Origin of the sequence: Mesorhizobium sp. WSM1497, from assembly GCF_001672455.2 — a bacterium.
In the GTDB taxonomy this organism is placed as follows: domain Bacteria; phylum Pseudomonadota; class Alphaproteobacteria; order Rhizobiales; family Rhizobiaceae; genus Mesorhizobium; species Mesorhizobium ciceri.
This window is the reverse complement of sequence record NZ_CP021070.1, coordinates 5,261,998-5,710,485: the sequence shown is the minus strand read 5'-3', so window position 1 is coordinate 5,710,485 and position 448,488 is coordinate 5,261,998. Positions and strand designations below refer to the sequence as shown.

Here is a 448,488-nt window from a genome sequence, read left to right as displayed (position 1 = left end):
CCTGCAGCGCCAGGATCTGCGGCTGCATGTCAGTGAAGAAGGTGAATTCGGTGCGCTCGGGCAAGGCCTTCGGCCCCCAATAGTCCTCGTTGCGGACGAAGGACGCGCCGACCTTTGCCGTGTATTTCTCAATTCTGAACGGCCCGGTGCCGTCGAAGCTCTTTTCGTAGTCGCCCTTGTAGCTCGCCGGGATGATGACGGCGTTGTAGTTGTCGGACGACACCATGTAGGGGAAGTTGCCGTTCGGCGCATCGAGGTGGAATTCCACCGTGTAGTCGTCGACCTTCTTTGAAGCGCCTTTCTGCAGGATGCCGGTGAACACCGACAGCGCATTGGACGAGTTGGCCGGGTCGGCAAGGCGGTCGATGCTGGCCACGACGTCGTCGGCCTTCATCTCGCCGCCGCTGTGGAATTTTACGCCCTTGCGCAGCTTGAAGGTCCACACCGTGCCGTTGTCGTTCGGCTTCCAGCTTTCGGCCAAGGCCGGCTGCAGCACCAGATCGGGGCCGTCGACGCAAAGGAATTCGGCAACCTGCTGCATGATCAGCAGGCCGCCGGCGTCTGCAATGCTGACCGGGTCGATCGTCGCCGCCGGCACACTGCTGGCGACGCGGATGGTGGCGCCCGGCGCGCCCTGGGCGCGCGCCAGCGACGGCATGCCGCCAAGGCCGGCGGCCATGCCTATGCGGCCCAGCAGCGGCAGCGACAGGCCGAGCAGGCTGCCGTGACGGACGAAGTCGCGGCGGCTGACCCTGCCGTCGACGAGGCCGTCGATCAGGTGATTTTCAAGCGGCGTGCGATTGCGCCGGATCAGGTCGAGAATGCTGTGGTTCTTGCTCATGGGTTTTTACCCTTTCCCCTATTTCTTATGGTTGACGAAATTTTCGTGGATTGCTCCATTTTCCCGGCATCGGAGGCCTGTCTACCGGAACTTTAGCATGCGGTTTTGTCCGGTCCATCCAGTCGTGGCGTGGACGCTCGGGATTGTTGGCTGCACGGCTTCCACCGTCTTTGTCCAACCTTCCCGACCGAAATCGCGGCGGTTGGCTTCTCGTGTCTGGCCGTCGGTCTTGGCCGCTAGCCGTCATCTAGTTCAGCGGCAAACGGCGATAGGTTCCGGGCTTTGCCGGGTCATGATACTTGTTGCACGGTCCTTTCTCGGTAAAGTCTCTGTGACAGGCAGCGAGGTTTTCGCGCGACAAGGTGACGCCGAGACCGGGACCTTCCGGAACGCGCACGAAATTGTTCTTCGGCGAAAACGGTCCTTCCTCGGTGACATCCATCGGCAGCATGCGAAACAGCGACTGGTTCGGCTCCCTGATCCAGCCGAGTGCCGCGCACAGATGCAGATAGGCGGCGCTGCCGATGCCGCTGTCGCCGCTGTAGCACCAGAAATCGATCCCGGCATGCTCGCAGGCGCCGACGAAGCGCAGCAGCCGGCCGATGCCGCCATGCGTCGTCGGGTTGCCGACGAACGCGTCCGGCACTTTGGTTTCCATGGCGCGCGCAATGTCGATGTTGTGGGTCGAGAACGGGATCGAGCAATGGCGCCGCAACTCGCGCATCTCCTCGATGGTCGCCACCGGATCCTCCCAGTTGCGCACGCCCAACTCTTCCAGCGGGCGCGCCAGCCGCCGCGCGGTGCTGAGCGAATAGGCCTGGTTGGAATCGACACGGATCATCGCATCGTCGCCGAGTTTTCTGCGGATCAGCTCGACCATCCTGAGCGATATTTTCGGATCTTCGGTCGAGAACTTGCCTTCGAAGAAAGTCGTTCCATGCGTCTCGTGCAATTCGACGCAATAGTCGGCGACTTCCTCGGGCGCCGTCTCGCCCTTCACCTTTGGCCCATCACCGCGCAGCGAAAAATAGTCGGTGAACGGGATATCCTTGCGTACGGCGCCGCCGAGCAACTGGTAGAGCGGCTGGTTCCACGCCTTGCCGCGCAGGTCCCACAAAGCCATCTCGATGGCGCCGAAAGCCATGATGCGTGTGCGGTCGTTGATCGACTGCACGCCGGTCCAAAAGGGCAGGCAGACATGCTCGGCGCCGGCGATGTCGAAGGCATCGCGCCCGACCAGCCGCGGCGCCAGGACATCGTTGATGATCGCGGCCGCCGCTGGCGTCGGCGCTTCGCCGAGGCCGACCAGGCCATCCTCGGTCTCGACTTCGACGACGGTCGGGGAAAATCCGTCGAGTTCGCCGAACACCCAGGCATAGGGCGCTTCGAGGCGCAGATTGATCGGCGTGGCTTTGATGCTGCGGATTTTCATCTCAGCGCCCGACCTCGAAGAACGGCGCGCCGAGCAGATCGGGAACGACGTCTATGCCGAGACCCGGCCCGTCTGGAATGCCCATGCGGCTGCCGGTGACTGGTGGCATGTTCGATGCCGTGCGCACCGTCACCCATTCATGGAAGGCGATGGCGTGCAGCCGGCGCTCTTCCGGCGTCGACAGCGACAGATGCGCCATCGCCGCGGTGTCGATCTCGGCGCCGCCCGTGTCCTCGACCGTGATCATGAAGCCGAGGTCGACGGCAACGTCGCGGATCTGGCGCGTCTTCGTCACGCCGCCAAGGCGCGACATCTTCAGCGTCAGCCCGTCGGCCGCGCCCAGGCGATGAATTTCCAGCATCGCCTCGAGCGAGGTGACGGATTCGTCGAGCACCATCGGCTTGTCGAGCATGCGGCGCACCGACATGTTTTCATCGATCGTGGTGCAGGGCTGCTCGAACGTGTAGTCGATGGCGCGCGTGGCATCGGCGAATTGGCGCGCCTGATAGGGAGTCCAGCCGGCATTGGCGTCGCAGAAGATGACCGTGCCTTTCGGCACCGAGGAGGCAACCGCGATGACGCGTTCGATGTCGTCATGGACATTGCCGCCGACCTTGACCTGCAGCCGGTGGAAGCCGTCCTTGACGATGCGCTTGGCCAGCGCGGCCATGGCGTCGACGCTCCCGTGCGTGACGACCTTGTAGAGTTCCGCGGTGTCGCTTTCCTTGCCGCCGAGCAGCGTGACCAGCGGCACGTCGGCTGCGCGCGCCGCCAGATCCCAGCAGGCCATGTCGAGCGCCGACTTGATGTAGGGATGGCCCTTGAACACCGTGTCCATCAGCCGCCCGATGCTGGCCAGCCCGCGCGGATCGCGGCCGATCAGATGCGGCGCGATCTCGACCACGCCGGCGCGAACGCCGGCGGGGAAGGCGGCCGAGTAAAAATTGCCGAGCGGCGCCATCTCGCCCCAGCCGGTGATGCCGCTGTCTGATGTCATGGACACGATCACCGCGTCGAAGGCGTCGGCCTCGCGCCCCTTCGACATGCGGTATGGCCCGTCAACGAAGGGCTGCATGACGTGGTAGGCCTTGATGGTCTCGATCTGCACGTGTCTTGTCCGCTGTCTGTGGTGTTGGGAACGGGTCAGGCGCCCCTCGATGGGCGTTGTTCGAGGCCGCGGGCGTAGGCAAGCAACTCCTCGAAGTCGAGATCGATATGCTCCCTGGCATGGCGCTGGGCCGCACGCATGTCCTTGCCCTTCAGCAATCGCACATAGGTTTCGTGAACGTCTTCGGCCGGCACCGGCTCGTTGCGGGCATGCTGGTGGAGCGCGAAATACATCTGCAGCCGGCTGGTCAGCCGCTGCCAGGTTTCCAGCAGCACCGAATTGTCGGCCCATTCGTAGATCAGGCCATGCAGTTGCAGCGCGGTTTCGATCTGGCGTGTCGTGTCCAATGCGCGGGTCGCCTGCTTCACGGCTTCGTGGCGCCGGTCGAGTTCGTCGAAGAAGCGCTGGTCACGCAGCGGCCACGCCCGTTCGATGGCCAGCTCGTCCATCACCTTGTTGAACGAATAGGCATCGTCGATGTCCTTGGCTGTGACCTCGATGACGAAGGTGCCGGCATAGGGGATGCTGGTCAGGATTCCTTCCTGGACCAGCTCGCGCATCGCCTCGCGCAGCGGCGCGCGGCTGACCCGCATCTGTTCGGAGATACGGAGCTCGTTGAGCTTCTGGCCGGGTGCGAGCTGCCCGGTCAGGATCGCGCGCCGCAACAGCGCAACGATCTCGGCGCGTCGCGTCGTGTCCGCGATCGGACTGAAATCCGCTTTCGCCATTCGGCCACTCCCAGGAAACCGAAAGCAAGACAAGCAGATTGTCGACAATCTAACAAGAGGCTATCTCAATTGATTGGCCAACGCTGCTGAGACCGTTTCGAAATTCCCTCTGGCGAGTCATATGGAGCCGCTGTGGAACGGTTGCCGCCGCTGAATGCGATCAAGACTTTTGAAGTTGCCGCCCGTGCCGGCAGCTTCACTCTGGCCGCCTCTGAACTCGGCGTGTCCTCTGCAGCGGTCAGCCAGCAGATACGCAATCTCGAAACCTGGTTCGGCAAGCAGCTGTTCGTGCGCAGCGGCAACCGCATCGCGCTCACCGACGCCGATCGCCTCGGCAAGGCTCGGCCTGGGCATCGCGCTTGGCCAGCGGGTCATGGCGCGCGCCGATCTGGAGGCCGGTAGGCTGATTGCGCTCTCCTCCGTCTCGGTGCGCCTTGGGCACCCCTATTGTGCATTCATGCGGCCAAGGTCGACCGGGCCGATGTTGCCGGTCTGGTGGAACTGCTCAGTCGAGCGGCGCCCGCGACCTGTGGGAAGGCCGGGGCGCCGCGCTGAAGCCGGATCCTGACGGGGGTGTTCAGGTGGCCGGCTTTTCCGGTATCGGCGATACGGGCGCTCCGGGGCCGATCTTCTGCAGATTGCCCGTAATCACCTGGTCGCCCTCGGCGACGCCGCTGAGGATGGCGACCTGATCGCCGCTCGTCGGTCCGAGCGAAACCAGCCGCTGGTCGACCGTGTTGCCCTTGCCGACGACATAGAGATATTTGCCGAGCTGGCTTGAGCCCAGCGCCGTCTGGGGCACCATCAGCGCATCGGCCTGCTCTCTCACATGCAGCCGGACACGGACATATTGGCCCGGCAGCAGCGTAAACTTGCCATTGCCGATCGTCGCGCGCGCCGTGATCGTGCCGGTCGAGCGGTCGACCGAATTGTCGATGAAGGTAAGCTCGCCCTTCTGGCTTGCCTCGGTCTGGCCGGGGAGCAGGACATCCACTTCGATCGGGCCGTTCGCACGGGCTTGCTCGATCTCGGTCAGATCCGTCTCGCTCGGGTTGAAGGTGACGTAGATCGGGTCGAGCTGCACCAGCGTGTTGAGCACGGTGCCGGCGACGCTGACCAGCGTTCCGACCGAGGCCTGGTTGCGGCCAAGGCGCCCGGCAAACGGCGCCCGGATTTCAGCGTAGCTCAGATTGAGCTCTGCCGTGCGGACCGCCGCCTGGTTCAGCGCCAGCGATGCCTGCGCTTCGCGCAAGGTGCTGGTGCGCTGGTCGAAGCCGTCCTTGGCGAGGTAGCCGCTCTTGGCGAGCTCGGTGCCGCGACCAAGATTCGAGCGGGCATAGTCGAGCGTCGCTGTGTCGCGCTGCACTTGGGCCTTGGCCTGGTCGAGCGCCGCCTGGAAGTCGTCAGGCGAGATCTTGTAGAGGAGATCGCCTTGCCGGACGTCGACGCCGTCGGCTGCAGTCTGCTCCTGCAGATAGCCGGGAATCCTCGCCTGTAAGGTGATGCTGCGGATCGGCTCTGTCCGCGCGGCATAGTCGAGGTAGATCGGGATCGTCTTCTTGACGACACTGACCACCGGCACCGGCATGACGAACGCCGCCGGGGCGGGCGCCGCACCTGCCGTGCCGGCATTGAGGCTGAGATTGCCCATATCGAGCAGGTGGACGCTGGCCACCGAGATCGCACCCAGCGCGACAGCCGTTCCCAACGCGATTTTCCATTTACGCATGATCAGTCTCCAATCTTATTCGGCCGCTTCCGCCAGGGGCGGTAAAGCGTGCTCAGCAGTTGGTTCATTGTCTTGAGAGGTGGGCTCGTCTTTGCCGCGGCGTTCACGCAGCTGTTCGATGACCGCGTAGAACACCGGCACGAACACCAGCGACAGGATGGTCGCCGCGACCATGCCGCCGAACACGGTGGTGCCGATCGACTGCCGGCTTGCCGCACCGGCGCCGGTCGCAAACATCAGCGGCAGCACGCCGAGGATGAAGGCGAAGGCCGTCATAAGGATCGGCCGCAGCCTGAGCCGTGCCGCCTCCATCGCCGCGTCGACGATGCTGAGGCCTTCCTCGCGCCGTCGCCTTGCGAATTCGACGATCAGGATCGCGTTCTTGGCCGCCAGGCCGATCAGCATGACGAAGCCGATCTGCGAGTAGACGTCGATCTGCATGCCACGCAGCAACAACGCTGCGAAGGCGCCGAACAGGGCCAGTGGCACCGCCAACAGCACCATGAACGGCATCGCCCAGCTCTCATACTGCATCGCCAGGATCAGGAAGACGAAGACAATGGCGAGGCCGAAGACGACGGACGCGATCGATCCTGCCTTGAGCTCCTGGAAGGTGATGCCGGTCCATTCGAAACCGAAATCCCTTGGCAGCGCGGTTGCAGCGGCCCGTTCCATGGCGGCAACCGCCTGGCCGGAGGAAAAGCCCGGTGCGGCGCCGCCATTGATCGAGGCCGAGGCATTGTTGTTGTAGTGCGGCACGGTCTCCGGGCCGACGAAGGGCACGAGTTTGCCCAGCGTCGAGAGCGGCACCATGCCGCCGGAGGCATTGCGCACATAGAGCCGCGAAATGTCGGCGGCACCCGCACGTGCATCCTTGTCGGCCTGGATGGTCACCCGGAAGGTGCGGCCAAACAGGTTGAAGTCGTTGACGTAGAGCGAGCCGAGATAGATCTGCAGCGTGTTGAAGACATCGGGCAGGTTGAGGCCGAGCAGTTTGGCCTTGCTGCGGTCGAGGTCGTAGTTGAACTGTGGCGTCGAGGTCGAGAACGGCGAGAACAGCTGCTGCGGGTTGATTTCCGGCTGCTTGCGCGCCTCGGCGATCACGGCTTGCGTCGCATCGTTGAGGGCTGAACTGCCGCGGCCGGTCAGATCCTCGACGACGAACTCGAAGCCGCCCGTCGTGCCGATACCGGGGATCGACGGCGGATCGAAGCTCAGCGCGAAGGCTTCCGGGATCTGCATCAGCTTGCCGCGCACATCGGCGACGAGCTTCGACGCGCTCTGGTCGGGGCCCCGCTCCTCCCACGGCTTTAGGATGGCGAATTCGACCGCCGAATTCGATTGCGCGGCACTGGTCAGGAAGTTCAGGCCGCTGATCGAGCCGACGATGTCGACGCCGGGCGTCGCCTGCAGGATGTCACGCGCCTTCTGCGCCACCGCGTCGGTGCGTTCCAGCGACGCGCCGTCGGGCAACTGGATGACGACGAAGAAATAGCCCTGGTCCTCGACCGGAAGGAAGGTCGAGGGCAGCCGCTGCCAGACGAAGTAGGTGGCGACCAGCCCCGCCGCGAACAGGCCGAGCATGATCCAGCGCAAGCGGATGAGGATGCGCACACCATTGGCATAGGCGTGCGACAGCCTGTCGAAGCCGGTGTTGAACCAGCGGAACGGGGCGAACTGCGTTTCGCCGCGATGCCGCAGGAAGGCGGCACTGAGCGCGGGGCTCAGCGTCAGCGAGTTGAAGGCGGAGATGCCGACGGAGATCGCCACCGTCAGTGCGAACTGGTTGTAGAGCTTGCCGGAGACGCCGGGAATGAAGGCGACCGGCACGAACACCGCCATCAACACCGCGGTGGTGGCGATGATCGGGCCGGTGACCTCGGTCATTGCGGCCTTGGTCGCCGCAAGCGGTTTGAGCCCGGCCTCCAGCTGTCGTTCGACATTCTCGACCACGACGATGGCGTCGTCGACGACGAGGCCGATCGCCAGCACCATGCCGAGCAGGGACAGCATGTTGAGCGAGAAGCCGAGCATCTCCATGACGACCAGCGTCGCCACCAGCGACACCGGAATGGCGATGGTCGGGATGATCGTCGTGCGCCAGCTTTGCAGGAAGAGGAACACCACGGCGACGACCAGCACCAGCGCTTCGCCGAGCGTGATCAGCACGTCATGCATCGACGCCGAGACGAAGCGGGTGGTGTCGTAGTGCATCGCATAGGACACGCCCTTCGGGAAACGACCCGACAGCTCCTGCATCTTGTCCTTGACGCGCTGCTGCAGATCGAGCGCGTTGGAGCCGGGCATCTGGTAAACGGCAAGCACCACGGTCGGGTCTTTACCGAAGAAGGCAGACGACGAATATTGCAGCGCGCCGAGTTCGATGCGGGCGACGTCGCGCAGCCTGACCAGCGAGCCGGTATCGGTGTTGGCGCGCACGACGATGTCGCCGAATTCCTTGGGATCGCTCAAGCGGCCGACGGCGTTGACCTGCATCTCGAAGGCGGTGCCGGCGGGCGCCGGCGACTGGCCGATCTTGCCGGCCGCCACCTGGACGTTCTGCTCGGCGATGGCGTTTTGCACATCGACGGCGGTGATGCCGAGATTGGCGAGCTTGTCGGGATCGAGCCAGACGCGCATCGAATAGCGCCGCTCGCCGAAGATCTGCACGTCGCCGACGCCGGGCAGCCGCTTCAGCGGGTCGACCACCTGCAGATAGGCAAGGTTGCTCAGCGCCACCGGATCGACCGAACTGTCGGGCGAAGTCAGGTTGACGATGAGGACGAAATTCGGATTCTGCTTCTTGATCGTCACGCCGCCCTGGTTGACGATCGCCGGCAGCGACGAGGCGGCCTGCGAGACGCGGTTCTGCACGTCGACGGCGGCGGTGCTCAGCGAATAGCCGACATCGAAGGTGATGGTGATGGTCGAGGAGCCGTCATTGGAACTCGTCGACGACATGTAGGTCATGCCCTGCACGCCGTTGATCTGCTGCTCCAGCGGCGTCGTCACCGTGTCGGCCACCACTTGTGCGCTGGCGCCCGGATAATGGGCGCTGACCACGACCTGCGGCGGCGTGATGTCGGGAAATTGCGAGACGGGCAGCAGGAAATAACAAATCGACCCGGCGAGCACCATGATGATGGCGATCGCCGAGGCGAAGATCGGACGGTGAATGAAAAAGTTTACCACGACACGCACGCCTCTCCGGCTGCTGTTGCCCGCCCGAAGGCCCTGGCAACCCTGGACAGCCTTTGGCCGCGCTTGTCACCGAGGCCGTCCCGCGAACGCAGCAACCGCACCTCGCCACGCTGCGTATCGGCGAGCGAGCGCAACATCGTCTCGAAGGCGCGCGGGTCGACGCCATCGGCTTTCATGACCAGCCGGATCATCGGATCCCGGACGGCTTCATCTATGGTAAGATCGCGGCGCTGTGGCATGGCCGGCTCCTTGTCTGTCGATTCGCAGCCCGTGCTCGCGAACCGTTTTCATTTCTTCACCGGCCGAGGCCGCATGATTGGCAGTTTCTCGCCCCTCTCGTCTGGCAGGGCCGTTCACGGCCTTGTTATTGACGGTGGACGATATAGGTGTTACCAGTAAGTAACATTCTGGAAGTTACAGACCGGTAACACCCTAGTCAAGAGGTGGCCGAGGGTTTTTTGGAAACGAAAGGAGATCATGATGGCAGACGGCATCGTGGAGCGCTCTCGTCCCCGGGATCGGATCCTGGAGACGGCACGCGACATGTTCCACAAGCATGGCATCAAGGGCGTCGGCGTCGACGCCATCACCGAAGCTGCCGGCACGAACAAGATGACGCTCTATCGTCACTTCGAATCCAAGGACGAACTGATCGTCGAATGCCTGCGCGCCAATGCGGCCAAGGCCGGCGCTATGTGGGAAGCATTCGAGGCCGAATTCCCTGGTGACAAGCTTGCCCAGCTGCATGCCTGGGTTCGCAAGGCGGCTGCCATGCTCAATGCGGACGGCCGCGGCTGCGACATGGCCAATGCCGCCGCTGAGCTGACCGAGCCGGACCATCCGGCCAGGCTGGTGATCAAGGAGCTCAAGGAGGCCCAGCGCGCGCGCCTTGTGACGCTATGTCGGGATGCCGGCATTGGTCAGGCCGAACTGCTCGCCGATACGCTGTCGCTGCTGTTCGAGGGCGCGCGTGTCAGCGTGCAGACCGTGGGTACGGAAGGTCCGAGCACCCAGTTCGTGCGCATGGCCGAAGGGCTGATCGTTTCGTTCCGGGGCGCTGCCGCCGGTTGAGATTCGCCACGATTGTTGGCGGGTTACGGCTCTATGACGGAGGGCCGCGTACGCCTTTGACCCAGGCGGTATGGAAACTCCGGCGGCCAAACGAAAAAAGCCCGCTGCCGGGAGGAGGTGGCAGCGGGCTCGATTTTCGAATGTGGCGCGGGAGGAGGTGCACCCCATTCAGCGTCGGCATCGCATCTGGGAGGAGTAGATGGCCGACAACCAGAACCTACGAGTTGCCCAACGATTCGGCAACAAAGAAACTTGCATAGCTGCTGTGCAGATTTGCCGTGCCAATTATCATACAAATCCGGCAACAGGCATTTTTGCAGGCCGCCTGCTTCACTGCACCGGCACGTTTTCCCTGAAGATCAAGCGCGGTTCGATGAACTTGCGCGTCAGATAGGGTGCGGAGGAGGCAATCGAGCCGAGCAGGCGAATGACCGACTGCTCGGCGATCAGCCGCGCATTCTGGTCGATGACGACATCGGCGAGATCGTCGACGAGATGACCGCGCGTGTCCTTGGTCAGGTCGTGGCAGATGAACACCGGCTTGCGGTTCGGCCTGGCCTCGCGGATCGCCTTTGCAACGCCCGAATGTCCAGCTCCGACGCAATAAATGCCGAGCAACTCTGGCTCGTCGTGCAGTGCCTTCATGGTCTCGGTGTAGCTGGCATCGGGCTCGTCGTTGATCTCGACGGCGCTGCTGACGGTCAGATTGGGAAACTCCTCATTGAGCACCGAGCGGAAACCCATCTCGCGTTCCTCGTGGCCGCGATAGGAACGTGAGCCGACGACCATCGCCAGATGGCCGGTGCGGCCGCCAAGGAAGCGTCCCATCAGCAGCGCCGCCGTTCGTCCCGCCACCCGGTTGTCGATGCCGACATAGGCCGCGCGCGGTGCCGTCGGAACATCGGACACCAGCGTCACCAGACGCATGCCGGCTTCGACGATGTCGCGCAGGATGTTGCGCGTACGCGGATGATCGACAGCGATCACGCCAACGCCATTGGCCCTGAGCGACAGGTTTTCGACAGCGCTCTGCAGTGCGTTCGGCGAGATACCGGCGAGATTGTGGATCCGGCACGAGGCGACAAGCGGCAGACGCGCGGCGTAGTCCTCGATATGCCCGGCGAGATCGCGCATGAAGGCATTGCTGCCGATCGGCAGCAGGAATTCGAGATGGGCGGGCCGCGAGGGCAGCGTCACCTGATCGGCGACCGGCAGGTAGCCGAGTTGCTTGGCCGCCTCCATGACGCGCTGGCGGTTGGCCGCACTCGCACCCGGCCGGTTGTTCAGCACCCTGTCGACCGTTGCGGTCGACAGCCCGCAATTGCGGGCGATATCCGAGACGGTGGCTTTCATGCCGCTACCTATGCGCCCTGCGATGCCGCGCCAGACAAGCGATGCGATCTGAGGCAGCGGTGATTGCCGCCATCACGACAGTCAGTGCGACGGCTTGCCATCGGTGATGGCATCGCGGATTTCCTTGTCCGACATGCCGGTGATGATCCGCTCTACCTCCGCCACGCTGGTCGTCTTCGGGTCGATGTCGTCGGCGACCACCTTGCCCCGGCGCATGACGACGATGCGGTCGACCACCTGGAAGACATGGTGGATGTTGTGGGCGATGAAAATGCAGGAGTGACCGGAATCGCGGGCGCTGCGCACGAAACTCAGCACGCCCTGTGTTTCGGCGACGCCCAGATTGTTGGTGGGCTCGTCGAGGATGATCAGGTCGCTGTCGAAATGCATGGCGCGCGCGATCGCCACCGCCTGACGCTCGCCGCCGGAGAGCGAACCGATCGGCGTCGTCGGCGGGATGTTCTTCGAGATGCCGACCTGCTTGAGCAGGTCGCGGGCAACCGTGTTCATCGCCTCCTGGTCCATCCGGTTGAGGAAGCGCGGCGGTTTGATCGGCTCGCGTCCGAGGAACAGATTGCGGGCGATCGACAGTTGCGTGACCAGTGCGGAGTCCTGGTAGATCGTCTCGATGCCATGGGCGATGGCGTCGCTGGTGCTGCGCAGGCTCACCTTCTTGCCACGGATGAAGATATCGCCGCTGGTCAGCGGAACGGCACCCGAAAGCACCTTGATCAGCGTCGACTTGCCGGCGCCATTGTCGCCGAGCAAGCCGACGATCTCCCGTTCATTGACATGGAAATTGGCATCCTCCAGCGCCTGCACGCGGCCGTAGGACTTGCGGATGTTCGTCATGCGGATCAGTGGCTCGGCCATGGTTCAAGTCCCCGCCTGATGCCGGCGTTCCAGCCATGAATGCAGTGCCATCATGCCGAGGATGATGGCACCGATGAAGATGTTGTAGGCAAGACCAGGCACGCCGATCAGCACGATGCCGTTGCGCATCACGCGCAGGATCAGGATGCCGAGCACGGTGCCGATGATCGTGCCGCGCCCGCCGGTAAGTGCGGTACCGCCGATCACCACCATGGCGATGACTTCCAACTCATAGCCGGTACCGCTGTTGGGGTTGGCGGCGGACGTGCGCAACGAAGAGATGACGCCGGCAAGCGAGGCCATGACCGACGACAGCACGAACAAGCCGATCTTGACCCCGCTGACATTGACGCCGCGCGCCCGCGCCGCGCTCGGGTTGCCGCCGGCCGCCTGGATCCAGTTGCCGGTGCGGCTTTGCGTCAGTACGTAGCCGAGCGCGATCGCCGCGGCGATGAACCAGAACAGTGACATGTAGATGCGGAACGGGCCGATGAAGAAGTCGCCGACCAGCGCTTCCGCCAGCCAGCTGCCCTCCGCACTCCAGGTGCGCTGGGGAAAACCGTCGGTGACGAAAAGGGCGGTGCCGCGCACCACCAGCAGCATGCCGAGCGTCACCAGGAAGGACGGGATCTTGAGCTGCGTCACGAACCAGCCATTGACCAGCCCGATGAAGGCGGCGACCAGCAGCGCGGCGACAAAGCCGACTTCGAGCGAGGTCAGGCCGCTGTTGAACAGGGTCCACATCAAGACCGGCGAGAAGCCGAACAGGGAGCCGACCGAGAGGTCGAACTCGCCGGACGTCATCAACAGCGTCATCGCCAGCGCGATCAGGCCGAGCTCGACCGTGAAAGCCAGCGTGTTGGAGATGTTCTGCGGCGACAGGAAGTCGTGGTTGAAACTCCAGAAAACGGCGATCTCGACGACGAGCAGCACGAAAGGGCCGAATTCCGGCCGTGCGATCAGGCGTGGGACGAGCGAATGATTTTCCACAGGCAATCCGCGACATGAGTGGAAGGCTGAGCGTTGCACATCGCGTGCGAAGGGCTCGGCGAAATGGAGAGCCAGTCGCGACCGTTGGGCGGCCGCGACTGTTGAGATTGGATGTTACTTGCCGGACAGGATGTCGTCGTAGATCTGCGCGGTGTCTTTTTCATAGAGCGCGCCGGTGATGACGTTGAAGCCCGGAGGAATGCCGCCGGCGGCCATATTGGCCAGCGAAAGCGCGACATAGCTGGTCGCCTGCGGGTCCTGCCACTGGCCGGCATTGACATAGCCGTTCAGCACTTCCTGGGTGGTGTCGAGCGAATTGCCCCAGCCGACGACCGGGATTTCGCCCGGCTTGATGCCGACCTGGTCGAACACCCGCTTGATCGAGCCGGTGACGAGGTCGCCTAGGCCGATGATCGCCTTGACCTTGGCCTTGTTCGCCGTGAGGTAGTCGACCATGCGGTTGATCACTTCAGCCTGATCAAGCGTCGCTTCCGTGATTTCATAGGTGATGCCGAGCGGCTCGAAGACGCTCTTGATGCCTTCCTCTTCCTGCACGCCATAGGTGGCGCCGGGGATTTCGACCGGCATCCAGACGAAGTCGCCCTTCTTCACCACGCCTTTGTCGACCAGATACTGTGCCCAATGCTTGCCGAAGGTGACATTGTCGCCGCCGACATAGGCGTTGAAATCGGCTTTCGGATCAGGCGTGTTGAAATTGATGATCGGCACTTTCGCCGCACGCGCTTCCTTGACGATCTCGATCAGGCTGCCCGGATCGGGGCTCGTGGTGACGATGCCATCGGCCTTGGCGGAGAGGGCGGCGCGAACCGCTTCCTGCTGCGAGGCGACATCGCCGTTGTGGAACGAGGTGTTGACCGTGTTGCCGGTGTCCTTGGCCCACTGCTTGGCGCCGGCCAGGAAGTAGGTCCAGACCGGATCGGCCGGACCGCCATGCGAAATCCAGTAGAACGTCTTGGCCTGTGCCGCTGCTGGTACCACCATCAGCGCCACCAACAGGCCGTATAGAACGAGTCTTAGCCGTGTCAGCATTTGATTTCCTCCCGTTTGTAGATAGTCAGTTCAAAATCCGTTCCCTTGTTCTGCGTCTTTTGCCAGTGCCGATTGAATGCGTCAGAGCATCCCCTTTTTCGACGGATGGCAAGCCTCCATCTGCCAGGCCTCCATCTGCAGGTGTAGTGGGCGCCTGACGGGGCGTCATCAGCCGTCCCATCAGATTGCATCAGTTGAGGTGATTTTCCGACTGTCGGATAATTGATGTCGAGGCTAGCCGAGCAGATAGTCCTCGTCATGGTCGGCGCGCAGGTTGCTCCACAGCCGATCGGCCGCCAGGCGAGCAAGGCGATTTGTTCCGTTAGGTATCCGACAAATGCAGATGCTCGGGCACTCGCAGCATTTCGGCATTGGTGAGTCTTCCGCTGGTGAACTCTAATCGGAGCCCCTCGCAGTATCCGATGGCTTCTCCCTCGATAGGACGTTTGCTGGCCATCAGGAACGCGACAACGCCGAGATCGATGATCCCACCGTGCGTCACCAATAAGCCCGTCGCTTCGTTGGGAACTCGGGCAGCTATGCTCGTCCACAGTCGCACTTGGGTGTTAGCAAATGCAATGCAGTCTACGTCCGATCGGAGTACACGTTCTACCTCCGCCAACGGGCTCGGCCACGAGATCGTTTCGAGTATATTTTTGGGAAGAATTCCAAGTTCGGCAATCAACTCATTTACTTCGAAACCCATCGCAATTGCGGTTTCGATTGCCCGTGGAATTTCGCTTGTGACAACAAGTTCATAAGAGTCAGCCCCTTGGGCTACAAACCGCGCTAGTTCGATTCCTTCTCGAGAAAGGTGCGCGCCAGGCTTGCGCCTCATGGTGTGCCGGCGAACATCAAGTATCGTCATTGGATTCCAGTCCGACGAGGTCACGAGTAATAAGGCGCCAACATTGCGTTGATGGTGGCCCTGGGCCAAGGCTTGGCTAAATAAGATCGGCCTTCGCCAGCTCCCGCATCAGATGGCTGGCGCCGTAGGTCCAGTGCGGGCAGTCTGGCGACAGCTGCACGCGGTTGACCAGCGCGCCGAATTTTTCCGACGAGATGGTGACGATGTCGCCGACCTTGTGGGTAAAACCCTTGCCCTTCTCGCCGCGATCCTTGGACGGAACGAACATGGTGCCGAGATAGAGCGCCAGCCCGTCCGGATACTGGTGGTGCGGCCCCATGGCCGCGGCGACCAGTTCCTCCGGCGAGCGGCTGATCTCGGCCATCGAGCTTGCGCCCTCCAGCGAGAACCCGTCCTCGCCCTCGACTTTCAGGCGCACGACGGCGCGCTTGACGTCATCGATGGAGAATTTCTCGTCGAACAGGCGGATGAAGGGGCCAAGTGAGGCCGAGGCATTGTTATCCTTGGCCTTGCCGAGCAGCAGCGCCGAACGCCCTTCGACGTCGCGCAGATTGACGTCGTTGCCGATAGTGGCGCCGACGATCCTGCCGCTGGAGGCGGCGATCATGGCGATCTCGGGTTCCGGATTGTTCCAGGTCGACACCGGGTGCAGCCCGACATCGGCGCCGAAGCCCACCGAGGCCATCGGCTGGCACTTGGTGAAGATCTCGGCATCGGGGCCGATGCCCACTTCCAGATATTGCGACCAGGCGCCGCGCGAAATCAGCTTGGCCTTGATCTCCATCGCTTCGGGCGAACCGGGCTTCAGCTTCGACAGGTCGTGGCCGATCAGTCCGGCAATGTCGGCGCGGATGGCATCGGCTTTTTCAGCCGAACCACGCGCCTGTTCCTCGATCACCCGTTCCAGCAGGCTGACGACGAAGGTGACGCCCGATGCCTTGACCGCCTGCAGGTCGACCGGGGAGAGCAGGTAGGGTTTTGCTGGATCGCGCCCGGTTTCAAAACTGTTGGCGGCGATGTCATCGAGCGAACCGATCGGTCTGCCTTCGGCCGAGCGGACATGCCCAGCCGGGTCGGCCATCTCGCAAAGGTCGCGCATGGTCGGTGCCGTACGCGAGGTGATGTCGAAGACCGTGCCATCGCGAACCGTGACGACCAGCGGGTATGCAGCACCGCTGCTTCTGGCGCGTCCGACAAAAAGGCCCTCGCTGGGCAGGTGGGTCGGGTTCGTCATGGCGCTCTGTCCTCTTAGTGATCGGCAATGTGGTGAAGTGATCGACAATGTGGGCTAGCCGGATCGGCGTGGCACTTTCACCGGATTCCCGTCAAAGGTCTATCCCGTCGCAGGCGATCGGAACTCTGGGTCTCCGGTCGTCTCGGCGGCAGTCCACAGGCGAAAGCCATGGTGCTCTTTCAAAATTGTGAAATCCTGACTAGGATTTTCACCAATCGCAGCGCATTCAGGTGACCCTTGGCGACAGCATTCTCCGATCCCATCTGGCGCAGGCCGCAGGCAGCTTCCACGTTTCAATCGCTTCCCAATGGCGAACGGGTCGATCTCGCCATCATTGGCGGTGGCATCATGGGCTTGTCGACTGCCTTGCATGCCGCCCGGCTTGGCCTGTCGGTGCAGGTGCTGGACGCCGGCGAGATCGGCCAGGGCGCATCAGGCTTGAATGGCGGCCAGGTCATTCCCGGCCTGAAATACGATCCGGAATGGTTGCTGGAGCATTTTGGCCCGGAGCGCGGCGAGGCGCTTGTCAATTTCGCGGCGTCGACCGCCAACGCGGTGTTCGAGCTGATCCGCGACGAGAATCTGGCGGTGCCGTTCGTTCGAAATGGCTGGATCCAGGCGGCGCACACCGAGGCCGCGCTGAAGGCGGCGACGAACCGCGACCGGCAATGGCACGCGCGCGGTGCCGACGTCCGGTTGCTGAACGCAGCGGAGACCGCAGCCAGGACTGGCGCACAGGGTTATCTCGGCGGCTGGCTCGACCGCCGCGCCGGTGTGATCGATCCGCTCGCCTACACGTCTGAACTTGCCCGGGTCGGGACCGCGACTGGCGTGAGGATAGCAGAGCGCCAAAGGGTCGTGCGGCTCGCCAATGCCGCCGGTGTTTGGCGTATTTTGATCGAAAATGGCCTGGAATTGCAGGCAAAGGCGGTCGTGCTGGCGACAAACGCCTATACGGACGGTCTGATCCCCGGTCTCGCCCAGACGATCGTGCCGCTGCATTCCTTTCAGATCGCCACGGCGCCGCTGCCGTCCAATCTGGCGGCCACGATCCTGCCGGAAGGGCAGGCGGTGTCGGACTCCAGGCGCATCCTCGTCTACTACCGCAAGAGCGCCGACGGCCGGCTGGTGCTTGGCGGACGGGGCCGCATGGCGCTGCCGACGAGCGCCGGCGACTGGGCGCATCTCGAGCGTGCGCTGGTACGGCTCTATCCCTCGCTGTCCGGCGTTCCCATCGAGAAGCGCTGGTTCGGCCGGGTTGCGATGACGCCGGACCACCTGCCGCACATCCACGAGCCGGAGAAAGGCCTGCTCGCCGTGGTCGGCTGCCAGGGTCGTGGTGTCGGCCTGATGACTGCGCTTGGCGAGCGCATCGCCGGCTACCTCCAAAGTGGCGACGCCAGGCAATTGCCTTTCCCGGTCTCGCCGATCCGGCCGATCCCGTTTCACGCCTTCCGCCAGGTCGGCGTCGCCGCGACCATCGCCTGGTATCGCTTGCTCGATGCGTTGGAGCGCTGACCAGGGCGCTTCATCCCCTTGGGGCTCCGTTAGGGGATTCTGCTTGACAGTTTCATGAATATGAAAAACTCTAAGCCAATTTCAAATTTCCAATAGGCAGGTCGATGTCGACCCTAGTTGCCACATCAGCGCCAGAGGCCCGGTCTTCCCAGGGCTTCCGGGTCGCCATGCTGCTGCCGGGCGCGCTGGTCACCTTGCTGCTGATCCTGTTTGCGCTTGGCCTCGTGCTTTTCCTCGCCTTCCGCGGCAATGACGGTTCGCTGCTCGGCGCCGGTTTCACCGTCGCGAACTTCGTCACCGTGGTGTCCGATCCGCTGTACTGGACGGTGACGCTGCGCTCGCTGATCATTGCCGCTCTGGTCACGCTGGCGACGGTCGTCACTGCCTATCCCGTCGCCTACTACCTTGCCTTCCACGCCGGCCGGCGGCGCGGCCTGCTGCTGTTCCTGGTGACGCTGCCGTTCTGGACCAGCTATCTCCTGCGCGTCTTCGCCTGGAAGATCGTGCTCGCCTACAATGGCGTTTTGAACTCGGCGCTGATCGAAAGCGGCATCTGGTCCGAGCCGACATTGGCCTTTCTCAACACGCCGGCCGCCGTCGTCGTCACGCTGGCGCACGCCTATGCGCCTTTCGCCATCCTGCCGATCTACGTGGCGCTGGACACCATCCCGAAATCGCTGATCGAGGCCGCTTCCGATCTCGGCGCGCGGCCATTCACCTCTTTCCGCCGGATCGTGCTGCCCAATTCGATGCCGGGCGTGCTGGCGGCAGCCCTCGTCGTCTTCGTGCCGACGGTCGGCGACTATGTCACGCCGGCGCTCGTCGGCGGCCCGGCCAGCACCATGATCGGCACGCTGATCCAGGCGCAATTCGGCAAGGCCAATGACTGGCCGTTTGGCGCAGCACTCTCCGTCGCCGTCATGCTGGTCATCCTGTGCGTGGTGCTGGTCGCCCGCTTCGCCGACCGCAGATTTGGCAGCCGCACATGAGCACTGCACGCACGCAGGGAGGTGGCCGCTGGCTCGGCATGTATGTCGCCGCCTATTTGGTCTTTCTCTATCTGCCGGTGCTGCTGATCCCGCTGTTTTCCTTCAACAACTCGATCCAGGCAGCGTTTCCGCTGCAAGGTTTTACCTTGCAATGGTACGCGACGCTGTTCGGCAATTCGGCGCTGACCGGTGCACTCTTGAACAGCCTCGCCATCGGCGCCTTCGCCGCCACGGGTGCGACGCTGTGCGGCATCACCGTGTCCTACATGGACCTCTACGGCCGCTCGCCGCTGGCCGCCACCATCAGCGCCATCGCAAGGCTGCCGATCCTGATCCCGGGCGTCATCGTCGGCATATCGCTGCTGATCCTCATCAACCTCGTTGGTCTGGGGCCATCGCGCGTCGCCATCGTTCTCGGCCATATATTGGTGGCGCTGCCGACGACCGTGGTGATCATGCGCAGCCGCTTCGCCGCCATCCCGAAAACCATTCGCGAGGCGGCACTCGATCTCGGCGCCTCCGACTGGACGACCTTCCGGCGGGTCATGCTGCCGCTCAGCCTGCCGGCCATCGTCTCGGCATTCATGCTGGCCTTCCTGATCTCCTTCGACGAATTCATCGTCGTGTTCTTCCTGGCCGGCACCGAGCCGACGCTGCCGCTCTACATCTGGAGCCAGCTGCGTTTTCCCCGGTCGCTGCCGACGGTGATGGCACTGGGCACTTCGATCCTGGCGGTGTCCTTCGTCATCGCTGCAACAGCTGAAATTCTGCGCCATCGCGGCTTGTCCGCCACGGCGCCAAAGCCCGCGGATCCATCACAACCAAAACAGACCAAGAGAGGAGAACTGCAATGGCATTCGACCTGAAATCGATCTCTGCAAAGACTGTTTGCGCTGGATTGACGGCGTTCGCGCTGGCGCTGTCGTCGACTGTCGCTTTCGCCGGCGACAAGCTGCAATATTTCACCTGGTCGGGCTATGAACTGCCCGACTTCAACAAGAGCTTCCTTGCCGCGCATCCCGATGGCGTCGAGGCCTCGATCTTCGGTGACGACGATGACGCCTTCACCAAGGTCAAGGCCGGCTTCCGACCAGACATTGCGCATCCCTGCTATGACAAGGTGGCGCGCTGGAACAAGGAAGGCCTGCTGCAGCCGATCGACACCAAGCGCATCAAGAACTGGGACTCGATCTTCCCGGTGTTCAAGAACCTGCCAGACCTGCAGGCTGGCGACGGCAAGGTCTGGATGGTGCCGTGGGACTGGGGCAACACCTCGATCCTCTACCGCACCGATCTGGTGAAGAACCCGGAAGCGAGCTGGAACCTTTTGTGGGACAAGCAGTATGCCGGTCGCATGGCGACGATCGACGCGGTGCATGACACGCCTGTCGTGGCGGCGCTGCTCGCCGGCGTCAATCCGTTCGACATGACGCCGGAGCAAATGGACAAGGTGGCCGAGAAGCTGCGCGAGCAGCGCCCGCTGCTCTCCAACTACACCACCGACATGACCTCCGTCGAACAGGCGCTGGCCAGCGGCCAATTGGTCGCCGCCATGACCTGGAACGCGTCGGCCACCTCGCTCAAGAAGCAGGGCGTGCCGGTCGAGTTCATGAAGCCCAAGGAGGGCATGCTGACTTGGGCCTGCGGCTTCGTGATGCTCAAGGACGCCAAGAATGTCGACCTCGCCTATGATTTCATCAACAGCCGGCTGGAGACGGATTCCGGCAAATACCTGATCGAGGCCTACGGCTATGGCAGCTCGACCAGTTCGGCCTTCGCGGCGGTGCCGAAGGAGGAGCTGGAGAAATTGCAGCTGCCGTCCGACCCGGAGGTGATGCTGAAGACCACCATCTTCACCGGACCGATGAAACAGAATGACGACCTCGCCAAGATGTTCGAAAAGGTCAAGGCGGGAGGTTGACGCCGAGGTCTTCCCTTCTCCCCTTTTGGGGTGAGCAGCCGGTTCGCGTAAGCGAATTCATCGTGCCAGTGGCACGATGAAAGGCCGGCGAACGCCGGGACGCTGCGAAGTAGCGGGGACCCGGCAGGTGGATCGACTAACCACGCCCGGCCCTTCAGGCTCAGGGCGTTCGAAGCTCGAAAAGCCAAGCAATTGGCTTTTCGTTCGCTGCGCGAACCGCTTCTCACCCCACAAGGGGAGAAGGGAAAGGAAACGAGGACGGATGCATGGACATGCTGGATGAAGCGGCTGGGAAGCCGAAGGACGATGCCGACGTTCGCGTCGGCCGGCGCGTGCGGGCGCTGCGGCTGGAGCGCAATTTGTCGCTGGCCGATCTTGCGGCAAAGGCCGGCGTGTCGATCGGTGCATTGAGCCAGATCGAGCGCGGCATGTCCTCGCTGCGCGTCAAGGTGATCTGGCCGCTCGCCGCCGCCCTCGACATCGAGCCGTCGGCGCTGATCGCCGACGGCAACGATGCGGCCAACGATCTCTATTGCGTGCGTGCCGACAAGCGGCGGCAAATCCCGGTGAAATCGGAAGGCATTGCCAAGGCGCTGCTGTCACCGCCGGGCGCGACGCTGACCGGCATGCTGGTGACGGTGGAAGCCAAAGGGGGCACGGCCGAGGCCTATGCGCATGCCGGCCATGAATTCGGCTTGGTGCTGGCCGGTGAGGTCGAACTGGTGGTGGATTCGACGAAATACGGGCTGAAGGCGGGCGACAGCTTTGCCTTCAAGAGCACGCTTTTGCATGCCTTCCGCAATCCGGGCGCCGAGCGTTGCCAGATCCTCTGGGTCAACACCACGAAGCCGTCCGAGGTTCGCGATGGCGCCTGATCCACTCGTCCGGCTTCAGGCGGTCTCGAAGATTTTTCCCGGCGGCATCGTTGGGCTCGACGCTGTCGATCTCGACATTATCAGCGGCGAGTTCATCACGCTGCTCGGGCCGTCGGGCTGCGGCAAGACCACCAGCCTGCGCGTCATCGCCGGTTTCGAAAGCCCGTCGAGCGGCAAGGTGTTGCTCGATGGTCGCGATATCACGGCCCTTCGACCGTTCGACCGGCCGGTCAACACCGTGTTCCAGGACTATGCACTGTTCCCGCACATGAATGTTGCAGAAAATGTCGGCTTCGGTCTGTCGCTGCGCAAACTGTCTGGAGCCGAACAGGCTAAGCGCACCGGCGAGGCCCTCGACATGGTCGGTCTCGCCGACAAGCTTGGCGCCCGCGTCTCCGAACTGTCTGGCGGCCAGCGCCAACGCGTCGCGCTCGCGCGTGCCATCGTCTGCGAGCCGCGCGTGCTGCTGCTCGACGAGCCGTTGTCGGCGCTCGATGCGCATCTGCGCGAACAGATGCAGGTTGAGCTGAAGCGGCTGCAGTCGCGGCTTGGCACCACCTTCGTCATGGTCACCCACGACCAGACCGAAGCGCTGTCGATCTCCGACCGCATCGTCGTCATGAACAAGGGCCGTATCGAGCAGATCGCACCGCCGGCCACACTTTATGACCGGCCTGCCACGAAGTTTGTGGCGAGCTTCATCGGCACCATGAATCTCCTGCAATCACGGTTTGTCGGCCGCGATGGCGATCGCTTGCGTTTCACCGCCGGCACCCTGCCGCTGGAGGCTATTTCTGAAACCGGCGAGGCACCTGCCGAGGGCGCTACCCGCACCATCGGCGTGCGCCCGGAGGATTTGCTGGCGATGACCGAGGCCGCGCCCGGCACCGCACCGGCGCGCGTCAACAGCGTCGTCTTTCACGGCCGCACGCTGCGCCTGCATGCCGAACTCGGGCAGGGCGCACCTGTCGTCATCGACGCGCCGCGCCAGGCCGAGGGTTTTCGCTTCCAGGTCGGCGACGTGGCGCATATCAGCCTGCGCCGTGGCGCCAACTGCCCAGTGCTGCCAGGTTAGTTTCATCGAACTCTAAAAACCGGGGCCAACTGGGCGATCCACGATTTCCTCGAGGTCGAGGGTATCATGACATAACGCCCAAGGCTACCGGCGAGCGTGTCACCATGGATGAAGTCGGCCTCTACACGGTCAAAAACGGCAAGATCACCGAAGAGCGCTTCTATTACTAGGGCCGGCCCCGGGTTCCGCCTCACGTCGCTGCAGGACCAGGAAATTAGACGGCCAGGACATTGTCCTGGCCGTCATGTGGAGCGGAGATATGGCAACGGCTCTGGCAAAGCGGAAAGGGTGGTTTAGTCTGTGGAACGGATTCGACAGTCAGCCAAGGAAGCACGCTTTTGACGATCACCATGTACGGCATCACCACTTGCGACACGGTCAGGAAGGCGCGCGTCTGGCTGGAAGGCCATGACGTAGCCTACCGGTTTCACGATTTCAGGGCCGAGGGACTGGACGCGAAGCGGCTGGATGGTTGGGCGGGCAAGGTCGGCTGGGAAAAGCTGCTCAACAAGGCGAGCACGACGTTCCGCGAGCTGCCGGACAAGGAAAAGCAGGGTCTCGACGAGAAGAGCGCCAAGGCGCTGATGCTGGCCAAGCCGACCATGATCAAGCGGCCGGTGCTGGAGGTAGGCGACCGGGTTATGGTCGGGTTCAAGGCTGATGTCTATGAGGCGGCGGTGGGGAAGTAGAGCTGCCTCTCGTTCCACGGTGTTCCGTGGCGCCCCCCTCTGTCCTGCCGGACATCTCCCCCTCAAGTGGGGAGATTGGCAGCTTCGCCGCTCCGCCATTCCTGTCACGTTCGGGATTTGCGAAGAAGATGATGACAGCGGATCTCCCCACCTGAGGGGGAGATGGCCGGCAGGCCAGAGGGGGGGCGCTGTCCCGCCGACCGCCATAAAATCTCAGCGTCCGCGCAAATACCCCGCCAGCGCCACCGCATTGTTGTGCGCCTCGTCATGCGCGCCGTAGAGCAGCGTCACCTTGCCGTTACCCAGCAGGCCTCGCAACTGCGTCACCGCCGCGCCATTCCCATCCAGCTCAGCGCGATACCGCTCCTGAAACTCCGCCCAGCGCACCGCCTCGTGTCCGAACCATTTGCGCAACTCGTCGCTCGGCGCGATGTCCTTCAACCACAGCGTCAGCGCGGCGTCTTGCTTGCTGACGCCGCGCGGCCAGATGCGGTCGACCAGAACCCGCTGCCCGTCATCGGCAGCGGGCGGCTCGTAGATACGCTTGACCGCGATGTTGAAGGCCATCACACCTCTCGGCTGGAACCCTCAGGCCCACTCGCCCTTGCGCATGACAGGCACGCGGGCGCCGTCCTTGTGGACGCCATCGATGTCGATCTTGTCCGAGCCGATCATCCAGTCGATGTGGATGAAGCTCTTGTTGCCGCCGCGCGCCGCGATCTCGTCCTGGCTGAGCGAGGCGCCGTCGACGAAGCACTTCGAATAGCATTGGCCGAGCGCGATGTGGCAGGCGGCGTTCTCGTCGAACAGCGTGTTGAAGAACAACAGGCCGCTGGCCGAGATCGGCGAGGAATGCGGCACCAGCGCCACTTCGCCGAGGCGGCGCGCGCCCTCGTCTGTATCGAGCACCTTCTTCAGCACGTCCTCGCCCTTCGATGCCTTGGCCTCGACGATCCGGCCTTCTTCGAAACGCACCGAAATGTCGTCGATCAGCGTGCCTTGGTAGGACAGCGGCTTGGTCGAGGAGACATGACCCTCGACCCGCCTTGCATGCGGCGTGGTGAAGACCTCTTCGGTCGGGATGTTGGGGTTGCAGGTGATGCCGTTCTTGGCGGTCGAGGCGCCGCCCATCCATTCATGGCCGTCCGCAAGCCCGACCGTCAGGTCGGTGCCCGGTCCGGTGAAGTGCAGCGCATGGAAATTATGGCCGTTGAGCCATTCGGTGCGGCTGCGAAGCGCTGTATTGTGCGCCTTCCAATTGCCGATCGGGTCCTCCACATCGACCCGCGACGCGGCGAAGATGGCATCGGCGAGCTTCACGACCGCAACATCGTCGGCATCGCCGGGGAAGACCTGTTTGGCCCAGGCGAGGTCCGGATAGGCGACGATGTTCCAGTTGATGTCGAAGCCGGTGATCTTTTCCAGTGCCGGCTGATAAGCCATCGAATTGGCCTTGTTGGCGCGCGCCACTTTCGCCGGATCCTGTGCGGAGAGCAGCGACGGATCCTCGCCGCGCACCGCAAGCCTGGCCGCATTGTTGGAGAAGGCCTTCGCCATGCCTTCATAGAGCCAGCCGGCGGCGCGGTCGAAACCGGCATCGGCGCCGAAGCGGTAGCGCGCCAGCGTCATCTCGTCATCGTTGAAGATCGGCGTCACCAGGCCGGCGCCGGCCTTGTAGGCATGCTCGACGATCCGCCTGGTTAGCGGCAGTGCCGCGATCGATGACGTCAGCACCAGATCCTGCCCTGGCTGCAATTGCAGCCCGACCTTGATGGCGACTTCCGCCAGCCTGTCGAGCTTCACCGGGTCGATTGATGCGGAAACGCCGCGCGAATGTGTGGTCATGATCCTGCCTGTCGTAGTTTGATGTCCGACCTACCATAGAGCGGCGGCGCGGCGCTTTCCACCGCGATCGCGCCGGCGGGTTTTGGGTTTGCGGACCCGAACCGCGCCATGGTTGCTTCGATCTCTTCCCTGATCCAGACCTTGAAATCCCGGACCTTGCGGCTTTCCGCCTTGACGGACGAGGTCACCAGCCAATAGCCGAGCCCGCTCTGGGCGCGGATACCGAAAGGCGCCACCAGCCGCCCGTCGGCCAGCGCATCCGCGGCGAGCAATTGCCAGCCCAGCATCACGCCATGGCCGGCAATCGCCGATTCCAGGCACAGCATCGGGTCGGTGAAACGCGCACCCTTGAGGAAGCTGACAGGTGGGACGCCGGCCGTCTCGAACCAGCTTTCCCAGTTGATCATTGCTCGCTCGTCGGTGATCGCGCAGGTCTGGGCAAGGTCCTCGATCGACTTCAGTTTTTGGGCAATCGCCGGCGCGCAGACCGGGAAGACTTCCTGCGCCAAGAGCAGTTCCGTGCGCCCGCCCGGCCATTTGCCGTCGCCAAGCCGGATGGCGATGTCGATGTCTGAGTGATCGAGATTGGCCAGCCGCACCGAAGCGTCGATGCGCAGCAGCACGTTGGGATGCCGGTCGAAGTGGCGAGATAGTCTGGGCAACAGCCACTTCGAGGCAAAGGCCGGCGCCACCGAAACCACCAATGTGCATTGCGTAGCCTCGTCGGCCAGCGCCACGGCCTGGGAAAGCTCACGAAATCCAGCACCAAGGCGGGCCGCGAAGACGGCGCCGAATTCGGTCAGCACCAGACCGCTCGCCGTTCGCTCGAACAGCGCCTGGCCGAGCTGTTTTTCGGTACGGCTTATCTGCTGGCTGACGGCGCTGACGGAAACGTTGAGCTCACCGGCGGCCGCCGCCAGCGATCCGAGACGGGCAACGGTTTCGACGGCGCGCAGGCCGTTGAGGTGGACGCGATTGAGCATGGCCATTGAGTTTTTCTAAACTGATCCGGCTGAAATCTCAATTGAAAGGCATGTCGAAACGGCGGATTTTATCGGAAGAGACAGACCTGTGGAGCCGGAAATGCTGAGGATCTTGTCGTCGTCGCTGAAGGTCTTTTTCGCTGCGAGTACGCCGTATGAGCCGCACCCGGACAGCGAAACGCAGAGATGGCTGACCGATCCGCTTTCGCATCCGATGCTGAACACCATGTCGGAGCGCGAACTGGGCGATGTGCCGTTCAGGCTGACGGCACGGCGGACAGTGCACGAGACGGCCCCGTTGCACGCCGGCGGCCGCTGCTGAGCAGGCGCCAAGCGTTCCGGCTTGAGGAAAGTCGAGGCGAGCACCACGTCCCGCGCACGCGCTGGCCCAACAGATGGCGATTGTTTCAGCGACCCCTGCACTTATTGTGCAGTGCAATGACATCAGCCACCTCGACAGCGCTGCGTTTCGCCTTCGCCGGCATGATTGCCATGGCGGTTGCCATGGGCATCGGCCGTTTCGTCTACACGCCGATCCTGCCCGGCATGATGCAGGAACTGCATCTGTCGCCTGCCGATGCCGGTTGGATCGCGTCGGCCAATTATCTCGGTTATCTCGTCGGCGCGTTGGCAGCGGCGGGCGGCTGGGCGCATGGGCGCGAGCGCCTGCTGATGCTGGCGGGGCTTGGCGCCAGTACGGTCCTTGCCGCGCTGATGGGGCTGACCGAAGCGATGGCGGCCTTTCTCGCTATCCGCTTTCTGGCCGGTCTGGCCAGCGCCTTCGTCATGGTGTTCATGGCCAGCATCGTTTTCAGCCACATCGCGGCTGCCGGTCGCAACGACCTGCAGGCCTGGCATTTCGGCGGCGTCGGGCTCGGCATAGCGGCATCGGCGGCGATGATGGCGGTGCTGGTCGCCGAGCATTCGGGCTGGGCTGCAGGCTGGCTGTGGTCGGCGGCGATTTCGGCCTGTGGTTTCGTCCTCGTTGCGCTGTTGGCCAATGAGGGTCCGCTCGGCAACGGCGAAGTCACCCGCGAGCCGGCACTGCGGATGGACCGGTCGTCGGTCAAGGTCATCGTCGCCTACGGCCTGTTCGGCTTTGGCTATGTGGTGACGGCGACATTCCTGGTCGCCATCGTCCGGCAAGGCGGCGGCAGCCGCGTCTTCGAGGCCATGGTGTGGATGGTCGCCGGTCTTGCGGGCTTTCCCTCAGTCTGGCTCTGGCAGAAGGTCGCGGCCCGCACCGGCCTCTATGCCGCCTATGCGCTGGCGTGCTTCATCGAAGTTGCCGGCGTCACCGCCAGCGTCGCCATCGGCGGCGCCACCGGGCCGCTGCTTTCCGGCGTGCTGCTCGGTGGCACCTTCATTGCCATCACCGCATTTGGCCTGCAGGCCGCCCGGCAGCAGGCGCCAAGCGCGCCGCGGCGGATATTCGCCCTGATGACGGCTGCGTTCGGCCTTGGCCAGATCATCGGGCCGGTCGCCGCCGGGTTTCTGGCGCAGATGTCCGGCGATTTCTTCCTCGCCTCGATCACAGCCGCGATCGTGCTGGTCGTCTCCGGCGCCATCACATGGTCGGCTGCGCCAAAATCGCCATGATTGTGGGCTTGCTGTGCCGGGCATCGGGCACGGGCATTTTCTTTCCCACTAATGTGTGACTTTATGCCCGCTGTCGTCAGCTGATTTGCGCCTAGATCGAGGAATTCGCCACAGTGTTCGTATCCTTTTTCCCGCAGCCGAAGCTGTTCTTCACTTCGGCCGCCGTCTGGAGCCTTGCGGCGATCCTGTTCTGGTTCTTCGGTGGTGAACAATTAGGTACGGTTTTCGGATTGCCGCCCGCCGCGGCCGGCGCGCCGCCCATCATCGGCATCGCCATCCTCGTATCGAAGCCGTTCCTCTGGTTCTATCTCTATTTCGCGTTCTGCGTGCTCGTCTTCTACGCATTCTGGAGCTGGTATTCGCCGCATCCGTGGCAACGCTGGTCGATCCTGATGACCGCGGTCATTCTGTTCTTCATCTATTTCAATGTGCAGGTCAGTGTCGCCGTCAACGCCTGGTATGGGCCTTTCTTCGACTATGTGCAGGGCCTGATGTCGGGGACTGGAAAGTCGACCAACAGCGAATTTTATATCGGATTGGCTGATTTTTCGTGGCTCGCCCTGGTCGGCATGAATGTGCAGGTGGTCAACGCCTTCATCGTCAGTCACTGGATCTTCCGTTGGCGCACGGCGATGAACAACTACTTCGTCGAGAATTGGGGCAGGCTACGCCACATCGAGGGTGCCTCGCAGCGCATCCAGGAAGACACGATGCGGTTCTCGCAGATCATGGAAGATCTCGGCTCCAGCTTCGTCCAGTCGATTATGACGTTGATCGCATTCCTGCCGGTCATGATCCAGTTGCAGGCCCATATCACCGAGTTGCCGATTATCGGCGCGATTCCACAGCCATTGGTTGTCGCAGCCCTTGCCTGGTGTCTGTTCGGGACGATCTCGGTCATGGTTGCAGGTCTGAAACTTCCAGGGCTGCAGTTCCGCAACCAGCGCGTTGAGGCAGCCTACCGCAAGGAACTCGTCTACGGCGAGGATCACGCGGACCGGGCCCAGCCGGCCACCACGGCCGAGCTGTTCGAGAATGTTCGCCACAATTATTTCAGGCTCTATTTCCACTACATCTATTTCAACGTCGTCCGTTACACCTACCTGCAGGCCGACAACATTTTCTCGCTGCTGATCCTCGGTCCCTCGCTGGTGGCGCACAAGATCACGTTCGGCGCGCTGAACCAGATTTCGAACGCATTCGGCAAGGTGACCGGTTCACTGCAGTTTCTGCTCACCTCCTGGTCGACCATCGTCGAGCTGCAATCGGTCCACAAGCGCCTGCGCGCCTTCGAGGCGACGCTGCAAGGCGAGCCGCTGCCCGATATCGACCAGCGCTATCTGGCAAGGCAGGGCGCTGAGGATCCGGCCTAAAGATCGAGGTTGGAAACGAACCGGGTTGGCGGCTCAGCCGCCGACTGAGACCTGCCTCTGGCCGGCATCCTGCCGCGAAACATAGTCGCGAAAACTGATGCATTCGACATCGGCCTTGACACAGACATCGCCGGCAAAACGCTCCAGCGCGTTTCAGTAGGCGCCGTCATTCATCAGCGCGAAGTGGAAGCCGAGCTCCAGCGGAATGCGCTTGCCGGCATACTGCTTGTCGAAGGCGGCGCGGAAGGCATCATAGGTCCGGTTGGCGAACTCGCCCGCTTGGCTTGGCCGTTCGAAGCCGCCGGAATGCCTGACATAGAGATTGTAGTCCATGGCGATCGCCGGCCGTGACTTCGGTCCTTCTGGAATCTGCGGCAGCGAAAAGTGCATGACGCCGTTGCTGGCCGTCGGTCGGGCGGGGCCCTGCGAGACGCCGCTGGCGTCGAATTGATAGCCGGCGGCCGGCAGCGCTTCATAGAGCGCCTTGCCCGTCGACAGATACGGCGCGCGAAAACCGACAACCGCATGCCGTGCGAAATCGCGCCAGCCCTCAGGCTCGGGCGCAATGCCGTTGATGGCATAGGCGTTCTCGAGAATGTGCTCGAACGAACCGAACTCTTTCAGCCAGTCGGCCTTGCTCCAGTCCTTGCCGTCGAAATGGCCGCAGCCATGGCTGGCGATGTCGTGGCCCTCATGCGCGGCAAGCCCGATCTGCTCGAGCCGGTCGGTGACTTCCTGTTTCGAGGCGGCAAACCCGATATTGGATTTCCCGGCGCTTCTGCCGGGTGCGGTGTATTCCTTGCGTGTTTCCGTCGACAGCAGGAAGACGCAGGACAGAAAATAGGTGAAATGTGCCCCGGTGCGCTCAGCCAGTGCTCGACTGCGCTTCCACTGCGAAATGTCGCGGGCGCTGTCGAACGAGATGATGACGACCTGCTTGGGCTTTGCCGGCACCGGTGGCGCGGGCGGGTCGGCCAGAGCCACGCCGGCAGTGACGAGCGCGGCAAGCGAAAACGCAACAACGCGGAACGGACGAAGCATAGGAATCTGATCTTAACTCGGGGAACGTCTGCAAGCCGGCTATCGCCTAAATGTGGCGCGGGTGCGATGGGCCTCTTCGGCTGCTCGTCCGGGGCAAACATCCGTTTGCCCCGGACAATAGCGATTTTCCGGTTGAACCCCTTCCATGCCGGCAAAATTTCGCTAAAACGCGGGCTGACAAAGGCCCGACCGGGCAGGAATGGTTTGATTTGATGTCCGACGACAGTTTTATCCGTGAAGTCAACGACGAGATCCGTCGCGAACAGGCGCAGGCGCTGTGGGACCGTTTTGGCCCAGCCCTGATTGTCGTTGCGGTCCTCGTGGTGCTCGGTACCGCCGCCTTCGTCGGCTATCGCTATTGGGACGAGACGCGCGCCAACCGCTCGGGCGATGCGTTCTCGCAGGCGCTGAAGCTTGCCAATGACGGCAAGAACGATGAGGCGCTGACCGCGCTCGATCAGTTGGAGAAGGATGGCTACGGCGCCTATCCGCTGCTCGCCCGCATGCGCGGCGCGACCGTCAAGGCGAACAAGGGCGACGTTCCCGCCGCCGTCAAGGATTTCGACGAAGTCGCCGCCGACACGGCCATTCCCCAGAGCATTCGCGACATGGCGCGGCTGCGGGCAGCGCTGCTGCTCGTCGACCATGGCTCGTTCGCCGACGTGTCCAGCCGTGTCGAAGCGCTGACATCCGACACCAACACGCTGCGCCACACGGCGCGCGAGGCGCTCGGCCTTTCCGCCTGGAAGGAAGGCAAGACGCAGGATGCGCTGAAACTGTTCGACCAGATCGCCGCCGACGACGGCGCCCCGCGCAACACCCGCGAGCGCGCAACGTTGATGTCCGAGCTGATCCGCGGGTCGGGCAGTGCGTCGTGACCTTCAAAGTCGCCATCATCGGCAGACCTAACGTCGGCAAATCGACTCTCTTCAATCGGCTGGTGGGAAGAAAGCTGGCGCTTGTCGACGACACGCCGGGCGTCACCCGCGATCGTCGCGTCCACGCCGCCAAGCTCTACGACCTGCATTTCGATGTCATCGACACCGCCGGCTTCGAGAACGCTGGTGCCTCGACCTTGCCCGGCCGCATGCGTGCGCAGACCGAGATCGCTATCCGCGAGGCCGACCTGATCTTCTTCACCATCGACGCCAAGTCCGGCCTTTTGCCTGACGACAGGACCTTCGCCGAGATCGTGCGCAAGTCCGGCAAGCCGGTCGTGCTGGTCGCCAACAAGGCCGAGGCGAAGGGCGCCCAGGGCGGTATGCTGGAAGCCTGGGAGCTCGGCCTTGGCGAGCCGATCCCGGTTTCGGCCGAGCATGGCCAGGGCATGCCCGATTTGCGCGACGCCGTGATCGGCGCGCTCGGCGAAGCGCGCGCCTTCGGCGAAGACGAAGATGGCGAAGACGAAGAGATCGCTGCCGGCGAGGTGCTGATCGGCGAGGATATCGCCGATCCGGATGCCGAGCACACCTATGACGACACCAAGCCGATGCGCATCGCCGTCGTCGGCCGTCCCAATGCCGGCAAGTCGACGCTGATCAACGCGCTGATCGGCGAAGAACGGCTGCTCACCGGACCGGAAGCCGGCATCACCCGTGATTCGATCTCGGTCGATTGGGATTGGCATGGCCGCCGCCTGAAGCTGTTCGATACGGCCGGCATGCGCCGCAAGGCCAGGATTCACGAAAAGCTCGAAGTGATGTCGGTGCAGGACGGCCTGCGCGCCATCCGCTTCGCCGAGATCGTCATCATCGTGCTCGACGCCACCATTCCCTTCGAGAAGCAGGATCTGCAGATCGCCGACCTGATCATCAGGGAAGGGCGGGCGCCGGTGATCGCCTTCAACAAATGGGACCTGATCGACCATCCCCAGGAGCTTCTGGCCGAACTGCGCGAGAAGACGGAACGGCTTCTTCCCCAGGCGCGCGGCCTGCAGGCCGTACCTGTCTCCGGCGAGACCGGGCGCGGCCTCGACAAGCTGATGGATGCCGTCATCAGGACCCACAAGGTGTGGAACAGCCGCGTCTCGACCGGCAAGCTCAACCGCTGGCTGGAAGGCATCCTGGCACACCATCCGCCGCCTGCCGTGGCCGGGCGCCGGCTGAAGGTCAAATACGTCACCCAGGCCAAGACCCGGCCGCCGGGTTTCGTTGTCCAGTGCTCGCGGCCCGATGCGATGCCGCAATCCTATGTCCGCTATCTCTCCAACAGCCTGCGCGAAGCCTTCGATATGCCCGGCGTGCCGATCCGCATCGCGCTGCGCACGTCGGACAATCCATTCGCCGGCAGGTCGAACAAGCGTAAATAAGCGGTCGGGCGCTGGATACCTGTTCCGGCTGTCTAAGCGACCTCCTTCAACCGCTCGTCCCGTGGCAGCGCCTGCAACGCCGCCTGCAGCAATATGTCGGCCAGCCGCGCTGCCACCGGATCCAGTTCAGCATCCTTCTGATGCAGCACCAACGCCATTTTGGGCAATGCCGGCAGCCCAGCGATCTCCGGCGTCATCGCGCTGACGCTGGCCGGCAGGCCGATGTCGGTGCGGATTGTCAGCCCCAGCCCCGCCGCCACGGCTGCCCAGATGCCGCCAAGGCTCGGGCTGGAAAAGGCCATCCGCCACGACAGGCCGGCGCGGTCGAGCGTTTCGGTTGCCACCGTGCGCAGAAGGCATGGCGCTTCGAGCGCCACCAGCGGCAGCGGCTCACTGTTGCGCAGGCTGGTCTCGATACGCTTTGCCGGCCCGATCCAGCGCATCGGCACATCGGCGACATGCTGGCTGTAGGGCAGCGTTTCGCCGCAGTGCCAGGCGAGCGCGATATCGAGGCTGCCTGACAGGACCCTTTCGGCAAGGTCGTGGCTGCGTGCGATCCTGGCTTCGATCTTCACCTTGGGGTGCGCCCGGGCAAATCGGCCGAGCACGTCCGGCAGCGCCGCCTCGCCGAAATCTTCCTGCAAGCCGAGCCGTACCCAGCCTTCCAGCTCGACACCGTGGATGGCGGATGCCGCCTCGTCATTCAATTCGATCAGCCTGCGCGCATAGCCGAGCATGGTCTCGCCGGCCTCGGTCAAAGCGAGGCCCCGTCCTGATTTGCGGAAGATCGGCGTCGCCGCCTGTTCTTCCAGTTTCTTCAATTGCGCGCTGACCGCCGACGTCGACCGGCCAAGCCGGTCAGCGGCCTTGGCAAAGCTACCCAGCTCCATGCCGGTGACGAAACTGCGCAGGACGTCGAGGTCGAATGTTATACGTCGCATGTTGGGAAGTCCCGATTTTCAGGATTGTAAGTTCAAAACTTCCTGATTTTCAGGATGAAATTATGGCGGTAGGGACAGATCGTCAAGGCCGGACCGCTGGCCAGCACGGGAAATGAAGTCATGTCCGCCATTGTCAATTGCACCGACCGGCAGCCGTCGGAACTTCTGGAAGATACCGGTTCCACCGGGAGGGTGTTCACGCCGGGCCATCGCTGGAAAGTCCTGGGCATCGGCGTTGACGCCAATGCCGCCTTCTCGGCTACGTTCTCCGGCATCCCGGCGACGGCGGTCGTTCTTCGCCAGGGCTATCACCTAGGCAATGCCGAACTCGGTCTGGCGCTCGGCCTTCTCGGGCTTGGGGTCGCGCTCAGCGAACTGCCCTGGGGCTTGCTCACCGATCGCTGGGGCGACCGCCGCGTGCTGTTGATCGGGCTCGGCGCGACGGCGGCGTGGCTCCTGGTCATGGCGATGCTGGTCGTGCCGACAAGGACCGGTACTCCCGATGTCACGCTGCTCTCCGCGAGCCTATTCATCACCGGATTGCTCGGCGGCAGCGTCAACGGTTCGAGCGGCCGCGCCATCATGGGCTGGTTCCGGGAAAACGAGCGCGGCTTCGCCATGAGCATCAGGCAGACGGCGGTGCCGCTTGGCGGCGGCCTTGGCGCGCTCGTGCTGCCCTCGCTTGCGCTGGCTTTCGGCTTTGCCGCGGTGTTCGGGGTCCTGGCGGGTGCATCCGCTCTGTCTGCCCTGTTCGCCTGGCGCTGGCTGCACGAGCCGCCGACGGCGGGCGAGGGCCATCCCGCTTCGGCTGTGGCCGGACCGGCGCCGCTGCGCAATCGCGACGTCTGGCGTATCGCGACCGCCATCGGCCTGCTCTGCTTTCCGCAGGTGGCCGTGCTCACCTTCGCCTCCGTATTCCTGCACGACTTCGTTGGGTTGGGAACGGCGGCAATCAGTGCCAGCCTCGCCGCGGTGCAGATCGGCGCCATGGTCATGCGCATCTGGAGCGGCCGCTTCACCGACCGTTATGGCAACCGCCGCCAATTTCTTCGCCTGTGCAGCGCGTTCAGCGCCCTTGCCTTCGCCATGCTTTGGCTGCTGGTCCTGTTCGGCCCAACCATTCCGGGCGGCCAGCTCATCTGGTCGGCGGTTCTTCCGGTCGTGCTTATTGTCGCAGGCATCTCTGTCTCCGCCTGGCACGGCGTCGCCTACACCGAGCTTGCCACCCTTGCCGGCGCCGGCCATGTCGGAACCGCGCTCAGCCTTGCCAACACCTTTGTTTTCGTCGGCTTCTTCCTGGTGCCGGTGGCCATTCCGGGGCTCTTGCACCTCTGGTCCTGGTCCGGCGTCTGGCTGGCGGCCGCCATCTGCGCGCTGATCGCCCGGCCGATCTTCCTGCGTCCGGCCTGAATAGTCGGCCGCAAAATCGCCCGACTTCGCAACCACGACCTCGGGCCGACCGGGAAAACCCGATCGAATCCGTTAACGTCCCATCAAGGTTAATGCATCATTTTGCTCTCCAGTGGGGTCTGTAGCGTTCCTGGAGAGAGTTCCGTGCATCGACGTGTGTTGAAGCGGCTGGTTGCCGCCGCCGGTGAGAGAAAACGTGGCTTTCTGGGTCCGCTCGTCATCGGTTTCGGCATCTGGATCGGCTTTCCGACCGTCGCCGCCTATCAGGACATGACGAGCCTCGTTTCCGGCCTCGAAGCATCGAGCACGCGCTGGAATTCCTATGTCGAGAAATCCGTCGCCGGATCGACCCACGCGGCCGAGATGCCCTTTGTCGATTCCGATGTCACCGGCTCCATTTCCGGATCGGGCGTCCACCTGGCCGGTGTCGGCAACGTGTCGTTTCGCGGCAAGGGCGGCAAGGTCAGCGCCACGCCCGATGAGGACCGCGTGATGCGCGCCGAGAAGAAAGGGCGCATCGTCCAGATGTCTCCCGTCGCACCGCCAAAGAACTTCAACGCCGGCTCGATCTTCGAGCGCACGTCCTCCTTGCTGCGACCCAGCATGGACAGCGGCCTGAAAATGGCTTTCGCCAAGCCGCAGATCAAAGGCAAGGAAATCCAGATCGCCGCCGCATTCCATGTGCGCGAGGACAAGAAGCCGGATCCCGGCATGCCGGCCATACTGGCGGCGCTGGTCAACAACGACCATCCGGATGTGCTGGCCACCGCCTATGCGCAATCCGAGCCGGACTATGCCAAGGCATCGCCCTTCGAGGCCCTGCTTCAGGACGAGCAGCCCAATGAGGGCCGCTTCATTCCGCCGATGGCCAAGGGCGATCATTCGTGGATCCAGAACCCGCTGCCGGCGAGTGTCTTCTCCAAGAAGGAGCAGGCATGCCTTGCCAACGGAATCTATTTCGAGGCGAGGAGCGAATCCGTGCGCGGCCAAGCCGCTGTCGCCCAGGTCATCCTCAACCGCGTCCGCAATCCGACCTATCCGAATTCGATCTGCGGCGTCGTCTACCAGAACGACAGCTGGTTCAACCGTTGCCAGTTCTCCTTCGCCTGCGACGGCAGGAAGAAGCGCATCGATAGCCCAGCCGCCTACAAGACCGCCCAGGAGATCGCCATGGCCGTCACCGCCGGCAAGATCTTCATTCCGGAAGTCGGATCGTCGACCCACTACTATGCCCAATATGTCCATCCCGGCTGGGCGCGCACGATGCAGAAGATGACCAAGATCGGCCTGCATATCTTCTATCGGACCTATGGCGGCGGCTGGAGCTGAGTGCGGAGCAGCCGCTGATCCTTGATGTGGCGCGCAGCCGATCAAAGAGCCATTGCGCGGGGGATTCGCGCCATGCATCCTCGTCATCCTGGCGGGCACGATGTCGCACCTTCGTAATTCATTGATTTCATTGCCTAAAATACATGGCAATGAACTTCCGCCCGTGGCTTGACGGGCGCAAACCCTCTAACTATGTTGCCGGCGACTTTAGAAGCGGACGGACGGTGACGGTCTGACCGGGCAGGGGGGTTGCGATGGCCGACAAGAATGGGCCAGACGGAACCGGAGAAACCGGCCGCGGCAATCAGCATGAACCCGACATCCGCGACGACGATCTTGAGCGCCGCCGCCGTGACCTTGAAGCTTCGCTTGCGACAAGGCGGCCGGGCCGGCTCGAGGGGAAAGACGACGCGAAAGCGGGCAGTGTGGCCGGTTATGGTCAGGCGCTCAAACTCTCCAGCGAGTTTATCGCCGGGGTGGTGGTGGGTGCCGGCATCGGCTGGGTCATCGACCGTTTGGCGGGGACATCGCCATGGGGTCTGATCGTGTTTCTGCTGCTTGGTTTTGGCGCCGGAGTGCTCAATGTGATGCGTTCCGCCGGCGTCGTGGCAGAATTTGGACAGGGCGATAAATCGCGCCGTGGCCAAGACGACAAGAAATGACCGCGCACCATGTGCGGTAATGGTAACGAGGCCGTACGCGGCATTGACGGGGTTTGAACGTGGCAGCTGACAAGGTCGATCCGATCCACCAGTTCCATATCAACAAGCTGATTCCGATCGACATCGGCGGCTATGACCTGTCTTTCACCAATTCGGCGCTGTTCATGGTCGCAACCGTGATCGTCGCGGCTGGATTCCTGTTTCTCACGACGTCGAGCCGCAGCCTGGTTCCCGGGCGGCTTCAGTCGGTATCCGAGATGGCGTACGAGTTTGTCGGCAACATGTTGCGCGACGCCGCCGGCACGCAGGGCATGAAGTTCTTCCCTCTCGTGTTCTCGCTGTTCATGTTCGTGCTCGTCGCCAATCTGCTTGGCCTGTTCCCCTATTTCTTCACCGTCACCAGCCACATCATCGTCACCTTCGGCCTTGCCGTGCTGGTGATCGCAACCGTGGTCGTCTACGGCTTCATGAAGCATGGTCTTGGCTTCCTGAAACTGTTCGTGCCGCACGGCGTGCCGGTCTTCCTGCTGCCTCTCGTGGTGCTGATCGAAGTAATCTCCTTCGTGTCGCGCCCGGTCAGCCTCTCGGTTCGTCTGTTCGCCAACATGCTCGCCGGCCACATCACGCTGAAGGTGTTCTCCGGCTTCGTCGTCAGCCTGAGCGCGCTCGGCGCGGTTGGCGTCGCCGGCTCGATCCTGCCTCTGGCGATGGCGGTGGCGCTGACGGCACTGGAACTGCTGGTCGCCTTCCTGCAGGCTTACGTCTTTGCCGTGTTGACCTGCATGTATCTCAACGACGCCCTGCATCCAGGGCACTAGATCCAAAAGTTTCCGGCCCAAAGATTTCCAACATTGGCGCCGGATGGAATCGCAACGGAATTTTAGATCCAAAGGAGTTGAACAAATGGACGCAGAAGCAGCAAAGTACATCGGCGCCGGCATCGCTTGCCTGGGCATGGGTGGCGCGGGCATTGGCCTCGGCAACATCTTCGGCAGCTACCTGGCGGGCGCACTGCGCAACCCGTCGGCCGCCGATGGCCAGTTCGGCCGTCTGATCTTCGGCTTTGCCGTGACCGAAGCTCTGGGCATCTTCTCGCTTCTCATCGCGCTTCTGGCCCTGTTCGGCTGAGCACTCGGGAAGATTGGACAGGCCGGCCGCGCAAGCGGCGGGCCTGAATTTCGGGGATAGTCCATGTTCGTGACATCTGCCTTTGCGCAAGAGTCCGCGCCATCAGCCGATACCAGCCACGCTGCGACGGAAGGCGACACGCATTCCGGCACCAGCGTGCCTGCTGAAGCGCATGGCACGTTTCCGCCATTCGATCCGGCGACGTTCCCGTCGCAGCTTCTGTGGCTGGCGATCACCTTCGGGCTGTTCTATCTCTTCCTGAAGCGGGTGGTGATGCCGCGCGTCGGCGGCATCATCGATGTCCGCAACGATCGCATCACGCAGGACCTCGACCAGGCGGCCAGGTTGAAGGGCGAGGCCGACGCCGCCGTTGCTGCCTACGAGCAGGAACTGGCGGAAGCCAAGACCAAGGCCAACGCGATCGGCCAGCAGGCCAACGACGCTGCCAAGGCCGAGGCCGACACCGCTCGCAAGAAGGTCGAGGCTGCGCTCGACGCGAAGCTTGGCGAAGCCGAAGCCCGCATTTCTTCCATCAAGGCCAATGCCATGAAGGAAGTCGGCAGCATCGCCGAGGACACCGCTTCGGCGATCGTCGAGGCTCTGGTTGGCGGCAAGGCCAGCAAGGCCGAGATCGCGGCTGCGGTCAAATCCGTGGCCCGGTGAGGAGCGCATCATGGATTACACATCTCTCGCGACGCTCTGGGCCACGATAGCCCTGATCATCTTCCTCGGCGTTGCCGTCTACATCAAGGTGCCTGGCATGATCGCCAAGGCGCTCGACGCCCGTGCCGCCAGGATCAGCAATGAACTGGACGAAGCGCGCCGGCTGCGCGAGGAGGCCCAGCAGCTGCTCGGCCAGTACCAGCGCAAGCGCAAGGAAGCCGAGCAGGAGGCCGCCGACATCGTCGCTGCCGCCAAGCGCGAAGCCGACATGCTTGCCGCCGACGCGCATAAGAAGACCGAGGACTATGTCGTCAGGCGCACCGCGCTTGCCGAACAGAAGATCGGTCAGGCCGAGCGTGATGCCATCAGCGAAGTGCGCGCCAGCGCCGTCGACATCGCCGTCGAGGCAGCACGCGCGCTGCTTGCCGGCAAGATCGACGCCAAGGCCGGTGCAGATCTGTTCAAGGCTTCGCTCGCGGACGTGAAGTCGAAGCTGAATTAGGCGGTTCGTCTAGCCAGTCATCGAAAGCCGCCCGGGCAACCCGGCGGCTTTTTTGTTGCGGCGCTGAAGCTGCCAATCTCCCCCCTCGTGGGGGAGATGCCCGGCAGGGCAGAGGGGGGCGTGAAGGAACGCTAACCTTTGTTGTCCTAAGGTCTATCGGGACAAGCCTGAGGGCATAACTGCAATCGATTGAGAAGCCGGCGGGACAGCGCCCCCCTCTGTCCTACCGGACATCTCCCCCACAAGGGGGAGAGTGGCTTGTCGTCGTCGCTCAATCCAGCCCGGCGAAGCTCTCTTCTTCCACCACGTCCACCTCGGCCCCACCCAGCCGGAATGGCGCAAACGACACGCGGTGCAGCCGCGCCACCGGGCCATGCGCTTCGATCGCGGTGCGATGGCGAACCGTGGCGTAGCCCATATGGACTTCGAACCCGTAGCGGTCGTGATGGTTGCCGCAGCCGCACATCATGCGGTCGCGCATGACCTTGGCAACGATCGAGGCGGCGGCGATCGACTGCGAACGCTGGTCGCCCTTGATCAGCGCGCGCCCTTCACAAGGCAGTCCCGGCGGCACGTCGCGTCCATCGGCAAGCGCAAGCTTCGGCCGGATCGACAGCCCTACCAGCGCGCGCCGCATGGCTTCCAGGCTTGCCTTGAGGATGTTGCTGCCGTCGATGCCCTCGGCGCTGATGGAGGCCATCGAGACCGCCTGTGCGGAGCCGAGAATGCGCAGGAACAGGGCCTCACGCTGTAAATGGCTGAGGCGTTTGGAATCGTTGAGGCCGTCGGGAATGTTGGCGGGATCGAGCACCACCGCTGCGGCGACCACCGGCCCGGCCAGGGGGCCGCGGCCTGCCTCGTCCATCCCGGCGACCGGCCACAGGCCCTCCGCCATCGCCTTCGTCTCGAAGGAGAAGTCGGGCTTCTCGATGATCTCAAAGAGAGGCGGAGAATCAGAACGCGCGCGAGCCATGTTGCGGCGAGGTTCGCATCGGCTCCGATTCTCCGCAAGTCCCTCCGGGTCGGGTGGGGCGCCGGACCGGGAGGGCACCGTCTGCAGGCCGGGGCAGGCCGGACGGGATTCTTGGTGCGCGACGGATCAAACCATCGCGACGAATTGTCTCTTCAAAGCAGCGTCAGTTGCACCTGGTCTTTCCCGGCGGCAACGAACTGATCGGTCCGCAGCGTGCGCCGTTCGGCATTGAGACCAAGCCGCTTGGCTGTGATCTCGAAGCGCCGGCCGATCTGCCAGGCATAGGGACCGGCGCCCTTCATGCGCTTGCCCCATTCCGAATCGTAGTCCTTGCCGTCACGCATGGAGCGGACAAGCGACATCACATGGCGGTAACGGTCGGGATAATGGCGCAGCAGCCAGTCCTTGAAGATCGGGCTGACCTCCAGCGGCAGCCGCAGGATCACATAACCCGCCTCGCGCGCGCCGGCCGCACGTGCCGAATCGAGGATGCGTTCCATCTCCGGATCGGTCAGGCCCGGAATGATCGGCGCCACCATGACCGACGCCGGAATGCCGGCATCCGAAAGCTGCCGGATCGCTTCCAGCCGCTTGGTCGGTGTCGACGCGCGCGGCTCCATGGTGCGCGCCAGCATGCGGTCGAGCGTCGTCACCGACAGCGCCACCTTGGCGAGCCCGCGTTCGGCCATGCGCGACAGGATATCGATATCGCGCGTCACCAGGGCGGACTTTGTCACGATGCCGACCGGATGGCCGCGCGCTTCCAGCACTTCGAGGATTTCGCGCATGATCCGGTACTGCTTCTCGATCGGCTGGTAGGGGTCGGTGTTGGTGCCGATGGCGATGGTGCGCGGCTGATAGCTGTCCTTCGAAAGCTCCTTGTCGAGCAAGCGCGCCGCATCAGGTTTGGCGAACAGCTTCGATTCGAAATCCAGACCCGGCGACAGGCCCATGAACGCGTGCGTCGGGCGGGCAAAGCAATAGACGCAGCCATGCTCGCAGCCGCGATAAGGGTTGATGGAACGGTCGAAGGAAATGTCGGGCGATTCGTTGCGGGTGATGATGGTGCGCGGCTTCTCGATCTGCACTTCGGTCTTGAAGGGGGGCAGTTCTTCCAGCGAATTCCAGCCATCGTCGAACACGTGCCGGCTGACTGGCTCGAATCGGCCGGACGGGTTGATGCCGGCCGACCTGCCGCGGTTGCGGTCCGGGCGGACACGCATGCCGCTCTGCTCGACCATCGCATTGGCCATCTCGGCTCTTCCTGCTCCGAAAGCTGCAATGTCGGCGCGCACGATCTGTTCCATTTTCGCCCGCTCCCAGGGACTGTCCGTGTTGTGTCGAATCGCTCTGTTCATGAAATTATTCCTATTTCATCGATGAGAACAAAGCAAGAACTTTCTATGGTGCGATGCAAAACTGGCGCTGTGCGGCGCTTTCCGCTATTCGGCTAAGGATGCTTAGTGTTCTCATCGAAACCCGCAATGACGAGGAGGGCCTCGCCCGCACGCTCGCCTCGCTGATTGGCGGCGCGGTCGAAGGCGTGGTGCGTGAAGTCATCGTCTGCGACACAGGCTCCACCGACCAGACGCATCGTGTGGCCGAGCATGCCGGCTGTCAGTACGTGACCGGCGGTGTCGCTGCCGGCATCCGCCAGGCCAAGGGGGACTGGTTGCTGCTCCTGGAACCGGGCGCGCGGTTGGTGGAGGGCTGGATCGATGAGGTTGTCGCGCATACGGCCAGGCAGACCATGGCCGCACGGTTTTCGCGCACGCGGGCCAGCCGCACGCCATTCCTGGCACGGGTCTTTTCGGGAAACCGCGCCCTGGCCGACGGATTGCTGATCAGCAAGCGTCAGGCGGCGGCCGCGGCCAAGAGTGCCGGCAGTGCTGAGGCCATCGCCCGCGGCCTCGCAACGAAGCGGCTCGACGCCGAGATCTGGATGGCGCCCGCCAAGCAGGAACGCCGCTCCTCGACATGATTTTTTGCAGCTGCTCAGGCCATTGTGCATTGCACAAAATCTGACGCGGGGTTAGCTTCCGTTCAAGCGGGAATTGGGTTTGGGACATGCCGAGTGGCGAGCACCGATGCGGCATCGGTGGTGCTCTCATAGCCGAGGACCCAATGAAGCTTTCAACCCCCGACACATCCGGCGCGGCCAGTCTCGAGGCTATTGCGCGCGACGGCAGTCTGTTGCGACGCATCGCGGTGCGCATTCCGACCTATCTCAAGGACCTGCGCGAAAACCCCGCCTGGCTGCCGATGTTCGTGCTGGCGCGCACAATGCCTGGACGCCGCATGCATTGGCTGGGCGCAAAACGCGCCCGCCCGGTCGCCAATGCCGGGGATACGATGTTTGCCGGTGTCGAACGGGGAGCGGTCGTCGATGCGTTGCGCTTCGACGGGCTGTTCTCAGGCTTGGTCCTGCCGCCTGATATCCATGAAGAGATCGCCGACTTCGCCGGGCGCACGCCTTGCTTCGGCAATTTCGACCGCCGTCTCGAATTCATGCCGGGGGAACATGCCGAGGCCGAGAAACGCCTTGGCCGCTCGCTGCTCAGCGGGCATTTTTTCGAGCGCATCCTCGACTGCCCGGCGGCGCTTGCCATCCAGCGCGATCCGCTGCTTCTGGATATTGCCGCGCACTATCTCGGCGGCCAGGCAAAACTGATCACGACGCGCGTCTGGTGGAGTTTTCCAACCGGTGCCGCTTCGGACGCCGACAAGAACCTCGCCTCGCTCGGCAAGTATCATTTCGACCTCGATGATTGGCGCATGCTGAAATTCTTCTTCTACCTCAAGCCGGTCGACGCCGACACCGGTCCGCATGTCTATGTCAGGGGCAGCCACAAGCGCCGCAGCCTCAAGCACCAGCTCACGCTTCTGGTTGGCCACCCCGCGCAACAGGTCCTGGATGTCTATGGCGAGCAGAGCCCGGTGACGCTGACCGGCGAGGCCGGTCTCGGTTTCGTCGAGGACCCTTTTGGCTTCCATATGGGCACCGTGCCGGCACGCACGCCGCGACTGATGATGGAAGTCGGCTTCGGCGTCTCGCCGCCGTCGCGCCGGCGGTTTCATGGCGAGCCGGTCATCCGCTGAGAGCGACGCTTGCCTCGGCTTTACGGAGCTGATTTGCCGCGCCGCAAATGCTCGTCCAGGCGCGGCATGATCTCGACGAAGTTGCACGGCATATGCCGGTAGTCGAGCTGTGCCTTCAGGATGCCGTCCCACGCGTCCTTGCAGGCTCCCGGCGAACCCGGCAGCACGAAGACGAAGGTGGCGTTGACGACGCCGCCGGTCGCCCGGCTCTGGATCGTCGAGGTGCCGATCTTGTCGTAGGAGATCCGGTGGAACACTTCCGAAAAGCCATCCATGCGCTTTTCGAAGATCGGCTCCAGCGCGTCCGGCGTCACGTCACGGCCGGTGAAACCGGTGCCGCCGGTGGTGATGACGACATCGATATTCTTGTCCCGCGACCACGCCAGAACCGTGTCGCGGATTTTTTCCCGATCGTCGGTGACGATATCGCGGGCCGCCAGCATATGGCCGGCCTCGGTGATGCGGTCGGCCAGGGTCTGGCCGGATTTGTCGTCGGCGAGGCTGCGCGTATCTGAAACGGTCAGCACCGCGATGCGCACTGGAATGAAGGAGCGGCTCTCGTCAATTCTGGCCATCCGATCCCTCCGATGCGACGCTGCGCGTCGCCGCGACGAACCAGTCGGGCTGGCGGCCGCGGATTTCGGCGGCGGCGCGCTTGGCGACATTGCCGGTCTCGAACAGGCCGAAGCAGGTGGCGCCGGACCCGGACATCCGTGAAAAACCCGATCCGGCCTTGTTCAGCCAGGAAAGCGCCCTGCCGATCGCGGGCTGCATCGCCAGCGCGGCGGGCTCGAGATCGTTGCGGGTGATCTCCAGCCAGTTGCGCAGGCTGTGGAAATCGATGCTGCGCGGCAGCGGCGGCAAGGCTTCGTTGTCACGACGCGAAAGCGCTGCGAAGACCTCGGCCGTCGAGACCGGCATGCCTGGATTGACCAGCACCAGCCCAAGCGCCGAAAAATCCGGCACCATCGACAGGTCATCCCCGATGCCGCGCGCGACCAGAGGTCTGGCCGCCAGGCACATCGGCACATCGGCGCCGAGCGAAATGCCGATCCGCGCCAGCTCTGCGCCGTCTATATCCAGGCCCCATGTCTCCACCAGCCCGCGCAGCACGGTCGCCGCGTCGCTCGAACCGCCGCCGACGCCGGAGGCGACCGGCAGGTTCTTTTCCAGCCGGATAGCGACCGGCGGTGTTCTCTCGTGCCCGACCGCCTGTCGCAGGGCATCGCGCGCCCTAGGCACCAGATTGCTGGCGTCGAGAGGAACCGCCGGGGCGTAGCGGCCGGACACGGTAAATTCATCGCTGTCGGCAGGCGCGATTTCGACCCTGTCGCCAAACCGCGTGAACACCGCCAGGCTCTCGATCAGATGATAGCCGTCAGGTCGCCTGCCGGTGACATGCAGCGCAAGATTGATCTTGGCGTGCGCGTGCCAGCTACGCGACCCGATGTCGGTGTCCACAATGGTCTGCGAAATGGTGCTCAGTCCTTGGCCAGCCGGTACTCGCCGGTCTTCGGATCCTTGACCAAAGTGCCCATCGCGCCGTTGGCCGTCTGCTTTTCGGTACGCCGCACCTTGGCGGTCACGCGCTCGGCTTCCCTAATGAAGGTGCGGTAGCCGAAATAGGCGGCGACGCCAACGACGGCGAAGAAAATGATCTGCGGCATGCCAAAACTCCTCCCACGCTGGGCCGGCGAAGGCGGCCGGTCGGGTCGGTTAAGCTCTCATGCTAGACGCTTTTGCCGGGTTTTCAAAGCCCGAAGCGAGACCACAATGCGCGCTCTTCCGCCGCATCGATCAGGCCGCTGGCGGCGGCGGCTGCGATATCAGGCGCTGAAAAGCCCCCGCTTGAGCCGAACAGGCCGAAACGGCTGAGGAAACCGCGCGGCGCCGTGATCAGCCTGAGCTGGGTTTTTGCCCCGAAACGGGTCTTGAGCACCGTGCGCATGTCGCCGAGCGCATCGACCAGGCCGAGTTCAAGGCCCTTGATGCCGGTCCAGAACAGGCCGGTGAACAGGTCCGGGTCGTCTTTCAGTTTCGAGCCGCGCCGCTCCTTGACGAGGTCGATGAACGTGCCGTGCACCTCGAGCTGCAGCGCCTTCAGCCGCTCGACATCTTCCTTTTTCTCGGGCTTGAACGGGTCGAGCACCGCCTTGTTCTGGCCGGCGGTGTGGACGCGTCGCTCGATGCCGATCTTCTTCATCAGTTCCGGGAAGCCGAACGAAGCCGAGACCACGCCGATCGACCCGACGATGGAGGATGGGTCGGCGAAGATCTCATCACCGGCAACCGCGATCATGTAGCCACCCGACGCCGCCACGTCTTCGACGAAGACCAGTACCTTTCTGTTCTTTTCCGTGGCCAGGTCACGGATGCGCTTGAAGATCAGCCGCGACTGCACCGGCGAGCCGCCGGGCGAATTGATCGAGATGGCGACTGCCGGGGCGTCGTAGGAAAACGCCTTCTCAATGAGGCCAGCGGTGGAGGCCAGCGACAGGCTCGGCCGGAACTGGCCACCGCCTGCCATGATGGTGCCGTGCAGCCGGATGACCGGAATGGTGACGACGGTGGAGCGCCAGGATTTCGGCAGCAGGCGGTTGATAAGGCGTTTCACGAGGGCGTGGTCTCCGGTCGATAGGTTGCAGGCATGTAGGGATTTCCCGGCCAACGGCAATGTGGCCAGGCAGAATAGCTCAATCTCCGAACAGCGAGGCGAGGCCGTTGGTGATCATTTCGCTGCGCTCGTCGGGGCCGTTGCCTGATTGCGCGTGCAGCATCAGGGGCGGGCGGATGGCAAGCTTTCCCCGTGCCCCGAGCGCTGCCCGCACAACGATGCGGATTGCCGCGGCGTCTGGGCGAGGGTGGACGGCGAGCATTTCGGCATCGCCGAAGCGCCCTGCGATCGCATCGAGAATGGCGCCGAGCTGTTCGGGGCGGGCGATCACGGCAAGCCCGCCGCGCGGCCTGACCACCGCCGCCGCACTGCGGATCCAGCTCTCGAACACCCCGTCCTCCATGACATGGGCCTCTTTTCTGAGGCGATCGGGGGAGGCGCGGTCCCGGGGAGCGTTGAAGGGCGGGTTCATGATGACGAAGTCGAAATCATTGTCGGCGAGGCCGGCGGCCGCCCGCGCCCGGCCCGATACGGTGACATCGGCGACCAGCACGGAGGCGCGATCGCTCAGATGGGCATTGCCGGGATGGGCAAGGGTGGCTGCCGCGAAGGCCGCCATTTCCGGCGCGCGTTCGACAAGCACCGCCTCAGCGGCCGGGCAGCGCGACAGCACCGCCAGGCCGGCGGCCCCGGCACCGGCACCGAAATCGGCGAGACGACCGGCAAGAGAGGACGGCACGGAGGCCGCCAGCATCATCGCATCCATGCCGGCGCGATGACCGCCTTGCTTGGGCTGCACCAGCCAGAACCGGCCGCGATGGAAAGCGTCGACCGTATGGGCCGGCGTGTCCGGGACAAGGGCGGCGGGCGCGGCGGACATTATCTTCCGCGGATTTCGTTGGCGATGCCGGCATCCGTCAGGATGCGCCGTGCCGCGTCGGCCTGGTCGGCGTCGACCATGACGCGCTTCTGCAAAAGGCCGATCGACCCTTCGAGAATGCTCATATTCTGGTCGGCGACAAAGCAGGCAATGCCGGCGTCGCGCATCAGCGATTCGACAAAGGAAATGATCACGGCATCGTTGGTGCGGACTAGTTCTATCATCGTATGAAACTCGCAGTTTGCGCTATTGATGTAAACGGGCAGGGGATTCCGGGGCAGAGCCGTTCCCTTGGGGGTCGTTGACATTCTGTCGCCGCCGCCGCGCCAATTCGCCACTTGCCGTGCCCATGTCCGCCGCCCTAGAGTCCATACAGGGACTAAGGGTGCCGTCGCACGCTCTATACCAAGACGGGAGTGATTGTCGTGGGTGTCGTTCTCAACATCGAAAACGGGAAGCGGGAGCCCGCCTCCATCAAGGATCTGATCGATCTGACTGCCGCCGATATGGGGCGCGTCAATGAATTGATCCTGTCCAAGGCCGGCTCCGACGTCGAGATGATCCCGGAGGTCGCCAACCATCTGATCTCGTCCGGCGGCAAACGGCTGCGGCCGATGCTGACGCTGGCCGCAGCCCAGATGTTCGGCTATGCCGGCGAGGGCCACGTCAAGCTCGCCACCTCGGTCGAATTCATGCACACCGCGACGCTTCTGCACGACGATGTCGTCGACGAGAGCGGCATGCGCCGCGGCAAGAAGACCGCCCGCATGATCTGGGGCAACCAGGCAAGCGTTCTGGTCGGCGACTTCCTGCTCGGCCAGGCCTTCCGCATGATGGTCGATGTCGGCTCGCTCGAAGCGCTCGATATCCTGTCGAGTGCGGCCTCCATCATCGCCGAGGGCGAGGTCATGCAGCTCGCCGCCGCCAAGAACCTCGAAACCACCGAGGACGAGCATTTCGCCGTCATCAAGGCCAAGACCGCCGCACTTTTTTCGGCTGCTGCCGAGGTCGGCCCGGTCATCGCCCAGGCGACGCGCAACGATCGCGCCGCGCTGCGCTCCTATGGCATGAATCTCGGCCTGGCCTTCCAGCTGATCGACGACGCGCTGGACTATGGCGGCACCAGCAAGGATCTGGGCAAGAATGTCGGCGACGATTTCCGCGAGGGCAAGGTGACGCTTCCGGTCATTCTCGCCTATCGGCGCGGCACCAAGGCCGAGCGCACCTTCTGGAAGCGCGCCATCGAGGACAATGTCGCCGATGACGCCGGCCTGGAAAAGGCGACCGGCCTGATGACCCGCCACGGCGCCATTGCCGACACGATCGGACGCGCCCGCCATTTCGGCGAGATTGCCCGCGACGCGCTGGCGCCGCTCGAAGCGACGCCGCAGAAATCGGCGCTGATCGACGTCATCGATTTCTGCATCAGCCGGGTCAACTAAAGGCTGGACTTTCGCGACGCTACCTCTGGCCTGCGCTAAGAGGAAGTTTAGGAATTCGGTCCCGCCGTCTCGACAAGCCGCCCTGCCGCAAATTATCTATAAAACATGGCAAAGGGCACAGACGACACCATCGCGGTGCGCATCAGCAAGGTTCTGGCGGACCGCATCATTTCCGGTGCGATCGAGCCGGGGGCCAGGCTTCGGCAGGATCATATCGCCGAAGAATTCCAAACCAGCCATGTTCCGGTGCGCGAGGCCTTCCGCCGCCTCGAGGCGCAAGGGCTGGCCAACGGCGAGCCGCGCCGCGGCGTGCGTGTCGCGTCTTTCGATCTGGGCGAGGTCAAGGAAGTCGCCGAAATGCGCGCCGCCCTTGAAGTGCTGGCGCTGCGCCACGCCGCGCCGCATCTGACATCGGCCATTCTCGATCTCGCCGATGAGGCGACCAAGGCCGGCGACAAGTCCCGCGATGTCAGGTCGTGGGAGGAAGCCAACCGCGCCTTCCACCGCTTGATCCTCGCGCCATGCGGCATGCCGCGCCTGCTCGCCACCATCGACGATCTGCACGCGGCAAGCGCCCGTTTCCTGTTCGCGGCATGGCGTTCGGAGTGGGAGACGCGCACCGATCAGGACCATCGCGCGATCCTCGCCGCCTTGCGGCAGGGAAACACCGAATCGGCGGCCGTCACACTGGGGCGGCACGTCCAATGGATTGGCCGCAAGCCGGTAAGGACGGCCTCAGGGACCACGCGCGAAGCCTTCGCCATCGTAGGTTAGACGGCCTCCGCCAAAGCCAGGGCTTGCAATCTCCAGGGAAGTGTGGATTCGATAATAGATCGAAAACAGAAATTATCTATAATTTGAAATCGATCGAAGGAATCCCAATGGCAGACGTCGCATTCTCACCCAGCAAGCCGTCGTTCAGTCCGCTCCGGCTTCAGGATCGTTCCCTTGCCTGGCAGGTCGGAGCCGTCGTGCTCGGCACCCTGTTCCTGACGCTGTCATCCTACGTCGAAGTGCCGATGGTGCCGGTCCCGGTGACGATGCAGACCTTCGCGGTGACACTGATCGGCGCGCTCTATGGCTGGCGGCTTGGCGCGCTCACCATCGCCGCCTGGCTGGTCGAGGGTGCGGTCGGCTTTCCGGTTCTGTCCGGAGGGGCAGCGGGTGCGGCGCATTTCGTCGGGCCGACGGCTGGCTATCTCTTCGCCTTCCCGCTTGTCGGCGCACTGGTCGGCTGGCTGGCCGAACGCGGCTGGAACGGCAAAAGGGTGATGCTTGCCTTCGTCGCCATGCTGCTTGGCAACCTTGCCTGCCTCGTGCTGGGCACAGCATGGCTTGCCGTCATGATTGGAGCCGAACAGGCCGTTACCTTCGGCTTCCTGCCGTTCATCGTCGGCGGCTTGCTCAAGTCGGCGCTGGGTGCCGCGACCCTCATGGCCCTTCCCGGCGGTAAGGCCAAGCTGGTCAATCCGTGACGATCAGGCTGCGCGCCCATCACCTCCTTTGCCTGCTCACCTATGTGGGCAAAGGATACAGCCCCGCCTTCACCGCCAATTATGATCGCGTCGCGGAGCGCCTGAGCCGGGGCGAGGACATCCTCCTCGTTTCCGGCCCGGACGATGTCTGCGCCCCGTTGCTTGATGAGCTGGAACCGCACTGCCTCAACGAGAGTGTCGTCGAGCGGGACCGGCTCGCCACGCAGGATGTGGGCGAGTTGCTGGCGCGGCCAATCCGCGTCGGCGCCCGTCTTGATCTCGATGCTGCGATGCTGGGCCGGATGCGGCAGGCCTTTTCGGCTGGCCGTGTACGCAAGGCCTGCGGCGGCTGCGAATGGAACGAACTGTGCAGCACGATAGCGGCCGGCGGCTACGGCGACACGCTGGTGCAGCGGTCTGCCTCGCCAGGCGAGGGCTGATATTGGCCCGACCCTTCGCGGTCGAAGCGGAGCCTCAGCGGTCGAATCTGTGATATATTCGGCGCCGCGTAGGGCCATGGCCGAAATCCCAAGAGCGGAAACTGGTGCCTGTCGCCATGATTTGTTAATCGGGTGCCCGGATTGTGAATTCGAGGCGGATTGAAGCGCGACCCCAAAAAGGCCATGCTTTGCCTGGAAAGATCGAGTCTACGCCGATCCCGCTGACGCGGAGATGGCGCCTGGCTGAAAGGGATACGATGCGGCAAGGACGTGCGCGCTGGCTGACAAGGCTGGCAATTGTGACAGGCATGGCGATCTCGGCTTTGCCGGCCTATGCCAAGCAAACCACCGAACCGGTCAAGATCACGTCGTTTTCGGGCGCCTATCTGGCAGCCCGGATCGCCGAAGGCGACAACGACCTCGACAGCGCCATCGCCTACTACAAGCAAGCATTGGCCTTCGACCCGAGCGACACCGGCCTGCAGCAGAGCCTGATGCTGTCGCTGATCGCGCAAGGGCGCTTCGACGAATCCCTGGTCTATGCCGACAAGCTCAAGGAAGTGCCTGACGTCGAGCGTTTCTCTCGGCTGGCGCTCGCCGTCGATTCCTTCCACAAGAAGGATTTCACCAAGGCGCAGTACTGGCTCAAGCTGTCGCTGGAATCCGATCTCGACCGGCTGATCTCCGGGGTGATGTCCGGCTGGGCGCAGCAAGGCGCCGGCGAGCCTGCCGATGCGATGGCCTCCATCGACAAGCTGCAGGGGCCGGATTGGTTCGGCCTGTTCAAGTCGTTCCACCGCGCCCTGATCGCGGATGCATCCGGCATGCCCGAAAAGGCCGAGGCCATCTACGCCGCGACCATGCAGGATACCGCCGCCGGTGGTGCCGCTCCCGAAACCTGGATGCGCAATGCCCAGGCCTACGCCTCGTTCCTGGCCCGCAAGGGCGACAAGACCAAGGCGCTGTCGGTGCTCGAGCAGGCCGAGGCGTTTTCGCCTGGCAAGCTGGAAATCGTCGCCTTGCGCGACCGAATTGCAAAAGGCGACAAGATTGCGCCCCTGGTGGCCGGCCCATCCGATGGCGCCTCCGAAATCCTGCTCGACCTCGCCACCGCGCTCAACCGTGGCGGCGGCGAGCCGTTCGTTCGCCTCTATCTGCAATATGCGCTTGCTTTGAAGCCTGATAGCGACGCTGCCCTTGTGCAACTCGCTGCCGTGTCCGAGCAATTGAAGGACGGCGAAGGCGCCATCGCGCTCTATCGCCGGATCCCCGCCGGTTCGCCGCTGAAGGAGCTTTCGGACCTGCAGCTCGGCCTCAACCTTGCCGATCTCGACCGTCACGAAGAAGCGATCACTCATCTGAAGGCTTTCGTCGACGCCCATCCCAATGACATGCGCGCCTATCTGGCGCTCGGTGGCGTCTATTCCTCGAAGGAGGATTTCCGTTCGGCCGCCACACTCTACGACAAGGCTGTCGAGGCGCTGAAGACGCCGACCGCAGCCAACTGGAACATCTTCTACCAGCGCGGCATCGCCTATGAGCGCCTGAAGGAATGGCCCAAGGCCGAGCCGAACTTCCGCAAGGCGCTGGAACTGTTCCCCGACCAGCCGCAGGTGCTGAATTATCTCGGCTATTCCTGGGTCGACATGAACATGAATCTCAAGGAAGGGCTGGCGATGATCCAGAAGGCCGTCGACCTCAGGCCGAGCGACGGCTACATCGTCGATTCGCTGGGTTGGGCTTATTTCCGCCTCGGCAGGTTCGATGACGCGGTGCGCGAAATGGAACGCGCCGTGTCGCTGAAGCCGGAAGATCCGGTTCTCAACGACCACCTCGGCGATGCCTACTGGCGCGTCGGCCGCAAGCTGGAAGCCACCTTCCAGTGGAACCAGGCTCGCGACCTGAAGCCGGATCCCGATGTGCTGGCCAACTTGCAGCAGAAGCTGATGAAGGGCCTGCCGCCGATCGAATCCAACACGGCGCAGGAGACCCCGAAGGTCAAGCCGGAGCCGGTGCCCGCCCCGAAGGGATGAAGTCAGCCATTTGAATTCAACGCAAACGGGGCTCTTTTCAGGGTCCCGTTTTCGTTTGAACCGCGTATTCGGCTGGCTGCCTCAGAAGAGCTTGCGATAGACGACAAAGCCGGAGTGTTCGGCGACCTTGTCGTAAAGCTTCATCGCCGTGTGATTGGTCTCATGCGTCAGCCAGTATACCCGGCCTGAGCCGGCCGCCTGGGCACGCTCGTAGACGCCCTCGATCAGCGCCCGTCCGATGCCTTTGCCACGCGATGCCTGCGTGGTGAAAAGGTCCTGCAGATAGCAATTGGGCGCGATCGCCGTGGTGCTGCGATGGAAGAGATAATGCACGAGGCCGAGAAGCCGTCCCTCGCTTTCGGCCACCAGCGCGTGGACCGGCTCATAGGCATCGAAGAAACGCGACCATGTCATCTGGGTAATCTCACCCGGCAGGGCCGTTTCGCCCGAGCGGCCATAAAATGCATTGTAGCCGTCCCACAGCGGCAGCCATTGCTCGAAATCCTGTCGCGCAACGGGGCGGATGACGATCGGGCTGGGCATGGCTGGAACCTGTTGTCGTTGCTGCACAGGCGAACAGAGCGCAGGCCCGAGAGATGGGCAATGGGCCAGCCCCTGCAAAGCTTTCAACATTGTCCATAATGTCGGCGCGACCGCATCGTCGTGCTTTGCTTGACGCTTCGCCGCCGTGTCTCTAGGACGTGCCGGCAAGCTAGCCTGTGCTGTCGAGGCCACCCGTGACAATTGAATTCCCCGCCCATATGCATCCCAGCCGCTCGTTCCAGGGGCTGATCCTGACCTTGCACAACTATTGGGCGGCCTACGGCTGCGTCATCCTGCAACCCTACGACATGGAAGTCGGCGCCGGCACCTTTCATCCGGCAACGACGCTGCGCGCGCTCGGCCCAAAACGCTGGAACGCTGCCTATGTCCAGCCCTCGCGCCGCCCCAAGGACGGGCGTTATGGCGAGAACCCGAACCGGCTGCAGCATTATTACCAGTACCAGGTGATCCTGAAGCCGAACCCGCCCAACTTGCAGGAACTCTATCTCGGCTCGCTGGCAGCGATCGGCGTCGATCCGCTGCTGCACGACATCCGCTTCGTCGAGGACGATTGGGAAAGCCCGACGCTGGGCGCCTGGGGTCTCGGCTGGGAATGCTGGTGCGACGGCATGGAAGTCTCGCAGTTCACCTACTTCCAGCAGGTCTGCGGCATCGAATGCGCGCCGGTGGCCGGCGAACTCACCTACGGGCTGGAGCGGCTGGCCATGTATGTGCAGGGCGTCGACAATGTCTACGACCTCAATTTCAACGGCCGAGAAGGCGCCGACAAGGTCACCTATGGCGATGTCTTCCTGCAGGCCGAGCAGGAATATTCGCGCCACAATTTCGAACACGCCAACACGGCGATGCTTCTGCGCCACTTCGAGGACGCCGAGGCCGAATGCAAGGCGCTGCTCGACGCCGGCGCGCCGGCATCGAACGACAATCTGCCGATGCACCGCATGGTTTTCCCGGCCTATGATCAGTGCATCAAGGCCAGCCATGTCTTCAACCTGCTTGACGCGCGCGGCGTGATTTCGGTCACCGAACGACAGAGCTACATCCTGCGGGTGCGCAATCTGGCGAAGGCCTGCGGTGAGGCTTTTTTGAAGACGCAGGCGGGTGGCCTGGCGGCCTGAGTCTCAGGCCCGCTTCGTCATCTCGAAGGAAGCTTTGATCGGCAATATGTTCTGGCTGCTGGCACCGTCGATTGTGCGCAATGCCTGTCGAACGCCCGGCATCGAGAAGGCACCGTGAGCCTGCGCGGTGAAGCAGGCGCCGAGTGCGAGGATCTGCAGAAGTCTGGATGCCGTTTTCATGGTCTTTGAGCCAATAGTTTCCTGCCTGAGCGTGGGTCGCTTCAGCGCTGCGTTCGGTTCATGGAAATCTTTGATCCAAGGACGGGTGGCGCGGTCTCGTCCCGACAGGATGGCCAAAATTTCTGGAAACGGGCGCAAATCGGCGATCCCCGTGCGGAAAGGGTGACAGCGGCCAGCCGAGTTGCTATGCCCCCGCCCGGACCATTTTGCCGCGTGAGCCCCATCCATGCCCGACCTGCTTCTAGAACTCCGCTCGGAAGAGATTCCCGCCCGCATGCAGCGCAAGGCGGCTGGCGATCTCAGGAAGATGCTGACCGACAGCCTGGTCGAGGCGGGGCTGACCTATGAGGCGGCGCGCGAGTACTGGACGCCGCGGCGGCTGACCCTCGACATCAGGGGTCTCACCGCGCGCTCGAAGGATATAAACGAAGAGATCAAGGGGCCTTCGACATCGGCGCCCGAACAGGCGGTCCAGGGCTTCCTGCGCAAGGCCGGACTTTCCTCGATCGCCGAGGCGCATGTCCATTCCGATCCGAAGAAGGGCGATTTTTATGTCGCCCACATTTCGAAGCCGGGCAGGGCGGCCGAACAGATCATCGCGGACCTGGTGCCTGATATCATCCGCAATTTCCCGTGGCCGAAATCGATGCGCTGGGGGCCGGCCTCGGCCAAGCCCGGTTCATTGCGCTGGGTGCGCCCGCTGCAATCGATCCTGTGCACCTTCGGCCCGGAGACCGAGGAGCCTGTCGTGGTCGATTTCGAGATCGACGGCATCCGCTCCGGCAACATCACCTATGGCCACCGCTTCCATGCGCCTGATGCCATCACGGTGCGCCGCTTCGACGACTATGTTTCCAAGCTGGAAGCGGCCAAGGTCGTGCTCGATGCCGACCGGCGCAAGGAGATCATCCTTGCCGATGCCCGCAATCTCGCCTTCGCCAACGGGCTTGATCTGGTCGAGGACGAAGGGTTGCTGGAGGAGGTGTCCGGACTGGTCGAATGGCCGGTCGTGCTGATGGGCGAGTTCGAGGAGGCATTCCTGGTCATTCCAGCCGAAGTGATCCGACTGACCATCCGCGCCAACCAGAAGTGCTTTGTGACGCGGCCGCAGGGTGTCGACGACGCGCTTTCCAACCGCTTCATCCTCACCGCCAACATCGAAGCCAGGGATGGCGGCAAGGAGATCGCCCACGGCAACGGCAAGGTGGTGCGCGCCCGCCTGTCCGACGCGCTTTATTTCTGGACGACCGACCAGGGCGATTTGCCCGACCTGCGCGAGCTCGAGGCATCGGCGGAAAAATTCGGGCTTGATCTCAAGAAGCCTCTCGACCAGCGCATGGCCCGCCTCGACCATCTCGGCGTGACTTTCCACGCCAAGCTCGGCACGCAGGGCGAACGGGTGGAGCGGGTGAAAGAACTGGCCGAAGAGCTAGCGCCTATTGTCGGCGCCGACCCCGCGCTGGCACGACGCGCTGCAGTGCTGGCTAAGGCCGATCTCACCACTGAAGTCGTTGGCGAGTTCCCCGAGTTGCAAGGGGTCATAGGTTGCAAGTATGCATTGCTGCAGGGCGAGCATGCTTCGGTCGGGGCAGCCATAGAGGAACACTACAAGCCTCAGGGCCCGTCCGACCGCATTCCGACCGATCCGGTTTCTGTGGCCGTGGCGCTCGCCGACAAGCTCGACACTCTGGTTGGCTTTTGGGCCATCGACGAAAAGCCGACCGGATCAAAGGATCCTTATGCGCTGCGGAGAGCGGCGCTGGGGGTAATAAGGCTGTTGGTTGAGAATGGGGCGAATGTTTCACTTCTCCGTTCGATGATGTCGCCGATACTGGCGGCATACATGAAATTTCAACGTGAGGGATCACGGCCATATCTTGAGGCTGCGGATCGACTAGCGTTGGCTGGCCTCGCCACGACAACCGACAGAGCCGAAGTCTATGACCGGCTTGTAGGACAGTCGGGAAAAGAGGCCTTTGCGGAAGAGACACCTGAGATGGCGTGGCGCTTGAGCCTTGACCTTCTCGCCTTCTTCCACGATCGCCTGAAAGTCTATCTCCGCGATCAGGGCGCCCGACACGATCTGATCGATGCCGTCATCACGCCACAGTCCGACGACCTCTTGCAGATCGTGCGCCGCGTCGAAGCGCTCGGCTCCTTCCTCGGCACCGAGGACGGCAAGAACCTGCTCGCCGGCACCAAGCGCGCGGCCAACATTCTGGCTGCCGAGGAGAAAAAGAAAACGGCGGTCGCCGAAACCGTTGAGCCGGCGCTGTTTCGCGCGGATACCGAGAAATCGCTGTTTGCGGCGGTGAACCAGGCTGAGAAGCAAGCCGGCGAAGCGATTCAAAACGATGATTTTTCCGGCGCCTTGCTGGCGCTTAGCGTGTTGCGCGAGCCGGTTGATTCATTCTTTGAGCATGTTCTTGTAAACGATGAGGATCAGGCGGTGCGTGCCAACCGCCTGGCGCTGCTCGCCCGCATCCGCGCGGCCACCGGTCAGGTCGCGGATTTCTCCAGGATCGCAGGTTAAGGCGAAGAAAATATTCTCTGCTACCGGCCGTTCGAGCCGGCTTACAGTCATATGGCGATGATCTCTCCGTGGCAAAAGGGACATGTTCCCCAACCCCACGGAGGCTTCCATGAATTCCGATCACGAAATCGAAGTGACAGAAGAAACTCCCGCCGAGGCGCTTGAATCCGCTTCCGAAACCATTCTCGATCATGCCGCCGCCGCAGCGATCGAAGCCGCTGACCTGTCTGATGACGACGAAGACGGCGACGATGAAGAAGGCGAAGAGTCCACCGAAGCTGCCACGCTCTCGGATGACGACGAAGATGAAGACGAGGACGAAGACGACGCCGAGGACAGCGTGAAGGCTGAAGGCGACGAGTCCGAAGACGACGACGACAAGGAAGAAGCGGCCTGATCTTTTCGGCCGCCGAGTCTATCGATGGCAAGGCGGCGCCGAGGCGCCGCCTTTTCCTATCAGCCGTCCCCGAAGCCGACTGTCAGCCGCCCCGGCGACGGCCCGTCAGTTCTCGAGAATGCTGACGCGCACGCTGTTTTCGTAGACATCGACCTGGATCAGCGGTTCGCCATTGACGATGGCGCGCTTGGTCGAGGAACTCATCGCGCCGCCGCGTTCCAGCATGCGCTGCAGGTCGGCGCGCTGGTCGTTGGTCCTGAACCAGCCATCAGCCTCGTCGTCGCTGTCACGGCGGTGGAATTTATGCCAGTTGGCGCGGTCCTGCCGCACCATCTGCGCGGCATTGTCCAGCGCATAGCCGTCACTCGCCTGATGGTCGCGATCGGAAATGCGCGCGACATAGGATCCCAGCATGTCGTCGGCATGAGCCGCGACGACGCCAAGCAGTGACGCCAGCAATAGGCCTGCTCCGGTTACGATTCCAGATTTTCTCATGGACCCCCCTTTACCCCTAGTGATGAAATCCCGTCTGCCAGAAATGCCTGGAACGGGGACTGCCTGGCAATGGTGCGCCGGGCGCCAGATCGCCGTCAAGTCACGCCATCGATGTCGGCTGTCTTTGAGCCGAGGCTACTTGGTGTAGCCGTTGGGAGGCATGCGCTGCCCTGCTGCCGGGGCCGGAGCGCTCGGCGGGGCGGGTTGGTTCTCGGCGTTCCCGGAGGGGGCAGCGGAAGCGGTGGCCGTTGCCGGCGCGGTGCCAGCGGCCGGCGCGGCACCGGTCGCTGGTGCAGCGGTTGGCGCGGGTGCCGGGAAATCGGGACCGGTAACGCCGCCACGGATGACCATCGGGCCTGGCTGGAAGCCGTGTCCGGTCGCGGGCTTGTCCGGGATCGCCGCTACCTTTTCATCGGTGACGTCGGGCGGCGCTTCCCCTACTGCCATCACCGACCGCGCATCGCTGGTGTTGACCGCATCGACGGTTCCAGGCTGGTTGGGAGCGCCGATCCTGACGATCGATGGTGTGGAGGATGGCGTGCCTGGAAAAACCAGGGATGATGCCTGGGCGTCGCCGGCCGCAACAGCAAGAATGATACCCAGCAGGATACGCGCAGACACTGATGTCGCTCCCCTTTGCCCAGAAGCTGTTCGATAGCAGGCCGGAATTGATGCCGGCTTTCGTGGAAACATAGCATTTTAGGGATTGATAAATCGCCAATGCTCCTGCTCGCCAACAAACGGTTACCCAACAGCCGACTTGCCCAATGGCCGCCATCGTACTACGCACCCCGCATCTGTGAGGTGACGAGAGTGGCTGAAATACTTGGCTCGGGCGAGGCGCTGGAGCGGGCGCTGGCGCTGCTCAGGGAGGGCGATGTCGTCGCCATCCCGACGGAAACCGTCTACGGGCTGGCCGGCGACGCGACCAACGGCATCGGCGTCGCGCGCATCTTCGAAGCCAAGGGGCGGCCGCGCTTCAACCCGCTGATCGCCCATGTCGCCGACATGGCGATGGCCGAGCGCCTCGCGCTGTTCGATCCGCTGTCCAGGAAACTGGCGCTGGCGTTCTGGCCCGGTCCGCTGACGCTGGTGCTGCCGCAACGGCCCGGCAACGGCATCCATCCATTGGTCACCGCCGGGCTCGATACAATCGCCTTGCGCATGCCGAGGGGCTTTGGCGGCGATCTGATCGCCAGGCTCGGCCGCCCGCTTGCCGCGCCCAGCGCCAATTCATCCGGCAGGATCAGCGCAACGACCGCGCAAGCGGTGGCAGCCGATCTCGGTGCGCGGATAAAGCTGGTGGTCGATGGCGGCGCAACCCCGGTCGGGCTGGAATCGACGATTCTCAAGGCCGAGGGGGAAAGAATGCGGCTGCTGAGGCCCGGCGGCATCGCCGCCGAGGAGATCGAGGCGGCCATCGGCATAGAATTGTTGCGCGGCGGCACCGCCAGTATCGAGGCGCCGGGCATGCTTGCCTCGCACTATGCGCCAGGTGCCGCGATGCGGCTCAATGCCGGCACGGTCGGCGAGGGCGAGGCTTTGCTCGGCTTCGGCGGCCAGAGGGCACAAGGCTGGCACCGCGCCGAAGCCTTCCTCAATTTGTCCGAAACCGGTGACCTGCGCGAAGCGGCGAGCAATCTGTTCGCCTGTATGCAGGCACTCGACCGCAGCGGCGCGCGCACCATCGCCGTCGAGCCTATTCCTTGCGACGGGCTCGGCGAAGCGATCAACGATCGGCTATCGCGTGCAGCCGCCCCTCGTGACATCACGCAACCCGCAACATAGTTTCCCCCATGATCGAAATCACAGAGAAACTCGATCCCGCCCTCATCGATCGCTTCGCTGCGATCGTCGGCGACAGATATGCGCTGCGTGATCAGCAGGACATCGCGCCCTACCTCATTGAGCGACGTGGGCTCTGGCACGGCGCGACGTCGCTGGTGCTGCGGCCGGGCAGCGTCGGCGAGGTCAGCCGGATCATGCGGCTGGCGACCGAGACGGGAACGCCGATCGTGCCGCAAAGCGGCAACACCGGGCTGGTCGGCGCGCAGGTGCCGGACAGGTCCGGGCGCGAAATCGTCCTGTCGCTGTCGCGGTTGAACCGCATCCGCGAGATCGATGTCCTGTCCAACACGGTGACGGTCGAGGCCGGTGTCATCCTGCAGACGCTGCAGGAGGCAGCCGACGCCGCCGACCGGCTGTTCCCGCTGTCGCTGGCCGCGCAAGGCTCCTGCCAGATCGGCGGCAATCTTTCCTCCAATGCCGGCGGCACCGGCGTGCTTGCCTACGGCAATGCGCGTGAACTTTGCCTCGGTGTCGAGGTGGTGCTGCCGACCGGCGAGGTGTTCGACGACCTGCGCAAGCTGAAGAAGGACAACACCGGCTACGATCTGAAAAACCTGTTCGTCGGGGCCGAAGGCACGCTCGGCGTCATCACCGCCGCCGTGCTGAAACTGTTCCCGAAACCGAAGGGGCGCGAAGTCGCCTTCGTCGGCCTGTCGTCGCCCGAGGCGGCACTTTCGCTGTTCGGCCTGGCCATGGACCGTGCCGGGGCAGCACTCACCGCTTTCGAACTGATCGGCAGGCGGCCATATGATTTCACCCTGGCGCATGCCCAGGGTGTGGTGCGGCCGCTGATCGAGGACTGGCCGTGGTACGTGCTGATGCAGATTTCATCAGGCCGTTCGTCGGAAGATTCGAGAGCGTTGATCGAGGATGTGCTGTCGGCTGGCCTCGAACAGGAATTCGTCGGCGACGCCGTCATTGCCGCGAGTCTCGCGCAGGGCGATGCCTTCTGGAATTTCCGTGAGTTGCTGCCCGAGGCGCAGAAACCGGAGGGCGCCTCGATCAAGCACGACATTTCGGTGCCTATTGCCTCGATCCCGCGTTTCATCGAAGAAGCCGCCGGCGCGGTGGCGTCGGTGAGCGCCGGCGCGCGCGTGGTCTGCTTCGGCCATATGGGCGACGGCAATCTCCACTACAACATTTCCCGGCCCGTCGACGGCGACGATGAGGCGTTCCTCGCTCTCTATCACCCCATGAACAAGGCGGTGCACGATGTGGTGCGCAGCCTGCACGGTTCGATCTCGGCCGAGCATGGCATCGGCCAGTTGAAGCGCGACGAACTGATCGCCACCGCGCCGCCGATGGCGATCGATCTGATGCGAAGGGTGAAGGCCGCTTTCGATCCGGCCGGCATCATGAATCCGGGTAAGGTTATCTGATCCTTTCGACATCTTGTGGCTGGTGGGATTCCGATAACCATCCCTGAGATCAGCAAAATTTAACCGACTTTCTTAAGCGGGGCGGTAAGGAGCCCGCGCTACTGTCTCCATACAAACGAGGCCGGAAAAACCGGCCCGGAGAGAACCGGACACCGGCTCTCAGGAGACAGACAGGAAGGCCACTCTATGAACACCGGACTGAAGCCAGTCTGGGCGGGACGCAACATGCGTCTCGACCCATTCCGCCTGCCGCAAGTGGTGAGCTACGCGACTCGCGACGACTACGGCGATGTAACCTTCACCATCGACCAGCGCGGCGCCGTGATCCGCCGCTTGCTCGAGATGAGCGGCCTGCCCGCGATCATCGTTCTGCCTTCCAATGCGTTCCGCGGCGTTGCCGCCCGCGCCATGGAGGATCCGGACGGCAATGTCACGGTGACCCTGGAACTCCTGCACAACGACCCGATGCTGTCGGTGCCGCTGCTGGTGGCCGACGATCTCGACGATGTCGCAGCCGACTGGCGCGCCTGGGCCGACGCTTACCGCCTGCCGATGCTGCTCATCGAATCGGACGGCGTTGCCCGCACCCTGGAAGAATCGCTCGGCGCCGCCATCAAGACGCTGCCGCCGCAGGATCGGCGCAAGGGGCGGATTTCGAACACGCGCCGCCCGCGTTTCCTCGCTCGCCGCAGAGCTGGCGACCTCGGTCTCAGGCTGGTCATCGACGGCCAGGAGATTATTTCGAGGGATTAGGATGGATCTTCCTTCTCCCCCTGTGGGAGAAGGTGGCCGAGCGAAGCTCGGTCGGATGAGGGGTGTTCCAGCTTGGCAACGCCGGCACTCCGTCCAGCACCCCTCAACCGTCTTGGCGCTGCGCGCCAATCCACCTTCTCCCACAAGGGGAGAAGGGAAAAAGCACGCTAAACCAGCGGCTTCAGAGCCACCCACACAGCGCCGCCGATCAGGCCGAGGAAGATCAGCCAGCCGACCTGGTTGTTCGACCTGAACAGGCGCAGGCATTGGTCCGGATTGTCGATGTCCAACACGGCGATCTGCCGCGCCATATGGGCGCCGGCGGCGATCAGCCCGGCCAGCGCCACCACCGGCGCCTGCGCCGACGCGAAGGCGATGGCGAAGCAGATCAGCGCGCCGCCATAAAGTCCGGCCAGCCAGGCCTTGGTGTTGTCGCCGAACAGGCGTGCCGTCGAGCGCACGCCGACAATGGCGTCATCTTCCTTGTCCTGGTGCGCGTAGATCGTGTCGTAGCCGATCACCCACAGGATCGAGCCGATATAGAGCATGACAGCAGGCCCATCGAGATCGCCGAACTCGACCGCCCATCCCATCAGCGCGCCCCAGGAAAAAGCAAGGCCGAGCACAAGTTGGGGCCAGTTGGTTATCCGCTTCATGAACGGGTAAATGGCTATGACCGCCAGTGAGCAGATGCCGAGCAGGACGGCAAAGCTGTTGAACTGGATGAGCACGACGAGGCCGACCAGGGCCTGCAGGACGAGAAACAGCCATGCCCGCCGGCGCGTCGCCTTGCCTGACGGCAGCGGTCGCGAGCGCGTGCGCTCCACCTGGTTGTCAATGTCCTCGTCGACGAGGTCGTTGTAGGTGCAGCCGGCGCCGCGCATGGCGATGGCCCCGACCAGGAAAAGAACCAGATACAAAGGCGCCGGCAGCAGCGAGAGCAGCGGGTCGCCCGGACGCGGATAGGCGCTCGCCGCCAAGGCCGCCGACCACCAGCACGGCCACAGCAGCAGTTGCCAGCCTATCGGCCTGTCCCACCGCGCAAGCTGCGCATAGGGCCATATCGAGCGCGGCAGCACGCGGTAGACCCAATGGCCGTTCGGCGCATCGGCGACACGGCCCTGGGCCGCTTTCGACTGGATGGTTTCCATGCCCATGGAGTGGCAGCAGCGGCGGAAACCGTCAAGCGGCAAGCGGAGACGCGGCGCCCGTCAGCCTTTCACGAGGCAAAGATGTCGCGGGTGGCGAACCAGTCCTTGGCCACCTCGACGAAGGCCAGCGCTGCATTCGACACACGCTGATGCGTGTCATAGGTGAGCAGGATCCGCTGCATGGGCAGCGGATCGGACAGCGGCTTGCAGATGAGCGGCAGCCCGTCATAGCTGCGGTCGCCATGCGGGCGGGTGTAGCTGACCGCAACGCCGAAGCCGTTGGCGACCATGCTCCGTTGCAGTTCGAACGAGCTTGTCGTCGTATCGGCCACAGGCGAAAGGCCGCGGCTGCGGAACAGGTCGAGCATATGCTGCCAGCTGTGCGGCTGGTCGGTGGTGATCAGCGGATAGGCAGCCAGATCGGCAAGGCTGACCGACGGGCGATCCGCCAGGGCATGGCCTGCCGGCAACAGGGCGTGCGGGCGAAGTTCACGCAGCAGGAGGCGGGCGAAATGCGTCGGCAAGCTGAGATCATAGGTCAGGCCAAGATCGATGGCCGCGTCACCCAGCCGTCGTCCCAGCGTCTCGAACGTCTCGTCGCGAACGACGATTTTGACGGCCGGATAGTTTTCGGAGAAGGCGCGGATCAAAGCCGGCGCGAAGAAAGGCGCCAGATCCTCAAAGCATCCCAGCACCAACTCACCGCCGACAGCCGATTTGCTTGAACCCAGGCCGATGAGTTCCTCCGTTTCGGTGAGAACCTGCCTTGCCTTGGCCACGACGGCGCGGCCGAACGATGTCGGCGACACGCCGCTTCCCCGCTGGCGGACGAACAGTTTCTGGCCGAAATTCTTTTCAACCGCGTCGATCGCCACCGAAATCGAAGGCTGAGAGACGTTCAGCATCTTTGCCGCGCCGGTGACGCTGCCGTGACGCGCCACGGCAACCAGATAGCGCAGCTGCGTGAGAGTCACACTCATAGAGGCACTCTATATGTCAGATCGAAAGTTATTATTTTACCGAATGAATAGCTGTTGCGATAGTGGCTTTATTCCAAGAGGAGAACGCCATGGCTTCCCGGACTGCCACCCTCGACGCCACCAGGATCGGCGCGTCCACGATTGCCGACTATCAGCGTGACGGCGCTGTTTGCATTCGCGGCGCCTTCAAGGGCTGGGTCGACACGATTGCCGCCGGCATCGAACGCAACATGCAGAACCGCAGCGCCACCGCATCCGACATAGCCAACGGTCGCGGTAGTTTCTTCGATGACTACTGCAACTGGGAGCGCATCCCCGAATTCGTCAGCCTGGTACGGGACTCACCCGCCGCCGAACTGGCGGCGGCGGTGATGCAGTCGCGCACCGCGCAGTTCTTCCATGATCACGTGCTGGTGAAGGAACCCGGCACGCAGAAGCCGACGCCCTGGCATCAGGACATCCCCTACTATTTCGTCGATGGCCAACAGACGGTGAGCTTCTGGATACCCATCGACCCGGTGAAAGAGGCGACGCTGCGGCTGATCGCCGGCTCGCACAAATGGGACAAGATGATCCTGCCGGTGCGCTGGCTCGACGATAGCAATTTCTGTGCCGGCGAGGGCGACTATCTGCCGGTGCCCGATCCCGACAAGGACCCTTCGATGAAGGTGCTCGAATGGGAAATGGAGCCGGGCGACGCCATCCTGTTCGACTTCAGGACCGCGCATGGCGCGCGTGGCAATATGACCGCGGCGCGGCGTCGGGCGCTGTCGCTGCGCTGGGTCGGTGACGATGCGCGCTATGTCGAGCGGCCGGGCCGTACCTCGCCGCCCTATCACGGCCATGGCATGCAGCCGGGCGAGAGGCTGCGCGAGGACTGGTTTCCGGTGGTTTTCTCCGCCTAGCGAATCGCCAGAAAATTGGCGGCGGGGATAACGTTCCCGTGCGCAATTGCGATCTAAACACCCTGATGCCTTGACCCGTCGCCCGGAGAGCAATAGCGGGTCTCCAAGAGACTGTTTCGAAATTCGCTCTGGCGAGTCATATGGTGGTGGTTTCGAGAACCGCAGCGGAGCGGACATTTGGTCCGTGAGCTCAGTTCTACTGCACGCAGTAGAACGGGAAGCGCAGAAAACGCCATCAGATGGCCGCCAGAGCAGAATTTCGGCATCAAGAGGTGGCCATGAACGTTCTTCTTCTGGGCTCCGGCGGCCGCGAACATGCGCTCGCCTGGAAGATCGCCGCGTCGCCGCTGCTGACGAAGCTTTATGCCGCCCCCGGCAATCCGGGCATTGGCGGCGAGGCCGAACTGGTCAAGCCCGACATCGCCGATCACGCCGCGGTTACCGCATTCTGCCGGGAGAAAAAAATCGACCTCGTCGTGGTCGGTCCGGAAGGCCCGCTGGTCGCCGGCATTGCCGACGATCTGCGCGCCGAAAATATCCGCGTCTTCGGTCCCTCCAAGGCAGCGGCACAGCTGGAAGGCTCGAAAGGTTTCACCAAAGACCTCTGCGCCCGCTACAACATCCCGACCGCCGCCTATGGCCGTTTCAGTGACCTGGCCTCGGCCAAAGCTTATGTCGAAAAGACCGGGGCGCCGATCGTCATCAAGGCCGACGGGCTCGCTGCCGGCAAGGGCGTCACCGTCGCCATGACGCTCAGTGAAGCACAGGCAGCACTCGATGCCTGCTTCGATGGTTCCCTCGGCGCCGCCGGCGCGGAAGTTGTGGTCGAGGAATTCATGACCGGCGAGGAGGCGAGCTTCTTCTGCCTCTGCGACGGTACCACCGCACTGCCCTTCGGCACCGCGCAGGATCACAAGCGCGTCGGCGACGGCGACACCGGTCCGAACACTGGCGGCATGGGGGCCTATTCGCCGGCACCGGTGATGACGCCGGAACTGGTCGAGCGCACCATGCGTGAGATCATCGAGCCGACCATGCGCGGCATGGCCGAACTGGGCGCGCCTTTCTCCGGCGTGCTGTTTGCCGGGCTGATGATCACCGACAAGGGGCCGAAGCTGATCGAATACAACACCCGCTTCGGCGATCCGGAATGCCAGGTGCTGATGATGCGGCTGAAGGATGATCTGCTGGTCCTGCTCAACGCGGCAACCGACGGCCAGCTGGCACATACCTCGGTGCGCTGGCGCGACGAGGCGGCATTGACCGTGGTGATGGCGGCGAGAGGCTATCCCGGCACGCCGGAAAAGGGCTCGGTCATCCGCGGCGTCGAAGACGCGGCAAGCGACGGCGTCCAGGTGTTCCATGCCGGCACCGCCATCAATGGCGGCGCGCTGGTTGCCAATGGCGGCCGCGTCCTCAACGTGACGGCATCAGGCGCCACGGTCGGCGAGGCGCAGAAACGAGCCTATGCCGCGCTCGACCGCATCGACTGGCCGGACGGTTTCTGCCGCCGCGATATCGGCTGGCAGGCGGTGGCGCGCGAACAGGGAAACTGAAGTCCGCGTTGGCTTACCGCTGGCCGCGATCGAGTTCGGTGGAAGCGGTGCTGAGCGGATCGGCAGCGGCAAAGGCAGCGTCGAGTTGTGCGGGCGAACGCCGCTCGGTCCGCTTCCAGGCGACATATTGTACAATGCCGAAACTCGGTCTCCGGGGCACCGTCTTCACGACCGGCATGCGGAAGCCGTCGCGGAAACGGGACCAGCGTGTGCCCAACGCTGCGACCATGTCCTCGAAAGTCGGCGGCGCGGCCACAGACGCATAGGTGATGGTGACATTGCCGGCGAGGCCGGCCTCGCGTGAAACCGGTAGCGGTATGGAGGCGAGATAGTCCGGCGGCACGTCGATAAGCCCGCCGAACGGCCATTGCGCGCGCAGCGTGGCGGCGTCGGTCGGCGCGACATTCACGTCTATGTCGTTAGGCGTGCCGGCAACCCTGTAAGGGCAGCGGAAACGGCCGCAATTGGCTTGCGCCGAAAACTGCCACAGTGCGTAGCCTTGCCAGTTGCCCATCGGAAAATGCACGTCGATGTCGGACTTATAGCGGGCATACCAGAGCGGCAGCCGCGACAGGAGCCGGTATCGGTAGCTGTTGTCGGCAATGTACTGGGCGGTCTTGCCGTTGGTGTACAGCACCGGGAAACGGCCGATGCGCCGATGCACCTGGCGGACGAACTCCTCGGCATCGTCGAGCGACATCCATTGCGAGGGATCATTGCCCTCAATGTCGAGAGCCATGAGATCGTCGGGCGCAGGCTCGGCGAAATCGAGGAAATTGTTGGCCTGTTCGACCGGATTGCCCGGGCGGGCAAGGTGATAGGCGCCCCATTTCAGGCCGAGTGCCTTGGCCACCACCCGGCGCGTCTGGAACAGTTCGCGCGTCACCGCATGGCGTTTCCACAGCGCCTTGCAAAGCTTCACCTCAATGTCGTTGCCCAGGCAGAAATAGGGCGGCGGCATGCCGTCGGAGGCCTTGTTGATGAAGCCGACGACCCGCTTGTCGGTGGCGAGTTGGGCCCAACCGATGGAATTGTATTCGTAGGCATCGACCACCAAAGCGCGGTCGGCGTTCTTCCAGGGTTCGGAAAAATCCGAAGCCTTTGCCGCCGTGGACAGCGCCATCGTCGCCGCCAAGGCGAGAAGCGCCAGCGCATGTCGCCCAAAAGTGTGCAGCGGTTTTGGGGCAACGACATGCGGAGGAAACAATGGCTTGAAGGGCGTCGGCACGACACTCTTCAAGCGGCGAAGGAGACGCGCCGTCCTTTTCAAAACAGGGAATCCCCGTTGATCAAAGACAAATCCTGAACGGCTATGGTTAAGGAAGTACTTTCGGGGCTGACTTCAGAAAAGCTGGCGACGCATCTGCTAGAATTCAAACGGGTCCGGAGCCGGCTCTTGCCGTAGCGTGCCCTCGGCGGCGCGTTTGCGGTGGTGGGCGAGTGAGCATTGCGGCGAGCATAATATGCCGCGATCCGACCAGTAGGCGGCCCCGTGGTCCAGTCTGCCGCCATGGTAGCAGAACCCCTCCGCTCGATAGGGCAGGCCGCATTCGATGCAGCGATAGGCGTCGGGTCTGGCAAGCATGGGCTGTTCCGGTTGGCTGGTTCTGATTGCATCGCCGGTCGACTTGATCCGGCATGGGTTGAACTTAATACGCGCCGCCGCGATTGCAAAATCCGCGTGACAAAATTTGACGTTTACGTAAAAAGAAGATGGGAGACCGCTGATACGGCGGGTGGTTTTGCAGCGGCACCGGTTCTAGGGTTGGGCAGGCCGATGCAATCAGGAGGAGTGGGCGGCATGTATAGGGCACCGGTCGAGGATATCGCCTTCACGCTCAAGCACGTCGCCGGCATGAAATCGGCGCTCGATGCCGGCAGGTTCGGCGATCTCGGCGATGACCTGGTCGATGCCGTTCTTGGCGAGGCCGGCCGCTTCGCCACTGAAGAGGTCGCACCGCTCTACACGATCGGCGATCGGCAAGGTGCCGTGCTGAAGGACGCTGCCGTCACCACACCGCCCGGCTGGAAGGAACTCTATCGCCGCTGGATCGATGGCGGCTGGAATGCGCTCTCCGGGCCTGAGGAATATGGCGGCCAGGCGCTGCCGACCATGCTTGGCGTTGCCGCGCTCGAAATGTGGAACTCCGCCGCGATGGCCTTCGGCATCGGCCCGACGCTGACCATGGGCGCTGTCGAAGCGCTCGACAAACACGCCTCCACAGACCTCAAGGCAAAGTATCTCGAAAAGCTCGTCTCCGGCGAGTGGATGGGCACGATGAACCTGACCGAGCCGCAAGCCGGTTCGGACCTCGCCGCCTTGCGCGCCCGCGCGGAGCCGGTGGGTGACGGCAGCTACCGCATCTTCGGCCAGAAAATCTTCATCACCTATGGCGAGCACGACTTCACCGACAACATCATCCATCTGGTGCTGGCGCGGCTGCCCGATGCGCCCTCCGGCACGCGCGGCATATCGCTGTTCCTTGTGCCGAAATTCCTGGTCGGCGACGATGGCGCGCTCGGCGCCCGCAACGACGTCTTTTGTTCCGGACTTGAACATAAGCTCGGCATCCATGCCTCGCCGACCTGCACCATGATCTATGGCGATGGTTTCCAGGGCACCAAGCCCGGCGCTATCGGCTGGTTGATCGGCGAGGAGAACAAGGGCCTCGCCTGCATGTTCACGATGATGAACAATGCGCGGCTTTGTGTCGGCATGCAGGGGGTAGCGGTCGCGGAAGCCGCGACGCAGAAGGCGATCGCCTATGCCAATGAGCGCCGGCAGGGCAAGGCAGCGAGCTACACTGGCACGGGTATGGCGCCGATCGTCCATCACCCCGATGTCCAGCGTAACCTGCTGACCATGAAGGCGCTGACCCAAACCGCGCGCGCCATCAGCTATTCCTGTGCCCACGCCATCGACATGGCCCGTGTCTCCGCCGGTGACGAGGCGGCCCACTGGCGCGACCGCGCCAATCTGCTGACGCCGCTGGCAAAGGCGTTCTCGACCGATATCGGCGTCGAGATTGCCTCACTTGGCCTCCAGGTTCATGGCGGCATGGGCTTCATCGAGGAGACGGGAGCGGCCGCCTTTTATCGCGACGCGCGCATCGCACCGATCTACGAGGGCACCAACGGCATTCAGGCGATCGATCTGGTGATGCGCAAGCTGCCGCTCGGCGGCGGCGACCATGTGCATGGTTATATCGCTGAACTGGCTGATATGGCCGCAGCGGTGCGGACCTCGAACCTGCAGGGTTTCGGCCGCACCGCCGACGCTCTCGACGCGGCACTTGGCGATCTCGGCGAAGCGACCCGCTTCCTGCAGAAACTGGCGGCCGAAGGCCGGGCGGACGAGGCGCTGGCGGGCGCGACGCCCTATCTCAGGCTGATCTCGCTTGCCGCCGGCGGCGCCTATCTGGCGCGCGGCGCTCTTGCCGATCAAGGCCGTATTCCCCTTTGCCGCTTCTTCGCCGAAAACCTGCTCGGCGAGGTCAGCGCTTTGCGGGCGCGCGTCATCGATGGCGCCGAAAGCCTCGCCGCTGCCGGAAAAACGCTGATTTCCGCCTGACGTTCACAAGGAAAGAACCGTGACAGACCATATCCTCGTCGAGCGCCAGGGCGCCATCCAGATCATCCGCATGAACCGGCCGGACAAGAAGAACGCGCTGACGCGCGCCATGTATGCGAAAATGTCAAAAAGCCTGGCTGAAGGCGACGCCGACCCGGAGATCCGCGTCCATGTCTTTCTCGGCGTGCCCGGCGCCTTCTCCTCAGGCAACGACCTTGCCGACTTCATGGTCATCGCCACCGGCGGTGACGGCGGCACCGAAGTCTGGGACTTCCTGATGGCGCTGGCCAAGGTTGAGAAACCCATGGTCTCCGGCGCCGACGGCATCGCGGTCGGCATCGGCACGACGCTCAACCTGCATTGCGACCTGACCTTCGCCACGCCACGCACCGTGTTCAGGACACCTTTCGTCGACCTTGGCCTGGTGCCCGAGGCGGGATCGAGCCTCCTGGCGCCGCGCATCCTCGGGCAGCAGGGTGCCTTCGCGCTGCTTGGCCTCGGCGAAGGCTTTTCGGCTGAACGGGCGAAGGCCGCCGGCCTGATCTACGAGGTGGTCGAGGAAGCAGCACTGGAGGCCTCGGTGCTGGCGGCCGCCGGCCAGATCGCGGCCAAGCCGCCGCAGGCGTTGAAGATCGCGCGCGACCTGATGCGCGGCTCGCGCGACGACCTCGTCGCCCGCATCGGCGAGGAAAGCGAGCATTTTCGCGAGCGCCTGAAGTCCGATGAGGCGCGCGCCGCGCTCACCGCGTTCATGACGAGAAAGAAGGCCTGAGCCTCTTCTTCAGGGATAAAGCCTCGTCTTGTCCCAGGCGCCTTTCGCGTTGCGGCTGAAGACGAGCCGGTCGTGCAGGCGGAACGGCCTGTCGTGCCAGAACTCGATTGTCGTGGGCACGATTCGGAAGCCGGACCAGTGCTTTGGCCGCGGGATCTCGCCGATCGGATAGCGTGCCGTGTATTCGGCCACTGCCTTCTCCAGCGCAAAGCGGCTTTCCAGCGGCCGCGATTGTTTCGAGGCCCATGCGCCGATGCGGCTGCCGCGCGGCCGTGTCGCATAGTAGGCGTCGGCTTCGGCGTCGCTGACGATCTCCACCGGTCCGCGAATGCGTACCTGGCGGCGCAGTGATTTCCAATGGAAACACATCGCCGCCTTCATGCTGCCAAGAATCTCCTGGCCCTTGGCGCTCTCGAAATTCGTGTAGAAGACAAACCCGCTTTCATCGAACCCCTTGAGCAAAACCATGCGCACATCCGGCATGCCGTCGGTATCGACGGTCGCCAGGGCCACGCCGTTGGGGTCGTTCGGCTCGCTTTTCGTGGCGTCGTCCAGCCATGCGGCAAACAGGCGAAACGGCTCGGCAGCCTCGGTAAAGTCACCGCTTGTTAACTCAGTGTCACTCATAGTTTTTCTCAAATTGTCACGAAGATTCTTACAAAGCCAAGATTCTTAACGAAGCAAGGGGGAGGCTGCCGATTGTCGCTTATCGCGCAAGCTTTTGACAGCAGGCAATGGAGCGTTATCGCTTCGGCCAGCGCGAAAGCCGCGATCGTGGCGGTCGCCTTGCCGCTTGCCGCTTGTGGCGCCGGCGGCTTCAGCCTGGAAAAAGCCGAAGTCGACCGCTCGATTCTGACCAGCAGCACATCGGCCTCGGCCGCGCCGGCCAGTCTGGATCGCGACTCCGACCAGACGACGATCGGCAATGCAGTCTCCTCGGCCGACATCGAGCAGCTCGGCGGGCAGGCCGTCCCATGGGCCAATGCCGGTACCGGCTCGCGCGGTTCCATCACCGATCTGGCGGAATTGAAGGACAACGGCCAGACCTGCCGCCGCTTCAAGGCCTCGCGCGAAAGCTTTGACGGCGTTGCCATGTTCGAAGGCGAACTGTGCCTGGCCAGCGCCGGCGGCTGGCGCATGCAGGACTTCAAGGCGCTCTGATTTTCCGCGTCTGATATGCGGCTCCAGCACTGGAATTTCTTCCTATGGGAGCGCATATAAGAGGAAACCAGAGACTCAACTCTTCTCCAGGGCAGTAAGCATGCGCGACCCCTATGAGGTGCTGGGCGTTGCCAGGAACGCATCGGCCAAAGACATAAAGTCGGCGTACCGGAAACTCGCCAAAAAGCATCATCCGGACCAGAATCCGAATGATCCAAAGGCGAAGGACCGTTTTGCCGCAGCCAACCAGGCCTACGAGATCGTCGGCGACGAAAAGAATCGCGCCGCTTTCGATCGCGGCGAGATCGACGCCGACGGCAAGCCGCGATTCCAGGGCTTTGAGGGCGCTGCCGGTGGCGGCGATCCGTTTGGCGGCTTTCGCCGGCAGCAAGGTCCGGGCGGCTCGCGGTTCGAGTTCCGCTCCGGTCGACCCGGTGGCGATCCGTTCGACGGCAACAGCGACATCTTCAGCCAGATTTTTGGCGACACTTTTTCTGGCGCGCGCGGTCCCGGCATGGGCGATCGCCGCCAGCAGGCGACCGCTGCCGATCTGAATGTGACGCTCGACGTCACCATCGAGGAAGCGGCGACCGCTGAAAAGGTGACGGCGATGTTCCCCGACGGCCGCAAGGTGGCGGTCAAGCTGCCGGCCTATGTCGAGGATGGCCAGACCATCCGCCTCAAGGGCCAAGGCGAGCAGGGGCCGGGCGAGCCAGGCGACGCGCTGGTCAAGATCCATCTGCGCCGGCATCCACGCTACCGCATCGAAGGCCGCGACCTGCACGCCGATCTGCCGGTGGCACTGGCGGATGCCGTGCTCGGCGCCAAGGTGCCTGTCGAGACGCCGACCGGCAGGCTCGCCGTCAACATTCCGGCCTGGTCGAGCTCCGACAAGGTCCTGCGGCTGAAGGGCAGAGGCCTGCCGGAAAAGGCCGGCGGTCACGGCGATCTCTACGCTCATGTGCGTATCATGCTGCCGGAAGGCGGTGATAGCGCACTCGAAGCGCTGTTGCGCAGCCAAAAAGGCTGATCGGCGGCTTTTGTCCCCTGAACTGTCCGTTTTGAGCGCTTGAAGGGGCTCTGTGCCTGTGCGATAGGGCAACCCACAAAGCTGAAATCTTGCGGAGAGCGCTCACATGGCGGGTGGACAGGGCCTAATGGCCGGCAAGCGCGGCCTCATTCTTGGCGTCGCCAACAATAGGTCGATCGCTTATGGCATTGCCAAGGCCTGCGTCGATCATGGCGCCGAGATAGCGCTGACCTATCAGGGCGAGGCGTTCAAAAAGCGTGTCGAGCCGCTGGCGGCGGAACTGGGCGCCTTTGTCGCCGGCCATTGCGACGTCACCGATCCGGCGAGCCTGGATGAGGTTTTCGCCAATGTCGCCAAACATTGGGGCAAGCTTGATTTCCTCGTCCACGCCATTGCCTTCTCCGACAAGGATGAGCTGACCGGCCGCTATGTCGAGACTTCACGCGACAATTTCCTGCGCACAATGGACATTTCGGTCTATTCCTTCACCACCATCGCCAAGCGCGCCGAGGCGCTGATGACCGATGGCGGCTCGCTGCTGACGCTGACCTACTACGGCGCCGAAAAGGTGATGCCGCACTACAACGTCATGGGTGTCGCCAAGGCGGCGCTCGAGGCCAGCGTGCGCTACCTGGCGGTCGATCTCGGCGCCAAGAAGATCCGCGTCAACGCCATTTCGGCCGGCCCGATCAAGACCCTTGCCGCTTCCGGCATCGGCGATTTCCGCTACATCCTGAAGTGGAACGAGTACAATTCGCCGCTGAAGCAGACGGTGACGCAGGAGGAAGTCGGCGATTCCGGCGTCTATTTCCTGTCCGACCTGTCGCGCGGCGTCACCGGTGAAGTGCACCACGTCGATTCGGGCTACCACGTCGTCGGCATGAAGGCGGTCGACGCGCCTGATATTTCGACGGTCAAGGACTAGCACCCCCCAACCGTCGTCCGTCCCGATCCGCACCGGAAGACCTGATGTACCCGCTGGTTTATATCGCGCGCCACGGCCAGACCGCGTGGAACGCCGAAATGCGGCTTCAGGGGCAGGCTGACACCGATCTTAATACTCTTGGCCGCGAACAGGCGACCGGCAACGGGCTTCGGCTAGCTGCGTTGGTTCCAGATCCCTGGGAATTCGACTTCGTCGCCAGTCCGATGAAACGGACGCGCGAAACGATGCAGCGTATTCGCGCCGCGATGAAGCTGGATCCAGATGCCTATCGAACCGATCCGCGCCTCGTCGAGGTCAATTTCGGCGATTGGCAGGGATTTACCTTTCCCGAGCTGGAGACGCGGTATCCCGGAGCAAGCGGGACGCGTGCTCTGGACAAGTGGAACTTCCAGCCGCCCGGCGAAGGCGCCGAGAGCTATCAGATGCTGCTCGAACGGGTGAGGCCATGCTTCGACGCGATCGAACGCCAGACGATATGCGTGACCCATGGCGGCGTCATGCGCACCTTGTTTCGTTTCGTTCTGGGATTGGCCGAGGACGAGGCAGCGAACCTGGAAATACCGCAGGATCGCCTGCTCAAGCTCGAAGGCAAGAGTCTGGAGTGGCTTTGATGCATGTCACCCAAAATTGGCCCCGGTTTTGGGAGAACGACATGCATAAAACAAAGACCTAAAGCGGGTCGCCTGAATCCGTTCAGACGCGACACGCTCTAGGCCATTTCGCAGGCGGCTCGGCGAAAGCTGAACCGCAAACGCTGCATTCAATTGAGGTTGGAAACTCTAGTTGGCTGAGCTGTCCGGCAGTTCCATGTCGGTGATGACGTTTTCGCCATTGGTCACATCGTAGGCGATGACGATGTCCATGCCCGGCTTCAGCGCGTCGAGATCGGTCTCTGCGTTCAGCTTGTAGGACTTGCCGTCATCCAGCGTCAGCGTCGCCGTGTCCTTGTCGATCTTCTTGATCAGGCCTTCGGTCTGGCCGGCGAAAGCGGCGGTGGAAAGCAGCAGCGTGGCGGCAACGGCGCTAATCAGGGTACGCATAATCGTTCCTCTTTATCATTGCACCGGCATGGCGGCGGGCTGTTCAACAGCGGATGGAGCAGAGCAGAAACCAACCGAATGTGTCAAAACTAAATCCGCCAGATCACAGTTTGACCCCTGTGAAAAACGCCAATAGAACGCAATCTTCAGCCGGCTCCGATGCCGGGCAGGGTATTTCATGTCTCACAACACGTTCGGCCACCTTTTCCGCGTCACCACCTGGGGCGAAAGCCATGGCCCGTCGCTCGGCTGCGTGGTCGACGGCTGTCCGCCCGGCATCCGCTTTACGCGCGACGAGATCCAGGCCGAACTCGACAAGCGCCGGCCGGGACAGTCACGTTTCGTGACGCAGCGTCGCGAACCAGATGAAGTGAAGGTGCTGTCAGGTTTCATCCTCGACGAGGACGGCGAGACGATGATCACCACCGGCACGCCGGTGTCGATGCTGATCGAGAATGTCGACCAGCGTTCAAAGGATTATGGCGAGATCGCCCGCCAGTACCGGCCCGGCCATGCCGACTACACCTATGACGTCAAATACGGGGTGCGCGATTATCGTGGCGGCGGCCGCTCCTCGGCCCGCGAGACGGCAGCCAGAGTGGCGGCCGGTGCCTTGGCGCGCAAGGTGGTGCCCGGCGTGGTGGTGCGCGGTGCGCTGGTGTCGATGGGCGAGAAATCCATCGATCGCGCCAACTGGAACTGGAATTTCATCGGCGATGCGGAAAATCCGTTCTTCACCCCCGATCCGGCTTCCGTTCCTGTCTTCACGCAGTATCTCGACGGCATCCGCAAGGCGGGCTCCTCGGTCGGTGCGGTGATCGAGATCGTCGCCGACGGCGTTCCACCGGGCCTCGGCGCGCCGATCTATGCCAAGCTCGATCAGGACATCGCCTCCGGCCTGATGTCGATCAACGCGGTCAAGGGCGTCGAGATCGGCAACGGCTTCGAGGCCGCCCGCATCACCGGCGAGCAGAATGCCGACGAGATGCGCATCGGCAATGACGGCAAGCCGGTGTTCCTGTCCAACAATGCCGGCGGCATCCTCGGCGGCATCTCGACCGGCCAGGCAATCGTCGCCCGTTTCGCCGTCAAGCCGACCTCGTCGATCCTGACCCCGCGAAAGTCGATCGATAAGGACGGCAAGGACGTCGAGATCATGACCAAGGGCCGCCACGATCCATGCGTCGGCATCCGCGCCGTGCCGATCGGCGAGGCAATGGTTGCCTGTGCGATCGCCGATCATTATCTGCGGCATCGGGGACAGACGGGGAGGGGAATAGGGGAATAGGGGAATAGGGGAATAGGGGAATAGGGGAATAGGGGAATAGGGGAATAGGGGAATAGGGGAATAGGGGAGTATGTTGCGCTCTTAGCCCGGCCGGCCAAATCTTTTTGCTTTTCCCTACTCCCTTACTGCCCTACTCCCTTATTCCCCTGCGAGCAAAGCGAGCACTTATGCCTTACGACCAGAAGAAAATCGTCGAAGCCCTGCGTGCTTTCGAACGCGGCGAGATCGTCGTCGTCATGGATGATGACGGGCGCGAGAACGAGGGCGACCTGATCGTCGCCGCTGTCCACTGCACGCCCGAAAAGATGGCGTTCATCGTTCGCCACACCTCCGGCATCGTCTGTACGCCGATGCCGCGCGAAGAAGCCAAGCGGCTGAACCTTGCCCCCATGGTCGCCGACAACGATTCCGCCCACACCACCGCTTTCACCGTCAGTGTCGATTTCAAGCATGGCACCACGACCGGCATCTCGGCCGAAGATCGCACTTTGACCGTTCGCAATCTTGCCAACGGCAATGTCGGTGGCTCGGATTTCGTCCGGCCCGGCCACATCTTTCCGCTGATTGCGCGCGAAGGCGGCGTGCTGATGCGCTCAGGCCATACCGAAGCAGCGGTCGATCTGTGCAAGCTCGCCGGCCTGCCGCCGGTCGGTGTCATTTCCGAGCTGGTCAATGATGACGGCACCGTCAAGCGCGGTCCGCAGGTGCAGGCTTTCGCCGAGGAGCATGGCCTCAAGCAGGTTTCGGTCGCCGACCTCATCGCCTACCGGCAGCGCAAGGAAACGCTGGTCGAACGCGTCGCCTGCTCGGAAATCGACACGCTCGGCGGCAAGGCACAGGTCTTCACCTACACGCTGCCGTGGGACTCCATGCATCACGTCGCCATCGTCTTCGGCGACATTCGTGACGGCGAGGACGTGCCGGTGCGTCTGCATTCCGAGGATGTGGTGACCGATGTCTTCGGCACCAGCCACCGGCTCGACGCCATCATGAAGACAATGGGCGAGCGCAGGCGCGGTGTCATCGTCTATCTCAGAGAAGGCTCCGTCGGCGTTGCGCATCAGGAGCGCAAGCGGCCGGCAAGCGGCGACCGCGAGGATCACGAAGAGGCGCGCCGCCGCGAAAACGAGTGGCGCGAGATCGGGCTAGGCGCCCAGATCCTCAAGGATCTCGGCATCTTCTCGATCAACCTGATCGCCTCGCGCGAACGCCACTATGTCGGCCTCGAAGGTTTTGGCATCCACATCGCCAAGACCGAGATCCTCTGAGCCTCCCGTCGATCCGGTTGCCGGAGAAGACGGATGAATGCGTCTCTGCCTTCCAGCCAGCGCAGCGAGCGGCTTTTGCTGCGCCGCCCAGAAGAGGCTGATCTGGATTTCCTGATCGATCTCTTTTCGCGCCGGGAACTTGTTGCGCATCGCCCCGACCCTGTTCCGGATACAGCCCAGCAGAGCGTCGCGCGGCTGACGCGCGACATCGGCCATTGGGACAAGCACGGCTTTGGCCGCTTGGCGGTCGAGGCGGATGAAAAGCTGGTCGGCTTCGGCGGCGTCACGGTATCGGCGGATTTCGACGGTCTGAACCTGTCCTATCATCTTCATCCGGCGAGCTGGGGACATGGCTATGCCACGGAATTGGTGACGGAAGCACTGCGCACCGCGTTCGGCCCCTTGCGTGCCGATCGGGTTGTCGGCCTCGTCCGCCCCGCCAATCCGGCTTCGCGACGGGTGCTGGAGAAATGTGGCTTCGTCTTCGAAAAAGAGGTGATGCTGCACGGGGCGCCAACGATAGTTTTGGCATTGGCGCACCCAAGAAGAGTCAATATTTCAGGCCCGGCCGCCTAGAGCGGCGCGCCCGGCCTAAGGCCCCGGGCGCGCCGGAACTATTCCGCAGCAAACGCGGCTGCTTCGCATCCGTCCATCTCGCACTCAGCCGTGGCAAGGCTGCGCTGGCCAAGCAGCACCGTGGCCAGCGCGATCGTGCCTGAAGCCACAGAGACCCAGAACCCGTTCTGGGCACCGAACGCATCGACCACCGCGCCGGCCGCGAACGAGCCGAGCGCCATGCCGATGCCGATGCCGGTCATGACCCAGGTAATGCCTTCGGTCAGCATCGCCTCCGGCACATGCCGCTCGATCAGGCCGAAGGCGGTGATGAAGGTCGGCGAGATCGCCACGCCGCTGATGAACACGGTCAGCGCCAGCAGTGGCACGGTGTCGGCGGTGAGCGGCAACAGCGTGCCGAGCGCGACGAGGGCGACCGCGATGGCCAACTGGCGTTGCAGCGGCGCCTTCAGGCTGAGCGCGCCGACGATGATGCCGAGCACGAACGATCCCAGCGCGTAAACGCCGATGACAAGGCTGGCGGCGCCGGGCTGGCCAAGCTCCTTGGTGATCGCCACGGTGCTGACTTCCGTCGTCGCGAAGGTCGCGCCGATGAAGATCAGGGCGAAGGTGATGATCTGAACCGGCCGCAGGCGGATCGCCGAGCCGCTTGAGCCATGGTCCACCGGCCGCACTTGCGGCTCCGTCGAGCGTTGCAGGATGAAGGCCGCTGATCCGAATGCGAGAAATAATGTGCTCACCAGAACGCCGGCTTCCGGGAACAGGGCAGCACTGAGACCGACCGATAGCGATGCCCCGGCGATATAGACCAGTTCATCGGCCGCGGACTCGAAGGCGAATGCGGTGTTCATCTGCGGCCGTCCGCGGAAAATCTCTGTCCAGCGCGCCCGCACCATCGCCGGCATGCTTGGCATGGCCGCGGCCAGTAGGGCCGACACGAACAGCGTCCACACCGGCCAGTCCTGGTTGGCCGCCGCTATCAGGACGGCGAAAGCCAGCACCGCGATGATGGTGGTGGGCACGACGATTTGTGTCTGGCCCAGGCGGTCCACCAATCTCGATATCTGCGGCGCAACGAAAGCGTTGGCCAGCGCGTATGTTGCCGAGACGGCTCCGGCCAGCCAGTATTCGCCACGCGTCTGCGACAGCATCGCCACGATGCCGATGGGCGCCATGGCGATCGGCAGGCGCGCCATGAATCCGGCGGCCGCAAAGCCCTTGGCTCCGGGGGCACGAAAGATTTCCGCATAGGGATTTTGCATGGGTGGTTCCTCGACAAAGGACGATTCGGCAATTACATACGAAGCGTATGATTGTTAAATAGAGCATACGCCGCGTATGTCAATTGGCATACGTTACGTATGTGAATAGGGCCAGAAGCCATGCACAGACCCCGCAAGGAGATGATCGCCGAGACGCGCGCAAAGCTGATCGCGGCGGCCCGCCATGCCTTCGGCACAACAGGCTATGCGGAAGCCTCGATGGATGATTTCACCGCTTCGGCCGGGCTGACGCGCGGCGCGCTCTATCATCATTTTGGCGACAAGAAGGGGCTGCTGCAGGCGGTCATAGCCCAGATCGACGGCGAGATGGCGGCGCGCATCAATGAGGTCGCGTCGAGAGCGCCGACCCGCTGGCAGCATTTCGTCGACGAGTGCTCGACCTATATCGAGATGGCGCTGGAGCCGGAAATCCAGCGCATCATGTTCCGGGATGGCCCGGCCGTGCTGGGGGATCCAGCGCAATGGCCGAATGCCAGTGCGTGCATCGTGTCAATGACCGACCATCTGACCGCGCTGCAGGAGGAGGGGGTCGTTGTCTCGAGCCTCGACCCCGAGACGGCCTCGCGACTGATCAACGGAGCGAGCAGCCAGGCAGCGCAACGGATCGCCAATTCGAGCGACCCCGAAGCGACGTCCAAGAAGGTGGTGACGGCGTTCAAGCAACTGCTCGAAGGCCTGCTCAAGAAGCCGGATCCGCAGTCGAATTGAAGTTCCCACCGGAGCTTTCGTGCCGGCAGCTGTTCCCGATAGGAATTTTTTCTTGACACCTGCCCTCAGCTAAGGTACATATTCGTCCATGGTGCTGATTTGCGCTGGTGACCCGCCGCACAGGCGGGTTTTTCGTGATGCTCCGTCAGACAACGCGCCGGCGAGAGGCTGCGAAAGAAAACCGTTGCCCAGAATTCGTCGCCCTGTGGTGCCAGGGCCGGCAATTGACAATCGCCGGGTTGAGTTCATCCTCTTCCACCATCTCTGAGGCGGAGATTCGGGGCACATGTGGGATTTCGAGATCGGCCGGTCGGTGTCCATCATGATGCGGACCTGGCCGTTCATCGTCTTTCGTATGATCGTCTATTTCGGCATCACGCTGGCCTACATCATGGCGACCGGCACCGGTGCCTCGGTCGGCTATGGCGTCGGCCATATCTCCACCGATCCCGACGGGCCCATGTCCTTTGCCCTGTGGGGCGGCGTGGTCGGGTTTGGCATCGTCTCGATCGCGGTCTACTGGATCCGCGAATACATCCTCTATATCGTCAAGGCCGGCCACATCGCCGTCATGGTTCATCTGATCGACGGCCGCGACATTCCCGCAGGTCAGGACCAGATCGCCTACGCCAGGGATATCGTGACCCAGCGTTTTGCCGAGGCCAACATCCTTTTCGTCGTCGACCAACTCGTCAAGGGTGCCATCCGCGCCATCACCGGCCTGCTCGGCGGCATCGCCGCCTTCCTGCCTATACCGGGCCTGAGCGGCCTGGTCTCCTTCATCAACACGGTGATCCGCCTGTCGCTGACCTATGTCGACGAGATCATCCTCGGCTACAACATCCGCATCAATTCAGCCTCACCCTTCGAGACGGCGCGCCAAGGCGTCGTGCTCTATGCCCAGAACGGCAAGGTCATGGTCAAGAACGCCGTCTGGCTGGCGGTCATCATGTGGGGCGTTTCGTTCGTCATCTTTCTGATGATGCTGGCGCCTGCTGGTGCGATTCTGTTCCTGATGCCTGGCCAGCTCGCCGGCTGGGCTTTCGTGCTCGCCATCGTCTTCGCCTGGGCGTTCAAGGCGGCCTTCATCGAGCCTTTCGCCATCGCTTGCCTGATGCAGGTCTATTTCAAGACCATCGCGGGCCAGGTGCCCGATCCGGCCTGGGACGCCCGGCTGACCGAGGCGTCGTCGAAGTTCAGGGAGCTCAAGGACAAGGCGCTCGCCTCCTTCGGCGGTTCGCGCTGGGGTACGGCCGGCGCCACACCCTGATCGGCTGGGCGGATGGTGTCTGGTGAGGCAGAAACGGTGTTGAGGCGCGCCACGGTGGACTTCAGCTGTGTCTCGCCTTGCCCGGAAAACGTTTCGCTCATGATCAGTTCCGGCAGCGGCAGCCGCCGTCCCCAACCATGCGTTTCAAGGTCCGGTTTGGAAGCGAACTCGGAAACACGGCCGACGCAGAGATAGGCGATTGGCGTTACGTGATCCGGAATGGCCAACAGCCGCTTCAGCGCCTCAGCCTCGATGATGCTCACCCAGCCGACGCCAACGCCCTCGGCACGCGCGGCCAGCCAGAAATTCTGCACCGCGCAGACGGTGCTGTAGAGATCCATCTCCGGATTGTGCCAGCGTCCCAGCGGCGAACCCTTCGAGCGCTGCCGGTCGCAAGTGATGCAGATGTTGAGCGCGCTCTCGCAGATGCCTTCCAGCTTGAGCTTGCGGTACAGCGCCTGTTTTTCCGTCTCGATCGCCGGCAGTTCCTGCTCGCGCGCGGCCAGGAACAGGTCGCGCACCCTTTCGCGTCGCTCGATGTCACGAATGACAATGAAATTCCATGGCTGCATGAAGCCGACCGATGGCGCATGATGGGCGGCAAGCAGCAGCCGCGCCAGCACGTCGTCATCGATCGCGGTGGGCAGGAAATGGCTGCGCACGTCGCGCCGCGTGAACATGGCGCGATAGACCGCATCGCGCGCATTCTGGTCGAATCCATCGTCAATGGCAGCGGTCATATATTCCGGCATCGCTTGTCCCCTTGCGATTGCAGATTCAAAACGGTCAGAGCGTACTTTGTGCGTCCAAATGGACGCACGTCGCTCTGATGCCACCCGCCCGACCATGCGGATGACGATGCCTGCCAGGCCGGTCTTCTGGCTTGGGATCAACCCGCGTCCGGTGCCTTCCCGTCATCGACAGTGGCATTTACCGGCGCGGTCCCCCTCACAGCGTTGGGCACGCCACGGAATTCAACCGTGTTCCCGATTCTCCCGCTTGCGGCGGGCACCAGGCAGTGCCAAGGACTTTACGCCGAAGCGCCGGCGAGGCCAATGCCTGCGGCGACACGAATGGACGCAGGCGCGATTTTCCCCAGTCATCGGCCGCCCGTGCATGGCCTTTGTCGATCCGGGTCACTAGATTAGGACGATGACCACCCGTCTCTACACGCATCCGATCTTCCTCGAGCATCTCACGCCGCCCGGACATCCCGAGCGGCCCGACCGCTTGCGCGCCATCGAGCGCGTGCTCGATGAGGAAGCCTTTGCCGGGCTCGAACGTATCCAGGCGCCGGAAGGCGACGAGGCCACCATCCTCTACGCGCATCCCGCCGATTTCGTCGCCCGCGTGCGCGCCGCCATTCCCGACGAGGGCATTGCCCGCATCGATGCCGACACCACTGCCAGTCCGAAGAGCTGGCAAGCGGCGATCACTGCGATCGGCGCCGCCAACGCTGCCGTCGATGATGTCTTTTCGGGCCGCGCCGACAACGTCTTTGTCGCCGCCCGGCCGCCCGGCCATCATGCCGAAAAGACCACGGCCATGGGCTTCTGCCTGTTCAATACGGCGGCGATCGCGGCGCGTTATGCGCAGAAGAAACACGGTGTCGAGCGCGTTGCCATCGTCGACTGGGACGTGCATCACGGCAATGGCACGCAGGATATTTTCTGGGACGATCCCTCGGTGCTCTATTGCTCGACACACCAGATGCCGCTTTATCCCGGCACCGGAGCGAAGACCGAAACGGGCGCCGGCAATATCGTCAACGCACCGCTGGCGCCGCAGACCGGCAGCGAAGTGTTTCGCGATGCCTTCCTGTCGCGCGTCCTGCCCGCGCTCGACAATTTCGCGCCCGACCTGATCATCATTTCGGCCGGGTTCGACGCGCACCACCGCGATCCGCTGGCCGAGATCAATCTGACCGAGGATGATTTCGACTGGGCGACCGGCCAGCTGATGCAGCGCGCGGCACGCCACAGCGGCAACCGGCTCGTAAGCCTGCTCGAGGGCGGCTACGATCTGCAGGGATTGGCATTTTCGGTCGCCGCCCATGTCGGGCGACTGATGAAAGGATGAACGATGGCTGGTGAGACCAACGAAGACGTCAAGGCGATGAGCTTCGAGCAGGCACTCGATGCGCTGGAGAAGATCGTCGATGATCTGGAGCGTGGCGACGTGCCGCTCGACCAGTCGATCAGGATCTATGAACGTGGCGAGGCGCTGAAGGCGCATTGCGACCGGCTGCTGAAGGCCGCCGAGGACAAGGTCGAGAAGATCAGGCTGTCGCGCGACGGCAAGCCGGTTGGAACGGAGCCGCTCGACGCAGATTGAGGCCGGTCCGAACGATGGCCTCGCCTCACCGGTTTTTGGACATGATCATGATCGAGGCTATAACTCGTTGCGATTGAAACAGCTCAAGGACAAGAGGAGATACGGAAGCGATGTGCAGAAACATCAAGACCCTGTTCAATTTTGATCCGCCGGCAACCAATGACGAGGTGCGCGACGCGGCCCTTCAGTTCGTCCGCAAGCTGAGCGGAACGACGCGACCCTCGAAGCAGAACCAGCACGCCTTCGATCATGCCGTCGACGCCATCGCGGCCTCGGCGCGCGAACTGCTCGATTCCCTGGAAACCCATCAGCATCCGCGCAATCGCGAAGAGGTGGCGGCCAAGCTGCGGGCAAAGGCGGCCATCCGCTTTGCCTGATGCGGCCAGGCGGCCTTCGACCACCGACAAGGAGAGTCCATGAGCTTCTTCCCCGGGAAAGACCCTGAGGTGGGCGATGCGTTCGCCAGCGATCAGATCGAATTGATGGTCGTTCCGAACGCCAAGGACATCGGTGGTTTTCAGGTGCGCCGTGCCCTGCCAACGGCAAAAAGGCGGTTGGTCGGTCCGTTCATCTTCTTCGACCGCATGGGTCCCGCGATCCTGCGGGCCGGCCAGGCGCTGGACGTCCGTCCGCATCCGCATATCGGACTGTCGACGGTCACCTATCTGTTCGACGGCAAGATCCGGCACCGCGACTCCCTCGGCACCGAAATGGTCATTCAGCCCGGCGACGTGAATTTGATGACCGCCGGCCGCGGCATCGTCCATTCGGAGCGTACGCCGGAGGAACTGCGTGGCGCGCCGATGTCGGTATCCGGCCTGCAGACATGGCTGGCGCTGCCGGACGACAAGGAAGAGGTGGCTCCTGTGTTCGAGAACACAGGAGCGGTCAGGCTTCCCGAGATTGATGCCGAAGGCGTCAACGGGCGCCTCATCATCGGCGATTTCCAAGGATTACGGTCCCCGGTCAGGGCCGATTCGGAGACGCTCTACGCCGACCTGCGCCTGGCGCCCGGCGCCAGCGTGAAAATCCCTGCCGATGCGGAAGAGCGCGCCATTTACACGCTGGAAGGCGAGGTCTCGATTTCGGGCGATGTGTTCCCAGCCGAACGGCTGCTGGTGTTCCGTCCCGGTGACGAGATCGTCGTGTCGTCGCAGACCGGGGCGCATTTCATGCTGTTCGGCGGCGCCTCTCTTGGTTCGAAGCGTTACATCTGGTGGAATTTCGTCTCGTCGTCGAAAGAGCGTATCGAACAGGCGAAAGAGGAATGGAAGACAGGCCGCTTCGACATCGTTCCAGGAGACGAGGAAGAGTTCATTCCGCTGCCGGAAAGCTGATGCCTGTCGCCCAAAGTGGCCCGGTTTTGGGGAAACGACCTGCATAGAAGCAAAAGACCACAGTCTGATCCGCGTCACTGACACGCATTTACTTTCGCCGGCCGGCGGCCTATTTCGCCCATCAACCGAAAGCCTGAGCACCGTGAACGCAACGCCGCATACGCCGCTTCTCGACAAGGCCCGCATCCCGGCCGACCTGCGCACGCTTGCCGAGAGTGAGCTGCCGCAACTGGCGTCCGAGCTTCGCGCCGAGCTGGTCGACGCGGTATCCCGCACGGGTGGTCATCTGGGCGCCGGCCTTGGCGTGGTCGAGCTGACAGTGGCGCTGCACTATGTCTTCAACACCCCCGATGATCGGCTGATCTGGGATGTCGGCCACCAGGCCTATCCGCACAAGATCCTGACCGGCCGCCGCGACCGTATCCGCACGCTGCGCCAGGAAGGCGGCCTGTCCGGCTTCACCCGCCGCGCCGAGAGCGAGTACGATCCATTCGGCGCTGCCCACTCCTCGACATCGATATCGGCCGGCCTCGGCATGGCCGCGGCCCGCGATCTCTCCGGCGGCCGCAACAATGTCATCGCCGTCATCGGCGACGGCGCCATGTCTGCCGGCATGGCCTACGAGGCGATGAACAATGCCGGCGCACTCGATGCACGGCTGATCGTCATTCTCAACGACAACGACATGTCGATCGCGCCGCCAACCGGCGCCATGAGCGCCTATCTGGCGCGGCTGGCCTCCGGCAAGGCCTATATCGGCCTGCGCGATTTCGGCAAAAAACTGACGTCTTATCTCGGCAAGCGCGCGGATCGTGCGATCACAAGGGCGGTCGAGCATGCACGTGGCTACGTCACCGGCGGCACGCTGTTCGAGGAACTCGGCTTCTATCACATCGGCCCGATCGACGGCCACAATCTGGAACATCTGATCCCGGTCCTGAAAAATGTCCGAGACAATGGCGAAGGCCCGGTGCTCATCCATGTCGTCACCCAGAAGGGCAAGGGCTATGCGCCGGCGGAAGCCGCCGCCGACAAATATCACGGCGTCAACAAGTTCGACGTCATCACCGGCGCGCAGGCCAAGGCGCCGGCCAACGCACCGGCCTACACCAAGGTGTTCGCCGAAAGCCTGGTCCAGGAGGGCCGCGAGGACGAACGCATCGTCGCCGTCACCGCAGCCATGCCGAGCGGTACCGGCCTCGACCTGTTCGGCGAAGCGTTCCCGTCGAGGACCTTCGATGTCGGCATCGCCGAACAGCACGCGGTGACCTTCGCCGCCGGCCTCGCCACCGAAGGCTACAAGCCGTTCGCGGCCATCTATTCCACCTTCCTGCAGCGCGCCTACGACCAGGTCGTCCACGACGTCGCCATCCAGAAATTACCGGTGCGCTTTCCCATCGACCGCGCCGGCTTCGTCGGCGCCGATGGCGCCACCCATTGCGGCGCCTTCGACACCACCTTCCTGGCGACACTGCCGGGCTTCGTGGTGATGGCGGCGGCCGACGAGGCGGAGCTGCGCCACATGGTACGCACCGCGGCAAGCTATGATGACGGCCCGATCGCCTTTCGCTATCCGCGCGGCAATGGCGTTGGCATCGACATGCCGGAGCGTGGCTCCGTGCTCGAAATCGGCAAGGGCCGCATCGTCAGGGAGGGCACCAAGGTAGCATTGCTGTCCTTCGGCACACGGCTGCAGGATTGCCTGATCGCCGCCGAGGAGCTAGGGGCTGCCGGGCTCTCCACCACGGTCGCCGACGCCCGTTTCGCCAAGCCGCTCGACGAGGATCTGATCCGGCGGCTGGCCCGCTCGCATGAGGTTCTGGTGACGGTGGAGGAGGGCGCCGTCGGCGGCTTCGCCAGCCATGTGCTGCAGTTCCTCGCCCATGAAGGCCTGCTGGAAAGCGGCCTGAAGGTGCGCCCGCTGGTGCTGCCCGACGCGTTCACCGACCACGCCAAGCCGGAAAAGATGTATGCCGATGCCGGGCTCGATGCTGCCGGCATCGTGCGCACCGTGTTCGTCGCGCTCGGGCATACGGTTCGCGCCCAGCGCGCCTGAATCAAAGTCTCAGTGACTTGAATCAGTTTGCCGGCCAACGTTCTTAACGCGTTGTTTACGCTGCCGTTTGGCGCTTTGCTTACCGTGTCTCTTGGCCGTTTTTCAACGGCGCCCTGCTAGATCGTGATCAGGCAGGGAGACAGCAACAATGAAAACGCTTCTGTACGGCGCAGCGCTTTGCGCCGTCATCGTCGCGCCGGCCGCAGCCGAAACGCGCTATGATCGCAGCCTTGAAAAGGCGGCCATGGGCATCGTCGCCGGCAAGATGGGCGGCATCCGCGGCGGCTTTTCCTTCAAGCAGGTGCCGCAACTGGTGGTTCTGCCGGCCCCCGTTCCTGCACCTGCGGTTGCCATCGAGCCTTCACGCGAGCAAGCGTCGGGAGGGCGTGCGGATGGGTTGTCTCCGGCCGTCGAGCGCCCGGTTTCGCGAAGCGTATTCTGAGCTAGAGACCAGCAAGCCCTGATCGGGATTGCCCGATCGTTTCATCGTGCTTTGCCGCTGTGCGGGTGATCTAAAGGCGTCGGCACTGCTACTCCGCCGCCACCAGCTCCGCTTGTTGCGCCGGTTTCTCGGGGCGCCAGGATTGCGCCGCGTGGCGGGCGCGGTCTGCCAAGGCGGCAAGGCGTCCGCGCAGGTTTCGTCCACCCACCACTGACGACAAGATCACCGAATGCGTCGCAAAGCGGCGCTTGAAATCCTCGCCGCCGCAGAGAAAATCGATCGTGGTCAAGCCCCTGTCGAACGACCACTGGATGTAATCCATCATCAAGACCATGCCCGGCGAGGCCCGTTCGAAGGCCGGATCATAGGTGGTGACGAAAGCCATCATCGTTCCATGCTGCTCGAAATTGATCGATATGGCGATGATCTCGTCTTCGCGTTCGAGCACGAAAATGCGCAGCAACCCAAGCCCGGCCAGAACCGAGATCAGTGCCGGCAGCGCGGGGGAACCTTCGTCGAACAGGTCCGAGACGCGGCCGTGTTTTGCGAGCCATAGCCGTTTCAGCGCGGCGACGCGTTCCAGCACCGGCTCGCGGGCTTCGTGCGCATCCATCAGGCGGAAACGCAGCGCGCCGCCTTCCTCCATGAATTTGTAACCACGGCGATAGTTTTGCCGGGTTTTCTTCGACTGGCTTTCAAACCATTGTGCGCCGCGTTGTCCGGCGCTGGAAACTCGGTAGCTGACCTCGCTGCGGTGGCTCGGCTGCAAAATGCTGCCCTGGCCTGGGGCGGCGGGACCAAGCAGGGTCCGGAATCGAGCATCGGGCAACAGCCGATTGAGATACGCAAGATCGAAGCCGCCATCGTCGAGGATATGTTGCCAGAGTTGCGGCAGGATCTGTGGCTCTGCATCGGGAGCAAGCAGGACATCGCCATAGTCGCAGTGATCCTTCGCCGCCCATTCCAGCATACGGATGCCCGAGCGCCAGAAGGTCGCGAGCGCAATGACCGCCTCAAGGCGCTCGCCGCTCCAGACCAGGCCGATCCTGAGGCCGCGGCGGTCCTGATGCGGTGTGGTGTGCCACCAGGCCGAGATCCAGTCGGGATGCTGGAAAACGAGGCCGCCGGCGCGTTGCCAGAGCGCTGCCCAGGCGGGCGCGATTTCTGCCAGTCGCTCTGGCGAGGTTGCAATTTCGATCCGGTGCGCTTGCTGCATCCGGAACACGGCCGGTCCGTTCATGGCTTGCCCCCCTGCGGCGATTGCTGTGGCTCGGGCTTGTCGGCGCGGAAATGTCTGGCGATCTGCCGCCACATCCGCTGCAGCGGCATGACATAGAGGCCTGCGAGCGACTGGTAGTCGCGCACGTTGCGTTCGATCAAACCGAATTTGAAGTCCTCGTCGGGTCTCGGAACGCACAGAGTTCCGAAGAGCCGATCCCAAAACGAGAAGAGCAGCCCGAAGTTCTTGTCGTAATGGCGCGGGTCGGTGCTGTGGTGCAACTGATGCCAGTGTGGGCACAGGATCAGATTGTTCAACGGCCCAAACGAGATCTTGAAATGCGTGTGCCTGACGAAATCCATCATCAGGATGTTGCGTATGATGTAGACGTTGACGCCGAAGACCGTCAGTTCAACCAGGTTCAGCGACACCAGCGACCAGATGCCGAAGCAGATGCCGGGAATGACGCCGTCCCAGGCCCGGTTCATCAATTCGTCGAGCGGGTGGACGCGATCCTTGGTGATGCCGACCATCACCTCGGCCGAATGGTGCACCTTGTGCAGTTCCCAGAGCACCGGGTAGCGGTGCTGGGCGACATGATAGAGATAGTACGAAATGTCGTAGGCAAGCAGCATGGTGAGGGTGAAGATCGTCACCGTCACAGGCCCCGCCGGCCCCTCGATCAGAGGCGGCTGGATTGCCAGCAGCGTGGAGAGCAACCAGTTCGTCGCATAGCCGACGGCGCTGACGAAGACGACGCCGGCGGGCAGCATGAGGAATGGCATCAGCGCCTTCCGCGTCACCCAGAACAAAAGGTCGGCTTTCGCCGAAGGATGCGTGATGACCTCATGCGGGACCGCGAACTCGAAGAACTCTTTCCAGCTCTTTTTCTCGACCGTGCGCCAGTAGGCGACCAGGGCACTGGCCAAAGCAGTCAGCAACAGAAGTCCGGTCGCCAGCAGGCCGGCGCCGGAAATCCGGTCAAGAACCTTGTAGACGATGTCGCTGGCCATTTCCAAAGTTGCCGCCTCTTCATCCGGGTTTTCCCGTCGTCGCGGTCATAACATTGAAGTCCTCAAGCAAATGCGATGAAAATTGGTTAAGAAATCATGAGGCTTTCTAGATTGTTGGTATTTACCCGCAGGCGGTGAGACCTCATGCTTCGGCGGTCATCCGTCTCAACGGGCGTAACGCATGAGTATTCATAAGGATGGTCGGCGGGACGGGACGCCTCACCATCGTCGCCGTGCAAGATGCTGAGCGTGATGATGGGAACGGGAGACGAAATGCTTCCAGCTGGCGCTCTTGCCATCGTCGTCGGCTTTCGCCATGAAGGCCGATGAATTCGCCTCTGCCAGCCAGCGCACGCCAGCGGCTCGACGACCTGCTCGTCCAGCGCGGGCTGTTTGCCAGCCGCTCGCGTGCCCGCGACGCGGTCGAGCGCGGCACTGTGACCGTCGACGGCCTCATTGCGCGCAAGCCCGGCCAGAGCGTTTTGCCGCAATGTCACGTTACCATCGATGATCCGGCGCAAGGCTATGTGTCGCGCGCGGCACTCAAGCTGATCGGCGGGCTCGATCATTTCGGCCTCGATCCTGCCGGCCGTGAAGCGCTCGACATCGGCGCCTCGACCGGCGGCTTCACCCAGGTGTTGCTCGAGCGCGGCGTGGCCCATGTCACCGCCGTCGATGTCGGTCATGGCCAGATGCATCCTGATATCGGCGGCGACCCGCGTGTGACGGTGATCGAAGGGCTGAACGCCCGCGACCTCGCCGTCACCGATCTCGGCGGGCGTATTCCGGATTTCATTGTCTCCGACGTCAGCTTCATCTCGCTGAAACTGGCGCTGCCGCCGGCCCTTGGCCTGGCTAAGGCTGGCGCAAAGGCCATGTTTCTGGTCAAGCCGCAATTCGAGGCCGGCAGGGAAGCGATCGGCAAGGGTGGTCTGTTGAAGGATCCCTTCGACGCCGCCCGTGTCGCCGGTCTGCTGCAGGATTGGCTGGACTCCGTTCCCGGCTGGCGCTCGCTGGGGCTGCATCTGTCGCCGATCGATGGCGGCGACGGCAATCGCGAATTCCTGCTCGGTGGGATCAAGGACCGATGAGCGCGCGCTTCAGCATCAGGAAACTTGGCGCCCAGGGCGACGGTGTCGCCGAGACCGAGACAGGCGATCTGTTCATTCCCTTCACACTGCCCGGTGAAACGGTCACCGCCGCGCGCGAAAGGGATCGCGCCATGCTGATGGCGGTGCTGGAAGCATCGCCGCTGCGCATCGATCCCGCCTGCCGCCACTTCACCGAATGCGGCGGTTGCGCGCTCCAGCATTTCGAAGCCGAAGCCTATCGCCAGTGGAAACGCGAAAAAGTGGCGCACATCCTGAAGGGCAAGGGCATCGATTGCGAGATCGGTGACCTGGTCGCCTGCGCACCGCAGACGCGCCGCCGTGTCGTGCTTGCCGCCCGGCGCACCGAGACAGGCATGCTGCTCGGCTTCCATCGCCATCTGTCGCCGGAGATCGTCGCCATATCGGAATGCCCGATCTCGCTGCCGGAGATCGTTGCCGCGCTCGATCGCTTGAAGGCGCTCGCCGAATTGGTCTGCGCAACCACCAAATCGTTCCGGCTGGCGGTCACCGTGACCGGTTCGGGGCTCGATGTCGCAGTTCACGAATCCGGCAAGCTCGGGGAGCACCAGCGCCGGATCGCGGCTAACTTCGTCATGGCGCAGGGCTTTGCCAGGCTGTCCATCGATGACGAAATCATCATCGAGCCGAAAAAGCCGGTGGTCATGTTCGGCAGCGTCGCTGTCGCCTTGCCGCCGGGCGCGTTCCTGCAGGCAACCGAGGCCGCCGAACAGGCGATGGCCGACATCGTCGGCGGACATCTGAAGCGTGCCAAGAAGGTGGCGGATCTTTTCGCCGGTTGCGGTAGCTTTGCTCTGCGCCTGGCCGCGAAGTCGGAAGTCCATGCGGTGGAAGGCGATGCGGCAGCGCTTTCGGCGCTCGACCGTGGATCGCGCTTCGCCACCGGCTTGAAGCGGGTGACGGGCGAACGCCGCGACCTGTTCCGCCGGCCGCTGACGTTCAAGGAGTTGAATGCGTTCGACGGTGTGGTGTTCGACCCGCCGCGCGCCGGCGCCGAGGACCAGTCGAAGCAGATCGCCCGCTCGGATGTTCCCTACGTTGCTGCGGTATCCTGCAATCCGGTGACGCTGGCTCGCGACCTGCGCGTCCTCATCGACGGCGGCTACGCCTTGAAGAGCGTGACGCCAATCGACCAGTTCCTGTGGTCGCCGCATGTCGAAGCGGTGGCACTGCTGGAGAAGCCGAAGAAGCGGCGATAGCCTGGAGGCTTCGGCCCTACGAACTTGGCGACAGTCGTTTAGACGTGCCGCCGCGTTGGTTGATCGACACCCAGGTGTTTGGGTTCTGCTGCGACTGACGTTTCACGAAGTAATAGCCCGTCGCGTTCCAGGGCCTGATCTCATTGACCAGATTGTCCAGGACAAGATCGCCCTTGTCGGTTTTCACCGTCAGAATGGTGTGGCCTTCATTGTCCAGGTCGCGCACCACGGTCATCAGCAACGCCTGCCGGGGGAATCCCGCTGCCAGAAGAAGCTTGCGCTTGTAGAGCGCGTAGATCTTGCAGTCGCCCTTGCCGTCCACCGGATAGTCCCAGTGATCCGCCATCGTACCCCAGTGATCGAAATTGCTGACGGGTTTGATGGCGCTGTTCGCCTTGTGATTTATCCGCTTGAGGATGCGTAGGTTCTGCGCGGTCAGCTTGATATTCGCGGCCGGCAGAGCGGGCACCTTGCACTCCTTTGGCCGGCGATGGCAGAAATCGACCCAACCGTAGGGGACGCTGGTGCTTCCACCAACTGCGGCAGATTGCGTCGATCGCGACTTGAACAATGTCGACTGTGCCGCCGCCGGACTGGCTTGCAACGATGTCGCGCCAATCAACGAAACGAAGCCAAGCAGGAAAGAGGAGGTCAGGACGCCGGGGAAATGCCGCATTGCCAACACCACCGCAACCAGAGGGCCGGCACTGCGTTCGTGCGGAAACGGCAGCCCAGGCAGTTAAACACCTAACAATTTCCTAATGCCGATTGTGTTCACTTCAAGGTGCAGCCGGGAATTCAAACTGGAAAACGCAAGCATCAGCCGGCGCATTCGGTCTGACGCGACCATCAGGCGCCAGCGACGGACCTTTGTCATGCGTCCTGCAAGCTGTCATATCCCGCCGTCTCTGCAGCCTTGAGGAAATTACGATCAAAGGTTGCAAAGCCAACGCAATGAGCTGATTTCCCAGATGCAGAGCATCTGCGAAATCCATTCCCTTCTTCGCGAGGTCGAGTGCGGACGACACCACCGCGCTGTCCGCGACCTCTACTGTTGGGAGCCCGCCAAATGTCCGCAGCGCGATGTCAGGCGCCGCATAACGTAAGCGCCGGCGCAGCTCTCATGATGGCGCTCTCGGGTGCGCTCGTCGCCTGGATTTTGCGAAAGATCGCTCGAACCGGGCTATTGCCGTCCTATGCACTTGGCATCGCGGCCATGACGTTTGTCGCAGCTGCGCTGTATGTCTCCGGCCATGACGGGACCGTCGACTACCTGAGTGCTTGGTTCAAATATGCGATCGGTGGCGTCATCGCCTTCCTGATTCTCTACACGACTTCGCGCCGGTCTATCGGCAAGGCATAACGGCCCGGCCAGTTGGGCCGTTCACTCAGACCCGCGTGCCGCCCACCGTCATCTGGTTCATGCGCAGATGCGGCTGGCCGACGCCGACCGGCACGCCCTGTCCGGCCTTGCCGCACATGCCGATGCCGGTGTCGAGCTTCATGTCGTTGCCGATCATCGAGACGCGATGCATGGCGTCCGGACCGTTGCCTATCAGCATCGCGCCCTTGATCGGCTGCGTCACCTTGCCGTTCTCGATCATGTAGGCCTCGGTGCAGCCGAACACGAATTTGCCCGAGGTGATGTCGACCTGGCCGCCACCGAAGGAGACGGCATAGATGCCGTTCTTGACCGAGGCGATGATTTCGTCCGGCTCCATGTCGCCCGCCGTCATATAGGTGTTGGTCATGCGCGGCATCGGCTGGTGTGCGTAGCCTTCGCGGCGGCCGTTGCCGGTTGCCTTCATGCCCATCAGCCGGGCGTTCTGGCGATCCTGCATGTAGCCGACCAGCTTGCCGTCCTCGATCAGCACATTGCGGGCTGAAGGCGTGCCTTCGTCGTCGACTGTCAGCGAGCCGCGCCGCTCGGGCATCGTGCCGTCGTCGACGACGGTCACCCCCTTGGCGGCGACCTGCTGGCCGAGCAGTCCGGCGAAGGCCGAGGTCTTCTTGCGGTTGAAATCGCCTTCCAGCCCATGGCCGACGGCCTCGTGCAGCATGACGCCCGGCCAGCCGCTGGACAAGACGATGTCGAAAGTGCCGGCCGGCGCCGGTATCGCCTCGAGATTGACCAGAGCTTGCCTGAGCGCCTCCTTGGCGGCGTGCTTCCAGCTGTCCTCGACCAGGAATTCGCCAAACGCCTTGCGGCCGCCCATGCCGTAGGAGCCGCTCTCCTGGCGGTCGCCATTGCCGACAACGACGGAGACGTTGACGCGGACAAGCGGGCGGATGTCGCGCACCATTTGGCCGTCGGCGCGCACGATCTCGACATGCTGCCAGGATGCGGCGAGCGATGCCGAAACCTGCCGCACGCGCGGGTCCTCGGCGCGCAGCCAGGCGTCGATTTCCTGCAGGAGCTTTGCCTTGGCCTCGAAGGAGGGCGAGGGGATCGGATTCTCTTCGCCATAGAGATGGCGGTTGGTGCGGGCGGGTGCGGCGGCAAGCGTGCCGGAATAGCCGCCCTTGACGGTCGAAACGGCATCGGCCGCGCGCAGCAGCGAAGCTTCGGAGAGATCGCTGGAATGGGCATAGCCGCTGGCTTCGCCGGCAACCGCGCGCAGGCCAAACCCTTGGTCGGTGTTGAAGTTGGCGGTCTTCAGCCGGCCATTGTCGAACATCAGCGCTTCGCTCTCGCTGTATTCGAGGAACAGCTCGCCGTCATCGGCGCCGTTGATGGTTTCGGCGACGATCTGCTTGATGCGATCGTCTGAAATGTCGAATTGGCCGATCAGGCTGTTCATGGCGCGTCCGTTCACAGGAGGAATGGGTCTTTGCCACGATGTAGGCGCGAAGGTGCGCCGAGACAATCGCTCAGCCGCATTGTGAAGACAAAAGCGGTTTGCCAGCAGACCGTCGACGTCACTTCTGGTTGATGAAGCCGGTGATGTCGCCGGGCTTTCAGGGGAGGGCGGCGAAGCCGTCGGCAAAACCCTTGAGGTCGACCGGGATGCCGATGCCTTCTTCCGGGGTCTGGAAGACAATGAAGGTGGCCGACGTGCCGGTCTTCAGCGTGTCGAGAAGCGGCTTTTCGAGGATAACCTCGGCATAGCAGCCGTCCTGGAAACAGCGCACGAAATAGGCGCGACCGATGTCCTTGCCGTCGACATTGAGGCCAAGCCCGTTGGGCAAAAGCACGCCGAGCGGCGCCAGCACGCGCAGGATCTCCGCCTTGTTGTCGGCGGTGCGCAGCACGACGACCGACAGTCCCATCTCCGGACGGTCCTCGGCGACGACGTTCTGCATCATCACGCATTGTTCCGAGGTGGCACCGGCCGGCGTGTCGCAGATGATCGACCATGCGCCATGCGTCGAGCGAACGGTACCGCTCGGTTGCGCGGCGTTCGCCGTGCCGGACACGATCGCGGATAAGCCGATGCCAGACAGGGCGGCGAAAAAGATGACCTTCGCCCAGTTTCTCGAAAACCGAGAGTTTCTCGAAAGCCAGTAATTCATGACGGCTCCATTGCGAATCACGGCACTTTAAGCCGCGCCAAAGCCAAGTAAAGGACGAGACCGCACCAGGTCTGCCCCGAAAAAGCCAATACGGCGCTTTTCCCTGCCAATTTCGCCCGAATTGCGACGTTCGGCACGTGCGCGCCGCGGGAATGCCGCTGTGGGTTCAATGTAGGCGATTCGGGGCTGCCGCGGCTGCCTCCAAAGGCACATCCGGGCTTGCGCGCAAAAATGCCGCACGGTTTCGTCCGCTCCTTTCTTGCGGAGGGAAAAAGAGTATGGTTTGAACCAGCTTGAAACTGTCGGGATTCCCGTCCCGGCATTGTTCGTTATTCTCGTGGGTACCACAGCGAGGAACTGGGAGACGATGAGGGCGATGAGAAATTTCCTGGCAAACGCCAAGGTTCCAGCAAGTGCCAAGTTTCTAAGTGCTTGTGCCGCTATCACGTTTTTCGCCGGCGCATCCGCCCATGCCGACCAGCCCAAGAACTGGGAGACAACCTTCCAGGCGCCGGCGACCGACATGATGCGGCAGATCGAGTGGTTCGGGAACTACACAATGTGGTTCATCGTCCCGATCACCATCCTGGTGCTGATTCTTCTCGCCTATTGCATCATCAGATTCCGCGCGAGCGCCAACCCGGTTCCGTCCAAGACCAGCCACAACACGTGGATCGAGTTGATCTGGACGATCGGACCTGTCGTCATCCTGCTCCTCATCGCTATCCCCTCGTTCCAGCTGCTGACCGCGCAATACACGCCGCCGGAAGAAGCAAAGCTGACCGTCAAGGCGACCGGCAACCAGTGGAACTGGGACTACGAGTACCAGACCGACAACACGCTCTCTTTCAACTCCGCGATCCTCCAGGACGCCGAACGCGCCGCTGCCGGCAAGGAGGACCGCAAGGTCTACCCGCGCCTGCTGGCCGTCGACAACGAACTGGTCGTGCCGGTCAACACCATGACCCGCGTGCTCGTCACCGCGACCGACGTGATCCACTCCTTCGCCATGCCGTCGTTCGGCATCAAGATCGACGCCGTTCCTGGTCGCACCAACGAGACCTGGTTCAAGGCGGAGAAGGAAGGTATTTTTTACGGCCAGTGCTCGCAGCTCTGCGGCAAGGACCATGCCTTCATGCCGATCGCCATCCGCGTCGTCTCCGACGCGCAGTTCAAGACCTGGCTGGCGGCAGCCAAGACCGACCTGCCCGGCGCCAACAAGACGCTGATGGCCGAGGTCGACGGCCAGAACAAGGTAGCGGCCGCCGGCAACTGATGCCGCGGGTTAGCAAGATTTAGGGAACGGAGCGGAACATGGCAGACGCTGCAGCTCACGACGGGCACGACCACAAGCCTTATCACGGCTGGGTGCGCTGGGTTTATTCGACCAACCACAAGGACATCGGCACGCTCTACCTGATCTTCGCGATCATGGCCGGCATCATCGGCGGCGCCTTGTCGGTCGCCATCCGCATGGAGCTGCAGGAGCCTGGCATCCAGATCTTCAGCGGTCTGGCGCAGATGGTCTACGGCATGAACGGTGACGCCGCGATCGACGGCGGCAAGAGCATGTACAATGCCTTCGCCACCGCGCACGCCCTGATCATGATCTTCTTCATGGTCATGCCGGCGCTGATCGGCGGTTTCGCCAACTGGATGGTCCCGATCATGATCGGCGCGCCGGACATGGCGTTCCCGCGCATGAACAACATCTCCTTCTGGCTGCTGCCGCCGGCCTTCATCCTGCTGCTCACCTCGATGTTCATGCCGAGCGCACCGGGTGCCTATGGCGTCGGTGGCGGCTGGACGCTTTATCCGCCGTTGTCGACTTCGGGCCAGCCCGGGCCGGCCATGGATCTGGCGATCCTGTCGATCCACATTGCCGGTGCCTCGTCGATCCTCGGCGCCATCAACTTCATCACCACCATCTTCAACATGCGCGCGCCTGGCATGACGCTGCACAAGATGCCGCTGTTTGCCTGGTCGGTGCTGATCACCGCCTTCCTGCTCCTGCTGTCGCTGCCGGTTCTGGCCGGCGGCATCACCATGCTGCTCACCGACCGCAATTTCGGCACCACCTTCTTTGCGCCCGATGGCGGCGGCGACCCGATCCTGTTCCAGCACCTGTTCTGGTTCTTCGGTCACCCTGAAGTGTACATCCTGATCCTGCCGGGCTTCGGCATCATCAGCCACGTCATCTCGACCTTCTCGAGGAAGCCGGTGTTCGGTTACCTCGGTATGGCCTACGCCATGGTGGCGATCGGCGCCGTCGGCTTCATCGTCTGGGCGCACCACATGTACACGACCGGCCTGTCGCTCGACACGCAGCGCTACTTCGTCTTCGCCACCATGGTCATCGCGGTGCCGACAGGCGTGAAGATCTTCTCCTGGATCGCGACGATGTGGGGCGGGTCGATCTCGTTCAAGACGCCGATGCTGTGGGCGCTGGGCTTCATCTTCCTGTTCACCATCGGCGGCGTCACCGGCGTCCAGCTGGCCAATGCCGGCCTCGACCGCTCGCTGCATGACACCTATTTCGTCATCGCCCACTTCCACTACGTGCTGTCGCTGGGCGCGGTGTTCGCCATCTTCGCCGGCTGGTACTACTGGTTCCCGAAGATGACCGGCTACATGTATTCGCCCGTCATCGCCAACACCCATTTCTGGGTCACCTTCGTCGGCGTGAACCTGATCTTCTTCCCGCAGCACTTCCTCGGTCTCGCCGGCATGCCGCGCCGCACCATCGACTACCCCGATGCGTTTGCCGGCTGGAACTATGTGTCGTCCATCGGCTCGTATATCTCGGCCGTCGGCGTCCTGATCTTCCTCTATGGCGTGTTCGAGGCCTTCCAGAAGAAGCGGATCGCCGGCGCCAACCCATGGGGCGAGGGCGCAACGACGCTCGAATGGCAGCTGCCTTCGCCGCCGCCCTTCCACCAGTGGGAACAGCTGCCGAAGATCAAGTAAGGCGGCTGCCCGCTCGAATACGAAACCGCCGGTCCGCCGGCGGTTTTGGCCAACGGATGATGGACTTAAGTACGCATGGCCCTTGTCGACGACCCATTGATTGACGAAGCGGGCTTTCGCATGTCGGAAGCGACGGCGGGCGATTTCTTCGCGCTGCTGAAGCCGCGCGTCATGTCGCTGGTGGTGTTCACCGCCTTTGTCGGCCTGGTCGCCGCCCCCGTGACCATCAACCCTCTGCTGGCGGTGATCGCCATCCTGGCTATTGCGATAGGTGCTGGCGCCTCCGGCGCGCTCAACATGTGGTACGATGCCGATATCGATGCCGTGATGACCAGGACCGCCAGCCGCCCGGTCCCGGCCGGTCGCATCCAGCCGCACGAAGCGCTGACCTTCGGGCTGGTGCTGTCGGTGCTGTCGGTGATGACGCTCGGCGTGCTGGTCAACTGGCTGGCGGCGACGCTGCTGGCCTTTACCATCTTTTTCTACGCCGTCGTCTACACGATGTGGCTGAAGCGCTGGACGCCGCAGAACATCGTCATCGGCGGGGCCGCCGGTGCCATTCCGCCCGTGATCGGCTGGGCCGCGGTGACCGGGACGGTCAGCCTCGAAAGCGTTGTCTTGTTCCTGATCATCTTCCTGTGGACGCCGCCGCATTTCTGGGCGCTGGCGCTTTTCAAATCCGAGGACTACGCCAAGGCCGGCATTCCGATGATGCCCAACGTCGCCGGCCACGCTTCGACGCGCCGCCAGATCTTCGCCTATGCGCTGGTGCTTGCCCCGGTCGGCGTGCTGCCGTGGATGCTCGGCTATACCACGCCCTTCTATGGCGTGGCCGCCCTGTTGCTCGGGGTCGGTTTTGCCTGGTACGCGTGGAAAGTGCTTGGCATGGCCGACGATGACCGCGTCATGAAACCGGCCAAGGCCCTGTTCGCCTATTCGCTGCTTTATCTCTTCGCCATCTTCGCTGCCTATCTGGCCGACAGCGTTGTCGAACGCGCGCTTGCCATGGGTGGAGCATGACCATGATCGAGGAAAAGCTCGAGACCGTCACGTTGACCGAGCGTCAGAAGAAGGCGCAGCGCAGCCGTTCCATCGCCATCGGCGTGGCGCTGGCGCTGCTGGTGGTCATTTTCTACATCGCGACGATCGTGAAGTTCGGCCACAATCTGGGCACGATGTGATGAGCGTCGAGAGGTCCAGGAAAGCGGCGGGCAAGAACAGCAACGTCATCGTCGCGGCTGTCTGCCTCGCCTTCTTCACCGGCATGATCGGCATGGCCTATGCCGCGGTGCCGCTCTACAAGATGTTTTGCCAGGCGACCGGCTATGGCGGCACGACGCAACGTGCCGAGAAGCAGTATGCCGGCCGCGTGCTCGACCGCGAGATCACCGTCCGCTTCGATGCCAACATCGCCGGCGTGCCGTGGGAGTTCCAGCCGGTCCAGCGCTCGATGACGATGAAGATCGGCGAGACCGTGCAGGCGCACTATCAGGCGACCAACAAGTTCGATCGTCCTGTGACCGGCCGCGCCACCTTCAACGTGCAGCCTGAGCTGGCGGGACCCTATTTCAACAAGGTCGAGTGCTTCTGCTTCACCGACACGACGCTGAAGCCCGGCGAGACGCTGGACATGCCGGTCCTGTTCTACGTGGACCCCGACATCGTCAATGTGCCGGAGCTCAAGGACGTGAAGACGATCACGCTGTCCTACACGATGTTCCCGGTCGAGAAGACCAAGCCGGTCGCCTCCTCGGCGCCGGCCGATGGCAACAGCAAGACAATTTCGAATACCGAAGCAAATCTCGGGGGTTGATATGGCAGACGCGCACGCAAAACCACAGCATGACTATCATCTCGTCGACCCGAGCCCATGGCCTTTCCTAGGCTCGGTAGGGACGCTCGTCATGGCCTTTGGCGGTGTCGCCCTGATGGAATATCTGAAGGGCGGGTCGTTCCCGATCTTCGGCTTCAACATCGCCAATCCGTGGCTGTTCTTCATCGGCCTCGTGATCGTCCTCTACACCATGTTCGCCTGGTGGTCGGACACGATCAAGGAAGCGCATGAGGGTCATCATACGCGGGTCGTGTCGCTGCACCTGCGCTATGGCATGATCATGTTCATCGCCTCGGAGGTGATGTTCTTCGTTGCCTGGTTCTGGGCCTATTTCGATGCCAGCCTTTTTGCCGGTGAGGCACAGAACTACGCGCGCGCCACATTTACTGGTGGCGTCTGGCCGCCGAAGGGCATGGAGGTTCTCGATCCCTTCCATTTGCCGCTCTACAACACCGTCATCCTGCTGCTGTCGGGCACCACGGTGACCTGGGCGCACCATTCGCTTCTTCACGGCGACCGCAAGGGGCTGATCAACGGCCTGGTGCTGACCGTCGGCCTCGGCATGCTGTTCACCATGGTGCAGGCCTACGAGTACATGCACGCTCCGTTCGCTTTCAAGGATTCCATCTATGGCGCCACCTTCTTCATGGCGACCGGCTTCCACGGTTTCCACGTCATCATCGGCACCATCTTCCTGTTGGTCTGCCTGATCCGGGCGATGAAGGGTGATTTCACCCCCAAGCAGCATTTCGGCTTCGAGGCGGCCGCCTGGTACTGGCACTTCGTCGACGTGGTCTGGCTGTTCCTGTTCGCCTCGATCTACGTCTGGGGATCGGTCGGCGCGGTGATCGAGGGCCACTGATCCAGGCCTGAGGGATTTTCCTTTCTGGAGGCGGCCGCGGCAACGTGGCCGCCTTCTTCTTTTTGGCGCAATGATCGCTGATCGATAGCCGATGCGACTGACAATCTTCCGGGCTATTTGCGCATTGATGATCGGGGCACTCCCGGCCTTTGCCGGCGAGAAGGTGGACCTGGTGCGTGTTCACAAGGCCGAACGCCGGCTGGAACTGATCGGCGACGGCAAGGTCCTGCGAAACTACGGCATCGCGCTCGGCGGCGATCCCGTCGGGCACAAGCACCAGGAGGGCGATCAGCGCACGCCCGAGGGGAACTATGTCCTCGACTGGCGCAACCCGAACAGCATCGCGCACAAATCGATCCATATTTCGTACCCCAATGCCGACGATGAGACCGCCGCCAAGGCGCGCAATGTCGGCGCGGGCGGCATGATCATGATCCACGGCCAGCCGAATGATTATGGCTGGTGGGGCTGGCTGCTTCAATTGGTCGACTGGACCGACGGCTGCATTGCGGTTACGGACTCCGACATGGACGAAATCTGGGCGCTGGTGGCCGATGGCACACCGATCGAAATCGAGCGGTAAGCAATGAGCGACGACGCTCCCATGAGTGAAGACAGAGCGATCTGGCCGCCGATCGATCCGATCTCGGCCGGCCTGCATGGCCGCTGCCCGCGCTGCGGCGAGGGGCGGTTGTTCTCCGGCTTCCTCACTGTCGGCAAGCGCTGCGTCAATTGCGGCCTTGATTATTCCTACGCCGATGCTGGCGACGGGCCGGCGGTGTTCGTCATCCTGATCATAGGCTTCCTTATCGTCGGCCTGGCGCTCTGGGTTGAAGTCACGCTTAGCCCGCCGCTCTGGCTGCATCTGCTGGTCTGGATTCCGCTGGCTGTCGTGCTGTGCCTGGCGGCGCTGCGGCTGATCAAAGGCGTGCTGCTGACGCTGCAATACCGCAACAAGGCGGCCGAAGGCCGGTTGGATCGCGGCGAATGAGCGAGGCAACCGTTAAAGCCGATGGCCGATCGCGGCCTAGGACGGCATTGCTGCTCGGCCTTGGCCTTGTGCTGTTCCTGATCCTGCTGGCGCTCGGCACCTGGCAGGTGCAGCGCCTGTATTGGAAGGAAGGCCTTCTGCAGACCATCGACCAGCGCACTCATTCAGCGCCGCGGCCGCTGGCCGAGGTCGAGAAAGAATTCGCAGCCACCGGGGACGTCGATTATACGCCCGTCGCCGTCACCGGGACGTTCCTGCATCAAGGCGAACGGCATTTTTACGCGACCTGGGAAGGCGATGCCGGCTTCAATGTCTACACGCCGCTGGCGCTCGACGACGGCCGCTTCGTCCTGATCAATCGCGGCTTCGTGCCTTACGATCTGAAGGATGCCGCCAAGCGCGCCAAGGGACAGGTGACTGGCAGAGTGACGGTCACGGGGCTCGCCCGCAACCCGCTGCCGGCAAAGCCGTCGATGATGCTGCCCGACAACGATGTGGCGAAGAACATCTTCTACTGGAAGGACCGCGACGTCATGGCGGCGAGCGCGGGCCTGCCGGCTGGGTTCACGCTGGTGCCGATCTTCATCGACGCAGACAAGACTCCAAATCCAGGCGGATTGCCGGTTGGCGGCGTCACCATCATCGACCTGCCGAACAGCCATCTGCAATATGCCGTCACCTGGTACGGGCTTGCCGCAGCGCTCGCCGCCGTGCTCATCCTGCGGCTTCGCCGCCCCGCGAAAGAGGAATGAACGCGAGCGACGCCCCCTTTCTACCGATGCCCTTGACAGGGCAGGGGTGCGCACCTCATTTCGGCTTTGATCAACCGGCCCGGATTTAATGCTTCAGACAACCACCAAACCACCTCTGACGATCCGGCTCTGCCAGCCGCGCGGTTTTTGCGCCGGTGTCGACCGTGCCATCCAGATCGTCGTGCTGGCGCTGAAGAAATATGGCGCGCCGGTCTACGTCCGCCATGAAATCGTGCACAACCGCTACGTCGTCGAGGGGCTGCAAAGCCTTGGCGCCGTCTTCATCGAGGAACTCTCCGAGATCCCGGCCGAACATCGGCAGTCGCCCGTCGTGTTCTCGGCGCATGGCGTGCCGAAATCGGTGCCGGCGGATGCGAAGGCGCGCAATCTCTTCTATCTCGATGCCACCTGCCCGCTGGTGTCGAAGGTCCACAAGCAGGCCATGCGCCATCAGCGGCTCGGCCGTCATGTGCTGTTGATTGGTCACGCCGGACATCCCGAGGTGATCGGCACCATGGGCCAGCTCCCGGACGGAGCGGTGACCCTGATCGAAACCGAAGCCGATGCCGCAAAGCTCTCGCCCACCGATCCGCAGGCGCTAGGCTTCGTTACCCAGACCACATTGTCGGTCGAGGACACCGCCGGCATCATCCGCGCCTTGCAGGATCGCTTTCCGGCGCTGCAGGCGCCAGCGGCGGAATCGATCTGCTATGCCACCACCAACCGCCAGGAAGCCGTCAAGGACACCGCGCCGGGCGCCGATCTCTATCTGATCGTCGGCGCGCCGAATTCATCCAATTCGCGACGACTTGTCGAAGTGGCGGAGCGTGCAGGCGCCACCATGTCGCTTCTCGTGCAGCGCGCCGCCGAGATTCCGTGGAATGACATCGGCAACATTTCGACGCTCGGCCTGTCGGCCGGCGCGTCGGCGCCCGAAATCATCGTCGACGAGATCATCGACGCGTTCCGGCAGCGCTTCGATGTCACGATCGATCTGGCCATCACGGCCACGGAAACGGAGGATTTTCCGGTCATGCGGGTACTGCGCGATGTCGAACTGACGCGGGCCGACATGGCCTTCGTCAATGGAGCCGCGTAAGGCACATGGCGGTCTACACTGACGTCGCGGAAGGCGAACTCGGCGCATTCCTGAAGCACTATCCGGTCGGCGATCTCCTGTCCTACAAGGGCATCGCCGAAGGCACCGAGAACTCGAACTTCCTGCTGCACACCTCGAGCGGCTCCTACATCCTGACGCTCTATGAGAAACGCGTCGAGAAGGCGGATCTGCCGTTTTTCCTCGGGCTGATGGGCCATCTCGCCTACAAGGGCGTGTCCTGCCCGCTGCCGGTGACCGCGCATGACGGCAGCGTCATCGGCACGCTCGCCGGCCGGCCGGCGGTCATCATCACCTTCCTGGAAGGGCTTTCGTTGCGGCGGCCCACAGCCACGCATTGTGCCGAGGTCGGCAAGGCGTTGGCGCAATTGCATCTGGCCGGCGCCGATTTTTCGATGACGCGTCCGAATGCCCTGGCTATCGACGGCTGGCGCAAGCTCTGGGACGCAGCGCGCGACCGCGCCGACGAGGTCGAGCCGGGCCTGGCGGCCGAGGTTGATGCCGACTTTGCCGATTTTGAGCGCAACTGGCCCAAAGACCTGCCGCAAGGCATCATTCATGCCGATCTTTTCCCGGACAACGTTTTCTTCCTCGGCGAGAAGCTCTCCGGCCTGATCGACTTCTATTTCGCCTGCGACGACCTCTATGCCTACGATGTCGCCACCTGCCTCAACGCCTGGTGCTTCGAGAAGGATTTTTCCTTCAACCTGACCAAGGGCAAGGCGCTGCTCGCCGGCTACCAGAGCGTCCGGCCCCTGAGCGATCAGGAAAAGGCTGCGCTGCCGATGCTGGCGCGCGGTTCGGCGTTGCGCTTCATGCTGACCCGGCTATACGACTGGCTGACCGTCCCCGATGGCGGGCTGGTGATGAAACGCGATCCGACCGAATACATCAGAAGGATGCGGTTCCACCGGGCGATCAAATCTCCTTCGGAATATGGATTGGCCTGATATCATGAGCAAACAGGTTGAGATCTTCACCGACGGCGCTTGTTCGGGCAATCCCGGCCCTGGCGGCTGGGGCGCGATCCTGCGCTTCAACGGCACCACCAAGGAGCTTTCCGGCGGTGAGGCCGAGACGACCAACAACCGGATGGAACTGTTGGCTGCTATCTCGGCGCTGAACGCGCTGAAGGAACCGTGCACGGTCGAGCTTCACACCGACAGCAAATACGTCATGGACGGCATTTCCAAGTGGATCCACGGCTGGAAGAAGAACGGCTGGAAGACCGCCGACAAGAAGCCTGTCAAGAACGGTGAACTCTGGCAGGCGCTCGACGAGGCCAACAAGCGCCACCAGGTCACCTGGAACTGGGTCAAGGGCCATGACGGCCATGTCGAGAACGAGCGCGCCGACGAACTCGCGCGCGAAGGCATGGCGCCGTTCAAGAAAGGCCCGTTCAAGCCTGCAGCAGCGCCAAAGCCTGCTGCGCCGGCAAAACAGCCGGCAGTCGCGAAGGTGCGGCGCTCGACCCAGAGCTATTGAATTTCAGGAGCGGCGCGGCTCGGGTACGAAGAAGCGGATCAGCCAGCGGGCGGCGGCAACTACTACGATATCGGCGCGCATTCCGTTGTCTACGGCTGGCAGCCGATCGACAGGCCGACACAGCCGTAAGCGCTTATCGTATCAGCAGCGCCGTGCCCCAAAGCCCAAGTGCGAACACCGTGTGCGACACCAGGTTCAGCGCCCGGATCCGCATCGGGTTGGGCCGCTTCGAGGCGGCCCAGCCGGCGCCCATGCCGGGTGCCAGCAGGAACCAGCCGGCGCCGACGGTGACAATGCCGAGGATGAAGGCCGGCAGAAATGTCGGCGCGGCAAGCCAGCCCGCTCCGGCCAGCACCACCAGGATGATGCCGTAGATGATGCCGACAAAATAGTGAAAGGCCCAACCCAGCGCCTTTTCATGCGCGTATGGTGCTGTATCGCCGATATCGTCGTGAAAGACCTTGTCACGGAGATGCCAGACCCAGCGGCCGACCGGCCCCCAGTTCGGCCGTGGCTGGCCGAACGCCTTGTGCAGGAAGATGGCCCAGAGATCCATCAGCACGGTGGCGCCGACGCCGATCGCGATAGCGCGCCAGAAGATGTCAAACATCGCTAGGATCCCCCCAAAGCAACCCATGAACCACAAGCGCCATCGCCGTTGCGGCCGAAGGCGCACTGAAGTTCAGAGCTGTCCCAGAATATGGGCCGCGCCGGACTCGTCGACACCGGGCTTGGTCTCGACATTGAGCGCGGTGACCTTGCCGTCGTCGACGATCATCGAAAATCGCTTCGAACGCAGCCCCATGCCGCTGGCGGAAAGGTCATTGTCGAGGCCCACTGCCTTGGCGAAATCGCCACTGCCGTCGGCCAGGAACAGGATCTTGCCCTCGCCGCCGGTGAAGCGCGCCCAGGCGCCCATGACATGGACGTCATTGACCGAAACGACGGCGATGGTGTCGACGCCGCGCGCCAGGATGGCGTCATGGTTCTCGAGATAGCCGGGCAAGTGGTTGTTGCTGCAGGTCGGCGTGAAGGCGCCGGGAACTCCAAACAGAACGACCTTTTTGCCCGGGAAGATCTCGGCCCCGGTGATCGGCTTGGCGCCGTCGTCGGTCATCGTCTTGAAGGTCACGTCAGGCAGCTTGTCGCCAACGGAAATGGTCATGGATTCCTCGCTTGGGAAAATGGGGAAGGACGTGTCTTTGCGTAGCGAACCCAACGGCTTCCTGCAACCGTTGCGATGGGCTGGATCAAGGGAAAGGCAGAACCCCTTCGACAGCGCCCGCCGCACTCGTCAGCGTATAGTGAAGCCCGCCATCGGTCGGCGTCGTCGAGGGGCGGTCGAGGATCGGCACGGTGAAAATCAGCTTGCCGTCCTTTTCGCTGCGGGCCGGGGTGCCGAACATGTAATCCCGCTCGCCGGCAACGAAGAAATCCGCCGCCGCCGGATCGCCGGGAAAGCTCGCCTCGACAATCAGCGTCTCATGGTCGCCCGGCAGCACATTGATGCCGAAATCGGACCTCGCGGGCGCAGGCAGTGCCGTAAAACTCGCCTTCACCAGCGCCGCGTCCTCGGCATTGTCCGGATCGGAGGCGGGGTCGACGGTCAGCCGCGTCTGCACCGGAATGCAGATCGTTTCGCAGATGCCGAGAAAGATGTCGGCATCGATCACCGCCGGCTGGTTCGGCGTCGCCAGCGTGAATGTCACCGGCAGAGAGACCGGATAGTTGTAGCCCGCCCATTTGCCATAGCCGTCGTCATGGCGCTGCGGCGCCGGAAACGACAGAGCGGCGTCGGCGATGTTGGTGCTGGCCGAAATGTCGAGTTGCGGCGGCACGCCCGCGTCTCCCGGATCGCGCCAATATGTCTTCCAGCCGGGCTTGAGCGCTATGTCGAGAACGCCCTGTATGCGGCCGGCATCGTCGGCTTTGCCTGATGTAACCAGCCGGACCTTGCCGCCTTCGCTGTTGTACCACGCCGACGAAGAGGCGGCGGCGGGAAGAGCGGTGGCCGATCCGATGGCGGCGCCGAGCAGCAGGATTTTCAAGCTTCGCATGGCGGTGATTTGATCGTCCGTTCGTGGCCGCGCAATGATTTCATGGCCTTGCCGGTATCATATTTGCGTGACTTCGAGGGAGAAGAATGTTCGAGCCGCCGCCACAGGCTTTGGTCGAATCCAGCACGGCGCATCTTTTCGGCGCTTTGGAAACGCGTTACGCTCCCTTCATGGACTTGTTGCGCCACAAGAAGACGGTCGCTAGTCGCGGCTTTCTCGACGATCAGTTCCTGATTGCCATGCCCGGCATGAAGGACGACCGTTTCACGCGCTCGGTCATCTATGTCTGCGCCCATTCCGATGAAGGCGCCATGGGCCTGATCATCAACCAGACGCAGCAGATGCTGTTTCCGGACTTGCTCGTGCAACTGGGCATCATGAACGAGCAGGAGGCAATCCGCTTGCCGGCTCAGGCCCGCGATTTCGTCGTGCGCAATGGCGGCCCCGTGGATCGCAGCCGGGGCTTCGTCCTGCATTCGGGCGACTATCGGGTGGAATCGTCGCTGACCGTTTCCGACGACATCTGCCTGACGGCGACCGTCGACATATTGCGCGCCATATCGTCCGGCCGCGGGCCTCGTCATGCGCTGATGGCGCTCGGCTATTCCGGCTGGGGCGCCGGCCAATTGGAGACCGAGATCGCAGAAAATGGCTGGCTGACCTGTCCGGCCAGTGCCGAGCTTCTGTTCGACACCGATATCGAGCGCAAATACGACCGGATCCTCGCCTCGATCGGTATCGACCTTGCGCATCTCAGCCTCGCTGCCGGACACGCCTGATCCGTTTACGCTTGCGTCAGCGGATACTGCTCTTTCAGCGTCTTCAGCACCTGGTCGCCCGGCATCGGCGCGCCGAACATGAAGCTCTGGACATATTCGCAGCCCATCTGGCGCAGTTCCAGCGCGTCGCTCTCGTCCGAAATGCCCTCGGCGACGACGGACAGGCCGAGTTCATGCGCCATGTTGACCATCGATTTCAGCAGCACCGCGCGCTTGGGTGTGTTGTCGTCGACGAAGCTCTTGTCGATCTTGATGGTGTCGAAGGGGAAACGCGTCAGATAGGCCAATGAGGAATAGCCGGTGCCGAAATCGTCCAGCGACAGGCCGATGCCGAGCTGCTTCAGCTTGGTCAGCACATGGGCGGTCTGCTCGGGATTGTCCATGACAAGCGATTCGGTGAGTTCGAGCCGGAAGCAGCGCGGCTTCAGGTTGGCCCGCGCGATGACCGAGCGGACGTCGCTGACCAGGTCGCGGCGGATCAACTGCCGGCTGGACAGATTGACCGAGACCGACAGCGGCGCGTCGCCGATCTGCTTTTGCCAGCTGGCGAGGTCTTCCGCCGCCTGCTGCATGGCAAACAGGCCGAGCTGCACGATCAGTCCGCAGCTTTCGGCGACCGGGATGAAATCCGCCGGCGGGATCATGCCGCGGCGCGGGTGGTCCCAGCGCAGCAGCGCCTCGAAGCCGGCGACACTGCCGTCCTCGAGCCGCACGATCGGCTGGTAGGCAAGCGTGAATTCGCGTCGCTCGATGGCGCGGCGCAGGTCGGATTCGAACTGCAGCCTGTCGGTGCCGACAGTGCGGAAAGCCGGACGGAACGGCTCGATCCTGTCGCCGCCGAAGCGCTTGGCCTGATGCATGGCAAGCTCGGCATCCTTGACCATGTCCTCGGCCGACATCTGTGGCGAATTCCAGGTGATCAATCCGATCGAGGCGGTCAGCACGATCTCGCGCTTGGCAAAGGTGATCGGATTGTTGATGGCATGCTTGATGGCATCCGCCACGGCGGCGATGCGGGCCGGGTCCTGTTCGGACAACAGCATCAGCGCAAACTGGTCGCCGGCAAAGCGCGACAGCGAGTCCTTCGGCTTGAGCAGCCGGTGCAGGCGACGCGCGATGGTCAAGAGGATGGTGTCGCCGGCCGAGATGCCGAGCCCGTCATTGACCTGCTTGAAACGGTCGATGTCGATGACGAAGACGGTCGGACGCACCTTCTCTTCGGTGCGCGCGATCGAGATGATCGCTTCCAGCCGGTTCATCAAAAGTTCGCGGTTCGGCAGGCCGGTCAGGTTGTCGTGCACGGCATCGTGCAGCAGCCTTTCCTCGGACTTTTTCTGCTCCGTCACGTCGACCATGGTGCCGACGCAGCGGATGACTTCGCCGTCGGATCCGATGACCGGGCGCGCGCGCAGCGAGAACCAGTGATAGTGGCCGTCGGCACCGCGCAGGCGAAAATTCTGCGACACCCGACCACGCCGGTGCTCGAGCACGACGTCGAGCGTCGTGCGGAACGTGTCGCGGTCGTCGGCATGCAGCACCGGCAGCCAGTTACGCGCCGCACCGCCGAGGCTGTTCGGCGCCAGCCCGAGTTGGATGCTGACATCGGGCTTGGTGACGACGCGGTCGCGCAGCACGTCCCAGTCCCACACCGTGTCGCCCGATCCGGCGACAGCAAGCGCCTGCCGCTCCAGATCGGAGAACAGGCCCTGATGCAGCGCGCCGCCGGCAAAGGCATGCTGCATGACAGTGAAGCCGATCAGCAGGATGATCAGGATCAGCCCGCCGCCCAGGGCCGGCTGGGCGATGTCGTTGTCGAGCATGCCGGTGATCGCCATCCACGACCCGCATAACCACAACAGCACCATGACCCAACTGGGCACCAGCATGATCGCACGATCATAACCACGAATCCCGAGGAAGATGATCAGGCCAAGCCCCGTCAGTGCGGTGGCGGCGAAGGACAGCCTGGCGATGCCGGCGGCGACCGCGGGATCGACGATCGCGACGCCGGCGATCAGCACCAGCCCGAGTATCCAGACCAGCGCGCCATAACTGAAATGGCCGTGCCATCGGTTGAGGTTGAGATAGGCGAACAGGAACACCACGAAGGTTCCCGCCAGCGCCACCTCCGTTCCCGCCCGCCACATCTGCTCATTGCCGGGCGAGATCTCGATGACCTTGTTGAGGAAGCCGAAATCGACGCAGATATAGGCCAGTACCGCCCAGGCAAGCGCGGCGGTCGCGGGGAACATCGAGGTCCCCTTGACCACGAAAAGGATGGTCAGGAACAGCGCCAGCAGGCCCGCAATGCCGATGACGATGCCGCGAAACAGCGTGTAGGAATTGACCGAGTCCTTGTAGGATTCGGGATCCCAGAGGTAGACCTGCGGCAGCTTCGGCGAGGCCAGTTCGGCGATGAAGGTGATCACCGTGCCGGGGTTCAGCGTCACCCGGAAAACGTCGGCGTCGGGACTGGTCTGGCGGTCGAGCGCGAAGCCTTCGCTGGGCGTGATGGCAGCGATGCGGGTCGAGCCCAGATCCGGCCAGAAGATGCCGGAATTCACCAGGCGGAAATGCGGTGCGACGATCAGCCGGTCGAGCTGCTGGTCGGTGGTGTTGGCGAGCGCGAAGACAGCCCAGTCGCCGGTCGAACGGGCATCATTGGCCTCGACCTCGATGCGCCGCACGATGCCGTCCGGACCCGGCGCGGTCGACACCTGGAAATTCTCGCCCTGGTTGCGGTAGATCTCGACGGCGCCGGAAAGGTCGAGCGCGACGTCGTCGCGGGCGATCTTGATCGGCTCGACGGCGAAGGCCGACGATGCCGCCCACAGCGTCAGGAGTGTCGCGAGGACAATGGCGAACAGCGGCCCGTTGCGCAGGAATTTCGTCAAAATCAGTCCTTCGTTCCAACGCCCGGCGGATCGTCCGCGATCCGGGCGTAGAGGTAGTGGTCCTGCCAGATGCCGTTGATCCTGAGATAGGATCGCAGCAGTCCTTCGCGCCGAAATCCGGCTTTTTCAAGCACGCGGATCGACCTGATATTGTCGGGAATACAGGCCGCTTCGATCCGGTGCAACCTCAGCGTATCGAAGGCGAAGCGGGTCACCACCTTGACCGCGTCGGTCATCAGGCCGCGGCCGCCGAAGCGCTCGCCGATCCAGTAGCCGACATGGCCGCTCTGCGAGACACCATGGCGTATGTTGCCGAGCGTGATGCCGCCGGCAAGCTTGCCGCTGCTCCTCTCGAAAATGAAGAAGGCGATAGCGGTTCCCTGAGCATAATCCTCGCGGTAGCGGCTGATGCGCAGCCGCCATGCGTTGCGGTCGAGTTCATCGGGAGTCCAGCGTGGCTCCCATGGTTCGAGGAAAGCGCGGCTTTCCCCGCGCACCGCCGCCCACTCGCGATAGTCGTTGGTGAACGGCACGCGCAGCGTGACACGGTCGCCCTTCAGTGCCGGCAGGTCACGGCGAAAGAAAGGGAGCGCGAACATGGCGCTTTGAGGGGCTTAGACGGCGAGCTTGCGGGCCGCGGTCTGCGTGCCCGCCAGCGATTCGAGAATCGCCTCATAGGGCGCCAGTGTGCCCACAGGCCCGACAGCGGTAAGCGTCGGCTTGGTCGAGAACAAACGCGACGATAGATCGGTCAGCCGCTCGATCGTCAGCGCCGACAGCCGTTCCATCAGTTCCTCCTTGGCGATCGGCCGGCCGAACAGAAGCAGTTGCCGTGCGATCTGCGAAGCGCGGCTGGCCGGGCTTTCGGCTGACATGATCAGTCCGGCGCGATATTGGGCGCGCGCCCGGTCGAGTTCTTCCTGCAGGATCTTCTCGCCGGCCTTCTGCAGTTCGTCGATGATGACAGGCACCAGTTCGGCGATGTCGCTCTGGCCGGTCGCTGCATGGACGCCGAAGACGCCGGTGTCGGAAAAGCCCCAATGGAAGGCATAGACCGAGTAACACAGGCCGCGCTTCTCGCGGACCTCCTGGAACAGGCGCGACGACATGCCGCCGCCGAGGATCATCGACAGCACCTGCGAGGCGTAGAAGTCGCGCACATGATAGGCGCGGCCTTCGAACCCCAGCACGATCTGCGCGTCCATCAGGTCGCGGTCCTCGCGAAAATCGCCGCCGACATATTGCGCATATTGCGGGATGGTGCTGTCGGCCTTGCTGCGGAAGCCGCCGAGCTGCTTTTCGACCTCGCGCACGAAATTGTCATGCTTGATGTCGCCGGCGGCGACAATCACCATGCGCTCGGCGCCATATTGCCGCTCTATGAAGTCGTGAAGTTGTTTCGAGGTGAAGGACTTGACCGTTTCGGGCGTGCCGAGAATGGAGCGCCCAATCGTCTGATGGCGATAGGCGGTTTCCGTGAAACGGTCGAAGACGATGTCGTCGGGCGTGTCGTGCGCGGCGCCGATCTCCTGCAGGATCACATGCTGTTCGCGTTCGAGTTCCTGCGGGTCGAATTCGGACTCCTGCAGGATGTCGGCAAGAATGTCGACGGCCAGCGGCACGTCGTCGGAGAGCACCCTGGCATAGTAGGAGGTGGTCTCGACGCTGGTGGCGGCGTTGATTTCGCCGCCGACGTCCTCGATCTCCGAGGCGATTTCGAAGGCGCTCCGCCTTTTCGTGCCCTTGAACGCCATGTGCTCGAGCAGATGGGCCATGCCATGCTCGTCGTCACGTTCATTGCGGGCACCCGACTTCACCCAGGCACCAAGGGCAACCGATTCGATGCTTTGAAGGGTTTCGGTGGCGACTGTCAGGCCGTTCGACAGACGGCTTACCTCAACACCCATATGGCTACTACTCCCTAACGCGCCGCCCGCGCGCGGCGGCCGACGTAATCTTCCACCATTTTCAGGTCGGATGGAAGTACCGTGTATTTTTCCTCCGATGTCATCAACCCACCTAGCCACGCGGGCAGTGCGGGCGACACGCCGCTGGCGGCTTCGACGGCGGCCGGGAATTTTGCCGGGTGCGCTGTACCCAGCACCACCATCGGCACGGCGCCTGACGCCTTGCCTGCGGCGACATGCACGGCTGCCGCAGTGTGCGGATCGAGCAGATAGTTGCTGGTCGCGAGCGTCGAGCGGATGGTGGCGGCGACCTCGTCCATATCAGCGCGGCCGGCGTCGAATTCGGACCGCATCCCGGCAATTTGGTGGGGTTCGATGGTGAAAGCACCGGACTGCTTCAGGCCGTCCATGTAGCGCCGCACGGTCGCGGCGTCACGGCCGGAGGCCTCGAACAGCAAGCGTTCGAAATTCGACGACACCTGGATATCCATCGACGGCGACGTGGTCGCAAAGACGCCCTTGGTGCGGTATTCGCCGGTCGAAAAAGTGCGCGCCAGGATGTCGTTGTCATTGGTGGCAATGACCAGCCGATCGATCGGCAAGCCCATCTTCTTGGCGGCATAGCCGGCAAAGATATCGCCGAAATTGCCGGTCGGCACGGTGAAGGAAACCGGCCTGTCCGGCGCGCCGAGCGACAGCGCCGAGGAGAAATAATAGACGATCTGGGCCATGATGCGGGCCCAATTGATCGAATTGACGCCCGAAAGCGCCACCCGGTCGCGAAAGCCGTGATCGTTGAACATGTCCTTGAGCAGGCCCTGGCAATCGTCGAAATTGCCTTCGATCGCCAGCGCATGGACGTTTGCAGCCGTCGACGTCGTCATTTGCCGCTGCTGCACCGGCGAGACGCGGCCATGCGGGAAAAGGATGAAGATGTCGGTCCGGCTGCGACCGGCAAAGGCATCGATGGCAGCCCCGCCGGTATCGCCCGAGGTGGCGCCGACGATGGTGGCGTGCTGGTCGCGTTCGGCAAGCACATGGTCCATCAGCCGGGCCAGAAGCTGCATCGCCACGTCCTTGAAGGCGAGCGTCGGCCCGTGGAAGAGTTCCAGGACGAAGGTGTTGGGGCCGGTCTGCACCAGCGGGCAGACGGCCTCGTGGCGGAAGGTGGCATAGGCTTCCCGCACCAGCCGCTCGAAGACGGGCGCCGGGATTTCGCCGCCAAGGAACGGCGACAGCACGCGGATGGCAAGGTCGGGATAGGCAAGGCCGCGCATGGCGCGGATCTCGGCGGCGGAAAACTGTGGCCACTCGCGCGGCACGTAGAGCCCGCCGTCGCGCGCCAGCCCAGCCAGCACTGCGTCGGAAAATCCAAGAACGGGGGCTTCCCCGCGGGTACTCACATAGTGCATGTCACAATTCCGTTACTGCCTGGCTTTTTCCGTCCACCGCAAGGTGGTTAATTCTGCGCTGGCTCAGTCGCATTTTTGCCGCGCGGTTGATATACGTCACCAGCTTTGCGAGAGGGAAGTGCAGTTTCATGGCGTTTCGTACATTCAGTGGTCGCTTTTTGGCGGGTCTTGCGCTCACCGGCTTTATGCTTGCCGCCGCCGGCTGCCAATCGGGCGACAATGGCATCCTGAACCTCGGCATCGGCAAGAAGGAGGACCCGACGGCGCCACCGCCGCCGCAGGATCCCAAGATCCTGGCCAGCCAGTTGCAGGCCTATTGTCCCAGGGTGACGGTGCGGGACGGCACGGCCTTCTTCAACACCTATTCCAGGGAAGCTCAGAAGCCCAAGCCCAGGATCAAGAAGACCGGCGATGCCGCGCAGGATGCCGCGGCCCAGGCCGAGGCTGACGCCGCAGCTGCAACGCCGCCCGACGATTCGGCCAATATCATCTACCAGGCGTCGGTCAGCGACGTGACACGCGACTGCAGCCGTGCCAACGGCCAGTTGACGATGAAGATTGCGGTCGCCGGCAAGATTGTCCCCGGACCGAAGTTTTCTCCAGGCACGATCACCATGCCGATCCGAACGGCGGTGATGCACGGCACCGAGGTCCTCTATTCGCAGCTCCACCAGTATCAGGTCCAGGTCACCGATCCTTCGGTTGCCACGCAGTTCGTCTTCACCGATTCCAATGTCGTCGTGCCCGAGCCGACGGCCCAGGATTATCAGGCCTTTGCCGGCTATGACGAAACCGCGCATCAGGCAACGGCCGACAAGTCGAAGAAGACCCGCCGCAAGAGGGCTGCCGCGACGAACTAGGTCTCGGCAGTTGCATGAGGCGTGCGTCGCGGCGCACGCTTCTCAGGCGTCCGACCACTCCGACAGCGCGGCGATCACGCTTTTCAGCTCTGCCCAGCGGCGGATCACCGTTTCGGCGCCGGCCTCGGTGAGCGCGTCGGCATGGCCGGGATAACTGTGTCCCGCGCCGGTGAAGCCGATCACCCGCATGCCCGCCGCCCTTGCGCCGTGGACGCCGTGCACGGAATCCTCGATAACGAAAGTGTTCGCCGGGTTGGCGCTGAGTTTCTCCGCCGCAAACAGGAACACGTCCGGCGCCGGTTTCGTTTTCCCGGTCGGTGTTTCCATCGCCGAAAAAATCCGGTCGGCGAAAAACGGCAGAAGATGCACCTTCTCCAGCATGAATTCGATCCTCTCGGAGCGTGAATTCGAGCAAACACAGCGCGGCACGGTTACCGCGGCAACGGCCTCGCGCGCGCCATCGATGGCGCGGACGTCACTGCGCAGTTTGCGGTCGACCAATTGTTCCTCCCTGTCGATAAGAGAGGCCTGGAAGGGAATGCGGGACTTTTCCTCGACCCGCAGCATGATGTCCTTGAAGGTCAGGCCGGCATAGCTCTCCGAAATCTCCTCAGCCGATATCTCGTATCCTGCCAAGGTCAAAAGCTCGGCGTCGACGCGGGCGGCGATGATCTCGGAATCGACGAGCACGCCGTCGCAATCGAAGATGACAAGGTCTGGCTGGGGCATGGTGATCCGGACAATGGGAGGGCGAAGTGGCCTCGGAAGGCTCAGGCGGCGCGGCATACACCAACAGGGCCGCCTTCGCAAATTCGCCACACCCGTCCCTTGGCCTTCACGGAATATTTACGCTGATCGGTAACCATAACCAGGAGTAAACAGTAACGCGTGCCTTTGGTGTCAGAATGTCTGCCGTGCGTCTTCTCGACGAGCTTTCCCACGCTCCCCAGCAATCCGAATGGCTGGACACGATCCTCAAGGGCGACTGCGTCGCCGCGCTAGACCGGCTGCCCGAAAAATCGATCGACGTCATCTTCGCCGATCCGCCCTACAATCTGCAGCTCGACGGCGACCTGCACCGCCCTGATCAGTCGAAGGTCGACGCCGTTGACGACGATTGGGACCAGTTCGAGAGTTTCGAAGCCTATGATGCTTTCACGCGTGCCTGGCTGCTGGCGGCGCGCCGGGTGCTGAAGCCCAACGGCACCATCTGGGTCATCGGCTCCTATCACAACATCTTCCGTGTCGGCGCCAAGATGCAGGATCTCGGCTTCTGGATCCTCAACGACGTCGTCTGGCGCAAGACCAACCCAATGCCGAATTTCCGCGGCCGCCGCTTCCAGAACGCGCATGAGACGATGATCTGGGCCACGCGCGACCAGAAGGGCAAGGGTTACACCTTCAACTACGAAGCCATGAAGGCGTCCAACGACGATATCCAGATGCGCTCCGACTGGCTGTTTCCGATCTGCACCGGCGGCGAGCGGCTGAAGAACGACAATGGCGACAAGCTGCACCCGACGCAGAAGCCGGAAGCGCTGCTTGCCCGCATCATGATGGCCTCGACCAAACCGGGCGACATCGTGCTCGATCCGTTCTTCGGCTCCGGCACCACCGGCGCGGTGGCCAAGCGCCTCGGCCGCCATTTCGTCGGCATCGAGCGCGAGCAGGCCTACATCGACGCCGCCAACGAGCGCATCGACGCGGTGCGGCCGCTGGATGGTGCCGATCTCACCGTTCTCACGGGCAAGCGCGCCGAGCCGCGCGTTGCCTTCGTCAGCCTGATCGACACCGGCCTGATGATGCCGGGTGCGACGCTCTACGATGCCAAGAAGCGCTGGGCGGCCAAGGTGCGGGCCGACGGCACGGTGGCGATCGGCGACAGCGCCGGTTCGATCCACAAGGTCGGCGCCGAAGTGCAGGGGCTGGATGCCTGCAACGGCTGGACCTTCTGGCATTATGAGCGCAGCGGTGGCCTGACCCCGATCGACGAGCTTCGCCGCATCGCGCGGCTCGGCATGGAGCGGGCAGGGGCCTGAGCCCCTGCCAATTGCTTCGAATGCCGTTGATTCAAAGGCTCAACGGATCGCGCGAAGCGATTCAAATCAGGCCTTGATTCCGAGACGTTCAAGGTCTGCTTGAAGCGTCCTTGCGTCGGTGAACAGCACCGATTGCCAGCCTGCCGCCTTGGCGCCGTCGACATTCTTCTGGCTGTCATCGATGAACAGCGTCGCGGCCGGTTCGAGGCCGAATGCGGCGACGTGGTGATCGTAGATGGCTCGGTCGGGCTTGATCTGGCGAATATCGGCCGACACCGTCACGCCGCGCGGACGATTGAGGAAATCGAAGCGCTCGCGGGCCTCGGCCAGCGTGTCGCTGGCGAAATTGGTCAGCATGGTCACGTCGTGGCCGCTCTCGATCAGACCGACCATGATGGCGACGCTGTCCTCATAGGCATGCGGCACCATCTCGTGCCAGTGGCGGCGGAAACCGCGGATGTTTTCCGCGTGATCGGGGTGGTCCGCGATCAGCAGCGCCTCGGCCTCTTCCCAGGTCCGGCCGCGATCCTGCTCGATGTTCCAATCATGCGTGCAGACATTGTCGAAAAACCACTTTCTCTCTTCGGCATCCGGAATGAGGCGGCTGAACGGAATGTTGGGATCGTAGTGGATCAGCACGCGGCCGATGTCGAAAACGATGTGGCGTATTTCAGTCATGGGGCCTCTTTGCACTGTGTGGCGACGGCTTTTTCGTCGCGCCGGGTATCGCAGCCTCGATTGCCTTTTTCATGACAGTCGGCAGCGCCTCGCCGGAAATCTCGTGAGCGAGCGACCAGAAATGCCCGTCTGGCGCATCACCTTTGATGTGAGCGTGAAAGACTTCGAGTTCGAGAGCGAAATGCGTGAAGACATGCGCAATGCGGCCCGCATGCCGCCAGTCGGCGGGAAACGGCGCGGCCGCTTGCGTGGTTGCCCCATCGATCCGCGCGGTCCAGCCTGTCGTCGGCACCTCGGTCATGCCGCCGAGCAAGCCCTTCTCGGCCCGTTTGCGCAGAAGGATCGCGCCGTCGGCCCGTGCGGCGACAAAGGCCGCGCCGTGCCGCTGCGGCTTGTCGGCCTTGGGCAGGCGCACCGGGAAGTACTCGGGATCGCCTGAAACGACCGCGCTGCAGTCTTCGCGTAGCGGGCACAGCATGCAGCGTGGCCGGCGTGGCGTACAGATGGTGGCGCCGAGATCCATCATCGCCTGGGCGAAGTCGCCAGGCCTTATCCCGGGCACCATGCGCTCGACATGGGCGCGGATCTCGGGCTTGGCTTCGCTGAGCGGGGTTGTGATCGAAAACAGCCGGGAGATGACACGTTCGACATTGCCGTCGACAACCGCGGCGGGGCGATCGAAGGCAATCGCCGTGATGGCCGCCGACGTATAGGCGCCGATGCCGGGCAGCTCTCTCAAACCCGTCTCCGTGTCGGGAAACCGGCCGCCACGCTCGGCCACAAGATCGGCACAAGCCTTGAGATTGCGGGCGCGGGAGTAGTAACCGAGCCCCGCCCACGCCTTCATCACGTCCTCGGTCGGCGCCGCGGCCAGCGCCTCGACATCGGGCCATTTCTCGACGAATACCCGGAAATAGGCCTTCACTGCTTCGACGGTGGTCTGCTGCAGCATGACCTCGGAGAGCCAGATGCGGTAGGGATCAGGCCGCACGCCGCGTGCATGCTCACGGGGCGTGATGCGCCACGGCAATTCACGGTGATGCACATCATACCAGCCGAGCAGGCGGGATGCGATATCGTCGCTGACACCGGATGCAGCTGTGCTGCTATCTCCAGATGCAGCTATGCTGCTATCTGCGGATGTGGCTTTGCCACTATCCCAGGATGCGGTCTTGCGGGTCTGGTCTGCTGGTGCCATTGATCTTGTATTGGCCTGGCCGGTATCTGCTGGGTCGTCGCTGGAGGACGTACATGGCAGGGAGAACGCCCTACGGCAATCCCGTCCCGGTCAGCGATCTCGCGACCAGGATCCTCGATCCGGTGCTGCGCAAGCGGGCCGGCATTTCGATCGGCCTCGTCCAGTCATGGGACGAGATCGCCGGCCCACGGCTGGCCAGCCACTCGCGCCCCGAAAAAATCCAGTGGCCGCGCCGTATGCATGAGGACGATCCGTTCGAGCCGGCCGTGCTGGTCATTGCCTGCGAAGGCATGGCGGCACTTCATCTGCAGCACGAGACGGGCGAGATCATCAACCGGGTCAACGCCTTCCTCGGCTTCACCGCCATCAACCGCATCAGGATCCTGCAGAAGCCGGTGACAGCCGACAAAGGAAAGCGCAGACCGGCCCTGAGACCGCTGACCGCGGCTGAGAAGACGAAATTGTCGGGGACTGTCGGCCTGGTCGATAATGAAGGACTGCGCGCCTCGCTGGAGAAACTTGGCGCGACCATTATTGGGGAGAGAAAATCATAGGCGTCTTGAAGAAAGTCATGGATTCGTCGTCTATATCTCGCATTCGTGATCGCCCTTGTCAGGTTTCGCGATTGGATTGGGGATCGAGATGCCTTAATTCGCGCCAACTCTCGCCTTTTCGTGTCTTTGCATTGCAAAATCCAACCCTTGTCAGGTGATTCGTATGAACCGTCCCCCGTTTGGCCAAAGCTTGTCTCGCAGAAACGTCCTGTCTTCGCTGGCCGCCATTCCGGCGGTGGCCCTGCTCGCGGCCTGCAGCGACTCTGGCGAGGAGGCGAAGGCTGCGAATGTGAAGCCCGCTGAGCCGGCCGCTCCCGCAAAGCCGGCCACGCCGGCCGCCGCCACCGCGCCGGAAGCCCAGGGCACCGTGGACATGACGGAACTGATGAAGCCGGGCGCGCTGCCCGACAAGCAGCTTGGCAAGGACGACGCCAAGGTCACCATCGTCGAATACGCCTCGATGACCTGCCCGCATTGCGCGCATTTCGCCGAGACCACCTTTCCGGACCTGAAGACCAAGTACATCGACACCGGCAAGGTTCGCTACATCCTGCGCGAATTCCCGTTCGACCCGAGCGCCGAAGCCGGTTTTATGCTGGCGCGCTGCGCCAAGGATAACTATTACCCCATGGTCGACGTCCTGTTCCGGCAGCAGGCGAACTGGGTTGGCGTCCAGAATACCAAGGATGCGCTGCTGCAAATCTCGAAGCTCGCCGGTTTTACACAGGAGTCCTTCGAGGCCTGCTTGACGGACCAGAAACTTCTGGACGATGTGAGATCGGTCCAGAAGCGCGGCGCCAATGAATTCAAGGTCGACTCGACACCGACCTTCTTCATCAACGGTAAGACCTACAAGGGGGCGATGTCGATTGAGGAAATGTCGGCCATCATCGACCCTCTGCTCTGACGTCCAGTCAGCCCTGAGGCGGCGGCGCTTCGGCGTGCGCGGTTTCTTGTCGTGCCGCGAATTCCTTTCGAAAAACCACGGAAGTCCGCTTAGTGGGCGGCGCGAATGAAGTTTTCCCGCCTTCGCCTCCTCGGTTTCAAGTCCTTCGTCGAGCCCGGCGAGTTCGTCATCGAACGCGGCCTGACCGGCATTGTCGGACCGAATGGCTGCGGCAAGTCGAACCTTGTCGAGGCGCTGCGCTGGGTGATGGGCGAAAGCTCCTACAAGAACATGCGCGCGTCCGGCATGGACGACGTCATCTTTTCCGGCTCGGGCACTCGGCCCGCCCGCAACACCGCCGAAGTCACGCTTTTCCTCGACAACAGCGACCGCTCGGCGCCCGCTGCCTTCAACGATGCCGACGAACTGCAGGTGTCGCGCCGCATCGAGCGCGAGGCCGGCTCGCTTTACCGTATCAACGGCAAGGAGGCCCGCGCCAAGGACGTGCAGCTTCTGTTCGCCGACCAGTCGACCGGTGCGCGTTCCCCGTCGATGGTCGGCCAGGGCCGCATCGGCGAACTGATCCAGGCCAAGCCCCAGGCACGCCGCGCCCTGCTCGAAGAGGCGGCAGGCATTTCCGGCCTGCACACCCGCCGCCACGAGGCAGAACTGCGGCTGAAGGCGGCCGAGCAGAACCTCGAACGACTGGACGACGTCGTCGGCGAGCTGGAAAGCCAGATCGAAAGCCTGAAGCGCCAGGCGCGCCAGGCCTCCCGCTTCAAGAACCTGTCGGCCGATATCCGCAAGGCCGAAGCAACGCTGTTGCATCTGCGCTGGACGCTGGCCAAAACCCAGGAAGGCGAGGCGCGATCGGCGCTGGCGGTTGCCACGGCACTGGTCGGCGACCGCGCCGCGGCCCAGATGGCCGCCGCCAGGGAGCAAGGCATAGGCGCCCATCGGCTGCCGGACCTGCGCGACGCGGAAGCCGCCGCCGCCGCTGCCTTCCAGCGCCTCTCGATCGCCAAGTCGCAGATCGAAGAGGAAGCCGGCCGCATCCGCGCCCGTCAGAGCGAACTCGAGCGCCGGCTGCAGCAGCTCGACGGCGATATCGCGCGTGAGGAGCGCATGGTCCGCGACAACGCGGACATTCTCGAGCGCCTGCGCGCCGAAGAGGCGGCACTCAATTCGGAAAATGCTGGTGCCGCCGAGCGCGAGGCCACCACCCGCGCGGCTTTCGAACAAGCGGCATCTACGCTTTCACAAAGCGAAGCCAAACTCGCCGCGCTGACTGCCGAGCGGGCCGAGGCTGCCGCCTCGCGCAACCAGATCGAACGGACGCTGCGCGATACCGCCGAGCGCCGCGACCGCTTCGCTCGTCAGCTTGCCGATGTCGACCGGGAATTGTCGGAGATACTCTCCAAGGTCGCTGGCCTGCCCGATCCGGCCGAGAAGCGCGTGCTGGTCGAACAGGCCATGGCGCTGCTGGAGGAGGCCGAGGCTGCCGTGTCCGAGGCCGAGCAGTCGGTCATCGATGCCCGTGCTGCCGAAAGCGCTGCCCGGCCACCGCTCCAGGATGCCAGGGCCGAGCTGGCACGGATCGAAACCGAAGCGCGCACGCTGGCAAAAATCCTCAATGCCGCCAGCGGCGATCTCTTCCCGGCCGTGCTGGAGCAGATCAGCGTCGATCGCGGTTTCGAAACGGCGCTGGGTGCAGCCCTTGGCGAAGACCTCGACGTGCCGCTCGACCGCAGCGCGCCGGTGCATTGGGGCGAAGGCGCGATCCAACCCGGCGACGCGGCTCTGCCGGAAGGCGTGAAGAGCCTGGCCAGCGTGGTCCACGCGCCGGCACAGCTCGCCCGCCGCCTGGCGCAGATCGGTATCGTCGATGCCGCCAGCGACGGCCGCCGGTTGCAGCCGCTGCTTGCTCCCGGCCAGCGGCTGGTCAGCCGTGAAGGCGCGCTGTGGCGCTGGGACGGCTTTACCGCCAGCGCCGATGCGCCGACCGCCGCGGCGCAACGGCTGGCGCAGAAGAACCGGCTGGCTGAGCTCGATGCCGAGGCGATACAGGCGACGCTCGTCCTGCGCCAGGCCGAGGAGGCGCTGGGAGAGGCCGAACAGGCGCTCCGCCTGGCAAGCGAGGCCGAGCGCAACACGCGCCAGGCCGGTCGTGACGCACAGCATCGGCTGGACGCCGCCCGCAATGCACTGGCTGAGGCCGAGAGGGCCGGCGGCGAATTGCAGAGCCGGCGCGCAGCACTCGATGAAGCGCGCGCCCGCATCGTCGACAGCCATGAGGAGATTTCGGCCGCCTTCGCCGAGGCGGAAATGCTGCTGCAGGACGCGCCCGATCTTGACGATCTGCAATTGCAGCTCGAACAGTCCTCGGCCAATGTCGCCCGCGACCGCGCCGCGCTTGCCGATGCGCGTGCGGTGCATGAGGGGCTGCGCCGCGAAGCCGAGGCGCGCGCGCGCCGGCTCGATGCCATTGGCGCCGAGCGCAGCAATTGGCTGGAGCGGGCCGAAAACGCCTCGACGCAGATCGCCTCGCTCGGTGAACGCAAGGCCGAGGCCGAGGCCGAACGTGAGCGGCTGGCCGATGCGCCCGATGAAATCGACGCCAAGCGGCGCGCCCTGCTGTCGCAGCTCACCGAGGCCGAAACCTTGCGCAAGGCGGCGGCCGACCGTCTGCAGGAAGCGGAGAACCGGCAATCCGAACTGGACAAGGCCGCCACCGGCGCCATCCAGTTCCTGGCCGAGGCTCGCGAGACCCGCGTTCGCGCCGAAGAGCGGCTGACCGCGGCCGACGAACGCCGGCTGGAGGTCGAGGCGCGCATTCAGGAAACGCTGAACACACCGCCGCATCTGGTTATTCGCCATGCCGGTCTGGAGGCTGACAGCCCGATGCCTGAGATGCCCGAGATCGAGCGTCAGCTGGACCGGCTGAAGATCGAGCGCGAACGGCTGGGCGCCGTCAATCTGCGCGCAGAGGAAGAGCAGAAGGAGCTTTCCGACCGGCTGGAGGCGATCGTGTCGGAGCGCGAGGACATCATCGAGGCGATCCGCAAGCTCAGGCAGGCGATCCAGAGCCTCAACCGCGAAGGCCGCGAGCGGCTGCTTGCCGCCTTCGATGTCGTCAACGGCCATTTCCAGCGGCTGTTCTCGCATCTGTTCGGCGGCGGCACGGCGGAATTGCAGCTGATCGAATCCGACGATCCGCTCGAGGCCGGCCTCGAAATCCTGGCCCGCCCGCCCGGCAAGAAGCCGCAGACCATGACGCTGCTGTCGGGCGGCGAGCAGGCGTTGACGGCGATGTCGCTGATCTTCGCGGTGTTCCTGACCAATCCGGCGCCGATCTGCGTGCTCGACGAAGTCGACGCCCCGCTCGACGACCACAATGTCGAGCGCTTCTGCAACCTGATGGACGAAATGGCCGCCACCACCGAGACGCGCTTCGTCATCATCACCCACAATCCCATCACCATGGCGCGCATGAACCGGCTGTTCGGCGTCACCATGGCCGAACAGGGCGTCAGCCAATTGGTGTCGGTCGACCTGCAGGCGGCCGAGGCCATGCGCGAGGCAAGCTGACCCAGGTCGCGCTGGCTGGAATGGGCCGCACCGGAGCAATTTCAGGAAAAGTGTGCAAGCGGTTCTCGCCCGGCAAAAAATGTCAGGGCCGCGGACTGTGCCTGTGCGAATGATGTTTGGCCGGGGACCAGACGAAATAGAGCGATCCCAGTTTCAGCACAGGCACCCTGCGATCCCGCTCGCGATCACGCAGTTCGCGGTAGGTCTTCACCTTCAGTGTGCCCCCCGGCAATCTGATTCGCAAAGCCATGATGCATAGAGCTTACGTGCTTTCTCCAGACGATGGAAGATTCATTTCAAGTTCCTCATCAGTATTCGAGCTCCTGGAGGGGCGATCAGGAATTGTACTGGGCCACCAGATGACGAAATATTTGCCAAACTGCCAGACCGGGACTTCGCCCTTGTGCTCTCGCCGCCGCAACTCATAACGTTGCTTGACCTTCAATACACCGCCCGGAAGCCTGATCTTGATCGTCATCGTCCCTCAATACTGATGGCGCACTTCCTGGGTGCCGCGCCCAAAATATCTGTCCGGCCAAGTTAGAAAAAACGTTCACTCTCGGATCGGATCGGATCGGATCGTTGCAATCCGATTTCGCTGTGTCAATGGAGCCGAGGGCGAACTCCTGTGGCTATCGGCGCCGTGCAGATAAGGCTTGAGAGCGGGCTCAACCTCTGCGCCGCAAGATCCAGTTCACACAGATCACGGCCACGAGGCCACATGCGATGCCGGCGCAATCGGCAAACCAGTCGAACACATCCAGATCGCGCCGTATCAGCGCCGTGCCCTGCAGGACCTCGATCGCCGCTCCAATCATGGCCAGGAAGACGATTAGTCTTGTTTTTCGATCGGGCCAGCCGAGCCCTCCAAGGAAAGTCATGACGGCAAAGGCGCTGGCGTGGTTCAGCTTGTCGGAACGGAAACCGATATCGATCCCGTACTCTTCGAGTTGGGGTATAGGCAGCAGTGCAAGGGCAAGAACAGCGGCAAGCGTGGCGAAAAAGGCGATCCGTTCGACGGCTGGATAAAATCTCATTCTGTTCCAATCTTTGCCTGGCCGCCGGGAAAGTCGAATCCGGCTCGGTATTGGCAGTTCAGGCTGAAACTCGGATCGACGGCGTTGTTCTTCTAAAGCCGCAATTTTTGCTTGAGCTTTTTCAGCCAGGTCTGTTCCGCCTCATCCTGATTTTGATGCGCCGGGACGTAGCGCGGCCGTATCTTTTTTCCTTTGATGTAGAATGGCTTTTCGACTTCTCCAACCAGATTGACGAAAAGCCGGGATTTGTTGGTGGGTTGGCGGACTGTGACGCCGTGGACCGATTCAATCGAATTGATGAACAATACAAGAATGTTCTTGTCGTATTGAACTGTTTCGACGCATTCCAAATGGGTGTCGTCGACATAGGCATCATTGAAGAGTGCCGCTTTGGCTTTCAGCGTGGCGTATTTGGACTGGAAACGACTAATTGTCAGGTCCCCGCCAACGGCATCATAATCTTCCGGCCTCATATAAAACAGGCCAGAAAATAGCTTGTCGCCATTGTCGATGTGGCTTGTCCGCACCGATCCGGCATTGGTCACCGGCGTGTTCCCGCTGAGCATCGCATCCATCAGTATGTCGCGCGTTGCATAGGTGTCACTAAACCTGATGCCCGCTTTCATATTCTTGAGGCGTTCATAATTGGGGTAATAATCAGGGTAAAGCTTGTGAATATCGTCGTAGAACAGGTCGGCGACCTCGCCGAAAAATCCTTGCGATACATGGTAGGCGATAAAATCGCGCCATATTTGCGGCACGGCTTCGTTCGACCGAACGCGGTGGGCCTCATAATCCCACCTGGTGTTGTTGCGGGGTGTATCGATTTCGAGCGTTTCCGGAGCGGGAAACGTGCCGGCCAATTCCTGGTAGAGATCGAGGGGAAGGGCGTCACGCAGGATGACGTGTGGAAACGGCTCCGATCGAACGTCGGCCCTGGTGGCTCGTTGAAGGACTGAAAGCGGCTTTGACATCGATGGTGTCCCAGATCGAGTTTGTCCGAATTTGGACAGCGAGGATCGTGTTCAACCTGTTCGGGTTACCGCCTTTCAACGGATCCCTTTCTGCGTCTCGTTCAAAGATTGGAGCGTTGAAAAGGGCTCCGCATGGGCTTTTACCATTTCGCTCATTAGAATATCCGCGCCAGTCATGAGGGGGACCAGGGTTTCCGCAAATGTGTATGTTTTGATGCCGTAAAGCCACTTCAGGTAAAGAAGGGCAGCTGACGTGCCGGAGACGCAGCCAACGATGTTCATCCGGGATACGACAAGCTCTATCGGATATATGTGTGGCAGGTTAGCTTCCATGATCCTGGTGTTGGCGTCGGCCGTCACATTGCCAACTGCATCCAGCAATTCGGGGAAGAAGGGCTTGCTTATTCTGGGATGTTCCTTCCAGACAACGTCGTATCCCCTCTCGACGATCTGCTCCGCAATTCGTCTATAGATCGCCGCCTCTTGCGCGTACGACATTATGCGGTTTCGCGACAATGCCTGGCCGAGCAGCAGGATCCGTGGGTTGGCTGACGCACGGCAATGTTCATCGCCGCCGGAAAGCGCATCCCTGCAGGCTTCATCTATTACGTCGCGCATCAGCGAAGCGCCGACCTGAAATCTTGGTACGTTCTCCAGTGCATCGTGAATGGGGATTTCGTGAAGCAAAGAATAAAACTTCGTCACCCGTCTCAGATGGTGTCTTTCTATCCTGTCGGCCGCTTTCCTCAATCGGAACGCCGGTGAAATTGTAGAGAGTCCTGCAATCAAGACCGCGGTGATGCGTCGTCGAAACCTTGTGCCCGGCGGCCGTGACATGGTTGCCATCTCGAATGGAAGGTATGACGTCAAGCCATCCTCATACAAAACGATCTTGGCTTCTGGGTATGAGTCCAGCAGTATTTTTTCCGACGGCCGGTTAACGAAGCAGGCCCAGATTTCAGCTACGGAACTCGCGTCGAGACCGATTGTGTCTCGGATCAGGCGATGGATCCGGAAAATTTGCAGTTGCCCATATTTACGCTCGGACGTCAGAAGGTCGTACGCCCATATGATCCGTCTCCAGGTCCATACTTTAGACGCAAGTTCAGCAAGACCGGTCTTGAAATGCTCGGAAACGCCGGCCGTTTCATAAAGCAGGAGATAGTCCTCATGCTCCTGATCCGCCGGGGAGCTTCCATCCATTGTTGATTGGCGAAGTGAGGCAACCAGGCTGAGCAATTGCCAGCTGCCAAAGACGCAGCATATTCGAGCTGGCAATTTAAGATCTCCAGATCGGATGGAAATAACGCTGCATGTTCCGCGATCTCAACCGCAAAATTGCTTCATATCCGACAGGCCGTGTGGCTCGGGGCGTCCAACCGCTTCGTAATACTGCCTATCGCGTCGGTAGGAAATATCTTTCAGATGGCGGGTCTAACGTCCAAGACAGGCTGGAGTTCCGCACAATAGGCAGGCGAATTCACTTCAACTGAGCGGCAGAGACCTGTCGAGATCCGGCAATAGAACCCGGTGCGGCAGACCGCTCATGCGGTCGTCTTGCTGCTTCGGGTCCCTCTCGGCACCAAGAGCACGAATTCTCCCGGTTTTCGGGAAGGTCGTTGCCCGGGAAAGCGGGTTTCGCTTCCCCCAGTCAAAAGTAAGCTCCAGCCATGAACCGGAGCTAGATGATGACAGAGGCAGAAACCAGAATGTTTCACACACTTGATGTGCCAGCCGGTCCGGTGTGGCGGCCTGCAATCCCGGCCGACCTGACAAGGCAGGGCATGTGTGGGCGCATCTGCGCATCATGCCCGATACAAAGCCCGCACTGCTCCTCGAACGCCCTTGAGGCCGACGCTTCGGCGCAACGTCCCCGGTGAGCAGGCTAGAGCAATTCTAGGAAAAGTGTGAAGCGGTTTTCCGGCCAAAATTGCCTCAAAACAAAGAGTTAGAGCAGCTCGCCGTTTCCGTGAAACGGTGAACTGCTCTAAGGGCGGTGCCGGAAAAATGCGCCGCCCCGTCGGAGGGGTTGTCCGCGATCAGACGGCGAGCCAGGCCCGTGTGAAATCCTGCTCATAGGCCTGATGCATCTGGTAGCCCATCAAGGCAGGTTTCATATGGCAGAACAGCTTTCGCCAGTAAGGCTGAACGATGATGCCGGAATCCTGCAGCATGACCTGCAGTTCCTTCATTACCGCACGGCGCTGCTCCGGATCGGCGATGGAATTGGCCTTGTGGACCTTGGCATCGAAGTCTGGATCGGCGAACCCCGTCTCGTTCCATGCCGAACCGGTCTGATAGGCAAGCGCATAGGTCTGGATGCCGAGCGGTCGGGCGTTCCAATTGGTCGTCGCGAAGGGATACTTCGTCCAGTCGTTCCAGAACGCCGATTCCGGGATGACGGTGCGTTTCACCTTGAAGCCGGCGTCGCGCATCTGCTGGGCGACGGCATCGGAGCTTTCCTTGCGGTAGTCGGCTTCGACCGAGATCAGATCGAACTCGAAATCGAGCTGGCCGGCTTCCTCGAGCAATGCCCTGGCCCGGGCCGGATCACGTTTGATCGGCGGCAGGTCGGCGTGTTCGGGATGCATCGGTCCGACATGATCGTTCTGCGCGACGATGCCCATGCCGTCGGCGCCCAGTTGCAGCACCGCTTCGTTATCGACCGCAAGCTGTATGGCGTTGCGCACGCGCTTGTCGTCATAGGGTTTGGCGTTGACGTTGCAGCGCGAGACCAGGGTGGCGGCAGTGACGATCTCGCTTTTCTTCAGGCCCAACCTGTCGAGCATGGCGACGTCATAGGACTGCGTCTGTCCGTTCAGGTCAATCTCACCGGATTCGAAGGCGGAGACGGTGGCGGCCGAGTCGGTGCCGTAGTCGGTCCAGTCGATGCCGTCGAGGAACACCTCGCCGCCCCACCACGACCCGTCCGGCCGCTTGCGCACCGAGGCAGCAACGCCGACATCGAGTTTTTTAAGCTCGAATGGACCCGTGGAAACGGGGTTGGCCGACAGTGGCGCTGCCTTCGGATTGAACGTGCGGTGGACGATCAATGCCGGGTAGTCGGTCATCGCAGGAATGATGGTGATGTCGGGCTGCGACAGTTTCAGGACCACGGTGTGGTCGTCGCGAACTTCGATGGCACCAGTGCGCGCCGCCTTGGTGTCGGGATCGATCAGGGCGGTCATGCGCCCCGCCATCGAGTTGCCGGCGGCATCCTTCTCACACCAGCGCGTGATGTTGAAGGCGACATCCGTGGCGGTGAAATCGTCGCCGTTCGACCACTTCACCCCTGGGCGCACCTTGAGCACATATTCCGTGGCGTCCGCATTGATCTCCCAGCTCTGCAGCAGCACCGGCTCGAAGGTGAAATCCGGCTTCCAGCGCACCAGCGGTTCGAGAAACTGCATGGCGATGTTGCCCATCTGCGAAACCTTGAACTTGCGCGGGTCTTCCAGCTCCATCACCTGCATGGCAACACGCAGCACGCCGCCCTTTCTGGGTTGGGCGGCTTCCTCGGCCCGCGCCGGGACCGGTTGACCGATGAGCCCATAGGCAATCGCCGTGCTGGCGCCGAAGGCGCTGGCCAACGCCAGGAACTCGCGGCGGCCAAGCGCGCCGCTCTTCGCGCCTTTCGCAAATGTGCCGATCGCCGGATGAAGAGGTCTGGATGTCATATCGGTTCTCCCATTGTTGATTTTACGCCCAAATTCGGTGGAATGCCCTTGCCGCGTCGTTGCTGGGCGCTGTTTTCTACAAGACCCAGCCGATGGCGGCGGGGCCGCGACGGCGAGGGGAAGGCAAGATGAATCTTCTGACGGCGATGCGGGTGTTCGATCGGGTCTGCCTGCTGGGCAGCCTGTCGGCGGCGGCGCGCGATCTCAACATGTCGACGACGGCCGTCAGCCGCACCATCAAGGAACTGGAAGACGACCTCGGCGTCCGGCTCATCAATCGCACCACAAGGCGCCTCAGCCTCACAGAGGCGGGCCGCGACTATGCTCCGCGTGCCCGCATCCTGCTCGACGACATTTCCGAACTGCAGGATTCGACGCGCGGCCTGCACAAGGAGACGCGCGGCCTGATCCGGGTTTCCTGCTCCAATGTTCTGGGCCACACGCGCATAACCAAGCTGGTGCCGAAATTCCTCGAAGAGAACCCGCTCACCACGATCGAGTTCGACCTCACCGCGCGTTATGTCGTCGGCATTGTCGAGGAAGGCTACGATGTCGCCATCCGCTTCGGCGGTCAGGCCGATTCCGCCTTGATTGCCCGCCGGCTTGGGGAAGTTCGCAACTATGTCTGCGCCACGCCCGATTATTGGGACACAAACGGCCGCCCGGTCCACCCGGATGAGCTGGCAAGCCATTCCTGCGTGCTGAGCAATTTCGCCAAGCGGCTTGGCACATGGCCTTTCATCGGACCAGACGGCCCTTTCGATGCGGCTGTCGGCGGGCGCATCTCGACCAACAGCGTCGAGGCCGCCTACCAGATGACCACCGCCGGTTTCGGCATCGGCAATCTGCCCAGCCTGCTGGTCGATGCTGCGATCAGCGACGGCCGGCTGGAAGTGCAGCTGGATGAGTTTCGCCCCGGCTCCAGCCCGATCTACGCACTCTATCCGCACCGCACCTATATTGCGGCCAAGGTGCGCGCGTTCGTCGATTTCCTGATCCGCGAACTGTCGGCCGACTTCACCGCCTGAAATGCTGCCCGATTGCCGGCCAACGCCGTCAGGGGCCTGGCGCGAACGCCAGGCCCCTGCTGCCCCCGTCGCCCGACGCGGCAGCGTCATTTCCACCAGGCGGTGGTGTCGTACATCGGTCCCGGCTCCTCGAAGAGCTTTTCGTATTTGCACAATGCCGGCGTCTTGCCGAGCGGCACCGAAACACCGTCCCTGAACGCCCATTCGCCACGTTGCGTCGTATCCGCCCGCACATAGCTGGACAGTGCAAAGGCGCGGTCGTGCTGTGACCTATTGGGCGAGGAGCCGTGCACGGTGAGCAGCCCCCATAAAGCAAGATCGCCCGGCTCCAGCACCAGCGGAACGATGGTCGCCGGGTCGATGCCGACCTTGCGCAACTCTTCTTCGGCGGTCAGACCCTTCATCAGCTCGCCGGTTCCCTCGTCCGACAGGCCGAGATAGCCGAGCTTGTGGCTGCCGGGCACGACCTGAAGGCAGCCATTGTCCAGCGTCGCCCGATCGACCGCGAGGCCTGTTGTCACGGTGGCGTCGGCGACATTGTCGAAGGCGGCCTGGTTACGAAAGCGCAGATCCTGGTGGAAGCGATAACCCGTGACATTGGCGCCAGGCGGCTTCCAGTGCAGCTGTTGGGCGATCTGTTTTATGTCGCGACCGATCAGACCCTCGAGCAGCTTCAGATAGTCGGGATTGCGGCGGAACTGCTCGAAATAGGAATTCATCCAGGAAAACCAGTAAGCCTGCAGCACATAGCGTTGGCCAAAGTCCGATTCAGGCAGGATCTGGAAATTCAGGTTGCCGTGCCGGAAGGTGGCGTGATGCTTGAGGCCTTCGGCATAGACCGCATCGGTTTCCTTCTTCAGCCGGATCATCTCGTCGCCGTCGACGAATTGTCGAACGACCGCATATCCTTCCTCGCGGTACTGCTCCACCGCTTCGCGTGCCTGCCTGTCCGTCAGCATATCCGTGACAACCCCCGTCTGTGATCTGTGTCGATCGTAACAAACGGGTTGCCGGCGATAAGCCGTGGATTTTGGCATCGACTTTCCCGATTATCGGGAAATTGAGCGGGGCCTCAAAGGTGCATTGGCCGCAACCGGCTGATCAGATACGTGCTGCGCCGTTAGGCCCTAAAAATAGGTTCGCGGCGCGACAAGGTTCTTCTGCTGGCGAACATAAAAACAATAGAAGCCGAACGCCGCGGCAAACCACATGAAGGCCTCACCCATGGCCAGCCGGTTGTTGGAATTGGTAAGGATGCTGAGGGCGAAGAAAACCAGTGTGGAGATGTAGCAGGACCATGCGGCCGGAGCGACAAGCTTGGCTCGCATGGCCAGCAGAACCTGCCTGGCCGACCAGGTGTAGAGAAAGGCAAAGAACGCCAGTCCGACCAGACCATAGCGCACGGCAATTTCCAGATAACCATTGTGGAAGACGTTTAAGATCATGGGATGATAGGTTCTGTTCTCCCACTCGGTCAGCCAGCTGGAACTGGCTCCGAAGATCGGGTGGCGTTTCCAGATATCGATCGCATCCGCCCACAGCATCAGCCTTTCCTTGGCTGCAAGCGGAACCGCATCGCTCGCGATGGCGCGGTCGAATGCGGGAAGGACGCCATGCCTGAACACATCCGGAACCAGGGTTTTGACGAAGGTCATGGTGTCGCCGGCGGTGGACGAGAAGATGTTGTGTGTTGCGACAATGCCGGCCGCCACGATCGCCAGCACGCCACCCGAAACCAACAGTTCGCGGCGATGGCCTCTCGCCAGGGTCATGACCGTCAACAGGAGCAGCGCAAGCGCAAGCGCAAGCCACACGCCCTTTGACCGCATCTCGATGATATTGACGACGGCAAGCAGCAGGACGGCTGTCGACAGCGCCCAATAAAGGTTCTTGGTTGCTTTCCCGAGGTCCGTTCTCTGGGCCGTGTAAGCCATGAATTGCAGCGTGCAGAGGAAGATGAAACCGGCCGCCACCGACGCGTGGATGGGATTGTTGAAAAGCCACGGGGCCGGTTGGATATCCTGAAACATGTTCGAACAGGCGGTGTCCGCCGCCAGGAAGACAAGACTGAGGATCATGAACCAGAGGACCAGCCGTGCGGGCTGCCTGACAAACAGCAGAAAGGCGAATCCGGTCGTCGCATAGAACAGCGGAAACATGTAAATGCCTTCGGCGCCACCCAACTGGTGGGTGCCGAAATAGACGATCGCCAGTCGTATGAAGACATAGAGCGACCAGCCCAGACACAGGAAGCCGACCCAACCGATCAGTGGTTTGCTGTAGGTCCACAGATCCACCCTGAACCAGCGGATGACCGCGACCAGGGCCAGCGCCAGGCCCGCATAGCGGTAGGTGTCTGCCTCACGCCACACCGCGGAAACCATGGCCAGAATGGCGAGTGCCGCAAGCAACAGAAGCAAGGTGTGGCGCGGCGCGTTGTCCTTGGCATAGTCCAGGGTATCTCGCGGCAAAGGGGGCCGCAGCAGGACGTGATGCAGGCGGCGCAGCTCGTCACCGGCCCGCAACACCCCGGCACGTAGCCGGCTCGGCCCCCCCAACCTTGCGGATTTGTAGCTTCCCGATGGACCGGCTATGCCGGAGATCTCGCTGCTGGCGGCGAAGCCAAGCACGTTTTGGCGGGCGGAATAGACCTTCAGGCCGGTATCCCAAAAGCGTTCGAGCGCGACGTCCCATGGCATTTTCATGACGGCGAGCGCCGACAACAGACCCTGCGCGCCCTCCCGCGTCACCAGATAGGCGGCGGCCGAGCCTTGCGGGCCATGCAGCGCACGACCGATCTCGTCGCCTTCCGCCGTCTCGACGGCGCGCATGAAGAAGCTGATGCGATGGTTGATCAGTTTGATGACGTCGAAATCCGGCACCGCCGCGATGATGGCCTCGATGCGCCGCATGGTGTCTTCGCTGAAGAGGACGTCGTCCTCGACGATCAGGCCATGGGCGCTGCCACCGGCCACGAACATTTCCAGCGCCTGGATATGGCTGCGGTAACAGGCATATTCGCCGGAAAGGATGTCGCGCCCGCTCAGCTTGCGTGCGGCTGGCAGATCGATCTCCGTCCAGGCCTCTTTGGCAAGCGCACGGCCGTCGACGGCGGCAATGCGCTGCAAGGTCAGGCCTGCCGCTTCGGCGCTGGCGAGCAATTCGCTCCAGCGCTGGGTCTCGCGATCGAGGTTGATGGCGAAGATAGGAAGGTTCATTGAAGTTCCATGTTGAGCCGCCACCCACCCGGCCGACCTATGTATGGAAAGAAGGAGATGTTCAAGGCGACACTGTCCAGATCATGTGCAAGACCTGAATTTGCCGCGATGGCTTTGGCTCATCTGAATTTATGACACAATCGAACTGTTAGCCGATCGGCTTCATGGAAGATCGCAAAGGTACTCTCGGTCCTAAGTGTCCGGAACGGACCTGAGCGGGATGGCTGGGGCGCCAGGATTCGAACCTGGGAATGTCGGTACCAAAAACCGATGCCTTACCACTTGGCGACGCCCCAATTGCCGTCAGAGTCGCTTGTGCGGCGCGTTATTAGCAGAGCAGCCAAAAAGCACAATGCCCCATGAATGGTGGTGAGAACGCCTGTTTGGGCAGCAAAAGCAACGCCGCCAGACGGCACGAGCTGGCTATTCGGACCACACCGCCATCTCGTTGCCGGCCGGATCGGCAAAGTGGAAACGGCGGCCGCCAGGGAACGCGAAGATCGGTTTGACGACCGTGCCGCCGGCGTTTTCGACAGCCTCGAGGGTCGCCTCCAGATCCCTGCTGTACAGCACCGGCAGCGGCTTCGATGGCGCTTCGGCGGCGTCGGCCTGAAAACCCCCGTCCAGGCCTTCGGCAAAGGCCGAATAGGTCGGCCCATAGTCAGTGAACGACCAGGCAAAGGCGGAACTGTAGAAGGCCTTCAGCCGGTCCAGCGTCCCGCCCGTAGCCGGCATTTCCAGATAGTCGAGTTTTCCGGACAGTTTCATAGCCACCTCTTTGTTCACTATATGTTCTACTCCAGAATCCCCTGAATAGCAAGTCTTTTTGCCGCATCCTGAGGCACGGCTTTGCTTAATCGATTGTAGTGGCCGGACGGCTTTACCGACGCCTTGCCTTTCGCACTGCAGCATCATATCGCTCCAAGGACGGACCGGCGGAACTTTCCGTTTCGCCAATCTTTCCAATCTCCTGCAACCGGAGAGCGATGCATGACCAAATGGGTTTTCACCTTTGGCGATGGTGCGGCGGAGGGCCGTGCCAGCGACAAGAATCTCCTGGGCGGCAAAGGCGCCAACCTGGCCGAGATGTGCAGCCTGGGGCTGCCGGTGCCGCCGGGCTTCACCATCACCACGGAGGTCTGCAACGCCTACTACGCCAACGGCCGTATTTATCCGGCCGGGTTGGAAGCCGATGTCGCGGTCGCGCTCGATCACATCGGCCGGCTGACCGGTCGTCGGTTCGGCGACCCGTCGAAACTGCTGCTGGTGTCGGTGCGTTCCGGCGCTCGCGCCTCGATGCCCGGCATGATGGACACCGTCCTCAATCTCGGCCTGAACGACGAGACGGTCGAGGCGCTGGCCGCCGATTCCGGCGATGCGCGCTTTGCCTATGACAGCTACCGCCGCTTCATCCAGATGTATTCCGATGTCGTCATGGGTCTCGACCACGAAGTGTTCGAGGAAATCCTGGAGGACCAGAAGGGCGGGCTCGGGCACGAGCTCGACACCGAGCTGACGGCGCTCGAATGGCAGGGCGTCATCGCGCTCTACAAGGCCAAAGTCGAGGAAGAGCTTGGCAGGCCGTTTCCGCAGGATCCGCATGAGCAGCTCTGGGGCGCGATATCAGCCGTGTTCTCGAGCTGGATGAACAACCGCGCCATCACCTATCGCCGCCTGCACGATATTCCCGAAAGCTGGGGCACGGCGGTCAACGTCCAGGCCATGGTGTTCGGCAATATGGGCGAAACCTCGGCCACCGGCGTTGCCTTCACGCGCAACCCGTCGACCGGCGAAAAGATGCTCTATGGCGAGTTCCTGGTGAACGCGCAGGGCGAGGACGTCGTTGCCGGCATCCGCACGCCGCAGAACATCACCGAAGCGGCGCGTATCGCAGCAGGCTCGGACAAGCCGTCGCTGCAGAAGCTGATGCCTGACGCGTTCCAGTCCTTCGTCACCATCTCCGATAGTCTGGAGAAGCACTACCGCGACATGCAGGATCTCGAATTCACCATCGAGCGCGGCAAATTGTGGATGCTGCAGACCCGCTCCGGCAAGCGCACCGCAAAGGCGGCGCTGAAAATTGCCGTCGAGATGGCGCGCGACAGGCTGATCACGAAAGAGGAAGCCGTTGCCCGTATCGACCCGGCCTCGCTCGACCAGTTGTTGCATCCCACCATCGACCCCAAGGCCGCGCGCGACGTCATCGGCATCGGACTGCCGGCCTCGCCCGGTGCCGCTACCGGCGAGATCGTCTTTTCCTCAGCTGACGCCGAGGACTTGAAGACACAAGGGCGCAAGGCGATCCTGGTGCGCATCGAAACCAGTCCCGAAGACATCCACGGCATGCATGCGGCGGAAGGCATCCTGACCACGCGCGGCGGCATGACCAGCCACGCCGCGGTGGTGGCGCGCGGCATGGGCAAGCCTTGCGTCTCGGGTGCCGGCTCGCTGCGCGTCGACTACAGGGCCGGCACGCTGCTCTCGATGGGGCAGACCTTCCGCAAAGGCGACATCATCACCATCGATGGCGGCAACGGCCAGGTGCTGAAGGGCGCGGTTGCCATGCTGCAGCCTGAACTGTCAGGCGATTTTGCCGCCATCATGGAATGGGCGGACGCGGTGCGGCGCATGAAGGTGCGCACCAATGCCGAAACACCGCTCGATGCGCGCATGGCGCGCTCCTTCGGCGCCGAAGGCATCGGGCTTTGCCGCACGGAGCACATGTTCTTCGACGGCGACCGCATCGTCGCCATGCGCGAGATGATCCTGGCCGACACCGAAAAGGACCGGCGCGCCGCACTCGCCAAGCTTCTGCCCATGCAGCGCTCGGATTTCCTCGAACTGTTCGAGATCATGGCCGGCCTGCCGGTGACGATCCGACTGCTCGATCCGCCGCTGCACGAATTCCTCCCCAAGACCGAGGCTGAAATCGCCGAGGTCGCCGCCGCCATGAACGTGTCGCCCGACAAGCTCAGGCAGCGCACCGAGGCACTGCACGAGTTCAACCCGATGCTCGGCCATCGCGGCTGCCGCCTGGCCGTCTCCTACCCCGAGATCGCCGAGATGCAGGCGCGGGCCATTTTCGAGGCGGCCGTGGAGGCCGGCAGGAAGGCCGGCGCCCTGGTGGTCCCCGAGATCATGGTGCCGCTCGTCGGCCTGGTGAAGGAACTCGACTACGTCAAGGCGCGCATCGATGCGGTTGCCAAGAGCGTCATGGAGGAAACCGGCGTCAAGATCGACTATCTCACCGGCACGATGATCGAGCTTCCCCGCGCGGCGATCCGCGCGCATGTCATTGCAGAATCAGCCGAATTCTTCTCCTTCGGCACCAACGACCTGACCCAGACGACCTTCGGCATTTCGCGCGACGATGCGGCCTCGTTCCTGGAAACCTACCGCCAGAAGGGCATTATCGATCAGGACCCGTTCGTCTCGCTCGACATCGAGGGCGTCGGCGAACTGGTGCGCATGGCCGCGCAAAAGGGCAAGGCGACGCGGCCCGACATCAAGCTCGGCATTTGCGGCGAACATGGCGGCGATCCGGCCTCGATCCGCTTTTGCGAAGAGGTCGGCCTCGACTACGTGTCCTGTTCGCCCTATCGCGTGCCGATCGCCAGGCTGGCGGCAGCGCAGGCAGCGGTGCTGGTTGCGAAGGCAGGCCGCGGATAGGATCCATCCAGCTTACCGTTTTGTAAGACAATTCACGCGAACGTGCTGGCGGCGTCGCGTAATCTCGACATTGTTCCTGCCCAATTTGCGGCCATCCGCAAATTGCTCCCGGAAACAGATGCTGCAGATCTCTCCCGCGCCGCTCCGCTCGATCCTGGTCATTCAAACCAAGTTCATAGGAGATCTCGTCCTCGCCTCGGCGCTCGCCAAGAACCTGCGGCTCGAATTCCCCGGCGCCAGCATCGTCTTTCTGTGCGAGACCCGCTTCGAGAGCTTCGTAATCGCCCATGGTATCGCTTCCGAGGTGGTCGCATTCAGGCGCGACCGCATGCGCGGCACCCCCTTGGAGCGAGGGAAGGAGCTCTATACCATGGTGCGGGCGTTGCGCCGCTTCCGCTTCGACCTGACCATCGACCTGACCGATTCGAAGACGTCGCGCATCCTCACCGGGCTCGTCCACGCAAAGACCCGTGTCGGATACAATCCTTCCGAAAGACCCTTGCGTATGCTGGAGCGGCAGCCCGCCAACGTCCTTGCCAAGCCCTACGGCTTTGATGGCCAGCATTTCCTGTACCGCTACCTCTCGCCGCTCGAAGCGCTCGGCATTGAACTTCGCACGGTGATTCCGAACCTTCAGCCGCTGCCATTGGAGACGGCGAAAGCATTGGCGCTGCTGGATGAGCACCATCTGCGGCCAAATGCCTTCATCGCCGTGCATGCGGGTGCAAGCTTCGAGGGGCGACGTTGGCAGCCGGAGCGGTTTGCAGCAGCGATCGTCGAGATTGCCGGCGAGACCGGCCTGGACGTCGTGCTGGTGGGCGGCCCGGACGAGCGCGAGATCGCCGAACGCATCGTCGCCAGGACCGCGCCGCCGGTCGTCAATCTCGTCGGTGACCTGTCGCTTGGAAGCCTGCTGGCGGTGCTGAAACAGGCCCGGCTGTTTCTCGGCAATGAGAGCGGCCCGATGCACATGGCGGCAGCCACTGGGACCCCGGTTGTCGGGCTGTTCGGTCTGACGGAGCCGTCGCGCTGGGGTCCCGTCGGCGTGCCCAGCATCTCGCTCCAGCCGCCGATGCCTTGCGCCTGCATGGCCGAGGACCTTTGCCGCGCGCCGGATCCCAGCAAGGCATGCTGCGTCTGGGGCCTGGAAGTCAAGCCTGTGGTCGACGCGGTGCGCGAGGTTCTTTCGCGCACCGAAATGCAGCTGGAACGCGTCATCTGAGATCATGGGTCGCATGCACGACTCTCGACGCGGTAGAAGACACGTTCGCCGCAGGAACGGTCACATTGTCGCGTGGAGCGCTTTTCTGCTATGCATCATCCTGATTTCCGCCTTCATGCGGGTCTTTGGGATGCCTGCTTGAAATGACGGGTCAGGAAATCGGTTTGATGCGCCTGCTGCAAAAAAATCTCTGGATGATCGCCATGTCGTTGGCGATGGCATCCGCCGGCCATGCCGCGCCGCTCGTCGAGCCGACGCTGCACATCAGGCCGCAGGCGAGCGGCGCCGGCCGTGTGGCACTCACGCTCGATGCCTGCGGCGGACAGACCGACAGCCGGATCCTTTCGGCGCTGGTGGACAACAAGATCCCCGCCACCATTTTCGTGACCGGCATCTGGCTGAAGCGGAACGCCGCCGCCGTCGAGATCATGCGGGCGCATCCCGATCTGTTCGAACTGGAAAATCACGGCGGTCACCACATCCCGGCGGTCGACACGCCGCGGAAAATCTACGGCATCCGCAGCGCCGGCAGCCCGGATGCGGTGCTGGCCGAGGTCGAATCGGGGGCCGCCGCTCTTGCCGGGACCGGCGAGCCGGCGCCGAAATGGTTTCGTGGCGCAACCGCCGAATACAGCCCGTCGGCAATCGCCATGATCCGCAAGCTTGGCTTCAAGGTCGCGGGATTCTCGATAAACGGCGACGGCGGCTCCTTGCTCGGCGCCAAGGAAACCGCGCGGCGCATCGCGGCGGCCAAGGACGGCGACGTCATTATCTCGCACATCAACCAGCCGACCCATGCGGCAGGCGAAGGCGTGGTGCAGGGGCTGCTGGCGCTCAAGGCCAAGGGCTTGACCTTTGTGCGGCTCGACGATGCCGAGGGCATCGGCAATAACGGCACCACGGAGTGAGTGGCCAGCCGAGCGTATCCCGATGCCTTCGGCGTTGGCTCAGTCCGGTTTGGCTTCGATCGTGACCTTGCTGGCGTAGAATGCGCCGTGGTTGCCGATTTCAGCCATCTCGTCGAAAGGCCGTTCATAGGCCCACATGGCGTTCTGGCCGGTCTCGCCGGCAGGCAGCACGCTCCAATAGCTTGCATCGCCCTTGTAGGGGCAATGGGTCGAGTGGTCGGTGCGGCCAAGCTTGCCGAAATCGATGTCGGCGAACGGAATGTAGAAGGCCGCCGGATAGGGAGCTTCGGTCAGCACCTTGGCCTTTGCTGTTGAAGCGATGACCACGTCTCCGGCGCGCACGGTAACGGTGCCGGCATAGGGCTCGATGGTGATGATTTTGTCCGGGTTGCGTTGGAAACCGGGTGCGGGGTTGGCGATCTGATCCATGCGGCGGCTCTCCTTGCGTCGACTTTGAGATGTGTCGCGCAAACGCATTGTTCAAGGCCTGCCGTCGCCATGCAACACGCAAACACCTGCCCAGGCCGGCACTGCCGGATCGCGCCTCCGAATATCCTTGATACTTGTCGTCAGCTGTCAGGCAGCGGCCTTGAACACGTCCATGAGACCGGCATAGGCGGCAGCGATACCGGCGACCGGGTTGCTGCTTCTCGATACGGTCTCGACCTTCAGGGAACCACCGCCGGTCGGCAAGGTGAGCAGCAGGAATTGGCGGTTTCCGCCATCGCCGACTGACGCGGCTGCGACGTGCTGGTCCTCGCCCTGGTTCTGGACGCACATCTTGAACAGCAACGTGCCGCCGACCGCTTCCAGCGCGCCGCCGACAACTTCAACAAATTCATCTTCGGAAACAGTCTTTGTGTCCGGCACCAGATCGGCCAGACTTTCGGCAAGCGTACTCTCGAGAGCCTTGTCGTCGAGCTGCGCGTCCATGCGAACCTCTTTCAGTCGCCAATCGCACCCCTTTGCCCGTTAACGAAGCTTAACGCCGACGATGGCCGGATTGTGGCGGTTGTTCCCAATGCAGTGCTCGGCCGTATTGGCGGCTGGACAATCCGTCGGTTCGCTCCACAATGGGACAAAAAGCACAACGCAAAAGCGTGAGGGAGGACCGAATGCTGGGACTGATGCAGGAATGGCCGCTGCTTTGCCATAAGCTCATCGACAATGCCGAGCGGCAGCATGGCATGCGCGAGATCGTGTCACGCTCGATCGAAGGGCCGATCGTGCGCACCACCTACGCCGACATCCATCGTCGCGCCCTGAAGGTCGCCCAGCGGCTGGAGCGCGACGGCTATGGGTTGGGCGACCGCATCGCGACGCTGGCCTGGAACACCGCCCGCCACATCGAGGCCTGGTACGGCATCATGGGCATCGGCGCCATCTACCACACGCTCAATCCGCGGCTGTTTCCCGAGCAGATCGTCTGGATCATGAACCATGCCGAGGACAAGGCAGTCTTCGTCGACCTGACTTTCGTGCCGCTGCTCGAGAAGATCGCCGGCGCCGTCAAGTCGCTGAAACAGGTGATCGTGCTGACCGACAAGGCACACATGCCGCAGACGACGTTGCCCAATGTGGTCGCCTATGAAGAGTGGCTTGAGGAGGCGGATGGCGACTTCGCCTGGAAGACCTTCGACGAAAGCACCGCCGCAGGCATGTGTTACACCTCCGGGACCACGGGCGATCCCAAGGGCGTCGTCTACAGCCACCGTTCGAACGTGCTGCACGCCATGATCGCCGCCATGCCCGACGCCATGGGGTTGTCGTCGCGCGACACGATCCTGCCTGTCGTGCCGATGTTTCACGCCAATGCCTGGGGCCTTGGCCAGAGCGGGCCGATGATCGGCGCCAAGCTGGTCATGCCCGGCTGCAAGATGGACGGCGCCTCGATCTATGAACTGCTCGAAATCGAGAAGGTGACCTTCAGTGCGGCCGTGCCGACCGTCTGGATGATGCTGCTGCAGCATCTGGAGGAGACCGGCAAGAAGCTTCCCTATCTCAATAAGGTCGTCATCGGCGGCTCGTCCTGCCCGCGCGCGATCATGACGAAGTTTCAGCAGAACTACGATGTCCAGGTCATCCATGCCTGGGGCATGACCGAAATGTCGCCGCTCGGCACGCTGTGCACCCTGAAGCCGGACTATGCTGGTCTTGAGGGCGAAGCCCGGCTCGATGTCCAGCAGAAACAGGGCTATCCGCCGTTCGGGGTCGAAATGAAGGTGACCGACGACAACAACAATGCGCAACCCTGGGACGGCAAGACATTTGGCCGCCTGAAAGTGCGTGGGCCGGCCGTTGCCCGTGCCTATTATGGCGGCGCCGGCGTGGAGCAGTTCGACGGGGATGGCTGGTTCGATACCGGCGACGTCGCCCACATCGACGCGGGCGGCTATATGCAGATCACCGATCGCGCCAAGGACGTCATCAAGTCCGGCGGCGAATGGATTTCGACCATCGACCTCGAGAACCTGGCTGTCGGCCATCCCGATGTCGCCGAGGCGGCAGCCATCGGCGTCCACCATTCGAAATGGGGCGAACGGCCGCTGCTGGTCGTCGTCCGCAAACCGGGCAAGGAACCGAGCAAGGCTGATATTCTCGACTTCATGGACGGCAAGGTGGCCAAATGGTGGATGCCGGACGATGTCGCCTTCGTCGGTGAAATTCCGCACACCGCCACCGGCAAGATCCAGAAGATCACCTTGCGCCAGCAGTTCAAGGATTATCGCCTGCCGACGGATTGACGCGATGTCGCATGTTTCGGCTTCATGGCATCGCAAAAAGGTTCTAAGTCTCCGTTCGGGTTGGGGTGGTGCGGCAATCGATGGCAAGTATTCCTGAACGGCAGACGTCGAGGGCGGCCGGATGGTCGCGGCGCACGGCCGCTTTTTCGTTGGTGCTGCTGCTGACGGTCTTTGTCGGCCATCGCTTCGATCTCGTCGAAACACCTGTCTTTCTGTGGGTGCTCGGCATTGTCGCGCTGCTGGCGGCGATGGCGCTGTTGTTTGCCGGGTTTGCCTTTTCGCGGCTCTGGAATTTCGGCGACCGCGGCGGTCGCGACCTGACGGTCGGCGCGCTGCTGGCGCTGCTGGTGCTCGCACCCTACGGCGTCGCCGCCTACTGGGCGACGATCTATCCGCCGCTCAGGGATATTTCGACAGATTTCGACGAACCGCCGGCGCTGGACGTGAGCGACCGCACGAAGGATATGAACGTGCTTGCGCCGTCGACGCCTGGGGAACAGCGGCTGCAGACCGATAGCTATCCGCTGGTCAGCGCACGCAGCTACGACCTGCCGTTCGAGACTGTCGTCAATGCCGTCGAAACCGTACTCGACCGGCGCGACTGGGATCTATCGGAACCCTATCCTGATCTCGCCGGGCAAAGCGAGGTGACCATCACCGCCGTCGCCAAGGGCTTCGTGATCGGCCTTCCCGCCGATGTGGCGATCCGCGTGACGGACGATGGCGATACGGTCATCGTCGACATGCGGTCGGCGTCCCGCTACGGTCGCTACGACCTTGGCGACAATGCCGCGCGCATTGTCGATTTCCTTGCCGAGCTCGACCAGGAAGTCGCCGGTCAGGTTGGCGCCGCGCCGGCCGAGTGAGGCACGGGCACTTGGCAGTGGGCTGCGTTGCCTATCCGGCCGGCGTGAAAATGCCGTCGATGGCCGGTGCGGCATCGGTCACAACCAGACCGCGCGCCGTCAGATCCTCGAGATGGGCAAGCACCGACAATCCGGCGGCGCCATGCAGCCGCGGATCGGTATCCCTGTAGATCGCCCTGACCATGTCGGGAATCGTCCGGTCGCCTTCTCTGACCCGCTCCAGGACGGCGCGCTCGCGCATCTTGCGGTGCGTCTTCAGCCCGCGCATGAAAGCGCGCGGCGCCGTCACCGGCCCGCCATGTCCGGGCAGCAGCAAGCGGTCCTCGCGTTCGATCAGCCGGTCCAGCGAGGCCATGTAATCGGCCATCGCTCCATCCGGCGGGGCGACGATGGAGGTTGCCCAGGCCATGACATGATCGGCCGAAAACAGGATGCCGGTTCCTTCCAGCGCGAACGCCGCATGATTGGCGGTGTGGCCCGGGGTCAGAACCGTCCTGAGCGACCAGCCGTCGCCATCGACCGCCTCGCCGTCGGAAAGGGCGATGTCGGGAACGAAAGCCATGTCTGCACTGGCGTCGAGCGCATTGGTCTCGCCGATATGCAGGGCTCTTGCCGGCCGGTGCGGCCCCTCGGCCAGCACGATGGCGCCGGTGCGCTCTTTCAGCCGGGCCGCCAGCGGGGAGTGGTCGCGATGCGTATGGCTGACGAAGATATGGCTGACCGGCCGGCCTGCGATCACTTCGAGCAGGGTCCGCAGATGCGCCTCGTCATGCGGCCCCGGATCGATCACCGCCAGCGTATCGCGGCCAATTATGTAGCTGTTGGTGCCGTGAAAGGTGAAAGGGCTTGGATTGCGGGCCGTGATGCGCTGGACATCGGGCGCGACGCTCACCCCCTGGTCATAGAGGGGGTCGAAGCCGGTCTCGAACTTCAGTGCCATGCATCGGTGCCTTGTTTGGGGAAACGGCAAAACCGATTGCCGCATAACACGCAAGCCAATATAGGAGGATGTGAGGCCGCGAACATCTGGTAGCGGCAATCGGATTGGGGAAATACCATGGCAATTGCAACTACGATGCGTCCGCTTGTTTCTCTGGCTCTGCCGCAAAGCGGCGCGGCGCGGCTGGCAACGCAGCTTTTCCTGGCCATCGCCGGAACGCTTGTGCTGACACTGTCGGCCAAGACCAAGGTGATGCTCGGGCCGGTCGACATTTCGATGCAGACGCTGGCCGTGCTGCTGATTGCCGCCGCTTTCGGCATGCGTCTCGGCGTCGCCACCCTGCTGCTCTACATGGCCGAGGGCGCCATGGGCTTCCCCGTCTTCCAGAGCACGCCTGAAAAGGGTCTCGGCATTGCCTACATGCTCGGCTCGACCGGCGGCTATCTCGCCGGCTTCGTGGTCATGGCGGCCATTGTCGGCTGGGCGGCGGATCGCGGCTGGGACCGCCATCCGATCAAGCTTTTCAACGCCATGCTGGTTGGCGAAGTCGTCATGATGGCGATGGGCTTTGCCTGGCTGGCGCTGCTCATCGGTCCGGAAAAGTCGTGGCAGTTCGGCGTCGTGCCGTTCATCGTCGGCGACCTGATCAAGGTGGCTCTCGCGGCAAGCCTGGTGCCGGCCGTCTGGACGCTGCTCAAGCGCGGCTGAAGCCCGAGCAGACCAGCGGCTTGAGCAATCAAGCCTTGGCTGGCGTGGGGTGATTGGCGGATTTCAGCGTGGCGTCTGCCAAGTAATCACACTTAGGTTTCTGGAAACAGCTTCGGAAACAGTGAATCCAATGCGTCGGCCGGAAAGCGTAGCGACACCGGACCTTTGGGTGTTTCCGACGCCAACAGACCGAGCGCGATCACCTCATTGAACACGCGACGCGCCGTGCGTTCGGGCAGTCCGCTAATGCGAGACGCTTCGCCGCGTTCAAATTCGCCGCGCATTAGCGCTTCCTCCAGGAGGCGGGCGGCTTCGGGTTTGAGGCCACTGCGCTCGACGTAGCGACGCAGCCGCTTCGCGAGCGTGTCGAGATCGAACAAGCCGGTCATAAAGTTCACCTGATCGATGCACACCTGCATGAACCATAGCGTAAAGTCGCCGAGTGCGCGCTCGGAGAGGTTGCCCCGTCCGTCGAGATCACCCTGGCGGGGCATATCGGCATGATCCATCATGCGCTTGTAGTCCGTGCGGCTTTTCACGCCGCGCGCTAGACCGCGTGAGATCGACCACAGCCCGTGCGCGGCGATCCCAGCCTCATGGGCCATGGCGTGGCTCATCAAACGGCTGACGCGGCCATTGCCGTCGGGGAACGGGTGAATGTAGTTGAAACGCTTTCTTCCATGTCTGGCCGATCTTGGCTTCTGCTAAATACGTAATTATAAAGATATATTTCGAATTTACCCGGATATTTGGCCGATCTTATGGCCGATGATCGGTACCCTCCGCCGGCCATACGCATCTGATTAGGTTGCCGTCCCGACGACACCAACATATAGCTGCTTCGGAACGCAATATCTCCGCTCTCTAGATCGATCTGTCTCGGCTCCCAGGCGACTTGCCAAGGGGTTGATCGCCGAAGCGGTGCTGGAAATTACATCGCATTATTGGCCCTATCGTTCGGCGTTGGTGCGTTGCAGACGGTATCTTTTCAATCGCATCAAGCAATGCTGTTGATCAAAAGTTCCCGCACTGTTGATCCGAGAAATAGATGCTTGCTGGAGCAGCCGCGCTGTCGTAGCTCTTGGTCGTTGGCAGTCGAATTCTGGTGATGGGGGTGGCCTTTGAGGAAAATTGTCCGGACCTGAGGAATGAAGGACATTGACGTCGTTATCGTGGCCATCGGCCACAGGCAGTTCCGCGCGCTGGGCGTCGACGGCCTGCAGGCTCTTTGCAAGACCCCCGGCGTCATTTACGACATCAAGGGTCTGTTCCCCAGGCATGTCACGGATGGGCGCTTCTGATGAAGGTTCTGGTCACCGGCGCGGCCGGCTTCATAGGGTATCACGTAGCCAAGCGGCTGCTGGAGCGCGGTGACGAGGTCGTCGGCATCGACAACGTCAACGACTACTACGATCCGGAAATCAAGGAGGCGAGGCTGCGGCTTCTGGACGAGGCGAGCCGCAAGACCAATGCCGGCTATCATTTCATCCGCGGCAATCTCGCCGACAAGAGCGTGGTCGACGCCTGCTTTGCCGACCACGCATTCGACCGGGTGATCCATCTCGCCGCCCAGGCCGGGGTTCGCTACAGCCTGGAAAACCCGCATGCCTATGTCGAAAGCAACATCATCGCCTACACCAACATGCTGGAGGCCTGCCGCAACAGCGCCGTTGCGCACCTGACCTATGCCAGCACCTCGAGCGTCTACGGCGCCAACACCGATATGCCGTTTTCCGAGCACAGGCCGGCCGACCACCCGCTCCAGTTCTACGCCGCGACCAAGCGCGCCAACGAGCTGATGGCGCACAGCTACAGCCATCTGTTCGGGCTGCCGACGACCGGGCTTCGCTTCTTCACCGTCTATGGCCCCTGGGGGCGCCCGGACATGGCGCTGTTCCTGTTCACCAAAAACATCCTTGCTGGCGAGCCGATCAAGCTGTTCAACAACGGCAACCACACGCGCGACTTCACCTATGTCGACGACATCGCCGAAGGCGTGATCCGTGCCAGCGACAACCCGGCCACGGGCAATGCCGCCTGGGACTCCAGCCGTCCCGATCCGGCCACAAGCAGCGCCCCCTGGCGCATCTTCAACATAGGCAACAACAACCCGGTTAAGCTGACCGCCTATGTCGAGGCGCTGGAAAACGCGCTTGGCCGCAAAGCCATCGTCGAACTCTTGCCGCTGCAGCCCGGCGATGTGCCCGATACCTTCGCCGACACCTCGGCGCTGGAGCAGGCGGTCGGCTACCGCCCGACAACGACGGTGACCGAGGGCGTCGGGCGGTTCGTCGAGTGGTACAAGGCGTATTTTGCGCGGGCATAGCGTAAGACGCCGGGTTTCATGCTCAGATTTTAAATGGTGTCTCGTTGCCTTCGTCAAGCTCTAGCGGAACAGGCAGATAAGCATTGGCAATTAGCCAATCGCTGACGATCGTTTTGATCAAATCGGACTTGGAAACTTCCATCTCCGCTGCGATTCCAAAAAGTAATTCGTCTGTTCTCGTGCCCAGATCGACACCGGCGACGTTTCTAAGCATCAGGGCGGCCCTACGAAGTACAATTTGAAGGTCGGCGCGGGATATGTCCGCTATCTGGTCGGCGGCGCTCTCAAGCTCTCCTGCAAAGATCAGGCGGCTCATTGAAGGTCACTCCAGCACAGGCGGAGTAGGATCGTACCCGATTGAAACTATCCCCGGATGCCGATGGGCGATGGCGAGTATCTGGGTCTCAAGCTCACAGTTGTAGGCCATGAGCGCCTTCACGGTCTCATGAGGGCTGTCGTAGCGGGCGATCAGCTTCACCGCTTCAGAGTGCAGTTCGGATTTGGCTTCGGTGTCGAAGTGCATTGTGCCCATGGTGCCTACTCCTAACGCGTCGCGCGGCGCTGCGGGGTGAGTGCGTCAAGTCGTTCCTGAAGGTGCCCGTTGAGCACGATCATTTCCTTGAGCGCTTTCATCACATCACCCTTGTGGACTGCAATGAAATCCTCGGCGTGGGCCTGGAGGGCAGCCTCCTGGCGGCTGTTCAGTGTCACAATTCGATCCATGGCATTACTCCATACGCTGCATGGGCGTAGTGAACAAAAAGGGAACATAAATGTCAAGAGTGAATTGACTCGGCGAGGAACTCATTCCTATTTTTGGCTATGCCGGAACAGAGCAGACGACCGCGCCGCCTTGTCCAGACCCTGTGCCGAGCGCATGAGGTTGGTCAGCTAATCCGTGTCCGGTGCATCAACTGCAACATTACACGCCACTATCTCCCCGGGGACCTCGCCAAATTGGTGGGGGACATTCCGTTTTGGGACGTTGACCGGCACATGCGCTGCGAGCGCTGCAAACGCCGCGAGCTTGATGTGGACATTCTGCTGCCAAGCGCATCGGAGGGCATGAAGATACGCGTGAGGCGACTTGTTGAAATCCGCATGGTACGACGCGTGATCTGGAGGGATGAATAACTGGCGCTAACAGCCCAACATTTCAATCACGTGCCGCCGATTTGCTTAGCGCCGCTTACGACGAAAAAACATCACGACCAAGATTGTAAGAAAGATGGCAATCGCAAGGCCCGGTGCAACGTCCGAGAGTATCCGAAGGCCAGCCATCTAGAACAACGAGCCTTGGCTTGGCGGTACTGGTGCCTGCTCGGGAAACTTGATCTGTGTGGCAGGCTTCTCGACAATCACAAGAGCATCATCCGGCGCCGTGCGTTGTAGCCGCTTCGCTTCCGACCATGGCGCTGTCAGCCAAGTCTCTGTTTCCTCTTGCGTCCTCAGGATCACCGGCATAGCTTTTTCATGGATCGGCTTGATGAGGGCATTGGGCGCGGTCGTCATGAAACCGTAAAGCTCGAAATCGCCGGGGCCGTCCTTTACCTTGCGGACCCCATGCCATGGCGTCCAGAGGCCAGCGAAGAAGAATAACGGGCGGTCCTCATTGAGCGCGAACCAATAGTTCCGCTGAATGCCTGTCTCGCGGTCTTTATCGCCGGGAGTTGGGCTGGGCTCTGCGAAGCTTGTTACCGGCACCACGCAACGGTTCTCGACGCCGACATACTGTTGCCAATGGCTGTACTGCGGGTTGCGAATGTTGGTGGTGCCGTAGTCAGCCTTGCCCTTGACGCGCTCGGCCGGCGTCGGCATTCCCCACAGGAGATTGGCTAGCTCACGGCCTTCAGGGGCGTTACGCACCACTGGGCCGGGCTGGTTGGGATAGATGTCAACGGACGGTTCAAGGTTGCCTAGGATGTCCCGCAAAGTCCGGGTCCACTGGCGGACCGCCTCTTGTGACGTGGTGATGTTGTAGAGATTGCACATGCGGTGAATGTGCCTAGCAGCGAACCGATCAGCAAGCCCTAACGGGGATATCCTGTTGCGACTAGCCCCGGTAATAGATCACCGTAGGATCAAACCAGTGTACCCGCACCGACCAAAAGAGAGAAAGAGGGGCTCCAAACCGGAATTTCTCGACTGTTGGGCCACTGACCAGTCCTCCGTCGTTCTCGGTATTTAGCAAAGCGTTTCGCACGCAATCCCGTCACTATCGCGATCCAGCCTGCCGCCCCATGAGCAGTTGCTGAGATACCATTGGGCTTCAGCGCAAGAGCTTATCTGAGAGCATTTACGGCGAGGCTCGCACGAATAGCCTTGTGACTGAGCCTGACGGCCTATGATACCGAGAGGCTGATTGGCCGCGGGCTGCGTATCTTCGGCGTGCTCGGCGCGCCACGTCCATGGGTCTTCGAAGAAGCCTTTCCACAGGCCGAGCTTGGCAGCCTTGGCGACCGCTTGTTGGGATGCATAGCCGCCATGGCTGTATTTGGGCCAGTCGAGGGCCAGCCCATTCTTGACGAGCCAGGCCGCCACGTCGGCTCCGTCCGCCCGGTAGCAATTGCCAACGAAGCGTCCGTATTGATCCCAAGTGACAAACTCGCATCGTAAGGGCTTCGATTTAGCCATGAATTTTTCGAGGGAAGTTTTGGCCTGCCATCCACATGAATACCGAAAGTGCTTCGCATCCTCGCACTGTTGATCATACTCGGGTGCGTCGATGCCGTTGAACCGAACGCGCGTCCCATTGATCTCAATTGTATCGCCATCAACTGCCGATGCGCGGCCTTGAAGCACTTCCCCGTTGGTTTGCTGACTGGGTGCGGCCGGTTCCTCGACCTGCCGTGTAACGCTCTGGGTGAGATTGCTGGCCTCCGGTCTGATCTCAACGGTGGCCTTTGGATTTGGCGAGGTAATGCCCGGTCTCTGGTACGGAACGGGATAATAATACGCGGCCAACGCAATGACTGCGAGCCAGCCTAGCCCTCCTTTCCTTGTTCGAGACAACCTATTTTCCCTCGCACCCAATGCCGTCGCGATCACCATCGAGCCCGTTAGGATCAGAGCCTGTGATCTGCACCCCAGGGGCAACCACTGCATTGTTTCCGCTGCCGCCTGCACAGTCCAAATCAACGCTACGGGCTCGGGTCGCACCTCGGTATCCGTTGAAGACTGCCACCGCGCGCGCTCCGTCGCCTTCAATACGCGTGTTTTGGCTATTCGGATTGAACGGATCGACAGTTTGCAAAAGCATATTTGAGCGGTTCGCATCGCCGGCAGCGAGCGTCACCGAGTCATAATTATTCAAATAGTCGGCAGTGCAGCCTGAGATGAACGCAACAACTGTTGCGGTCGAAAACCAACGCCAATTCATGAAGGTATCCCCCGACACCAAACCCATCATGCACCTTTTGAATTTTGTTGTCGAATCCACTCTCTAATCCGTGACTGGGCGTTTCCCATACAAGGCGCCGGGAGTGCTTTATTGGGTAAGGTCGATTCTTGAGCTATTGGGTATTTTTGGGTATTTTTTTAGGTATGGCCATGAAGATCGGTTTCCTGCAAATCACCCCTGAAACCCTTGCTTTGGTCTCGGAGATCGACGAATTCAAAGGGGCCGTGTTCTGTTTTCAAATCGTGCCGCTGCCCGCCGCTCTGTTGAGCGGATTGCGGCCTGAGGTTCTACTTGCAAATCCGTGGCTGAGCGGTGAAACCGGGCTGCGTTTCGTCAGTGTCGGCGTGGGACGTACGATCGAGTGTCTGTTGTATTTCGTGGCGATGGCTGCATTCTTTCTGAGCGTCACCCGCTTGCGCCCACAACAGGTCTACGGCCTTCTGCCCGTCTTTTTCATGGGTGTCATCTGTCACGGACTGGCTGCGGCGATCCAGTATTCGCTCTCCGATAGGGTTGCCATACAGGGTTTGTTGCCGTTCACGATCAATGCGGGACTGTTTGCCAACCAGAACCATTTTCAGCTTTGCTCTTCGTCTCCATCCCCTTCGTTGTCTACTACGGCCTGTTTCGCGGGCACCTTCTGTCCGGGTCGCTCGGCTTGATAACGCTGCTGCTGTTGCTTCTGGCCGCCGGTTCGCGCGCCGGTATTCTGATAGGGCTGGCGATCACCATGGTATCAGTCGTCTTTCTGTCCGCGCGCTCGAGGCTGGGCGGGTATGGAATACCCGCTGTCTTCATCGGGCTTTCACTCTACACGATCGGGGCGTGGACGAAGATCGATGCGGAAGTGGTTGACCCGGCCTTTGGACGGGCCGAATTTGCCCGCACGACGATCGCGGGAATTGAAGAGAACTGGGCGACGGGCGTCGGCTTTGGGAGTTTTCCGAAGGTCTATCAGATTTACGAAAAGGGAGAGATGATCTTCAAGCCCTACGTCAATCACGCCCACAATGATTATCTGGAATTGGCACTTGAAGGTGGCGCTCCTGTTGTCTTTCTGGTCGCAGCTTACGCGATATTGCTTTTTGCGTTTTCCGTTACGGCACGGCGAGATCCGCTGCAGAAAATGGCGTTTCTCTCAGTATCGTTTCTGCTCGTTCATTCCCTGGTCGATTATCCCTTGCGAACGGCGGCACTGGCGATGACCTTCGCCTATATGAATGGCGTTATCTTTCACAAGGGACTTGCTGAGCGGCTGAGCCAGAGAGGCGAGTCGACCGCCGCCCATGATGACAATCTGCTTGTTCCCGTCAGGCCGGCTTTGGCAAGACGATAGCAATGCGTCGCCTGAATTGGCCATGGATTGGCGCCGGATCGTGACCCAGTCATTTGACGAACGCCGAGATTGACAAGCCAGTGCATGGAACCTAAGCACGGGCGGCTAGGACCGGGGGGTTCAGGCATGTCAAGGAGAGCTTCTTGAAAGGAATTATCCTTGCTGGAGGCAGTGGAACGCGTCTTTATCCACTAACATTAGCAGTCTCTAAGCAAATTCTGCCGATATACGACAAGCCGATGATCTATTATCCGCTGAGCGTTCTGATGCTCGCGGGTATCCGAGAGATTCTGATCATTTCGACGCCGCGTGACCTGCCGGTTTTTCGCGATCTGCTTGGCGATGGATCGGAGTTCGGGCTCGACCTGTCCTATGCCGAGCAGCCGCAGCCCAACGGGCTGGCGGAAGCCTTCATCATCGGCCGCAATTTTATCGGCAAGGACAACGTGTCGATGATTCTCGGCGACAACATCTATTTCGGCGATGGGCTGTCGCAGCTTTGCCGCGACGCTGCCTCGCGCGAAAAGGGCGCTTCGGTGTTCGCCTATCATGTCGAGGATCCCCAGCGTTATGGCGTGGTTTCCTTCGACAAGGCCACGGGAACGGCGCTGACGATCGAGGAAAAGCCGCAGGTGCCGAAATCCAACTGGGCGGTCACCGGTCTCTACTTCTACGACAACGACGTCGTCGACATTGCCCCTGCCATCCGTCCCTCGGCGCGCGGTGAGCTCGAGATCACGGCGGTCAACAACGTCTACCTCGAGCGCGGCCAGTTGCATGTGCATCGGTTGGGGCGCGGCTATGCCTGGCTCGACACCGGCACCCATGACAGCCTGCATGAGGCCTCGTCCTTCGTGCGCACCATCGAGCACCGCCAGGGCATCAAGGTCGCCTGTCCCGAAGAGATCGCCTTTGAACAGGGTTGGCTGACTGTGGACCAGGTTCTGCGTCGCGCCGACCATTTGGGCAAGAACGAATATGCCGCCTATCTGCGCCGGCGTGTCGTCGACCTGTCGGAGGCCTAGGTGCTGGAAGTCAGGCCCCTTGGCATCGATGGCGTTCTGGAAATCGTTCCGAAGCGACATGGCGACGCGCGCGGCTTCTTCGTCGAAACCTACAATGCCGAGCGCTTTTCGCAGGCCGGCATAGACTTGGCTTTCGTGCAGGACAATCATTCTTATTCCGCCGCGGCGGGCGTCTTGCGAGGGCTTCATTATCAGCTTGCGCCGCGCGCCCAGGACAAGCTGCTGCGCGTCATCCGGGGCAGCATTCTCGACGTTGCGGTCGACATTCGCCGCAGCTCCAAAACTTTCGGAAAATGGGTCGCTCTCGAAGTGTCGGCCGAAAAGGGCAACCAGATTCTGGTGCCGAAAGGCTTCGCGCACGGCTTCGTGACGCTCGTGCCCGACACCGAGGTCCTGTATAAGGTGACCGATACCTATTCGCAGGCGCATGACCGGTCGATCCGTTTCGACGATCCCGCCATCGGCATCGAATGGCCGTCATTGACTGGCGGGTTCCAGCTCTCGGACAAGGACCTCAAGGCGCCGCTGCTGGCTGCCGCCGAGGTGTTCGCCTGATGGGTTATTTGAGGACAGCGGCATGAATTTTCTGGTGACGGGCGGTGCTGGCTTTATCGGTTCGGCGGTATGCCGGCATCTATGCGCCAACCCGGCCTATCGGGTGACCAATCTCGACAAGCTGACCTATGCGGGAAACCTGGCCTCGCTGCGGCCGATCGAGAACGCACACAATTATCGCTTCGCGCAGGCCGATATCTGCGACGAAAGGGCCGTGCTCGACATCCTCCGGCGCGACGATATCGACATCGTCATGAACCTTGCCGCCGAGAGCCATGTCGACCGCTCGATCGATGGGCCGGGCACTTTTATCGAGACCAACATCGTCGGCACCTACAAGATGCTCAATGCCGCGCTGGAGTACTGGCGCGGCCTGCCCGAGGACAGGAAGAGCCATTTCCGCTTCCATCATGTCTCGACCGATGAGGTGTTTGGCGATCTTGCGTTCGATGGCGGCATGTTCGTCGAGGAAACGCCCTATGCGCCATCCTCGCCCTATTCCGCCTCGAAAGCGGCCTCGGACCATCTGGTGCGGGCCTGGCACGAAACCTATGGCCTGCCGGTCGTGCTTTCCAATTGCTCGAACAATTACGGACCCTATCACTTTCCCGAAAAGCTGATCCCGCTGGTCATCCTCAATGCGCTCGATGAAAAGCCGCTGCCGGTCTATGGCGCCGGCGCCAATGTGCGCGACTGGCTGTTCGTCGAGGATCACGCGCGCGCGCTGGAACTTGTCGCGACCAGGGGACTGCCGGGCGAAAGCTACAATGTCGGCGGCAATTCCGAGCGGACGAACCTTGGCGTCGTCGAGACGATCTGCGATCTGCTCGACAGCAGGCGGCCGCGGGCAGGGGGCAAGAGCTATCGCGACCTGATTTCCTTCGTCACCGACCGCCCCGGTCACGATCGCCGCTATGCTATTGACGCCTCGAAGATAGGCCGGGACCTGGGCTGGACGCCCAATGAGAATTTCGACAGCGGCCTCGCCAAGACCGTCGACTGGTTTCTCGACAACAAATGGTGGTGGGGACCGATCCGCGAGCAGCGCTATGCCGGTGAACGGCTGGGCGAAGCACGCAAGGGGGCGGCGTGAGGCTGGTTGTCACCGGGCGCGACGGACAGGTCGCGGCAAGCCTTCTGGAGGCCGGCCAGGCGGCCGCCGGCGTTGAGGTCATCGCCATTGGCCGTCCGCAACTCGACCTTGCAAGACCCGACACGGTGATCGAAGCCATCGCGGCCGCGAAGCCGGATATCGTCGTGTCGGCTGCCGCCTACACGGCGGTGGATCAGGCCGAGGACGAGCCCGATCTGGCATTCGCGGTGAACGCCGTCGGCGCCGGCAAGGTGGCGCAAGCCGCGGCGGAGCTTGGCGTTCCCGTCATCCATCTATCGACCGACTATGTCTTCGACGGCACCGCCCCTGGCGCCTATGTCGAGACCGACGCCACTGCACCGCGCAGCGTCTATGGCGCCTCCAAGCTTGCCGGCGAACAGGCGGTTGCATCGGCCAATCCGCGCCATCTGATCCTGCGCACGGCATGGGTCTACAGCCCGTTCGGCAAGAATTTCGTGAAAACCATGCTGCGGCTGGCCGCCGACCGCGACGAGATCGCGGTGGTGGCCGATCAGTGGGGAAATCCAACATCGGCACTTGATATCGCCGACGGCATCTTTCATATGGCGCGGCACCTCAAGGCGGACCTGAAGTTTGCGGAGTGGGGCGTCTACCATGTGGCGGGCGACGGCGACACAAATTGGGCCGAGTTTGCACAGCGCGTCTTCGTAACGAGTCTGGAAAGGGGCAGGCCGTACGCTGCGGTGCGCGGCATTTCGACGTCAGACTATCCGACGAAGGCGAAACGTCCTGCGAATTCACGCCTCAACTGCGGTAAAATGGCCGCTACGTTCGGCTGGCGGTGCAGATCTTGGTACACCGCGTGCGACGAGGTGGTTGAGCGGCTGACGGCCCGTTTGTAGGACCTTGCCAAAGTCATCTGATTGCAGTGTCAGGCCACGATGATACGAGCGGCAACCACACAGATCAATATCGACTCGCCTGGAGTACTTGCGAATGAAGGATGCCAACCACGGACCAGATGTCGTCGGGAAAAGCTACCTAGAGACGATCGCCGATATCCACTCGGCCCTAAGGCCGCGATCCTATTTCGAAGTTGGAGTCCAGTTTGGAAATACTCTTGAGCTGGCCAAGTGTGAAACGGTAGCGGTCGATCCCTACTTTGTCTGTGCAAAGAACATCATTGGCTCCAAGCCCCGCTGCTTTCTCTATCAGCAGACCAGCGACGATTTTTTCAAGAAAACGCGTCCGAGCAAGATTTTGGGCAAGCCTGTAGATTTGGCCTTTCTAGACGGCATGCATCTGTTCGAGTTCCTCCTGCGCGACTTCATCAACACCGAAAGAGAGTGCGCGGAAGGCTCAATCATTCTGCTGCACGACTGTCTCCCTCCCGGCTACAAGATGACCACCAGGGATATGAAAACGGCGATCGAACCTGCTGACAACAACTTTCCAGGGTGGTGGGCAGGTGACGTATGGAAGGTAGTTCCCACCCTGCTGAAGTATCGTCCCGATCTATCCGTGACTGTCACGGACTGCGCGCCGACCGGGTTGGTCGTCGTTACCAATCTCAACCCCGAGAGCACGGTTCTGCAGGACGCCTATGATGATATCTTGAAGACATTCAAAGCTGACAATCGGGATGAGTATGACGACTATTGGAAGTCGGTCAAAATCGTTCGTGAAACGGCGCTCAATATCGCGGCAAGGCACCGGCCGTTCGACGGATGCGGAAAGAGTTCCTGATATGGAAGCGATGGCCGAGCGGGTGACTGGGTTGGTCTCGTCTGCCCCCCGCGCGCCCGCTCCTATAAGTCGGAAGATCGCATCTTTTCGAAAGGCGACAGCCCAATTGACTCTGCGACGCTGTCAGCGCAAGTAGGTTTTCACTTTTCCGTTATCTGGATGTGATACCTGCATGATACCTGCTCTATTCCTTCATATTCAGAAGACCGCCGGGACGTCCATACTTGCAAAGGCATCCGAGCTGTATGGTCGAGAAAATTGCTGCATGCACGGCGATTATCTCAGCCGCACACCGGAACAACTCGAACCCTTGATGATGGTATCCGGCCATTTCGGTTTCGATTACGCTGAACGCTTCATGACGGGACGTTACAGCTTTACCTTCCTCCGGGATCCCGTTGAACGGCTGCTTTCATATTACAGCTACTGTCGTGGCGCGACGAGAGATGAGTATGAAATCAATACGTTGGCACATGACAACGATGCTGAAATGTTCTTTCGGGCAGGAGAGACGGCTGACTCCAAGTTCGCTTCGCACATGTGGAATCATCAAGCATGCCAACTGGCGTCGGGCTGGGGCGCCTCGTTGGTCGGTAAGAGCGATATCGAGCCAGGCGGGTTGCCGCCGGACGAGCTCCTCGATCGGGCCAAAGCCAACCTAGCTCGCTTCGATTACGTTGGGCTGGTGGAGAATTTCGAGGCCGACAACGCCGCAATCTTCGCCGCGCTTGGCGATACATCGTCGAACGTTTTCCGGATCAACGCAGCGCCGGTCCGAACGATGCGAGAAGAACTGCCGTCATCGACCCTGGACCTGTTGGCGACGTTGACCGAGATCGATCAGCAACTCTACGGCTGGGCGGTCCGATGGCGGGCGTCAGCGTATCAAACCCATAGAGATGGTACTGCGGCGGTTGCCGAATACGGGGCACGGCGTGCGTCACGCCGTGGCTAGCACGAAGCAGCGCTGGCTTCGAGGATGATCGAAGCGAACTTCTCTTTCGATGTGCCAGCCTGTCGATCCCGCCATAAACTCAATGTCGGCGACCTTATAATGATACGGGTCCGCGTCACCGTAAGTGGTTATGCCGCCTCTCGGATGTGAGATAGGCCGCCACAATGGCAGGCCATCATCACACACAAAAAAAGTCGCGAACAACCTACCGTCAGTCGCCATTGTCGGCCGAAGCTTCTCAAGGCAAGTTCGAATGAGGTTGATTGGCAGGTGCGTGAACAGCGACAAGGCCAAGGCGTAGTCGAACGTGGTACCCAATTTGCCAACGTCAAAATCACCGGTCACCAGCAGATTGGCCCGCGGCACTTTGTTGGCCAGTCCCAACGGCGCCAGTTCCCTGTCGTATCCGGCGTCCATGATGCTAGCATTTATGTCCGCGCCGAAATAATTACCCGCGTCAAGATAATTGGCGAAGTGGACCCCGCCCCGGAAACTGCCGCAGCCAAGGTCAATCAGCCTGTGACGGGGCTGCAGGCCATTATCGACCAGCAAGTCGAATTGCAAGCGGCCGATTTCATCCCACATTCCACCGATGATCTGGCGATGGTCGCCTGACTCCATCGCTCGGGCGATGGCGTCCGTGCGATGATAAGCGCTTGGAAGTCTTTGATCGTTGGTCATCGAACGGTGCCCCGAATGGATGCGGAACAAATTCAGGCGGCTGCAATCTTGCGAACTAGGGGCGTGTCCGAGGTCAAATCAGCGGGGGTCAACTTGAAGGTCATTCCCAGGCTGAAGAAGCCGTAGTCAATCTCATCCGGGGCCGGCATAACCTTGAAGATCACGGCATCAAGTATGCGATGAAGGTATTGTCTTTCAAAATTTGCATTCCCCATCGCTCCAACGTTGATGAAATAAACTCCGGCCCGTAGCAGGCACTTAAACTCAAAGTTGACCTGCACAGACTCGCCTACCCCTAAGCTCTTCAGCCGAAGATCCGGCACCCGATCAGTATTTCCCCCACACAGTTCCACACCGTAAGGGGATTTGAACAGGGTGCCAAACGCGAGATCGTCGACGTCCGTGGTTGCAGTGAAGGTATATTGCACCGCGTAGACACAGCCTTGGGTCAGCACGTTGACCATTTCCCCACCGGTGTTGACAATCCGCACGTCGGCAATGCGCCCACCAGTCTCTTCATAGGGCGTGATGGTCTGGCTGGTAAGCGCAGGGTCCCAAAAACCATCATCAACGATCTCCGACTGTTCGGGTCTCTGCGTCGGCAACTTCGTCGCTGGTGCATGATTGCCAATCACCGGCGGGCCGTCCGAATCGCTAGTGCCGGCAAGCGTCTTGATCTCTTCACGCACTTGTCTGGCCTCTTCGCCACGAAGATTGACAAGCCGCTGATATTGGCTGGCCACCCGCTTGGGTGTGCCCTCCAATATCTTCTCGCCGCCATCGATGAGAATTGCGCTGGTACACAATTGAATGATCGTCTGGGCGCCATGCGAGGTAAACAGGATAGTAGCTCCGGCGTCCTTGATCTGCTCGATGCGGGCCATGCATTTGCGCTGGAACGCCTCATCGCCCACCCCAAGCGCTTCGTCGACGACCAGGATGTCGGGATCGACATTGATCGCGGTAGCGAAGGCAAGTCGCATATACATGCCGGACGAATAGGTCTTGACGGGCTGATCGATGAAGTCGCCGATCTCCGCAAATCTTTCGATCTGCTCGAAACGCCAGGCCATCTCCTCCCGTGGGACGCCGAGAATGGAGGCATTGAGGTGGACATTCTCACGCCCGGTGAATTCGCGATTGAAGCCGGCACCGAGTTCAAGCAAGGCCGCGATCCGGCCGTTGACTTCAACCGTACCGCTGGTCGGTGGAAGCGTTCCGCAGATCACTTGCAGCAGCGTGGATTTTCCCGATCCATTACGGCCAATGATGCCAATCACTTGGCCGTGGCCGAGTTCGAAGGAGATGTCGTTGAGAGCCGCGAAGTCCTTGTAATAGCGGCGGGGTTGCATGCCCACTAAACGTTCCAATCGCGGCACGATCATCTGCTTGAAGCGGTCTTCCGGCCGCTCGAACATCGTGTATCGCTTGGTGACGTTGCGAACCTTGATCGCAAAGGGCCGGCTATCGCGCTCAGATGACATCGGCAAATCCCCCTCGTGTCTTCTCGAAGAACAGCCTGCCTAGCAGCGCGACGATCAAGGCAACGCAGAAATAGGCGGCCAGCGCCCACCATGAAGGCAGGGTATCCATGAGGACGACGGCACGGAAATTTTCGATCGGCACCGTCAGCGGGTTTAAAACCACCCAGGGCCGAAGCCATTCCGGCATCGATGTTCGGGGCGTGAACATGGGCGAGAGAAACATGGACGCCGTCAGAACCGGACCGATCATCTGGCTGATGTCGCGAAAATAGACCCCCAGAGAGGCCAAGACCCACGCAATTCCCTGCACCAGCAGGACGAAAGGAACAATCGTAAGGGGAGCGAGCAAGATATAGAGCGACAGGCTTCCGGTTATGATCAGGGTAAAGACCAGCAGCACGGCCAGACTGATTCCGAGTTGCACCATCGCGGAACCGGTGACCACCGCCGGCAGAATTTCGATCGGAAAGACGATCTTTTTCACGAAGGTCGCGTTGTTCAATATAGCCCCCGTCGATTTGGACAGAACCTCGGCATAGAAGTTGAAAAACATGAGGCCACAAAACAGGGCAAGCGCAAAGAATCCGACGGAGTGGTTCTGGTTGGCACCTGCGGCGGCCCATTTGACGCCGAACACGGAGCCAAACATCAGGGTGAAAACGGAAAGGGTGAGCAACGGCGTTAACAGCGCCCAACCAATCCCGAAAAACGAACCCTTGAACCTGCTGCTCACGTCCCTGCGAACAAGATTGGACAAGACCTGAAAATCGCGCTGACTAATCATCGGGTGGCCTTGTGTAGCTCTTTTATCGCCTGATCGATGTGGTCCATGGCCACTTCAACGTCAACCGTGGACTGCATGGCATAGGTCTTTGGCTGCCACGTTTCAGATGATCCATTAGAGTCACATAATATGACATTGTAGTCGAACTTCTTCAGGGCACAGATACGGCTGATCCATAATTCGACTACTCCGCCGCCGGCACCCCAGAAATTGATCCAGGCGTCGGGCATCAAGTCGAAAACCACCGTTCCCGCCTTCGACCATATCAGGTTGGCAAAGGCGGACCCATGCGCTCCGACGATAATTTCGGCATCTGTGAAAAGGTCGATCTGGTCCGAATAAGCCAGCACGGCCGGATCGATGACCTTGAAACCACGCTTGACCAGCGCAGCCTGAAGCGCGGCTTCGTTGGCTATCGTCCTACCGGAATTTGTGGTTTCGCTTGAACGCCCGAGATATATCCGTCTGGCACGATAGTCTTGAACCGCCGGGGGAAGCACGAGCGTTCGCGACATCAGATCGGCTGTTTCCGGATGCGGGAAGAACGTGGTGAACGTGGTCAGAGCATTGGAGACAATGGCCGAACGGAACTTGTAGACAGCGGTGCTGGCCGCGTCGAGGATAAGAAAATGGTGTGGAAGGAAGCCCCAGACCGACAGCATCCTGATCAACCATTTTGGCGCTTTCGTCGACAGGACAACACGCAACCGCTCAGCAATGATCTCATCACGAAACGCCAACAATTGTGGAACCATATCAAAGACCACATGGCCGAACGCTTGGGAGTAGTGCATGGGAATGATCACGTCCGCATCGATCTCGGTCGCTGTTTCAGCCTTCAGATGCGCGCCTGCATCGTCTTCCACCAAATATTCAAGCTCTGTCACTTGCGACCTGACATAGCGGTAGATGCGCATCGTTTCGGCGATGACCTGGTTGTTCCGGGTGACGAGAGCCACGGCGATCGGATGCGCCACACAATTGTGAAACCGACCGAACCGCAATGGCGCTGCCTCATAGGGAACCGTCTTCAGCATGCGAGCGAATTCGTCGCCATTGACCACGCCTTTCGCGACGTGCAGTCGCGGAGCTAGTTCAGCCTCGACGTTGCAGGGAGAGAACGCGGTCCAAATGCAATCCTCGTTCGAAGTGAGCATTTCTTGTTTGCTCGACGCCACCCTGCCAATGGATTCGAGCGAAACCTCCTGGACATCGTGCCCTTCCAACTGGTGACGACTAGAGGCCATCGCAACCTGGTCCGGGAGATCAGCGATTACTTTTTTTTTTTGCGCCGGCTCGGTTGCAGAGGACGGATTAACCACGCGTTTCGCGGCACGATAGGCAAAGCGGACGGCCTTGAACATCATTGGCCTGTCGTAAAGCCGGTGCGCCACCCTGAACTTCAGGGGCACCTTGATCGAACCGGGTTCAGGCATCGTCAGGACCGCCGGGCTCGTCGTCGTCAGCTTCGGCTGAGGTTGCTCAACCGCTTGGGCGTCCCGCGCCTTTTGAATGCTTCTCGCCGCAGTTTCCGTGATTTCGCGCTGCGGCTCAGGAGCGGTTTCATTCCCGGACTGCAAGCGGCTGGCTTCCTGCTTGAGCAAAGTCACCTTGCCATCGAGGTCAGCGACTTCCCGGATTTTTGCGGCACGGAGCTTTGCGATTTCGGCGTCCCTGGCTTCCTCGGGGATCGCCGCTAATTGCTGCCTGAGTTCGAACCGCACGCGTTCCGGCGCAACGTCGTAAATATCGTCAACCATCGACATGCCATTTTTCACGCGAAGCGTGGCCTCCAGGAACCCCCGGCCGTGTCTCCGGTCTGGTTCGAGATAGCATCCCTCGGCCCATTCGTTCCAAGCATTGATGAAGACCAGTTGATCGCCTTCCGCGCGATTGGCGCGCGTCAGCGAACTCGATCCCCGCAGCCAGCGCTCATAATTTGCAACGGTGGAGCCAAGAACGATCAATGAGCGATTCTTTACCCGGGCCGTATTGTCCCAATCGGGGAAAACGGTTCGATAGATCCGCTTGCGGCTATGGTCCCTCGATAGGAAATCGCGCGCAACGTTGGCATATTCGACCGGGTAGCCTTCGAATGGCTTATAGGTCGGCACGATCTCCTTCACACCATGGAATTTCATGTTGTGCGGCGGGAACTCGACGCCTGCGTCGAACTCATACTGCTCGTAGTCGTTATTGCCGTGAACGAGCGCGTTCACGATGTGAATTTCGCCGATACCCATCTTGCGGCAATGCTCCCGCCAGCGCTTACCTGCGGCCTTGGCGTCAGGAAGATGCTGCGGCCGGTAGACGACCAGCAACGGCTTGCCATCGACCCGCAGATAGCGGGGATCCTTGAAATAGGGAAAGAGGCTTTCGATGAAGCGCAACTCCCAATCCGGACCATAGGTCTGCGCGATTAGAACCTCGTGCTCGGCGGCGTCCCATCGGCGGGTCCAGTTTTCGTTCGCCCAGCACAGGCAGAAGCCCATGTCGATGCTCTTGTCGGTCAGGAAAGCATCGACCGGCTTCTCCATCAGCCGGTGGCCGTCGAACCAGTAGTAGTGAAAGCAGAAAGCGTCGATCCCGTGCTCCCTAGCGACCTCGGCCTGATCGCGGATGGTGTCCAGGACGCGAAGGTCGTAGTAGCCGAAATCGGTCGGATAGCGCGGTTGATTATGGCCATCGTAGAGCGGCTCCGCCTTCGCAACGTTGGTCCATTCGGTGAACCCTTTGCCCCACCATTCATCGTTCTCGGGGAACGGATGGAACTGCGGCAGATAGTAGGCAACATAACGCAGCGCCATTATCGCATGCTCAGGATCGACTTCACGATGCGACGGCCGGTCGGGCCGAGCATGCGGCCAACCATCGTTCTGAACGTCGGTCGCTGCTGTGGCGAATAGTGTGGCGGCGGGACAAACGGCAAATTCGAAACAGGCTTGCCGATTTTCGGGGGCGCGCGATCGAGCAGGACAAACTCATTCTTCGGCGAGTTCGCCAGTTCTGCCTTCACGACCGTCTGATAGATCTGCGAATAGGCGCCGAGTTCCAAAGCTGCCCGGACTTGTTCGGGCGTTTTCTTCCAGTTCTCGGCGAACTCTGTCATCTCGGGCGTCCGCACGACAAAGAGCGCGTCGACGATCTTCAGATTGGCTTGGCGGAAGAGGTGCTGAAGGTTCTTGGCGCCAAAGAAGCGGATATGTGTGCGATCGAGAAGGCCCCAGTCCCGGTAGTCGACATTGTCATCAAGCATCATCGCCATCATTGCGGCATGATTGGCGTTGGGGATCGACGAGACCACGCTGCCGCCAGGCCGCAGATAGCGGGTGACCTCCCTCAATGTCTCCCAGGGATTGACCAGATGCTCGAGCACATCCGCGATGACGACGGCATCGAAGCGTCGCTCACCGAAGACCTCGCCCCATCCTGGCGTGTTGAGATCGCCCTGGACCGCGTCGACGCAAAAGCTCTTCAGGATCGGAATGCAGTTCGGATCATATTCGAGCGCGGTAACCCGACAGCCGTTCAGAGCTATCAGTGGCTTGGCGATCGACCCCGGTCCGGCGCCGATTTCGAGGACATCCTTATCCCTGCCGACTAACCGCAACACATTTGCCGCAGCCGTGTCCGAATTCGGGTCGACATCGAAAACGTAGATATCTGCTGATGTCTTCTGTTTTGCGCTCACTTATCCGTGCCTCGTGTGTCTGCGCCAATCTTTCGGATCGGCAAAGCAAGCTTTGACAATGCTTTCGCAACTTTCCACGATTTGCTCTCGTGGATAAGCGTTAGCTCGCGCGCCGCTGCCTGAAGGCTTTCCGTCACGGCCGCCAATTGGCCTCTCAGGGCCGAAACGTCAAGGCCCTGCTTGTCGTACTGCTCGGTGAGCGATCCTAAATCCGCTTGGAGAGCTGACATCTGGCTGACATGCTTTGCGATTTCCTGTCTCGCATCTGTGAGTTGTGCCGAGCGCGTTGAGAGCTCGGCATTCAAGCTCGCGATCTCATCGATTCTCGTGGCCAACTCGCTTGACTTGGCGGCGATCTCCAATCGCAGTTGTTCTGCTTGGTCCCTCAGGGTCGAAACGTCCAGGCCCCGGCTGTCGTACTGCTCGGTGAGCGATCTCAAATCTGCCTGGAGAGCTGACATCTGGCTGACATACCTTGCGATTTCCTGTCTCGAATCTGCGAGTTGCGCCGAGCGCGTTGAGAGTTCGGCATTCAAGCTCGCAATCTCACCGATCCTTGTGGCCAACTCGGTGGCCAACTCGCTTGACTTCAGTCGCTCTGCTCTTATCTCACCCTCGACCGCCTGCCCTTCCATTGGGTTCTGGTCCTCAACCATCGCTACGATCTTTGATTTCAACGCATCGCGTTCCGCGCTAAGTTGATCGACTTGAGACATCAGCGCCCGGACATTGCCGACCAGTCTTAACTCTGTGGCGGCGTAATCGGTTGTCGGCGCGAGGCGCGCCTTGGTCTCACGCGCCAGCAATTCGGCAAACATGACTTGGCCAGCCGGCAGCCAACTGTCCTCAAATTCGTCATAGATTGCATCGAGTTCGGCGGTCGCTGCTGGCGAAGACGCGTCTTCCTCGAGGTCGAGCATGGCAACATAGGCTCGCTTGACCAGATCCGGCACGCCATCATTAGCCATGAGCAAGTCGACGCTCGCCAGATGGTGCTGGTGATCAGTCGACAGATAAGCTGCAATTTCTTTCTCGACAGAGCTAATCTTGCGCGGCCATTCGATCGAAAATCGTTCTGAGATCTTCTCCAGGGCAGGCCCGAAATCTCGAACCATCGACTCGTACGACAAGAAGACACGAGGTGAATTCCTAGTGCTTCTCTCGGAGGCCAGAACGTAGTTCAGCCAAACGAGGGAGGCGAATCCCAGATCCATTCCGTCGCGCTTTGCCAGCGATTTGGCGACCGACAGTGGATTGCGAGTGATCGTTACATAGTCAGTCTTGTACCTGAGCGATGTAAGCAGTTGCTGATAGATCGGCACAATGCGCGAAATCCGCGGCTCCTTGAGCACGATCGTTGGCATGCCGCCATATTCGCCATCGAGTAGGCGAGCGATCTCGTCGTGGTAGAATCTTAACCGGCTTGCCGACAGTTCCTCGACCCGGACCGGCCTCCAATCGTCCCACCGGCTACCAAGTTCGAGCAAGAGCTGCTCGTTCAGCAGGGCCAGATGCAATGGTTCCCAATAACCTGTCCGGTTGCTTTCGTCGGCGGGAATCAAGTTCTTTGGTGGAGCAACACCCAGCAGTTGAAGCACGCCGGCCAACGCGCTGGTGCCGGACCGATGCATGCCAAGAACCATCAAGCAGGTGCGCTCGCCCTGGCTTTCTCGCTTTAACTTCGAACTCTTCATTGTCGTCGCGGCAACAGCCATAATTGTATCCCATGGATGGGCAAGCCACAGAGCTGGCTTCTGCGATCATGAGCCTTGCCTGTACTCTACGCCGGTTTTGGAAGCTGCAACCGAGTCATTACGTCTCTGAAGGCCGTCCCAGTATGGAAATGGCCAGCGTGCCATCATGTCGCGACATGTTATGACTATAATGTGGCGCGCCCGCGCCCCACCTCTGGTAGCTTTGTCCTCTGCACGCACTCGACCCGCAAACTTGGCCTTCATAGCCATTTCGACCAGTTGCGTCGTAGCGAGGTCGAGAGCAGAGTCAATTGCGGCAAAACCGAAACAACGCTGACGCGGCGGCAGTGTCCAAATCGCAACGCACCGATCGGACTCCACCGATCCAGTAACAGGGCGTCAAGCTTACTCGTATTCACGCTCTTGTCCGAAAAAACCTCTGGCTATGCCCTCGCACCCGCAGTATGCGATACAGGACGGCGGGGGTCGGGGATGGCACTTGGGTAAGGTGATTGATCGCGAAGTATCTTCGTGTTCGCACTTCGCTGGTGTCGATGCCCTTGAGCCTGGAGTCTAGTGCCGTCCTATGAATTCCCATCTAGAAGCTGTGTTCGGGCTCAGGCCACAGATGCGGCGCGCCTTCATCATGGTCCAGGACGTGGTCATGGTCCTGGTCGCCGTGGCACTCAGCCTTATTCTTTCGCGGTCGAATCTTTCGTTCGAAGCGTTCTCCAACGAGGGTCTGGCGACATGGGCGGGCATCGTCGTCATCAGCCATTTGTTGTTCCGCTACAGTGGCCTTTACACCACTGTCTGGCGCTTCGCCTCGACGCCGGACTTTTTCAACATCCTGAAGAGCTGCGCGATTTTGACGTTCACTCTTTACATGGCGTCGCTGCTGCTGCGTTTTTACCGGCCGGTGGCGGGGCTCAACGAGCGTCAGTTCATCGTCTTCTTCCTCGTCTCCTTCACCATCATATCGGCACCCCGGCTGTTCTACCGCTTCCTGCGTGACGGCGCGAGCTGGGGGATTCTGAGCCGCAAGACCGACCAGCAGGCCAAGCGCGCTCTGTTTGTCGGCCGGCTCGGCGAGGCCGACCTGATCATTCGCTTCACGCGCACGGCGCAACCGGCGGACTATTCCATCGCAGGCATCATGGCCACCGAGCGCGGCGCACCGTTGGGCACGCGGATTCAAGGTGTTCCCGTGGTGGCGACAATGCCGCGCCTGATCGATGTCCTGGAAGACTATGCGACCGGCACCAAGAGCCTGGACTTGCTGATTTTCGGCAGCGGCGCCGAGCACGAAATCGAGGACTATTCGGAACTTGTGCGCATTGCCCGGCACGGCGACATAAATGTGGTGCAGTTCTCAGGCCTTTCGGAGTTGGAACAGCACGGAAAGCTCGTTCTCGACACCGTCGAGATGGAAACGATCCTGCGCCGGCCGACGGTCGCGTCCGATATCCAGCGCATCGGCGCCTTTGTCGGCGGCAAACGCGTTCTGGTGACCGGCGGTGCCGGTTCGATCGGCCAGACGCTGGTCAGGCGGTCGCTGGAACTCGGAGCCGAGGCGGTGCTGGTCGCCGACAACTCCGAGTTCGGCATTTTCCAGCTGAGCCAGTATGTTGACGAGAAGGACCACGACCGCCTCAAGGTCCGCATCGTCGATGTCGCGGACCGGCGCCAGATAACGCGTGTCGTCACGGAATTCCGGCCGGACATCATCTTTCATGCCGCGGCCCTCAAGCATGTTCCGCTGCTCGAGGAAAACTGGGATTCGGCCATCCAGACCAATATCTTCGGAACGCTCGTCTGTGCCGAGGTCGCCGCCAAGTGCGGGGTTGCGCAATTTGTCCTGATATCGAGCGACAAGGCGGTGGATCCCTCGTCAGTGCTCGGCATGACGAAGCGGGCCGCCGAACAGATCATCAGCGCCTTGCATGGCACGCCGGCAGGCGAGACAAGCGGGCGTCGCCCGGCCACCAAGTTCATTGCAGTGCGGTTCGGCAACGTCTTCGGCAGCAATGGTTCGGTGGCGACCATATTCCAGGCGCAGATCGAGGCCGGAGGGCCCGTCACCATCACCGACCGGCGCATGACGCGCTATTTCATGACCGTGGCCGAAGCCGTCGATCTCGTCATCATGTCGGCGGCCGACGCCGCGTCGCGGCAGAGCGGAGACGATTATGCCGTCTATATGCTCGACATGGGCAAGCCGGTGCCGATCCTTGAAGTGGCCGAAACGATGATCCGCTTGTCCGGAAAGAGCCCATACAAGGACGTCGCGATCCGGTTCACCGGCATAAGGCCGGGTGAAAAACTCCACGAAACGCTGCATGGCGAAGACGAGGAACTCGTCGAACTCGGCATCTCGAAGATTTTCGGCCTCAGCACGGACGTCGTGGAATGGTCGGATGTCCAGGTCGCGCTCACGGCGCTGCAGCAGTCGGCGAAAAACCAGGACAAGGCTGCCGCGCTCGCCGCATTGGCAGGTCTCGACCGCGCCAAGAAGGCCAGGGCAAGTGCACGTCAAGACGCGATTCCGAAGACGGCCGGGCAGGCGACCTAGAACAATTCCGGGAAAAGCGCACGGCGCTTACCTTTGGGAATTGCGCCAAATCAAAGAGATAGATCCAATCAGAATCAGAAAGCGATCTTGCTCGTGAGCAAAGATGATCTGCGCATCGCGGTCCTGATGGGCACGAAAGACGGCGCCGCCTTCATCGAGGAGCAGCTGCAGTCCCTGCTCGAGCAGTCGCACCCTCTGGTCGACCTGTGGATATCCGACGATGGCTCCGTCGATGGCACGACCGCCATCATCGAGGCATGGAAATCCCGCTGGCGGCCCAAGGGTCGAATGACGCTCGTCGAGGGGCCGCGGCAAGGCTTCGCCGCCAATTTCCGCTCCATGATCGTCGATCGACGCATCGAGGCGGACTGCTATGCCTTCTGCGACCAGGACGATATCTGGGAGCCCGACAGGCTGGAGAGCGCTATCGACTGGATGCGGACCCAGGATGCGAAAATCCCGCTGATGTTTTGTTCGCGAACCGCGACCATGACGGAAACAGGAAGCCTTGTCGGCCATTCGCCTTTGTTTGCCCGGCCGCCAACCTTTCGCAACGCGCTTGTGCAAAGCATCGCCGGCGGCAACACCATCCTGCTCAACGCAGCGGCACGCAACCTGCTGGCCAGGGCCTGCATGCGGACCGGGTTCGTCAGCCACGACTGGTGGGCCTATCTCATCGTGACCGCCGCCGGCGGCATCGTCCGCTACGATCCGCGGCCGCTGGTGCGCTACCGGCAGCATGCGGCAAACCTGGTCGGCGCCAACGTATCCTGGAAAGCAAGGGTGTCCCGGCTTGGCCGCCTGTTTAAGGGGGAATTCGCCGGCTGGACGGACCTCAACCTGGATGGCCTTGCCGTCAATCGCGACCTCCTGACCGAGGACGCGATGGTGTGCCTCGACCTTTTCACCCGCGGGCGCGACGGCGGCCTTTTCCGCCGCTTGGCAGGCTTGCGCCGAAGCGGCGTCTATCGGCAGACCGTTTCCGGAAACCTGGGGCTCTATCTCGCCTTCGTCCTGGGGCGCATCTGAACATTGCGACGGCTGCGTGGCGCGCTTGGTCAAGAGATCGGCTCATGCTACGTCGACCGGATTGACGGCATTGGCCTGCGGCATTGCCTCGGGACTTCGGCAGGGAGCACTATCGGCCGTTCATGAAGGCAGCCAAGCAAATCTTCGATCTTGCCGGTGCGGCTCTGCTGCTGGTGGCGACATCTCCTGTCTTGGCGCTCACCGTCCTTGCCGTTCGGGCATCGTCGCCGGGCCCGGCTATTTTTTCACAGGTGCGGGTCGGCCGTGACGGTCGGCTTTTCCGCTGCCACAAGTTGCGCACGATGTATGTCGGGACGCCGTCGCTACCCTCGCATGAGGCGCCGGCGGATTCCGTGACATCGGTTGGAAAGGTCTTGCGGAAGTTCAAGCTGGATGAGCTGCCGCAATTCTGGAACGTCTTGAAGGGGGAAATGAGCCTGGTCGGGCCGCGGCCCTGCCTGCCGACCCAGACGGAATTGATCGAGTGTCGCAGGCGGCTGGGGGTTTTGGCGGCGCTGCCGGGCATAACCGGCCTGGCCCAGATCAGGGGCATCGACATGTCTAACCCGGAGCTCTTGGCGCAAACGGATGCTGCCTACCTCCGCACCGCGTCGTTCTGGCTCGATCTTCGGATCCTGTTTGGAACGCTCTACCGCTGAGCAGACCATGAAAAGATCATGGTCAAGCAAGAAAGTCAGGATCTGCTGAGCCGCGCCAGCTCGGCCAGCCGCTCAAGCGTGCCGGCTTCGGGCGTCCACCCCTGCGATACCAGCAGGGCGGGGTCGCATATTTGTGTCGCGGTCAGGCTGTCCCAGAACGCCCGCCTGCCGAGTGCGGCCACCACCGGCCGTATCAGCCCGGCCGGCATCGCCATCAGGCGCACAGGCCGCCCCAAACCTCTGCGAAAGGCGGCGATGACGGCGTCGAGGGCGACCGGCGGCACATCGGCGCCGACATAGATCGGGCGAAGCAGCCCGGAATGGCTGAGCAGGTGCGACACTGCTCGCACCGCGGCCTCGGAAGACATCAGCGAACGGATTCCGGTCAAGGCACCAGTCGGCAGCGGCAGCGGCGTATCGGCAAGGCGCATCAGCGTTGCCAGATTTCCCCTCATGCCACTTCCATAGACCGGAGGCAGGCGCAACACGGCGGCGTCGGAGCGGCCATGCGACGCATAGGCGTCCAAAACCGTGATCTCGCTTTCGCGCTTCGAGCGTCCATAGGCGCATTGTGGGGCAGGAAGCGTGTCCTCGTCGATCGTTGCGCTGACGTGCGCGCCGATCACCGCCCGGATCGAGGAGAGATGAATGAAACGTCCGCTTATCTGGGCCGCCGCTGCATGCGCCAGCCTTGCGCTCAGTTCCACATTGGCCGCCTGGTAATCGGCTTCGGTTGCATTTCCCCGATCATTGTTGAGGCCAGCGCAATGGACGACGTCAGTCATATGCCGGGTCAGTTCCAGGAAGGCGGCGGCCGGCGCATCGAAGCCGGGCATCGGCACAGTCTCGTTCTCCGAACCAAGCCTCTCGGGATGGCGGGAGGCGAGGCGAAGCTCGGCACCGGCTTCGCGTAAGTGGCGCACGACAAGACGCCCGATGAAACCTGTCGCGCCCGTGACCAGAACCTTCATGGCCTTGCCCGAGACAGGTCTTGCGTGACTGGTGCAAGTGCCGGTTCGTCCAGCAAAGGAACATGACGTCCGGAGGCGAGATATGTTCCGCTCACCAGGAAGACCATCAGCACCGAGTCCAGAATGTCATGGCCGACCAGGATGCCTGTCATTCCGGCCGTCAGATAGGTGATCACCACGACGACAATCATGGTGGCGCCGAACCGCTCGTTCGGATCGCTGCTGTTTCGCAAGACCCGGGCGGCATTTCCAGCGGCAACGATAAAGATCGCTGCCAGCGTCACGGCGCCCAGAATTCCTGCTTGCACCAAGGCGGTCAGGAAGCCGTTGTGGAAATGGTTGAAGCCTGTGTCCATCGCGAACTGCTCATGAAAGCCCTGTTTGATCAGAAGCTGGGTTGCACCCACACCGTGCCCGAACAGTGGCATGTCATGGAATGCTTTGAGGCCGATCTCCCAAAGCGCAACACGTATTCCCAACGAGGTGTCGTAGTTGCCGCTAGCTCCAAGCGCACCCCAATCGGAGCGCAAAAAGTCGACCCGCCCGGATATCGCCTGGAAGCTGGAAGCGGCGATCACGACGCCGACTGCCGCCAGCAGCAGCAGCAGGCGAACGGCATTCCTGCCCCTGAGCCTGTGCCGGTTGATCAACATGACGGCTATGCCGGCAATCAGCAGTGCCAGCCAGATGGTACGCGAGCCGGAATAGATGACGGCGATCGTCCCGGCCAGTGTCGCGTAGAAGAGGGGTGTCCGGGCTTGCTCAATACTGGACAAGGCGCCAGCCACACACGTCACCACGGCAAGGCAGACGACGGTTGCGAAGACGATCGGATTTCCGGCTCCCCCCTCCGCCCTGACGCCAATCCAATATTGCTGGATGACGGCCATGAGCAGCGCGACAAAGCAGGCGGCCATGCTGGAAAGCACGACGATGCGGGCAAGCGTGGTTTTCTGCGTGTTGCTCCAGGTCGAATAGGACACGGGAAAAAACAGGAAGGTGACGAGCGGGATAAGATGCGGCGCATCCCGGACAAACGAGTTGTTGACGATGGACGCCAGGAGATTGGCGGCGCAGTAGGCATAGATCGCGACCGTCATCCAGATCATGGGCCGGTCGGCGTTGAAGCGCCTTTTCCCTAAAGCAATCAGCAGGGCGGACGAAAGGCCTCCGCAATTGAACACAAAGCTGACCACCGACCCCAGAACCGGTGGAAAAAAGAAGCAAAGGATGGAGAAGTAGTTGTTGATCCGCGAAGGCGAGAATTGCTGTGTGAGGGATGAAAGCCGGTTCAATTTTCGGGCTCGCTGTTTTCGGCAAGTGTCATGCGGCGGATCTTGTTTAGCGAAGTTGAATGCGCTCGCCTCGAAATTGCCCAGGCCTCATAACGCGCTTGCCCGCTGCCGAAGCTGGTATAGCGGCCGCCCCCCGTTTTCGATAGTGTATCTGGTGGATTGCCACCGAAAATCGGCGGCAGGCGACGGTCGGCCAAGGGAAGTCGCTTGAAAGCCGTAGCCGGCCATTCAAGCAATATTTTCCCCGCGTTTTCTCGGTTGTTGAGCTTGCGGGCAGGAATTTCCGGGTTTGATGGTATCTGTGGAAAATTCATTCTCGAACCATGTGCGGCCGGGCCAGTCTTGCATTGTTCTTGACAACGGCGATCTGCTAGAACGCCGGCACGAGGAAGATTGTCCAGAAACAAGGCTCGAACCGGGCGCAAAAGCTCGATGATTTGAGGCAGGTCTTCTGTTGGAAATACGAAAGAACGCCCACGGTCCATGACAACAGCGCTTACGCATCTTCAGCGGCTTGAGGCCGAGTCCATCCATATATTCCGCGAGGTTGCGGCCGCCTTTGCCAAGCCGGTCATGCTCTATTCGGTCGGCAAGGATTCATCCGTGTTGATGCATCTGGCGATGAAGGCGTTTTATCCCGCCAAGCCGCCATTTCCCTTTCTTCACGTCGACACGACGTGGAAGTTCCGCGAGATGATCGCCTTTCGCGATCAGATGGCGCAGAAACTCGGCTTCGATCTCCTGGTTCATGTCAACGAAGACGGCGTGCGCGACAACATCAATCCGTTCGACCATGGTTCGAACACCCACACCCATGTCATGAAGACCGTGGCGCTGCGCCAGGCGCTCGACAAATACGGCTTCGACGCGGCCTTTGGCGGCGCACGTCGCGACGAGGAGAAATCGCGCGCCAAGGAGCGCATCTTTTCCTTCCGCAATGCCCAGCATGTGTGGGATCCGAAGAACCAGCGCCCCGAAATGTGGAAGATATTCAACACCCGCATCGCATCGGGTGAATCGATCCGCGTCTTTCCGCTGTCGAACTGGACCGAGCTGGATATCTGGCAGTACATCCTGCAGGAAAGTATCCCGATCGTGCCGCTCTATTTCGCCAAGGAACGGCCGGTGGTGGAACGCGACGGCATGCTGATCCTGCGGGACGACGAGCGCATGAAACTCCGCCCCGACGAGACAGTGGAGAACCGGCTCGTGCGGTTCCGCACGCTTGGCTGCTATCCGCTGACTGGCGCCATCGAATCGGAGGCCGACACGCTGGAAGCCATCGTCGGCGAAATGCTGACGGCACGGACATCCGAACGGCAGGGGCGCCTGATCGACCGCGATGAAGCCGGCTCGATGGAAAAGAAGAAGCGCGAGGGGTACTTTTGACCATGCGCCACATCATGGCAAAGAGCCTCGCCCCCACCGACGGCGTTCGCGACTATCTGGCGGCGCAGGAGAAGAAGTCGCTGCTGCGCTTCCTGACCTGCGGCTCGGTCGATGACGGCAAGTCGACGCTGATCGGGCGCCTGCTGTCCGACACCAAGCAGATTTTCGAGGACCAGCTCGCCGCGCTCGAACGCGATTCGCGCAAGCATGGCACGACGGGCGACGACATCGATTTCGCACTGCTGGTCGACGGCCTCGAGGCCGAGCGTGAGCAAGGCATCACCATCGACGTCGCCTACCGTTTCTTTGCCACGCCGAAGCGCAAATTCATCGTCGCCGACACACCTGGTCACGAGCAATACACCCGCAACATGGCCACCGGCGCCTCGACCGCCGACCTGGCGATCGTGCTGATCGATGCCCGGCAGGGTGTGCTTCGCCAGACAAGGCGACATTCGATCATCGCCTCGCTGCTCGGCATCCGCCACGTCGTGCTGGCCGTCAACAAGATCGATCTTGTCGATTTCGATCAGACGGTTTTCGACCGGATCGTCGAAGACTACGGGCAATTCTCGCGCGATCTCGGCTTCCAGACCATTGTGCCGATCCCGATGTCGGCCCGTTATGGCGATAATGTCAGCCGTCGGTCGGAAAGCATGGAATGGTATTCCGGCCCAACGCTGATCGAGCATCTCGAAACCGTGTCGGTCGACCAAGCGATGGTCGAACTGCCGTTCCGTTTCCCGGTCCAGTATGTCAATCGTCCCAATCTCGACTTTCGCGGCTTTGCCGGCACGGTCGCTTCCGGCTCGGTTGCGCCCGGCGACGAGGTCGTTGTCGCCAAGTCGGGCAAATCCTCGCGCGTCAAGCGGATCGTCTCGTATGGCGGCGATCTCGCCCAGGCGGCTGCCGGACAGGCCGTCACGCTCGTCCTCGACGACGAAGTCGAAATCTCGCGCGGCAACATGCTGGTTTCGCCTGCCGCACGGCCGCAGGTCGCCGACCAGTTCGCCGCCAACATCGTCTGGTTCGACGAGCATGCGCTGCTGCCGGGCCGCTCCTACATCCTGCGCACCGAGACCGACCAGACCAGCGCCACCGTCACCGATCTGAAATACCGGATCAACGTCAACGACTTTGCCCATGAAGCGGCCAAGTCGCTCGAAATGAACGAAGTCGGCATCTGCAACATCTCGACGCGGACGCCGATCGCCTTTGATCCCTTCGCCGAAAACCGCACAACCGGCGCCTTCATCCTGATCGACCGCATCTCCAACGCCACGGTCGGCGCCGGCATGATCCTGCACTCGCTGCGTCGTGCCGAAAACATCCATTGGCAGTCGCTCGATGTCGGCAAGCGCGTGCGCGCCGACATGAAGAACCAGCGGCCCGCCGTGTTCTGGTTCACCGGGCTGTCGGGATCCGGCAAGTCGACCATCGCCAACCTGTTCGAAAAGAAGCTGTTCGCCACCGGCCGTCATACTTATATCCTCGACGGCGACAACGTCCGTCACGGTCTCAATCGCGATCTTGGCTTTACCGATGCCGATCGCGTCGAGAACATCCGCCGCGTCGCCGAGGTGGCGCGTTTGATGGCCGATGCCGGGTTGATCGTCATTGTTTCGTTCATTTCGCCGTTCAGCGCCGAACGGCGCATGGCACGTGAATTGATGGCCGACGGAGAATTCGTCGAGGTGTTCGTCGATACGCCCTTCGAGGAATGCGCCCGGCGTGATCCGAAGGGCCTCTATGCGCGCGCGCTGAATGGCGAGATCAAGAATTTCACCGGCGTCGATTCCCCTTATGAAGCGCCGGAAACCCCGGAGATCCATCTGCAGACACTCGGCAAATCGGCCGAAGAGATGGTCGACGCCCTGGAACACTGGCTGAACGAGCGCGACATTGCCGAAGACCAATACGATAGCGGCGGCGGCATCTGACGACAGGCTGATGCTTGAAATCTTCGAGCGCCTGGCCTTGTCGGCCGGGCGCGAGGTGATGCGCGTGTTCCACGCCGGCTGTGCGGTTGACCGCAAGTCCGACGCCTCGCCGGTGACCGAGGCGGACCGCGAGAGCGAAAAGATCATTCTCGCCGGACTGCGTGCCGCATTTCCCGATATCCCCTGCGTGGCCGAGGAAGAAGCTTCCGCCGGCATCGTGCCGCCCGACCTAAATGGGGCTTTCTTCCTGATCGATCCGCTCGACGGCACCAAGGAATTCGTCAACCGCCGCACCGATTTCACCGTCAACATAGCGTTGGTTCGCGATGGCGTGCCGGAGGTCGGCGTCGTCTTTGCGCCCTGCACGGGCCGCTTCTTTTCCGGCCTGCCGGGAAGGGCGGAATCTCTCGAAATCGATGGCGGCTACCAGATCGTCGGCCGCCGGCCGATCTCGGTGAGAACGGCCGTGGCGCCTCTGGCCGTCGTCGCCAGCCGTTCCCACAACACGCCGGAAACCGAGGCCTATATTCGCGACCTTGGTGCCGCCGAAATCGTCTCGGTCGGTTCCTCCTTGAAATTCTGCCTTCTCGCCAGTGCCGAGGCTGATGTCTATCCGCGCTTCGGCCGCACCATGGAATGGGACACGGCGGCAGGCGACGCCATCCTGCGCGCCGCCGGTGGCATGACGCGCACGCTCGATGGCCAGCCTCTGGTCTATGGGAAGCGCCGGCAAAGCGACGACGAGGATTTCGCCAATCCGCATTTCATTGCCAGCGGCGGGGCAGGGGTCAGCCCCGCCTGAGAAGGCCCGGTAGCTTACTCGGCCGCTGCCTGCGCCGAATTCGAGCCTATATAGTTGCGGATCGTCTCGATGATGCGGTCCTGGTCGGCTTCGCTGAGATAAGGGTGCATCGGCAGGCACAGGATCCGCTTCGGCAGGTCTTCCGAAACGGCAAGGCCGGTCGGCGTGCGCGGATAATCGCGATAAGCGACCTGGGCATGCAGCGGCTTCACATAGTAGATGACAGACGGAATGCCCTTTTCGCCGAGATGCGCCCTCAGCCCGTCGCGCTTCGGCGTCTCGATGGCGTATTGCGCCCAGGCCGAACGGCTGCCGTCCAGATTGCGGGCGGCGGTAACGACGTCGCCAAGCCCATCGGCATAGCGCTGTGCCACGACCTGCCGGGCGACCATCTCGTCTTCGAGAATGGCCAGCTTCTCGATGAGGATCGCCGCCTGTATCGTGTCGAGCCGCGAATTGATTCCGACGCGGACATTGTCGTACTGCGTCTCGCCCTTGCCATGAAAGGCGAACGAGCGAAGCTGTTCGGCCAGCGCATCGTCATTGGTGAACATCGCGCCGCCGTCGCCGTAGCAGCCAAGCGGTTTTGCCGGATAGAAGCTGGTCGAGCCGACCGCACCGAAGGAGCCGCACATCTTGCCGTCGAGCGAACCGCCCATCGACTGGGCGGCATCCTCGATCACCATCAGGCCTTCGCGGTTGGCGATCGCCATGATCGCCTCGTAATCGGCGGCAAGGCCAAACAGATCGACGGGAATGATTGCCTTCGGCTTCAGCCTTCCTTCCTTCTTGATCATGGCAATGGCCGCTTCGAGGCTGGCAATGTCGATGTTGTAGCTGTGCGGGTCGACATCGACGAACACCGGCTCGGCCTTGGCCAGCGCCACCACTTCGGCGGTGGCGGCGAACGTGAAGCTCGGCACGAACACCGCGTCACCCGGGCCGACGCCGGCTGCAAACAGCGGCAACAGCAGCGCGTCGGTGCCGTTGGCGCAGGCCACGACATGCTTGGTACCGATATAGGCGGCAAGCTTGTTCTCGAATTCGGTGACTTGCGGGCCAAGAATATAGCGGCCCTCGTCGACGACACGGTCGATCGCGGCCTTCAGCCGGTCGCGGATTCGTTCGCGCTGCGCGCCTAGATCGATGAACTGCATGTCGGCCTCAAAATGGGTTAGCCAGAGATAATCGGCCGCTGGTACCAGAGTTGCGCTTGCCGAGAAAGCCGGGCAGGCGGAGCCCTAAATTGCGGAAGTGTCGCAGTCCGTTACCAGTTTTCCCGGCGAATGTCAGTCAGATGCCGGAAATCCGGGCTTCGTCGGGCGCCATCCCGCCCTTATAGCCTTGGAAAGAGCCCCTGCGAAACATAAAGTGATCGATTGGGCTCAACTTATGTTGAGCGTTGCTCAGGCGATTTCATGTCGCCAGGGTGGATTGGCGCCGGCCCGCGACACGGTCACTGCCGCCGCCTTCGCGCCGAGCGCCAGCGCCTTATGGATGGCGTCTTCCGACAGTCCGGAAATCGCCGCTTTCGTCAGCAGGCCTTGCTCGTGCAGCGAGGCGAGGATGCCGGCGTTGAACGTGTCGCCGGCGCCGACCGTGTCGACCACCTCGACCCTTTCGGGCACGACGGCAACCGCATGTTCCCTGGTATAGCCGACCGCGCCTTCGCCGCCATGGGTGACGACGATCAGCTTCGGGCCGCGGTCCAGCCAATTGCGGATGACATCCTCATGCGAGCCGGCTTCGCCGAACCAGTTCAGGTCTTCGTCCGACAGTTTCACGATGTCGGCCATCGCCATCATGGTGCGAATGCGCTTGAGGTGCTTGGCCTTGTCCGGGATGAAGTTCGGCCGGATGTTGGGGTCGAGCATCATAACGCGGCTTTCATGCTCGCGCCGCATGAACTCTTCATAGGCACTGCCGGCGGGCTCGGAAATCAGGCTGATGGCGCCGAACAGCATGGCTTCGATCTCGTTGCCGAGCTGCGGCAAGTCGTCGATCGTCAGCATGCGTCCGGCGGTGTTCTCGTCATAGAAAGTGTACGTCGCCTGGCCGTTGGTGAGCTTGACGAAGGCCAGCGTGGTTGGCCGTGGCGAGGTGTGTGCATAGGTGGAACTGACCTTGCTCGCCCCAAGCGCATCCCGGAATTGGCCGCCGAACAGATCCGACGACAGGCCGGAAAAGAAGCCGGCCGGCGCGCCGAGCCGGCCAAGTGCGATTGCCGTGTTGAACACGGCGCCGCCGACATAAGGCGCAAAGGCCGGCTCGCCCGCTGTCGTCGTGCGCGGCAGCATGTCGATCAGGGCTTCGCCGCAGCAGAGGATCATGGCTTCTTGGTCTCCGGCGGATAGATCACGCCCTTGCGTATGATGATGTTGGCGTAGAGCCGCGGCTCGCTTGTCGCGACGATGGCATGCGCCGATTTGACCCGTGCATAGAAGTCGGCGCCGGCCAGCGCAACAACCTTGCGGCCTGGCGCCCGTTTGGCGCAGATCGCTTCGATCTCATGATGGACAGGATCGGCAAGCGAGGGATCGCCTCGGACCGAGGCGCGAAACAGCGCCTCCGGCACGGCGTCATCGACAGGCAGGATACTCAATATCGCGTCGAGTACCGGGATAAGAGGGTGGCCATCGGCGCGTACCAACCGGGTTGCCTGCTGTTCCGCCGGATAGTTTCCGTCGACAAGGGCGATTTCGTCGCCATGGCCCATGCCGCGCAGGATCGCCAGAAGCTCCGGACCGAGCAGCGCCGGAATTCCGATCAGCATCAGGCGCTCCTGGAAATCGTCGTCGAGCCGATCAGGAAGCGTTCGGAAAGCGGCAGGCTGGCGCCGCCGAGCGCCCGGGCATGGATACCGACGGTTCCCTCGCGAATGGCGGGCAGCTTCAAGCCTTCGCCGTCGATCGTGGCGACTGCCGCAATGACGGCGTCGACCAGCTGGCGGCGCACCGCCTTCGGCATCCAGCCGTCGATCACCGCCGCTTCGAAATCGATGATCGAGGATGCGGCGACGATGGCGTAAGCGAGCGCCCTTGAGGCGCTGGCGATCCAGCCGTCGAGTTCGGGTCCGATCTCGCCCCAGTCTTCCGGCGAGGTCCACAGATGCGAGGCCTCGATGCCGCGCGCATTGAGCGCCTTTTCGAGCATGGCGATGGAAGCGACATCGATCAGTTGGGTCGGCTTGCCGTCCGGGCCGGGCACGGGCATGGAGCCGAGCGCTCCGGCATTGCCGGTCGGGCCGCCGAAAAGCCGGCCGTTCAGCACAATGCCGCCACCGGCGAAGGCGCCGATATAGAAATAGACGAAGTCACGCGCAGCGCCCGCCTGCCCGAAGACGAGTTCGGCGCCGCAGGCCGACGTGGCGTCGTTCTGCAAATAGACCGGAAAATCGCATTGCGCCTGGATGTCGGCCCTGATGTCGCGGTGACGCCATTCGTCCATCACGTCGCGCGGGGCGCCGGCGGTATCGGCCCAGTTCCACAATTCGAACGGCATGGCGATGCCCAGCCCGGCGATGCGCTTGTCTTGCGCGGGCGTCAGCTCGCCGCGCATCTGCCGCATGCCGTTGCTGACGAAGTCCACCGTCTCGCGCGGCGCCGGGTAGCGATAGGAATGCTGCAGCATCGAACGGACATTGCCAAGGAAATCGATCAACACCAGTTCAGCGCTGCGGCGGCCGATCTTCAGGCCGATGAAGAAAGCGCCTTCGGGATTGAGCGCCATCGGGATGGAAGGCTGGCCGATCTTGCCGCGCAACGGCGCCTGACGCAGCAGGAGGCTTTCTTCCTCCAGCTCGCGCATGATGACGGAAACCGTCTGCGCCGAAAGTCCGGTCATGCGGGCGATGTCGGATTTTGCCAGGCTGCCGTGTTGACGCACCAGCGACAGCACCAACCGCTCATTGTGGTCGCGCATGCCGCTCTGGTTGGTGCCGCGGTGAATGAGACTGTCATTCACCTCGGGCGAACCGTGCCTCGCAATGGCCGTTTCCACCCTGTTCCTCCCGTCGTTTCCCCTCAATGCTTTTGGGCCAGAATGGGTGAACGAAGCAATGCTGTCAATAATAAATAAGAGTGATTTAATTATTGACAGGGGCTTCGGCCTGGTGTCTGTTAAGGCAGCGTCCACGCTGGGAGAATTTCGTTGGATGCGCTGCAGGTGCCGGTTGGCCGGCATCGGAATGGTTCCACTGGGAGGAAAATCGTGACCAATACAAAATTGTTGAAATCGACCGTGTTTGCCGCCGCGGCTCTGGGGCTGATGGCGTTTGCCTCGTCCGCATCCGCGGCCGGTGTCGGCGCCTGCCTGATCACCAAGACCGACACCAATCCCTTCTTCGTCAAGATGAAGGAAGGCGCGACCGCGAAGGCCAAGGAGCTTGGCGTCGACCTCAAGACCTATGCCGGCAAGATCGACGGCGACAGCGAGAGCCAGGTCGCGGCGATCGAAAGCTGCATCGCCGACGGCGCCAAGGGTATCCTGATCACCGCATCCGACACCAAGGGCATCGTGCCGACCGTGAAGAAGGCGCGTGATGCCGGCCTGCTGGTGATCGCGCTCGACACGCCGCTCGATCCGATCGACGCCGCCGATGCGACCTTCGCGACGGACAATCTCGAGGCAGGCAAGCTGATCGGGGCCTGGGCCGCCGCCACGCTGGGCGACAAGGCCAAGGACGCCAAGATCGGCTTCCTAGACCTGACGCCTTCGCAGCCGACTGTCGACGTGCTGCGCGACCAGGGCTTCATGATGGGCTACGGCATCGATGTAAAAGATCCCAACAAGATCGGCGACGAGACCGATCCGCGCATCGTCGGCCATGACGTCACCAACGGCAACGAAGAGGGCGGCCGCAAGGCGATGGAGAACCTCCTGCAGAAGGACAACACCATCAACGTCATCCACACCATCAACGAGCCCGCCGCTGTCGGCGCCTACCAGGCGCTCAAGGCTGTCGGCCTCGAAAGCCAGGTGCTGATCGTTTCCGTCGACGGCGGCTGCCCCGGCGTGAAGTCGGTGGCCGAAGGTGTCATCGGCGCCACTTCGCAGCAATACCCGCTGCAGATGGCTGCACTCGGCATCGAGGCGATCGCCGCTTTTGCCAAGGACGGAACCAAGCCGAAGCCGACCGAAGGCAAGAACTTCTTCGACACCGGCGTCAACCTGGTGACCGACAAGCCGGCCACCGGCGTCAAGTCCATCGACACCAAGGAAGGCCTCGCCAAGTGCTGGGGCTGATGCCGTTCTGACCGGCATCCAAGGAACCTGAGCGGTCGGGGCTTGATCCCCGGCTGCTTCGGGTGGACGATGGCTCGCGTGACCGCGAACAATCCCGGCAGCAGACCGGAAAGGCGTGGACTGGCGTCGGCGTTTGGCTGAAGCCTATGGGGAGAAAACATGGCTCAAGCTCAGGAATTCGAGAAGGTTCTCTCGAGCAGCGACACCAGCGTTGCTGCTTTTGACGAGCACAAATCGGCCGTCAAGCGTATCCAGCATTTCTTGCATTCGACGCCGGCCGCGGTGCCGCTGATCGTCCTGGTTCTGGCGATCATCGTCTTCGGCATCACCATCGGTGGGCGTTTCTTTTCGTCCTACACGCTGACGCTTATCCTGCAGCAGATCGCCATCATCGGCATTCTGGGGGCTGCGCAGACATTGGTCATCCTGACCGCAGGCATCGACCTGTCGATTGGTGTGATCATGGTGATTTCAGCGGTGATCATGGGCAATTGCGCGGTCTCCTACGGCATGCCGAGCGCGCTCGCAGTGGCGATCGGGCTTGCCGCCGGCGCCGCCTGCGGGCTGCTCAACGGGGTGCTTGTCGCCTACATGAAGCTACCACCCTTCATCGTGACGCTTGGCACCTGGAACATCGTCATGGCCACGAACTTCATCTATTCGGCCAACGAGACGATCCGCGACACCGACGTCGATACCCAGGCGCCGCTGCTGCATCTCTTTGCCATCAGCTTCAAGGTCGGCACTGCGGTGCTGACGCTCGGCGTCATTGCCACGGTCCTGCTCGTGATGATCCTCTGGTACGTGCTCAATCACACGGCGTGGGGCCGCCATGTCTACGCCGTTGGCGATGACCAGGAGGCGGCGAAGCTGTCGGGCATCCAGACCAAGAAGGTGTTGATGACGGTCTACACCTTGGCCGGCCTGATCGCCGCTTTCGCGGCCTGGGTCTCCATTGGCCGCAACGGCTCGATCTCGCCGTCGGCTGCCGTCACCGACTACAATCTGCAGGCCATCACCGCGACGGTGATCGGCGGTATTTCCCTCTTCGGCGGACGCGGCTCCATCCTGGGCACGCTGTTCGGCGCGATGATCGTCGGCGTCGTTTCCATGGGCCTCAACATGCTGGGCGCCGATCCGCAATGGAAGGTGCTGCTCACCGGTGTGCTGATCATCGGCGCCGTGGCAGTCGACCAATGGATCAGAAAGGTGTCGGCATGACCATGACCCAGGAACCCATCCTCACCGCGCGTGGCCTGATCAAGCGCTATGGCCGTGTCACCGCCCTCGACAATGCCGACTTCGACCTTTATCCCGGCGAAATCCTCGCCGTCATCGGCGACAACGGCGCCGGCAAGTCGTCGCTCATCAAGGCGATTTCCGGCGCGGCCGTGCCCGACGAAGGCGAGATCCGGCTTGAAGGCAAACCCGTCGCCTTCAAATCGCCGATGGAGGCACGCGAAGCCGGCATCGAGACCGTCTACCAGAATCTGGCACTGTCGCCGGCGCTCTCGATCGCCGATAACATGTTCCTTGGCCGCGAGATCCGCAAACCGGGTTTTCTGGGCGATTGGCTGCGTATGCTCGACCGTCCGGCGATGGAAAAGCGCGCCCGCGACAAGCTTACCGAGCTTGGCCTGATGACCATCCAGAACATCAGCCAGGCTGTGGAAACGCTCTCGGGCGGCCAGAGGCAGGGCGTTGCGGTGGCGCGCGCGGCCGCCTTCGGCAGTCGTGTGGTGATCATGGACGAGCCGACGGCCGCCCTTGGCGTCAAGGAAAGCCGCCGCGTGCTCGAGTTGATCCTCGACGTCAAGAAGCGCGGCCTGCCGATCGTGCTGATCTCGCACAACATGCCGCATGTCTTCGAAGTGGCCGACCGCATTCACATCCACCGGCTCGGCCGTCGCCTCTGCGTCATCGATCCCAAGCAATATACGATGTCCGATGCCGTGGCCTTCATGACCGGAGCAAAGGTTCCGCCCGAGGCAGCGCTGGCGGCCTGATACATGTCGCCCAAGTGCTGGAGGGTTGGCGGCACGGCAAGCACGGAACAGGAATTTGAAGCGCGTCGCGCGACCGTCTTGGCGCGTCACACTTGCGAATTGCCAAATTGCCGCAGGGGGCATGCCGGTTCGGGCATGTTTAAATCGATTGAATATATAGCGGTATCAGCTAGCATGGGCTGGGAGGAGCGATGAAAGCCGGTATGATCATGGCAACCGCACGAGAGGCATCATGACGAGCGCGATGACATCCGAACCCCTTCCTCCACTGCTCGAAAATCCTGATCCCAAGACACTCGCACGTGAAGTCTTGGTGGCCCTCAAATACCGGGTCGGCAAGGATACCACCGTTGCGACCCAGTACGACTGGCTGACCGCCTCGATCAAGGTCGTGCGCGACCGGATCGTCGATCGCTGGATGCAGGCGACGAAGGAGGCGTACGATCAGAAGGAAAAACGCGTCTATTATCTGTCTCTGGAGTTCCTCATCGGCCGCCTGATGCGCGATGCCTTCTCCAATCTCGGCCTGATGGACAACATGCGCGAGGCCCTGTCGTCCCTGGGCGTCGATCTCGATCTCATCGCCGCACTCGAGCCGGATGCCGCACTTGGCAATGGCGGCCTCGGGCGGCTTGCGGCCTGCTTCATGGAAAGCATGGCGACCGTCGACATTCCCGCGCATGGCTACGGCATCCGCTACGCCAACGGCATGTTCCGCCAGGAGATTCACGACGGCTGGCAGGTCGAATTGCCTGAAACCTGGCTCGATCACGGCAACCCGTGGGAATTCGAACGCCGTGAGCGCTCGTTCGAGGTCGGTTTCGGCGGTTCGGTGGAATCGATCACCTCCAAGGACGGCCGCCTCGAACGCCATGTCTGGAAGCCGACCGAGCATGTGCTGGCCGTCGCCTATGATACGCCCGTCGTCGGCTGGCGGGCCAACCGCGTCAACACGCTGCGGCTCTGGTCGGGCATGCCGGTCGATCCGATCCTGCTCGACAAGTTCAATGCCGGCGACCACATCGGCGCGCTCGCCGAAAGCAACAAGGCCGATGCCTTGTCGCGCGTGCTCTATCCCGCCGATTCCCACAAGGCCGGGCAGGAACTGCGGCTTCGGCAGGAATATTTCTTCTCCACCGCATCGCTGCAGGACATCGTCCAGCGCCATCTCAGCCAATATGGCGACCTGAAGTCCTTGCCCGACAAGGCTGCGATCCACCTGAACGACACCCATCCGGCCATCGCTGTGCCGGAGTTGATGCGCCTGTTGATGGACGTCCACGGCATGGACTTCGATCAGGCCTGGGACATCACCCAGCGCACCTTCGGCTACACCAACCACACGCTGCTGCCCGAGGCACTGGAAAGCTGGCCGGTGCCGCTGTTCGAGCGGCTTTTGCCGCGCCACATGCAGATCGTCTATGCCATCAACGCTGAAGTGCTTCTGGAGGCGCGTGCGTCCAACCAGTTCTCGGACGAGCAGATCGGCCGCATCTCGCTGATCCAGGAAAATGGCGACCGCCGGGTGCGCATGGGCAATCTGGCCTTTGTCGGTTCGCACTCGATCAACGGCGTTTCGGCGCTTCACACCGACCTGATGAAGGAGACGGTGTTCGCCGATCTGCACAAGCTCTATCCCGATCGCATCAACAACAAGACCAACGGCATCACGCCGCGGCGCTGGCTGATCCAGTGTAATCCCGGGCTGACGTCGCTTGCCCGCGAGGCGATCGGCGACCGCTTTCTCGATGACATCGACGCCATCAAGGATCTCGACGGTTTCGCCGGCGATGCCGCCTTTCGCGACAAGTTCGCCGCCGTCAAGCGAGCCAACAAGGCGCGGCTGGCCAACCTCGTCGCCGACCGGCTCGGCATCAAGGTCGATCCCTCGGCGCTTTTCGACATCCAGATCAAGCGTATCCATGAATACAAGCGCCAGCTTCTGAATATCCTCGAGGCGATCGCCCTCTACGACCAGATCCGCTCGCATCCCGAGCGCGACTGGATGCCGCGCGTGAAATTCTTCGGCGGCAAGGCGGCGCCCAGCTACCACAATGCCAAGCTGATCATCAAACTCGCCAACGATGTCGCCAAGGTCATCAACCGCGATCCGGCCGTGCGCGGTCTCCTGAAGGTGGTGTTCGTGCCGAACTACAATGTCAGCCTTGCCGAGATCATGATGCCGGCCGCCGATCTGTCCGAACAGATCTCGACCGCCGGCATGGAAGCGTCGGGCACCGGCAACATGAAGTTCGCGCTGAACGGTGCGCTGACCATCGGCACGCTCGACGGCGCCAATGTCGAGATCAAGGAATGCGTCGGCGACGACAACATCTTCATCTTCGGCCTGACCACCGCCGAGGTCGCCGAGCGGCGCAACAACGGCTACGATCCGCGCGCCGTCATCGAAGGCTCGCCTGAGCTGGCGCAAGCGGTTGCGGCTGTTTCGTCAGGCGTCTTCTCGCCGGACGATCCGGAGCGTTACCGCGATCTCATCAACGGTCTCTACAACAGCGACTGGTTCATGGTTGCCGCCGATTTCGATGCCTATGCCGCCGCCCAGCGCGAGGTCGATGCGGTCTGGCGCAACAGTCCCGACTGGTACGCCCGGGCAATCCGCAACGTTGCGCGTGTCGGCTGGTTCTCCTCCGATCGCACGATCCGCCAATATGCGAAAGAAATCTGGAACGTGCCTGTCTGATGTGATTGCATGAGGCCGCAAACAATGTGGTCCCGGTGATGTGAATTTGAATGTTGGATTCACATCACTAGAAACAAACACTTGGTGCCCGGGGAGGGACACTGCCTGATGAAGAAGCCGCGCGCGACCGCTGCGACAAGCGGGCCGGATGGACTGGCGCCAGCCGGCGATGTCGCGGCGATTGTTGCCGGCACGCACGGAGATCCCTTCGCCGTCCTTGGTGTCCATGAGGTCGGCAAGAGCCTGTATGCCCGGTGCTTTGTTCCGAATGCCGAATTCGTCACCGCCTACACGCTGACCGGCACCATCGCGGGTGAATTGTCCAGGCGCGACGATGGCGGCTTTTTCGAAGGCAAGCTCTCGATCAAGAAGCGGCAACCCCTGCGCTATCATGCCAGGAACGCCGGCGGCGACTGGTGGCTGACCGATCCCTATTCGTTCGGTCCGGTGCTGGGCCCGATGGACGATTACTACATCGCCCAAGGCTCGCATCTCAGGCTGTTCGACAAGCTCGGCGCCCATGTCATCGATCACGAAGGCGCCACCGGAGTGCATTTCGCCGTCTGGGCTCCCAATGCGCGGCGCGTCTCTGTGGTCGGCGACTTCAACGAGTGGGACGGCCGCCGGCACACCATGCGAGACCGCCGCGACACCGGTATCTGGGAACTGTTCGTACCCGACATCGGTGCCGGACGACCCTACAAATACGAGATCATCGGCCCCGATGGTGTGAGGCTGCCGCTGAAGGCCGACCCGTTCGCCTTCAAATCCGAACTGCGTCCGGCTACTGCTTCGGTCGTGGCGGTGCCGCCGGCGCACGAGTGGGGCGACGAGGCGCATCGCAATTTCTGGCGCAATGCCGATCACCGGCGAGAAGCCATCTCGATCTACGAGGTCCATGCCGGCTCCTGGCAGCTTCGCGACGACGGAACGTTCCTGTCATGGGACGAGTTGGCCGACCGGCTGATCCCCTATGTGGTCGAGACCGGTTTCACCCACATCGAATTCATGCCGATCTCTGAACATCCCTACGACCCGTCCTGGGGCTACCAGACGACCGGTCTTTACGCGCCATCGGCCCGCTTTGGCGACCCGGACGGCTTTGCCCGTTTCGTCGATGGCGCCCACCGCGCCGGCGTCGGCGTCATCCTCGACTGGGTGCCGGCACATTTCCCGGTCGACGCGCATGGCCTGGCCAATTTCGATGGCACCGCGCTCTATGAACATGCCGATCCGCGCAAGGGTTTTCATCCCGACTGGAACACCGCGATCTACAATTTCGGCCGCCGCGAGGTGGTGTCGTTCCTGGTCAACAATGCGCTGTTCTGGGCCGAGAAATACCATGTCGACGGTTTGCGCGTCGACGCGGTCGCCTCGATGCTCTACCTCGACTATTCACGCAAGGCCGGCGAATGGATCCCCAACGAGAAGGGCGGCCGCGAGAATCTCGAGGCGGTCAGCTTCCTGCAGAAGATGAACAAGGAGGTCTACGGCCATCATCCGGGCGTCATGACCATAGCCGAGGAATCGACCTCATGGCCGAAGGTCTCGGCACCGGTGCATGAAGGCGGCCTCGGCTTCGGCTTCAAGTGGAATATGGGCTTCATGCACGACACGCTGGAGTATTTCTCCAAGGAGCCGATCTTCCGAAAGCACCACCACAACGACCTCACCTTCGGCCTGACCTACGCCTTCTCGGAGAATTTCGTGCTGCCGCTCTCGCATGACGAGGTTGTGCACGGCAAAGGCACGTTGCTTGGCAAGATGGCCGGCGACGACTGGCAGAAGTTTGCGACGCTACGCGCCTACTACGCTTTCATGTGGGGCTATCCCGGCAAGAAGCTGCTTTTCATGGGGCAGGAGTTCGCGCAGCGCCGCGAATGGAGCGAGGCGCGCGCGCTCGACTGGAACCTGCTTGAATTCCGGCCGCATCGCGGCGTTTGGCAGACGGTGCGCGATCTCAACTATCTCTACCGTTCGCGCCCGGCGCTGCATGGCCGCGACTGCGAACCGGAAGGGTTTTCCTGGCTGATCGTCGACGACAGCCAGAATTCGGTTTTTGCCTGGCTGCGCAGCGCGCCGGGCGGCAGCCCGGTGGCCGTCATTTCCAATTTCACGCCGGTGCCGCGCGATAATTATCGCGTGCCGTTGCCGACATCAGGCAAATGGCGCGAGATCATCAACACCGACGCTTCTGAATATGGCGGTTCCGGCAAGGGCAATGGCGGCATGGTCGAGGCACGGGCGGAGGAAGGAAGCATCGCCGCGACGATGCTCTTGCCGCCGCTGTCCACGATCATGCTCGAGCTCGTCGCCGACTGAACCCATCGACACTGAGTAACATGTCGAGATCGAGTAACTTGGGAGGGTAGAAATGGCAGACTTGAAACGGACCCAGCCGCTGGCGCGCGATGCCATGGCCTATGTATTGGCCGGCGGCCGTGGCAGCCGCCTCAAGGAACTGACCGACCGGCGTGCCAAGCCGGCCGTCTATTTCGGCGGCAAGACGCGCATCATCGACTTCGCGCTCTCCAACGCGCTTAACTCCGGCATTCGACGCCTCGGCGTTGCCACCCAGTACAAGGCACATTCGCTGATCCGTCATTTGCAGCGCGGCTGGAACTTCCTGCGCCCAGAGCGAAACGAAAGCTTCGACATCCTGCCGGCCAGCCAGCGCGTCTCGGAAACGCAGTGGTATGAGGGCACGGCTGACGCCGTCTATCAGAACATCGACATCATCGAGGCCTACGGACCCGAATACATGGTCATCCTGGCTGGCGACCACATCTACAAGATGGACTACGAGATGATGCTTCGCCAGCACGTCGACGCCAATGCCGACGTCACCGTTGGCTGCCTCGAAGTGCCGCGCATGGAAGCCACCGGCTTCGGCGTCATGCATGTCGATGGCAAGGACAACATCATCGCCTTCGTCGAAAAGCCCGCCGATCCGCCCGGCATTCCCGATAAGCCGGAGTTTGCCTTGGCCTCGATGGGCATTTACGTCTTCAAGACCAAGTTTCTGATGGAGCAGTTGCGCCGCGATGCGGCCGAGCCGGGCTCGAGCCGCGACTTCGGCAAGGACATCATCCCCTATATCGTCCAGCACGGTAAGGCGATCGCGCACCGCTTCGCCAAGTCCTGCGTCCGTTCGACCGCCGAGAACGAGGCCTACTGGCGCGACGTCGGAACGGTCGACGCCTATTGGGAAGCCAATATCGACCTGACCGATATCACGCCGGAACTCGACCTCTACGACCGCGACTGGCCGATCTGGACCTATGCCGAATTGAAGCCGCCGGCAAAGTTCGTGCATGACGAGGATGGCCGCCGCGGTTCGGCTGTGTCTTCGCTGGTTTCGGGCGATTGCATCGTCTCGGGGGCTTCGCTGAAAAAAAGCCTGATCTTCACCGGCGCGCGCATCAATTCCTATTCGACGCTCGAAGAAGTCGTCATGCTGCCCGACGTTCATGTCGGCCGGAACGCAAAGTTGAAGCGCGTGGTCATCGACCATGGTGTTAGGATACCGGAAGGGCTGGTGGTCGGCGAAGATCCTATTCTCGACGCCAAGCGCTTCCGCGTTTCCGAAAAGGGCATCTGCCTGGTCACCCAGGACATGATCGACAAGCTGGGGCTCTGACGCATGCAGGTTCTGTCGGTCACGCCGGAAATTTTCCCGCTCATCAAGACCGGTGGGCTTGCCGACGTGACCGGCGCGCTGCCCATTGCCTTGGCGGCCAAGGGCGTGACCGTGCGCACGCTCATGCCCGGCTTTCCGACCGTCATGGCTGCCTTCAAGAAAAAGCGGGCGGTTCTGCAATACCCCTTGCTGCAGGGCGGCAAGGCCTCTGTCCATTCCGTCCAACTCGCCGGGCTCGAACTGTTCGTGCTCGATGCGCCGCATCTGTTCGACCGTCCCGGCGGCCCCTATGGCAATGCGACCGGCGTCGACTGGCCAGACAATTGGCGGCGTTTCGCGGCGTTGAGCCAGGTCGGCGGCGACATCGCCGGCGGCGCCATCTCGGGCTACCAGCCCGACATCGTGCACGCCCATGACTGGCAGTCGGCGATGACGCTGGCCTATATGCGCTATGGCAAGGCGGTCGGCGTGCCTTCGATGATGACCGTCCACAACCTCGCCTTCCAGGGCCAGTTCGGCGCCGGCATTTTCGGCGAGCTTGGCTTGCCGGCGGCGGCGATGGCGCTCGACGGCGTCGAATATTATGGTGGTGTCGGCTTCCTCAAGGCGGGCCTGCAGGCCGCCTGGGCGATCACCACGGTCAGTCCGACCTACGCGCAGGAAATCCGCTCGCCCGAATTCGGCATGGGCCTCGACGGCCTCATCAACATGCGCTCCAGCGATCTCCATGGCATCGTCAACGGCATCGACACCGGCATCTGGGATCCGGAAACCGACAAGCATCTGGTGTCCAACTACACGGGCAGCACGCTGAAGGCGCGCGCACCCAACAGGGCTGCCGTGGAAGATCGCTTCAGCCTTGAGCGCGATGACAGCCCGATCGTCTGCGTGGTCAGCCGCCTGACCTGGCAAAAGGGCATGGACATACTGGCGCTGGTGGTCGACGGCATTGTCGCGACGGGTGCGCGGCTCGCCATCCTGGGATCGGGCGATGCCGGTCTCGAAGGCGCGCTGCTTGCCGCCGCCGCCAGGCATCGCGGCCGCATCGGCGTCGTCGTCGGCTACGACGAGGGGCTGTCGCACATCATGCAGGGCGGCTGCGACGCCATCGTCATTCCCTCGCGCTTCGAACCTTGCGGGCTGACGCAGCTTTACGGCCTGCGCTATGGCTGCGTGCCCGTGGTTGCCCGCACCGGCGGCCTCGCCGACACGGTCATCGACGCCAATGAGGCTGCCGTCTCTGCCGGCGTCGCCACCGGCTTCCAGTTCGCGCCCAACAATGGCGGCGCCTTGCTGCACGCTATCCGCCGCCTCGTCGATGCCCATGCCAGTCCGACGGTCTGGGAATCACTGCAGCGCCAGGGCATGAAAGCCGATGTGTCGTGGGACAAGAGCGCGGAAAAATACGTCGAACTCTATCGTTCGCTGCTTTCGAAAAGGGTTGCCTGAAGCATGATACGGACCGTTCCCACCAAGCCTTATTCCGACCAGAAGCCCGGCACGTCGGGCCTGCGCAAGAAGGTGCCTGTCTTTCAGCAGGAGCACTATGCCGAGAATTTCATCCAGTCGATCTTCGACGCGCTCGACGGTTTCAAGGGCAAGACCCTGGTGATCGGTGGCGACGGCCGCTTCTACAACCGCGAGGTCATCCAGAAGGCCATCGCCATCGCAGCCGCCAACGGCTTCGGCAAGGTGATGGTCGGGCAGGGCGGCATCCTGTCGACGCCAGCCGCTTCGCATGTCATCCGCAAATACAAGACCTTTGGCGGCATCATCCTGTCGGCCAGCCACAATCCGGGCGGCCCGCATGAGGATTTCGGCATCAAGTACAATGCCGGCAATGGCGGCCCGGCGCCGGAAAAGCTTACCGACGCGATCTTCGAAAAGACCAAGGCGATTTCGAGCTTCAAGATCGCCGATATCGATCCGATCGACATCGACACAACAGGCACGGTCCAGGCCGCCGGCATGACGGTCGAGATCATCGATCCGGTCGTGGACTATGCCGCGCTGATGGAAAGCCTGTTCGATTTCGACGCCCTGCGCAAACTCTTCAAGTCCGGCTTCCGCATGCGCTTCGACGCCATGCACGCGGTGACCGGTCCCTACGCCAAGGAGATCCTGGAAAACCGGCTCGGCGCGCCCAATGGCACCTGCCGCAATTTCAAGCCGCTGCCGGATTTCGGCGGCCACCATCCGGACCCGAACCTTGTCCACGCCAAACACCTCTATGACGAGATGATGGGACCGGACGCGCCGGATTTCGGTGCCGCCTCGGATGGGGATGGCGACCGCAATCTGATCATCGGCAAGGGCATTTTCGTCACCCCGTCGGATTCGGTCGCCATGCTCGCCGCCAATGCGCGTCTGGCGCCCGGCTACAAGGCCGGTTTGAAAGGCATTGCCCGCTCGATGCCGACCAGTGGCGCGGCCGATCGCGTCGCTGAAAAACTCGGCATCGGCATCTATGAGACGCCGACCGGCTGGAAATTCTTCGGCAATCTGCTCGATGCCGACATGGCGACGATCTGCGGCGAGGAGAGTGCCGGCACCGGCTCCAACCATGTCCGCGAAAAGGACGGCCTGTGGGCGGTGCTTTTGTGGCTCAACATCCTTGCCGCGCGTGGCGAAAGCTGCAAGCAGATCGTCACCGAGCACTGGGCGACCTACGGGCGCAATTACTATTCGCGGCATGATTATGAAGAGGTCGAGAGCGACCGGGCGAACGCGCTGGTCGACGAACTGCGTGCCAAGCTCGGCTCGCTGCCTGGCAACAGCGTGCGCGGCCTGAAAATCGCCAGCGCCGACGATTTTGCCTATCACGATCCGGTCGACGGTTCGATCAGCGAGCATCAGGGCATCAGGGTTCTGTTCGAAGGTGGTTCGCGGGTCGTCTTTCGGCTGTCCGGCACCGGCACGTCGGGCGCGACGTTGCGCGTCTACATCGAGCGCTACGAGCCGGACAAGTCTCGGCACGATCTCGACACCCAGGCCGCCCTTGCCGATCTGATTGCCGCGGCTGACGATATTGCCGGGATTCACAGCCATACCGGCCGCCCCAAGCCGAGCGTGATCACTTGAGAGTGGCTGCGCGCGTTTCACCTTCTCCCCTTGTGGGAGAAGGTGGCCGAGCGAAGCTCGGTCGGATGAGGGGTGCTCCAGCTTGGCGCAAACCGATGTCCAGATCACTAACGCCGCGTTCCTTCCAACACCCCTCATCCGTCTCGGCGCTGCGCGCCGATCCACCTTCTCCCGCAAGGGGAGAAGGTGAGGCGCGGGCATGACCCAGCTCGGCGCCACAGTCACCCGCGAAGGCATCCGCTTTGCCGCCTGGTCGCAGGCCGCCCGTCGGCTTTGGGTCTCGATCTTCGACGAGCAGGGCATGCGGGAAATCGAACGGCTCGAACTGCAGCGGGAAGGCGAGGGCGTCCACGCGCTGTTCGTTGCAGGTCTTGGCTCCGGAACCCGCTACGGTTTCCGCGCCGACGGGGACTATGCGCCGGAGCATGGACTGTGGTTCGACCCCGACAAATTGCTGACCGATCCCTACGCCGTCGAGATTGACAGGCCTTATGCCTATGACTGGCGGCTGGCCGATCGCCGGGGCGAGGGGGGCGATACCGCGTCGCTGATGCCGAAGGCGATCGCGGCTGCGCTACCGAAGCCTGTGCAGGCTGCGCCGCCGCTCTTCCGCGCCGGCGGCCTGGTCTACGAAATTCCGGTGCGCGCCTTCACCATGCTGCATTCGGACGTTCCCGAAAAATTGCGCGGAACAGTCGCCGCACTTGCTCAACCGGCGATCGTCGAGCACCTGAAAAAACTCGGCGTTGGCGCGGTCGAACTGATGCCGGTGACCGCGTCGATCGACGAACGGCATCTGCCGCCGCTCGGGCTGCGCAACGCCTGGGGCTACAATCCCGTGACGTTCATGGCCCTCGATCCGCGCCTTGCGCCGGGCGGCATCATGGAACTGCGAAACACGGTCGCTGTGCTGCGCCAGGCTGGTATCGGCGTCATCCTCGACCTCGTCTTCAACCACACCGGCGAGAGCGACAGGCTTGGTCCCACGCTGTCGCTGCGCGGCTTCGACAACCAGGCCTACTACCGGCACACACCTGATGGCAGGCTGGCCAACGACACCGGTACCGGCAACACGGTCGCTTGCGACCATCCTGTGGTCCAGGAGATGGTCCTCGACACGCTTCGCCATTTCGTCAGGGATGCCGGTGTCGATGGCTTCCGCTTCGACCTCGCTCCCATTCTGGGGCGGGTCGAGGGCACATTCGATGCCGAGGCGCCGCTGCTGAGAGCGATGCGCGATGACGCACTGCTGGCCGATCGCGTGTTGATCGCCGAGCCGTGGGACATCGGCCCCGACGGCTATCAGCTCGGCAATTTTCCAGCGCCGTTCCTCGAATGGAACGACAAGTATCGCGACGATGTCAGACGGTTCTGGCGTGGCGACGCCGGCATGGTCGGCGCCCTGGCGACCCGGCTCGCCGGTTCGTCAGATGTGTTTGCCGCGAACGGGCAAGGCGCCAGCCGCAGTGTCAATTTCATCGCCGCCCATGACGGCATGACGCTCGCCGACATCGTGCGCTACGAGCGCAAGCACAACGAAGCCAATGGCGAGCAGAACCGCGACGGCCACAATGAAAACCTGTCCTGGAACAACGGCGTGGAAGGTGATGCGGACAACCCGGCCGTGGCAGCGGCTCGCCAGAACGATCAGCGCGCGCTGCTCGCCACGTTGTTTGCCTCGCGCGGCATCATCATGCTGACCGCGGGCGACGAATTCGGCCGCACCCAGCAAGGCAACAACAACGCCTATGCCCAGGACAACGAGATCACCTGGCTCGACTGGGCCGGCCGCGACCAGGCGCTGGAGCGCTACACGGCGGAACTCTCGAGGCTGCGCCGATCGATGCCGGCGCTTTCCGACACAAGCTTCCTCACTGGCCAGCCGCCGGCAGGTTCGGAGATACCGGACGTCGCATGGCTTGCTGAGACGGGCGCGCCGCTCGATGAACAGAGCTGGCAGGATCCGCAGCGGCACCGTCTTGTCATGGTCCTGAGTGGCGCCAGCGATGACGACCGCCGTCTTGCGGTGCTTATCAACGGCGATCGCCGGGCCTGCATGTTCACCTTGCCTGAACGAGACGGATTCTTCTGGGCCCCAGCTATCGAAGCGCCGGATGCGGCGGATATCTCGCGGCCAATATCCGGGCGGACGATGATCTTCATGATCGAACGAGCGCAGGCCGGCACAAGGGAGAAGCGCAATGGCGGCGAGTGACAAGAAGGGATGGTGGCGCGGTTGCGTCATCTACCAGATCTATCCGCGCTCCTTCCAGGACACGACCGGCGATGGCAGCGGCGATCTCGCCGGTATCACATCGAGGCTCGCCCATGTCGCCTCGCTCGGTGTCGACGCCATCTGGCTGTCGCCTTTCTTCAAGTCGCCGATGGCCGATATGGGCTACGACGTGTCGGACTACTGCGATGTCGATCCGATGTTCGGCACGCTCGAGGATTTCGATGCGCTGGTCGCCGAGGCGCATCGTCTCGGCCTGAAGATCATCATCGACCAGGTGCTGTCGCATTCATCCGACAAGCACGACTGGTTTGTCGAAAGCCGCGCCAGCCGCGATAACCCCAAAGCCGACTGGTATGTCTGGGCCGATACCAAGCCAGATGGCAGCGCGCCAAACAACTGGCTCTCCGTCTTCGGTGGCCCGGCCTGGGAATGGGATTCTACCCGCCGGCAGTATTACATGCACAATTTCCTCCCCTCGCAGCCCGATCTGAATTTCCACAATCCGGAGGTTCAGGACGCGCTTCTGGAAACCGTGCGCTTCTGGCTGGAGCGCGGCGTCGACGGTTTTCGGCTCGATACGGTCAATTACTATGTCCACGACCGCTGGCTGCGCAGCAATCCACCCTTGGCATCAAGCGTCGCCGGCACCAACAGCGAGACCAACACCTACCTTTACCAGGAGCACCTGTTCGACAAGACGCAGCCGGAAAACCTGGCGTTCCTGCGCCGCTTCAGGGCGCTGCTCGACGAATATGACGACCGTGCTGCCGTCGGCGAGATCGGCGATGAAGGCCGCTCGCTGCAGACGCTCGCCGCCTATACCTCAGGCGGCGACAAGCTGCATATGTGTTACACCTTCGACCTGCTCGGTCCGCAGTTCTCGGCCGCGCATGTGCGTGGCTGCGTCGAAGCCTTCGAGGCGGCCGTCTCCGACGGCTGGGTCTGCTGGGCCTTCTCCAACCATGACGTGGCGCGCCATGTCAGCCGCTGGACAAGGCCGGACAGCGAGCCCGACGCGGTCGCAAGATTCTCGATCATGCTGCTCGCCTGCCTGCGCGGCTCGATCTGCCTCTATGAGGGCGAGGAACTCGGGCTGGAGGAGGCGGAGCTGGCCTATGAAGATCTGCGCGATCCCGTCGGCATCCGCTTCTGGCCAGGCGTCAAGGGCAGGGATGGGTGCCGCACGCCGATGGTGTGGGAGGCCGGCGCCGACAATGCAGGCTTCTCCACGGCCAGGCCCTGGCTGCCGATACCGGCCAGCCATCGCGCTCGCGCCGTCGACGTCCAGAATGCCGACACGGTCTCTGTGCTCGCGTCCTACCGGGCTGCGCTGGCCTTGCGCGGGGAGCATGAGGCGCTGATATCCGGCTCGATCCGCTTTCTCGACGCCGAGGGTGACCTGCTCGCTTTCATCCGCGACGGCGGCGGTGAAAGACTGCTCTGTGTCTTCAATTTCGCCGGAGGACCGGCCAATTGGCCGTTGCCGGGGGACATCGGAGCGGTTGCGCAGCTGGATGGCAATGCCGCGGTCGTCGAGACTGAGCTTTTGCTGCCAGCGCTCGGAGCCTTTTTGGGCAGGCTCGACTGATATCCCGACGTTACTGCACCAGCACGGCACGTCCGCATGTCGCGCCGGTGACCCGGACATCGGCCACGCCGAGATGCACGCCGAGCGTATCGAGCAGGCTGTAAAGCAATGTGTCGACTGGTGCGGTCACGGTTTTCAACAAAGCCAGCACCGGCTGCTTCACGACGCCGAGTATGGCGGTTAGGTCAAGCCCGATGATGCCAAGCGAACCGACGTAGAGCGACAGATCGTTGACAAGTGACGCGGTCAGCGTCTGGGTCAGGTCCCGTGTTGGCGTCGCCTTTGTGATCTTGGCAGCGATCTCGGTTTTATTGAAGACCAGGTTGGTCGGGTTGACGTTGGTGACGTCGGCCCCAGCCGAACCCTTCACCTGTAGCAGCGGGATTTTTAGCAGCAGCAGATTGAGGCTGGCATCCGCGATGTTGGCGTCGGAGAACGACTGTTCGTTGCTGAAATCGGCAAAGGCAGTGGGGTTGCTATCGGTATCGCTGGCCGCAAGTTTCAGCGCGGCGACGCCAGGCTTCGCGGCAATGGTAACCTTCAGGCTGTCGGGGCCGGTCGGGCAGCTGATGTCGGTCAGCTTGGCCTCGGCATAGGCCACTTCGACATTCAGTGGCAACCTGACCGACAGCAGGCTGATGCCGCCGCTCAGGTTCGGATTACTGCCGACCCCAAGGGTGAACAGCAGCTTGATGCGCGTTTGCGCGGTGCGCACCACGGTGCCGGCTTCTCCAACCGCCAGCCATGGCGAGGATTGCGGCGGTTCGCCGATGGCGATGGCGAGCGTGGTCGACAGCACCCCGGGAATGGTGGCGCCGAGGGCGACGTCGACCTGTTTTGAACCGTTTGCCAGTCCGGCGGCGGCCGTCAGCATTCCCAAGGCGCTGGCGTCGACGCCGAGGCCGGCGGGCCTTTGCCCGAGGCCCAATTTGCCGACGGAGCCGAGATCGACCAGATGACTGAGCGGGATCTGGACCGTGCTGGTCGACTTGGACGCGATCGTCTGCAGGGCGACCTTGGCCGTGTTGCCAAGCCCGGGCACATTGGCCATGGCCGTGGCGATCTGGCCGACGGTCGCCTTCGATGCCAGCACATCCGAATACGAGACGCCGGTCAGGTTCAGCTGTGTGGCAAGACCGTCCACGAAGGAGAGCACGCTCACATCCGCGGAGATCAGCGCGTTGTAGTCCATGACGCTGAGCGAGATGTTGCTGCCGAGCAGTCCGCCGAGAAGCGCGTTGAGGATACCGCCATCGAGGCTGGCGAGCCTCGATCCGACCGAGAACGTCGCCTGTGGCGTCATGCTGGCGGTGGCTTGGGTGCCGATGACGGGAGTGGGGATCAGCGAACTCGCGAAATAGCGGGCGGGGATCTTCTTCAGGGTGACGCGGACGGCATTGTAGGGGGTTATGCTGGCCTGGAAACGCTGGCCCACATTGGCCCCGGATGCCACATATCGCCCGGGCGTGACCGTCACGACGGTTTTGCCGACCGCCGGCTCGATCGTCTGTCCCGAGCTTTGAACGACAACCCCTGGCATGCCGTTGTCGGTCAGCGTGGTAACGACCGCTGTATTGACATTGGTCATGTTCGAGGCGGCGGTGATCGCCGCCAGATCCACCATTGCCTGCGCTTCGCGGCGCTCGGTGTAGATCGAGGCTTCGTCGATGGCCACTGCGGCCAGCGCCAGCGCCACCGGCGCGCTCAATGCCGCCATGACGGTGAAGTTCGCTTTCCTGTCACTCAGCATCAACCGGGCAAGCCGACCGATCCCATTGCACGCATGCAGCAGCATTCAAATGCCCCCGACCCTGATCGTTGACTGGCGCCTGATCGTGGTCCCGGGCATGGCTATGCCCGGGAAAAGGTTCCAGATCGGCAGGTTGCGGGCGTCGTATTGTATGGACACCACGAACTGGCTTCCATCGGCCGAGCTGTCGTTGGCCTGGTAGGTCAACTTGCTGACATCCACGAAGGGATATCCGCCGGCATTGTTGGTGACGAAGCTGGCTACGAGCGTTTGACGTTCGGTTTGGTTCAACCCGGCAATTGCCGTGCGGGCGGCATCCGCTGCGATCTGCTGGATCGAGTTGGCGGCGCCGAAGTATATACCGTATGCAACCATTCCGAGTAGAAGAAGAATGAAAATCGGTGAAAGTAAGGCAAACTCAACCGCAGAGGTACCGCGCTCTTCTTGAAATTTCCGCATTAGTTGACGGATTTTGGGCAATTTACTTGCTCCGTTACTCATAGCCGCCGCGCGTCTGAAGCTCGAACTGTATAGAAGGTACTCGTAATGTAACCTCAGGTTGCTTAAGAACGCATTAAGACATTCCGGCAAACTGGCATGGCTCCCGATTCGCGGTGAAAAATAGCGTCGAGGTGAAGAAACCAAGTCAAGCTTTTGGTTTCGGCTGGTGTTTCAGCGGCCACACCATAGCTTTCGTCCGCCTTACTTTGGGTGACCCAGAGAGTCTGTTGAAATAAAAATTCTCCGCGTTAGTGTCTGGGCACGAGCCGCAGGACGGGAACCAGCGGCGCGCTCAAAGGGGTCAGATATCGGCTCCAGGGCGTCAACACTTAATAGGCGCGCCAACGGCGGCGCCGACAGGGAGAACTTCATGCTGAAAAACATGCTGAAGGCGACTGTGTTCGCCACGACGATGACGCTGGCCGCCGGGACGTTCTACACGCAGGCCTTTGCCGAGACCGTCTATAACAGGGGCACCGCCGCTGAATCGGAGTCGGTCGATCCGCACAAGACCTCGACGGTTTACGAAGCCAATGTCCTGCGCGACCTGTTCCAGGGCTTGGTCATGCAGGACCAGAAGGCCAATCTCATTCCTGGTGCCGCCGAGAGCTGGACGGTTTCGGACGACGGAACCGTCTATACGTTCAAGCTGCGCAAGGACGGCATGTGGTCGGATGGCAGCCCGGTTACGGCGGACGATTTCGTCTATGCCTTCCACCGGCTGGAGGATCCGGCGACCGGCGCCGAATACGCCTCGATGCTGTATCCGGTAAAGGGTGCGGAGGACGTCAACACCAAGAAGGGCAAGCCTGAGGACATGGGCGTCAAGGCGATTGACGCAAATACGCTGGAGGTCACGCTGAAGGCGCCGACGCCCTACTTCCTGGAGATGCTGACCCACCAGGCGACCTATCCGGTGAGCAAGGCCTCCATCGAAAAGCTCGGCGCCGATTGGATCAAGCCCGGCAATCTCGTTTCGAACGGCGCCTATACGCTGGCCGAATGGGTTCCCAACGATCATATGAAGCTGGTCAAGAACCCGAAATTCTGGGATGCGGCGACCGTCAAGTTCGACGTCGTCAACTACATCCCGACCGAGGACCGCTCTTCGGCGATGAAGCGCTTCGAGGCAGGCGAACTGGACAGCTACGACGACCTTCCGACTGAACAGCTCGCCGATCTCAAGACCAAGTTTGGCGACCAGATCCACGTTGGACCGTATCTCGGCACCTATTATTATGCGATCAAGACCGACAAGGCGCCGTGGGATAATGTAGAGCTGCGCAATGCCATCTCGATGGCGATCGACCGCGACTTCCTCGCCGAAAAAGTCTGGCAGAACTCGATGCTGCCCGGCTATTCAATGGTGCCTCCCGGCATCGAAGGCTACACGCCGGCAATGGCCAAATATGCGGACATGCCGCAGATCGACCGCGAGGATGCGGCCAAGAAGATCCTCGAGAAACTCGGCTATACGCCCGAAAAGCCGCTGAAGATGGAAATCCGCTATAACACGTCGGAAAACCACAAGAACACTGCGGTGGCGATCCAGGAACAGCTGAAGCCGCTTGGCGTCGACGTCACGCTGCTCAACACCGACACCAAGACCCACTACTCCTTCCTCGAGCAGAAGGGCAACTATGATCTGGCACGTGCCGCCTGGATCGCCGACTACAAGGATCCGGAAACCTTCCTCGGCATCTCGCGCAAAGCCAGCGGCAACAATTATTCGGACTACAACAGCCCGGCCTATGAAGCGGCCATGGACAAGGCGGCCGCCGCCGGCGGCAACCCCGAACAGCGCATGAAGGAACTGGCCGACGCCGAACGCATCCTGGTCGACGACGTCGGCCAGATACCGCTCCTCTATTACAGCTACCACGATATCGTCTCCTCGAAGCTGCATGGCTTCGTCGACAACGTGATGGACGTGCATCCGTCGCGCTTCGTCAGCAAGGACTAACCCTGGCCAAGCCACCGCGCCCTCCAGGCGCGGTGGCGATGGTTTGCCATCGCATCGGCCCGGGTACCGGAATTCGATTTCGGCAAATGTCGGTGCGAAGATTTGAAAGCTGGAGCGCGGCCGTCCAACTGGACGCGCGCGGCTCTGGATCAAGCGGGGCACCGATGCTGCGATACGTATTACGGCGGCTTCTGACCGCCATTCCAACGCTGTTCGTCATCGTGACAATGGCGTTTTTCCTGATTCGCGTCGCGCCGGGCGGTCCATTCAACCAGGAGCGGGGGCTCAGTCCCGAGATCAGGGCCAATCTCGAAGCCCAGTTCGGCCTCAACGACCCGCTCTGGCTGCAATTCGTCCACTATCTCGGCAATCTGTTGCGCGGCAATTTCGGCCCGAGCTACAACATGCCGGATTTCACCGTCACCGAACTGTTCGCCAAGGGGCTGCCGATTTCGGTTCAGCTCGGCGCCTCGGCGCTCGTCCTGGCGCTGCTGCTCGGTTCCGTGCTCGGCACCATTGCGGCGCTCAATCAGAACAAGCTTGGCGACTATACGGTGATCGCGCTGGCGACGGCCGGCAGCACCATCCCAACCTTCGTCATCGCGCCGGTGATCCAACTCCTGTTCGGGCTGACCTGGAGGCTGCTGCCGATCGGTGGGTGGGGCGATGGCGCTTTCATCAACAAGGTCGGTCCGGTGCTGACGCTCGCCCTGCCGCAGATCGCCATCGTCGCCCGGCTGATGCGTGGCTCGATGATCGAATCCTTGCGGTCCCACCACATCCGCACGGCGCGCGCGCTGGGCCTGTCCGACTGGTCGGTGGTGGTCAAGCACGCGTTGCGCGGCGCCATCCTGCCGATCGTCTCCTTCACCGGTCCGGCGGCGGCGGCACTGCTGACCGGCTCGGTCATCGTCGAGACGATCTTCTCCATCCCAGGCGTCGGCCGCTATTTCGTCGATGCCGCGCTCAATCGTGACTACACGCTGGTGATGGGAACGGTGGTGGTGATCGCCATCTTTACCATTGTCTTCAACCTGATCGTCGACGTCATGTACGCGGTCGTCGATCCGAGAGTGCGCTATGACTGACATCGCGGCCACAGTCGCCCCCACCGTCATCGGCCGTTCGCTCTGGGGGGATGCCTGGGCGCGGCTCAAGGCCAATCGCGCCGCCATGTTCAGCCTGTATTACCTTGCCCTGATCGGGGTCGTCAGCGTGTTCGGGCCGTGGTTCGTGCCGCATCAATACACCACCATTTATGCCGACTATGTGCGCATGCCGCCAAGCCTGTCAGCCTATCCGAAGGCCGACATGATCGAGACGGCGCTCACCGAAGCGATCAAGCGCATGCGGGTCGACATCAAGGAATGGCGGCAGGAAGGCAACCAGGTCTTCGTCACCGTCAAGTCGACCAGGCCGATCGACGATCGCAACATCCGCTATCTGGACCGATCCGATGCCTTTGACGACACCAAGATCGAGAGCAAGTCGCCGGACGGTCTCGAAGTGACGATGAGCGCCTCGATCAAGCAGCAATATTTCCTGTTCGGCACCGACAACACCGGACGGGACCTGTTGTCGCGCACGCTGATGGCCGGGCGTATATCGCTGGCCATCGGCCTGCTCGCGGGCGTCGTGGCGGTGGTCATCGGCGTGGTCTACGGGGCCGCTGCCGGTTTTGCCGGAGGCAAGGTCGACGAGGTGATGATGCGCATCGTCGACGTGCTCTATTCCTTGCCCTTCATCTTCTTCGTCATCATGCTGGTGGTGTTCTTCGGCCGCAACTTCGTGCTGATGTTCCTGGCCGTCGGCGCCGTGCTGTGGCTCGACATGGCGCGCATCGTGCGTGGCCAGGCACTGTCGATCCGCCGCCAGGAATATGTCCAGGCGGCGGAAGCCATGGGCGTCGGCCAGCGCGGCATCCTGCTGCGCCACGTCATCCCCAACCTGCTCGGCCCGGTGGTCATCTACATGACGCTGCTGGTGCCGCAGGTGATCATCCTGGAAAGCTTCCTATCGTTTCTCGGCCTCGGCGTGCAGGAGCCGATGACCAGCTGGGGCGTTCTGATCTCGGTCGGCGCCAAGAACATCGGCACCGCCAACTGGCTGCTCCTGTTCCCCGCCTTCTTCCTCGTCTCGACGCTGTTTGCGCTGAACTTCGTCGGCGACGGCCTGCGCGACGCACTCGACCCGAGGGATCGCTAAGATGGGGATCGCTAAGATGCCGATCGATAAAGAGGGGGACCGCTGAGATGGCTGCTTCCGAAACGATCCTCAGCGTCAAGGATTTGCGTGTCCGCTTCCGCACGCTCGACGGCGCCGTCGAGGCGGTCAAGGGCATAAACATCCATGTCAAATCGGGCGAGACCGTTGCCGTGGTCGGCGAATCCGGCTCCGGCAAAAGCCAGACGATGATGGCGGCGATGAGCCTGCTGGCGTCGAATGGCGAAGCGACAGGCAGCGTCGACTATCGTGGCCGCAATCTTCTAACGCTCAGCAAATCCGAGCTCAACAAGGTCCGTGGCCGCAAGATCAGCATGATCTTCCAGGAGCCGATGACTTCGCTCGATCCGCTCTATTCGATCGGCAACCAGTTGATCGAACCGATCCGCCGGCATCGGGGCCTGAATGTCGCGGAGGCGCGTGAAGAAGCGCTCAAACTGCTGCGGCTGGTGCATATTCCCGATCCCGAGCGGCGGATGAAATCCTATCCGCACGAAATGTCGGGTGGCCAGCGCCAGCGTGTGATGATCGCGATGGCGCTCGCCAACGACCCTGACATATTGATCGCCGACGAGCCGACGACAGCGCTCGACGTGACCATACAGGCGCAGATCCTGATGCTTCTGGCCGAATTGCAGCGCAAGCTCGGCATGGCGATCGTCTTCATTACCCACGATCTTGGCATCGTCCGCCGCTTTGCCGATCGGCTCTATGTCATGCGCCAGGGCGAGGTTGTCGAGGAGGGGGAGGCGGAGGCCATCTTCGTCAACCCACAGCATGCCTACACGAAAATGCTGCTGGCGGCCGAGCCGACCGGCAGCAAGGCGTCGCCGCCCGCCAACGCCCCAGTGCTGCTCGAAGGCAGGAATGTCGAAGTGACGTTCAGGATCGGCGGCGGGTTTCTTGCTGGCGAACCGCTGATGCTGCGTGCAGTCGATCACATCTCGATCCGGCTGCAGCGCAACCAGACCATCGGCATCGTTGGTGAATCCGGCTCGGGCAAGTCGACGCTTGGCCGCGCCTTGCTGCGGCTGTTGCCGAGTGACGGGCTCATCCGTTTCGGCGATCGCGACATTTCCCAAGCCGACAGGCAGGCGATGCGGCCGCTGCGGCGCCAGATGCAGCTCGTCTTCCAGGACCCGTTCGGCTCGTTGTCGCCGCGCATGACTGTCGGCCAGGTCATCACCGAAGGACTTCTGGTGCATGAGCCTGACCTTTCGGGCAAGCAGCGTGATCAACGCGCGGTCGAGGCATTGCGCGAGGTCGGCCTCGACCCCAACGCCCGCAACCGCTACCCGCACGAATTCTCCGGCGGTCAGCGGCAGCGCATCGCCATTGCCCGCGCCATGATCCTGAAGCCCAGGCTGGTGGTATTGGATGAGCCGACTTCGGCGCTCGATCGCTCTGTGCAGAAACAGATCGTCGAACTGCTGCGCAAGCTGCAGGCGGACCACGAATTGTCCTATCTCTTCATCAGCCACGATCTGTCGGTCGTGCGCGCCATGGCCGACTACATCATCGTCATGAAACAGGGCAAGATCGTCGAGGAAGGGCCGACCGAGGCGATCTTCAGCAATCCGCAGCACGCCTACACACAGACGCTGATGGCCGCCGCGATCGACGTGACGCGATTTCGCCTGAGCGCCTGAACCGGGCTCTGCACCGAGGCGTTGGCTGTCCGCTCAATTCGCGGACCTCTGGCACTTGCGCGCTCGCACGGCGGCAATGGCATCCTGTTGCTGCTTAAGCCGGTCGATCCTGGCTGTTTCACGGTTGGCTACCGCGGTCTTCACGCGTGAGCCGCCGAGCAGCCAGCGTGGAACATTGGTGTTGGTGACCTTGCCGCGCGTGATTGCCGTTTGCGAGATGTCACGGGCGACGTCTCCCATCGCGCTGTTGAGGTCGGTGCACGTCATTGAATCGTATTTCGCTGGATCGACGGTTCTGCCGAGCGATGAACAGCCAGCGACGAGGACCAGCGTCATCACAAGAATCAAGGGCGGGGCTGTGGTTGAATTCAAATTCATGTCGCACTCGGCCCGCCGTTTCACTCATTCCATCAGGTTAATCGACCCTAGAGCCGACGGGCCTTTTCGTCAAAATATGCGGCCGCGAAGGAACCTGCCACAGGGCCATGCGGTCGACAGCAGGAACATCCCCAGTCTGAATTGCTATTTGCCGGGTGTGGAGTTCAATCGCTGGCAAACGGAGAGTGCCGGTTCCGGCGACGTCGAGGCGGCTTTCCTAAGCTGCTTCGGCCACCAACGTCGACGGGGGACCGCCGAGCACTGTCTGAGCGATCTCGGCGTCATTTTCATCGACATGCGCCGTCACCAGGACGACCCCCTCGGCCACGTCCTCATCATCCGCCTTCATGGCGCGCAGGGCGAATGTTCCAAACAGACCGCCGGCAACGCCGCCACAGACCGCGCCAGCCACCGCTGTTGGCAATACGCTCGCAGCAACAGGATTGATGCCAACTGCCGCAACGGCGCTCAGACATGCCAACCCGCCGGCAGCAGCGCCCAGTACCGATCCCAAAGCGGAAACCCAAACAGATCCTGCCCCGTCATTGTAAGGCCCGATGATCGCGATCTGTACGCGAGGAATTCCGGCCGCCACCAGGTCGCTAGCGACCCGCGTCGCATCGGCGTGGGAATCAAAAAGTCTGCTAATCGTCGGCATGGTCGCTTAACGCTTCGGGCTGTTCAGCAGCGTGTCGGTGAGGAATGACGCGGCAATCAGGTCTTCAACCTCGATTCGGCCCTCGCCGCCCTCCATGATGGCCGCGACCTTCTGGAAGGTCTTCATCTCGTCTTCGGTAATCTGGGCTTGCTGCATCCTGGCCTTGATCTCTGTTACTCGCGTGCTCAGGGCATCGGATCGTTTGGTCTCACGGTTCGACATGCTGCTGCTCTTGGTTTCATCGATCATTTTTGCCCGCCACCCCGAATTTGGGGCAAGCGCATGCGTTTCCAACCTGGACTTCGGTCGGGCAGGGGTCAGACCTAAGTCTGGCTAGGGGCAATTGTCTTGCCGACGGTGCTGCCAAAAGCATGATCAAAGGGCCTCTCGTGGCCCGATTCCTTCAAGAATCGGGCCGGAGATCTGTGGTCAGTACCCGTCGTTCTCGATCACCACGGGATGGTGCCGATGGTGGTGGCGATGGGTGGAGACGGAACCTGTCACGACAACGGTATCGCGGTGATGATGCCGGCGCCCATGGTCGTAGAACGCCACAGTACCATGGCGGCGGTGGTGCAAGCGCTGACCGTCTTCGTTGATGATCTTGACGCTGCCGTGATGTCGATGATGGGTTCTAACAACCACATCGGCTTCGGCTGCCGAAGCCACGACGGGCAGTCCAATGGAAAGCGCCAACGCGCACATGATCCTTGTTTTCATTGCAATTTCTCCGTTTTCTTAATTAGCCCTTCATTGGATTAACTGCCCCTGATCGCTTTGGTTCCGGTGGTCCGGCATCGGCCCGAACGTTCACTGTCACCGCCGGATCTCGTCAACGACGGAACATTAGACGTGCCTGATGGTTTTATTTCTCGCAGCCGGGATCACGATTTGGTGTCTGCTGCGGATCAGTCGGCAAAGACTGGTCGGCCCGCGTTCTCCGCCAGAGGCGCGGGCTTCCCCCAGGCAACAGGAGAGAGATCATGAACAATATCATTTGGCTCGTTGGAGCTGTGGTCATCGTGATAGCGATCTTGAGCTTTTTTGGCCTCCGCTAGCCGGACGCGCGTACCAGTTGAGATGTTTTCCGGAATCTGTCCGCGAGCGCACGCATGAAGGCATCAGGCGGCCGGTTGAGACCGTCTGGTTGCTGTCCAGTGCAACAGGCATCGCTGTCGGCCGGCGGGGAGACGCGAGTAATCTCGCTTGAGGGGCAGGTGGAGCGCCGAAGTCGGGATGCGCTAACTCTTTGTTTTTTCTGGTCGGAGTGGCAGGATTTGAACCTGCGACCCCCTCGTCCCGAACGAGGTGCGCTACCAGGCTGCGCTACACTCCGTGACCAGACCGCGGGCTTATAGCCGCCACACTTCGTTCCTGCAAGCGGCATGGCAGCACTTCTGTCGCATTTCATCGGCTTTCGTCGAGCATAGCCCGAAAGGCTCGGATTCCCTCCTGGGATAAACGTGGCTTAAAGCCTTCTGTGCTAAGCCGCAGTCCTCGACAACTCGTAATTTCCGCCACTCGGAGTTTTCCAGTCTTGTCCTTCAGCATCGTTGGCGACGCCCGGCCCAACAGTTTCGAGTTCGAAACCGAAGCGCTGATCAAGCCATCCGGCTTTCGAGAATATGATGCGCGCTGGTGGTTTGGCCATCCCGGCTCCGCGCAACTGCCGGAGCTCAATCTGATTGGCGTCCAGGCGCTCGGAATGGGGCTTGGCACGCTGATCCGCCGTGTCGGTGCCGGTCCCGATATCGTCACCGGGCACGATTTCCGCTCCTACTCGCTTGGCATCAAGCTGGCGCTGGTGTCCGGTTTGATGGCTGCAGGCGCTCGGGTGAGGGACATCGGACTGGCGTTGTCGCCGATGGCCTATTTCGCCCAGTTCGCACTGGACGTGCCTTCGGTCGCTATGGTCACCGCCTCGCATAACGAGAATGGCTGGACCGGCGTCAAGATGGGTGCGGCGCGGCCGCTGACTTTCGGGCCGGAAGAGATGAGCGCGCTGAAGCAGATTGTACTGGCCGGCGATTTCGATCTCGTCGGCGGCGGCTCCTACGATTTCGTTCGCGATTTTCGCGCTACTTATCTCGACGATCTGACCGAGGACAAGCGCATCACCCGAAAGCTGAAAGTGGTCGCCGCCTGCGGCAACGGCACCGCCGGCGCCTTCGCGCCGCAGGCGCTGCAGCGCATCGGCTGCGAGGTCATCCCGCTCGATGTCGAACTCGACCACACCTTTCCGCGCTACAATCCCAATCCCGAGGATATGCAGATGCTGCATGCCATCAGGGACAAGGTGCTTGAGACTGGAGCCGATGTCGGCCTTGGCTTCGACGGTGACGGCGACCGCTGCGGCGTCGTCGACAATGAGGGCAATGAGATTTTTGCCGACAAGGTCGGTGTGATGCTGGCGCGCGATATCTCCAGCCAGCATCCGGGCTCGACCTTCGTCGTCGACGTCAAGTCGACCGGCCTGTTCAACACAGACAGCGTGCTGCGCGCCAACAGCGCCGTCACTGACTACTGGAAGACCGGCCACTCCTACATCAAGCGCCGCGTCGCCGAGCTTGGCGCCGTCGCCGGTTTCGAAAAGTCGGGCCATTTCTTCTTCAACCCGCCAGTCGGGCGGGGTTATGACGATGGGCTGGTCACCGCCATCGCCATCTGCCAGATGCTGGACCGCAGCCCCGGCAGTTCGATGGCCGATCTCTACCGCGCGCTGCCGCTGACCTTCGGCACGCCGACCATGTCGTCGCACTGCGCGGACGATGTGAAGTATGGCGTTGTCGAGCGGGTGGTTGCCGACTTTCAGGCTATGAAGCGGGATGGAACGGTTTTTGCGGGCCAGAAGATCGCCGACCTCATCACCGTCAACGGTGCGCGCGTTGTCGCCGAAGACGGCACCTGGGGACTGGTGCGCGCCTCGTCGAACAAGCCGGAACTGGTCGTGGTCGTCGAAAGCCCGGTGTCGTCGCAGCGTCGACGGGAGATGTTCGAGGCTGTCGACACCGTGCTGCGCCGCAGCCCCGAGGTGGGCGCCTACAACCAGACCTTTTGAATGGTGGTTGAATGACCGAGCGGATTGTCAGTTTTGTCATGAGCGGCGGCGTCGGCTCGCGGTTGTGGCCGCTGTCGCGCGAGGACAATCCCAAGCAGTTCCACGATTTGTCCGGCGACGGCTCGATGCTGGCCAAGACCTTGCGCCGGCTGACGGCCCGGCCGGAAGGCGAAACGCCGATCTTCCTGATTGCCGCGGAGCGCCATGCCGACCGCGTTCACGCCGATCTTGCCGGCCTCGACCTCGCCGGCGGCGGGCCGCTGTTCGAGCCGACCGGGCGCAACACAGCCGCCGCCGTCGCACTGGCGACGCTGCGCACACTGTCCGAGTTCAGCGACAGCCTGGTGCTGGTGGTGCCGTCGGACCATGAGATATCGACCCCGCGCCAGTTCTGGCAGAGCGTCGAAGCCGGCACCGAAGCAGCGCGTAGCGGCCGGCTGGTGGTGTTCGGCATCAGGCCGATACAGCCCGAGACCGGCTACGGCTATATCGAGGTTGCGGCCGAAAGCGGCGGCATCTTCGACGTGTCGCGCTTCGTCGAAAAGCCGGATCTTGCGACTGCGCAAAGCTATCTCAAGGCCGGAAATTTCTACTGGAACACCGGTATCTTCCTTTTTCGCGCCAGCGCCATGCGTGATGCCTTCATAGCGTTCCAGCCGGATATCTGGCAGGCCACCGAAGCAGCCTACAAGGCAGCGACATCGGATTTGTCCGGCCTTTACATGCCGCTAGAACTCTACGCCGCCATTCCGTCGAACTCGATCGACTACGCCATCATGGAGCGGGCAAAAGACATCGCGATGGTGCCGGCCGGCTTCCGCTGGAACGATCTCGGCTCATGGCAGTCGCTGCTCGATGTCGGCCCCGCCGACGACCGGGGCAATGTCATCATCGGCGATGTCGTCGCCATCGATTGCGAGAATTCCTACATTCGCAGTGACGGCCGCCTGCTGTCGGCGATCGGCATGAAGGACATCGCCATCGTTTCGACATCGGATGCCACCTTCGTCGCTCCGGTCAGCCACAGCCAACACGTCAAGAAGATCGTCGAGCAGCTCGAAAAATCGGGTCGCCTGGAAACCAGGTTCACGCCGGCGCATGACCGCGTCATCGAAAGCGGCGCCTGGCGGCGGCGCGTGCATCACTGGCTGTTTCAGGAGACCTTGCCGCTGTGGTCGACATCGGGCGTCGACGAACGCCATGGCGGCTTTCACGAAGCGCTTGGCCTGGACGCTTCGCCGTTGATGAAGCCCAAGCGCATGCGCACCATGGCAAGGCAGGTCTATGCCTTCGCCGTTGCCCGGGCGCGCGGCTGGGACGGTCCGGCCGACCGGCTGATCAGCCATGGCATCGCCTTCATGGCCGGCAAGGGCCGCACCGACAAGGGCGGCTGGGTTCGGACGCTGAATGTCGACGGTTCGGTCGCCGACGCCACCGAGGATGCCTACGATCATTCCTGCGTGCTCCTGGCACTGGCGCATGCGCATATGTCTGGCAATCCCGACGCTTTGCGCCTCGGCGAGGAAACCTTCGCCTTTCTCGATGCGCATCTCGAAGACAGCCGCATGACCGGCTTCCTTGAGACATCGGATGGCAAAGGCGAGCGCCGCTCCAACCCGCATATGCACCTGCTCGAGGCCTTCCTCGCCTGGCACCAGGCGACCGGCGAGCGCGCCCATCTGCGCCGCGCAGCGCGCATCATCGACCTCTTCCGCAGTCATTTCTTCGATCCGGAAAGCTGGACGCTTGGCGAGTATTTCGATGCCGAATGGAAACCATCCGCCGGCGAGAAAGGCTCGTGGACCGAGCCTGGCCACCATTTCGAATGGGCCTCTTTGCTGGTCGATTTCGCTGGGCGCAGCGGCCAGGCCGAGTTGAGCGGCTTTGCCAGGAAACTCTACGCCTCGGCCATCGCCAATGGCCTCAACCGCGCCACCGGCCTTGCCTATGGCGCCGTCTCGCGACAGGGCCTGCCGCTCGACCTGATATCGCGCAGCTGGCCGCAGGCCGAAGCGGTGAAGGCGGCGATCGCGCTGGATGGTTCGGGCGGGCCCGATCTCAAGCCCGAGATCGAAGCGCGCGTCGGCCGGTTGTTCCGCTGGCACATCGACCCGGCGCCGCTCGGACTGTGGATCGACCGCATCGACGAACGCGGCCGCTCGCTGGCGACCGATGTGCCAGCCAGCATCTTCTATCATCTGGTCTGTGCGCTGACGCAATATCTGGACAGCACGGCCGACCTGAAGGCGTAGAGGGCTGGATCAGTACGGGCTCGCCACGTCACCCGTCTCGACATAGATCGACTTCAGCTGCGAATAGAGCGCCAGTGCGGCCAGTGAATTCTCACGTCCGATGCCTGACTGTTTGAAGCCGCCGAACGGGATTTCCACCGGCGTCAGATTATATGCGTTGATCCAGCAGGTGCCGGCCTGCAGTTCGGCGATGACGCGGTGGGCGCGCGGCAGGTCGCGCGTGAAGACGCCGGCAGCGAGGCCGAATTCGGTGTCGTTGGCGCGGTCGATCACCTCGTCCTCGCCGTCGAATTTCAACACGCTCATCACTGGTCCGAAAATTTCTTCACGGGCGATGCGCATGCCATCGGTCACGCCGGTGAACACCGTCGGCTCGACGAAGAAGCCGCCCTGAAAGCCCTGCAGCGAAGGCACATTGCCGCCGCAAGCAAGCGTCGCTCCATCCTGCTTGCCGATCTCGATATAGCCGGCCACCTTGTCGTGCTGCGCCTTGGAGACCAGCGGTCCCATCTGGGTTTCGGGATCGAGCGGGTCGCCGATGCGGATTTTCTTGGTCCGCTCTATCAGACGGTCGACAAAGCGGTCGTGGATGCCGCTCTGCACGAAGACGCGCGTGCCGTTGGAGCAGATCTGTCCGGTCGAATAGAAATTGCCGAGCATGGCGCCGCCAATGGCGTTCTCGATGTCGGCATCGTCGAACACGATCAGCGGCGACTTGCCCCCGAGTTCCATCGTCGCGTGCTTCATCTTCGAGCCGGCAAGCGACAGCACCTTGCGGCCGGTCGGCACCGAACCGGTCACCGAGACCTTGGCGACGACATCGTGGCCGACAAGCCCGGCGCCGACATCGCCATAGCCCTGCACAACGTTGAACAAGCCGTCGGGTAGCCCCGCTTCGCTGTAGATCTCGGCCAGTGCCAGCGCCGACAGCGGCGTGTTTTCCGACGGCTTGAACACCATGGCATTGCCCATGGCGAGCGCCGGTGCCGATTTCCAGCCGGCGATCTGGATCGGGTAGTTCCATGCGCCGATGCCGACACAGACGCCGAGCGCTTCGCGCCTTGTGTAGGCGAAGGGTCCGCCGAGATCGACCGACTCGCCGTTGTAGGCGGCAACGGCACCGCCGAAATATTCAAGGCAGTCCGCAGCCGAGGGCGCATCCGCCACCAACGTTTCCTGGATCGCCTTGCCGGTGTCCAGCGTCTCGATGCGAGCGAGGTCGGCGTTGCGGGCGCGTAATATGTCGGCGGCGCGGCGCAGGATGCGCCCGCGCTCGACCGGCTTCAGCCGCGCCCAGGCGGGCTGCGCCGCCCGCGCGGCCTCGACGGCGAGTTCCAGCACGTTCGGCGTTGCCGAACGCAGCATGGCGATGGTCTCGCCGGTTGCCGGATAGATGACCGGCAGCGGGGCGCCGCCTTCGTCCTCGATGTAGCGTCCGTTGACATAGTGCGATGCCGTGGGCTGAGCGCGCATGGAAGTCTCCAGATTGTCTTTCGCGGCATGCGGATCGTGCAGTCACACGATCATGCTCTATCTGTCCGACGCCTGCCAGCGCGGATTGATCCATGGTTCCTGGTTGGACGGCGCCAGCGGCGTGCGGCCAAGGATGTGATCGGATGCCTTCTCGCCGGTCATGATCGACGGCGCATTGAGATTGCCGTTGGTGACGCGCGGGAAGATCGAGGAATCGGCGACCCGCAATCCTTCGACGCCGATGACCCGGCACTCCGGATCGACGACGCTCATCACGTCGTCGGCGCGGCCCATCTTGCAGGTGCCGCAAGGATGGTAGGCGCTCTCCGCGTGATCCCGGATGAAGATGTCGAGATCGTCGTCCGACTGCACGTGGCTGCCCGGCGATATCTCCTTGCCTCGATAGGGATCGAACGCCGACTGGCCGAAGATCTCGCGGGTCAGCCGGATGCAGTGGCGGAACTCCGCCCAGTCGTCTGGATGCGACATGTAGTTGAAGTGGATCATCGGTTTCGATTTCGGGTCCGGCGAGCGCAGCGTCACCGACCCCCGCGACTTCGAGCGCATCGGTCCGACATGCGCCTGGAAGCCGTGCGACTTGGCCGCCGCCTTGCCGTCATAGCGGACTGCCGCGGGGATGAAATGGTACTGGATGTCGGGGTAGTCGACGCCGGCACGCGATCGCACGAAGGCCGCCGCTTCGAAATGGTTGGTGGCGCCTAGCCCGTTCTTGAGGAACAGCCACTGCGCCCCGATGAGCGCTTTCGAGAACGGATTCAGCACCGAATTGAGCGTGATCGGCAGCAATGATTCCTGCTGGATGTAGAGCTCCATATGGTCCTGCAGGTTGCGGCCGACGCCGGGCCTGTCGGCCACCACCGGAATGCCGTTTTCGCGCAGATGCTCGGCCGGACCGATGCCGGACAGCATCAGGATCTTGGGCGAATTGATCGACGATGCGGCGACGATTACCTCACGTCGCGCCTTAACGACCTGAATCTGTTTGTGAGCTTCGATCTCGACGCCGATGGCGCGCTGATTCTCGATGATCACCCGCCGCGCAAAGCCCTTGACCAGACTGACGTTTTTGCGCTTCAGCGCCGGCTTCAGATAGGCTGATGCCGCCGACCATCGGCGGCCGCCGCTGATGGTCTGCTCCATCGGCCCAAAACCTTCCTGCTTGGAACCGTTATAGTCCTCCGTCAGTTCGAACCCGGCCTGGCGGCCAGCCTCGACGAAGGCGCCATAGAGCGGATTTTTACGCGAGCCGCGCTGCACATGCAGCGGCCCGCCGTGCCCGCGCCAGCCATCCTCGCCGCCATCCGAATCCTCCATGCGCTTGAAATAGGGGAGCACGTCGGCGAAGCCCCAGCCGGCCGCACCCTCTTCGGCCCAATGGTCGAAGTCGCGGGCGTGGCCGCGCACATAGACCATGCCGTTGATCGAGGACGAGCCGCCGATAACCTTGCCGCGCGGTGTCGCCAGCACACGGCCGCCGAGATGCGGCTCCGGCTCGCTGGCAAAGCCCCAGTCGTAGAGGCTCATGTTGAGCGGGATCGACAGCGCCGACGGCATCTGGATCAGCGGCCCGATATCGCTGCCGCCGAATTCGATGACGATGACCGAATGCTTGCCGTCTTCCGACAGGCGATAGGCCATGGCCGAGCCGGCCGAGCCGGAGCCGATGATGACGAAATCCGCTTCAAGCATGGTTCATATGCGCCATGAAATCGGCGAGCGAGACATTGCCGCCGGTAGCCACAACAAGGACGGTCTTGTCCTTCACATCCACCTTGCCGCCGAGCAATGCCGCGATCGACGCCGCCCCCGACGGTTCGAGCACCAGCTTCATGCGCTCGAAGGCGATCCGCATCGCGCGCCGCACCGATTGGTCGTCGACGGTGATGCCGTGAACACCCGCCGTCTTGACCGCGGCAAACGGAGCATCGCCCGGCCGTCGCGACATCAAACCGTCGCAGATCGATTTCGGCCCGATCGGCATCGTCTCGATGCTGCCATGCGCCAGCGACGAGCCCATGCCATTGAAACCTTCCGGCTCGACGCCGATGATCTCTGTGGCGGGCGACAGATAATGGAAGGCGAGCGAAACGCCGCCGATCAACCCACCGCCACCGACCGAGCAGAACAAGAGGTCGGCGCTGGCACCTTTGGCTTCGAGTTGGTCAAGCGCTTCGAGGCCGGCGCCCGCCTGGCCGGCGACGATCTCCGGATCGTCGAATGGATGCAGCAGCGCCAGGCCCTCTGTCTCGGCGATCTCGCGCGCCTTGGCGGCGGCGACTTCCTCCCGCGCGCGCTCGCCATGGTCGGTCAGCACGACGCGGGCGCCATAGCCCGCCGTGGCATCACGCTTGGCGGCCGGTGCGTCGATCGGCATGACGATGGTGACGGGAACGCCAAGCGCCTGGCCGGCAGCCGCCAGCCCTTGCGCGAAATTGCCGGAGGAGTAGGCGACGACGCCCTTCTTCGCTTCGTCAACTGAAAGCTGCTTCAGGCGCCAATAGGCGCCGCGCACCTTGAATGAGCCGGCCCATTGCAGCGATTCCGGCTTGATGAAGACGCGGGCGGCGCCGGTCTCGCGGGCTAGTGCCGTCGATTCCAGCAGCGGCGTGATCTGCGTCGCCCTGGAGGTGACGGCATAGGCCTGCTTGAGATGGTCAAGGGAGGGGACGAGAAGGTCTGACATCATTCGCCTCGCGGATACCGTTTGCTCTCTTCGAGATTGTCGAGGTTCATGTGATTGCGCATGTAACGCTCGGACGCCTTTTGCAGGGGTTGGAAATCCCAGGGGTAATAGGCGCCGTTGCGCAGCGCCGGATAGACGACCCAGCGGCGCGCCTGGCTTTCGCGGACAGCGGCGTCGAAGCCGGCCATGTCCCAGCGTGTCTGGACCTTGTCCATGAATGCCGCCACCAGGCCCGCATTGGCCGCGTCGTCGGCCAGATTGTCCCGTTCGAGCGGATCGGCTTCGAGATCGAACAGTTGCGGCGGATCGAGCTCGCAATGGACGAATTTGTATCTGCCGTCGCGGATCGCCACCAAAGGCGCATTGGACCCTTCGGCGGCATACTCCATCAACACCGGCGCGGTGCGCTCGATGCCCTCGGTGAGCGGCAGCAGCGACTGGCCGTCGGTCCACGGCGCGATCGCAGCGATGTCGATGCCGGCGAGATCGCAAAGCGTCGGCGCCACGTCGAGATTGGAGACCGGCGTCTCGATCAGCCCGGCGCGAACGCCCTTGCCGGCAATCATCAGCGGCACCCGCGCCGAACCCTCGAAGAAGCTCATCTTGAACCACAGGCCGCGCTCGCCGAGCATGTCGCCGTGATCCGAGCAGAACAGGATGATTGTGTCGTCCGCCATGCGTGTACGCTCGAGAACGTCCAGGATCTCGCCCAGCTTGTCGTCGACATAGGAGATGTTGGCGAAATAGCCCTGCCGCGAACGACGCACCTGCTCCGGTGTGATCTCGAAAGAGGGATAGTCGCTGGCGTGGTACAGCCGCCGGGAATGCGTATCCTGCTGGTCATACGCGATGAACCCGGTTTCCGGGTCCAGCGCCCGGCAATGCTCATAGAGATCCCAATACTGCTTGCGCGCGACATAGGGATCGTGCGGATGCGACAGCGAGACAGTGAGGCACCAAGGCCGATGGTTCGCATCGTCCTGTTCGCGCGAAAGCTGATAGAGCTTCTGCGTGGCCAGGAACACGACCTCGTCGTCATACTCCATCTGGTTGGTGATCTCGGCGACGCCTGCACCGGTCACCGAGCCCAGATTGTGATACCACCAGTCGATACGCTCGCCGGGCTTGCGGTAATCCGGCGTCCAGCCGAAATCGGCTGGATAAATGTCGGTCGTCAGCCGCTCCTCGAAACCATGCAACTGGTCCGGCCCAACGAAATGCATCTTGCCCGACAGGCAGGTGTAGTAGCCGGCGGCGCGCAAATGATGGGCAAAGGTCGGGATCGATGAGGCGAATTCGGCGGCATTGTCATAGACGCCGGTGCGCGACGGCAATTGCCCGCTCATGAACGAGGCACGGCCCGGCGCGCAGAGCGGCGAGGCCGTGTAGTTGTTGGCAAAGCGCGCCGAACGCGCGGCCAACGCTTTCAGATGCGGTGTATGCAGAAACTCCGCCGGTCCGTCCGGAAACAGGGTTCCGTTGAGCTGGTCGACCATGACGATCAGGAAATTGGTTCGCTTCATTGTCACTGTTTGCGCCGCTCGCCAAGTTTGGTTTCGAGATAGTCCTCGACCAGCGCGATCGCGGTCGCGGCATCGGGCACGCCGTCTTTCAGCGCCCGCCTGATGTAGAGCCCGTCGATCATCGCCGCGGTCGCTTCGGCGGCGCGGTCGGCTTCGGCTCTGGGCAAGATCCCGGTCAGCCCGCTCATCAGGTTCGAGTGCAGCCGCCGCGCGTAGACCTTGAGCAGCCGGCGCAAGGCCGATGATTTCTGCGCCTCGACATAGAAGGCGAGCCAGGCGGCGATGGTTTCCGGCTGGAACTGGATGTCGGAGAAATTGACAGCGACCACCGCCGAGACCCTTTCGCGCGCGCTATTGGCCGAGCCAAGGGCGCGCAACGTATCGGCTGTAAGCTCCGCCAGTATGTGCCGCATCGTCGCCAAGAGCAGCTCGTCCTTGGCACCAAAATAATGATGGGCAAGGGCGGACGACACGCCGGCGCGTCCGGCGATCTCGGACATGGTCACGTCGAGCGAACCGCGCTCGCCGATCGCCGAGATCGTCGCGTCGATCAGCGCCTTGCGGCGCAGCGGTTCCATTCCGATTTTCGGCATCTCGCCATGATCCTTTGAGAGAACAGGATTATTTTTTATTGACGCGTCAATCAACAAAAAAATCGGCCGCGATCTCGGCTGTACCAAGCGATTGTACGCCTCCAGCCCTTCACGAAACCGGCACGATTGTTTATCTTTGAACAATAGATGCGAAATGCGCCGTGAGCCGACATGCCAGGCCGGCGCCAAGGATGGAGACCGCCATGACCGCATGCATCGTCGGATGGACGCATTCGCGCTTCGGCAAGCTTGAGGGCGAAACGCTCGAAAACCTCATCGTCAAGGTGGCAACGGACGCGCTCGACCATGCCGGCATCGGTCCCGACGAGGTCGACGAGATCGTGCTCGGCCACTTCAACGCCGGTTTTTCGGCGCAGGATTTCACCGCCAGTCTGGTGCTTCAGGCCGACGACCGGCTGCGCTTCAAGCCGGCGACGCGTGTCGAGAACGCTTGCGCCACCGGATCGGCGGCGGTCCGCCAGGGCATCCGCGCCATCGACGCGAATGCCGCTCGCATCGTGCTGGTGGTCGGCGCGGAGCAGATGACGACGACCCCGGGGCCGGAGATCGGCAAAAACCTGCTCAAGGCGTCCTATCTGCCCGAGGACGGCGAGACACCCGCGGGTTTCGCCGGCGTCTTCGGCAAGATCGCGCAGGCCTATTTCCAGCGTTATGGCGATCAGTCGGATGCGCTGGCCATGATTGCCGCCAAGAACCACAAGAACGGCGTCGACAATCCCTATGCGCAGATGCGCAAGGATTTCGGCTATGAGTTCTGCCGCCAGGAGAGCGAGAAGAACCCCTTCGTTGCCGGTCCTCTGAAGCGCACCGACTGCTCGCTGGTCTCCGACGGCGCCGCCGCCCTTATCCTTGCCGACACCGCCACGGCACTGAAGATGCGCCGTGCCGTTGCCTTCCGCGCCAACGAACATGTGCAGGATTTCCTGCCGATGTCGAAGCGCGACATTCTGACCTTCGAAGGCTGCGAGCAGGCCTGGAACCGGGCGCTGAAATCGGCCGGCGTGACGCTCGACGATCTGTCCTTCGTCGAAACGCATGACTGCTTCACCATTGCCGAACTGATCGAGTACGAGGCGATGGGCCTTGCCAAGCCGGGAGAGGGGGCGAAGCTGGCGTTGGACGGCACAACGGCCAAGGATGGTCGCCTGCCGGTCAATCCGTCCGGCGGGCTGAAGGCCAAGGGCCATCCGATCGGCGCCACTGGCGTGTCCATGCATGTCTTGACCGCCATGCAGCTTGTCGGTGAGGCCAGCGGCATCCAGGTGCCGGGCGCAAAACTGGGCGGCATCTTCAATATGGGCGGTGCGGCGGTCGCCAACTACGTTTCCATTCTCGACCGGATCAGATAAACCGCCCGCATTTGCGGGAGGTGACATGACAAATCCGGTTCTGATCGAAGTCTTGCGCGGCGCGATCGTCGAGAGCGCGCATCGCGGCTCAGTCGCGGTCTTCGATGGCGACGGCAAGCCCGTGTGGGAGATCGGCGATACGGCCAAGCCGGTGTTTCCGCGCTCGGCGGTCAAGGCGATCCAGGCCTTGCCGTTGGTCGAAAGCGGGGCGGCGGATGCCTATGGTTTCGGCAACCGCGAACTGGCGCTCGCCTGCGCCTCCCACTCGGGCGAGCCGGCACATGTCGACCTTGCGCGATCCATGCTGGCCAAGGCTGGGCTGGACGGATCGGCGCTCGAATGCGGCACGCATTGGCCATCCAATCATGACGCCGAGATTGCGCTCGCCCGCGCCGGCGGCTCGCCGAACGCCTTGCACAACAATTGTTCCGGCAAACATTCCGGCTTCCTCTGCACCTGCGTCCACGCCGGCATTGCGCATCGCGGCTATGTCAAGCCGGGACACGGCCTGCAGGACATGGTGCGCGACGCCATGCAGTCGGTGACGGGCGCTGTCCATGGTGAGGACCAGCGTGCCATCGACGGCTGTTCGATCCCGACCTACGCGGTGCCGCTCAGGAGCTTCGCGCTCGGCTTTGCCCGCATGGCCACGACATCAGGTTTTGGCCCAGAGCGAGCCAAGGCTGCAAAGCGGCTGCTTTCCGCCTGCATGGCCGAGCCCTTCTTCGTTTCCGGCAGCGGCCGCGAAGACGTCGCGTTGATGGAGGCCGCACCAGGGCGGATTTTCACGAAGGGCGGCGCCGAAGGCGTCCATTGTGCCGCAATTCCGGAACTTGGCCTCGGCATCGCACTCAAATGCGATGATGGCGCCGGCCGCGCCGGCGAAGCCATGGTTGCCGCGGTCCTTGCCAAACTGTTGCGTGCCGACGAGGCCTTGGCGGCGAAGCTGCTCGAATTGGCAAACACGCCCATCGAAAATCGCAACGGTGCCAAAGTCGGAGCGCTGAGGCCGACGGCAACTCTCAAGTGACGTGATTGCGCTCGACGGTCAGATGCGCGTAACCGCTATCGTTTGACGAGGCGAGATCGCCTGTCGCGGGCTCCGCCCAGCGCTGGCCGACAACCGCACCGTTCAGCGCGCCGTCGATGACATTGTCTGAAATGACGGCCGTACCGGCGCCCTCGACCACGGATACGACGATCCCGGTTCCTGCCTTGCGGATGATGTTGCCGGTGGCGACGACATTGCGCAGGTACGGGCCCCAGCCGATCTGCATGCCATAGAGTGGCGCGTTCTCGATGACATTGTTGGAAACGGTGGTGTCGGCCTCAACGCCGATGCCGACGCCAAATCCCGGCGAGTCGGCGGGGTAGGGGCCGCTGGTCGACAGATTGCGCACGATGTTGCCGGAACAGACGCCCATGCGGCCGCCTTCGTTGAAATTGACGATCGAGATGCCGTTGGCGGCGCCGTCGACGATGTTGTTGCTGATGATGGCGCCTTCGAACGAGAACTCGGAATAGATCGCCGTTTCGCCAGAGCGCGAGCAGGTGTTGCCCGATATCTGCAGGTTGCTGGCGCTGTTGGCGCGGATGGCCGAGAAGACGCAGTCCGAGACGATGTTGCCCGAGATGACGACATTGCCGGCGCGAAAGGCATTGATGCCGTTGCCGTTCTGCCCGGTTCCGCCGCTGCGTGCCTGGATCCCTTGGACGCGGTTGCCGGTGACCATGGTGCCGTCTTCGGCCACCTGCCAGCGGTGTACGAGGATGCCGCCATTGGCGCAGTCGGAAACGGTGTTGCCCGTGATGGCCAGCCCGCCGGCTTCGACCGAATAGATGCCGGCATCGGCGGCGCCCGATATCTCACAGCGCTCGATCCGGCCGATCGCGTGTTCCAGCGCCAGCCCGTTCTTGCCGCTGCCGGTGATCTCGCAATTGTCGATGGCGAGGTGCGCGACACGGCGCAGATCGAGCAGCCCTTGCGTGTAATCGCCCATCGCGCGGTTCGAACCATCGAAGACCAGCCCGCTCAGTTCGATATGGTCGGCCTGTTCGGCCATGAACAGGTGGCCGTCACCGCCGTAAACGATGCGCGTCGCGCCCGGCACGCCGGAAAGACGTACGCGGCCGGGCAGCGAAAGATTGGAGACGACATAGGTGCCGGGCGGCAGGAACACCGGCATGTCGCGGCTGTTTGCGTCACGCAGCAGTTTGGCGAAGGCCTTGCTCTGATCGTCTGATGTGCCGGGCTGCACGCCGAGTTCGGTGGCATTGATCGAGCCGCGCATCGAGGCTTTCTCGATGCCGCTCAAGCTTGCGGCTACCGCCTTGCCGAGCGCAAGGCCCATGACGGCAAAGCCGGCGGTTCCAGTCAGCAGCGTTCGTCTGTTCAACATCGGCACAGAATCCCAGCGTTCAACCTTGGCGTCGCAGGAATCGTGCCAGACGGTTTGCCTCTCCTCTGGACGGAAACGACAATGGCTTGTCGAGCAGCCTCTGCGGGCCTAAGTTCAGGAAATGAGCAGAGCTTTCACCCGCGAGGAAGACAGCGAAAATGCCATCGCCGGTGTCGGTGAGCGGCCGGTCAGCCAGCATCGCAATCTGGTGACGGAACGCGGCCTGGCGCAGATCGAGGAAAATCTGGCCGATCTGCGCGACATACTGGCGAAGGCCGAACGCAAAGCCGACCGCGAGCGCATAGCGGTCGTGTCGCGCGATCTGCGTTACTGGACCGCCCGGCGCGAAAGCGCCGAACTCTCGGTGCCGGAGCCGGGCAGTGACGTTGTGCGCTTCGGCATGGGCGTCACGATCGAGAGCGATGACGGCAAGAAGGTGCATTGGAAGATCGTCGGCGAGGACGAGGCTGATCCCACCAAGGGCAGCATTTCGCATGTTTCGCCAATGGCTGTCGCCCTGTTCGGCAAGAAGATCGGCGACTTGGCCAGCGTCAACGGCAAGGAATGGGAAATCGTCAAGCTCTCCGAGAGCTAGGACGTCTCAAATCCGCCGCACTGATTGGCGCGTCATTTGGCGAGTTTCTGAAGCCCGACCCGATATTTGTCCATGACCTCGCGCGCGGCCTTCATCTGCCGTTCGAACCTGTCGGCCACCGGTCTTAAAATGATGCCGTGATCAGTTTCGATGATCTGGAGCTGATCGCCCGATTGCAGATTCAAGCTGTCCAGCATTCCCGTGGCAAGATCAGGGCATCTGATCCGTCGTCGAGCTTGTGGATGGTCGTCTTCACGGTTACCGCACCTTGGTTGCAGTGTCAGTCTAGCACAACCTTTTCAGAGATGCAGCAGTCCTAGTCCGTGGCCAGCAGGCGGTCCAGCAGGCGATCCGCTGCCTCTGGAATGACTGTGCCCGGCGGGAAGATTTCCGCAGCGCCGGCTTGCCGCACCGCGTCATAGTCCTGCGGTGGGATGACGCCGCCGGCGACGATCAGCATGTCGCCGCGGCCGAGCTTTTTAAGCGCGTCGCGCAGTTCCGGGATCAGCGTCAGATGTCCCGCCGCCAGCGACGAGGCGCCGACGATGTGGACGTCCTGTGCGACCGCCAGCCTGGCGATCTCATCCGGTGTCTGGAACATCGCGCCGACGGTGACGTCGAAGCCGAGATCGGCGAAGGCCGTAGCGATGACCTTCTGGCCACGGTCGTGGCCGTCCTGGCCCATCTTGGCGACGAGAATGCGCGGCTTGCCGCCGGTCTTCTTCTCGAAGGCGTCAAGCTTGTCCTGCAGCCCGTCGACCACGGGATGATCGCCAAGCGCCTTGCGATAGATGCCGGAAATGGTCTGCACCGTAGCGACGTGGCGCCCAAACGCCCTTTCCAACGCGAATGAAATCTCGCCGACCGTTGCATTGGCGCGCGCGGCTCGGATGGCGAATTCCAGCAGGTTTTCATTGCCTTGCGCGGCACGGGTCAGCGCATCGAGTGCGCTTTCGACGGCGGCGACATCGCGCGTGCCCTTCAGCCGTTGCAGCTTCGACAATTGCCGGGCCCTGACCTCGGCATTGTCGATCTTCAGCACGTCGACCTCGATGTCGGTCTCGGGCCGATGGGCGTTGACGCCGACCAGCATCTGCTCGCCGGAATCGATCCGCGCCTGCGTGCGCGCGGCAGCTTCCTCGATGCGCAGCTTGGGAATGCCCTGTTCGGTCGCCGCCGCCATGCCGCCGAGCGCCTCGACCTCCTCGATATGAGCAAGCGCGCGCGCCGCCAGATCATGCGTCAGCCGTTCAAGATAGGCCGAACCGCCCCACGGGTCGATGATGCGCGTGGTGCCGGATTCCTTTTGCAGGATGAGCTGGGTGTTGCGGGCGATCCGCGCCGAATGGTCGGTCGGCAGCGCCATCGCCTCGTCGAAGGAATTGGTGTGCAGCGATTGGGTGTGGCCCTGCGTTGCAGCCATTGCCTCGATCATGGTGCGGACAATGTTGTTGTAGGGATCCTGCGCCGTCAGCGACCAGCCAGAAGTCTGGCAATGGGTGCGCAGCGACAACGAGCGCTCGTCCTTGGGCGAAAAATTCTTCTGCATCAGGGTCGCCCACAACAGGCGCGCGGCCCGCAGCTTGGCGACTTCCATGAAGAAATTCATGCCGATGGCCCAGAAGAAGGACAGGCGCGGCGCAAAGCGGTCAATGTCGAGGCCCGCCGCGACGCCGGCGCGGGCATACTCGATGCCATCGGCGATCGTATAGGCGAGTTCAAGGTCGGCCGTCGCGCCGGCCTCCTGCATGTGATAGCCGGAGATCGATATCGAATTGAACTTCGGCATGTTCTTCGATGTGTACGAGAAGATGTCCGACACGATCCGCATCGAGGGTTTCGGCGGATAGATGTAGGTGTTGCGGACCATGAACTCTTTCAGAATGTCGTTCTGAATGGTGCCGGCGAGATCTTTCTGCGCAACGCCCTGTTCTTCCGCCGCGACAATGTAGAGCGCCATGATCGGCAGCACCGCGCCGTTCATCGTCATCGATACCGTCATCTCGCCGAGCGGAATGCCGTCGAAGAGCTGCCGCATGTCGAGAATGGAATCGATGGCGACGCCAGCCATGCCGACATCGCCGGCAACGCGCGGATGATCGCTGTCATAGCCGCGATGCGTGGCGAGATCGAAGGCGACCGACAGGCCCTTTTGACCAGCGGCAAGGTTGCGTCGGTAAAATGCGTTGGATTCTTCGGCCGTCGAGAAGCCGGCATATTGCCGGATGGTCCAGGGCTGCTGGACATACATGGTCGGGTAGGGGCCGCGCACGAAGGGCGGCAGGCCGGGATAGGTGTCGAGATGCGGCAACCCCTTGAGGTCGCTTTGATTGTACAGATGCTTGGCGACGAGCCCTTCCGGCGTGGTCCGCTGGCCTTTGACCTCGACGGGAGCGCGGCGTGGCGGGACCCAGCCGATCTGGCCGAAGTCCGGGATCAAGAGCCGGCTCCGATCGATTGGTCGATGCGGACTGGAAACAGCGCCTCGCAGACGGCAACGCCTTCGGTGAAGGCCGGCCGCCGTTCCGCCGCCAGCGTCTCGACCCGACGTTCGTCTTTCGATGGATAGAGCGTGGTGCCGATGATGGCCCGTTGGCCTGTGCGGTAGGCTGCATTGCGCTGCTCCGCAGCTGCGTGGACGCGCTTCTGGATGCGTCCGTCCTGAAGGCTGGACAGGACACCGCCCTCGGCTTCGATCGTCTGCAATTCCGCCCAGGCCAGCTCGCACAACTCCGCGGTCAACGCCTCGACGGCGCCGGAACCATAGGCGGGATCGGTGACATGATCGATATGGCTTTCATTGGCCATGATCAGCTGCGTGTTGCGGGCAACACGACGGGCAAAACCCGCCGGCAGACCATGCGCGATCGTGTGCGGCAGGATGGAGATCGAATCGGCGCCGCCGCACGCCGCGGCAAAGCATGCAATGGTGGTGCGCAGGATGTTGGTCTCCGGATCCATCGCCGTCATCATGCGAAAGGACGTCTCGGCATGGATATTGGCGGTGGATGTCGGAATCGAACAAGCCTCCTGCACCCGCGCCCATAGCCTGCGCAGTGCTCGCATCTTGGCCGTCGACAGCAACTGGTCCTGGTCGACGCTGAGCGCAAAACCGATATGGGGTGCGGCATAGACAAGCGGCTGCCGCGCCGTCTCGAACATTCTGAGATAGGAGACAGCCGAAGCCAGCATGATGCCAAGTTCCTGCGCTTCCGTCGCGCCGGCATTGTGGAACACGCGCCCGTCAGCTTCCAGCAGCACGCCCGGAACGCCCATCGCGAAGAAGTGCGCCAGCGACTGTGGCATAGAGGCCTGCAGCGCCTCGATCGACATGCGCAGCCGACCGGTTCCCGCGAAGATCGCCGCTGGATCGATGCCGAAGGAGAGGTTGAGCTTTGCCGGGTCCGATCGCCGCTTGCTCAGGAACGCGACCAGCCAGTCGGCCACGGCGCGGCTCCAGGGATGGGCGTCGATGCGAACCTGGATGCGGTTGAGCGGTATGCCGTCCAGCACTGCCTCCAGCGCCTCCGCCGTTCTCGGCAAGCCGTAGCCGAACGCGTTGGGTGCCCCTTCGAAGACCAGCGACAATCCCGTGGCACCCTGTGCAACATCCTCCAGCGCTTGGCTTCTGGCACGGTCGATGTCCGGATCGTCGATGCGCTGGCTGACGATCCATGGCGATTTCGGGTTTGTACGCACGATCGGTTCCGCCGCGGTGCTGCGGTCGTAGAGCGGTTCGATACGGATGTTGTCATCGCTGTGCGAGACCAGCTTTTCCTCGAAGGAAGCGCCTGCCAATGCCTTTTCCGCCAAGGCGAGCCATCGCTGACGCTCGGCGTTCTCGGGTTCCACGTCCTGGATCAAGGCTCCGGCGCCCATCCGTCCTCCTCGTTTCATGCGGCCGCACCAGCCGGGAGCGGTTCAGTCTACGGTCCCCGGTCCGATATCGCAATGCAATGCGCTTTCAGAGACCGGATTCGATCCATCAGATATAGGTCAGTCCGCGTGGACGACGATTGCCAAACAGCGGCAAAATCCGCAAGCTCCAAAAACCCGATCTGAACGAATGGGGCCGATTTGGGCGAATGGCCCGGATTTGGACGAATGGCCCGGATTTGGACGAATGGCCCCGATTTGGACGAATGGCATTGTCGCTGTGCAATGGCCTCACTATACCTGCGGCAAGGCCACTGGCTTTAGACACATCAGTTTGCGGAGACCGGACATATGGCTGACGAGACCAGTATTTTCATCGGCGCCAGCCGAAAGCCCGACGACAGCTATCAGCGTGCCGAGCAGTTGTTGCTGCGATATGGGAATCGTCACGGCCTGGTGACCGGCGCCACCGGCACCGGCAAGACCGTCACCTTGCAGATCCTGGCCGAAGGATTTTCCAACGCCGGCGTGCCGGTGTTCTGCGCGGACATCAAGGGTGATCTGTCGGGCATCGCGATGATGGGCACGGCACAGGATTTCCTCGTCAAGCGGGCCGAACAGGTCAAGCTCGATCCGTATGACTTCCAGGAATTTCCCGTTATCTTCTGGGACTTGTTCGGCGAGCAGGGTCATCCGATCCGCGCCACGGTCTCGGAAATGGGGCCGTTGTTGCTGTCGCGCCTGATGAACCTGACCGAGGCGCAGGAAGGCATCATGAACATCGCCTTCCGCCTGGCGGACGAGGAAGGCTTGCTGCTGCTCGACATGAAGGATCTGCAGGCGCTGCTCGCCAACATCGCCGAGCGCGCCGACGAGATCGGCTCGCGCTATGGCAACGTGACGAAGCCATCGGTCGGGGCTATCCAGCGCACGCTGCTGGTCCTCGAACAGCAGGGGGCCGCAAACTTCTTCGGCGAACCGGCACTGCGTATCGCCGATATCATGCGCACCACCCGCGACGGACGCGGCGCCATCAGCGTGCTTGCCGCCGACAAGCTGATGATGAATCCGCGGCTCTACGCGACCTTCCTGCTATGGCTGATGTCGGAGCTATTCGAGGTGCTGCCGGAAGTCGGCGACCCCGACAAGCCGAAGCTGGTGTTCTTCTTCGACGAGGCCCATCTTCTGTTCGACGAAGCACCCAAGGTGCTCATCGATCGCGTCGAACAGGTCGTCCGACTGATCCGCTCGAAAGGCGTCGGCGTCTATTTCGTCACCCAGAACCCTTTGGATATCCCTGAAAAAGTCCTGGCCCAGCTCGGCAATCGCGTCCAGCACGCGCTGCGCGCCTATACACCGCGCGAGCAGCAGGCAGTCCGGACGGCGGCCGAAACGTTCCGGCCAAATCCCGATTTCGACTGCATGACCGCCATTACACAGCTTGCCACTGGCGAGGCGCTGGTCTCGACGTTGGAAGCCAAGGGTGTTCCGTCCATGGTGCAGCGGACACTGATCCGCCCGCCATCCTCGCGGCTTGGGCCCATAACGGCCGCTGAGCGGCAAAAGCTGATCCAGGAAAGCCCGGTCGCCGGCCAGTACGATCAGGCCGTCGATCGCGAATCGGCTTTCGAAATGCTGCAGAAAAAGGCCAAGGACGCGCAGGATGCCGAAGAGCAGGCCCAGCAGGCCGGCAGCGGCGGCTCGCGCTGGACCATTCCGGGCTTCGGCAATGACGATCCCGCGCCGCAATCCGGTGGCAGGCGCACATCTGCACCGCGCCCGTCCAACCGCCAGACGGTCGCAGAGGCGGCGATCAAGTCGGTGGTGCGCTCGGTCGGCTCCTCGGTCGGTCGGGCAATCGTGCGCGGCATTCTGGGGAGCTTGTCGCGCGGGCGGTGACTGGAGGCAGCGGGCGCCGCTGCCTAGTCAGCTCAGAAAATCGAATTCGTGATCGCCTTGACCGGTCCAAGCAGCACCGAACCGTCCGGCACGCCGGCATCGATCGGGATCGCCTGTCGGTTGGCCGTCGCCACCATGGGTTGGCTGGCGTCGCTGGTCACGATGACCGGCGTCTTCGAGGGCACGCGATCATAGAGGTCGATAATGTCCTGGTTCATCAGACGCACGCAGCCTGACGACACCGACTTGCCGATCGAGCGCCACTCCGGCGAGCCGTGCAGACGGTAGAGCGTGTCGACATTGCCCTGGAACAGATAGAGCGCGCGTGCACCGAGCGGGTTCTTCAGGCCGCCGGGCATGCCGCCATTGTCGGCACTGTAGGGTTTCAGTTCCGGCTGGCGGGCTATCATTTCGTCCGGCGGCGTCCACTTTGGCCATTTCTGCTTCCACTGAACGACGGCGTCGCCAGACCATTCGAAGCCGGCGCGGCCAAGGCCGACACCGTAGCGTATCGCCTGACCGCCTGGACGAACCAGATAAAGGAAGTGGCCGGTCGTATCGACGACTATGGTTCCCGGTTTCTGTCCCGTCGGGTCGGGAACGATCTGACGCAGGAATTGCGGATCGATCTTGTCGACTGGGATGGCCGGCAAATCGAAGCCGCCGTCGCTGACTGCTGCATACATCGTCACATAGTCCGCCAGAGGCGGCTCGACATAGGTTGGTGGCGGCGGCTCGACCGGACCCGGCCCGGTGGTGGCGCATGCGGAAACCGCGATCGAAGCGGCGCCCAGGGCTGCGGCATTGAGAAAGCCGCGACGGCTCAGGCGAAAAGATTCGATTTCGGTTATGGACATGGTTGCCTTCTTTAAGTCTCAAATCGCAACAAAGCGTGAATTCGCCGACAGTTACGCGGGTGCCTGACAACACCTGGGGCGATAGGCGGTTCCGATTCTGGCCCGAACGTGGGCAAAGAAAGGCGAAGCTGTGACCAGGCTGTTACTGTGGCGCCAGAGACACAGGTCTCTTAGCTGCCGGGCACAAGGGCTTCGAGCGACGGCAGGATCAGGGCCGGTGGGAAGTCCCGGTATTCTTCGGGCTGGTTGGAGCGGTTGATCCACACCGTGCGAAAGCCGAATTTGGTGGCGCCTGCAATGTCCCAGCGATTGGACGACTGGAAGGAAACCGCGCCGGGGTAGAGGCGCCAGCCGGTGGCGACCATGTCGTAGACCGCCGGATCGGTCTTGAAGCGCCGCACCGTATCGACGGAATAGATATCGTCCAGAACCTGGTCGAGCGCGGCGGATTTGACCGCCGCCTGCAGCATTTCGGGCGAGCCGTTGGACAGGATCGCCAGCCTCGCTCCCGAAGCCTTGAGCGCCTTGAGCACGGCCGGCACTTCCGGATAGCAATCGAGCCGCCAATAGGCATCCAGCAATATCGCCTTGAGACCGGGGTCGGCCGAGGGAACCTTGCGCAAGGCGAAATCGAGCGCCTGTTCGGTCAGTTGCCAGAAATCGGCATAGGCGCCCATCAGCGTGCGCACCCAGGAATATTCGAGCTGTTTGGCGCGCCAGATCTCGGACAGCAATTGGCCGTCCGGCCCGATCCGGTCGGCATGACGGCGCACGGCGGCATGCACGTCGAACAGCGTGCCATAGGCGTCGAAGACATAGGCGGCGTATTGCATGACAGCAGTTTTGAGGGCAGGCGCGACAAGGTGCAAGCTTTGATTGCATTGCGCCCCGGCACTGGCCTCAACAAAACTCCATGATGCCGGTTGACGGCGCCCGCCAAAGCATCTTCCAATGGCTGTCACACGAGACCGATTGAGACGGGACGAGATGATGACACTGGCGGCTGCGGCGCAATCCACGACATGGACTTTCGTCGATGGTGATTGGCACGAAGGCAACGTCGCCATTCTGGGGCCGCGCAGCCACGCCATGTGGCTCGGCACCAGCGTTTTTGACGGCGGCCGCTGGTTCGAAGGCGTGGCGCCGGATCTCGACTTCCACGCAGCCAGGGTGAATTCCTCGGCGATTGCGCTCGGCCTGAAGCCGAACATGAGCGCCGACAAGATCGTCGGGCTGACATGGGATGGGTTGAAGAAGTTCGACGGCAAGACGGCGGTCTATATCAGGCCGATGTACTGGGCCGAGCATGGCGGCTATATGGGCGTGCCGGCCGATCCCGCCTCGACGCGCTTTTGCCTTTGCCTCTATGAATCACCGATGATTCCGGCGACTGGCTTTTCGGTGACCGTGTCGCCGTTCCGGCGTCCGACCATTGAAACCATGCCGACCAACGCCAAGGCCGGCTGCCTTTACCCCAACAACGGTAGGGCCATTCTCGAAGCCAAGATGCGCGGCTTCGACAACGCAATGGTGCTCGATATGCTGGGCAACGTCGCCGAGACCGGAACCTCGAACATCTTCCTGGTCAAGGATGGCCACGTCTTTACGCCTGCGCCGAACGGCACCTTCCTATCCGGCATCACCCGCTCGCGCACGATAGCGCTGCTCGGCGAATATGGCTTCAGGACCACGGAAAAGACGCTGTCGGTGCGCGATTTCCTCGAAGCAGACGAAATTTTTTCGACCGGGAACCATTCCAAGGTGGTGCCGATCACGCGCATCGAGGATCGCAATCTGCAACCCGGGCCGGTGGCCAAAAAAGCGCGCGAACTCTATTGGGATTGGGCGCATTCGACTTCTGCTGTTTGAGCGGATAAAAAGGCGATCGACGCTTCATCCGGAGTTGTCCCAACCCATTCCAGTCCTATCTTACTCCGGTATCGACACCGGATTTTTCCACGAGGGAGTACTATCCATGGCCTTTGAATTGCCCGCTCTGCCTTACGACTATGAGGCCTTGCAGCCTTACATGTCGAAAGAGACGCTGGAATATCACCACGACAAGCACCACAAGGCGTATGTCGATAACGGCAACAAACTCGCCGCCGAGGCCGGCTTGGGCGATCTGTCGGTCGAAGAGGTGGTCAAGCAGTCGTTCGGCAAGAATGCCGGCCTCTTCAACAATGCCGCCCAGCATTACAACCACATCCATTTCTGGAAGTGGATGAAGAAAGGCGGCGGCGGCAACAAGCTGCCGGGCGCCTTGCAGAAGGCAGTCGATAGCGATCTCGGCGGCTACGACAAGTTCAAGGCCGACTTCATTGCCGCTGGCACGACACAGTTCGGCTCCGGCTGGGCCTGGGTCTCGGTCAAGGATGGCAAGCTGGCGATCTCCAAGACACCGAACGGCGAAAACCCGCTCGTCCATGGCGCGTCGCCGATCCTCGGCGTCGATGTCTGGGAGCACTCCTACTACATCGACTACCGCAACGCCCGGCCGAAATATCTCGAGGCGTTCGTCGACAGCCTGATCAACTGGGACCATGTCCTGGAATTGTACGAAAAGGCGAAGTGATCGATTTCCAGAAGCCCCGGTATTACCCGGGGCTTTTCTTTTCTGCGTCCCGCAAGAGCAAAGGTCCGGCAAAAATCATCAAGGGGAAGGGAATTTTCCCTCTGTAACATCCGTTGACGTCCTGTCCCGAAATGCCTTCATCATGGAGCCAATTGAATGAGAAAGCTTGTTATCGCCATCTCTATGCTCGCACTCGCGGCTTCGGCGGCCTTTGCCGACCCGATCCTCGACCGGCAGGCACTGATGAAGGAACGTGGAAAGATCGTCGGCGGCCTGTCGAAAGTGGTCAAGGGCGAGGAGCCGTTTGATGCCGCCGCGGTGCTGACGGCGCTGCAGGCGCTGCATGCGAATGCCGAGAAAGTCGACGTAGACGCGCTGTTTCCGGCGGGCAGCGACACGGGCGGCGATACCACTGCGTCGCCGAAGATCTGGGAAGACATGGCCGGCTTCAAGGCCACCAACGCCAAATATGTCGCCGACGTCAAGGCAGCGGCCGCTGCCGCTCCTGCCGACGTCGATGCGTTGAAGGCGCAATTCGGCGCCATCGGCTCCGATTGCGGCACCTGCCACCAGACCTACCGGGTGAAAAAAGGCTGATAGCGGGCGATGCCCTGGCTAAAGAAACTCGTCGGCGCCATCGTCATCCTCGGCGGCGTCGGCGCGGTTGCCGGGTGGGTCGGGTCGGCGCCGGTGAGGCTCGACAGGGAGACCCTGGCCAAGCTCGGTCCTGGCGACGCAGCCAGGGGCAAGCGCATTTTTTATGCCGGCGGTTGTACATCCTGCCATGCAAAGCCGGGCTCACAGGGCGATGCGCGGCTTCAACTCGTGGGCGGTCTCGAGCTCAAGACGCCGTTCGGAACCTTCGTGCCGCCCAACATTTCGCAAGACGCCAAGGACGGCATCGGCGCATGGTCGGTCGAGGACCTCGCCAATGCCATGCTGAAGGGCGTGTCGCCTTCGGGCCGACACTTCTATCCGGCGTTTCCCTATACGTCCTACGCGCGCATGAATCCGGCCGACATTGGCGATCTCTATGCCTTCCTCAAGACGCTGCCGGCCGTCGCTGGCAAGGCGCCTGCAAATTCGCTCGGTTTTCCCTTCAACATTCGTCGCGGCATCGGCCTGTGGAAATTGCTCTATCTTAGCGACCAGCCGGTCGTTCCATTTCCCGCTGCCACGCCCGATCCGGTCATGGCCGGCCGCTATCTGGTCGAGGGGCCGGGCCATTGCGGCGAATGCCACACGCCGCGCGACCTCGCAGGTGGTGCGAAAAAGAACGTGTGGCTGGCCGGTGCGGTGGCTGCCGAAGGCAGCGGCGTCGTGCCGAACATCACATCGGGCGAGGGCGGTATAGGCGATTGGTCGGAAGCCGACATCGTCAACTACCTCGAAACCGGCTTCACGCCCGATTTTGATTCCGTCGGCGGCGCCATGGTCGACGTGCAGCGAAACATGGCCGAGCTGGCGCCGCAGGACCGTGCTGCCATCGCCGCCTATCTCAAGGCGATACCCGCGCATCCAAACGGCTATCCGGCCCGCAAGAGGGCGAACTAGTCTAGATCGAGTCTGCGGATGACAGGTGGCGGTCACCGAGAAAATCGAAGCCCGTTTCGAAAAAATGGTTGTAGTTGCAGGTCAACTCTTCGCCAGGCGCGATGTCGCGCAGCGCAAAACTCTCCTCGGGTGAGGAGACGTCGCAATTAGGCTCGTCGGCATGGTTCATGTAGCGCGCGTCGTCGGCTTCGAAGACGATGTAGTTCGGATCGCGGCGGTCAGGATAGGAGTAGCGGTCGAGATAGCTCTTCACCGGGCCGGCCGCCCGCTCATAAGTCTCGACCTCGATGAGCCGATCGAACCTTGGGTCTAACTTCCAGATCAGAGTACCGCGAGGAATGTGGTTCTTGGCAAAGACGCCGATTCCCTGGATGGGTGATTTGTCGAGATAGACGTCGACGAGCAGCATAATGAACCTTTACGCGATTGAAGGCTGTCAGGCCGGGAAAAGCCGCGCACTGGGTAGCGCGCGGTCGTCGCAATTGCGAGTGAAAATGAGCGACGGGAGCTTCAAAAAGTCCTGACACCCAGCCCTCTGGAAAGGGTGCGTCGATTATCGTCCAGAGTCAGCGTTGCTGCAGCGCCAGACGGACGCCCAAAGCGCAGTAGATGCCGCCGACAACTTTGCCCTGCAATCGTAACACCGACGGATTTCGGCGCAGGAACGTGCCGAGCCGGCCAGCGCTCACGGCAAAGACGACCGTGCTGAAAAGGCCCAGTATGACGAAGATGACCCCCAACGCGGTCATCTGAAGCATCACCGATCCGTTTTCAGGCCGCACGAACTGAGGCAGAAAAGCGAGGAAGAACAGAGCGGTCTTGGGGTTGAGCACTTCGGTCAGGACAGCCTGTCGAAACGCCTTGCCGGCGGAGATCGCGAGCGCACCGGCCGCCGGGTTGGCCGGTGTTTTCTCGATGATCGCGCGAATGCCGAGATAAACCAGGTAGGCCGCGCCGATGTACTTGATGACGCTGAACAGCGTCGCCGACGCGGCGATGATCGCCGAGATGCCGATCATGGCCATGACGGTATGAAAGACGTCGCCGGCAGCGATCCCGGCGCCCGTCGCGATGCCGACCTTGGTTCCGGAACTCGTTGCCCGGGCGATCGTCAGCAGGGTGGCGGGGCCTGGAATGAAGACGAAGCCGAGCACGACCGCGATGTAGGCGATCAGGGTGGTCAGGTCGATCATTTGTTGGTTGCTCCCGTAAGCTGCGCCTTGCCCATCACTTTCAGCGCGAAGGAGTAGGTGTAGGCGATCTCTTCCAGCCGCGAAAACCGGCCGGAAGCGCCTGCATGGCCGGAATCCATATTGATCTTGAACAGAACCGGATTGTCGCCGCTCTTGCGGTCGCGCAGCCGGGCCACCCATTTGGCCGGTTCCCAATAGGTGACGCGCGGATCGGTGAGACCGGCCAGCGCCAGGATCGGCGGATAGTCGTGATCAGAGACATTGTCGTAGGGCGAATAGGCAGCGATCGTCCGATAGTCGTCGGCGGACGCGATCGGGTTGCCCCATTCGGGCCATTCCGGCGGCGTCAGTGGCAGGGTCGCATCGAGCATGGTGGTGAGCACATCGACGAAGGGAACCTCGGCGACGATGCCGCCAAAACAATCCGGCGCCATGTTGGCGACGGCACCCATCAGCATGCCGCCGGCCGAACCGCCTTGCGCGACGATACGGTCATGCGCCGTGTAACGCTCGGTGACCAGATGGCGCGCGACGGCGATGAAATCGGTGAACGTGTTCATCTTGTTCTCCCGCTTGCCGTCATCGTACCAGCCATAGCCCTTGTCCTTGCCGCCGCGAACGTGAGCAATGGCGAAGACAAAGCCGCGGTCGACCAGCGAGAACCAGTTGGTGTTGAAGGCGGCCGGCACGGTGATGCCATAGGAGCCGTAGCCGTAAAGCAGGCAAGGTGCGGATCCGTCCAGCGGCGTGTCGCGATGATGCAAAAGCGAGATCGGCACCAGTTCGCCATCGCTGGCCGGGGCCATCAGCCGCCGCGTGACATAATGGTCCGCATCATGGCCGGACGGCACTTCCTGGGTCTTCAGCAGCACCCGCTCGCGGGTGCGCATGTTATAGTCGAACACCTGCGCGGGCGTCGTCATCGACGAGTAGGAAAAGCGCATAATCTCGGTGTCGTACTCATAGGAACCCGACAGGCCGAGCGAGAAGGCCTCCTCGTCGAGGGACAGAAGATGCTCCTCGCCGCTGATACGGTCGCGCACCACAATGCGCGGCAGGCCTTCCTTGCGTTCGAGCCGGACCATGTGGTCCCTGAAGCCGATCACCGACAGGATCAGCCGGCCGGGCTCGTGCGGCACCAGTTCCTGCCAGTTGGCGCGCACGGGATCGCTCGCCGGCGCCGTCATGATCTTGAAGTCCTTGGCGCCGTCGGCATTGGTCAGGATGAAGAAGATATCGCCGCCTTCTTCCAGCTCGTATTGAAGGCCAACCTCGCGCGGCGACACCAGTTTCGGTTCGGCAAACGGATCGTCGGCGCGCATCAGGCGGTATTCCGAAGTCTCGTGATCGTTGATGCCGATCATGATCCATTCGTTGTTGCGGGTGCCGTCGACATTCATGAAGAAGCCGGGATCGGTTTCCTCATAGATCAGCCGGTCGCTGTCCGGGCTGTCGCCCAGCGCATGGAACAGTACCTTGGACGGGCGATGGTTGGGATCGAGACGCGTGTAGAAGAAGCCGTCATTGCCTGCGTTCCAGACGCCTGAACCGCCGGTGTCGGGGATCTGGTCGGCAAGCTCCTTGCCATCGGCAAGGTCGCGCACGCGAAGCGTGTAGAATTCGGAGCCCTTGTCGTCGAATGCCCATAGCAGCTTGGCGTGGTCGGCCGAGTGGTCGACACCGCCAAGACGGAAATAGGCCTTGCCCGCGGCCTCCGCGTCGCCATCGAGCAGGATATGCTCGGCGCCGCCGTCGCGCGACATGCGGAAATAGCGCGGCTGCTCGCCACCAAGTTTAAAGGACGAGCCGTAGGCATAGGGCCCATCCTTCATCGGCACGGAAGAATCGTCTTCCTTGATACGGCCCTTCATCTCCTTGAAAAGCTGCTTTTGCAGTTCGACCGTATCGGCCATCAGCTTCGACTGGTAAGCATTCTCCGCCTCGAGTTCTGCGCGGATCCCCGCATCGAGCAATGACGGGTCGCGGAACATCTCCTGCCAGTTATCGGCCCGTAGCCAGGCATAGTCGTCGGTTCGCGTGATGCCGTGATGCGTGTCGGAAACCGGCCGCTTCTCGGGCGTTGGCGGGCTGACGATCGGAAATATGGATGTCTTTGTCATTGCGTCTCGCTTTGCCAGTATCTTCAATGGGCCAGTATCTTCAATGGGCCAGTATCTTGAAGGGCCATCTCGAATGGAGAAATATCTTGAATGGCAAATGAACACGCCGATCAGGGCAGGTTCAAGAGCCGGAGCGTATGGGTTGTGTCGGCTCCAGGAGATGAGCCGGGAGGAGAGATGATGACTATTTGGTCTCGGACTGCTGCGGCTTTCGCCGTTGCTTCGCTAACTCTTGGCTTTGCCGGCCAGTCTCATGCGACCGTATTCGCGGCTTGGCAAGTGGCCAATGTCCCGTTCGGCGACACGCTCAATATACGCAAATACCCTTCGGGCACATCCCAAAAGCAGGCGGGATATCCGAACGGTACCGTTCTGCAGATGACCGGGCGATGCACCGGCGGAATAAACCTGCTCGACATCGCCAACCAGCCGGCATGGAAGCAGGCACAAAAGATTCGCTATCGCTGGTGCGAAGTCTGGCATGATCCGGTCCAGAACGGCAATTTCGTCACCGGCTGGGCCTATGGCAAATACATCATCCCGCATTGATTGACGCGGCAGCAATCAGCCGATCGGTCGGGTGACTGGCATGTCGCCTGATTGCTTGTGTATGACCACGGCAACCTGTGGTTTTGTGGACAAATGCGAACAACCAATATTTCTCGAGCGATAGCCAAGCAAGATCAAACATTAAAACCCGTTTCGTGAGTTGCCACGAATGTAACGGCGATCTGACGTTGCGTCAGCCGCCGCCGACGGGAACGCGAAATATCGATAAATTACACAATGCACGAAAGATTGAAGCTGATCGCGGAACATTTGATCAATATCGTTCAATATAGCGCGAGGGGCGAATTGACTTACTTGGTCTGCACGCTCATTGATGTGCCCGCGACACGAATCGTAGAAACTCTACCTGCACAAAATTCGTGCGATGCCCTGCTTGTAAAAAAGGGCGCAGATCGATGTAACTCTTGTTGGGGACCGAAGACCATGGATATTGTCGAAACACCTTCCAGAAACAGCGATGCGCTGATCGAATTGACCGCCGATGTGGTGGCCGCCTATGTCAGCAACAATCCCGTGCCGGTCGGCGAACTGCCGAACCTGATATCCGATGTCCATGCCGCACTCGGGCGTGTGGGCGGAACCGCCGAACAGCCGCCTGCCGACAAGCAGAAGCCGGCGGTCAACCCGAAGCGGTCGGTTCATGACGACTACATCGTCTGCCTTGAAGACGGCAAGAAGTTCAAGTCGCTGAAGCGCCACCTGATGACCCACTATGACCTGACGCCGGACCAGTATCGCGAAAAGTGGAACCTCGACCCTACCTATCCGATGGTTGCACCCAACTATGCAGCTGCCCGGTCCCAACTCGCCAAGAAGATGGGTCTCGGCCGCAAGCGCAAAGCGCGGTAATTGCTGCCAGCCAGATCGGATCGACATCAACGGCGCCTTCGGGCGCCGTTTGATTTTTGCGAGCCGCGACGCGCGGATCGGGTCGGGAAGCGTCAGGCGGTCTGCTTGAGCGCTGCCTCGGCGTCGCGCTTGATGCGCTTGACCATTGAGCGAAGGCCGTTGGCGCGCTGCGGCGACAGATGTTCGTCGAGGCCGAGTTCTTTCAATGTCGCTTCCGCATCGGTCTTCTGGATTTCGCTGGCGGTCCTGCCGGAAAACAGCGCCAGCATGATCGCGACCAGCCCACGCACGATATGAGCGTCCGAATCGCCGGAGAAGGTGATGACAGGATCGGCTCCAGCTCCGCGTTCAGTGGTCAGCCAGACTTGGCTGACGCATCCCGGCACCTTGTTGGCGGGGCTGCGCTGCTCGTCCGGAAACGGCGGCAGCGCCTCGCCGAGTTCGATGACATAACGATAGCGGTCTTCCCATTCCTCGAGGAACGAGAAGTCGTCGCGGATCGTCTGGATCGTCGTGGTCATGTCTGGGATATAGTCACGCGGCGGCTCCGCGTCACGGAAAAAACAAGGACACCGCGGGCGTCGAGAGGGCAGACAGCCCGCGGTGCGCCGTCGAAACGGCTTAATTCTGAGGCGGCAGGTTGACGGTCTCGGGCAAGACGATTCCTTCGGGCACGCTGCCGGTCATCGTCGACGTGTCGGGGCCGGCTGCGGACTTGTCGTCCATCATCGCTGCCGCGATCTTGGCGGTCTCTTTGGCGCGGGCGGTAATGGTGTGCATCGCCGACTTGCCGGTCTCGCAGACATCGGGTTTGCGTTCGCAAATGCCGGCGATATCGCCAACCGCTTCGCGTGCCGCAAACAAGGCCTGGATCGGTCCGACGCTTTCATGCCCCGCTTCATCGGGGCCGACACTCAATGGCAGCGCCAGCAGCACCAGCGAAAACCAGAAAGCCATTCTTATGAGGAAGACCATGCCCTTGCCCTCTCGTCGTGACCGGATCATGCATCCATATGGCATGACCTCTTTTGTAGGCAGGATTTTGGCACACAGGCGCAAAGGACGGCTTGCGGGCAAAGAGAGAATTTTCCTCAAATTTTAGGCAAATTCGAAACGAACCGTTCTGCAATCGATTTGTCTCAAATCCGAGTAATTTTCCTTAACAACAAATAACCATATATCCCCATGATTTCCCTGCGTTTTCCTTGAAATAGGGAAGTCCAGGTGCCGAGTGCGCCCGGCCGATGGGTGCCGTCGGCGGATAACTCTCCGTTTACTATGGCTGCATTTGTCCGTGCTTTCGGCCGCCGGCATCCCGATATTTGCCGCAGGCCGGGCCCTGGTCGGCCCTGCCTTATCCATTCCTTAAACGCTGGATGCGAGTTTCAAAGCCAACCAGAACCATCTGCAAAGCAGAGCTGTCCACGACAAGTGCGAGTGCGTTGAGTTGAGTTCAATCAAGGCCAGATACGTTGAATTGCCTGGCGCGATTTCGGCCGGTTGCGAACGTATGGTCCATCCGTCCATCCTTGGGCGGAGCGACCGCGAGCGCCAGCGCCGCTTTATCGGCGTCATGCTCGCCGCTCCTTTCTTTGTCGCCGGTGCCGCGGTCACGCTGGTTACTTCAGGCATGGGCGTCGCCGTCACCATGGCCGCCATCTTCGCCGCCTTTGGCCTGTGCTGGTTCGTCGCCTTGCTGGTGGCGGCGACCGGCAAGATGGCGATAGCGAGTTGGGTCGCCCTGGTGCTGGCCGGCATTTCTCTCGGCAGTCTCATTGCCGCCGCGGGCGGGCTGAGTTCGCCTGTCGCCATGCTTGTCGTGGCGCTGCCTTTTGAAGCCTGGTGGATCGGCGCTTCGCGGCGCGCGGCACTGTGGGGAGCCGTGTCGGCCGCTGTCGCCATCTTGGCTCAGCCTTTGGCTGGAACCGTATTCCCGTTCGCAGGAGCGCAGATCGCGGCGTGGCACTGGTTGGTGCCGTTGGCCTGGACGCTCACACTGATCCCGCGCGCATCGGCATTTCAAAACACGGCCGATGCGGCTGATGTGCTCGACACTGCCGACCGGCTCGAAGACATCATCGATGCGGTGGTCTTGCGCGTCGCCCGTCATGGCGAGGTCCTGGACGCGTCGCCAAAAGCGCGCACGCTTTTGAAACTGCCGCCCGAACTGCTGTCCGGAAACGGCCTCTTCGATCGCGTCCATCTGTCGGATCGCGTTTCCTATCTCAGCGCAATGGCCGACATGCGCGACGGCGCACTGTCGCGCCGGCTCGAATTGCGCATCCGGCTGCCTCAGAATGGCAATGGCCTGACGGCCGACAATTACCGGCCGTTCTCGCTTGATCTCGTGCGTGGTGAGGAACAGGGTGATGTCTTTACGTTCGTCCTGAGGCAGAATGACGAGATCGCCCGGTTGCGCGAGGATCTGGCGGCAGCCAATGAGGCGGCCGCGTCCGCCGAGGTGGCGAAGGGACGCTTCCTGGCGGTGGTCAGCCACGAACTGCGCACGCCGTTAAATGCCATTATCGGCTTCTCGGATATGCTGCTGCATGAGATGTTCGGCGCCTTCAAGGATCCGCGCCAGAAAGAATATGTCGGCTTGGTACGGGATTCGGGCCAGCATCTGCTCGCCGTCGTAACCTCGATACTCGACGTGTCCAGGATTGAATCGGGCGTCTATGCGACCGAACCCGAGCCGTTCCGGTTCGCGGAAGCGGTCGACATGTGCCAGTCGATGATGCAACTGCAGGCGCAGGCCAAGAACATCGATCTGCAGGCGCAGATCGCGCCGGACGCCGGCGACATCAATGCCGATCAGCGCGCCGTGCAGCAGATGCTCATCAACCTGGTCTCCAACGCGATCAAGTTCACTCCCGACGGCGGCGACGTCGTCGTCGGCGCCAAGCGGATCGGTTCGCGCCTGCATTTCTGGGTCAGGGACACCGGCATCGGCATCGCCGAGGAGGATTTCGCCAATCTCGGCAAGCCCTTCATGCAGATCCAGAACGACTATACGCGCCGTTTCGAGGGGACTGGTCTTGGCCTTTCACTGGTCAAGGGCCTGGTGGCGCTGCACGAGGGCACGATGTCCATCGAAAGCATGCCAGGCGAGGGCACCACGGTGACCATCAGCCTGCCGGTGAACGGACCGAAGGGACATCAGGCGGAGAAAGCCGGCGTGCTGACCATGCCTGTGGCGATGGCGAAAGGGGACAGAGATGGCTCGCTCCGCAAAACCGGCTAAGGCGGTCAAGCGCCGCAGCAATGCCTTTCAGGACGGCGCTGTCGCCGTCGGCGGCATGATCTCGCGCAATCCCGTCCTGGTGGGCGGCTCGACGGCATTCCTGGTGACGCTGTTCTACGTCTCGGCCAATGCCTTGTGGTACCAACCTTTCCCGCATGCCGGCGCATTTTTTGCGACCCGCAGCATTGCGGGCTTTCCGCACGCGACGCCCGACGAACCGGAGACGACATTCAACATCGTGCGGCCATCCGGCGCGCCGGCACCGATCAAGGGCGATCCGGTTGTCGAGCAGGTGCAAGGCATATTGAAGGATCTCGATTTCTATTCCGGGACGGTTGACGGCATTTCCGGACCCAACACCCGCAAGGCCATCCAGGACTATCAGCAGAAGGTCGGGCTCAACACGTCCGGCGAGATCGACGCGCTTCTGCTCGATCAACTGGGCGCGACGCCGAAGACAGCTTCCGTCGTGCCCAGGCCGCAGCCGCGCCCGGATATGCCGGCCGCCGTTCCGGTGTCTTTGCAGACAGGTTCGGGACAGACAAATTCCGGGCAGGCGGATGCCGCGACGCAAGCGCCCGATGCCCGCATCGTCAAGATCCAGGCCGGGCTCAAGGCGTTCGGCAATGACGACATGCAGCTGGATGGTGTCGTCGGCGCGCGCACGAAGGCGGCGATCAAGGAATTCCAGTCGCTGTTCGGGCTGCCGCAGACCGGCGAGCCCGATGAGATCGTCTACGTCAAGATGCGCGAGATCGGCCTGACCAACTGACGGCCGAAACGACGGCTCGCCGAGCGGCGGAAATATCGATAGAGAACCGGCAGTTTCGGGAGCTCTCTCATGCGCGTCACATCGGATCTGTGGGTTTCGGCCCTGTTGCGCCGGATTTTCGGCGCCGGTGGATTTGCCGCCGTGGTCAAGCGTGGCGCGACCGAGGCCGGCGCTGTGTTCGTGCTGGCGCGGGGCAGGCTGGGTGAGGTTGCCCTGTTCGGGCCGGCGCCGCAGACAAGCTACGATTCGGCCAAGCCCGACGACCGGTTTTTCACTCTGCTCGGAGCTGGTGACGATCCCGCGGTGCTCGACGCCAGGCTGGAACGGGAGAAAAAATTCGATCCCGACATCTGGGTGGTCGAAATCGAGGCCGGTGCCGTGCCCGTCGAGGAGCTTATTTCCGTGAAGACGCCCTGAGGCCGGAAGAAGCCGCCGCATCGTCGCTGTTCGAAGCGGTGCGTGTATCGCTGTTGGCAGGTGCTGCGCCGCGAACCACCCTTGAAAGGATTTCCGCTCTCCACGACCGCATCTTGTCCTGGGCCGCCTCGCGATGCAGCAGCCGGTAGCGGTCGAGGAAAGTCCGGATAGCCTGCGGGTGCGGGAACTGGCTGGGATAGACGGCAACCGTGACCAGGAAGGCCCTGTCTTCGCTGAGGTCGAGCGAGCGCAAGGCGACAAGCAGCGAGGCATAATTCTGGTTGGCGGTGAGCGATCGCGCGATCTCGAAATCGATGTCGAGCGCATCGGCGAGCGCGGTCTGGAAGAACGCGGCGTTTCCCGTCAGCGCTGTCTCGCGCAATTTCATATAGGTGTCGGCGCCCTTGAAAGGCTCGGCGGTCGCTGTCTTCTCGTCGCCGGTGCGCATCATCGAGCGCAGCCTGCGCCGTGCATTCTCGGCCGCGATGCCGAGTGTCTGTTCCCGGGCTGGCTCGCCGGAGGCGGTATCCGCGCTCGCTGGCGCGATCTTGTCTGCCCCAGCGGCGTTCGCATCCGGGTCCGGCGCGCGCACCAGGGTTGGCCTCTCGAGGGCCCTGATCAGGTCAGCAATGGTCGGGTTCAAGCCCTTGCGGCGCGCAATGGCACGCGCATGCGGCAGGCCATGCCGCCCGATCAGGGCGATGAGATCGATGTCGCTGACGGCGCGTGAGCGGATGAGCAGCGGCGCGGCAATGTCAACCGGTTCCTCGCAAAGACGGCGCACCAGGGCGGCGGGTGCGTATTCGCATTCGGAAAGGGCGGCTGCCACGTAACGGCGGGATTCGACGGACACGTCATTGAACAGCGGCAGCGTCAGGTCTTCGAGCTGGCCGATCTCGCGGCGTGAAGGGCGGGTGAGCGAGCAGAACGCCGACACCGCGGCGCGGAATAGCCTTTCGGCCTTTCCCGAGTCTTTTCGTGCCGCGATTTGCCTGAAGTCCGAAGATGACACGAAGGATACGCCCGTACTCGACACAAGCTTGGCGCGCTCGACCGGGATTGTGTCGGTTTCGCGAGCACCAAGAACAAAGATCAAGTTAGCGACGATCCGTTAGCGTTCCGTTAACCCTCTGCCGGCCTTAATGACATTTGGAGGCGTTGCGTTGTGCTCCGGGGAAACCGAGAGGAATGCGCGAACCATGGGCATGGTACTGTCTTTCGTGCCGCGTACGGCACCAAACACCAGAGCAAAGCAAACCGCCGAAATGCCGGCGGCGGTGATCATCTTTCCCGGCATCCGCTATGAGCGGTCGCATGCCGGCGAAGTGCGGCCGGTCGATCCCGACAAGACGGGGTCGCCAGGGACGAAGCCGGTCCCGCACCACTGAGTTTCGGCGGCCACGGACCTTTGGTCCGGGATCATGTCTAGTGCATGTCGCCCAAAAGTGACCTCGGTTTTGGAGAACGACATGCATGAAAACAAAGACCTGAAGCGGGTCGTCTGAATCCGTTCAGACGCGTCACGTTCTAGAAGTCCTGCAACTCACAGGAACTCTGTTCGAAGAAGCGCGACACGATCGGCTTCCAGCTGCTGTCGGGGACGAAGGCACGGATGACGAAGATGCCTTCCTCGATCGGCGCTTCGACGAAGATCGCCCCCTGAAGATCCTCTGGAAGGTCCTTGCGCACGTCGATCATCTGCGCCGGCGTCAGCACCACGGCATCCAGAACGCCGCCGGTCGCTGTGTGGTCGTTGAAGGAATAGATGTTGTGGCCGCTGCGATCATAGACCGACACCGACCAGAACGGGACATGTCCAGGTGCCTTGACGCGGACCAAACCTTCGCCCAGGTCGAACCGGCACGCCGTTGCATAAAACAGCGGGTCGACGGATTTCACCACGGGCGCCCCACCGGCCTCGGCATCGAGCCGCGTCATCTTGTAGAGATCCGAAGCCATGGACAGCCGCGACCAGGCGTCGCGTTCGGAAAATTCAGGCACCAGAAGCAGCACGGCGATGTGCACGATGCCGGCGCCGAGCAGGCCGAGCAGGACGGCATGCAGAAGTCTGCGCATCGCCGCATAAAAACTACGCATTGCAGCCGACCTTGACGATCCGCGGCAGCGAGACGTCCGACAGGCCCGTGCTGCTGGCGATTGGCGTGTCGTAGAAGGTCAGCACGAAATACATCCTGCCGAAGCCGTCTGTCAGCAGCCAATTGCCGGGCATCGGGTGATGGCCGGCGGAAATGATCACCGAATTGTCGGGCTGGCGCACCACCCCGTAGGATTGCAGCGCCGCCAGCCGGGATTTGCCGGTCTCGACCACGCTGAGCGACTGGTCGGCGGCGTAGAGCGTCCAGAACCGCGCCGTCGGAAATCCGCCCTCGATGGTGTAGGTGCATTCGCGCTTGAGCTCGGCGCCGCCCGTGTCTCGCTCGGCGACGAAGGACAGCCCCTCGGCACGGCCGAGTGCAAGCACGCCCTCGCGCGCCACGCGAGCCTTGGAATAAGGATCGGCGGACGGCGTGCCGATATCGGGAAAGGCTGTCCATTGACCGATCCGGATGGCGCCGACGCCATCCTGGACTTTCAGCGCATACCAGACGCTGCCGCCACCGCCGATGATGGCTATGGCAAGCGAAAGCAACGTCAGGAAGGCAGTTTTGAGCATGAAGGGCCGGGGACACCGAAGAGTTGCCGCTCGGGGATATCGCGGCGCAGGGCCTTGTGGCAAGCGGGCCGATGTAGAATTGCAGCCGCCTCTTCCTTCCCCCCCGCGGGAGACGGTGGCCGAGCGAAGCTCGGTCGGATGAGGGTGTTCCAGGCGCGCCATCACAGCGCCGACAGCGTCTCCGGCGGTTGAGGCGTATTGAGGACGGGCGCCGACTGGAACAGGTTGGTCATGTCCCGCAGCGTCTGCGTCGTGCGGCTGGACAGCACCGGCGGCCGTTCGGCGGCTGCATCAGCCACCGCCTGCGCGTCGCTCTTCTTCTGTGCTTCCTCGGCCTTGGCAGCGATCTCCTCGTCGACGAAGGGCTTGTCGATGCCCGGGATCGGCTTGAGGTCGATGTTCTGGTGCGCATAGACCATCAGGCGCTGCCATACCATCGCAGGCAGCGAGCCGCCGGTCATGTTCTTGGTCGGCGTGAAATCGTCATTGCCCATCCATACTGCCGCCGTGTAGTTGCCGGTGAAGCCGACAAACCAGGCGTCGCGGTAGGATTGCGTCGTGCCCGTCTTGCCGGCGACGACGATGTTGGGAAGTTGGGCCCGCCGCGCCGTGCCCATCACCGGTACTGCCGCCAGCATGGTGTTCATCGATTTCAGCGCCTGCTCCGACAACACCCGGTGTGGCGGCGGCGCATCCTTGGCGAAATCATAAACCACCTCGCCGGTGCGGGTGACGAGTTGGCTGATGCCGTGCCGGAAGCCGACGAAACCGTTGTCGGCGAACACGCTGTAGCCCGTCGCCTGGTCCATCACCGTCATGCCCGAGGTGCCCAGCACCATCGTCTTGTGCGCTTCGAGCGGCGATTCTACGCCCATCGCCTCGGCCATGGCCTTGATCGGCCCGATGCCAAGGTGATCCTTGGCCAGCCGAACCGGCACGGTGTTGATCGATTTGGCCATAGCCATGATCAGAGTTACATTGCCCGCCGATCCGCCGCTGTAATTGTGCGGCGACCAGGACCCCCAGCTGATCGGGCCGCCGGAGATGATGGAGTTGGGCGTGAAGCCGTGTTCCATCGCCGTTGCATAGACATAGGGTTTGAATGACGAGCCGGTCTGGCGCAGCGCCTTGGTGGCGCGGTTGAACTGGCTGGCGCCATAGTCGCGGCCGCCGACGATGGCGCGCACGGCGCCGTTGGTCTCGATGACGACGACGGCACCTTCGGTGACGTTGTACTCCTTGCCGAACTGGCGCAGGTGGAACTCCACCGATTCTTCCGCTGCCTTCTGGATGTTCGCGTCGAAGGTGGTGTGGGCAACAAGCGAGTGCTGGCCCGGTTTGGCGATCTTCTTGACCTCGTCGAATGCCCAGTCGAGGTAATAGTCCGGACTTTTCTGCTCGCCGCGGTCGACGACGTCGGCCGGATGCAGCCTTGCCTGCAGAACCTGCCCCTCGGTCATGAAGCCGGAATCGACAAGGTTGGACAGCACCACATTGGCGCGTGCGCGCGCTGCCGGCAGGTTGATGTGCGGCGCATATTTGGTGGGCGCCTTGAACAGCCCGGCCAGCATCGCCGCCTCGGCGAGGTTCAGATCCTTGACGCTCTTGCCGAAATAGAAATCGGCGGCCGCCTCGATGCCGAACGTACCGCCCCCCATGTAGGCTCGATCGAGATAGAGCTGCAGGATTTCCTTCTTCGACAGATTGGCCTCGAGCCACAGCGACAGGAAGGCTTCCTTGATCTTGCGCTCCAGCGTGCGCTCATTGGTGAGGAACAGGTTCTTGGCCAGCTGCTGGGTTATGCTCGAGCCGCCCTGAACGACGGAATTGGCCCGCACATTCTCGAAGATGGCGCGGGAAAGGCCGAGCACATCGATGCCGTAGTGATCGAAGAAGCGGCGATCCTCGGTAGCAAGCACCGCCTTGATGACGTGATCGGGCATCTCGTCGACCGGCACGGAATCGCGCTGGATGATGCCGCGCTGGCCGATCTCGTTGCCATAGCGGTCGAGGAAGGTGACGGCGAAGTCGCCCTGGGCGCGCCAGTCGCCGGCCGTATCCTGGAAAGCCGGAATGGCCAGCGCCAGCATCACCACGATGCCGCCGGCGCCGAGCGTAAAACCTTCGCTCAACACTTCGATGATGCCACGGCGCCAGCCGTTGACGCGGAAGCGCCGCGAGAAGATCGTCGCCGATTCCCAGAACTGGCGCGCCTTGAAGCCGATCTCGTAGAGCGACGAATCGATCCACGCGTCGAGCGCCAGCAGCCGGGCGGCGATCGGACCTCTTCTCTTGCGCGGTTCGGGACTGGCCATTCGGAATCCGGCTAGCAATTGCACGACCTGAGTACCGCAAACCGGCAATTTCAGGGCGATGCATTCCGCAAGACTATTCCTCCATTTTTCCAGCACTCACAAGGGCAGCGAAGACACAGTATCGGGTTTGTTGCTGAGGGGCGAGCCGGCTCAGGCCGGTTCGCGCTTCAGCGCCTGCGCCATGCAGTGGATGCCGCCGCCGGTCTTCGAAATCTCGCTCATGTCGACGGCCGCGACCTCGAAACCGCGGGCCTTGAGCTGGCCGATCAGCGACTGGCTGGAGGTCGGCGCGATCACGCGGTCCTTGCCCAGCGACATGAAGTTGCAGCCGAGCGCCATCGTGTCCTGGAACGGCACGTCGATGATCTCGTGGCCTTTGCCCTTCAGCCAGTCGACAATGCCGGGCTCGGTGCAGGCAAGGCAGACGGCGGTCAGTTTTTCGGCGATCGGCACCACCATCAGGTCGATATGGACGTAATATTCGTCGATGAAAGCGATGCGGGTTTCCCAGCCTTCCTTGTCGAACCAGGCCTGCACCTGGCGCGCACCTTCCTCCTGCGTGCGCGCGCCGCCGCAGCCTATCAGCACGACGCCGTCCTCGATGACGTTGAAGTCGCCGCCCTCGAAGGTACCAGCCGTGACCATGTCGTAGATCGGGATGCCGAGTTTTTCATAGGTGCGGATCGCGGCATAGTTCTCGCCGCGCCGCCACCAGTTGGCCATGGCGGTGATGAAGGCGCCGTAGGGCGTCATGACGCTGGAATCGCGGGAATAGACCTGCATCGGCAGCTCGGGCGTCGGCTCGTGCCAGTGGATGTTGACGCCGAAATGCTCGTAGGCGGCGACCAGGTCCTTGTGCTGTGCTTGTGCGATCTGGACGTTGCAGGGCGCCTCGCGCAGGTGCTTGCGCGACAGCGAGCTGGTCGAGAGATGCCGCAGGAAATTGGGCGAACCGAGCAGGACGTCGGTCAGCACGTCGGTCTCGTTGGCAAACCCCCAGGCGGTCAGCGGCTTGGTGCCGCCGGCGGGGTTGCGGCGCTGCAGCGAAAACGGCTCGGCGACAATGCGGTCATGAACGGTCATGGGATGCTCCTCGTGAGGTGACTTGGGGGTGTCTGATTGCTCGGTATCCACCAGTCGCGTCCACGCGGAGTGGTGACATATTCTGGCCAGCGAAACCCGATCGGCGGCTCGTAGTCGCAAAGCGGTGCGATCCAGTTCGAACCGCCGATGCCGCCGCCGGTGCGGGTAACGAACTCGTCCATCGCCGCTTCGCGGGCAGTCTGGTCTTCCAGCAGGCGAAGGGCGGCGAGCGCGATCGTGCGGGAGGCGCAGGCCACCATCGGGTCGATCGTGGCCGAAATACCGCCCAGCGCATTCATCACCCAGGCTGGATAGGGATAGCCGGTCTCCGAACGCAGCGCCGGGCGGGCGACATAGAAGCGCGCCGTCGGCGTGTGCCAGCTCATGTCGGTGTAGTCGTCGGAGGTCGAATTGACCTGCGAGGGCGGCAGGTCGCGGCGCAGGATCGCTTCCGCCGCCTGCGGCTCGATCAGGCGCTCCAGCTCTTCGATGAACGGCTCGTCGCTCGCCATGCGCCCGGCATTGACCTGTATTTCGCGCGCGACTGCCTTGGCGTCTTCGTCCCAGCGCGGCGGCCCGACCGTCGACAGCGCTTCATAGGCGATCTCGGCCATGGCATGATTGGCAAGTCCCGGTCGTGACTTCGACACCCAATGCCGCTCGGTGCGGCAACCACTCATCGCTGCCGCCGCCTCGGCATTGCGGTCGAGCACCGCGGTGACCTGCTCGGCCATGGCAAGCGTCGGCACGCGGATCATGTACTGAATCTCGGTCAGCCCCGCCGGCAAATTGTCGGCGGTCGCTTGCCCCGCCGTCAGGATCGCCTCGCTGATCGACCAGCCGCCCTGGTGAGGCAGCATGGAATCGCGCAGAGCCTTGGAGGCCATGTACATCATCATCAATGCGTCGTTGGCGCCGGGCGCGCGCGCCGCCGAATGTGCTTGCGGAATGGGTGCAGCGCCCGCAGCCAGCGCCCAGCGCTCCGGTTGGTCGCAGATGAAGCGATAGATCATCGCGTAGGCCGCGCCGCAATGCGTGTCCCAGCGCGCCGTGTTGCAGAGCGGCAGCATGTAGAACGGATGAAAGGAGATCATGCCGGCAAGGCCGTCATAATAGCCCTTGGCGGCATGGATCGGCTTTGACCCACGCACCTTTTCCGCCGGCTCGCCGGTGAAGCGCAGCGTGCCTGATATGCCGTGGCGCTGCATCGCGGCCTTGGTCGCCAGCAGCCCGCCGAGGCTCGAAATACCCAGCCCGGAATGCGGGTCGGTGTGGCCGCCGGCCTGGTTGCCAAGTCCCCGGCGCGGACGCTCGACCGTAGCGGCATCCTGGCAATTGCCCGGCACCGCGTCGTATTCGGCGTACATGCCGATGGTCGGGCCGGGGCCGTTGGTCCAATGAGCGCAGAAGGCGGTCGGCATGCCGCCGGAGCCTTCTTCGACAGAAAAGCCTTCGAGTTTCAGTCGCTCGACATACCAGGCGGCGGATTGATATTCCCGCCACGCGGTCTCGCCGTGATCGAAGATGATGCGTGTCCACGCGGACAACAACGGCTGGATGCCGTCGAGACAGGCAAGGGCGGTTGCTTGCGCCGAGGTGGCCACCGGTTTCTCCATGGCATGAGAAGAAAGCAGTGAAGCGGTTCGCTAAAAAGTGATATGTTTTCCCGGTTCGTGCAAATTCGGTTCACCTGAGGCTCCTTGCGTATACCATCCACACAAGCGCTGCGTGCGCTCGACAGCTTCGCCCGCCATGGCAGCGTCTGGCGCGCCGCCGACGAGTTGCACCTGACCCGCAGCGCCGTGAGCCATCAGCTTCGTCTGCTGGAGCGCGATCTCGGCTTCGACCTGCTCGAACGCATCGGCAAGGGCGTGGCGCTGACGCCGCGCGGCCAGCGCTACGCCAGCGACGTGCGCAAGGCGCTCACCGTTTTGGGCGATGCGGTGACGCGGGACGCCGGCACCGGCGTCGGCGGCTCGTTCGCCGTCAGTTGCACGCCCGGCTTCGCCTCGCTGTTCTTGTGCACCCATATCGGCGAGTTCCGGCAGATGTATCCTGACGTGGCGCTGCGCATCCTGACGCCGCGCCGGCTCGACGATGTCAGCAACGCAGATGCCGATGCCTTCATTGCGTTTGGTGTCGGCAATTGGCCGAACCGGGCGGTCGAGCCGCTCTGCGAAATCTCGTTCACGCCGCTCTGCAGCCCGACGCTGCTCAACAAGGTCGGCGGGTTTTCCCGGCCGTCGGACGTGCTACGCGCCAACCTGCTGCATCTCGACGACACCGAGGATTGGGCGCGCTGGCTGGCGCTGTCCAAGGTGGAAAACCCCGACATTGAGGGCGGCATCTTCTTTTCCGACATGAACCTGGTCTTTTCGGCGGCGATTGCCGGGCAAGGCATCGCCATGGGCGACGAACTGACCAGCCGGCGGGCGCTGAGCGAGGGCCGGCTGGTCAGGCCGTTCGACATCGCGATCAAGTCGCCGCGCTCCTATTTCCTGGTCTCCGAACACGCCAAGGCCTCGCATCCGGTGCTGGAAGCGTTCGCGGGATGGCTGCGGTCGAAACTCCAGGAGAACCGCATTCTGCCGTATTGAGGGCAAGGCGGCGCCATCTCGCCATAGATGAATGGAATTTGCCGATCACGCGAAAACTATTCGGTTGCGGTGAGCCGGCACCCTGCCTACGATTTCGACAAGCGTTAGGGAAAGGGCAGTATGCAGCAACCCGGCCGTGCCGCAGAGATCAAGGCAATCGGGATCGGCAAGAGCTTCGGCTCGTTCCGTGCGCTGGACAATCTGTCGCTCGATATCGGCCGTGGCGAGTTCCTGACCCTGCTCGGGCCGTCGGGTTCGGGCAAGACCACCTTCCTGATGATCCTTGCGGGCTTCGTGCAGCCGACCGAGGGCAAGCTGTTCAGCGACGGCGTCGACATCACCGACCGACCGGCAGAGCAACGTGCCGCCGGCATGGTGTTCCAGGGCTACGCGCTGTTCCCGCATATGAGCGTCGAAGCCAACATCGCCTTTCCACTCAAGGTGCGCAAGAAACCGGCCGCCGACATCAAGCGCCGTGTCGGCGAGATGATCGAGCGCGTCGGTCTCAAGGGCCACGAGAAGAAACTGCCGGCGCAACTGTCGGGCGGCCAGCAGCAGCGCGTGGCGCTGGCCCGTGCGCTGGTGTTCGAACCTGGCGTGCTGTTGCTCGATGAGCCGTTCTCGGCGCTCGACAAGAGCCTGCGCGGCCAGATGCAGGCCGAGATGAAGCGGCTGCACCAGGAAACCGGAACCACTTTCGTCTTCGTCACCCACGACCAGAGCGAGGCGCTGGCGCTGTCGTCGCGCGTTGCCATCTTCAACCACGGCAAACTGCTGCAGGTTGGAGCGCCCGACGAAGTCTACGACCGGCCGGACAACCGCTTCGTCGCCGAGTTCCTCGGCGAAATCAACATGCTGCCGCTGAAGGGCGTCAAGCCTGCCGGCAATGGCTCGACCGGCCTTTGCGAAGACCGCGCGGTCAGCATGGGCTGCAAGGCCGAACTCGTGCGCGGCGATGCCATCCTGGCGATCCGGCCCGAATACATGTCGATATCGGGCGAGGCGGCGGATGGCGAGAATGGCATCGCCGCTACCGCCACCAACTCCACCTATCTGGGCGCTGCGACGCGGCTCGACCTGACGACACGGCAAGGCGCCAAGGTTACCGTCTCGGTGCCGAACGAGGTGGCGGCCGCAGCGCTCAGCAAGGGCAATTCCGTCTGGCTCACCTGGCCGGCGGAAAAGGGTTTCCTCCTTCCGCATGGAGGGCAATGACGACGGTGTGGCGAGATGTCGCTCCACCGCTTTCCGGCACTATCAACAACAAAAAAGGGGAACTGACATGACACATGACACCAAAAAACAAGCCGTCGAGAGCCTGTCCGCCAGGGCAGGTCGCGGCGAGATCTCGCGCCGGCAGTTCACGCAGCTGGCGGCACTCGTGCTGGCCGGCACGCCGATGCTGCTGCGCTCGACAGGTGCCTTTGCGCAGGCCAAGGAACTGGTGCTGGTCAACTGGGGTGGCGATGCCATCACCGCCTATGATGCCGCCTATGGCCAGGCCTTCACCAAGGACACCGGCATCGCCGTCAAGATGGACGGTTCGGGTCCGACTGAAGGCGCCATCGCCGCGCAGTTCAAGAGCGGCGCGCCGACCTGGGATCTCGTCGACGTGGACCCCTTCTCGGCCATCACGCTCGGCGCCCAAGGGGCTCTCGAGCCGATCGATTACAACATCGTCGACAAGAAGAAGATGCGGCCCGGCTTTGGTTGGGAATACGCCGCCTCGACCTATTTCTTCTCCTATGTCATCGCCTATGATTCCGAGAAGTACGGCAAGGACGCGCCGACCAGCATGGCCGATTTCTTCGACGTGAAGAAATTCCCCGGCAAGCGCTCGCTCTACAAATGGGGCGTATCGAGCTGGGAAGCAGCACTTCTGGCCGACGGCATCGCGCCGGCGTCGCTCTACCCGCTCGACCTCAAGCGCGCCCATGACAAGATCGCCGCGTTCAAGGAAAACGTCGTTGCCTATTGGGGTGGCGGCGCCGAAAGCCAGAGCGTGCTGCTCAATGGCGAGGCCTCGATGGCGATCGTCTGGTCGACGCGCGCTTCGCTGATCGAGCAGGATTCGGGCGGCAAGATCAAGTTCATCTGGGACCAGGGGCTGATCTCGCCCGGTGCGCTGGCCGTGCTCAAGAACAACCCCGGCGGCAAGGACGCTGCGATGAAGTTCATCGCCAGTGCCCAGGACCCTGAAAAGCAGTTGGTCATGTTCGACAAGCTCGGCCAAGGTCCTGCAAACCCGGCGGCAGACGCGCTGATCACGGCCGACAAGAAGCGCATCAACCCGGTCGATCCCGAGAACATGAAGAAGCAGATCGCGCTCGACATGGACTGGTACGCCAAGAACTACGGGCCGGCGCTCGACGAATACACCAAGATCATCTCGGCCTGATCAGGGCCGGGGTAATCGGGTCAATGAGATCCTATCTCTCCGACAGGATGGGCGCGGCGCTGTTGATGGCGCCGCTGCTCCTGTTTCTTGTCCTGGCCTATGCCTGGCCGTTCCTTGGCGTCGTCAAATGGAGTTTTACGCTGCCGACGCCCGGCCTCGGCCAATATGAGGCGCTGCTCACTGACGATCTGGTGCAGTCGGTGTTCATCCGCACGCTGCGCATCGCGGCGGTCGTCACCGTGGTTTCGGTGGCCGCTGCCTACGCCATCACCGTCGTCTGGGTGCGTGGAACCCCGGCACAGCGCCTGATCGCCGAGTTCTGCATTCTCGTTCCCTTCTGGATTTCCGTGCTGACCCGTGCCTTCGGCTGGGTGGCGCTGCTCTCCAATCGCGGCCTGATCAACACGTGGCTGCAGGCGATCGGCTTCACCTCCGAACCGCTGGCGTTGGTGCGCAACGAATTCGGCGTCATCGTCGGCATGACGCACTTCCTCATTCCTTTCGCCGTTTTTCCGCTGGCATCGGCCATGCGCAGCCTCGACGACCGCGTGCTCCTGGCGGCGCGCGGGCTCGGCTCCAGCCGCATGCGCACCTTCTGGACGGTGTTCGTGCCGATGACGCGCTCCGGCATCATAGGCGCGGCGATGATCGTTTTCGTCTTCTCGCTCGGCTTCTTCGTCACGCCAGCGATCCTTGGCGGCGGCCGCAGCGTCATGATTGCCGAGCTGATCTATCTCAGGATATTCCAGAGCCCGGACTGGGGCTTGGGTGCAGCGATCAGCGTCGTGCTGGTGCTGTTCGTCGGCGCGCTGATGGCGCTCTTGTTCCGATATGTCAGACCGAAGCAGTTGATCTGATGCCGACCTACCGCCCCGGTCCCGTCTCGCTGATCATCGCCGCCTTCGTGGCGCTGTTCCTGCTGATGCCGCTGCTCGCCGTCATCCCGGTGTCGCTGACGCCGAGCCGCATGCTGGCCATGCCGTCGGGCGAACTGTCGCTGCGCCATTACCGGGCGCTGATCGAAGACCCGCGCTGGCTCCAATCGATTCTGCTCTCGATCCGCATCGGTGTCGTCAGCAGCGCCTTTTCAACTGTGCTGGCGCTGTGCTTCAGCCTTGGCGTCTGGATGTTCCAGCCGCGCTTCACCGCGGCCCTGGTCGGCTTCGTGCTACTGCCGATGGTGGTGCCGCCGGTGGTCTCGGCGATCACGCTCTACTTCTTGCTCACCTCGATCTCGGGTTTCAGCGCGTTCTTCGGCTACGACACCTGGCTTGGCGTCGCCATGGCCCATTCGGTGATGACCGTGCCCTTCGCCACGGTGCTGATGCTGGTCTCTCTCAGCCAGCTCGACCGCCGCATCGACCTTGCCGCGCGGGGCTTAGGGGCCACTGTGTGGGAGCGCGCCACCCGCATCATCATGCCCAACATCAAGTTCGGCATCGTCACCGCCGCACTTCTCTCCTTCGTGCTGTCCTGGGAAGAAATCGGCGTCACTTTGTTCATCACCTCTGTCAACGCCATCACGCTGCCGCGGCTCATGTGGATGGGCTTGCGCGACAACATCGACCCGGCGATCGCGGCATTGTCGGTGATCCTGATCATCATCACCGTGCTGGTGCTGGCGGTGCGCAGTTTCGTGGCCAGGCAGCGCGGAGCCTAGACAAACCTCACCGAGACGCGGCCAAACCTGCCTAGATCGCCGATGACTTCGTCGCCTGCCTCGACGCTTATCGGTGTCACGCAGGTGCCGGTAATCACCACCTGTCCCGGCTGGAGCGCTATGCCCAGGCCCGACAGTTCATTGACGATCCAGGTAAGCGCGATGCGAGGATCGCCCAATACGGCTGCTCCCGATCCGCTATGTTGCGACCTTCCGGAAACGGACGCGATCACGGGGTGCTTTGCAAGATCCACGTCGTGCCAGTCGTCTTCCGCCGCCTCGCCGATGACAAACAGGTTGGCGCAGGCATTGTCCGCAATGAGCTGCGGCGCCCCGACGGCGCAGAAATCGTCATACCGTGAGTCCGGGATTTCGATCGCCGGGTGCAAGCTCGCTACGGCTTCCATCGCCTCGGCGATTTCATAGGGTGCCGCACGAGGCGGCAGCTCGCGGCCGAAACGGAAAGCGAACTCGATCTCGGCCACGCGCATCTTGCTCGTCGCCAGGGAAACGGTCCCGCCGATCTCCACCGCTTTCTCGGCCAGGAGACGTCCGGCCATGGGGCCGTCGACGTTGATGTGCCTTTGTCCCGCCAGACTGGTCGCGGCAATCTTCCAGCCGAAAAGCGGAGCCGCCGAGCGATCCATGACATGCGACTGGATAGCGTAACCTTCGAGCCGTGTTTGTGGGCGCAACGCCTCGGGTATGGCGTCGAGACGGGTGCCCTTGTCCCAGTGGCCTACCAACAACCGCGACGCAGCCCTGGTCTTTTCTGCATCGAGCATCATCAGCTTCCGAAATTGCTTCGTGGATCAAAAACGGCAAGGAAACATTGCGTCATGCGACGCTGTATGGAGCGAGAATATGTGACCAGGAATCGAGAGTCCATGTTCACGGCGTGGTGCCCGCGACGGTGGTCTTGGCAAAGCCGCCCTTTCGAGATCATCGGCATCCATCATTCCGATGACGAATCGCCATCGCCTCTGCGCGTCGAATGGCTATATCTGTCAGAACACGCAGAACGCGGACAGCTTCCGAAAAGCAACAGTCGGCAGCGCAGGAACCGGAGGAAAAGACGATGACCGCGCCAGGCGATTTACAGCAGGCACTGTTTCTCAGGCTGAAAAGCGATCCATCGCTGTCGGCCTTGCTGGGCGGCGCCGGACTGCTCGAACGGCCAGCCGACAACGCCGCTTTTCCGTACGTGACCTGCGGCCATACCTCCGCTTTCGACTGGGATACGGGCATCGAGAACACCGACGATCAGTTGATTACGCTGCATGTCTGGTCGAAAGCCCATGGGGATGCCGAAACGCTAGCCATCATGGCCGCCATCCAGGCGCGCCTTGCCGACGCAGCATTGGTGATCGGCCCTCGCGGCCAGACACGACTGTCGCTGGAATTTGCCGAAGCCCGCCATGACGAGGATCTGCTCGTGCATCACGGGCTGCTGCGTTTTCGCGCGATGACGCAGGAAAATGCCTGATGCGCTTTCAATATGGTCAAAACGGAGTCTAGACTGGACTTTCGCGGGATTTCGCCTGTTCGAGGCGGTGAAATTCCAGGTTGACTGTCTCGCGTTGCAGGGGTGTGACGAGGATGTTTTCAGCGGCGTTCACCGTTCATTTCACGTTCAGCACCGATGCGTTACAACGCCGGTCATGAAAACGCTTCGCTCCCACTTCCGAACCGCGACACTGGCGCTTTGTGCTGCCGGACTGTTTGCGTCGCAGGCGATGGCGATGCCGGTCATCGCGCCGCCCGATCTTGCCAGTCCGATCGTACTGGCGGCCTCCGATTGCTACGCCATCGGCCAACAGGTGGCTGAGCAGAATGGCGGAACGCTGGCCAAGGCCTCGCAATCGACGCGCGGCGGTCAGCCTGTCTGTGTCATCGTCGTGCTCGTTCCGGGCAAGGACGGACAACGTCCGCGCCGTTCCGAGATCGTCGTTCCGCTGAACTGATCCAATCAACCTTAGGCCACGTTTCCCAGGCCGCCGGAATCGGCCTATATCTGCCCCAGTTTTCAATCCTACAAAGCTCTTCATCCGACAAAGCTCTTCAACAGGTATCGAACTCCGCATGCGTGTACTGGTCGTCGAAGATGACAAGGATCTCAATCGGCAGATATCGGATGCGCTGGTCGATGCCGGCTATGTCGTCGACCGCGCCTTCGACGGCGAGGAAGGCCATTTCCTCGGCGACACCGAGCCCTATGACGCGGTCGTGCTCGATATCGGCCTGCCGCAGATGGACGGCATCAGCGTGGTCGAGCGCTGGCGACGCGGCGGCCGCAAGATGCCGGTGCTGATCCTGACGGCGCGCGACCGCTGGAGCGACAAGGTTTCCGGCATCGATGCCGGCGCCGACGACTACGTCACCAAGCCGTTCCACATCGAGGAGGTGCTGGCGAGGCTGCGGGCTCTGATCCGGCGCGCTGCCGGCCATGCCTCGTCCGAGCTGACCTGCGGACCGCTGCGCCTCGACACCAAGGCCTCCAAGGCCGATGTCGGCGGCGTGCCGCTGAAGCTGACGTCGCACGAATTCCGCCTGCTTGCCTATCTGATGCACCATATGGGCGAGGTCGTCTCGCGGACCGAACTGGTCGAGCATCTCTACGATCAGGATTTCGACCGCGATTCCAACACCATCGAGGTGTTTGTCGGGCGGCTGCGCAAGAAGATGGGCATCGACATGATCGAAACCGTGCGCGGCATGGGCTACCGCATGCGTGAGCCGGAGGCGTAACTCGGAACCGCTCAAACCAACCGCAAGGACGCCGCTTTCGCTGCGTTTGTGGCCGCGTTCGCTGACGTTCCGCGTCATCGCCTTTTCCACGGTCTGGGCGATCGTGACGCTCGTTGTCATCTTCACCTTGATCACCACCCTATACCGCCAGGCCAGCGAGCGCGGCTTCGACAGCCTGCTTTCGGCGCATCTGTTCAACCTGATCGGTTCGATCGGCATCTCCGACAGCGGTGCGCTGACCGGCGCGCCAGATCTCGGCGACCTCCGGTTCTCGGAGCCGAATTCGGGCTGGTACTGGTCGGTTGAGCCCGCTTCGGAAGGCGTGCATGGCGATCTCCATTCGTCGTCGATGACCACGACGATCCCGTCACCGAGCGTTGCCGAGGTGCCGTTCAACGCGAGCTTCCAGCGCAGCTACGCAGCCGAAGGCATCGACGGCGAGCAGCTCGAAGTGTTCGAGAGCGAATTCGTCCTCGACGCCAAGAACCGCGCCGCGCGTTTCCGCGTCATGGGCAACCAGAGCGAACTCGAACAGGAAATCGCCACCTTTCAGCGTCGCCTGCTGACCTATCTCAGCCTGTTCGGCGTCGGCATGATCGCCATCAACGCGATCGCAATCCTGCTCGGCCTGCAGCCGCTGCGCCGGGTCAGGAACGCGCTCGCCATGGTGCGCGAAGGCACCGCCCAGAGGCTCGACGGCCGCTTCCCGGCCGAGATCGAACCGCTTGCCAACGAAACCAATGCGCTGATCGAAAACAACAGGCGCATCGTCGAGCGGTCGCGAACACAGGTCGGCAATCTCGCCCATTCGCTGAAGACGCCGCTGGCGGTACTGCTCAACGAGGGCCGCGCGCTCGGCGGCGCCAAGGGGCAGTTGATCGCCGAACAGGCGGCTTCCATGCAGAAGCAGGTCGAACACTATCTCCAGCGCGCCCGCGTCGCGGCACAACGCGACAGCGTCGTCTACCGCACGCCGGTGACGCCGCTGGTGCAGCGCATGGTGCGGGTTCTGCGGAAGCTCAATCCGCAGACAAATCTATCGCTGTCGCTGCCGGCGGCCGAGATCGTCTTCGCCGGCGAGCGCGAGGACCTTGAGGAACTGCTGGGCAATCTCCTTGAAAACGCGATGAAATGGGCAAAGAGCACGGTGCAGGTCTCGGTCGTGCCCTTGACCGGCAAGGACGACCCGGCCGGCCTGTTCGAGATCGGCATAGAGGATGACGGTCCGGGCATTCCCGAGGACAAGGCGCGCGAGGCGCTGAAGCGCGGACGGCGTCTGGACGAGACAAAGCCCGGAACAGGTCTGGGCCTGGCCATTGTCGCAGACCTCGTCAACGAGTATGGAGGCGTTCTGGCGCTCGAACGGTCCGGTATGGGCGGATTGAAGGCGGTGGTGCGATTGCGGAGCCTTCAGTGATGTTCACCAGAGCCGATCGACATAGGGGGGGCGGGAGATGTTGTTGGCGGCATGTCCATTGGTCCCGCAGCGGCCAGCGGCCAAATTTCCGACAAATATCAATACTATGGCCACGCCGACTTCTCGATGACGCGGCCCCCGGCGCATCCATGGCAGGCTCCAACTCAAGAAAACCGGTTGTTGGCATGAAGATTCGCGTCGCGCTTGTTTCCGCATTGCTGGCTGTTTCCGGCTGCACCACCTTGAGCGGCAAGGGTCCAACCGTGGCAGCGACACCGGCCTCGACACCTCCTTCCAGCGGCAAGGTGACCACGACGATCATTTCGGCGATGGGCGGCGGCCTCATCAGCGGGGCGATCGGCAACGGCCTCAGCGAGACCGAGAAGCGCAGCGCGCTCGAGGCTGAGTACAAAGCGCTGGAATACACGACCAGCGGCCAGAAGGTGACGTGGAAAGGCGCCCAGGCTTCGCGCTACGGCGAGGTGGTTCCGGCCCAGCCCTACCGCGTCGGTTCGCAGGACTGCCGCCAGTACACGCAGACGGTGTTTTCCGGCGGCGCCGGAGTCACGGCGCGCGGAACCGCTTGCCGCAACGCCGATGGCAGCTGGACGCCGCTGACCTGACGACCGTCTGCCGACGATTGGCGGCTGGCGTCGTCAAAGCGTCGCAGCATGCATCTGTTGGCACGGCAGAGCTCTGCCGTTATTGGAAGAACCATGCTGTTCTGGGTCATAGCCGCCATTCTCACGCTGGGTGCAAGCCTGGCGGTGCTGTTGCCGCTGGCCGCCAGCGCGAAGGGCGCGTCGTCGAGCGGCGAACATGATCTCGAAGTCTATCGCGACCAACTGTCCGAGCTTGACCGCGACGCCGCGCGTGGCTTGATCCAGCCGGCCGAAACGGCCGAAGCCCGCGCCGAGATCGCTCGCCGCATCCTTCGCCTTGACAATGCGGGTACCGCCGGCGGCGCAAACGCGGGCCGAGCGCCGGCCACCGCAAGGCTGGTGGCAACCGTAGCCGTGCTGGCGGTGCCGCTGGTCAGTTGGGGGCTCTATGTCAAGCTTGGCTCTCCCGACCTGCCGTCACAACCGCTCAGCGAGCGGTTGGCCAAGAATCCCGCCGACAGTTCGGTCGACGAACTGGTGGCGCGGGCCGAAGCCCATCTGGCCGCCAATCCCACCGATGGCAGGGGCTGGGACGTGCTTGCACCGGTCTATCTGCGCATGCAGCGCTTTTCCGACGCGGCGGATGCCTATCGCAACGCCATTCGGCTTGATGGCGACAGCGCCGTTCGCCAGGCAGGTCTCGGAGAGGCGATCGCCGGCGCGGCAGGCGGCATTGTCTCGGCCGATGCCCAGGATGCTTTCGAGGCAGCCCTGAAGCTCGATCCGGCCAATGCGAAGGCCAGTTTCTACCTGGCCATGGCGTTGGCGCAGGAGGGTCGCGCCAAGGAAGCGACCACGGCATGGCAGGCGATGCTGGGCAGATTGCCGCCGGACTCGCCATGGCGCGGTGCCGTCGAGCAGGCGCTGGCCAAGTCCGGCAACCCCGAAGTGGCTTCCGGCGGCGCCGCCAACGGCCCCGATGCCGGCGATATCGACGCCGCATCCTCGATGTCGCCGCAGGATCGGGAAGCCATGATCAACACCATGGTTGCCGGCCTTGACGACAAACTGCGGCAAAATCCGCACGACCCGGAAGGATGGATGCGGCTCGTTCGTTCCTATGTCGTGCTTGGCAAGGCCGATCAGGCGCGTGAGGCGCTCGGTCGCGCCATTGCCGTCTTTGGGGCCGACAGTGACCAGGCGAAGAAATTCACCGCCTTTGCCGCTTCGCTTGGGCTTGCGGCGACGGAGTAGAACAAGACATGACGCGCAAGCAGAAACGATTGTCGGTGATCGCGGGCGGCCTGGTCTTCCTGGGTGCCGCGACCGGGCTGACTTTCTACGCGCTTGGCCAGAAGGCCTCTTATTTCTACATGCCGGCCGATCTCACCACCGCAAGCGTCCAGCCTGGCCAGCGCATCCGGTTGGGTGGATTGGTCGAAAAAGGCACGATCCAGCGCGGGCAGGGGGCCACGGTCGGCTTTTCGGTCACCGACACGCACAAATCGGTCAAGGTCACCTACACCGGCATCCTGCCCGACCTTTTCCGCGAAGAGCAGGGCGTCATCACCGAGGGTAGTTTCGGCCCGGACGGGGTTTTTGTTGCCGATAGCGTGCTGGCCAAGCATGATGAGCGCTATATGCCCAAGGAGGTTGCGGACGGCCTCAAGGCCAAGGGCGTGTGGCAGGAGAGCAAGAGTGAATAGCTCCGGCAGGAGAGCGACAGTGGATCACGGGCATGGTTGAAACCGGACATTTCGCCCTCGTCCTGGCGTTTGCGCTTTCGCTGGTGCAGACGCTCGTGCCGCTGTTTGGCGCACGCCTGAACAACCAGCGCCTGATGGCCGTCGGCGGTCCGGTCGCGGTGACCGGCTTCGCCTTGACGGCGCTGTCTTTCGCAGCGCTGGCGAGTGCCTATGCGAGCTCCGATTTCTCGGTGGCAAGCGTGTGGGAAAACTCGCATTCCTTGCAGCCGTTGATCTACAAGATCACCGGAACCTGGGGCAATCATGAAGGCTCGATGCTGCTTTGGGTGTTGATCCTGACCTTCTTCGGCGCACTCGTCGCCGCTTTCGGCTCCAACCTGCCGGCGACGCTGCGCGCCAATGTGCTTGCGGTGCAAGGCGCCATCGGCGCCGCTTTCTTCCTGTTCATCCTGGCGACGTCCAATCCGTTCATCCGGCTCAACCCGGCGCCGATCGAAGGCCGCGATCTCAACCCGATCCTGCAGGATCTCGGCCTCGCCATCCACCCGCCGTTCCTCTATCTCGGCTATGTCGGCTTCTCGATCTGTTTTTCCTTCTCGGTCGCCGCTCTCATCGAAGGCCGCATCGACGCGTCCTGGGCGCGCTGGGTGCGGCCGTGGACGCTGGTCGCCTGGATGTTCCTGACCGGCGGCATCGCCATGGGATCGTACTGGGCCTACTATGAACTTGGCTGGGGCGGTTTCTGGTTCTGGGATCCGGTCGAGAACGCGTCTTTCATGCCGTGGCTGGCGGGCACCGCGCTGCTCCATTCGGCCATTGTCATGGAAAAGCGCTCGGCGCTGAAGATCTGGACGCTGCTGCTCGCCATCCTGACCTTTTCGCTGTCGCTGCTCGGCACCTTCCTCGTGCGTTCGGGCGTGCTGACCTCGGTGCACGCCTTTGCCACCGATCCGACCCGGGGCGTGTTTATCCTGTGCATCCTGACGCTGTTTATCGGCGGCTCGCTGGCGCTGTTTGCGCTGCGCGCTTCCCGGTTGACGACCGGCGGCCTGTTCCACCCGATTTCCCGAGAAGGGGCACTCGTCCTCAACAATCTGTTCCTGACCACGGCGACGGCGACCGTGCTTGTCGGCACACTCTATCCGCTCGCTGTCGAAGCCTTTTCAGCCGACAAGATCTCCGTCGGCGCGCCGTTCTTCAATCTCACCTTCGGGCCGCTGATGGTGCCGCTGCTGCTCGTGGTTCCGTTCGGGCCTTTGCTGGCCTGGAAGCGCGGCGATGTCTTCGCCGTCGCGCAGCGCCTGATGGTGGCCTTTGCAGCGGCGCTGCTGGCGACGCTGGTCACCGCTCTGTTCATCGACGGCGCCTCGGTGTTCGCAGCCCTGGGCGTAGGCCTTGCCGTCTGGCTGATCCTTGGCGCGCTCACCGATCTCGCCGTCAAATCCGGCTTTCGGACCGTCGCAACGGGGATCATGGTCCGGCGCTTGCTCGGCTTGCCGCGCTCGGTCTTCGGCACAGCCTTCGCTCACCTCGGCCTCGGCCTGACCACGCTCGGCATCGTCGGCACACTTTGCTTCGGCACCGAGAAGATCCTGTCGATGCATGCCGGCGAGACCGTCGAACTGTCCGACCATACGCTGCGTTTCGTCGGGCTTTATCCGGCCCAGGGACCGAATTACAGCGAGGATCGCGGCCGCTTCGAGTTGATCGGCGTCAGCGGCAGCCCTGTTGGCGAAATCAGCTCCGCCAAGCGGTTTTATCCGGTGCGGCAGATGACGACGACGGAATCCGGCATCAGGACGATCGGTTTCTCGCAGCTCTACATCTCGCTCGGCGACGAGGGCAAAGACGGTTCGGTCGTCGTGCGTTTGTGGTGGAAGCCGCTGGTGACGTTGATCTGGGGCGGTGGCCTGATGATGATGGCGGGCGCGGCGATGTCGCTGATGGACCGGCGCCTGCGCGTCGGCGCGCCGTCGCGACGGCGCAAGCAGGCGAGCGTGGTGCCATCCGCGACCCTGCCATGAACGCACGGCTTTCGCTGACCTCCATTATCCTGCTGCTGGCGCTGTTTTTTGCCGGCACGGCCTTGGCGGTGAAGCCTGACGAGATGCTGCCTGATCCTGCACTTGAGGCGCGGGCTCGGGCGCTTTCGGAAGGCTTGCGCTGCATGGTCTGCCAGAACCAGTCGATCGACGAATCCGATGCCGACCTTGCCCGCGACCTGCGCGTCCTCGTGCGTCAGCGCCTCGTCGCCGGCGACACTGACCAGCAGGTCATGGACTACGTGGTTTCGCGCTATGGCGAGTTCGTGCTGCTCAAGCCGCGTTTCGACCTGCGCAATGCATTGCTGTGGGGCACGCCTGTCCTGCTGTTGCTGGTGGGAGGCGTTTTCATCGTGCTGACCGCGCGGTCGCGTCGCTCGACGGCAACCAATGCGCTGACCACTGAGGAACAGGCGGCGCTGGACAAGATACTAGGCAATTAGCTCGGCCATTCTTCCGAGGGCCAGTCCCGCGACGTGTGAATGACGCGCAGGATAACGACGCTCTGACGGCCAGCGATCGGGCGCAACTCATAGGCAATGATGTGGTGTGGGGCAGGCGGCCGATGAACGTCTCATATGTGCCTGTTATTCGGCCTGGCCGGCCCGTCGCCATATCACCAAGGCCTCGGCCCATTTCACGAATACGATCCGCCAGGCGTGCTTGCTGTCATTATGAAAGCCTTGTGCTGAGTTGTGTACAAGATAGCGCATAGGGCATCGCGGCCAACGGGGTTGTGCGTCCCCTGACCCCAAACATTACCAAAGTTTCATGTGTCGGAAATGGCGCTGTAATGTGTGCCGCTCTAATTCTCTTTTCCTGAGGATGCCGATCAAGCAGCGTCCGTTTGAAAGAGGATAAGAAATCCATGAATATTGCCCCCCGTTCATATTCCGTCACCCGCAAGCGTCTCATGGCTGCCGTCGCGTCTGTCGCCGTGGCCGGTGCGATCGGCGTCGGTGCGCTGACCAGCGGAACCAGCCCTGTTCTGGCCGATGCCGTGCGCGTCGAGGCGCCGCAGGTACCGGGCTTCGCCGATGTCGTCGAGCGAGTTTCTCCCGCTGTTGTCAGCGTCAAGGTCAAGGCCAAGATCAGCCCGGCCGCCGATGACGGCTCCGACCCGTCCGACGATCAGGATGGCATGAACAACCTGCCCAACAATCCGCAACTGCGCCGCTTCTTCAAGGAATTCCGCGGCTTTGGTGATCAGGACGGCCAGGGTGGCGGCAACAGGCGCTTCAGCCATCGCGACCGCAACAACGACCAGCCGCGGCCGGTTGCACAAGGTTCCGGCTTCTTCATCTCGGATGACGGCTATCTCGTCACCAACAACCACGTCGTTTCGGAAGGCTCGGCCTTCACCGTGGTGATGAATGACGGCAAGGAACTCGACGCCAAGCTGATCGGCACCGACCCGCGCACCGATCTCGCCGTGCTCAAGGTCGATGGCGTCGGCAAGTTTACCTATGTCGACTTCGCCGATGACTCCAAGGTTCGCGTCGGCGACTGGGTGGTGGCCGTCGGCAATCCGTTCGGCCTTGGTGGCACCGTCACCGCCGGCATCGTCTCCGCCCGCGGCCGCGACATCGGCGCTGGCCCTTATGACGACTTCATCCAGATCGACGCATCGGTCAACCGCGGCAATTCTGGCGGCCCGACCTTCAACCTCAACGGCCAGGTCGTCGGCATCAACACCGCGATCTTCTCGCCGTCCGGCGGCAGCGTCGGCATCGCCTTCGACATTCCCGCTTCGACCGCCAAGCAGGTCGTTCAGGACCTGATGAAGAGCGGTTCCGTTCAGCGCGGCTGGCTCGGTGTCGAAATCCAGCCGGTCACCTCCGACATCGCTGAGTCGCTTGGTCTGAAGTCCAACAACGGCGCACTGGTTTCCAGTGCCCAGGACGATGGTCCCGGCAAGAAGGCGGGCATCACGGCCGGTGACGTGATCACCCAGGTCAACGGCAAGGACGTCGCTTCGCCGAAGGAACTGGCACGGCTGATCGGCGCCTACTCGCCTGGCAAGTCGGTTGACGTCACCGTGTGGCGCGACGGCAAGAGCCAGACGGTCAAGGTCGATCTCGGCAAACTGCCCTCGAGCGACAAGCAGGCCTCTGTCGACCAGTCGCAGCCTGCCGCTCCGGCAAAGCCCGACACGCTGGCCGATCTCGGCCTGACCGTCACCAAGTCCGAAAACGGCAAGGGGCTGGTGGTGACCGACGTCGATCCCGACAGCGATGCCGCCGATCGCGGCATCCAGCCGGGCGACGTCATCACATCGGTCAATTCGACCGAAGTGAACGGCACCGACGACGTCACCAAGGCGATGACCGAAGCGGTCAAATCCGGCCGCAAGGCGGTGCTGATGCAGATCACCCGCGACGACACCAATCGTTTCGTCGCGCTGCCCGTCGCCAAGGGCTGAGGTCGGCCCCGGAGCGTTCTCTCGGCTTTCCGAGGCGGGTGAGGTCGTTCCGGCGGCAAGTTGGACTTTTCCAGTGCGACGGTTCAACACCCCCGAGCCGCCGTACGGGAAAGCATGGAGGAGCGCGCGTTAGTCAGTCATCGCGCCTTCCCCCGGCGGCAGCGGGCTTCCCATCGCCCGCTGCCGCACAATTTTCAAAAGCGCTTCAACGATCCGATGCCAACGACATCGGCAGCGAGCAGCTTTATCGCGCACTGCTTCGAGCGATCTCGGTCGCGATGCGCTTTGGCAAAGGCCACAATGCAGATGTCTGCCACTCAACCTTCCGGCGAAATCGCGTATAACAGCCCTATGAAGATTCTCGTCATAGAAGACGATCGCGAGGCTGCGGATTACTTGCAGAAAGCCTTTGCCGAGGCCGGTCACACCGCGCATGTCGCCGGTGACGGCGAAACCGGCTTTGCGCTCGCCGACGCCGGCGACTACGACGTGATGGTGATCGACCGGATGATGCCGCGTCGCGACGGCCTGTCGGTCATTGCCGGTCTCAGGTCCAGGGGCAACACGACGCCGGTGCTGATCCTGTCGGCGCTCGGCGAGGTCGATGACCGGGTCACGGGTTTGCGCGCCGGCGGCGACGATTACCTGACAAAGCCCTATGCCTTCTCCGAGCTTCTCGCCCGCGTCGAGGTGCTGAACCGGCGCGCCAGTGCCAAGGAAGCGGAAACCGTCTACCGCGTCGGCGATCTCGAACTCGACAGGCTGTCGCATTCGGTCCGCCGTGCGTCACGCGAGATAACGCTGCAGCCGCGTGAGTTCCGCTTGCTCGAATATCTGATGCGGCATGCCGGCCAGGTGGTGACGCGCACCATGCTGCTGGAAAATGTCTGGGACTACCATTTCGATCCGCAGACCAATGTCATCGACGTCCATGTCTCCCGGCTGCGTGGCAAGATCGAGAAGGGCTTCGACAAGCCCATCCTGCATACGGTTCGCGGCGCCGGCTATATGCTGAAGAGTGGTTAGCTGCGGCATGGCTCTTTCCGTGCCAGCCATCATGAAGACGACGGCAGCGCGGCTTTCGGCGCTCTACTTCCTGCTCTTCGCGCTCTGCGCGGTGGCGCTCGTCTTCTACATGACCTCGCTGTCGGCGCGAATGCTGACCGCGCAGACGCAGGAGACCATCAATGACGAAGTGCTCGGCCTTGCCCGCGCCTATCAGCGCGGCGGCCTGCCGGTACTGGTCCGCGTGGTCGAAGCGCGCTCGCGCCAGCCCGGCGCAAACCTTTACCTGATCGCCGACGCCAACGGCCAGATCCTGACCGGCAACGTGCAGAGCCTCGAACCTGGTGTTCTCGAAACCGAAGGCTGGACCAGCAGTCCGTTCTCTTATCAGCGCTTTGGCGAGGGAGAGCTCGAGCGCCTGCGCAACCTTCCCGCCGAGCAGGGTACCACCACCCAATCCGAGCAGAACGATGCGCAGGCGCAGGGCGAAAAGGGCCACAACGCCATTGCGTTGGTGCTGCGGCTGCCGAACCAGATGATCATGCTGGTCGGCCGCGACCTTGGCGAGCCGGAACGGTTTCGTGCCGTCATCCGCCGTGCGCTGATGCTGGCGCTCGGCATGATGGGGCTGGGCGGATTGCTGATCTGGTTTTTTGTCGGCCGCGCTGCGCTGAAGCGCATCGACAGCGTGTCGGAAGCCAGCCGTCGCATCATGGGCGGCGATCTGTCGGGCAGGCTGCCGGTGACGGGGGTTGGCGACGAGTTCGACCGGCTCTCCGAAAATCTCAATGCCATGCTGGCCAGGATCGCCACGCTCAACGAAGGCTTGAAGCAGGTTTCCGACAACATCGCGCATGATCTGAAGACGCCGCTGACCCGGCTGCGCAACCGGGCCGAAGCGACGCTTTCGGGCAAGCAAAAGCCCACCGACTACCGGCAGGCGCTGGAAGGCACCATCGCCGAGTCGGACCAGTTGATAAAAACCTTCAACGCCATCCTGATGATCTCCCGGCTGGAGGCTGGCTACTCGTCTGAAAATACGAACCGCGTCGATCTTGCGGAAGCCGTACGCGATGTCGTCGAGCTCTATGAGCCGGTGGCGGAAGAGGCAGGCGTGTCGCTGGAAGCAGACGCGCACGAGGCGGTGTCCGTCAACGGCAACCGCGAACTGATCGGTCAGGCGCTGTCGAACATCGTCGACAACGCCATCAAATATTCGACCGGCGCCAATGCCCAGCCGGCGGTGCGCGTCACGCTCGAGCGAGCCGGTGCGGACGTTCGCCTGTCGGTTGCCGACAATGGCCACGGCATTCCCGACGATGGCGACCGCGCGCGTGCCACGGAACGTTTCGTGCGGCTGGAGAAGAGCCGTTCGCAACCGGGTTCGGGTCTTGGCCTCAGCCTCGCCAAGGCCGTCATGACATTCCACAATGGCCGGCTTGAACTCTTGCCTGGCAATCCTGGATTATCCGTGGTCATGAGTTTCCCGGTTCGGGAGGATCACTGATGAGCACGGCTGCGAGAGCGAAAGATTGGCTGCTGAAGCCGGCGGCCAGGCTTGTTCCGCTCGACAAGGACCGTGCGCGGTTGGAACTGGCCGAGATCGCTTCCGCCGCGCACGAAGAAGGGCTGACGCGGCTTGCCAAGTTTCTGGCCGGCAAGGGGGAGGGCCAGGATTTCCTCGCCGCCGTCTTCGATCTGTCGCCGTTCCTGCGCGATACGGCACGTCGCCGGCCGCAAATCCTGGACGGGCTGTTCGAGCAGACAATCGAGGCTCGGCTGAAAGCGATCGGCGCCGCCATAGAGCAGGCGCATTTGGCGGAAACCCTTTCGGAATCCGGCTTGATGATGGAGCTGCGCCAGTGGAAGGCGGAGGCGCATTTCCTCATTGCGCTGGCCGATCTTGCCGGCGAGGCCGAAACGGCGCTGACGGTCCGGCGGTTGAGCGACCTCGCTGACGCCTGTACCCGTGCCGCCGTCGACTTCCTGCTGCGCGACGCGCACGGCCAGGGCAAACTCAAACTGCCGGATGTCGACAACCCGTCGAAACAGTCGGGTTGGATCCTGCTCGGCATGGGCAAGCTCGGGGCACATGAGCTGAATTTTTCCTCGGACATCGACCTGGTGGTTTTCTTCGATCCGGAAGCACCGGCGGTCGTCGACCCGCTCGACGCCACCGAATTGTTTTCGCGGCTGACGCGCCGCCTGGTTCGCATCCTGCAGGACCGCACCGAGCACGGATATGTCTTCCGCACCGATCTGAGGCTGCGCCCCGACCCCGGCTCGACACCGCTGGCGATCCCGGTCGAGGCGGCACTGCGCTACTATGAGGCGCGCGGCCAGAACTGGGAGCGCGCCGCCATGATCAAGGCACGTCCGGTGGCTGGCGATCTGGCCGCGGGCGCTGCCTTCCTCAAGGAGCTTCAGCCCTATATCTGGCGCAAATACATGGATTACGCGGCGATTGCCGACGTCCATTCGATCAAGCGCCAGATCCACGCCCACAAGGGCCATGGTGAGATCGCGGTCAAGGGCCACAACGTCAAGCTCGGCCGCGGCGGCATTCGCGAGATCGAGTTCTTCGTCCAGACCCAGCAGCTTATCGCCGGCGGACGGTTCCCTGAACTGCGTGGCCGCGAGACCGTGCCGATGCTCGGCGAGCTTGCGACACGCGGCTGGATCACCATCGAGGCGCGCGATGCGCTCGCCCGGCAGTACTGGTTCCTGCGCCGCGTCGAACATGCCGTGCAGATGGTTGCCGACGAGCAGACCCACACGCTGCCGGAAGATGACGAAGGCTTGGAGCGCATCGCCCGCATGCTCGCCTTTGCCGATGCTTCTGCCTTTTCCCAGGCGTTTCGCGCCTCGCTGCAGCAGGTCGAACGCCACTACGCGGCACTGTTCGAAACAGCACCCGAACTGTCGACAGGCATCGGCAATCTCGTCTTCACCGGCGATGTCGACGATCCCGATACGCTGCAGACCTTGCACGGCCTCGGCTTCCAGCGGCCAAGCGACATCTGCCGCGTCATCCGAGGCTGGCATTTCGGTCGCTATCGCGTCACCCAGTCGGCGGAGGCGCGCGAGCGGCTGACGGAATTGACGCCGGCGCTGCTGCGCTCCTTCGGCCAGACGCGCCGGGCCGACGAAGCGCTGATGCGCTTCGACGAATTTCTCGCCGGCCTGCCGGCTGGCATCCAGCTGTTTTCCCTGCTGCAGTCCAATCCGGCCCTGCTCAAGCTCCTGGCAACGATCATGGGTGCGGCGCCCCGGCTGGCGGCGATCATCACCCGCCGGCCGCATGTCTTCGATGGTCTGCTCGACCCGGCCTTGCTGACGGAGCTACCGGACCGCGCCTATCTGTCGGCACGGCTTTCCGCCTTTGTCGAGGGCGACCGGCTTTATGAGGACGTGCTCGACCGGCTGCGCATTTTTGCTTCCGAGCAGAAATTCCTGATCGGCGTCCGGCTGCTCGCCGGCTCGATCGATCCGGCGCGCGCCGGCCGCGCCTTCTCCGATCTGGCGGATCTCACCATCGAGGCTGCGTTGCAGGCGGTGACGGCCGAATTCGCGGCGCGCCACGGCACCATTGCCGGCGGCGTGGTTGCGCTGCTCGGCATGGGCAAGCTCGGCAGCCGCGAGCTGACCGCCGGATCGGATGTCGACCTGATCCTGCTTTACGACCACGCGCCGGACGCCGAGGAGTCCGATGGCGGCAAGCCGCTGGCGCCTTCGCATTACTACACCCGCCTGACGCAGCGGCTGATCGCGGCCGTGTCGGCGCCGACGGCGGAGGGCGTGCTCTACGAACTCGACCTGCGCCTGCGGCCATCCGGCAACAAAGGTCCTGTGGCGACCCATATCGATGCTTTCAAGAAATACCAGCGCCAGGAGGCCTGGACCTGGGAGCACATGGCGCTGGCCCGCGCCCGCGCCATAGCTGGCGACGCCAGCCTGTGCAGTGAGGTTGAAGCGGAAGTGGCGGCTGCACTTGGCCAGCCGCGCGATGCTGCAAAGGTGATGGCCGAGGCTGCGGAGATGCGGGCTATGATCGAGAAGGAAAAGCCGCCGCGCGACCTGTGGGACATCAAGCTGATCCCCGGCGGCCTGATCGATCTCGAATTCATCGCCCAAGTCGCTGTCATCACCGGGCAGGTAGGCGCCGGGCCGCGCGTTACCGGTACCGCCGAAATCCTTTCGCGCCTGTCACCGGGCTTCGCCAATGCCGGGGCGAGGCAGGAGCTTTTCGACGCCTATGCGCTCTATCTGGCGCTGACCCAGATGACGCGGCTGTGCCTTACCGGAGCCTTCGAGCGCGACGACGTTCCGCCGGGGCTTTCGGATCTGCTTCTGGCGGTGACCGACCTGCCGGATTTCGGTGTGCTGGAAGCACACCTCAAGGAGACGTCGCAGAAGGTCAGGAAGGATTTCGACCTTTTGCTTCGTGCGGGATGACCGGGAAGCGATCGTCCCTTGGAATCGGGGACGTTTCGTGGTCCTCCAGTCTCATGCAGCTACTCTGTTCGCCGAATCTGCTGCAGCGCCCGGCTTGCGTGAGACTGCAAAATCCGGTCGCGCAGATAGGCATAGAAACGCGGCGGCAGCATGCCATAGTCGAATCGGGACGGTTTGCTCCCCGCGATAGGCCTGAGATCGGGACCCGGCCAAAGGAAATGATTGGTTTCGGTGACGACGATCCATGATGGCGTGTCATCGAGGCCGAGATAGGCTTTGAGGGGCGCAGGTATTTCTACTGCATCGGCAGGATCAGCTGGTGGCGAGTGTGTGACCGGAACGACCGTTATGACTTCACGGCCCTCCACGACCGCGCGGCGACAATGGCGCATGGTCGGTTTTTGCGACCTTCTTCGGCACCCTTTTCGTGTTCTCTCACCCAGAGGTAAGAATAGGAAATCACCAGACCCGGGATAGGTTGGGCAGGCTCACGGTGTCCAGTCTTTGAGCATTGCATCAAGCCCGGCATATTCGCTCGATACGGCGCTTTCGGCGATGGCGTTAAGCGTCTCGTCGTCCAGCTCTTCCACAGGACGGGCGACCCGTCCCTTGACCAAGACCTCGAACATCGCCGCCGACAGGAGTACCGTGTGGGTCCGGCCATTCTTTGTGATTGCGACCGGCGCACGCTGGGCAGCATCCTGAAAACGCCCGACATTCTGCTGGAATTCCGTTGAAGTCACTCGCATGACAAGGCCTTTCTTTTTTATCCAAAATAGATAAAATAGATAACTTTGTCAAAGCGTTTCACCTCGCGTCCACGAGGTGGATCAGGCCTGGGATGGTGATAAAAACTTCACGCTGCAACCTTGACGGCCAGCACGCTCTTCTTCACCGGAATGCGCACCGACACGATCGTGCCGACACCTTCGCTCGACCGGATCTTCAGCGCGCCGCCCTGAAGCTCGGCCAGCGAACGTGAGATGGCAAGGCCAAGGCCGGACCCGGCATGGCTCTTGGAGAACTGGTTCTGCACCTGTTCGAACGGCCGTCCGAGCTTTCCGAGCGCCTCCTTGGGGATGCCGCAGCCATTGTCCTCGATCGTCAGCACCAGCGCGCCGGATGTGTTGCGGGCCCTGACCGATATGTGGCCGCCGTGGCCGGTGAACTTCACCGCATTGGACAAAAGGTTGATGACGATCTGCTTGATCGCACGGCGATCGGCGACCAGCGTCAGCGCATCGGCAATGCGCGTTTCCACGGTGATGGCCTTTTGCGCCGCCTGCAGCGAAACGACGCGTACGGTTTCGCTGATCAGCGGGCCGAGGTCGATCTCTTCCCGGTCCAGAGAGAACTGGCCGGCCTCGATCTTGGACATGTCGAGAATATCGTTGATGACGCCCAGCAGGTACTTGCCGCTGCTGTTGATGTCGGTGGCATATTCCTCGTAGCGCTCCGATCCGAGCGGGCCGAACAGCCCTTGTTCCATCAGTTCGGAGAAGCCGATGATGGCGTTCAGCGGCGTGCGCAACTCATGCGACATGTTGGCCAGGAATTCGGATTTGGCCCGGTTCGCCGCTTCGGCCCGTTCGGTTTCCTTCATGTATTTGCGGTTGAGGTCGACCAGTTCGCGCGAACGCTCCTCTTCGGCCCGCCGCGCGAGGCTGAGATCATGGATCGTTGCCATCAGCCGTCGCTCACTGTCGACCAGCTTCTCCTGGTGCAGCTTGATCTGGGTGATGTCGGAACCGACCGAGACGATGCCGCCGTCCCGGGTCTTCAGTTCGTTGACCTGCAGCCAGCGGCCATCGGCCAACTGCCGCTCGAAAGTGGCGCCGCCCTGCAGGCCGCTGGTGTGGGCAAGCCGCCTTTCGGAAGCAAAGGCCAGCATGCGTTCTTCCAGCGCCGCGCGCGCGGTGCCCGGCATCACGTCGCGGTCCGAAAGCCCGTTGTCCTGCTGGTATTTGGAATTGCACATGATCAGGTGCTGCGTCGAATCCCACAGCACGAAGGATTCGTTGATGTTCTCGATCGCCGTTCTGAGGCGAAGGTCGGCAGCCTCGGAACGCAGCGCCAGATGACGCTGTTCGGTGACGTCGACGGCGATGCCGATCAGCTGGATCTCCGGCGCTTCCGGATCGATGACCTGTGCCCGTGCGCGCATCCAGACCCATTGGCCATCGGCATGGCGCATGCGGAACACCTGATCGATGTGATCGATCTCGCGTGCGACGATTCTGTTGGCGAGCTCGAACAGGTCGCCGTCCTCGGGATGGATGATCTGATCGACCTCGCCGAAGGACAGCATCGTTTCGCAAGGCTTGTAGCCGAGCATGTCGTACATCGAGCGCGACCAGTACATCTTGCCGCGCACCATGTCCCAGTCCCACAGGCCGCAGCGGCCGCGAACCAGCGCCATGTCGATGCGCTGATGCGCTTCGAGGTAGATGCGGTCGGCCGCCTGCGCACGTGCCGCCTGGCCGAAATAGGCATAGAGGATGACGATCAGCACACCGGCCGTCAGCACGAACAGGGTGACGTTCAGCGAAACGGTCTTGCGCCAGGCATCGAAAACCGCGTCCTGTGGCACCAGGGCCGCCGATGCACCCTTTCCGCCATTCGCGAGGCTGACCGCGGCGTACCAATCCCGTCCGTCGATGTTGACGTCCATGACGCCGGCACGATCGCCGAACATGAACAAGGGCTGGCCGCCCTCGACGAGGCCGTCCAGCGAATGGCCCTGCCATGGCATCGAGCGTGGCGTCACCGCGACGATCTTGAAAGCGCTGTCGGTGATGACAAGCACATGGCTGCGGCCCATCGCGCCCTGACGGCTGGTGGTCTCCAGCAGATCCTGTATGGCGCCGGGCACCGTTTCCGAGGTGGTGGCGAGCGAACTGGCCAGCTGGCCCGCCGCCAGCGTCAGGATCGCCTTGGCATTGCGCTCGACATCGTCGCGCTCGTTCATCAGCGACAGCACGCGCAGCGCCGCGATGACGATCAGGAAGGTGATGATGAGGACGGGTATTGATCGGCGCAGCAGCGGCTCGGCGGCCAGAAGCCGCCGGTAGGCCGGTTCGGCGATGAGTCGCGTATTCCCGGCAAGACCGTCGCCGCGCGTCTCACGATGCGCAAAAACCGTCCCTCCGGGCGCGCCCCACGCGTCCGCCTTCGCCATAAATGGCACTCCCCGAATTTGCCTATGCTGCTTGGTGATCCGGCAAACGCCGCACTTCCGAATCGTCAGTAAAGAATCAAAGGTGATTCGCCTTGTCCAGTGGTCCGGCGAAAAAAGATTAAAAATCGACTAAAATAATGGGCTTTCGCTGGCGCAGCGCCTAACGGAAGCCGCTGCTGGCAGGTCCTGGTTGAAATTCACCAGCTTGGCGGCGTGCACGGATCTCCCTTCTGCCATAACAAGGGGAGAAGAAAGAGAGCGGCTAAGCCAGCGTGCGCTCGACAATATCCCGCAGATCCGCCGACAGGTTTTCGGCGCCGGCGATCGAGAGCAGCGCTTCCCTGGCCTTCGCCTGCCGCAAGGGTTCGAGCGAACGCCAGGATCTGAGCGCCGTCGCCAGCCTTGCCGCCACTTGCGGGTTGCGCTTCTCAACCTCGAGGACGGTTTGAGCAAAGAACCAGTAGCCTTCGCCGTCGGCCCGGTGGAAGCCGGTCTGATTGGCGCTGGAGAAGGTGCCGATCAGCGAGCGCACCCGGTTCGGATTGCCCATCGAGAAGGCCGGGTGGTTGGTCAAGGCCTTCACGGTGTCGACGGTTTGCGGCCCCGGTACGCTGGCCTGGATCTGGAACCATTTGTCCATGATCAGCAGGTCGGACCCGTAGGTCGTCTCGAAAGCCGCCAGCGCCTCGACCGCCTCGGGCGAACCGTGGTGACGATGCGCGAGCACGGCAAGTGCTGCCGCGCGGTCGGTCATGTTGGTCGCGGACTGGAAATGCCCGGCAGCGAGTTCCGCTCCGCCCGGCTGCAGCGACAGATAATCCAGCAGGGTGTTGCGCAAGGCGCGTCGTCCGGCGCTTGCGGCGTCGGGGCTGAACGCTTCTCTGTCGGCAAGGCTGAGGTAGAGGCCCGAAAAAACGTCCCGGTTCGCAGTGCCGATCGCCAGCGCCAGTGCCTCGCGAGCCGCATAGATGGCATCGGGGTCGATGTTCCTGCCGATGTCGCGGGCAATGTCGGCTTCGCCGGGCAGGGCCAGCGCCAATGCCCGATAGGCCGGCTCCAGCGTCTCGTCGCCGGCAATGCTGCCGGCGAGCTCGGTCAGCCGCGGCGCAAAGGCCGGCTGCTTGCCGCCGAGGATCTCGCGGAACGCTGATATCAGCGCATCGGTCAGCAATGTGTTGAAGGCCTGCCAGCGCGAGAAGGCGTCGCCGTCATGGCGGGCAAGGAAGAACTGGTCGTCGGCTTTCTGCTCGACGGACAACGTCACCGGCGCCGAAAAGCCGCGGTTGAGCGACACGGCCGGGCGCTCGGTGACGCCTGAAAACCGCACCATGTGGCGACGCTTGCGGATATGGATGACGCCGTCCTCGACGCTGGCGCCCTCGACGCTACTATACGGCACAGGCTTGCCGCCGGCGCCGATCAGCCCGAAAGCGAGCGGGATGTGCATCAGCCGCTTGCGGCTTTCGGAGGGTGTCGGCGGCACCGACTGCTCGATTTCGAGCGTAAACTCCTGCGCGGCTGGATTGTGCGTCGAACTGATCGTCAGGTTCGGCGTTCCCGCCTGATGATACCAGAGCGCGAACTGCGACAGGTCGCGGCCGGACGCATCCTCGAACACCTTGATGAAATCCTCGATCGTCGCCGCGTCACCGTCGTGCCGCTCGAAATAGAGGTCCATGCCGGCGCGAAACACGTCGGCACCGAGAATTGTGCGGATCATGCGCACCACTTCGGAGCCCTTCTCGTAGACCGTCGCGGTGTAGAAATTGTTGATCTCGCGGTAGCGGCGCGGCCGCACCGGATGCGCCAGTGGGCCCTGGTCCTCTGGAAACTGGTGGGCGCGCAAGGTGCGCACCTCGGCGATGCGCTTGACCGCGCGCGAGCGCTGGTCGGCAGAGAATTCGTGGTCGCGGAAAACGGTCAGGCCTTCCTTCAGGCAGAGCTGGAACCAGTCGCGGCAAGTGATTCTGTTGCCTGTCCAATTGTGGAAATACTCATGCGCTATGATCGCCTCGATATTGGCGAAATCGGCGTCCGTCGCGGTCTCCCGGTCGGCCAGCACATATTTGTCGTTGAAGATGTTGAGGCCCTTGTTCTCCATCGCGCCCATGTTGAAGTCCGACACGGCGACGATGTTGAAGACGTCGAGATCGTATTCGCGGCCGAACGCCTCCTCGTCCCATTTCATCGACCGCTTCAGGGCGTCCATCGCATAGCCGGCCAGCGTCTCCTTGCCGGGCTCGACATAGATGCCGAGCTCGACCGTGCGGCCGGACAGGGTGACGAAACTGTCCGCGAGCCGGCCGAGATTGCCGGCCACCAATGCGAACAGATAGGACGGCTTGGGGAAAGGGTCGTGCCACACTGCATAATGCCAGCCGTCGCCGAGGTCGCCCTTTTCGAGCGGGTTGCCGTTGGACAGGAGCAGCGGCGCCTCGTCGCGCATTGCCTCCATGCGCACCGTGTAGACGGACAGGATATCGGGACGGTCGAGGAAATAGGTGATGCGGCGAAAGCCCTCGGCTTCGCATTGCGTGCAGTAGACGTGGCTCGAGCGGTAGAGGCCCATCAGGGCTTCGTTGCCCGCCGGCGCCACTTCGGTCTCGATGAGCAACTGGAAGCGCCGCGCCACCGGTGGCTTGAGGATGGTCAACTGGTCGGGCGTCGCCGGCAGATCCGCCGGTTTTACCTTCTTGCCGTCGATCTCGATGCGCTTGAGCGTAAGCCCGTCGCCGTCGAGCACCAACGGAGCCGACAGGGAGACGCCGTCACGGCGCTCTATCGTGAGCACGGCGGTGACACGCGTTGCGTCTGGCGAAAGGCGGAAGGTGAGGTCGGTTTGCGGAATGAGGTAGTCGTTGGGGCGATAGTCTTCGAGCTTGAAGACCTGGCCGGTGTCCGTGCGCATTCCGTGGGTTTTCCTGTCGATTGCGTTGGCGGCGGATTGTGTCCGCTGGTCCAAGAAATTTGAAGTCCGCGCTCTTTACACGAAACGGCCCCTCGACAAAACTGAGGCAATGCCTATTTCAGGCGTTCGTTCTCCTGTCATCATCACGAGGCATCCATGACCGTCGTCACACCGAAATTCGGCATGGGCGCATCCGTGCTGCGGCGCGAGGATGCCGCCTTCATCCAGGGCCAGGGCCGTTATACCGACGACATCCAGCCGGCTGGCGTCCTGCATGGCTATGTCCTGCGTTCGCCGGTCGCCAAGGCCAGCTTCACCATCGGTTCGACCGAGGCGGCGAAGGCCGCACCTGGCGTCCATCTGGTACTGACCGGCAAGGACCTTGCCCATCTCGGCGATCTGAAATCCGGCGTCATGCAGGAACAGCCGGACGGCACCAAGGCGCCGACGCGCGACATCCCGATCCTGTGCCGCGACCGCGTCAACTATGTCGGCGATGCCGTTGCCTTCGTCGTCGCCGACAGCCGTGCCTTGGCGCAGGATGCCGCTGAACTGATCGATGTCGACTATGACGGCGAAGACGCAGCCTCCGGGACCGCAAATGCACTTGCCGAAGGCACGCCGCTGGTCTGGCCGGAGCTCGGTTCCAACCGCGCCTTCAGCTATCACATGGGCGACAGGAAAAAGACCGAAGCGGCTTTCGCCAAGGCCGCACACGTCACCCGCATCGAGTTCGTCAACAACCGGCTGGTCTGCAACTACATGGAGCCGCGCTCCGCGATCGGCGAATGGAACGTCGAGGAGAAGCGCTTCGTGCTGACCACCGGGTCGCAAGGCGTGCACTCCATGCAGTACATCCTGGCCAGCGTGTTCAAGATCAAGAAGGGCCAGTTGCGCGTCATCACGCCTGATGTCGGCGGTGGTTTCGGGCCGAAGAGCTTCGTCTACCGCGAATATCCGCTGGTGCTGGAAGCGGCGAAGCGGCTTGGCCGCCCGGTGAAGTGGGCCGGCGACCGCACGGAACACTTTCTGACCGACGCGCAAGGCCGCGACAATTTCGTCACGGCCGAGATGGCACTGGACAAGGACGGCCGCTTTCTCGGCATGAAGGTGGACCTGCTCGCCAACATCGGCGCCTATATCTCGCAATATGGTCCGTTCATCCCCTATATCGGCGTCACCATGTCGACCGGTGTCTACGATATCCAGGCGCTCGACGTCTCGGTGACCGGCCTCTACACCAACACCTGCCCGGTCGATGCCTATCGCGGTGCCGGCCGGCCGGAAGCAGCCTTCCTGCTGGAAAAGCTGGTCGATGCCTGCGCCCACGATCTCGGCCTGCCCGTCGAGGAGATCCGCCGCCGCAATTTCATCCGGCCGGAGCAATTTCCCTACCGGACGCAAACCGGCCGCCTCTACGACACCGGTGAATTCGAAGGCCATATGGAGCGCGCCATTGAGCAATCCGAATGGAAAGCGTTTCCGGAGCGGCTGGCGCAGTCGAAGGCCGGCGGAAAAATCCGCGGTCTCGGCATGGCGACCTATATCGAGGCCTGTGCCTTTCCGGGCTCGGAGCCGGCCTTCGTCGAACTCAATGGCGACGGCACGGTGACGCTGAAGATCGGCACCCAGACCAACGGACAGGGGCATGCCACCGCCTATGCGCAGTTCCTGTCGGAAAAGCTCAATCTCGACATCGACAAGATCCATGTCCGCCAGGGCGATACCGACGAATTGAAGGCCGGCGGCGGCACCGGCGGCTCGCGCTCCATTCCGCTGGGGGGTGTGTCGGCTTCCCGTGCGGGCGAGGATCTGGCCAACAAGATCAAGCGCATCGCCGCCGACGAGCTGGAGGCTTCTGCCGGCGACATCGAGCTGTCCGATGGTGTTGCCCGCATCGTCGGCACCGACCGCACGATCGATTTTTCCAGCATCGCCAAGGCCGCCAAGACGCCTGACGATCTCAAGGGCTTTGGCGAGTTCGTGCAGGACGAATGCACCTATCCCAACGGCACTCATATCTGCGAGGTCGAGATCGATCCCGACACCGGTGCGCCCGAGATCGTCCGCTACACCATCGTCGACGATTTCGGCGTCACCGTGAACCCGATCCTGCTCGCCGGCCAGGTGCATGGCGGCGTCGTGCAAGGCATCGGCCAGGCACTGACCGAGGACACTATCTATGGCGAGGACGGACAGCTTTTGACGGCGAGCTTCATGGATTACGCCATGCCGCGCGCCGACAATTTCCCGTTCTTCCATTTCGAGACCCGCAACGTGCCGTCGACGACCAATGCACTCGGCATCAAGGGCGCGGGCGAGGCCGGCACCATCGGCTCGACCCCGGCGGCACTCAATGCGGTGACCGACGCGCTCTGGCGCGCTTATGGCGTCAGGCACATCGACATGCCGGCAACGCCGGCGCGTATCTGGGCGACGATCCGAGAAGCGTCGGGAGCGTGACAGCGGGCCCCGGCAGCCCCTCGGCCACAGCCAGCGATGATGCCGGCGGGCACGACACGCTTACCGGCATCATGCTCAAGATCGTGTCGGTGGCGGTCTTCGTCGGCATGCAGACCTGCATCAAAGCCGCAGGCACGGTTCCGGCCGGCCAGATTGTCTTCTTCCGCTCTTTCTTCGCCATCTTCCCGATCATCGCCTTCCTGGCCTTCAGGAAAGAGCTCGGCACTGCCTTCACCACCAAGCGTCCGTTCAACCACATCGCCCGCGGCCTGGTCGGCGTCTGCGCCATGGGGCTCGGCTTTTTCGCGTTGACCCGGCTGCCGCTGCCCGAAGCGATCACGCTGAACTACGCGCAGCCGCTGCTGGTGGTGGTGTTCAGCTCCATCTTCCTCGGCGAGGCCATCCGTGTGTATCGCTGGAGTGCGGTCGCGGTCGGCCTGGTCGGCGTGCTGATCATCTCCTGGCCGGAACTGACGCTGCTGAGTTCCGACCAGGCGCTCGACGACCAGGAAGTGCTTGGCGTCATGGCCGCTCTTGTCGCGGCAGCGATCTCGGCCGTCGCCATGCTCTTGGTGCGCAATCTCGTGCAAAGCGAGCGCACGGCGACCATCGTGCTGTGGTTTTCGGTGACGGCGAGCGTCATGTCGCTGCTGTCGCTGCCATTCGGCTGGCAGGCGCTGACGCCGCTCCAGGCGGCCCTTCTTGTTGCCGCCGGCTTCTGCGGCGGCCTTGGCCAGATCCTGATGACGGCGGCCTATCGCCATGCCGAAGCCTCGGTCGTGGCGCCGTTCGAATACACCTCGATGATCCTAGGCCTCGTCGTCGGCTATCTCGTCTTCGGCGACGTCGCCACGCTCCATATGCTTGTCGGCGGCCTGATCGTCGTCGCCGCCGGCATCTTCATCATCTGGCGCGAACGCCAGCTCGGCCTGGAGCGCACCCGCACGCGCAAGGCATCTTTGCCTGAAGGGTGATTACGACAGCTCGGCTCGCTCCTTCGCCAACCGAACCAGCACCGTCCTCGTCTGTTCATCGGCGGGGAAAAACGATTCGATCGCCAGTTCCGAAAGCGTCACGTCGAGCGGCGTGCCGAACACCGTGATGGTGCTGATAAACGACAGCACCTGATCGCCATGCGCCAGCCTGAGCGGGTGCACGATGGCGTTCGGCTCGACCGGCGACGGCCGGTTGCTCCTCAGGCCGGACGGATAAGTCCTCAGTTCACGCTCGAGTTCGATCAGCACCGCGTCGCCGCTCGCGTCATTCTGGTGTTTCAGGCGCTCGAGCAGATGCGTGCGCCATTCCTGAAGATTGACGATGCGTGGCGCGATGCCGCCGGGATGCAGGCTGAGGCGAAGCACGTTGACCGGCGGCGTCAGCAGCGAAGCCTCGCTGACATCGGCAAGGAAGGGAGCGATGGCGGCGTTGGCCGAAACCAGGTTCCAGTGGCGGTCGACAGCGAGTGCCGGGAACGGCTCGTGGCCTTTGAGCACGATTTCGACCGCCGCCATCGCCGGCGCCATTGTCGTGTCGGTCAGCGAGCGTTCGCCGAAACTGGGGGCAAAGCCGGCGGCGAGCAGCAACTGGTTGCGTTGCCTCAGCGGGATCGACAATTGCTCGGCCAGATGCAGCACCATGTCGCGCGAGGGCGCGGCGCGGCCGCTTTCGACGAAGCTCAGATGCCGCTGCGAGATTTCGGCCTCCATGGCGAGGTCGAGCTGCGACATGCGCCGGCGCGTGCGCCATTCGCGAATAAGGCTGCCGGCGGAGGTTTGGGCTGTTGTCATGAGTGAATGGTTAGGCTGGTGAGGACGGCATTTCAATTACCTGCGAGGTTATCGCTAGGTGAGCGCTCGCAGCTTCGCCTTCACTTCGAGGAAATCCCGCCACGCCAGCTTCTTGTGCGACGGGGTTCGCAGGAGATAGGCCGGATGCAGCGTCGGCATGGCCGGGATGGCGATGCCGGATGCCGTCGTGTGAACGCGCCAATTGCCGCGCAGCCGCAATATGCCTTCCGAGGTGTTGAGCAAGGTCTTGGCCGACGGGCCGCCAAGGTTGATCAGCACCTTGGGATTGACCAGCTCGATCTGCCGTTCGATGAACGGCCGGCAGATCTCGGTTTCGTGCGGCGTCGGCGTGCGATTGCCCGGCGGCCGCCAGGGAATGACATTGGCGATATAGGCTGAAGTGCGGTCGAGCCCGATCGCGGCCAGCATGCGGTCGAGCAGCCGGCCCGAGCGGCCGACGAAGGGCAGGCCCTCGATGTCCTCGTCGCGGCCGGGCGCCTCGCCGACCAGCATGACGGCGGCTTCCGGGTTGCCGTCGGCAAACACCAGGTTCTTGGCGGTGGCCTTGAGATTGCAGCCCTCGAACGCCGCCATATGCTGGCGAAGCTCGTCCAGCGTCGTTGCTGTGGTCGCCAATTGGCGGGCAAGTGCCGCCTGCGCTTCGTCGGGAACCGCAGTCGTCGCAGACGGCGACCGCGCAACGGGTGGTGCATTTGCTCTGTCCCCGGCTTCGCCGCGGGACACGGTCGTCGAGCGCAGCGGTGCGGCGGTGTCACCCGAAGGCGCTGCGATCGGCGCGCGCTCCATCGGCTTTGGCGCAACCTCGGCGAACCGGTTCACCGGCTGCTCTTCGAGCGCCTCGTCGACGCCCACGCTGGCGTAAAACGCCAGCAGGTCGGCGATATCAGGTCTGTTGGTTGGGGAAGCGGCAGTCATCGATTCACATTCGTCCGCGTGGCGGCAATTTGCAAGGCTGGCAGCTTGGGTTCCTTCGCAGCCTCTCGCCGGCGCGTTGGCTGACGGAGCATCAAACGAAAAACCCGCCTGTGCGGCGGGTCACTGGCGCAACTCAGCACCATAGGCAAAAATGTACCATAGCTGAGCTCACCGAGTCAAGAAAAAATTCCTATCGTGTCAGCCCGTTGGTATGCGCGGATCCTGCACCAGGTAGAAGGTCCATCTTGGCGTGTAGTCGGTCATCAGGAATTCGAAGCTGGCGGTTTTCAGCGGGTCGACCTTGCCATTCCTGAACAGCAGCCGGTCATAGGGTTCGAAATCGCGATCGAAATCGGCGAAATTGCTCGACCGGATATTGTCCGGCGTCTTGTTGCGCTGGTCGAAGGAAAGCCCGTCGCCGAACACGCTCGGCTGGTTCAGGATCTCCTGCAATTCGAACTGGAATTCGACCCAGGCCTGGCCGCTGTTGTTGAGCACCTCGATGCGCATATACATCATGCCGTTGGCGAATTCGCCGGCCTTGCCGAAGGCCTGGATCGGCTTTGTCGTGCGGATCGTCAGCGTCACCGGCGTTGACGAAGTCAGCTCTTCGGTGATGACGAACGGATCGTCCTTCGTGCCGATGCCCGAGGCGCCGGTGATGTGGAAGCCGCCAAGCTCGTCGGAGAAGGAGTAGGCGCCCGCCGCCCAGACCTTCACTTCGTCGGCGGCAGCGTGCTGCGGCGCCAGCATCAGAAGGGCCAAAAGGAGCGCCCGGCGGATCCGGCCGGGCGGGAAAAGAAAGCGCGTCGATGAAAAGCCGGCTGGCCCAGGAAAGCGCATGGCGTGAAGTATGGCCGATAAGCAAGCCGTCGAACAATTAAAAACGCGCGCCTCGCAGGCAATGGCGGGCGAAAAGCAGTCTTCCAGCCTCGCAATGCGCGACTTTTTGGCCAAAACGGCATTGTCACGTATGCGCCGGTTTCCTGTCGTCAATTGATGCGCTATGCAGCGCGGGAGCCAGCAAGATACCCGAATGGGATAAGCCAGTGCGGAGGGGTTGATGAGCGACATCGAACGCGAAAGCATGGAATTCGACGTGGTTATCGTCGGTGCCGGTCCGGCGGGCCTCGCCGCCGCCATCCGCCTCAAGCAGGTCAATCCCGAGCTTTCGGTCGTCGTCCTGGAGAAGGGCGGTGAGGTCGGCGCCCATATTCTCTCCGGCGCCGTCGTCGATCCGATCGGCATCGACCGGCTCTTGCCGGGCTGGCGCGACGAGGACGGCCATCCCTTCAAGACGCCGGTCACCGCGGATCATTTCCTGGTCCTTGGTCCTGCCGGCTCGTTCCGTCTGCCCAACATTTTCATGCCGCCGCTGATGAACAATCACGGCAACTACATCGTTTCGCTGGGCAATGTCTGCCGCTGGCTGGCGACCAAGGCCGAAGCGCTCGGCGTCGAGATCTATCCGGGCTTTGCCGCTGCCGGCCTGCTCTACAATGAGCAAGGCGCCGTCACCGGTGTCGTTACCGGCGACATGGGCGTCGAGAAGGACGGAACGCACGGCCCGGGTTTCGCACCCGGCATGGCGCTGATGGGCAAATATGTGCTGATCGGGGAGGGCGCTCGCGGCTCGCTCGCCAAGCAACTGATCGCCAGATACAAGCTTTCCGATGGCCGCGAACCGGGCAAATACGGCATCGGCCTGAAGGAACTCTGGCAGGTCAAGCCGGAGAACCACCGGCCGGGGCTGGTCCAGCATTCCTTCGGCTGGCCGCTTGACTTGAAGACCGGCGGCGGCTCGTTCCTCTACCATCTCGAGGACAATCAGGTGGCGGTCGGCTTCGTCCTCCACCTCAATTACAAGAATCCCTGGCTGTCGCCGTTCGAGGAGTTCCAGCGCTTCAAGACCCATCCGGCGATCGCGGCTACGTTCGAAGGCGGCAAGCGGCTGGGCTATGGCGCGCGCGCCATCACCGAGGGCGGCTGGCAGTCGGTGCCGAAATTGTCCTTCCCCGGCGGTGCGCTGATGGGCTGTGCCGCGGGCTTCGTCAACGTGCCGCGCATCAAGGGTTCGCACAATGCGGTGCTGTCTGGCATGCTGGCGGCCGAGCATGTCGCCGAGGCGATCGGCGCCGGGCGCGCCAACGACGAACTCGCTTCTTACGAGGAAGCCTGGCGCGCGACCGACATCGGCAAGGATCTGAAGAAGGTGCGCAACGTCAAGCCGCTGTGGTCGCGCTTCGGCACCATCGTCGGTGTCGGCCTTGGCGGCCTCGACATGTGGCTGAACACGCTGTTCGGTGTCTCGCCCTTCGGCACGCTGAAGCATGGCAAGGCCGACTATGCAACGCTCGAGCCTGCCGCCCGGCACAAGAAGATCGCCTATCCGAAGCCCGATGGCGTGCTGACTTTCGACAGGCTGTCCTCGGTGTTCCTGTCCAACACCAATCACGAGGAAAACGAGCCGGTCCACCTGCTTGTCGGCGACATGGAGCTGCAGAAGCGTTCCGAGCACGATGTTTTTGCGGGCCCCTCGACGCGCTATTGTCCGGCCGGGGTTTACGAGTGGGTCGACAAAGACGGCAACGCCGCCGCCGATCCCACGGCCAAGGATGTGCGCTTCGTCATCAACGCGCAGAACTGCGTCCACTGCAAGACATGCGACATCAAGGACCCGAACCAGAACATCAACTGGGTGCCGCCGCAAGGCGGAGAAGGCCCGGTCTATCAGGGCATGTAGGCCCGCGCCGGCCGCAGCGCGCAAAGGTCCCGACGATGGCTCGGGGTCTCCCGTGGCATGTGGAACATTAGAACTGTTGAAACTGCCGCGCGCTTATGGTTCCATTCCTTGACGATAAGGAGATGGCCAATGCGCCTGGCGGTTCTGGCATGCCTTGTGGCGATCGGTGCGCTGTTCGGTTTGGCTTCGGCGGCCCCGGCCGGCACCAGGGTGGTGGTCAAGACGCGGACCTACGACATCACCGGGAACACGGGGCTGGCACTAGTCCAGGCTATGGACCGCAAGGGGCCGAAGCACGGCTTCATGACGCATGCCATCGCGCTGACCGGCTACGCTGTGGATTGGGACCTCGACACCAGCCAGGACAATGGCGTCTGCCGCTTGCGGCGTGCCAACGGCACGCTCAATCTCTTCTACACGTTTCCGCGTGTCGCCTCGGCCACCACCCCGACGCTCCGGAAGCGCTGGACGCGGTTCTTCGCCGGCGTCCGCGCCCATGAGGAAACCCATGGCCGCATCGCCAGGGAGATGATGCGGGCCACGGAAAGATCCATCTCCGGCCTCAGGATTGCCGACGACCGGTCCTGCTACAAGACACGTCGCGAGGCACAGCGACGCATCAAGGCCACCAATGCCGCATATGAGGCCAAGCAGCTCGCTTTCGATGCGCGCGAGCATCGCGACGGCGGCCATGTCCAGCATCTCGTCATCGCTTTGGTCAGGCCCTGATCCTTCAGCCTGGCGTCTTGCCGGCCTGGACAATGGCCGCGGTCGCGGTTTCATGTTCGTCGAGCGGCTTTTGCTGGTTCAGCCTGAGCGAGAACTCCACCATGACCGGAAGGTGATCCGAGCCGGTGTCTTCCAGCCGTGTCGCCGAATGGATCGTCACGCCGCCCTTGCTGAAAACCTGGTCGATCGGCAGGCCGGCGAAGCGCCGCAGGAAATCCGGCAGCCTGATGTGGATCCAGGTCGGGCCGGCGGAAGGCATGACGGTCAGCCCGCCAAGCGCCGCGACCCGCCGCACTGCGGCACTCCATGGGGCGGCATTGCAGTCGCCCGCCATGATGGCCGTCTCGCCGAGCGCGGAAAGCGGCTCCGTCAACTCGCCGATCTGCCAGTACTGCTCGCGTGGCCAGGGCCAGCTGAGATGGATCGCGGCGACATCGACGTCGATGCCGCCGAAGTCGACGGTCGCTGTCGCCATGGCACCACGCCTTTCGCAACGCGCCTCGGTGCCGGCGGCAAAGGGCCGCCGCGAGAGCAGCGCGACGCCGAATATCTTGTTAGGGTAAGGACAGAGGATCCGGTATGGATATGCGCTGCTGATATAGCCAAGCTCGGTCGCCCACATCGCCGACACCTCGTCGAGGGTGATCACGTCGGGATTGGTCCGGCCGATCAGCGACAGCACCTTCTTCGGCGTTGGATTGTCGTAGCGCAGGTTCATCTGCAGCAGCTTGTAGATCGCGCGGTCTTCGTTCTTGGCTTCATAGGCGGCCTGAACCGGCCACAGGCGGGAGAAGGACAGCGAGCCGGAAGTGGTGGCGAAGGCCGCCACGGCAAAAAGCAGTGCCACGGCCGCTTGCAGTCGAAATGTCGTGGCCAGCAGCGGCAACGCGCAAAGCGCCATCAGCACGGCAAGGTGGACGCGGAAATGCGAGAAGGAATCGAAGGCGGGATGCAGCGTTCCGAAAAACCCGGCCACCAGCGCGATCGAACAGGCCAGCATTGCCAGGAATGCAACCGAAATCAGCAATGTCCCGAAGCCCGCTTTCTCCATGCCGCCTGCTTATCGGCAGAAATGCGGCTCAATCAAGATGGCGAAACGCCCATGCGATGCGTGGAACCGGCCTACTGGAACGCCGTTTCCGAAAAACTTCTGAGCTTGCGCGAATGCAGCCGCTCCATCGGCATTTCCGCGAGCTTCTCCATAGCCCTGATGCCGATGGTCAGGTGCTGCGCCACCTGGCGCTTGTAGAATTCGGTCGCCATGCCGGGCAGCTTCAACTCGCCATGCAGCGGTTTGTCCGAAACGCACAGCAGCGTGCCGTAGGGAACACGGAAGCGGAAGCCATTGGCGGCGATGGTCGCCGATTCCATGTCGAGTGCGATGGCGCGAGATTGCGACAGACGCTGTACCGGCCCACGCTGGTCGCGCAGTTCCCAGTTGCGATTGTCGATGGTGGCAACGGTGCCGGTGCGCATGATGCGCTTCAGGTCGTAGCCGGAAAGGCCGGTGACTTCGGCGACGGCTTCCTGCAACGCCACCTGGATCTCGGCCAGCGGCGGGATCGGCACCCAGACCGGAAGATCGTCGTCCAGCACGTGGTCCTCGCGCACATAGGCATGCGCCAGCACATAGTCGCCCAGCGCCTGCGTGTTGCGCAGGCCGGCGCAGTGACCGAGCATCACCCAGGCATGCGGCCTCAGCACCGCAATATGGTCGGTGATGGTCTTGGCGTTGGAAGGCCCGACGCCGATATTGACCATGGTGATGCCGCCATGTCCCGATTTCTTCAGGTGATAGGCCGGCATCTGCGGCAGGCGCGGCGGTGCAACGCCTTCGCTGGGCGCGCTCTGCCCACTCTTGGTGATGACATTGCCCGGCTCGACGAACTCCGTGTATCCGCCGCCGCCATTGGCCATCAGGTCGCGGGCGCGGGCGACGAATTCGTCGATGTAGAACTGATAGTTGGTGAACAGCACGAAGTTCTGGAAATGCTGCGGCGTGGTTGCCGTATAGTGCGACAGCCGGTGCAGCGAATAGTCGATGCGCTGCGCCGTGAAGGGCGCCAGAGGCCTTGGCTCGCCGAAGGCGACTTCGAAGGTGCCGTTGGCGATCTGGTCGTCGGTGCCATCGAGATCGGGCACGTCGAACAGGTCGCGGATCGGCCGCTTGATACGCTCTGCCGTCGCGCCGTCGACATGGGTGCCTTCAAGGAAGGCGAAATGCAGCGGGATGGGTGTGGTCGATTCCGACACCGTGACCGCAACCCCATGATTGCGCATGATCAGGCGCAACTGCTCGACGAGGTAGCTTTCGAACAGGCCCGGCTGGGTGATGGTGGTGGAAAAATGCCCAGGCGTCGGCATATGCCCATAGGCCTGGCGCGAGTCGATCTGGGTGAATGAGTTGGTGGTGACGCCGATCTCCGGATAGAAGGCCCGGTAGCGCTTGCCATTATCACCGCCTGCTGCCGCCAATTCTGCGAAGGAGTCGCGCAGGAACCTGGTGTTGCGATCGTAAAGCGCCTGCAGTGCCTTGACGGCCTTTTCGGCGCTATCAAAGCTTTGCCGGCCAAAAGGCTCCGGCATGACGACAGATTCGATGGCTTGTGGGTAGATTCGCTTTTCCATGGCTCAATATAGAGACTTGGATCGGCACTTGGGAGGGGTGTCGCGACCGAAGGCGGTCAAAGCGCCGTTTTTCTTCAACCGCGCTGCAGGCTGACCAGAAGCACAAAGCCGACGCCGGACTTCTTCAGGGCCGGTGCGTCGATCGTCGAGCCGGCGTCAGCGCGCATCATCGGCACGGCCAGAACCGGAGCGGCCAGAACCGTCAGGATAAGCGCCGCCCGCGGCAGAAGCCGAAGGGTCTTGAGAGCGTTGGCGGCGATGCGGTTCATGGCGTTCAGCTTTTCTTTTCGAGGTCTTGGTTTCTTTGTTCAGTTGCGAAGATGGGTGGGGCAGGCGAGGCGGCAGGTTCTGGAACTGGCTTCGTCCCAGGCGCGGGCCGGACGGCCCGCTTCAGCGACGAGGATGGCGAAGAACATTCCAAACAGGCTCACCAGCAGGCAGACGATGGTGAAGCGGCGAGCAAGCATTGGGTCGGTCTCCTTCAACACGCCGGAGAATGCCCTGATGCAACTGAACCGGCTCTGATGGCGGCGTTCATCTGCGGTTCAAGATGATTGACGGGGTTTCGACGGCGCCGGCGTCGGTTGGATAGCCGCCGGCCTCCATCGAGCATCACCGGCGCAGGATGTATCGACAAAACGAAAACGGGGCCCGTCGGGGCCCCGTCATCAGGTCGGAAAGATGCGCTCGATCAGAGCTTGTGCCAGACTTAGCTTTTATTTTACGGAATGTGTTAGGCGCATAGCTCGAAACGCGGATTCCGGGCCGATGATTTGATGCGAGGATGAAAGGCATCGTCGTTCTAAAACAGCGTGCCAATGATCGCGCGTATAGGCGGACATTAGGTACTAAAGGAGCCCCCACGGGGGGACTGGGGCTACCCCTCTCTAACATTAGCGGATACGAATTTTTCTGAGAAATGGTCGCAGCCTGGGGAACCCTGAGGTCCCCTTCGGAGAACGTGCAGATTGGCCGAGCATTGGTTCAGCCCCAAGGTGCCCGTGAGGACCCTTGAGGGGCATCGCTACAACGTCGGGAGCGTGGAGGCCTGCGCCGAGGTTCTTATGACGTGGACCAAGCGAGGCCCAAGGTGGACCAAGGCTGTCGGGGCCTGCGTCAAGGCGCTGAACGACGAGGCCCCACCGGAGAGCGTGAGGGGACCCTTTAGGGCTGCAGCCGAAGAGGAGGGTAAGCTCCTGCGGGACATCACGGAATGAAGCGCTTCATCGGTTTCGTTGGCATACTCGCCATAATGTTCGGCTGGGCCTACATCTGCCTTACCTGGCGGGGGCCAAAGTCGGCGGTGGGCTACGTCTACGTCCCCGCCGTGGTCTGCTTCATTGTCGGCACGGCTCTTTGGGAACTCTGGCGTAAGAAGTGAAAACCGAGGGAGAGGGTTATGAGGAGCGATCTTGGGGATACGCTGGCGATGTCCACCATGGGGGCATTTCTAGGCTACATGGCGTTCGGAACGTACTGGCACGGAGCCCTGTTCGGGTTCCTGACGTTCGCCATCAGCGCGGTCGGGAACCGGGTGGTGGCCGAGATGAAGCAACGGTCGACTTAAATGTAGGCGACCCGCCATGTTGGGGAAAACCCAAAAAACCGTTGAGTTACTAGAGATAGTGCCTAGACACGCGACTCCCGATCATTACTACAGGAGGGGTGCAGTGTGAAACCGGACCAATGAGAATCGGAGTCCAAGCCGATTTGAGGTAGCGATCACTGCGCTAGTCGGAGGGGGACGCTGGGCGTCCAAACCTCAGCGCTCCCCACCGGCACCCCTTATCGAGACGGAACTCTCCGCACCGGATTGGTTACATGTGACGACAATCGCCCGGCGCGTCAATGTGGGACCCCCGAGTTTTCTTGTGCATAACGCACGGCTCAGAACGAAGAGGCTGCAGGAAACCGATGGATAAGGAAAGCGCGTTTTATCTCATAGAGCGTTTGAAAGAGAGTGCCGGGTACGAGGCGGCAGTGATGGCGCTTGTCGCAGCCTTTCTCGCCTACATGACTTTCGGATCGCTATGGGGTGCGGGGCTCTTTGGGTTCCTCGCTTTTTTGATCAGTGGGGTCGGTGCCATAGTCACGATAGAAATACGCAAGGCTTGGATCGACCTCGGGAACAAGCAATAGGCAACCGAAGCCTGTCAGGATGGCATCATACTCAGACCGTCCCGCACGATAGTATTTGTTGCAACACCCAGTCCCGATGTAGCATGATGCACACCGGGGGGATGATTTTCAAATAATGAGAACCAGTATACTCGATGAGAGAACGCCGCGTGAAACCGCAGGCGCGGAAGCATTACGTGCGTTCGATTTTCAGATTCACGTTTCGATGGCTAGGATATTGGACGCGCATGCCAGCGGCATATCTTATGCGGCGTTCTTTGACCATTTTGACGATCTGGTAATGGTCGAAGGCGAGAACGGCGAAGCTGCCATTTCCTTCTATCAGGTCAAATCGCGAACCGGTTCGGGATGGACCCCAACGCGATTGGCAGAGCGACCCAAGAAAGGAAATTTGCCTAAGTCGATAATCGGCAAGGCGTACCACAACATAGCACAGTTCGGACCCTCGATACGACGAGCCGCGATAGTCTCGAATCAGCAGCTCAACGCAAAATATCCTGACGGCTCGCTGACCTCGATCAAGGACGGCGAGATCGTACTTTCCAAGCTTTGCAAACTGGATCACGACACATTGGTCAGCGCAATCGCGCTCGACTTTCCGGGACCATTGGACTCTGCCCACAACCACCTACTGACGTTTGAAAGAGTGCCGCTTGATATTCAAAGTTATCGCGACACGTTGCTCGGCAGGGTGACAAACTTCACTCGGACAATCAGCCCAGACAACGCCGCCGTCGCGAAGCCTTTCTACGACGCGCTGCTAAGTGAAATCGGTCGATGCACTGGTGATACCGTTAAGCCCAAGAATCTTGGCGAGCTCAAAAAGCGCAAGAGCCTTGGTCGGCAAGATGTTGAGGCGCTGGTTGCTCAAGTTCAAAGCCGTAGTCGGACGGTCCTTGAGTGGTGGCCAAGCGTCGAAGCCGAACTTGACACATTTGGTGTCGGCGCTCTTGGGAAGCAGCGCCTACGCTACAAATGCCTAACCTATTGGCGCTCGCGCGAACGTAGTCTAGGCGCGGCGTCAGCCGTTGCCGAATTTATCCGCGAAGTCATTGATAGCCACAACCACCTGATCTCTGACAGCATTATAGACTCAGTAGAAGCCCTTCGCCGTTCTGGGATGCTCGTCGAACCGACAGGCGAGGACTACGATCTCCAGGCGGCGTTGTTCGTCGAACTCATGGATGCCTTACCATGAGGCAAAATAGCACGAACCACCTTCGCCGCGTCCTTAGATCCCTAAATGAGGCAGCCAATGCCAAAAGTAAAATTCGTAAATCTCTTCCTACTGTCGCAAGCAGAGCGACGGGCATTGAAGGTGCCCTTGAACTCGCAAAGAGTTATAATTCAAGGTGGAAACGGCTTCGGAAAATCGGCGATCATAAAGAGCCTCTACGACACGCTGGGAGCGACGCCGCCGAAGATTGATGACAGATGGAAGCTGGCAAACGTCTCCAGTTGTCTTGAGTTCGAGTTTGCGGGCCAATCATACGCAGCCGTAAAAACGTTGGGCCTCTACTCGCTGTTCGACGGAGGCGGTCGCATCCTTTTTTCAGGCCAGCGTCTAGTGAAGGATTGGGGGCCGCTGTTAGCCAGGTTCTTTGGTTTCAAACTTGAGATGAGCGAAGTGAACGGCGATATCGTTACCCCGCCTCCTGCGTATATCTTTGCCCCATTCTATGTCGATCAAGACGCGGGATGGACGAAAGCGTGGACCTCCTTCGTCGACTATTATCTTCCAGATAGCCCTAGGACATTGGCTGAATACCACTCTGGCCTAAAGCCCGACCAATACTATTCCGCGAAGGCCGGAATTGCCGGAGAACGCATCGAACTAGCCGCACTTGAGGCCGGAGTAAAAACCCTTCGGGAGACAATTGCCCAAGTTCAACAAATCGACGAGCAGATCAGTCCCACGTATGATCTGGCCGAGTTTGAGAGCGAAATCGATGACCTCATTGGCGAAAGCTCGAAGCTCTTGGAATTGCAAACAGGCTTTCGGCACAAGATATCCGAACTGCATGAGGAGGTGCATCTTCTCCGATCAGAGAAGCAGCTTCTTGAGGCCGCCATCGATGAAATGCGGGGGGAGTTTGACTTAGCGTCAGGCTTGCCAGACGAAGTCGAGTGCCCGACGTGCGGCCAAGGTTATCATAACGGCTTGGCTGATCGCTTCGGCCTGATTGCCGACGAGGGCGTTCTAATTGAAGCGCTTGGTCGTGCCAATGCAAAGCTCGGGCAGTTTCTGGAGAAGGAGAAGAAGGAGAGAGCGAAGCTCGATGGGATTGAGGATAGCCTTGCGCGCATAAATCTTACCCTTGAGGTCCAACGCGCCTCCCTGTCGTTCAATGATGTGATCGTCGCGGCTGGCAAGACCGAGGCAGCGAAGATATTGAGGGGCTCTTTAAATCAAAAGACCCTAGACACAGACGAAGTCCGGCAGCGGGTTGACGACCACAAGACAACTATGGACGGGCTAACGAGCGCCAGACGCTCCTCCGAAATCTTGAAATATTTCCGGTCAAGGCTCGCGTCGTTTGCAGAGGAGCTTGATGTGCAGTTGGATGAACCCAACAAGCAATCAATTACGACGATAAAGGTCGCGCGTGGAAGCGAAGGCCCCCGGGCTCTACTGGCCTACTACTATGCATTCCTCCAGACGCGAGCCCAATTTTCAGGATCGATATCCTATCCTATTGTCATCGACGCGCCCAACCAGCAAGGTCAAGACGCGGTTCACCTGCCACAGATGCTTAAGTTCATTTTCGATCACGCCCCCGATGACAACCAGATCATCGTCGCTACTGAGGACGTGGGCCAAAACAAGCCATCTGGCGCGGACGTGAGAACATACGGCGAGCGCAAACGCCAAGTGCTGCGCGACGCTGAGTACGAAGATGTTCGCAGGATATTCACGCCCTACACCGACGCGATATTGGCCGCCACTAGGTAGATTTGATCTGCGCCGTATCTGCTGGGGCAGGGCCTGCAGTATCAATCCTCATCCCTCCAAACGACCCGCCGCACCGTCCTGATCTCCGCAAGTCGTGTAACCCGAATGCCCTGCCGTTCTCGTGCCGATGGTTTTTGCGTCTCGGCGTGCATGTACTCGTTCTTGCCGCATCGTGTGCAACTCATTTTGCTGCCTACCAATTCAGCCTCGATGTCCCCGAAGATTTCCTTGAGGTCGCTCGGCTGATACCAGCGCTTGACGTTGCATAGCCCGCAACGGACGAGAACAAGCTGCCCAATCTCATGGGCATTGCTGAGCTTCCATTCGCCGCCGCGCTTGCGTCTTCCACCAGTGTCAGGCATGGCATAAAATAGGAACTCATTCCTCCTTCGGTCAATTCGTCCTTGACATTTATGTTCTCTTTTTGTTCACTGACAGTATGAAGCTTTTGGAGTAATCGCCATGGCCCACATTGTGACGCTCTACAGCCGCCAAGAGGCTGCCCTTCAAGCCGTCGCCGATAGGTTCGTTGCGGTCCACAAGGGCGACGTGATGAAGGCGCTCAAGGAAATGATCGTTCTCAACGGTCGTCTTCAGGACCAGCTTGATGCGCGTTCGGCACCACGCCGGGCGGCACGATAGGAGGACCGGCAATGGGCATCATGCATCTGGACGCAGACGCCAAAGCCGAGTTGCACTCGGAAGCGGTGAAGCTGATCGCCCGCTACGATAGCCCCCTTGAGACCGTGAAGGCGCTTATGGCCTACAACTGTGAGCTTGAGACCAAGATACTCGCCATAGCTCACCGGCATCCGGAGGTGGCGACCGTCAGCTATGACGATAGTCAGGTAGTCTTGGGGTGATGGCGGACGCGAGCGACGAGATCAGGCTTCCAGGGCCAGAACACGTCACGGCACCCAGCATCCAGCATCATTCGTGCGAGCGCCCTGGCTGCGGCAGGGATGCCGGTTGGGGTTTCGCAAAGCCAAAGCAGGCACCGCATTGGTTCTGTTTTGAGCATCGCGGCGATGGTGAGAAATACCTGTGAGACCGAGCAATGCCAGCCGAGCAACAGCAAGTCGATCCACGCGCGATGGACTGGGAGCTTGCCGCTGATCAGGCCATAGCCGCCAACGGTGGAGACGCCCGAGAGGCAGTAAAGGCACTTCTTGTCGCCAATGCCACATTGGAGCCTGAGGTGGCGCTATGGGCACCTGCGGTGAGCTATGGGTTCAGCCGGTGGTGGCACAGGCGAAGACGCGGTGAGACCGACTAACAGACCGGGAAAGGCACTACATATCAAGTGCATCTAGAGCCATGCGGCGACGATAGCCAAGATGATGCTCGCCACCGCTAACCATACGCCGGTACCAGAGTGGAAGAATAATGTGTTCCTAACAAGCGTCTGAAATGGGTGATCCGGGTTATCAATGATCTGCCGAGTGATGTAAGAGGGTGGCCCGAACGGGTATTGGGACTCATCGCCGTAAACCTGCATCACCTTGTCGAACCAACCGCTGACCTGCAATTGCGCAAGGGACGCTAGCGCCAGCAAACCGCTTGCGGTGTTTATTAGCTTAGCTGTTGGGAGGCCCGGCCTAAACAGGCCGACTATCCCCAGACCCATAAAAACAAAGGCAACGCCAAGGATAAAGATGAATATTGGGCGATAGTTCATTGTAGAGACCCCCGAAACCGTCCCCTTGTAGCGGATTTCTGCGATAACGTAGAGACCCCACCAGCTCTCTTCATTCCTTGTCGGACGTGTGAAACATGGGCATCGGCAATCAAGCCATAGATTGGAAAGCCGAGACCATGACGAACTTTAAGATCGTATTCTTTGGAAAGCAGGGCCAAGTCATCGGGCAGCGCGTCGTCCCTTGCGAAAGCCATTGGGACGCGTGTGCTTGGGGATGGGCCAACATGCCGTCGAAGGCGGAGGATTTCCATGTTGAAGAAGCGCAATTCGAGGAGAAGTTGTCGGCATCGGAGAAGGAGGATGATGAGGTCATTCTCAACGCCTTCTACATCCTGAGGAAGCGGGCGAAGCTGGCCAAGGCTTTCCAACGATAGATCAACCACTCGGTGCCCATGCGCTGACCGCCGAAAACGCATGGGCACCTGAGGCAACCCGCGCCCCTCCCTGATCCCATCAGAACGGATGTGAGATACGAAAGCGGGGATGGGGGAAGCGCGGGAAACTTCGATAGCTTTAGCTGCCGCTGGCGATGGCCAAGGCGGTCTTGAGTTCGCCATGCTCACCTTCAAGACATCTCTCGGCGGTTCCGCAACATGATCGAAGTGCTTGATGTCGCCCTTCAGGCTGCCTTTGGGTGGCATAGTCGCCGGGGTAGTCCGGGCGAAGGAAACACTGAAAAATAGACCGATCCTGAACCGACAGGATCGGCTCAGGATTTGCTATTTTCCCGAGAATGGCTTGGTGGCCTTGCCCTCAGCCAAGGTTTTTCCGGACGAGTCAAGCGCCTTCACAGTGACGTTGTAGAAATGGGTCTCGCCCTCTGGACATGGCCCCTTATACCGGAACGCCCCATACGGCAGTAACGCCTGCCCCTTGTAGGCAACGGTGCCGCCGCCGTGTTCGAACGGAGAATTGCTATCGGTCATCCGTATCTGAAGCTTTGTCGTTCCTTGAGGAACGCCGGATAACGTGATTGGCGGTGATTTCGGATCGAAGCATTTCTTTGTTGGTCCCCACTCAAACGACACACCTAAACCTGAGGCGAAGGCCGCCGATGTTACGACCGAAAACGCAAATGCAAGCAATAACCTCTTCATAGTCTCTCCTACCGGCGAGGCGGAGGGAATTGCCCCTACCCAGAACACCAAGCCCTTAGGAAGGCTAACCGATTCCTTTTCAGAGATGCCGGATATAAGATTAGGCCAAGGCGTCCCGGATGCTCACGCCGTCTCGGTGCTGAGCTATGTCTGAACGTCGGCAGTGCGAACGGACTAGAACTGACTGCCGTGGATGCTTGTCACGTCCATTTCTGGGCCGCTGAGGGCCGGGAAAAACGCTTCCATTTCAGACTTGGTCACCTTGGAAGCCCCAGCGGCCAACACGCGCTGCGGCTTGGTGTCGGCGGTATAGGACAAGCCCGTTGCGGGATCATGGGTGCCACTCTGGATGCCCACTTGGACCTCGGCCATTGCCATACGGCTAGACCGTGCGGCGGCTTCCTGCATCTCCGCGTAGCCTGGGCGATCATCGCCATACGTTCGCTGCGGGACGTCCACGGTGCGAAGCGCGTCACGAATGGTCTGAACTGTGTCACGTTCCTGCTTAAGTTGCCCCTCAAGCTCCCGGCGTTGGGAGACCAGCGAGGCGTTTTCCTCGGTCAGGCGAGACACCTCTGCAGTGAGCTTGCCGACTTCGGTGGAGTTGTCGAGGGTTTCGAGTTGGGCGAGGAGTTCCTCGCGGGTCATTGGTTTCTTGGCCATGGTCAGATGTTACTTTCTTTGTGGATGCGACGCTCGACGATGTCGATGTACGAGAGCAGGAGGTCTAGCTCGGTGCAGACGGATGCGTAGCGAGAGAGAATGACCGCATCGGCGTTGAAGGCCTCAATGGCGGCGCGTAGGGCTATAAGAGTTTCGGGGGTCATGAAGAGTTCCTTTCAGTGGGTTAGGACAAGGGGAATAGGGCCAGAAGGCATGCGATAAGGGCCGCGAGGGTGTAAGCTGTGGTGATGTAGCCGAGCATTGAAGTCAGTCTGCATCAGGCAGCGACTGGAACCAGAGGTCATAGGCCCCCGCCAGTCTCGACGCGTCCAGATTGCCAGCAACCATGTCAGTCACGATGCGCCGGGCGAACGGGTCATCGGTGCGGGAGGCGGCGTAGACGAGAGCGTCCCAGCGATCCCCGCCAATGTACTCTGAGGCAACCGGAGCCGTTTCCACCACCGTCGTTTCGATCAGGGTAGATACAGTGGCGGCGTCCAAGCCGGTGGCATCGGACAGGAGCCCAAGGGTGTCCTCGAAGTCGCCTGTGGCAACCATCGCGTTGAGACGATCGTGAAACGCGGCGGGGTCAAAGCAATCGGCAATAGCGTCGAAGGTTTCTGAGGGGCCGGGCTCCTGATCGGTCTCGATTTCGAGTTCCTGCTGGAGGGCCTGAAGGTCCGCCTCAGACAGTTCCTCAATGTCGATGTGTTCGAGCGGGTCGTCACCGGCTGGGATGGCGCGGGGGTCGAAGGGCGCAGGGGTAGGGGCACTTGAGTTCCCCTGAGGCCCGGTGAGGCCAAGCTGTTCGGCAATGTCGAGGTCGACGTAGGTGTTCATGCCCGGGATAAACACTTTGCCCTCGGGGGCAGGACCGGGAGCGGAGCCGCTGGCATAGCCGGGGTTGTCGGAACGATCGGTCCAGCCGGACTGGGGGTCGATCGGATTGGGCATACGCATCATGCCGTCATCGGAAGAGTAAGACATAGGATGATTTTCCTTCAGAGAAGTGCAGCGGCCTTGAGGGCTCGCTTGGTGTAGTCGAGGATGGTCATAGGCTGACCATCACTGGTGGAGACGGCTGAGGACCAAAAGGCCTTGCCGTAGACATGTTGGGCGTTGCGGATGAGGTCGTGCCCGAGACGCCTGTGGGTTGCCCCTGATGCCTTCTTGATGAGCGTTGTGGGGCCGATGGTCTTGCGGAAGTCGCCCATGAGGGCACCTGCACGGGTCTCAAGGAACCGCTCGCGGTTATCCCAGAGGCCCCCGGCAGGACCGGTGTGGAAGTAGACTTGCGTCCACCCGATCAGGGCAACGGCGTGGACGACAGCCTCGGTATAGGTCCGCTGTTCTTTGTGCTGCCAGTTGGCCAGGAGACCCTTGGCCTTGGCAATCTGCGGGAGCTTCGGGTGGAGGTCGGCGACACTGAGGCAGAACGACTGCGGCTGGGTCATCCGACGCTCTAGGGACCTGAGGTCGAAGGCGACACGCGCGGCGAACTTGGGGTCCGTTTGCATGTAGATGCCGATGGCCTTTTTGAAGATCGCCAGTTCGTTTCGAGCGGGGAGGCGAGCGAGTGGGTCGCCCCGAGAACTCGCGGCATCCCGGTGGGGTCCGCAGTAGCGGGAGACGCCAGAGCGATTGCGAGCGCAGCCGGGACAGTCGCAGGGTCGAGTTTCGTTGAGGACTTGGCGGCACCGCAACTGGTAGCCGTGGTCAGATGATTGGACGCCTACACGCCAGTCGCGCGGGTGTCCCCGAGTGACGGGAGATGCCATAGGGGTTCCTTGGGGGTTACTGAAAAGCGCCGTAGTTCTTGAGGCCGGATGTCGCGATATCCATCATGGATGTCATCGGGTTTGGCCTTACGCTGTTGGCGGCATTCTGGGTCTGTATCTGTTGGGACTTGCCAGCCATCACATAGTTCGCCACGGCACCGTCTCGCTGGTCCTTGGCGTTAGCGATGGATAATGCGGACTGGCGGGCCTGTTCGGCTACTCGAAGGCCAGCGGTGCTGCCGGTCATGCCAGAGCCCGAGGCCACCGCGAGGGACTTCGCGCGGTCCCCTTCGAGGGTCGCCTGATATCCGTCCTTGTTGGCGGCATTGGTTTTCACAACGAACTCGCGTTCATTTGCGGCTTGGTCAAGCTGGTAGTTGGAGAGAGCAATCTGTTGTTTCTTGCTTGCGGTAGCTGCTTCACTGGCAGCACTTGCGGCCCCGGCGGTGAGGCCGAGGATTAATCCGATATCGCACATGGCGATGTCCTTTCATTGGATGTGGTGTAACTCGGGATATCTATCGGTAAGCCCATCGTGAGATGGACTTCGTCCGTTCATGGGACAAGCGATAGGCCGCCGAGCTATCTATAATGAGGAGACCAAATCAGAATTATCATCGTTGATGAATATCAATCTTGTCTCCCGCCAAGCGAAGCTGGCAGCACGGTCGGGTATCCCATGAACGGCGAAGCCGTCTCATCTATGGGTTTGCCGACTTAAACCGCCAGTAGGGGGCTTGAGTTTCCCTATAATAGCTAAGTTGTAGATTATGCCATTGATTTCGTTACCAATTACAGGTTTCCTTGTGTTTTTTGGTGTTGGATACGTAACCTCATCTCAACAAGCTATTGACGTGCCTTGATACCGCCTGCTGTGAGATACCCAGCAACTCCGCCACATCTCTTTGGGTGAGGCGACGGCTCAATAAGTCCTCTAGAAGGTCTTGGACAGCAGCCCGCATGCCGCCACGGCTCCCACGCATCGAACCCTCCCACGCAAGATCGGCATCGGAGAGGAAGCTGGTGAATGGTTCGCGATGGCTTTCCCGCTCCCGTCGTTCCGCATCATAGGCAGGAGACGGCGTGTACTGAAGGCGTCTGACGGTTCCCTCGGATAGGCCCAGGAGTTCCGCAACGGCAGGACGACCGATGCCTCGATCTGCGAGCGCCTTGATGGCCTTGTGATTGAAGTCGGCGCTGTCACGCTTGGCGATGGCTGCTGCGATGACGGAGTTGCGACGACGGCTGAGGCCGGTGGTGTGCATGTTCATGGAAATGCCTTTCTCGGGGGGGCAGGGCCATCCTGAGTCGATTGATTGGAGGAGGCGGTGGAGGAGTTGGGAAACCCCGAACGCCTCTCAGGGCCGCTCGGAGACTCAGGGAAACGCTATGCGCCCTTGCCGTCCCTGAAGGCTCTTAGTTCATCGACCGTATGGCGGCGGGTGAACCACACCGGCATGAGGCCTTGAGTGTCGCGAGGACGGCGGGTGCCGCTGGCCACGATCTCCACAATCTGGTCGTACTCCAGATAATTCGTGTCCGATGGGAGCCACCCGAGGAGCCGGAAGGACCAGAGGGTACCAAGGACGGCTTTGATCCCGTCGACGTTGAGCCGATGGTTATCGCGGGCTCGCTGGAGGTCTCGCACCTGGCAGCCCTCAGGGGTCATGGCACCATAGTGAGCTAGTTTTCGGGCTGTCCGGGTGTAGCGTACAGGCAGTGGGGCATGACGGCTCTGGTGCCCCACGCGGGTGGTCGAGAACTTCGAGGCAAGTGAGGTCCCCTTGGGGGCGGAACGCATGGCTTCGACAGAAGCGGCAATCTCTGCGGTATAGGTCATGAAAGCCTAGATGTTGTGGAGAGTACGTCAATCGACGCAAGATATGGATGGGGTGCCCCGGCGATACAGGATGCACCACCGAGACAAAAACAGGGAACACAGGGGAAGAAGGGCGGAGAAACGAGAGCGAGGTCGTTCGCATGTATCATTATGGACGGGTAATCGTTCGCCTGTACAAGCTGTCGCTAATACTCGGCTTCTATGTACCATATGAGCGGGTATTTAGATTAGCAGATGCTCACGGACCGTTACCTCACTCATTATGACGACCTATTGCCAGCCCGCTAGGCGGGCGTGGCATGCGGGCGGGTAATCGTTCGCTTGCATAAGCTGTCGCTAATTCTCGGTTTCTATGTACCTTATGAGCGGGTAATAACTAGCTGATTATGAATAGCCTTAAGGGCAGAAGTTGCGAAAAGCTTTGTCCGTGTATCATTATGAGGCCTCAATCAGTCCGGCTCACCGGTGCCGTCGAAAACAAGGGCATGACTGTAGCCACTGCGCATGGTGACCACGGCCCTCCTGAGGGCCTTGCTGTCGCTCTCAAGGTCGATGCGGGCCACAAGATTGGAGATCAGCCCTTTGGCTCCCTTCCGGTCCTCCTTGGCCAGCCGCCTAATCTCTTCCTGATCCATCTCGAAGTCGGTGACAGCCACCGCGCTCTCTCGGAACCTCGCGTCATTCTCGCGGATGGCCACAATCTCACGGCGCTTGGCCTCGATCTGACGAGTGAGTTCATCGGCCTTACCTGAAAAAGCCTTGCGGATATCGGCGGTTTCAGCGTCGAGGGCACCAGCAAGGGCATTCTCACGCTTGAACTCTAGCGCCGCTATAGCGTCGTCGAGGGCCTCAAGGTGATCGGGTGCCGTTTGCTCCTGCGGTACAGGAACAGCAAGGAAGCCGATACGGTCGAGCATCTCCCGCTCGAATTGGGCGTAGGGCCAGTTGGGCGCGGTGCAGTCTCTGCTTTTGAAGCTCTTTCCTGTGCAGATGAAATAGCCCCACGACACGCCGCCTTTCTTGGAAGACGTGAGAGCCATTGAGCAACCGCAGTGTCCACAGTGAACCATGCGAGAAAACAGGTTCGATGTTCGCCCCACCTGTCTATTGTGTTGCCTGGCCTTGGTGCGCTGGCGGGTAGCGAGCCATTCCGTCTCACTGATCAGGGCAGGGAAGTAGCCCGGCACCTCTTCGCCCTTGAGAACAAGGCACCCGTAGGCGGCGGGAGAGCGCACGACATCGCCTACCACTGCTTGAGCCCATGAGTTCCCTGCGGGTGAGGGGATGCCGCGAGTGTTCAGTATCTGTGTAATGGCCTGCTGCCCGTGGCCTTCCTTGGCAAGCTCGAAGATAAGCCGGGCGTCGTCGGCACGGGCGTTGAAGTCGTAGGTTTCCCGGTCGATCCAGAAGGGCAGCTTCGCAACCTTAACCCGCCCAACACCACTGGCGACTGCCTCTCGGGCCTTCTGTGCCTTGCGGGACCACGCCTCGCCTACACGATGCGATAGCTTGGCGCTGTACTCATAAGCCGCCTGCATGGACATGAGGGACATCATGAGGCTGGCGAAGTTTTCGCGGTAATCGGCATAGGTATGGACCCTCTGGTCTTGGAGGGTCACCAAGGTTAGGCCGGTCTTGAGCAGGTCGGCAAGGACAGGTTGAGCGTCCATCGGATGGATGCGTGAGAAGCGGTCAAGGTTCTCTAGGAGCAGGACGGTGTCGCTGGGGATCAACCCGGCCTTCACGTCTGCGATAAATTTCCCGAGACGGGCGGCCAGGTCAAGGTTGCCGCCCTTGAAAGCGGACACGCCATCGTCGACCAACTCACTGTCGAGCGTGAGGCCATAGGAGGCACAAAAGGCCTTGGCGTTCTTGGTCTGTCGAGCAAGGCTATCGCCTTGGGCCTGCTTGCCGGAACTCCAACGAGCATAGGAGATGGCAGTGCGGCCCTTGAGTTCACGGGGCTGTAGCATGGGTGTGGGCGTCTCCGTTGGTCTGGAGATCGCCCGATATCACTCTGCAGAACTAAAGTCTATGCCAGGTCTGGCTCTTGCAGATCAGCCCGCCGAGCACGCAGCCGCTCATCTTGAGAGAGGTGCCCGACAATGTCGCCTTGCCCGAATAGGTCTTGTCGTTTGCCGGATCGGTGATGTTGCCGGCATATTTGTTGTCGCCCGTCGCCTTGAGCGAGCCGATGGTCTTGCCGGCATATTTGCCGGACTTGAGCGTGATGGAAAACGAGCCGCCGCCAGCGATGGCTGCGGTGTCGCCGGCCTGCGTCTTCCAATTGCCCTCGATCGGATCGGCCCAGGCCGCACCGGCCATGATCAATGTGGCCGCAAGGGCCAGGCTCACTCTTCGAAACATGTCTTCCTCCCTTTAGATGTCCGGCCGGATGCTCCGCCTCGGTCTGCCGCTTACGCAAACGTAAGCTAATCCAGCTCCCGGCAAAACAAAAGCGGTGCCGCAACGGAAGACTTTCGGATTTTGAAGGGCCCCGAATGCGCCTCCTGGCCAAGGAAATGAAACGATCGGCGCATCGCCTTTGTCTCCTGTGGTTAGCGAAGTCTTGAATTGGCATCGGGAAATTTTCGTCAAATTTGACGCAAGCAGGCTGAATTGCTGGCTTTGTATCCTTAACGAATTTCCGCGTTTACCTCTTGTTTTAGCTTTGTTTTCCTCAAATTAAGCACGCCATTTAACGACGGATTCAAGCCTGCACGGCATTCTCGAAAGCATCGGAAGAGCAGCCGCCAAGGACGAAAGAAGGCAGCTCTCGGGAGCCTGACAGGGGCCGGAAACAGGGGATTGAAATGGCACGTTTTGAAATGCTTGAAGCAGGTTTCGGCGCCATGGGGGCAACTGCCCAGGCCGACATCCTTTTCGAACTGGGCATGATGTATGCGACCGGCCGCGATTGCGAGACCGATGTCGTTGCCGCCCACAAATGGTTCAACATCGCCGCCATCAAGGGCTCGGCCCGCGCCGCGGAACTGCGCTCGGAACTGTCGGCGGCCATGTCGAAGGTCGAGATCGCCACGGCGCTTCGCGAAGCCCGCGAATGGATGACCATGCACTGAAATCTGCCAATCGCAGACAGGCCTATCGAAGACAGGGAAGCTCCGGGATCAAGGCCGCACAGACGGCCGGACCCGGCGAAATTGAAGGCCGCGCAAGACGGTCACGAGGGCAAGAGAAAGAACGCGGCAGGCCGCAAGGCCCAGTCGTGCGCGACACAGGGAAGCTGAGCGGGATTTTTAGGGGCGGGGCGCCTGGAGATTGCTCGACGGGCAAAAAAGCCACGACCAGCCGGAACAAGGCTGGCGTGGCTTTTTGCGTGGATGACGTCTTGCAGGCCCAATCGAGCGGCGCCAATGCGCCTAGACAGGCCGAATGAAGGATGAAATTGTCCCGCCTCTCTGGAAGAAGCGTGGCCGGGGCGGCCGCGCGTGAGTGGAGGAGTTCTACCATCATGAAAAAATTGAGTATTTTGAACGCGGCCATATTCGGCCTGATGATGAGCACGCCGGTCGCATTCGCCGACGATATCACCTTTGCGGTGATCGGCCCGATGACCGGACAGCTCGCCACCATCGGCGATCAGTTCAAGCAGGGCGCACAGGCCGCTGCCGATGCGATCAACGCCGCTGGCGGCGTCAACGGGTCGATGATCAAGCTTGATATCGAAGACGACCAGTGCGATCCCAAGCAGGCGGTGTCGGTTGCCAACCGCGTCGTCGCCGATGGCGTCAAGTTCATCGACGGCCATGCCTGCTCGGGTTCGAGCATTCCGGCCTCGGCCGTCTATGCCGAAGCCGGCGCGCTGATGATGAGCCCGGCTTCTTCCAACCCGGTGCTGACCGACGCGGCCGCCAAGGCCGGCTGGCCGACGATCATGCGCCTTTATACGCGTGACGATGCGCAGGGCGCCTTCATCGGCCCATGGATCGCCAAGAAGTTCGCCGGCAAGAATGTCGTCGTCCTGCACGACAAGAGCGCCTACGGACAGGGCGTGGCTGACGCCGTCAGGGCAACGATGAATGCCGGCGGCCTCAAGGAGGTCTATTATGACGGCATCAACGCTGGCGAGAAGGACTATTCGGCTCTCGTCACCAAGCTCAAGGACTTGAAAGCCGACGTCGTCTATTTCGGCGGCTACCATCCTGAAGCTGGCCTGATCCTGCGTCAGTCGGCGGAACAGAACCTGAAGTTCCAGCTGATAATGCCGGACTCCATCGCCTCGCCGGAATTCTGGCAGGTCGCTGGCCCGGCCGGCGAGGGCACCATGTTCGTCTTCCCGTCGGATCCGCAGGCAAAGCCGGAAGCCAAGGCAGCCGTCGAGAAAATCAAGGCCGGCGGTTTCGTGCCGGAGGGCTTCACGCTGTTCTCATACGCCACCATCCAGGCATTCGCCGAAGGCATCAAGCGTGCCGGCAGCGACGATCCGGCCAAGGTTGCCGAGGCGCTGAAGAACGGCACGCCGATCAGCACCGTTGTCGGTAATGTCACCTTCGACGAGAAGGGCGATCTCAAGAATGCCAGCTACGACATCAACCAGTGGCATGACGGAAAATATGCGCCGATCGCGCAGTAATCGCCGGCCCGGCGACTGAATAGCATAGGGAAATGGCCGGGGTCGTCCCCGGCCATTTTCTTGTTTGCCCTGTAGTCTGCCTTTCGAACCGTCAGCTGGTTACAGCGGCCGAAGCGGCTTGTTCCTCGACGAACCGTACCAGCACCGTCCCGTCGGTCACCTGCACGCCCTCGGTGGCGATCTCGGCGATCACGCCGTCATGCGGCGCGGCGATGGTGTGTTCCATCTTCATCGCCTCCAGGATCAGCAGCGGCTGACCCTTGATCACGGCATCGCCCTTTCCCACGCGCACCAGCTTGACCAGTCCCGGCATCGGCGCGCGCAGGCTGCCTGAACCCGCCGCTGCCTCGTCGGCTCGTGCGAGCGGGTCCGGCACCGTAAAGGTGTAGCCGACGGCGCCTTCGAACACGGTGATGTGGCCTGGCCAGCGGGCGAGGCGTGGTGTTGAGCGAAAATCACGCGAATTGGTGTCGTCATAGGGCTTGTCCAGCGTCACCTGGAACCGCCCGTCATGCCGCACCGAAACTTTCGCCACGATTTCGTCTTCGCCAAACTTCAATCGTGTGCGTCGCGCCACGCTGTGGAAATGCGCATAACCGGCAAGCGACGACCACGGATCGTTGGGTGACGGCGATGCTCCGGCGCCGGAGGCCGCAACGGCCGCGGCAGCGATGGTTTCACCGGTCGGCGGCGCGACCTCGGTCAGCGCCGTCTGGTGCCTGGCGATCAGGCTGGTGTCGACATCGCCTGCGGCGAAATCCGGATCGGCGGCGAGAGCGGCAAGAAAGGCGGTGTTGACGGTCGAGCCGGCGACCTCGGTCCGGGATAGCGCCGCGCCAAGCGCCTCCAGAGCCGCCTGCCTGTCCGTTGCGTGGACGACCAGCTTGGCAATCATCGGGTCGTAATAGGGCGAGATGGCGTCACCCGCTCGCACGCCAGTCTCGATGCGCATCGTGGCGCCTTGCGGGGCCGCATCCGGAAATTTCAGATGATGCAGCGTACCGGTCGCCGGCAGGAACCCTTTTGCCGCGTCCTCGGCATAGATGCGCGCCTCGAAGGCATGGCCGACGAGCGCGATCTCGCTTTGCGTCTTGGGCAGCTTTTCGCCTGACGCGACCCGCAACTGCCACTCGACCAGGTCGGTGCCGGTGACCATTTCGGTGACCGGGTGCTCGACCTGCAGACGGGTGTTCATCTCCATGAACCAGAAGCGGTCGGCCTTCAGGCCCTGCGAGGCATCGACGATGAACTCGATGGTGCCGGCGCCTGAATAATTGATCGCTTTGGCGGCCTTCACCGCCGCCTCCGTCATCGCCTTGCGCAAAGCGGGCGTCATGCCGGGCGCCGGCGATTCCTCGATCACCTTCTGGTGGCGGCGCTGCGCCGAGCAGTCGCGCTCGTAGAGATGCACGACATTGCCCAAATTGTCGCCGAAGACCTGCACTTCGATATGGCGCGGCTTGTCGACATATTTTTCGACCAGCACACGGTCGTCGCCGAACGCGGCTTTCGCCTCGCGCCGTGCGCTGGACAACGCCTCGGAAAACTCATCGGGATGCTCGACCCGGCGCATGCCCTTGCCGCCGCCGCCTGCGCGCGCCTTGATCAGCACTGGATAGCCGATCTCGCGCGCCTTGGAGGCAAGCAGCACGATCTCCTGCGCCTCGCCATGATAGCCCGGCACGACCGGCACACCGGCCTTTTCCATCAGCCGCTTGGCGGCGTCCTTCAGCCCCATGGCACGGATAGAGGCCGCGGATGGGCCGATGAAAATAAGCCCCGCCGCTGTCATCTGGTCGACGAAATCGGGATTTTCCGACAGGAAGCCGTAGCCGGGATGAATGGCTTGCGCACCCGTTGCCAGGGCCGCCGCGATGATCTTGTCGCCGCGCAGATAGCTTTCGCCGACGGGCGAGGCGCCGATATGCACCGCCTCGTCGGCCATCTCGACGTGCAGGGATTTTGCGTCGGCATCCGAATAGATGGCGACGGTACGCACGCCCAGCTTCCGAGCCGTACGGATGACACGGCAAGCGATCTCGCCGCGGTTGGCGATCAGGATCTTGGCGAACATGGAGCCTCCGCATGTAAGGTTCGAAGTCCATGGGAAGCATGGCGCTTGAACACCCCCCTCTGACCGGCAGGACAGAGGGGGGTGCTGTCTCGCGAGCCTTTTAAGCCCTCGGAGTAAACCTCTCCCTTACCAGGGAAGTGCTCTACCTTGCGGTCGGCTGTACCTACTTCGAGGCCGCGATCTCGCAACTGCCGCCGGTCGTGACTTTGTAGTGGCCGCGGGTGGACTGACAGGATTTCATCGCCAACTCTTCGGCCGTCTTTTGAGATGGTGCGTTGAGGTGGCCGCCGCAAACTATGTACGACGACATTATCCGTGCGTAGGGAGTGGTTGCGTACGCTGAATGGCCACCGGCCGCGACATAGGCCTTGTAGGCCTTGGTGCAGGGATCCTTGGGATTTCGCGGCAGGTACGGCGGGAAACGCTTGTCTCCCTCGCTTCCCGCCAGTGAGCCGGCCATGCCCGCTCCGGATGCTGCGAACACCAGCAATACAGCCAATATCGCCATGGCTGTTCGCTTGGAATTCGTGGATTTCATTTTGTCTTCCCCAAGGAGAAAAACCGGGCGCTTTCCGGTCTATTTGGACGCGGCGATGCTGCAGGCGCCGGCGACGGTAACCTTGTATTTGCTTTTGCTGGCCTGACAGGATTTCAGTGCCAGTTCCGCCGCCGCCTTTTGTGACGATGCATTCAGCTTCACGCCGCAAACGAAGTACTCGGTCGCCGGAACGATTGGCGTCGCCGCGAAAGCCGAATGGCCTGCGGCTGCGAGATACGCTGCATAGGCCTTCCCGCAGCCCCCGGTGGTTCCTATAGGAATGGTCACCGGGTAGCGCACGTCGCCCTTGCTGCCTGCCAGCGATCCGGCCATGGCAGCGGTGGAGGCCGCCACCATCAGCAAGCCTGCCACTATGGGGGTGGCTGCTCGTTTGCAGGTCCCGGATTTCATTCTGCTTCCCCCATTCGCAAAAAAGTCTCGGCCGGTTGCTTATTTCGATGACGAGATTGCGCAGCCGCCACTCGCGGTCTTGAGCTTCCACCGTGTCAACCCGGCCTGGCAATTGCGCAGCGCCGTCTCTTCCGCCGCCTTCTGGGACGGCGCGTTGAGCTTCGTCCCGCAGATGATGTAGAGGTCGACAACGCGCGAATAAAAGGTTGTGGCGTAGGCCGAATGGCCGCTCGCCGCGACGTAACCCTTGTAGGCAACGTTGCATTCGCCCGAACCCAAGGTCGGCGGAAAACGCACGTCTCCCTTGCGTCCTGCGAGCGATTCCGCCGAGCTGATGCCGGTCGCCGTTAATATTAGAAATGCGGAAAGTATCGAAGCAGCCGTTCCCTGGCAATATTTCAGTTTCATTTCCAGCCCGTCCCCATTGCCCCATGCTGGATAAACAGTAGCGAATATTTTGTCCCCCCGCCAGTTCACTGTTTGAGATTCGAAGCCGCCTATACTGACCAATCGCTTGGTCCATACAGTTCAGCCTTTTCACACGGCAGCAACGGCCTGCCGGTATAGTTCCGCCGTTTGGCTGTCGAAGTTGACCGTCCATTCTCACATCCGAAACACGCCAAAGCGCGTGTCCTCGATTTCGGCGTTGAGCGCGGCCGACAGGCTGAGCGCCAGCACGTCGCGCGTCTTTGCAGGATCGATGATACCGTCGTCCCAGAGGCGTGCGGACGAATAGAGCGGATGGCCCTCATGCTCGTATTTCATCAGGATAGGCTTCTTGAATTTCGCCTCTTCCTCGGCGCTCCATTCTCCGCCCTTGCGCTCGATGCCTTCGCGTTTGACCATGGCAAGCACCGTTGCCGCCTGTTCGCCGCCCATCACCGAGATGCGGGCGTTCGGCCACATCCACAGGAAGCGCGGTGAATAGGCGCGGCCGCACATGCCGTAATTGCCGGCGCCGAACGAACCGCCGATGATGACAGTCACCTTCGGCACCCTGGCGGTGGCAACCGCCATCACCAGCTTGGCGCCATCCTTGGCGATGCCGCCTGCTTCATATTTTCGACCGACCATGAAGCCGGTGATGTTCTGCAGGAAGACCAATGGAATTTTGCGCTGGCAGCACAGTTCGATGAAGTGCGCGCCCTTCAGCGCGCTTTCGGAAAACAGCACGCCGTTGTTGGCGATGATGCCGACCGGCACGCCATGGAGATGGGCAAAGCCGGTGATCAGCGTGGTGCCGTAATTCTGCTTGAACTCGTCGAATTCGGAACCGTCGACGACGCGCGCGATGACCTCGCGCGCGTCATAGGGCTGGCGCAGGTCGGTCGGCACGATGCCATAAAGTTCATCCGCCGGATGAAGCGGCGGAATCGCTCTCCTAGAGTTCAGGCTTACAGTCTTGTTCCGATTCAGGTTCTTGACGATGCGCCGGCAGATGGCGAGGGCATGGTCGTCGTCCAGCGCATAGTGGTCGGCAACACCGGAAAGCCTGGTGTGCACATCCGCACCGCCGAGATCCTCGGCACTGACATCCTCGCCCGTCGCCGCCTTCACCAGCGGCGGGCCGCCGAGGAAGATGGTTGCCTGATTGCGCACCATGATCGTCTCGTCGGACATTGCCGGCACATAGGCGCCGCCCGCCGTGCACGAACCCATGACGCAGGCGATCTGCGGAATGCCTGATGCCGACATGTTGGCCTGGTTGTAGAAGATGCGGCCGAAATGCTCGCGGTCGGGAAACACCTCGTCCTGGTTGGGCAGATTGGCGCCGCCGCTGTCGACGAGGTAGATGCAGGGAAGATTGTTCTGCAGTGCGATCTCCTGCGCCCGCAAATGCTTCTTCACGGTCAGCGGATAATAGGTGCCGCCCTTCACGGTGGCGTCGTTGACGACGACCATCACCTCGGTGCCTTCGACGCGGCCGATGCCGGCGATCATGCCGGCCGAAGAGATCTCCTCGCCATACATCGACCATGCCGCGAACTGGCCGATCTCGAGGAAGGGTGAGCCGACATCCAGCAATTGCGCAAGGCGCTCGCGCGGCAGAAGCTTGCCGCGCGAGACATGGCGCTCACGCGCTTCCTCCGAACCGCCGAGCTCGACGGTGGCGGCCTTTTCCGCAATGTCGGCGACCAGCGCCCGCATGCGCTCGGCGTTGGCACGGAAGGTTTCGGAGGAGGGGGAGATCTGGGTTTGCAACGTGGCCATACCTACACCCCCTCCGCCATGATCTCGCGGCCGATCAGCCAGCGGCGGATTTCGCTGGTGCCGGCGCCGATCTCGTAGAGCTTGGCATCGCGCAACAGGCGGCCGGTTGGATAGTCGTTGATGTAGCCGTTGCCGCCAAGCAGCTGGATGGCGTCGAGCGCCATCAGCGTCGCCTTCTCGGCGGCAAACAGCACGCAGCCGGCGGCATCCTTGCGCGTCGTCTGGCCACGATCGCAGGCGGCGGCGACGGCATAGACATAGGCGCGCGCGGCATTCAGCGTCGTGTACATGTCGGCCAGCTTGCCCTGCACCAGTTGGAACTCGCCGATCGCCTGTCCGAACTGCTTGCGCTCATGCACATAGGGGATTGCCACGTCGAGGCACGCCGCCATCAGGCCGATCGGGCCGCCGGCAAGCACCGTGCGCTCATAGTCTAGGCCAGACATCAGCACTTCGACGCCGCGCCCTTCCTCATGCAGCACGTTGTCGAAGGGCACCTCGACATCCCTAAACACCAGCTCGCCGGTGTTGGAGCCGCGCATGCCGAGCTTGTCGAGCTTTTGCGCCACGGAAAATCCGGCAAAAGCCTTCTCGACGATGAAGGCGGTGATGCCGCGCGATTTCTGGTCCGGATCCGTCTTGGCATAGACCACCAGCGTCTCGGCGTCCGGCCCGTTGGTGATCCACATCTTGGTGCCGTTGAGCACGTAGCGGTCATTGCGCTTTTCGGCGCGCAGCTTCAGCGAGACGACGTCCGAGCCGGCGCCGGATTCCGACATCGCCAGCGCGCCGACTCGCTCGCCCGAGCACAGTGGCGGCAGGTATTTTTCCTTCTGCGCCGGCGTCGCCCAGCGGTTGATCTGATTGACGCAGAGGTTGGAATGGGCACCGTAGGAGAGGCCGACCGAGGCCGAAGCGCGCGAAATCTCCTCGACGGCGATCACATGGGCGAGATAGCCCATGCCGCTGCCGCCGAAATCGGGGTCGGCGGTGATGCCGAGCAGGCCGAGCGCACCGAGTTCGCCCCACAGATGCACCGGGAATTCATTCGAGCGATCGATGTCGGCGGCGATCGGCGCGATCCGGTCCTGGGCAAAGCGCCGCACCATGTCGCGCAGCGCCTCGATCTCTTCGTCATGCCCGAAGCTGAGCGTGTTGGTGTACATTTTTCTCCTCCCTGCGCATGACCCCGAAAATCGACTTTGATTCGAAAAGGGATCATGCGCGAATCAAAATGCTGCAGCGTCCTTTGCGCGTCCGAAGGGAAGCGCGGCGCTGTAGGCGTCGATCTTCGCGCCGACGAGCCGCATTGTCATTGAAAGATATGTCGTGGTCACTTCAGCGATCGACAGCCGTTCGCCCGGCCGAAACCAGACGATGACGCCGGTCATCATCTGGATCAGCGCCATCGCCGTCAGCCCGGTGTCGTCGATGCTGAAGGCGCCCGTCTCGGCGCCATCGCGTAAAATGGTGCGCAGCTCCTTCTCGTAGGCCGTGCGCATGCGCAGGATCTGCGTCAGCCTTTCCGGCGACAGGCTGCGCAACTCCATGTTCGACACATGCGTGGCGTGCCGACGCTCGATGTGGAAAGTGATGTGGTTTTCGACATAGGCCGAAAGCCGCTGCACGGGATCCGCACTAACCGGGCGAGCTGTTTCCCACGCTTCGGTCAAACCTTCCATGTGCTCGCGCATCAGCGTAAACAGAAGCTCTTCCTTGGTCGGAAAGTAGCGGTAGAGCGCGGCCGCCTGTACGCCGACCTCGGCGGCGAGCTGCCGCATCGACATCGCCTCGTAGCCAAAGCGCGCGATCAGATTGACCGCAGCCTCACGAATGGTCGCTTCGGTCTTTTCGCCATCAGACCCGGCGGTGCGTGCCATGTCAGCTCCTCTGCGGAGCAATAATAAAACGAACGTTTAATTAATTCAAGGCGCTCAATCCAAATCCGCCTTCATGCCACGATCCTGAACCCAACAGAGGCGTTTTCTGCCTCCAACTCCTCGACGTCGACCTTGGAAACCAAAGCCCCGGCCGGCCCTTTCCAGAGGCGCTCGATCATTGTCGAGACCGCCTCATCGAGGCCTGCGATCTCGGCCGTTACGGACCCGTCCCCTTCATTGCAAACCCAGCCCGCAAGACCAAGGCCCGTGGCCTCATCCCGGGCCCAGGCTCTGAAGCCGACGCCTTGCACGTTACCGTAGACGCGTGCGTGCACTTTCCTGCGATGACCAGCCATGAATCTCTCCAAGCCTGTCTCGTTTTGAATCTGGCGCACGGCCTGAGGAATGCAACCTGCGCGCGGACGCAATAGCTGGGCCTTCCGGCTTTAGCTGGCCTTCTGGCCTTGAATTTAATTGACTCAGTCCACTAATTTAGGAAAATGGAACTGCTTTATTAGGAGCTGGCCGCAAATGTTGGACGAACGCAACGCATTGGTGGCCGATGTCCGGCGCTTCAATCGCTTCTACACGCGCACTGTCGGCCTTCTCGACGAGACGCTGACACAAAGTGCATTCACTTTGACCGAGGCGCGCGTGCTGTTCGAACTGGGTCACCGCAGCAACCCGGCTTCCGCCGAAATCGCCGGCGAGCGAGGTTTCCTGGCTGGGGCTTTTCGGCTGGAGAATGGCCCGGCGGCCTCCGAAATATCGAGACAGTTGCGTGTCGATGCCGCCTATCTGACGCGGATCCTGCGCAAGTTCGCGGGCCAGGGGCTGACCGAGGCCAGAACGGACCCGGCTGACCGGCGCCGAAGGGTCCTCTCGCTGACCGCAAGGGGCGAGGCAGCGCTTGCCAGGCTGCAGGCGGCGGCCGATCGGGATACGGCGCGGCTGATCGAAAGCGTACCCGACGACAGGTTGCATGAACTGCGCAGCGCCTTGCGCAAGGCGGGGGAATTGCTGGGTGATCCCACCCGTGAAAGCGGCGAGGTGACGTTGCGGCCGCACCGCGTCGGCGATATCGGCTGGGTCGTGCAGCGCCAGGCCCAACTTTATGCCGAGGAATATGGCTGGACGATCGAGTTCGAGGCCATGCTCGCCGAGATCGGCGCCGATTTCATTCGCAATTTCGTGCCCGGCCGCGATTTCTGCTGGATCGCCGAGCGCGGTGGTCAGCCGGTCGGCGCGGTGTTCCTGGTTCATCAGGATGATAAGGTGGCCAAGCTGAGAATGCTGCATGTCGAGGCGTCGGCGCGCGGCTTCGGCATCGGCAAACGACTGGTGGCGGAATGCGTGAACCAGGCCCGGGCTTGCGGCTACGCCAAGCTGGTTCTGTGGACCAACGACATCCTCGTTGCGGCGCGCGCGATCTACGAACGTGCCGGCTTCAGGCTGGTCTCGCAGGAGCACCACCGCAGCTTCGGCAAGGATCTGACCGGCCAGACCTGGGAAATGGATTTGTAGGCGGCTTTTGCTGCCGGTTGCGCGCCAGCGGTATCCTAATTGCCCCGCGCTGCCGCCAAAGCACCGGGAAGTTCCTCGGCAAAAATGTCGAGCTCGTGATCGAGGCCGACGCTGACGCGGATGCAGCGGTCGAGCCGTGGCACCATCGGCTTGCGGATGAAGACGTCGCGTGACAGCAGGGCTTGCAGAACTTTCAGCGCAAAGGCGCCATCGCCGCAGCAATCGATGGTGACGAAATTGGTCGCCGACGCCAGTGGCTTCAGCCCGTTCGCCTCGGCAATACCGGCGATGCGTCGGCGGCCGGCCGCGACTCGCGCCACCACGCTTTGCAGATAGTGCTGATCGGCGAGCGCCTCGACGCCGGCGATCTGCGCCATGCGGCTGACGCCGTAATGGTTGCGGATCTTCTCGAAGTCGCGGATCACCTGGGCCTCGGCGATCGCATAGCCGCAGCGTATGCCCGCCAGCCCGTACGCCTTCGAGAAGGTTCGCATGCGGATGACGTTTGGCCTGGAGATATCGATCGGCGGCAGCGCCGAGGCCGGCCCGAGTTCGCCATAGGCCTCGTCGAGCACCAGCATGGTGGTTTCCGGCAGCGCCTCGATGAAACGGATGATCTCGCTCGCCTCCCACCAACTGCCCATCGGATTGTCGGGGTTGGAGAGATAGACCAGCGGGGCCTTGTCCCTGCGCACCGCCGCCAGCAGGCCATCCAGGCTTTCCCGGTCGTTCTCGTAAGGGACCGTCACCAGTCGTCCGCCGACACCGGCGATGTGGAAGTTGAAGGTCGGATAAGCGCCGAGCGATGTGACCACAGCATCGCCGGGTGCCACATACATGCGTGCCACCAGAGCGAGCAGGCCATCTATGCCTTCGCCGACAACGACGTTCTCTGCTTTTACGCCGTGATGCGCGGCCGCCGCCACCTTCAGATCGTGATTGTCGGGATCGCAATACATCCACATGTCGCCGGCGATCTCGGCCATGCGGGCGATGACGCGCGGCGAGGGACCAAAGCTGCTCTCATTGGCGCCGATGCGGGCGCGAAAAGCGCGGCCACGCTCGCGCTCCTGCGCTTCGGGGCCGACAAACGGCACCGTCGAGGGAAGCGCTGCGATGAGCGGCATGAGGGGAGGGCGCTGATGCATGGTGGAAGCTCGCTTGAAAGGGCCTTCTTGCTAGCGCGCCGGATGGGTCGGTGCAAGTTGCCGCTGGGCAGATCCGTAACGCTGGATTCTTTCGGCCGCTTTTGCTAGCGAGACGTGATGAACAACCGTCTGCCGCCTGCTTGGTCAAAGCACATCAAGCCCGGACCCGCGCCGAAAGCGAAGGGGCCGATACTCAAGCCGACAATGAGCCAAGGAAACGCTCAATCGCGAGCGCAGGCCGACGAAGCGCTGCTGAACCAGGCCTATGCCCTTCAGCAGGCCCAGCGGCTCGACGAGGCCCAGGATCTGTGCCTTCGGGTGCTGGCGCGCACGCCAAACCATCCGCTCGCTCTGTATATCCTGGGGACCCTATACCAGCGTTACGATGACGAGATGGCCTTGCGATATTTCGCGCGGGCGGTCGGCGAGGAACCTAAAAACCCCTACTACCACCTCAGCCTTGGCGAGGCCTATGTGAAGGTCAGCGAATATTCGCCTGCCATCAAGCATATGCTGTATGCCTTGGAACTGCAGCCCGGCCTTATCGAGGTGCTTTGTGCACTGGGGCGCGCCTACACCAAGTTTGACAAACCCGACATGGCTTTGCCGCTTTACGAGAAGGCGCTCAAGATCAACCGCGATCATCCCAAAGTGCGGGCGGGGCTGGCCAGCGCGCTCAGCGGCCTGGGGCGCATGGATGAGGCCGCCGCCTTTCTGAAAGAAGCAATCGGACGTCGCATCGACGTGCCGGCTGCCTACAACGACCTTGTACAGACGAAAAAATTCACCGAAGAGCCGGAGGAACTCCAATCCATCCTGCGTGAACTCGGCAATCCCAAGCTTGATCCGGACGGTGCTTACAAGCTCCATCACGCTGCCGGCAAGGTACTGAACGACCTCAAGCGCTACAGTGAGGCATTCGACCATTTTAACAGGGCGAAACGGGCCTCCGGCTACACCTTCGATATCAATCTGTATCGCCGCTGGATCGACTCCCTGATTGAAACCTTCACGCCGGACTTTCTGGCGGCCAGGGCCGGCTATGGAAATCCTTCCGAAGTGCCTGTGTTCGTGGTCGGCATGCCGCGGTCGGGCACAACGCTCACGGAACAGATCTGCGCCAGCCATCCCGATGTTCAAGGGGCAGGCGAGCTTAACAAATTGAGGCGGGTCGCCAATGCAATCGGCCTTAAAACCTCATCGGCCGGCGATTTGAGCCGGCCGGCCATGTCGGTCACGCAAGACCTGTCCAGAACGCTGGCGGAAGAGCATCTGTCCTACCTTAGGGAGTGGGCGCCTGCCGCGCTTCGCGTGGTCGACAAGATGCCGCACAATTTTGAAATGATCGGCCTTATCGGTCTTCTCTTTCCCAACGCGCGCATCATTCATTGCCGCCGTGACGCCATCGACAATTGCGTCTCTTGCTTTGTCCAGACCTTCAACAAAGGACACAGCTACAATACTGATTTGCGGATACTGGGTCTGTACTATCGTGAGTATGACCGACTGATGCGCCATTGGAACGAGGTTTTTCCAGGCCTTATATTCGAAAATCGCTACGAAACGCTGGTCGAGGATCAGGAGGCGCAGTCACGCCGCCTCATAGATTACCTTGGGCTGCCCTGGGATGACGCCTGCCTGCGTTTTTTCGACAGGGATGGTTCGGTCAACACGCCCAGCCGCTGGCAGGTCCGCCAACCGATCTATACATCGTCGGTCAAGCGCTGGAAAAATTATGAAAATGAAATTCAGCCGCTGATTGATGCATTGGGCGACCTGGCGGACAAATAATCCGTCGACTGTGAACAATCCGGACCTAAGCGGCGACCGACCTGGGTCGGAGGTGAGGCAGGGTGATCTAGAGCGACAAAAATCTCTTCAGCCAGATGAGCAGGGAGGAGAAGTCATAGCCGGCGGCTGCCAGGATGGCGTTGAGGGCATCGCCTGCTGGCCGGAGAGGTAGTTGCGGCCCATTCTGTGTTCGCTCTTGATGTTGCCGGGCTCGACCGCGAGCGCCGCCGCATCTGGCGCTTGATGCTTCTGGCCGGCGGTGAAGGCCTTGCCAGACCAATGGCTTGTGGATAGTTCGCGGTCGACCAATCCAATTCCGAAATTTGCTACGAACTTTGCGGCAAGGCGTCCGTGAGCTTCGCTGTTGAGGCCGAACCAAAGGTAAGACAGCGAGCTGCAGCACCACGTGTAGTGGTCGCATAAAAGCTTAAAAAAACCCGGCGGTTGCCCGCCGGGTTTTCGATCTCGCCGAAGCGATGTCTAGACGTCTATTAGAAGGAGCGCTGGAAGCGGAGAATGCCGCCGATGTTGCTCTTCTTGTCAGCGCCGAACCAACCCTTGTTAAGGTCGTCACTGCCGACGTTCTGGTAGTCGACTTCGGCCGTGACCGTGAAGCCCGGAACGACGTCATAAGCGACGTTCGCCGCAATGCCGAGGTTCTTCCAGTCATCATACGAGACCTGAGCGTTGAACGAGGTCTTCTCGTTGAACTTGTAGGTGCCACCGCCCCACACTGCCCAGTTGCCGCCCCACTGCTTGTACATGCCGCGACCGCCAGCTCCGACCAGCGGATCATCGCCGAGGTTGTCGTCGGAGCCGTAGCCACCCATGACCCACAGCGACAGTTCGTTGGAGACGTTCACGTCCAGGCGAACCTTGCCGGCAACTTCTTCGTAGTTGCTGTCATACGAGACAACGCCGGTGATGGCGCCCCAGCCCTGCGTCCACTTCACGCCACCGACAACATGCGGAACATAGCTGTCGATCGAGTAGTCGCCATAACCTTCTTCGAGCGAGACCACGGCCGAGAAACCGTTGCCAGCGTCGAAGTAGTACTGGATGACATTGGTGTCGAAGCCGCCGTAGGGAACAATCGTATCCTGGATGACGTTGCCGGCATAGCCGATGAACGTATCGAAGGCCGATTCGTCTTTACCGACGCGCAAGCCGCCGAGCTGGATCCAGGCGAAATTCAGCGTGGTACCCTTGTTGTGAGCCTGCCAGTCGCCGGCAAACTCATCGGTATAGTCGCCGGTGTTGTTGCCGAAGTTGAAGCGGGTTTCGGTGTAGGTCTTCAACGTGCCGAGTTCGGTTTCCTGGCCGGTCCAGGTCTTCAGCGTGAAGCGGGCATTCTTGGAATAAGTGTCGTTGGTGTCAGCGTCCAGATGGTCGGGAACGTTGTTCACGCCGTCGAAGGAAGCCGCATCGCCCACGCCGATATCGTAGCGGATGTAGCCGCCGATGCGCAGGCAGGTCTCGGTGCCGGGGATGTAGAAGTAGCCAGCGCCATAGACGTCGCAAATCTTGACGTATTCAGCGGGTTCCGGCTCGGCGACGACGACGGCGTCGGCGGCGCGCGCACCGGAAACTGCGATCAGGGCCGCAGCGGAGCCGAGGAGAAGGCTCTTAATGTTCATTTTCTGACCTCCAGTCAAAAGTTAAAAAACGGGTCTGGGTATTCTTTGCTGAAGGACAGCGTTCCCTGCCCCATCCCCACTACCGAAAAAGATGCGCACCGCGCCGCTCCTTCGAAATCGACATTACTCATGAGGCGGCGGCGTTCAACCACGATCGTACCGGTGAAAGGGCTGCCTGGCTGCTATCCCCTGGCGTTGTTGCACAAATGACACGATTTGGCCTCACTCAGAAAGCTCTCGTTAACCATCAGGCCCGCCGCAACCCCTTGTTTGCCGCCGAATCCGGCGATGGACCGACGGAATCATGGCGAGTTCCCGAGTCGCTAGCCAGGAAACAACCGCAGAACCGCCACATGCATGGAAGATCGCGGTTCGGCGCCTTCTTATTTTTTCAGATAATGGTGCGGGCTTGTTGATTGTGCCGGCGCTTTTCTTTATCCAGCGGCGCAACGGAGAGGTGGCCGAGTGGTCGAAGGCGCTCCCCTGCTAAGGGAGTAGAGGTCAAAAGCTTCTCGTGGGTTCGAATCCCATCCTCTCCGCCATCCTGCTTCGCGCTGCGCGCTTCGCAGGACAAATCTCCTAACAATAACAAATTGATAGTCGAAGGAAGCGCTGTTCCTGTGGCGTCGCCTGACTCTCCGCAAGCCGCTGTTTCATTCGATTCTGACTGGAGGTCAGAAAATGAACATTAAGAGCCTTCTCCTCGGCTCCGCTGCGGCCCTGATCGCAGTTTCCGGTGCGCGCGCCGCCGACGCCGTCGTCGTCGCCGAGCCGGAACCCGCTGAATACGTCAAGATTTGCGACGTCTATGGCGCTGGCTACTTCTACATCCCCGGCACCGAGACCTGCCTGCGCATCGGCGGCTACATCCGCTACGACATCGGCGTGGGCGATGCGGCTTCCTTCGACGGCGTGAACAACGTTCCCGACCATCTGGACGCTGACACCAACGACACTTATTCCAAGAATGCCCGCTTCACGCTGAAGACCTGGACCGGCCAGGAAACCGAACTCGGCACGTTGAAGACCTACACCGAAACCCGCTTCAACTTCGGCAACAGCGGCGGCGATTATGAAGATCAGGTCGCTCCCTTCCCCGCCGGCTACAATCCGAACGGCTGGCAGGCTGGCAACAAGCCTGTTTCGCTGAACTTCGCCTGGATCCAGCTCGGCGGCTTGCGCGTCGGTAAAGACGAATCGGCCTTCGATACGTTCATCGGCTACGCCGGCAACGTCATCCAGGATACGCTGGTTCCCTACGGTTCGTTCGACACCAACGTCGTCCAGTATTACTTCGACGCTGGCAACGGTTTCTCGGCCGTGGTCTCGCTCGAAGAAGGCGCTGGCGCTGACACGATCGACAGCTATGTTCCGCATGTCGTTGGCGGCGTGAAGTACACGCAGGGCTGGGGCGCCATCACGGCGGTTGCTGCTTATGACAGCAACTACGAAGCATGGGCCGGCAAGGCTCGCTTGGATGTGAACGCTACCAATGAACTGTCGCTGTTCTTGATGGCTGGGTACGGAAGTGACGACGACTTCCTGGATCCGAACTTTGGCCACAACTTCTTCAAGCTCTGGGACGGCAGCTGGGCAGTCTGGGGCGGTGGCAGCTACAAGTTCAACGAGAAGACCTCGTTCAACGTGCAGGCCTCTTATGACGACGGCAAGAAGTTCGGCCTGGCGGCCAACATTGCCTACGACGTCGTTCCCGGCTTCACGATCACCGGCGAAGTTGACTACATCAACGCTGGCGATAGCGATTGGCACGACAGCTTCGACGGCCTCGGCGGTATGCTCCGCTTCCAGCGCTCCTTCTAAGGGCTGGTTCCTTACAGGTGAAATCCAGCCCGGGCGCGCAAACGCCCGGGCTGTTTTTGTTTCGTGACTGGATCAAGGCAAACGGAAGGATGGGGGTAACGGTAGCTGAATGAATCCGTGGAGTGGTTTCGTGGGATCCGCTGATGCGCGGATGAGATCACAACTGCGTGATTAAAATCTCTTGAAAGGACGCTTCCAAGCGGATAGGTCTGATCTATCCACTCGGGGGTGTGGCGAATAAATGACAAACGAAGCAATTCAAGGGGGCGTTTCCTCTGATCCCTTTGCGATGTTTTCTTCTCAAAAAATAAAATACAGCTTCAATAAAATAAGAGAGGTAAAATCGCACCGGGTCGGAGATCTTTTTTCAGTATATCGCGACATATTATGGGATGACGGGCGGCATAAGTATAATGTCAGCTCTTTCATCGGCGAAATAGACGAGATTCTCCTTGGGGAGCGTTTCAGCGCCTTTGACCAAAGTACCCTCGACAACCTTATCGGCACCTTGCGCCAGCGCGGCAACAGCAACGCAACCATCAATCGAAAGATGGCTGCCCTCAGCAAACTGCTGCGCAAGGCTCACAAGATGGGAGATATCCACAGCCTGCCCGAGTTCCGCCGCCAGAAGGAGCGGGCCGGTCGGATTCGTTTCCTCGAAAGGGACGAAGAGGCGCGCCTGTTCGCCGCCATCAAGAGCCGCAGCGAGGATGCCTACAGGCTTTCCGTTTTCCTGGTCGACACCGGATGCCGTCTCGGCGAGGCGCTTGGGCTGATCTGGAACGATATCCAGGAGCATCGCGTCTCCTTCTGGATCACCAAATCCGGCCGCAGCCGCACCATTCCGATGACCGAGCGGGTCAAGGAGGTCATCAAGCTGCCTCCCACTGAGGGCCGCCGGCCCAAAGGACCGTTCACCAAGCTCAGCCAGGCACAGTTCCGTGCCATCTGGAACGACGCGAAGGCCGAAGTCGGCCTCGGCGCCGACGATCAGGTGGTGCCGCACATATTGCGCCATACCTGCGCCTCGCGTCTGGTCCAAGGCGGCATCGACATCAGGCGCGTGCAGATGTGGCTCGGCCACCAAACGCTGTCGATGACGATGCGCTACGCGCATCTGGCCACCAACGATCTCGATGGCTGTGTCATCGTGCTGGAAACGCCTCGATCGACTCAGTCGGGCGGCAATTGCGCTGAAGGCCCCATGTTTTCTTCGCCCGTGACGACGCCTTCGTCGCCGACGGCAGAGCGGAAAAAGAGGGACGGGGCAGCCGCCGCCGCTAAGGAGTCGCCGAAAGCGACTCGGAAAAGTTCAAAAGCCAAGTAGGCTGAGAAACTTGCCTATACTATCATAGCTATCCCGTGACCTTGTTCGGTCATGGGATTTACTTCAGGATATTCTTCCGCTCGGCCTGATCGAGAAAAGCGCCTATGTCGCCCGGTAGGCTGCCGGTCTCGAGGAACGGCGCATGGCCCTGGCCCTCGACGGTGATCGTCTCCATCATGAAATGGCGCTCTTTCATCTGCTTGAGCGTGTCTATCGACAGCAATCTCGAATTGGCACCACGTATGGCGAGCAACGGGATGGCGGCCAACGCCTCGAATTGCGGCCATAGGTCAGGCAGCTTCTGCGTCAGATCGAGACTGGCAACGGTATCCACCAGCTTCGGATCGAAATCCGGCACCAGCCCACCATCCGTTTCGCGGTAGAGAGCCCATACCATCCGATCCCAATCGGCGCCGGCAAGAGCGGGGAAGTCTTCGCCATGCACGCTGCGCTGGGCGGCCGCCGCCTGTGTGCGGGTTTTCGGTGCCGGGTCGCGCTCGAGATAAGACTGGATATGGGCAAGTCCGGCCGTCTCGATCACCGGTCCGATGTCGTTGAAAACAATGGCTTTCAGGACGGATGGCCGCATCGTCCCGAGCACATGGATGATCAATCCCCCGCGCGAGGTGCCGATGAAGGCCGCTTCTCCGATGTTCAGCGCCGCCAGCCCGGCGAGAATGTCGCCGGCCTCCACGCCGACATTGTAATTTTTGACGTCGGGATCATAAGCCGACTGCCCGCGCCCGCGGTAGTCGAAGGCGATGACCTTTCGTGGAGTTGCCGCATGCGTCGACAGATAGAGCGCCAGCTCGTGAAAATCCCTGGCATTGCGGGTCAGGCCAGGCAGGCAGACAACCGGCCAGGGTCCGGAATTGGCCTCGCCATAGACGCGCGCATGGAGTTTTAACCCGTCCGGTGCGCTGTAGAAGAAGTCGGAAAAAAGCTGCTCGCTTGCCATCGGAATGTGCGACCTCGCTGTATCAATCTGGACAGCTACAGGCGAGGGCAGGGATGGTCAATAAAAGGCGCTTTTGCCTTCTCCCACAAGTGGAGAAGGACAGAAAGGCTCAACTCCGCCCGTTCACCAGATCCCCGACAATGTCGTATTTGCCGGAAATACGCATCTTGTAGACCTCGTAATTCTCCATCACGCGCTGAACGTAACTTCTTGTTTCTGTGTAGGGAATCCGCTCGATCCAGTCGACGACCGCGTCGATGTCCTTGCCGCGCGGGTCGCCATATCTGGCCACCCACTGGCTGGCCCGGTTGGGGCCAGCATTGTAGCCGGCGAAGGTCAGCACGTAAGAGCCGTTGAAGCGGTCGAGCTGTTCGCCGAGGAAGGCCGAACCAAGCGTCGCGTTGTAGCCGGCATCGGTGGTCAGCCGTATTTGCGAAAACTGCAGCCCGGCCTTCTTCGCCAATTGCCTTGCGGTTCCCGGCATCAGCTGCAGCAGCCCGCGCGCGCCGGCGCTGGACACGGCGCCGATGTTGAATTCGCTTTCCTGGCGGGCGATCGCATAGGCCAGCGCCTTGCCCGAGCCGGAAATGTCAGCCGAATCGGGAATGACGCCGAGCGGATGCGACAATGCGCCGACATCGATGCCGCGTGCCCCGGCGATCTTGCCGATTTTCAGCGCCATAAAATGGTTCCCTTGCTTTTCGGCAAGGACAGCGAGCAGCGCCAGTTCGCCTGGACTGGTCAACTGCCCGGCAAGGTCGCGATAGAGCGTCTCGGCATAGCGATCGTAGCCCGCCTCCTGCAGCCGCTTGATGGCGCTGACGGCCTCGCGGCCGGCAAAGTTCTGCCGGTCGGCGGCGCTTGGCGAGGGATAGACGATGTTGAGCGCCTGCCGGCCGACACGTTCGGCGGCAAGCTGGCCGTAGAATGTCGTGCCGTAGGCAGCGGCGCGCGCAAAATAATCCCTGGCGTTGCCCGGGCCGCCGACTTCGGCGGCACGGCCGAGCCAGTAATACGCGCGCGACAGCGTCATCGGCCCTTGGGCAAGGTCGGCGATGCGAGCGAAATGCGTTGCGGCAAGCTTGGGGTCGTTCAGGCCGCGCAACGCGTACCAGCCGGCATGGAATTCGGCGTCGGCCGCATTGGTGGCACTTTCGGCAGCGTGTGTGGCGACGATCTTGTACGCGGCCTTCATGTCGCCCTGGTCGACCAGTTCACGCGACAGCACCCGGCGCTCGACCCACCAGGCATCCGGATCGACCAGAGCTTCGCGATCGGTCGGTGCCTGCATCACAATGGCTGCAGCGCCGGCAAAATCCTCCTGCTTGCGCAAATATTCGGCCTGCGCGAAGAAGTAGCCGGCCGAACGTTGCATTGCCGGCACGGCCTTCAGCAGCTTGGGCGCGTTCTTGTCGCCTTTGTCGGCCGCCGCCCATGCATCGGCGAGCTGCTGGGCGCCGGCGAGGCCGGCGACGCGCAGCGCGGAATTCGCGCGGTCGGCATAGAACATGCGCTCCATGCGAAAGCGGTGGTCTGCGGCCGGGATCAGGCTGCCGAATTCCTTGATCAGCGCCGCCTCGTCCCTGGCCTCCAGGATCGCGGTGCGCCAGAAGGGCGACAGCACGGAACGCGCCGCCTTGGTATTGCTGGACGCCACATAGGCGCGGGCGAGAACCTTCACGCCTTCGAATGTCTGCGGCTGGCTGCCATCGAACGCCCTGATGACGATGTCGGGGGCAGGGTTCTCTCGATAGAGCGCGCGCTCGCTGTTCTTGCGAAGGGCTACGGTCCCCGGCCAGTTGGGCAGCATCTTGGCCGCAGCAGTGATATCATCGCTCGGAACCTTGTCGCCGCCATAAAGCGCGATCGCCCAGGCAAGGATATGCTGGTCGAGCGACTGCGCCGGAAGGGCATCGCGCACGCCACGAGCGCGGGGACTATCACCCTGCGCCAACGCATCCAGTCCGCTTTTCAAAGGGGCGACGTCGGGCAAGGGCGCCTGTCGCGTTCTGTCCTGCAGGTCTGGCAGCGCAATTGCCGCGCCTGGAATCGGAATGGCTGAGGTGACCCGTGCGTCCACGCTGCCGCTGATCGCCATGCCCGGCATCAGCGCGAGCGCGGCGCCAAGCAGCGCGAGAAGGTGAGGCCGACCGCCCGGCATGATCCTTAAATCTTTCCTTGTCCTGGCATTCCACAAGCTGGCGAAGATGCCTCGAAGCCTAAACTTAGGTCGTGAAGAGCCCGTAAACAAAGAGTTAGCGAGGCCGTTCGAATTGCGCTTGCTGGCACCATGGCAATGCTTGCCGCGCAACCATGTCGAGACTATGGTGCGCCGCTTCGCTTTCGGTTAGAAGGCGCGACCACAAACACCGACACAAAACACCAGAAGTGCCAAGGAGTTGGACGATATGCTGAGAGGCTCGCTTACTGCGCTCGTGACACCGTTCGAAAAGAGCGGGCGTTTCGACGAGAAAGCCTTTCGCGCATTCGTCGAATGGCAACTCGCGGAGGGCACGACGGGCCTGGTGCCGGTCGGCACCACCGGCGAGTCGCCGACACTGTCGCATGACGAGCACCGCCAGGTCGTCAAGGTATGCATCGAGGTGGCCAAGGGACGAGTTCCGGTCGTCGCCGGCGCTGGTTCCAACAACACCGAGGAAGCCGTCGGGCTCGTGCAGTATGCCGAGAAGGCCGGCGCCGATGCCGCCCTGGTCGTCACGCCTTATTATAACAGGCCGACGCAGCGCGGCCTGTATGAGCACTTCGCGGCGGTCGCCAGGGCGACCAAGCTGCCGATCATCATCTACAACATCCCGCCGCGCTCGGTCATCGACATGATGCCGGACACGATGGGCCGGCTCGTGCACGACTTCAAGAATATCGTCGGTGTCAAGGATGCCACCGGCAAGGTCGAACGGGTTTCCGAGCAGCGTGCCACGTGCGGCAAGGATTTCATCCAGCTTTCGGGCGAAGATGCTTCGGCGCTTGGATTCAACGCGCATGGCGGCGTCGGCTGTATTTCGGTGACGTCGAACGTCGCGCCGCGGCTGTGCGCCGAATTCCAGGAGGCAACGCTTGCCGGCGACAGCGCCAAGGCGCTGGATCTGCAGGATCGCCTGCTGCCGCTGCACAAGGCGATCTTCATCGAGCCTGGCGTTTCCGGCGCCAAATACGCGCTGTCGAAGCTAGGCAAGGTCGAAAACGTGCTGCGCTCGCCGCTGGTGACGATCGAACAGTCGACTGCCGACAAGATCGATGCGGCTATGAAGCACGCCGGCTTGATTAATTAGGGATGAGGCGCCACCTCTCCGCATCATGAATCAAGTCAGAAAAGCCGATCCCAACAACAAGACCGTTTCGGAAAACCGCAAGGCGCGGTTTTCCTATGAGGTGCTCGACACGGTCGAGGCCGGTCTGGTGCTGACCGGCACCGAGGTCAAGTCGCTGCGCCAGGGCCAGGCCAACATCCAGGACAGCTACGCCTCGGTCGAAGGCGGCGAGATCTGGCTGATCAACTCCTATCTGCCGGAATATCTGCAGGCCAACCGCTTCAACCACGAGCCGCGCCGCCGCCGCAAGCTGCTGCTCAACAAGCGCGAAATGGCGAAACTGTCGCAAAGCGTCGACCGCGAAGGCATGACGCTGGTACCGCTGAAAATCTATTTCAACGACCAGGGCCGCGCCAAGCTGCTGCTCGCCGTCGGTCGCGGCAAGAAACTGCACGACAAACGCGAGAGCGAGAAGCAGCGCGACTGGTCGCGCGAGAAGGGCCGGCTGTTAAAAGAGCGTGGGTAGGCTGGGGCCATTCGCTTGAAGAACCGGATTGTCCTCTTTGGTCTGGCCAGTCTGGTCTTGGTATGTTTCGTCGCAGCAGGCGGCTACATCTATTTCAGGGCATTCTCGCCGGACCGCGACAAATATCCGCTCAGGGGCATCGACGTTTCCCATCATCAGGGCCGGATTGACTGGCCGCGTGTCGCCGCCGACGATGTCGCCTTCGCAGTCATCAAGGCGACCGAAGGCGGCGATCATGTCGACGATGCCTTCGCGAGGAATCTGGAAGAGGCCCGCGCCGCCGGTCTCGCCGTCGGCGCCTATCACTTTTTCACCTTTTGCCGACCTGGCGCCGACCAGGCGAAGAATTTCATCTCGGTTGTGCCGCACGACCAGCCGCTGCTGCCGCCGGTCGTCGACATCGAATTCGGCGGCAACTGCCCGCAGCGGCCGACGCCCGAACAATTGAACGCCGAACTGGCCGCGTTCCTCGCTCTAGTCGAGGCGACGTTCGGCAAGCCTGCGATCGTCTATCTGACCGATGAGGCAGCGCAGACCTATGCAGAGCGCATTGCTGCCCGTCCGCTCTGGCTCCGCTCGTTGCTCCTGGAGCCGGACCGCGACGACTGGGTCTACTGGCAGTACCACAACAGGGGTCGCGTCGACGGCATCAATGGCGATGTCGATATGAACGTGCTGAAGGGTGGGCCGGCGGTGCTGGCTGCACTGTTTGCGCCATCAAGCTGATCCGCTGGCGCCCGACTCTATTTCCGCAGGAACGCCGCTATCTGGCTGAAAACGCTAACGAACATCGCTTCGGTCAGCACACCGGTGTTGGTGTTGTAGCGCGAGCAATGATAGCTCGAAAACAGCGTGATGCTGCCGGCCGGCAGCTGCCCGCCATGCTTGAACGGATAGGCGGCGACGCGCCCGCCCAGCGCCCGCACCGTCGACTGATGCGCGATCGATCCCAGTGCCAGCACGGCGCGCAGGTTCGGGAACCTGGCGATCGTCGGCACCAGGAATGTCCGGCAGGTGGCAATCTCAGCGCCCACCGGCTTGTTCTCCGGCGGCACGCAGCGCACCGCGTTGGTGATCGCGGTGCCGACCAGCTCCAATCCGTCATCTGGCCGCGCCTTGAACTCTCCGCGCGCAAAACCGTGCGAAATCATCGTCGAGTAGAGCAGGTCGCCGGCATAGTCGCCGGTGAACGGGCGGCCCGTTCGATTGGCACCGCGCAGGCCAGGCGCCAGCCCGACGATCAGCAACTGAACCGCCGCGTCACCCTCGGGTGGTAAAAAAGTCGGCACCGGCGCATTGAACCAGGACGGCTCGCGCTGCCGCCACTCGGCGATGAAGTCATGCAGCCTTGGGCAGAGCGGGCAATCGCGGCCGGGTTCGGAGGCGGAAAGCACGGTCAAGGCGACCGGCCTCAATAATCGTCCTCGTCGACTTCGGCCGGCTCGGGCCTGCGCACCGGGCGCTCGGACGGGTCACGGCCAACCTCGTTCTTCAGCGTCGTCAGGTCGATGAAATGGTCGGCCTGGCGGCGCAGATCGTCGGAGATCATCGGCGGCTGCGAGGCCATGGTCGAGACGATCGATACCTTGCGGCCACGCCGCTGCAATGCCTCGACCAATGTGCGGAAATCGCCGTCGCCGGAAAAGATGACGTAGTGGTCGACGACATCGGCGAGTTCCAGCGCATCGACGGTGAGCTCGATGTCCATATTGCCCTTGATCTTGCGGCGGCCGGTCGAGTCGGTGAATTCCTTGGCCGGCTTGGTGACCACCTTGAAGCCATTATAGTCGAGCCAGTCGATCAGTGGACGGATCGAGGAGTATTCCTGATCCTCGACCAGCGCCGTGTAATAATAGGCGCGCAGCAGATAGCCGCGCTTCTGGAAGCTCGACAGAAGCTTGCGGTAGTCGATGTCGAAGCCGAGCGCGCGCGACGTCGCGTAGAGATTGGCGCCGTCGATGAATAGGGCGATTTTTTCACGAGGGTCGAACATGGAAAATATTCCTTCTCGAAATAAACACCCGTCTAAACCAAATGCGATAGCGTTCGGTCAGGCTCATAATAAACCGGCTGACCTCTATGCCATCCGAGATAGCGCCAGTTTCGCGGCAATCCAAGGGCGCGTGCGGCACTGCAAGCAATTGTGATCGGGACACCGAACACATAGCACAGACTGGTTTTGCCAAATCGGGTGTTTGAACCAAGGTTTGGGCGCCATGCAACCCAGCCATTGCCATGATGCTTGTATTTTGGCGGCGTTCGGGTTATGGACCGCGCCTGTTTTCCATCAAATCCATCGCATGAAAGGGGCAATCCATGGCCCGCGTAACCGTTGAAGATTGCATCGACAAGGTCGACAACCGCTTCGAGCTGGTGCTCCTTGCCGGCCATCGTGCCCGGCAGATCAGCCAGGGCGCGCCGATCACAGTGCCGCGTGACAACGACAAGAATCCGGTTGTGGCGCTGCGCGAGATCGCCGATGAGACGCTGTCGCCCGACGACCTCAAGGAAGATCTGATCCATTCGCTGCAGAAGCATGTCGAGGTCGACGAGCCCGAGGCCGATGGCGAGGCGATTGCCGATCAGACCGGCACCGCCGTTGCCGCCACCGACGCCGACGACGCCGAGGAGAACATCACCTTCGACCGGATGACCGAGGAAGACCTCCTGGCCGGCATCGAGGGCCTGGTGCCGCCGGAAAAGAGCGACGACTACTAAGCCAGCGTTCTGGACCTGCCTGGAATACGTTTCCGGCACTTCCGTCCAGTCAGTTTCGTGGCTATCTATGGGATGCGCCGTACGCTAGTGCGGCGCATCAATCATTTCAGCACCGCGAGATTCCGCCCATGATGCGTCAGTATGAGCTTGTCGAGCGCGTCCAGCGCTACAAGCCTGACGTCAACGAGGCGTTGCTCAACAAGGCCTATGTCTATGCCATGCAGAAGCATGGCCACCAGAAGCGCGCTTCCGGCGATCCGTATTTCTCGCATCCGCTCGAAGTCGCCGCCATCCTCACCGAAATGCATATGGACGAGGCGACGATCGCGGTCGCCCTGCTGCACGACACCATCGAGGACACGACCGCCACGCGGGCCGAGATCGACGATCTGTTCGGCCCCGAAATGGGCAAGCTGGTCGAGGGCCTGACCAAGTTGAAGAAGCTCGATCTGGTCTCGAAGAAGGCCGAGCAGGCGGAAAACCTGAGAAAGCTTCTGCTGGCGATTTCGGAAGATGTCCGCGTGCTGCTGGTCAAGCTCGCCGATCGTTTGCACAATATGCGCACCCTCGACCACATGCCGGAGGCCAAGCGCCTGCGCATCGCCGAGGAGACGATGGATATCTACGCACCGCTGGCCGGGCGCATGGGCATGCAAGGCATGCGTGAAGAGCTGGAGGAGATCGCCTTCCGCTTCATTAATCCTGAAGCCTATCGCGCCGTCACCGCACGGCTTGCCGAAATCTTCGAACGCAACAAGGGCGTGCTGACGGACATCGAAAAGGCACTGTCCACGTTGTTCGAGAAGCATGCGATCAACGCCAGCGTAAAGAGCCGGCAGAAGAAGCCGTGGTCGGTGTTCCGCAAGATGGAGGCCAAGGCGCTGTCCTTCGAGCAGCTCTCTGACATCTTCGGCTTTCGCGTCGTCGTCGACACGGTCGAGGACTGCTACCGGGCGCTTGGCGCCATCCACACCGCGTGGTCGATGGTGCCGGGTCGCTTCAAGGACTACATCTCGACGCCGAAACAGAACGACTACCGCTCGATCCACACCACCATTGTCGGCCCGTCGCGCCAGCGTGTCGAGCTGCAGATCCGTACCCGAGAGATGAACAAGATCGCCGAATACGGCGTCGCCGCCCATTCGATCTACAAGGATACCGGCGGCAAGACGAATGGCGCCGCCCACGCGATTTCAAAGGAAACCAACGCCTACGCCTGGCTGCGCCGCACCATCGAGCAGCTTGCCGAAGGCGACAACCCTGAGGATTTCCTCGAAAATACCAAGCTGGAACTGTTCCAGGACCAGGTGTTCTGCTTCACCCCGAAAGGCATGTTGATTGCGCTGCCGCGCGGCGCGACACCGATCGACTTCGCCTATGCGGTGCACACCGATGTCGGCGACACCTGCGTCGGTGCCAAGGTCAACGGCCGCATCATGCCGCTGATGACGGAACTGAAGAACGGCGACGAGGTCGAGATCATCCGCTCCAAGGCGCAGGTGCCGCCGGCGGCGTGGGAATCGGTCGTCGTCACCGGCAAGGCGCGCTCGGCCATCCGCCGTGCCACCAAGAACGCCATCCGCAAGCAATATTCGGGTCTTGGCATCCGCATCCTGGAACGCGCCTTCGAGCGTGCCGGCAAGACCTTCACCAAGGAGAGCCTGAAGCAGGTGCTGCACAGGTTGGCGCGCAAGGACATCGAGGATGTGCTGGCCTCTGTCGGGCGTGGCGAGCTCGCCTCCACTGATGTCATGAAGGCGGTATTCCCTGACTACAAGGATGAGCGCGTCACCACGGCCGTCCCCAAGCCGCGAGAGGAGGGCTGGTCGAAGATCCGCAATGCCGCCGGCATGCTGTTCCAGATTCCGGGTCGTGCCGCGCGCAAGGACAAGGACCAGCCGCGCGATGGAGCCGTGCCGATCCGCGGCGTGCGCGGCGATCTGCCGGTGCGCTTCGCGCCGGAAGGGGCAGTCCCTGGCGATCGCATCGTCGGCATCGTCCAGCCGGGCACCGGCATCACTATCTATCCGATCCAGTCGCCAGCGCTGCAGGCGTTCGATGACCAGCCCGAGCGCTGGATCGACGTGCGCTGGGACATCGATGAGCGCACCAAGGAACGCTTTCCGGCGCGCGTATCGGTCACCGCCATCAACGCGCCGGGGTCACTCGCCGATATAGCGCAGGTGGTTGCCTCGAACGACGCCAACATCCATACGCTGTCGATGGTGCGCACTGCGCCCGACTTCACCGAAATGCTGATCGATCTCGAAGTCTGGGATCTCAAGCACCTCAACCGGCTGCTATCGCAGCTCAAGGACAATTCGAGCGTCAGCGACGCAAGACGCGTCAATGGCTAGACCATGCTCCGGTTTCGGACAACATCATGGTCAATCAAAAAGAGGCAGACATGAACACCGATGAAGTGCTGGGCATTTTCCGCGAGGCGGGTGCTGTTCTGGAAGGGCATTTCATTTTGACCTCGGGCCTGCGCAGTCCGGTCTTCCTGCAGAAGGCGCGCGTGTTCATGCATGCCGACAAGACCGAGCTTCTGTGCAAGGCGCTGGCGGAGAAGATCCGCGCAGGCGTGCCCGGCAAGATCGACTATGTCGTCGGCCCGGCGATCGGCGGGCTGATCCCGGCCTATGAGACCTCACGTCATCTCGGCGTGCCGGCGATCTGGGTCGAGCGGGAAGGGGGCGAGTTCCGCTTGCGCCGCTTCGAGATCGCCAGGGGGTCGCGTGTCGTCATCGTCGAGGACATCGTCACCACCGGCCTGTCGATCCGAGAGACCATCGAGTGCCTGCGCGAGCTTGGCGCCGAGGTGGTTGCCGCGGCCTGCATCATCGACCGTTCGGCCGGCAAGACTGATGTCGGCGTGCCGCTCATCGCGCTTGCCGAGTATGAGGTCCCGGCCTATCCGGCCGACCGGCTGCCGCCGGAGCTTGCCGCCATCCCGGCGATCAAGCCCGGCAGCCGCAACATCTGACGGGGCATGCCGACATGCGTGAAGACGAATTGGAAATGATCGCCGGCATCGATCATTTCGTGCTGACGGTCGCTTCGCTGGAAGTGACCTGTGAGTTTTACCAGCGCGTGCTGGGTTTTGAGCGCATCGACGCGGCGGATCGACCGACGGCGCTGGCTTTCGGTAGCCATAAGATCAATGTGCATGAGGTCGGCCGGACTTTCGAGCCAAAGGCGAAGTCGCCGACATCAGGATCAGGTGATTTCTGCCTGATCACCGAGCGGCCACTGGATGAGGTCCGTGCGCGGCTCGCGGCCAATGGTGTGGTGGTGGAACTCGGCCCGGTTGAACGTGTCGGGGCCCGAGGTCCGATGATGTCGGTCTATTTCCGCGACCCGGACGGCAATCTGGTCGAGGTCAGCGAATACCTGCCGTAGCCGCTGGCGGCGCTGTGCCTTTCGGCGATGCGACTGCCGTTCCTTAAATTTGCCGCGATTGTCCAATGTTCGAAGCAAGACCTGCCACCCCGAAGGGCGGCGACAAGCGCGGCGCACAAAAGGTGTTTGGTTGTTCTTGCGCCAGCGCGTTGTTATATAAGCTGGCGATTGCCGTAGGGTGATCGTCAAGCGCAAGATGTGGCTGCCACGCCCGGCTGAAGGTGCCGTTGCGGGCGCTGTGGAACGGGAACAGAGTGCTATTTCGACGCCGCAAGCCTGATGGCCTTTATGAGCGGGTGCGTACCTATCTTTGGCCGCGCCGCTCGTTTTCGCGCTCGCTTCAGTATTTTTCCAAGCGCATCCTGCGGCTGAAGGCCACACCGCATGCGGTGGCCGCCGGCGTTGCGGCTGGTGTCTTCGCTTCATTCTTCCCCGTCGGTTTCCATTTCATCATCGCTGCCATCCTGTGCTGGGTGATCGCCGGCAATCTGGTGGCGGCGGCGCTTGGCGCGGTTTTTTTCGGCAACCCGCTGACCTTCCCGTTGCTATGGGGCGCGTCGTGGGAAACGGGCAAGCTCATCCTGCATGACCGTTTGCCGACACATGGGCCGCCGGCGCATCTGGGCGAGATGTTGCACAACCTCTCCTTCGCGCAATTGTGGAAACCGGTCCTTGAACCGATGCTGATCGGTGCGGTTCCGCTCGGCTTGATCTTCGGGCTGCTGTTCTACGCCATCACGCGCTGGGGTATGAACGCTTTCCGCGAACAGCGGCGCAAACGCCTGGCCGAGCGCGCAAGCCGGCATGCGCAATCGTCCCATCCCGGCGCAAGCATCGGTTCCACTGCGCGATGATCATCGGCATCGGCAGCGACCTGATCGACATCAGACGCATCGAGAAATCGCTGGAGCGTCACGGCCAGCGCTTCGTCCAGAGAATCTACACCGACATCGAACAGGCGCGTTCGGACAATCGACGCGCCCGCGCGGCCTCCTATGCCAAGCGTTTCGCCGCCAAGGAGGCCTGCGCCAAGGCGCTGGGCACCGGACTGGCGCAGGGCGTGTTCTGGCGCGACATGGGTGTCGTCAACCTGCCCAGTGGCGCGCCGACCATGGCGCTGACGGGAGGAGCGCAGGCCAGGCTGGACAAAATCCTGCCAAAGGGCCATCGGGCGGCAATCCACCTCACCATCACGGATGATTTCCCGCTCGCTCAAGCCTTTGTGATCATCGAGGCGCTGCCCGTCGAAGAAGCGCCACATTGATTGCCTCTGACGACCGGCATTGACGTTGCCCAGCGCGCGCCGAGACTCTATACCATCCAACGCACAATCGAGGACGACATGAGCGTGGCTGAAAAATCCGAGAAGAAATCCGGCGGGCTTGGCGAGACCGTCAGCGTCATCGTCCAGGCGCTTTTGCTCGCCCTGGTCATCCGCACGCTGCTGTTCCAGCCTTTTTCGATCCCGTCGGGATCGATGCGGCCGACGCTTTTGGAAGGCGACTATCTGTTCGTCACCAAATGGTCCTATGGCTATTCGCGCTATTCGCTGCCTTTCGGACCCGATATTTTTTCAGGCCGCATCTGGGGCTCCGAGCCGAAGCGCGGCGACGTGGCGGTTTTCAAGTTCCCGCCTGATCCGTCCGTCGACTACATCAAGCGCGTTGTCGGCCTGCCGGGTGACAAGATCCAAGTCAAGGACGGCCAGCTGTTCATCAACGGCGTCGGCGTGCCGCGCGTGAAAACAGGCCAGATCGACAATCCCGACATCACCGAGGAATCGCGCCCGATCGATGTCTATCGCGAAACCCTGCCCAACGGCGTCAGCTACGACACGCTTGACCTGAATTCGAACTCGATCGGCGACAACACCCGCGAATTCGACGTGCCGCCCGGCCACTATTTCATGATGGGCGACAACCGGGACAATTCCGCCGACAGCCGTTTCACTGTCGGCTACGTTCCCGCGGAAAATCTGGTTGGCCGCGCCAATCTTGTCTTCTTCTCGATCGCCGGCAAGGCGAGCCCTCTCGAAATCTGGAAATGGCCGTCGCTGATGCGCGCTTCGCGCCTGTTCCACTTCGTCAATTGATGGCTTTGAAGCGCCCGACAGGCGAAACACTGGCCGGTTTGGTGAAGGCCAAGACCGGTTACGTCTTCAAGGATATCCGTTTGCTCGAGACCGCCTTGACGCATTCCAGTGCGGTCAAGGCGGCCACCAACAACCAGCGTCTTGAATTTCTTGGCGACCGCGTGCTCGGGCTTGTCGTCGCCGATATGCTTTTCGAAAAATTTCCCGATGCGCCGGAAGGTGAAATCGCGCCGCGCTTCAATGCGCTGGTCGATGCGCGGACCTGCTCCGAAATCGGCATCGAAATGCAGCTGGAGGATCTGGTCCGCGCCGATTCTGCCTTGAAGATGCGGTCGCGGGGCTCGGGCGGAAACTATCTGGCGGATGCGGTCGAAGCGCTGATTGCGGCGGTTTACGTCGACGGTGGCATCGAGGCCGCGCGGCGGTTCGTCCTGCGCTACTGGGAACCGCGCTCGCATACGGTGATCGCAAAGCCGCTCAATCCGAAATCCGATCTGCAGGAATGGATTGCCAAGACCAGCGATATCAGACCCGAATATGTGATCGACAAGCGCGAGGGACCCGACCATCAGCCGGTCTTCACTGTATCCTTGCAGGTCCGCGGCTTTGCGCCGATAAGCGGCACCGGCGGCTCGCGCAGGGCGGCCGAAGAAGCGGCGGCTTCGGCATTTCTTGTGCGCGAAGGCGTCTGGGCCGCCGCATCGGCCCAAAAATCGGGGGGCTCGCGGCCCTCCAGTGAAGGGAGCGCGGCATGACCGCTACCGAAGAGCCGGCGACCACAGCCGCCGCCACGCATTCCGGCTTTGTCGCGCTGATCGGCGCGCCCAATGCGGGCAAGTCGACCTTGGTCAACCAATTGGTCGGCGCCAAGGTGTCGATCGTCACCCACAAGGTGCAGACGACCCGCGCCATCGTGCGCGGCATCGCCACGCATGACAATGCGCAAATCGTTTTCGTCGATACGCCCGGCATCTTCAAGCCGAAGCGGAGGCTCGACACGGCGATGGTGACCACCGCCTGGGGCGGCGCCAAGGACGCCGATATCGTACTGCTTCTGATCGACGCCGAGCGCGGCATCAGGGGCGACGCCGACGCCATCCTCGAACGGCTGAAGGATGTGCGCCAGCCGATGGTGCTGATCCTCAACAAGGTCGACCGCGTCAAGCACGAAGCGCTGCTGGCTCTGTCGGCGGCAGCGAACGAAAGGGTGCCGTTCAAGCGCACCTTCATGGTGTCGGCGCTGACCGGTTCCGGCTGCAAGGACGTGCTCGATTATCTGGCCGAGTCTCTGCCGGTCGGTCCCCGGTACTATCCGGAAGACCAGATCTCGGACCTGCCGATGCGCCAGCTCGCGGCCGAGATCACGCGCGAGAAGCTTTATCTCAGGCTGCATCAGGAATTGCCCTATTCCTCGCATATCGAGACCGAGAAATGGGAAGAGAAGCCGGACGGCTCGGTGCGCATCGACCAGACCATCTATGTCGAGCGCGACAGCCAGAAGAAGATCGTTCTCGGCCACAAGGGCGAGACCATCCGCGCCATCGGCCAGGCGGCGCGCATGGAGATAGCAGGCATCCTCGAACAGAAGGTGCACCTGTTCCTGTTCGTCAAGGTGCGCGAGAACTGGGGCGACGACCCCGAGCGCTACCGCGAAATGGGGCTCGAGTTTCCGCGCTAGGCTCGATGGTCAGCAAGCCGAACATCGACATAACGCTTGTCAGCCGATTGATCGCCACGCAATTTCCCAAGTGGAAGGATCTTCCGGTCAGGCCGGTTGCATCAGGCGGATGGGACAACAGGACCTTTCATCTGGGCGGCGAGATGACCGTGCGACTGCCAAGCGCCGCGGCCTATTCCCTGCAGGTGGAAAAGGAGCATCGCTGGCTGCCGAGGCTCGCACCTCTGCTGCCGCTGCCGATCCCGGTGCCGCTGGCGATGGGAGTTCCGGCCGAAAGCTATCCCTGGCACTGGTCCGTCTACCGCTGGATCGAAGGCGAGACGGCAGAGCGCGAGCGGATTGCCACCCTGCCGCAATTTGCGACCGACCTGGCCGCGTTCCTGGTCGCCCTTCAGCGTATCGATGCCACCGGTGGACCGGCGCCGGGACAGCACAATTTCTTTCGCGGCGGAGCACTCAGCGTCTACGATGGCGAGGCCCGGCAAGCGATTGCCGCCCTCGACGGCAAGATCGACACGGCCGCAGCCAGTGCGGTGTGGGAGGCAGCACTTGCCGCACAATGGCACGGTGCGCCGGTCTGGTTCCACGGTGACGTCAGCTGGGGAAACCTGTTGGTCAGGCAAGGCCGATTGAGCGCGGTGATCGACTTCGGAACCTCCGGCGTCGGCGATCCCGCCTGCGATCTGGCGATTGCGTGGACGCTGTTTGAAGGCAAAAACCGGGAGGCGTTTCGTGCCGGCCTTCCGGCCGACGAGGCGATGTGGGCGCGCGGTCGTGGCTGGACGCTTTGGAAGGCGCTGATCACGGTCGCTGGACAGATCGACGCCAACCCTGTTGAGGTTGAGAAATCCTGTCACGTAATCGATGAAGTCCTTGCCGACCGCGCGCGCGAGCGTGAAGCGCCGAACGATAAGCCACTCTAGCCAACCAAAACCCAGTCCCGTCGCCAAACATCCGCCGTCGCATGGCGCGACCAGGGACATTCCGACCGACGCCATGCTTCCCGGGAGTGCCGATCCGCCTGATCGAGGCGGACGACCACGTCGCCCGTGTCGCCAAGGTCGACTGAGAGGCGTCACGGAGGAATCGTTTTGAACGTTTGGCTGCTGTCACAATCGGGGACACCACAGCGCTCCAGGGTTTCGATCGTCTTGGAAGAAGCAGACAGGCTTGGAAGCGTCATCCCGCTTTTCGCCTCGGCATCAGAGTGGGATTGGCGAATGGGCGTCACCTGGCGATAGAGGGGTCGGCAAGATTCAGGTCGATGTCGGCGAAAACCAGGTAGATATTCCACATTGTCCGGTCTTTTAGAAATATAAAACGTCGTAGTTATATTTAGTCGCGAAAGTATCCGTATATATATTCAATATGTGACGTTGTGCCACTTGTGCCATTCGCCATCGCGGCAAGTGTTATTTGTGCAACACAGCATTAATCTGTTCGCGGAATTGGCATTATTTCGGAAATCGTCATTGAAGGCAGATGATCGATGGGTATGTTCGCCGCTGAAAAGGGCGAGCGGTGTGAGCCTTTTTCGTTGTGGGGGTGAGGCGGGAAAACATTGCCGCCAGCCACAAATCCGAAGCCATTTAAAACTATGACTGGAGAGGTCAGAAAATGAACATCAAGAGCCTCCTTCTCGGCTCAGCCGCGGCCCTGATCGCGGTCAGCGGCGCACGCGCCGCCGACGCTGTCGTCGTCGCCGAACCGGAACCGGCCGAATACGTCAAGATTTGCGACGTCTACGGCGCCGGCTACTTCTATATTCCGGGCACCGAGACCTGCCTGCGCATCGGCGGCTATCTCCGCTACGACATGGGCGTCGGCGATTCCGGCTCGCTCGATGGCGCCAACAACGTTCCCGATCACATGGACGGCGGAACGAACGACACCTGGTATAAGAACATGCGTTTCACGCTGAGGACTTATACCGGCCAGGAAACCGAGCTCGGCACGCTGAAAACCTTCACCGAAACTCGCTTCCAGTTCGGCAACTCCTCCGGCGACTATACCGACCAGACCCCGGCCAACAACGGCTGGCAGGCCGGCAACAAGACCACCACCCTCAATTTCGCCTGGATCCAGCTCGGTGGCCTGCGCGTCGGTAAGGATGAAACGGTATACGACCAGTTCATCGGTTATGCCGGCAATGTCATCCAGGACACGCTCATCCCGTATGGTGTCAAGGATACCAATCTCATCAGCTATTACTTCGACGCTGGCAGCGGCTTCACGGGCGTGGTCTCGCTTGAGGAAGGCACCGCCGTCAACACCATCGACAGCTATGTTCCGCATGTCGTCGGCGGCTTGAAGTACAAGGGCGACTGGGGTGCGATCACTGGCGTCGTGGCCTATGACAGCAACTATGAGGAAGTGGCCGGCAAGGTCCGTTTGGACGTCAACGTCAGCAAGGAACTGACGCTGTTCGTCATGGGCGGCTACGGCACCAACGACAACATCAACGACTTCGGCACAGGCCGTACCCAATACAAGCCGTGGGGCGGTAACTGGGCAGTCTGGGGTGGCGGCACCTACAAGTTCAACGAGAAGACCTCGTTCAACGCCCAGATTTCCTATGACGACTGGAAGAACCTCGGCGTCGCTGCCAACGTTGCCTATACCATTGTGCCCGGCTTTACGGTCACGACTGAAGTCGATTACCTCAATGCAGGAAAATTCGACGACTTCGACTTCAACAACTGGACCAAGGCCGACAAGAAGAGCAGCGTCGGCGGCATCGTCCGCTTCCAGCGCAATTTCTAGCAGATCGACTGACCTCACCAGCCCGCCCGCAGCACATCGCTGCGGGCGGTTTTTTATGCATTGGTGTGAGAGTTACCCAGGAGCCAAGCCCATACCTTGATTTCGCCACCCGATCGGTGAAAAGCTCCTGAAATGGAATGGCGCGACGAGGGAATCATTCTCGGCACCCGCAAGCATGGCGAAACCAGCGCCATTCTCGAGGTGCTGACGCGAGCGCATGGCCGTCATCTCGGCCTTGTTCGCGGCGGCCGTTCGCGCAAACAGCAGCCCGTCCTCCAGCCCGGCAATCGCGTCGACCTGTTGTGGCGTGCGCGCCTTGATGAACATCTCGGCACGTTCCAGGCCGAAGCGATCGAGATGAATGCTGCCCGGTTGATGGACAGCGCCGTCGCCGTCTACGGCTTGCAGACCATGGCCGCGCATCTGCGCCTGCTGCCCGAGCGCGACGCGCATGAAGGTCTCTACGAAACGCTTGCCGTGATGATCGTCCATCTCGACGACGCCGACGTTGCCGGAGAACTGGTGGCGCGCTTCGAGCTTCTGGTGCTGGACGAACTCGGCTTCGGCCTCGATCTCAGTCGATGTGCCGCCACCGGCACGCGACAGGACCTGGCCTATGTCTCGCCGAAGTCGGGACGCGCGGTATCGCGCGAAGCCGGTTTGCCATGGCGCGACAAGATGCTGGCTCTGCCGGCTTTCCTGCAGCGCGGCTCCGGCCTGCGCGCCGATGCGGCTGATGTCGAGGACGCCTTCCGGCTCACCGGCTTCTTTTTCACCCGGCACGTCTATGAGCCGCGCGGCATCGAGCCGCCGGACGCTCGTACCGGCTTCCTCGCCGCCTTGCGCAAACATCACGCGCGCGGCAAGGCCATAGCTGGCGAGGACGCAGCCAGAGAAATCCTCACATGAGCGAAGTCGAACTTTATCCTGGCCGGGTCTCACCGCTCGGCCTCGGCACCATTCCGCACGCCGACATCCTGAAATACACCGGTTTGGAATTGCTGCAGCGCATCGTCGACGGCAAGTATCCGGCGCCGCCGATTTCCTTCCAGCTGAATTTCACTCTCACCGAAGTCTCGGAAGGGCGCGCTGTCTTTCGTGGCATGCCGAGCGAGCGCCATCTCAACCCGCTGGGCAGCGTGCATGGCGGCTGGGCGGCGACGCTGCTCGATTCGGCACTGGCCTGTGCCGTGCAGACGCTGCTCGAAAAGGGCGAGGCCTATACGACGGCGGAGTTCAAGGTGAATTTGACGCGTCCCATCACACCGAAGACCGGCGAAGTGGTCTGCGAGGGCAGGGTTGTTCACAAGGGCCGCACGTTGGCGGTGTCGGAAGCGACGCTGAAGGATGGCGGCGGCAAGCTGCTGGCTTTCGGCACCGAAACATGCTCGATCTTTCCGGCCGCCAATCTGGCGGCGCGCTGAGTTTTCTGGCCGTTTGGCCGCCGCATTTGCATGTCAGTGAGACGAAACGTCAGTGAAAACTGGCCTGGTTTGGGGGAACCGCCATGTTTGAGAGCCTGATCGGCCTTGTCGCCATCATCGCCTTGTTCGTCATCATTTCGCGCCAGCAGAGCCGCATCGGCCTTGTCGAGCGCGAGCTTGGCGCGCTGCGCAGCCTTGTGCTCTCGGGAGCCGTGCCGCCTGCGGCCAAGCCGTCCGAACAGACGGTGGCCGACAACGTGCCCGCCGATGTGATTCCAGCCGTTGCGGCAGCGGCCGACATTCCCTCTCCAGCGACAAGCGAGCCGGTCGCCGCACCGGCGCCAGCCACGGAAACGGAAGACTCGACCGGCGAGATCGTGTCCGGGCCGTGGACCGCTCCAGAACCGGCGCCGAAGGCGGTGGAACCCGCGGAGCTTCCCGGAGCGACGAAAGCCGCCCGCCAATCCGATGTCGAAACCGCGCTCGGCACCCGCTGGGCGGTCTGGGTCGGCGGCATCGCCCTGGCGCTGGGCGGTCTGTTCCTGATCCGCTACACCATCGAAGCCGGCATTTTCGGCCCCGGCGTACGGCTGACCATGGCCGGCGCGCTCGGCCTTGTGCTGGTCGTGGGCGGCGAGTTCGTCCGCCGCACCGGCTTCAAGATGCCCGTACAAGGCGCCGCGGGCGCCTATATTCCGGCGATCTTGACAGCGGCCGGTGCCTTCATCCTGTTCGGCACCGTCTACGCCGCGCATGGCATTTACGGTTTCATCGGGCCGGCGCTCGCCTTCACGCTGCTTGGGGCCATCGGTGTGGCAACCATTGCCGCTGCGCTCGTCCACGGCCAGGCGCTGGCCGGCGTCGGCCTTGTCGGCGCCATGGTGACGCCGGTGCTCGTCGCCTCGCAGGCACCCAATCCCTGGGCGCTGTTCGGCTATCTCGCCATCGTGCTTGCCGCCACCGGCGTCATCGCCCGCATGCGCGACTGGAAGTTGCTGATGGCGGCTGCCTTTTTCGGCACCGGTGTCTGGACCATTCTCTATATGACCGATGCGCCGGGGGCGAACCTCTCTGCGATCCTGCTCATCGACGCCGTCACGCTGGCCGTGCTCGCCCTTGTCTGGCTCGCTCGCCGTGGCGACGAAACCACGCCAGACAGGGCTTTCGACTGGCCGTCCATCGTGCCTGGCCTGTTCGTCGCATTCTCGGCACTGGGCCTGTCGGTAGACCCGGCCTTTGCTGCCGCCGGCTATGCCTTGCCGGGCGCGGTGGTGATCGCCGCGATGGTGGCGGTCACGCTTTATCGTCCGCTGGCGCTGCCGCTCCTCTATGCCGCGGGACTGGTCACGGTGCTGATCTATCTCGGCATTATCCCGCCAACCTCGATCGCTTCCGATTTTTCGGGCGGCGCCCTGGGCGTCGACGGACTGCCGGTGGCCACGTCCAACGCGCTGACCTTGCGCATCGGCATCGCACTCGGCCTGGTCTTCATCGGCGCCGGCTTCTGGGCCGCGCGCCGGTTCGCCGCTGGGACACAGATACGTGCGGCCTCATGGGCGGCGTGGGGCGTCATCGTCCCGCTGGTCGTCCTGCTGGCGCTCTGGTTCACTTTCGGCAATCTCGACCGTGACCCTGTCTACGCCGCCGCAGCGGCACTGTTGGTCGTCATTTTCGCCGCCGGCGGCGAGTGGATCGCGCGGGCCGAGGAGCCGCCGCTCAAGGGCGGTGTCGCGGTCTCGTTTGCCCTGGGCGGCGCGGCCATCGCCGGGCTCCTGCTCATGCATATGGCTTTCGATTCCGGCTGGACCACCATCCTGCTCGGTGCGGCGGCCATCGTGCCGGCGCTGGCCACGCGCTGGCGCTCCTATCCGGTGCTCGGCTGGATTTCGGTCGGCGCGGTGATCGCGGTGCTTGGCCGTGTCGCCTTCGACCCGACCATTGTCGGCGCCGGCTTCCTGTCGACGACGCCGGTGTTCAACTGGCTGCTGCCGGGCTACGGCGTGCCCGCACTGGCCTTCGGCTTCGCCGCGTGGCAGCTAGCGCGCACCACCAACGGCCGACCGCGCCTTGCCATGGAAGCGGCGGCGGCGCTGTTTGCGCTGCTCACGCTCGCCATGCTGGTGCGCCACGCCATGCATGGCGGCGTCATCGACACGGGTGCCATGACGCTCGCCGAACAGTCGATCTACACCCTGATCGCCATCGGCGCCGGCGCCATCCTGGTCGCCATCGACATGCGCTCGCCAAGCTCGGTGCTGCGCTATGGTTCGATGGCCGCCGGTGTGGCCTCGGTCGCTTTCATCGTTGTCAGGCATTTCGTGGTGCTGAATCCTTTGCTTACCGACGAATCGACCGGCCGTATCCCGGTGTTCAACCTGTTGTTCCTCGCCTATCTCCTGCCGGCGGTCGCCGCCGGGGGACTGGCGCTCTACGCCAGGGACAAGCGGCCAAAATGGTATGCGCAGATGCTGGCCGTGGTGTCTGCCGCGCTTGCCTTCGCCTATGCCACGCTGTCGGTGAGGCGCCTGTTCAAGGGCGAATTCATCGGCCTGTGGAGCGGCCTCGGCCAGTTGGAAACCTACACCTATTCGGCGCTCTGGCTGGTGATTGGCGTTGCGCTGCTCTCAGCTGGCGTCTGGCTGAAATCGCAGGTGCTGCGCATCGCTTCGGCCGCGCTGATCGCGATCGCCGTGCTGAAGGTCTTCATATTCGACATGTCGGAGTTGGAAGGCGTACTCCGGGCGCTATCCTTCATCGGCCTCGGCGCGGTTCTGATCGGTATCGGCCTGTTCTATCAGCGGCTTTTGACACGGGCGGCGAGGGAAAACGGATAAAGGCAAGCAAGAACAATAAGATTTCACCCCGACCGGGAATAAATCGGCACTCGCCAGCGTTATCTCATTGCTTGGGTGACCGGGGCGGGAGACCGCTTCGCGCTGGCCGCTTGCGCCGCGCCCGGAAGGCGCGTTCAATCCAGATCAACAAGGGCGACCTCGAAACCAGCGGTCATGGACGAAAAGAAGGCAGCAATCCTTGGCGAAATACCGCGCCTGCGCCGTTACGCACGCTCGCTTTTGCGCGACCGCGACGCTGCCGACGACCTTGTCCAGGATTGCCTCGAGCGGGCGCTTGTGCGGCTCGACAACTGGCAGACAGGAGAAAGCCCCCGGAGGTGGCTGTTTACGATCATGCATCATTTGTTCATCGACCAGATGCGCAAGGTGAACCGCCGCGGCGAGGCGGCGATGTTGCCGCTGGAGGCGGGCGAGGCCGTTGCCCAGCCGGCAGAGCAGGTGGAGAGTATCGCCTCGCGCGAGATCATCGACGCGTTGCAGGCGATCAGCCCCGATCGACGCGCAGCTCTTGTCATGGTTGCCATCGAAGGTTTTTCCTATGCCGAAGCCGCCAACATTCTGGGCGTCCCCGCTGGCACGCTGATGTCGCGCATTGCGCGCGGGCGTGAGGAATTGCGTGGTTTGCTGGACGATACGGCGCGTCGCCGCGCGATAAGGATCGTCGAGAAATGATCCGCCGCGACTTTTCCGAACGGGACATCCACATGGCGCTCGATGGCGAGCTGCCTGCAGACGAGCGCGCCGCTTACGACGCCTGGCTCGACGCCAATCCCGAGATGAAAGCCAGGAGCGCCCGTTTCACCGCCGACCGGGCGGCGCTGCGTGCCGCCTTCGCCGGGGTGCTGGACGAAGCCGTGCCTGCGCGGTTGCGCAAGGTCGTGCTTGGCGAGGCGCCGGTCAAGGCAGCTGTGCCACGCTCGCGCTGGTGGCTTGCCGCTGCCGTGTTGCTGGTCGCCGCCGGCGGGCTTGGTGGCTACCTTGCCGGCGTCGACGGCATCGGCCAGGAGGACCCGGCGGAAGATCGGCTGGCCGAGCAGGCAATCGCGGCCCATGTCATCTATGCCGCCGAAAAGCGGCATGCCGTCGAGGTTCCGGCCAGCGACAAGGACCATCTGCAGACCTGGCTGTCCAACCGGGTAGGGTTGAAGCTGGTGGCACCCGACTTGACCGCGAACGGTTTCCAGTTGGTCGGCGGCCGGTTGCTTCCGGCAGGCGAGAGCAAGGCCGCCATGCTGCTTTACGAGGACGGCAATGGGCAGCGTATATCGCTGTTCGTCACCACGGCATCGACGGAGAATGCCAAGGGCACCTACGCCGCCACGCAAGACGGACCCGAGGCCGTCTACTGGCTGGACAAGGGCTATGGCTGCGCCGTCGTCGGCTCCTTGCCGCGCGAGCGGCTGAACGAGGTCGCCAGGAACGCCTACACGCAACTTGTAAACGGGCTGGCAAGCTGAACGGCACCGCTTTTGCCGGTGCCGTCGATCCGCGAATGCCGATCTGGCCGAAGGACCTTTTGCGCCCGTCGGATCGGCGTCGGATTTGTCACAATTCGGCCCTAATCGAGGTGCGATAGCGCTTGATGAATGCCGTCGCATCGCCCCGAAAATCGGAAACGGTTTTTGGAAAAACGAGGCGAAGATTCAAGGTGGTGGAGCGGACTTCGTGCGCCCAGGTGGACGCCGGTTTTCCCAACGCCCTGGTTGGCGTCAAGGACGTGTTCGAGTAGGGCCATTTCCACCACCAATCGAGGTTTTCTGAAGCCGCATGCCTGCCGAGATCCGCACGGCCCGCGCGTCTGACGTCGATGATCTCGCCGCCATCGAGAAAGCTGTTTTCTCAAGCGACCGTATTTCCCGCCGCTCCTTCCGACTGTTCATCGAGCGTGAAACCGCCGAGACGCTGGTCGCCGAAGTCGACGGCCGCGTGGCCGGTTATGCGATCGTGCTGTTTCGCAAAGGCAGCGGCGTGGCGCGCCTCTACTCGATTGCGACCAGTCCGTTTTTCGGCGGGCTGGGTGTCGGCCGCATCCTGCTCGGATCCGCCGAAGATGCCGCCTTCGAGCACGACCGCATGATGCTGCGTCTCGAAGTTCGCGAAGACAACAGCCGCGCGATCCGCATCTACGAACGGGCCGGTTATCGCAAGATCGGGCGTGAGCCCGGCTACTATGAGGATGGCGAAACGGCACTTCGCTACGAAAAAACCTTGCGTGGCGACATTCCGATCGCCACCAAGGTGCCGTTCTACCCGCAGACCTGCGAATTCACCTGCGGTCCGTGCTGCCTGATGATGGCGATGGCCAATTTCGATCGCGGCTTCGTGCCGGATCCGGTCATGGAAATCCGCCTGTGGCGTGAAGCGACGACCGTCTTCATGATGTCGGGTCCCGGCGGTTGCGAGCCGTTCGGCCTCGCTGTCTCGGGCTACGAGAGCGGGCTCGCGGTGGAGATCTACGTCTCCTTCTATGGCGCGCTGTTCCTGCAATCGGTGCGCAGCGAGGACAAGCGCAGGGTAATGGAACTGGCCCAGGTCGACTTTCGCCGACGCGCGGAACTTTACGGCATCCCGGTGAATTACCGTGCATTCACAATCGACGATATCCGCGCTGCGATCGCTGGGGGAAAGCTGGTGCTGGTGCTGATCAGCGGCTTCCTGATGTTCGGCAAGAAGGTGCCGCACTGGGTGCTGGCGATCGGCGATGACGGCGACCATATCCTGATCCACGACCCTTGGGTCGAGGATGAAAGGCAGGAGACCATCCTTGATGCAGCCAACATTCCCGTGCCTTACGGCATCTTCATGAACATGGCGCAGTTCGGTCGCGATGGACTGCGTGCCGCCATCACTCTGGGAAAGCGTGACAGACAATGACCTGGGTCATCCTTACCGGCAGGCAGAGCGATCTCGACCAGGTGGCGACACCGCACAAGATCATCACCAATCGCGACTATCTCGCGCATCCGTCATTGTTTCGCGGCCAGCGGCCGAAGGTCATCAACCTGTCGAACAATTACGCCTACCAGAGCCGCGGCTACTATGCATCGCTGCTGGCAAGCTCGCGCGGCCACAAGGTGATCCCGACCGTCGAGACGATGATCGACCTGTCGGAACGCAAGCTCTATGAGCACGCGCTGCCGGAACTGGAACTGGCGCTCAACAAATGCCGCAAGGATCTTGGTGGCGCCTTTCCGCAAAAGGTCTGCATCTTCTTCGGCATCGGGCCGTCGAAAATCTGGGACCGTTTCGCCAAGCTGTTGTTCGATTGGTTCCGCGCACCGGCGCTCGAAGTCCACATCAAGGACAGCGCCGAATGGGCCTCGATCCGCAAGATCGGCTTTCATCCATTGGCGCGGATGACCGAGGACGAGGAAAAAAACTTCATCCAGTGCCTGGAAACCTACACCAACCGGGAGTGGCGCGACACCAAGGGCCGTACGCCGGCGCGCTACACCTTCGCCACGCTGGTCGACCCGCATGAGGAATTGCCGCCCTCGGAGATCTCGTCGCTGCGCTATTGGGCCAAGATCGCCGAGAAGATGGGCGTCGAAATCGAGCCGATCACCAAGCGGGACCTGGCCAAGCTCGCCAATTACGACGCGCTGTTCATCCGCGAGACCACCTCGATCTCCAACCACACCTATCGTTTCGCCCGCCGCGCCCAGCAGGAAGGCATGCCGGTGATCGACGATCCACTGTCGATGATCCGCTGCACCAACAAGGTCTATCTCAACGAGCTGATGGCCTACAACAAGGTGCCGGTGCCGCCGACGGTGATGATCGCCGGCACCTCGGATCTCGAACTGGCGGCGCAGACGCTGGGCTTTCCGCTGGTGCTGAAGATCCCGGATTCGTCGTTCTCGCGCGGCGTCAAGAAATGCGCCAACTTCGAGGAACTGAAGACGCTCGCCACCGAATGGCTGGAGGATTCCGACCTTCTGATCGCGCAGAAATTCATTCCGACCGAATATGATTGGCGTGTCGGCGTGCTCGGCGGCCAGCCGCTGTTTGCCGTGCACTATCTGATGGCCAAGAAGCACTGGCAGATCGTCAACCACAAGGCCAACGGCAAGCCCGACCAGGGCGGCATCAAGACCTTCACGCTGAAGGAAACGCCGGCGCATGTCGTCGAGACGGCAGTGAAGGCGGCGCGCTGCATCGGCGACGGGCTCTATGGCGTCGACCTCAAGGAGACCAAGGACGGCGTCTTCGTCATCGAGGTGAATGACAATCCCAACCTCGACCATGGCTGGGAGGATTCCGGTGAGAAGGACGAGGTCTGGGTGCGGCTGACGCAGTGGTTCCTAGAGCGGTTGGACCGGCCGGGGCGGTAATTTGATCGGGGGGTAGAACATGCAGTTTATCGTGATCGAGGATTTCACCGGCTGTGATCGCAAGGAGATCTATCGCCGCTTTCGCGACCGCGGCCGCCTGAAACCGGACGAGCTGCTCGTGCACCACAGCTGGATCGCGGCGGACATGAGCCGCTGCTTCCTGCTGGTGGAGGCCGATGACGTCACGCTGCTGCAGCGTTGGGTCATCGAATGGGCGGATCTGGTGGAATTCGAGATCATCCCCGTGGCGACAAACAAGGACATGGCTGAGGCATTGAGCGGGCACCTCTGACCATTGCCGCGTGTCGCGTCAACGCAGTGCCGGCGAGCCGACTGCGCGCCGGCACTCGTCGATCAGCCACTGGCGAAACGCGTCCACGACATCGCGCCTGGCGCTGCGCTCCGGGATCGTCAGGCAATAGGGCTGGCGCAGCTCGACCATTTGGGCGAGGGGCCTGACAAGTCGGCCGTCCTCCAGCGCCTCGGCACAGTAGATCCCTTGCGCCAGCGCCACGCCCAATCCCGAAATGGCAAGGTCGAGTGCCGCGCGCGACGAGTTGGCCGAGAGGCCGCGCTGCGCTGCCCGGCCGGGTTCGATGCCGGCCGCCTCGAACCAGTTGTGCCAGGACGGAAAGGACGCACCAGTCGGTCCCCAGCCGGTATGGATAAGCGGCAGGCTGGCGAGGCCTTCGGGTTTGATCGTGTCGGCCAGCCCGGGTGCACACACGGGATAGACTGCGTCCTGGACGATGTCCTCGGTCGGGTGCTCGCGATAATGCGGCCCATAAGTGAGCCTGATGTCGATCAACTCACGGTCGAACGGCACCGGGTCATCCTCGCCTCTGAGCGATATGTCGACGGCGCCATGGCTTGAGACAAAACCAGTGAGGCGCTGCGAAAGCCAACCCATGGCCATGGATGGCGGCACCGACACTACGAGGCGCGGGCGGAACGCATCGCCGCCCAACTGGCGCGCGACGCTGCCGATCTCCTGGAAGGCCATGGTCAGCCTGGGCAGCATCTCGACGCCGGCCTCGGTGAGGACGGCGCGCCGGTTGACGCGATGGAACAGCTTGCGGTCCATCTGCTCCTCGACGGTGCGGATGAGCTGGCTGACGGCGGCGGCGGATACAGAAAGCTCTTCCGCCGCCCCCGCAAAGCTGCCTGTACGGGCCGCAGCCTCGAAAGCCTGAAGTCCTTTGAGAGAGGGAAGTACGGCCATGATCACCGAATAGATAAGTTCAGCTTATCTAAATCGCAGAAATCGTCATTTTTGGAAAGGTTTTTCATGCGCTACAGTGGATTCTATCAAATCCCAGCCTGGATCGAAGCCCGTGGATCATCGCGACGTAATTTCATCCTTGACGCAGGAGGAGCGCAACCGGCTGACCGCCAAGTCTGATGCCGCGGGCCTCGTTCAGCTTGCCGCTCATTGGGGTGCGATCGTGATCCTCGGATCGCTGATCGCCGCCAAAGTGCCGTTCTGGCCGCTGCTGATGCTGCCGCAAGGTCTCCTCATCGTGTTTCTGTTCACGCTGCTGCACGAGACGGTTCATCGCACGGCCTTTGAGGCGCAGCGGCTGAACGATGTCGTGGCGCGGGTGTGCAGCCTGGCGATCGCGCTGCCGGCGGACTGGTTCCGCTACTTCCACTTTGCCCACCATCGATACACGCAAGATCCCGACAATGACCCGGAACTGGCGTTTCCCAAGCCGGAGACATGGCGGCAATACCTCGTCCACATATCCGGCATCCCGTTATGGTGGGGCCACATCAAGACGCTTTATGCCAACGCCGCGGATCGTGGTCGCGAAAGCTACGTTCCGCCAAAGGGCTATGACAAGGTGCGCATCGAGGCACGCGCCATGATTGCCTTTTATGCCGTGCTCCTTCTGCTGGCCGTCTATTTCCGGCTCTCGGTGCTTGTCTATGTCTGGATTTTGCCCGCTCTGTTGGGGCAGCCGTTTCTGCGCCTCTATCTCTTGGCCGAGCACGGTCGTTGTCCGTTCGTCGCCAACATGCTGGAGAACACCAGGACCACATTGACCAACTGGCTGGTCCGCAAGCTGGCGTGGAACATGCCGTTCCATGCCGAGCATCATGCCTATCCCGGCGTGCCGTTTCATCAACTGCCGCGGTTTCATGCGCTGATCGAGCGGCATCTCAAGGTGGTCGAGCCCGGCTATGTCAGCTTCCACGAAAAGTACATCGAGACGCTGCATTGACGATGGCCGGCCTAGCCGGTCTGGCTGTGCGGCCCCCGGGATCTCAACAGGCGCTGGATCTCGGCCGCCTTTGACGGCGCGCCGATCAGAAAGCCCTGCGCCTCGGTGCAGCCATTGCTGCGCAGGATGTCGAGTTGCACCTCGGTCTCGACCCCCTCGGCGGTGACAGTGATGCCAAGCTCGGCACCCAGCCCGATGACGGTGCGAACGATCGCCGCGGTGTCGCGATTGCCGAGGTCGTGGATGAACGAACGGTCGATCTTGATCTTGTCGACAGGAAAACGCCTGAGGTAGCCGAGCGACGAATAGCCGGTGCCGAAATCGTCCAGCGCGATGCGGATGCCGAGTTCGCGCAACTGCCGCAGCGTCCTTAGCACCACCTCGCTTTCGTCCATCAGCACGGTTTCGGTGATCTCCAGTTCCAACCGACCGGCTGGCACGCCGGAGAAAGCCAGCGCCGAGATGACGCTGCGGGCGAAGCTGCCGCTTTTAAGTTGCACGGCCGAGACATTGACCGCGACGCGCAGGCCGGCGGGCCAGCGTGCCGCCGCCGTGCAGGCTTTCCTCAGCGCCCATTCTCCAAGCGGCACGATCAATCCGGTTTCTTCGGCGACCGGAATGAAGCTGTCCGGCGCCACCATGCCACGTTCTGGGGAATGCCAGCGCATCAAGGCTTCCGCGCCGACGATCTCGCCGGAGGCGATGTTCATGATGGGTTGGAAATCGAGGTCGAATTCCTGGCGCGACAGTGCGGTCCCGAGGTCGACCTCCAGCGCACGCCGTGCCTGTACCATTGCGTCCATTCCGGGTTCGAAGAACCGATACAGATTGCGGCCTTCGCTCTTCGCCCGGTAAAGCGCTGTATCCGCGTTCCTCAGCAGCGTGTCGGCGTCTCCGCCGTCGTTGGGGAAAACCGCGATGCCCAGGCTGATGCCGATATGCATCTCGCGGCTCTTGTCGCGGAACGGTTTTCCGATTGTCTCGACGATGCGCTTCGCGAGTTTTTCAGCATTGGCAATGCCCTTGAAATTGAACTGGATGATGACGAATTCGTCGCCGCCGAAGCGGGCAACGACGTCGTTTTCATTATGCAGGCAGCGCTGCAGCCGCTCGGCCACGCTCTTCAGCAGCCAGTCGCCGGCCGGATGTCCCCAGGTGTCGTTGACTGCCTTGAAGCGATCGAGATCGAGCGAGAAGATCGCCAGCGGCGTGGCCGCCGTGTCCTCCAGCGCAAGGTCGAGCCGTTCGCGAAACATCGAGCGGTTGGGCAATCCCGTCAGCGTGTCGTGATGCGCAAGATGGGTCATGCGCTCTTCGGTGCGGCGACGTTCGGTGACGTCGTCGAAGGTCACCACCCAGCCGCCGCCATCCATCGGCCGACGTGTGACCAAAACCGTCCTGCCGTCGGTAAGATGCCGATAGGCCGAATGCATTTTTGCCGCCGCCAGACAGGCTTCGGTCTTGGCGACTTCGCTGTCGACATCGATCTTCGTATAGATGCCGAGTTCCAGCAACCGTTCGAGCGCGTCGCGGTGCGTCGTTCCAAGCGGAAAGTCCGCCGGGGTGACCTTGCAGAGCTCCAGAAAACGCCGGTTGCGCACGATCATCTTGCCGTCGGCGTCATACATCAGCAAGCCTTGCGACATGTTGGCGAGCGCTGCGTCGAAGCGGCGGTGCTGCTCCTTGAGATCCTCTTGCGCGCGGCGCTGCTCGGTGATGTCTTCATAGATCGAAACCCAGCCGCCCAGAGCCAGAGGGCGGTGCGAGATGCTGACGATGCGGCCGTCCGACAGTGTTTCTTCGTAGGTCGAGGGCTTCGCCTGATCGATATAGGGCTTGCGGATGGCGTAGAGTTCGTCGGCGGTTTGCGAGGCGACGCCGATATCGACGCTGTGGCGCAGAATGTCGAGGAACCGGATGCCGGGCCTTATCACCCTGGCGTCGAGGCAAAAGATGTGTAGGTAGTTGCCGTTGCAGATGATCATCCGCTCGTCGGCGTCGAACATGCACAGGCCGTGCGACATGTTCTCGACCGCAGCCGAAAAGCGTTGGTTCTGCTCCCGCAGTTCGTCTTCCATGTGGCGGGAGCGGTCCATGCCTTCGGCCTCCCGTTTCGGGACGGCCGAACCATCCTTGGCATCAGCGACGGGCATGAGCGCGCCTGCGGACCGTGATCGAACAAGCTACTGTGGTCGCCGCTGGTTAATTTAGCGTTTTAATGCATGTCGCCCAAAAGTGACCTCGGTTTTGGGGGAATGACATGCATAAAGACAAAGACCTAAAGCGCGTCGCGTGAATCCGTTTCAGCGCGACGCGCTTTAGCCGATTGCGGTCGCCGAAACCTGATGCCGCGACGTCTCGATCGCCGAAAACCGTTTCAGAAACGCGTTCTGCGCCCAGGTCACCGAACGTGGCGTGAAATCGAAGCGGTCGGCATTGAAGCCGCGCGGACGGCCGAAGAACTCGGTCGCCTCGGCGGTCGAAAAGCCGGCGAGCAGCGTTGCCTCGAAATAGGCGGCGATCTGGTCGGCGCGCTTGATCTCCTTGCGCAGCGCAGCACTTGGTTCCGGAGGCAGCGAGAAGCGCAGATGGATGGCGCGCTGCAGCCGTAACTCACAATCCTTGTAGCTGCCGCCCATCACCGATTTGAACGGCGAGATCATGTCGCCGATGACATATTCGGGGGCGTCGTGCAGCAGGGCCGCCAGCCGGGCGTCGGCCGAAGCCTCGGGCACCAGGTCGCAGAACAGCGCTTCGACCAGCAGCGAGTGCTGGGCCACCGAAAACGCATGCTCGCCGCTGGTCTGGCCGTTCCAGCGGGCAACGCGGGCGAGCCCGTGCGCAATGTCCGAAATCTCGATGTCGAGCGGCGAGGGGTCGAGCAAATCGAGCCGGCGGCCCGACAGCATGCGCTGCCAGGCGCGTGCCGGCGCGCCGATGCGGTCGGCCGCCATCAGGCCTCCTCCGCGCTGACGGCTCCCTGCGGGAAGGCGAATTTTGCCCAACCGGGAATGGCCGGCGTTACCGGAACGTCCCCGGCCATGATCGGCTGGCCGGCATCGAGCGCCGCCTTGACCCGGTCGATGCGCACAATGGCCAGACCGGTCGTGTCTACGGTCGAGCCGAGCGTGCCAACCGGCCTGCCTGCGACGGTCAGCTCGGTGCCGGGCGCGGGCAGGGGCCTGTCGGCCGATGCAATCAGCACGCGCCGCCTGGCCGTGCCGCGATGCTGCATGCGCGAGACGACCTCCTGGCCGACATAGCAGCCCTTCTTGAAGCCGATGCCGCCGGTTTCGTCCAGCAGCACATCGTGGGGGAAGGCGTCTCCGAGTTGGTAGTCGCTGCCGCTTTCGGCAATGCCGCCGACAATGCGGAAGGCTTGCCACGCGGCAAGATCGCCGGGCTCATCCGTTTCGCCATAGGAACGCGTGACGGCACCCTTCGGAAAGCGTGTGTCGGCGGCCGCCGTTGAATCAGATTGTGAGGGTGTTGATTCATGTCCCCACGCGACGGTGACAAACGCCTGATCGGATTTGGCAATCTCGACCTTGGCGCGCAGTTTGTAGAGCGTCAGCCGGCGTACGAAATCGTCCGATATGTCGGCACGGCATTCGAGCCGGAATGCATTCTCGCCGGTGCGGGAGATCAGGAAATCGAACAGGATCTTGCCTTGCGGCGTCAGCAGCGCACCGGGTTTGGCTTCGCCGGGAGCCAGGATGTCGAGATCGGTGGTCAGGATGTTCTGCAAAAAATGCTCGGCATCCGGACCTGATACGGAAATGAGGGCGCGGTCTTTGAGCTGGGCACAGGGCATGGGCGGAAAAGCAACCTGATCTTGCAAAATGGTCGGCCTTTACGTAAGCCGCTGGCACTCCCCCCGCAAGAGAGCATGGCCATGATCTACGACCTCATCCTGACAGGCGGCACAGTGGTCAACCATGACGGCGAAGGGGCTCGCGACATCGGCGTGAAGGACGGGCGCATCGCTGCCATCGGCGATCTCCGCCAGGCCTCGGCCGGCGAGACGATCGACTGCCGCGGCCTGCATATCCTGCCGGGTGTCGTCGACAGCCAGGTGCATTTTCGCGAGCCGGGACTGGAGCACAAGGAAGATTTGGAAACGGGTTCGCGCGCTGCCGTGCTTGGCGGCGTCACCGCCGTGTTCGAGATGCCCAACACCAATCCGCTGACCACCAGCGAGGCAGCGCTTGCCGACAAGGTCCGGCGCGGCACGGGGCGCATGCATTGCGATTTCGCCTTCTGGGTCGGCGGCACCCGCGAGAATGCCGGGGATGTCGGCGAGCTTGAGCGGCTGCCGGGTGCGGCCGGGATCAAGGTTTTCATGGGCTCGTCCACTGGCGACCTGCTGGTCGAGGATGACGAGGGCGTGGCGTCGATCCTGAGAAACACGCGCCGGCGCGCCGCCTTTCATTCGGAAGACGAATTCCGGCTGCGCGAGCGCCTTGGCGAACGCATCGAAGGCGACCCGGCATCGCACCCTGTCTGGCGCGACGAGATCGCCGCCTTGCGCTGTACCGAACGGCTGGTACGCATTGCGCGAAACGCCCGTGCCCGCATCCATGTTCTACACATCTCGACCGCCGAGGAGATTGTGTTCCTCGAACAACACAAGGATGTCGCGACCTGCGAGGCGACGCCACATCATTTGACGCTGAGCGCCGACGACTATCTCAGGCTTGGCACGCTGATCCAGATGAACCCGCCGGTGCGTGCCGCGCGCCATCGCGATGGCGTCTGGCATGGCATTGCGCAAGGCATCGTCGATGTGCTCGGCTCCGACCACGCGCCGCACACGCTGGCCGAGAAGGCAAAGCCCTATCCGGCCTCACCGTCGGGGATGACCGGCGTGCAGACGCTGGTGCCGATCATGCTCGACCACGTCAATGCCGGCCGGCTGACCTTGCAGCGCTTTGTCGACCTGTCTAGCCACGGCCCGCAGCGGATCTTCGGCATGGCGAGAAAGGGCCGCATCGCTGCCGGCTACGAGGCCGACTTCACCATCGTCGATATGAAGCGGCGCCAGACCATCACCAATGCGCAGGCCGGCTCGAAAGCCGGCTGGACGCCTTATGACGGGAGAGAAGTGGTCGGCTGGCCGGTCGGCACCGTCATTCGCGGCCGCCGCGTGATGTGGGAAGGCGAGATCGCCACGCCAAGCCAGGGTAGGGCGGTGGAGTTTTCTGAGGCATTGCCCCGCTAGGCTCCCTACCCCCGTGGGTGGGAAGAGCCGCTCTCAATCCCCGGCGACGAAGAACGACCATTGTCCGCTAGGGGTGATACCGACGCGATAGAAAATATAGGCGCCGAACTGCTTCATGTCGTCGAAATCGCCAGCGGTGACGATCTTGAACAGTTCGACCCGCTGCTTGGCGTCCAGCTTGTCCAGCGGTAGGGCGAAGAAATACGGCCACACGTAGAGCTCTTGTGGCGTGCCGGCATCGAGGTGGACGTAGCCGGCATCAAGCACCTCCTCCAGGATGGCCAGGATTTCCTGGCCGTCCGGGTCGCCCGAGAGGCCCTTGAGGAAAGCGACGGCATCGCCATCAATGTCGGTTAGGGACAATTGCGTTGTGTTGTCGCCCGTGCCGATCAACGGCCGCAACTTTTCGATATCGCCGCCCTTGCAGGCTTCGACGATCAAATCATGCATGCGCCGCACTGGTTCCGGCAGCTTGCCGAGATCGTAGATGACCTCGGGCACCGGCGTGTCCGGATCGACGCGTGGCCTGGTCACGCCGCCATCCGCCGGACTGTCCGGCTCGGATTCGGCAGGAGCAGTCGGCTGGCTAGACGGCGGCGGCGTCCCGACCGGGTTGGGCATTGGCACGGTGCTTCCGGGGGGCGACATGTCGTCGGCCGGCGGCGTGACCGTCGGGGGGAGCTCTTCGCGCTTGATTTCGCTCAGCGCATAGGCGGGGCTGCTCGCGAGACACACAACCAGGGGAATCGCGGCACAGCAAGCGGCGAAAGAGATGCGAAGGACCAAGCCACGCGGCTTGCCTGACATCGAAAAACTCACTGCCCGTTTCTCCCTGCTTACGGGCATGACGCCCGAGCGGCATATTGCCGTCAAAGAACCGGACGTCGGTTCAGTGCCGCAGCCGTTCAGGTTCGAAGGCGCCAGCAATCACCTTTTCACGCATACGGTCGAGCAGGGCAAGGGCCGAGGTCTCGCCATTGGCACGCAACATCTCGCCGAAGGCTGTTTCGAGCGCTGCTTCGGCAATGATCTCGGGCTCTATCCCGGCGGAGAGACCTTCCGCCCAGGCCTCGCTGTGGCTTTCCACGGCGGTCAAGCGTTTTTCTTCCCTGACCAGCGCGTCGATGTCGTTGACACCATGTTCCATAAGCGAATGTCCACCCTTTCAAGCTGCGATCCATTGATGTGGATCAGGCCTGATCTGTTCATTTCACACGCAGGGACAATTAAGTATTTGTAAATACGACATTTTTCTGATCGTCTTTTACAAAGCCCGATTGCCTTGTGCGAAGCTGCGTTCAGTTCGAGTCAAACTTAGCCGATTGGGGCGGCCTGCGGGGCGAAAACCTTCAGTTTGAGTTAATTCCGCTTTCGCGCGGTAAGGTTTCGTTAATACTGTTGCAGAAGCGCAACATGAGGATTGCACCAAGATATCGCCTGGCACAAGCCGATATATCGGCTGTACCCAGCAATGGTTCGGATAGTTGTCGATGAGCGAGTGCCTAAAGCGCGCCGCGTTTGAACGGATTCAGGCGAGGCGCTTTAGGTTTTCGTTTTTATGTGTCGTTCTCCCAAAACCGCAGCCACTTTTGGGCGACATGCATTAGTTGCCGTAACGCGAGGCGATATCGCGAGACAGCGTCTCGCCTTCCTTCATGTAGCGGCTGATGGCTTCGGTCGCCGAGGGCGTGCACCTCGTATAGGTGCCGCCGAAGGAGCGGTAGCCGCGATTGAAGCTGGCAATGAAGCGGGCGCGCCGCTCGGCGTCCGGATTTTCCGAATCGAGCAGTTTTGTCATCTCGACACGCCACTGGTCGCCCTTCTCGCCGCACAGATTGCGCAGGAAATGCAGCGAGCCCAGAACCTCCGCCAGCCGCATCAACCCGGGCTCGAACGGCGACTCGGCGCTGAGCGCGGGCCGTATCGAAACGGTCGCGCCGACCGCAAGACACAGGGCGACGAGCATGGATGGACGATTCATAAGCCTTCTCTACCAGCTGCGTGGCTCTGCTAAACAGCATAAGTCTTTGTGGCGAAACAATTTGTCGCCCGCAAGTTGATTTCAGGACAGCAGTCCGGCGTTTCCGCCGGGGGCCAACAAGTCTTCGGCGACCGCGAATACCGAGCCTGCCAGCGGCAGCGCCGCCATCTCGCTGAGCGTATAAAAGGCCGCCGTCTCCGCATCGTCGCTGGCCACGGCCTCGCCGCCGGCATAGGCGGCGCCGAAGACTGTGAGGAGATAATCGACCGGGTGGCTGTCATCCCGGCCGTCGATGCGGATTTCCCGCAGCGGGCGATAATTTGTGGCACGCAAACCGGTTTCTTCCTGAAGTTCGCGCTCTGCCGCTGCCTCCAGCGTCTCACCAGGTTCGACCTTGCCGCCCGGAAAGGCATAGAGCCCTTGCGACGGTTGCCGGGCTCGCTTGACCAGAAGCACGGTGTCTGCCCGCACGACGGCGACCGAGACTGCCGGAAGTATTTTGCGCGCTTCGTTCATGGATTCCCAATCAGACTGAAGGCCGGTCAGTTGTGGACCGGCCAGCGTGGACAAGTTTTAGCGGTTGCGCAACGCCGGTTCCATCGCCACTTTCAGAAACCGAAGCTTTCGAAGGGCATCAATCGACCATGTGCGGACGTTTCGCCTTGACCGCGACGCCGGATCAGACCGCTGCCTTTCTGGACGTGGCGGGGCTTGAGGATTTCCCGGCGCGCTACAACATCGCCCCGACGCAGCCGATCCTGATGGCGGTCGCCGGCCCTCCGCAGGCGCCGGGCTCCAATCTGCCGGACCGGCAGCCAATGCTGGTGCGCTGGGGGCTGATCCCGACCTGGGTGAAGGATACACGCGAGTTTCCGCTGCTGTTCAACGCGCGCTCCGAAGGGGCTGCCGAAAAGGCGTCGTTCAAGGCCGCCATGCGCCATCGCCGCGCTTTGGTGCCGGCGTCCGGCTTTTATGAATGGCGGCAAACCGGTGGCAAGAAGGGACAGCCTTACTGGATACGCCCCAGGCATGGCGGGTTGGTTGCCTTCGCCGGGCTGATCGAGACCTATGCCGAGCCGGGCGGTTCGGAAATGGACACCGGCGCCATCCTGACCATCAACGCCAATGCCGACATAGCGCATATCCACGACCGCATGCCGGTGGTGATCGACCCCAGGGATTTCGCCCGCTGGCTGGATTGCCGCACGCTCGAACCGCGCGATGTCGCCGATCTGTTGCGACCGGCACAGCTCGATTTCTTCGAGGCAATTCCGGTCTCCGACCTCGTCAACAAGGTCGCCAACACCGGACCGGAGATTCAGGAGCGGGGCGAGATCGGGCCGGAGCCCGAGAAGGTCAAGCGCCAGAAGTCCGGCGCGGACGACAGTCAGATGACGTTGTTCTAGCAGAGGGCGCGCGCGTCGGCGCCTTCATTTCTGGCGCCATTGGCGCCGGCCGCCCATCCCTTCAGGCAGCGCGGGGCGAAACGATCTTCTGCGCCGGCTTTTTCTTCTTGGCGGTATGGAGAAGGGCGGCGACGATCGCGGCCGGGCCGATTGCGCGATAGTGGTTGGCCAGCGCCGGCTGCTTGGCGCGGTTGGCTTCCTGCTTGGTTCGGGGCATGTCTCTCTTCCCTGGTAACATTTTCGTGTCTGCGTTTGATGGCCGATTCTGACCAAATCGTGACGCCTGCTGATCTAGCCGGCGAATGTTTCATGACTGTGCCGACATGTTTAATAAAATGTTTCAGTGCATCATTACCTGTGACCCAGCGACGGTTTTGCCGAAACTTGCGACTTGACGGCAACACAAGCCAAGGCGATAAAGCCGCCCATGAAAACGTCTTTCGCCATTTGTGGCATTTGCATTATTGGCTAGCCTCGCGCTGGTCCGGACGTTTTCGCCTCATCTCTCCCCAGATTGGACAAACGCCCCGGCCAGCAGGCTGGAGCCTGATTTGCGTTCGCGCAGGGCTGGCTTCGTCGAATTGAGTTCTGAACCGGGAAGGCACGAATGTCCGACGCATCGCAGGGCCTGCGCCTCTACAACACGCTGACGCGGACGAAAGAGGATTTCGTCCCGATCGATCCGCTGAACGTGCGCATGTATGTCTGCGGCCCGACCGTCTACGACTTTGCTCATATCGGCAATGCCAGGCCGGTGATCGTCTTCGACGTGCTGTTCCGCTTGCTGCGCCATCTCTATGGGCAGACGCACGTCACCTATGTGCGCAACATCACCGACGTAGACGACAAGATCAATGCGCGCGCTTTGCGCGATTTCGGCGGCGAGATCGCTTCCGGCACGCTGTCGTTGAATGAGGCGATCAGGCGGGTCACCGAAAAGACCGCCGGCCAGTTCCACAGCGACGTGGCGGTTCTCGGCTGCCTGGCGCCGACGGTCGAGCCGCGCGCCACCGAATTCGTCGAGCCCCGTGCCGACGGCAAGGTCGACATGATCACCTTGATTCAAAGCCTGATCGAACGCGGCCATGCCTATGTTGCTGCGGGCGAAGTCCTGTTCGACACGGCGTCGATGCCCGACTACGGCCAGCTGTCGAAGCGCAATCTCGACGAGCAGCAGGCCGGTGCTCGCGTCGCCGTCGACGCGCATAAGAAAAATCCCGGCGATTTTGTCCTCTGGAAGTTGTCGTCACCGGAGGAGCCGGGCTGGAATTCGCCATGGGGCAGGGGTCGGCCGGGCTGGCACATCGAGTGCTCGGCGATGTCGGCCGCCTATCTCGGCGAGGTCTTCGATATTCATGGCGGCGGCCTCGACCTGATCTTCCCGCACCATGAAAACGAGATCGCCCAGTCGCGTTGCGCCCATGGCACCGAAATGATGGCCAACATCTGGATGCACAACGGCTTCCTGCAGGTCGAAGGGCAGAAAATGTCGAAGAGCCTCGGCAACTTCTACTCGATCAACGAACTCCTGGAGACCGAGACCTTCGGCGGCCGCAAATGGCCGGGCGAGGTGCTGCGGCTGGCGATGCTGATGACGCATTATCGCGAGCCGATCGACTTTTCCGTGCGCAAGCTGGAAGAGGCCGAGAACACCCTGCGAAAATGGAAGCGGGGAGCCGACCTCGCGCCGACGGCGGCGGGACAGGTGCCCGTGGAGATCATCGACGCCTTGTCGGACGATCTCGCCACCTATGCCGCCTTCCAGGTCCTGACCCAGTTGGCCGGCGAGGCAGTGGACGGCAACGATGCCGCTGCATCGCTGAAGGCGTCGCTGCTGTTCCTCGGCTTCGACGTCGCGTCGGCGAAGGTTGATGAAGGCCACGTCGGCAAGGCCATCGCCAAGCGTCTCGCGTTCATCGCCGCCAAGAACTGGGCCGAAGCCGACCGCATCCGCGACGACCTGCTGGCCCAAGGGATACAGTTGAAGGACGGCAAGGATCCGGTCACAGGCGAACGCATCACCACCTGGGAGGTAAAAAGATGATCGATCATCTCGGCATCAACGTTGCCGATTTCGACGCTTCGAAGGCTTTCTATGACAAGGCGATGGCGCCGCTTGGTGCCGCGCTGTTGTATATGGTGCCGCTGGAGTACACCGGCGGTAAAAAGGTCGGTGGCTACGGTCGCGATCGGCCGGTATTCTGGCTGCAGGAAGGCAAGGATGGTCAGAAGGCCCATCAGCACGTCGCCTTCACCGCGCGCAGCCGCGCCGAGGTCGAAGCCTTCTATGCTGCGGCGCTTGCCGCCGGCGGCAAGGACAATGGCGGGCCGGGCCTGCGCCCGCACTATCACCCGGACTACTATGGCGCCTTCGTCCTCGATCCCGACGGCAACAACGTCGAGGCCGTCTGCCATGCGCCGGAGTGATCAGCGATGAGCCTCGACAACCGACCGATCTACACCGGCGGCTGCCAGTGCGGCGCGGTGCGCTTTCGCGTTGAAGGCGCTTTGGGCGACGCTTCGGTCTGCCATTGCCGCATGTGCCAGAAGGCGTTCGGCGCGTTCTACGCGCCGCTGGTTTCGGTGCGTGGCGCCAGGCTCGACTGGACGCGCGGCGAGCCGAAATACTTCCGTTCGTCCAACCATGTCGATCGCGGTTTTTGCGCCGATTGCGGCACGCCGCTGACCTTCACCGCGCCGGACGGGGTTGGCCTCGCCATCGGTGCGTTCGACAATCCAGCGGAGATCGTGCCGCTGATTCAATGGGGGATCGAGGCAAAGCTGCCCTATGTCGACTCGATCCCGCAACTGCCGGGCGAGGACACCATGGCCGACATGTCGTCGGCCTCCTATCTGGCCGATCTCGTTTCCTACCAGCACCCCGACCACGACACCGAACAATGGCCGCCAAAGGAAAGATCATGACCGATCAGGTAAGAACCGGCGGCTGCCAGTGTGGCGCCGTGCGCTTCCGCGTTCATGGAGCGCTCGGCCGTCCGTCCATCTGCCATTGCCGCATGTGCCAGAAGCAGTTCGGCTCGTTCTTCGGCGCGCTGGTCACGGTGCCCAGAGATGGCGTCGAATGGACCCATGAAGAGCCGAGTTACTTCCAGTCGTCGGTCAACATCGATCGTGGTTTCTGCGCCCGCTGCGGCACGCCGCTGACATATCGGCAGCCCGGCGGGCTGGAAATCGCGATCGGTGCCTTCGACGACCGTTCGGACCTGGCACCGCAGATCCAGGTCAACTATGCCGCGCGGTTGCCCTGGGTGGAGACGATCTTCGATCAGCCCGTCCACCAGGATCCTGATTATTACAACAGGCAGGAATCCATCATCTCCTTCCAGCACCCAGACCATGAAACGCCGGACTGGCCGACCAAAGGTTTACAACTATGAGCAGTCAATTGCGTACGCTTTATCCCGAGATCGAGGCGTTCGATTCCGGCATGCTCGATGTCGGCGACGGCCACCAGGTCTACTGGGAGCGTTCCGGCACCAAAGGCGCCAAGCCGGCGGTGTTCCTGCATGGCGGGCCGGGCGGCACCATTTCGCCAAAACACCGGCGGCTGTTCGACCCGAAGCTCTACGATGTCATCCTGTTCGACCAGCGTGGCTGCGGAAAATCGACGCCCAACGCCTCGCTCGAAGCCAACACGACATGGCACCTGGTCGCCGACATCGAACGGCTGCGCGAAATGGCCGGCTTCGACAAATGGCTGGTGTTCGGCGGCTCCTGGGGGTCGACGCTTGCGCTCGCCTACGCCGAGACCCATCCAGAACGCGTCAGCGAACTGGTGGTGCGCGGCATCTACACGCTGACGCGTGCGGAACTGGAATGGTACTATCAGTTCGGCGTCTCGGAAATGTTCCCGGACAAATGGGAGCGCTTCCTGGCGCCGATCCCGGAGGCCGAGCGCGGCGACATGATGGCCGCCTATCGCAAGCGGCTGGTCGGCACGGATCGCAAGGCGCAGATCGAGGCGGCCCGCGCCTGGAGCCTGTGGGAAGGCGAAACGATCACGCTGTTGCCCGAGCCGGAGACAAGCGGTCCGTTTGGGCAGGACGACTATGCCGTCGCGTTCGCCCGCATCGAGAACCACTATTTCGTCCATGCCGGCTGGCTGGAAGAGGGACAATTGCTGCGCGACGCGCACAGGCTGAGTGACATCCCCGGCACCATCGTCCATGGCCGCTACGACATGCCATGCCCGGCGCGCTATGCCTGGGCGCTGCACAAGGCCTGGCCAAAGGCGGATTTCCATCTGATCGAGGGCGCCGGTCATGCTTATTCGGAGCCGGGTATCCTCGACCGGCTGATCCGCGCGACGGACAAGTTTGCAGGCAAATGACCATGACCCGCGAGCGCCTCTATCTCTTCGACACCACATTGCGCGATGGCCAGCAGACGCCGGGCATCGACTTTTCCGTCGAGGACAAGATCGCCATCGCAAAACTGCTTGACGCTTTTGGCCTCGACTATGTCGAAGGCGGCTATCCCGGCGCCAACCCGACCGACACCGCCTTCTTCCAGGAGAAGCGCACGGAGCGCGCCAAATTCGTCGCCTTCGGCATGACCAAGCGGGCAGGGGTGTCGGCGTCCAACGATCCCGGCCTTGCGTCACTTGTGCAATCGAAGTCGGATGCCATCTGCTTCGTCGCCAAGAGCTGGGACTATCATGTCCGTGTCGCGCTCGGCTGCACCAATGAGGAGAACCTCGATGCCATCAAGGCCTCCGTCGAGGCGGCGATCGCCGCCGGCAAGGAGGCATTGGTCGACTGCGAGCATTTCTTCGATGGCATCAAGGCCAATCCCGACTACGCGCTGGCCTGCGCCAGGACCGCCTATGATGCCGGGGCGCGCTGGGTGGTGCTGTGCGACACCAATGGCGGCACGCAGCCATCGGAAGTCCGCGCCATCGTCGAGAAGGTTATTTCGTCGGGTATTTCAGGCGATCATCTCGGCATCCATGCCCATGACGACACCGGCCAGGCCGTGGCGAATTCCCTCGCCGCTGTCGAGGCTGGCGTGCGCCAGATCCAGGGCACGCTCAACGGCATCGGGGAGCGCTGCGGCAACGCCAATTTGATCTCGATCGTGCCGACGCTGGCGTTAAAGCCGGCCTTCGCCGATCGTTTCGAAACTGGCATTTCGGCTGAGGCGTTGACAGGCATTTCCAGGTTGTCGCGCGCATTTGACGAACTCCTGAACCGAGCGCCAGAGGCGCAAGCGCCCTATGTCGGCGCTTCCGCCTTCGCCACCAAGGCGGGTATCCACGCATCCGCACTGGCCAAGGAGCCGGCGACCTATGAGCACGTCCCCCCCGAAACCGTCGGCAACCGCCGCCGTGTCATGGTCTCGGACCAGGGCGGCAAGGCCAATTTCCTCGCCGAGCTGAGGCGACGCGGCATCGAGGTGCCGAAGGACGATCACCGGCTCGACGCGCTGATATCCGTGGTCAAGGAGCGCGAGGCCGAGGGCTATGCCTATGAAGGCGCCGATGCCAGCTTCGAACTCCTCGCCCGCAAGATGCTGCACGGCCTGCCGGAATTCTTCAACGTCACCTCGTTCCGCTGCATGGTCGAGCGCCGCTTCGACGCCAACGGCCAGTTGAAGACGGTCTCCGAAGCGATCGTCAAGGTGGTGGTCGATGGCGAGGAGAAGATGTCGGTGGCCGAAGGGCATGGCCCGGTCAACGCGCTCGACATCGCGCTGCGCAAGGACCTCGGCAAATTCCAGGGCGAGATCGCCGACATGGAGCTGGCCGACTTCAAGGTGCGTATCCTCAATGGCGGTACCGAGGCGATCACCCGCGTTCTGATCGAATCGCATGACGGCACCGGCGCACGCTGGTGGACGGTGGGAGTTTCCGAGAACATCATAGACGCCTCGTTCCAGGCGCTGATGGATTCCATCGTCTACAAGCTGATGAAGAACCGCGAGATGGCCGGACTGGTGGCCGCCGAATAGGGTTGAACCATCAGCGAAAGTCCATTGATCCATCAGAACTTTGCGATGGTCTTGCCAAGGTGACTGGGCCATAGCGTTGGTCCATGGCCACTGAAGCAATTACCCTGGATGCAGAGTCCAAGGCCCGGCGCGGCTTTCTGCTGGCGCTCGGCGCCTATCTGCTATGGGGATTGCTGCCCTTCTACATGAAGGCGGTCGCTCATCTGCCGCTCGCGGAAGTCATTGCCCATCGCATCGTCTGGTCGGTGCCGATCGCCGCCGCCGTTCTGATCTGGGCCGGCCGCACGGCGGATTTCAAGGCGGCGCTTCGTTCGCCGCGCACCATCGCCATGGCCGCGCTGACGGCGGCGCTGATCTCGGTCAACTGGGGCATCTATGTCTGGGCGATCGCGGTCGACCGCACCGTCGAAACCGCGCTCGGCTACTACATCAATCCCCTGGTCAGCGTCGTTGTCGGCGCGCTGCTGCTCGGCGAGCGGCTCGACCGGCTGCAGATCGCGGCGGTGGTGCTGGCGGCCGTCGCCGTCGCCGTGCTGACCATCGAAGGCGGCAAGCTGCCCTGGGTGTCGTTGGCACTGGCGTTTTCCTTCGCCGCCTACGGCTTCTTCCGCAAGACGCTGCCGATCGGCCCGAGCCAGGGATTTTTGCTCGAAGTCCTTCTGCTGTCGGTGCCGGCACTTGGCTACATCGTCTATCTCATCGCGACCGGACAGGACCACATCGTATCCAGCAGTGGCACGGATACGGCGTTGCTGATCGGCTGCGGTCCAGTCACATCGGTGCCGTTGTTGCTGTTCGCCTTCGGCGCCAAGCTGCTGCGGCTGTCAACCATCGGCATCATGCAATATATCGCGCCGACCATGGTGTTCCTGATCGCCGTTCTGATCTTCGACGAGCCTTTCGGCACCATCCAGGCCATCGCCTTTGCGCTGATCTGGGCGGCTTTGGCAGTCTATTCCTGGTCGATGTTGACGACAGCGCGACGCGCCGCGCCGCAGCCCGCACGGTAAGGGGGTTCGATGTACCTGCTGCATATCGCCAACAAAAATTATTCCTCATGGTCGCTGCGGCCCTGGGTGCTGATGCGCGCGCTGGATATCCCATTCGAGGAACGGCTGACGCCATTCCCGACCGGATCGAGCTGGGATCTGTACCGTTCCTTCTCACCGAGCGGCCGCGTGCCGTGCCTGGTCGACGACGGCTGGGCGGTCTGGGATTCGCTGGCCATCGTCGAATATCTGGCCGAACGCCACCATGGCGTGTGGCCCGTCGAAGCCAAGGCGCGCGCCTGGGCGCGCTCGGCCGCCGCCGAGATGCATTCGAGCTTCACCGCATTGCGCAGCGCCTGTCCGATGAGTTGCGGCGTGCGGGTAGAGCCGTTTCCGATGTCCGATGCGCTGAAGCAGGACCTCTTTCGCCTCGACGACCTCTGGAATGATGGTCTTGCTCGTTTCGGCGGGCCATTTCTGGCGGGCGCTCATTTCACCGCAGTAGATGCTTTCTTTGCCCCGGTGGCGTTCCGCGCACAGTCTTATGGGCTCTCCTTCGAGGGTGCGGCTGCAGCGTATCCGGCGCAGTTGCTTGCTCTGCCGGCGATGCGCGAATGGCATGCGGCTGGGCTTGCCGAGACCTGGCGCGAGCCCGATCACGAAGCGGAAGTGGCCGCCGCCGGCACCATCATCGAGGATCTTCGCGCCACTGCGTGAAAGCTGCCGGCGGGTGCTACATCTGTCCGAGCCGCCTGACAAAGAGATAGGTCGCGCCCGCGATCACCATCGACACAGCCGTCACCACCCAAAAGCCCATTGGCGTGTCGACCAGCGGCAGGCCCCCAACGTTCATGCCGAACAGGCCTGAGATGATGGTCATCGGCAACAGCACCGCCGTCATTACCGACAGGACGTACAGCAGCCGGTTCGACTGCGTCGTCAGCTTTGCCATAAGCTCGTCCTGCAATAGCCGGGCGCGCGCCTGCAACTGCTCGCCGTCATAGTGCAGCGTCTGCGCCCGGTGTGAAAGGCGCGCGGCCATGTCGTTGATGCTGTCTGGCAGGTCGTTGCGGTGCGAATGATCAAGGTGACGGAACAGATTGGTCAGCGTCGCCATCTGCCTGTGGATCACCACCAGATGCCGGCGCGCGTCGACCAGGGATTGCCGTTCATTGTGCCATGCGTCGCAGACGATACGGTCTTCGATGCCGTCGAGACTGTCGCCGAGTGCCGCAAGTTCCGCCACCATGCCATCGAACGACTGGCCGACGACAGCCTCGATCAACTCGGCTGGCGAGCGGAACTTGCGCGATCCATTCTCGATCGCCTTGCGGATGTTGTCGACCGATTGCAGCGGTTGCTTGCGGGCGCCGACCAGCATCGTGTCATTGAGCGCGAAGCGGAAATGGCCAAGCCCGCCCGCTTCCGCCGAATAGTCATGGCGCAGGTCCGGCAGATCGCCATAGAGCCAGTCGTCCTCAAGGTCGATGTGGCAGCCATGGCTGGCGGATAGGAAAGCTTCACGCGCCGGTGCCGGCAAAGCCCGATCGGCGCCGATTTCGTGACGGGCCCGCATGTCGGAAAGCTGGTAGCTGCGCCATGTCCAGTGCGCGGCGGCGGCGTCCCTGGTTCGCACGCCCTCAGCGGTGAAGTGATAGATGAAGAACAGTCCGTGCTCGTCGGGCAGGTAGGGCGACAGATCGGTGCCTTCCGGGGCGAGAGTGATGTCCATGGGCGGTGCCAGATGCATGTTCCGAAGATGGCGCCGCACGGCGGCTGCCTGATACTGATTCCTAGCACGCGCGAAGCCGGTTTCGTGTGACGGTTTCTTGACAGCCGATCACAGTCTGTCGATCCCCCGTGTCAATCCGGGGGTGACGCCTTCGTCACCCCCGGATGTGCCCTGTCAGTGCTTCGGGCCGAAGCCGGGGTAGGGCTTGAGGGGCACGATTGCGGCAATGTCCATCATGCCGGCCTTGACCAACGGCAAGGTGGCGAGGTGGCCGCGAACCTCAGCATCATCAGCAGCCTCGAGCATCATGCCGCTGCCCGGGATGTCGCCTCGGTTCCACACCTGACGTACCGCCCCTTCGGCGTAGAGCGTGCGCCGCTGTTCGGCTTCGCCGGGCAGAAGTGGAGCGAAATCGGCATCGGTAAATTTTTCGGTGTTGCGAGCGAGAAGGGCAAAGAACTGCATGGCGGTCTCCTTTGGTTGGATGGCCGATTATCGCTTTTGGCTGGTCAGACAGTCCAAGACTGATTAGGCTAAAGTTGAGACCCAAAGGGACTTGAGCCTTGGAGGAGAAATGTTCGACCTGCGCCAGCTCCGCTATTTCGTCACGGTCGCCGAAACCGGAAATGTCGGGCGCGCAGCCGAAATGCTGCATATTTCCCAATCGCCACTCAGCCGGCAGATCATCCAGCTCGAGGAGCAGTTGGGTGTTTCCCTCTTTGAGAGGTCGAAGCAGCGGGTCCATCTCAACGCCGAGGGCCGCGCCTTCCTCACCGAGGCCCGCGCGCTGCTGTCCAATGCGCGACGTGTGGAGGAGTTCGGCCGCAACCTGGCCAGTGGCGCCGTCGGCCGGCTCGCCATCGGCTATGTCGAAGGGGCCGTTCATGCCGGGCTTGTCGCCGGGATGCTGCGCCAGTTCCGTCGCGACCGGCCGGATTTCCACCTGCAGCTGAGAAGCCTGCGCTCGGCGGCGCAGTTGGAAGGGCTACGGCAGCGGTCGCTGGATCTGGGCTTTGTCTACTCGCCGCCACCCGATGATGATCCGGATGTCGCCGCCATGGCGCTGCGGCATGAGCCGCTGGTGCTGGCGATCCCCGAAGATGACCCACTCGTTGAAGTGCCAGAGATCGGGCCTCACCATCTTGACGGTTGCACCTGGATCACCGTCGTGCGCCAGCCGGACGACACCAATCGCGGCCAGTTCCTTGCCGCCTGCGCCAAAGCCGGCTTTTTGCCCGACATCGCCTATGAGACGGCGGACCCGCTGACCTCGCTCGGCCTTGTCAGCGCGGGTCTCGGCCTGGCGACGGTGCAAGCCAGCCTGCGTGCCGCCGCGCCGCCGCGGATCGTGTTTCGCGACCTGCCGTGGCTCGAGCGCACGGTTTCACTCCATCTCGCCTGGCGGCGTCATGACCGGCGCGCGGTGATTGCCGATTTGCGGCAGGCTGCGGCGGAGTAGGGGAATAGGGGAGTAGGGGAGTAGGCAGGACACTCGAGGCAATTCACATACTGCCTTACTGCCCCTATTCCTTATCGCCCTACATCTTGTCGATCACCGACTGCACGCCCTCGGTCGGGGCGTCGACGGACGATCCGGCTACCATGATGGCGGCGACGATCGCTTCGGGGTCGTCGACGACCAGCGGCTTGACCCGCTGCGCGGTGTGGATGAAGCCTTCGGCGGCCATGTGATCGAGCAGCGCCAGCATCGGATCCCAAAATCCTTTGACATTGGCGAAGACGATCGGCTTGCGATGATGGCCAAGTTGTCCCCAGGTCATGATCTCGACGATCTCCTCGACCGTGCCGATGCCGCCCGGCAGTGCCACAAAGGCGTCGGATTTCTCGAACATCTTGTGCTTGCGCTCGTGCATGTTGTCGGTGATCAAGAGTTCATCGAGCCGGTCAAGCGCTGTTTCGCTCGCCTCCTTGTTGATCAGGAAGCGCGGAATGATGCCCGTCACCTTGCCGCCGGCCTTGAGCGCGCCTTCGGCGACAGCGCCCATGATGCCTTTGGTGCCGCCGCCATAGACCAGCCGCAATCCCGCTTTGGCAATTGAGCGCCCGAGCAGGTGTCCGGCCTTGATATAGATTTCATCGCGGCCCGGAGACGAGCCGCAATAGACGCAGACGGATCGAATCGTGTTCATGTCGATGATTGGTGATTGGGTCTGAAAGCGCGGTCAAGCCCCAAGGGTTAACGGCCTGGGCTTTTTCTTGTCGGTATTGCTAAAACAGGCTAGACCGGCGTTAGGTGGCTAAGGGGTAGGGAAATATGGCAATTAATCCACTGAAGGCGTTCCTGTTCGCGGCGGGTGGGACCGTTGCGGCCGCGGGAACCGCCTATGTAGCGGGCGCACTCGACCCGTATCTCAATCCCACGCCGCCGGCGCAAGTGGCGGCGCAGACGCCGCCCGCAGCGGCAAAATCGGCCGATCCCGGCACCGAAGCGCGGCTGCCCGCCGCTGAAGTCCCGGCGGCTCCCGCCGCAGTGCCCCAGGCAACGGCACCCGCCGCACCGGCCGCGGACGCGGCGGCGCCTGCTGCGACCGGTCCGGTCGCACCGTCCTTCGATGTCGTGCGCGTCGAAAGCAATGGCTCGATTGTCGTCGCCGGCAATGCGGCGCCCAACGCCAAGGTCGAAATCCTCAATGGCTCGACGGTGCTTGGCTCGACGGTCGCTGGTCCCGATGGCGCCTTCGTTATCATTCTCGATGATCCGCTGAAGCCCGGCGATTATACGATCGCGCTGCGCGCGACCACCGGTGACGTCGTAACGCCCTCGGTGCAGACCGCCGTCGTTTCGGTTCCCAAGGATGCGGCCGGCCAGGTGCTGGCCATGGTCGAGGAGCCGGGCAAGCCGGCCGAATTGCTGACCGTTCCCGCACCCGAGACAAAGCCGGCTGCTCCGGCCGCCGCGCCGGCTGCTCCCACAGCCGAAGCCCCCGCAACCGCTCCGGCGCCAGCCGCCCCAGCGCCAGCCGTGGTCGACGCGACACCGGCTCCTGCAGCGCCGGCGACGCCGCCCGCTGCAGGCGTGACCGAGCCCAAGATCGTCGTCGAGGCGGTCGAGATCGACGGCAGCAAGATCTTTGTCGCCGGCCTCGCCGATGCCGGCCGCAAGGTGCGCGCGTATGCCAACGACATCCTGCTCGGTGACGCGCAAACTTCGACGGACGGTCATTTCCTGGTCGAGGCGACGCGCGACATTCCGGTCGGCAGCTACACAATCCATGTCGACGGCCTCGATGCCGACGGTGTGACAGTTGTGGCCCGCGCGGCCGTACCGTTCGAGCGTGAGCCCGGCGAAGCGATCGCCGCCGTGGCACCCTCGGCGCCGAAGCCCGTTCAGCCCAAGCCGGCCGCACCTGCCGCCGCCGAGGCGCCGGCCGCGGCCGAAACGGCCCCGGCCACGACGCCTGCTCCCGCCGCCGAGGCTCCGGCCGTTGTGGCGGAGGCGACGCCGCCAAGCGATGTGCCCGAGACCGTGGCGCCCAAGCTTGAACATGCCGACGGCGCCGTCATCATCCGCCGCAACGACACGCTGTGGCGGATCTCGCGGCGCGTCTATGGCCACGGCGTACGCTTCTCGACCATCTACCTCGCCAACCAGGACCAGATCAGTGATCCCGACCGCATCTGGCCGGGCCAGGTGTTCAAGGTCCCGGAAAAGTCGAAGGAAGGCGAAGCCGCCGACCTCAAGGCCATGGGCGAGCAGGCAACGACAGCGCCCGCCAAGACGGAGTAGGGTTTGAGCGCCGACGGTTGAGCGCAATCTCCCCCTTGTGGGAGATGCCCGGCAGGGCAGAGGGGGGCGCCTCGCCAACCTGTCGGCCAAATCCGGTCGAGCTACCTTTGCCGGACATCTCTCCCACGAGGGGGAGATTGGCGGTTCCGGCGCTCTGCCCATAGGGTTAGCTTGCCCCGTGCCCGTTCATCGTCTATCGCCGATGAACGATGGCAGAATCCCTGATGGAAACAAACGCATCATGCGGCGGTCCGGACAGCCGTGCGGTCGCCGCCCGACTTGCAGCGCTTTCCCATCCGGCGCGGATCGAAATCCTGAAACACCTATCGACGAGCAGTTCCTGCTGCTGCCGCGAGGTCGTCGACCGCTTAGATCTGGCGCAGTCCACCGTGTCACAACATCTGAAAATACTGGTCGAAGCCGGGCTGGTTCGCTTCGAGCCCGATCGCCAGCGCTCGCGCTATGCGATCGACCATGCCGCGCTCGCCGATGTCTCCGCATCGGTGGCCGCTCTCGTCAATTCCTGCTGCTCCGGCCGCTGAAATAAGAAGAAGGCACAAGAAATGGCCGAAAAAACCGTCTCCGACTCCTCGACCTTCAAGACGCTGCTCAATTTGTGGCCTTACATGTGGCCGGCGGATCGCGCCGATCTGAGAGCCCGGGTCACATGGGCGACGCTGCTGCTGGTCGTCGCCAAGCTGACGCTGGTCGCCGGTCCCTATTTCTTCAAATGGGCGACCGACGCGCTGGCCGGCGACGCCAAATCGGCGCCGCCGCTGCCGAGCTTCCTGCTGGCGCCCGTCATGCTGGTCGTCGCCTACAATGTCGTGCGCCTGGTGCAGCTTGGCTTCAATCAGCTGCGCGACGCGCTGTTTGCCCGCGTCGGCCAATATGCCGTGCGCCAGCTCGCCTTCCGTACTTTCGTTCACATGCACCAACTGTCGCTGCGCTTCCATCTCGAGCGCCGCACCGGCGGCCTGTCGCGCATCATCGAGCGCGGCACCAAGGGCATCGAGACGATCGTGCGCTTCATCATGCTCAACACGGCGCCGACCATCCTCGAATTCGCACTGACCACGGGCATCTTCGCCTACACCTATGGCTGGAAATATGTGGTCGTCGTCGCGGTCACCGTCTGGGTCTATGTCTGGTTCACGGTCCGCGCCAGCGACTGGCGCATCTCGATCCGCCGCGACATGAACGACAGCGATACCGACGCCAACACCAAGGCAATCGACTCGCTGCTCAACTACGAGACGGTGAAATATTTCAACAATGAGGGCATGGAAGCCGAGCGCTTCGACCGCTCCATGGCACGCTACGAGGTCGCCGCGACGCGCATCTGGACCTCGCTTGGCTGGTTGAATTTCGGGCAGGGCATCATCTTCGGCCTGGGCACCGTCATCGTCATGTGCATGTCGGCGCTCGAAGTGCGGGCCGGCACGCAGACCGTCGGTGACTTCGTCTTCATCAACGCCATGCTGATGCAGCTGTCGGTGCCGCTCAATTTCATCGGCTTCATCTACCGCGAAATCCGCCAGGGGCTCACCGATATCGAGCAGATGTTCGATCTGCTGGATGTGCCGCAGGAGATCGTCGACAAGCCGGATGCCAGGCCACTCGCGGTCAGCGCCGGCAAGGTCGAGTTCCGCGACGTGCACTTCTCCTATGACCCGAACCGGAAGATCCTGAAGGGCATCAGCTTCGAGGTGCCGGCCGGCAAGACCGTCGCCATTGTCGGGCCTTCGGGTGCCGGCAAGTCGACCATCTCGCGGCTTTTGTTCCGCTTCTACGACGTTCAGGGCGGCCAGGTGCTGATCGATGGCCAGGATATCAAGGACGTGACGCAGGAGAGCCTGCGCGGGGCGATCGGCATGGTGCCGCAGGACACCGTGCTGTTCAACGACACCATCGCCTACAACATCCGCTATGGCCGCATCGGCGCCAGCGAGGAGGATATGCGCAAGGCCGCCGAACTCGCTCAGATCGGCCCGTTCATCGAGCGATTGCCTGACGGCTACAAGTCGATGGTCGGCGAACGCGGGCTAAAACTTTCGGGCGGCGAGAAGCAGCGCGTGGCAATCGCCCGCACCATTTTGAAGGCGCCGCCGATCCTGATGCTCGACGAAGCGACCTCGGCGCTCGACAGCCACACCGAACAGGAGATCCAGGCCGCGCTCGATCTGGTCAGCCGTGGCCGCACCACCATCGTCATCGCCCACCGCCTGTCGACGGTGATCACGGCCGATGAGATCATCGTGCTGCAGGACGGCCAGATCGCCGAGCGCGGCACCCATGCCGAGCTGATGCGCAAACATGGCCTCTACGCCTCGATGTGGGACCGCCAGCGCGAGGCGACCGAAGCCGAAGAGCGGCTGCGCTTGGCTCGCGAGGGCGACGAACTTGGCGTCATCGTCCGCCGGCGCACGTCGGAGGTGAATTGAAGGTTCGGCGTGTGATCTGATTTTTGCGCTTGACCTCAACTTAAGTTGAGATTGTAGGCCGTTCCTGGAGCCCAAAAAACACCATGATCCAGGAACGGAGCAATCGAATGAGCAAGATAAATCAGACTGTTAACGGCGGCAGCGTGTTCAGGGTGGACAAATTCGTCGTCCCGGCCGGCGCCCGCGAGGAGATACTCGCCAAGGTCAGGACAACGCATGAATTGCTGCGCCTGCAGCGGGGCTTCGTGCAGGATTTCCTGCTCGAGCAATTCTCCGGGCCGGGCGAATTCAACCTCGTCACCATCGTCGAATGGGAAAGCCAGGCGGCCGTCGACAATGTCGTGCCGATCGTCAAGGCCGCGCACGAGCGCATCGCCTTCAACCCGCAGGAGACGATTGCCCGGCTCGGCGTTCGCGCCGACATCGCCAACTATCAGAGGGTTCCTGGGTTGTAGCAAGGCTGTTACGGCCAGCCGATGCCAGGTGCCGGCGCTTCGACGCTGAACACCTGGCCGGTGCGGGCGTCACTGACCATATGCTCGAAGCCGCGCCATTCGGCGGCGAGAATGAACAGCGTTTTCCTGTCGGTGCCGCCCAGCATGCAGGCAAAGCAGCCGCGATCGACGGTCACTGTCTGCAGCACCTCGCCGCCTTCACGCACCCGCACGCAACGCTTGTTGGGAACATCCGCATACCAGGCCGCCCCTTCGGCATCGAGGCAGATGCCGTCGGGATAGCCGTCGAGGTCGGCCCAGACCCTTCGGTTGGCAAGGCTTCCGTCGGCGGCAATGTCGAAGGCGGTCAGCCGATTGGCATGGGATTCCGCGACAATCAGCGTCTTGTTGTCCGGGCTCACCGCCATGCCGTTGGCAAAGGCGATATTTTCCGCCACCTGCCGGACCGCGCCGTCCGGCGTGATCAACACGATGGTGCCGGGGCCGAAATGCTCGCCAGAAGCCGGCGCCGGTCCGCCGCCATTGACATAGGTGTTGCCGCGCCCGTCGATGACGATCTCGTTCCAAGGGCTTTTGGACAGGTCACGCAAATCGGCGCGAGTGACGAGGCTCCCGTCGGCCTCCTGTCGTAGCAGCAGCCCTTCGCGGCCGGAGATGACGAGCAGGCGGCCATCCGGCAGCCAGTCAATGGAGTAGGGCAGGACAGCCGGTACGGTGAGCATGACCTCGCGGTTGCCGTCGGCATCGACGGCGATAATCTCGCCGGTGCCCCAGTTGCAAAGCCACAGCCGTCCGTCATGCCAGCGCGGCGACTCGCCGAAAGCGAGACCGGCAGTGACGAGATGCGCTTGGGGGGCAGGTGGTTTCTGCATGTAGGGGACTCCTTGTTGAGTGCGTCAGCATCGCCAAATGGTCCATGATGGCGCTGTCTCACCAAGGACGGGCGAGGCAGCGGTCTGCCGACAGGCACAGAACCGATAATTTTGGTTTGGCTGCTCTTTGCTGAGTTCGCGACGAAGCCTCGAGGTCAGTTTTTGGAGTGTTCTTCAAACTATCGGTTGAAGTGTTCTTCAAAATATTGGTAAGACGCAGTGAAAATGAATTTCAAGCGCCTTTTTATCCACTTTTCCAAGTGATATTCTGCCGACAGACTCTGATCTACCGGTATTGCTTTCCTCCGGGTAAGAAGGCTTTGGAATGTTCGGAATTTTTTCGCGAAAGAAAAGGCTGCAGCAGTCGACAACGATTTCGGCGCACCAGCCGGAGCAACCGACGGCCAGTCCGCGCGTGACTTCAATTGTTGTCCCGTTTTCAGCAGTCGAGCGCGCCGCTAAGGAAAACTACGTTGCTGACCTCGTGACTGCAGTCATGGATTTCGTGACCGCAATGTTTGATCAGGGCCTCTACAAAGATCACGAAATACCGCCGTCAGCGAGGCAGTTTTTTCACGCTTACCTATACGGGATGGAAGTGGCTAATGGCGGCCATAGCCAATTTATTCACAATTACCGTGATCACCTCGATAAAGTCACCTCGGATGTGCATTTGGCTTTGGCTGGAATGCGAGCAGAAAACCATTTAGCTATTTTGAAACAGATGGTTGCTTGGGTCCGGGAACATCCCAAGGAAGCGGAGGAACAGACTGGATTCGAAGGTGGCCGCGCTGATTTCCTTGATGGACTCGACGATCTTTTTTACAAGGAGGAAGACAGCGTCCCGATGCTTGCCCGCGCAGTGGGTTGGATAGCCTCCTGGCCTGAACTGGAGATTGTCGACGATGCCGAATGCCAGGAGGCCACTCTTGACATTGTGATGGCCAACTCCAGGCGCGAACCTCGATTGCGCCATCGTTCGGTGTTCCATCTGAAAGCAGTGATGACGAGCCGACTTGAAGTGGGCATCGGGCTCGCCTGTGCAGCTTTGCCGCAGCCCGAGGTTAAGCTCGGGCTCGGCAAAGGACGGATGTTGGACATAGATGGCGAGAAGCAGATGACATTTCCGGTCGTAACCAACGCCGGCAGGGTGCGTTTGTGCGTAGTCACGCCAACGCATGCGGCTGCATACCAGTACCTGGCTGCTGATGGTACAGAACTGCAACTCGACCTCGGACCGGTCGATAGCGTTGATGAGTTACTTGGCGAAGGTGCTCCACGTGTCGGTCTGAAGCTGTCGCATGTCGGCGCTGATTCAATAGCGACAGTCATCGAACTGGCTGATGAATACGGGGCACCAGCAGCCCTCGACCTTCTTTTGCGCAGGGCTGGAATTGATACGGCAGGAGCAGTTGCTTTGCCATCGATGCTGATTCCGAGCGAGGGAGGATCGGTCGTCAGTTGGACAGTTGCTGCTGACGGTAGACTGCTGTTTTTGGTGTCCTCTCCCAACGGGAGCGCGCTCTTGAGGTCGGGCGCCGAAGATCCGCTGGCGGATGCCCATAGGCTTGAGATCGAAGAACATTTTGTGCGCGCCGAAGCCGATGGTGCCAACTGATCTGGGCTGATTGTCTCGAAATTCTGACGCCAGTGGCACAGGCATGCGAGCCGGTCGCGACCTCACGAACGCGGAGCGTTCGGCTATCCTGAGGCGACAGGCCCTTGCCCGTTCGCCCGCGCCGCCGATTGTTGCGTTGCGGCGAGGGGGGCTTTCGGCTATTGAGGCCGGACTTGAAACGGAGCCTGTTTTTAGCTGATGAGCCTTGTCGATACGGTCAAGAACGCGTTCGTACCGATCCATCGCGAAGGCTATCCCTTCATCGCGGCCTTTGGCGCGGCGACGCTTTTCCTCGGCTATTTCTCCTCGGTCCTGTTCTGGATCGGTCTGATCCTGACGGCCTGGTGCGTTTATTTCTTCCGCGATCCCGAGCGCGTCACGCCGGTCGACGACCGCCTGGTGGTCAGCCCCGCCGACGGCATCATCTCGGCGGTCGGGCCGGCCGTGCCGCCGCGCGAACTCGGCCTCGGCAATGTCGAGATGACCCGCATCTCGGTGTTCATGAATGTCTTTTCCTGTCACGTGAACCGCGCCCCGGTACGCGGTCGTATCGTCAGGATCGAACACCGGCCCGGAAAATTCCTCAACGCCGAACTCGACAAGGCCAGCACCGAGAACGAGCGCAACGGCCTGGTCATCGAAAGCCCCAACGGCACGATCGCCGCCGTCCAGATCGCCGGCCTGGTGGCGCGGCGGATCGTCTGTTGGGCCGAGGCGGGCGGCTCGATCGGCACCGGCGAGCGTTTCGGCTTGATCCGCTTCGGCTCGCGCGTCGATGTCTTCCTGCCCTTGACCGCCACGCCGCGCGTTGCCGTCGGCCAGACAGCGGTCGGCGGCGAAACCGTGCTGGCCGAATTCGGCGGTGTCGCCGGCACACCCCTCGTGCGGATTTCCTGAGCCGTGGGCACGCAGTATAAGAAGTTCGAGGCCCATGCCAGCGGCGGTCCGCGCATCCGCGAGATCCCGATGCGCATGGTGCTGCCCAACCTCGTCACCGTGCTTGCCATCTGCGCCGGTCTGTCGGGCATCCGCTTCGGCTTCGAAGGCCGCTTCGAGCCGGCCGTGGTGATGGTGCTGCTGGCCGCTTTCCTCGACGGCATCGACGGCCGCTTGGCGCGGATGCTGAAGGCAACCTCCAAATTCGGCGCCCAGATGGATTCGCTGGCCGACATCGTCAATTTCGGCGTCGCCCCGGCTTTGGTGCTCTATGCCTTCCTGCTCGACCGTGCCGGCTCGCCGGGCTGGATTGCGGCCTTGCTGTTCGCCATCGCCTGCGGGCTAAGGCTCGCCCGCTTCAACGTGCTCGACGACGAGAAGGCCGACCGCCCGATATGGCAGTCCGAATATTTCGTCGGCGTGCCGGCGCCGGCTGGTGCTGTGCTGGTGATGCTGCCGCTCTATCTCTATTTCCTGCGCACAGGGCTGGAGCCCAGTCGTCCAGCGGCCTTCGTCGCCACCGGCTTTACCATACTGGTCGCCTTCCTGCTGGTCAGCCGGCTGCCGGTCTATTCCGGCAAGAGCCTGAAAATCCCGGGCGACAGGGTGTTGCCGATCATCCTGGGTGTCGTGCTCTACGTACTGCTGCTGATGACCTACCCCTGGTACACGCTGACCGCTTCGGTTGCCGGCTACCTGATCTTCCTGCCGTTCAGTGTGCGCGCCTATTCGAAACGCGCCAAGCTGGAGGGCGAGAAGGTACCGCCTTCGGATATAGGTTAGAAGGTCGGCGGAAGTGCTTGATCCGACTCAGGCCGCGACGCCGAGCCCCAGCCTGTCGATCGCCAGCTTTCGGGTCGAGACATAGTCGGTCTTGCCCGAACCCAGCACCGGGATTTCCTCGACCTTGACGATGTCGTTGGGCACCATCAGTTCGGCGGCGCCCGCTTGTTTGCCGAATCTGCGCAACTCGTCGGGATTGGCGTCGTCGGCGGTGGTGACCAGCACAATGCGCTCGCCGCGCCTCTTGTCCGGCACCGCTACCGCCGCATGGCGTTCTTCCGGCCACAACGACTGCACCAGCATCTCGACAGCACCCAGCGACACCATCTCGCCGGCGATCTTGGCGAAGCGCTTGGCGCGGCCGCGAATGGTGATGAAGCCTTCGCGGTCGACAGCGACGATGTCGCCGGTGTCGTGCCAGCCCGTCAGCGGCTGCAATTCACCGGGGCGGTCCGATGTCATATAGCCCATCATCAGGTTCGGTCCGTCGAGCCACAATTGGCCGGCATCGGAAATGCCTTCGATCGGCTCAAGCTTCATGCGCATGGCCGGCAGCAGCCGCCCGACGGTACCGTCGCGGCCATGGATTGCCGTGTTGACGGCAACCACCGGTGCCGCCTCTGTCAGCCCGAACCCTTCGATGATCTCGGCCTGGAAGCGTTCGCGATAGACGCGGCGGGTTTCCGGCTTCACCGCCTCGGCGCCGGCAACGACGAAGCGCAGGCTGGAAAAATCGCCGTCCTTGGCGGTACGCGCATAGTTGGCGAGGAACGTGTCGGTGCCGAACATAATGGTCGGTTTCACCTTGCGCGCAACCTCGGGGATGATCTTGTAGTGCAGCGGCGAGGGGTAGAGGAACAGTTTTACCCCGGTGACCAGCGGCAGGATGGTGCCGCCCGTCAGGCCGAACGAATGGAACACCGGCAGCACGTTGAGCAGGATGTCGGCGGGCGAGATGGTGATGCGCGCCTCAGCCTGCATGGCGTTGGCGTAAAGGTTCTTGTGCGACAGCACGACTGCCTTCGGCGTGCCTTCCGAGCCCGAGGTGAACAGGATCACCGCCGGCTTGGCCGCGTCCTGTCGCTGCAGCGGCCAGCGCCACAGCAAGGCGGCGGCAAGCTTGTCCAGCGCGGTGACGCTCTCCCGCACATCCTCGAGCCAGAGAAGCCTGGCGCCGCCCTTTTCGACCGCCGCGACGATATCGGCAAGGTCGGCCTTCTCGACGAACGCGCGGGACGAAATCACGGTCCTTATCACCGCCGTGCGCACGGCCGCGGTGACGCTCGCCGGCCCGGCCGTGTAGTTGATCATCGCCGCCACCCGGCCGGCCGACAGAAGGCCGGTGAGCGACAGCACGACGCCATTGGCATTGGGCAGCATCACGCCGACTGCCTCGCCCGGAGCCGTTACCGCCTCGAAGCGCCTGCCCAGGACGCGGGCGCCGATGAACAGCTTGCGGTAGCTCAGCGCGCCGGAGATCACGTCCTCGATGATGATATGCGAAGCGCCGACGCGGTCGGCGGCATCGCGCATGGCCAGGAACAGGCCACGATCGAGGTTGGTGCCGAAGAGCCGCGCCTCGGCGACACGGTCGAACAGCGCGTTGGTGTTCGAGGCCTGCTCGGGGTTGCGCGCCACCAACTCAGTGATGGTCATCGGCTCCAGCACGCTGATCGACAGTTGCGGAAACCAGTGTCGTGGCGCCTTGTCCCCAGGCGTCAGCGACACCGGCAGGCTGCGCGCGCCGCCGACGAAGATCGGCACGATCTTGGCATCGGCCTGCATGGCGATGCGGGTGACGGCACGAAACAACCGAAACGTCTTGACGTCGGGCTCGACTGCATCCGGCAGATAGACAGCGAGCCGGCCCTTGCCCTTCAGCACCCGCACCAGCCGGCGGCTGACGAAGACATGTTCGGCGTTGAAGGCGATGGTACGGCCAAGCTCGCGCCAAGGTTCGAGCCACGGCGAGCGCGCCGAGACCTCATCGAGAATATGCAGCGTGTCTTCCGGCAGCAGCGACAGCATCAGCGCCGGCTCGAAGCGCGATTGATGAGAGATGACGTAGATGACTGGGGCCTGCGCCTTGCGGGCGATCCTGATGCGGCTGTCTCCGATCCGGTAGGCAAGCTTGAACGGGACATAGAGCAGCGCCTGGGTGAAGCGTAGGCCGAGGCGGAATTTTTCCGCCACGCCAATCAGGAGCCAGGCCAGAACAAGACCCGCAAGCAGCGCCAGTGTCAGGATCATGCCGCGTCTCTCCCAACGTTTTTAGCATCTCGGCTCTTTGCGGCCGTGTCGGCCAGAACCTAGACGATGTGGGAGCAAGGTCAATGCGGAGCTTTTGCTTCCCTTGGTGCGGGAAGCTGCTTCTCACGCCGCCTGCAGCCGTCCACTGATGAAACGAAATTCCTGCGTCTTGCCGCCATAGCCGTAAGCGGCTGCCGGCACTTCATGCACGAAGGCGTAGCTCTCCTCGTGCACGCCGCCCAGCAGACGGCCGAAGGCTGCGAAGATCGCCTTCAGATAGGCCTCCAGCTCAAGCTTGGTGTTGGTGCCGTCGACCACCTTGATATCAAGCCAGAACGTGTTGGTGCCGTGCTCGGCCAGCGACTTGCCGCCGGCGAACCAGTGCTGCGGATCGACATAGGACACGGCAACTGCCGTGATCGTCGGGTCCTTGCGCAGCTGCGTCGCGGTGATTTCTGTGGCCTCCTTTGCGATGCGAGCGGAAAGCGCCGCGTCAGGTTTGCCGGTGACGCTGATGTTGATGATAGGCATTCTTCTTCTCCTTGGCTTGAGCGGCGTCCGATCGCCGTTGAAACAACCAAGCCACCACCTTTTAGTCAAAAAAATCGAATTGTTTTTAAATGATACTTCGATAGTATCGAAGTATGGAAACGCTCGATCCCGATCTGCTCCGAACCTTCCTTGCTTTCGTCGACAGCGGCTCGCTGGCCCAGGCGGCTGCAAGCATCGGCCGTTCGCCCTCGGCGGTGACCGCCCAGATGCAGCGGCTGGAGGAAGTCGTCGGTGAGCCGCTGCTGGCGCCGCAGGGGCGGGGACGTGGTTTGACGCCGGCGGGTGAGGATCTCGTCGGCCACGCCAAGCGCATTCTTGCCGTCCATCGCGAGGCTTGGCTGGCGCTGAAGGGCGCCCGCGCTGCCGGGCGCGTTGCCATCGGCACGACGCAGGATTTTGCCGACAGCGGCCTGCCGGATCTGCTGCGTGCTTTCGCCGGCAGCCATCCGCGCGTCAGGATCGAACTGCGGGTCGGCCGTTCCGCCGAGTTGGCGCAGGCGCTGCAGTCTGGCGGCCTCGATCTGGCGATCGTCATGCGCCAGACGGCAGCGGCGGACGAAGTCGGCGTGCTGCGCGAGCCGATGATATGGCTATGCTCACAAAAGGGGCTGGCCACGCGGCAGGAGGAACTGCCGCTGGCGCTGCTCGATCCATATTGCGGTTTTCGCGAAGCGGCACTTGCCGCACTCGATGCCGCTGGCCGCCGCTACCGCATTGCTGCCGGCAGCGCCAGTCTGGCCGGCCTGCGCACAGCCGTGAACGCCGGTGTCGCACTGACGCTGCGAACGGCTCGCTTTGCCCATTCCGGGATTGTCGAGGCGCCGCGCCAGCTTGGCCTGCCCCAGGTGCCTTTGGCTGAGTTCGCCATCCGGCTGCGCGCCGGTGCCGATGGATCGGCAGCCGATCTGGCGACCCTGCTCAGCGGTAACCTTGCCTTGTCGGGCTGAATGCCCAAAGAAACCGACCTTGCGGTCCCAAGTGGCAAAGAGAAAGCCGACCTTACGGTCGGCAAGCGGCAAAGAAAAAGCCGACCTTACGGTCGGCTTGGAGTAGGACGGGCCGAGGGGTTTGGGGGACTTGGGGATGGCCCGTCGCAGCAATAATGCCTGACCCGGATGATGGTTCCATGACTGTGTCACTTTTTTAAGAAATATTTGACGCCATGCGTTGCGAGCGCGCCATCAGCCAATCCCGCCCCGCATGGGCGAACACTGCGGTGAGCACGACGGCGCCGCCGATCATGCTGGCGGCTGGTGCAATCTCGCCCAGGAACAGGAAGGCAAACAGGATCGCGAACGGCACTTCGGCCGAACCGAGAAGCCCGGATTCGGCCGGCGGGATGAGCCGTGCGCCCTCCGTCCACAGGATCGAGGACAGCGCGAAGGACGCGCCGAAAGTGGCGAGCAGAACGGCATCTCTCGGCGAAACCGCCAGCGGATCGGTGACGAACCAACCGAGCACGAACAACAGGAATGCCGACACCGCACCGGCCCACACCACGGGCGTGTCGCGGAAGGCGCGTACCATGATCATGTAAAGGCCGCTGCCGATGGTCATCAGCAGTGCCAGTCCGTCGCCGAACAGATTGCCGGTGCCGAAGCCGGACCAGACCATGATCGCCACGCCGCACAGCGACACTGCGGCGGCGACCATCGTCTGCAACCGGAAGGGTTCGCGCGTCAGAACCCAGGCCAGCAGCGCCGTGACGAAAGGTGCTGTGGCATAGATGACAGCGACATTGGCGACGAAGGTGAACTTGAACGCCGAGATGAAAGCGATGCTGGCCAGCGCGCCTTCCACCGCCAGCAGCCAGCCGCGCCAGCCAAGCCGCAGGGTCTCACGCCCACCGGAACGGTGACGCCGCCACAGCACATAGAGGCTGATCAGGATCGCGCCGACAAAACCGCGCCAGCAGATGATGGTCAACGGGTCGGCGTGGATCGACTTGGTAAGAACGCCGGTCAGGCCGAAAACGGCGGCTGAGGACGATACCAGGATGATGCCGAGTGTCCGCTCCGCGGCGGTGTCGGTGGCGGCTGCAATCTCAATCATGCCGCCAGCCTACGCCGCTTGGTCCTGACATCGTAGCGTCAGCAATCATGGCCATGCACATCATAGCCGTTTGCGGAAATGCTCGGTGCCGACGATCAGCAGGCCGGCGGCGACGATCAGCGCAGCGCCCAGGAAGACTTCGCGGCGCGGCACGTCGCCCCAGATCGCAAAGCCGAGTGCGAATGCCCACAATAGCGAGGTGTATTCCAGCGGCGCAAGAACCGAGGCCGGCGTGCGCTTCATGCCTTCGAAGAGAAGATACTGCGCCAGGCCGCCGAGTGCGCCGACGCTGGCAAGCAGCAGCAATTGCGCCAGGTTTGGCGTCTGCCACCAGAGCAGCGCCGGCACCGCCGAAAACAGCAGGAAATAGAAATTGTTGAGCAGGAGCTGGATCATCGAGCGCTCGGCAAGGGCGGTCTTGCGCAAGAGCACGATGGCGATACCCCACAAGAAGGCGGCCGCCAGCACCAGCAGCACCGGCACGGACAGGCCGAGATGGGTCGGATCGCAAGCGATGAACACGCCGGCAAAGCCGATCAGCACCGCCAGCCAGCGCAGCATCGGCACTTTTTCGCCGAGCAGGAACACCGAAAGCACGGTGACGATGATCGGGGCCGCGTAATAAACGGTGGTCAGTTCGGCGAGCTGCAGGCTGCGCGCGGCGTTGTAGTAGCAGAGCCACGCAGCAAGCGTGAAGGCACTGCGCACCAGCATCGGCCGCACGATGGGCGACCGCATCGTGTCGGCAAACAGCTGTCGTCCGCCGATCGCCGCGCACGCGCCCAGAATGGTGATGCTGCGGAAGAACATGATCTGCCAGACGCTCATGCCGACGACCAGCAGCTTGATCGAAGCATCCTGTGTCGAAAACAGCAGATAGGCCGCACCGGTCAGCAGGATGCCTGCAAGAACCCGCTCGCGTGTTTCGAGAATGGCGATATCGGCCATAAGGCGCGTGGGACCAAATTTGCCGGAGCGGCAGAAATGCTATTAGGAGCGACACAAGGAAGCCGTGAATTCAACTCCCTTGGTACCAAGCTATACGGGCGAAAACCCCTGCGGCGCTACGCCAGCCCGGTGCTTATATTGGGGCACGGGTCTTTGCCGAACTGCACTGTCGCCAAGCCTACTGCGTCGCCTGGTAAAGTTCCGAAGCGGCTTCTTTCAGCGCGCGCCGGCCGTCGGACCTGAAATACATCATGTGCCCGCCCTCGACGACATCGAGACGGATGGGCTTGGCATTGGCGAGCGACGGGATCTGGCTCACCAGGTAGCGCGAGGCGAGGTAAGGTGTCACCAGGTCGGTGTAGCCGTTGACGATCACGACGCCGAGCGAAGGGTTCAGCGAGCGTGCGCGCTGCAGATCGTCCATCACCCCGGCATAGCCTTGCCGCGAGGCGCCGGTCCCGTAATCCCAATTGTGGCTGATTTCGCCATTGAGCAGCCGATAGCTGACATCGGTGCGAAAATGCAGTTCGTCGCTGATATAGCCGACGAATGCCGACGTCAGCGCCGGCACGCTGCGGTCGAGCACCGGATCCGGGCCGGCGATGCGGGCGCTCTCGGGCGCGATGTCGGCCGTGCCGATCGTGGCGTCATAGGGGCTGAGCACCTTGCCGCTGGCGCGGGAGAACTCCCTTGCGAACAGGCCGGTGGGGATGCGGGCGGAGTTCCGCTGCACCAGGTCGAGCGGCAGGCCGGTGATGTCAGCCACGCGTTGGCTGGCCAGCCGCCTGCCTTGCTCCAGTCCGCTGGTGATTGCCGTGAGGTAATCGCCCATCGCATAATGTTCGACGTCTGCCAGCTTCTCCCGCAACGCGTCGCCGCTGACGCCTTCGGCGCGCAGGCGCACCGCCGCCAGTGAAGGCAGTTCGAGCGCCCAATGCAGCGGCTCGAATTCGTCGGGCTGCACCAGCGTGAACTCCAGCGCCGGGGAGATCAGCACGATGCCGTTCGGACTGATGCCGATATCTTCCTGCAACGTCCTGGAGAGCAGCGCTGCGCGGAACCCGCCATAGCTTTCGCCGGCGAGGAACAGTGGCGACCCGGTGCGGCCGTTCTGTGCGAGATAGAGCCGGATGAAGGCGCCTATCGAGCTGGCATCCTGGTTTACGCCCCAGAAATCGCGCGTGTCCTGACCCGGTGCCTCGCGGCTATAGCCTGTTCCCACCGGATCGACGAAGACGAGATCGGTCATGTCGAGCCAGCTGTCCGGATTGTCGATCAGTCTTTGCGGTGACGGCAGGAATTCGCCGTCGGCTCCCGTCGCGATTATCCGTGGACCGAGTGCGCCGATATGCAGATAGGCGGACGCTGCTCCAGGGCCGCCGTTGAACACGAAGGTGATCGGCCGCTGCTGGTCTTTGGCCCCGCTTGCCGGCGGCTCCAGTGTGTAGGCGACGTAGAAGATCTCCGCCGTGACGTCGCCCTTGCCCGATAGCAGCGACAGGGTCGCCGCCTTTGCCTGGTAATCCAGCTTGCGCCCGGCTAGCGTGATCGAATGGTTGGTGGTCTGCGGCGGCGGCAGCAGGGATAGCACGCCGCCCGAGGGCGCTGGCCGCTCCGCCGTTTCGGCCAGGACGGGCTGCGCCAGGACGGCGAGCATCGGCAGGATAAGGCAGATCAGTTTCACTTTGACCGGCATGATAGCTCCGCGACAACGACTCCCGCATAGGTATGGCCGAGAGGGTCGAAGTCAAAGGAAATGGCTGATTTGAACTTGCAACGGCTTGCGCTAGAGCCGGATGATTTCAGGTCGATCGACCTGAAATCTCAATCCGGCTCTAAATCAAACAGATAGAGCATGATGCCGTCCGAAAACCGCTTCACACTTTTCGGCATCATGCCTAGTATGAATTGGAATGCAGTCGAACCTTTCCCTCGATCAGTTTGGGCGCTGGAGCGGCGGTGTCGCCGCTGCGGCCGTTGCCGTGACACCCGAAGAATTGTCGGCTCGCTTCACGGCAGCGGCGAGCGAGTTGCTTGGCTCCGACCGCGCCTATGTCGGCTTTTACCGTCGCGACATCACATCCCTGACCATCGACGATGCCGGTCCCGATCGCTGGAACCGCGACTACGATGCACGACTGTATCGCCAGGATCCCTTCTTCCAGAGGTTCGCCAGCACAAGGCAGGATTTCCTGTTGCCGCTGTCGGCACTCCGCAATGGCGACTTCCAGCGGACTCCCTATTATCGCGAATTCTTCGGCCCTTCCGACAGTTTCGACGAGATCACCGGCGTGTTCAATCTCGACCGGCTGACCGCTGGCTATGTCACTTTTCTCAGGCGAAACGGGGCAGAACCGTTTGGCGAGCAGGATCTGGCGACGGCTTGCGCGGCAAGCAGCGCGACAAGGCTCATTTTGGAAAGATTGCTCCATCTGTGCCGCTTCCGGCACAAGGGCGCCGCAATCGGTGACGCTCGCTCGCGGCTGAGCAGGCGCGAGACCGAGATTGCGCGGCATCTGGTCGATGGTGGCAACGCCAAGACGATTTCGCGATGCCTCGCCATCTCGCCCGGGACCGTCCGCAACCACATCAAGCAGATCTATCGCAAGCTCGGCGTGCACTCCCAGGTCGAGTTGCTGGCGGCCATCCGCGAAGCCGCTTGAGCCTGACGGCTTCCGCCCGGCTCTGTCTTTTTGCTTTGACGCAATTCCCAAGGGAAAGCGCTACGCGCTTTTCCCGGGAAAACCGCTGCGCACTTTTCCTGGAATTGCTCTATTGTCCCGTCACGATGCGCGTCCACATGCGGTTTTGTGATCGCAGCAGCTTTGGGTCGTTGTTGTCCACCACGAACAGCTTGGCCTTCACGGCATCAGGCGGAAAGACGCCGGGATCGCTGGCTATGGCCTTGTCCATCAGCGGCAGGGACTCCGGTATCGCATTGGCGTAGGAGACATAGCTGGAATTGGCCGCGGCGATATCGGGCCGCAGATTGAAGTTGATCCAGGCCTGGGCATTGTCGGGATGCGGCGCATCTTTCGGTACCGCCATCGTATCGAAGTTGATGAGCGTGCCTTCTCTGGGGATGGAATAGGCGATCTCCAGCTTCTTTGCGGATTCCGCCGCACGGGTCCTTGCCTGGAGTATGTCGCCCGACCAGCCCAACACCACACAGATGTCACCGTTGGCGAGGTCGTTGATGTATTTCGACGAATGGAAATAGCGGATGTAGGGCCGCACCTTGACCAGCAGGTCCTCGACCTTGGCGAGGTCGTCGGGACTGGTCGATTTGGGGTTGATGTGAAGGTAGTTCATCGCCATCGGGATGACTTCAGCCGGCGCATCGATGATAGCTACACCGCAATCGGACAGCTTCTTGACCACATCGACGTCGAAGACCATGGCGAAGGAATCTGTCGGCCCGTCCGGCAGCCGCTGCTTCACCGCAGCGACGTTGTAGCCAATGCCGTCGGTGACCGCCATATAGGGCACTGCATGCAGGTTCTGCGGGTCGGCGCCGGCGATCAGCGCGAGGGCTTGCGGATCGATCTTCGAGTGGTTCGCAAGCTTCGATTTGTCGAGTTCCAGGAAAGCCCCTGCTTTGACCTGGTTCTTGAGGAACGGATAGGCTGAAGGGTAGACCACGTCATATCCGGAGCCGCCCGTGAGCAGCTTGGTCTCAAGCACCTCGTTGCCGTCATAGACGTCGTAACGAACCTTGATTCCCGTTTCCTTCTCGAATTTCTCGGCCGTGTCCGGCGCGATGTAGTCGGACCAGTTGTAGACGTTGACGATCTTTTCCTCGTCAGCCGAAGCCGCATTTGCGCAGACGCCGCAGGCAAGCAGGGTTGAGAAGATCAGAGCGCGCATGAATGTCCTCCGTTTTCGCTATGTGTTCTCGGCATGCTCCGTCCCTCAACGTCGTTGCGGGGCATAGACCGGCAAGGTGATGCAGGCGACATTGCCGCCGCCCAGCAGGATCTCTCGCGAGTTTTCGATGCCGACTATTCGGTGGTCGGGAAACAGCTCGGCCAGCGTCCGCTTGGCCTTCACATCGAGATCGCAGCCGAACTGCGGCACCACCACGACGCTGTTGCCCGGATAGTAGTTGATGTAGCTCGCCGCGATCCGGTTTCCGGCCGGTCGCGCCCAGGTCGAATCCAGCCGGTCCACGCCGTCGCTTTCTTCCGGCGTCATCTCGATCGGCAAGGGGTGGGGCAGCCGGTGAACTTCCAGCGCGCGGCCCTTCGCATCACGAGCCGAACGCAACACCGCCTCGGCTTCGCGCACGATCTCATATTGTGGGTCGTCCCGATTGTCGGTCCAGCTCAGCACGACCACGCCGGGGCGCACGAAGCAGCAGACGTCGTCGACATGGCCGTCGGTCTCGTCGAAGGCAAAGCCGCGTGGCAGCCAGATGATGGTGTCGACACCGAGATAGTCGCCAAGCTGGCGCTCCACCTCGGCCTTGCCGAGATGAGCGTTGCGATTTCGGTTGAGCAGGCATTGCTCCGTCGTGATGAGCGTGCCCTGACCGTCGCACTGCAACCCGCCACCCTCGGCGATCAGAGGTGCGCGGTAGCGATCCATGTTCTCGATTTCGAGCACTTTTTGCGCCGCAAAGTCATCCAGGTCCCATGGCGAATAGAGGCCGCCGTCAAAACCGCCATAGGCGTTGAAGATCCAATCGACGCCACGCACGTCGCCTTGATCGTTGACGACGAAGTTGGGACCGCTGTCGCGCAGCCAGGAATCGTTGGTGGACATTTCCACGACGCGCACATGACCGGGCAATCGCGCTCGGGCATTCTGCCACTGGCGAGCAGAAGCCGCCACCGTCACCGGCTCGCTTTGCGCGATCGCCGCGGCGACATCGGCGAACAGTTTTTGCGCGGGCTTGGCGCCGAGGCGCCAGGTGTCCGGCCGCTCCGGCCAGATCATCCAGCAGCCTGACTTGGGTTCGAATTCGCCGGGCGCGCGAAACCCATCCTGTTTCGGCCTTGTCGAGAGGGTTCGAGGCATCGGGGACCGCCGGGAAATGGAGTGATGACTTGCCCGGATCAGACGTTTTTGGGACCTTGTCCGTCAATGTCCCATTTGGGATATCGGTGTAGGCGGCTGGCACCTGTTGCGGAATGGCATTGCCTTCCCAAGGTGATCGGCGCAAATCTTGACCGGACGGCGCATGCCGGTGACGCAAGCAGTCGACGAAAGGGGAAAGCGGATGGATGCGACCGAACTGAAGGCCATGCAGGCGCCGCTGAAGCAGGCCTATCGTGACGACGCTTCGCAGGCCATGATCACGCTTCGCGCCAAGGGCTCGATCGACGACCAGTCGGTTGCCTGCAAGGTGGAGACGGGCAGGGCGCTCGCCATCGCCGGCCTGCATCCGGCAACAGGCGGCTCAGGCCTTGAGCTCTGCTCGGGCGACATGCTGCTGGAGGCGTTGGTCGCCTGCGCTGGGGTGACGCTGAAGGCGGTGGCGACGGCGCTCGAGTTCAAACTCGGCGCCGCCACGGTGGAGGCTGAAGGCGATCTCGATTTTCGCGGCACGCTCGGTGTCGCCAAGGATGCGCCGGTCGGCTTTCGCGCCATCCGGCTCAATTTCAACCTCGATACCGATGAGCCGCAGGAGCGGATAGACTCGCTGCTGAAGCTGACCGAGCGTTATTGCGTGGTATTCCAGACCATCAGCCAGAAGCCGGAACTGACGGTCAGCGCACGCCGCTGACGCCTACTGTGCTGACGGTTCTTCGGCGTCACCCTCGTCGGTGAAGGGCGAGGCGCTCGGCACGCATTGCACCGACCAGCCGGCCGGTGTCGGCTGCTTCTGATATTCGGTGATGGCGGCGGTGCATTGTTCGCGCTTGTCGAAGGTGCTGGGCAGCACGACCATGCCGCCTTGCGGACCGGCGATTACCAGATACCAGACCAACGCTGCTGCGGTCGTAGCCATGGGGATTTCCTTGTTCTGCCAGTTGGGCGCTTGTTGTGGGAGTCGCTGTGACCCTACCAACTCCATGGAAATGACGAAAGCATGACCGCGGCACAGCTTCCCGCCGTCTCATCACAGCCGCGTGATGTGACGGCGGGTTTCCCAGCCCGATTTCGAAGCGCAATCGGCTCAGTTGGTGGCAAAACAATAGAACAAGCCATCGCCCCCGGTGCCCTTCAGCGCCTCTTGGCTGCAGCCGCCGCGCGAGGCGTGCGAGGAATTCCAGGATTTGGCGGCTGCCGAATCGTCGAGGCCGGTACGGTCGTGATGCCCCATCATCGCGGCGCCTTCCGCCCCGCTCATCGTCCAGTCGCCGCAGGTCTGGTCGGCGATCTTGGTGCCGTCGGGCTTGGAGCCGGTCAGCACGTCGTGGCGGTTCGGCGTGTCACCGCGGCCGTTGACCACTTCGCCTTTCTCGTTGAGCGCCGTCTGCTTGGTGATGCCGTTGGCATCGCTGTGCAACGAGGCGACGTCGTCAGCGATCTTGACGCCCTTGGCGTTCACCCACGGCCCCTTGCCGATACGGTCGCGGGCGTCGGTGTCGCTGGTCGACAGATAGGCGGCCCAACTCTTGCCGGTGACGCCGGCGGCTTCCGCCAGCGATGCGCAATGCGCGTCAGCACCCTTGAGGCCGCCGAGGTCGGCACCCTTGCCGGAACCGACACTGGTGACGAAGAAGCTCATCTTGGCATCTTGCGAGTAAGCGGCGCCCGCGGCTGCGATCAGGATGGCCGCGGTGGCGAGAAGCAGTTTGCGCATGGTGGTTCCTCCGGTTTGGGCTTCGACTACGTCGAAGAAACGTTTCCGGAGGCCTGTTTAATCCCTACGCATGTCGCTTAAAAGTGCGCAGCGGTTTTTGGGAAACCGACATGCGTCAAAAAAAGGCTCAAGTTTATTCCGGCTGCCTATAGGCGACGAAGCGATTGTGCTTGGCCTGGAAGATCAATCCGGTCTCTTTCAGGTCCGGGCTGGCCAGCGGCACGATCCGCTTGGCGATCTCGGAGGGATGCGGCAACGTCTCGGGATCTTCGCCCGGCACTGCCTGGGCCCGCATGGCGGTGCGGGTGGCGCCGGGGTCAGCGGCGTTCACCCTGAGCGGCAGGCTCTGCGTCTCATGCGCCCAGGAGCGCATCATCGTCTCCACCGCGGCCTTGGATGCCGCGTAGGGTGCCCAGAAGGCGCGCGCCGAGTGCGCGGCGTTGGAAGACAGGATGATCGCGCGGCCAGCATCGGAGAGCCGCAGCAGAGGGTCGACCGAGCGGATCAGCCGCCAGGTCGAGGTGACGTTGATGGTCATCACCTTCTCGAAGGTTTTTGCTTCGACATGACCGATCGGCGAAATGACGCCGAGAACGCCGGCATTGGCGACGAGAATGTCGAGCTTGCCCCAGCGTTCGTGGATGGCGCCGCCCAGGCGGTCGATGCCGGCCATGTCGGCGAGGTCGAGCGGCACCAGTGTCGCCTGGCCGCCGGCCGCCTTGATCTGGTCGTCGAGCTCTTCCAGCCCGCCGACAGTACGAGCCACCGCAATGACATGCGCGCCGGCGGCAGCCAATTCCTTGGCAATGAAATAGCCGATGCCGCGCGAGGCGCCGGTGACGACCGCAACGCGGCCGGAAAGGTCGAGGGTCATGCGATGGATTCCGGGAATTGACTAACGCTGATGGCGGTCCGGCCTACGTCCCGCTTGTCGCCAGCAGCGACAGCGTGCGCACATTGTCGTGGCCTTCGAAGTCGAGCAGGCGGGTCGGGTACTGGCCGGTGAAGCAGGCATCGCAGAATTGCGGCTGGTCGTTGTCGCGGCTGGCCTCGCCGACCGCGCGGTAGAGCCCGTCAATGGTGAGGAAGCCGAGCGAATCGACGCGGATGAACTCGGCCATCTCCTCGATCGACATGCGCGACGCCAGGAGCTTCGATTTCTCCGGCGTGTCGACACCGTAGAAGCAGGAGGCGCGTGTCGGCGGTGAGGCGATGCGCATATGCACCTCCTTGGCGCCGGCGTCGCGCACCATCTGCACGATCTTCTGGCTGGTGGTGCCGCGCACGATGCTGTCGTCGACCAGCACCACGCGCTTGCCTTCGATCATGCGGCGGTTGGCATTGTGCTTCAGCTTGACGCCCATATGGCGGATCGAATCGCCCGGCTGGATGAAGGTGCGGCCGACATAATGATTGCGGATGATGCCGAGCTCAAAGGGAATGCCGGCCGCCTGGCTGAAGCCGATCGCCGCCGGCGTGCCCGAGTCCGGCACCGGCACGACAATGTCGGCCTCGACCGGGCTTTCGACCGCCAGCTCGGCGCCGATACGCTTGCGCACCTCATAAACGTTGCGGCCTTCGACCGAGGAATCCGGCCGCGCGAAATAGACATATTCGAAGATGCAGAAGCGGGTCTTCTGCGGCTCGAAGGGGAACAGGCTCTCGATGCCCTTGGACGTGACGACGACCATCTCGCCGGGCTTCAGGTCGCGCACGAAACGCGCGCCGATGATGTCGAGCGCGCAGGTTTCGGAGGCCAGGATCCAGGCGCCGTCGAGATCGCCCAGCACCAGCGGCCGGATGCCGAGCGGATCGCGGCAGCCGATCATCTTCTTGGCCGTCATCGCCACCAGGGAAAAAGCGCCCTCGACCTGCCGCACCGCATCGATGAAACGCGAGTTCAAATCGCGCTCCTTGCTGGTGGCGACGAGGTGCAAAAGCGTCTCGGTATCGGAGGTGGAGGAGAAGATCGCGCCTTGCTTCTGCAGCGCGCGCTGCACGGTCATGGCGTTGGTCAGATTGCCGTTGTGGGCGACGGCGAAACCGCCATCGGCCAATTCGGCGAAAAAGGGCTGGATGTTGCGCATGCCGGCGCCGCCCGTGGTGGCGTAGCGCGTATGGCCAATGGCGCGGTTGCCTTGCAGGCTGTCGATGACGCGCTGCTTGGTGAAGGTGTCGCCGATCAGGCCGACATGGCGTTCGACATGGAACTGGCTGCCGTCATAGGAAACGATGCCGGCCGCTTCTTGGCCGCGATGCTGCAGCGCATGCAGGCCCAATGTAACGATGGCCGCAGCGTCCTGCCGACCGAAAATGCCGAACACACCGCATTCGTCGTGGAAATGGTCGTCGGCCTCGGCGGAAAGCACGTCGTCTGCGTCTGCCATCTTAAGCTCCGCTAAAATCGCCATATAATGCGGGTTCGCGCCGAAAGCAACGCGGGCCGTGCAGTCGTTCACACCATCGTCAGATCCTGACGCCGTTTTTCGGCGTCAGTTTGCCGGTGCCGCCGGTGCCGGAGCGGCCGGGGCGTTGTTCGCCGGTGGTGTTGCGTCATTGTCGTCAGGCGCCGGCGTGTTGGTATCGTCGCCGCCCGCCGGAGCATCCGCCGCCGGTGCGTCCGGAGCAGCTGGCGTTTCGGCGGCCGGCTGATTCGGATTGAGCTTCTTGAGGATCGCGTTTTCCGGATCCTCGGGCAGCAGGCTTTCGAGCTTGGCGCCGATTTGTTCGAGCAGCGGCCGCGATTTGGCTTCCGTGACCCAGGCTGGCGCCTTGGCGCCGGCCAGCCAGTTGAAGAACAGCAGGGCGACGGCAACGACCAGGATGCCGCGCGCGGCGCCGTAAAGGAAACCCAGCGTCCGGTCGAGTGCGCCGATCCGGGAATCGATGATCCAGTCGGCGAGCTTCATGGTGATGACCGAGACGACGATCAGCGCGATGATGAAAACCACGCCGGCGGCGGCCGCCATGGCGACCTTTTCATTCTCGATGTAGGGAGCGAGGTAAGGCACGACCGGCTTGTAGAAGAAGAACGCCGCCGCTGCCGCCGCTGCCCAGGAGACGACGGACAGGACTTCGCGCGAGAAGCCGCGAACCATGGCGAGCATCGCCGAAACCAGAGTGAAGCCGACGAGAATTCCGTCAAGCAGCGTAATCGGCATGTCTTTCGCCCCACTCCATGAGCCGCATTGTAGCGCCGAGCATCGGGCTCTGGGTCCGATGCTCTAGTCTTCTTCGTCCACGCGGCTTCGGCGTGAGCCGGCTATGCGTGCCACGAGGTCGGCAAGCTCGGTCGGCTGGAAAGAACCGGCCCCGATCCCCCCGGCCAGTTCCCCGCTGCCCGAGGGCAGAACCGCGCTTCCAAAACCCAGCTTTTCGGCTTCCTTGAGGCGCTGTTGCGCATGCGCAACCGGCCTCACGGCGCCCGAAAGGCTGATTTCGCCGAAATAGACGCAATCGGCGGGAAGGGCAAGACCGGTGAGCGAGGAAACCAGGGCGGCCGCCACTGCGAGATCTGCCGCGGGCTCCGAAATCCGGTAGCCGCCGGCGACATTGAGATAGACATCATGGCTGCCGAATCGTACCCCGCAATGGGCTTCGAGGACCGCCAGGATCATCGACAGCCGGGCGCCGTCCCAGCCGACGACGGCGCGGCGTGGCGTGCCGAGCGAGGAGGGTGCGACCAGTGCCTGGATCTCGACCAGCACCGGCCTTGTCCCCTCCATACCGGCGAAAACCGCCGCCCCCGGCGATTTGGCATGGCGTTCGCCAAGAAAAAGCTCGGACGGATTGGCGACCTCGCGCAGGCCCTTGTCCGACATTTCGAAGACGCCGATCTCGTCGGTCGGTCCAAAACGGTTCTTCACCGTGCGCAGGATGCGGTAGTGGTGGCCGCCTTCGCCTTCGAAGTAGAGCACGGCGTCGACCATGTGCTCGACGACGCGCGGCCCGGCGATCTGGCCTTCCTTGGTGACATGGCCGACCAGTACGATCGCCGCACCCGTGGATTTCGCATAGCGGATCATCGCCTGGGCGGCAGCGCGCACCTGGGTGACGGTTCCGGGTGCCGAATCGGCAAGGTCGGTCCACAGCGTCTGGATCGAATCCAGGATGACGAGATCAGGCCGCTTGCCGTCGGCGATCGTCGCCAGGATGTCCTCGACATTGGTCTCGGCGGCAAGTTCCACCGGAGAAGTGGCGACGCCAAGCCGCTGTGCCCGCAGCCTGATCTGCGCGACCGCCTCTTCGCCCGAGACATAGACGATGCGGTGGCCTTTTGATGCCAGCGCCGCGGCCGCCTGGGTGAGCAGCGTCGACTTGCCGATGCCGGGGTCGCCACCGACCAGCAGCGCCGAGCCGCGCACGAAACCGCCGCCGGTGGCGCGATCGAGTTCGCCAATGCCCGAGATGATGCGTGGCGCGTCCTCGATATCGCCGGACAGCGTGGTCAGCACCACGGCGCGTCCCTTGCGGGCGTTGCGCGTGTTGGCTGGTCCTGAGCCGATGCCGCCGGACGTGCCTTCCTCGACCAGCGTGTTCCACTCGCCACAGGCATCGCATTTGCCGGCCCAGCGCTGATGCACCGATCCGCAGCTTTGGCAGATGAATTGGACGCGCGATTTGGCCATCAGATGGAAGCCACGCGGTGACAGGCTGGCGGGGCAGCGCCCCCCTCTGGCCTGCCGGGCATCTCCCCCTCCAGGGGGGAGATTTGCAGCTTCAGCGCTTGCGCCTTCTTTTCAACGCCAAAAATTGGCGAAAGCGTCGATGCCATCCGATCTCCCCCCTTGAGGGGGAGATGTCCGGCAGGACAGAGGGGGGCGCCAAGGAATGGGACCTGTCTCAATAGGTCACTCGAACCTTTCCGGCAGATGATGCTCCTCGGCGAGGTCGGAGAAGCGGGTGAACTCGCCCTGGAAGGCAAGGCTGACGGTGCCGGTCGGTCCATGGCGCTGCTTGGCTATGATCACTTCGGCCTTGCCCTGGACCTCGATCATCTTCGTCTCCCAGGCGAGATGCTCGGGCGTGCCTTTCTCCGGCTCCTTGTTCTTGATGTAATATTCCTCGCGGTACACGAACAGCACGACGTCGGCGTCCTGCTCGATCGAGCCCGATTCGCGCAGGTCGGACAGCTGCGGATGTTTGTCGTCGCGGCTTTCGACCTGACGCGAGAGCTGTGAGAGCGCGATGATCGGCACGCCCAACTCCTTGCCGAGCGCCTTCAGTCCGGTGGTGATCTCGGTGATTTCCTGGACGCGGTTCTGCGACGCCTTGGCAGATGAACCCTGCATCAGCTGGATATAGTCGATGACCATCAGGTCCAGCCCGCGCTGGCGCTTGAGGCGGCGGGCGCGCGCCGCGAGCTGGGCGATCGAGATACCACCCGTCTGGTCGATGTAGAGCGGGCGCTTATGGTTCTCCTGCGTGTAGGCGACAAGCTTGCCGAAATCGGCTTCCGTCAAATCGCCGCGCCGGATTTTCGACGATGGAATCTCGGTCTGCTCGGAGATGATGCGGGTGGCCAGCTGCTCCGACGACATTTCAAGCGAGAAGAAGCCGACGACGCCGCCATTGGCCGCCTTGACGGAGCCGTCGGCCTGTTGGGCAGGCTCATAGGCGGCAGCGATGTTGTAGGCGATGTTGGTGGCCAGCGACGTCTTGCCCATGCCTGGGCGGCCGGCGATGATGATCAAATCCGAAGGCTGCAGGCCACCCATGCGGTGGTCGAGATCGCGCAGGCCGGTGGCAATGCCGGACAGGTGGCCATCGCGCATATAGGCCGCGCTGGCCATGTCGACGGCATTCTTCAACGCATCGGAAAAGCTTTCGAAACCGCCATCGTAGCGGCCGTTTTCGGCCAGTTCGAACAGCCGCCGCTCGGCATCCTCGATCTGTTCGCCGGGTGCCATGTCGACCGGCGCGTCATAGGCGATGTTGACCATGTCTTCGCCCACGGTGATCAGCGCGCGGCGCGTCGCAAGGTCATAGATGGCGCGGCCATAGTCGGTGGCGTTGACGACGGTCACAGCCTCGACCGCCAGCCGCACGACATATTGCGCCATCGTCATGTCGCCGACCTTCTCGTCGGCCGGCAGGAAGGTTTTCAGCGTGATCGGCGTCGCCACCTTGCCCATACGGATGAACTCGGACGCCACCTCATAGATCTTGCGGTGCAGCGGCTCGTAGAAATGGCTGGCCTTGAGGAAGTCAGAGACGCGGTAGAAGGCGTCGTTGTTGACGAGGATGGCGCCGAGCAACGCCTGCTCGGCCTCGATGTTGTTTGGCGCTTCACGATAAAGCGGTGTTTCCGCGACGCCGAATTTTCGCGCTGCCTCTGCCATGATATCCCCGATTTCAATCCCGGCCTTTCGATATCAGAACGTGATGAGTCGGTGCTGACCTTTCTGCATCACTACCCAACCAAAGAACCTTGATGCCCGTTGTTCACAGGAACAACCAATCGTCCACAGGAGAGTATTCGCGTGCCCCGATTCCGGTTGACTCGACAGGGCGTGGATCTCTATCTGACTCGTCGGAACAAAGCAAGAACAATGGCACTGTTCATTTTGCGATGTTGTCCAGCCTGTCGCCCCAGTCCAATCGCCGGGCCAACTTGAAGTCGGCGCCGTCGCGCTTGGTGAACAAGCGCTCGGTGGCGGTGCCGTCGTCCTGGCAAAGCTTGAGCAGAACCTTGCCGGAGCCGGATTTCGGTGGCGCAAGAACTCGTGCCTGGTGTGATGTGGGGCCGTCGCGAGAAGCCGCGACGTAGATGAATTTCTCGTCTTCCCACGGCACGTCGGCATCCTTGGCCAGCCGATGCAGGCGCGAGCGGGCGACGCGGCGGGAAAAATGGCACCAGTCGGGCTGGACCAGCGGGCAGGGCGCCTGATGCGCGCAAGGCGCAAGCACATGCGCGCCCGCCTCGATCAGCTGCCGGCGCACGGCAAGGATGCGCTGCCAGCCGGCGGGGGTGCCGGGCTCGACGATCAGGAGCGTGTCGCCAGTGAGTTGCCAGAGCCGGTCGATGAGTTTCGGCTGCGATGCCGGCGCGATTTCATCGAGCACATAAGCGCACGTAACCAGATCGGCCGGCTCGATGTCAGCAAGGTCGATGGTGGCATCACCGGCCAGCCATCTGGTCTGGGCGGCAATAGTGTTGCCGGCAAGCGTCTCGCCGACCTTACGCACGGCGGCACTGGCTTCGAACAACACCGCCTGTTCGAGATCGGGCCACAGATCGGTCGCGGCCCAAAGCACCGTGCCAGGGCCGGCGCCGACATCGAGCAAGGTCCTGGGCTGAAAGGCAGGCTTGGCGTCGCTCAGCGCGTCGAGGCTGGAACGGATCGCGGCATAGGTCGCCGGCAGCCGCGTCGCCAGATAGGCCTTCACCGCCAGATCCTCGGCCATGTGCAGACGGCCGTCGCGCAACTCGGCGCGGTAGCGGTCGGACAGCGTCTTTGCCGCTTGCTTGAGTACCGCCAGCGGAACGTTTTCGAGCAGACGCTCGACACCTTGGCGAAGGGAGGCAGGCAACTCCATCTCAAGCGCCCCGCGGGACGAGAAGGATCACCGAAGCACCGGCAATGCAGAGCGCGGCACCGGCAAGATCCCAGCGGTCGGGGCGAACGCCTTCAACCAGCCACAGCCAGCCAAGCGACGCCACGATGTAGATGCCGCCATAGGGGGCGTAGGCGCGACCGGCGGCTGACGTGTCGACCAGCGCCAGCAGGAAGCCAAACAGGGCAAGCGAGGCGAGGCCGGGAAGCAGCCAAAGCGGCGACTTCTCCAGCCGCCACCAGGCCCAGAATGAAAAGCAACCGGCGATCTCGGCCAGAGCGGCGGCGGCATAGAGGACAAAGGTCATGAAAAAGGTCCCGCGACGGTCACGGGACCTTTTTCAGTGCAGGCGCCGGCAATGGCAAGCGGCAATGCTATTCCTGGTCGGCAACCTTGCGGCGGCGAGCCGGCTTGGCGGCCGGGCTCTTTTTGACGGGAGCCGTTTCACGATGCCCCATATCGCGCATCTCGAGCGCTTTTTCGCATTTGGCCATGTAGTCGCGTGTCATCGGCAGCGTATCGTTCTTCTTGGCGATCTGGATCTGGAAGATCACCAGATCCTGCCAGCGGAAGGCGGCTTCCGAGGCCGCCAGATAGAATTCCCACATGCGGCAGAAGCGCTCGTCATAGATCGCCTTGGCCTTGTCGCGATTGGCGGCGAAGCGCTCGCCCCAGTGCTTCAGCGTGTCGGCATAGTGGAGCCGCAGGATCTCGACGTCGGTGACGACCAGGCCCGACTTCTCGATCGCAGGCATCACTTCCGACAGCGACGGGATGTAGCCGCCCGGGAAGATGTATTTGCGGATGAAGGCGCTGGTCGCCCACGGCACGCCGGAACGGCCGATCGTGTGCAACAGCATGACGCCATCCGGCTTGAGCAGCGTCGCGCTCTTGTCGAAGAACGTACGGTAGTGGTTGACGCCGACATGCTCGAACATGCCGACCGAGACGATGCGGTCGAAACGCTCGTTGAGTTCGCGGTAGTCCTTCAGCTCGAAATGCACGCGGCTTTCCAGCCCTTGCGCATGCGCCCGGTCGGTGGCGACGCCATGCTGCTCGGTCGACAGCGTCACGCCTTGCACGTCGACGTCGAACGCCTTGGCGAGATAGAGGCCAAGCCCGCCCCAGCCGGAGCCGATGTCGAGCACCGTCTGGCCGGCCTTCAGCCGGAGCTTGGCGGCGATGTGGCGTTTCTTGGCGGCCTGCGCCTCGTCGAGCGTCATGTCCGGCTGCTCGAAATAGGCGCAGGAATATTGCATGTCCTCGTCGAGGAAGAGCCGGTAGAGATCGCCCGACAGATCGTAGTGGCGCTGCACGTTGCGCCGCGAGCGCGAGGCGGTGTTGATCTGCTGCAGCCGGCGGAAGGCGTGGCGCAGGCCTTCGATGGCCTTCGACCAGGTGGCGTCGATGCCGCCGCTGCCCATGTTCTGGAAGGCGATGCGCATCACGCCCAGCACGCCGCCCTCGAGAATGTCGAGTTCGCCGTCCATGTAGGCTTCAGGCACCGCCAGCATCGGATCGAAGGTGATGGCGCGCTCGGCATGCGCGGTCTTGATGTGCATGTGCACCGGTTCGCCGCTGCCGTCGCCGAAAACCACCGCCGTGCCCTTGGGGCCGGTTACCCTAAGATTGCCGGTGCGCACCAAGCGGTCGAGAACGCGCTTCAACAGAATATTCATGACCAAATGTCCCCTCTCGGCCAGACAGGCTGCCTTGGCGCGTGACCGCGAAAATCGGGATCGATTTCGCCGGAGATCTTGCGCCGAACCAAAGTTGCACAGCGTGCTTTGCGCGGCCAAAGGACGCGCGACGCCATAGTCTGCAACAATATATAGGGGTTCGAAAAGTTCCATTTGGCACAAAAATGCCCGGGCGCGAGGCCCGGGCATTGGTCCAGCATGGCTGGATGACGGCAAAGTGATCGGAGCTTGGCGTCAAGTCGTGATCAGCCCCATGGCTCCAATCGCTTGCGACGTGTGATCAGGCGTTGTCTTCGTCGCCCTCGAACGCGGTGTTCGGATCGAAGAAGTTCTCCGGCCGGGCGTTGTCGTTGATGTCGTCGCCATAGATGGCTTCGGCGGTGGTCAGCGTCTCGCCCTTGGCCTGGCGCTCGGCTTCGTCGGCCGTGCGGGCGATGTTGAGCGTGACGGTGACCTCGACTTCCGGATGCAGCGCGATCGCCACATTGGTGACGCCGATGGTCTTGATCGGCTGGTTGAGCAGGATCTGGTTGCGGTTGATCGAAAAACCTTCCGCCGTCAGCAGATCGGCGATGTCGCGGGTCGAAACGGAACCGTAAAGCTGACCGGTTTCGCCGGCGGAGCGAACGGCGATGAAGCTCTTGCCGTCGAGCTTTTCAGCGACCTGGGCCGCTTCCGACTTGCGCTCGAGGTTGCGGGCTTCAAGCTGGGCGCGCTGGCCTTCGAACTTCTTCTTGTTGGCTTCGTTGGCGCGCAGCGCCTTGCCCTGCGGCAGCAGGAAGTTACGGGCGAAGCCGTCCTTGACCTTGACGGTATCGCCCATCTGGCCGAGGCGGGAAACGCGTTCGAGAAGAATGACGTCCATGGATTTGTTCCTTTGGTTGGACGCCAATCGATCGATGAGATCGGCGCCGAATGTCTTGGGAACAGGTCAGGAAGCTTGAGCGCCTTTGGCGCTGGTGTCGCTGTCCTGCCTGTGCGGCAGTTAGAGGTTTTGACCTCAACCCGGGATTTGATGTTCAACCCTGCGGCGCCCGTCGCCGTGGGAGAAGAGCGGGCGGCGAACCGCCCGCATTTGAGATATTAGCGAACCACGTAGGGCAGCAGGCCGAGGAAGCGGGCGCGCTTGATCGCCTTGGCGAGTTCGCGCTGCTTCTTCTGGCTGACGGCGGTGATGCGCGACGGCACGATCTTGCCACGCTCGGAAATGTAGCGCTGCAGCAGACGCACGTCCTTGTAGTCGATCTTGGGCGCGTTGGCGCCGGAGAACGGGCAGGTCTTGCGGCGGCGATGGAACGGGCGCCGGGTCGGGATCTGATTGATGTCGACCATTATTCTGCACCCCCTTCAAAGCCTTCGCGCGGACGGCGCGGACCACGATCGGCACCGGCGTCGCCGAACGAGCGCGGGGGACGATCGCCACGGTCGCCGCGATCACGATCGCCGAACGAACGCGGACCACGATCGCCACGGTCACGGTCGCCGAAGCCGCCGCGTTCCGAGCGCTCTTCGCGCTTCTGCATCATGGCCGACGGGCCTTCCTCATGCGCCTCGACCTTGATGGTCAGGAAACGCAACACGTCTTCGGACAGGCCCATCTGGCGCTCCATCTCGTTGAGCGCGGCCGCCGGGCAATTCAGGTCCATCAGCGTGTAGTAAGCCTTCCGGTTCTTGTTGACCCGGTAGGTGAGGGACTTCAGTCCCCAGTTCTCGACCCGGCCGACGGACCCGCCATTTGCGGAGATGACACCCTTGTACTGTTCGACAAGCGCATCGACCTGCTGCTGCGAGAGGTCCTGCCGGGCAAGAAACACATGTTCGTAAAGAGCCATTATGTCTTATGCCTTTCTTCGTTTCTCTCCCGGTTCCCGGCGGCAAAAGCCTCTGCAACTTCTCTGACCCGCAAACCCTCGAGGGGCAGGGGGAAGAAAGGAGCATGACGAGACGGTCGAGAGCGGAGACACGGGAGGCGGAAGCACTTCCGGCTTCACACGAAGGTTCTGAAAAACCTCCGGCCCTCCGTTCAGCCCCCAGCAAGGACCGGCAGATTGCGGGCGTCTATACAGCAATCCGGCCGCAAAGCAAGGGCAAGCGGCATTCCCGTGTGTCGCAGGCGACGATCGGGAGCAGCAACGGCCGGAGTCGTGGTTTCCGGCAACCACGTCTTAACCACACCAGCAGGTTGTGTGGAGTTGAAGCCTGGCCGTCAACGGTCGATTCATCATGGAAGGCGCAAAAGCCCGGACAACCGCGCAAAAGCGGCAAGCATTTCCGGGGGTAAGGATGCTTCTCAACAAATTCTGGCGCTCGAAGAGCGGCAATTTCACGCTTGTGCTGGGACTGGGTTTGCCGGTCATCCTGACGGCAGTCGCTTTCGCAACCGATGTCTCGACCCTTATGCGGGCCAAGAGCAATTTGCAGAACGCTCTCGATTCGGCAAACCTTGCTTCTTCGCACCTTGGCGATCTCGACATCACCCGCAATGACGCTTTCAACCGCTATTTCCAGGCCAACATCGTCGGTCATGGCGAGCTCGACAATGCGCAGGCGACGTTGACTGTCGACAAGGGCGTCAACTTCGTCAAGACCAAGGCGGTTGCCTCGGCGGACGTCCATCTCAACTTCGCCTTCCTGTTCGGCGACAGCAAGCACATCGTGGTCGATGCCTCGGCGGTCGAATCGAACAACCAGCTCGAAGTCGTGCTGGTGCTGGACAACACCGGCTCGATGGCCGGCGCGCGGATGACGGCGCTGAGGACGGCGACAAAATCGTTGCTCGACACGCTCGAAGCGGCGAAATCGCCAACGCGCAAGATCCGCGCCTCGCTGGTTCCTTTCGTGACGGCCGTCAACGTCAATGGCGACGGCTTCGACCCGTCCTGGATCGACATGGACGGCAAGTCGTCAACCAACGGCGTCAATTTTCCCGTCATCGACGGCAAGCGGCCGAACCACATGGCGCTTTTCAAACAGCTCAAGAAGACCGGATGGGCCGATGCCGGATGGAATGGCACCGGATGGAAAGGTTGCGTCGAGGCGCGGCCAGGCGCTTACAATATCTCCGACACGCCACCCGACCCGGCCAAGCCCGACACGCTGTTCGTGCCCTACTTTGCGCCGGATGATCCCGAAGACGCCCAGAAGCCGTCTGGCTCCTATGGCAATTCGGATAAATACTACAACAACTCCTATCTCAACGATGTCAGCGACAAAACCAGGCTTGCCCAGTCGGGCATCAACATTCTGGGCATCGATCTCAGCAACCTGCTCGGCAATCTCATCGAACTTCTGTCGCCCGATGACAGGGATGCCAGGGAAAAGATCGCCAAATATGTTGCGCCCGCCAAGGAACTCATCACCGAGATCGGCTCTCCCGTCACTGTCGGCCCGAACCGTGCGTGTCCGACCCCGGTGGTCCCCCTGACCGACGACTTTGACAAGCTCCGCAAGGCGGCCAGTCAGATGACCGAGTGGAATGGCTCGGGTACCAATGTCTCCGAGGGCCTGTCGTGGGGTATGCGCGTGCTGTCGCCCGCCGCGCCCTACACCGACGGAGCGCCGTGGAAGACGCCTGGGATCAGCAAGATCGTGCTGTTGCTCACCGACGGCGAGAACGTCGTCTATGGCGCCAGCGAACAAGAATCGACAAAGTCGGATTACACATCCTATGGCTATCTGGCTGGCGGCCGCTTCGGATCGGACAACCAGACGACCGCTGCGCGCAATGTCGACGGCTGGACCAAAAACGTTTGCACGCAATTGAAGAACGAGGGCGTGCAGATCTACACCATGGTGCTGCAATCCGACACCGCAGCCAACCGTGCACTTTACAGCGCCTGCGCCTCGGATCCGAGCAACTATTATGCCGTCAACGATCCGACCAAACTGCCGAACGTGTTCCTTCAGATCGCCAACAACTTCACGAAGCTGCAATTGACGAACTGAACACGCGACCCGAGACGGACCAGCAGGCTCTGAGGAAATCGCTGGCCTCAACTCGTATGGGCGGCGACAATCTTGTCGACCGTTTCGGGGAAGAAGTCGGGTGCCGCGTGGCGTTTGCCGAACATCATATCGTACTGCAGCAGGCGGAAATCGCGGATCGCCGGATCGATCTCCTTCTGCCGCGCCCAATCGGGCGTGGCCTCGCCAGCCGGCGTCAGCAGCAAATTGCGGTCGACGACACGGTAGTGTTCGCTCATCTCGCCCAGGAAGCCGGTGTAGTAGGGATGGCTGATGCCGGCCGTCTTCAGGATATGATAGGGCAGGAAGGCCGGGCTGACGGCGCCCATGTGCTCAGCTGGCCCGGTGCGGTTCGACCAGATGACCAGCGGCGTCTCATGATGCTCGAGGGCAGCCTCGGGCGACGCTTCCTTGCGCGGCGCGACATTGTCCTTCAGGAAGCCGGTTTCGACATAGACCGGCCCGAGCGGCGGCAGATGGTCGCCGAAGAAGGCGATCACGGTTGGGCGGGAGCGTGTCTTTGCCCATTCGACGAGGCGTTCGAGACCGCGATCGGCATCGGCTGAGCCTTCGGCGTAGCTGAGCAGCGATTCGCGCGCCCACTGGCTGATCGGCGCCTGCACCCTGTGCGTGGGACTGTAATAGCGGTTCGGTTCGTAGGGACCGTGGTTTTGCAGGCTGACCGCAAAGAAGAACACCGGCTCTTCGCTGGCGTCGGCCTCGCTGATGATCTCGTCGGTCATCGCGGCATCCGATGCCAGTGGCCCGCGCTTTTGCATTGGCGGCAGCGTCTCTTCCGACTTGAAATCGTTGAAGCCGAAATCGGCGTAGACCGCGCCACGGTTCCAGAACCAGTTGGTGCCCGGATGGATGGCGCGCGCCCGATAACCCTGGCTCTTGAGGAAGGTTGCCAGCGACGGCGTCGGCGTGCGCACATATTGCTGGTAGGGGATGCTGCCGGCCGGCAGGAACGCGTTGGAGAAGCCGGTCAGCGCCTCGAACTCGATATTGGCGGTCATGCCGCCGAACTCCGGCGAGAACATCGAGCCGGAGCGCAGCGCCCGCACATTGGGGATCGGATCGGGCGTGATGGTGACGCCGGGCAGCTTGGTCGGGTCCCAGAAGGACTCGCTCATGACGATGATGATGTCAGGCTTCTCGGCCGGCACCGAGGCGGTCACATCGGGCCTGGCGATCGCCGCGATCGCCTTGTCGGAATAGCCCGGCGGCGCAGAGACATGCGCCATCGGCACATTGAGCGCAAAGGCCAGCGCAAAACCGTTGGAGGCATAGTTTTCCTTCTGGTCCCACATGATCGGGATGATCTGCAACCGGTCCCTGGTCCAGGAGAACGTGGCATAGTCCATGATCGAAACGAAGAAGGCGAGCAGCGGCACTGCCAGCGTCAGCCGCGCAAGGCGTCCCTTGCGGCTAAGTGCGGGAACCTTGCGGCGCCACATCCGCCAGCCATAGACGAGCAGCGACAGGCCGGCGACGATGCCGACGACCATCGCGAGCGCGGTCATCGGCCGGTCGCGCACCAAAAGCGGCAACAGCGCGAAGATCTGGCGGGCATAGAGGAAATCGGTCGGATAGAGCGGATCGCCGAGATAATGCGACTTCTGGTGGCCGACGAAGGCAAGCGATAGCGTCAGCGGCGCGACGATCATCAGGCTCTGATGGCTGCGGCCCAGCACCGCATCGAGGCCGATCAGGATCAGCGCGAACACGACGATGGTGGTCCAGCCCGGCTTGAGCGGCTGCAGGAAGAAGGAGACCGTGCCGGCAAAGTCGCCGCGCACGATCAGTTCGATGGCAAACACCAGGACGGCGGCGATCGCCAGGCTGATCAGCCCATAGCGCACGACCGGCCATCTCCTGCCCGGCAGATAGCCGGTGGAGGGGTCGTCTTCCAGGAACTGTGGCGCGGCCTTGCCGGCGCGTTTGTAACTCTTTGCCACTTTAACTTCCCCACCCAGCGACAAGCACGTCACTCGATTGTCATGGAATTGTCACGCAAAGCTAGCGCCTGTGGCCAAAATAAGAAGAGCCAGCAAACGAATCGTGAGCGGTTTTCATCAGGAGTGATCGCCAAAAAGCCTTTCGGAACAGGCACTCGGCGGATGAAGCTGCCGTCGAGCAGGGTCGAACCGGGCTTGACTTGGCGGCCTGCCTTGCGTCACAGGCAAGAAAAACTCGTCTATCAGGCAAGCAAAACCAGCCCTTGGGAGCCCGCGCATGGCCGTTGCATTCACCTTTCCTGGACAAGGCAGCCAGGCAGTCGGCATGGGCAAGGATCTCGCCGAGGCCTTTCCCGAGGCGCGCAGAATTTTCCAGGAAGTCGACGACGCGCTCGGCGAAAACCTGTCGAAGCTGATCTGGGAAGGGCCGGAAGAGACGTTGATGCTGACCGCCAACGCGCAGCCGGCGCTGATGGCGGTGTCGCTGGCCGCGATCCGGGCGCTAGAATCGCGCGGCTTCTCGCTGAAAGGCAAGGGCGCCTATGTCGCCGGTCATTCGCTGGGCGAATATTCGGCGCTCGCGGCCGCTGGCTTCGTTTCGGTTGCCGATGCCGCCAGGCTGCTGCGCATCCGCGGCAATGCCATGCAGGCGGCGGTGCCGGCCGGCGAGGGCGCCATGGCGGCGATCATCGGATTGGAACAGGCCGATGTCGAAGCAGCCTGCGCCGAGGCTGCCAAAGGCTCCGTCTGCCAGATCGCCAACGACAATGGCGGCGGCCAACTGGTCATTTCCGGCGCCAGGGCCGCGGTCGAACTGGCGGCGAAATTGTGCACTGAGAAAGGCGCCAAGCGCGCACTGATGCTGCAGGTGTCCGCGCCCTTCCATTCGGCGCTGATGGCGCCGGCCGCGAACGTCATGCGCGACGCACTCGCCGGTGTGACAAAGAATGCGCCGGTCGTTCCCGTCCTCTCCAATGTCACGGTCAGCCCGACCAGCGATCCGGACGAGATCGCCCGCCGCCTGGTCGAGCAGATAACCGGCCGCGTACGTTGGCGCGAGACCGTGGAGTGGTTCGGCGCAAATGGCGTCACCACGCTTTATGAGATTGGCGCCGGCAAGGTGCTTTCGGGATTGGCGCGGCGCATCAACCGCGACATCGCCACTGCGTCGGTCGGCTCAGCGGCTGAGGTCGAGGCGACGCTAGCAGCGCTTGCATAAAGCCCCATTTGATCCCATTCCCTGCAAAAGGGGTGTTCTCTTCTCAATCAGGAGACAAAAATGTTCGAATTGACTGGCCGCAAGGCGCTCGTCACCGGCGCATCGGGAGGCATCGGCGAGGCGATCGCCCGGATGCTGCATGCGCAAGGCGCGATCGTCGGCCTGCATGGCACCCGCGTCGAGAAACTGGAGGCGCTGGCTAGCGAGCTTGGCGACCGGGTCAAGCTGTTCCCGGCCAATTTGTCCAACCGTGACGAGGTCAAGGCGCTCGGCCAGAAAGCCGAGGCCGATCTCGAAGGCGTCGACATCCTGGTCAACAACGCCGGCATCACCAAGGACGGGCTGTTCGTGCGCATGTCGGATGCCGATTGGGACAGCGTGATCGAGGTCAATCTGACCGCCGTTTTCCGGCTCACCCGCGAACTCACCCATCCGATGATGCGCCGCCGCCATGGCCGCATCATCAACATCACCTCGGTGGTCGGCGTGACCGGCAATCCCGGCCAGACCAATTACTGCGCCTCCAAGGCCGGCATGATCGGCTTCTCCAAGTCGCTGGCGCAGGAGATCGCCACCCGCAACATCACCGTTAACTGCGTTGCACCAGGCTTCATCGAATCGGCAATGACCGACAAGCTCAACGATAAGCAGAAAGAGGCGATCATGGCGGCGATCCCGACGCGGCGCATGGGCACCAGCGTCGAAGTCGCGTCCGCCGTCGCTTATCTCGCCTCCAACGAAGCCGCCTACGTCACCGGCCAGACCATCCACGTAAATGGCGGCATGGCTATGATTTGAACGAGGTTCTGCAGCAACGCCGGCGGGTTGTGTAAAGAGACCATTTCGGCTTGGACCTCAGCTATTTTTCGTGTAATGCGGCCCGCAACCCGGCGGTTCGGGCAAAAATCGGTCCGTAGTCGTTGCGTTTCCGGCAGGACCATCTTTCAGCTTGATTAGCGGCATTCTGCCCGCTAACGAAGACAGACAAACAAAAGACGAGGATGCCCAAATGAGTGACACCGCAGAGCGCGTCAAGAAGATCGTCATCGAGCACCTTGGCGTCGATGCCGACAAAGTGACGGAGCAGGCGAGCTTCATCGATGATCTGGGCGCCGACAGCCTCGACACGGTCGAACTCGTCATGGCGTTCGAAGAAGAATTCGGCGTCGAGATCCCCGACGACGCGGCCGAGACCATCCTGACCGTCGGCGATGCCGTGAAGTACATCGACAAGGCTTCGGCCTGACGCTTTCTGCAGTCATCACCGGGGAGGACCTGCGATGAGGCGTGTCGTCGTCACGGGCCTTGGCTTGCTGTCGCCGTTCGGCATGGGCTTCGAGCACAGCTGGAAGGAGCTTCTGACCGGCCGCAGCGCTGCCAAGCGCATCACCGAGTTCGAGGTGGAGGACCTTGCTTGCAAGATCGCCCACGTCATTCCGCGTGGTGACGGCAGCAATGCCACCTTCAATCCCGAGGCCGTGCTCGAGCCGAAGGAATTGCGCAAGATCGGCGACTTCATCCTGTACGGGATTGCCGCCGCCGACGAGGCGCTGAAGGATTCCGGCTGGGAACCCAAGACGCATGAAGAGCAATGCGCCACCGGCGTCCTGATCGGCTCCGGCATCGGCGGCATCGAGGGCATCGCCGAGAACGCGATGATCCTCAAGGAACGCGGCCCGCGCCGCATCAGCCCCTTCTTCATCCCGGGCCAGATCATCAATCTCGTCTCCGGGCAGGTTTCGATCCGGCACGGGCTGAAAGGCCCGAACCATGCCGTCGTCACGGCCTGTTCGACCGGCGCGCACGCCATTGGCGATGCTGCCCGGCTGATCATGTGGGGCGATGCCGACGTGATGGTCGCCGGTGGCGCCGAAGCGCCGGTGACGCGGCTGTCGATCGCCGGGTTCGCCGCATGCCGGGCACTGTCGACGGAACGCAATGATTCGCCGCAAACGGCGTCGCGCCCCTATGATCGCGACCGCGACGGCTTCGTCATGGGCGAGGGCGCCGGCGTTGTCGTGCTCGAGGAGCTCGAACATGCCAAAGCACGCGGCGCCAAGATCTATGCCGAGGTGACGGGTTATGGTCTCACCGGCGACGCGCATCACATCACGGCGCCCGCCGAGGATGGCGATGGTGCCTTCCGTTGCATGACGGCGGCACTCAACCGGGCCAAGCTTACGCCTGCCGACGTCGACTACATCAACGCGCACGGCACCTCGACCATGGCCGACACGATCGAGCTCGGCGCTGTCGAGCGGCTTGTCGGCAATGCCGCATCGAAGATCTCGATGTCGTCGACCAAGTCGTCGATCGGCCATCTGCTTGGGGCGGCCGGTGCCGCCGAAGCGATCTTCTCGATCCTTGCCATCAGGGACAATGTCGCGCCGCCGACCATCAACCTCGACAACCCCGAACGCGAAACCGCGATCGACCTAGTGCCGAACAAGCCGCGCGCCCGCCAGATCGACGTGGCGCTGTCCAATTCGTTCGGCTTTGGCGGGACCAATGCGTCGCTGGTCTTCCAGCGCTACAATGGCTGATCGTCCGGCTGCCGGGCGACGCTTTGGCGTGCCGTCAATTTTGCCATATTCGCCTCTACTCTGCCGCTGGGGATTCGTTGGGCGATCAAACGGTAGGGCGAAATGAACACAAATCCGGCAGGCAACGGAGAATTCGGGCAACGGCCGGCAACATCCGGACCGATCGTGCCGAAAACGGCCAGCGAGGCGTTGCGGCCAGAGGCCGGCACGCCGCCGCCGAAGCGCTCGCGTGCGTCACGCAGCCAGGTCGTCGTGTTCATGAACTTCGTCATCTCCTCGGTGATGCTGGTGGTTCTGGCGGCCGGCGTCGCGGTCTATTTCGGCAAGCAGGAATTCACCGAGCCCGGACCCTCGGCTAATGGCGACACCTTCCTGGTCAAGCCGAACACCGGCGTCCAGGATATCGCCGACCAGCTCGAACGCCGCGGACTGATCAGCGATGCCCGGGTATTCCGCCTTGGCGTGCGGGCCTTCGGCAATGATTCGGCGCTGAAAGCCGGCGAGTACGAGATCAAGCCCAGGGCTTCCATGCGCGATATCATGGAGCTTTTGAAGAGCGGCAAGTCGGTGATGTATTCGCTGACCATCCCTGAAGGACTGACGGTCGACCAGGCATTGCAGCGTATCGCCGAGGAGACTGCCTTGAGCGGCGACATGCCGGCAACCACGCCGCCGGAGGGCAGCCTCGCCACCGACACGCTGCGCTTCACGCGCGGCGCGACACGCCAGCAGATGGTCGACAAGCTGCTTGCGGATCAGAAGAAGCTGGTTGACGATGTCTGGCAGCGGCGCGCGCCGGACCTGCCGCTGGCCAACGTCGAAGAGTTCGTCACGCTGGCTTCGATTGTCGAAAAGGAAACGGGCAAGGGTGACGAGCGTTCACGGGTTGCCGCCGTCTTCCTGAACCGGCTTGCCAAGGGCATGCGCCTGCAATCCGATCCGACCATCATCTACGGGTTGTTCGGCGGCAAGGGAAAGCCGGCGGACCGGCCGATCTACCAGTCGGATATCCAGAAACAGACCCCCTACAACACCTATGTGATCAACGGCTTGCCGCCGACGCCGATCGCCAATCCGGGTCGTGCAGCGCTGGAGGCGGTGGCCAACCCATCGAAGACCGACGACCTCTATTTCGTCGCCGACGGCACCGGTGGGCACGTCTTTGCCGCGACGCTGGACGAGCACAACGAGAATGTCGCCCGCTATCGCGCTCTGCAGAAGAAGCAGGCGGATGACGTCGCCAAAGCCGCCAAGACCACCGGCGGCGGCGACAGCAATGCCGTCAAGCCGGCGGACGGTGGGCCGGCCGACAGTGGGCCGGCTGACGGTGCCGACGACAGCGGCGGTGACGCGGGCGCTGCCCAGTAGAATGAAGAAAGGCGTTGCCCGACAGGCGACGCCCTGACATTTGCAAGAGCGCCGCGCGTCCGATTTCGACGCGCCTGCGGCGCAGTCATTTTCAAGCAGCACTTGCTCTGTCCGGAAAGCCGGTTCGGGGCAATGTGCCAGGGACGTGTGGGCGATATGAATTTGCAGAGCATGACCGGTTTTGCACGCGCCGTCGCCGAGCACGAAGGCACTTCGATCGCCTGGGAGGTCAAGTCCGTCAACGGCAAGAGCGTCGAAGTACGGCTGCGGCTGCCGCAAGGCTTCGAGCGGTTGGAACCGGCTGTCCGGCAGATACTTCAGAAACGTTTTGCACGCGGCAATTTTCAGGCGACGCTGACCATCGGCCGTGCCGTCGGCGCGCAGGCGCAGCCGGTCGTCAACGAAGCCTTCCTGAAGGACCTGGCCGGGCTCGCCAAGCGGCTGCAGGAGCAGTTCGGCGTTGCTGCGGCGACCTCGGATGGACTGCTGTCGCTGCGCGGCGTGCTCGACATTCCCGAAACTGTCGAAACCGAGGAGGCGAGGGCCGCGCTCGATGCCGCGATCATGGCCGCGCTCGAAGTGGCCTTGAACGGGCTTGAACAGGCACGGCAGGGCGAAGGGGCCGCGCTGGCTTTGCTGCTGTCGGGTCATATCGACACAATCGAGGCGCTGACGCTGCGGGCAGAAGTGGATCCATCCCGCGAGACCGCGGTGATCCGGGAACGCATCGCCGAGCAGGTCAGGCTGCTGATGGACGCTTCCGCCAATTTGGATGCCACCCGACTGCACATGGAGGCCGCGTTCCTGGCCACCAAGGCCGATATTCGCGAAGAGATCGACCGGCTGAAAACGCATGTCGCATCCGGCCGGGCACTGCTGGTGGGCGGCGGCGCGGTCGGTCGCAAGCTCGATTTTCTGGCACAGGAATTTAACCGCGAATCGAATACGCTGTGTTCCAAGTCGAATGCCGCCGCCATCACCGCGATCGGGCTGGACCTGAAGGCGGTGGTCGACCAGTTTCGTGAACAGATCCAGAATCTGGAGTAGCCGATGGTTGCCAAGGATTTGGGGTCCCGCATTCGCCGCCGGGGCCTGATGCTCGTCCTGTCGTCGCCGTCCGGCGCCGGCAAGTCGACGATCGCACGCAATCTTCTGGAAAGCGATTCCAGCCTCGAACTGTCGGTCTCGGTCACCACCAGGCCGCGCCGCGGCAGCGAGATCGAAGGCGTCCACTATCATTTCCGGACGATGCGCGAATTCGAGCGGCTTCGTGATTCAGACGCGCTGCTGGAGTGGGCCGAGGTGCATGGCAATTGCTATGCGACACCGCGCGAGCCTGCCGAACTGGCGCTGTCTGAAGGGCGCGACATGCTGTTCGACATCGACTGGCAGGGCGCCCAGCAGCTCAAGGAGAAGATGCGCGCGGACATCGTCTCGATCTTCATCCTGCCGCCGTCGATGAAGGAGTTGAAGGCACGGCTGAAGCGCCGCGCCGAAGACCAGGAAGCGGTGATCGAAACGCGGTTGAAAAACGCCCGCAACGAGATCGAGCACTGGAAGGAATATGATTTCGTCATCGTTAATGATGACCTCGATCGCGCCTTCGCCGAAGTGCGCGGCATCGTCGTCGCCGAGCGGCTGAGACGCGACCGCCGGCCAGGCCTGTTCGATTTCGTCTCGGGACTGTTGGACGAGAAGACGGGTTGAGGCGGTGAAGCGCCAATCTCCCCCTTGTGGGGGGAGATCGGCAGCCTCTTACACCGCGTTTGTCAACCTTACAAACTCCTCGACGCTGAGCGTTTCGGCGCGGCGTGTCGGATCGATGCCGGCGCGTTCGAGCAGGGCCTCGCCGCCGAGGCTCTTCACGCTCTGCCGCAGCATCTTGCGACGTTGGCCGAAGGCGGCTTCTGTGACGCGGCCGAGTTTCTTCACCTCGGTGGGCAGGGGCATCGGGCGCGGCACAAGATGCACCACCGAGGAGGTGACCTTTGGCGGCGGCGTGAATGCCTGTGGCGGTACGTCGAAGGCGATCCTCGCCTCCGTCCGCCAGCCGGCAAGGACCCCCAGCCGGCCATAGCTGTCGCTGCCGGCGGGAGCGACGATGCGCTCGGCCACCTCGCGCTGGAACATCAGAGTCATCGAGGTGTAGAAAGGCGGCCAGTCGCTGACCGTCAGCCAGCGCACCAGCAGCTCCGTGCCGATGTTGTAGGGCAGGTTGGCCACGATCTTGACCGGGCCGCCATTGCCGGTCGCTCGACTGGCAAGGCCCGTGAAATCCGTCTTCAGCGCATCGCCCGAAACAACCTCCAGCCGGCCGGGATAGTGGTCGGACACTTCGGCAAGAGCAGCCAGGCAACGTTCGTCGCGCTCTATGGCGATCACTTGGCGCGCTCCGTTGGCTAGCAAGGCGCGGGTCAGCCCGCCGGGACCAGGACCGACCTCGATGACGGTTGCATCGGACAAGTCGCCGGAAGTGCGGGCGATCTTGCCGGTGAGGTTGAGGTCGAGCAGAAAGTTTTGGCCGAGCGCCTTCTTCGCCTGCAGCCCATGACGCTCGATCACCTCGCGCAACGGCGGCAGCCCGTCGATGCTCATGTCCGAGATCTCATGCGGCAACCGCCTTGGTGTTCGTGTCGGCCAGCCGCCGGGCAAGCTTCAGCGCCGCTATCAGGCTGTCGGGCCGCGCCACACCCTTACCGGCGATGTCGAAGGCCGTGCCGTGGTCGGGCGAGGTGCGGATGAAGGGCAGGCCGAGCGTGACATTGACCGCCTCGTCGAAAGCCAGCGCCTTGGCCGGGATAAGCGCCTGGTCGTGATACATGCAAAGGGCCGCGTCGTAACCAGCCCGCGCCCGGACATGGAACAACGTGTCGGCCGGCAAAGGGCCGAAAGCGTCGATGCCTTCGGCGCGCAGGATGTCGACCGCCGGGCGCACGACCCGCTCGTCCTCGAGGCCCATGGCGCCGCCTTCGCCGGCATGTGGATTGAGCCCGGCAATCGCCAGCCGTGGCCTGGCGATGCCGAAGCGGCCGGCAAGGTCGGCAGCGGTGATGCGCGCGGTGGCGACGATCAGTTCGGTGGTCAGTGCCTTCGGCACCTCGGCCAGCGCGATGTGGATGGTGACGGGAACGGTGCGCAGGTCGGGTCCTGCCAGCATCATCACCGGCATCGCCTCGACGCCGCTGTGCCGAGCCGCCAGATGCGCCAGATATTCGGTGTGGCCGGGAAAGCGAAAGCCGGCATCGTAGAGCGGCTTCTTGGCGATGGGGCAGGTGACCACGGCCGAGGCTTCGCCGGCAAGGCAATCGGCGACGGCGCGGTCGATGGCCTCGATCGTGGCGGCCGCATTGGCCGGATCCGGCTGGCCGGGGCTGTCGATGCAGCCTGCAGCCAGCGGAACGATCGGCAAGGCGCGGGCAAAGACCTGCGCCGCTTGTGCCGGGGTGGCTTCGGCGATCGGCAGCGAGAGGCCGAGCAGGCGCGCCCGGGAGGCGATCAGCGCCGGATCGGCGAGCAGGTAGAAGGGGGGCAGGGCGGCAGCCTCGCGCGCCATAAAGGCGGCGATGGCGATCTCCGGCCCAATGCCGGACGGATCGCCGGCGCTCAACGCGAGCGCAGTCACTGCGTTGCCCACGTCAGCGCTTGACGATGCGGGCTTTTGCCTTCAGCTCGTCGACATATTTCTTACTGAGCGCGTCGGCATCCTTGTCCCCGCCGGAGCCTTCGGCCTGGAACGCCATCTGGGCAACCTTGTCGTCGGACACTTCACGCGACGAGCAGATGCCGATGAATTCGACGCCGCGTTCGGTTTCGCGCGTGACGGTGGCACCGCCGACTTTGGTAGCTTTGATCTGCTCGGCCCAGTCCGGCGGCAGTTGCGGCGCCAGCACCCGGCCCAGATCGCGAACGGTGACGTCGATCAGGCCCTTGGCGAATTCGCGCGTCGTGTTGCAGCCGTTGAAGCGGGCGCGCATGGCGTCGGCCTCTCGCTTGCGTTTGCCCAGCGTCGCGCTGCGTTCAGCCGCCGGCACCACGAAGATGACCTGCTGCAGCATGTATTCGGTGGCGCTCGGTTTGGCGCCGCCTTTTTCGAGCATCTTCCTGACGAGATCCTGTTCGCTGACGGCGCCGGTGCCGTCGCCGGAACGGTAGCGCGCGCTCAAGGCCTGGTTCCAGGCCATCTGGGCGCGGATGAATTCCTTGAAGTGGCTCTTGGTGACGCCCGACTTCTCCATGACGCCGTCGAGCTGGCTGAGCTGCATCTTGTTGCTCGAGGCAAAGCGCTGATACGCGGCATCGACCTGGGCGTCGCTGATGCGGATACCAAGCCGCTTGGCCTCGGCCATACGCAGCGTCTGGTCGATCATTTCCTGGCCGGCATCGCCCTTCTTGCGCTGCAGCTTCAGGAAAGCGGCGCGATGGGCGATGTCGCCGGTGGTGACAGGAATGTCGTTGACGACGTATTTGATCTCGCTGGCGAAAGCTGGCGGCGCCATTACGGTGATCGACACGGACGTCGCCGCCACGAGCAACGCGAAACCTGCTGAAAAGAGGTATTTCCTCATCGTTGGCATCCCAATTCTATCCCGGTCCCGCCCAATTTGATCTTTCCAGGTGCGCGAAATCCGTGCCAGCCCTATGCGGCGAAACGATGTCGCCGATTGTTACTGGATCGTGTCGACGGCACTGGTCGACGAGCCGAAATCGCCGAGGGTGCGGAACGACAGATTGAAGCCGATGGTCTGCGACACCTCCCTGGTGTTCAGATCGCGCGACTGCGAGTAGGTCATCAAATAAGTGAAGCAGGAATCGTTGTAGGCGAAGCCGACGCCGTCCTTGACCAGCAGGCTTTGCTGCAGGTCGTAGGTTCCTGTGCCGAAGACGCGCCAGTTTTCGGCCAGATGCGTGGATGCACCAAGCGTGACTTCGTGGCGGTCGGTGGTGAAGCCGTACAGCGGCTGGGCCTGGATGAAGGCGTATTTGGCGCTCAGCGACACAGGCAGGCCGGAATAGGCGGCCTTCACCTCGGCGCGGCGGATCTCGAAGCTCTGTTCGTCGAAACGGCCGCTGACCGAGGCCGCGAAGCCGTTGGGGCTGTTGATGCCGAACAGGCCGACATAGTCGGACTTGGTCGTGTCGAGGCCGGAGTTTGCGCCGACATTCACCAAATCCGGCGCGGCGAACGAATTCTCGCCGCCAATCTGATAGGATTGGCCGAAAATGGCATTGGTGCCCCAGCCATTGTTGTAGGAGCCGGAATAGCGGAAGCCGACATTGGCGCGCGAACCACCTTCGACGCGGTCGTAGCCGGAGAACTTGTCGCGTTCGAACAAGGTGGTCGCATCGAAGACCATGCTTTGGGCGTCTTCGTTAGGCACTGAGAGGCCGCCGACATACTGCTCGTTCGGACGCATGAAGACCTGTGCCATCGGTTCGATGACATGGCTGGACCCGCTGGCCATGGAAAACAGCACCGGCCAACGCATCTCGAGGCCTGCGGTTGCCATGTAACGGGCAAATGACGAGCGCATATCGGCCTGCTCGTTCAAATTTGCTGCCATATTGTTAATGGCAGTGAGCGAAGCCGATGACGCATTGAGGTAGTCGACGTCGCCCTGCAGTGCGAGCAATGGCGTCAGCACCAGCCCGCCATCAGTGACGAAGCTCCGCTTCCACTCGGCCTCGGCGGTGAGACGGCCCGATTCGCCTTCGATACCAGGGACACGCTGTATGGGGGTGGAGAAAGTGTCATCGAGTTCGTCGCGGCGGATGACACGCGCGTTGACGTTGAGCGATAGCTGGCCGCCGGCCACCGACGCATCAGGAATATAGGCGTAGTCGAGCGACGGCAGCACCCAGGGCTGTTGTCCGCTTCGCGCAGAGGCGTTGTCGTCAGGTGTATCTTCCTGCACATCGAAATGCATGGCGCGCACGTCGAAATAGTTGCGGCCGTTGAGACCCGTCAAGTAGACCGACGACTGGTGGACGCTGCTATTGTACTTTTCGATGCCGTAGGTGTTCGAGAAATTCTTGTCGGTCTGCAGCAGCACGTCCCAGCCGAAGTTCCAGCGTGAGTTGATGGCGAACTGCCCCTGGGTACCCATCATGCCGCGGAATTTGTTGGGATCGCCGGCGCTGCCCGAATTGACGTTGTGGCCAGAGCTGGAGGGGAAGGCAGTGGTGTCGAGGAAAGCGTCGGGATTCTGCTGGTGTATCCCGGCGATCTTCAAGCTGTACTCGCCATTGTTGAAGCGCTGACGCCACTCGGCCTCACCGAGGAAACCCTGCTTGGTATAGCCGGTGCCGGTGACGGTCAGGTCGTAGGTCGGCGCCAATGCAAGATAATAGGGGACTTTCACGCCGACGCCGAGATCGCTCTTGTAGATGATGCTCGGGATCAGGAAGCCGCTCTTGCGCTTCACCGTCGGGTCGGCAATTTCGAATGCAGGCAGATAGGCAAGCGGAAAACCGAAGAACTCGAAATTCGCATTCTCGAAGCGAACCGTCTTCTTCTCGCCGTTCCAGATGATCTTCTTGGCCTTGACGCGCCAGGTCGGCGCTTTGTCCGGCTTATCCTCGCACGGCTCGCAGGCGGTGTAGACGCCATTGTGGAAGGTGGTCAGCACGCCGCCCATGCGTTCGGCGCTTTCGGCGGCGAAATAGGCCTTGTCGATGGTTTCGACCCGCAACGCGTTGACGAAGCCGTCGGCGAAGTCATCGGTGATGTCGATATGCTGCGAATTGATCTTGGTACCGTCGCTGTTGATGACTTCGACGTTGCCGCTTGCGACCATTCGCTTGGTGTTGCGGTTGTACTCGACCCGCTGGGCGACAAGGCGATTGCCACCATAGTCGATCTGCACGCCGCCAACGGCGGTCACGGTCTGATTGTCGTTGTTATAGACCAGCGTATCGGCGGCCAGCAGCATTTGCGAGCCGGATGGAACCGATGTCGCCATGTCGCCGACGTCCTGCGCAAGCGCCGGTGCCGGAACGGCGTAGGCAAGCACGCACGCCAAGGCGGTCGCCGCATAGAGGCGCGCCAAACCGGCCTGCCTGTTGCTGGGCAAAAACGCCTCCCTCACTAGCCGTCTTCCTTGTATAGCAGGAAAGTCACCCCGAAGAACATAGCCACCATGACCGGTACCCAGGCGGCTACGACAGTCGGCACGAATCCCGCCACGCCGAATGCCTTCACCAGAACCGAAACGACATAAAGCAGAAAGCCAGCGATGATGCCACCCAGAATCATCGTCGCCGACTGCCCCATCCTAGCAAATCGCATTGAAACCGTTGCCGCGATCAGCGTCATGGCGACGAGAAGGAACGGCAACGCCACGAGCGAATCAAACTGCATGGCAAAGGCATTTGCCTTGAGGCCGAAGGAGCGGGCAACCTCGATCTTTCCGGGCAGGTCGTAGAAGGGGATGGTTTCCGGGCGCGCCAGCCGCTCTTGCACGAATTCGGGCTTCAGATTGGTCGGTACGCGATCGGTTGCCGATGCCTGGATCGTGCCGTTCTGGAACGTCTTGACGTCCTGCAATTCCCAATAGCCGTCGCGCAGGAAGGCACGGGCAGCATCCTTGCGCTCGACGATGTTGCCTTGCGGGTCGAGAATGAAGAATACGACATCGGCCATTTCCAGGCCCTGGTTCAGGATGGCCCGCGCACCGATGATGGTGTCCCCCGAACTGGTTTTCTGCCGGATCCAGGGCGCGGCATCGGCCGAGACCGTATTCGATTTGCCGGAACGCAGCTGGGTTTCGATCTGCTCGGACCAGGAGAATGCGTGCGCGGCGAGCGGATTGATGACGCCAACCGACAGGACGCCGAACAGCAAGGCTCCGATACAGCAGGGCAAGAGGAACTGCCAGGCGGAAACACCGGCGGAACGCGCGATGACCAGCTCGTAGCGCCGGTTCAGCGACACCAGCGTCGCCATCGCCGAGAAGAGACCGACGAACGGCACCGTCTGCAGCATGATCATCGGCATACGGAGGCCTGAAATGGCTACCGCCGTGCCGTAGGTGAAGCCGGGCAGGCCGGTGGTGCGGCCGGACAGCTCGGTGAAATCGATCAGGAACACCAGCGCCAGGAGGCCGATGAAGAACCACATGGTGATCGTCACGTAGCGGAAGAAGAAATAGCGGCCCAGTGTCCAGCCCATCAGCCGACCCCTTGCCCTGATGTGCCGCGCCTGGACAAACGCAATTTGAAAGCATTCCAGCTGTCAGCGATGCGCGAGGCGAAGTTTGTCATCCAGTCCGCCCAGGTCACGGGCAGTTCCAGTGTCCGGTTCGAGACGATGAACCAGATCGCCACCGCGGAAGCCACGATCGGCACACCATAGACCATATAGGCATATTGCGGGATCTCATCCGCCTTGCTGGCGGCGAAAAAGCCCAGCCAACGCACGAACAGCGATATCGTGATCGCCGTGATCAGCGGATTGACGCGCGCCTCGCGGTGCGAGCGCGCATCCCCGGCGACCGCAAGCGCGATCAGCGCGAAAACCATGGAATAGGTCCATTCCGAGAACCGCTGGTTGACTTCGGCCCGGTATTCGTAGGGGCTCTGCTGATAATACTTGTCGTTGGCGCTCGGGTTGAGCAGGTACTGCGTCGTCTGGTCCTTGGGCAGGAGCGTCACCGCTGAAGCCGCCGCCATGAATGCCGACATGTCGAAGGCATAGGAGGTGAAGCGGATGACGGAGAGATCGCCGGTCAGCGTTTTGCGATGGATGACGCCGTCATTCATCATCAGCACCTTTTCACCGCCGCGTTCGATGATGCTGCCGGTCTTGGCGTAGTAGACGAGGTTGACGCCTTCTTCGCGCGAATCGGCGACGAAAATGCCGCCCAGCCGATTGTTGGGAAGGCGCTCGCCGACCTGCAGGAACAACCCGTCGTCGATCTTGCGGAAGGTACCTTCCTGGATGATCAGCGACAACAGATCCGCGCGTGACGATGCCACCAGGGCCCGGTTCTTCTGCCGTGCGTAAGGATCGATGCCGTTGTCGACGGCAAAGGAAAAAACAGCTGCGGCGAGCGCCAGCAACATGATCGGCCGCACGATCGTCCAGCGCGAGGCTCCCGCGGCGTTGACGACGGCAAGTTCGGAATCCGAATTCATGACGCTGAGTGTCTGTGCGACCGCCACCACCAGCGCAAAAGGCACTACGATCGGGATGATGGACGGAAGGATGAGGGCGGCGACTTCGAAGAAGGTCAGCGCCGACTGGCCGCTGTCGGTGACCAGATCGATCTTTGCCAGCACCTGCGTCGTCCATACGATCGCCAGCGTCCACACAAGAGCGGCCATGAAGACCACGAAAGCGCGGCGCATGATGTAGCGTTCAACGACCTTCATGAAGGCTTTTCTCGATTTTTTCGAACGGCATCATGCCGCCGAACAAGGTAGCTGTCCGGCAGCGCCTGCACAACTGGCTCATCAGATGGTCTATCCGGGTTCTGTCCCACATCACGCCCCCCGGCTGGGCGGAGTGTCGGCGGGAATGGATAAGAAAGGGCGAACATCGATGGTTAACAACAAGTTGCGGCGAAAAGCGGGGCCGTGCCGCGACGAATCGTCATCGATTCCATAGGTCATATGGGATGCCAATTCGGCAAAGTCTTGCCAAATGCCGGAAAACGACCAAATGTCGCGCATCGTTTCGAACCGCTTCCCCAAAAGTCGCGCATTCCCTGAAAGCAGGACATGATGAATCAAAGACCGTCGATCGCCTTCGCCAAATTTTCCGGGTCCCAGAGCGCGGTGAACAAGAAGGGCACGGTCTTCGTGCTCGCGGCGGATGAGGGCGGCCTAAGCGACGTCGCCAAGGCCGGCGATCCCGGCAACACACTGGAGCGGGCTTTTCCCGTGGCTGAGTTCACGGGCAAGTTCGCCAGCACGGTGGAAGTTCTGGCCCCGCAGGGAGCGTCGCTCGACAGACTGGTGGCGATAGGCACCGGCAAGGTGTCGGGACTGGACGAATATGCGTGGTTGAAGCTTGGCGGCACCGTTTCCGCGTCGCTGCGCAAGGCGACCGAGGTAGCGGTGATCCTCGATGTGGTCGGCGCCTCGCCGAGCGCGAAGGACGCGGCAAGCCTTGCCGCGGGCATTCTCCTGCGCAGCTATTCCTTCGACAAGTACAAGACCAGGAAGGACAAGGACGACGGCAAGGCAGAGCCGAAGAAGCCGGTCAAGGTGACCATCCACACCGCCGATCCGGCCGCTGCGAAGAAGGCCTTCGCCGATGCCGAGGCGGTGATCGACGGCGTCCTTCTGGCGCGCGACCTCGTCAACGAACCGGCAAACGTGCTTGGGCCGGTCGAGTTCGCTGCCCGCGCCAAGGAACTCGAGGCGTTAGGCGTCAAGGTAGAGATATTGGCTGAGAAGGAAATGAAGAAGCTCGGCATGGGCTCGCTGCTCGGTGTCGCGCAAGGCTCGCCACGCGGCGCCCGCATGGCGATCATGCAGTGGAACGGCGGCAAGCCGAAGGACAGCCCGATCGCCTTCGTCGGCAAGGGCGTCACTTTCGACACCGGCGGCAATTCCATAAAGCCGGCCTCGGGCATGGAGGATATGAAGGGCGACATGGGCGGCGCCGCTGCCGTTACCGGCCTGATGCATGCGCTGGCGGCCCGCAAGGCGAAAGCCAATGTCGTCGGTATCATCGGACTGGTCGAAAATGCCGTCGACGGTCATGCCCAGCGTCCCGGTGATATTGTCACTTCGATGTCGGGCCAGACCATCGAGGTGCTCAATACCGACGCCGAGGGCCGCCTCGTGCTGGCCGATGCGTTGTGGTACTGCAACGACCGCTTCCAGCCGAAATTCATGGTCAATCTGGCGACGCTGACCGGCGCCATCATGGTGGCGCTCGGCCAACATTATGCCGGCCTGTTTTCCAACAATGACGAACTGGCCGAAAAATTGTCGGTGGCGGGGCAGGCGACTCAGGAACGGCTGTGGCGCATGCCGCTCGGCGCCGAATACGACAAGCTGATCGATTCCAAGAACGCCGACATGAAGAACATCGGCGGCCGTTTTGGCGGCGCCACCATCGCGGCGCAGTTTCTGCAGCGCTTCGTCAAGGACACGCCATGGGCTCATCTCGACATAGCCGGCACGGCGATGGGGGCGCCGTCGAACGAGATCAACCAGTCGTGGGGTTCCGGTTTCGGCGTCAGGCTGCTCGACCGGCTGGTGCGCGATAACTATGAGCAGTGAACGGGTTCGATCACTATAGGCTGAAGCGATGGCCGACGTTCTGTTCTACCACCTGACCGAATCGACGCTGGAGGATGCGCTGCCAGGCCTCCTGGAGCGCAGCGTCGACCGTGGCTGGCGCGCCGTGGTGCAGACAGGCACCGAGGAACGCCGCGATGCGCTCGACCAGCATCTTTGGACCTTCCGCGACGATTCGTTCCTGGCGCACGCAACCGATCGTGAGGCTCATCCCGGCGAACAGCCGATTCTGTTGACCACCGGCGACGGCAATCCCAATGACGCCAAGATAAGGTTCCTGGTCGACGGCGCGGTGCCGCCTGACCTTGGCGGCTACGAGCGCGCGGTGTTCCTGTTCGATGGCCACGATGCCGCCCAGCTCGAGGCGGCGCGAGGACACTGGAAGGTGATGAAGAGCGCTGGCCACGACGTCACCTACTGGCAACAGACGCCAGATCGCCGCTGGGAGCGCAAGGCGTAGACCAGCCGCTTGTGGCGGATGACACGATCCTACAGTCTTGCCTTGATCCGGTTCTGTTTCCGGGTGACGTAGTCGCCGTGTTTCAATCTCTTGAAAACATACCAGTCGCCATCCGGAGCCTTGCGCTGGTAGATTACTTTGCCAGCCTGGCGGTGCTCGAAGCAGGTCATCGAGCCCTTCACGCCCCAGGAACCGTGCCATTGCGCACGCCAGCACAGCTTGCCGCCGCCGGGAATGAACCACATGCCGTCGCCATAGCCCGACTTGCCTTTGTCGTGGGTCCAGGACTCGAACTGTCTCTGCTTGACGGCAAAGAAGCCGGCGCCCTTCTTGCCCCACAGCCACGAATGGTTCTGATAGATCTGGTAGACGCCTTCGTCAGGAACCGCTGTGGCCTCTTGAGCCTGCTCGGCGATTTTCATCGCCGTCTTGGCTGTCGCAGGAGCCTGGAAGGCAAGAACAAGAACGGAGCAGGCGAATGCCGCTCCAAGATAATTTCCCACTACCCGCTTCACGAAACTTCTCCACAGACTGATTTACGCCACGCCTCAATCCTCATCCCGAACCGCTGGTTCGGGATGGATCACGATCAAACAAGGAGATTGGAAGTCGATCCCGATCGCGTCGGGGTCGATCAGCACGATGCGTCTACGGCAGGACGTGCTGGGTCACCCTCCAGTCGGGCAGACCATAGCCACCCAGCCACGGCCACACTTCCTTCTGGTTGAAGTAGACAACCGAAGTCAGCGCCGGGAACTCCGCGTAGGATTTGCGGGAATCTTCCTGCCATTTCGAGACATAGTCCTGCTTCCCGACATAGCCGAGTTCCGCAACGATGATCGGCTTGTTGAACACTGCAACGCGGTCATAGCCGGGCTTCAGCAGCTCAGCGAAGGTGCGGTCGCGGCCGGTCTCGTCATCATCTTTTTTCTGCAGACCGAACACCGACAGGCCGATGACGTCGACATAGTCGTCGCCGGGGTAGTATTTTTCCAAACCCTCTTCGCCTTTGGGCGACCACATGTACTTGGCTGCGGGGGCAGCTTTGCGGCAGATGTCGACTTCGCGCTTGTAAGCGGAGATCCAGTCCTTGGGAGCCCAGTTGGCCCAGGTGAAGCGGCCGTTCTTGTCTTCCATTTCCTGCGCCCAGCGAATGGTCACCGGGCTCTTCATCTGTCCCACCAGGTCGCAGATCGCCTGCATGTTGGCGTCATATTTGCCGCTCAAAATGCCGTCGCGCAATTCGGGCGGGGTGATGCGCCAGTCCTTGGACCAGGTCCACGGCTCAACCGTGATCAGCAGCGAACGGCCGCGCTGCAGCGCATAGGCGTCGGCGAGTGGCAGCGTCGACAGATCGACGTCTTCCCAGGGCAGGAACAGCTCTTCGATGCTGGCGCTCTTGTCGGCGCTGAAGTCGCCGTAGGGATCGTAGGATCCGAACGCCGAGGCGGCGCTGCTCGTCTGGACGGGGTCCGTCGCGGCTACTGAGCCAGCGCCTCCTGCCGTGGGGAACGCGGCGCTTCCGCCCAATGCCAGCGCGATTGCAAGTGCTTTTACTGTGGAGTGTTTCATGTCGATCTCCCATGGCCCCAACCTCTTGCGGAAGTTAAGGCTTCGCCCGTGCGCATCGATGCTTGATCGACACGATTACCCAAAACCGATCGGCTCTATTTGGCAGAATCTGCGGGATTTCGGAGCGACCCGTTGGCGGATGTGCGAAACCTGACACAGAGCCACCCAAAAAATTATCTCTCAAGGCCCTATACAGGGGGCGCTCGAGAGAAAGTTCGCCGCGATACTCACAAATTCGCGTCAATATCCCGATATATCATCCCTGGCTAATTTAAGAGCCGGTCGCGACCAAGAGTCAAGTGCAATTAACGGTTGCTTAACCATGTGCGCGCGACATGGTTAACGCTGCTCTCAAAGTTCGATCCTTGCCGGACAGCTTTGGCCCATCGGCGAATTCTCCAGCGCTGAAAAATTTGCGGCTCATCGTTCACGTGCTGGTCGGTGGAAACTGTTCCACCGGACTATCCTTAACCAGTTCTGAAGAACCGTAGTTAAGAAATAACTAATTTAGTTGACTCTAAGGATGCCTGAGCGGATTCTGCTGCTGGGTTAGGCTCATCGGCCGTCGTTTGGCTGATGCTCGGGTGGCGGCGTTAAGTGTATGAGTGTTTCCGCGGACGTGGGGATCATCGGCAGTAAGACCATGCCGAAACGGGGGTGTGGGGCAGCTCCGGGGAAGGCGGCGGAGAAGCCTCCTTTTCTGGTGCCCGTGCTGTCGGCCGCCCAGAAGCGGATCTGGAAGCTGGGACTTGCCTGCTGGTCGGTAACGTTCGGATTTTTCTGGTTCTGGTGGCTGCAGCCCGGGCACATCGAACACGTCATCCCATACATGCTGGCGACATTGACGCTCGTATGGCTGACATTCATGCCGATGTATTTTCTCTTGAACGTGCATGCGATGAAAAAGCCGTCCAGGCTTCACACGATCCCGAAGCATTCGCGTGTCGCGATGGTGGTGACCAAGGCTCCGTCAGAGCCGTTTTCCGTGGTTGCGCGAACCCTCGAGGCAATGCTGGCGCAGGACTGTCCGCATGATACCTGGCTGGCCGACGAGGACCCGTCCGAGGAAACGATTGCCTGGTGCGATGCCCATAACGTCATGATTTCGACGCGGCGCGGGCGGGAAGATTATCACCGCAAGGTGTGGCCCCGCCGGACGCGCTGCAAAGAGGGAAACCTGGCCTTCTTCTACGACCACTATGGTTATGAACGCTATCACTTCGTCGCTCAGATGGACGCGGACCACGTCCCGACACCAACCTATCTCAGGGAAATCCTGGTCGCCTTTGCCGATCCGGCGGTTGGCTATGTATCGGCGCCGAGCATATGCGACAACAATGCCGCTGAAAGCTGGTCGGCACGCGGCCGGCTGTTCCCGGAAGGGATGTTCCACGGACCTTTGCAGTCCGGCCACACGGGCGACGGAACGCCGCTCTGCATCGGCTCGCACTATGCCGTGAGAACCGCAGCGCTCAAGCAGGTCGGCGGCCTTGGCCCGGAACTGGCCGAAGATCACTCGACGTCCATGCTGTTCATTGCGGCTGGTTGGCGCGGTGTGCATGCCATAGACGCCATTGCCCATGGCGACGGCCCGCAAACCTTTGCCGATCTTGTCACGCAAGAGTTCCAGTGGTCGCGGAGCCTGATGACGATCATGCTCGAATACTCGCCCATATACCTTTCCAAGGTATCGCCACGGCTGAAATTCCAGTTCCTGTTTCGCCAGCTCTGGTATCCGCTTTTCGCCGTATTTTCGCTTCTCATGTACATCATGCCGATATACGCACTTCTTACGGGTCAGAATTTCGCCAATGTGACGTATATTGACTTCCTTCTACACTATGCGCCGAACTCGATTTCGCTGATTGTGCTGGTGATGCTGTTGAAGTCCTTCGGGCTGTCGCGCCCACTGACCGCCAAGACGATCAGTTGGGAGGGAATGTTGTTCTCATTCTTCGCTCGTTGGCCGTGGGTGCTGGCGGGCACGCTGTCGTCGATCCGCGATTATCTGACCAAGTCGTTCGTCGATTTTCGCGTTACCCCCAAGGGCAGTGGCCCGAAAAACCTGCTGCCTGCCCGCGTTATTGTTCCCTATGTGGTGCTTGCAATGGGAGCTTCGCTGCCGGTCCTTCTTGTAGACCGCGCCTCGGACGCCACCGGCTTCTACTGGTTCGCTGCCTTCAATGCGTTCGTCTACGGATTGCTTGTGGTCGTGATCATCACCAGGCACCTCGTGGAGAACAAAATTTCGTTGCGTTGCAATGCCGCGAAACTCACCTTGCAGGCCTCGCTCGCTGGCGTTGCGCTCTTCGTCCCGGGCGCCGCGTTCTGTGACCGCGGCCTGGAAGGCATATATGGGCTCCAGCAGGGGGCAGGCGGTATGCGCATCGTCAGCGTGGCCTACCCGGTTTCCGGAGCCGGGCGCGGCGGGAGCGGAACCCGCACATTCCATCTTGACCCCGCCTGGAATCCGCCACGCTGACGCCGACAGGCGTCCGTGCGCAAACAACTCCCCTGAACCGCATTTGCCTTGATAGCCGGCCGGCAAGCTGTAGCAGGGCCAGGCACGAGCCCAAAAGGTCAAATTTTAATAATATCCGGTCGAGTGCCGAAAGACCGCGCTCATCATATCGTTTGCATGATATTTAATAAGTCTCCCCTAATATACAGCCCATGATGTGAGTGGCGATGGGTCACTCGCGTGGTGCGGAAAGCAAATAAGAGCAATATATCTCCGCGCTCCAGCGACTTGTATTTCATGGCAGGGGATAGCGATGAACAAAATAATGGAAAGAGGGGCAAGGCTCGGCAAGAAACATGCCTGTGCATTTGCCGCGGTTGCATTGATCTCGATGATGTCCGGTTGCCAAAGCATGGATGCCACCAAGACGAGCTCGATCGGCACCAAGCCCGTGGTTCATTCGCTCGGCCAGAGGGTGCACTACGCCAAGGACAAGCGGCTGCATCTGATCAACCGCAAACCGCTCACCAAGATGACCAACGTGACGCGTACGAGGGAAGAGGCCTATGCGGCCTTCGTGCGGCCGCAGCGGGTCGGCAGGCCGGCGACGGTGAAGGTCTCCTACAGTCTGGGTAATGGCGGCCCGCTGCTGGGTCATTCGCCTTGGATATGTGGTCCAAGCGGTTTCGGCCAGCGCGCCAGCTGCCGTTCGCGTTACTGAACCATCAGACCTGAAGCGCGGCCGATTTGACTGCTGCCGGGTCTTTGCCGGGGGGCGCGAGTGGAGGGCGAGGGGTTTGCGCAGACGTTGCGCTTTGCCTCTTGCCCTCCGACCGCCATGCGTTCGTTAGGCGCGGACCTCCGTGGCATTCCGATCAGGTCACGATGGTCGGCCCGGGGCGTGCCAGCCGTCATTGTCGCCGGCCGGCGGCCGTAGCCGCGCGACATAGGCCGATGCTCCGTTCGCCTCGTGATAGACGCGTGCCAGCATTTCCGCCAGCACGCCCGACGTCACCATCTGCACCCCGGCGATGAGCAAGAAGAAGCCGGTGAACAGCATCGGGCGTGTTCCGATGTCTTCGGCGAAAAACAGCTTCAGGCAAAGCAGGTAGGCAAGGATCAGCGAACCCAGCGCGCCAAGCACGATGCCGATGCCGCCGAAGAAGTGCCCGGGCCGTGTGCGATAGCGCATGAAGAAGTACATGAACACCAGATCGAGCACGACCCTGAAGGTGCGCGAAATGCCGTATTTGGACTGGCCGTGGATGCGGGCATGGTGCGTCACCACCTCCTGCGCGATGCGTCTGGGGGTCGTCACCGTGGCCAGCCATGCCGGGATGAAGCGGTGCATCTCGCCGTAGAGCTTGACGCTGCGGATGACGTTGCCGCGATAGACCTTGAGGCTGCAGCCATAGTCCTTGAGGCGCACGCCGGTGACGCGCGCGATCAGCGCGTTGGCGATGCGCGAGGGCAGCCTGCGCATGAAAAACCCTTCCTGGCGGTCCTTGCGCCAGCCGACCACCAGGTCGAGATCCTCGCTCAGCAGGCGATAGACCATGCGGGGAATGTCGTAGGGATCATTTTGCAGGTCGCCGTCGATCGTGGCGATGACGTCGCCGCGCGCCGCGTCGATGCCGGCCTGCATCGCGGCGGTCTGCTTGTAGTTGCGCACCAGCTCGACCGCATGCACATGCGAGCCGTAATGCGCTGCAAGGCGCCTGATCTCGCTCACCGTCGCGTCGGTGCTGCCGTCATCGACCAGCACGACCTCCCAGGGCTGGTCGTAGCCTTCCATCGCCTGGTGGATCCGTGCCAGCAGCGGCTCGACGTTTTCGGCCTCGTTGTACATGGGGACGACGATGGACAGCGTATGGTTCGGCATTACCGCGCCGTCAGGCAGTCCCGAAGCAGGGATGGGCAATACGTTCATTGGGATGGCTTCCTTGCAGGTCCGACAGCCGGATTTCCCGGCAGCGTCGATTTCGAGGGAAACAGCCAGGCGATCGCACCCGTGGCGATTGCCGAGCAGAAGATGAACAGGTGCAGCGCCAGCGCCGCCTGCAAGCCATTCTTCATCGTGATTCCGGAGGTGAGCAGCGCCGCCGCTGCTCCCGCTTCATAGGTGCCGAAGCCGGCGACGCCTTGCACCGGCAGTATGGCGGCCCCTTCGGCCCCAACGACGCCTGGAAAGGCGGTCGAAAAGGATGTCCCCAGCAGCATTGCCAACAACCATCCCTGCACAGTGAGCTTCAGCGACCAGTTCGCGATCGTCCACCACCAGCCATAGCGCGAGCGCCCGGTTGCTTCGGTGAACACATCTCGGAGCTTGCCGAGCTTCGCCACGATCTTGCCGCGGCCGGCCCAGTCATGCGGCGCACGCGCCCAGCGCGGCAGGTACCAGGCGGCGGCGATCAAGACGGCCCCGCCCGCAATCCTAATCGCCGGATGCAGGCCCGGCCACACCGCCAGGGCCAGCACGCCGACGACGAAGGCGTCCTGCAGCCTGAACCACAGCAGTGAGGCGCTGGCGCGCATGATCGGTATGCCGAAGACCTGGCGCAGGAGCAGGGGAAAGGCCGTCTCGCCGCCGCGAAAGGGCACGACGTTGATCATCGCATTGTGGATCAGAATGACGCGCAGGCAGGCGCCGAAGCGGCCATGCACCTCGTCGCGGAACTCGTCGCAGACGCGCAGCGCACGCAAGACATAGGTGACGAAGAACGCGATCGTCGCCACGGCGAAGGTGCCGGGCGTGATGCGGGCAAAGGCGTCGCCGACCATGCGCCAGCGCGAGTCGCTGGCGAGCCAGACCAGCAGGGCCAGCGTCACAATGATCGAAATCGCTCGTTTCAACAATTCCTCCGGTCACAACCGTCGAATTCCGCCAGCCGTAGAGATATTTGAGCTTGCTGGCCGGCTTGTCTCGCTTAGCTTGCTGCGTTGGGCAGGCGAGGGCGGGTCGGCAAGGTCGCTGACCGTCGCCGGATTTCCAACGTTTGCCTGATCCCCAGCCCATAAGCCCAACGGCCTGACCAGATCAAGGCCGGCTGATTTCATAAATCAGGAGGTTGTCCGAATCCAGCCGCTTGGTCCCGATCTTGTTGAGATAGTCGATCACCCCGTCATGATGCTCGATGAACGGCCGTTTCTGACTGTCTTCGGCATCCTTTGCCACGCCGAACCAATCCGCGCCTTGCGTGCGAAGTTCCTCAAGCTGTGCTATCGCGATGGCATCGTCCTCGACGAACCTGGACCACTCCACGTCGCCGCCACCAGGCGGAAACACCCACCCGCGCGCCCTGCTGTAATAGACTGCGACAGGATCTCCCACCTCCGGAGCTATGGCCACGACAAGATCGCCAGGTTGGGCCCTGCGCGCCAACTCGTCGCCAAGCAACTTTCCATTCATGGCGAAGGGCGCCTTCATGGTCCGGACGAGGGGAAAAGTCGACCAGACAAGCATAGCGGCCGCGATGCAAATCGACCGCAGAATTACCCCAGGAGACGGAACGGTTTTGGCTCCAAGCGTCGCCAGGACGACCGCGCCACGGCCGCAAAACATCGCAAATGGCACATGGAATATATGATAGTTCCATGGATTGGTCGTGATCTCACGTGCCGCAGCGAGATAAACAACAGAGGCCGCTGCAAGCCATATGAAAGGTATGGCCGAAAGAGCGCGTTCTTTCGATTCCGCGACTGGCTGGGGCGGCATCCAGAATCCGACCGCCATCAAAATCATGAACGGATAGCCATAAAACCACCAGACCGACGTGTTCCAAACAGATTTGAAATAGAAATCGTTGTTGAAAAACGTCCAGAATCCAGAATCCCAGATGTATCCGCTGCCCGCGACATGAAAGGGCGGATAGGTTCGCCCGAGATAAATGGCCCAGCTGTAGTAGGCGCCGATGACGAACAGGCTGACCAGTCCGCTTATGAATACTTTGGCCGCATGCTTTCGCCGATTTTGCAAAAGCCAGCAAACCATCAGATAGAATATGACGCCTCCAGCAGCCAAACCCGGTGGTTTTGCAAGCACACCGAGGGAAAAGCTGGCTGTGGCGAAAGGGAGCAGCCACGCGCTGCCTCCCGTCCAGTATTTCGTGAAAAGCCAGACGCCCAAGGTTACCAGAGCCAGCATCGAGGGGTCGGGAAGAAACGAGCTGTCGATCATGATCGCCGCCGGCATCAGCGCATAGGCAAGTGCCGCGGCGTGGGCGTGCGTCTCGCCCCAGCATAGCGCCGTTAATCTGTGCAGTGAAAACACCGTCACCAAGCCGAAAAGGGCCGCAATCATGCGGCCGAACCAGTCGTGCCAGCCAAAGAGTTGGTAGAGTATGGCGGTCAGATAGCTGACGATCTGGAACTCGCGGCCCTGATAGCTTGGCCCGGGCCCGGTCCAGCTGACCTCGGGGAAGAAGATGTTCCAGCTGCGCTGCTGGAAATTGTCGGCCATCATCGCGGTACTTGTTTCGCGCCAGCTGAAGGCATCGACCAGCGGCAAGGTTATGTTGTGGAACCTGAACAGGATCGCAATGAACAGTATCCCCAGCAAGATCGCCATGTTGGGGCTCACGGTGTTGCGAGCAGTCGTTTCCCGGACGGTCGACTGCTGCCGGTATTGCTGACCTTCGGCCTGGTTCAATTCCGGGTCGCCCGCCATTTGAAACCGCGTCCTCCCTGACGTCTGCGGATGTTGCTTTTGAGTGCGATTGTCAGAGTTGGCAGAGCATATGACACATTTCTTAATTTTGACGACAGCGGGATGCGCACATCTGGAACGGTTGTTGTCCGTCCGCTCGCAAAGGTTGACATCACCGTTCTCGCGACTGTTAAATAGTTCATACGGCTGTCAGAGCGATGATAGTGCTACCTTGGGCAAAACGGGCATGCGAACGCCAATTGTACTGACAGCTCTGACCGGATTGCCACCGCATGGTGTCGACGGTCGACGCAAACATTGTCGGTTCGCAACTTGTATGCAACTCATGTTTCTCCTGGCCCTCTGCGGCCAGACGGCGCTTTCGGGAACGGCGCATGCGGCTGCCGCCAAAGACGGCAGACCAGCGGGAACGGTCATCGCACCGGCTCCAACTGCCTACGAGCTGCAGCTTCTTTATGCCGACCGCACATGGATATGGAAAAACGGCGCGGCCTTTTTCGCGCAGGACAATCGACGTCTCCAGGCCTGGACGTCCGGGCAGGACACCACGTCTGTCGCGGAGGGTAGATGGCTGGTGACCAAGGATGGCAAGATGTGCATGGAGCTCGCCTGGCGATCGAAAGGTTACACCGGCGAGCAGCACCGCACCTGCTACAGCCACCGCATTCAGGGCCTGAATATCGAGCAACGCAAGGATCCGGACGGGGAATGGTACGGTTTCAAGCGATCTCCCGAGGATCCTTCCGACGAATACAAGAAATTCGAAGCAGGCGACACCAAGGGCGCGCAGTTCGAAGTGACCCGCAAGCTGGTCGATGCCAAAAAGTAGGCCGCGCTTCCGGCCGCGCTGAGATGGCCGGGCTGTTCTTCCCGTGCGCCTGTCGTGGAACCCGCGAATCGCTTATGGTTGAGTGGCTCGGCAGGCGCTCGGCGCGCCGAGCGCATTTAGTCGCATTCAACTGCATCGCCTGGACGACAAGACGATGGCCTGCCATACGGTTTTGATGAAATTTAATAATTAGTGATATCTAATATAACGTGTGATGTGCGAGTGGTCACTCATGCGGCGTGGAAGCGGCCCAAGTATAGTATGTCGCAATGCGCCCCTGGCTTATACTTGATAGCAAGGGACAGAGGATGAGAAATTCCGCGAGCGTATTTCGCTCAAGCAAGAATGTCGTATCTATTGCCGCGGCTGTGGCGCTGAGCTCTATGGTTGCAGGTTGTCAAGGTATGGACGCAACTGAAACCGGTTCGGTCCTTATCAGGCCCATCGTCCACCCGGTCCGCAGTCAGCCCGCGGTCCAGCCCGTGCAGGCCAGATTTCTCGTGCGCTCGCTCCGGGCCGACCTTCCGATCCAGATGACAAGCACAATAGGGACCGAAAGTGCCTACGCCTTTGCACCGCCGCAACGGATCAAAGCCAGCACGCCGGCGCCGGTGAACATCTCGTTCAATCCGGGCGATGGCAGCACGTTCTCGGGCGGCTCGCCTTATATCTGCAGCCCTAGCGGATTTGGCCAGCGCGCGAACTGTCACCCCCGCTATCTCTGACCCGTCGGGCGACGACCGGCGCTGCCGCCCTCACTGGCGGCAGTTTCATGGGCCTGGTCTTCAGTCCGAAAAAGGGAGCGGCCGTCCTGACAATCGTATCGATGTCTGAAAGCTCCGGCACAAAGCCAAGGTGTTCGCGTGCGCTTCCCGGGTCGGCGTAGAGCTCCGCCGGATCTCCGGCGCGTCGGCTCCTGAACACTGCCGGAACCGGCCTCGACGTGATTCGGCCGACCGCCTTGACAATCTCCTTGATGGAGACGCCCCGCCCTGTGCCGAGATTGACCGCAAGGCTTCGCCCGCCACCCTCGATATGCATGAGCGCTTTCAGGTGGGCGCGGGCCAGATCGGTGACGTGGATATAATCCCTTACGCAAGTGCCGTCCGACGTGTCGTAGTCGGTGCCGAAAACCTCGATCGCGTCGATGATGCCCGATGCGGCCATGAGCACTCTGGGAACCAGATGGGTTTCCGGCGAATGCCACTCACCGAGCTCGCCATCGGGATCGGCGCCACAAGCGTTGAAATAGCGCAGGATCGCAAATTTCATTCCGTACGCGGACGCATAGTCGCCGATGATCTGTTCACCCATCAGCTTGGTGCGCCCATAGGGGCTGATCGGATTTTGCGAGGAGGTCTCGCGAACCGGCAACGCCTCCGGCACGCCGTAGGTCGCACAGCTGCTGGAGAAGATGATGTTTTCGATCGAACTCGCGCGTGCGGCATCGAGCACCGCGATGGTGCCTGTCACATTGGTCGAATAATATTCGGCCGGCTCGCGAACGGACTCTCCGACATAGGCCAGCGCAGCAAAATGGATCACGGCCGTCGGCCGGTGCGTTTCCATCGCCCGCCGCAGTGCATCCCGATCCCGGATATCGCCGACGACAAGCGGCCCCCAGGCGACGGATCTCTCATTGCCGCGGCTCAGATTGTCGAAAACCACCGGCATGTAGCCGGCGGCGGCCAACTGCTTGCAGGTGTGGCTGCCGATGAAGCCGGCTCCACCCGTCACCAGGACCGCCGGCCGGCTCATGAAGCAGCAGCTCCTCTGGCGGTGTGACTTCCGTAGAGCAGGGTATCAAAATACTCGACGGTACGCGCGAGCCCCTGGCTCAAGCTGATTTTCGGCTCCCAGCCGAGATTGGCCCTGGCAAAGGAGATGTCCGGCTTGCGTTGCCTGGGATCGTCGACGGGCAGCGGCCGATGCACGATCTTCGATCGGGCGTTGGTGTAATCGACGACCAGCGTCGCCAGTTCCATGATGGTGAATTCGGCAGGGTTGCCGAGATTGACCGGGTGGGCGGGCGCGTTCGGCGCATTCATCAGCCGGATAAAGCCCTCGATCAGGTCGTCGGCATAGCAGAAGGAGCGCGTCTGCTGGCCGCTGCCATAGACGGTCAGGTCCTCGCCGCGCAGCGCCTGGACGATGAAGTTCGAAACCACACGTCCATCGTCGGGCTGCATGCGGCGACCGTAGGTGTTGAAAATGCGGGCGACACGAATATCGAGACCATAGGTTCTCGAATAATCGAAGAACAGGGTTTCGGCCGAGCGCTTGCCTTCATCGTAGCAGGAGCGCGGCCCGTGCGTATTGACGTTGCCGAAGTAGCTCTCGGGCTGTGGATGCACGAAGGGATCGCCATAGACTTCGGACGTCGAGGCCTGGAATATCTTGGCCTTGTTCTGTCGCGCGAGTTCCAGAAGGTTCAGCGAGCCAAGCACGCTTGTCTTGAAGGTGTGGATCGGATCTGCCTGGTAGTGCGGCGGAGAGGCTGGGCAGGCGAGATTGTAGATCTCGTCGCACTGAAGGTCCGAAGGCAGTGCATCGACGATGTCGTGCTCGATGCAGCTGAAGCTCGGATTGCGCTGAAGGGCATTGAGATTGTATCTTTTGCCGGTGTGGAAATTGTCCAGCGCGACAACGTCGTATCCGTCCCGCAAAAGACGTTCGCACAGATGCGAACCTAAAAATCCCGCTCCTCCGGCGACAAGGGCGCGTCGTCGGCTTTGGCTGGCGTCCTTTTGGCTGCCGGATTCCAGTTTCAGAACCTTGACAAGCTTAGTCATGCTTTCCTCATACGCACCGAACACGCTACCGCCGGGCCGGGACAAAGCATCGCCCGGCCACGTTCCTGAGAACGTGGCAAACCTCCGCATCTGCGGAACCGCCATCACTGATGTGCGTCAATTGTTCTTGGCTTTCGCGAAGCTGGTGCGACTACACAACCTCCGTGCTGCCGCTCAGCATTCTCCGCGCCCCGAAATCGCGATCACACGCCCGGTGTCACCATCGATTGCTCGCCCAAATTGCACATCCCAACGCATCGAAAATATACCTGTGGAAATTATAGTCAACTAAATTAGCAATTCCTTAACCAAATGCGCTCGCGAATGGTTAATCATGAAAGCGGCTACGGCCTCTCGGACCGAAGCATGGCGCACAAGGCAAATCCTGTTTATGAATCAGCATATTGGCTCGATCGACGTCAATATGTTGCCGGACGCGCCAAGCTGTTCCTTGAGGTAGAATCAAAACCTGACAGCAAGAACGGCCAAGAATGAGCCGACAGCAATGTTCAGCGCGGCGCGCGAAATACACGGCTTAATTTTTGAGCGCATAGGTAGAACGTTATCGGCATTGTTGCGCAGCCACGCCGCCAATCTGGTTGCGCTCGCACCCCGTACGGTCCACCTCCGGGGTGGCTGCCGCAACTGGCCATCGCCTTTTGGCCGTCGGGGCGCTATTGGCAAGGTCACGATACGCCATGGTGATGTGAATGCGCTTTCTGTTTGTCCTGATCCTGCTTGTCGGCGCCGGCGTCGGTGTCATCTATCCCTGGGCGATGAGCAATTTCTCCGGGCACGAGATCGGCACCTGGCGGGTCTATGAGCAAGGCCGTTTCAAGCCGCTGACGGTGCCGCTCTCCGGCCGCGATGCGCCGGTGCGGGTGCTGGTCGACCTGACCGCAAGAGCCGAGCGCATCGTCTCGCAGCAGCGCACCGTGCTGACGCTGACCGCCGCCAGCAATGGCCGCACGGTGCTCGCCTCGACTCTGCAGTTCAACCATTCCGACAATCCTCGCCAGGCCAGCCCGCAACTGCCCGACAAGATCTTTCGCGACGAGGCCGGCGTCATCGCGACCGTCAGCCCGGGTCCCTACGTCTTCACCGTCGGACCGGGTGATGCCGACGACATACCGATGCGGGCTGTCGATCTCATCCTGCGCTCCGGCGCAGGCGAGATCGACAGCCGTGCACGGCCGGTCGGCTTCGCGCTGATGGCGATCGGCCTGATCGGATTTTTGCTGACCTTGCGCACTCGAGGCGGTCGGCCGGAAAATCCGAACTCTCAGCCGCCACCGCCGCGCTGGGGCAGGGGCTGATGCATGTCGCCCAAAAGTGTGCAGCGGTTTTGGGACAACGACATGCATAACGGCACAAAACGATGAACTACCGCCACGCCTACCATGCCGGGAATTTCGCCGACGTCGTCAAGCATGTCGTGCTGACGCGCTTGCTCGAGTATCTGAAGCAGAAGGACAAGGCGTTTCGGGTCGTCGACACCCATGCCGGCATTGGCCGCTACGATCTGTCGTCGGCCGAAGCGCAGAAGACGGGTGAGTGGCAAGGCGGCATCGGCAGGCTGATCGATGCCCCGTTTGCCGCGCCGGTGGCAGCACTGCTCGCGCCTTATCTGGAGACAATACGGTCGCTCAACCCTGAGGGTGGCATCCAGAAATACCCGGGCTCGCCGTTGATTGCGCGCCATCTCATGCGCAAGCAGGACAGGCTGACCGCGATCGAGCTGCACCCCAAGGATGCCGCGAGGCTGAGGACGTTCTTTGCCGGCGATTTCCAGGCCCGGATCATCGAACTCGATGGCTGGCTGGCGCTCGGCGCCCATCTGCCGCCGAAGGAGAAGCGCGGCCTTGTTCTCATCGATCCGCCATTCGAGGAAGCGGGTGAGTTCGATCGCCTCGTCGACGGGCTCATAAGGGCGCACAAGCGCTGGCCAGGCGGCATCTACGCGCTCTGGTATCCGATCAAGGACCGCAAGGCGATCATCGCTTTCCGCAAGGCGCTGAAGCAATCGGGCATCCCGAAGCTGCTCGACATCGAATTCGAGATCAGGCCGGCCTCTTCGGAACCCAGCCTCGACGGCAGCGGTCTGCTGGTGGTCAATCCGCCGTTCACGCTGGAGGGCGAGTTGCGGACGCTGCTGCCGGCCCTGCACAGGCTGCTTGCGGTGGGGCGGCCGGCGCACTGGTCGTTGGAATGGCTGGCCGGCGAGCAGGCTTGAGGCGGGCTCATTGACGACCCGGGACCCGCGCTCTTTTGGATCCGGGCATGAACGTGCCAGAGCCATTCCGGTGCCGTGTAAATTCGGCTTTGGTCAAAAAGCAGTTTCAAACTGGGAAACCATTGTCAACGCAACCGCTTGACCGCCGCCGAGCGAATCCGCACAGTGCGCACAATCGACCTTGAGAGGCTGCCATGACTCGCTTCGCCAAATCCGCTCTTGCCGCCCTGATTTCGCTCTGCACCCCGCTTGCCGCGCCTCTCGGTATCACCCAGACCGTGCAGGCCGCCGATCTTACGGTCTATTCCGATGAAGACAGCGGGGTCTGCGGTCAGCCTTGGGTACTGAACAAGATCACCAGCCGCTTTTCCTATCAGGTGCATCACGTGCCGCATCTGCCGGATGTGCAGATCACCGATTTCCGGCGCATTCACCAGCATCGCTATCTGGCGGCCGACGATACCTGGCCGATCGGTCGCCGTTATTGCGGGGCCACCGTCAGCCTGTCCGACGGCCGCGATCGCACCATCTGGTACCTGATCGAGGAAGGCCAGGGCTTTGCCTCGATCGGCGACAATGTCGAATTCTGCGTCTCGGGCTTCGACCGCTGGATGGTCTACAACGGCCGCTGCCGCATTCTGCGCTAAACCCGGTTTCCCCTTCCAATCTCTTTCGCGCCTGTGGCTTGATCGGCTGCAGGCGTTTTTCGTGCTGCGTTGACAGCTGGCGCGATCCGTCGCATAGATATGAGACAGACCTGTCTCATCACTCGGTATGCGCCATGACACCATCGCCCGTTTCCGATAAGCGCCAGCACGTCGTTGAAACGGCCTACGTGCTGTTCAAGCGCGCCGGTTTCCATGCGACGGGTATCGACCGGATCATCGCCGAAGCCGATGTGGCCAAGATGACGATGTATCGCCACTTCCCCAGCAAGGACGAATTGATCGTCGAGGTGCTCGACTATCGCGCTATGCGTTTCGACCGCCAGCTCGACCGGCTCGCCCAGGAGGGCATTCCGCCGGAACAGAAAATCGGAAGGATCTTTGACTGGCATGCACGCTGGTTCCGCAGCGCCGATTTCCATGGCTGTCTGTTCGCACATGCATTGGCCGAGTTCGGCGATCCCGGGCATCCGGTTTTCAAGGCCGTTGTCAGGCAGAAGAACGGCCTCAAGCGGCGCATGCGGTCTATCCTCGAAGAGATGATGCCGCGCGGCCGCGCCGAAAGCGTGGCGGTGACACTGCTTATGCTGATCGAAGGTGCGACCTTGCTGGCGCAGATGGGGCCGGCCGACGCCGCCATTCGCGACGCCCGCAAGGCGGCCATGGGCATCGTCGCTGCTTCGCGTAAGTCCCAATGAGCCCGCTGGTCATCGGGCTCGCATTGTTTGCGGCGATCCTGCACGCAACCTGGAACGCGTTCCTGCGCACGGGGGCCGACAGGTTGTGGACCGTCACCGTCATGAGCTTTTCCAGTACGGCGCTCGCCATCCCCTTAGCCTTCTTCCACGCCCTTCCGACCGCGCCGGCCTGGTCCTACATTGTGCTCTCGGCCTGCCTGCAGGTTGGCTACAGTTTGTTTCTGGTGGCCGCCTACAGATATGGCGAGCTGGGACAGGTCTATCCGATCGTTCGCGGCAGCGTGCCGCTGCTCGTCACGCTCGGCGGGTTCTTCCTGGCCAACCAGCAGCTCACTCTGCCGCAGACCATCGGTGTCGCGCTGGTCGCGGGCGGCATCATGGGCCTTTCTCTCGGAAGGGGCAGGGCCGCCACGACATCGATACTCTATGCGCTGGCAACGGGAGCGATCATCGCCGCCTACGCGACGGTCGATGCGCTCGGCGTTCGGGCGGCGGGAAACGCCGGCGCCTATACCGCATGGGTGCTGCTGATCTACGGCGCGTTGCTGCCGGCGGCCTTCGTCGCCTGCCGTGGCCGGCTCACAGTCGACCTGGGTGCGCCGGAAACCTGGAAGGCGCTGGGCGGCGGCCTGTTTGCACTTCTGGCCTACGGTGTCGTGGTCGCGGCCTTCGCGCTCGGACCGGCCGGTCCGATCACCGCGATCCGCGAAACCAGCGTCGTCTTCGCGGCCTTCATCGGACGCCTGTTCCTCGGCGAGGTGCTGACGCCGCGGCGGGTTGGCGCCTGCGCCATCGTCGCGCTCGGCGCCATCTGCCTCGGCTATCAGCCGTGACGGGAATGGGCATCGCGCAGTTCTCGATTTTCCTGATGGCGCCGACAGGTAAACCGGCTAGTCTGGACTTCCGAGAGCGGCATTACCCTCGGGAGTTTTCATGGATCTCGCGACCTCGCTTGCCTTTGCGGCCGCCTTCTTCGTGTTCGCTGCCAGCCCGGGTCCGGACAACATGACGATCATCGCGCGCACAATCTCCAATGGCGCCGCGTCGGGCATCGCCTACGGTGCCGGCACCGTGGTCGGCATCCTCATCTTCCTGATCCTCGCCGCCTTCGGCCTGTCGATCGTCGCCGCCAAGATGGCGATCGTCATGACGGTGCTTCGCTATGGTGGAGCGGCCTATCTGGTCTGGACGGGCATCAGGCTGTGGATGGCGGCGCCCGTCATTCCCGAACTGCAGCCCATCTCAGGACGGCGAGGGCTGTTGATGATTTTTGCCACCGGCATCGCGCTCAATCTTGGCAATCCGAAAATGCCGTTGTTCTACATTGCGCTGTTGCCTAGCGTCGTCGGCGCATCTCTCGACGCAGGTCATCTCGGTGTGCTGATGATGGTGATCGTGGCCGTCGAGGTCGTGGTGATCGGCGGTCATGTCGTCCTCGCCGGTCGCGCCCGCAGCCTGTTGCGCACACCAAGGATCGTACGCCGGGTGAACCGCGCGGCGGGCGGTGTAATGATCGGCGCCGGCGTTGCCGTTGTTGCCGCGCGCTGAGCGGATTGCCCAGTCATCACGCTATTTCCTGCGCGCCGCCGCCTCGGCCTGATCTAGGATCTTGCGCAGGAATGCGGCATGGCCGCGGAACGCGCGCCGTCCGCTCGTCGTCGCCCTGACGCGCGTCTGCGGCCGGCGGCCGACGAACAGCTTTTCGATGTCGACATAACCAGCCCTGGCCAGCGTATCGAGATGCGCACCGAGATTGCCGTCGGTGACGTCCACGATGGCTTTCAGCCCGGTGAAATCCAGCGTTTGCCGCCTTTCCAGCATGCTCAGCGCCGCCATGATCCTGAGCCGAGTACTCTGGTGGATGATTTCGTCGGCACTCATCGATTGGCTCCGGCGCAGCCAAGCCGGAGGCCGCCGACAACCATGCTGCCGCCGTGGCGGACCGTCTTGGCAATCTCGAACGGCGACAGCGCCGCTTGCTCCTGTGCGATCGACATTGAAATGCTCCATCATGCTGTACAGAATACTCTGCTATGTAGAGTTATCTGTCAATTCACGAGCAGGCCGGTCTGCGATCGTGCTTGACAAGACGATGCACCGATCGGCTGTCGCATTGCAGTATAGATCGTCCGCCTGCACGAGATGATCGCACCGATGAGGCAGCGGTCATGATATCGGCGGCCGACGATCGACACGCAAAGCTGCTCGCTGATCTTCGGAGCTTCACGAGAGGAGCGCTTCCGCGGAGTGTGGAGAATGTCGGCGACACATTCTAGCCAATGGTCGAAGATCAGAAGTGAATTTCTGCGACGATCAGCACGATCATGTGCCGATCGTAACCGAAATTTAAGCTGCGAAAATCAGTCTATTGCTTCGCTGGCTAGCAAGCCGCGAGTCAGATATGCATGAGCGCGCCGGGTCATTACGGCCGTCGGCACAAAGGAAGGGGCATCGCATGGCTAAGCAGTCATCCAAAGCGCCGGCGTCCAAGGCACCGGCAAAGAAAGCACCCGCAAAAGCAGCGACGGCAAAGGTCGCAGCTGCAGTGAAGAAAGCAGCACCCGCTGCCAAGCCGAAGCCCGCGGCGGCCAAGGCAAAAGCAGCACCGGCCAAGAAGCCGGCAGCGAAAGCTGCGGCGAAACCGGCAGTGAAGAAGGCGGCCCCCGCCAAGGCAGCGGCAAAGCCGGCTGCCAAGGCGGCACCGGCCAAGAAGCCTGCAGCGAAAGCCGCGGCGAAACCCGCAGCGAAGAAGGCAGTAGCACCTGCCAAGAAACCGGCTGCCAAGGCTGCACCAGCCAAGAAGCCGGCTGCCAAGGCTGCTCCGGCAAAGAAGGCTGCGGCAGCGAAATCTTCAGCGCCGGTGAAGAAAGCGGCACCTGCGGCCAAGCCGAAGGCAGCGCCCGCGAAGGCCGGCAAGAAGTAGTCGCGCTTCCCTCGCCGGGGGCGGTGCCGAAACAGTCAAGGGCGGGTGCCTCACAGGGCGCCCCGCTCGTTGTTTAGGCAGTCGGAAGGCGAGAACAGAGGCGGACGGAGGATATCTTTTCGCAGCTCCCAGGACTTCGCCATAGGGCGGAGTCCGGTGGGGCTTTTTTCGTGTCATTCATGCGGGTGATGAAACATCGGCGCGAGGCTCGTCGGTCTTGCCAGTCGGCTGGCGGCTTCGCGCGATCCCGGCAACCATGGTGATGAAGCACCGTCTTCATGGAGCGCTCGCTAAACGGCCCTGGCCGCTGCGTCGCTCGCTGGCGGCTGGGTTTTCCGCTTCTGGCCATTGCCCGATCGCGCCCGATCGGTCAACACTGCCGGCCTGCAAAACAGGAAACGGATCATGCCCAGACTGCTCTATGCGTCGTCTTCTCCCTACAGTTCCAAGGTACGAATGGCGGCAGCCTATGCCGGCATCGCTGTCGATCTGGTGCCGATCAAGACCGAGGAGAAGCCGGCCGACTTGATGATCGCCAACCCGCTCGGCAAGATTCCGGTTCTGGTGCTCGACGACGGTCGCTCCATCCATGACAGTCGCGCCATCACCCAGCATCTCAACCGTTTGTCGAAGAGCGCGCTTTTTCCACGCAATCCCGACAAGCGGCTCGAGGCGGAAGTGCTGGAGGCATTGGCCGACGGCATTTGCGACTGTGCGCTGTCGATGGTCTATGAACGGCGCACGCGGCCTGAGGAGATGGTCTATCAGCCCTGGCTCGATCGCCAGTGGGCGAAGATCACGGCGGCACTCGACCTGCTCAACGCCAACCCGCCGAAGCTGCCGAAAAAGATCACCGCCGGCCAGATGGCGCTGCGCGCCTGCCTTGGCTATCTCGCGCTGCGCTTTGCCGGGAAATGGGAGAAGGGTCGCGCCCGGCTGACGCGGTGGGCGGCACGCTTCGACGAGAAGTTTCCAGAACTGAAGCCCTGCATTCCCGGTTGACCGCCCATTACCCGAATAGATTTACCCGGGAATCAAGCGGGCATAAAAAAGCCGGGCGCGAGGCCCGGCTTTTTCGTGTCGTGGCTTGAACGACTTAGAACTTCATACCGACGCCGAAGGTGACACGGTTGTCGGTGGCCTTGACCTTGCCGATACCATCGAAGCTCTTGCTGCCGAAGTCGGTGTAACGATACTCGACGCGACCGAAGACATTGTCGGTCAGCTTGATGTCGGTGCCGAGACCGGCGGTCCAGCCGAGCAACGTGGCGCGGTCCGAACCGTATACGTCGTCTTCGACCTTCAGGCTTCTTCCGGCGAGACCGCCGGTGCCATAGAGCAGGATTTCCGGGGTCACGGCATAGCCGAGACGGGCTCGCAACGAACCCTCGAAGCCGGCCTTGGAATTGACGCCAGAATCGTCGCCCTTGACGCCGTTGTAGCCGAGTTCGGCTTCAGCGCCGTAGACGAAGTTCTCTTGCTGCCACTGATAGCCGCCGAAGACGCTGCCGACGAAGCCCTTGGTGCCGACGTCAACATTGTCAACACCCAGATCCTTTTCCTTGGTATGGCCGCTGAAGCCATAGCCGACGTTGAGACCGGCGTAGGGGCCGGCCCACGAAGCGACGGGAAGTTCAGCGATCGGCGCAGGTGCCGGCGGCTCTTCCGAAACCACGTCAGCAGCATAGGCAGTTCCGCTGAGGGCGAAGAGCCCGAGCGCAACGGCCAGCGGCCGTGCGAATTTGAGATTGGCTTGCATTGTTCTTTACTCCTTAAGCCACAGGACACAGGCTTGTTTCTCACGATCGCCATCGACCCGTCCGGGGGGTGAAACGGATCTGGCGTTCGTCGGTTCCAAATGTCGTGTCAAAATGCGGCTGAAGCGAACCTGAACTTGGGTCATTCCCCGGCGCAAATGAGGCAGAACCTTGACGTTGCATCTTCGCAACAGCGAAATGGCAGGAACCATCCCGTGCTGCGCTGCACACCGCTTGGTGCAAGGACTCCAGCACCCTATATTGCGGTCGGGCACGCCTGAGTCCAGGGCGGGCCAAGATGCCCAAACGGCCGTTTCGCCACAATGCTGCCCAAGGTGCGAACACCATTTAACGCATGCCGGGCCATATTTCGCCGGCACTGTTTTTTCGGGCCGAAATTGAGGATTGACACCATATGAGCAAAGCCACTGTCACGGCGCTGGTGACGGGCGGGGCCAGGCGGATCGGCAGGGCGATCGTCGAGGATCTCGCCGCGCACGGTTTTGCCGTCGCCATCCATTGCAACCGCTCACGCAGCGAGGCCGATGCGTTGGCTGCCGAAATCATCGCCGGAGGTGGCCGCGCCGCAGTGGTCGCCGCCGACCTGACCGATATGGACGCCATCGATGACCTTATCGGCGAGGCGCAAGCAGCGCTCGGGCCGCTCTCGCTGCTGGTCAACAACGCGTCGCTGTTCGAGGACGATTCGGTTCTGGATTTCGACTGGCGGGCCTGGGACCGGCACTTTGCCGTCCATGTGAAAGCGCCCGCGCTCCTGGCGCAGAATTTTGCCCGGGCACTACCGGCAGGGCAGGAGGGCCTGATCGTCAACATGATAGACCAGCGCGTCTGGCGGCCGACGCCGCGCTACTTCTCCTATGCACTGTCCAAATCGACGCTGTGGACAGCCACCCAGATGATGGCGCAAGCGCTCGGTCCCCGCGTCCGCGTCAATGCCATCGGCCCGGGGCCGACATTGAAGAACGCGCGTCAGGACGACAGCGATTTTGCAGCCCAAGTCGATGGCTTGATCCTCAAGCGCGGCCCGGAATTGCCGGAATTCGGCGCCACAATCCGCTATCTCTGGGAAGCGCGCTCGGTCACCGGCCAGATGATCGCGCTTGATGGCGGCCAGCATCTTGCGTGGCAGACGCCCGATGTGACAGGCATGACGGAATGAGTCCTATAGACCACAAAAGCAAGCCGCGCGGCGGCACCGACGATCTGCCTCCCGATATCGATCTCGAGGACGAGGCGGTCGAGGAGATCGTTGAAACCGTCGGTCCCGATGTCGCCTTCACCGCCATCGACTGGACGCCGCATGCCGGCGACGCGGAAGGGATGATCGGCGCCGAGGTGATCCAGACGCTGGTCAAGCGGCTGCCCAACGCGCCCGGCGTCTACCGCATGATGAACGCTGCCGGCGATGTGCTCTATGTCGGCAAGGCACGCAGCCTGAAGAAGCGCGTCACCAACTACGCGCAAGGCCGCTTCCACACCACCCGCATCGGCCGCATGGTGCGCGAAACGTCGACGATGGAGTTCGTCGTCACCCGCACCGAGATCGAAGCGCTGCTGCTCGAAGCCAATCTTATCAAGCGCTTGCGGCCGCGATTCAACGTCCTGATGCGCGACGACAAGTCGTTTCCCTATATCCTCTTGACCGGCGACCATGTCTCGCCCGGCATCTACAAGCATCGCGGCGCGCGCTCGCGCAAAGGCGATTATTTCGGCCCCTTTGCTTCGGCCGGTGCCGTTGGCCGCACCATCAACTCGCTGCAGCGCGCCTTTCTGCTGCGCAGTTGCACCAACTCGTTCTACGAGAACCGCACGCGGCCATGCCTGCTTTATCAGATCAAGCGCTGCGCCGGTCCCTGCACCGGCGAGGTCTCGCACCAGGACTATGCCGAGCTGGTCAATGAGGCGAAGGACTTCTTGTCCGGCCGCAGCCAGAAGGTGAAGACGGAAATCTCGGCCGCCATGCAGCAGGCGTCGGAAGCTCTCGATTTCGAGCGCGCCGCGATCTATCGCGACCGGTTGGCGGCCCTGTCGCATGTGCAGAGCCACCAGGGCATCAATCCGGCGACCGTCGACGAAGCCGATGTCTTCGCCATCCATCAGGAAGGCGGCCAGGTCTGCATCCAGGTGTTCTTCTTCCGCACCGGCCAGAACTGGGGCAACCGCGCCTATTTCCCCAAGGCCGATCCGGCGTTGGAAGCAGCCGAGGTGCTGGGCTCGTTCCTGGCGCAGTTCTATGACGACAAGCCGACGCCGCGGAACATTCTTCTGTCGCATGGCGTCGAGGATCAGGAACTGCTGGCCGAGGCGCTCTCCACCCGCGCTGGCCGCAAGGTCGCGATCTCCGTGCCGCAGCGCGGCGAGAAGAAGGACCTGACCGACAACGCTTTGCAGAATGCCCGCGAAGCGCTCGGACGCCGGCTGGCTGAAACCTCCACCCAGGGACGCCTGCTTGCCGGTTTCGCCGAGACATTCGGCCTGCCGAAGCCGCCAGTGCGCATCGAGGTCTACGACAATTCGCACATCATGGGCACCAATGCCGTCGGCGCCATGGTCGTTGCCGGACCGGAGGGGTTCGTGAAGAACCAGTACCGGAAATTCAACATCCGCTCGACCGAGATCACGCCTGGCGACGATTTCGGCATGATGCGCGAGGTGATGGAACGGCGGTTTTCGCGGTTGCTCAAGGAGCATGGCGATGTCCCGGCTGGGGATGCAGCCGACGGTTCGGCAGACGATATGGAGGACGATATCTCCGGCAGCTTCCCGGCCTGGCCCGATGTCATCCTGATCGACGGTGGCCAGGGCCAGATGACCGCGGTGCGCAAGATCCTCGCCGATCTCGGCATCGAGGACCGCGTGGTTGCCATCGGCATCGCCAAGGGCCAGGACCGCGATGCCGGTCGCGAGCGGTTCTTCGTCAAAGGCAGGGACTCGTTTTCCCTACCGGTCCGCGACCCCGTGCTCTATTTCGTCCAGCGGCTGCGCGATGAGGTTCACCGTTTCGCGATCGGCTCGCATCGGGCTCGCCGCAAGAAGGAAATGGTCAAGAGCCCACTTGATGAGATCAGCGGCATCGGTCCCGGCCGCAAGCGGGCATTGCTGCTGGCATTCGGCACCGCCAAGGCGGTCAGCCGCGCGGCCATCGAGGATCTGCGGAAAGTCGACGGGATTTCCGAGCAGGTGGCGAAACTGGTCTACAATCACTTCCACGAGAGTTGAAAAATCTGGCACTATCATCTGGCCTGTCGAATCTGGCCTGTTGACCCCCCACATTCGCTTCTGATTTGAGTAGGCAGGCAGAAAGAGTTTCCCGGATATGGCCAAGCGCGCGTTCAACCTGCCCAACATGCTCACCTACGCCCGCATCGTCGCGGTGCCGATGGTGGTGCTGTGCTTTTTTCTCGAAGGACATCTGAAGTCGAGCGACTTTGCCCGGTGGTCGGCGCTGATCATCTTCCTGCTCGCCTCGATCACCGATTATCTGGATGGCTATCTGGCGCGCGCCTGGCAACAGACCTCCAACATCGGCAAGATGCTCGACCCGATCGCTGACAAGCTGCTGGTCGCCACCTGCCTGCTGCTGCTGGCTGCGGACACCGATCGCCATGCGGGCATTGCCGGCTGGTCGTTGTGGGCGGCGATCATCATCCTGTGCCGCGAAATCCTCGTCTCGGGCCTGCGCGAATATCTGGCGGCGCTGAAAGTCTCGGTGCCGGTGACGCAGCTGGCAAAATGGAAGACCGCCATCCAGATGGTCGCCATAGCGTTCCTCTTGGCCGGACCGGCCGGCGACAAGATCTTTCCGCTGACCACCCAGACCGGGCTGGTGCTGCTGTGGATCGCGGCGTTGGTCACGCTCTACACCGGCTACGACTATTTCCGCGCCGGCCTCAAGCACATCATGGACGAGTGAGATGACGACCCGGCTCATCTATTTTGCCTGGGTGCGCGAGCGCATCGGCATGCCCGAGGAAGACGTCGACTTGCCGGCTGGCATCGAGACGGTCGCCGATCTCCTGCGCTGGCTGAAATCGCGCGGCGAGGGCTACGAGCACGCGCTGCAATATCCTGACGTCATCCGTGTCGCTATCAACCAGGAGCATGTCGAGCACCGCGAGAAGATCGCGGGCGCCCGCGAAATCGCGCTGTTCCCGCCGATGACCGGGGGCTGAAATGACCGGCGGGATCATACCTGTCGTGCGCATTCAGCGCCAAGATTTTGACGTCGCGGCCGAAATCGCCAGACTGACGCAAGGCCGCGCCGATATCGGCGCCGTGGTGAGCTTCTCAGGCCTTTGCCGCGACGAGCAGGGCGCGCTCTCAGCGCTCGAGCTCGAACACTATCCCGGTATGGCCGAAGCAGAAATCGCCCGCATCGCTGCTGAAGCGGTCGAGCGTTGGCCGTTGCAGGGGCTCACCGCCATCCACCGCCACGGGAAGATCGCGCCCGGCGAGAGCATCGTGCTGGTGGTGGCAGCCTCCGCGCACCGCCATGCGGCGTTCGAGGCGGCGAATTTTCTCATGGACTATCTCAAATCGCGCGCGCCCTTCTGGAAGAAGGAGCATCGGGCTGACGGCTCGGAGGGTGGCTGGGTCGAGGCCAAGGAAGCCGATGCAACGGCCGCGCAACGCTGGAAAGCGTCCGAATAAGATCCGCCGCAGCCATGCATTGACCGCAATCCTTTGGCCAATTGGCGGAATTGGTCAGCCTGGGCATTGGCAACCCGTGGCATTGGCAGCCCAGGGCATTGGCAGCCCGGGGTGAGGGAGATGGTCATGCTGGACAGGATCGCGGAGTTCTTCATCTTCGGTTTCGTGCCTCTGGTCGTCGGCATATTGGCCGTTCCTGAGCAGTCTGTTGCCGCCGAAAAGGCAGTGAGAGGCGAAGTGATCTATCGCGAGCGCATTGCCTTGCCGCCCAGTGCCGTGCTCTCTGTGCAACTTGCCGATGTGTCGCTGGCCGATGCGCCGGCCACCATTATCGGCGAGCAGAAAGTGAAGCCGACCGGCCAGGTGCCGATCAGCTTCGAGATCAAATTCGACCCTTCCGTCATCCGGTCGCAGATGACTTACGCGTTGCAAGCCCGCATCACCGTCGACGACAAGCTCCTGTTCATCTCCGATATGCGCCATCAGGTCGATCCGCTGACCGACGTGCCGCAGACCATCATGCTGAAGATGGTCGCCCCGAACGCCGAGCCGACGG

438 protein-coding genes, 3 tRNA genes, 5 pseudogenes and 1 riboswitch (2 of these 447 cut by a window edge) are annotated in these 448,488 nt (G+C 62.2%); of the genes and pseudogenes, 240 read left to right on the top strand and 206 right to left on the bottom strand.

Annotation, left to right across the window (positions count from 1 at the left end; translation table 11 throughout):
- The 4 genes from A9K65_RS28120 to A9K65_RS28105 all read right to left on the bottom strand — a co-directional run.
- Window positions 1–841, bottom strand: the 5' portion of a protein-coding gene (locus tag A9K65_RS28120; RefSeq protein ID WP_064995097.1) for an ABC transporter substrate-binding protein. The gene continues 824 nt to the left of window position 1, outside the view; 841 of the gene's 1,665 nt are visible here — the first part of the coding sequence; its start codon is at window positions 839–841; the stop codon falls past the left edge of the window.
- A gap of 247 nt (window positions 842–1,088) precedes the next feature.
- On the bottom strand, window positions 1,089–2,273 hold the full coding sequence (locus A9K65_RS28115) for a mandelate racemase/muconate lactonizing enzyme family protein (protein WP_064995098.1): 1,185 nt from the start codon (window positions 2,271–2,273) through the stop codon (window positions 1,089–1,091).
- Between the two features lies 1 nt (window position 2,274).
- Window positions 2,275–3,381 (bottom strand): mandelate racemase/muconate lactonizing enzyme family protein, encoded by a 1,107-nt coding sequence (locus tag A9K65_RS28110; protein WP_064995099.1) that lies wholly within the window; start codon window positions 3,379–3,381, stop codon window positions 2,275–2,277.
- A gap of 35 nt (window positions 3,382–3,416) precedes the next feature.
- On the bottom strand, window positions 3,417–4,109 hold the full coding sequence (locus tag A9K65_RS28105) for a GntR family transcriptional regulator (protein ID WP_023808713.1): 693 nt from the start codon (window positions 4,107–4,109) through the stop codon (window positions 3,417–3,419).
- Between the two features lie 132 nt (window positions 4,110–4,241).
- Here A9K65_RS28105 and A9K65_RS36550 point away from each other — a divergent pair, with 132 nt between their 5' ends.
- Complete coding sequence (locus A9K65_RS36550; RefSeq protein ID WP_064995100.1) at window positions 4,242–4,511, top strand: LysR family transcriptional regulator; 270 nt, start codon at window positions 4,242–4,244, stop codon at window positions 4,509–4,511.
- A 175-nt stretch (window positions 4,512–4,686) separates the two neighbouring features.
- Here the strand turns inward: A9K65_RS36550 and A9K65_RS28095 are convergent, their stop codons facing one another.
- The 3 genes from A9K65_RS28095 to A9K65_RS28085 are packed head-to-tail and all read right to left on the bottom strand — an operon-like array spanning window position 4,687 to window position 9,278.
- Window positions 4,687–5,838 carry an efflux RND transporter periplasmic adaptor subunit gene (locus A9K65_RS28095; protein WP_013532876.1) on the bottom strand — a complete coding sequence of 384 codons (1,152 nt, stop codon included), beginning with the start codon at window positions 5,836–5,838 and terminating at the stop codon, window positions 4,687–4,689.
- A 15-nt stretch (window positions 5,839–5,853) separates the two neighbouring features.
- Window positions 5,854–9,030 (bottom strand): multidrug efflux RND transporter permease subunit, encoded by a 3,177-nt coding sequence (locus A9K65_RS28090; protein ID WP_024502613.1) that lies wholly within the window; start codon window positions 9,028–9,030, stop codon window positions 5,854–5,856.
- A complete protein-coding gene (locus tag A9K65_RS28085; protein WP_064995101.1) occupies window positions 9,024–9,278 on the bottom strand; it encodes a hypothetical protein in 255 nt (84 codons plus the stop codon). The genes A9K65_RS28090 and A9K65_RS28085 overlap by 7 nt, the downstream gene beginning before the upstream one ends.
- Window positions 9,279–9,519: 241 nt before the next feature.
- On the opposite strand from A9K65_RS28085, the gene A9K65_RS28080 reads away from it, so the two are divergent.
- On the top strand, window positions 9,520–10,110 hold the full coding sequence (locus A9K65_RS28080; protein ID WP_013532873.1) for a TetR/AcrR family transcriptional regulator: 591 nt from the start codon (window positions 9,520–9,522) through the stop codon (window positions 10,108–10,110).
- Window positions 10,111–10,440: 330 nt separating this feature from the next.
- Here the strand turns inward: A9K65_RS28080 and A9K65_RS28070 are convergent, their stop codons facing one another.
- From A9K65_RS28070 to A9K65_RS28045, 6 genes are all read right to left on the bottom strand, one after another.
- Window positions 10,441–11,463: a LacI family DNA-binding transcriptional regulator gene (locus A9K65_RS28070; RefSeq protein WP_064995102.1), complete on the bottom strand. Its 1,023-nt coding sequence runs from the start codon at window positions 11,461–11,463 to the stop codon at window positions 10,441–10,443.
- A gap of 81 nt (window positions 11,464–11,544) precedes the next feature.
- Complete coding sequence (locus A9K65_RS28065) at window positions 11,545–12,336, bottom strand: ATP-binding cassette domain-containing protein (RefSeq protein ID WP_013532870.1); 792 nt, start codon at window positions 12,334–12,336, stop codon at window positions 11,545–11,547.
- A gap of 3 nt (window positions 12,337–12,339) precedes the next feature.
- The gene (locus A9K65_RS28060; protein ID WP_024502616.1) at window positions 12,340–13,326 is read right to left on the bottom strand and encodes an ABC transporter permease; all 987 of its coding nucleotides are present in this window, start codon (window positions 13,324–13,326) and stop codon (window positions 12,340–12,342) included.
- Window positions 13,327–13,440: 114 nt separating this feature from the next.
- Window positions 13,441–14,376 (bottom strand): substrate-binding domain-containing protein, encoded by a 936-nt coding sequence (locus tag A9K65_RS28055; RefSeq protein WP_064995103.1) that lies wholly within the window; start codon window positions 14,374–14,376, stop codon window positions 13,441–13,443.
- 322 nt (window positions 14,377–14,698) lie between these two features.
- Window positions 14,699–15,244, bottom strand: a complete 546-nt coding sequence (locus A9K65_RS28050; protein WP_064995104.1) for a hypothetical protein — start codon at window positions 15,242–15,244, stop codon at window positions 14,699–14,701.
- 76 nt (window positions 15,245–15,320) lie between these two features.
- The gene (locus A9K65_RS28045; protein ID WP_063167634.1) at window positions 15,321–16,478 is read right to left on the bottom strand and encodes a fumarylacetoacetate hydrolase family protein; all 1,158 of its coding nucleotides are present in this window, start codon (window positions 16,476–16,478) and stop codon (window positions 15,321–15,323) included.
- Window positions 16,479–16,715: 237 nt separating this feature from the next.
- On the opposite strand from A9K65_RS28045, the gene A9K65_RS28040 reads away from it, so the two are divergent.
- From A9K65_RS28040 to A9K65_RS28005, 8 genes are all read left to right on the top strand, one after another.
- The gene (locus tag A9K65_RS28040) at window positions 16,716–17,996 is read left to right on the top strand and encodes an FAD-dependent oxidoreductase (protein WP_063167635.1); all 1,281 of its coding nucleotides are present in this window, start codon (window positions 16,716–16,718) and stop codon (window positions 17,994–17,996) included.
- Between the two features lie 104 nt (window positions 17,997–18,100).
- Complete coding sequence (locus A9K65_RS28035) at window positions 18,101–18,985, top strand: ABC transporter permease (RefSeq protein ID WP_013532864.1); 885 nt, start codon at window positions 18,101–18,103, stop codon at window positions 18,983–18,985.
- Window positions 18,982–19,851 carry an ABC transporter permease gene (locus A9K65_RS28030; RefSeq protein WP_064995105.1) on the top strand — a complete coding sequence of 290 codons (870 nt, stop codon included), beginning with the start codon at window positions 18,982–18,984 and terminating at the stop codon, window positions 19,849–19,851. Before A9K65_RS28035 ends, A9K65_RS28030 begins: the two co-directional genes overlap by 4 nt.
- Window positions 19,836–20,906 (top strand): ABC transporter substrate-binding protein, encoded by a 1,071-nt coding sequence (locus A9K65_RS28025; protein WP_024502621.1) that lies wholly within the window; start codon window positions 19,836–19,838, stop codon window positions 20,904–20,906. The genes A9K65_RS28030 and A9K65_RS28025 overlap by 16 nt, the downstream gene beginning before the upstream one ends.
- A 266-nt stretch (window positions 20,907–21,172) precedes the next feature.
- Window positions 21,173–21,781: a cupin domain-containing protein gene (locus tag A9K65_RS28020; RefSeq protein ID WP_064995106.1), complete on the top strand. Its 609-nt coding sequence runs from the start codon at window positions 21,173–21,175 to the stop codon at window positions 21,779–21,781.
- Complete coding sequence (locus A9K65_RS28015; protein WP_027164193.1) at window positions 21,771–22,856, top strand: ABC transporter ATP-binding protein; 1,086 nt, start codon at window positions 21,771–21,773, stop codon at window positions 22,854–22,856. The genes A9K65_RS28020 and A9K65_RS28015 overlap by 11 nt, the downstream gene beginning before the upstream one ends.
- On the top strand, window positions 22,835–23,026 hold the full coding sequence (locus tag A9K65_RS36650; protein ID WP_348629610.1) for a SnoaL-like domain-containing protein: 192 nt from the start codon (window positions 22,835–22,837) through the stop codon (window positions 23,024–23,026). Before A9K65_RS28015 ends, A9K65_RS36650 begins: the two co-directional genes overlap by 22 nt.
- Before the next feature lie 168 nt (window positions 23,027–23,194).
- Complete coding sequence (locus A9K65_RS28005; protein WP_013532857.1) at window positions 23,195–23,545, top strand: ArsC family reductase; 351 nt, start codon at window positions 23,195–23,197, stop codon at window positions 23,543–23,545.
- Window positions 23,546–23,758: 213 nt separating this feature from the next.
- Here A9K65_RS28005 and A9K65_RS27995 read toward each other — a convergent pair whose 3' ends face one another.
- From A9K65_RS27995 to A9K65_RS27985, 3 genes are read right to left on the bottom strand one after another with little or no spacing between them, the layout of a single operon-like run.
- Window positions 23,759–24,112: a DUF488 domain-containing protein gene (locus A9K65_RS27995; protein WP_064995107.1), complete on the bottom strand. Its 354-nt coding sequence runs from the start codon at window positions 24,110–24,112 to the stop codon at window positions 23,759–23,761.
- A gap of 21 nt (window positions 24,113–24,133) precedes the next feature.
- Entirely contained in the window at window positions 24,134–25,390 is a 1,257-nt protein-coding gene (locus A9K65_RS27990) for an aminopeptidase (protein WP_013532855.1), read from the bottom strand.
- Window positions 25,387–26,379: a LysR substrate-binding domain-containing protein gene (locus tag A9K65_RS27985; protein WP_013532854.1), complete on the bottom strand. Its 993-nt coding sequence runs from the start codon at window positions 26,377–26,379 to the stop codon at window positions 25,387–25,389. Before A9K65_RS27985 ends, A9K65_RS27990 begins: the two co-directional genes overlap by 4 nt.
- Before the next feature lie 94 nt (window positions 26,380–26,473).
- On the opposite strand from A9K65_RS27985, the gene A9K65_RS27980 reads away from it, so the two are divergent.
- The 3 genes from A9K65_RS27980 (at window position 26,474) to sbmA (ending at window position 29,345) form a co-directional block, all read left to right on the top strand.
- Window positions 26,474–26,695: a hypothetical protein gene (locus tag A9K65_RS27980; protein ID WP_013532853.1), complete on the top strand. Its 222-nt coding sequence runs from the start codon at window positions 26,474–26,476 to the stop codon at window positions 26,693–26,695.
- 116 nt (window positions 26,696–26,811) lie between these two features.
- Entirely contained in the window at window positions 26,812–27,972 is a 1,161-nt protein-coding gene (locus tag A9K65_RS27975; protein ID WP_064995108.1) for a YbfB/YjiJ family MFS transporter, read from the top strand.
- Window positions 27,973–28,085: 113 nt separating this feature from the next.
- A complete protein-coding gene (sbmA, locus tag A9K65_RS27970) occupies window positions 28,086–29,345 on the top strand; it encodes a peptide antibiotic transporter SbmA (RefSeq protein ID WP_013532851.1) in 1,260 nt (419 codons plus the stop codon).
- 33 nt (window positions 29,346–29,378) lie between these two features.
- On the opposite strand, the pseudogene A9K65_RS27965 reads toward sbmA, so the two are convergent.
- Window positions 29,379–30,386 (bottom strand): annotated as a pseudogene (locus A9K65_RS27965) (polysaccharide deacetylase).
- A 212-nt stretch (window positions 30,387–30,598) separates the two neighbouring features.
- On the opposite strand from A9K65_RS27965, the gene A9K65_RS27960 reads away from it, so the two are divergent.
- Entirely contained in the window at window positions 30,599–31,264 is a 666-nt protein-coding gene (locus A9K65_RS27960) for a tetratricopeptide repeat protein (RefSeq protein WP_064995109.1), read from the top strand.
- Complete coding sequence (der, locus tag A9K65_RS27955) at window positions 31,261–32,694, top strand: ribosome biogenesis GTPase Der (protein WP_064995110.1); 1,434 nt, start codon at window positions 31,261–31,263, stop codon at window positions 32,692–32,694. Before A9K65_RS27960 ends, der begins: the two co-directional genes overlap by 4 nt.
- Window positions 32,695–32,726: 32 nt before the next feature.
- Here the strand turns inward: der and A9K65_RS27950 are convergent, their stop codons facing one another.
- The gene (locus A9K65_RS27950; protein ID WP_064995111.1) at window positions 32,727–33,635 is read right to left on the bottom strand and encodes a LysR substrate-binding domain-containing protein; all 909 of its coding nucleotides are present in this window, start codon (window positions 33,633–33,635) and stop codon (window positions 32,727–32,729) included.
- A gap of 120 nt (window positions 33,636–33,755) precedes the next feature.
- Between A9K65_RS27950 and A9K65_RS27945 the strand changes: the two genes are divergently transcribed.
- From A9K65_RS27945 to A9K65_RS27915, 7 genes are all read left to right on the top strand, one after another.
- Complete coding sequence (locus A9K65_RS27945) at window positions 33,756–35,045, top strand: MFS transporter (protein ID WP_064995112.1); 1,290 nt, start codon at window positions 33,756–33,758, stop codon at window positions 35,043–35,045.
- Between the two features lie 144 nt (window positions 35,046–35,189).
- Window positions 35,190–36,374 (top strand): cell wall hydrolase, encoded by a 1,185-nt coding sequence (locus A9K65_RS27940; RefSeq protein ID WP_064995113.1) that lies wholly within the window; start codon window positions 35,190–35,192, stop codon window positions 36,372–36,374.
- Window positions 36,375–36,628: 254 nt separating this feature from the next.
- Window positions 36,629–37,036 carry an AtpZ/AtpI family protein gene (locus A9K65_RS27935; protein ID WP_013532844.1) on the top strand — a complete coding sequence of 136 codons (408 nt, stop codon included), beginning with the start codon at window positions 36,629–36,631 and terminating at the stop codon, window positions 37,034–37,036.
- Between the two features lie 59 nt (window positions 37,037–37,095).
- Window positions 37,096–37,854, top strand: coding sequence for a F0F1 ATP synthase subunit A (locus A9K65_RS27930; protein ID WP_013532843.1), 759 nt, complete (start codon window positions 37,096–37,098; stop codon window positions 37,852–37,854).
- An 85-nt stretch (window positions 37,855–37,939) separates the two neighbouring features.
- Window positions 37,940–38,164, top strand: coding sequence for a F0F1 ATP synthase subunit C (locus A9K65_RS27925; protein ID WP_006206606.1), 225 nt, complete (start codon window positions 37,940–37,942; stop codon window positions 38,162–38,164).
- A gap of 63 nt (window positions 38,165–38,227) precedes the next feature.
- The gene (locus tag A9K65_RS27920; protein WP_013532842.1) at window positions 38,228–38,827 is read left to right on the top strand and encodes a F0F1 ATP synthase subunit B; all 600 of its coding nucleotides are present in this window, start codon (window positions 38,228–38,230) and stop codon (window positions 38,825–38,827) included.
- Between the two features lie 10 nt (window positions 38,828–38,837).
- Complete coding sequence (locus A9K65_RS27915; protein ID WP_013532841.1) at window positions 38,838–39,329, top strand: F0F1 ATP synthase subunit B; 492 nt, start codon at window positions 38,838–38,840, stop codon at window positions 39,327–39,329.
- Between the two features lie 271 nt (window positions 39,330–39,600).
- Here the strand turns inward: A9K65_RS27915 and A9K65_RS27910 are convergent, their stop codons facing one another.
- Together A9K65_RS27910 and A9K65_RS27905 are read right to left on the bottom strand one after the other, a co-directional pair.
- Window positions 39,601–40,302: a ribonuclease HII gene (locus A9K65_RS27910; RefSeq protein WP_064995114.1), complete on the bottom strand. Its 702-nt coding sequence runs from the start codon at window positions 40,300–40,302 to the stop codon at window positions 39,601–39,603.
- A 152-nt stretch (window positions 40,303–40,454) separates the two neighbouring features.
- Window positions 40,455–41,609, bottom strand: a complete 1,155-nt coding sequence (locus tag A9K65_RS27905) for a PA0069 family radical SAM protein (RefSeq protein WP_064995115.1) — start codon at window positions 41,607–41,609, stop codon at window positions 40,455–40,457.
- Window positions 41,610–41,758: 149 nt separating this feature from the next.
- On the opposite strand from A9K65_RS27905, the gene A9K65_RS27900 reads away from it, so the two are divergent.
- A complete protein-coding gene (locus A9K65_RS27900) occupies window positions 41,759–42,283 on the top strand; it encodes a glycosyltransferase (protein WP_013532838.1) in 525 nt (174 codons plus the stop codon).
- Window positions 42,284–42,426: 143 nt separating this feature from the next.
- A complete protein-coding gene (locus A9K65_RS27895) occupies window positions 42,427–43,401 on the top strand; it encodes a hypothetical protein (RefSeq protein WP_064995116.1) in 975 nt (324 codons plus the stop codon).
- A gap of 20 nt (window positions 43,402–43,421) precedes the next feature.
- Here the strand turns inward: A9K65_RS27895 and moaB are convergent, their stop codons facing one another.
- The 6 genes from moaB to A9K65_RS27865 form a co-directional block, all read right to left on the bottom strand.
- Window positions 43,422–43,976: a molybdenum cofactor biosynthesis protein B gene (moaB, locus tag A9K65_RS27890; protein WP_024502637.1), complete on the bottom strand. Its 555-nt coding sequence runs from the start codon at window positions 43,974–43,976 to the stop codon at window positions 43,422–43,424.
- Window positions 43,963–44,862, bottom strand: coding sequence for a 4-(cytidine 5'-diphospho)-2-C-methyl-D-erythritol kinase (locus A9K65_RS27885; protein ID WP_064995117.1), 900 nt, complete (start codon window positions 44,860–44,862; stop codon window positions 43,963–43,965). The genes moaB and A9K65_RS27885 overlap by 14 nt, the downstream gene beginning before the upstream one ends.
- A 20-nt stretch (window positions 44,863–44,882) precedes the next feature.
- The gene (locus A9K65_RS27880) at window positions 44,883–45,068 is read right to left on the bottom strand and encodes a membrane protein (RefSeq protein ID WP_013532834.1); all 186 of its coding nucleotides are present in this window, start codon (window positions 45,066–45,068) and stop codon (window positions 44,883–44,885) included.
- An 83-nt stretch (window positions 45,069–45,151) separates the two neighbouring features.
- Complete coding sequence (locus A9K65_RS27875) at window positions 45,152–46,015, bottom strand: S49 family peptidase (RefSeq protein WP_013532833.1); 864 nt, start codon at window positions 46,013–46,015, stop codon at window positions 45,152–45,154.
- A gap of 79 nt (window positions 46,016–46,094) precedes the next feature.
- A complete protein-coding gene (locus A9K65_RS27870; protein WP_013532832.1) occupies window positions 46,095–46,895 on the bottom strand; it encodes a methyltransferase in 801 nt (266 codons plus the stop codon).
- Entirely contained in the window at window positions 46,895–47,119 is a 225-nt protein-coding gene (locus A9K65_RS27865) for a DUF2007 domain-containing protein (RefSeq protein WP_013532831.1), read from the bottom strand. The genes A9K65_RS27870 and A9K65_RS27865 overlap by 1 nt, the downstream gene beginning before the upstream one ends.
- 201 nt (window positions 47,120–47,320) lie before the next feature.
- Here A9K65_RS27865 and A9K65_RS27860 point away from each other — a divergent pair, with 201 nt between their 5' ends.
- From A9K65_RS27860 to A9K65_RS27840, 5 genes are all read left to right on the top strand, one after another.
- The gene (locus A9K65_RS27860; RefSeq protein ID WP_013532830.1) at window positions 47,321–48,337 is read left to right on the top strand and encodes a polyprenyl synthetase family protein; all 1,017 of its coding nucleotides are present in this window, start codon (window positions 47,321–47,323) and stop codon (window positions 48,335–48,337) included.
- Window positions 48,338–48,442: 105 nt separating this feature from the next.
- Window positions 48,443–49,111, top strand: coding sequence for a GntR family transcriptional regulator (locus A9K65_RS27855; RefSeq protein ID WP_013532829.1), 669 nt, complete (start codon window positions 48,443–48,445; stop codon window positions 49,109–49,111).
- Between the two features lie 107 nt (window positions 49,112–49,218).
- Window positions 49,219–49,812: a biotin transporter BioY gene (locus A9K65_RS27850; protein WP_013532828.1), complete on the top strand. Its 594-nt coding sequence runs from the start codon at window positions 49,219–49,221 to the stop codon at window positions 49,810–49,812.
- On the top strand, window positions 49,809–50,252 hold the full coding sequence (locus A9K65_RS27845) for a DUF1284 domain-containing protein (protein ID WP_024502643.1): 444 nt from the start codon (window positions 49,809–49,811) through the stop codon (window positions 50,250–50,252). Before A9K65_RS27850 ends, A9K65_RS27845 begins: the two co-directional genes overlap by 4 nt.
- 257 nt (window positions 50,253–50,509) lie before the next feature.
- Window positions 50,510–52,285 carry a tetratricopeptide repeat protein gene (locus A9K65_RS27840; protein WP_064995118.1) on the top strand — a complete coding sequence of 592 codons (1,776 nt, stop codon included), beginning with the start codon at window positions 50,510–50,512 and terminating at the stop codon, window positions 52,283–52,285.
- Between the two features lie 81 nt (window positions 52,286–52,366).
- Here A9K65_RS27840 and A9K65_RS27835 read toward each other — a convergent pair whose 3' ends face one another.
- A complete protein-coding gene (locus A9K65_RS27835; protein ID WP_024502644.1) occupies window positions 52,367–52,828 on the bottom strand; it encodes a GNAT family N-acetyltransferase in 462 nt (153 codons plus the stop codon).
- A gap of 218 nt (window positions 52,829–53,046) precedes the next feature.
- Between A9K65_RS27835 and A9K65_RS27830 the strand changes: the two genes are divergently transcribed.
- Complete coding sequence (locus A9K65_RS27830) at window positions 53,047–53,967, top strand: glycine--tRNA ligase subunit alpha (protein ID WP_174800366.1); 921 nt, start codon at window positions 53,047–53,049, stop codon at window positions 53,965–53,967.
- 3 nt (window positions 53,968–53,970) lie between these two features.
- On the opposite strand, the gene A9K65_RS35360 is transcribed toward A9K65_RS27830, so the two are convergent.
- The gene (locus A9K65_RS35360) at window positions 53,971–54,285 is read right to left on the bottom strand and encodes a hypothetical protein (RefSeq protein WP_157678568.1); all 315 of its coding nucleotides are present in this window, start codon (window positions 54,283–54,285) and stop codon (window positions 53,971–53,973) included.
- Window positions 54,286–54,373: 88 nt separating this feature from the next.
- Here A9K65_RS35360 and glyS point away from each other — a divergent pair, with 88 nt between their 5' ends.
- A complete protein-coding gene (gene glyS, locus A9K65_RS27825; RefSeq protein ID WP_064995121.1) occupies window positions 54,374–56,680 on the top strand; it encodes a glycine--tRNA ligase subunit beta in 2,307 nt (768 codons plus the stop codon).
- A gap of 109 nt (window positions 56,681–56,789) precedes the next feature.
- Complete coding sequence (locus A9K65_RS27820) at window positions 56,790–57,077, top strand: hypothetical protein (RefSeq protein ID WP_024502647.1); 288 nt, start codon at window positions 56,790–56,792, stop codon at window positions 57,075–57,077.
- Between the two features lie 105 nt (window positions 57,078–57,182).
- Here A9K65_RS27820 and A9K65_RS27815 read toward each other — a convergent pair whose 3' ends face one another.
- Together A9K65_RS27815 and A9K65_RS27810 are read right to left on the bottom strand one after the other, a co-directional pair.
- Window positions 57,183–57,572, bottom strand: a complete 390-nt coding sequence (locus A9K65_RS27815; RefSeq protein ID WP_024502648.1) for a hypothetical protein — start codon at window positions 57,570–57,572, stop codon at window positions 57,183–57,185.
- A 135-nt stretch (window positions 57,573–57,707) separates the two neighbouring features.
- A complete protein-coding gene (locus A9K65_RS27810; protein ID WP_064995122.1) occupies window positions 57,708–58,193 on the bottom strand; it encodes a hypothetical protein in 486 nt (161 codons plus the stop codon).
- A 192-nt stretch (window positions 58,194–58,385) separates the two neighbouring features.
- On the opposite strand from A9K65_RS27810, the gene A9K65_RS27805 reads away from it, so the two are divergent.
- From A9K65_RS27805 to A9K65_RS27795, 3 genes are all read left to right on the top strand, one after another.
- Window positions 58,386–59,360, top strand: a complete 975-nt coding sequence (locus A9K65_RS27805) for an L-threonylcarbamoyladenylate synthase (RefSeq protein WP_064995123.1) — start codon at window positions 58,386–58,388, stop codon at window positions 59,358–59,360.
- 8 nt (window positions 59,361–59,368) lie between these two features.
- Window positions 59,369–60,799: an FAD-binding oxidoreductase gene (locus tag A9K65_RS27800; protein ID WP_064995124.1), complete on the top strand. Its 1,431-nt coding sequence runs from the start codon at window positions 59,369–59,371 to the stop codon at window positions 60,797–60,799.
- A 186-nt stretch (window positions 60,800–60,985) separates the two neighbouring features.
- A complete protein-coding gene (locus A9K65_RS27795) occupies window positions 60,986–61,552 on the top strand; it encodes a DUF6101 family protein (RefSeq protein WP_024502652.1) in 567 nt (188 codons plus the stop codon).
- Window positions 61,553–61,719: 167 nt separating this feature from the next.
- Here the strand turns inward: A9K65_RS27795 and ubiA are convergent, their stop codons facing one another.
- Window positions 61,720–62,703: a 4-hydroxybenzoate octaprenyltransferase gene (gene ubiA / locus A9K65_RS27790; RefSeq protein ID WP_064995195.1), complete on the bottom strand. Its 984-nt coding sequence runs from the start codon at window positions 62,701–62,703 to the stop codon at window positions 61,720–61,722.
- Window positions 62,704–62,771: 68 nt separating this feature from the next.
- A complete protein-coding gene (locus tag A9K65_RS27785) occupies window positions 62,772–63,683 on the bottom strand; it encodes a LysR family transcriptional regulator (protein WP_064995125.1) in 912 nt (303 codons plus the stop codon).
- 89 nt (window positions 63,684–63,772) lie between these two features.
- On the opposite strand from A9K65_RS27785, the gene A9K65_RS27780 reads away from it, so the two are divergent.
- Window positions 63,773–64,588 carry a phytanoyl-CoA dioxygenase family protein gene (locus tag A9K65_RS27780; protein WP_064995126.1) on the top strand — a complete coding sequence of 272 codons (816 nt, stop codon included), beginning with the start codon at window positions 63,773–63,775 and terminating at the stop codon, window positions 64,586–64,588.
- A gap of 278 nt (window positions 64,589–64,866) precedes the next feature.
- On the top strand, window positions 64,867–66,144 hold the full coding sequence (gene purD, locus A9K65_RS27775; RefSeq protein ID WP_064995127.1) for a phosphoribosylamine--glycine ligase: 1,278 nt from the start codon (window positions 64,867–64,869) through the stop codon (window positions 66,142–66,144).
- Window positions 66,145–66,157: 13 nt separating this feature from the next.
- On the opposite strand, the gene A9K65_RS27770 is transcribed toward purD, so the two are convergent.
- A complete protein-coding gene (locus tag A9K65_RS27770; RefSeq protein WP_032809930.1) occupies window positions 66,158–67,267 on the bottom strand; it encodes a glycoside hydrolase family 25 protein in 1,110 nt (369 codons plus the stop codon).
- Window positions 67,268–67,510: 243 nt separating this feature from the next.
- The gene (locus tag A9K65_RS27765; protein ID WP_013532811.1) at window positions 67,511–67,729 is read right to left on the bottom strand and encodes a hypothetical protein; all 219 of its coding nucleotides are present in this window, start codon (window positions 67,727–67,729) and stop codon (window positions 67,511–67,513) included.
- 216 nt (window positions 67,730–67,945) lie between these two features.
- Here A9K65_RS27765 and A9K65_RS27760 point away from each other — a divergent pair, with 216 nt between their 5' ends.
- Window positions 67,946–69,715, top strand: a complete 1,770-nt coding sequence (locus tag A9K65_RS27760) for an acyl-CoA dehydrogenase (protein WP_064995128.1) — start codon at window positions 67,946–67,948, stop codon at window positions 69,713–69,715.
- A 19-nt stretch (window positions 69,716–69,734) separates the two neighbouring features.
- Window positions 69,735–70,487, top strand: coding sequence for a crotonase/enoyl-CoA hydratase family protein (locus A9K65_RS27755; protein WP_064995129.1), 753 nt, complete (start codon window positions 69,735–69,737; stop codon window positions 70,485–70,487).
- 9 nt (window positions 70,488–70,496) lie between these two features.
- Here A9K65_RS27755 and pdxH read toward each other — a convergent pair whose 3' ends face one another.
- Window positions 70,497–71,114: a pyridoxamine 5'-phosphate oxidase gene (gene pdxH, locus A9K65_RS27750; RefSeq protein WP_013532806.1), complete on the bottom strand. Its 618-nt coding sequence runs from the start codon at window positions 71,112–71,114 to the stop codon at window positions 70,497–70,499.
- A gap of 72 nt (window positions 71,115–71,186) precedes the next feature.
- Here pdxH and A9K65_RS27745 point away from each other — a divergent pair, with 72 nt between their 5' ends.
- The 4 genes from A9K65_RS27745 to A9K65_RS27730 all read left to right on the top strand — a co-directional run bounded on the left by A9K65_RS27745 (window position 71,187) and on the right by A9K65_RS27730 (window position 74,235).
- Window positions 71,187–71,648 carry an RT0821/Lpp0805 family surface protein gene (locus A9K65_RS27745; RefSeq protein ID WP_013532805.1) on the top strand — a complete coding sequence of 154 codons (462 nt, stop codon included), beginning with the start codon at window positions 71,187–71,189 and terminating at the stop codon, window positions 71,646–71,648.
- A 100-nt stretch (window positions 71,649–71,748) separates the two neighbouring features.
- Entirely contained in the window at window positions 71,749–72,678 is a 930-nt protein-coding gene (locus A9K65_RS27740; protein WP_064995130.1) for a J domain-containing protein, read from the top strand.
- A gap of 106 nt (window positions 72,679–72,784) precedes the next feature.
- The gene (fabI, locus tag A9K65_RS27735; protein ID WP_013532803.1) at window positions 72,785–73,603 is read left to right on the top strand and encodes an enoyl-ACP reductase FabI; all 819 of its coding nucleotides are present in this window, start codon (window positions 72,785–72,787) and stop codon (window positions 73,601–73,603) included.
- A 44-nt stretch (window positions 73,604–73,647) separates the two neighbouring features.
- Window positions 73,648–74,235, top strand: coding sequence for a histidine phosphatase family protein (locus A9K65_RS27730; RefSeq protein ID WP_064995131.1), 588 nt, complete (start codon window positions 73,648–73,650; stop codon window positions 74,233–74,235).
- Window positions 74,236–74,403: 168 nt separating this feature from the next.
- Here the strand turns inward: A9K65_RS27730 and A9K65_RS27725 are convergent, their stop codons facing one another.
- The gene (locus tag A9K65_RS27725) at window positions 74,404–74,664 is read right to left on the bottom strand and encodes a DUF1344 domain-containing protein (protein ID WP_013532801.1); all 261 of its coding nucleotides are present in this window, start codon (window positions 74,662–74,664) and stop codon (window positions 74,404–74,406) included.
- A 178-nt stretch (window positions 74,665–74,842) separates the two neighbouring features.
- Between A9K65_RS27725 and aroC the strand changes: the two genes are divergently transcribed.
- The 3 genes from aroC (at window position 74,843) to A9K65_RS27710 (ending at window position 77,796) form a co-directional block, all read left to right on the top strand.
- On the top strand, window positions 74,843–75,952 hold the full coding sequence (gene aroC / locus A9K65_RS27720; protein ID WP_013532800.1) for a chorismate synthase: 1,110 nt from the start codon (window positions 74,843–74,845) through the stop codon (window positions 75,950–75,952).
- A 167-nt stretch (window positions 75,953–76,119) separates the two neighbouring features.
- Window positions 76,120–77,220 carry a 3,4-dihydroxy-2-butanone-4-phosphate synthase gene (gene ribB / locus A9K65_RS27715; protein ID WP_064995132.1) on the top strand — a complete coding sequence of 367 codons (1,101 nt, stop codon included), beginning with the start codon at window positions 76,120–76,122 and terminating at the stop codon, window positions 77,218–77,220.
- 33 nt (window positions 77,221–77,253) lie between these two features.
- Entirely contained in the window at window positions 77,254–77,796 is a 543-nt protein-coding gene (locus A9K65_RS27710) for a GNAT family N-acetyltransferase (RefSeq protein ID WP_064995133.1), read from the top strand.
- A gap of 38 nt (window positions 77,797–77,834) precedes the next feature.
- On the opposite strand, the gene A9K65_RS27705 is transcribed toward A9K65_RS27710, so the two are convergent.
- Window positions 77,835–79,058: an MFS transporter gene (locus A9K65_RS27705; protein ID WP_064995134.1), complete on the bottom strand. Its 1,224-nt coding sequence runs from the start codon at window positions 79,056–79,058 to the stop codon at window positions 77,835–77,837.
- 120 nt (window positions 79,059–79,178) lie between these two features.
- On the opposite strand from A9K65_RS27705, the gene A9K65_RS27700 reads away from it, so the two are divergent.
- Complete coding sequence (locus tag A9K65_RS27700; protein ID WP_064995135.1) at window positions 79,179–79,787, top strand: TetR/AcrR family transcriptional regulator; 609 nt, start codon at window positions 79,179–79,181, stop codon at window positions 79,785–79,787.
- 286 nt (window positions 79,788–80,073) lie between these two features.
- A complete protein-coding gene (locus tag A9K65_RS27695) occupies window positions 80,074–81,057 on the top strand; it encodes a hypothetical protein (RefSeq protein ID WP_064995136.1) in 984 nt (327 codons plus the stop codon).
- A gap of 122 nt (window positions 81,058–81,179) precedes the next feature.
- Here the strand turns inward: A9K65_RS27695 and bluB are convergent.
- Window positions 81,180–81,797 (bottom strand): annotated as a pseudogene (gene bluB, locus A9K65_RS36155) (5,6-dimethylbenzimidazole synthase); the annotation flags it as partial.
- Window positions 81,798–81,907: 110 nt separating this feature from the next.
- Window positions 81,908–82,088, bottom strand: a riboswitch (cobalamin riboswitch).
- A gap of 121 nt (window positions 82,089–82,209) precedes the next feature.
- Here bluB and A9K65_RS27685 point away from each other — a divergent pair.
- From A9K65_RS27685 to A9K65_RS27660, 6 genes are all read left to right on the top strand, one after another.
- Window positions 82,210–83,136: a histone deacetylase family protein gene (locus A9K65_RS27685; RefSeq protein ID WP_013532793.1), complete on the top strand. Its 927-nt coding sequence runs from the start codon at window positions 82,210–82,212 to the stop codon at window positions 83,134–83,136.
- A 3-nt stretch (window positions 83,137–83,139) separates the two neighbouring features.
- Window positions 83,140–83,391: an exodeoxyribonuclease VII small subunit gene (locus tag A9K65_RS27680; protein ID WP_013532792.1), complete on the top strand. Its 252-nt coding sequence runs from the start codon at window positions 83,140–83,142 to the stop codon at window positions 83,389–83,391.
- A 110-nt stretch (window positions 83,392–83,501) separates the two neighbouring features.
- Window positions 83,502–83,768: a DUF2277 domain-containing protein gene (locus A9K65_RS27675; RefSeq protein WP_013532791.1), complete on the top strand. Its 267-nt coding sequence runs from the start codon at window positions 83,502–83,504 to the stop codon at window positions 83,766–83,768.
- Between the two features lie 39 nt (window positions 83,769–83,807).
- Window positions 83,808–84,728 carry a pirin family protein gene (locus A9K65_RS27670; RefSeq protein WP_064995138.1) on the top strand — a complete coding sequence of 307 codons (921 nt, stop codon included), beginning with the start codon at window positions 83,808–83,810 and terminating at the stop codon, window positions 84,726–84,728.
- 142 nt (window positions 84,729–84,870) lie between these two features.
- Window positions 84,871–86,784 (top strand): 1-deoxy-D-xylulose-5-phosphate synthase, encoded by a 1,914-nt coding sequence (gene dxs / locus A9K65_RS27665; protein WP_064995139.1) that lies wholly within the window; start codon window positions 84,871–84,873, stop codon window positions 86,782–86,784.
- Window positions 86,785–86,932: 148 nt separating this feature from the next.
- On the top strand, window positions 86,933–87,226 hold the full coding sequence (locus A9K65_RS27660) for a hypothetical protein (protein ID WP_064995140.1): 294 nt from the start codon (window positions 86,933–86,935) through the stop codon (window positions 87,224–87,226).
- Between the two features lie 88 nt (window positions 87,227–87,314).
- Here A9K65_RS27660 and A9K65_RS27655 read toward each other — a convergent pair whose 3' ends face one another.
- Window positions 87,315–88,442 (bottom strand): GNAT family N-acetyltransferase, encoded by a 1,128-nt coding sequence (locus A9K65_RS27655; RefSeq protein WP_245267692.1) that lies wholly within the window; start codon window positions 88,440–88,442, stop codon window positions 87,315–87,317.
- 20 nt (window positions 88,443–88,462) lie between these two features.
- Window positions 88,463–89,458, bottom strand: coding sequence for a sterol desaturase family protein (locus A9K65_RS27650; protein ID WP_032809851.1), 996 nt, complete (start codon window positions 89,456–89,458; stop codon window positions 88,463–88,465).
- Window positions 89,459–89,784: 326 nt separating this feature from the next.
- On the opposite strand from A9K65_RS27650, the gene A9K65_RS27645 reads away from it, so the two are divergent.
- Together A9K65_RS27645 and A9K65_RS27640 are read left to right on the top strand one after the other, a co-directional pair.
- Window positions 89,785–90,549, top strand: a complete 765-nt coding sequence (locus tag A9K65_RS27645; RefSeq protein WP_063167676.1) for a TlyA family RNA methyltransferase — start codon at window positions 89,785–89,787, stop codon at window positions 90,547–90,549.
- A complete protein-coding gene (locus tag A9K65_RS27640; protein ID WP_064995141.1) occupies window positions 90,546–91,787 on the top strand; it encodes a class I SAM-dependent RNA methyltransferase in 1,242 nt (413 codons plus the stop codon). The genes A9K65_RS27645 and A9K65_RS27640 overlap by 4 nt, the downstream gene beginning before the upstream one ends.
- 16 nt (window positions 91,788–91,803) lie before the next feature.
- On the opposite strand, the gene A9K65_RS27635 is transcribed toward A9K65_RS27640, so the two are convergent.
- On the bottom strand, window positions 91,804–92,463 hold the full coding sequence (locus A9K65_RS27635; RefSeq protein WP_064995142.1) for a transglutaminase-like cysteine peptidase: 660 nt from the start codon (window positions 92,461–92,463) through the stop codon (window positions 91,804–91,806).
- Window positions 92,464–92,856: 393 nt separating this feature from the next.
- Here A9K65_RS27635 and A9K65_RS27625 point away from each other — a divergent pair, with 393 nt between their 5' ends.
- On the top strand, window positions 92,857–93,150 hold the full coding sequence (locus tag A9K65_RS27625; protein ID WP_064995143.1) for a hypothetical protein: 294 nt from the start codon (window positions 92,857–92,859) through the stop codon (window positions 93,148–93,150).
- A gap of 25 nt (window positions 93,151–93,175) precedes the next feature.
- Here A9K65_RS27625 and tldD read toward each other — a convergent pair whose 3' ends face one another.
- On the bottom strand, window positions 93,176–94,588 hold the full coding sequence (tldD, locus tag A9K65_RS27620; protein WP_024503610.1) for a metalloprotease TldD: 1,413 nt from the start codon (window positions 94,586–94,588) through the stop codon (window positions 93,176–93,178).
- Between the two features lie 157 nt (window positions 94,589–94,745).
- Window positions 94,746–95,300, bottom strand: a complete 555-nt coding sequence (locus A9K65_RS27615; RefSeq protein ID WP_013532781.1) for an invasion associated locus B family protein — start codon at window positions 95,298–95,300, stop codon at window positions 94,746–94,748.
- Between the two features lie 259 nt (window positions 95,301–95,559).
- On the opposite strand from A9K65_RS27615, the gene coxB reads away from it, so the two are divergent.
- The 12 genes from coxB (at window position 95,560) to rnhA (ending at window position 105,308) form a co-directional block, all read left to right on the top strand.
- A complete protein-coding gene (gene coxB / locus A9K65_RS27610; RefSeq protein WP_032809847.1) occupies window positions 95,560–96,576 on the top strand; it encodes a cytochrome c oxidase subunit II in 1,017 nt (338 codons plus the stop codon).
- A gap of 38 nt (window positions 96,577–96,614) precedes the next feature.
- Window positions 96,615–98,267 (top strand): cytochrome c oxidase subunit I, encoded by a 1,653-nt coding sequence (gene ctaD, locus A9K65_RS27605; RefSeq protein WP_013532779.1) that lies wholly within the window; start codon window positions 96,615–96,617, stop codon window positions 98,265–98,267.
- Between the two features lie 75 nt (window positions 98,268–98,342).
- On the top strand, window positions 98,343–99,287 hold the full coding sequence (locus tag A9K65_RS27600) for a heme o synthase (RefSeq protein WP_024503612.1): 945 nt from the start codon (window positions 98,343–98,345) through the stop codon (window positions 99,285–99,287).
- Between the two features lie 2 nt (window positions 99,288–99,289).
- A complete protein-coding gene (locus A9K65_RS27595) occupies window positions 99,290–99,448 on the top strand; it encodes a hypothetical protein (RefSeq protein WP_013532777.1) in 159 nt (52 codons plus the stop codon).
- The gene (locus tag A9K65_RS27590; RefSeq protein WP_064995144.1) at window positions 99,448–100,080 is read left to right on the top strand and encodes a cytochrome c oxidase assembly protein; all 633 of its coding nucleotides are present in this window, start codon (window positions 99,448–99,450) and stop codon (window positions 100,078–100,080) included. Before A9K65_RS27595 ends, A9K65_RS27590 begins: the two co-directional genes overlap by 1 nt.
- A 1-nt stretch (window position 100,081) precedes the next feature.
- Complete coding sequence (locus tag A9K65_RS27585; RefSeq protein ID WP_064995145.1) at window positions 100,082–100,963, top strand: cytochrome c oxidase subunit 3; 882 nt, start codon at window positions 100,082–100,084, stop codon at window positions 100,961–100,963.
- A 91-nt stretch (window positions 100,964–101,054) separates the two neighbouring features.
- Window positions 101,055–101,546 carry a L,D-transpeptidase family protein gene (locus A9K65_RS27580; protein ID WP_064995146.1) on the top strand — a complete coding sequence of 164 codons (492 nt, stop codon included), beginning with the start codon at window positions 101,055–101,057 and terminating at the stop codon, window positions 101,544–101,546.
- Window positions 101,547–101,567: 21 nt separating this feature from the next.
- A complete protein-coding gene (locus A9K65_RS27575; protein ID WP_024503617.1) occupies window positions 101,568–101,954 on the top strand; it encodes a DUF983 domain-containing protein in 387 nt (128 codons plus the stop codon).
- On the top strand, window positions 101,951–102,706 hold the full coding sequence (locus A9K65_RS27570) for an SURF1 family protein (protein WP_064995147.1): 756 nt from the start codon (window positions 101,951–101,953) through the stop codon (window positions 102,704–102,706). The genes A9K65_RS27575 and A9K65_RS27570 overlap by 4 nt, the downstream gene beginning before the upstream one ends.
- A gap of 88 nt (window positions 102,707–102,794) precedes the next feature.
- The gene (ispH, locus tag A9K65_RS27565) at window positions 102,795–103,805 is read left to right on the top strand and encodes a 4-hydroxy-3-methylbut-2-enyl diphosphate reductase (protein ID WP_063167683.1); all 1,011 of its coding nucleotides are present in this window, start codon (window positions 102,795–102,797) and stop codon (window positions 103,803–103,805) included.
- A gap of 5 nt (window positions 103,806–103,810) precedes the next feature.
- Window positions 103,811–104,773, top strand: a complete 963-nt coding sequence (locus A9K65_RS27560) for a homoserine kinase (protein ID WP_024503619.1) — start codon at window positions 103,811–103,813, stop codon at window positions 104,771–104,773.
- A gap of 4 nt (window positions 104,774–104,777) precedes the next feature.
- The gene (gene rnhA, locus A9K65_RS27555; protein ID WP_064995196.1) at window positions 104,778–105,308 is read left to right on the top strand and encodes a ribonuclease HI; all 531 of its coding nucleotides are present in this window, start codon (window positions 104,778–104,780) and stop codon (window positions 105,306–105,308) included.
- A gap of 133 nt (window positions 105,309–105,441) precedes the next feature.
- Here the strand turns inward: rnhA and A9K65_RS27545 are convergent, their stop codons facing one another.
- The 3 genes from A9K65_RS27545 to A9K65_RS27535 all read right to left on the bottom strand — a co-directional run bounded on the left by A9K65_RS27545 (window position 105,442) and on the right by A9K65_RS27535 (window position 107,365).
- Window positions 105,442–105,918, bottom strand: coding sequence for a DUF2938 domain-containing protein (locus tag A9K65_RS27545; RefSeq protein WP_013532768.1), 477 nt, complete (start codon window positions 105,916–105,918; stop codon window positions 105,442–105,444).
- 72 nt (window positions 105,919–105,990) lie between these two features.
- Window positions 105,991–106,473, bottom strand: coding sequence for a peroxiredoxin (locus A9K65_RS27540; protein WP_027164142.1), 483 nt, complete (start codon window positions 106,471–106,473; stop codon window positions 105,991–105,993).
- An 85-nt stretch (window positions 106,474–106,558) separates the two neighbouring features.
- Window positions 106,559–107,365: a protein-disulfide reductase DsbD domain-containing protein gene (locus A9K65_RS27535; RefSeq protein ID WP_027164141.1), complete on the bottom strand. Its 807-nt coding sequence runs from the start codon at window positions 107,363–107,365 to the stop codon at window positions 106,559–106,561.
- Window positions 107,366–107,535: 170 nt separating this feature from the next.
- Between A9K65_RS27535 and A9K65_RS27530 the strand changes: the two genes are divergently transcribed.
- Entirely contained in the window at window positions 107,536–108,144 is a 609-nt protein-coding gene (locus A9K65_RS27530; RefSeq protein WP_013532765.1) for a YqgE/AlgH family protein, read from the top strand.
- Window positions 108,145–108,149: 5 nt separating this feature from the next.
- Here A9K65_RS27530 and A9K65_RS27525 read toward each other — a convergent pair whose 3' ends face one another.
- From A9K65_RS27525 to A9K65_RS36545, 5 genes are read right to left on the bottom strand one after another with little or no spacing between them, the layout of a single operon-like run.
- On the bottom strand, window positions 108,150–111,038 hold the full coding sequence (locus tag A9K65_RS27525; RefSeq protein WP_013532764.1) for an EAL domain-containing protein: 2,889 nt from the start codon (window positions 111,036–111,038) through the stop codon (window positions 108,150–108,152).
- A gap of 2 nt (window positions 111,039–111,040) precedes the next feature.
- A complete protein-coding gene (locus tag A9K65_RS27520) occupies window positions 111,041–111,637 on the bottom strand; it encodes a GNAT family protein (RefSeq protein ID WP_013532763.1) in 597 nt (198 codons plus the stop codon).
- Between the two features lie 15 nt (window positions 111,638–111,652).
- Complete coding sequence (locus tag A9K65_RS27515; RefSeq protein ID WP_013532762.1) at window positions 111,653–112,945, bottom strand: pitrilysin family protein; 1,293 nt, start codon at window positions 112,943–112,945, stop codon at window positions 111,653–111,655.
- Between the two features lie 14 nt (window positions 112,946–112,959).
- Complete coding sequence (thrC, locus tag A9K65_RS27510; protein WP_027164140.1) at window positions 112,960–114,357, bottom strand: threonine synthase; 1,398 nt, start codon at window positions 114,355–114,357, stop codon at window positions 112,960–112,962.
- A 1-nt stretch (window position 114,358) separates the two neighbouring features.
- Window positions 114,359–114,487 (bottom strand): hypothetical protein, encoded by a 129-nt coding sequence (locus tag A9K65_RS36545; RefSeq protein ID WP_255337193.1) that lies wholly within the window; start codon window positions 114,485–114,487, stop codon window positions 114,359–114,361.
- Here A9K65_RS36545 and A9K65_RS27505 point away from each other — a divergent pair.
- Window positions 114,486–115,217, top strand: a complete 732-nt coding sequence (locus A9K65_RS27505; RefSeq protein WP_024503623.1) for a hypothetical protein — start codon at window positions 114,486–114,488, stop codon at window positions 115,215–115,217. The genes A9K65_RS36545 and A9K65_RS27505 overlap by 2 nt on opposite strands.
- A gap of 42 nt (window positions 115,218–115,259) precedes the next feature.
- Here A9K65_RS27505 and A9K65_RS27500 read toward each other — a convergent pair whose 3' ends face one another.
- Window positions 115,260–115,946 (bottom strand): HAD family phosphatase, encoded by a 687-nt coding sequence (locus A9K65_RS27500; protein WP_063171666.1) that lies wholly within the window; start codon window positions 115,944–115,946, stop codon window positions 115,260–115,262.
- Window positions 115,947–116,122: 176 nt separating this feature from the next.
- Between A9K65_RS27500 and A9K65_RS27495 the strand changes: the two genes are divergently transcribed.
- The gene (locus tag A9K65_RS27495) at window positions 116,123–117,256 is read left to right on the top strand and encodes a site-specific DNA-methyltransferase (protein ID WP_013532758.1); all 1,134 of its coding nucleotides are present in this window, start codon (window positions 116,123–116,125) and stop codon (window positions 117,254–117,256) included.
- Between the two features lie 66 nt (window positions 117,257–117,322).
- On the opposite strand, the gene A9K65_RS27490 is transcribed toward A9K65_RS27495, so the two are convergent.
- The gene (locus A9K65_RS27490; protein ID WP_013532757.1) at window positions 117,323–117,934 is read right to left on the bottom strand and encodes an HAD family phosphatase; all 612 of its coding nucleotides are present in this window, start codon (window positions 117,932–117,934) and stop codon (window positions 117,323–117,325) included.
- Complete coding sequence (gene mutY, locus A9K65_RS27485) at window positions 117,927–119,132, bottom strand: A/G-specific adenine glycosylase (RefSeq protein ID WP_064995148.1); 1,206 nt, start codon at window positions 119,130–119,132, stop codon at window positions 117,927–117,929. The genes A9K65_RS27490 and mutY overlap by 8 nt, the downstream gene beginning before the upstream one ends.
- A 53-nt stretch (window positions 119,133–119,185) precedes the next feature.
- Between mutY and A9K65_RS27480 the strand changes: the two genes are divergently transcribed.
- From A9K65_RS27480 to smc, 3 genes are all read left to right on the top strand, one after another.
- Window positions 119,186–119,686, top strand: coding sequence for a DUF721 domain-containing protein (locus A9K65_RS27480; RefSeq protein ID WP_013532755.1), 501 nt, complete (start codon window positions 119,186–119,188; stop codon window positions 119,684–119,686).
- Window positions 119,687–119,849: 163 nt separating this feature from the next.
- Window positions 119,850–120,593 (top strand): DsbA family protein, encoded by a 744-nt coding sequence (locus A9K65_RS27475; protein WP_013532754.1) that lies wholly within the window; start codon window positions 119,850–119,852, stop codon window positions 120,591–120,593.
- A gap of 105 nt (window positions 120,594–120,698) precedes the next feature.
- Window positions 120,699–124,160, top strand: coding sequence for a chromosome segregation protein SMC (gene smc, locus A9K65_RS27470; RefSeq protein ID WP_064995149.1), 3,462 nt, complete (start codon window positions 120,699–120,701; stop codon window positions 124,158–124,160).
- 262 nt (window positions 124,161–124,422) lie between these two features.
- Here the strand turns inward: smc and A9K65_RS27465 are convergent, their stop codons facing one another.
- The 5 genes from A9K65_RS27465 to A9K65_RS27445 all read right to left on the bottom strand — a co-directional run bounded on the left by A9K65_RS27465 (window position 124,423) and on the right by A9K65_RS27445 (window position 129,848).
- Window positions 124,423–124,638 (bottom strand): hypothetical protein, encoded by a 216-nt coding sequence (locus tag A9K65_RS27465; protein ID WP_081714302.1) that lies wholly within the window; start codon window positions 124,636–124,638, stop codon window positions 124,423–124,425.
- A gap of 190 nt (window positions 124,639–124,828) precedes the next feature.
- Window positions 124,829–125,197, bottom strand: coding sequence for a hypothetical protein (locus A9K65_RS27460; protein ID WP_064995150.1), 369 nt, complete (start codon window positions 125,195–125,197; stop codon window positions 124,829–124,831).
- 92 nt (window positions 125,198–125,289) lie between these two features.
- On the bottom strand, window positions 125,290–126,171 hold the full coding sequence (locus tag A9K65_RS27455; RefSeq protein WP_064995151.1) for a hypothetical protein: 882 nt from the start codon (window positions 126,169–126,171) through the stop codon (window positions 125,290–125,292).
- 75 nt (window positions 126,172–126,246) lie between these two features.
- Window positions 126,247–127,449 (bottom strand): alpha-2,8-polysialyltransferase family protein, encoded by a 1,203-nt coding sequence (locus A9K65_RS27450; protein ID WP_245321923.1) that lies wholly within the window; start codon window positions 127,447–127,449, stop codon window positions 126,247–126,249.
- 761 nt (window positions 127,450–128,210) lie between these two features.
- Window positions 128,211–129,848: an ABC transporter substrate-binding protein gene (locus tag A9K65_RS27445; RefSeq protein WP_064995153.1), complete on the bottom strand. Its 1,638-nt coding sequence runs from the start codon at window positions 129,846–129,848 to the stop codon at window positions 128,211–128,213.
- Between the two features lie 128 nt (window positions 129,849–129,976).
- On the opposite strand from A9K65_RS27445, the gene A9K65_RS27440 reads away from it, so the two are divergent.
- Window positions 129,977–130,876, top strand: coding sequence for a LysR family transcriptional regulator (locus A9K65_RS27440; RefSeq protein WP_013532748.1), 900 nt, complete (start codon window positions 129,977–129,979; stop codon window positions 130,874–130,876).
- Window positions 130,877–130,962: 86 nt separating this feature from the next.
- Here A9K65_RS27440 and A9K65_RS27435 read toward each other — a convergent pair whose 3' ends face one another.
- From A9K65_RS27435 to A9K65_RS27420, 4 genes are all read right to left on the bottom strand, one after another.
- Complete coding sequence (locus A9K65_RS27435; protein ID WP_245321922.1) at window positions 130,963–131,835, bottom strand: phytanoyl-CoA dioxygenase family protein; 873 nt, start codon at window positions 131,833–131,835, stop codon at window positions 130,963–130,965.
- A 168-nt stretch (window positions 131,836–132,003) separates the two neighbouring features.
- Complete coding sequence (locus A9K65_RS27430) at window positions 132,004–134,094, bottom strand: O-antigen ligase family protein (protein WP_064995155.1); 2,091 nt, start codon at window positions 134,092–134,094, stop codon at window positions 132,004–132,006.
- 221 nt (window positions 134,095–134,315) lie between these two features.
- Window positions 134,316–134,390: transfer RNA gene (locus A9K65_RS27425), tRNA-Gln, on the bottom strand.
- Window positions 134,391–134,517: 127 nt separating this feature from the next.
- A complete protein-coding gene (locus A9K65_RS27420; protein WP_013532745.1) occupies window positions 134,518–134,862 on the bottom strand; it encodes a VOC family protein in 345 nt (114 codons plus the stop codon).
- 222 nt (window positions 134,863–135,084) lie between these two features.
- On the opposite strand from A9K65_RS27420, the gene ppdK reads away from it, so the two are divergent.
- The 3 genes from ppdK (at window position 135,085) to A9K65_RS27405 (ending at window position 139,893) form a co-directional block, all read left to right on the top strand.
- Window positions 135,085–137,763, top strand: a complete 2,679-nt coding sequence (gene ppdK, locus A9K65_RS27415) for a pyruvate, phosphate dikinase (RefSeq protein ID WP_064995156.1) — start codon at window positions 135,085–135,087, stop codon at window positions 137,761–137,763.
- A 118-nt stretch (window positions 137,764–137,881) separates the two neighbouring features.
- The gene (locus A9K65_RS27410) at window positions 137,882–138,985 is read left to right on the top strand and encodes a glycosyltransferase family 9 protein (RefSeq protein ID WP_064995157.1); all 1,104 of its coding nucleotides are present in this window, start codon (window positions 137,882–137,884) and stop codon (window positions 138,983–138,985) included.
- A gap of 167 nt (window positions 138,986–139,152) precedes the next feature.
- Window positions 139,153–139,893, top strand: a complete 741-nt coding sequence (locus tag A9K65_RS27405) for a polysaccharide deacetylase family protein (protein WP_013532742.1) — start codon at window positions 139,153–139,155, stop codon at window positions 139,891–139,893.
- Window positions 139,894–139,932: 39 nt separating this feature from the next.
- Here A9K65_RS27405 and A9K65_RS27400 read toward each other — a convergent pair whose 3' ends face one another.
- The gene (locus A9K65_RS27400) at window positions 139,933–140,322 is read right to left on the bottom strand and encodes a DUF427 domain-containing protein (RefSeq protein WP_013532741.1); all 390 of its coding nucleotides are present in this window, start codon (window positions 140,320–140,322) and stop codon (window positions 139,933–139,935) included.
- A 147-nt stretch (window positions 140,323–140,469) separates the two neighbouring features.
- On the bottom strand, window positions 140,470–140,826 hold the full coding sequence (locus A9K65_RS27395; protein ID WP_013532740.1) for a hypothetical protein: 357 nt from the start codon (window positions 140,824–140,826) through the stop codon (window positions 140,470–140,472).
- 182 nt (window positions 140,827–141,008) lie between these two features.
- Here A9K65_RS27395 and A9K65_RS27390 point away from each other — a divergent pair, with 182 nt between their 5' ends.
- Both A9K65_RS27390 and A9K65_RS27385 read left to right on the top strand, forming a co-directional pair.
- A complete protein-coding gene (locus tag A9K65_RS27390) occupies window positions 141,009–142,637 on the top strand; it encodes a fatty-acid--CoA ligase (protein ID WP_064995158.1) in 1,629 nt (542 codons plus the stop codon).
- Between the two features lie 80 nt (window positions 142,638–142,717).
- The gene (locus A9K65_RS27385; RefSeq protein WP_024503644.1) at window positions 142,718–143,503 is read left to right on the top strand and encodes a DUF1499 domain-containing protein; all 786 of its coding nucleotides are present in this window, start codon (window positions 142,718–142,720) and stop codon (window positions 143,501–143,503) included.
- Between the two features lie 31 nt (window positions 143,504–143,534).
- Here A9K65_RS27385 and A9K65_RS27380 read toward each other — a convergent pair whose 3' ends face one another.
- Window positions 143,535–144,443: an MBL fold metallo-hydrolase gene (locus tag A9K65_RS27380; protein WP_064995159.1), complete on the bottom strand. Its 909-nt coding sequence runs from the start codon at window positions 144,441–144,443 to the stop codon at window positions 143,535–143,537.
- A 117-nt stretch (window positions 144,444–144,560) separates the two neighbouring features.
- Between A9K65_RS27380 and A9K65_RS27375 the strand changes: the two genes are divergently transcribed.
- The gene (locus tag A9K65_RS27375; protein ID WP_027164125.1) at window positions 144,561–145,151 is read left to right on the top strand and encodes a biotin transporter BioY; all 591 of its coding nucleotides are present in this window, start codon (window positions 144,561–144,563) and stop codon (window positions 145,149–145,151) included.
- Window positions 145,152–145,243: 92 nt separating this feature from the next.
- On the opposite strand, the gene A9K65_RS27370 is transcribed toward A9K65_RS27375, so the two are convergent.
- Both A9K65_RS27370 and A9K65_RS36540 read right to left on the bottom strand, forming a co-directional pair.
- Window positions 145,244–145,756, bottom strand: coding sequence for a hypothetical protein (locus A9K65_RS27370; protein ID WP_245321920.1), 513 nt, complete (start codon window positions 145,754–145,756; stop codon window positions 145,244–145,246).
- A 6-nt stretch (window positions 145,757–145,762) separates the two neighbouring features.
- A pseudogene (locus tag A9K65_RS36540) lies at window positions 145,763–145,816 on the bottom strand (Fic family protein); the annotation flags it as partial.
- Window positions 145,817–146,299: 483 nt separating this feature from the next.
- Here A9K65_RS36540 and A9K65_RS35355 point away from each other — a divergent pair.
- Window positions 146,300–146,452 carry a hypothetical protein gene (locus tag A9K65_RS35355; RefSeq protein WP_198327529.1) on the top strand — a complete coding sequence of 51 codons (153 nt, stop codon included), beginning with the start codon at window positions 146,300–146,302 and terminating at the stop codon, window positions 146,450–146,452.
- Entirely contained in the window at window positions 146,452–147,477 is a 1,026-nt protein-coding gene (locus A9K65_RS27365) for an NAD-dependent epimerase (protein ID WP_064995160.1), read from the top strand. Before A9K65_RS35355 ends, A9K65_RS27365 begins: the two co-directional genes overlap by 1 nt.
- A gap of 22 nt (window positions 147,478–147,499) precedes the next feature.
- Here A9K65_RS27365 and A9K65_RS27360 read toward each other — a convergent pair whose 3' ends face one another.
- From A9K65_RS27360 to A9K65_RS27330, 6 genes are all read right to left on the bottom strand, one after another.
- Window positions 147,500–147,793 (bottom strand): hypothetical protein, encoded by a 294-nt coding sequence (locus A9K65_RS27360; protein WP_013532734.1) that lies wholly within the window; start codon window positions 147,791–147,793, stop codon window positions 147,500–147,502.
- 6 nt (window positions 147,794–147,799) lie between these two features.
- Complete coding sequence (locus A9K65_RS27355) at window positions 147,800–148,009, bottom strand: hypothetical protein (protein ID WP_064995161.1); 210 nt, start codon at window positions 148,007–148,009, stop codon at window positions 147,800–147,802.
- Window positions 148,010–148,020: 11 nt separating this feature from the next.
- Window positions 148,021–148,200 (bottom strand): hypothetical protein, encoded by a 180-nt coding sequence (locus tag A9K65_RS27350; RefSeq protein ID WP_013532732.1) that lies wholly within the window; start codon window positions 148,198–148,200, stop codon window positions 148,021–148,023.
- A gap of 558 nt (window positions 148,201–148,758) precedes the next feature.
- Window positions 148,759–149,469 (bottom strand): SOS response-associated peptidase, encoded by a 711-nt coding sequence (locus tag A9K65_RS27340; protein WP_013532730.1) that lies wholly within the window; start codon window positions 149,467–149,469, stop codon window positions 148,759–148,761.
- A gap of 192 nt (window positions 149,470–149,661) precedes the next feature.
- Window positions 149,662–150,441, bottom strand: a complete 780-nt coding sequence (locus tag A9K65_RS27335) for a thermonuclease family protein (RefSeq protein ID WP_244514276.1) — start codon at window positions 150,439–150,441, stop codon at window positions 149,662–149,664.
- Window positions 150,442–150,490: 49 nt separating this feature from the next.
- Window positions 150,491–150,916, bottom strand: coding sequence for a calcium-binding protein (locus A9K65_RS27330; protein ID WP_245321919.1), 426 nt, complete (start codon window positions 150,914–150,916; stop codon window positions 150,491–150,493).
- Between the two features lie 110 nt (window positions 150,917–151,026).
- Between A9K65_RS27330 and A9K65_RS36145 the strand changes: the two genes are divergently transcribed.
- The 8 genes from A9K65_RS36145 (at window position 151,027) to A9K65_RS27295 (ending at window position 157,569) form a co-directional block, all read left to right on the top strand.
- Entirely contained in the window at window positions 151,027–151,539 is a 513-nt protein-coding gene (locus tag A9K65_RS36145; protein WP_245321917.1) for a hypothetical protein, read from the top strand.
- Window positions 151,536–152,213, top strand: a complete 678-nt coding sequence (locus A9K65_RS36140; RefSeq protein WP_245321916.1) for an O-antigen ligase family protein — start codon at window positions 151,536–151,538, stop codon at window positions 152,211–152,213. Before A9K65_RS36145 ends, A9K65_RS36140 begins: the two co-directional genes overlap by 4 nt.
- A gap of 143 nt (window positions 152,214–152,356) precedes the next feature.
- Window positions 152,357–153,238, top strand: coding sequence for a glucose-1-phosphate thymidylyltransferase RfbA (gene rfbA, locus A9K65_RS27320; protein WP_013532727.1), 882 nt, complete (start codon window positions 152,357–152,359; stop codon window positions 153,236–153,238).
- Complete coding sequence (gene rfbC, locus A9K65_RS27315) at window positions 153,239–153,793, top strand: dTDP-4-dehydrorhamnose 3,5-epimerase (RefSeq protein WP_013532726.1); 555 nt, start codon at window positions 153,239–153,241, stop codon at window positions 153,791–153,793. It abuts the gene before it with no gap.
- Between the two features lie 22 nt (window positions 153,794–153,815).
- On the top strand, window positions 153,816–154,886 hold the full coding sequence (gene rfbB, locus A9K65_RS27310) for a dTDP-glucose 4,6-dehydratase (protein WP_064995163.1): 1,071 nt from the start codon (window positions 153,816–153,818) through the stop codon (window positions 154,884–154,886).
- Complete coding sequence (gene rfbD, locus A9K65_RS27305; RefSeq protein WP_064995164.1) at window positions 154,883–155,770, top strand: dTDP-4-dehydrorhamnose reductase; 888 nt, start codon at window positions 154,883–154,885, stop codon at window positions 155,768–155,770. Before rfbB ends, rfbD begins: the two co-directional genes overlap by 4 nt.
- A 94-nt stretch (window positions 155,771–155,864) precedes the next feature.
- Window positions 155,865–156,614, top strand: a complete 750-nt coding sequence (locus A9K65_RS27300) for a class I SAM-dependent methyltransferase (RefSeq protein WP_063167689.1) — start codon at window positions 155,865–155,867, stop codon at window positions 156,612–156,614.
- Between the two features lie 172 nt (window positions 156,615–156,786).
- Window positions 156,787–157,569, top strand: a complete 783-nt coding sequence (locus A9K65_RS27295; protein ID WP_064995165.1) for a sulfotransferase family 2 domain-containing protein — start codon at window positions 156,787–156,789, stop codon at window positions 157,567–157,569.
- On the opposite strand, the gene A9K65_RS27290 is transcribed toward A9K65_RS27295, so the two are convergent.
- From A9K65_RS27290 to A9K65_RS27265, 6 genes are read right to left on the bottom strand one after another with little or no spacing between them, the layout of a single operon-like run.
- A complete protein-coding gene (locus tag A9K65_RS27290; RefSeq protein ID WP_013532722.1) occupies window positions 157,555–158,250 on the bottom strand; it encodes a class I SAM-dependent methyltransferase in 696 nt (231 codons plus the stop codon). The two genes, A9K65_RS27295 and A9K65_RS27290, sit on opposite strands and share 15 nt — an antisense overlap.
- Before the next feature lie 32 nt (window positions 158,251–158,282).
- Window positions 158,283–159,734 carry an ABC transporter ATP-binding protein gene (locus A9K65_RS27285; protein WP_013532721.1) on the bottom strand — a complete coding sequence of 484 codons (1,452 nt, stop codon included), beginning with the start codon at window positions 159,732–159,734 and terminating at the stop codon, window positions 158,283–158,285.
- Window positions 159,724–160,518 (bottom strand): ABC transporter permease, encoded by a 795-nt coding sequence (locus tag A9K65_RS27280; protein WP_013532720.1) that lies wholly within the window; start codon window positions 160,516–160,518, stop codon window positions 159,724–159,726. Before A9K65_RS27280 ends, A9K65_RS27285 begins: the two co-directional genes overlap by 11 nt.
- Complete coding sequence (locus A9K65_RS27275; RefSeq protein ID WP_013532719.1) at window positions 160,515–163,325, bottom strand: glycoside hydrolase family 99-like domain-containing protein; 2,811 nt, start codon at window positions 163,323–163,325, stop codon at window positions 160,515–160,517. Before A9K65_RS27275 ends, A9K65_RS27280 begins: the two co-directional genes overlap by 4 nt.
- Entirely contained in the window at window positions 163,325–164,209 is an 885-nt protein-coding gene (locus tag A9K65_RS27270) for a class I SAM-dependent methyltransferase (RefSeq protein ID WP_013532718.1), read from the bottom strand. The genes A9K65_RS27275 and A9K65_RS27270 overlap by 1 nt, the downstream gene beginning before the upstream one ends.
- Entirely contained in the window at window positions 164,206–165,924 is a 1,719-nt protein-coding gene (locus A9K65_RS27265; RefSeq protein ID WP_013532717.1) for a sulfotransferase family protein, read from the bottom strand. Before A9K65_RS27265 ends, A9K65_RS27270 begins: the two co-directional genes overlap by 4 nt.
- Window positions 165,925–166,489: 565 nt before the next feature.
- On the opposite strand from A9K65_RS27265, the gene A9K65_RS27260 reads away from it, so the two are divergent.
- The 3 genes from A9K65_RS27260 to A9K65_RS27250 all read left to right on the top strand — a co-directional run bounded on the left by A9K65_RS27260 (window position 166,490) and on the right by A9K65_RS27250 (window position 170,163).
- On the top strand, window positions 166,490–168,475 hold the full coding sequence (locus A9K65_RS27260; protein WP_063167692.1) for a nucleoside-diphosphate sugar epimerase/dehydratase: 1,986 nt from the start codon (window positions 166,490–166,492) through the stop codon (window positions 168,473–168,475).
- Window positions 168,476–168,568: 93 nt separating this feature from the next.
- Window positions 168,569–169,504 carry a glycosyltransferase family 2 protein gene (locus tag A9K65_RS27255; RefSeq protein ID WP_064995197.1) on the top strand — a complete coding sequence of 312 codons (936 nt, stop codon included), beginning with the start codon at window positions 168,569–168,571 and terminating at the stop codon, window positions 169,502–169,504.
- 122 nt (window positions 169,505–169,626) lie between these two features.
- Window positions 169,627–170,163, top strand: a complete 537-nt coding sequence (locus A9K65_RS27250; RefSeq protein WP_013532714.1) for a sugar transferase — start codon at window positions 169,627–169,629, stop codon at window positions 170,161–170,163.
- Between the two features lie 35 nt (window positions 170,164–170,198).
- On the opposite strand, the gene A9K65_RS27245 is transcribed toward A9K65_RS27250, so the two are convergent.
- From A9K65_RS27245 to A9K65_RS35350, 3 genes are read right to left on the bottom strand one after another with little or no spacing between them, the layout of a single operon-like run.
- Window positions 170,199–171,134 carry an NAD-dependent epimerase/dehydratase family protein gene (locus A9K65_RS27245; RefSeq protein ID WP_064995166.1) on the bottom strand — a complete coding sequence of 312 codons (936 nt, stop codon included), beginning with the start codon at window positions 171,132–171,134 and terminating at the stop codon, window positions 170,199–170,201.
- On the bottom strand, window positions 171,131–172,429 hold the full coding sequence (locus A9K65_RS27240) for an O-antigen ligase (protein WP_063171706.1): 1,299 nt from the start codon (window positions 172,427–172,429) through the stop codon (window positions 171,131–171,133). The genes A9K65_RS27245 and A9K65_RS27240 overlap by 4 nt, the downstream gene beginning before the upstream one ends.
- Window positions 172,426–172,914, bottom strand: a complete 489-nt coding sequence (locus tag A9K65_RS35350) for a hypothetical protein (protein ID WP_127224166.1) — start codon at window positions 172,912–172,914, stop codon at window positions 172,426–172,428. The genes A9K65_RS27240 and A9K65_RS35350 overlap by 4 nt, the downstream gene beginning before the upstream one ends.
- Here A9K65_RS35350 and cysD point away from each other — a divergent pair.
- Genes cysD through cysQ form a run of 3 tightly spaced genes read left to right on the top strand, consistent with a single transcriptional unit; the run spans window position 172,913 to window position 176,560 of the window.
- Window positions 172,913–173,818, top strand: a complete 906-nt coding sequence (gene cysD, locus A9K65_RS27230; RefSeq protein ID WP_013532711.1) for a sulfate adenylyltransferase subunit CysD — start codon at window positions 172,913–172,915, stop codon at window positions 173,816–173,818. The genes A9K65_RS35350 and cysD overlap by 2 nt on opposite strands.
- A gap of 2 nt (window positions 173,819–173,820) precedes the next feature.
- Window positions 173,821–175,758: a sulfate adenylyltransferase subunit CysN gene (gene cysN / locus A9K65_RS27225; RefSeq protein WP_024503688.1), complete on the top strand. Its 1,938-nt coding sequence runs from the start codon at window positions 173,821–173,823 to the stop codon at window positions 175,756–175,758.
- 10 nt (window positions 175,759–175,768) lie between these two features.
- Entirely contained in the window at window positions 175,769–176,560 is a 792-nt protein-coding gene (gene cysQ, locus A9K65_RS27220) for a 3'(2'),5'-bisphosphate nucleotidase CysQ (RefSeq protein WP_024503689.1), read from the top strand.
- A gap of 14 nt (window positions 176,561–176,574) precedes the next feature.
- Here the strand turns inward: cysQ and A9K65_RS27215 are convergent, their stop codons facing one another.
- From A9K65_RS27215 to A9K65_RS27200, 4 genes are all read right to left on the bottom strand, one after another.
- On the bottom strand, window positions 176,575–177,717 hold the full coding sequence (locus A9K65_RS27215; protein ID WP_064995168.1) for a DegT/DnrJ/EryC1/StrS aminotransferase family protein: 1,143 nt from the start codon (window positions 177,715–177,717) through the stop codon (window positions 176,575–176,577).
- Window positions 177,718–177,966: 249 nt separating this feature from the next.
- Window positions 177,967–178,890 (bottom strand): carbohydrate kinase, encoded by a 924-nt coding sequence (locus A9K65_RS27210; protein WP_064995169.1) that lies wholly within the window; start codon window positions 178,888–178,890, stop codon window positions 177,967–177,969.
- Window positions 178,887–179,333: an RbsD/FucU domain-containing protein gene (locus A9K65_RS27205; protein ID WP_064995170.1), complete on the bottom strand. Its 447-nt coding sequence runs from the start codon at window positions 179,331–179,333 to the stop codon at window positions 178,887–178,889. The genes A9K65_RS27210 and A9K65_RS27205 overlap by 4 nt, the downstream gene beginning before the upstream one ends.
- Window positions 179,333–180,559: an ROK family protein gene (locus A9K65_RS27200; protein ID WP_064995171.1), complete on the bottom strand. Its 1,227-nt coding sequence runs from the start codon at window positions 180,557–180,559 to the stop codon at window positions 179,333–179,335. Before A9K65_RS27200 ends, A9K65_RS27205 begins: the two co-directional genes overlap by 1 nt.
- A gap of 228 nt (window positions 180,560–180,787) precedes the next feature.
- Here A9K65_RS27200 and A9K65_RS27195 point away from each other — a divergent pair, with 228 nt between their 5' ends.
- The 10 genes from A9K65_RS27195 (at window position 180,788) to A9K65_RS27150 (ending at window position 197,056) form a co-directional block, all read left to right on the top strand.
- Window positions 180,788–181,804, top strand: a complete 1,017-nt coding sequence (locus A9K65_RS27195) for a sugar ABC transporter substrate-binding protein (protein WP_024503693.1) — start codon at window positions 180,788–180,790, stop codon at window positions 181,802–181,804.
- Between the two features lie 159 nt (window positions 181,805–181,963).
- Window positions 181,964–183,025, top strand: a complete 1,062-nt coding sequence (locus A9K65_RS27190; protein WP_013532703.1) for an ABC transporter permease — start codon at window positions 181,964–181,966, stop codon at window positions 183,023–183,025.
- Window positions 183,001–183,810: an ATP-binding cassette domain-containing protein gene (locus tag A9K65_RS27185; protein WP_224621066.1), complete on the top strand. Its 810-nt coding sequence runs from the start codon at window positions 183,001–183,003 to the stop codon at window positions 183,808–183,810. Before A9K65_RS27190 ends, A9K65_RS27185 begins: the two co-directional genes overlap by 25 nt.
- A 232-nt stretch (window positions 183,811–184,042) precedes the next feature.
- Window positions 184,043–186,511 (top strand): glycogen/starch/alpha-glucan phosphorylase, encoded by a 2,469-nt coding sequence (locus tag A9K65_RS27180; RefSeq protein WP_024503694.1) that lies wholly within the window; start codon window positions 184,043–184,045, stop codon window positions 186,509–186,511.
- Between the two features lie 108 nt (window positions 186,512–186,619).
- Window positions 186,620–188,833 carry a 1,4-alpha-glucan branching protein GlgB gene (gene glgB / locus A9K65_RS27175; RefSeq protein WP_063171712.1) on the top strand — a complete coding sequence of 738 codons (2,214 nt, stop codon included), beginning with the start codon at window positions 186,620–186,622 and terminating at the stop codon, window positions 188,831–188,833.
- Window positions 188,834–188,885: 52 nt separating this feature from the next.
- Window positions 188,886–190,151, top strand: coding sequence for a glucose-1-phosphate adenylyltransferase (gene glgC / locus A9K65_RS27170; RefSeq protein WP_013532699.1), 1,266 nt, complete (start codon window positions 188,886–188,888; stop codon window positions 190,149–190,151).
- A gap of 3 nt (window positions 190,152–190,154) precedes the next feature.
- Window positions 190,155–191,600: a glycogen synthase GlgA gene (gene glgA, locus A9K65_RS27165; RefSeq protein WP_013532698.1), complete on the top strand. Its 1,446-nt coding sequence runs from the start codon at window positions 190,155–190,157 to the stop codon at window positions 191,598–191,600.
- Between the two features lie 3 nt (window positions 191,601–191,603).
- Window positions 191,604–193,232 (top strand): alpha-D-glucose phosphate-specific phosphoglucomutase, encoded by a 1,629-nt coding sequence (locus A9K65_RS27160; protein ID WP_064995172.1) that lies wholly within the window; start codon window positions 191,604–191,606, stop codon window positions 193,230–193,232.
- A gap of 199 nt (window positions 193,233–193,431) precedes the next feature.
- Window positions 193,432–195,447 carry a glycogen debranching protein GlgX gene (gene glgX, locus A9K65_RS27155; RefSeq protein ID WP_064995173.1) on the top strand — a complete coding sequence of 672 codons (2,016 nt, stop codon included), beginning with the start codon at window positions 193,432–193,434 and terminating at the stop codon, window positions 195,445–195,447.
- Complete coding sequence (locus A9K65_RS27150; protein ID WP_063171715.1) at window positions 195,434–197,056, top strand: alpha-glucosidase family protein; 1,623 nt, start codon at window positions 195,434–195,436, stop codon at window positions 197,054–197,056. Before glgX ends, A9K65_RS27150 begins: the two co-directional genes overlap by 14 nt.
- Window positions 197,057–197,066: 10 nt before the next feature.
- Here the strand turns inward: A9K65_RS27150 and A9K65_RS27145 are convergent, their stop codons facing one another.
- Together A9K65_RS27145 and A9K65_RS27140 are read right to left on the bottom strand one after the other, a co-directional pair.
- Entirely contained in the window at window positions 197,067–198,851 is a 1,785-nt protein-coding gene (locus tag A9K65_RS27145; protein WP_064995174.1) for a TadG family pilus assembly protein, read from the bottom strand.
- Window positions 198,852–199,265: a TadE/TadG family type IV pilus assembly protein gene (locus A9K65_RS27140; RefSeq protein ID WP_174564973.1), complete on the bottom strand. Its 414-nt coding sequence runs from the start codon at window positions 199,263–199,265 to the stop codon at window positions 198,852–198,854.
- Window positions 199,266–199,677: 412 nt separating this feature from the next.
- Between A9K65_RS27140 and A9K65_RS27135 the strand changes: the two genes are divergently transcribed.
- From A9K65_RS27135 to A9K65_RS27120, 4 genes are all read left to right on the top strand, one after another.
- Window positions 199,678–201,270 carry a peptide ABC transporter substrate-binding protein gene (locus tag A9K65_RS27135; RefSeq protein ID WP_013532692.1) on the top strand — a complete coding sequence of 531 codons (1,593 nt, stop codon included), beginning with the start codon at window positions 199,678–199,680 and terminating at the stop codon, window positions 201,268–201,270.
- Window positions 201,271–201,434: 164 nt separating this feature from the next.
- On the top strand, window positions 201,435–202,358 hold the full coding sequence (locus A9K65_RS27130; protein WP_064995198.1) for an ABC transporter permease subunit: 924 nt from the start codon (window positions 201,435–201,437) through the stop codon (window positions 202,356–202,358).
- Window positions 202,351–203,475: an ABC transporter permease subunit gene (locus A9K65_RS27125; protein WP_013532690.1), complete on the top strand. Its 1,125-nt coding sequence runs from the start codon at window positions 202,351–202,353 to the stop codon at window positions 203,473–203,475. The genes A9K65_RS27130 and A9K65_RS27125 overlap by 8 nt, the downstream gene beginning before the upstream one ends.
- A 47-nt stretch (window positions 203,476–203,522) precedes the next feature.
- Window positions 203,523–205,142: an ABC transporter ATP-binding protein gene (locus A9K65_RS27120; protein WP_064995175.1), complete on the top strand. Its 1,620-nt coding sequence runs from the start codon at window positions 203,523–203,525 to the stop codon at window positions 205,140–205,142.
- A gap of 33 nt (window positions 205,143–205,175) precedes the next feature.
- Here A9K65_RS27120 and A9K65_RS27115 read toward each other — a convergent pair whose 3' ends face one another.
- From A9K65_RS27115 to A9K65_RS27095, 5 genes are all read right to left on the bottom strand, one after another.
- On the bottom strand, window positions 205,176–205,520 hold the full coding sequence (locus A9K65_RS27115; RefSeq protein WP_064995176.1) for a hypothetical protein: 345 nt from the start codon (window positions 205,518–205,520) through the stop codon (window positions 205,176–205,178).
- A 217-nt stretch (window positions 205,521–205,737) separates the two neighbouring features.
- Window positions 205,738–206,178 (bottom strand): hypothetical protein, encoded by a 441-nt coding sequence (locus A9K65_RS36135; RefSeq protein ID WP_064995177.1) that lies wholly within the window; start codon window positions 206,176–206,178, stop codon window positions 205,738–205,740.
- Window positions 206,179–206,184: 6 nt separating this feature from the next.
- Window positions 206,185–206,427 (bottom strand): hypothetical protein, encoded by a 243-nt coding sequence (locus A9K65_RS27105; protein WP_084016153.1) that lies wholly within the window; start codon window positions 206,425–206,427, stop codon window positions 206,185–206,187.
- A 180-nt stretch (window positions 206,428–206,607) separates the two neighbouring features.
- Window positions 206,608–206,898 (bottom strand): hypothetical protein, encoded by a 291-nt coding sequence (locus A9K65_RS27100; protein ID WP_084016155.1) that lies wholly within the window; start codon window positions 206,896–206,898, stop codon window positions 206,608–206,610.
- A gap of 539 nt (window positions 206,899–207,437) precedes the next feature.
- A tRNA-Pro gene (locus A9K65_RS27095) sits at window positions 207,438–207,514 on the bottom strand.
- Window positions 207,515–207,715: 201 nt separating this feature from the next.
- On the opposite strand from A9K65_RS27095, the gene A9K65_RS27090 reads away from it, so the two are divergent.
- The gene (locus A9K65_RS27090; RefSeq protein WP_063171720.1) at window positions 207,716–209,236 is read left to right on the top strand and encodes a phosphomannomutase/phosphoglucomutase; all 1,521 of its coding nucleotides are present in this window, start codon (window positions 207,716–207,718) and stop codon (window positions 209,234–209,236) included.
- An 11-nt stretch (window positions 209,237–209,247) separates the two neighbouring features.
- Window positions 209,248–211,488 carry a mannose-1-phosphate guanylyltransferase/mannose-6-phosphate isomerase gene (locus A9K65_RS27085; protein ID WP_064993406.1) on the top strand — a complete coding sequence of 747 codons (2,241 nt, stop codon included), beginning with the start codon at window positions 209,248–209,250 and terminating at the stop codon, window positions 211,486–211,488.
- A 9-nt stretch (window positions 211,489–211,497) separates the two neighbouring features.
- On the opposite strand, the gene betB is transcribed toward A9K65_RS27085, so the two are convergent.
- Genes betB through betI form a run of 5 tightly spaced genes read right to left on the bottom strand, consistent with a single transcriptional unit; the run spans window position 211,498 to window position 217,781 of the window.
- A complete protein-coding gene (betB, locus tag A9K65_RS27080) occupies window positions 211,498–212,961 on the bottom strand; it encodes a betaine-aldehyde dehydrogenase (protein ID WP_013532682.1) in 1,464 nt (487 codons plus the stop codon).
- A gap of 57 nt (window positions 212,962–213,018) precedes the next feature.
- A complete protein-coding gene (gene betA / locus A9K65_RS27075; protein WP_013532681.1) occupies window positions 213,019–214,671 on the bottom strand; it encodes a choline dehydrogenase in 1,653 nt (550 codons plus the stop codon).
- Window positions 214,664–215,668, bottom strand: a complete 1,005-nt coding sequence (locus A9K65_RS27070) for a threonine/serine dehydratase (protein WP_063167695.1) — start codon at window positions 215,666–215,668, stop codon at window positions 214,664–214,666. The genes betA and A9K65_RS27070 overlap by 8 nt, the downstream gene beginning before the upstream one ends.
- A complete protein-coding gene (betC, locus tag A9K65_RS27065; protein WP_063167696.1) occupies window positions 215,665–217,194 on the bottom strand; it encodes a choline-sulfatase in 1,530 nt (509 codons plus the stop codon). Before betC ends, A9K65_RS27070 begins: the two co-directional genes overlap by 4 nt.
- The gene (gene betI / locus A9K65_RS27060) at window positions 217,191–217,781 is read right to left on the bottom strand and encodes a transcriptional regulator BetI (RefSeq protein WP_013532678.1); all 591 of its coding nucleotides are present in this window, start codon (window positions 217,779–217,781) and stop codon (window positions 217,191–217,193) included. The genes betC and betI overlap by 4 nt, the downstream gene beginning before the upstream one ends.
- A 203-nt stretch (window positions 217,782–217,984) precedes the next feature.
- Between betI and A9K65_RS27055 the strand changes: the two genes are divergently transcribed.
- On the top strand, window positions 217,985–219,151 hold the full coding sequence (locus tag A9K65_RS27055) for an acetyl-CoA acetyltransferase (RefSeq protein ID WP_013532677.1): 1,167 nt from the start codon (window positions 217,985–217,987) through the stop codon (window positions 219,149–219,151).
- 25 nt (window positions 219,152–219,176) lie between these two features.
- Window positions 219,177–220,181 carry an asparaginase gene (locus A9K65_RS27050; RefSeq protein WP_013532676.1) on the top strand — a complete coding sequence of 335 codons (1,005 nt, stop codon included), beginning with the start codon at window positions 219,177–219,179 and terminating at the stop codon, window positions 220,179–220,181.
- On the opposite strand, the gene A9K65_RS27045 is transcribed toward A9K65_RS27050, so the two are convergent.
- Window positions 220,174–221,550: a TIGR03808 family TAT-translocated repetitive protein gene (locus tag A9K65_RS27045; RefSeq protein ID WP_064993405.1), complete on the bottom strand. Its 1,377-nt coding sequence runs from the start codon at window positions 221,548–221,550 to the stop codon at window positions 220,174–220,176. The two genes, A9K65_RS27050 and A9K65_RS27045, sit on opposite strands and share 8 nt — an antisense overlap.
- Before the next feature lie 121 nt (window positions 221,551–221,671).
- Here A9K65_RS27045 and greA point away from each other — a divergent pair, with 121 nt between their 5' ends.
- Window positions 221,672–222,145 (top strand): transcription elongation factor GreA, encoded by a 474-nt coding sequence (greA, locus tag A9K65_RS27040; RefSeq protein ID WP_013532674.1) that lies wholly within the window; start codon window positions 221,672–221,674, stop codon window positions 222,143–222,145.
- 32 nt (window positions 222,146–222,177) lie between these two features.
- Here the strand turns inward: greA and A9K65_RS27035 are convergent, their stop codons facing one another.
- The 3 genes from A9K65_RS27035 to A9K65_RS27025 form a co-directional block, all read right to left on the bottom strand.
- Entirely contained in the window at window positions 222,178–222,330 is a 153-nt protein-coding gene (locus A9K65_RS27035; RefSeq protein ID WP_244514279.1) for a hypothetical protein, read from the bottom strand.
- Window positions 222,331–222,461: 131 nt separating this feature from the next.
- Entirely contained in the window at window positions 222,462–224,585 is a 2,124-nt protein-coding gene (gene scpA / locus A9K65_RS27030) for a methylmalonyl-CoA mutase (RefSeq protein WP_013532673.1), read from the bottom strand.
- Window positions 224,582–226,024, bottom strand: a complete 1,443-nt coding sequence (locus tag A9K65_RS27025) for a methylmalonyl-CoA mutase subunit beta (protein WP_064993404.1) — start codon at window positions 226,022–226,024, stop codon at window positions 224,582–224,584. Before A9K65_RS27025 ends, scpA begins: the two co-directional genes overlap by 4 nt.
- 348 nt (window positions 226,025–226,372) lie before the next feature.
- Here A9K65_RS27025 and A9K65_RS27020 point away from each other — a divergent pair, with 348 nt between their 5' ends.
- On the top strand, window positions 226,373–227,920 hold the full coding sequence (locus tag A9K65_RS27020; protein WP_013532671.1) for a helicase HerA-like C-terminal domain-containing protein: 1,548 nt from the start codon (window positions 226,373–226,375) through the stop codon (window positions 227,918–227,920).
- A 32-nt stretch (window positions 227,921–227,952) separates the two neighbouring features.
- Here the strand turns inward: A9K65_RS27020 and A9K65_RS27015 are convergent, their stop codons facing one another.
- Both A9K65_RS27015 and A9K65_RS27010 read right to left on the bottom strand, forming a co-directional pair.
- Window positions 227,953–228,777, bottom strand: coding sequence for a L,D-transpeptidase (locus A9K65_RS27015; RefSeq protein WP_013532670.1), 825 nt, complete (start codon window positions 228,775–228,777; stop codon window positions 227,953–227,955).
- A 170-nt stretch (window positions 228,778–228,947) separates the two neighbouring features.
- Window positions 228,948–229,610, bottom strand: coding sequence for a haloacid dehalogenase type II (locus tag A9K65_RS27010; RefSeq protein WP_024505547.1), 663 nt, complete (start codon window positions 229,608–229,610; stop codon window positions 228,948–228,950).
- Window positions 229,611–229,767: 157 nt separating this feature from the next.
- Between A9K65_RS27010 and A9K65_RS27005 the strand changes: the two genes are divergently transcribed.
- The 4 genes from A9K65_RS27005 (at window position 229,768) to A9K65_RS26990 (ending at window position 232,906) form a co-directional block, all read left to right on the top strand.
- A complete protein-coding gene (locus A9K65_RS27005) occupies window positions 229,768–230,646 on the top strand; it encodes a branched-chain amino acid aminotransferase (protein ID WP_024505546.1) in 879 nt (292 codons plus the stop codon).
- Between the two features lie 106 nt (window positions 230,647–230,752).
- Window positions 230,753–231,352, top strand: a complete 600-nt coding sequence (locus tag A9K65_RS27000) for a superoxide dismutase (RefSeq protein ID WP_013532667.1) — start codon at window positions 230,753–230,755, stop codon at window positions 231,350–231,352.
- Window positions 231,353–231,508: 156 nt separating this feature from the next.
- Window positions 231,509–231,949 (top strand): cytochrome c, encoded by a 441-nt coding sequence (locus A9K65_RS26995; RefSeq protein ID WP_013532666.1) that lies wholly within the window; start codon window positions 231,509–231,511, stop codon window positions 231,947–231,949.
- A 9-nt stretch (window positions 231,950–231,958) separates the two neighbouring features.
- Window positions 231,959–232,906, top strand: a complete 948-nt coding sequence (locus tag A9K65_RS26990) for a cytochrome c (RefSeq protein ID WP_064993403.1) — start codon at window positions 231,959–231,961, stop codon at window positions 232,904–232,906.
- Between the two features lies 1 nt (window position 232,907).
- Here the strand turns inward: A9K65_RS26990 and A9K65_RS26985 are convergent, their stop codons facing one another.
- From A9K65_RS26985 to A9K65_RS26975, 3 genes are all read right to left on the bottom strand, one after another.
- On the bottom strand, window positions 232,908–233,315 hold the full coding sequence (locus A9K65_RS26985; protein ID WP_013532664.1) for an SET domain-containing protein-lysine N-methyltransferase: 408 nt from the start codon (window positions 233,313–233,315) through the stop codon (window positions 232,908–232,910).
- A 157-nt stretch (window positions 233,316–233,472) separates the two neighbouring features.
- On the bottom strand, window positions 233,473–234,099 hold the full coding sequence (locus A9K65_RS26980) for a LysE family translocator (RefSeq protein WP_024505543.1): 627 nt from the start codon (window positions 234,097–234,099) through the stop codon (window positions 233,473–233,475).
- A complete protein-coding gene (locus A9K65_RS26975; RefSeq protein ID WP_013532662.1) occupies window positions 234,096–236,219 on the bottom strand; it encodes a S9 family peptidase in 2,124 nt (707 codons plus the stop codon). The genes A9K65_RS26980 and A9K65_RS26975 overlap by 4 nt, the downstream gene beginning before the upstream one ends.
- Before the next feature lie 180 nt (window positions 236,220–236,399).
- On the opposite strand from A9K65_RS26975, the gene A9K65_RS26970 reads away from it, so the two are divergent.
- Entirely contained in the window at window positions 236,400–236,768 is a 369-nt protein-coding gene (locus A9K65_RS26970) for a hypothetical protein (protein ID WP_064993411.1), read from the top strand.
- 444 nt (window positions 236,769–237,212) lie between these two features.
- Entirely contained in the window at window positions 237,213–237,638 is a 426-nt protein-coding gene (locus A9K65_RS26965; RefSeq protein WP_013532660.1) for a MucR family transcriptional regulator, read from the top strand.
- 92 nt (window positions 237,639–237,730) lie between these two features.
- On the opposite strand, the gene A9K65_RS26960 is transcribed toward A9K65_RS26965, so the two are convergent.
- Window positions 237,731–238,159, bottom strand: a complete 429-nt coding sequence (locus A9K65_RS26960) for a SufE family protein (protein ID WP_013532659.1) — start codon at window positions 238,157–238,159, stop codon at window positions 237,731–237,733.
- Between the two features lie 100 nt (window positions 238,160–238,259).
- Window positions 238,260–238,613, bottom strand: coding sequence for a DUF5330 domain-containing protein (locus A9K65_RS26955; RefSeq protein ID WP_013532658.1), 354 nt, complete (start codon window positions 238,611–238,613; stop codon window positions 238,260–238,262).
- Between the two features lie 535 nt (window positions 238,614–239,148).
- Between A9K65_RS26955 and A9K65_RS26950 the strand changes: the two genes are divergently transcribed.
- The 3 genes from A9K65_RS26950 (at window position 239,149) to A9K65_RS26940 (ending at window position 242,071) form a co-directional block, all read left to right on the top strand.
- A complete protein-coding gene (locus A9K65_RS26950; protein WP_064993402.1) occupies window positions 239,149–240,882 on the top strand; it encodes an ATP-binding protein in 1,734 nt (577 codons plus the stop codon).
- Window positions 240,857–241,654: a peptidoglycan-binding protein gene (locus A9K65_RS26945; protein ID WP_013532656.1), complete on the top strand. Its 798-nt coding sequence runs from the start codon at window positions 240,857–240,859 to the stop codon at window positions 241,652–241,654. The genes A9K65_RS26950 and A9K65_RS26945 overlap by 26 nt, the downstream gene beginning before the upstream one ends.
- A gap of 69 nt (window positions 241,655–241,723) precedes the next feature.
- Window positions 241,724–242,071 carry a DUF1491 family protein gene (locus A9K65_RS26940; protein WP_064993401.1) on the top strand — a complete coding sequence of 116 codons (348 nt, stop codon included), beginning with the start codon at window positions 241,724–241,726 and terminating at the stop codon, window positions 242,069–242,071.
- On the opposite strand, the gene A9K65_RS26935 is transcribed toward A9K65_RS26940, so the two are convergent.
- Window positions 242,049–243,083 carry a hypothetical protein gene (locus A9K65_RS26935; RefSeq protein ID WP_024505538.1) on the bottom strand — a complete coding sequence of 345 codons (1,035 nt, stop codon included), beginning with the start codon at window positions 243,081–243,083 and terminating at the stop codon, window positions 242,049–242,051. The genes A9K65_RS26940 and A9K65_RS26935 overlap by 23 nt on opposite strands.
- A gap of 187 nt (window positions 243,084–243,270) precedes the next feature.
- On the opposite strand from A9K65_RS26935, the gene A9K65_RS26930 reads away from it, so the two are divergent.
- The gene (locus tag A9K65_RS26930; protein ID WP_013532653.1) at window positions 243,271–243,459 is read left to right on the top strand and encodes a hypothetical protein; all 189 of its coding nucleotides are present in this window, start codon (window positions 243,271–243,273) and stop codon (window positions 243,457–243,459) included.
- Between the two features lie 139 nt (window positions 243,460–243,598).
- On the opposite strand, the gene A9K65_RS26925 is transcribed toward A9K65_RS26930, so the two are convergent.
- From A9K65_RS26925 to A9K65_RS26905, 5 genes are all read right to left on the bottom strand, one after another.
- On the bottom strand, window positions 243,599–244,168 hold the full coding sequence (locus A9K65_RS26925; RefSeq protein ID WP_013532652.1) for a DUF1254 domain-containing protein: 570 nt from the start codon (window positions 244,166–244,168) through the stop codon (window positions 243,599–243,601).
- Entirely contained in the window at window positions 244,161–244,745 is a 585-nt protein-coding gene (locus tag A9K65_RS26920) for a DUF1214 domain-containing protein (protein ID WP_063171733.1), read from the bottom strand. Before A9K65_RS26920 ends, A9K65_RS26925 begins: the two co-directional genes overlap by 8 nt.
- A gap of 161 nt (window positions 244,746–244,906) precedes the next feature.
- Complete coding sequence (locus tag A9K65_RS26915) at window positions 244,907–247,060, bottom strand: penicillin-binding protein 1A (protein ID WP_024505299.1); 2,154 nt, start codon at window positions 247,058–247,060, stop codon at window positions 244,907–244,909.
- Between the two features lie 150 nt (window positions 247,061–247,210).
- Entirely contained in the window at window positions 247,211–248,143 is a 933-nt protein-coding gene (locus A9K65_RS26910; RefSeq protein ID WP_013532649.1) for a dimethylarginine dimethylaminohydrolase family protein, read from the bottom strand.
- Window positions 248,140–249,759 (bottom strand): peptidase M20, encoded by a 1,620-nt coding sequence (locus A9K65_RS26905; RefSeq protein WP_064993400.1) that lies wholly within the window; start codon window positions 249,757–249,759, stop codon window positions 248,140–248,142. The genes A9K65_RS26910 and A9K65_RS26905 overlap by 4 nt, the downstream gene beginning before the upstream one ends.
- A gap of 84 nt (window positions 249,760–249,843) precedes the next feature.
- Here A9K65_RS26905 and A9K65_RS26900 point away from each other — a divergent pair, with 84 nt between their 5' ends.
- From A9K65_RS26900 to A9K65_RS26880, 5 genes are all read left to right on the top strand, one after another.
- On the top strand, window positions 249,844–250,740 hold the full coding sequence (locus tag A9K65_RS26900) for a LysR substrate-binding domain-containing protein (protein ID WP_013532647.1): 897 nt from the start codon (window positions 249,844–249,846) through the stop codon (window positions 250,738–250,740).
- Between the two features lie 120 nt (window positions 250,741–250,860).
- A complete protein-coding gene (locus A9K65_RS26895) occupies window positions 250,861–251,955 on the top strand; it encodes an ABC transporter ATP-binding protein (RefSeq protein WP_013532646.1) in 1,095 nt (364 codons plus the stop codon).
- A 67-nt stretch (window positions 251,956–252,022) separates the two neighbouring features.
- A complete protein-coding gene (locus tag A9K65_RS26890) occupies window positions 252,023–253,138 on the top strand; it encodes an ABC transporter substrate-binding protein (protein WP_064993399.1) in 1,116 nt (371 codons plus the stop codon).
- A 23-nt stretch (window positions 253,139–253,161) separates the two neighbouring features.
- A complete protein-coding gene (locus tag A9K65_RS26885) occupies window positions 253,162–253,995 on the top strand; it encodes an ABC transporter permease (protein ID WP_064993398.1) in 834 nt (277 codons plus the stop codon).
- Window positions 253,995–254,798: an ABC transporter permease gene (locus tag A9K65_RS26880; RefSeq protein WP_027162976.1), complete on the top strand. Its 804-nt coding sequence runs from the start codon at window positions 253,995–253,997 to the stop codon at window positions 254,796–254,798. Before A9K65_RS26885 ends, A9K65_RS26880 begins: the two co-directional genes overlap by 1 nt.
- Here A9K65_RS26880 and A9K65_RS26875 read toward each other — a convergent pair.
- Window positions 254,795–255,583 (bottom strand): fumarylacetoacetate hydrolase family protein, encoded by a 789-nt coding sequence (locus tag A9K65_RS26875; protein WP_064993410.1) that lies wholly within the window; start codon window positions 255,581–255,583, stop codon window positions 254,795–254,797. The two genes, A9K65_RS26880 and A9K65_RS26875, sit on opposite strands and share 4 nt — an antisense overlap.
- 293 nt (window positions 255,584–255,876) lie before the next feature.
- Here A9K65_RS26875 and A9K65_RS26870 point away from each other — a divergent pair, with 293 nt between their 5' ends.
- The 9 genes from A9K65_RS26870 to A9K65_RS26830 all read left to right on the top strand — a co-directional run bounded on the left by A9K65_RS26870 (window position 255,877) and on the right by A9K65_RS26830 (window position 263,756).
- Complete coding sequence (locus tag A9K65_RS26870) at window positions 255,877–256,284, top strand: DUF3168 domain-containing protein (RefSeq protein ID WP_064993409.1); 408 nt, start codon at window positions 255,877–255,879, stop codon at window positions 256,282–256,284.
- 175 nt (window positions 256,285–256,459) lie between these two features.
- Window positions 256,460–256,762, top strand: a complete 303-nt coding sequence (locus A9K65_RS26865) for a hypothetical protein (RefSeq protein WP_013532640.1) — start codon at window positions 256,460–256,462, stop codon at window positions 256,760–256,762.
- A gap of 118 nt (window positions 256,763–256,880) precedes the next feature.
- Window positions 256,881–257,546: a response regulator transcription factor gene (locus A9K65_RS26860; RefSeq protein WP_013532639.1), complete on the top strand. Its 666-nt coding sequence runs from the start codon at window positions 256,881–256,883 to the stop codon at window positions 257,544–257,546.
- Window positions 257,530–258,963: an ATP-binding protein gene (locus tag A9K65_RS26855; protein ID WP_064993397.1), complete on the top strand. Its 1,434-nt coding sequence runs from the start codon at window positions 257,530–257,532 to the stop codon at window positions 258,961–258,963. Before A9K65_RS26860 ends, A9K65_RS26855 begins: the two co-directional genes overlap by 17 nt.
- A gap of 185 nt (window positions 258,964–259,148) precedes the next feature.
- Window positions 259,149–259,586 (top strand): hypothetical protein, encoded by a 438-nt coding sequence (locus A9K65_RS26850; RefSeq protein WP_013532637.1) that lies wholly within the window; start codon window positions 259,149–259,151, stop codon window positions 259,584–259,586.
- Between the two features lie 93 nt (window positions 259,587–259,679).
- Window positions 259,680–260,819: a c-type cytochrome biogenesis protein CcmI gene (gene ccmI, locus A9K65_RS26845; RefSeq protein WP_064993396.1), complete on the top strand. Its 1,140-nt coding sequence runs from the start codon at window positions 259,680–259,682 to the stop codon at window positions 260,817–260,819.
- Between the two features lie 8 nt (window positions 260,820–260,827).
- Window positions 260,828–261,271 (top strand): cytochrome c maturation protein CcmE, encoded by a 444-nt coding sequence (gene ccmE / locus A9K65_RS26840; protein WP_013532635.1) that lies wholly within the window; start codon window positions 260,828–260,830, stop codon window positions 261,269–261,271.
- 32 nt (window positions 261,272–261,303) lie between these two features.
- On the top strand, window positions 261,304–263,295 hold the full coding sequence (locus tag A9K65_RS26835) for a heme lyase CcmF/NrfE family subunit (protein ID WP_064993395.1): 1,992 nt from the start codon (window positions 261,304–261,306) through the stop codon (window positions 263,293–263,295).
- Complete coding sequence (locus tag A9K65_RS26830; RefSeq protein ID WP_013532633.1) at window positions 263,292–263,756, top strand: cytochrome c-type biogenesis protein; 465 nt, start codon at window positions 263,292–263,294, stop codon at window positions 263,754–263,756. The genes A9K65_RS26835 and A9K65_RS26830 overlap by 4 nt, the downstream gene beginning before the upstream one ends.
- On the opposite strand, the pseudogene A9K65_RS36645 reads toward A9K65_RS26830, so the two are convergent.
- Window positions 263,753–263,976, bottom strand: a pseudogene (locus tag A9K65_RS36645) (type II toxin-antitoxin system RelE/ParE family toxin); the annotation flags it as partial. The gene A9K65_RS26830 and the pseudogene A9K65_RS36645 sit on opposite strands and share 4 nt — an antisense overlap.
- A 205-nt stretch (window positions 263,977–264,181) precedes the next feature.
- Here A9K65_RS36645 and A9K65_RS26825 point away from each other — a divergent pair.
- From A9K65_RS26825 to A9K65_RS26810, 4 genes are all read left to right on the top strand, one after another.
- Window positions 264,182–265,735 (top strand): Do family serine endopeptidase, encoded by a 1,554-nt coding sequence (locus A9K65_RS26825; protein ID WP_013532632.1) that lies wholly within the window; start codon window positions 264,182–264,184, stop codon window positions 265,733–265,735.
- A 351-nt stretch (window positions 265,736–266,086) separates the two neighbouring features.
- Complete coding sequence (locus A9K65_RS26820; RefSeq protein ID WP_023812818.1) at window positions 266,087–266,761, top strand: response regulator transcription factor; 675 nt, start codon at window positions 266,087–266,089, stop codon at window positions 266,759–266,761.
- Window positions 266,762–266,768: 7 nt separating this feature from the next.
- Window positions 266,769–268,247, top strand: coding sequence for a HAMP domain-containing sensor histidine kinase (locus A9K65_RS26815; RefSeq protein WP_024505283.1), 1,479 nt, complete (start codon window positions 266,769–266,771; stop codon window positions 268,245–268,247).
- Entirely contained in the window at window positions 268,247–271,195 is a 2,949-nt protein-coding gene (locus A9K65_RS26810) for a bifunctional [glutamine synthetase] adenylyltransferase/[glutamine synthetase]-adenylyl-L-tyrosine phosphorylase (RefSeq protein WP_064993394.1), read from the top strand. Before A9K65_RS26815 ends, A9K65_RS26810 begins: the two co-directional genes overlap by 1 nt.
- A gap of 59 nt (window positions 271,196–271,254) precedes the next feature.
- Here the strand turns inward: A9K65_RS26810 and A9K65_RS26805 are convergent, their stop codons facing one another.
- The 4 genes from A9K65_RS26805 to pepN form a co-directional block, all read right to left on the bottom strand.
- Window positions 271,255–271,587 (bottom strand): hypothetical protein, encoded by a 333-nt coding sequence (locus A9K65_RS26805; RefSeq protein WP_244514280.1) that lies wholly within the window; start codon window positions 271,585–271,587, stop codon window positions 271,255–271,257.
- Window positions 271,588–271,683: 96 nt separating this feature from the next.
- Window positions 271,684–271,944, bottom strand: a complete 261-nt coding sequence (locus A9K65_RS26800) for a type II toxin-antitoxin system prevent-host-death family antitoxin (protein WP_013532628.1) — start codon at window positions 271,942–271,944, stop codon at window positions 271,684–271,686.
- A 107-nt stretch (window positions 271,945–272,051) separates the two neighbouring features.
- The gene (locus A9K65_RS26795) at window positions 272,052–274,373 is read right to left on the bottom strand and encodes a PAS domain-containing sensor histidine kinase (protein WP_064993393.1); all 2,322 of its coding nucleotides are present in this window, start codon (window positions 274,371–274,373) and stop codon (window positions 272,052–272,054) included.
- Window positions 274,374–274,635: 262 nt separating this feature from the next.
- Entirely contained in the window at window positions 274,636–277,281 is a 2,646-nt protein-coding gene (pepN, locus tag A9K65_RS26790; RefSeq protein ID WP_064993392.1) for an aminopeptidase N, read from the bottom strand.
- 156 nt (window positions 277,282–277,437) lie between these two features.
- On the opposite strand from pepN, the gene A9K65_RS26785 reads away from it, so the two are divergent.
- Window positions 277,438–279,744, top strand: coding sequence for a xanthine dehydrogenase family protein molybdopterin-binding subunit (locus A9K65_RS26785; protein WP_064993391.1), 2,307 nt, complete (start codon window positions 277,438–277,440; stop codon window positions 279,742–279,744).
- 71 nt (window positions 279,745–279,815) lie between these two features.
- The gene (locus A9K65_RS26780) at window positions 279,816–280,718 is read left to right on the top strand and encodes a DMT family transporter (protein ID WP_244506971.1); all 903 of its coding nucleotides are present in this window, start codon (window positions 279,816–279,818) and stop codon (window positions 280,716–280,718) included.
- Here A9K65_RS26780 and A9K65_RS26775 read toward each other — a convergent pair whose 3' ends face one another.
- From A9K65_RS26775 to A9K65_RS26765, 3 genes are all read right to left on the bottom strand, one after another.
- A complete protein-coding gene (locus tag A9K65_RS26775; protein WP_063171745.1) occupies window positions 280,719–281,531 on the bottom strand; it encodes a helix-turn-helix transcriptional regulator in 813 nt (270 codons plus the stop codon).
- 54 nt (window positions 281,532–281,585) lie between these two features.
- On the bottom strand, window positions 281,586–282,467 hold the full coding sequence (locus tag A9K65_RS26770) for a uracil-DNA glycosylase (protein ID WP_064993390.1): 882 nt from the start codon (window positions 282,465–282,467) through the stop codon (window positions 281,586–281,588).
- 198 nt (window positions 282,468–282,665) lie between these two features.
- The gene (locus A9K65_RS26765) at window positions 282,666–283,310 is read right to left on the bottom strand and encodes a hypothetical protein (protein WP_084015702.1); all 645 of its coding nucleotides are present in this window, start codon (window positions 283,308–283,310) and stop codon (window positions 282,666–282,668) included.
- A gap of 10 nt (window positions 283,311–283,320) precedes the next feature.
- Between A9K65_RS26765 and A9K65_RS35345 the strand changes: the two genes are divergently transcribed.
- From A9K65_RS35345 to A9K65_RS26755, 3 genes are all read left to right on the top strand, one after another.
- Entirely contained in the window at window positions 283,321–283,467 is a 147-nt protein-coding gene (locus tag A9K65_RS35345; RefSeq protein WP_156949323.1) for a hypothetical protein, read from the top strand.
- Window positions 283,468–283,530: 63 nt separating this feature from the next.
- Window positions 283,531–285,210, top strand: a complete 1,680-nt coding sequence (locus tag A9K65_RS26760; protein WP_013532620.1) for an electron transfer flavoprotein-ubiquinone oxidoreductase — start codon at window positions 283,531–283,533, stop codon at window positions 285,208–285,210.
- A 129-nt stretch (window positions 285,211–285,339) separates the two neighbouring features.
- Window positions 285,340–285,939: a DUF922 domain-containing protein gene (locus tag A9K65_RS26755; RefSeq protein WP_024505275.1), complete on the top strand. Its 600-nt coding sequence runs from the start codon at window positions 285,340–285,342 to the stop codon at window positions 285,937–285,939.
- A gap of 4 nt (window positions 285,940–285,943) precedes the next feature.
- Here the strand turns inward: A9K65_RS26755 and A9K65_RS26750 are convergent, their stop codons facing one another.
- The 4 genes from A9K65_RS26750 to A9K65_RS35720 all read right to left on the bottom strand — a co-directional run bounded on the left by A9K65_RS26750 (window position 285,944) and on the right by A9K65_RS35720 (window position 289,034).
- Window positions 285,944–286,990, bottom strand: coding sequence for an endonuclease/exonuclease/phosphatase family protein (locus tag A9K65_RS26750; protein WP_064993389.1), 1,047 nt, complete (start codon window positions 286,988–286,990; stop codon window positions 285,944–285,946).
- 71 nt (window positions 286,991–287,061) lie between these two features.
- Window positions 287,062–288,525 carry an AMP nucleosidase gene (locus A9K65_RS26745; RefSeq protein WP_245321913.1) on the bottom strand — a complete coding sequence of 488 codons (1,464 nt, stop codon included), beginning with the start codon at window positions 288,523–288,525 and terminating at the stop codon, window positions 287,062–287,064.
- A 116-nt stretch (window positions 288,526–288,641) separates the two neighbouring features.
- Complete coding sequence (locus A9K65_RS26740; RefSeq protein ID WP_024505272.1) at window positions 288,642–288,836, bottom strand: hypothetical protein; 195 nt, start codon at window positions 288,834–288,836, stop codon at window positions 288,642–288,644.
- Window positions 288,837–288,875: 39 nt separating this feature from the next.
- Window positions 288,876–289,034 (bottom strand): hypothetical protein, encoded by a 159-nt coding sequence (locus tag A9K65_RS35720; RefSeq protein ID WP_023812838.1) that lies wholly within the window; start codon window positions 289,032–289,034, stop codon window positions 288,876–288,878.
- Window positions 289,035–289,562: 528 nt separating this feature from the next.
- Here A9K65_RS35720 and A9K65_RS36130 point away from each other — a divergent pair.
- From A9K65_RS36130 to A9K65_RS26720, 6 genes are all read left to right on the top strand, one after another.
- Entirely contained in the window at window positions 289,563–289,784 is a 222-nt protein-coding gene (locus tag A9K65_RS36130) for a DUF982 domain-containing protein (protein WP_348629609.1), read from the top strand.
- The gene (locus tag A9K65_RS35340) at window positions 289,781–289,948 is read left to right on the top strand and encodes a hypothetical protein (RefSeq protein WP_157678566.1); all 168 of its coding nucleotides are present in this window, start codon (window positions 289,781–289,783) and stop codon (window positions 289,946–289,948) included. Before A9K65_RS36130 ends, A9K65_RS35340 begins: the two co-directional genes overlap by 4 nt.
- A gap of 18 nt (window positions 289,949–289,966) precedes the next feature.
- Complete coding sequence (locus tag A9K65_RS35335; protein WP_157678564.1) at window positions 289,967–290,134, top strand: hypothetical protein; 168 nt, start codon at window positions 289,967–289,969, stop codon at window positions 290,132–290,134.
- 347 nt (window positions 290,135–290,481) lie between these two features.
- Window positions 290,482–290,706, top strand: a complete 225-nt coding sequence (locus tag A9K65_RS26730) for a hypothetical protein (protein ID WP_086081349.1) — start codon at window positions 290,482–290,484, stop codon at window positions 290,704–290,706.
- A 115-nt stretch (window positions 290,707–290,821) separates the two neighbouring features.
- On the top strand, window positions 290,822–291,904 hold the full coding sequence (locus tag A9K65_RS26725; RefSeq protein WP_064993385.1) for a dsDNA nuclease domain-containing protein: 1,083 nt from the start codon (window positions 290,822–290,824) through the stop codon (window positions 291,902–291,904).
- A gap of 57 nt (window positions 291,905–291,961) precedes the next feature.
- On the top strand, window positions 291,962–293,659 hold the full coding sequence (locus tag A9K65_RS26720) for a hypothetical protein (protein WP_086081348.1): 1,698 nt from the start codon (window positions 291,962–291,964) through the stop codon (window positions 293,657–293,659).
- Window positions 293,660–293,700: 41 nt separating this feature from the next.
- Here A9K65_RS26720 and A9K65_RS26715 read toward each other — a convergent pair whose 3' ends face one another.
- Window positions 293,701–294,021: a hypothetical protein gene (locus tag A9K65_RS26715; protein ID WP_064993383.1), complete on the bottom strand. Its 321-nt coding sequence runs from the start codon at window positions 294,019–294,021 to the stop codon at window positions 293,701–293,703.
- A 100-nt stretch (window positions 294,022–294,121) separates the two neighbouring features.
- Here A9K65_RS26715 and A9K65_RS26710 point away from each other — a divergent pair, with 100 nt between their 5' ends.
- The 3 genes from A9K65_RS26710 (at window position 294,122) to A9K65_RS36125 (ending at window position 294,935) form a co-directional block, all read left to right on the top strand.
- A complete protein-coding gene (locus A9K65_RS26710) occupies window positions 294,122–294,301 on the top strand; it encodes a hypothetical protein (RefSeq protein WP_064993382.1) in 180 nt (59 codons plus the stop codon).
- An 11-nt stretch (window positions 294,302–294,312) separates the two neighbouring features.
- Complete coding sequence (locus A9K65_RS26705; RefSeq protein WP_064993381.1) at window positions 294,313–294,522, top strand: hypothetical protein; 210 nt, start codon at window positions 294,313–294,315, stop codon at window positions 294,520–294,522.
- 194 nt (window positions 294,523–294,716) lie between these two features.
- Window positions 294,717–294,935 (top strand): hypothetical protein, encoded by a 219-nt coding sequence (locus A9K65_RS36125; protein WP_064993380.1) that lies wholly within the window; start codon window positions 294,717–294,719, stop codon window positions 294,933–294,935.
- Between the two features lie 33 nt (window positions 294,936–294,968).
- Here A9K65_RS36125 and A9K65_RS26695 read toward each other — a convergent pair whose 3' ends face one another.
- Window positions 294,969–295,337 (bottom strand): hypothetical protein, encoded by a 369-nt coding sequence (locus A9K65_RS26695; RefSeq protein WP_064993379.1) that lies wholly within the window; start codon window positions 295,335–295,337, stop codon window positions 294,969–294,971.
- 95 nt (window positions 295,338–295,432) lie between these two features.
- Here A9K65_RS26695 and A9K65_RS26690 point away from each other — a divergent pair, with 95 nt between their 5' ends.
- Window positions 295,433–295,732, top strand: coding sequence for a hypothetical protein (locus tag A9K65_RS26690; RefSeq protein WP_064993378.1), 300 nt, complete (start codon window positions 295,433–295,435; stop codon window positions 295,730–295,732).
- Between the two features lie 345 nt (window positions 295,733–296,077).
- On the opposite strand, the gene A9K65_RS26685 is transcribed toward A9K65_RS26690, so the two are convergent.
- The 10 genes from A9K65_RS26685 to A9K65_RS26645 form a co-directional block, all read right to left on the bottom strand.
- A complete protein-coding gene (locus A9K65_RS26685; protein WP_084015700.1) occupies window positions 296,078–296,455 on the bottom strand; it encodes a phospholipid-binding protein in 378 nt (125 codons plus the stop codon).
- Window positions 296,456–296,629: 174 nt separating this feature from the next.
- Window positions 296,630–297,118, bottom strand: a complete 489-nt coding sequence (locus A9K65_RS26680) for a cell division protein ZapB (protein WP_064993376.1) — start codon at window positions 297,116–297,118, stop codon at window positions 296,630–296,632.
- A 2-nt stretch (window positions 297,119–297,120) separates the two neighbouring features.
- Window positions 297,121–297,282, bottom strand: a complete 162-nt coding sequence (locus tag A9K65_RS35330) for a hypothetical protein (RefSeq protein WP_157678562.1) — start codon at window positions 297,280–297,282, stop codon at window positions 297,121–297,123.
- Between the two features lie 103 nt (window positions 297,283–297,385).
- The gene (locus tag A9K65_RS26675) at window positions 297,386–298,105 is read right to left on the bottom strand and encodes a hypothetical protein (RefSeq protein ID WP_064993375.1); all 720 of its coding nucleotides are present in this window, start codon (window positions 298,103–298,105) and stop codon (window positions 297,386–297,388) included.
- A gap of 14 nt (window positions 298,106–298,119) precedes the next feature.
- A complete protein-coding gene (locus tag A9K65_RS26670; protein WP_157678560.1) occupies window positions 298,120–298,572 on the bottom strand; it encodes a hypothetical protein in 453 nt (150 codons plus the stop codon).
- Between the two features lie 340 nt (window positions 298,573–298,912).
- Window positions 298,913–299,374 (bottom strand): hypothetical protein, encoded by a 462-nt coding sequence (locus tag A9K65_RS26665; protein WP_064993373.1) that lies wholly within the window; start codon window positions 299,372–299,374, stop codon window positions 298,913–298,915.
- 355 nt (window positions 299,375–299,729) lie between these two features.
- A complete protein-coding gene (locus A9K65_RS26660) occupies window positions 299,730–300,167 on the bottom strand; it encodes a winged helix-turn-helix transcriptional regulator (protein ID WP_064993372.1) in 438 nt (145 codons plus the stop codon).
- Window positions 300,168–300,283: 116 nt separating this feature from the next.
- Window positions 300,284–300,736, bottom strand: coding sequence for a hypothetical protein (locus A9K65_RS35325; protein ID WP_064993371.1), 453 nt, complete (start codon window positions 300,734–300,736; stop codon window positions 300,284–300,286).
- 449 nt (window positions 300,737–301,185) lie between these two features.
- Complete coding sequence (locus A9K65_RS26650) at window positions 301,186–302,709, bottom strand: recombinase family protein (protein WP_064993370.1); 1,524 nt, start codon at window positions 302,707–302,709, stop codon at window positions 301,186–301,188.
- Window positions 302,710–302,761: 52 nt separating this feature from the next.
- On the bottom strand, window positions 302,762–303,103 hold the full coding sequence (locus tag A9K65_RS26645) for a DUF2147 domain-containing protein (protein WP_064993369.1): 342 nt from the start codon (window positions 303,101–303,103) through the stop codon (window positions 302,762–302,764).
- A 446-nt stretch (window positions 303,104–303,549) separates the two neighbouring features.
- Here A9K65_RS26645 and A9K65_RS26640 point away from each other — a divergent pair, with 446 nt between their 5' ends.
- Window positions 303,550–303,816: a sel1 repeat family protein gene (locus A9K65_RS26640; RefSeq protein WP_013532614.1), complete on the top strand. Its 267-nt coding sequence runs from the start codon at window positions 303,550–303,552 to the stop codon at window positions 303,814–303,816.
- Between the two features lie 392 nt (window positions 303,817–304,208).
- Window positions 304,209–305,330, top strand: a complete 1,122-nt coding sequence (locus A9K65_RS26635) for an ABC transporter substrate-binding protein (protein WP_013532613.1) — start codon at window positions 304,209–304,211, stop codon at window positions 305,328–305,330.
- Between the two features lie 91 nt (window positions 305,331–305,421).
- Here the strand turns inward: A9K65_RS26635 and A9K65_RS26630 are convergent, their stop codons facing one another.
- The 8 genes from A9K65_RS26630 to A9K65_RS26595 form a co-directional block, all read right to left on the bottom strand.
- Window positions 305,422–307,404, bottom strand: a complete 1,983-nt coding sequence (locus A9K65_RS26630) for an acetyl/propionyl/methylcrotonyl-CoA carboxylase subunit alpha (RefSeq protein WP_064993368.1) — start codon at window positions 307,402–307,404, stop codon at window positions 305,422–305,424.
- Window positions 307,405–307,567: 163 nt separating this feature from the next.
- On the bottom strand, window positions 307,568–307,942 hold the full coding sequence (locus tag A9K65_RS26625) for a hypothetical protein (RefSeq protein WP_024505729.1): 375 nt from the start codon (window positions 307,940–307,942) through the stop codon (window positions 307,568–307,570).
- Between the two features lie 39 nt (window positions 307,943–307,981).
- Complete coding sequence (locus A9K65_RS26620) at window positions 307,982–308,353, bottom strand: hypothetical protein (protein ID WP_013532610.1); 372 nt, start codon at window positions 308,351–308,353, stop codon at window positions 307,982–307,984.
- A gap of 39 nt (window positions 308,354–308,392) precedes the next feature.
- Window positions 308,393–308,863, bottom strand: coding sequence for a hypothetical protein (locus tag A9K65_RS26615; protein ID WP_318011939.1), 471 nt, complete (start codon window positions 308,861–308,863; stop codon window positions 308,393–308,395).
- Window positions 308,864–308,956: 93 nt separating this feature from the next.
- Complete coding sequence (locus A9K65_RS26610) at window positions 308,957–310,564, bottom strand: carboxyl transferase domain-containing protein (RefSeq protein ID WP_064993367.1); 1,608 nt, start codon at window positions 310,562–310,564, stop codon at window positions 308,957–308,959.
- A 2-nt stretch (window positions 310,565–310,566) separates the two neighbouring features.
- Window positions 310,567–311,730 carry an isovaleryl-CoA dehydrogenase gene (locus tag A9K65_RS26605; protein ID WP_064993366.1) on the bottom strand — a complete coding sequence of 388 codons (1,164 nt, stop codon included), beginning with the start codon at window positions 311,728–311,730 and terminating at the stop codon, window positions 310,567–310,569.
- A 63-nt stretch (window positions 311,731–311,793) separates the two neighbouring features.
- Entirely contained in the window at window positions 311,794–312,444 is a 651-nt protein-coding gene (locus A9K65_RS26600) for a TetR/AcrR family transcriptional regulator (protein WP_064993365.1), read from the bottom strand.
- Window positions 312,445–312,515: 71 nt separating this feature from the next.
- Window positions 312,516–312,800, bottom strand: coding sequence for an acylphosphatase (locus A9K65_RS26595; protein ID WP_064993407.1), 285 nt, complete (start codon window positions 312,798–312,800; stop codon window positions 312,516–312,518).
- 175 nt (window positions 312,801–312,975) lie between these two features.
- On the opposite strand from A9K65_RS26595, the gene A9K65_RS26590 reads away from it, so the two are divergent.
- On the top strand, window positions 312,976–313,968 hold the full coding sequence (locus A9K65_RS26590) for a helix-turn-helix domain-containing GNAT family N-acetyltransferase (protein WP_064993364.1): 993 nt from the start codon (window positions 312,976–312,978) through the stop codon (window positions 313,966–313,968).
- 35 nt (window positions 313,969–314,003) lie between these two features.
- On the opposite strand, the gene A9K65_RS26585 is transcribed toward A9K65_RS26590, so the two are convergent.
- A complete protein-coding gene (locus tag A9K65_RS26585) occupies window positions 314,004–315,116 on the bottom strand; it encodes a pyridoxal phosphate-dependent aminotransferase (RefSeq protein WP_064993363.1) in 1,113 nt (370 codons plus the stop codon).
- A 117-nt stretch (window positions 315,117–315,233) separates the two neighbouring features.
- Here A9K65_RS26585 and A9K65_RS26580 point away from each other — a divergent pair, with 117 nt between their 5' ends.
- Window positions 315,234–316,907, top strand: a complete 1,674-nt coding sequence (locus A9K65_RS26580) for a sulfotransferase (protein WP_064993362.1) — start codon at window positions 315,234–315,236, stop codon at window positions 316,905–316,907.
- Between the two features lie 67 nt (window positions 316,908–316,974).
- Here A9K65_RS26580 and A9K65_RS35320 read toward each other — a convergent pair.
- Both A9K65_RS35320 and A9K65_RS26570 read right to left on the bottom strand, forming a co-directional pair.
- A pseudogene (locus A9K65_RS35320) lies at window positions 316,975–317,126 on the bottom strand (IS5/IS1182 family transposase); the annotation flags it as partial.
- Window positions 317,127–317,398: 272 nt separating this feature from the next.
- Window positions 317,399–318,544 (bottom strand): porin, encoded by a 1,146-nt coding sequence (locus A9K65_RS26570; protein ID WP_086081346.1) that lies wholly within the window; start codon window positions 318,542–318,544, stop codon window positions 317,399–317,401.
- Between the two features lie 451 nt (window positions 318,545–318,995).
- On the opposite strand from A9K65_RS26570, the gene A9K65_RS26565 reads away from it, so the two are divergent.
- From A9K65_RS26565 to A9K65_RS26555, 3 genes are all read left to right on the top strand, one after another.
- Window positions 318,996–319,086 (top strand) — tRNA-Ser (locus tag A9K65_RS26565).
- Between the two features lie 139 nt (window positions 319,087–319,225).
- Window positions 319,226–320,365, top strand: coding sequence for a porin (locus A9K65_RS26560; protein ID WP_086081345.1), 1,140 nt, complete (start codon window positions 319,226–319,228; stop codon window positions 320,363–320,365).
- A 241-nt stretch (window positions 320,366–320,606) separates the two neighbouring features.
- On the top strand, window positions 320,607–321,692 hold the full coding sequence (locus A9K65_RS26555; RefSeq protein WP_064993115.1) for a site-specific integrase: 1,086 nt from the start codon (window positions 320,607–320,609) through the stop codon (window positions 321,690–321,692).
- A 58-nt stretch (window positions 321,693–321,750) separates the two neighbouring features.
- Here the strand turns inward: A9K65_RS26555 and A9K65_RS26550 are convergent, their stop codons facing one another.
- A complete protein-coding gene (locus A9K65_RS26550) occupies window positions 321,751–322,650 on the bottom strand; it encodes an alpha/beta hydrolase (protein WP_064993116.1) in 900 nt (299 codons plus the stop codon).
- 109 nt (window positions 322,651–322,759) lie between these two features.
- Window positions 322,760–324,811: a lytic transglycosylase domain-containing protein gene (locus A9K65_RS26545; RefSeq protein WP_064993117.1), complete on the bottom strand. Its 2,052-nt coding sequence runs from the start codon at window positions 324,809–324,811 to the stop codon at window positions 322,760–322,762.
- Window positions 324,812–325,058: 247 nt separating this feature from the next.
- On the opposite strand from A9K65_RS26545, the gene dapA reads away from it, so the two are divergent.
- The 3 genes from dapA to A9K65_RS26525 are packed head-to-tail and all read left to right on the top strand — an operon-like array spanning window position 325,059 to window position 327,171.
- The gene (gene dapA, locus A9K65_RS26535; protein ID WP_013532595.1) at window positions 325,059–325,940 is read left to right on the top strand and encodes a 4-hydroxy-tetrahydrodipicolinate synthase; all 882 of its coding nucleotides are present in this window, start codon (window positions 325,059–325,061) and stop codon (window positions 325,938–325,940) included.
- 25 nt (window positions 325,941–325,965) lie between these two features.
- Entirely contained in the window at window positions 325,966–326,445 is a 480-nt protein-coding gene (smpB, locus tag A9K65_RS26530) for an SsrA-binding protein SmpB (protein ID WP_013532594.1), read from the top strand.
- Between the two features lie 15 nt (window positions 326,446–326,460).
- Window positions 326,461–327,171, top strand: a complete 711-nt coding sequence (locus A9K65_RS26525; RefSeq protein WP_064993118.1) for a GH25 family lysozyme — start codon at window positions 326,461–326,463, stop codon at window positions 327,169–327,171.
- A 17-nt stretch (window positions 327,172–327,188) separates the two neighbouring features.
- Here the strand turns inward: A9K65_RS26525 and A9K65_RS26520 are convergent, their stop codons facing one another.
- A complete protein-coding gene (locus A9K65_RS26520; RefSeq protein ID WP_024503072.1) occupies window positions 327,189–327,845 on the bottom strand; it encodes a uracil-DNA glycosylase in 657 nt (218 codons plus the stop codon).
- A gap of 11 nt (window positions 327,846–327,856) precedes the next feature.
- A complete protein-coding gene (locus A9K65_RS26515; RefSeq protein WP_010915096.1) occupies window positions 327,857–328,438 on the bottom strand; it encodes an NYN domain-containing protein in 582 nt (193 codons plus the stop codon).
- Window positions 328,439–328,761: 323 nt separating this feature from the next.
- Here A9K65_RS26515 and rpoZ point away from each other — a divergent pair, with 323 nt between their 5' ends.
- From rpoZ to A9K65_RS26420, 19 genes are all read left to right on the top strand, one after another.
- Window positions 328,762–329,163 (top strand): DNA-directed RNA polymerase subunit omega, encoded by a 402-nt coding sequence (gene rpoZ / locus A9K65_RS26510; RefSeq protein WP_013532591.1) that lies wholly within the window; start codon window positions 328,762–328,764, stop codon window positions 329,161–329,163.
- A 128-nt stretch (window positions 329,164–329,291) separates the two neighbouring features.
- Window positions 329,292–331,520 (top strand): bifunctional (p)ppGpp synthetase/guanosine-3',5'-bis(diphosphate) 3'-pyrophosphohydrolase, encoded by a 2,229-nt coding sequence (locus tag A9K65_RS26505; RefSeq protein ID WP_013532590.1) that lies wholly within the window; start codon window positions 329,292–329,294, stop codon window positions 331,518–331,520.
- Between the two features lie 50 nt (window positions 331,521–331,570).
- Complete coding sequence (pyrE, locus tag A9K65_RS26500) at window positions 331,571–332,149, top strand: orotate phosphoribosyltransferase (RefSeq protein WP_013532589.1); 579 nt, start codon at window positions 331,571–331,573, stop codon at window positions 332,147–332,149.
- 35 nt (window positions 332,150–332,184) lie between these two features.
- Window positions 332,185–332,565, top strand: coding sequence for a VOC family protein (locus A9K65_RS26495; protein ID WP_024503070.1), 381 nt, complete (start codon window positions 332,185–332,187; stop codon window positions 332,563–332,565).
- Window positions 332,566–332,819: 254 nt separating this feature from the next.
- A complete protein-coding gene (locus A9K65_RS26490) occupies window positions 332,820–333,419 on the top strand; it encodes a DUF2062 domain-containing protein (RefSeq protein ID WP_013532587.1) in 600 nt (199 codons plus the stop codon).
- The gene (gene acpS / locus A9K65_RS26485) at window positions 333,416–333,829 is read left to right on the top strand and encodes a holo-ACP synthase (protein ID WP_024503069.1); all 414 of its coding nucleotides are present in this window, start codon (window positions 333,416–333,418) and stop codon (window positions 333,827–333,829) included. The genes A9K65_RS26490 and acpS overlap by 4 nt, the downstream gene beginning before the upstream one ends.
- Window positions 333,830–333,907: 78 nt before the next feature.
- On the top strand, window positions 333,908–334,657 hold the full coding sequence (gene lepB, locus A9K65_RS26480; RefSeq protein WP_013532585.1) for a signal peptidase I: 750 nt from the start codon (window positions 333,908–333,910) through the stop codon (window positions 334,655–334,657).
- A complete protein-coding gene (gene rnc / locus A9K65_RS26475; RefSeq protein WP_013532584.1) occupies window positions 334,657–335,412 on the top strand; it encodes a ribonuclease III in 756 nt (251 codons plus the stop codon). Before lepB ends, rnc begins: the two co-directional genes overlap by 1 nt.
- Window positions 335,409–336,335, top strand: coding sequence for a GTPase Era (gene era / locus A9K65_RS26470; RefSeq protein WP_013532583.1), 927 nt, complete (start codon window positions 335,409–335,411; stop codon window positions 336,333–336,335). Before rnc ends, era begins: the two co-directional genes overlap by 4 nt.
- Window positions 336,336–336,340: 5 nt before the next feature.
- Window positions 336,341–337,258 carry an aminoglycoside phosphotransferase family protein gene (locus A9K65_RS26465; protein WP_013532582.1) on the top strand — a complete coding sequence of 306 codons (918 nt, stop codon included), beginning with the start codon at window positions 336,341–336,343 and terminating at the stop codon, window positions 337,256–337,258.
- 694 nt (window positions 337,259–337,952) lie between these two features.
- The gene (locus A9K65_RS26460) at window positions 337,953–339,098 is read left to right on the top strand and encodes a porin (RefSeq protein ID WP_013532581.1); all 1,146 of its coding nucleotides are present in this window, start codon (window positions 337,953–337,955) and stop codon (window positions 339,096–339,098) included.
- A 132-nt stretch (window positions 339,099–339,230) separates the two neighbouring features.
- Entirely contained in the window at window positions 339,231–340,007 is a 777-nt protein-coding gene (gene recO, locus A9K65_RS26455) for a DNA repair protein RecO (RefSeq protein WP_063171766.1), read from the top strand.
- The gene (locus tag A9K65_RS26450; RefSeq protein ID WP_013532579.1) at window positions 340,004–340,522 is read left to right on the top strand and encodes a PaaI family thioesterase; all 519 of its coding nucleotides are present in this window, start codon (window positions 340,004–340,006) and stop codon (window positions 340,520–340,522) included. Before recO ends, A9K65_RS26450 begins: the two co-directional genes overlap by 4 nt.
- An 83-nt stretch (window positions 340,523–340,605) precedes the next feature.
- Window positions 340,606–343,356 carry a DUF2339 domain-containing protein gene (locus A9K65_RS26445; protein ID WP_013532578.1) on the top strand — a complete coding sequence of 917 codons (2,751 nt, stop codon included), beginning with the start codon at window positions 340,606–340,608 and terminating at the stop codon, window positions 343,354–343,356.
- A gap of 174 nt (window positions 343,357–343,530) precedes the next feature.
- The gene (locus A9K65_RS26440) at window positions 343,531–344,049 is read left to right on the top strand and encodes an RNA polymerase sigma factor (protein ID WP_013532577.1); all 519 of its coding nucleotides are present in this window, start codon (window positions 343,531–343,533) and stop codon (window positions 344,047–344,049) included.
- A complete protein-coding gene (locus A9K65_RS26435) occupies window positions 344,046–344,834 on the top strand; it encodes an anti-sigma factor (protein WP_013532576.1) in 789 nt (262 codons plus the stop codon). The genes A9K65_RS26440 and A9K65_RS26435 overlap by 4 nt, the downstream gene beginning before the upstream one ends.
- 310 nt (window positions 344,835–345,144) lie before the next feature.
- Window positions 345,145–346,251, top strand: a complete 1,107-nt coding sequence (locus A9K65_RS26430) for a peptidase C39 family protein (RefSeq protein ID WP_013532575.1) — start codon at window positions 345,145–345,147, stop codon at window positions 346,249–346,251.
- Window positions 346,248–347,711, top strand: coding sequence for a RimK family protein (locus A9K65_RS26425; RefSeq protein WP_064993119.1), 1,464 nt, complete (start codon window positions 346,248–346,250; stop codon window positions 347,709–347,711). The genes A9K65_RS26430 and A9K65_RS26425 overlap by 4 nt, the downstream gene beginning before the upstream one ends.
- Window positions 347,712–347,742: 31 nt before the next feature.
- Window positions 347,743–348,003 carry a DUF3303 family protein gene (locus A9K65_RS26420; RefSeq protein WP_244514281.1) on the top strand — a complete coding sequence of 87 codons (261 nt, stop codon included), beginning with the start codon at window positions 347,743–347,745 and terminating at the stop codon, window positions 348,001–348,003.
- 18 nt (window positions 348,004–348,021) lie between these two features.
- Here A9K65_RS26420 and A9K65_RS26415 read toward each other — a convergent pair whose 3' ends face one another.
- Window positions 348,022–348,933 carry a LysR substrate-binding domain-containing protein gene (locus A9K65_RS26415; RefSeq protein WP_064993160.1) on the bottom strand — a complete coding sequence of 304 codons (912 nt, stop codon included), beginning with the start codon at window positions 348,931–348,933 and terminating at the stop codon, window positions 348,022–348,024.
- Between the two features lie 112 nt (window positions 348,934–349,045).
- Here A9K65_RS26415 and A9K65_RS26410 point away from each other — a divergent pair, with 112 nt between their 5' ends.
- Window positions 349,046–349,936 (top strand): fatty acid desaturase family protein, encoded by an 891-nt coding sequence (locus A9K65_RS26410; RefSeq protein ID WP_027162671.1) that lies wholly within the window; start codon window positions 349,046–349,048, stop codon window positions 349,934–349,936.
- Window positions 349,937–349,947: 11 nt separating this feature from the next.
- Here A9K65_RS26410 and A9K65_RS26405 read toward each other — a convergent pair whose 3' ends face one another.
- From A9K65_RS26405 to A9K65_RS26390, 3 genes are all read right to left on the bottom strand, one after another.
- Window positions 349,948–352,089, bottom strand: coding sequence for an EAL domain-containing protein (locus A9K65_RS26405; protein WP_064993120.1), 2,142 nt, complete (start codon window positions 352,087–352,089; stop codon window positions 349,948–349,950).
- Window positions 352,090–352,254: 165 nt separating this feature from the next.
- Window positions 352,255–352,890 carry an HD family hydrolase gene (locus tag A9K65_RS26395; protein ID WP_064993121.1) on the bottom strand — a complete coding sequence of 212 codons (636 nt, stop codon included), beginning with the start codon at window positions 352,888–352,890 and terminating at the stop codon, window positions 352,255–352,257.
- Window positions 352,890–353,750 carry a folate-binding protein YgfZ gene (locus A9K65_RS26390; protein WP_064993122.1) on the bottom strand — a complete coding sequence of 287 codons (861 nt, stop codon included), beginning with the start codon at window positions 353,748–353,750 and terminating at the stop codon, window positions 352,890–352,892. The genes A9K65_RS26395 and A9K65_RS26390 overlap by 1 nt, the downstream gene beginning before the upstream one ends.
- A gap of 75 nt (window positions 353,751–353,825) precedes the next feature.
- On the opposite strand from A9K65_RS26390, the gene A9K65_RS26385 reads away from it, so the two are divergent.
- Entirely contained in the window at window positions 353,826–355,157 is a 1,332-nt protein-coding gene (locus A9K65_RS26385) for a dihydroorotase (RefSeq protein WP_063167701.1), read from the top strand.
- Window positions 355,158–355,190: 33 nt separating this feature from the next.
- Here the strand turns inward: A9K65_RS26385 and A9K65_RS26380 are convergent, their stop codons facing one another.
- The 4 genes from A9K65_RS26380 to A9K65_RS26365 all read right to left on the bottom strand — a co-directional run bounded on the left by A9K65_RS26380 (window position 355,191) and on the right by A9K65_RS26365 (window position 357,654).
- Window positions 355,191–355,976, bottom strand: a complete 786-nt coding sequence (locus A9K65_RS26380) for a hypothetical protein (RefSeq protein ID WP_064993123.1) — start codon at window positions 355,974–355,976, stop codon at window positions 355,191–355,193.
- Window positions 355,977–356,046: 70 nt separating this feature from the next.
- Window positions 356,047–356,304 (bottom strand): hypothetical protein, encoded by a 258-nt coding sequence (locus A9K65_RS26375; RefSeq protein WP_008874920.1) that lies wholly within the window; start codon window positions 356,302–356,304, stop codon window positions 356,047–356,049.
- A 456-nt stretch (window positions 356,305–356,760) separates the two neighbouring features.
- Window positions 356,761–357,138 carry a TIGR02301 family protein gene (locus A9K65_RS26370; RefSeq protein ID WP_063171776.1) on the bottom strand — a complete coding sequence of 126 codons (378 nt, stop codon included), beginning with the start codon at window positions 357,136–357,138 and terminating at the stop codon, window positions 356,761–356,763.
- Window positions 357,139–357,219: 81 nt separating this feature from the next.
- On the bottom strand, window positions 357,220–357,654 hold the full coding sequence (locus A9K65_RS26365; RefSeq protein ID WP_013532564.1) for an NUDIX hydrolase: 435 nt from the start codon (window positions 357,652–357,654) through the stop codon (window positions 357,220–357,222).
- Window positions 357,655–357,782: 128 nt separating this feature from the next.
- Between A9K65_RS26365 and A9K65_RS26360 the strand changes: the two genes are divergently transcribed.
- Window positions 357,783–358,544, top strand: coding sequence for an SOS response-associated peptidase (locus A9K65_RS26360; RefSeq protein ID WP_013532563.1), 762 nt, complete (start codon window positions 357,783–357,785; stop codon window positions 358,542–358,544).
- Between the two features lie 61 nt (window positions 358,545–358,605).
- Here A9K65_RS26360 and A9K65_RS26355 read toward each other — a convergent pair whose 3' ends face one another.
- Window positions 358,606–358,761 (bottom strand): hypothetical protein, encoded by a 156-nt coding sequence (locus tag A9K65_RS26355; RefSeq protein WP_013532562.1) that lies wholly within the window; start codon window positions 358,759–358,761, stop codon window positions 358,606–358,608.
- A 390-nt stretch (window positions 358,762–359,151) separates the two neighbouring features.
- On the opposite strand from A9K65_RS26355, the gene cysS reads away from it, so the two are divergent.
- The 8 genes from cysS to A9K65_RS26315 all read left to right on the top strand — a co-directional run bounded on the left by cysS (window position 359,152) and on the right by A9K65_RS26315 (window position 366,220).
- On the top strand, window positions 359,152–360,588 hold the full coding sequence (gene cysS / locus A9K65_RS26350) for a cysteine--tRNA ligase (protein ID WP_064993124.1): 1,437 nt from the start codon (window positions 359,152–359,154) through the stop codon (window positions 360,586–360,588).
- Complete coding sequence (locus A9K65_RS26345; RefSeq protein ID WP_013532560.1) at window positions 360,585–360,971, top strand: VOC family protein; 387 nt, start codon at window positions 360,585–360,587, stop codon at window positions 360,969–360,971. The genes cysS and A9K65_RS26345 overlap by 4 nt, the downstream gene beginning before the upstream one ends.
- Before the next feature lie 6 nt (window positions 360,972–360,977).
- Window positions 360,978–361,469, top strand: coding sequence for a GFA family protein (locus A9K65_RS26340; protein WP_013532559.1), 492 nt, complete (start codon window positions 360,978–360,980; stop codon window positions 361,467–361,469).
- Window positions 361,466–361,942 (top strand): GFA family protein, encoded by a 477-nt coding sequence (locus tag A9K65_RS26335; RefSeq protein ID WP_013532558.1) that lies wholly within the window; start codon window positions 361,466–361,468, stop codon window positions 361,940–361,942. The genes A9K65_RS26340 and A9K65_RS26335 overlap by 4 nt, the downstream gene beginning before the upstream one ends.
- Window positions 361,939–362,895 (top strand): prolyl aminopeptidase, encoded by a 957-nt coding sequence (gene pip / locus A9K65_RS26330; protein WP_063171779.1) that lies wholly within the window; start codon window positions 361,939–361,941, stop codon window positions 362,893–362,895. The genes A9K65_RS26335 and pip overlap by 4 nt, the downstream gene beginning before the upstream one ends.
- Window positions 362,892–364,514 carry a citramalate synthase gene (gene cimA / locus A9K65_RS26325; RefSeq protein ID WP_196815395.1) on the top strand — a complete coding sequence of 541 codons (1,623 nt, stop codon included), beginning with the start codon at window positions 362,892–362,894 and terminating at the stop codon, window positions 364,512–364,514. The genes pip and cimA overlap by 4 nt, the downstream gene beginning before the upstream one ends.
- Window positions 364,515–364,597: 83 nt before the next feature.
- Entirely contained in the window at window positions 364,598–365,524 is a 927-nt protein-coding gene (gene rarD / locus A9K65_RS26320; protein ID WP_013532555.1) for an EamA family transporter RarD, read from the top strand.
- A 9-nt stretch (window positions 365,525–365,533) separates the two neighbouring features.
- The gene (locus tag A9K65_RS26315; RefSeq protein WP_063171780.1) at window positions 365,534–366,220 is read left to right on the top strand and encodes a glutathione S-transferase family protein; all 687 of its coding nucleotides are present in this window, start codon (window positions 365,534–365,536) and stop codon (window positions 366,218–366,220) included.
- 16 nt (window positions 366,221–366,236) lie between these two features.
- Here the strand turns inward: A9K65_RS26315 and A9K65_RS26310 are convergent, their stop codons facing one another.
- Together A9K65_RS26310 and A9K65_RS26305 are read right to left on the bottom strand one after the other, a co-directional pair.
- Entirely contained in the window at window positions 366,237–367,235 is a 999-nt protein-coding gene (locus A9K65_RS26310) for a transporter (RefSeq protein ID WP_064993161.1), read from the bottom strand.
- A 174-nt stretch (window positions 367,236–367,409) separates the two neighbouring features.
- Window positions 367,410–367,700: a muconolactone Delta-isomerase family protein gene (locus A9K65_RS26305; RefSeq protein ID WP_013532552.1), complete on the bottom strand. Its 291-nt coding sequence runs from the start codon at window positions 367,698–367,700 to the stop codon at window positions 367,410–367,412.
- Window positions 367,701–367,809: 109 nt separating this feature from the next.
- On the opposite strand from A9K65_RS26305, the gene A9K65_RS26300 reads away from it, so the two are divergent.
- Window positions 367,810–368,694 (top strand): LysR substrate-binding domain-containing protein, encoded by an 885-nt coding sequence (locus tag A9K65_RS26300; RefSeq protein WP_064993125.1) that lies wholly within the window; start codon window positions 367,810–367,812, stop codon window positions 368,692–368,694.
- Window positions 368,695–368,773: 79 nt separating this feature from the next.
- Here A9K65_RS26300 and A9K65_RS26295 read toward each other — a convergent pair whose 3' ends face one another.
- Window positions 368,774–369,385, bottom strand: coding sequence for a TIGR00730 family Rossman fold protein (locus A9K65_RS26295; protein ID WP_013532550.1), 612 nt, complete (start codon window positions 369,383–369,385; stop codon window positions 368,774–368,776).
- 125 nt (window positions 369,386–369,510) lie between these two features.
- On the opposite strand from A9K65_RS26295, the gene A9K65_RS26290 reads away from it, so the two are divergent.
- The 4 genes from A9K65_RS26290 (at window position 369,511) to A9K65_RS26275 (ending at window position 373,882) form a co-directional block, all read left to right on the top strand.
- Entirely contained in the window at window positions 369,511–370,983 is a 1,473-nt protein-coding gene (locus A9K65_RS26290) for a LysM peptidoglycan-binding domain-containing protein (RefSeq protein WP_064993126.1), read from the top strand.
- Window positions 370,984–371,192: 209 nt separating this feature from the next.
- Complete coding sequence (locus tag A9K65_RS26285; protein ID WP_013532548.1) at window positions 371,193–371,525, top strand: metalloregulator ArsR/SmtB family transcription factor; 333 nt, start codon at window positions 371,193–371,195, stop codon at window positions 371,523–371,525.
- A gap of 21 nt (window positions 371,526–371,546) precedes the next feature.
- A complete protein-coding gene (locus A9K65_RS26280; RefSeq protein ID WP_064993127.1) occupies window positions 371,547–373,427 on the top strand; it encodes an ABC transporter ATP-binding protein/permease in 1,881 nt (626 codons plus the stop codon).
- A 107-nt stretch (window positions 373,428–373,534) separates the two neighbouring features.
- Entirely contained in the window at window positions 373,535–373,882 is a 348-nt protein-coding gene (locus A9K65_RS26275; protein WP_064993128.1) for an antibiotic biosynthesis monooxygenase, read from the top strand.
- A gap of 8 nt (window positions 373,883–373,890) precedes the next feature.
- Here A9K65_RS26275 and A9K65_RS26270 read toward each other — a convergent pair whose 3' ends face one another.
- On the bottom strand, window positions 373,891–374,754 hold the full coding sequence (locus A9K65_RS26270) for an SMP-30/gluconolactonase/LRE family protein (RefSeq protein WP_064993129.1): 864 nt from the start codon (window positions 374,752–374,754) through the stop codon (window positions 373,891–373,893).
- 325 nt (window positions 374,755–375,079) lie between these two features.
- Here A9K65_RS26270 and A9K65_RS26265 point away from each other — a divergent pair, with 325 nt between their 5' ends.
- The 3 genes from A9K65_RS26265 (at window position 375,080) to A9K65_RS26255 (ending at window position 378,091) form a co-directional block, all read left to right on the top strand.
- Window positions 375,080–376,372, top strand: coding sequence for a DUF4375 domain-containing protein (locus A9K65_RS26265; protein ID WP_013532544.1), 1,293 nt, complete (start codon window positions 375,080–375,082; stop codon window positions 376,370–376,372).
- Between the two features lie 198 nt (window positions 376,373–376,570).
- A complete protein-coding gene (locus A9K65_RS26260; RefSeq protein ID WP_013532543.1) occupies window positions 376,571–377,269 on the top strand; it encodes a phosphatidylserine decarboxylase in 699 nt (232 codons plus the stop codon).
- 75 nt (window positions 377,270–377,344) lie between these two features.
- Window positions 377,345–378,091: a phosphatidylcholine/phosphatidylserine synthase gene (locus A9K65_RS26255; RefSeq protein ID WP_224621703.1), complete on the top strand. Its 747-nt coding sequence runs from the start codon at window positions 377,345–377,347 to the stop codon at window positions 378,089–378,091.
- Window positions 378,092–378,118: 27 nt separating this feature from the next.
- Here the strand turns inward: A9K65_RS26255 and A9K65_RS26250 are convergent, their stop codons facing one another.
- Together A9K65_RS26250 and A9K65_RS26245 are read right to left on the bottom strand one after the other, a co-directional pair.
- Window positions 378,119–380,341 carry an AMP-binding protein gene (locus tag A9K65_RS26250; RefSeq protein WP_064993130.1) on the bottom strand — a complete coding sequence of 741 codons (2,223 nt, stop codon included), beginning with the start codon at window positions 380,339–380,341 and terminating at the stop codon, window positions 378,119–378,121.
- 123 nt (window positions 380,342–380,464) lie between these two features.
- Window positions 380,465–380,872: a 4-oxalocrotonate tautomerase family protein gene (locus tag A9K65_RS26245; protein WP_013532540.1), complete on the bottom strand. Its 408-nt coding sequence runs from the start codon at window positions 380,870–380,872 to the stop codon at window positions 380,465–380,467.
- A gap of 113 nt (window positions 380,873–380,985) precedes the next feature.
- On the opposite strand from A9K65_RS26245, the gene A9K65_RS26240 reads away from it, so the two are divergent.
- Complete coding sequence (locus tag A9K65_RS26240; RefSeq protein WP_064993131.1) at window positions 380,986–381,840, top strand: LysR substrate-binding domain-containing protein; 855 nt, start codon at window positions 380,986–380,988, stop codon at window positions 381,838–381,840.
- Window positions 381,841–382,036: 196 nt separating this feature from the next.
- Here A9K65_RS26240 and A9K65_RS26235 read toward each other — a convergent pair whose 3' ends face one another.
- The 3 genes from A9K65_RS26235 to A9K65_RS26225 all read right to left on the bottom strand — a co-directional run bounded on the left by A9K65_RS26235 (window position 382,037) and on the right by A9K65_RS26225 (window position 385,589).
- Window positions 382,037–382,945 carry a DMT family transporter gene (locus A9K65_RS26235; protein WP_064993132.1) on the bottom strand — a complete coding sequence of 303 codons (909 nt, stop codon included), beginning with the start codon at window positions 382,943–382,945 and terminating at the stop codon, window positions 382,037–382,039.
- Between the two features lie 60 nt (window positions 382,946–383,005).
- Window positions 383,006–383,893, bottom strand: a complete 888-nt coding sequence (locus A9K65_RS26230) for a DMT family transporter (protein WP_064993133.1) — start codon at window positions 383,891–383,893, stop codon at window positions 383,006–383,008.
- 178 nt (window positions 383,894–384,071) lie between these two features.
- Window positions 384,072–385,589: a peptidase S10 gene (locus tag A9K65_RS26225; RefSeq protein WP_064993134.1), complete on the bottom strand. Its 1,518-nt coding sequence runs from the start codon at window positions 385,587–385,589 to the stop codon at window positions 384,072–384,074.
- Between the two features lie 217 nt (window positions 385,590–385,806).
- On the opposite strand from A9K65_RS26225, the gene A9K65_RS26220 reads away from it, so the two are divergent.
- Complete coding sequence (locus tag A9K65_RS26220; RefSeq protein WP_013532535.1) at window positions 385,807–386,556, top strand: LuxR family transcriptional regulator; 750 nt, start codon at window positions 385,807–385,809, stop codon at window positions 386,554–386,556.
- Between the two features lie 109 nt (window positions 386,557–386,665).
- On the opposite strand, the gene A9K65_RS26215 is transcribed toward A9K65_RS26220, so the two are convergent.
- The gene (locus tag A9K65_RS26215) at window positions 386,666–387,760 is read right to left on the bottom strand and encodes a polyamine ABC transporter substrate-binding protein (protein ID WP_064993135.1); all 1,095 of its coding nucleotides are present in this window, start codon (window positions 387,758–387,760) and stop codon (window positions 386,666–386,668) included.
- 45 nt (window positions 387,761–387,805) lie between these two features.
- On the bottom strand, window positions 387,806–388,912 hold the full coding sequence (aguA, locus tag A9K65_RS26210; RefSeq protein ID WP_064993136.1) for an agmatine deiminase: 1,107 nt from the start codon (window positions 388,910–388,912) through the stop codon (window positions 387,806–387,808).
- 202 nt (window positions 388,913–389,114) lie between these two features.
- Here aguA and A9K65_RS26205 point away from each other — a divergent pair, with 202 nt between their 5' ends.
- On the top strand, window positions 389,115–389,621 hold the full coding sequence (locus A9K65_RS26205) for an OsmC family protein (RefSeq protein WP_027162698.1): 507 nt from the start codon (window positions 389,115–389,117) through the stop codon (window positions 389,619–389,621).
- A 3-nt stretch (window positions 389,622–389,624) separates the two neighbouring features.
- On the opposite strand, the gene A9K65_RS26200 is transcribed toward A9K65_RS26205, so the two are convergent.
- The 13 genes from A9K65_RS26200 to rpsF form a co-directional block, all read right to left on the bottom strand.
- A complete protein-coding gene (locus tag A9K65_RS26200; protein ID WP_013532531.1) occupies window positions 389,625–389,846 on the bottom strand; it encodes a hypothetical protein in 222 nt (73 codons plus the stop codon).
- Window positions 389,847–390,014: 168 nt separating this feature from the next.
- Window positions 390,015–390,644 (bottom strand): hypothetical protein, encoded by a 630-nt coding sequence (locus A9K65_RS26195; RefSeq protein ID WP_013532530.1) that lies wholly within the window; start codon window positions 390,642–390,644, stop codon window positions 390,015–390,017.
- A gap of 133 nt (window positions 390,645–390,777) precedes the next feature.
- Window positions 390,778–391,518, bottom strand: a complete 741-nt coding sequence (locus tag A9K65_RS26190) for an SDR family NAD(P)-dependent oxidoreductase (protein ID WP_013532529.1) — start codon at window positions 391,516–391,518, stop codon at window positions 390,778–390,780.
- 43 nt (window positions 391,519–391,561) lie between these two features.
- The gene (gene purF, locus A9K65_RS26185; RefSeq protein WP_013532528.1) at window positions 391,562–393,031 is read right to left on the bottom strand and encodes an amidophosphoribosyltransferase; all 1,470 of its coding nucleotides are present in this window, start codon (window positions 393,029–393,031) and stop codon (window positions 391,562–391,564) included.
- Between the two features lie 105 nt (window positions 393,032–393,136).
- Window positions 393,137–393,805: a CvpA family protein gene (locus A9K65_RS26180; protein ID WP_013532527.1), complete on the bottom strand. Its 669-nt coding sequence runs from the start codon at window positions 393,803–393,805 to the stop codon at window positions 393,137–393,139.
- A 63-nt stretch (window positions 393,806–393,868) separates the two neighbouring features.
- Window positions 393,869–395,272: a DNA repair protein RadA gene (gene radA, locus A9K65_RS26175; RefSeq protein ID WP_064993137.1), complete on the bottom strand. Its 1,404-nt coding sequence runs from the start codon at window positions 395,270–395,272 to the stop codon at window positions 393,869–393,871.
- Window positions 395,273–395,494: 222 nt separating this feature from the next.
- Window positions 395,495–396,985, bottom strand: coding sequence for a replicative DNA helicase (locus A9K65_RS26165; protein ID WP_013532525.1), 1,491 nt, complete (start codon window positions 396,983–396,985; stop codon window positions 395,495–395,497).
- Window positions 396,986–397,205: 220 nt separating this feature from the next.
- On the bottom strand, window positions 397,206–398,183 hold the full coding sequence (locus tag A9K65_RS26160; RefSeq protein ID WP_024504322.1) for a small ribosomal subunit Rsm22 family protein: 978 nt from the start codon (window positions 398,181–398,183) through the stop codon (window positions 397,206–397,208).
- Window position 398,184: 1 nt separating this feature from the next.
- The gene (locus tag A9K65_RS26155; protein ID WP_064993138.1) at window positions 398,185–398,508 is read right to left on the bottom strand and encodes a YnfA family protein; all 324 of its coding nucleotides are present in this window, start codon (window positions 398,506–398,508) and stop codon (window positions 398,185–398,187) included.
- Window positions 398,509–398,575: 67 nt separating this feature from the next.
- On the bottom strand, window positions 398,576–399,880 hold the full coding sequence (locus A9K65_RS26150) for a cyclopropane-fatty-acyl-phospholipid synthase family protein (RefSeq protein ID WP_024504321.1): 1,305 nt from the start codon (window positions 399,878–399,880) through the stop codon (window positions 398,576–398,578).
- Between the two features lie 301 nt (window positions 399,881–400,181).
- On the bottom strand, window positions 400,182–400,766 hold the full coding sequence (gene rplI / locus A9K65_RS26145) for a 50S ribosomal protein L9 (RefSeq protein WP_064993139.1): 585 nt from the start codon (window positions 400,764–400,766) through the stop codon (window positions 400,182–400,184).
- A gap of 218 nt (window positions 400,767–400,984) precedes the next feature.
- A complete protein-coding gene (gene rpsR, locus A9K65_RS26140; RefSeq protein WP_006203718.1) occupies window positions 400,985–401,233 on the bottom strand; it encodes a 30S ribosomal protein S18 in 249 nt (82 codons plus the stop codon).
- Window positions 401,233–401,733, bottom strand: coding sequence for a 30S ribosomal protein S6 (rpsF, locus tag A9K65_RS26135; protein ID WP_013532520.1), 501 nt, complete (start codon window positions 401,731–401,733; stop codon window positions 401,233–401,235). Before rpsF ends, rpsR begins: the two co-directional genes overlap by 1 nt.
- Window positions 401,734–402,184: 451 nt before the next feature.
- Here rpsF and A9K65_RS26130 point away from each other — a divergent pair, with 451 nt between their 5' ends.
- Window positions 402,185–403,846 (top strand): pilus assembly protein, encoded by a 1,662-nt coding sequence (locus A9K65_RS26130; RefSeq protein WP_063171791.1) that lies wholly within the window; start codon window positions 402,185–402,187, stop codon window positions 403,844–403,846.
- A 47-nt stretch (window positions 403,847–403,893) separates the two neighbouring features.
- Here the strand turns inward: A9K65_RS26130 and A9K65_RS26125 are convergent, their stop codons facing one another.
- Complete coding sequence (locus tag A9K65_RS26125; RefSeq protein ID WP_024504319.1) at window positions 403,894–405,825, bottom strand: LTA synthase family protein; 1,932 nt, start codon at window positions 405,823–405,825, stop codon at window positions 403,894–403,896.
- Window positions 405,826–406,102: 277 nt separating this feature from the next.
- Here A9K65_RS26125 and fabD point away from each other — a divergent pair, with 277 nt between their 5' ends.
- From fabD to fabF, 4 genes are all read left to right on the top strand, one after another.
- A complete protein-coding gene (gene fabD, locus A9K65_RS26120) occupies window positions 406,103–407,044 on the top strand; it encodes an ACP S-malonyltransferase (protein WP_064993140.1) in 942 nt (313 codons plus the stop codon).
- Between the two features lie 60 nt (window positions 407,045–407,104).
- Window positions 407,105–407,842, top strand: coding sequence for a 3-oxoacyl-[acyl-carrier-protein] reductase (gene fabG, locus A9K65_RS26115; RefSeq protein WP_013532516.1), 738 nt, complete (start codon window positions 407,105–407,107; stop codon window positions 407,840–407,842).
- 211 nt (window positions 407,843–408,053) lie between these two features.
- Window positions 408,054–408,290, top strand: a complete 237-nt coding sequence (locus tag A9K65_RS26110) for an acyl carrier protein (RefSeq protein ID WP_006203723.1) — start codon at window positions 408,054–408,056, stop codon at window positions 408,288–408,290.
- A gap of 34 nt (window positions 408,291–408,324) precedes the next feature.
- Window positions 408,325–409,587 carry a beta-ketoacyl-ACP synthase II gene (fabF, locus tag A9K65_RS26105; protein WP_013532515.1) on the top strand — a complete coding sequence of 421 codons (1,263 nt, stop codon included), beginning with the start codon at window positions 408,325–408,327 and terminating at the stop codon, window positions 409,585–409,587.
- Here the strand turns inward: fabF and A9K65_RS36120 are convergent.
- Complete coding sequence (locus A9K65_RS36120) at window positions 409,575–409,847, bottom strand: hypothetical protein (RefSeq protein ID WP_244514282.1); 273 nt, start codon at window positions 409,845–409,847, stop codon at window positions 409,575–409,577. The genes fabF and A9K65_RS36120 overlap by 13 nt on opposite strands.
- Here A9K65_RS36120 and mltG point away from each other — a divergent pair.
- The 3 genes from mltG (at window position 409,753) to gmk (ending at window position 412,662) form a co-directional block, all read left to right on the top strand.
- A complete protein-coding gene (gene mltG, locus A9K65_RS26100) occupies window positions 409,753–410,955 on the top strand; it encodes an endolytic transglycosylase MltG (RefSeq protein WP_348629608.1) in 1,203 nt (400 codons plus the stop codon). The genes A9K65_RS36120 and mltG overlap by 95 nt on opposite strands.
- Window positions 410,956–411,111: 156 nt before the next feature.
- Window positions 411,112–412,002, top strand: coding sequence for a YicC/YloC family endoribonuclease (locus A9K65_RS26095; RefSeq protein WP_013532513.1), 891 nt, complete (start codon window positions 411,112–411,114; stop codon window positions 412,000–412,002).
- A 3-nt stretch (window positions 412,003–412,005) separates the two neighbouring features.
- Window positions 412,006–412,662 (top strand): guanylate kinase, encoded by a 657-nt coding sequence (gene gmk / locus A9K65_RS26090; protein ID WP_013532512.1) that lies wholly within the window; start codon window positions 412,006–412,008, stop codon window positions 412,660–412,662.
- A 48-nt stretch (window positions 412,663–412,710) separates the two neighbouring features.
- Here gmk and rsmA read toward each other — a convergent pair whose 3' ends face one another.
- The 6 genes from rsmA to lptF all read right to left on the bottom strand — a co-directional run bounded on the left by rsmA (window position 412,711) and on the right by lptF (window position 420,324).
- Window positions 412,711–413,550: a 16S rRNA (adenine(1518)-N(6)/adenine(1519)-N(6))-dimethyltransferase RsmA gene (rsmA, locus tag A9K65_RS26085; protein ID WP_064993162.1), complete on the bottom strand. Its 840-nt coding sequence runs from the start codon at window positions 413,548–413,550 to the stop codon at window positions 412,711–412,713.
- Between the two features lie 10 nt (window positions 413,551–413,560).
- Entirely contained in the window at window positions 413,561–414,589 is a 1,029-nt protein-coding gene (gene pdxA / locus A9K65_RS26080) for a 4-hydroxythreonine-4-phosphate dehydrogenase PdxA (protein ID WP_064993141.1), read from the bottom strand.
- A 1-nt stretch (window position 414,590) separates the two neighbouring features.
- Entirely contained in the window at window positions 414,591–415,529 is a 939-nt protein-coding gene (locus A9K65_RS26075; protein WP_024504313.1) for a peptidylprolyl isomerase, read from the bottom strand.
- A gap of 90 nt (window positions 415,530–415,619) precedes the next feature.
- Complete coding sequence (locus tag A9K65_RS26070; protein WP_064993142.1) at window positions 415,620–418,040, bottom strand: LPS-assembly protein LptD; 2,421 nt, start codon at window positions 418,038–418,040, stop codon at window positions 415,620–415,622.
- Window positions 418,040–419,125 carry an LPS export ABC transporter permease LptG gene (gene lptG / locus A9K65_RS26065; protein WP_198327666.1) on the bottom strand — a complete coding sequence of 362 codons (1,086 nt, stop codon included), beginning with the start codon at window positions 419,123–419,125 and terminating at the stop codon, window positions 418,040–418,042. Before lptG ends, A9K65_RS26070 begins: the two co-directional genes overlap by 1 nt.
- Entirely contained in the window at window positions 419,122–420,324 is a 1,203-nt protein-coding gene (lptF, locus tag A9K65_RS26060; protein WP_013532506.1) for an LPS export ABC transporter permease LptF, read from the bottom strand. The genes lptG and lptF overlap by 4 nt, the downstream gene beginning before the upstream one ends.
- Window positions 420,325–420,675: 351 nt before the next feature.
- Between lptF and A9K65_RS26055 the strand changes: the two genes are divergently transcribed.
- Window positions 420,676–422,187: a leucyl aminopeptidase gene (locus A9K65_RS26055; RefSeq protein WP_064993163.1), complete on the top strand. Its 1,512-nt coding sequence runs from the start codon at window positions 420,676–420,678 to the stop codon at window positions 422,185–422,187.
- A gap of 28 nt (window positions 422,188–422,215) precedes the next feature.
- Window positions 422,216–422,665, top strand: coding sequence for a DNA polymerase III subunit chi (locus A9K65_RS26050; RefSeq protein WP_013532504.1), 450 nt, complete (start codon window positions 422,216–422,218; stop codon window positions 422,663–422,665).
- A gap of 29 nt (window positions 422,666–422,694) precedes the next feature.
- Here A9K65_RS26050 and A9K65_RS26045 read toward each other — a convergent pair whose 3' ends face one another.
- A complete protein-coding gene (locus tag A9K65_RS26045) occupies window positions 422,695–423,180 on the bottom strand; it encodes a DUF995 domain-containing protein (protein ID WP_013532503.1) in 486 nt (161 codons plus the stop codon).
- 133 nt (window positions 423,181–423,313) lie between these two features.
- A complete protein-coding gene (locus tag A9K65_RS26040; protein WP_013532502.1) occupies window positions 423,314–424,237 on the bottom strand; it encodes a glycoside hydrolase family 26 protein in 924 nt (307 codons plus the stop codon).
- Window positions 424,238–424,838: 601 nt separating this feature from the next.
- Between A9K65_RS26040 and A9K65_RS26035 the strand changes: the two genes are divergently transcribed.
- Together A9K65_RS26035 and A9K65_RS26030 are read left to right on the top strand one after the other, a co-directional pair.
- On the top strand, window positions 424,839–426,719 hold the full coding sequence (locus A9K65_RS26035; RefSeq protein WP_084015627.1) for a cellulose synthase catalytic subunit: 1,881 nt from the start codon (window positions 424,839–424,841) through the stop codon (window positions 426,717–426,719).
- 292 nt (window positions 426,720–427,011) lie between these two features.
- The gene (locus A9K65_RS26030) at window positions 427,012–427,419 is read left to right on the top strand and encodes a hypothetical protein (RefSeq protein ID WP_013532500.1); all 408 of its coding nucleotides are present in this window, start codon (window positions 427,012–427,014) and stop codon (window positions 427,417–427,419) included.
- Window positions 427,420–427,578: 159 nt separating this feature from the next.
- Here the strand turns inward: A9K65_RS26030 and A9K65_RS26025 are convergent, their stop codons facing one another.
- From A9K65_RS26025 to A9K65_RS26015, 3 genes are all read right to left on the bottom strand, one after another.
- A complete protein-coding gene (locus A9K65_RS26025; protein ID WP_198327664.1) occupies window positions 427,579–428,580 on the bottom strand; it encodes a glycosyltransferase family 2 protein in 1,002 nt (333 codons plus the stop codon).
- A gap of 44 nt (window positions 428,581–428,624) precedes the next feature.
- Complete coding sequence (locus A9K65_RS26020; protein WP_064993145.1) at window positions 428,625–429,551, bottom strand: lysylphosphatidylglycerol synthase transmembrane domain-containing protein; 927 nt, start codon at window positions 429,549–429,551, stop codon at window positions 428,625–428,627.
- Between the two features lie 184 nt (window positions 429,552–429,735).
- Complete coding sequence (locus A9K65_RS26015) at window positions 429,736–431,364, bottom strand: glycosyltransferase family 39 protein (protein ID WP_024504304.1); 1,629 nt, start codon at window positions 431,362–431,364, stop codon at window positions 429,736–429,738.
- Window positions 431,365–431,575: 211 nt separating this feature from the next.
- Between A9K65_RS26015 and A9K65_RS26010 the strand changes: the two genes are divergently transcribed.
- A complete protein-coding gene (locus tag A9K65_RS26010) occupies window positions 431,576–432,193 on the top strand; it encodes a DUF995 domain-containing protein (RefSeq protein ID WP_245321910.1) in 618 nt (205 codons plus the stop codon).
- Window positions 432,194–432,871: 678 nt separating this feature from the next.
- On the opposite strand, the gene galE is transcribed toward A9K65_RS26010, so the two are convergent.
- Entirely contained in the window at window positions 432,872–433,951 is a 1,080-nt protein-coding gene (gene galE / locus A9K65_RS26000; RefSeq protein WP_013532494.1) for a UDP-glucose 4-epimerase GalE, read from the bottom strand.
- The gene (locus A9K65_RS25995; protein WP_024504301.1) at window positions 433,948–434,985 is read right to left on the bottom strand and encodes a UDP-glucuronic acid decarboxylase family protein; all 1,038 of its coding nucleotides are present in this window, start codon (window positions 434,983–434,985) and stop codon (window positions 433,948–433,950) included. The genes galE and A9K65_RS25995 overlap by 4 nt, the downstream gene beginning before the upstream one ends.
- Window positions 434,986–435,351: 366 nt before the next feature.
- On the opposite strand from A9K65_RS25995, the gene A9K65_RS36535 reads away from it, so the two are divergent.
- The 7 genes from A9K65_RS36535 (at window position 435,352) to A9K65_RS25960 (ending at window position 440,129) form a co-directional block, all read left to right on the top strand.
- Complete coding sequence (locus A9K65_RS36535) at window positions 435,352–435,480, top strand: hypothetical protein (RefSeq protein WP_272482885.1); 129 nt, start codon at window positions 435,352–435,354, stop codon at window positions 435,478–435,480.
- Between the two features lie 215 nt (window positions 435,481–435,695).
- Window positions 435,696–436,301, top strand: coding sequence for a hypothetical protein (locus A9K65_RS25985; protein WP_013532492.1), 606 nt, complete (start codon window positions 435,696–435,698; stop codon window positions 436,299–436,301).
- Window positions 436,302–436,363: 62 nt separating this feature from the next.
- Window positions 436,364–437,218, top strand: a complete 855-nt coding sequence (locus A9K65_RS25980; protein ID WP_013532491.1) for a 23S rRNA (adenine(2030)-N(6))-methyltransferase RlmJ — start codon at window positions 436,364–436,366, stop codon at window positions 437,216–437,218.
- Window positions 437,219–437,412: 194 nt separating this feature from the next.
- Entirely contained in the window at window positions 437,413–437,865 is a 453-nt protein-coding gene (locus tag A9K65_RS25975) for a hypothetical protein (RefSeq protein ID WP_013532490.1), read from the top strand.
- 134 nt (window positions 437,866–437,999) lie between these two features.
- Window positions 438,000–438,581 (top strand): TetR/AcrR family transcriptional regulator, encoded by a 582-nt coding sequence (locus tag A9K65_RS25970; protein WP_064993147.1) that lies wholly within the window; start codon window positions 438,000–438,002, stop codon window positions 438,579–438,581.
- Window positions 438,578–439,414, top strand: coding sequence for a DMT family transporter (locus A9K65_RS25965; RefSeq protein WP_064993148.1), 837 nt, complete (start codon window positions 438,578–438,580; stop codon window positions 439,412–439,414). Before A9K65_RS25970 ends, A9K65_RS25965 begins: the two co-directional genes overlap by 4 nt.
- A 100-nt stretch (window positions 439,415–439,514) precedes the next feature.
- Complete coding sequence (locus A9K65_RS25960) at window positions 439,515–440,129, top strand: LysE family translocator (RefSeq protein WP_064993149.1); 615 nt, start codon at window positions 439,515–439,517, stop codon at window positions 440,127–440,129.
- Between the two features lie 21 nt (window positions 440,130–440,150).
- Here the strand turns inward: A9K65_RS25960 and A9K65_RS25955 are convergent, their stop codons facing one another.
- Window positions 440,151–440,462, bottom strand: coding sequence for a transcriptional regulator (locus A9K65_RS25955; RefSeq protein ID WP_013532486.1), 312 nt, complete (start codon window positions 440,460–440,462; stop codon window positions 440,151–440,153).
- A gap of 574 nt (window positions 440,463–441,036) precedes the next feature.
- Between A9K65_RS25955 and A9K65_RS25950 the strand changes: the two genes are divergently transcribed.
- Entirely contained in the window at window positions 441,037–441,504 is a 468-nt protein-coding gene (locus A9K65_RS25950) for a histone (RefSeq protein WP_064993150.1), read from the top strand.
- Between the two features lie 405 nt (window positions 441,505–441,909).
- Window positions 441,910–442,506, top strand: coding sequence for a glutathione S-transferase family protein (locus A9K65_RS25945; RefSeq protein WP_013532484.1), 597 nt, complete (start codon window positions 441,910–441,912; stop codon window positions 442,504–442,506).
- 94 nt (window positions 442,507–442,600) lie between these two features.
- Here A9K65_RS25945 and A9K65_RS25940 read toward each other — a convergent pair whose 3' ends face one another.
- Window positions 442,601–443,263 carry an outer membrane protein gene (locus A9K65_RS25940; protein ID WP_013532483.1) on the bottom strand — a complete coding sequence of 221 codons (663 nt, stop codon included), beginning with the start codon at window positions 443,261–443,263 and terminating at the stop codon, window positions 442,601–442,603.
- A gap of 413 nt (window positions 443,264–443,676) precedes the next feature.
- Here A9K65_RS25940 and A9K65_RS25935 point away from each other — a divergent pair, with 413 nt between their 5' ends.
- The 6 genes from A9K65_RS25935 to A9K65_RS25910 form a co-directional block, all read left to right on the top strand.
- A complete protein-coding gene (locus tag A9K65_RS25935; protein ID WP_013532482.1) occupies window positions 443,677–444,441 on the top strand; it encodes an SDR family oxidoreductase in 765 nt (254 codons plus the stop codon).
- Window positions 444,438–446,501, top strand: a complete 2,064-nt coding sequence (gene uvrC, locus A9K65_RS25930) for an excinuclease ABC subunit UvrC (RefSeq protein WP_063171807.1) — start codon at window positions 444,438–444,440, stop codon at window positions 446,499–446,501. The genes A9K65_RS25935 and uvrC overlap by 4 nt, the downstream gene beginning before the upstream one ends.
- Window positions 446,502–446,598: 97 nt before the next feature.
- Window positions 446,599–447,195, top strand: coding sequence for a CDP-diacylglycerol--glycerol-3-phosphate 3-phosphatidyltransferase (gene pgsA, locus A9K65_RS25925; RefSeq protein ID WP_013532480.1), 597 nt, complete (start codon window positions 446,599–446,601; stop codon window positions 447,193–447,195).
- 1 nt (window position 447,196) lies between these two features.
- The gene (gene moaD, locus A9K65_RS25920; RefSeq protein WP_013532479.1) at window positions 447,197–447,454 is read left to right on the top strand and encodes a molybdopterin converting factor subunit 1; all 258 of its coding nucleotides are present in this window, start codon (window positions 447,197–447,199) and stop codon (window positions 447,452–447,454) included.
- 1 nt (window position 447,455) lies between these two features.
- Window positions 447,456–447,932, top strand: a complete 477-nt coding sequence (locus A9K65_RS25915; RefSeq protein WP_013532478.1) for a molybdenum cofactor biosynthesis protein MoaE — start codon at window positions 447,456–447,458, stop codon at window positions 447,930–447,932.
- 126 nt (window positions 447,933–448,058) lie between these two features.
- Window positions 448,059–448,488 carry the 5' portion of a YbaY family lipoprotein gene (locus tag A9K65_RS25910; RefSeq protein WP_013532477.1) on the top strand. The gene runs 335 nt beyond the window's last position, so 430 of the gene's 765 nt are visible here — the first part of the coding sequence; its start codon is at window positions 448,059–448,061; its stop codon lies off the right edge, out of view.

Bases quoted from the DNA above. Each gene is read 5' to 3' on its own strand.
- A9K65_RS28035 (WP_013532864.1), top strand. From the start codon at position 18,101: ATGTCGACCCTAGTTGCCACATCAGCGCCAGAGGCCCGGTCTTCCCAG.
- A9K65_RS35345 (WP_156949323.1), top strand. From the start codon at position 283,321: ATGGCCGATAAGCAAGCCGTCGAACAATTAAAAACGCGCGCCTCGCAG.
- A9K65_RS27350 (WP_013532732.1), bottom strand. From the start codon at position 148,200: ATGGATCGAATTGTGACACTGAACAGCCGCCAGGAGGCTGCCCTCCAG.
- A9K65_RS27835 (WP_024502644.1), bottom strand. From the start codon at position 52,828: ATGCCCAGCCCGATCGTCATCCGCCCCGTTGCGCGACAGGATTTCGAG.
- A9K65_RS27870 (WP_013532832.1), bottom strand. From the start codon at position 46,895: ATGTCCGCCGCGCCCGCCGCCCTTGTCCCGGACACGCCGGCCCATACG.
- A9K65_RS27920 (WP_013532842.1), top strand. From the start codon at position 38,228: ATGTTCGTGACATCTGCCTTTGCGCAAGAGTCCGCGCCATCAGCCGAT.
- uvrC (WP_063171807.1), top strand. From the start codon at position 444,438: ATGAGTCCTATAGACCACAAAAGCAAGCCGCGCGGCGGCACCGACGAT.
- A9K65_RS27710 (WP_064995133.1), top strand. From the start codon at position 77,254: ATGAATGCGTCTCTGCCTTCCAGCCAGCGCAGCGAGCGGCTTTTGCTG.
- A9K65_RS26600 (WP_064993365.1), bottom strand. From the start codon at position 312,444: ATGGCACGCACCGCCGGGTCTGATGGCGAAAAGACCGAAGCGACCATT.
- cimA (WP_196815395.1), top strand. From the start codon at position 362,892: ATGACCATGACCCGCGAGCGCCTCTATCTCTTCGACACCACATTGCGC.
- A9K65_RS25945 (WP_013532484.1), top strand. From the start codon at position 441,910: ATGCCCAGACTGCTCTATGCGTCGTCTTCTCCCTACAGTTCCAAGGTA.
- A9K65_RS26685 (WP_084015700.1), bottom strand. From the start codon at position 296,455: ATGAAGAGGTTATTGCTTGCATTTGCGTTTTCGGTCGTAACATCGGCG.
- smc (WP_064995149.1), top strand. From the start codon at position 120,699: ATGAAGTTTTCCCGCCTTCGCCTCCTCGGTTTCAAGTCCTTCGTCGAG.
- pip (WP_063171779.1), top strand. From the start codon at position 361,939: ATGAGCAGTCAATTGCGTACGCTTTATCCCGAGATCGAGGCGTTCGAT.
- A9K65_RS26810 (WP_064993394.1), top strand. From the start codon at position 268,247: ATGAGCACGGCTGCGAGAGCGAAAGATTGGCTGCTGAAGCCGGCGGCC.
- A9K65_RS27925 (WP_006206606.1), top strand. From the start codon at position 37,940: ATGGACGCAGAAGCAGCAAAGTACATCGGCGCCGGCATCGCTTGCCTG.
- A9K65_RS27300 (WP_063167689.1), top strand. From the start codon at position 155,865: ATGAAGGATGCCAACCACGGACCAGATGTCGTCGGGAAAAGCTACCTA.
- A9K65_RS26670 (WP_157678560.1), bottom strand. From the start codon at position 298,572: ATGACCCAGCCGCAGTCGTTCTGCCTCAGTGTCGCCGACCTCCACCCG.
- A9K65_RS27625 (WP_064995143.1), top strand. From the start codon at position 92,857: ATGTCCGCAGCGCGATGTCAGGCGCCGCATAACGTAAGCGCCGGCGCA.
- A9K65_RS27840 (WP_064995118.1), top strand. From the start codon at position 50,510: ATGCGGCAAGGACGTGCGCGCTGGCTGACAAGGCTGGCAATTGTGACA.
- betA (WP_013532681.1), bottom strand. From the start codon at position 214,671: ATGCTTGAAGCGGATTTCGTCATCATCGGCTCCGGCTCGGCCGGCTCG.
- A9K65_RS26780 (WP_244506971.1), top strand. From the start codon at position 279,816: ATGCTCAAGATCGTGTCGGTGGCGGTCTTCGTCGGCATGCAGACCTGC.
- A9K65_RS27740 (WP_064995130.1), top strand. From the start codon at position 71,749: ATGCGCGACCCCTATGAGGTGCTGGGCGTTGCCAGGAACGCATCGGCC.
- A9K65_RS26235 (WP_064993132.1), bottom strand. From the start codon at position 382,945: ATGATTGAGATTGCAGCCGCCACCGACACCGCCGCGGAGCGGACACTC.
- A9K65_RS26465 (WP_013532582.1), top strand. From the start codon at position 336,341: ATGGTCAGCAAGCCGAACATCGACATAACGCTTGTCAGCCGATTGATC.
- A9K65_RS26595 (WP_064993407.1), bottom strand. From the start codon at position 312,800: ATGGCTGGTCATCGCAGGAAAGTGCACGCACGCGTCTACGGTAACGTG.
- A9K65_RS26940 (WP_064993401.1), top strand. From the start codon at position 241,724: ATGCGCGTCACATCGGATCTGTGGGTTTCGGCCCTGTTGCGCCGGATT.
- A9K65_RS26360 (WP_013532563.1), top strand. From the start codon at position 357,783: ATGTGCGGACGTTTCGCCTTGACCGCGACGCCGGATCAGACCGCTGCC.
- A9K65_RS28055 (WP_064995103.1), bottom strand. From the start codon at position 14,376: ATGCTGACACGGCTAAGACTCGTTCTATACGGCCTGTTGGTGGCGCTG.
- A9K65_RS28050 (WP_064995104.1), bottom strand. From the start codon at position 15,244: ATGACGATACTTGATGTTCGCCGGCACACCATGAGGCGCAAGCCTGGC.
- A9K65_RS27375 (WP_027164125.1), top strand. From the start codon at position 144,561: ATGGCAATTGCAACTACGATGCGTCCGCTTGTTTCTCTGGCTCTGCCG.
- ccmE (WP_013532635.1), top strand. From the start codon at position 260,828: ATGACGCGCAAGCAGAAACGATTGTCGGTGATCGCGGGCGGCCTGGTC.
- A9K65_RS36535 (WP_272482885.1), top strand. From the start codon at position 435,352: ATGGCGCACAAGGCAAATCCTGTTTATGAATCAGCATATTGGCTCGAT.
- A9K65_RS27700 (WP_064995135.1), top strand. From the start codon at position 79,179: ATGCACAGACCCCGCAAGGAGATGATCGCCGAGACGCGCGCAAAGCTG.
- A9K65_RS27295 (WP_064995165.1), top strand. From the start codon at position 156,787: ATGATACCTGCTCTATTCCTTCATATTCAGAAGACCGCCGGGACGTCC.
- A9K65_RS27140 (WP_174564973.1), bottom strand. From the start codon at position 199,265: ATGCGGAAATTTCAAGAAGAGCGCGGTACCTCTGCGGTTGAGTTTGCC.
- A9K65_RS36145 (WP_245321917.1), top strand. From the start codon at position 151,027: ATGAAGATCGGTTTCCTGCAAATCACCCCTGAAACCCTTGCTTTGGTC.
- A9K65_RS27575 (WP_024503617.1), top strand. From the start codon at position 101,568: ATGAGTGAAGACAGAGCGATCTGGCCGCCGATCGATCCGATCTCGGCC.
- A9K65_RS27000 (WP_013532667.1), top strand. From the start codon at position 230,753: ATGGCCTTTGAATTGCCCGCTCTGCCTTACGACTATGAGGCCTTGCAG.
- betI (WP_013532678.1), bottom strand. From the start codon at position 217,781: ATGCCGAAAATCGGAATGGAACCGCTGCGCCGCAAGGCGCTGATCGAC.
- A9K65_RS27670 (WP_064995138.1), top strand. From the start codon at position 83,808: ATGAGCTTCTTCCCCGGGAAAGACCCTGAGGTGGGCGATGCGTTCGCC.
- A9K65_RS26190 (WP_013532529.1), bottom strand. From the start codon at position 391,518: ATGACCCTCGACCTTTCCGGCCGCGTTGCGGTCGTCACCGGCGCCTCG.
- A9K65_RS27545 (WP_013532768.1), bottom strand. From the start codon at position 105,918: ATGTTTGACATCTTCTGGCGCGCTATCGCGATCGGCGTCGGCGCCACC.
- A9K65_RS26180 (WP_013532527.1), bottom strand. From the start codon at position 393,805: ATGCCGATTACGCTGCTTGACGGAATTCTCGTCGGCTTCACTCTGGTT.
- A9K65_RS27905 (WP_064995115.1), bottom strand. From the start codon at position 41,609: ATGGAACAGATCGTGCGCGCCGACATTGCAGCTTTCGGAGCAGGAAGA.
- A9K65_RS26290 (WP_064993126.1), top strand. From the start codon at position 369,511: ATGGCAATTAATCCACTGAAGGCGTTCCTGTTCGCGGCGGGTGGGACC.
- A9K65_RS27685 (WP_013532793.1), top strand. From the start codon at position 82,210: ATGACCACCCGTCTCTACACGCATCCGATCTTCCTCGAGCATCTCACG.
- A9K65_RS27535 (WP_027164141.1), bottom strand. From the start codon at position 107,365: ATGCGAAGCTTGAAAATCCTGCTGCTCGGCGCCGCCATCGGATCGGCC.
- glgC (WP_013532699.1), top strand. From the start codon at position 188,886: ATGGCAGACTTGAAACGGACCCAGCCGCTGGCGCGCGATGCCATGGCC.
- A9K65_RS27770 (WP_032809930.1), bottom strand. From the start codon at position 67,267: ATGGCGCTGTCCACGGCGGCAAAGGCTTCGGATTTTTCCGAACCCTGG.
- A9K65_RS26760 (WP_013532620.1), top strand. From the start codon at position 283,531: ATGAGCGACATCGAACGCGAAAGCATGGAATTCGACGTGGTTATCGTC.
- A9K65_RS26050 (WP_013532504.1), top strand. From the start codon at position 422,216: ATGGCCGACGTTCTGTTCTACCACCTGACCGAATCGACGCTGGAGGAT.
- A9K65_RS35325 (WP_064993371.1), bottom strand. From the start codon at position 300,736: ATGACCTATACCGCAGAGATTGCCGCTTCTGTCGAAGCCATGCGTTCC.
- A9K65_RS26355 (WP_013532562.1), bottom strand. From the start codon at position 358,761: ATGCCCCGAACCAAGCAGGAAGCCAACCGCGCCAAGCAGCCGGCGCTG.
- A9K65_RS26800 (WP_013532628.1), bottom strand. From the start codon at position 271,944: ATGCGAGTGACTTCAACGGAATTCCAGCAGAATGTCGGGCGTTTTCAG.
- A9K65_RS26150 (WP_024504321.1), bottom strand. From the start codon at position 399,880: ATGAATATTCTGTTGAAGCGCGTTCTCGACCGCTTGGTGCGCACCGGC.
- purF (WP_013532528.1), bottom strand. From the start codon at position 393,031: ATGGCAGACGCAGACGACGTGCTTTCCGCCGAGGCCGACGACCATTTC.
- A9K65_RS28085 (WP_064995101.1), bottom strand. From the start codon at position 9,278: ATGCCACAGCGCCGCGATCTTACCATAGATGAAGCCGTCCGGGATCCG.
- A9K65_RS27900 (WP_013532838.1), top strand. From the start codon at position 41,759: ATGCTTAGTGTTCTCATCGAAACCCGCAATGACGAGGAGGGCCTCGCC.
- A9K65_RS26850 (WP_013532637.1), top strand. From the start codon at position 259,149: ATGAAGATTCGCGTCGCGCTTGTTTCCGCATTGCTGGCTGTTTCCGGC.
- cysQ (WP_024503689.1), top strand. From the start codon at position 175,769: ATGCTTGAAATCTTCGAGCGCCTGGCCTTGTCGGCCGGGCGCGAGGTG.
- ppdK (WP_064995156.1), top strand. From the start codon at position 135,085: ATGACCAAATGGGTTTTCACCTTTGGCGATGGTGCGGCGGAGGGCCGT.
- A9K65_RS26830 (WP_013532633.1), top strand. From the start codon at position 263,292: ATGAACGCACGGCTTTCGCTGACCTCCATTATCCTGCTGCTGGCGCTG.
- cysD (WP_013532711.1), top strand. From the start codon at position 172,913: ATGACAACAGCGCTTACGCATCTTCAGCGGCTTGAGGCCGAGTCCATC.
- A9K65_RS26560 (WP_086081345.1), top strand. From the start codon at position 319,226: ATGAACATTAAGAGCCTTCTCCTCGGCTCCGCTGCGGCCCTGATCGCA.
- A9K65_RS26715 (WP_064993383.1), bottom strand. From the start codon at position 294,021: ATGCCTGACACTGGTGGAAGACGCAAGCGCGGCGGCGAATGGAAGCTC.
- A9K65_RS26515 (WP_010915096.1), bottom strand. From the start codon at position 328,438: ATGTTCGACCCTCGTGAAAAAATCGCCCTATTCATCGACGGCGCCAAT.
- A9K65_RS27460 (WP_064995150.1), bottom strand. From the start codon at position 125,197: ATGAGATTTTATCCAGCCGTCGAACGGATCGCCTTTTTCGCCACGCTT.
- A9K65_RS26365 (WP_013532564.1), bottom strand. From the start codon at position 357,654: ATGAACGAAGCGCGCAAAATACTTCCGGCAGTCTCGGTCGCCGTCGTG.
- A9K65_RS27475 (WP_013532754.1), top strand. From the start codon at position 119,850: ATGAACCGTCCCCCGTTTGGCCAAAGCTTGTCTCGCAGAAACGTCCTG.
- A9K65_RS26230 (WP_064993133.1), bottom strand. From the start codon at position 383,893: ATGGCCGATATCGCCATTCTCGAAACACGCGAGCGGGTTCTTGCAGGC.
- A9K65_RS26295 (WP_013532550.1), bottom strand. From the start codon at position 369,385: ATGAACACGATTCGATCCGTCTGCGTCTATTGCGGCTCGTCTCCGGGC.
- rsmA (WP_064993162.1), bottom strand. From the start codon at position 413,550: ATGAGCATCGACGGGCTGCCGCCGTTGCGCGAGGTGATCGAGCGTCAT.
- A9K65_RS26835 (WP_064993395.1), top strand. From the start codon at position 261,304: ATGGTTGAAACCGGACATTTCGCCCTCGTCCTGGCGTTTGCGCTTTCG.
- A9K65_RS27830 (WP_174800366.1), top strand. From the start codon at position 53,047: ATGCATCCCAGCCGCTCGTTCCAGGGGCTGATCCTGACCTTGCACAAC.
- A9K65_RS25955 (WP_013532486.1), bottom strand. From the start codon at position 440,462: ATGAGTGCCGACGAAATCATCCACCAGAGTACTCGGCTCAGGATCATG.
- A9K65_RS26250 (WP_064993130.1), bottom strand. From the start codon at position 380,341: ATGATCCTGACACTGGCGCTGCTTGCGGGTCTTGTTCTGGCCTGGCTC.
- A9K65_RS26785 (WP_064993391.1), top strand. From the start codon at position 277,438: ATGACCGTCGTCACACCGAAATTCGGCATGGGCGCATCCGTGCTGCGG.
- A9K65_RS26335 (WP_013532558.1), top strand. From the start codon at position 361,466: ATGACCGATCAGGTAAGAACCGGCGGCTGCCAGTGTGGCGCCGTGCGC.
- rplI (WP_064993139.1), bottom strand. From the start codon at position 400,766: ATGGACGTCATTCTTCTCGAACGCGTTTCCCGCCTCGGCCAGATGGGC.
- A9K65_RS26930 (WP_013532653.1), top strand. From the start codon at position 243,271: ATGGGCATGGTACTGTCTTTCGTGCCGCGTACGGCACCAAACACCAGA.
- A9K65_RS26590 (WP_064993364.1), top strand. From the start codon at position 312,976: ATGTTGGACGAACGCAACGCATTGGTGGCCGATGTCCGGCGCTTCAAT.
- A9K65_RS28115 (WP_064995098.1), bottom strand. From the start codon at position 2,273: ATGAAAATCCGCAGCATCAAAGCCACGCCGATCAATCTGCGCCTCGAA.
- A9K65_RS27645 (WP_063167676.1), top strand. From the start codon at position 89,785: ATGAATTCGCCTCTGCCAGCCAGCGCACGCCAGCGGCTCGACGACCTG.
- A9K65_RS27410 (WP_064995157.1), top strand. From the start codon at position 137,882: ATGCTGCAGATCTCTCCCGCGCCGCTCCGCTCGATCCTGGTCATTCAA.
- A9K65_RS27910 (WP_064995114.1), bottom strand. From the start codon at position 40,302: ATGGCTCGCGCGCGTTCTGATTCTCCGCCTCTCTTTGAGATCATCGAG.
- moaD (WP_013532479.1), top strand. From the start codon at position 447,197: ATGACGACCCGGCTCATCTATTTTGCCTGGGTGCGCGAGCGCATCGGC.
- A9K65_RS26995 (WP_013532666.1), top strand. From the start codon at position 231,509: ATGAGAAAGCTTGTTATCGCCATCTCTATGCTCGCACTCGCGGCTTCG.
- A9K65_RS26820 (WP_023812818.1), top strand. From the start codon at position 266,087: ATGAAGATTCTCGTCATAGAAGACGATCGCGAGGCTGCGGATTACTTG.
- A9K65_RS27055 (WP_013532677.1), top strand. From the start codon at position 217,985: ATGACCGCATGCATCGTCGGATGGACGCATTCGCGCTTCGGCAAGCTT.
- A9K65_RS26725 (WP_064993385.1), top strand. From the start codon at position 290,822: ATGAGAACCAGTATACTCGATGAGAGAACGCCGCGTGAAACCGCAGGC.
- ctaD (WP_013532779.1), top strand. From the start codon at position 96,615: ATGGCAGACGCTGCAGCTCACGACGGGCACGACCACAAGCCTTATCAC.
- A9K65_RS27705 (WP_064995134.1), bottom strand. From the start codon at position 79,058: ATGCAAAATCCCTATGCGGAAATCTTTCGTGCCCCCGGAGCCAAGGGC.
- A9K65_RS25915 (WP_013532478.1), top strand. From the start codon at position 447,456: ATGACCGGCGGGATCATACCTGTCGTGCGCATTCAGCGCCAAGATTTT.
- A9K65_RS26240 (WP_064993131.1), top strand. From the start codon at position 380,986: ATGGAAACGCTCGATCCCGATCTGCTCCGAACCTTCCTTGCTTTCGTC.
- A9K65_RS27100 (WP_084016155.1), bottom strand. From the start codon at position 206,898: ATGAAAACAAGGATCATGTGCGCGTTGGCGCTTTCCATTGGACTGCCC.
- A9K65_RS27530 (WP_013532765.1), top strand. From the start codon at position 107,536: ATGGACTTGTTGCGCCACAAGAAGACGGTCGCTAGTCGCGGCTTTCTC.
- A9K65_RS25940 (WP_013532483.1), bottom strand. From the start codon at position 443,263: ATGCAAGCCAATCTCAAATTCGCACGGCCGCTGGCCGTTGCGCTCGGG.
- cysN (WP_024503688.1), top strand. From the start codon at position 173,821: ATGCGCCACATCATGGCAAAGAGCCTCGCCCCCACCGACGGCGTTCGC.
- A9K65_RS26545 (WP_064993117.1), bottom strand. From the start codon at position 324,811: ATGCCGGGCGGTCGGCCTCACCTTCTCGCGCTGCTTGGCGCCGCGCTC.
- A9K65_RS36545 (WP_255337193.1), bottom strand. From the start codon at position 114,487: ATGAAACTGCACTTCCCTCTCGCAAAGCTGGTGACGTATATCAACCGC.
- A9K65_RS27010 (WP_024505547.1), bottom strand. From the start codon at position 229,610: ATGCAATACGCCGCCTATGTCTTCGACGCCTATGGCACGCTGTTCGAC.
- A9K65_RS27045 (WP_064993405.1), bottom strand. From the start codon at position 221,550: ATGTTGAACAGACGAACGCTGCTGACTGGAACCGCCGGCTTTGCCGTC.
- A9K65_RS27500 (WP_063171666.1), bottom strand. From the start codon at position 115,946: ATGCCCCAGCCAGACCTTGTCATCTTCGATTGCGACGGCGTGCTCGTC.
- A9K65_RS27400 (WP_013532741.1), bottom strand. From the start codon at position 140,322: ATGGATCAGATCGCCAACCCCGCACCCGGTTTCCAACGCAACCCGGAC.
- A9K65_RS26980 (WP_024505543.1), bottom strand. From the start codon at position 234,099: ATGATCGACCTGACCACCCTGATCGCCTACATCGCGGTCGTGCTCGGC.
- fabI (WP_013532803.1), top strand. From the start codon at position 72,785: ATGGCGGGTGGACAGGGCCTAATGGCCGGCAAGCGCGGCCTCATTCTT.
- A9K65_RS26110 (WP_006203723.1), top strand. From the start codon at position 408,054: ATGAGTGACACCGCAGAGCGCGTCAAGAAGATCGTCATCGAGCACCTT.
- A9K65_RS26645 (WP_064993369.1), bottom strand. From the start codon at position 303,103: ATGTTTCGAAGAGTGAGCCTGGCCCTTGCGGCCACATTGATCATGGCC.
- A9K65_RS26275 (WP_064993128.1), top strand. From the start codon at position 373,535: ATGAGCAAGATAAATCAGACTGTTAACGGCGGCAGCGTGTTCAGGGTG.
- glgA (WP_013532698.1), top strand. From the start codon at position 190,155: ATGCAGGTTCTGTCGGTCACGCCGGAAATTTTCCCGCTCATCAAGACC.
- A9K65_RS28095 (WP_013532876.1), bottom strand. From the start codon at position 5,838: ATGCGTAAATGGAAAATCGCGTTGGGAACGGCTGTCGCGCTGGGTGCG.
- recO (WP_063171766.1), top strand. From the start codon at position 339,231: ATGGAATGGCGCGACGAGGGAATCATTCTCGGCACCCGCAAGCATGGC.
- A9K65_RS27960 (WP_064995109.1), top strand. From the start codon at position 30,599: ATGTCCGACGACAGTTTTATCCGTGAAGTCAACGACGAGATCCGTCGC.
- acpS (WP_024503069.1), top strand. From the start codon at position 333,416: ATGATCATCGGCATCGGCAGCGACCTGATCGACATCAGACGCATCGAG.
- A9K65_RS26975 (WP_013532662.1), bottom strand. From the start codon at position 236,219: ATGACAAAGACATCCATATTTCCGATCGTCAGCCCGCCAACGCCCGAG.
- A9K65_RS25975 (WP_013532490.1), top strand. From the start codon at position 437,413: ATGACTCGCTTCGCCAAATCCGCTCTTGCCGCCCTGATTTCGCTCTGC.
- A9K65_RS26970 (WP_064993411.1), top strand. From the start codon at position 236,400: ATGACTATTTGGTCTCGGACTGCTGCGGCTTTCGCCGTTGCTTCGCTA.
- A9K65_RS35355 (WP_198327529.1), top strand. From the start codon at position 146,300: ATGAAGGACATTGACGTCGTTATCGTGGCCATCGGCCACAGGCAGTTC.
- A9K65_RS26570 (WP_086081346.1), bottom strand. From the start codon at position 318,544: ATGAACATTAAGAGCCTTCTCCTCGGCTCCGCTGCGGCCCTGATCGCA.
- A9K65_RS26695 (WP_064993379.1), bottom strand. From the start codon at position 295,337: ATGAACTATCGCCCAATATTCATCTTTATCCTTGGCGTTGCCTTTGTT.
- A9K65_RS26340 (WP_013532559.1), top strand. From the start codon at position 360,978: ATGAGCCTCGACAACCGACCGATCTACACCGGCGGCTGCCAGTGCGGC.
- A9K65_RS25995 (WP_024504301.1), bottom strand. From the start codon at position 434,985: ATGACTAAGCTTGTCAAGGTTCTGAAACTGGAATCCGGCAGCCAAAAG.
- A9K65_RS26310 (WP_064993161.1), bottom strand. From the start codon at position 367,235: ATGGACATCACTCTCGCCCCGGAAGGCACCGATCTGTCGCCCTACCTG.
- A9K65_RS27585 (WP_064995145.1), top strand. From the start codon at position 100,082: ATGGCAGACGCGCACGCAAAACCACAGCATGACTATCATCTCGTCGAC.
- A9K65_RS26215 (WP_064993135.1), bottom strand. From the start codon at position 387,760: ATGCGCGCTCTGATCTTCTCAACCCTGCTTGCCTGCGGCGTCTGCGCA.
- A9K65_RS27815 (WP_024502648.1), bottom strand. From the start codon at position 57,572: ATGAGAAAATCTGGAATCGTAACCGGAGCAGGCCTATTGCTGGCGTCA.
- A9K65_RS27275 (WP_013532719.1), bottom strand. From the start codon at position 163,325: ATGGCGCTGCGTTATGTTGCCTACTATCTGCCGCAGTTCCATCCGTTC.
- A9K65_RS26745 (WP_245321913.1), bottom strand. From the start codon at position 288,525: ATGCCGGAGCCTTTTGGCCGGCAAAGCTTTGATAGCGCCGAAAAGGCC.
- purD (WP_064995127.1), top strand. From the start codon at position 64,867: ATGAACGTTCTTCTTCTGGGCTCCGGCGGCCGCGAACATGCGCTCGCC.
- A9K65_RS27025 (WP_064993404.1), bottom strand. From the start codon at position 226,024: ATGGGCGCCGGAGCCTTGATCCAGGACGTGGAACCCGAGAACGCCGAG.
- A9K65_RS28030 (WP_064995105.1), top strand. From the start codon at position 18,982: ATGAGCACTGCACGCACGCAGGGAGGTGGCCGCTGGCTCGGCATGTAT.
- A9K65_RS27650 (WP_032809851.1), bottom strand. From the start codon at position 89,458: ATGGCCAGCGACATCGTCTACAAGGTTCTTGACCGGATTTCCGGCGCC.
- pgsA (WP_013532480.1), top strand. From the start codon at position 446,599: ATGGCCAAGCGCGCGTTCAACCTGCCCAACATGCTCACCTACGCCCGC.
- A9K65_RS26260 (WP_013532543.1), top strand. From the start codon at position 376,571: ATGAGCCTTGTCGATACGGTCAAGAACGCGTTCGTACCGATCCATCGC.
- A9K65_RS27455 (WP_064995151.1), bottom strand. From the start codon at position 126,171: ATGTCAAAGCCGCTTTCAGTCCTTCAACGAGCCACCAGGGCCGACGTT.
- A9K65_RS27985 (WP_013532854.1), bottom strand. From the start codon at position 26,379: ATGGCCATGCTCAATCGCGTCCACCTCAACGGCCTGCGCGCCGTCGAA.
- A9K65_RS26950 (WP_064993402.1), top strand. From the start codon at position 239,149: ATGGTCCATCCGTCCATCCTTGGGCGGAGCGACCGCGAGCGCCAGCGC.
- A9K65_RS27205 (WP_064995170.1), bottom strand. From the start codon at position 179,333: ATGCTGATCGGAATTCCGGCGCTGCTCGGTCCGGAGCTTCTGGCGATC.
- pyrE (WP_013532589.1), top strand. From the start codon at position 331,571: ATGAACACCGATGAAGTGCTGGGCATTTTCCGCGAGGCGGGTGCTGTT.
- rpsF (WP_013532520.1), bottom strand. From the start codon at position 401,733: ATGGCTCTTTACGAACATGTGTTTCTTGCCCGGCAGGACCTCTCGCAG.
- A9K65_RS26555 (WP_064993115.1), top strand. From the start codon at position 320,607: ATGACAAACGAAGCAATTCAAGGGGGCGTTTCCTCTGATCCCTTTGCG.
- A9K65_RS26160 (WP_024504322.1), bottom strand. From the start codon at position 398,183: ATGGAGTTGCCTGCCTCCCTTCGCCAAGGTGTCGAGCGTCTGCTCGAA.
- fabF (WP_013532515.1), top strand. From the start codon at position 408,325: ATGAGGCGTGTCGTCGTCACGGGCCTTGGCTTGCTGTCGCCGTTCGGC.
- A9K65_RS27265 (WP_013532717.1), bottom strand. From the start codon at position 165,924: ATGGCTGTTGCCGCGACGACAATGAAGAGTTCGAAGTTAAAGCGAGAA.
- A9K65_RS27635 (WP_064995142.1), bottom strand. From the start codon at position 92,463: ATGCGGCATTTCCCCGGCGTCCTGACCTCCTCTTTCCTGCTTGGCTTC.
- A9K65_RS26875 (WP_064993410.1), bottom strand. From the start codon at position 255,583: ATGCTCGATGCAGAAAAGACCAGGGCTGCGTCGCGGTTGTTGGTAGGC.
- A9K65_RS26035 (WP_084015627.1), top strand. From the start codon at position 424,839: ATGAGTGTTTCCGCGGACGTGGGGATCATCGGCAGTAAGACCATGCCG.
- A9K65_RS26205 (WP_027162698.1), top strand. From the start codon at position 389,115: ATGGATGCGACCGAACTGAAGGCCATGCAGGCGCCGCTGAAGCAGGCC.
- A9K65_RS26435 (WP_013532576.1), top strand. From the start codon at position 344,046: ATGATCCGCCGCGACTTTTCCGAACGGGACATCCACATGGCGCTCGAT.
- A9K65_RS26415 (WP_064993160.1), bottom strand. From the start codon at position 348,933: ATGGCCGTACTTCCCTCTCTCAAAGGACTTCAGGCTTTCGAGGCTGCG.
- A9K65_RS27365 (WP_064995160.1), top strand. From the start codon at position 146,452: ATGAAGGTTCTGGTCACCGGCGCGGCCGGCTTCATAGGGTATCACGTA.
- A9K65_RS27150 (WP_063171715.1), top strand. From the start codon at position 195,434: ATGGCGGCGAGTGACAAGAAGGGATGGTGGCGCGGTTGCGTCATCTAC.
- A9K65_RS27015 (WP_013532670.1), bottom strand. From the start codon at position 228,777: ATGTCCATAACCGAAATCGAATCTTTTCGCCTGAGCCGTCGCGGCTTT.
- A9K65_RS27995 (WP_064995107.1), bottom strand. From the start codon at position 24,112: ATGGCCTTCAACATCGCGGTCAAGCGTATCTACGAGCCGCCCGCTGCC.
- A9K65_RS35720 (WP_023812838.1), bottom strand. From the start codon at position 289,034: ATGCTTGCTCGCCGCTTCACCATCGTCTGCCTGCTGGTGAGCCTGTTT.
- A9K65_RS26505 (WP_013532590.1), top strand. From the start codon at position 329,292: ATGATGCGTCAGTATGAGCTTGTCGAGCGCGTCCAGCGCTACAAGCCT.
- A9K65_RS27600 (WP_024503612.1), top strand. From the start codon at position 98,343: ATGGCCCTTGTCGACGACCCATTGATTGACGAAGCGGGCTTTCGCATG.
- A9K65_RS36120 (WP_244514282.1), bottom strand. From the start codon at position 409,847: ATGAACACGACGACCTGGCTGCGTGACGCACGCGAGCGCTTCGGCGGC.
- A9K65_RS25980 (WP_013532491.1), top strand. From the start codon at position 436,364: ATGAACTACCGCCACGCCTACCATGCCGGGAATTTCGCCGACGTCGTC.
- A9K65_RS35330 (WP_157678562.1), bottom strand. From the start codon at position 297,282: ATGACCCCCGAAACTCTTATAGCCCTACGCGCCGCCATTGAGGCCTTC.
- A9K65_RS27895 (WP_064995116.1), top strand. From the start codon at position 42,427: ATGAAGCTTTCAACCCCCGACACATCCGGCGCGGCCAGTCTCGAGGCT.
- A9K65_RS26585 (WP_064993363.1), bottom strand. From the start codon at position 315,116: ATGCATCAGCGCCCTCCCCTCATGCCGCTCATCGCAGCGCTTCCCTCG.
- fabG (WP_013532516.1), top strand. From the start codon at position 407,105: ATGTTCGAATTGACTGGCCGCAAGGCGCTCGTCACCGGCGCATCGGGA.
- A9K65_RS27370 (WP_245321920.1), bottom strand. From the start codon at position 145,756: ATGGCCCATGAGGCTGGGATCGCCGCGCACGGGCTGTGGTCGATCTCA.
- A9K65_RS25950 (WP_064993150.1), top strand. From the start codon at position 441,037: ATGGCTAAGCAGTCATCCAAAGCGCCGGCGTCCAAGGCACCGGCAAAG.
- A9K65_RS26095 (WP_013532513.1), top strand. From the start codon at position 411,112: ATGAATTTGCAGAGCATGACCGGTTTTGCACGCGCCGTCGCCGAGCAC.
- A9K65_RS27785 (WP_064995125.1), bottom strand. From the start codon at position 63,683: ATGAGTGTGACTCTCACGCAGCTGCGCTATCTGGTTGCCGTGGCGCGT.
- A9K65_RS27125 (WP_013532690.1), top strand. From the start codon at position 202,351: ATGACTGACATCGCGGCCACAGTCGCCCCCACCGTCATCGGCCGTTCG.
- A9K65_RS26200 (WP_013532531.1), bottom strand. From the start codon at position 389,846: ATGGCTACGACCGCAGCAGCGTTGGTCTGGTATCTGGTAATCGCCGGT.
- glyS (WP_064995121.1), top strand. From the start codon at position 54,374: ATGCCCGACCTGCTTCTAGAACTCCGCTCGGAAGAGATTCCCGCCCGC.
- A9K65_RS25935 (WP_013532482.1), top strand. From the start codon at position 443,677: ATGAGCAAAGCCACTGTCACGGCGCTGGTGACGGGCGGGGCCAGGCGG.
- A9K65_RS27480 (WP_013532755.1), top strand. From the start codon at position 119,186: ATGGCAGGGAGAACGCCCTACGGCAATCCCGTCCCGGTCAGCGATCTC.
- A9K65_RS26130 (WP_063171791.1), top strand. From the start codon at position 402,185: ATGCTTCTCAACAAATTCTGGCGCTCGAAGAGCGGCAATTTCACGCTT.
- A9K65_RS26610 (WP_064993367.1), bottom strand. From the start codon at position 310,564: ATGGCCACGTTGCAAACCCAGATCTCCCCCTCCTCCGAAACCTTCCGT.
- thrC (WP_027164140.1), bottom strand. From the start codon at position 114,357: ATGCACTATGTGAGTACCCGCGGGGAAGCCCCCGTTCTTGGATTTTCC.
- A9K65_RS26450 (WP_013532579.1), top strand. From the start codon at position 340,004: ATGAGCGAAGTCGAACTTTATCCTGGCCGGGTCTCACCGCTCGGCCTC.
- glgX (WP_064995173.1), top strand. From the start codon at position 193,432: ATGACCCAGCTCGGCGCCACAGTCACCCGCGAAGGCATCCGCTTTGCC.
- A9K65_RS27880 (WP_013532834.1), bottom strand. From the start codon at position 45,068: ATGCCGCAGATCATTTTCTTCGCCGTCGTTGGCGTCGCCGCCTATTTC.
- A9K65_RS26550 (WP_064993116.1), bottom strand. From the start codon at position 322,650: ATGGCAAGCGAGCAGCTTTTTTCCGACTTCTTCTACAGCGCACCGGAC.
- A9K65_RS35335 (WP_157678564.1), top strand. From the start codon at position 289,967: ATGAGGAGCGATCTTGGGGATACGCTGGCGATGTCCACCATGGGGGCA.
- A9K65_RS26680 (WP_064993376.1), bottom strand. From the start codon at position 297,118: ATGGCCAAGAAACCAATGACCCGCGAGGAACTCCTCGCCCAACTCGAA.
- A9K65_RS27580 (WP_064995146.1), top strand. From the start codon at position 101,055: ATGCGACTGACAATCTTCCGGGCTATTTGCGCATTGATGATCGGGGCA.
- A9K65_RS28070 (WP_064995102.1), bottom strand. From the start codon at position 11,463: ATGAAAGCCACCGTCTCGGATATCGCCCGCAATTGCGGGCTGTCGACC.
- A9K65_RS26630 (WP_064993368.1), bottom strand. From the start codon at position 307,404: ATGTTCGCCAAGATCCTGATCGCCAACCGCGGCGAGATCGCTTGCCGT.
- A9K65_RS26755 (WP_024505275.1), top strand. From the start codon at position 285,340: ATGCGCCTGGCGGTTCTGGCATGCCTTGTGGCGATCGGTGCGCTGTTC.
- A9K65_RS26625 (WP_024505729.1), bottom strand. From the start codon at position 307,942: ATGAAATCCACGAATTCCAAGCGAACAGCCATGGCGATATTGGCTGTA.
- ispH (WP_063167683.1), top strand. From the start codon at position 102,795: ATGCTTCAGACAACCACCAAACCACCTCTGACGATCCGGCTCTGCCAG.
- A9K65_RS27440 (WP_013532748.1), top strand. From the start codon at position 129,977: ATGAATCTTCTGACGGCGATGCGGGTGTTCGATCGGGTCTGCCTGCTG.
- A9K65_RS26965 (WP_013532660.1), top strand. From the start codon at position 237,213: ATGGATATTGTCGAAACACCTTCCAGAAACAGCGATGCGCTGATCGAA.
- A9K65_RS27395 (WP_013532740.1), bottom strand. From the start codon at position 140,826: ATGGACGCGCAGCTCGACGACAAGGCTCTCGAGAGTACGCTTGCCGAA.
- A9K65_RS27490 (WP_013532757.1), bottom strand. From the start codon at position 117,934: ATGACTGAAATACGCCACATCGTTTTCGACATCGGCCGCGTGCTGATC.
- A9K65_RS27115 (WP_064995176.1), bottom strand. From the start codon at position 205,520: ATGAATTTGAATTCAACCACAGCCCCGCCCTTGATTCTTGTGATGACG.
- A9K65_RS26405 (WP_064993120.1), bottom strand. From the start codon at position 352,089: ATGCCCGTCGCTGATGCCAAGGATGGTTCGGCCGTCCCGAAACGGGAG.
- A9K65_RS27855 (WP_013532829.1), top strand. From the start codon at position 48,443: ATGGCAAAGGGCACAGACGACACCATCGCGGTGCGCATCAGCAAGGTT.
- A9K65_RS26675 (WP_064993375.1), bottom strand. From the start codon at position 298,105: ATGTCTTACTCTTCCGATGACGGCATGATGCGTATGCCCAATCCGATC.
- A9K65_RS26890 (WP_064993399.1), top strand. From the start codon at position 252,023: ATGACACATGACACCAAAAAACAAGCCGTCGAGAGCCTGTCCGCCAGG.
- rpsR (WP_006203718.1), bottom strand. From the start codon at position 401,233: ATGGTCGACATCAATCAGATCCCGACCCGGCGCCCGTTCCATCGCCGC.
- A9K65_RS26385 (WP_063167701.1), top strand. From the start codon at position 353,826: ATGGCCATGATCTACGACCTCATCCTGACAGGCGGCACAGTGGTCAAC.
- A9K65_RS28015 (WP_027164193.1), top strand. From the start codon at position 21,771: ATGGCGCCTGATCCACTCGTCCGGCTTCAGGCGGTCTCGAAGATTTTT.
- A9K65_RS26165 (WP_013532525.1), bottom strand. From the start codon at position 396,985: ATGGCAGAGGCAGCGCGAAAATTCGGCGTCGCGGAAACACCGCTTTAT.
- A9K65_RS27250 (WP_013532714.1), top strand. From the start codon at position 169,627: ATGAAGGCAGCCAAGCAAATCTTCGATCTTGCCGGTGCGGCTCTGCTG.
- A9K65_RS28105 (WP_023808713.1), bottom strand. From the start codon at position 4,109: ATGGCGAAAGCGGATTTCAGTCCGATCGCGGACACGACGCGACGCGCC.
- A9K65_RS27020 (WP_013532671.1), top strand. From the start codon at position 226,373: ATGGCTGACGAGACCAGTATTTTCATCGGCGCCAGCCGAAAGCCCGAC.
- A9K65_RS27430 (WP_064995155.1), bottom strand. From the start codon at position 134,094: ATGAACCTTCCTATCTTCGCCATCAACCTCGATCGCGAGACCCAGCGC.
- A9K65_RS26710 (WP_064993382.1), top strand. From the start codon at position 294,122: ATGGCCCACATTGTGACGCTCTACAGCCGCCAAGAGGCTGCCCTTCAA.
- A9K65_RS27435 (WP_245321922.1), bottom strand. From the start codon at position 131,835: ATGCTGACGGACAGGCAGGCACGCGAAGCGGTGGAGCAGTACCGCGAG.
- A9K65_RS27850 (WP_013532828.1), top strand. From the start codon at position 49,219: ATGGCAGACGTCGCATTCTCACCCAGCAAGCCGTCGTTCAGTCCGCTC.
- A9K65_RS26220 (WP_013532535.1), top strand. From the start codon at position 385,807: ATGCAGTCGAACCTTTCCCTCGATCAGTTTGGGCGCTGGAGCGGCGGT.
- A9K65_RS26345 (WP_013532560.1), top strand. From the start codon at position 360,585: ATGATCGATCATCTCGGCATCAACGTTGCCGATTTCGACGCTTCGAAG.
- A9K65_RS27130 (WP_064995198.1), top strand. From the start codon at position 201,435: ATGCTGCGATACGTATTACGGCGGCTTCTGACCGCCATTCCAACGCTG.
- A9K65_RS25970 (WP_064993147.1), top strand. From the start codon at position 438,000: ATGACACCATCGCCCGTTTCCGATAAGCGCCAGCACGTCGTTGAAACG.
- A9K65_RS27260 (WP_063167692.1), top strand. From the start codon at position 166,490: ATGAATTCCCATCTAGAAGCTGTGTTCGGGCTCAGGCCACAGATGCGG.
- A9K65_RS26765 (WP_084015702.1), bottom strand. From the start codon at position 283,310: ATGCGCTTTCCTGGGCCAGCCGGCTTTTCATCGACGCGCTTTCTTTTC.
- A9K65_RS27975 (WP_064995108.1), top strand. From the start codon at position 26,812: ATGACATCAGCCACCTCGACAGCGCTGCGTTTCGCCTTCGCCGGCATG.
- fabD (WP_064993140.1), top strand. From the start codon at position 406,103: ATGGCCGTTGCATTCACCTTTCCTGGACAAGGCAGCCAGGCAGTCGGC.
- A9K65_RS26910 (WP_013532649.1), bottom strand. From the start codon at position 248,143: ATGACCGTTCATGACCGCATTGTCGCCGAGCCGTTTTCGCTGCAGCGC.
- A9K65_RS27190 (WP_013532703.1), top strand. From the start codon at position 181,964: ATGGCTCAAGCTCAGGAATTCGAGAAGGTTCTCTCGAGCAGCGACACC.
- ribB (WP_064995132.1), top strand. From the start codon at position 76,120: ATGCCTTACGACCAGAAGAAAATCGTCGAAGCCCTGCGTGCTTTCGAA.
- A9K65_RS26300 (WP_064993125.1), top strand. From the start codon at position 367,810: ATGTTCGACCTGCGCCAGCTCCGCTATTTCGTCACGGTCGCCGAAACC.
- A9K65_RS27070 (WP_063167695.1), bottom strand. From the start codon at position 215,668: ATGATGTCAGACCTTCTCGTCCCCTCCCTTGACCATCTCAAGCAGGCC.
- A9K65_RS26805 (WP_244514280.1), bottom strand. From the start codon at position 271,587: ATGCGCCATTGTCGCCGCGCGGTCGTGGAGGGCCGTGAAGTCATAACG.
- A9K65_RS27800 (WP_064995124.1), top strand. From the start codon at position 59,369: ATGATCGAAATCACAGAGAAACTCGATCCCGCCCTCATCGATCGCTTC.
- rfbB (WP_064995163.1), top strand. From the start codon at position 153,816: ATGAATTTTCTGGTGACGGGCGGTGCTGGCTTTATCGGTTCGGCGGTA.
- A9K65_RS27865 (WP_013532831.1), bottom strand. From the start codon at position 47,119: ATGATAGAACTAGTCCGCACCAACGATGCCGTGATCATTTCCTTTGTC.
- A9K65_RS27285 (WP_013532721.1), bottom strand. From the start codon at position 159,734: ATGTCATCTGAGCGCGATAGCCGGCCCTTTGCGATCAAGGTTCGCAAC.
- A9K65_RS27355 (WP_064995161.1), bottom strand. From the start codon at position 148,009: ATGGGCACAATGCACTTCGACACCGAAGCCAAATCCGAACTGCACTCT.
- A9K65_RS27105 (WP_084016153.1), bottom strand. From the start codon at position 206,427: ATGATCGATGAAACCAAGAGCAGCAGCATGTCGAACCGTGAGACCAAA.
- A9K65_RS26225 (WP_064993134.1), bottom strand. From the start codon at position 385,589: ATGCCGGTCAAAGTGAAACTGATCTGCCTTATCCTGCCGATGCTCGCC.
- A9K65_RS27945 (WP_064995112.1), top strand. From the start codon at position 33,756: ATGTCCGCCATTGTCAATTGCACCGACCGGCAGCCGTCGGAACTTCTG.
- A9K65_RS27495 (WP_013532758.1), top strand. From the start codon at position 116,123: ATGTCTGCCGTGCGTCTTCTCGACGAGCTTTCCCACGCTCCCCAGCAA.
- A9K65_RS25960 (WP_064993149.1), top strand. From the start codon at position 439,515: ATGGATCTCGCGACCTCGCTTGCCTTTGCGGCCGCCTTCTTCGTGTTC.
- A9K65_RS27820 (WP_024502647.1), top strand. From the start codon at position 56,790: ATGAATTCCGATCACGAAATCGAAGTGACAGAAGAAACTCCCGCCGAG.
- A9K65_RS26860 (WP_013532639.1), top strand. From the start codon at position 256,881: ATGCGTGTACTGGTCGTCGAAGATGACAAGGATCTCAATCGGCAGATA.
- A9K65_RS26920 (WP_063171733.1), bottom strand. From the start codon at position 244,745: ATGCTCAAAACTGCCTTCCTGACGTTGCTTTCGCTTGCCATAGCCATC.
- A9K65_RS26925 (WP_013532652.1), bottom strand. From the start codon at position 244,168: ATGCGTAGTTTTTATGCGGCGATGCGCAGACTTCTGCATGCCGTCCTG.
- betB (WP_013532682.1), bottom strand. From the start codon at position 212,961: ATGCGCGCTCAGCCCACGGCATCGCACTATGTCAACGGACGCTACATC.
- A9K65_RS26395 (WP_064993121.1), bottom strand. From the start codon at position 352,890: ATGGCGGCCGACCGCATCGGCGCGCCGGCACGCGCCTGGCAGCGCATG.
- A9K65_RS28020 (WP_064995106.1), top strand. From the start codon at position 21,173: ATGGACATGCTGGATGAAGCGGCTGGGAAGCCGAAGGACGATGCCGAC.
- A9K65_RS26155 (WP_064993138.1), bottom strand. From the start codon at position 398,508: ATGACCTTTGTCCTCTATGCCGCCGCCGCTCTGGCCGAGATCGCCGGT.
- A9K65_RS26285 (WP_013532548.1), top strand. From the start codon at position 371,193: ATGGCAGAATCCCTGATGGAAACAAACGCATCATGCGGCGGTCCGGAC.
- A9K65_RS26375 (WP_008874920.1), bottom strand. From the start codon at position 356,304: ATGGAACATGGTGTCAACGACATCGACGCGCTGGTCAGGGAAGAAAAA.
- A9K65_RS27085 (WP_064993406.1), top strand. From the start codon at position 209,248: ATGACCGAGCGGATTGTCAGTTTTGTCATGAGCGGCGGCGTCGGCTCG.
- A9K65_RS28080 (WP_013532873.1), top strand. From the start codon at position 9,520: ATGGCAGACGGCATCGTGGAGCGCTCTCGTCCCCGGGATCGGATCCTG.
- A9K65_RS26640 (WP_013532614.1), top strand. From the start codon at position 303,550: ATGGCACGTTTTGAAATGCTTGAAGCAGGTTTCGGCGCCATGGGGGCA.
- A9K65_RS26870 (WP_064993409.1), top strand. From the start codon at position 255,877: ATGACCGCGCCAGGCGATTTACAGCAGGCACTGTTTCTCAGGCTGAAA.
- dapA (WP_013532595.1), top strand. From the start codon at position 325,059: ATGCTGAGAGGCTCGCTTACTGCGCTCGTGACACCGTTCGAAAAGAGC.
- A9K65_RS26440 (WP_013532577.1), top strand. From the start codon at position 343,531: ATGGACGAAAAGAAGGCAGCAATCCTTGGCGAAATACCGCGCCTGCGC.
- A9K65_RS27725 (WP_013532801.1), bottom strand. From the start codon at position 74,664: ATGCGTACCCTGATTAGCGCCGTTGCCGCCACGCTGCTGCTTTCCACC.
- A9K65_RS26880 (WP_027162976.1), top strand. From the start codon at position 253,995: ATGCCGACCTACCGCCCCGGTCCCGTCTCGCTGATCATCGCCGCCTTC.
- A9K65_RS27405 (WP_013532742.1), top strand. From the start codon at position 139,153: ATGCGCCTGCTGCAAAAAAATCTCTGGATGATCGCCATGTCGTTGGCG.
- A9K65_RS26815 (WP_024505283.1), top strand. From the start codon at position 266,769: ATGGCTCTTTCCGTGCCAGCCATCATGAAGACGACGGCAGCGCGGCTT.
- A9K65_RS27340 (WP_013532730.1), bottom strand. From the start codon at position 149,469: ATGTGCAATCTCTACAACATCACCACGTCACAAGAGGCGGTCCGCCAG.
- A9K65_RS27570 (WP_064995147.1), top strand. From the start codon at position 101,951: ATGAGCGAGGCAACCGTTAAAGCCGATGGCCGATCGCGGCCTAGGACG.
- A9K65_RS27560 (WP_024503619.1), top strand. From the start codon at position 103,811: ATGGCGGTCTACACTGACGTCGCGGAAGGCGAACTCGGCGCATTCCTG.
- A9K65_RS26650 (WP_064993370.1), bottom strand. From the start codon at position 302,709: ATGCTACAGCCCCGTGAACTCAAGGGCCGCACTGCCATCTCCTATGCT.
- A9K65_RS26315 (WP_063171780.1), top strand. From the start codon at position 365,534: ATGTACCTGCTGCATATCGCCAACAAAAATTATTCCTCATGGTCGCTG.
- A9K65_RS26990 (WP_064993403.1), top strand. From the start codon at position 231,959: ATGCCCTGGCTAAAGAAACTCGTCGGCGCCATCGTCATCCTCGGCGGC.
- A9K65_RS27680 (WP_013532792.1), top strand. From the start codon at position 83,140: ATGGCTGGTGAGACCAACGAAGACGTCAAGGCGATGAGCTTCGAGCAG.
- A9K65_RS28025 (WP_024502621.1), top strand. From the start codon at position 19,836: ATGGCATTCGACCTGAAATCGATCTCTGCAAAGACTGTTTGCGCTGGA.
- A9K65_RS26075 (WP_024504313.1), bottom strand. From the start codon at position 415,529: ATGCCAACGATGAGGAAATACCTCTTTTCAGCAGGTTTCGCGTTGCTC.
- A9K65_RS26985 (WP_013532664.1), bottom strand. From the start codon at position 233,315: ATGCTGCTCGTCGACGTCTATCTCGACAAATCACCCATCCAGGGAATC.
- A9K65_RS27655 (WP_245267692.1), bottom strand. From the start codon at position 88,442: ATGCAGCAAGCGCACCGGATCGAAATTGCAACCTCGCCAGAGCGACTG.
- A9K65_RS26265 (WP_013532544.1), top strand. From the start codon at position 375,080: ATGTTCGGAATTTTTTCGCGAAAGAAAAGGCTGCAGCAGTCGACAACG.
- gmk (WP_013532512.1), top strand. From the start codon at position 412,006: ATGGTTGCCAAGGATTTGGGGTCCCGCATTCGCCGCCGGGGCCTGATG.
- A9K65_RS26665 (WP_064993373.1), bottom strand. From the start codon at position 299,374: ATGTGCGATATCGGATTAATCCTCGGCCTCACCGCCGGGGCCGCAAGT.
- A9K65_RS27675 (WP_013532791.1), top strand. From the start codon at position 83,502: ATGTGCAGAAACATCAAGACCCTGTTCAATTTTGATCCGCCGGCAACC.
- A9K65_RS27005 (WP_024505546.1), top strand. From the start codon at position 229,768: ATGACACTGGCGGCTGCGGCGCAATCCACGACATGGACTTTCGTCGAT.
- A9K65_RS26495 (WP_024503070.1), top strand. From the start codon at position 332,185: ATGATCGCCGGCATCGATCATTTCGTGCTGACGGTCGCTTCGCTGGAA.
- A9K65_RS27180 (WP_024503694.1), top strand. From the start codon at position 184,043: ATGACGAGCGCGATGACATCCGAACCCCTTCCTCCACTGCTCGAAAAT.
- A9K65_RS27950 (WP_064995111.1), bottom strand. From the start codon at position 33,635: ATGCGACGTATAACATTCGACCTCGACGTCCTGCGCAGTTTCGTCACC.
- A9K65_RS27540 (WP_027164142.1), bottom strand. From the start codon at position 106,473: ATGACCATTTCCGTTGGCGACAAGCTGCCTGACGTGACCTTCAAGACG.
- greA (WP_013532674.1), top strand. From the start codon at position 221,672: ATGAGCAGAGCTTTCACCCGCGAGGAAGACAGCGAAAATGCCATCGCC.
- aroC (WP_013532800.1), top strand. From the start codon at position 74,843: ATGTCTCACAACACGTTCGGCCACCTTTTCCGCGTCACCACCTGGGGC.
- A9K65_RS27780 (WP_064995126.1), top strand. From the start codon at position 63,773: ATGGCTTCCCGGACTGCCACCCTCGACGCCACCAGGATCGGCGCGTCC.
- A9K65_RS26270 (WP_064993129.1), bottom strand. From the start codon at position 374,754: ATGCAGAAACCACCTGCCCCCCAAGCGCATCTCGTCACTGCCGGTCTC.
- A9K65_RS27185 (WP_224621066.1), top strand. From the start codon at position 183,001: ATGGATCAGAAAGGTGTCGGCATGACCATGACCCAGGAACCCATCCTC.
- A9K65_RS26825 (WP_013532632.1), top strand. From the start codon at position 264,182: ATGAATATTGCCCCCCGTTCATATTCCGTCACCCGCAAGCGTCTCATG.
- A9K65_RS27660 (WP_064995140.1), top strand. From the start codon at position 86,933: ATGAAAACGCTTCTGTACGGCGCAGCGCTTTGCGCCGTCATCGTCGCG.
- A9K65_RS27360 (WP_013532734.1), bottom strand. From the start codon at position 147,793: ATGAGCCGCCTGATCTTTGCAGGAGAGCTTGAGAGCGCCGCCGACCAG.
- A9K65_RS27120 (WP_064995175.1), top strand. From the start codon at position 203,523: ATGGCTGCTTCCGAAACGATCCTCAGCGTCAAGGATTTGCGTGTCCGC.
- A9K65_RS26580 (WP_064993362.1), top strand. From the start codon at position 315,234: ATGAACAACCGTCTGCCGCCTGCTTGGTCAAAGCACATCAAGCCCGGA.
- ccmI (WP_064993396.1), top strand. From the start codon at position 259,680: ATGCTGTTCTGGGTCATAGCCGCCATTCTCACGCTGGGTGCAAGCCTG.
- A9K65_RS26690 (WP_064993378.1), top strand. From the start codon at position 295,433: ATGGGCATCGGCAATCAAGCCATAGATTGGAAAGCCGAGACCATGACG.
- A9K65_RS26705 (WP_064993381.1), top strand. From the start codon at position 294,313: ATGGGCATCATGCATCTGGACGCAGACGCCAAAGCCGAGTTGCACTCG.
- A9K65_RS27245 (WP_064995166.1), bottom strand. From the start codon at position 171,134: ATGAAGGTTCTGGTCACGGGCGCGACAGGTTTCATCGGGCGTCTTGTC.
- era (WP_013532583.1), top strand. From the start codon at position 335,409: ATGACCGCTACCGAAGAGCCGGCGACCACAGCCGCCGCCACGCATTCC.
- A9K65_RS26605 (WP_064993366.1), bottom strand. From the start codon at position 311,730: ATGTACACCAACACGCTCAGCTTCGGGCATGACGAAGAGATCGAGGCG.
- moaB (WP_024502637.1), bottom strand. From the start codon at position 43,976: ATGGCCAGAATTGACGAGAGCCGCTCCTTCATTCCAGTGCGCATCGCG.
- A9K65_RS27290 (WP_013532722.1), bottom strand. From the start codon at position 158,250: ATGACCAACGATCAAAGACTTCCAAGCGCTTATCATCGCACGGACGCC.
- A9K65_RS26730 (WP_086081349.1), top strand. From the start codon at position 290,482: ATGGATAAGGAAAGCGCGTTTTATCTCATAGAGCGTTTGAAAGAGAGT.
- A9K65_RS27590 (WP_064995144.1), top strand. From the start codon at position 99,448: ATGAGCGTCGAGAGGTCCAGGAAAGCGGCGGGCAAGAACAGCAACGTC.
- A9K65_RS26795 (WP_064993393.1), bottom strand. From the start codon at position 274,373: ATGGCGAAGGCGGACGCGTGGGGCGCGCCCGGAGGGACGGTTTTTGCG.
- A9K65_RS27210 (WP_064995169.1), bottom strand. From the start codon at position 178,890: ATGATCCTCTGCTGCGGCGAAGCCCTGATCGACATGCTGCCGCGCACG.
- A9K65_RS26775 (WP_063171745.1), bottom strand. From the start codon at position 281,531: ATGACAACAGCCCAAACCTCCGCCGGCAGCCTTATTCGCGAATGGCGC.
- A9K65_RS27765 (WP_013532811.1), bottom strand. From the start codon at position 67,729: ATGCTTGCCAGACCCGACGCCTATCGCTGCATCGAATGCGGCCTGCCC.
- A9K65_RS25985 (WP_013532492.1), top strand. From the start codon at position 435,696: ATGCGCTTTCTGTTTGTCCTGATCCTGCTTGTCGGCGCCGGCGTCGGT.
- A9K65_RS35340 (WP_157678566.1), top strand. From the start codon at position 289,781: ATGAAGCGCTTCATCGGTTTCGTTGGCATACTCGCCATAATGTTCGGC.
- A9K65_RS26460 (WP_013532581.1), top strand. From the start codon at position 337,953: ATGAACATCAAGAGCCTCCTTCTCGGCTCAGCCGCGGCCCTGATCGCG.
- A9K65_RS26895 (WP_013532646.1), top strand. From the start codon at position 250,861: ATGCAGCAACCCGGCCGTGCCGCAGAGATCAAGGCAATCGGGATCGGC.
- A9K65_RS27385 (WP_024503644.1), top strand. From the start codon at position 142,718: ATGGCAAGTATTCCTGAACGGCAGACGTCGAGGGCGGCCGGATGGTCG.
- mutY (WP_064995148.1), bottom strand. From the start codon at position 119,132: ATGGCACCAGCAGACCAGACCCGCAAGACCGCATCCTGGGATAGTGGC.
- A9K65_RS26945 (WP_013532656.1), top strand. From the start codon at position 240,857: ATGGCTCGCTCCGCAAAACCGGCTAAGGCGGTCAAGCGCCGCAGCAAT.
- A9K65_RS26030 (WP_013532500.1), top strand. From the start codon at position 427,012: ATGAACAAAATAATGGAAAGAGGGGCAAGGCTCGGCAAGAAACATGCC.
- A9K65_RS27595 (WP_013532777.1), top strand. From the start codon at position 99,290: ATGATCGAGGAAAAGCTCGAGACCGTCACGTTGACCGAGCGTCAGAAG.
- A9K65_RS27520 (WP_013532763.1), bottom strand. From the start codon at position 111,637: ATGTTCGCGCTCCCTTTCTTTCGCCGTGACCTGCCGGCACTGAAGGGC.
- glgB (WP_063171712.1), top strand. From the start codon at position 186,620: ATGAAGAAGCCGCGCGCGACCGCTGCGACAAGCGGGCCGGATGGACTG.
- A9K65_RS27795 (WP_024502652.1), top strand. From the start codon at position 60,986: ATGAACACCGGACTGAAGCCAGTCTGGGCGGGACGCAACATGCGTCTC.
- A9K65_RS26660 (WP_064993372.1), bottom strand. From the start codon at position 300,167: ATGAACATGCACACCACCGGCCTCAGCCGTCGTCGCAACTCCGTCATC.
- A9K65_RS27135 (WP_013532692.1), top strand. From the start codon at position 199,678: ATGCTGAAAAACATGCTGAAGGCGACTGTGTTCGCCACGACGATGACG.
- A9K65_RS26445 (WP_013532578.1), top strand. From the start codon at position 340,606: ATGTTTGAGAGCCTGATCGGCCTTGTCGCCATCATCGCCTTGTTCGTC.
- A9K65_RS27640 (WP_064995141.1), top strand. From the start codon at position 90,546: ATGAGCGCGCGCTTCAGCATCAGGAAACTTGGCGCCCAGGGCGACGGT.
- rarD (WP_013532555.1), top strand. From the start codon at position 364,598: ATGGCCACTGAAGCAATTACCCTGGATGCAGAGTCCAAGGCCCGGCGC.
- A9K65_RS27505 (WP_024503623.1), top strand. From the start codon at position 114,486: ATGGCGTTTCGTACATTCAGTGGTCGCTTTTTGGCGGGTCTTGCGCTC.
- pdxH (WP_013532806.1), bottom strand. From the start codon at position 71,114: ATGAGTGACACTGAGTTAACAAGCGGTGACTTTACCGAGGCTGCCGAG.
- smpB (WP_013532594.1), top strand. From the start codon at position 325,966: ATGAATCAAGTCAGAAAAGCCGATCCCAACAACAAGACCGTTTCGGAA.
- A9K65_RS26255 (WP_224621703.1), top strand. From the start codon at position 377,345: ATGGTGCTGCCCAACCTCGTCACCGTGCTTGCCATCTGCGCCGGTCTG.
- A9K65_RS27380 (WP_064995159.1), bottom strand. From the start codon at position 144,443: ATGGCACTGAAGTTCGAGACCGGCTTCGACCCCCTCTATGACCAGGGG.
- A9K65_RS28065 (WP_013532870.1), bottom strand. From the start codon at position 12,336: ATGGCCGAGCCACTGATCCGCATGACGAACATCCGCAAGTCCTACGGC.
- A9K65_RS27935 (WP_013532844.1), top strand. From the start codon at position 36,629: ATGGCCGACAAGAATGGGCCAGACGGAACCGGAGAAACCGGCCGCGGC.
- A9K65_RS26905 (WP_064993400.1), bottom strand. From the start codon at position 249,759: ATGGAGAAACCGGTGGCCACCTCGGCGCAAGCAACCGCCCTTGCCTGT.
- pepN (WP_064993392.1), bottom strand. From the start codon at position 277,281: ATGCGCACGGACACCGGCCAGGTCTTCAAGCTCGAAGACTATCGCCCC.
- A9K65_RS26280 (WP_064993127.1), top strand. From the start codon at position 371,547: ATGGCCGAAAAAACCGTCTCCGACTCCTCGACCTTCAAGACGCTGCTC.
- A9K65_RS28045 (WP_063167634.1), bottom strand. From the start codon at position 16,478: ATGACGAACCCGACCCACCTGCCCAGCGAGGGCCTTTTTGTCGGACGC.
- A9K65_RS26720 (WP_086081348.1), top strand. From the start codon at position 291,962: ATGCCAAAAGTAAAATTCGTAAATCTCTTCCTACTGTCGCAAGCAGAG.
- A9K65_RS26245 (WP_013532540.1), bottom strand. From the start codon at position 380,872: ATGCCTATCATCAACATCAGCGTCACCGGCAAACCTGACGCGGCGCTT.
- A9K65_RS26620 (WP_013532610.1), bottom strand. From the start codon at position 308,353: ATGAAATCCGGGACCTGCAAACGAGCAGCCACCCCCATAGTGGCAGGC.
- A9K65_RS26770 (WP_064993390.1), bottom strand. From the start codon at position 282,467: ATGACTGCCGCTTCCCCAACCAACAGACCTGATATCGCCGACCTGCTG.
- A9K65_RS26885 (WP_064993398.1), top strand. From the start codon at position 253,162: ATGAGATCCTATCTCTCCGACAGGATGGGCGCGGCGCTGTTGATGGCG.
- A9K65_RS26740 (WP_024505272.1), bottom strand. From the start codon at position 288,836: ATGAACCGCATCGCCGCCAACGCTCTCAAGACCCTTCGGCTTCTGCCG.
- A9K65_RS26955 (WP_013532658.1), bottom strand. From the start codon at position 238,613: ATGGTCTTCCTCATAAGAATGGCTTTCTGGTTTTCGCTGGTGCTGCTG.
- A9K65_RS27390 (WP_064995158.1), top strand. From the start codon at position 141,009: ATGCTGGGACTGATGCAGGAATGGCCGCTGCTTTGCCATAAGCTCATC.
- A9K65_RS26425 (WP_064993119.1), top strand. From the start codon at position 346,248: ATGACCTGGGTCATCCTTACCGGCAGGCAGAGCGATCTCGACCAGGTG.
- radA (WP_064993137.1), bottom strand. From the start codon at position 395,272: ATGGCCAAATCGCGCGTCCAATTCATCTGCCAAAGCTGCGGATCGGTG.
- A9K65_RS26750 (WP_064993389.1), bottom strand. From the start codon at position 286,990: ATGGAGAAAGCGGGCTTCGGGACATTGCTGATTTCGGTTGCATTCCTG.
- A9K65_RS27990 (WP_013532855.1), bottom strand. From the start codon at position 25,390: ATGACCACACATTCGCGCGGCGTTTCCGCATCAATCGACCCGGTGAAG.
- galE (WP_013532494.1), bottom strand. From the start codon at position 433,951: ATGAGCCGGCCGGCGGTCCTGGTGACGGGTGGAGCCGGCTTCATCGGC.
- A9K65_RS26305 (WP_013532552.1), bottom strand. From the start codon at position 367,700: ATGCAGTTCTTTGCCCTTCTCGCTCGCAACACCGAAAAATTTACCGAT.
- A9K65_RS26015 (WP_024504304.1), bottom strand. From the start codon at position 431,364: ATGGCGGGCGACCCGGAATTGAACCAGGCCGAAGGTCAGCAATACCGG.
- rnc (WP_013532584.1), top strand. From the start codon at position 334,657: ATGGCTTTGAAGCGCCCGACAGGCGAAACACTGGCCGGTTTGGTGAAG.
- A9K65_RS27050 (WP_013532676.1), top strand. From the start codon at position 219,177: ATGACAAATCCGGTTCTGATCGAAGTCTTGCGCGGCGCGATCGTCGAG.
- ubiA (WP_064995195.1), bottom strand. From the start codon at position 62,703: ATGGAAACCATCCAGTCGAAAGCGGCCCAGGGCCGTGTCGCCGATGCG.
- A9K65_RS26040 (WP_013532502.1), bottom strand. From the start codon at position 424,237: ATGAAACACTCCACAGTAAAAGCACTTGCAATCGCGCTGGCATTGGGC.
- rpoZ (WP_013532591.1), top strand. From the start codon at position 328,762: ATGGCCCGCGTAACCGTTGAAGATTGCATCGACAAGGTCGACAACCGC.
- A9K65_RS27695 (WP_064995136.1), top strand. From the start codon at position 80,074: ATGTGGGATTTCGAGATCGGCCGGTCGGTGTCCATCATGATGCGGACC.
- A9K65_RS26430 (WP_013532575.1), top strand. From the start codon at position 345,145: ATGCCTGCCGAGATCCGCACGGCCCGCGCGTCTGACGTCGATGATCTC.
- A9K65_RS35350 (WP_127224166.1), bottom strand. From the start codon at position 172,914: ATGGACCGTGGGCGTTCTTTCGTATTTCCAACAGAAGACCTGCCTCAA.
- aguA (WP_064993136.1), bottom strand. From the start codon at position 388,912: ATGCCTCGAACCCTCTCGACAAGGCCGAAACAGGATGGGTTTCGCGCG.
- A9K65_RS26390 (WP_064993122.1), bottom strand. From the start codon at position 353,750: ATGCCCTGTGCCCAGCTCAAAGACCGCGCCCTCATTTCCGTATCAGGT.
- A9K65_RS27615 (WP_013532781.1), bottom strand. From the start codon at position 95,300: ATGAATTACTGGCTTTCGAGAAACTCTCGGTTTTCGAGAAACTGGGCG.
- A9K65_RS27145 (WP_064995174.1), bottom strand. From the start codon at position 198,851: ATGCTGCTGCATGCGTGCAATGGGATCGGTCGGCTTGCCCGGTTGATG.
- A9K65_RS26960 (WP_013532659.1), bottom strand. From the start codon at position 238,159: ATGACCACGACGATCCAGACGATCCGCGACGACTTCTCGTTCCTCGAG.
- lptF (WP_013532506.1), bottom strand. From the start codon at position 420,324: ATGAAGGTCGTTGAACGCTACATCATGCGCCGCGCTTTCGTGGTCTTC.
- A9K65_RS36135 (WP_064995177.1), bottom strand. From the start codon at position 206,178: ATGCCGACGATTAGCAGACTTTTTGATTCCCACGCCGATGCGACGCGG.
- A9K65_RS27730 (WP_064995131.1), top strand. From the start codon at position 73,648: ATGTACCCGCTGGTTTATATCGCGCGCCACGGCCAGACCGCGTGGAAC.
- lepB (WP_013532585.1), top strand. From the start codon at position 333,908: ATGAGCGTGGCTGAAAAATCCGAGAAGAAATCCGGCGGGCTTGGCGAG.
- tldD (WP_024503610.1), bottom strand. From the start codon at position 94,588: ATGAACAGCCTGATCGGCCAATTCGACATTTCAGACGATCGCATCAAG.
- A9K65_RS27465 (WP_081714302.1), bottom strand. From the start codon at position 124,638: ATGACGATCAAGATCAGGCTTCCGGGCGGTGTATTGAAGGTCAAGCAA.
- A9K65_RS27915 (WP_013532841.1), top strand. From the start codon at position 38,838: ATGGATTACACATCTCTCGCGACGCTCTGGGCCACGATAGCCCTGATC.
- A9K65_RS27160 (WP_064995172.1), top strand. From the start codon at position 191,604: ATGATACGGACCGTTCCCACCAAGCCTTATTCCGACCAGAAGCCCGGC.
- A9K65_RS27760 (WP_064995128.1), top strand. From the start codon at position 67,946: ATGTATAGGGCACCGGTCGAGGATATCGCCTTCACGCTCAAGCACGTC.
- A9K65_RS26635 (WP_013532613.1), top strand. From the start codon at position 304,209: ATGAAAAAATTGAGTATTTTGAACGCGGCCATATTCGGCCTGATGATG.
- A9K65_RS26055 (WP_064993163.1), top strand. From the start codon at position 420,676: ATGAATCAAAGACCGTCGATCGCCTTCGCCAAATTTTCCGGGTCCCAG.
- A9K65_RS27515 (WP_013532762.1), bottom strand. From the start codon at position 112,945: ATGGGTGTTGAGGTAAGCCGTCTGTCGAACGGCCTGACAGTCGCCACC.
- A9K65_RS27215 (WP_064995168.1), bottom strand. From the start codon at position 177,717: ATGCAGTTCATCGATCTAGGCGCGCAGCGCGAACGAATCCGCGACCGG.
- A9K65_RS25965 (WP_064993148.1), top strand. From the start codon at position 438,578: ATGAGCCCGCTGGTCATCGGGCTCGCATTGTTTGCGGCGATCCTGCAC.
- rnhA (WP_064995196.1), top strand. From the start codon at position 104,778: ATGAGCAAACAGGTTGAGATCTTCACCGACGGCGCTTGTTCGGGCAAT.
- A9K65_RS36125 (WP_064993380.1), top strand. From the start codon at position 294,717: ATGCCAGCCGAGCAACAGCAAGTCGATCCACGCGCGATGGACTGGGAG.
- A9K65_RS26915 (WP_024505299.1), bottom strand. From the start codon at position 247,060: ATGGCCAGTCCCGAACCGCGCAAGAGAAGAGGTCCGATCGCCGCCCGG.
- A9K65_RS26370 (WP_063171776.1), bottom strand. From the start codon at position 357,138: ATGAATCGTCCATCCATGCTCGTCGCCCTGTGTCTTGCGGTCGGCGCG.
- A9K65_RS26195 (WP_013532530.1), bottom strand. From the start codon at position 390,644: ATGCGCAAACTGCTTCTCGCCACCGCGGCCATCCTGATCGCAGCCGCG.
- A9K65_RS27280 (WP_013532720.1), bottom strand. From the start codon at position 160,518: ATGATTAGTCAGCGCGATTTTCAGGTCTTGTCCAATCTTGTTCGCAGG.
- A9K65_RS27980 (WP_013532853.1), top strand. From the start codon at position 26,474: ATGCTGAGGATCTTGTCGTCGTCGCTGAAGGTCTTTTTCGCTGCGAGT.
- A9K65_RS27445 (WP_064995153.1), bottom strand. From the start codon at position 129,848: ATGACATCCAGACCTCTTCATCCGGCGATCGGCACATTTGCGAAAGGC.
- cysS (WP_064993124.1), top strand. From the start codon at position 359,152: ATGTCCGACGCATCGCAGGGCCTGCGCCTCTACAACACGCTGACGCGG.
- A9K65_RS27420 (WP_013532745.1), bottom strand. From the start codon at position 134,862: ATGAAACTGTCCGGAAAACTCGACTATCTGGAAATGCCGGCTACGGGC.
- A9K65_RS26865 (WP_013532640.1), top strand. From the start codon at position 256,460: ATGAAAACGCTTCGCTCCCACTTCCGAACCGCGACACTGGCGCTTTGT.
- A9K65_RS26025 (WP_198327664.1), bottom strand. From the start codon at position 428,580: ATGCCGAACCATACGCTGTCCATCGTCGTCCCCATGTACAACGAGGCC.